At 40.6% G+C, this 346915-nt stretch carries 280 protein-coding genes, 10 tRNA genes, 1 other RNA gene, 2 pseudogenes and 1 riboswitch; of the genes and pseudogenes, 140 read left to right on the top strand and 153 right to left on the bottom strand.

Features of this window, described 5'->3' with window-relative positions; translation table 11 throughout:
- Positions 1-2: 2 nt before the first annotated feature.
- The 4 genes from ACL9RF_RS12840 to ACL9RF_RS12825 form a co-directional block, all read right to left on the bottom strand.
- A tRNA-Asp gene (locus ACL9RF_RS12840) sits at positions 3-76 on the bottom strand.
- Between the two features lie 73 nt (positions 77-149).
- Positions 150-1223 carry a peptide chain release factor 1 gene (gene prfA, locus ACL9RF_RS12835; protein WP_422801032.1) on the bottom strand — a complete coding sequence of 358 codons (1074 nt, stop codon included), beginning with the start codon at positions 1221-1223 and terminating at the stop codon, positions 150-152.
- Between the two features lie 80 nt (positions 1224-1303).
- Entirely contained in the window at positions 1304-1633 is a 330-nt protein-coding gene (locus ACL9RF_RS12830) for a DMT family transporter (RefSeq protein WP_422801031.1), read from the bottom strand.
- A 170-nt stretch (positions 1634-1803) separates the two neighbouring features.
- Positions 1804-3540, bottom strand: coding sequence for a M61 family metallopeptidase (locus ACL9RF_RS12825; RefSeq protein ID WP_422801030.1), 1737 nt, complete (start codon positions 3538-3540; stop codon positions 1804-1806).
- A 160-nt stretch (positions 3541-3700) separates the two neighbouring features.
- On the opposite strand from ACL9RF_RS12825, the gene ACL9RF_RS12820 reads away from it, so the two are divergent.
- Both ACL9RF_RS12820 and ACL9RF_RS12815 read left to right on the top strand, forming a co-directional pair.
- Positions 3701-4564, top strand: coding sequence for an N-acetylglucosamine kinase (locus ACL9RF_RS12820; RefSeq protein WP_422801029.1), 864 nt, complete (start codon positions 3701-3703; stop codon positions 4562-4564).
- 22 nt (positions 4565-4586) lie between these two features.
- Positions 4587-5111 (top strand): glutathione peroxidase, encoded by a 525-nt coding sequence (locus ACL9RF_RS12815; RefSeq protein WP_422801028.1) that lies wholly within the window; start codon positions 4587-4589, stop codon positions 5109-5111.
- A gap of 338 nt (positions 5112-5449) precedes the next feature.
- Here ACL9RF_RS12815 and ACL9RF_RS12810 read toward each other — a convergent pair whose 3' ends face one another.
- Positions 5450-6037: a thymidine kinase gene (locus ACL9RF_RS12810; protein ID WP_422801027.1), complete on the bottom strand. Its 588-nt coding sequence runs from the start codon at positions 6035-6037 to the stop codon at positions 5450-5452.
- Positions 6038-6230: 193 nt separating this feature from the next.
- On the opposite strand from ACL9RF_RS12810, the gene ACL9RF_RS12805 reads away from it, so the two are divergent.
- Positions 6231-7205, top strand: a complete 975-nt coding sequence (locus ACL9RF_RS12805) for a hypothetical protein (RefSeq protein ID WP_422801026.1) — start codon at positions 6231-6233, stop codon at positions 7203-7205.
- Between the two features lie 56 nt (positions 7206-7261).
- On the opposite strand, the gene ACL9RF_RS12800 is transcribed toward ACL9RF_RS12805, so the two are convergent.
- Entirely contained in the window at positions 7262-7747 is a 486-nt protein-coding gene (locus tag ACL9RF_RS12800) for a hypothetical protein (RefSeq protein WP_422801025.1), read from the bottom strand.
- Between the two features lie 161 nt (positions 7748-7908).
- Between ACL9RF_RS12800 and ACL9RF_RS12795 the strand changes: the two genes are divergently transcribed.
- Positions 7909-8229 carry a YbaB/EbfC family nucleoid-associated protein gene (locus ACL9RF_RS12795; RefSeq protein ID WP_422801024.1) on the top strand — a complete coding sequence of 107 codons (321 nt, stop codon included), beginning with the start codon at positions 7909-7911 and terminating at the stop codon, positions 8227-8229.
- A gap of 23 nt (positions 8230-8252) precedes the next feature.
- Entirely contained in the window at positions 8253-8951 is a 699-nt protein-coding gene (locus tag ACL9RF_RS12790; RefSeq protein ID WP_422801023.1) for a metal-dependent hydrolase, read from the top strand.
- Between the two features lie 64 nt (positions 8952-9015).
- Here ACL9RF_RS12790 and ACL9RF_RS12785 read toward each other — a convergent pair whose 3' ends face one another.
- Both ACL9RF_RS12785 and ACL9RF_RS12780 read right to left on the bottom strand, forming a co-directional pair.
- A complete protein-coding gene (locus ACL9RF_RS12785) occupies positions 9016-9864 on the bottom strand; it encodes an N-acetylglucosamine kinase (RefSeq protein ID WP_422801022.1) in 849 nt (282 codons plus the stop codon).
- A 193-nt stretch (positions 9865-10057) separates the two neighbouring features.
- Positions 10058-11785, bottom strand: coding sequence for an MFS transporter (locus tag ACL9RF_RS12780; protein ID WP_422801021.1), 1728 nt, complete (start codon positions 11783-11785; stop codon positions 10058-10060).
- Positions 11786-12089: 304 nt separating this feature from the next.
- Here ACL9RF_RS12780 and rho point away from each other — a divergent pair, with 304 nt between their 5' ends.
- A complete protein-coding gene (gene rho, locus ACL9RF_RS12775; RefSeq protein ID WP_422801020.1) occupies positions 12090-13607 on the top strand; it encodes a transcription termination factor Rho in 1518 nt (505 codons plus the stop codon).
- 63 nt (positions 13608-13670) lie between these two features.
- On the top strand, positions 13671-14354 hold the full coding sequence (pssA, locus tag ACL9RF_RS12770) for a CDP-diacylglycerol--serine O-phosphatidyltransferase (protein ID WP_422801019.1): 684 nt from the start codon (positions 13671-13673) through the stop codon (positions 14352-14354).
- A gap of 12 nt (positions 14355-14366) precedes the next feature.
- On the opposite strand, the gene ACL9RF_RS12765 is transcribed toward pssA, so the two are convergent.
- Together ACL9RF_RS12765 and ACL9RF_RS12760 are read right to left on the bottom strand one after the other, a co-directional pair.
- Complete coding sequence (locus tag ACL9RF_RS12765; protein WP_422801018.1) at positions 14367-14786, bottom strand: hypothetical protein; 420 nt, start codon at positions 14784-14786, stop codon at positions 14367-14369.
- Positions 14787-14856: 70 nt separating this feature from the next.
- Positions 14857-17649, bottom strand: coding sequence for a hypothetical protein (locus ACL9RF_RS12760; protein WP_422801017.1), 2793 nt, complete (start codon positions 17647-17649; stop codon positions 14857-14859).
- A gap of 576 nt (positions 17650-18225) precedes the next feature.
- Here ACL9RF_RS12760 and mgtE point away from each other — a divergent pair.
- The gene (gene mgtE, locus ACL9RF_RS12755; RefSeq protein WP_422801034.1) at positions 18226-19605 is read left to right on the top strand and encodes a magnesium transporter; all 1380 of its coding nucleotides are present in this window, start codon (positions 18226-18228) and stop codon (positions 19603-19605) included.
- A gap of 105 nt (positions 19606-19710) precedes the next feature.
- Positions 19711-19784, top strand: a tRNA-Asn gene (locus ACL9RF_RS12750).
- Positions 19785-20056: 272 nt separating this feature from the next.
- On the opposite strand, the gene rlmF is transcribed toward ACL9RF_RS12750, so the two are convergent.
- A complete protein-coding gene (gene rlmF / locus ACL9RF_RS12745) occupies positions 20057-20968 on the bottom strand; it encodes a 23S rRNA (adenine(1618)-N(6))-methyltransferase RlmF (RefSeq protein WP_422801016.1) in 912 nt (303 codons plus the stop codon).
- Positions 20969-21181: 213 nt separating this feature from the next.
- On the opposite strand from rlmF, the gene thrS reads away from it, so the two are divergent.
- From thrS to ACL9RF_RS12720, 5 genes are all read left to right on the top strand, one after another.
- The gene (gene thrS / locus ACL9RF_RS12740; protein ID WP_422801033.1) at positions 21182-23107 is read left to right on the top strand and encodes a threonine--tRNA ligase; all 1926 of its coding nucleotides are present in this window, start codon (positions 21182-21184) and stop codon (positions 23105-23107) included.
- Between the two features lie 12 nt (positions 23108-23119).
- Entirely contained in the window at positions 23120-23683 is a 564-nt protein-coding gene (gene infC / locus ACL9RF_RS12735) for a translation initiation factor IF-3 (protein WP_422801015.1), read from the top strand.
- A gap of 37 nt (positions 23684-23720) precedes the next feature.
- Positions 23721-23921 carry a 50S ribosomal protein L35 gene (rpmI, locus tag ACL9RF_RS12730; protein ID WP_422801014.1) on the top strand — a complete coding sequence of 67 codons (201 nt, stop codon included), beginning with the start codon at positions 23721-23723 and terminating at the stop codon, positions 23919-23921.
- 105 nt (positions 23922-24026) lie between these two features.
- Positions 24027-24371 (top strand): 50S ribosomal protein L20, encoded by a 345-nt coding sequence (rplT, locus tag ACL9RF_RS12725; RefSeq protein ID WP_085471261.1) that lies wholly within the window; start codon positions 24027-24029, stop codon positions 24369-24371.
- A gap of 252 nt (positions 24372-24623) precedes the next feature.
- Positions 24624-25487, top strand: a complete 864-nt coding sequence (locus ACL9RF_RS12720; protein ID WP_422801013.1) for a ZIP family metal transporter — start codon at positions 24624-24626, stop codon at positions 25485-25487.
- Between the two features lie 10 nt (positions 25488-25497).
- Here ACL9RF_RS12720 and putP read toward each other — a convergent pair whose 3' ends face one another.
- Positions 25498-26994 (bottom strand): sodium/proline symporter PutP, encoded by a 1497-nt coding sequence (gene putP, locus ACL9RF_RS12715; RefSeq protein WP_422801012.1) that lies wholly within the window; start codon positions 26992-26994, stop codon positions 25498-25500.
- An 89-nt stretch (positions 26995-27083) separates the two neighbouring features.
- On the bottom strand, positions 27084-29555 hold the full coding sequence (gene lon, locus ACL9RF_RS12710) for an endopeptidase La (protein ID WP_422801011.1): 2472 nt from the start codon (positions 29553-29555) through the stop codon (positions 27084-27086).
- Positions 29556-29872: 317 nt separating this feature from the next.
- Between lon and ACL9RF_RS12705 the strand changes: the two genes are divergently transcribed.
- Positions 29873-30541 (top strand): tetratricopeptide repeat protein, encoded by a 669-nt coding sequence (locus ACL9RF_RS12705; RefSeq protein ID WP_422801010.1) that lies wholly within the window; start codon positions 29873-29875, stop codon positions 30539-30541.
- A gap of 154 nt (positions 30542-30695) precedes the next feature.
- Here ACL9RF_RS12705 and ACL9RF_RS12700 read toward each other — a convergent pair whose 3' ends face one another.
- The 6 genes from ACL9RF_RS12700 to ACL9RF_RS12675 form a co-directional block, all read right to left on the bottom strand.
- Complete coding sequence (locus ACL9RF_RS12700; RefSeq protein WP_422801009.1) at positions 30696-32966, bottom strand: multicopper oxidase domain-containing protein; 2271 nt, start codon at positions 32964-32966, stop codon at positions 30696-30698.
- Complete coding sequence (locus ACL9RF_RS12695) at positions 32966-33820, bottom strand: DUF3347 domain-containing protein (protein WP_422801008.1); 855 nt, start codon at positions 33818-33820, stop codon at positions 32966-32968. Before ACL9RF_RS12695 ends, ACL9RF_RS12700 begins: the two co-directional genes overlap by 1 nt.
- A gap of 101 nt (positions 33821-33921) precedes the next feature.
- Complete coding sequence (locus ACL9RF_RS12690) at positions 33922-34296, bottom strand: hypothetical protein (protein WP_422801007.1); 375 nt, start codon at positions 34294-34296, stop codon at positions 33922-33924.
- A gap of 100 nt (positions 34297-34396) precedes the next feature.
- Entirely contained in the window at positions 34397-35605 is a 1209-nt protein-coding gene (locus ACL9RF_RS12685; protein ID WP_422801006.1) for a glycosyltransferase family 4 protein, read from the bottom strand.
- Positions 35574-36581, bottom strand: a complete 1008-nt coding sequence (locus tag ACL9RF_RS12680; protein WP_422801005.1) for a lysylphosphatidylglycerol synthase transmembrane domain-containing protein — start codon at positions 36579-36581, stop codon at positions 35574-35576. The genes ACL9RF_RS12685 and ACL9RF_RS12680 overlap by 32 nt, the downstream gene beginning before the upstream one ends.
- Entirely contained in the window at positions 36569-37756 is a 1188-nt protein-coding gene (locus ACL9RF_RS12675) for a glycosyltransferase family 4 protein (RefSeq protein ID WP_422801004.1), read from the bottom strand. Before ACL9RF_RS12675 ends, ACL9RF_RS12680 begins: the two co-directional genes overlap by 13 nt.
- 202 nt (positions 37757-37958) lie before the next feature.
- On the opposite strand from ACL9RF_RS12675, the gene ACL9RF_RS12670 reads away from it, so the two are divergent.
- From ACL9RF_RS12670 to ACL9RF_RS12660, 3 genes are all read left to right on the top strand, one after another.
- Complete coding sequence (locus ACL9RF_RS12670) at positions 37959-38927, top strand: endonuclease/exonuclease/phosphatase family protein (RefSeq protein ID WP_422801003.1); 969 nt, start codon at positions 37959-37961, stop codon at positions 38925-38927.
- Positions 38928-39022: 95 nt separating this feature from the next.
- Positions 39023-39979: an endonuclease/exonuclease/phosphatase family protein gene (locus ACL9RF_RS12665; protein WP_422801002.1), complete on the top strand. Its 957-nt coding sequence runs from the start codon at positions 39023-39025 to the stop codon at positions 39977-39979.
- 16 nt (positions 39980-39995) lie between these two features.
- The gene (locus ACL9RF_RS12660) at positions 39996-40325 is read left to right on the top strand and encodes a HopJ type III effector protein (protein WP_422801001.1); all 330 of its coding nucleotides are present in this window, start codon (positions 39996-39998) and stop codon (positions 40323-40325) included.
- Positions 40326-40401: 76 nt separating this feature from the next.
- Here ACL9RF_RS12660 and ACL9RF_RS12655 read toward each other — a convergent pair whose 3' ends face one another.
- Positions 40402-40920, bottom strand: coding sequence for an SRPBCC family protein (locus tag ACL9RF_RS12655; protein WP_422801000.1), 519 nt, complete (start codon positions 40918-40920; stop codon positions 40402-40404).
- Positions 40921-41207: 287 nt separating this feature from the next.
- On the opposite strand from ACL9RF_RS12655, the gene rnpB reads away from it, so the two are divergent.
- Positions 41208-41586: RNase P RNA component class A (gene rnpB, locus ACL9RF_RS12650), an RNA gene on the top strand.
- Between the two features lie 51 nt (positions 41587-41637).
- Positions 41638-42990 (top strand): sigma-54-dependent transcriptional regulator, encoded by a 1353-nt coding sequence (locus ACL9RF_RS12645; RefSeq protein WP_422800999.1) that lies wholly within the window; start codon positions 41638-41640, stop codon positions 42988-42990.
- A gap of 54 nt (positions 42991-43044) precedes the next feature.
- Here ACL9RF_RS12645 and ACL9RF_RS12640 read toward each other — a convergent pair whose 3' ends face one another.
- The 8 genes from ACL9RF_RS12640 to ACL9RF_RS12605 form a co-directional block, all read right to left on the bottom strand.
- Positions 43045-43227 (bottom strand): hypothetical protein, encoded by a 183-nt coding sequence (locus ACL9RF_RS12640; RefSeq protein ID WP_422800998.1) that lies wholly within the window; start codon positions 43225-43227, stop codon positions 43045-43047.
- A gap of 62 nt (positions 43228-43289) precedes the next feature.
- Positions 43290-44996 carry a M3 family oligoendopeptidase gene (locus tag ACL9RF_RS12635; RefSeq protein WP_422800997.1) on the bottom strand — a complete coding sequence of 569 codons (1707 nt, stop codon included), beginning with the start codon at positions 44994-44996 and terminating at the stop codon, positions 43290-43292.
- 110 nt (positions 44997-45106) lie between these two features.
- Positions 45107-46288 (bottom strand): homoserine dehydrogenase, encoded by a 1182-nt coding sequence (locus ACL9RF_RS12630; RefSeq protein WP_422800996.1) that lies wholly within the window; start codon positions 46286-46288, stop codon positions 45107-45109.
- A gap of 32 nt (positions 46289-46320) precedes the next feature.
- Positions 46321-47628 carry an O-acetylhomoserine aminocarboxypropyltransferase/cysteine synthase family protein gene (locus tag ACL9RF_RS12625; protein WP_422800995.1) on the bottom strand — a complete coding sequence of 436 codons (1308 nt, stop codon included), beginning with the start codon at positions 47626-47628 and terminating at the stop codon, positions 46321-46323.
- A 252-nt stretch (positions 47629-47880) separates the two neighbouring features.
- A riboswitch (SAM riboswitch) is annotated at positions 47881-47990 on the bottom strand.
- Between the two features lie 215 nt (positions 47991-48205).
- A complete protein-coding gene (locus ACL9RF_RS12620) occupies positions 48206-49021 on the bottom strand; it encodes an AMP nucleosidase (protein WP_422800994.1) in 816 nt (271 codons plus the stop codon).
- A 72-nt stretch (positions 49022-49093) separates the two neighbouring features.
- Entirely contained in the window at positions 49094-50341 is a 1248-nt protein-coding gene (gene clpX, locus ACL9RF_RS12615) for an ATP-dependent Clp protease ATP-binding subunit ClpX (protein ID WP_422800993.1), read from the bottom strand.
- A 3-nt stretch (positions 50342-50344) separates the two neighbouring features.
- Positions 50345-51040 carry an ATP-dependent Clp endopeptidase proteolytic subunit ClpP gene (clpP, locus tag ACL9RF_RS12610; RefSeq protein ID WP_422800992.1) on the bottom strand — a complete coding sequence of 232 codons (696 nt, stop codon included), beginning with the start codon at positions 51038-51040 and terminating at the stop codon, positions 50345-50347.
- An 83-nt stretch (positions 51041-51123) separates the two neighbouring features.
- Positions 51124-51585, bottom strand: coding sequence for a type I restriction enzyme HsdR N-terminal domain-containing protein (locus tag ACL9RF_RS12605; protein ID WP_422800991.1), 462 nt, complete (start codon positions 51583-51585; stop codon positions 51124-51126).
- A gap of 166 nt (positions 51586-51751) precedes the next feature.
- Between ACL9RF_RS12605 and holA the strand changes: the two genes are divergently transcribed.
- The 3 genes from holA to carA all read left to right on the top strand — a co-directional run bounded on the left by holA (position 51752) and on the right by carA (position 54332).
- Positions 51752-52762, top strand: a complete 1011-nt coding sequence (gene holA / locus ACL9RF_RS12600) for a DNA polymerase III subunit delta (RefSeq protein ID WP_422800990.1) — start codon at positions 51752-51754, stop codon at positions 52760-52762.
- Between the two features lie 30 nt (positions 52763-52792).
- On the top strand, positions 52793-52999 hold the full coding sequence (locus tag ACL9RF_RS12595) for a YwbE family protein (protein WP_422800989.1): 207 nt from the start codon (positions 52793-52795) through the stop codon (positions 52997-52999).
- A gap of 232 nt (positions 53000-53231) precedes the next feature.
- Positions 53232-54332, top strand: a complete 1101-nt coding sequence (gene carA / locus ACL9RF_RS12590; protein WP_422800988.1) for a glutamine-hydrolyzing carbamoyl-phosphate synthase small subunit — start codon at positions 53232-53234, stop codon at positions 54330-54332.
- 56 nt (positions 54333-54388) lie between these two features.
- Here carA and ACL9RF_RS12585 read toward each other — a convergent pair whose 3' ends face one another.
- Together ACL9RF_RS12585 and ACL9RF_RS12580 are read right to left on the bottom strand one after the other, a co-directional pair.
- Complete coding sequence (locus ACL9RF_RS12585) at positions 54389-54721, bottom strand: hypothetical protein (protein WP_422800987.1); 333 nt, start codon at positions 54719-54721, stop codon at positions 54389-54391.
- A 118-nt stretch (positions 54722-54839) separates the two neighbouring features.
- On the bottom strand, positions 54840-55223 hold the full coding sequence (locus ACL9RF_RS12580; RefSeq protein WP_422800986.1) for a hypothetical protein: 384 nt from the start codon (positions 55221-55223) through the stop codon (positions 54840-54842).
- A gap of 306 nt (positions 55224-55529) precedes the next feature.
- Between ACL9RF_RS12580 and ACL9RF_RS12575 the strand changes: the two genes are divergently transcribed.
- From ACL9RF_RS12575 to ACL9RF_RS12565, 3 genes are all read left to right on the top strand, one after another.
- The gene (locus ACL9RF_RS12575) at positions 55530-55955 is read left to right on the top strand and encodes a hypothetical protein (protein ID WP_422800985.1); all 426 of its coding nucleotides are present in this window, start codon (positions 55530-55532) and stop codon (positions 55953-55955) included.
- Positions 55956-56051: 96 nt separating this feature from the next.
- The gene (locus ACL9RF_RS12570) at positions 56052-57932 is read left to right on the top strand and encodes an Nramp family divalent metal transporter (RefSeq protein ID WP_422800984.1); all 1881 of its coding nucleotides are present in this window, start codon (positions 56052-56054) and stop codon (positions 57930-57932) included.
- A 6-nt stretch (positions 57933-57938) separates the two neighbouring features.
- Positions 57939-58727, top strand: coding sequence for an SDR family oxidoreductase (locus tag ACL9RF_RS12565; protein ID WP_422800983.1), 789 nt, complete (start codon positions 57939-57941; stop codon positions 58725-58727).
- A 156-nt stretch (positions 58728-58883) separates the two neighbouring features.
- Here ACL9RF_RS12565 and ACL9RF_RS12560 read toward each other — a convergent pair whose 3' ends face one another.
- Complete coding sequence (locus tag ACL9RF_RS12560) at positions 58884-59867, bottom strand: dipeptide epimerase (RefSeq protein ID WP_422800982.1); 984 nt, start codon at positions 59865-59867, stop codon at positions 58884-58886.
- Between the two features lie 430 nt (positions 59868-60297).
- Here ACL9RF_RS12560 and msrA point away from each other — a divergent pair, with 430 nt between their 5' ends.
- A complete protein-coding gene (gene msrA, locus ACL9RF_RS12555; protein WP_422800981.1) occupies positions 60298-60807 on the top strand; it encodes a peptide-methionine (S)-S-oxide reductase MsrA in 510 nt (169 codons plus the stop codon).
- 161 nt (positions 60808-60968) lie between these two features.
- Here msrA and ACL9RF_RS12550 read toward each other — a convergent pair whose 3' ends face one another.
- The 3 genes from ACL9RF_RS12550 to ACL9RF_RS12540 all read right to left on the bottom strand — a co-directional run bounded on the left by ACL9RF_RS12550 (position 60969) and on the right by ACL9RF_RS12540 (position 66220).
- Entirely contained in the window at positions 60969-63647 is a 2679-nt protein-coding gene (locus ACL9RF_RS12550; RefSeq protein ID WP_422800980.1) for a DNA gyrase/topoisomerase IV subunit A, read from the bottom strand.
- Between the two features lie 287 nt (positions 63648-63934).
- The gene (locus tag ACL9RF_RS12545) at positions 63935-64504 is read right to left on the bottom strand and encodes a pentapeptide repeat-containing protein (protein ID WP_422800979.1); all 570 of its coding nucleotides are present in this window, start codon (positions 64502-64504) and stop codon (positions 63935-63937) included.
- Positions 64505-64534: 30 nt separating this feature from the next.
- On the bottom strand, positions 64535-66220 hold the full coding sequence (locus ACL9RF_RS12540; protein WP_422800978.1) for a pseudouridine synthase: 1686 nt from the start codon (positions 66218-66220) through the stop codon (positions 64535-64537).
- Positions 66221-66387: 167 nt separating this feature from the next.
- Here ACL9RF_RS12540 and ACL9RF_RS12535 point away from each other — a divergent pair, with 167 nt between their 5' ends.
- Together ACL9RF_RS12535 and ACL9RF_RS12530 are read left to right on the top strand one after the other, a co-directional pair.
- The gene (locus ACL9RF_RS12535; RefSeq protein ID WP_422800977.1) at positions 66388-67347 is read left to right on the top strand and encodes an aldo/keto reductase; all 960 of its coding nucleotides are present in this window, start codon (positions 66388-66390) and stop codon (positions 67345-67347) included.
- A 17-nt stretch (positions 67348-67364) separates the two neighbouring features.
- Positions 67365-67835, top strand: a complete 471-nt coding sequence (locus tag ACL9RF_RS12530; protein WP_422800976.1) for a Dps family protein — start codon at positions 67365-67367, stop codon at positions 67833-67835.
- Between the two features lie 75 nt (positions 67836-67910).
- On the opposite strand, the gene ACL9RF_RS12525 is transcribed toward ACL9RF_RS12530, so the two are convergent.
- The 4 genes from ACL9RF_RS12525 to ACL9RF_RS12510 all read right to left on the bottom strand — a co-directional run bounded on the left by ACL9RF_RS12525 (position 67911) and on the right by ACL9RF_RS12510 (position 74492).
- Complete coding sequence (locus ACL9RF_RS12525; RefSeq protein WP_422800975.1) at positions 67911-68336, bottom strand: nuclear transport factor 2 family protein; 426 nt, start codon at positions 68334-68336, stop codon at positions 67911-67913.
- Between the two features lie 334 nt (positions 68337-68670).
- Positions 68671-70170 (bottom strand): RagB/SusD family nutrient uptake outer membrane protein, encoded by a 1500-nt coding sequence (locus ACL9RF_RS12520; RefSeq protein WP_422800974.1) that lies wholly within the window; start codon positions 70168-70170, stop codon positions 68671-68673.
- A gap of 18 nt (positions 70171-70188) precedes the next feature.
- Entirely contained in the window at positions 70189-73371 is a 3183-nt protein-coding gene (locus ACL9RF_RS12515; RefSeq protein WP_422800973.1) for a SusC/RagA family TonB-linked outer membrane protein, read from the bottom strand.
- A gap of 836 nt (positions 73372-74207) precedes the next feature.
- On the bottom strand, positions 74208-74492 hold the full coding sequence (locus ACL9RF_RS12510) for an ISAon1 family transposase N-terminal region protein (RefSeq protein ID WP_422800972.1): 285 nt from the start codon (positions 74490-74492) through the stop codon (positions 74208-74210).
- Positions 74493-74769: 277 nt separating this feature from the next.
- Between ACL9RF_RS12510 and ACL9RF_RS12505 the strand changes: the two genes are divergently transcribed.
- Positions 74770-75231: a hypothetical protein gene (locus tag ACL9RF_RS12505; protein ID WP_422800971.1), complete on the top strand. Its 462-nt coding sequence runs from the start codon at positions 74770-74772 to the stop codon at positions 75229-75231.
- Between the two features lie 82 nt (positions 75232-75313).
- Here the strand turns inward: ACL9RF_RS12505 and ACL9RF_RS12500 are convergent, their stop codons facing one another.
- Complete coding sequence (locus ACL9RF_RS12500) at positions 75314-75490, bottom strand: hypothetical protein (RefSeq protein WP_422800970.1); 177 nt, start codon at positions 75488-75490, stop codon at positions 75314-75316.
- Between the two features lie 72 nt (positions 75491-75562).
- On the opposite strand from ACL9RF_RS12500, the gene ACL9RF_RS12495 reads away from it, so the two are divergent.
- The 3 genes from ACL9RF_RS12495 to ACL9RF_RS12485 all read left to right on the top strand — a co-directional run bounded on the left by ACL9RF_RS12495 (position 75563) and on the right by ACL9RF_RS12485 (position 76930).
- The gene (locus ACL9RF_RS12495; protein WP_422800969.1) at positions 75563-75805 is read left to right on the top strand and encodes a helix-turn-helix domain-containing protein; all 243 of its coding nucleotides are present in this window, start codon (positions 75563-75565) and stop codon (positions 75803-75805) included.
- 67 nt (positions 75806-75872) lie between these two features.
- Positions 75873-76157, top strand: a complete 285-nt coding sequence (locus tag ACL9RF_RS12490) for a DUF6922 domain-containing protein (RefSeq protein WP_422800968.1) — start codon at positions 75873-75875, stop codon at positions 76155-76157.
- On the top strand, positions 76157-76930 hold the full coding sequence (locus tag ACL9RF_RS12485) for a nucleotidyl transferase AbiEii/AbiGii toxin family protein (protein WP_422800967.1): 774 nt from the start codon (positions 76157-76159) through the stop codon (positions 76928-76930). The genes ACL9RF_RS12490 and ACL9RF_RS12485 overlap by 1 nt, the downstream gene beginning before the upstream one ends.
- A 138-nt stretch (positions 76931-77068) precedes the next feature.
- On the opposite strand, the gene ACL9RF_RS12480 is transcribed toward ACL9RF_RS12485, so the two are convergent.
- From ACL9RF_RS12480 to ACL9RF_RS12450, 7 genes are all read right to left on the bottom strand, one after another.
- Positions 77069-78328 (bottom strand): DUF6161 domain-containing protein, encoded by a 1260-nt coding sequence (locus ACL9RF_RS12480; protein ID WP_422800966.1) that lies wholly within the window; start codon positions 78326-78328, stop codon positions 77069-77071.
- Positions 78329-78372: 44 nt separating this feature from the next.
- Positions 78373-79743 (bottom strand): restriction endonuclease subunit S, encoded by a 1371-nt coding sequence (locus ACL9RF_RS12475; RefSeq protein ID WP_422800965.1) that lies wholly within the window; start codon positions 79741-79743, stop codon positions 78373-78375.
- Complete coding sequence (locus tag ACL9RF_RS12470; RefSeq protein WP_422800964.1) at positions 79743-81203, bottom strand: N-6 DNA methylase; 1461 nt, start codon at positions 81201-81203, stop codon at positions 79743-79745. Before ACL9RF_RS12470 ends, ACL9RF_RS12475 begins: the two co-directional genes overlap by 1 nt.
- A 43-nt stretch (positions 81204-81246) precedes the next feature.
- Positions 81247-84474, bottom strand: a complete 3228-nt coding sequence (gene hsdR, locus ACL9RF_RS12465; RefSeq protein ID WP_422800963.1) for a type I restriction-modification system endonuclease — start codon at positions 84472-84474, stop codon at positions 81247-81249.
- 797 nt (positions 84475-85271) lie between these two features.
- Positions 85272-85718, bottom strand: a complete 447-nt coding sequence (locus ACL9RF_RS12460; RefSeq protein WP_422800962.1) for a hypothetical protein — start codon at positions 85716-85718, stop codon at positions 85272-85274.
- Positions 85718-85975, bottom strand: coding sequence for a hypothetical protein (locus ACL9RF_RS12455; RefSeq protein WP_422800961.1), 258 nt, complete (start codon positions 85973-85975; stop codon positions 85718-85720). The genes ACL9RF_RS12460 and ACL9RF_RS12455 overlap by 1 nt, the downstream gene beginning before the upstream one ends.
- An 85-nt stretch (positions 85976-86060) precedes the next feature.
- The gene (locus ACL9RF_RS12450; protein WP_422800960.1) at positions 86061-87068 is read right to left on the bottom strand and encodes a helix-turn-helix transcriptional regulator; all 1008 of its coding nucleotides are present in this window, start codon (positions 87066-87068) and stop codon (positions 86061-86063) included.
- A 129-nt stretch (positions 87069-87197) separates the two neighbouring features.
- Here ACL9RF_RS12450 and ACL9RF_RS12445 point away from each other — a divergent pair, with 129 nt between their 5' ends.
- Together ACL9RF_RS12445 and ACL9RF_RS12440 are read left to right on the top strand one after the other, a co-directional pair.
- A complete protein-coding gene (locus ACL9RF_RS12445) occupies positions 87198-87575 on the top strand; it encodes a hypothetical protein (protein WP_422800959.1) in 378 nt (125 codons plus the stop codon).
- A 27-nt stretch (positions 87576-87602) separates the two neighbouring features.
- Positions 87603-88100: a hypothetical protein gene (locus ACL9RF_RS12440; RefSeq protein WP_422800958.1), complete on the top strand. Its 498-nt coding sequence runs from the start codon at positions 87603-87605 to the stop codon at positions 88098-88100.
- Between the two features lie 295 nt (positions 88101-88395).
- On the opposite strand, the gene ACL9RF_RS12435 is transcribed toward ACL9RF_RS12440, so the two are convergent.
- Together ACL9RF_RS12435 and ACL9RF_RS12430 are read right to left on the bottom strand one after the other, a co-directional pair.
- Positions 88396-88480 (bottom strand) — tRNA-Leu (locus ACL9RF_RS12435).
- A 9-nt stretch (positions 88481-88489) separates the two neighbouring features.
- Positions 88490-88562, bottom strand: a tRNA-Gly gene (locus ACL9RF_RS12430).
- A gap of 187 nt (positions 88563-88749) precedes the next feature.
- Between ACL9RF_RS12430 and ACL9RF_RS12425 the strand changes: the two genes are divergently transcribed.
- The 5 genes from ACL9RF_RS12425 to ACL9RF_RS12405 all read left to right on the top strand — a co-directional run bounded on the left by ACL9RF_RS12425 (position 88750) and on the right by ACL9RF_RS12405 (position 97017).
- Complete coding sequence (locus ACL9RF_RS12425) at positions 88750-90969, top strand: glucoamylase family protein (protein ID WP_422800957.1); 2220 nt, start codon at positions 88750-88752, stop codon at positions 90967-90969.
- A gap of 52 nt (positions 90970-91021) precedes the next feature.
- Positions 91022-91534, top strand: a complete 513-nt coding sequence (locus tag ACL9RF_RS12420; RefSeq protein ID WP_422800956.1) for an OmpA family protein — start codon at positions 91022-91024, stop codon at positions 91532-91534.
- 322 nt (positions 91535-91856) lie between these two features.
- The gene (gene dnaE / locus ACL9RF_RS12415) at positions 91857-96287 is read left to right on the top strand and encodes a DNA polymerase III subunit alpha (protein WP_422800955.1); all 4431 of its coding nucleotides are present in this window, start codon (positions 91857-91859) and stop codon (positions 96285-96287) included.
- A 92-nt stretch (positions 96288-96379) separates the two neighbouring features.
- On the top strand, positions 96380-96697 hold the full coding sequence (gene trxA, locus ACL9RF_RS12410; protein ID WP_422800954.1) for a thioredoxin: 318 nt from the start codon (positions 96380-96382) through the stop codon (positions 96695-96697).
- Between the two features lie 238 nt (positions 96698-96935).
- Positions 96936-97017 (top strand) — tRNA-Leu (locus ACL9RF_RS12405).
- Between the two features lie 542 nt (positions 97018-97559).
- Here ACL9RF_RS12405 and ACL9RF_RS12400 read toward each other — a convergent pair.
- Positions 97560-97928, bottom strand: coding sequence for a hypothetical protein (locus ACL9RF_RS12400; protein ID WP_422800953.1), 369 nt, complete (start codon positions 97926-97928; stop codon positions 97560-97562).
- Positions 97929-98280: 352 nt separating this feature from the next.
- Between ACL9RF_RS12400 and ACL9RF_RS12395 the strand changes: the two genes are divergently transcribed.
- The 4 genes from ACL9RF_RS12395 to ACL9RF_RS12380 all read left to right on the top strand — a co-directional run bounded on the left by ACL9RF_RS12395 (position 98281) and on the right by ACL9RF_RS12380 (position 102555).
- A tRNA-Leu gene (locus ACL9RF_RS12395) sits at positions 98281-98362 on the top strand.
- A gap of 239 nt (positions 98363-98601) precedes the next feature.
- On the top strand, positions 98602-99981 hold the full coding sequence (locus ACL9RF_RS12390; RefSeq protein ID WP_422800952.1) for an exonuclease domain-containing protein: 1380 nt from the start codon (positions 98602-98604) through the stop codon (positions 99979-99981).
- 97 nt (positions 99982-100078) lie between these two features.
- Positions 100079-100813, top strand: a complete 735-nt coding sequence (locus ACL9RF_RS12385; RefSeq protein WP_422800951.1) for an SIMPL domain-containing protein — start codon at positions 100079-100081, stop codon at positions 100811-100813.
- 116 nt (positions 100814-100929) lie between these two features.
- Complete coding sequence (locus ACL9RF_RS12380) at positions 100930-102555, top strand: ABC-F family ATP-binding cassette domain-containing protein (RefSeq protein WP_422800950.1); 1626 nt, start codon at positions 100930-100932, stop codon at positions 102553-102555.
- 87 nt (positions 102556-102642) lie between these two features.
- On the opposite strand, the gene ACL9RF_RS12375 is transcribed toward ACL9RF_RS12380, so the two are convergent.
- From ACL9RF_RS12375 to ACL9RF_RS12340, 8 genes are all read right to left on the bottom strand, one after another.
- Positions 102643-105813 carry an efflux RND transporter permease subunit gene (locus ACL9RF_RS12375; RefSeq protein ID WP_422800949.1) on the bottom strand — a complete coding sequence of 1057 codons (3171 nt, stop codon included), beginning with the start codon at positions 105811-105813 and terminating at the stop codon, positions 102643-102645.
- Between the two features lie 32 nt (positions 105814-105845).
- Positions 105846-107018 carry an efflux RND transporter periplasmic adaptor subunit gene (locus ACL9RF_RS12370; RefSeq protein WP_422800948.1) on the bottom strand — a complete coding sequence of 391 codons (1173 nt, stop codon included), beginning with the start codon at positions 107016-107018 and terminating at the stop codon, positions 105846-105848.
- A gap of 31 nt (positions 107019-107049) precedes the next feature.
- Positions 107050-108375: a TolC family protein gene (locus tag ACL9RF_RS12365; protein ID WP_422800947.1), complete on the bottom strand. Its 1326-nt coding sequence runs from the start codon at positions 108373-108375 to the stop codon at positions 107050-107052.
- Complete coding sequence (locus tag ACL9RF_RS12360; protein ID WP_422800946.1) at positions 108368-108961, bottom strand: TetR/AcrR family transcriptional regulator; 594 nt, start codon at positions 108959-108961, stop codon at positions 108368-108370. The genes ACL9RF_RS12365 and ACL9RF_RS12360 overlap by 8 nt, the downstream gene beginning before the upstream one ends.
- Positions 108962-109393: 432 nt before the next feature.
- Positions 109394-109825, bottom strand: coding sequence for a c-type cytochrome (locus ACL9RF_RS12355; RefSeq protein ID WP_422800945.1), 432 nt, complete (start codon positions 109823-109825; stop codon positions 109394-109396).
- A gap of 5 nt (positions 109826-109830) precedes the next feature.
- A complete protein-coding gene (locus tag ACL9RF_RS12350) occupies positions 109831-110466 on the bottom strand; it encodes an SCO family protein (RefSeq protein ID WP_422800944.1) in 636 nt (211 codons plus the stop codon).
- Between the two features lie 9 nt (positions 110467-110475).
- Positions 110476-110904 carry a transposase gene (locus ACL9RF_RS12345; RefSeq protein ID WP_422800943.1) on the bottom strand — a complete coding sequence of 143 codons (429 nt, stop codon included), beginning with the start codon at positions 110902-110904 and terminating at the stop codon, positions 110476-110478.
- A gap of 43 nt (positions 110905-110947) precedes the next feature.
- Positions 110948-111424 carry a YiiD C-terminal domain-containing protein gene (locus ACL9RF_RS12340; protein ID WP_422800942.1) on the bottom strand — a complete coding sequence of 159 codons (477 nt, stop codon included), beginning with the start codon at positions 111422-111424 and terminating at the stop codon, positions 110948-110950.
- 105 nt (positions 111425-111529) lie between these two features.
- Here ACL9RF_RS12340 and ACL9RF_RS12335 point away from each other — a divergent pair, with 105 nt between their 5' ends.
- Positions 111530-112753, top strand: coding sequence for an MFS transporter (locus ACL9RF_RS12335; protein WP_422800941.1), 1224 nt, complete (start codon positions 111530-111532; stop codon positions 112751-112753).
- Positions 112754-112953: 200 nt separating this feature from the next.
- Here ACL9RF_RS12335 and ACL9RF_RS12330 read toward each other — a convergent pair whose 3' ends face one another.
- The 3 genes from ACL9RF_RS12330 to ACL9RF_RS12320 are packed head-to-tail and all read right to left on the bottom strand — an operon-like array spanning position 112954 to position 115315.
- On the bottom strand, positions 112954-113628 hold the full coding sequence (locus ACL9RF_RS12330) for a uridine kinase family protein (protein ID WP_422800940.1): 675 nt from the start codon (positions 113626-113628) through the stop codon (positions 112954-112956).
- Entirely contained in the window at positions 113609-114553 is a 945-nt protein-coding gene (locus tag ACL9RF_RS12325; protein ID WP_422800939.1) for a LysM peptidoglycan-binding domain-containing protein, read from the bottom strand. Before ACL9RF_RS12325 ends, ACL9RF_RS12330 begins: the two co-directional genes overlap by 20 nt.
- Positions 114554-114562: 9 nt before the next feature.
- Entirely contained in the window at positions 114563-115315 is a 753-nt protein-coding gene (locus tag ACL9RF_RS12320; protein ID WP_422800938.1) for a hypothetical protein, read from the bottom strand.
- Positions 115316-115333: 18 nt separating this feature from the next.
- Here ACL9RF_RS12320 and ACL9RF_RS12315 point away from each other — a divergent pair, with 18 nt between their 5' ends.
- Positions 115334-116677, top strand: a complete 1344-nt coding sequence (locus ACL9RF_RS12315; protein ID WP_422800937.1) for an NfeD family protein — start codon at positions 115334-115336, stop codon at positions 116675-116677.
- Between the two features lie 135 nt (positions 116678-116812).
- On the opposite strand, the gene ACL9RF_RS12310 is transcribed toward ACL9RF_RS12315, so the two are convergent.
- From ACL9RF_RS12310 to ychF, 6 genes are all read right to left on the bottom strand, one after another.
- A complete protein-coding gene (locus tag ACL9RF_RS12310) occupies positions 116813-117877 on the bottom strand; it encodes a PA0069 family radical SAM protein (RefSeq protein WP_422800936.1) in 1065 nt (354 codons plus the stop codon).
- A 32-nt stretch (positions 117878-117909) separates the two neighbouring features.
- Positions 117910-119985 (bottom strand): polyphosphate kinase 1, encoded by a 2076-nt coding sequence (gene ppk1 / locus ACL9RF_RS12305; protein WP_422800935.1) that lies wholly within the window; start codon positions 119983-119985, stop codon positions 117910-117912.
- A gap of 77 nt (positions 119986-120062) precedes the next feature.
- Entirely contained in the window at positions 120063-120440 is a 378-nt protein-coding gene (locus ACL9RF_RS12300) for a hypothetical protein (protein ID WP_422800934.1), read from the bottom strand.
- Positions 120440-121018 carry a DJ-1/PfpI family protein gene (locus ACL9RF_RS12295; RefSeq protein ID WP_422800933.1) on the bottom strand — a complete coding sequence of 193 codons (579 nt, stop codon included), beginning with the start codon at positions 121016-121018 and terminating at the stop codon, positions 120440-120442. The genes ACL9RF_RS12300 and ACL9RF_RS12295 overlap by 1 nt, the downstream gene beginning before the upstream one ends.
- Before the next feature lie 42 nt (positions 121019-121060).
- Positions 121061-121639, bottom strand: a complete 579-nt coding sequence (locus tag ACL9RF_RS12290; RefSeq protein WP_422800932.1) for an NADPH-dependent FMN reductase — start codon at positions 121637-121639, stop codon at positions 121061-121063.
- A gap of 603 nt (positions 121640-122242) precedes the next feature.
- The gene (ychF, locus tag ACL9RF_RS12285) at positions 122243-123343 is read right to left on the bottom strand and encodes a redox-regulated ATPase YchF (RefSeq protein WP_422800931.1); all 1101 of its coding nucleotides are present in this window, start codon (positions 123341-123343) and stop codon (positions 122243-122245) included.
- A gap of 112 nt (positions 123344-123455) precedes the next feature.
- Between ychF and ACL9RF_RS12280 the strand changes: the two genes are divergently transcribed.
- Both ACL9RF_RS12280 and ACL9RF_RS12275 read left to right on the top strand, forming a co-directional pair.
- Complete coding sequence (locus ACL9RF_RS12280) at positions 123456-124103, top strand: hypothetical protein (RefSeq protein WP_422800930.1); 648 nt, start codon at positions 123456-123458, stop codon at positions 124101-124103.
- Positions 124104-124435: 332 nt separating this feature from the next.
- Positions 124436-125386, top strand: a complete 951-nt coding sequence (locus ACL9RF_RS12275) for a polysaccharide deacetylase family protein (RefSeq protein WP_422800929.1) — start codon at positions 124436-124438, stop codon at positions 125384-125386.
- A gap of 211 nt (positions 125387-125597) precedes the next feature.
- Here the strand turns inward: ACL9RF_RS12275 and yiaA are convergent, their stop codons facing one another.
- Positions 125598-126059 (bottom strand): inner membrane protein YiaA, encoded by a 462-nt coding sequence (gene yiaA, locus ACL9RF_RS12270; RefSeq protein ID WP_422800928.1) that lies wholly within the window; start codon positions 126057-126059, stop codon positions 125598-125600.
- Positions 126060-126200: 141 nt separating this feature from the next.
- Between yiaA and ACL9RF_RS12265 the strand changes: the two genes are divergently transcribed.
- From ACL9RF_RS12265 to ACL9RF_RS12245, 5 genes are all read left to right on the top strand, one after another.
- Entirely contained in the window at positions 126201-127700 is a 1500-nt protein-coding gene (locus ACL9RF_RS12265) for a hypothetical protein (RefSeq protein ID WP_422800927.1), read from the top strand.
- 84 nt (positions 127701-127784) lie between these two features.
- Positions 127785-128729, top strand: a complete 945-nt coding sequence (gene metA, locus ACL9RF_RS12260; protein WP_422800926.1) for a homoserine O-acetyltransferase MetA — start codon at positions 127785-127787, stop codon at positions 128727-128729.
- Between the two features lie 103 nt (positions 128730-128832).
- Positions 128833-129327: a glutathione peroxidase gene (locus ACL9RF_RS12255; RefSeq protein WP_422800925.1), complete on the top strand. Its 495-nt coding sequence runs from the start codon at positions 128833-128835 to the stop codon at positions 129325-129327.
- A 7-nt stretch (positions 129328-129334) separates the two neighbouring features.
- On the top strand, positions 129335-129814 hold the full coding sequence (locus ACL9RF_RS12250) for an SRPBCC family protein (RefSeq protein ID WP_422800924.1): 480 nt from the start codon (positions 129335-129337) through the stop codon (positions 129812-129814).
- Between the two features lie 572 nt (positions 129815-130386).
- Entirely contained in the window at positions 130387-131190 is an 804-nt protein-coding gene (locus ACL9RF_RS12245) for a ThuA domain-containing protein (RefSeq protein ID WP_422800923.1), read from the top strand.
- Positions 131191-131307: 117 nt separating this feature from the next.
- On the opposite strand, the gene ACL9RF_RS12240 is transcribed toward ACL9RF_RS12245, so the two are convergent.
- From ACL9RF_RS12240 to ACL9RF_RS12200, 9 genes are all read right to left on the bottom strand, one after another.
- The gene (locus ACL9RF_RS12240; protein ID WP_422800922.1) at positions 131308-132699 is read right to left on the bottom strand and encodes an AcvB/VirJ family lysyl-phosphatidylglycerol hydrolase; all 1392 of its coding nucleotides are present in this window, start codon (positions 132697-132699) and stop codon (positions 131308-131310) included.
- Positions 132700-132869: 170 nt separating this feature from the next.
- Entirely contained in the window at positions 132870-134477 is a 1608-nt protein-coding gene (locus tag ACL9RF_RS12235) for a RagB/SusD family nutrient uptake outer membrane protein (protein WP_422800921.1), read from the bottom strand.
- A 36-nt stretch (positions 134478-134513) separates the two neighbouring features.
- Positions 134514-137615 (bottom strand): SusC/RagA family TonB-linked outer membrane protein, encoded by a 3102-nt coding sequence (locus ACL9RF_RS12230; protein ID WP_422800920.1) that lies wholly within the window; start codon positions 137613-137615, stop codon positions 134514-134516.
- A 371-nt stretch (positions 137616-137986) separates the two neighbouring features.
- On the bottom strand, positions 137987-138268 hold the full coding sequence (locus tag ACL9RF_RS12225; protein ID WP_422800919.1) for a DUF4342 domain-containing protein: 282 nt from the start codon (positions 138266-138268) through the stop codon (positions 137987-137989).
- 429 nt (positions 138269-138697) lie between these two features.
- Positions 138698-139939: a DUF4998 domain-containing protein gene (locus ACL9RF_RS12220; protein WP_422800918.1), complete on the bottom strand. Its 1242-nt coding sequence runs from the start codon at positions 139937-139939 to the stop codon at positions 138698-138700.
- A 6-nt stretch (positions 139940-139945) separates the two neighbouring features.
- A complete protein-coding gene (locus tag ACL9RF_RS12215; protein ID WP_422800917.1) occupies positions 139946-141193 on the bottom strand; it encodes a DUF5000 domain-containing lipoprotein in 1248 nt (415 codons plus the stop codon).
- Between the two features lie 18 nt (positions 141194-141211).
- Positions 141212-143128, bottom strand: coding sequence for a RagB/SusD family nutrient uptake outer membrane protein (locus ACL9RF_RS12210; RefSeq protein ID WP_422800916.1), 1917 nt, complete (start codon positions 143126-143128; stop codon positions 141212-141214).
- A gap of 11 nt (positions 143129-143139) precedes the next feature.
- Positions 143140-146355 carry a SusC/RagA family TonB-linked outer membrane protein gene (locus ACL9RF_RS12205; RefSeq protein ID WP_422800915.1) on the bottom strand — a complete coding sequence of 1072 codons (3216 nt, stop codon included), beginning with the start codon at positions 146353-146355 and terminating at the stop codon, positions 143140-143142.
- A 366-nt stretch (positions 146356-146721) separates the two neighbouring features.
- Positions 146722-147360, bottom strand: a complete 639-nt coding sequence (locus tag ACL9RF_RS12200) for a GntR family transcriptional regulator (RefSeq protein WP_422800914.1) — start codon at positions 147358-147360, stop codon at positions 146722-146724.
- 299 nt (positions 147361-147659) lie between these two features.
- Between ACL9RF_RS12200 and ACL9RF_RS12195 the strand changes: the two genes are divergently transcribed.
- The 9 genes from ACL9RF_RS12195 (at position 147660) to ACL9RF_RS12155 (ending at position 159692) form a co-directional block, all read left to right on the top strand.
- Positions 147660-148262, top strand: coding sequence for an RNA polymerase sigma-70 factor (locus tag ACL9RF_RS12195; protein ID WP_422800913.1), 603 nt, complete (start codon positions 147660-147662; stop codon positions 148260-148262).
- Positions 148263-148363: 101 nt separating this feature from the next.
- Entirely contained in the window at positions 148364-149590 is a 1227-nt protein-coding gene (locus tag ACL9RF_RS12190; RefSeq protein WP_422800912.1) for a FecR family protein, read from the top strand.
- 307 nt (positions 149591-149897) lie between these two features.
- A complete protein-coding gene (locus ACL9RF_RS12185) occupies positions 149898-153185 on the top strand; it encodes a SusC/RagA family TonB-linked outer membrane protein (protein ID WP_422800911.1) in 3288 nt (1095 codons plus the stop codon).
- Positions 153186-153204: 19 nt separating this feature from the next.
- Positions 153205-154647 (top strand): RagB/SusD family nutrient uptake outer membrane protein, encoded by a 1443-nt coding sequence (locus ACL9RF_RS12180; protein WP_422800910.1) that lies wholly within the window; start codon positions 153205-153207, stop codon positions 154645-154647.
- Positions 154648-154658: 11 nt separating this feature from the next.
- Positions 154659-155426: a DUF4843 domain-containing protein gene (locus tag ACL9RF_RS12175; protein ID WP_422800909.1), complete on the top strand. Its 768-nt coding sequence runs from the start codon at positions 154659-154661 to the stop codon at positions 155424-155426.
- Between the two features lie 12 nt (positions 155427-155438).
- Positions 155439-156989, top strand: coding sequence for a PKD-like family lipoprotein (locus tag ACL9RF_RS12170; protein WP_422800908.1), 1551 nt, complete (start codon positions 155439-155441; stop codon positions 156987-156989).
- Between the two features lie 24 nt (positions 156990-157013).
- Positions 157014-158099 (top strand): redoxin domain-containing protein, encoded by a 1086-nt coding sequence (locus tag ACL9RF_RS12165; protein WP_422800907.1) that lies wholly within the window; start codon positions 157014-157016, stop codon positions 158097-158099.
- Between the two features lies 1 nt (position 158100).
- On the top strand, positions 158101-159144 hold the full coding sequence (locus ACL9RF_RS12160) for a redoxin domain-containing protein (protein ID WP_422800906.1): 1044 nt from the start codon (positions 158101-158103) through the stop codon (positions 159142-159144).
- Positions 159145-159263: 119 nt separating this feature from the next.
- Positions 159264-159692 (top strand): hypothetical protein, encoded by a 429-nt coding sequence (locus ACL9RF_RS12155; protein WP_422800905.1) that lies wholly within the window; start codon positions 159264-159266, stop codon positions 159690-159692.
- Between the two features lie 204 nt (positions 159693-159896).
- Here ACL9RF_RS12155 and ACL9RF_RS12150 read toward each other — a convergent pair whose 3' ends face one another.
- From ACL9RF_RS12150 to ACL9RF_RS12100, 11 genes are all read right to left on the bottom strand, one after another.
- Entirely contained in the window at positions 159897-160274 is a 378-nt protein-coding gene (locus ACL9RF_RS12150) for a DUF3157 family protein (RefSeq protein ID WP_422800904.1), read from the bottom strand.
- A gap of 168 nt (positions 160275-160442) precedes the next feature.
- A tRNA-Leu gene (locus tag ACL9RF_RS12145) sits at positions 160443-160527 on the bottom strand.
- A 9-nt stretch (positions 160528-160536) separates the two neighbouring features.
- Positions 160537-160609, bottom strand: a tRNA-Gly gene (locus ACL9RF_RS12140).
- A gap of 557 nt (positions 160610-161166) precedes the next feature.
- Positions 161167-161589, bottom strand: coding sequence for a LuxR C-terminal-related transcriptional regulator (locus ACL9RF_RS12135; RefSeq protein WP_422800903.1), 423 nt, complete (start codon positions 161587-161589; stop codon positions 161167-161169).
- A gap of 161 nt (positions 161590-161750) precedes the next feature.
- Positions 161751-161969, bottom strand: a complete 219-nt coding sequence (locus ACL9RF_RS12130; RefSeq protein WP_422800902.1) for a hypothetical protein — start codon at positions 161967-161969, stop codon at positions 161751-161753.
- 369 nt (positions 161970-162338) lie between these two features.
- Entirely contained in the window at positions 162339-163076 is a 738-nt protein-coding gene (locus ACL9RF_RS12125) for a hypothetical protein (protein WP_422800901.1), read from the bottom strand.
- A 745-nt stretch (positions 163077-163821) separates the two neighbouring features.
- Positions 163822-164064 (bottom strand): hypothetical protein, encoded by a 243-nt coding sequence (locus ACL9RF_RS12120; RefSeq protein WP_422800900.1) that lies wholly within the window; start codon positions 164062-164064, stop codon positions 163822-163824.
- Positions 164036-164419 carry a hypothetical protein gene (locus tag ACL9RF_RS12115; RefSeq protein WP_422800899.1) on the bottom strand — a complete coding sequence of 128 codons (384 nt, stop codon included), beginning with the start codon at positions 164417-164419 and terminating at the stop codon, positions 164036-164038. Before ACL9RF_RS12115 ends, ACL9RF_RS12120 begins: the two co-directional genes overlap by 29 nt.
- Before the next feature lie 321 nt (positions 164420-164740).
- Positions 164741-164825: transfer RNA gene (locus tag ACL9RF_RS12110), tRNA-Leu, on the bottom strand.
- A gap of 9 nt (positions 164826-164834) precedes the next feature.
- A tRNA-Gly gene (locus tag ACL9RF_RS12105) sits at positions 164835-164907 on the bottom strand.
- A gap of 70 nt (positions 164908-164977) precedes the next feature.
- The gene (locus tag ACL9RF_RS12100) at positions 164978-165451 is read right to left on the bottom strand and encodes a regulatory protein RecX (protein WP_422800898.1); all 474 of its coding nucleotides are present in this window, start codon (positions 165449-165451) and stop codon (positions 164978-164980) included.
- 68 nt (positions 165452-165519) lie between these two features.
- Here ACL9RF_RS12100 and ACL9RF_RS12095 point away from each other — a divergent pair, with 68 nt between their 5' ends.
- The 4 genes from ACL9RF_RS12095 (at position 165520) to ACL9RF_RS12080 (ending at position 169555) form a co-directional block, all read left to right on the top strand.
- Complete coding sequence (locus ACL9RF_RS12095; protein ID WP_422800897.1) at positions 165520-167952, top strand: bifunctional UDP-N-acetylmuramoyl-tripeptide:D-alanyl-D-alanine ligase/alanine racemase; 2433 nt, start codon at positions 165520-165522, stop codon at positions 167950-167952.
- A gap of 2 nt (positions 167953-167954) precedes the next feature.
- Positions 167955-168551, top strand: coding sequence for a DUF502 domain-containing protein (locus ACL9RF_RS12090; protein WP_422800896.1), 597 nt, complete (start codon positions 167955-167957; stop codon positions 168549-168551).
- 11 nt (positions 168552-168562) lie between these two features.
- The gene (locus ACL9RF_RS12085; RefSeq protein WP_422800895.1) at positions 168563-169153 is read left to right on the top strand and encodes a hypothetical protein; all 591 of its coding nucleotides are present in this window, start codon (positions 168563-168565) and stop codon (positions 169151-169153) included.
- Positions 169154-169261: 108 nt separating this feature from the next.
- Entirely contained in the window at positions 169262-169555 is a 294-nt protein-coding gene (locus ACL9RF_RS12080; RefSeq protein ID WP_422800894.1) for a hypothetical protein, read from the top strand.
- A gap of 239 nt (positions 169556-169794) precedes the next feature.
- Here the strand turns inward: ACL9RF_RS12080 and ACL9RF_RS12075 are convergent, their stop codons facing one another.
- The 9 genes from ACL9RF_RS12075 to ACL9RF_RS12035 all read right to left on the bottom strand — a co-directional run bounded on the left by ACL9RF_RS12075 (position 169795) and on the right by ACL9RF_RS12035 (position 181766).
- A complete protein-coding gene (locus ACL9RF_RS12075) occupies positions 169795-172347 on the bottom strand; it encodes a DUF5686 family protein (RefSeq protein ID WP_422800893.1) in 2553 nt (850 codons plus the stop codon).
- 299 nt (positions 172348-172646) lie between these two features.
- Complete coding sequence (locus ACL9RF_RS12070; RefSeq protein ID WP_422800892.1) at positions 172647-173393, bottom strand: isocitrate lyase/PEP mutase family protein; 747 nt, start codon at positions 173391-173393, stop codon at positions 172647-172649.
- Between the two features lie 68 nt (positions 173394-173461).
- Positions 173462-174256: a (Fe-S)-binding protein gene (locus tag ACL9RF_RS12065; RefSeq protein ID WP_422800891.1), complete on the bottom strand. Its 795-nt coding sequence runs from the start codon at positions 174254-174256 to the stop codon at positions 173462-173464.
- Positions 174257-174267: 11 nt separating this feature from the next.
- Positions 174268-175560: a 4Fe-4S dicluster domain-containing protein gene (locus ACL9RF_RS12060; protein WP_422800890.1), complete on the bottom strand. Its 1293-nt coding sequence runs from the start codon at positions 175558-175560 to the stop codon at positions 174268-174270.
- A 205-nt stretch (positions 175561-175765) separates the two neighbouring features.
- Positions 175766-176299, bottom strand: a complete 534-nt coding sequence (locus tag ACL9RF_RS12055) for an OmpH family outer membrane protein (RefSeq protein ID WP_422800889.1) — start codon at positions 176297-176299, stop codon at positions 175766-175768.
- Positions 176300-176382: 83 nt separating this feature from the next.
- Positions 176383-176925 (bottom strand): OmpH family outer membrane protein, encoded by a 543-nt coding sequence (locus ACL9RF_RS12050; protein WP_422800888.1) that lies wholly within the window; start codon positions 176923-176925, stop codon positions 176383-176385.
- A gap of 269 nt (positions 176926-177194) precedes the next feature.
- Positions 177195-179774 carry an outer membrane protein assembly factor BamA gene (gene bamA, locus ACL9RF_RS12045; protein WP_422800887.1) on the bottom strand — a complete coding sequence of 860 codons (2580 nt, stop codon included), beginning with the start codon at positions 179772-179774 and terminating at the stop codon, positions 177195-177197.
- A gap of 114 nt (positions 179775-179888) precedes the next feature.
- On the bottom strand, positions 179889-180626 hold the full coding sequence (locus ACL9RF_RS12040; protein ID WP_422800886.1) for an isoprenyl transferase: 738 nt from the start codon (positions 180624-180626) through the stop codon (positions 179889-179891).
- Positions 180627-180872: 246 nt separating this feature from the next.
- Positions 180873-181766 (bottom strand): NAD kinase, encoded by an 894-nt coding sequence (locus ACL9RF_RS12035; protein WP_422800885.1) that lies wholly within the window; start codon positions 181764-181766, stop codon positions 180873-180875.
- 771 nt (positions 181767-182537) lie between these two features.
- On the opposite strand from ACL9RF_RS12035, the gene ACL9RF_RS12030 reads away from it, so the two are divergent.
- Positions 182538-182912, top strand: a complete 375-nt coding sequence (locus ACL9RF_RS12030) for a hypothetical protein (protein ID WP_422800884.1) — start codon at positions 182538-182540, stop codon at positions 182910-182912.
- 926 nt (positions 182913-183838) lie between these two features.
- Here ACL9RF_RS12030 and ACL9RF_RS12025 read toward each other — a convergent pair.
- A complete protein-coding gene (locus ACL9RF_RS12025) occupies positions 183839-184501 on the bottom strand; it encodes a CBS domain-containing protein (RefSeq protein ID WP_422800883.1) in 663 nt (220 codons plus the stop codon).
- 172 nt (positions 184502-184673) lie between these two features.
- On the opposite strand from ACL9RF_RS12025, the gene ACL9RF_RS12020 reads away from it, so the two are divergent.
- Positions 184674-185495 (top strand): 1-acyl-sn-glycerol-3-phosphate acyltransferase, encoded by an 822-nt coding sequence (locus ACL9RF_RS12020; protein ID WP_422800882.1) that lies wholly within the window; start codon positions 184674-184676, stop codon positions 185493-185495.
- Positions 185496-185504: 9 nt separating this feature from the next.
- The gene (locus tag ACL9RF_RS12015) at positions 185505-186467 is read left to right on the top strand and encodes a GNAT family N-acetyltransferase (protein ID WP_422800881.1); all 963 of its coding nucleotides are present in this window, start codon (positions 185505-185507) and stop codon (positions 186465-186467) included.
- Between the two features lie 79 nt (positions 186468-186546).
- Here ACL9RF_RS12015 and ACL9RF_RS12010 read toward each other — a convergent pair whose 3' ends face one another.
- The 4 genes and pseudogenes from ACL9RF_RS12010 to ubiE all read right to left on the bottom strand — a co-directional run bounded on the left by ACL9RF_RS12010 (position 186547) and on the right by ubiE (position 189028).
- Complete coding sequence (locus tag ACL9RF_RS12010; RefSeq protein WP_422800880.1) at positions 186547-186999, bottom strand: GNAT family N-acetyltransferase; 453 nt, start codon at positions 186997-186999, stop codon at positions 186547-186549.
- Between the two features lies 1 nt (position 187000).
- Positions 187001-187450 carry a GatB/YqeY domain-containing protein gene (locus ACL9RF_RS12005; RefSeq protein ID WP_422800879.1) on the bottom strand — a complete coding sequence of 150 codons (450 nt, stop codon included), beginning with the start codon at positions 187448-187450 and terminating at the stop codon, positions 187001-187003.
- 11 nt (positions 187451-187461) lie between these two features.
- Positions 187462-188232 (bottom strand): annotated as a pseudogene (locus ACL9RF_RS12000) (SDR family NAD(P)-dependent oxidoreductase); the annotation flags it as partial.
- A gap of 55 nt (positions 188233-188287) precedes the next feature.
- Entirely contained in the window at positions 188288-189028 is a 741-nt protein-coding gene (gene ubiE / locus ACL9RF_RS11995; protein ID WP_422800878.1) for a bifunctional demethylmenaquinone methyltransferase/2-methoxy-6-polyprenyl-1,4-benzoquinol methylase UbiE, read from the bottom strand.
- 407 nt (positions 189029-189435) lie between these two features.
- Here ubiE and dnaB point away from each other — a divergent pair, with 407 nt between their 5' ends.
- On the top strand, positions 189436-191031 hold the full coding sequence (dnaB, locus tag ACL9RF_RS11990) for a replicative DNA helicase (protein ID WP_422800877.1): 1596 nt from the start codon (positions 189436-189438) through the stop codon (positions 191029-191031).
- A 20-nt stretch (positions 191032-191051) separates the two neighbouring features.
- Here the strand turns inward: dnaB and ACL9RF_RS11985 are convergent, their stop codons facing one another.
- Positions 191052-191741 carry a M15 family metallopeptidase gene (locus ACL9RF_RS11985; RefSeq protein WP_422800876.1) on the bottom strand — a complete coding sequence of 230 codons (690 nt, stop codon included), beginning with the start codon at positions 191739-191741 and terminating at the stop codon, positions 191052-191054.
- A 125-nt stretch (positions 191742-191866) separates the two neighbouring features.
- Between ACL9RF_RS11985 and ACL9RF_RS11980 the strand changes: the two genes are divergently transcribed.
- The 4 genes from ACL9RF_RS11980 (at position 191867) to ACL9RF_RS11965 (ending at position 197161) form a co-directional block, all read left to right on the top strand.
- Complete coding sequence (locus tag ACL9RF_RS11980) at positions 191867-194146, top strand: ATP-dependent helicase (protein WP_422800875.1); 2280 nt, start codon at positions 191867-191869, stop codon at positions 194144-194146.
- Between the two features lie 57 nt (positions 194147-194203).
- Entirely contained in the window at positions 194204-194995 is a 792-nt protein-coding gene (locus ACL9RF_RS11975; RefSeq protein ID WP_422800874.1) for a DUF4290 domain-containing protein, read from the top strand.
- 101 nt (positions 194996-195096) lie between these two features.
- Positions 195097-196422: a UDP-N-acetylglucosamine 1-carboxyvinyltransferase gene (murA, locus tag ACL9RF_RS11970; protein WP_422800873.1), complete on the top strand. Its 1326-nt coding sequence runs from the start codon at positions 195097-195099 to the stop codon at positions 196420-196422.
- Between the two features lie 106 nt (positions 196423-196528).
- Positions 196529-197161, top strand: coding sequence for a YceI family protein (locus ACL9RF_RS11965; RefSeq protein WP_422800872.1), 633 nt, complete (start codon positions 196529-196531; stop codon positions 197159-197161).
- A gap of 69 nt (positions 197162-197230) precedes the next feature.
- Here the strand turns inward: ACL9RF_RS11965 and ACL9RF_RS11960 are convergent, their stop codons facing one another.
- The 3 genes from ACL9RF_RS11960 to ACL9RF_RS11950 form a co-directional block, all read right to left on the bottom strand.
- Positions 197231-198124 carry a DUF3078 domain-containing protein gene (locus ACL9RF_RS11960; RefSeq protein WP_422800871.1) on the bottom strand — a complete coding sequence of 298 codons (894 nt, stop codon included), beginning with the start codon at positions 198122-198124 and terminating at the stop codon, positions 197231-197233.
- Between the two features lie 169 nt (positions 198125-198293).
- Positions 198294-198854, bottom strand: coding sequence for a DUF4230 domain-containing protein (locus ACL9RF_RS11955; protein WP_422800870.1), 561 nt, complete (start codon positions 198852-198854; stop codon positions 198294-198296).
- Between the two features lie 83 nt (positions 198855-198937).
- Positions 198938-200047, bottom strand: a complete 1110-nt coding sequence (locus tag ACL9RF_RS11950; RefSeq protein ID WP_422800869.1) for an MBL fold metallo-hydrolase — start codon at positions 200045-200047, stop codon at positions 198938-198940.
- 98 nt (positions 200048-200145) lie between these two features.
- Here ACL9RF_RS11950 and ACL9RF_RS11945 point away from each other — a divergent pair, with 98 nt between their 5' ends.
- The 6 genes from ACL9RF_RS11945 to ACL9RF_RS11920 all read left to right on the top strand — a co-directional run bounded on the left by ACL9RF_RS11945 (position 200146) and on the right by ACL9RF_RS11920 (position 208446).
- Positions 200146-200838 carry an ankyrin repeat domain-containing protein gene (locus tag ACL9RF_RS11945; protein WP_422800868.1) on the top strand — a complete coding sequence of 231 codons (693 nt, stop codon included), beginning with the start codon at positions 200146-200148 and terminating at the stop codon, positions 200836-200838.
- Positions 200839-200959: 121 nt separating this feature from the next.
- Complete coding sequence (locus ACL9RF_RS11940) at positions 200960-201355, top strand: hypothetical protein (protein WP_422800867.1); 396 nt, start codon at positions 200960-200962, stop codon at positions 201353-201355.
- Between the two features lie 139 nt (positions 201356-201494).
- The gene (locus ACL9RF_RS11935) at positions 201495-202574 is read left to right on the top strand and encodes an efflux RND transporter periplasmic adaptor subunit (RefSeq protein WP_422800866.1); all 1080 of its coding nucleotides are present in this window, start codon (positions 201495-201497) and stop codon (positions 202572-202574) included.
- A 24-nt stretch (positions 202575-202598) separates the two neighbouring features.
- Positions 202599-205763, top strand: a complete 3165-nt coding sequence (locus ACL9RF_RS11930) for an efflux RND transporter permease subunit (RefSeq protein WP_422800865.1) — start codon at positions 202599-202601, stop codon at positions 205761-205763.
- Positions 205756-207192, top strand: a complete 1437-nt coding sequence (locus ACL9RF_RS11925) for a TolC family protein (RefSeq protein WP_422800864.1) — start codon at positions 205756-205758, stop codon at positions 207190-207192. The genes ACL9RF_RS11930 and ACL9RF_RS11925 overlap by 8 nt, the downstream gene beginning before the upstream one ends.
- A gap of 156 nt (positions 207193-207348) precedes the next feature.
- Positions 207349-208446 (top strand): lipase family protein, encoded by a 1098-nt coding sequence (locus ACL9RF_RS11920; RefSeq protein WP_422800863.1) that lies wholly within the window; start codon positions 207349-207351, stop codon positions 208444-208446.
- A gap of 70 nt (positions 208447-208516) precedes the next feature.
- Here ACL9RF_RS11920 and ACL9RF_RS11915 read toward each other — a convergent pair whose 3' ends face one another.
- Positions 208517-211360, bottom strand: a complete 2844-nt coding sequence (locus ACL9RF_RS11915) for a triple tyrosine motif-containing protein (RefSeq protein WP_422800862.1) — start codon at positions 211358-211360, stop codon at positions 208517-208519.
- A 320-nt stretch (positions 211361-211680) separates the two neighbouring features.
- On the opposite strand from ACL9RF_RS11915, the gene ACL9RF_RS11910 reads away from it, so the two are divergent.
- The 3 genes from ACL9RF_RS11910 to ACL9RF_RS11900 all read left to right on the top strand — a co-directional run bounded on the left by ACL9RF_RS11910 (position 211681) and on the right by ACL9RF_RS11900 (position 217478).
- On the top strand, positions 211681-214812 hold the full coding sequence (locus tag ACL9RF_RS11910) for a SusC/RagA family TonB-linked outer membrane protein (protein ID WP_422800861.1): 3132 nt from the start codon (positions 211681-211683) through the stop codon (positions 214810-214812).
- A 58-nt stretch (positions 214813-214870) separates the two neighbouring features.
- A complete protein-coding gene (locus ACL9RF_RS11905; protein WP_422800860.1) occupies positions 214871-216403 on the top strand; it encodes a RagB/SusD family nutrient uptake outer membrane protein in 1533 nt (510 codons plus the stop codon).
- Positions 216404-216551: 148 nt separating this feature from the next.
- Positions 216552-217478 (top strand): sugar phosphate isomerase/epimerase family protein, encoded by a 927-nt coding sequence (locus ACL9RF_RS11900; protein WP_422800859.1) that lies wholly within the window; start codon positions 216552-216554, stop codon positions 217476-217478.
- 81 nt (positions 217479-217559) lie between these two features.
- On the opposite strand, the gene ACL9RF_RS11895 is transcribed toward ACL9RF_RS11900, so the two are convergent.
- The gene (locus ACL9RF_RS11895; RefSeq protein WP_422800858.1) at positions 217560-218459 is read right to left on the bottom strand and encodes an alpha/beta fold hydrolase; all 900 of its coding nucleotides are present in this window, start codon (positions 218457-218459) and stop codon (positions 217560-217562) included.
- Between the two features lie 168 nt (positions 218460-218627).
- Between ACL9RF_RS11895 and ACL9RF_RS11890 the strand changes: the two genes are divergently transcribed.
- Positions 218628-219134: a thioredoxin family protein gene (locus tag ACL9RF_RS11890; RefSeq protein WP_422800857.1), complete on the top strand. Its 507-nt coding sequence runs from the start codon at positions 218628-218630 to the stop codon at positions 219132-219134.
- A 95-nt stretch (positions 219135-219229) separates the two neighbouring features.
- On the opposite strand, the gene ACL9RF_RS11885 is transcribed toward ACL9RF_RS11890, so the two are convergent.
- The gene (locus tag ACL9RF_RS11885; protein ID WP_422800856.1) at positions 219230-220621 is read right to left on the bottom strand and encodes an arginine decarboxylase; all 1392 of its coding nucleotides are present in this window, start codon (positions 220619-220621) and stop codon (positions 219230-219232) included.
- 107 nt (positions 220622-220728) lie between these two features.
- Between ACL9RF_RS11885 and argS the strand changes: the two genes are divergently transcribed.
- The 6 genes from argS (at position 220729) to ACL9RF_RS11855 (ending at position 228974) form a co-directional block, all read left to right on the top strand.
- A complete protein-coding gene (gene argS, locus ACL9RF_RS11880) occupies positions 220729-222513 on the top strand; it encodes an arginine--tRNA ligase (RefSeq protein ID WP_422800855.1) in 1785 nt (594 codons plus the stop codon).
- A 52-nt stretch (positions 222514-222565) separates the two neighbouring features.
- The gene (locus ACL9RF_RS11875) at positions 222566-223639 is read left to right on the top strand and encodes a Gfo/Idh/MocA family oxidoreductase (protein ID WP_422800854.1); all 1074 of its coding nucleotides are present in this window, start codon (positions 222566-222568) and stop codon (positions 223637-223639) included.
- Positions 223640-224836 (top strand): NAD(P)/FAD-dependent oxidoreductase, encoded by a 1197-nt coding sequence (locus tag ACL9RF_RS11870; RefSeq protein ID WP_422800853.1) that lies wholly within the window; start codon positions 223640-223642, stop codon positions 224834-224836.
- 444 nt (positions 224837-225280) lie between these two features.
- On the top strand, positions 225281-225979 hold the full coding sequence (locus ACL9RF_RS11865) for an ATP-binding cassette domain-containing protein (RefSeq protein ID WP_422800852.1): 699 nt from the start codon (positions 225281-225283) through the stop codon (positions 225977-225979).
- 66 nt (positions 225980-226045) lie between these two features.
- Complete coding sequence (locus tag ACL9RF_RS11860; protein WP_422800851.1) at positions 226046-227380, top strand: dihydroorotase; 1335 nt, start codon at positions 226046-226048, stop codon at positions 227378-227380.
- 130 nt (positions 227381-227510) lie between these two features.
- Entirely contained in the window at positions 227511-228974 is a 1464-nt protein-coding gene (locus ACL9RF_RS11855; protein ID WP_422800850.1) for a M14 family zinc carboxypeptidase, read from the top strand.
- A gap of 196 nt (positions 228975-229170) precedes the next feature.
- On the opposite strand, the gene ACL9RF_RS11850 is transcribed toward ACL9RF_RS11855, so the two are convergent.
- From ACL9RF_RS11850 to ACL9RF_RS11835, 4 genes are all read right to left on the bottom strand, one after another.
- Positions 229171-230352, bottom strand: coding sequence for an MFS transporter (locus ACL9RF_RS11850; RefSeq protein ID WP_422800849.1), 1182 nt, complete (start codon positions 230350-230352; stop codon positions 229171-229173).
- Positions 230353-230487: 135 nt separating this feature from the next.
- On the bottom strand, positions 230488-231687 hold the full coding sequence (locus ACL9RF_RS11845) for a pyridoxal phosphate-dependent aminotransferase (protein ID WP_422800848.1): 1200 nt from the start codon (positions 231685-231687) through the stop codon (positions 230488-230490).
- A gap of 181 nt (positions 231688-231868) precedes the next feature.
- A complete protein-coding gene (locus ACL9RF_RS11840) occupies positions 231869-232243 on the bottom strand; it encodes a DUF1573 domain-containing protein (RefSeq protein WP_422800847.1) in 375 nt (124 codons plus the stop codon).
- Positions 232244-232403: 160 nt separating this feature from the next.
- Positions 232404-233369, bottom strand: coding sequence for a KpsF/GutQ family sugar-phosphate isomerase (locus ACL9RF_RS11835; RefSeq protein ID WP_422800846.1), 966 nt, complete (start codon positions 233367-233369; stop codon positions 232404-232406).
- Positions 233370-233463: 94 nt separating this feature from the next.
- Between ACL9RF_RS11835 and recQ the strand changes: the two genes are divergently transcribed.
- Together recQ and kdsA are read left to right on the top strand one after the other, a co-directional pair.
- The gene (recQ, locus tag ACL9RF_RS11830; protein ID WP_422800845.1) at positions 233464-235653 is read left to right on the top strand and encodes a DNA helicase RecQ; all 2190 of its coding nucleotides are present in this window, start codon (positions 233464-233466) and stop codon (positions 235651-235653) included.
- 6 nt (positions 235654-235659) lie between these two features.
- A complete protein-coding gene (gene kdsA, locus ACL9RF_RS11825; RefSeq protein WP_422800844.1) occupies positions 235660-236475 on the top strand; it encodes a 3-deoxy-8-phosphooctulonate synthase in 816 nt (271 codons plus the stop codon).
- 524 nt (positions 236476-236999) lie between these two features.
- Here kdsA and purH read toward each other — a convergent pair.
- From purH to ACL9RF_RS11795, 6 genes are all read right to left on the bottom strand, one after another.
- Positions 237000-238526: a bifunctional phosphoribosylaminoimidazolecarboxamide formyltransferase/IMP cyclohydrolase gene (gene purH, locus ACL9RF_RS11820; protein WP_422800843.1), complete on the bottom strand. Its 1527-nt coding sequence runs from the start codon at positions 238524-238526 to the stop codon at positions 237000-237002.
- Positions 238527-238744: 218 nt separating this feature from the next.
- Positions 238745-239320: a phosphoribosylglycinamide formyltransferase gene (gene purN, locus ACL9RF_RS11815; protein ID WP_422800842.1), complete on the bottom strand. Its 576-nt coding sequence runs from the start codon at positions 239318-239320 to the stop codon at positions 238745-238747.
- Between the two features lie 79 nt (positions 239321-239399).
- Positions 239400-240836: a serine hydrolase domain-containing protein gene (locus ACL9RF_RS11810; RefSeq protein ID WP_422800841.1), complete on the bottom strand. Its 1437-nt coding sequence runs from the start codon at positions 240834-240836 to the stop codon at positions 239400-239402.
- Positions 240837-240861: 25 nt separating this feature from the next.
- Positions 240862-241599, bottom strand: coding sequence for a LytR/AlgR family response regulator transcription factor (locus tag ACL9RF_RS11805; RefSeq protein ID WP_422800840.1), 738 nt, complete (start codon positions 241597-241599; stop codon positions 240862-240864).
- On the bottom strand, positions 241592-242644 hold the full coding sequence (locus tag ACL9RF_RS11800; protein WP_422800839.1) for a sensor histidine kinase: 1053 nt from the start codon (positions 242642-242644) through the stop codon (positions 241592-241594). Before ACL9RF_RS11800 ends, ACL9RF_RS11805 begins: the two co-directional genes overlap by 8 nt.
- 4 nt (positions 242645-242648) lie before the next feature.
- Positions 242649-243527 (bottom strand): LiaF transmembrane domain-containing protein, encoded by an 879-nt coding sequence (locus ACL9RF_RS11795; RefSeq protein WP_422800838.1) that lies wholly within the window; start codon positions 243525-243527, stop codon positions 242649-242651.
- A 250-nt stretch (positions 243528-243777) separates the two neighbouring features.
- Here ACL9RF_RS11795 and ACL9RF_RS11790 point away from each other — a divergent pair, with 250 nt between their 5' ends.
- The 6 genes from ACL9RF_RS11790 to ACL9RF_RS11765 all read left to right on the top strand — a co-directional run bounded on the left by ACL9RF_RS11790 (position 243778) and on the right by ACL9RF_RS11765 (position 251010).
- On the top strand, positions 243778-244116 hold the full coding sequence (locus ACL9RF_RS11790) for a DUF3276 family protein (RefSeq protein ID WP_422800837.1): 339 nt from the start codon (positions 243778-243780) through the stop codon (positions 244114-244116).
- 199 nt (positions 244117-244315) lie between these two features.
- The gene (locus ACL9RF_RS11785; RefSeq protein ID WP_422800836.1) at positions 244316-246463 is read left to right on the top strand and encodes a DPP IV N-terminal domain-containing protein; all 2148 of its coding nucleotides are present in this window, start codon (positions 244316-244318) and stop codon (positions 246461-246463) included.
- A gap of 212 nt (positions 246464-246675) precedes the next feature.
- Positions 246676-247467 (top strand): hypothetical protein, encoded by a 792-nt coding sequence (locus ACL9RF_RS11780; protein WP_422800835.1) that lies wholly within the window; start codon positions 246676-246678, stop codon positions 247465-247467.
- Between the two features lie 8 nt (positions 247468-247475).
- Positions 247476-248639 carry a 1-deoxy-D-xylulose-5-phosphate reductoisomerase gene (locus ACL9RF_RS11775; protein WP_422800834.1) on the top strand — a complete coding sequence of 388 codons (1164 nt, stop codon included), beginning with the start codon at positions 247476-247478 and terminating at the stop codon, positions 248637-248639.
- Between the two features lie 10 nt (positions 248640-248649).
- Entirely contained in the window at positions 248650-249954 is a 1305-nt protein-coding gene (gene rseP / locus ACL9RF_RS11770) for an RIP metalloprotease RseP (RefSeq protein ID WP_422800833.1), read from the top strand.
- 48 nt (positions 249955-250002) lie between these two features.
- Positions 250003-251010, top strand: a complete 1008-nt coding sequence (locus ACL9RF_RS11765; protein WP_422800832.1) for an acyltransferase family protein — start codon at positions 250003-250005, stop codon at positions 251008-251010.
- A 244-nt stretch (positions 251011-251254) separates the two neighbouring features.
- Here ACL9RF_RS11765 and ACL9RF_RS11760 read toward each other — a convergent pair whose 3' ends face one another.
- Complete coding sequence (locus ACL9RF_RS11760) at positions 251255-252727, bottom strand: glycoside hydrolase family 30 protein (RefSeq protein ID WP_422800831.1); 1473 nt, start codon at positions 252725-252727, stop codon at positions 251255-251257.
- 636 nt (positions 252728-253363) lie between these two features.
- Here ACL9RF_RS11760 and ACL9RF_RS11755 point away from each other — a divergent pair.
- Positions 253364-253447: pseudogene (locus ACL9RF_RS11755) on the top strand (hypothetical protein); the annotation flags it as partial.
- Between the two features lie 43 nt (positions 253448-253490).
- On the opposite strand, the gene ACL9RF_RS11750 reads toward ACL9RF_RS11755, so the two are convergent.
- Complete coding sequence (locus ACL9RF_RS11750; RefSeq protein WP_422800830.1) at positions 253491-254444, bottom strand: acetyl-CoA carboxylase carboxyltransferase subunit alpha; 954 nt, start codon at positions 254442-254444, stop codon at positions 253491-253493.
- A 130-nt stretch (positions 254445-254574) separates the two neighbouring features.
- Here ACL9RF_RS11750 and ACL9RF_RS11745 point away from each other — a divergent pair, with 130 nt between their 5' ends.
- Entirely contained in the window at positions 254575-255459 is an 885-nt protein-coding gene (locus ACL9RF_RS11745; protein ID WP_422800829.1) for a mechanosensitive ion channel family protein, read from the top strand.
- Positions 255460-255473: 14 nt separating this feature from the next.
- Here ACL9RF_RS11745 and coaA read toward each other — a convergent pair whose 3' ends face one another.
- The 7 genes from coaA to ACL9RF_RS11710 form a co-directional block, all read right to left on the bottom strand.
- Entirely contained in the window at positions 255474-256430 is a 957-nt protein-coding gene (gene coaA, locus ACL9RF_RS11740) for a type I pantothenate kinase (protein WP_422800828.1), read from the bottom strand.
- Between the two features lie 146 nt (positions 256431-256576).
- Positions 256577-256942: a methylglyoxal synthase gene (locus ACL9RF_RS11735; protein ID WP_422800827.1), complete on the bottom strand. Its 366-nt coding sequence runs from the start codon at positions 256940-256942 to the stop codon at positions 256577-256579.
- A gap of 18 nt (positions 256943-256960) precedes the next feature.
- A complete protein-coding gene (locus ACL9RF_RS11730; protein ID WP_422800826.1) occupies positions 256961-258190 on the bottom strand; it encodes a nucleoside recognition domain-containing protein in 1230 nt (409 codons plus the stop codon).
- A gap of 162 nt (positions 258191-258352) precedes the next feature.
- Positions 258353-259657, bottom strand: a complete 1305-nt coding sequence (locus ACL9RF_RS11725) for an anthranilate synthase component I family protein (RefSeq protein ID WP_422800825.1) — start codon at positions 259655-259657, stop codon at positions 258353-258355.
- Positions 259658-259666: 9 nt separating this feature from the next.
- Positions 259667-260938, bottom strand: coding sequence for an adenylosuccinate synthase (locus ACL9RF_RS11720; RefSeq protein ID WP_422800824.1), 1272 nt, complete (start codon positions 260936-260938; stop codon positions 259667-259669).
- 114 nt (positions 260939-261052) lie between these two features.
- A complete protein-coding gene (locus tag ACL9RF_RS11715; protein ID WP_422800823.1) occupies positions 261053-261565 on the bottom strand; it encodes a Fur family transcriptional regulator in 513 nt (170 codons plus the stop codon).
- Between the two features lie 79 nt (positions 261566-261644).
- Positions 261645-263855, bottom strand: a complete 2211-nt coding sequence (locus ACL9RF_RS11710; protein ID WP_422800822.1) for a RelA/SpoT family protein — start codon at positions 263853-263855, stop codon at positions 261645-261647.
- A 145-nt stretch (positions 263856-264000) separates the two neighbouring features.
- Here ACL9RF_RS11710 and ACL9RF_RS11705 point away from each other — a divergent pair, with 145 nt between their 5' ends.
- The 3 genes from ACL9RF_RS11705 to bshB1 are packed head-to-tail and all read left to right on the top strand — an operon-like array spanning position 264001 to position 265933.
- Positions 264001-264657, top strand: coding sequence for a DUF4294 domain-containing protein (locus ACL9RF_RS11705; protein WP_422800821.1), 657 nt, complete (start codon positions 264001-264003; stop codon positions 264655-264657).
- 17 nt (positions 264658-264674) lie between these two features.
- Positions 264675-265169 (top strand): glutathione peroxidase, encoded by a 495-nt coding sequence (locus tag ACL9RF_RS11700; protein ID WP_422800820.1) that lies wholly within the window; start codon positions 264675-264677, stop codon positions 265167-265169.
- Between the two features lie 44 nt (positions 265170-265213).
- Positions 265214-265933, top strand: a complete 720-nt coding sequence (gene bshB1 / locus ACL9RF_RS11695) for a bacillithiol biosynthesis deacetylase BshB1 (RefSeq protein ID WP_422800819.1) — start codon at positions 265214-265216, stop codon at positions 265931-265933.
- 18 nt (positions 265934-265951) lie between these two features.
- Here the strand turns inward: bshB1 and ACL9RF_RS11690 are convergent, their stop codons facing one another.
- From ACL9RF_RS11690 to ACL9RF_RS11670, 5 genes are read right to left on the bottom strand one after another with little or no spacing between them, the layout of a single operon-like run.
- Positions 265952-266929, bottom strand: coding sequence for a bifunctional riboflavin kinase/FAD synthetase (locus ACL9RF_RS11690; RefSeq protein ID WP_422800818.1), 978 nt, complete (start codon positions 266927-266929; stop codon positions 265952-265954).
- Positions 266930-266935: 6 nt separating this feature from the next.
- Positions 266936-267670, bottom strand: coding sequence for a tRNA pseudouridine(55) synthase TruB (gene truB / locus ACL9RF_RS11685; RefSeq protein ID WP_422800817.1), 735 nt, complete (start codon positions 267668-267670; stop codon positions 266936-266938).
- Complete coding sequence (locus ACL9RF_RS11680) at positions 267670-268464, bottom strand: undecaprenyl-diphosphate phosphatase (RefSeq protein ID WP_422800816.1); 795 nt, start codon at positions 268462-268464, stop codon at positions 267670-267672. The genes truB and ACL9RF_RS11680 overlap by 1 nt, the downstream gene beginning before the upstream one ends.
- Before the next feature lie 8 nt (positions 268465-268472).
- On the bottom strand, positions 268473-268709 hold the full coding sequence (locus ACL9RF_RS11675) for a DUF3098 domain-containing protein (RefSeq protein WP_422800815.1): 237 nt from the start codon (positions 268707-268709) through the stop codon (positions 268473-268475).
- A 50-nt stretch (positions 268710-268759) separates the two neighbouring features.
- A complete protein-coding gene (locus ACL9RF_RS11670; RefSeq protein ID WP_422800814.1) occupies positions 268760-269638 on the bottom strand; it encodes a cell division protein FtsX in 879 nt (292 codons plus the stop codon).
- A gap of 228 nt (positions 269639-269866) precedes the next feature.
- On the opposite strand from ACL9RF_RS11670, the gene leuS reads away from it, so the two are divergent.
- The gene (gene leuS / locus ACL9RF_RS11665) at positions 269867-272650 is read left to right on the top strand and encodes a leucine--tRNA ligase (protein ID WP_422800813.1); all 2784 of its coding nucleotides are present in this window, start codon (positions 269867-269869) and stop codon (positions 272648-272650) included.
- Positions 272651-273173: 523 nt separating this feature from the next.
- On the opposite strand, the gene ACL9RF_RS11660 is transcribed toward leuS, so the two are convergent.
- The 4 genes from ACL9RF_RS11660 to gyrA all read right to left on the bottom strand — a co-directional run bounded on the left by ACL9RF_RS11660 (position 273174) and on the right by gyrA (position 278503).
- Positions 273174-273305: a hypothetical protein gene (locus ACL9RF_RS11660; RefSeq protein WP_422800812.1), complete on the bottom strand. Its 132-nt coding sequence runs from the start codon at positions 273303-273305 to the stop codon at positions 273174-273176.
- A 266-nt stretch (positions 273306-273571) separates the two neighbouring features.
- Positions 273572-274738 carry a tetratricopeptide repeat protein gene (locus ACL9RF_RS11655; RefSeq protein ID WP_422800811.1) on the bottom strand — a complete coding sequence of 389 codons (1167 nt, stop codon included), beginning with the start codon at positions 274736-274738 and terminating at the stop codon, positions 273572-273574.
- Between the two features lie 11 nt (positions 274739-274749).
- On the bottom strand, positions 274750-275847 hold the full coding sequence (locus tag ACL9RF_RS11650) for a tetratricopeptide repeat protein (protein ID WP_422800810.1): 1098 nt from the start codon (positions 275845-275847) through the stop codon (positions 274750-274752).
- Between the two features lie 19 nt (positions 275848-275866).
- Complete coding sequence (gyrA, locus tag ACL9RF_RS11645; RefSeq protein WP_422800809.1) at positions 275867-278503, bottom strand: DNA gyrase subunit A; 2637 nt, start codon at positions 278501-278503, stop codon at positions 275867-275869.
- Positions 278504-278843: 340 nt separating this feature from the next.
- On the opposite strand from gyrA, the gene serC reads away from it, so the two are divergent.
- The 7 genes from serC (at position 278844) to ACL9RF_RS11610 (ending at position 287098) form a co-directional block, all read left to right on the top strand.
- Positions 278844-279911 carry a 3-phosphoserine/phosphohydroxythreonine transaminase gene (gene serC / locus ACL9RF_RS11640; protein ID WP_422800808.1) on the top strand — a complete coding sequence of 356 codons (1068 nt, stop codon included), beginning with the start codon at positions 278844-278846 and terminating at the stop codon, positions 279909-279911.
- Positions 279912-279946: 35 nt separating this feature from the next.
- Positions 279947-280894, top strand: a complete 948-nt coding sequence (locus ACL9RF_RS11635) for a D-2-hydroxyacid dehydrogenase (protein ID WP_422800807.1) — start codon at positions 279947-279949, stop codon at positions 280892-280894.
- Positions 280895-281024: 130 nt separating this feature from the next.
- On the top strand, positions 281025-282341 hold the full coding sequence (locus ACL9RF_RS11630; RefSeq protein WP_422800806.1) for an aspartate kinase: 1317 nt from the start codon (positions 281025-281027) through the stop codon (positions 282339-282341).
- Between the two features lie 12 nt (positions 282342-282353).
- Entirely contained in the window at positions 282354-283508 is a 1155-nt protein-coding gene (gene lysA, locus ACL9RF_RS11625; protein ID WP_422800805.1) for a diaminopimelate decarboxylase, read from the top strand.
- A gap of 85 nt (positions 283509-283593) precedes the next feature.
- A complete protein-coding gene (gene ispE, locus ACL9RF_RS11620) occupies positions 283594-284430 on the top strand; it encodes a 4-(cytidine 5'-diphospho)-2-C-methyl-D-erythritol kinase (protein ID WP_422800804.1) in 837 nt (278 codons plus the stop codon).
- An 84-nt stretch (positions 284431-284514) separates the two neighbouring features.
- Positions 284515-284937: a Fur family transcriptional regulator gene (locus ACL9RF_RS11615; RefSeq protein ID WP_422800803.1), complete on the top strand. Its 423-nt coding sequence runs from the start codon at positions 284515-284517 to the stop codon at positions 284935-284937.
- Between the two features lie 97 nt (positions 284938-285034).
- On the top strand, positions 285035-287098 hold the full coding sequence (locus ACL9RF_RS11610; RefSeq protein WP_422800802.1) for a heavy metal translocating P-type ATPase: 2064 nt from the start codon (positions 285035-285037) through the stop codon (positions 287096-287098).
- Positions 287099-287163: 65 nt separating this feature from the next.
- Here ACL9RF_RS11610 and ACL9RF_RS11605 read toward each other — a convergent pair whose 3' ends face one another.
- Positions 287164-289257, bottom strand: coding sequence for a hybrid sensor histidine kinase/response regulator (locus ACL9RF_RS11605; protein ID WP_422800801.1), 2094 nt, complete (start codon positions 289255-289257; stop codon positions 287164-287166).
- A gap of 175 nt (positions 289258-289432) precedes the next feature.
- Between ACL9RF_RS11605 and ACL9RF_RS11600 the strand changes: the two genes are divergently transcribed.
- The 4 genes from ACL9RF_RS11600 (at position 289433) to ACL9RF_RS11585 (ending at position 292349) form a co-directional block, all read left to right on the top strand.
- Complete coding sequence (locus ACL9RF_RS11600) at positions 289433-289981, top strand: YeeE/YedE family protein (RefSeq protein WP_422800800.1); 549 nt, start codon at positions 289433-289435, stop codon at positions 289979-289981.
- A 4-nt stretch (positions 289982-289985) separates the two neighbouring features.
- Entirely contained in the window at positions 289986-290396 is a 411-nt protein-coding gene (locus tag ACL9RF_RS11595; protein WP_422800799.1) for a DUF6691 family protein, read from the top strand.
- A complete protein-coding gene (locus ACL9RF_RS11590) occupies positions 290396-291034 on the top strand; it encodes a Crp/Fnr family transcriptional regulator (RefSeq protein ID WP_422800798.1) in 639 nt (212 codons plus the stop codon). Before ACL9RF_RS11595 ends, ACL9RF_RS11590 begins: the two co-directional genes overlap by 1 nt.
- A gap of 106 nt (positions 291035-291140) precedes the next feature.
- On the top strand, positions 291141-292349 hold the full coding sequence (locus tag ACL9RF_RS11585; RefSeq protein ID WP_422800797.1) for a carboxypeptidase-like regulatory domain-containing protein: 1209 nt from the start codon (positions 291141-291143) through the stop codon (positions 292347-292349).
- A gap of 61 nt (positions 292350-292410) precedes the next feature.
- On the opposite strand, the gene ACL9RF_RS11580 is transcribed toward ACL9RF_RS11585, so the two are convergent.
- Positions 292411-292989, bottom strand: a complete 579-nt coding sequence (locus tag ACL9RF_RS11580) for a PhnA domain-containing protein (protein ID WP_422800796.1) — start codon at positions 292987-292989, stop codon at positions 292411-292413.
- A gap of 143 nt (positions 292990-293132) precedes the next feature.
- Here ACL9RF_RS11580 and ypfJ point away from each other — a divergent pair, with 143 nt between their 5' ends.
- Positions 293133-294008 carry a KPN_02809 family neutral zinc metallopeptidase gene (ypfJ, locus tag ACL9RF_RS11575; RefSeq protein ID WP_422800795.1) on the top strand — a complete coding sequence of 292 codons (876 nt, stop codon included), beginning with the start codon at positions 293133-293135 and terminating at the stop codon, positions 294006-294008.
- Between the two features lie 54 nt (positions 294009-294062).
- Here the strand turns inward: ypfJ and ACL9RF_RS11570 are convergent, their stop codons facing one another.
- Positions 294063-295049, bottom strand: coding sequence for an acyl transferase (locus tag ACL9RF_RS11570; protein ID WP_422800794.1), 987 nt, complete (start codon positions 295047-295049; stop codon positions 294063-294065).
- A gap of 177 nt (positions 295050-295226) precedes the next feature.
- On the opposite strand from ACL9RF_RS11570, the gene ACL9RF_RS11565 reads away from it, so the two are divergent.
- The 4 genes from ACL9RF_RS11565 (at position 295227) to fabG (ending at position 301935) form a co-directional block, all read left to right on the top strand.
- Positions 295227-298334, top strand: coding sequence for a SusC/RagA family TonB-linked outer membrane protein (locus tag ACL9RF_RS11565; RefSeq protein ID WP_422800793.1), 3108 nt, complete (start codon positions 295227-295229; stop codon positions 298332-298334).
- Between the two features lie 22 nt (positions 298335-298356).
- Positions 298357-299880, top strand: coding sequence for a SusD/RagB family nutrient-binding outer membrane lipoprotein (locus tag ACL9RF_RS11560; RefSeq protein WP_422800792.1), 1524 nt, complete (start codon positions 298357-298359; stop codon positions 299878-299880).
- Between the two features lie 301 nt (positions 299881-300181).
- On the top strand, positions 300182-300853 hold the full coding sequence (locus tag ACL9RF_RS11555; protein ID WP_422800791.1) for a LytR/AlgR family response regulator transcription factor: 672 nt from the start codon (positions 300182-300184) through the stop codon (positions 300851-300853).
- A gap of 338 nt (positions 300854-301191) precedes the next feature.
- Positions 301192-301935 carry a 3-oxoacyl-[acyl-carrier-protein] reductase gene (gene fabG / locus ACL9RF_RS11550; protein ID WP_422800790.1) on the top strand — a complete coding sequence of 248 codons (744 nt, stop codon included), beginning with the start codon at positions 301192-301194 and terminating at the stop codon, positions 301933-301935.
- Positions 301936-302070: 135 nt separating this feature from the next.
- On the opposite strand, the gene ACL9RF_RS11545 is transcribed toward fabG, so the two are convergent.
- Positions 302071-302289 carry a hypothetical protein gene (locus ACL9RF_RS11545; protein WP_422800789.1) on the bottom strand — a complete coding sequence of 73 codons (219 nt, stop codon included), beginning with the start codon at positions 302287-302289 and terminating at the stop codon, positions 302071-302073.
- 244 nt (positions 302290-302533) lie between these two features.
- Between ACL9RF_RS11545 and ACL9RF_RS11540 the strand changes: the two genes are divergently transcribed.
- The 3 genes from ACL9RF_RS11540 (at position 302534) to ACL9RF_RS11530 (ending at position 305923) form a co-directional block, all read left to right on the top strand.
- Positions 302534-304027, top strand: a complete 1494-nt coding sequence (locus ACL9RF_RS11540; RefSeq protein WP_422800788.1) for a malate:quinone oxidoreductase — start codon at positions 302534-302536, stop codon at positions 304025-304027.
- 201 nt (positions 304028-304228) lie between these two features.
- Complete coding sequence (gene pnuC, locus ACL9RF_RS11535; protein WP_422800787.1) at positions 304229-304843, top strand: nicotinamide riboside transporter PnuC; 615 nt, start codon at positions 304229-304231, stop codon at positions 304841-304843.
- Between the two features lie 3 nt (positions 304844-304846).
- Positions 304847-305923, top strand: coding sequence for an acyl-CoA dehydrogenase (locus ACL9RF_RS11530; protein WP_422800786.1), 1077 nt, complete (start codon positions 304847-304849; stop codon positions 305921-305923).
- A gap of 38 nt (positions 305924-305961) precedes the next feature.
- On the opposite strand, the gene ACL9RF_RS11525 is transcribed toward ACL9RF_RS11530, so the two are convergent.
- The 6 genes from ACL9RF_RS11525 to ACL9RF_RS11500 are packed head-to-tail and all read right to left on the bottom strand — an operon-like array spanning position 305962 to position 311792.
- Positions 305962-306759: a hypothetical protein gene (locus ACL9RF_RS11525; protein ID WP_422800785.1), complete on the bottom strand. Its 798-nt coding sequence runs from the start codon at positions 306757-306759 to the stop codon at positions 305962-305964.
- Positions 306756-307751 carry an LLM class flavin-dependent oxidoreductase gene (locus ACL9RF_RS11520; RefSeq protein ID WP_422800784.1) on the bottom strand — a complete coding sequence of 332 codons (996 nt, stop codon included), beginning with the start codon at positions 307749-307751 and terminating at the stop codon, positions 306756-306758. Before ACL9RF_RS11520 ends, ACL9RF_RS11525 begins: the two co-directional genes overlap by 4 nt.
- A 48-nt stretch (positions 307752-307799) precedes the next feature.
- On the bottom strand, positions 307800-308984 hold the full coding sequence (locus ACL9RF_RS11515) for a THUMP-like domain-containing protein (RefSeq protein ID WP_422800783.1): 1185 nt from the start codon (positions 308982-308984) through the stop codon (positions 307800-307802).
- On the bottom strand, positions 308977-310245 hold the full coding sequence (locus ACL9RF_RS11510; protein WP_422800782.1) for an aspartate kinase: 1269 nt from the start codon (positions 310243-310245) through the stop codon (positions 308977-308979). Before ACL9RF_RS11510 ends, ACL9RF_RS11515 begins: the two co-directional genes overlap by 8 nt.
- Positions 310246-310275: 30 nt before the next feature.
- Positions 310276-311094: a DUF3298 domain-containing protein gene (locus tag ACL9RF_RS11505; RefSeq protein WP_422800781.1), complete on the bottom strand. Its 819-nt coding sequence runs from the start codon at positions 311092-311094 to the stop codon at positions 310276-310278.
- An 8-nt stretch (positions 311095-311102) separates the two neighbouring features.
- Positions 311103-311792: a YggS family pyridoxal phosphate-dependent enzyme gene (locus ACL9RF_RS11500; RefSeq protein ID WP_422800780.1), complete on the bottom strand. Its 690-nt coding sequence runs from the start codon at positions 311790-311792 to the stop codon at positions 311103-311105.
- A gap of 81 nt (positions 311793-311873) precedes the next feature.
- Between ACL9RF_RS11500 and ACL9RF_RS11495 the strand changes: the two genes are divergently transcribed.
- The 7 genes from ACL9RF_RS11495 to ACL9RF_RS11465 all read left to right on the top strand — a co-directional run bounded on the left by ACL9RF_RS11495 (position 311874) and on the right by ACL9RF_RS11465 (position 321947).
- Positions 311874-312578 (top strand): DUF4296 domain-containing protein, encoded by a 705-nt coding sequence (locus ACL9RF_RS11495; protein ID WP_422800779.1) that lies wholly within the window; start codon positions 311874-311876, stop codon positions 312576-312578.
- 17 nt (positions 312579-312595) lie between these two features.
- The gene (locus ACL9RF_RS11490; RefSeq protein ID WP_422800778.1) at positions 312596-315004 is read left to right on the top strand and encodes an endonuclease MutS2; all 2409 of its coding nucleotides are present in this window, start codon (positions 312596-312598) and stop codon (positions 315002-315004) included.
- Between the two features lie 38 nt (positions 315005-315042).
- Positions 315043-316050 carry a D-cysteine desulfhydrase family protein gene (locus ACL9RF_RS11485; protein ID WP_422800777.1) on the top strand — a complete coding sequence of 336 codons (1008 nt, stop codon included), beginning with the start codon at positions 315043-315045 and terminating at the stop codon, positions 316048-316050.
- A gap of 321 nt (positions 316051-316371) precedes the next feature.
- The gene (locus tag ACL9RF_RS11480; protein WP_422800776.1) at positions 316372-318678 is read left to right on the top strand and encodes a GH92 family glycosyl hydrolase; all 2307 of its coding nucleotides are present in this window, start codon (positions 316372-316374) and stop codon (positions 318676-318678) included.
- A 430-nt stretch (positions 318679-319108) separates the two neighbouring features.
- Positions 319109-320392, top strand: coding sequence for a Gfo/Idh/MocA family protein (locus tag ACL9RF_RS11475; protein WP_422800775.1), 1284 nt, complete (start codon positions 319109-319111; stop codon positions 320390-320392).
- Between the two features lie 181 nt (positions 320393-320573).
- Positions 320574-320894, top strand: a complete 321-nt coding sequence (locus ACL9RF_RS11470; RefSeq protein ID WP_422800774.1) for a hypothetical protein — start codon at positions 320574-320576, stop codon at positions 320892-320894.
- Positions 320895-320942: 48 nt separating this feature from the next.
- Positions 320943-321947, top strand: coding sequence for a redoxin domain-containing protein (locus tag ACL9RF_RS11465; RefSeq protein ID WP_422800773.1), 1005 nt, complete (start codon positions 320943-320945; stop codon positions 321945-321947).
- Between the two features lie 142 nt (positions 321948-322089).
- Here the strand turns inward: ACL9RF_RS11465 and ACL9RF_RS11460 are convergent, their stop codons facing one another.
- The gene (locus ACL9RF_RS11460; RefSeq protein ID WP_422800772.1) at positions 322090-323091 is read right to left on the bottom strand and encodes a beta-ketoacyl-ACP synthase III; all 1002 of its coding nucleotides are present in this window, start codon (positions 323089-323091) and stop codon (positions 322090-322092) included.
- Positions 323092-323513: 422 nt separating this feature from the next.
- Between ACL9RF_RS11460 and ACL9RF_RS11455 the strand changes: the two genes are divergently transcribed.
- From ACL9RF_RS11455 to ACL9RF_RS11445, 3 genes are all read left to right on the top strand, one after another.
- Positions 323514-324812 (top strand): cryptochrome/photolyase family protein, encoded by a 1299-nt coding sequence (locus ACL9RF_RS11455; RefSeq protein ID WP_422800771.1) that lies wholly within the window; start codon positions 323514-323516, stop codon positions 324810-324812.
- 287 nt (positions 324813-325099) lie between these two features.
- On the top strand, positions 325100-326332 hold the full coding sequence (locus ACL9RF_RS11450) for a glucuronyl hydrolase (protein WP_422800770.1): 1233 nt from the start codon (positions 325100-325102) through the stop codon (positions 326330-326332).
- A gap of 306 nt (positions 326333-326638) precedes the next feature.
- Positions 326639-326926: a putative quinol monooxygenase gene (locus ACL9RF_RS11445; protein WP_422800769.1), complete on the top strand. Its 288-nt coding sequence runs from the start codon at positions 326639-326641 to the stop codon at positions 326924-326926.
- Between the two features lie 185 nt (positions 326927-327111).
- Here ACL9RF_RS11445 and pgl read toward each other — a convergent pair whose 3' ends face one another.
- Genes pgl through gndA form a run of 3 tightly spaced genes read right to left on the bottom strand, consistent with a single transcriptional unit; the run spans position 327112 to position 330813 of the window.
- Positions 327112-327831 carry a 6-phosphogluconolactonase gene (gene pgl, locus ACL9RF_RS11440; RefSeq protein ID WP_422800768.1) on the bottom strand — a complete coding sequence of 240 codons (720 nt, stop codon included), beginning with the start codon at positions 327829-327831 and terminating at the stop codon, positions 327112-327114.
- 1 nt (position 327832) lies between these two features.
- The gene (zwf, locus tag ACL9RF_RS11435; RefSeq protein ID WP_422800767.1) at positions 327833-329380 is read right to left on the bottom strand and encodes a glucose-6-phosphate dehydrogenase; all 1548 of its coding nucleotides are present in this window, start codon (positions 329378-329380) and stop codon (positions 327833-327835) included.
- Positions 329381-329409: 29 nt separating this feature from the next.
- Complete coding sequence (gene gndA, locus ACL9RF_RS11430; RefSeq protein WP_422800766.1) at positions 329410-330813, bottom strand: NADP-dependent phosphogluconate dehydrogenase; 1404 nt, start codon at positions 330811-330813, stop codon at positions 329410-329412.
- A 606-nt stretch (positions 330814-331419) separates the two neighbouring features.
- On the opposite strand from gndA, the gene ACL9RF_RS11425 reads away from it, so the two are divergent.
- Together ACL9RF_RS11425 and ACL9RF_RS11420 are read left to right on the top strand one after the other, a co-directional pair.
- Entirely contained in the window at positions 331420-334632 is a 3213-nt protein-coding gene (locus ACL9RF_RS11425) for a SusC/RagA family TonB-linked outer membrane protein (protein ID WP_422800765.1), read from the top strand.
- 6 nt (positions 334633-334638) lie between these two features.
- Complete coding sequence (locus tag ACL9RF_RS11420; RefSeq protein WP_422800764.1) at positions 334639-336186, top strand: SusD/RagB family nutrient-binding outer membrane lipoprotein; 1548 nt, start codon at positions 334639-334641, stop codon at positions 336184-336186.
- A 193-nt stretch (positions 336187-336379) separates the two neighbouring features.
- On the opposite strand, the gene ACL9RF_RS11415 is transcribed toward ACL9RF_RS11420, so the two are convergent.
- On the bottom strand, positions 336380-337240 hold the full coding sequence (locus ACL9RF_RS11415) for a sigma-70 family RNA polymerase sigma factor (protein ID WP_079642450.1): 861 nt from the start codon (positions 337238-337240) through the stop codon (positions 336380-336382).
- Between the two features lie 261 nt (positions 337241-337501).
- Between ACL9RF_RS11415 and ACL9RF_RS11410 the strand changes: the two genes are divergently transcribed.
- Positions 337502-337708 (top strand): helix-turn-helix domain-containing protein, encoded by a 207-nt coding sequence (locus tag ACL9RF_RS11410; RefSeq protein ID WP_422800763.1) that lies wholly within the window; start codon positions 337502-337504, stop codon positions 337706-337708.
- A 21-nt stretch (positions 337709-337729) separates the two neighbouring features.
- Here ACL9RF_RS11410 and fmt read toward each other — a convergent pair whose 3' ends face one another.
- A complete protein-coding gene (gene fmt / locus ACL9RF_RS11405) occupies positions 337730-338656 on the bottom strand; it encodes a methionyl-tRNA formyltransferase (RefSeq protein ID WP_422800762.1) in 927 nt (308 codons plus the stop codon).
- Between the two features lie 93 nt (positions 338657-338749).
- Here fmt and ACL9RF_RS11400 point away from each other — a divergent pair, with 93 nt between their 5' ends.
- The 4 genes from ACL9RF_RS11400 to ACL9RF_RS11385 all read left to right on the top strand — a co-directional run bounded on the left by ACL9RF_RS11400 (position 338750) and on the right by ACL9RF_RS11385 (position 343784).
- Positions 338750-339967: an ABC transporter permease gene (locus ACL9RF_RS11400; protein WP_422800761.1), complete on the top strand. Its 1218-nt coding sequence runs from the start codon at positions 338750-338752 to the stop codon at positions 339965-339967.
- Between the two features lie 94 nt (positions 339968-340061).
- Positions 340062-342191 (top strand): cation:proton antiporter, encoded by a 2130-nt coding sequence (locus tag ACL9RF_RS11395; protein ID WP_422800760.1) that lies wholly within the window; start codon positions 340062-340064, stop codon positions 342189-342191.
- Positions 342192-342199: 8 nt separating this feature from the next.
- Entirely contained in the window at positions 342200-343462 is a 1263-nt protein-coding gene (icd, locus tag ACL9RF_RS11390) for an NADP-dependent isocitrate dehydrogenase (RefSeq protein ID WP_422800759.1), read from the top strand.
- Between the two features lie 64 nt (positions 343463-343526).
- Complete coding sequence (locus tag ACL9RF_RS11385; RefSeq protein ID WP_422800758.1) at positions 343527-343784, top strand: hypothetical protein; 258 nt, start codon at positions 343527-343529, stop codon at positions 343782-343784.
- A gap of 159 nt (positions 343785-343943) precedes the next feature.
- On the opposite strand, the gene clpB is transcribed toward ACL9RF_RS11385, so the two are convergent.
- On the bottom strand, positions 343944-346541 hold the full coding sequence (clpB, locus tag ACL9RF_RS11380; protein ID WP_422800757.1) for an ATP-dependent chaperone ClpB: 2598 nt from the start codon (positions 346539-346541) through the stop codon (positions 343944-343946).
- Positions 346542-346915 lie beyond the last annotated feature (374 nt).

The following is a 346915-nucleotide window of genomic DNA, read 5'->3' as shown; positions in this document are numbered from 1 at the left end:
AGCGGTCTGGACGGGACTCGAACCCGCGACCCCATGCGTGACAGGCATGTATTCTAACCAGCTGAACTACCAGACCTCAACCCTTCTCGTTTGAAGGTGTGCAAATATAGCGCTAATTTATTAAAAACCTAATTTTTTTTTAAAAAAACTTAGTCTACGGCCCCGTCCTTCATCTTTTCGGCATTCTCCGCAAACTGTAACGCGTCTATAATTCCCTGTATATCACCGTCCATAATCGACGGAAGATTGTACATCGTTAAACCAATTCTATGTTCGGTTACACGGCCTTGTGGGTAGTTATACGTACGCACTTTTGCAGAGCGGTCTCCGGTAGATACCATGGTTTTTCTTTTTGCAGCCGTATCGCCATGTTTTTTTTGTACTTCAAGCTCATAAAGTTTGTTCCGAAGCATCTCCATTGCAAGCTCACGGTTGGCCAATTGTGAACGTTCCACCTGGCATACCACAACAATACCGCTTGGCTTATGTGTTAATTGCACCTTCGTTTCAACCTTGTTTACATTCTGCCCTCCGGCACCACCCGAACGGGAGGTTTGCATTTCAATATCTCCAGGGTTTAGTTCTACGTCTACCTCTTCTGCTTCCGGTAATACGGCAACAGAGGCAGCGGAAGTATGTACGCGACCCTGTGTTTCGGTATCTGGAACACGTTGTACACGGTGTACCCCAGATTCGTATTTTAATTGTCCGTACACATCCTCACCGATAACCTTTAGAATAACCTCTTTGTAGCCGCCGGAAGTACCTTCAGTAACATCCATCACTTCGGTGCGCCAGTTTTTGGTTTCGAAGTAACGGGTATACATGCGGTAAAGATCTCCTGCAAACAAAGCTGCTTCATCCCCTCCAGTACCACCACGGATTTCGATAATAGCATTTTTACCGTCTTCAGGATCTTTCGGGATCAGCATTAAACGTATTTCTTCTTCTTTTTCTTCGCGTTGAACAATTAGCAAATCTTGCTCTTCTTTTGCCATTTCTCTTAGTTCTTGGTCTTTTTCGTTTACCAAGATATCTTTGTTGGCTTCAATATTGCTCACAATGTTTTTATAGATATGGTATTGTTCTACAATTTTGGAAAGGTCTTTATATTCCTTATTCAATTTTGCAAAACGTTTCATATCACTCATGGAATCGGGGTTACTTAATTCTGCCTCGACTTCTTCCCATCTTTCCTTAATTGCCTGTAATTTTTCTAACATAATTTTTTACGATAAAAGCCTAATAGCTTTTGAAGAGTACAAAAGTACTTAAAATTTATGGTTTCGAAAGAAGGAATTTGCTAATGGCTAGATACCATCTTTAGACCGATAATAGAGGCTATAAGCGTAAAAATGAAGAAAATGCGCCAAAATTCTGCCGGTTCTTTAAAGAATAATATTCCCATAAGAACGGTACCAACAGCGCCAATCCCGGTCCATACCGCATAGGCTGTGCCTAATGGCAGTGTTTGTGTAGCTTTAATCAATAAGCCCATACTCATAAATAAGCAGACTAAAAAACCAGCATACCAATACAGGGACGTTGTTCCTGCCGCTTCTTTTGCCTTGCCAAGGCAGGTTGTGAAACCTACTTCAAATAATCCGCCTAAGATTAAAAATATCCAATTCATTTGTTCTTGTTTTATTATATACGTAATATGTTACTGTTTTTTTTAGTTGCAAAGGTTTAATTTTTGATTTATTATTTTTTATACATAAGATATTTAAAATCTGTAGAAAAAAACAGGTGTAATAAAAAAAGCGTCGTTTCAGACGCTTTTTCTTAGGCTATATCCCGAAATTATGACAAGGATAGCCATATGTTACCATAGGCCTGCTGCTGTAGGGTACTGTTTTCCTTGCGTTGGATTACATAGTTCTTTTTATCCTGTTTCTGCAGCGTTACCGTAAGCTGCTGAAGTAATCCGTCGCGAGCGATAACTAGTTTAATCTGTTCGCCGACTTGCTTGCTGGCTAATATATAATCCAAAACCTTTCCAGCAGTATCGACTCTGTAATGGTCTACAGCTAAAAGTTCATCCTCCACGTTTAGTCCGCCATGCCATGCCGCGCTGTCGCGATCTACTTGTTTAATAATACTCCGTCCTTCAGATGCCGCTATTCGCACCCCTAGAGATGCGGAGTTATGGGCTGCCAGCAGATCGACCATTTCATAGCCCACTTCGTTGAAAATGCGGTTGTAATCCAACTCCTCTACACTATGCGCAGCCTTAAAGATATCATCCAATGGCACACCTGTTAAATCTTCGGCCAATTTTTGAAGTTCCTCTTCCTCAAACCCTCGGTTTTCTATGATGTAAAACTGGTTATAGGCCGCTTTTAAAACATCATCTAACCGATATTTACCCTCCGTTTGCACCAATATTTTAATGTCTAGGGCTACAGCATGCATGGCTCCTTTATTATAATAGGAGATGCTGGTATTGGCCGAGTTCTCGTCGGGGCGGTATTGTTTTATCCAGGTATCAAAACTTGCTGCTGCCGCGCTTTGAAGCTGATATCCAGGTCTATTATATACGGTATTGAAGTCTATGGCCAGCTGTTGTAGGTATTCTTCTTCGGAGTAAAACCCGCAGCGGCGAACGATAAGATTATCATAATAGGCTGTAAAACCCTCCATAATCCACAAACCTGTCGTATAATTTTCCTGGTTATAATCGAAGGGGCCTAAAGCTTTCGGGCGCAGACGTTTTACATTCCAGAGGTGAAAATATTCGTGCGCTACTAAACTTAAATAGCTTTTATACGAAGCCTCTTGTTGGTAGGCAAACCTGGAGCAGGCTAAAACCGTTGAGTTTAGATGCTCCAACCCGCCAAATGCATTCTGATGGTTATGCGTAATAAAGAGGTAATAATTATTTGGATTTGAGCCCCATATTTTATTTTCTTCCGCAACAATTTTTGTAATATCTTCTGTTAGTTGTTGTTTATTATAATTTCCTTCTCCAACCATGGCACATTCATGGGTAACGCCTTCCACGTCAAAAGACCAGGTGTCATGATTTCCGATTTCGAAGGGACTATCGTATAGGATGTCGTAATTTGCAGCATAGTAGGTATTTGAGCTGTTGGTAGGTTCTAATCCTGATGAAATTTTAGGCCAGTTTTCAGGTAATTTAACCGATACCGTTACCGGATGTTGTAGCTGCCCTTGTATATGAAAAAACACACCTACAGGGCTTAAAAAGGCATGCTCACGGTTTATAAAACTCGTCCGTACCGAGGATTCAAATCCGTATACTGCGTAGGTTACGCTAAGTGCTTTTCCATGGTGCTGCACACGCCAGGTATTTTTGTTCACCTTCGTAAAGGGGCATGCCACACCTGTTGCATCTGCTGCGCGGAATCTTTCCACGTTTTTAGCATATTCCCGAATTAAGTAGGAGCCTGGAGCCCAGACCGGTAAAACTAAGTCAATATAGTTTTGGTTTTCAAAACCTTGGATATCCAGCTGAACATCGACATAATGTGCTTGGGCTTCGGGAAAGGATAGGGAAAAGTGGATCGTAGAATTCATACCTTACTAAACATTGTTTTTATAATCAATATATCAAAGTTAGAGCTAATCCTATGGACTTCAAAATTATTATATTCGATTCATAGTGGTGTGCAAAAGTATTTTAACTATTGTGTATATTTGACATGCAAGAATAGTGTTAATTAAATAGGGAAAAAGAATGATTTTAGTCGCTGATAGTGGGTCTTCGAGTTCGGATTGGATGTTGCAGGTGCCCGATAGTGAACCTCTTTTATTTAAGACAAAGGGCTTGAATCCCTTTTTTGTAAATGAAAAAGAAATTGAAAGGGGCGTAAAGGATGCTTCTGAGATTATACCATATATAGACGAAATTAAGGAAGTATATTTCTTTGGTGCCGGATGTGTAACTCCTGATCGCCGTGAGATTGTATCGAATGCGTTGACGCTTTTGTTTCCAAAGGCTTTTATCGCGGTGGAAACGGATCTTTTAGGGGCTGCATATGCTACCTGTGGTACTGAAAAAGGCCTTGTCGCCACACTAGGAACGGGGTCGGATATTAGTTTTTTTAATGGGGAAGAGCTGTCCAGCAGTTTGCATGGCATAGGTTATGTTTTAGGTGATGAGGGCTCTGGCGCCTGGTTTGGTAAAAGGCTAACGACAGATTTCCTTTATGGCACGATGCCGCGCGATCTTGCGAAATTGTTTGCCGAGAAATATAGACTTACCAAGGATATGGTAATCCGAAATGTTTACCAGAAAGAGCGTCCAAACTCCTACCTGGCCTCTTTTGCTCCCTTTATGGCTGCGCATAGATTACACCCTTATATGGATAAGTTACTGACCGACGGTTTCGACGAATTTGTGCGCACCAATATTATGACCTATCCGAATTATTGGGAGTACAAATGCAATTTTGTAGGTAGCATTGGCTATCTTTTTGATATGCATCTCAGGAATGTATGTGAATTGCATGGGGTGCAAATGGGTAAGATCTTACGTTCTCCCATAGCGGATATTTTCCACTTTGTCGTTGAAAGAGAGACGACTAATTTACTGTATTAAGGTTCTTTAATTTGATAAATATATGATAACATTAGCATGGATAATGATCTTAAATTTGATCCATCCAACACCTCCGCCAGCATCTTCAGTGTATGACTTCTCATTCACTGCTATCGATGGAAAAAAAATTGAACTCTCTGCTTTTAAAGGGAAAAAGATTTTAATTGTTAATACTGCATCGAAGTGTGGTTTTACGAAGCAGTATAAAGATTTGCAGGAACTACATAAAACGTATGGTGAAAATCTGGTTATTATTGGGTTTCCGGCGAATAACTTTGGTAACCAGGAGCCTGGTAGTAACGCCGATATAAATACCTTCTGTGAACAGAATTATGGGGTTACTTTTTTACTCTCTGAAAAGGTAGAGGTAAAAGGCAAGGATATTGATCCTTTGTTTCAATACCTCACTACGCAGCCTAATCCTGATTTTCAGGGCGATATAAAATGGAATTTTGAAAAATTCCTAATTGATGAAAATGGAAAACTTATTCATCGCTACCGTTCGCAGGTAGCACCTATGGATCAGGTGCTTGTAGGGCAGCTATAGGAGGCCCGTATACCTGCTTTAGTAGGCCTTGATGCGGAAAATTTTTAATCGTATTAAATCCTGTATACCCCTGGGGTTGCAGGATTTTTTTATGTTTTTATAGCATTGATTATTTTTCGGTGTTTCGAAGGATAGCTTACTGTGTGCTTGTTGTATGCTGCTAAGGGTTTGAAGCCGTGAAATGGCGAAAAATAAAGGCATAAAAAAGCACTTTTGATGGGCAAAAGTGCTTTTAGCTAACCAATTTTAACCTAAATTTTGATGAATATCATCATGAAGTACCATACAAAGGTACAAGCGCAAGGAAAAAAAATGATCAATATAATATTAACTTTCTGTTAAATCGTGTTTCCAAGAACATAGTAGCAATGGCGACAGCGTGGTTCGTAACTGTCTTTTTCGCCGAGTAAAACCAGGTCTTCACTTTTGCTGAGCCGGTATGAATAGTTTGCCGGTGAGCCGCATACCACACAAACGGCGTGTACTTTGGTAATATGTTCTGCAATGGATAATAAGGCCGGCATCGGCCCGAAAGGGTTGCCTTGGTAATCCATATCGAGGCCTGCAACAATTACACGAAGTCCCTTATTCGCCAGCTGAATACATACATTCGGAAGATCTTCATCAAAAAACTGCGCTTCGTCTATGCCTACCACTTTAATGTCGGCACTCATTAAAAGTATTGCCGACGAATGTCCTACCGGAGTCGAAGGAATACTGTTTCTATCGTGAGAAACGACTTCATGCTCCGCATAGCGAAGATCGATTGCGGGTTTAAAGATTTCTACAGGTAGCTTGGCAAACTGTGCACGTTTCATTCTACGTATTAGCTCTTCTGTTTTTCCTGAAAACATCGAACCACAGATTACCTCTATACTTCCTACTTTTCTTTCTTTTTGATTACTATAATGTTCTGAAAATAGCATAATAATATTGCGCTGTCTGGGCGGGGGTTTTAATGTTAACAAAATCATAAAACCCCTAGCTGTACGCTACGAATATCGAAATTATATCTTATTTTTGGTAGACTCGGAATGCGGATAATTCGGAACTTTATCTGTATCAATGGGTTTAACTTCTATTTATTATTTGAACGATTATTTATTTAATAGGATTGATATGGCAAAATCTACATCGCAACTGTATACAAAAATTGATGGACTTTTAAACGATATCCAAGCCCAGTACGAAGATATAAAGGGTGGAGCGCGTTTAGATGGCGTTGAATTAGCACTTCTTTCTGCGAAAGTAGAATTTCTTTCGGCGCATATTAAGGCATTGCAATATTTTACTGGGGCAGCCGTGGAAACTTCTGCGCCTGTAGTAGAGCAGGATAGCACTGCCGTGCATACTGCAGTGGCACTGGAAAATGAAACCGTGGATGTGGCAGCAAACGAGGTGCAGCCTGAAGTGGCTTTTACGGAGACAACGGCTAATACTCCTGTAGCGGAGGCTGTTGCGAATACTGCAGTGCTGGATCATCCAGCGGAAGTAGCGCAGGCTCCTGTGTCGGATATTCCTTCGCAGACTGAAACACCTACGCTTTCGTATGCGCATAGTCAGGGTGTCGAGCAACCTGGTGCTGCTATACATGGGGAAGAAAAAGCAAACGCTGCAACGCAATATAATGCGGTTGATACTCATAATTCGACGGTTGATAAGGATCAGACTGTTGTACGCGAGGTTTTAGAGGAAACAAAAATCGTTGTTGTAGAAGAGTCTAGTACCGTTACGACGACTGTAACCTCTGAAGAAACGCCGGGTAGACCGCTCACAATAAATGAAATGATACATCAGCAAAAGCGTGCTGGTGTAAATATTACCCAACAGTTTCAGACGAATACAAGCACCGAAAAGGTATTGGATTTAAAAACAGCGATTAACTTAAATGATAAGCTTTTATTTATAAAAGATTTGTTTAACGGGTATAGTTTAGCTTATAGTGAGGCTTTGGAGTTGTTGAATCGTTTTAACCATATGGCGGAAGCGGACGCTTTCCTGCAAAGTAATTACGCCTTGAAAAATGGATGGGCAGAGAAGCCACAGACTGTAGATAAGTTTTATGCGCTGCTGCGTAGAAAGTTTGTCAATTAGGAGCATTATTTTAAGTAACTATTCCTATAAAAAAAGCTGTTCTAAAACAGCTTTTTTTATAGGTCAAATTTTACCCAATCTTGTCCGTCTCTTCCAAAAAAGAAATATTTGGGTTGAATAATTTCAGCTAAGCTTTCGGTGTCTGCAAGGTAGCTGTTTGCAGCGCTGTTGAAATCAGCTGATTGTATGATAAATACTTTATTGTTTTCAATAGCTTTACTGCCTTGTTCGCGTAACTCTGCTATAAAACTTGGTAGCAGGCTGTATAGTTCATCATTCTTTTGTATAATAATTACTACATCTGCAGCGCTTTGGCTATCGGCTAATAATCTTCCGCCAGCAATATTAATTTTCTCTTCTAACAGGGTAGAAAAAGCGGTTTCGAAACGATCCTCTTGCTGCACTACCATGACTTGGGGAAAGGTGTCGGGTGAAAGAAACTTTAGTTTATGAATCATAATATCTATGGCTTCCTGAAAGTGCTCTGCCGCTGTGGCATCGGTATTTTGTAGCGTGCTGATTATTGTTTCATATGTTGTCATGCCGCAAATTTAAGGATGCTTGGTGTATTTACCTAATTTAATAGTTAGCCCGTTTTTTTTATACGCTGTGTATGGCAAATGCTTGAAAAGAACATGTTGTTCTGCTGTTGACTGATTCAATGTTTTTTGTACTTTAGTATAGTTATTTAAAAGAGAGTACTATGTTTGATAAATTAATGCAGGCTCAGCAAAGAGCGGAGGAAATTAAAGCACGATTAAATAATATTTCTGTTTCTGGGGAAGCTGAAGGCGGACGTATTCGTGTTATTGCAACAGCCAATAAGGAGATTAAAGAGGTGCAGATTAGTGAGGAACTTTTTACTGAGGGGGATAAGGAACAGGTGGAAGAGTTGTTGATTGTGGCGCTGAATAAGGCTTTAGCACAGGCGGATAGCGTTAGTCAAACGGAGATGGCTGCCGCAAGTCAGGATTTATTAGGTGGCTTAGGTGGTTTAGGCGGTTTAGGCAATCTTTTTAAATAGGATAGATATTTAACTTTTTAATCATGGAAAATAATATTACAGCCACCTATTATGGCCAATCCTGTGTAGCATTCGATTTTAATGGAACGCAGGTTTTATTGGATCCTTTTATTACCCATAATCCATTGGCTAAGGACATTGATGTGAATGCCTTAAATCCGGATTATATTTTTCTGAGCCATGCTCATGCTGATCATGTGGCCGATTTAGTGCAGGTGCAAAAAAACTCCGGAGCAACTGTGGTTGCTATTGTTGAAACAGCCGCTTGGGTGGCTAAACAAGGGCTGGATGCGGATAAAGTTATTGCTTATAATTTTGGTGGTACCTTGTCTCTACCGTTTGGAAAGGTGAAAATGGTGTATGCTTTGCATACCAACTCTACACCTGAAGGTGATTATGCGGGGGTGCCTTGTGGTTATGTGTTTACTGTTGGCGATAAAAATATTTATTTTGCCGGCGATACGGGCTTAACTATGGAAATGAAACTTTTGGAGGATTTAAATATCGACTGGGCTTTTTTACCTATTGGTGGTTTTTATACCATGGATATGTACGATGCTTTGAAGGCTTCTTCTTTTGTGAATTGTACGAAGATTGTAGGGGTACATTACAATACATTTCCGGCAATCACTATCGATACCGCAGAAGCGCAGCAATTATTTAGTGAGGCTGGACGGGAGTTGTTTTTACCTGAGGTAGGCGCGGCTGTTCGTTTGTGGTAGTTAGACTGTCTTGCTCATGCCAAAAAAAACCGGATATCTTTAGGTAGGATGTCCGGTTTTTATTTTATTTATTCTCGATATGAAATTTTACAAGGTCGTCAATAGGTGAGCGTAAGATTTTTCCTACTTTCATTCCATATTGTGCTGCTTTTTCTTCTAATACATTACGGAAGTTGTAGCCTACAGAGCCTATGCAGTTGAAAGAATGGTCTTGATAATTAGGGTATTTGCTTACCAGGTTGGCGAAAAATGCTTCGAAGGAGTCATCGACAATTTTGCGCGTATATTGAATATTTACATTGTTGTCGTATACAAATTTACTGAAACTTGCACAGAAACGGTTGGCCAAGGGTTTGGTGTATACGTTGTCCATAATCTCGTCTTCTGTTAGTTTGTAGGTGTCAAAGAATGCTTCCTTAACATCTAAAGGCATTAGGCCACGTACATAATCTGTTAATAGCTTCTTGCCGATAAAAGAACCTGATCCTTCATCGCCTAGTATATAGGCCGCCGAATTTATGTTGTAAGTTATTTCTTTACCATCATAAATGCAGGTGTTTGTTCCTGTTCCTAAAATGGCTGCAAAACCGGCTGTTGCCCCTAATAAGGCTCTTGCGGCAGCTAATAGGTCGTGACCGACTTCAATTTTCGCATTTGTAAATAGTTTTACAAACGCATCGGACACGATTTTTGCTTTCTCTTCGTTATGTACACCTGCGCCGTAGTAGTACACTTCGGTAATTTTTTCTAACGGTAAGTCTTGTGGTAATCCTTTTTTTAAGGATCCGACAATGTAATCACTGTCTACAAAATAGGGATTATATCCCTCTGTGTTAAAATAGATTTTTTTTTGGTTATCATCTAATAGGCACCAATTGGTTTTGGTTGAACCTCCATCTGCAATAATGATCATTAGGATTTGTTTTAGTTCAATAATTTATAATTTATCGCTTTCCGAAGATACATTATTCTTCACATACTTTTATCTTTTTGTTGGATAATAATTTGTTACAATACTGTTTTAAAACGAAAAAACAGCCTTAGGGAGCTCCCTAAGGCTGTTTTTTTTAAAATAAACTTAGTGTAAAAAGTACAATTAGTGCAGCCTAGTGGCCTCCTGCACTTTCAATATTATCGATATCGATATTTTGTTTTTTAAGGAATTGCTTCGCTAAAAAGGCGAAAGAAATAATGTATATAAAACCAATCAATGGAATGATATAGGAGTTATGGATGCCAATAATATCGGCTAGTTTACCTTGGATAGGGGGGATGATACCGCCACCAAGAATCATCATAACCAAAAATGCGGACCCTTGTTCGGTGTATTTTCCAATACCTGTTATCGCTAGGGAGAAGATGGATCCCCACATAATCGAACAGGCTAAACCACCGGTTAAAAATGCGTAGATAGCAACCGTACCTGAAGTTAATAACCCCGTAAGCATGGCAACAGCTCCTAAAGTTCCAAAGATTACCAAGGTACGTACGGGTTTTTCTTTGCTTACAAAGAAAGCCCCAACTTGGATGATAATACAGATAACAAAGAAGTATAAATGCGACATATCGAAGCCAGCAATAGAGTTTACGCTTAGTATTATACCGAAAGCGATGAAGGGAACAACTGCTGTTAAGACTTTTTTGGTGGATTGCGCAAAATTAAATGCCGTAATAGCACCTGCCCAACGCCCGATCATCATGCCTCCCCAATACATGGAAATGTAAGGTGTAATTTCGGAGGATTGCAGATGTCCAAATTCGGCTAAGGTTAATAGCTCCCCCAAATTACTACCGATGCCGACTTCAATTCCAACATATATAAACAAGGCCAACATGCCCAGAACCAACTGTGGGTATTTCATGGCACCCCATGCTTCAGGGGCTTTTTTAGCCTTGTTATAGGCAAATAATAAGGACCCTACAACCGCTAGCAGCGCTCCGAAAAGAAAACCCATCCTTTTTAATTCTAGGGGATGTGCCAGCTCTTGAATCTGCGATTTAATCTTTGTGATAACCGCGGTATCGGTATTTGCATGTAGCTGTTCCTGCAAAGCAACAAGGGCTAATGCGGCGTCACTCTTATAACTTAGGAAGACAGGAATAAACATCGCCAATAACAATATTGTCATGGTAATAAGTGTATTTCTAGCTTTATTCGCTGATTCCATCGGTTCGTTATTGATGCCTGCAGGAACTTTCTTGGAGAAGTTAAATAAGGCTGCCGCCAAAAGAAACAATAAACCTACGGCAATATAGAGGTAAACCACTTTGTTTAATGGCAGTTTTGAAATTTCGGTATCCGAGATGGTTTCAAATGTTCCAAAAAGTGCAAAACCAATAACTAAAGGACCTATTGTTGTTCCAAATGAATTTACTGCACCCCCGAGATTCACCCGTGATGCCCCGGTTTTTGGGTCGCCCAATAAGACAGCAAAAGGGTTAGCCGCAGTTTGTTGTATGGAGAAGCCCAGGGCTACAATAAATAACCCGATTAACATCCCAAAATATTGGTTTACCTCGACGGCAATAATCATCGCTGCAGCGCCTAGAGCTGAAAATAGTAAGCCATACACGATGCTTTTTTTATACCCCCATTTTCCGACAATATCTTTGCCTGAGATGGTGCCAAATACGAAAAGTAATAAAGCCCCCACGTAATAGGCGCTATAAAAAGCGAAATCTATGAGTTGCGATTGAAATTGATCCAGATGGAAGTAGTTTTTACAAAAAGGGATAAATATGCTATTTCCTGCAGCGATAAACCCCCAGAAGAAAAACACAACAATTAGCGTATACAACGCTGGATAGTTTGTTTCTTTAGTGTTGTTGGTCATAATTTTGATTTTACTGGCGTTAAACATACAAAAAAAATATGGAAAAATACGAATACTAGTAAATCGTTTTAGTCTTTTGAGCTGTGATCATTTAGATTTCATTTTTTTTACATAATTTTTTTATTTTTTTTTGAAATATCAAATCTTATAAGTTTCTTTGTGCATTCTCAAATCTGTCGTGATTTAAGAACTCTGCTTAAATAGAGCCTTTTTAAATAAACACTACTGTAGATTAGCTACAAAAGTTACGATACGATTTCAAACTTTTTAAAATCCAAAAAGATACAATCATAATTCAATATTAATGAATATCAACGAATTGAATTCGAAACTCGTGTCCGAATTACGCGAGATAGCTAAAGTGTTAGGTATTGTTGAAGTAGAAAAGCTCCGTAAGCAAGAATTGATTGATAAGATTGCGGAGGTTGCTCAACAATCTGCTACGCGTGAAACTGTTGTTGAAAATACGGAATTTGCAGAGGAGCATGATGATGCTGATAAGCCAAGACGCCGTACACGTACAACAACAAAAACAGAACCAGTCCCTGTTACCAAACGCGTACGTTCAGAAGAGAGCACCGAAGGCACCCTTTTCACGAAAGAACCTGCCACAACGCAGACATCTACCACCCCAGAGCCTACAACCCCTACGACTACGAATACAGCAGAAGTTAAGAAATCAGAAAGTACATCTTCAAGTACAGATTTTGATAACGTTATTGTAAACGAGGGTGTTTTAGAAATTATGCCGGATGGTTATGGATTTTTGCGTTCTTCAGATTACAACTATTTGACATCTCCGGATGACATTTATGTATCCCAGTCGCAAATAAAATTATTTGGTTTAAAAACCGGTGATAATGTACGCGGTAGTATTCGCCCACCAAAAGAAGGGGAGAAGTATTTTCCGTTAGTGCGTGTTGAATCTATTAACGGGCAAGATCCTGCTGAGGTTAGAGATCGTGTTCCGTTTGATTTTTTAACGCCATTATTTCCAAATGAGAAGTTAAACTTAGATTTAGGTGCCAATAACTACTCTACCCGTATTATGGATTTATTTACTCCAATCGGGAAAGGTCAGCGTGGTCTAATTGTAGCGCAACCAAAAACAGGTAAAACCAATCTTTTAAAAGAGGTAGCCAATGCGATTGCAAAAAATCACCCTGAAGTATATTTAATTATCTTATTAATTGATGAACGTCCGGAAGAGGTTACTGATATGGCGCGTAGTGTTCGTGCAGAAGTTGTTTCTTCTACATTCGATGAACCTGCAGACCGCCATGTTAAGATTGCTAATATCGTACTCGAGAAGGCTAAGAGAATGGTGGAGTGTGGGCATGATGTGGTTATCCTTTTGGATTCGATTACCCGTTTAGCGCGTGCCTACAATACGGTTGCTCCAGCATCTGGAAAAATCCTTTCCGGTGGTGTCGACGCAAATGCTTTGCATAAGCCAAAACGTTTCTTCGGAGCAGCAAGAAATATTGAAAATGGAGGTTCCCTAACCATTCTGGCTACGGCACTGATCGATACAGGTTCAAAAATGGATGAGGTTATCTTTGAGGAGTTTAAAGGTACAGGTAATATGGAGTTACAGTTGGATCGTAAATTGGCCAATAAACGTCTATTCCCTGCGATTGATCTGACAGGGTCGAGCACACGTCGCGACGACTTGTTGATGGACAAAGAGGCTTTACAGCGCTTATGGGTGTTGCGTAATCATTTATCGGATATGAACGCTACGGAAGCGATGGAATTCTTGTTGCAGCAGATCAGAGGAACACGTTCGAATGAAGAGTTTTTAATCAGTATGAACGGATAATTCATATTTAATTGATATTTTTAGGCCATCTAAATTTTTAGATGGCCTTTTTTATAGTATAAAATGAAGAAACATATTCCGAATACGCTTACTTGTTTAAATCTTTTCTGTGGTTGCATGGCTGTGCTTATGGTGTTAAAGGGGAATTATACGGCGGCCTTGTATGCTGTGATTAGTTCTGGAATCTTTGACTTCTTCGATGGTATGGTAGCGCGATGGTTACATGTAAAGTCCTTAATTGGTAAAGAGTTGGATTCGTTGGCCGATATGGTCAGTTTTGGTTTCCTTCCTGGCGTGGTATTGTATTCCTTATTGCAGCAAGCTACGACAAATGTATATGTGCCTTATATCGGTTTTTTTGTTACCGTATTTTCGGCGCTACGGTTAGCTAAGTTTAATATAGATGAACGGCAGACAGCTGATTTTATTGGTGTAAACACACCGATGAATACTTTCCTTATTATTTCTTTTCCTTTTATTGCGCAGCGCTACCCTGAGGTTATTTTAAATCCTTATTTTTTAGTTGTTTTCGCAATTGTTTCGGGTTTGTTATTGGTATCGGAGTTACGTCTATTTGCCATGAAACTAAATAGCCTTGCTTGGTCTGTTAACAAGTTTAAGTATTTATTTCTTTTAAGTTCCGGGTTGTCTTTAATCTTATTCAATATTTTGGCCTTGCCCATTGTTTTCGTATTGTATATCCTGTTTTCGGTTATACATTATAGGTTCGAAAAGAAAGGGGAGTAATTTTTGTGGCATTCAATGTATAAGCTGCCCATTGTGTCGGATAATTCCTGTTAACTTGTCGAGCCAGAGTTTTATAACGGCTGCATGCTCATAATTTTCGTCTTCAGCACAGCGAAACATCCATTCTTTTAGCGTGGATGTCATCTCCTGGTATGCGGTAAATTGCCCATATATATCTTTGTAATCACTGAATATTTCTACCAAGTGACAGTAGATATCGTATTCAATAAACTTTAAGTAATGCTGTTGGTGCGCAGTTTCAAAATCTTGGTTACTAGAGAATCCATTGCGGATATGAATATCACAGGCTCGTTCAAAGGCCTTACGTGAAACCAATACTTCTTTTTTTATGGTATCTCGGGTACAGATAAGAAGTTCATACATGGCAGTGAGCTCTTCCTGGAGCGAAAAGTTTTTTACTATTGTATACATAACCTATTTGTATTGAGGTAATTAATATAACAATACGGGCGCTATTTTTGTTTGTTTTTTTTTAATTTACTTAATAACTGTAACTAAATCCATAGGTCGGGTACAGCTTTTGTGAGGCTTGGGGATGATTAAGATAGGTGAGTTTTGCGCCGAAAGAAACATCAGGCAGGGTGTATTTAAAGATATTAAAATCAAGGTTAACACCAAGGCCGAAAGTTTGCGGTGCGTAGTTGCGCTCTTCAAGGTTTAGGTATCCTGCGGAAACAACGGCTCTAATCCGTTTAAAATACGCCAGCTGACCTAAAGAGAAGTCGGGGTACAACAGCGGCAACCTATAATCCAACAATAAGGTGTTTTTTACATTGGCTACGGGTACGAAAGCATACCCCTCAATCAGGGGAATGTCGTTGTTGTAGCGGTATCGGCCACTTTTGTTTTGTATAGAATAGCGCAGCTGAATGCCATGGTTTGAAAGTATCCCTGGAAAATAAAAACTGCTTCGGAATGCCAGGGACGAGCCGGTTTGGTTCCGATCAAAAGGTACATGCCTATATATTAAGCTGAAATTTTGCCCCCAGCGTGGTGTTAGGTCCATCCGGCTATAGCGGGTGTTTCGATTAAAATATACTTGGTAATTTAGCGGAAAGATTAATTCTGTATAAAAGTTCTTTAAGTTTGCTAAACTCAGGTCATAACGATTTTGGTAGGTGGTTCCAAGGTTAAATCCGAATGCATACACCTGGTTACCTCGATAGATGCTAAAGGGCAACTGCATATCAAATGTTATCAAGTTTTCGCGCCAGTGGAAATTAAGCAGTGAATCTTTATTGTTGTTTATCTGCGCCTTACCTAATTGACCCCTGTTTTGGTAGCCTACTGTAAATTTTGGGAAATACTTCTGGTAAGTGACTTCTGCGGAGTAGGTGTTTTTTCGGATTTCATTATCGTATTCATAACCTACTTTTATTTGCGTGGTATTTAATACATCGTTGGAGAGTATAAAAAAACCCGGTCGAAGGTTGTCAAAGCTTTCAAAATCACTGCCACTCAGGGATATGCTGTGGAAATTTATTGCGTTTTTAAGGGTATTGTAAGGCTTTATAGCATAGTTTTTTAAGTCGGTAATGGGCATCGATTGCTCCGAGTTATCGTTTTGTTTCGGATATAATGTCGTAGCAGGGGTAAAACTTACAATTTTGTTTATGCTACTTTCTAGCCGCATACTTTGGATATGATAGCCTTGGGTGGTATAATCGTTATACCAAATTGAGTCGCCAGCAAGGGTAGGGTTAAAGGCACCAAATCTGCTGTTGGAAAGCTGTACAACCGCATTATTTTGCAGCATAAAGAGGTCGTCTTTTTGGTTGTAATTGGCTTTGAAAATAATAGACTCTTTATGGAAAACAGGCCTTTCATACTGCTGGTTTAACCAAGGGAGTAGTGTTTCTGTATTTTTTGTTGTTAGGTCTACTTGTAACAAGGTGCTACCTTCTTCTGATAAACCAATAGCGATGATTTTATCTCCGGTAGTATTAAACTGGGGTTGCTGTAAATGTATTCCTTTGGGCAGAGGGATGGAATCCATACGCTCACCATTGGTAATATTTAGTAAGGCTATCGACGATTCGTTGTGGAGGTTTACCTCAACACAGGCAATCTGCTGTAGGTTGGGGTGGATAATCGGGGTGTAGTACCTGCTCTTATGCGTTAGTGTTTTTTTCTTTCCTGTCTGTAGATCAAATACCTGTATTACATTGTAGGTCTGTTTGGCAAAACGAGCATCTTTTCGGTATTCATCCCATGTTATAAGCTGCTCTTGCAGGTGAAAGTAGGGCATGATTTGTAAGCCAATATCGAGCACCTTTTCTTTCTTTTTAAGGTCGTTTGGGGCAAAGGAAATAATTCGTGGCGTATGCTGTCGGCTATCTTGCAAGGTGTAAATGCGTCCGTTGCTGACTTGTGGTAGCCAATAATTAGTAGGATACTTATCCTTAAAATCATAGGATTTTGATAAGGATACTTCCTGCTCGATGGGCCATTTTGCTTTAAGATCTTCCATTGTCTCCTTAAAGATCCCACTCGCACGCTGCCCATAGTATTTTTTTAAGCTTCGCTGAAAATTAAATGGCCGTATAATTTTGCTGCGCATATCTTTCAATATTTTGTCTTGGATTTGGTTGTCTTTTTCATACATCAAGCTATTCATAAAATAGCCTATGCTGTAGTATGAGGGGATAATATCCTTAAAAGAACCGTGTACATATTTGTTGAAATCGTAGTTCAGGCCAGATTGAATATTCGCACGTATAGGCATATGCCACGACGGTAGCCGTCCGCGGCCACCGTTGGAGTATAAGGTTTCGTGAAGCACGGCGTCTCCTTCAAAATACCAGGATGGAAGGTTTAAAGCAAATAATGTCAACCCAAGCTGTTCCAGAATTGGCGGTTTAAAGTTTCCGGTTAAATTATCGAATTGTACTATATGTCGACTTTCATGTAAGGCTAAATTTGGCAGCCATTCTTGATTGTTCGCAACGCCAGAGGGGGTAGAATAGAGCTCTGATTTGCGAGGCGCTAACTGTACAAAACCATTTTGCTCGATGTTGTGTTCTTGAACAATAATCTTTGTTTTTCTAGGTTTCCTATCGCTGTACAGGCTATTTTTCTGTAGGTAATATTCGAGCTGTGCGAAGAGGTTGGGGGCAGATTTTGCAAATTCCTGCGGAAATATTAAACATAAATGCTCCGTGTTTATCTGTTGCCATTTTATGCTGGAGTGCGCTTGTGTATTGTCGAAAATCTGTGCCTTTAAATTTAGAAAGGTTAGGAACAAGATTAGGGTAAGGAGGTATTTGATTTTCATGGTCTTTAGCGCCTGGGTAATGTGTTTTATTTCCTGTTTATGCCGCGTTATCGTTTCATATACTGCCGAAAACGACCGGACTTAAATTATATTATGGTGTTTACCTCGTTTAATACTTGGATATTCTTTGAAGGTGATTTGTGAAAAAGCTTTTCCTTCAAAAGTGAACTAAGCTAATGCTTTTTTTTACGAAATCATAATGTAAACCTAAACCATTTCTAAGGATTTTAAAAGGATGGATGGGTAGGGATTGATGTCTTTGGTTTATACGCTTTTACCATCGGTTTTGTAAGGGCTGAAATAGCCCTTACAATTGGATCGTATATAGCTCCACCGCTTTGTTGTTTATAGTCTGTGGGTAAGCATTTTGTCTAGAGGTTATTGCGTATAGGGATGTGAACTAATTTTTAAACTGTTGTTAATTCATTATAAGGTTGTGTTTTCTTCTGAAATTAAAATAAATTTTCATTTTCTTACCGCTAAAAAAAGATTATAAATTTTGAAAGAAAAGAACGACTTTTGCAGCAGACTAAAAAACTGAACCCCAATGTAGGATTTAAATTTTCGGAGGCGTATATGGAAGATTTGGAAATGCAGGTTACTTTTATTGAGCAGTTCATCGCAGATAATAATCTCGTTGAACTGGAGAGTTTTCTTAATGAACTCAATATTTCGGATGTCGAGGAATTAATCGATGAATTACCTGAACATGCAGCGCTTTTTCTGGAGATATTAAATCTTAAACGAGCCGTTAATGTGTTTCGTATTTTAGACTTTCCTACCCAGGAAAGGGTTTTTAAGAAATTATCTGGTGCAAAAACAAGGGAGATTTTAAATGAGCTTCCTCCCGACGACCGTACTTCGTTTTTAGGGGAGTTAAAGGGGGATGTGGTAAAACGTTTAATAATTCTGCTCTCGCCAGAGGAACGCAAAGAGGCATTATCCTTGTTGGGATACCCTGAGGATAGTGTGGGGCGTTTGATGACGCCTGATTATATTACCGTAAAAGAACATTGGACAATCACGCGCATTTTGGATCATATCCGTCGTTATGGGTCTGCCTCAGAGACAATCGACGTCTTGTATGTTATAGATTCTAACGGTAAGCTTATTGATGATATCCGGATTAAGGATATTTTATTGGCAGCACCTGAAACACAGGTGGGCGAGCTTATTGATAACCGCTTAATTTCCTTAAATGCAAATGACCCCCAGGAGGAGGCGGTTACTATATTTCGGATGAATAATAGGGTGGCACTTCCGGTTGTGGATGAGCAGGGTATTATGCTGGGGATTGTTACTATTGATGACATTCTCTGGGTAGCCAATGAGGAGTATACCGAGGATATGCAGCGCTTCGGGGGTACGGAGGCTTTAGATGAGCCGTATCTGGATGTTTCCATATGGCACTTGGTAAAAAAGCGTGGAGGCTGGTTGATTGTGTTATTTTTAGGGCAATTGTTAACGGCTACTGTTATCGGCGAGTTTGAAGATCAGCTGTCGCAGGCCGTTTATTTAATGATATTGATGCCATTGATTATGTCGAGTGGTGGAAACAGTGGCTCGCAATCTTCCACTTTAATTATTCAAGCTATGGCCATGGGTGAGGTTACGATTTCGGATTGGTGGCGGGTTATGAAAAGGGAGATTGTTACGGGGTTTCTGCTCGGACTTATATTAGGGACCTTAGGATTTATCCGCGTAGCGGGATGGGAGTTGTTTACGGATTATTACGGCGAATATTGGGCCTTGATAGGTTTGGTTGTTAGTCTTTCGTTGGTGGGGGTAGTCATGTGGGGTTCGTTGACAGGATCCATGTTGCCATTTCTTTTAAAACGATTAGGCGCCGATCCGGCGAGTTCTTCAGCGCCTTTTGTATCCACACTGGTGGATGTAACGGGGTTAATTATTTACTTTACCATCGCTACATTGATTTTAAAAGGAATATTGCTGTAAATTATTCTTATTGGCAATGAATGACTTGCGTTTTTTTTGAAAAATATATTTGCACAACTGAATTAATCTTGCGATAATTGCATCACCGAAAGGGAAACGAAATACTCCTGAATAGCTCAGTTGGTTAGAGCATCTGACTGTTAATCAGAGGGTCGCTGGTTCGAGCCCAGCTTCAGGAGCAAAAAGAAAAGCTGTTTTTTGAAAGAAAAACAGCTTTTTTCTTTTTAGATGAATTTACTATCCTACTAACTTATAAATCTGAAATTCTGAAATCCTGAAATCTTGAAATCCTGAAATTTTAAAATTGCAACAACAAATTGTAGAATTTACGGTTTTATTAGGGATGAAGAACGGATTATGGGGTATACGTAAAAAAGGTGACCCCAAGCGGTCACCTTAATAAAAAACTGCATATTATATTTTTCGACTTTACGGTGTTTGTAAAGCGGTACTATTGCCATTTCCAGGCCAAGATACGAGAGATCTTTTGTCCTTGCTGCATTGGGATAATTTCAATTCTTGCGGCTTTATGGTATTCTAAAATTGCAATCAAAGGTTTTAAATGTTCTTTGCTTGCTACCAGTGTCGTAACCCATCCCAGCTGTTGCTGGAAATCTTTACTCTCGTAGATCATCTTGCTGATAAAGGCCTGCTCGCCGCCCTCACACCATAGTTCGTTGGGATGGCCTGCAAAATTCTGTACGGTTGCTTTATCTTTATTTTTGTTTAGTGTCTGGAACTTTTTAGTGCTGCTTTTCCAGTTGTCTTCCCGCGATTTGTAGAAGGGTGGATTGCATACAACCACGCTATATTTTTCGTTCGGTTGGATGATTTGGCTAAAAATTTTACTACGATCGGTTTGCAGGCGCACCTGTATTTTTTTCTTTAACCAAATGTTACGCGCAATATTTACTTCGGCAAAATGAATAGAATTAGCGTCGATATCGGTTCCTACAAAATTCCATTCGTATTCTTGCGCACCAATTATCGGGTACACGAGGTTTGAACCCGTACCTATATCCAGTACACTGATTTTTTTGCCATACGGAATTTGGCCGTTATTATCTTGTGCCAGCAGGTCGGCGATGTAATGCATGTAATCGGCTCTTCCTGGTATAGCAGGGCATAGGCTATTGGGCGCTATCTCCCAGAATTTTAATTTATAATCGGCTTTTAATAGTCCCTTATTCAGCTCAAATACTGCCTTCGGGTCAGCAAAGTCTATCGTTTCCTTGCCAAAATCGTTGACAAAGGTAAAGGCTTTCAAGTTCGGGTTGGCTTTTTCTAAACGCTTGAGGTCATAGCCTTGAAGGTGTTTATTTCGGCCATGAAGTTTCGCTGGCGCAGGATTTGAATTTATCATAAAAAAAATAATTTTTCCAAAGGTACGGTTTATTCTTTCAGGGCACCTATTTATCCGCGGTCAGCGCTTTAAATATTTCCTTTCCTGCCATTTTATCGGTATCTTTGTACGTAATTTAACAAAAGGCCAACTGGGGCAAAAACAACATAATTGTACATGCTGTACCCAAAGAAGCCATAAATAATAAATAAACGTATATCATATTTGTAAATGATGATTCATGTAACACTTCCTGACGGCTCTGTACGTCAGTATGAAAAGGGAACTTCTGCTATGCAGATTGCCCTGTCTATCTCTGAAGGTTTGGCACGGAATGTACTCGCTGCCGAAGTAAACGGTGAAGTATGGGACGCTTCACGTGCTATTGAAGCCGATTCTACCGTGAAATTATTAACCTGGAACGACGAAAAGGGTAAATCAACGTTTTGGCACTCTTCGGCCCACTTGTTGGCTGAAGCCTTAGAAGATTTATACCCGGGTATTAAGTTTGGTATCGGTCCTTCCATTGAAACAGGTTTTTATTACGATGTAGACTTTGGCGACCGTGTTTTCTCTTCAGAAGATTTTAAAGCTATTGAAGACAAAATGTTGCAGTTGGCAAAGCAAAAAGAAGTTTTTGAGCGTAAAGCAGTCTCAAAAGCGGAGGCTTTGGCCTATTTTGAAGCGAAAGGTGATGAGTATAAACTGGATTTGATTAAAGATCTTGAAGACGGTAAAATTACGTTCTATTCGCAAGGTAACTTTACGGATTTATGTAGAGGGCCACATATTCCAAACACGGGCTTTATTAAAGCTATTAAACTGACCAATGTTGCCGGTGCTTATTGGCGTGGTGACGAGTCTCGTAAGCAGTTAACGCGTATTTATGGGGTTACCTTCCCGAAAGCGTCTGAGCTTACAGACTACCTTAAATTTATTGAGGAAGCGAAAAAACGTGACCACCGTAAATTGGGTAAAGAATTGGAATTGTTTGCTTTTTCTGAAAAAGTGGGTATGGGCTTACCTTTATGGTTACCTAAGGGCGCCGCTTTACGTCAGAAATTAATAGATTTCTTACAGAAGGCACAGCTGAAAAATGGTTATGAGCCTGTGGTAACACCGCATATCGGTCATAAACAGTTGTATATTACCTCTGGTCACTACGAGAAATATGGTGCGGATTCGTTTCAGCCTATAAATACGCCTGTGGAGGGCGAGGAGTTCTTATTAAAACCTATGAACTGCCCGCATCACTGTGAAATATATAAAACAAAGCCGCGCTCGTATAAAGATTTACCTATTCGTTTTGCCGAATTTGGTACGGTATACCGTTATGAGCAGTCGGGTGAGTTGCACGGATTAACACGTGTACGTGGGTTTACGCAAGATGATGCCCACTTATTCTGCCGCCCGGATCAGGTGAAGGAGGAGTTTAAGAAAGTTATTGACCTGGTATTGTATGTCTTTGCGGCTTTAGGTTTCGATAGTTATACGGCACAGGTGTCGTTGCGCGACCCGGAAAACCGGACAAAATACATCGGATCGGACGAGAACTGGGCCTTAGCAGAGTCTGCTATTATGGAAGCTGCAGCGGAAAAAGGGTTGCCTACAATTGTAGAGTATGGTGAGGCTGCTTTTTATGGACCGAAGTTGGACTTTATGGTAAAGGATGCTTTAGGACGTAAGTGGCAGTTAGGAACGATACAGGTAGATTACAACTTGCCGGAGCGTTTTGAACTAGAATATACAGGCAGCGACAACCAGAAACATCGCCCGGTAATGATTCACCGCGCACCATTTGGTTCTTTGGAACGCTTTGTGGCTGTGTTGATTGAGCACTGTGGCGGACAGTTTCCGTTATGGCTTGCCCCTGAGCAATTTATTGTTTTACCTGTATCTGAAAAATACGAAGAATATGCGCAAAAACTTTTGGAATCGCTAAATAATTCCGATATTCGCGGTCTAATTGATCTTCGTGATGAGAAGGTAGGACGTAAAATCCGTGACGCCGAAGTTAAAAAGCTGCCTTACATGCTTATTGTAGGTGAAAAAGAAATGGAAAGTGGCACGATTTCTGTTCGTAAGCACGGGTCTGTAGACCTTGGTTCTATGACTGCAGATGAATTTAGAGATTTATTAATAAAAGAAATAACCGTTTAAAATTTTAGACATTTGGCATTAAAAAGACCTAGTGGTCCAAGACCACAGCAAATTAGAAAAAAAGAAGCTGAACACCGAATTAATGAGCATATCCGTGTGCCTGAGGTTCGTTTAGTAGGAGACAATGTGGAGCAGGGGGTATTCCCTACACGCAAGGCATTGGAACTTGCGGACGAGTTGGAACTTGATTTAGTGGAAATTTCGCCAAATGCTGTTCCACCGGTTTGTAAAATTATTGATTACAGTAAATTCATTTACGAGCAGAAGAAAAAGCAGAAGGAAATCAAAGCCAACGCAAAGCAAACGATTATTAAGGAGATCCGCTTCGGACCTAATACCAGTGAGCACGATTTTGATTTTAAATTAAAACATGCTATGCGTTTCTTGGAAGCTGGCGAGAAAGTACGCGCCTATGTACATTTTAAAGGGCGTGCAATCGTGTTTAAAGAAAAAGGGGAAATCCTTTTGTTACGTTTTGCTCAGGCACTTGAAGATTATGGTAAAGTTGAACTTTTCCCTAAATTAGAAGGTAAACGTATGTTCTTGACCATTGCTCCAAAAGCATCAAAGAAATAAAACGATATTCTAACAGATTGATATAAAATATAATATTATGCCAAAAGTAAAAACCAATTCCAGCGCTAAGAAACGTTTCAAAATGACTGGAACAGGTAAAATCGCAAGAAAAAGTGCTTTCAAAAGCCACATCTTGACTAAGAAAACTACAAAACAAAAACGTAACCTAACAAAAACTGCTTATGTTTCTGACGGAGACTTAGGTAACGTAAAACGTATGTTAGCTATCGGAAAATAGTAAGTTTTCGTTTTTATTTTTATTTAACAATATTTTTTAACCGGGTATCGGGTTGTAAGTTTGCTGTAATACGCAACGCCTCTTACCAAATTAAATTTTAAAATTATGCCACGTTCGGTTAACGCAGTTGCTTCGAGAAGAAGAAGAAAAAGAATCTTGAAATTAGCTAAAGGCTATTTCGGTTCACGTAGCAAAGTATATACTATTGCTAAAAATACAGTAGAAAAAGGTTTACAGTACGCTTACCGCGACCGTAAAACCAAAAAACGCGAGTTTAGAGCTTTATGGATCCAACGTATCAACGCTGGTGCACGTCAACACGGAATTTCTTATTCTCAATTGATTGGCAAATTAAACGCTAAAAACATTGGCTTAAACCGTAAAGTTTTAGCTGATTTAGCTTTAAATAACCCAGATGCTTTCAAAGCAGTTATTGATGCAGTAAAATAAATTAAGTTTTAAACCGCTATCAATTTGTTAGATATTTAAAGGAGCTGTCCTCAAAAGGGATGGCTCTTTTTTTTTCCTACCCGGACCTTGTACCACGGTGTGCTTTATAGTGGTTATGCCATACCATACTGCAGTGTAACCCTTTTTCGAGTGCCATTAGCCGCGTAAAGTTTCTGTTTTTTTCTATTGTTAGTTTAATCTAACTTTTTATTTTTGTATGTTTATCGCTTTATAGTTAAAAAATAAATATATATGATAGAATCGGTTATCCAATATTTTGAAACCATCGATCCAATTTTAGCCGCTTTATATGCCACCCTGTTTACCTGGTTCGTAACGGCATTAGGAGCAGCTTTTGTATTCGCCTTTAAGGAAATGAATGCTACCCTTATGGATGGGATGTTAGGCTTTACAGGCGGTGTCATGGTGGCGGCAAGTATATGGAGTTTATTGATTCCGGCTATTGAAATGAGCGCGGCAACCTTACAAGCAGAAGCCAATACCGGTGGTTTTTTAGACAGCTTAGGTTCTTTTGGAAAAGTATTTCCTGCGGTAATCGGGTTTTTATGCGGGGCAGGTTTTTTATTTCTCGTCGATAAGTTATTACCCCATTTGCATATCAATTTTAAGAAAGAGGAGGGGATAAAAACACCCTGGCAGAAAACTACTCTTATGATTTTTGCTATTACGTTGCACAATATTCCGGAAGGACTTGCTGTAGGCGTCTTATTTGGGGGCGTTGCTGCCGGTATTCCGGAGGCTTCAATTGCTGGTGCTGTATTGTTGGCGATGGGCATAGGGCTGCAGAATTTTCCGGAAGGCATAGCCGTGGCAATGCCGTTGCGGCGTATGGGGATGAGTCGTAAAAAAAGTTTTTTCTTTGGGCAAGCATCAGCAATTGTAGAACCTATTGCAGGGGTACTGGGGGCTATGGCAGTTACGACCTTCACCCCCATATTACCCTATGCCTTAGCCTTCGCAGCCGGAGCCATGATTTTTGTCGTTATTGAGGAAGTAATTCCCGAAGCGCAACAGCACAAAAATTCGGATACATCGACTATTGGCTTTATTATTGGTTTTTTAGTCATGATGTCTTTAGATGTAGCCCTGGGGTAAGGCTACAAGGCTATTTGTTTAACATTTCTTTTACGCTATCATATTCATCACGAACCTGTTTTGCTACGGGTTTCGTTAGTAAGGAAACCACAATAATGGTGATGAAACTAAGGAAAAATCCAGGTATAATTTCATACCATTCCTTGTAGTCGTGTGGTATGTAAACCCAAACTAAAACGGTAATGGCACCAACAATCATACCGGCCAAACCTCCAGCTGCGGTAGTACGGCGCCATAGTAACGATAATACAACCAGCGGTCCAAAGGCGGCACCAAAACCTGCCCAGGCATTCCCTACCAGATTAAGAATGGTTTCTTTGGGGCTTAATGAAAGCAACAGCGCTACTACAGCTACAATCAATACCGATAAACGGCTCACCAGGAGCAGATTTTTTGGGCTGGCTTTTTTATTTAAGAAAGCCTTATAAATATCTTCTGTCATAGCACTAGACGTTACTAACAACTGGGATGATATTGTACTCATTACCGCAGCGAGTATGGCGGAAAGTAAAAAGCCGCCGATCAGCGGATGGAAGAGCAGGCGCGCCATTAGGATGAATATGGTTTCTGCTTTCTCTTTATTGCTATCATAGCTGATCATTGTATCCGGATGAAACTGCTTCAGGTAGGCTATGCCCATTAACCCAACCATTAAGGCCCCGCCCACGGTAAGAATCATCCATCCGATACCAATACGACGTGCTTTGGTGAGGTCTTTAACCTTTTCGATGGCCATAAATCTAACCAAAATATGAGGCTGCCCGCAATATCCAAAACCCCAGGCCAAAAGCGATAGAATACTCACGGTGGTCGTACCCTTAAATAAGTCCAGGTAATCCGGGTTTTTATCCCGTATTATCGTAAACGTATTCTCGAATCCGCCTAAGCTAAATACAATAACTAAGGGTACAATAAGTAAGGCAATTACCATAATTGTTCCTTGTATAAAATCGGTTAAGCTTACAGCAAGGAAACCACCTAAGAAGGTATACAGCACCACAACAGAAGTTGTTGTGAGTAGCCCTGTCATATAACTCATTTGAAAAGCAGATTCAAATAAGCGTCCTCCAGATACCATTCCTGCAGAGGTATACAAGGTAAAAAATACAAGAATCAATATCGAAGATACAATTTTGAGGAGATGGGTTTTATCATGAAACCTATTTTCAAAAAATACGGGCAGGGTAATGGAGTTTTTAGCTACCTCCGTATACACCCGTATGCGTGGTGCAATAAGAATGTAATTGATGTAAGCACCGGTAGTAAGACCAATAGCAATCCAGCTAGCAGAAATCCCGGATAAGTACATGGCTCCCGGCAGGCCCATCAGCAGCCAGCCACTCATATCGGCTGCTCCTGCAGACAGCGCGGTAACGGCTGCCCCCATTTTTCTACCACCAATTAAAAAATCTTCGGAGTTATTATTGGATTTTCGATACGAGTAGATTCCTATGAGAATCATTAAAAGTAGGTAGAGGGCAATTGCGATTAATTCATAAATATTCATATTTAAAGTTTATTTAGTTTCTTTTAAAACAAATAAAAACGCCAACTGTTTTTACAGTTGGCGTTTTTAAAACTTTATTTAGGATTCCCTTACTTCGATTCTGTTATAAATCGGTTAACATCCTTCGCATTTTTCACCTTAGTAGTTAGCAATGCAAGTTTTACAACCTCAGCCATTTCACTTACATAATGGAAGGTCATATCCTTAATATAATCCTCTTTAATTTCTAAAATATCCTTCTCATTAGACTTACAAAGAATAATCTCTTTGATATTGGCACGTTTGGCTGCAAGAATTTTTTCTTTAATACCCCCCACAGGAAGCACCTTACCACGCAATGTAATTTCGCCGGTCATCGCCAGCTTCTCCTTAACTTTGCGTTGCGAGAATAAAGAGGCCAGGGCCGTCAGCATCGTTATCCCGGCCGAAGGGCCATCTTTAGGTGTTGCCCCTGCAGGCACATGTATATTCACATCCCAGTGGTCAAATATTCTATAGTCGATACCAAACTCCTCGGAATGCGCACGCAGATATGCTAATGCAATTACTGCCGACTCTTTCATCACATCGCCCAAGTTACCTGTAAGGCTAAGTTTGCCTTTTCCAGGGCTAAGGCTCGATTCTATAAATAAAATATCGCCTCCAACAGCCGTCCAGGCCAAACCTGTAACCACCCCCGCAACTTGGTTATTTTCGTACATATCCTTATCAAAGATAGGGGCGCCCAAAATCTCTTCCACCGTTTCGGCATTTACCTGCGCTGCATAAGGCTGCTCCATCACCAGTTTGGTGGCAATTCCGCGGACAATAGAACCTATTTTTTTCTCTAAGCCCCGTACACCAGATTCCCGTGTATATTCTTCAATCACCTTTTCGATTACCTTATTTGCTAAGGTCACATCCTTAGCCGCTAAGCCATGCATATCCCTTTGTTTCGGCAAAAGGTGTTTCTTGGCAATTTCAATCTTCTCTTCGATGGTATAACCGTTAACTTCAATTATCTCCATACGGTCTAATAATGCCGGTTGGATCGAACTTAATGAGTTTGCCGTGGCTATAAACATCACCTTTGAAAGATCATATTCCATCTCTACATAATGATCGTAGAAGTGGGTATTTTGCTCTGGATCTAATACCTCCAAAAGAGCCGATGAAGGGTCTCCCTTAAAGTCGGATCCAAGTTTATCAATTTCGTCGAGAACAAATACCGGATTCGAGGTACCTGCTTTTTTCAATGATTGAATAATACGTCCCGGCATAGCACCGATATACGTCTTACGGTGACCACGGATTTCTGCTTCATCACGAACACCACCCAATGCCATACGGGTGTATTTACGACCTAATGCTTTGGCAATAGACTTGCCTAGCGAAGTTTTACCTACCCCTGGAGGGCCTACCAAACAAAGTATAGGTGCTTTCATATCGTTTTTAAGTTTTAGCACAGCTAAATACTCAATAATACGTTTTTTCACCTTATCAAGGCCATAGTGGTCCTTATCTAAAACTTTTACGGCGCGGTTTAGATCAAATTTATCTTTTGTAAACTCGCCCCAAGGGAGGTCGAGTAAGAGCTCTAAATAATTTAACTGCACCGAGTAGTCTGCAGCAGCAGGATTTATACGTGCCAGTTTTTCGATTTCCTTATCGAAGTGTTTTCTCACCTCGTCGGGCCATTTTTTCGTTTTTGCTCTTTTCTTTAAATCCTCTATTTCCAAATCAGGCGTGTTACCCCCCAATTCCTCCTGAATAGTTTTCAACTGCTGGTTCAGGTAGTAATCGCGCTGCTGCTTATCCAAATCTACACGCACTTTATTCTGGATCTTGTTTTTAAGCTCCAACATTTGAATTTCTGTGGTAAGATGCTCCAATAGTAGCTTCGCTCTTTTTACAAAGTCCTTCATTTCCAGGAGCTCCTGTTTGGCAGAAAGCTCTAACGAAAGATTGGATGATATAAAGTTTATTAAGAAAGTAGGGCTTTCAATATTTTTTATAGCGATGCCAGCCTCGGAAGGAAGGTTTGGCGATAGCTGAATAATCTGTAATGCCAATTCCTTAATGGAAGAAATCAGGGCTTTGAATTCCTTATTATTTGTTTTCGGCTTCTCCTCCGAAAAGCGCTCGACCTTAGCCTTAATATACGGCTCCGACTGCACCAGTTCGGTAAGTTTAAAGCGCTGCTTACCTTGAATAATGACTGTAGTATTGCCATCCGGCATTTGTAATATCTTAATGATATTGGCCACCGTACCCACCTTGTTTAATGTATCAAAGTCCGGGTCTTCAATAGACATATCATTTTGAGCTACCACGCCGATGGTACGCTCGCCTTTATAGGCTTCTTTAACGAGTTTTATAGATTTGTCTCTGCCAACCGTAATAGGAATTACTACGCCTGGAAAAAGAACCGTATTGCGTAAAGGAAGAATAGCTAAAATCTCAGGGATATCCTCGTTTCGCATCTCGTCTTCATCTTGCTGGCTCAACAGAGGAAAAAACTCTGTGTCTTCACTAATGATAGGAATAGCATTGTTGAAGTCGAATGTGTCAAATTTGCTCATATATTATATTTGTTTAAAATCCGACATATTGTCAGACTTTAGGTACTATTTTTTCGTTATAGATTGTGACTGCTTATAGTGCAACACAAATGCCAATTGGAATAATTGGTACTATTTATGTATATTAAAGATGAAGTCTGCTATTTAGTCATAAAAGTTTTGCTTTTTTGACAGCGTTGTATCTACTAGTACAACAAAGAATTAGTAAAGAAGTTGTATAATTGTATAAATGTTTATATTTTTTTGTAAAGATACTACGGTATTATTTACATTTTTAGGTTAGTATATACAGTATAGGATAAATTTAATTAAACGATATGAATTTTAAAATTGCAAATAATCGCTTGAAAGCATTAAAGTTAGGAGCATCTGCATTAGCCTTGTCATTGATGTTTATGACAGCACAAGCACAGGAGCAGGAGCATAGCAACCCTAATGTTCGTTTAGGACAAAAAGCATTGTTGGAAGGAGACTTTAAAGGTGCTATCACACACTTGCAAAAAGCCTTGCCGGCAGAAGCAAATGATTCTAATGTATTGTACTTATTAGGGTATTCACAATTCCAAACGGGCGCCTACAAAGATGCGGCGGCAACTTTTGGAAAAATTGTTACTTTAGATGCGAAAAATGCAAATGCTTTATACTACAAAGCTAAATCTAATAATGCTGTAGTAAATGCGAAAGACAGTAAACTTTCTACGGCCCAGAAAGAACAATTGTTACTGGATGCTATCGGAGATTATTCCAAAGCAATTGCTATTACCGCCAATGATGCGAAGCTTTATCAAAATAGAGGTGTTGCCTACCGCGATTTAGGCATATTAAAAGGTACTGCAGGTGTAGGAAACTACAGTAAAGTGGTGGCGACAGATTTATACAATAAAGCAATTGTAGATTTTGAAAAAGTCCTTACTTACGATGCTAAGCGTACAGATATTCAAACAGAGCTTAAAAAAGCTAAAGTGTATAGAGATAACTTAAAGTAATATCTAAAATACAAGCGTATTCCATAAAAAATGCCGTTCTCCAATGGAGAACGGCGTTTTTTATGGCTTTATTGGCGAGGCCTAAATGATATAGCTTCAAAAAACTGCCGCCCCAATAGGCAAAACCATACGGGCACCTATTTTAAGCCATCTATCAGTAATTTAAAGACAAGCCAGCACCAAAGCCCATATCGCTATCATAATGCGTGCGAATGCCAATATTACGGGTAAGGATATAACGTAAGTCCAGCATATACTCCATATCCGTATTCAGCATAAAACCGCCGCGTAACCTACGCGATAAAGGGATATCTTCACGTAATAAAGATAAGCGAACAATGCCGTCGTGGTATACCTCCGCCTGGAAGTTTACCAGCATAGGTAAAGTATATAACAACCCTAAGCTTAAAGCCCCACGATTATCTTTTTTGTTCTGCTGTCCGAAAATATTTTTTTCATGCGGATCGATACCCTGTAAACGGTAGCGCCAGTCGAACCCAATAAAAGGCATTAACCATTGCATCCTACCGATATACCTGCCGACATGCGTTTCCACCTCATAACCATGCACATCGTTATACCCCAGGCGCCATTCTGTACCCACACTCCATCGTGTATTTTGCAGCCTAGCCTGTCCGTCGTTGCCATTTGTAGCAAAATCATTTTTTATACTAAAATGCGGCATATTACTCTCCATCTGCAACATTTTATACGCCATTTTTTTGTCGTGAAGCAAGGGGTTATGATAATTACCGACCTCAAAAACGCGGTTCATACCCGCCATCATATGATACAAAATATGGCAATGGAAAAACCAATCGCCTTCGCGGTTAGCCTCAAACTCGATAACATCGGTCTCCATAGGCATCAGATCGACGACATTTTTTAAGGGCGCATAGGCTCCATGATCATTTAAAAGGCGAAAATCAAAACCATGCAAGTGAATAGGGTGGCGCATCATAGAGTTATTATACAAGGTAATCCGTAGCACCTCACCCTTTTTTACGGGAATTTTATCCGATTCTGAAAGCACTTTATTGTCCATACTCCACACATAACGGCTCATATTGCCGGTGAGCTCAAAACGTAATTCGCGTACTGGAGCGTTGGTTTTTAGGGTCGTTTTCTGGGGTGCTTTCAGCATAGTATAATTTAATGTGGTTAAGGCAGCCGTTTCCATATGGTGCATATGGTCCATATGGTCCATGCCCTGCATAGCCGCCCCCCCCATACCGTGCTGATCAGATTGCTTCCCTTTTCCCAATATTTCCGGATACATTACCGCATTCATATCCATCTTCTGTAAGCTCATCTGCATACCCATATCGTTCATCTCGCCGTTTATCTTCATCATCCCATTCATCATTTTCATACCTTCAAAATACAAAAGTTTAGGAAGGGGCTCCTGAAGTTGACGAATCCCTTGTCCGATAAATAAAGATGCCGATCCGTTACGGTCTTCGGCTGTTGCAAGTAGCTCAAAGGATGTATTTACCGCCGGAATTTGCACAACAATATCATAAGTTTCCGAAACACCAACAATAAGGCGGTCTACCTGTACAGGTTCTACATCATTACCATCGTTTGCAACCACCGTAATCTTTCCGCCCGCATAATTTAGCCAAAAATAAGAGGATGCACCCGCGTTAGCAATACGCAGGCGAACCTTGTCGCCTGCTTTAAACTGTGTTAGCTGATGCTGGTTTCTCCCATTGATTAAAAACTTCTCATAATACACATCGCTAACATCCATAGCCTCCATACGTTTCCACTCGTTGGTAAGCTTTGTTTTAAGATGTCCCCTCTTTATAGCCTCGGCATAGCTCTGAACGGTATTTTTTTTTATCGCAAACCAATCGTCGCCATTCGCCAGCATGCGCTGTACATTTTCGGGTTTAAGATTTGTCCACTCACTCAGCGTTAAGGAAACCGAAGGAAGATCATCTATACCTTTACGAAAACTAGGGTCATCGTTACGTTTAAGAAAAACCATAGACCCATACATGCCAAGCTGTTCCTGCATACCCGAATGACTATGGTACCAATAGGTGCCATTTTGTACAATTGGGAAGGTATACGTATGCGTAGTACCCGGTGCTATAGGCATTTGTGTTAAGTATGGAACACCATCCTCTTTATTAGGCAACCATACCCCATGCCAATGCAAGGAACTATTTTCCTTCAGGCCATTATGAACCACAATGACGGCAGTATCCCCTTCAGTAAAAGTTAAGGTAGGCATAGGAATTTGCCCATTTACAGCAATCGCTCTTTTGGTCTTGCCAGCATAGTTTACCAGGCTGTCCTTAAGATACAAATCATAGCGCACCTGTTTTTGCGCTTGCGCAGTAGAAAACACGGTAAGGAAAAAACAAATGGAGAGGCTAATTTTTATAATAAAGTCCCTAAATGTTATATTTCTCATCACTTAAGGGTTTGCTCTGTAGATCCACACGACAGCATTTTTGCCCCATAGTACGGGTTTTTTATAGCACTATCCTTACTCAACCAAGTTGCACCCTTGCCATCATTATACATAGGGCATTTTTGGTAGTAAAGGGTCGCCGACAGTTTACTGTCCTTTACCAAAGAAAATAAAAGCGGAGAAAGGCGCGCAAAAGCTTTACGTTGCTCCTCGATATTTTTTGCTGAGGCTATATTTTTCGTTTCCTTTTTAATATCGGACATAATTTTCATCCATATTTGATGCTCCGAATTGGTTAATTTCTCCATTTTAATATTATCCAGCGCTGCAGCTAATGCTTTTGCTTGCGCCGTAACTTGTGCAGTATGGCTACTTACCAAAGCATCTTTTAGCTGCAGATACCAGTCTATGCTAGCCTGCAGGTCACTGCTATTTTCCAGCGCTTCAGGCTGGTTATGCTGATGATTATGCGGTGCTCCCTCAAGTTTATTTTCATCAACTACAGGTTCAGCAGTTAAAGTTCTGTCGTATTGGCAACAGCCGTGCAGGCTGTTATAAGTTGCTGTAGGTGCTAAATACTTCTCATTATCGTATCCTGCTAATGCAATACGCTTCAAGACCGCATCGATATCGGTTTTTGTAGAGTCATATACAATGACAGCCTCATGGCCGTCAGCCTTCCACGATACTTTAGCTTCATTCTTTAAAGTACCCGCATTTTCAATATTCTTTTGGCACATTCCGCAATTACCATCTACAAAGGCAGAAATTGTTTTTTGATTTTTTATTTGGGCAAATGATAGGGTAGAGCCTAATAGCATAACCACCGCCATCATAATTTTTGATGTAATCATGTATATAATATTTATAATTTAAATACGTAAAATAAAATAACAGGTAAAACCCTACAGGGCTTCACTGTAACAACATAAGAAATGTAAATCTTGTTTTTATTTTAACCTAATTTTGGCGGTTGCCAAATGGAGTGGAAGCCCGCAAGCGGATAAGCATCGCTATAAATCGGCCAAACAGTCGCTACGGGTATCGTAATTTGTTGCCCTAACGCCAAGGCTTGTGGAGCGATATTAAACTTGTTAAAAGCGAAGCACGACATATTTTTGCAGTTGCTGTTACAATCGTTATTCTTCGTTTTATGATGCACCGTTTTTGCAAGATCCATTTTTTCGCAGCAGGATACTGCGGATGTTTTGGCGCCTGCACAACAAGTTTCATGCGCATATTGCTGCAGGGGTGGGAACGCAAAACTTTGGCTTACTATTAGCATAATACCTAACAGCATAATACACCATATTTGCGCTCTTTTTTTCATTTAGCTTTTAACATTAAACCCAACAAATTTACTATTTTTTTAATTTCATTAGCAAGTGTTTGCACGATTTTTTACAAGCCTAGGTCAAGCTCCGTAAGCATTACCGCATACCGTTCTGCCCTGTATCGCCTGCGTTGCACTGTAAAAGACTTTCAAATAAATGCATGTATTCGCTCGCCATACGCTCCCAGCTATAATGCTGTTGGCTATACTGTTGAAATTTTTTAGCTTGCTTTTTATAAAATCTTGGACGATCTAAAACCGATTGCAGTTTTGCGGCCCAACATGCACTATCGCATGCGGGCAGGAGAATACCATTTTTCTGATGATGTATCGCATTGGTAATACCCTCCAAATCCGAAGCTACCACCAAAGAGCCTGCCAGCGAGGCTTCGAGGCATACCAGGCCAAAACCCTCCATGTCGCCGTTTACAGGAATATTGGGCATTAAAAAAGCACTTGCCTGTTGTAGCACTATTTTCAGATCTTTTAAGGGTAGCTTGCCGAGATGGCGCACCCGGTCACCATACTGCGGCAGCAGCTTACGTAATGCCGCCTGATCGGTAGGGTATCCCAGAAATAAGGTAAGATAATGCTGTATTTTTCCAGGGAGTACAGATAAAATTCGATCAAAAAGGGTTGTTTTCCAGTTAAATGGACCAACCATAATAACCTGGAAGTTGCCTTGAAGTTTGGGCAGCACTTCCTTTAGAAACCAGGAAAAACCTTTGCGTTTCACGGGGCGACCGAGCATAACAAAATATGGCTTTACCTTTGCTGCCCTAGGAATATTAACCGCAAAATCGGCCTCCTTAGATTCGGCTGTACCAGCGTCGACACCATTATTAATCACCACGATTTTATCCGCGTGAATACCACGAAGAATGGCTGCATCCGCTGTTGCCCGACTTACAGCAATTATTTTATCATAACCGTTTAAGCGGGGAATAATTTTTTTTTGAAAATAGGGAAGAGGAAAGGTGATATCTAATCCATGTAAGGTTAATACACGCTTTAGGTGAGTATAGGATTTTTGATAACTAGCCACTGCTGCAATAAGTCCATCGTTGAAATGGATAAGTCTAATATTGGGGTTTTCTTTTATTATTTTTTTTATCCTTTTGTTTAAGGATAGAAAAAAACGAACACGCGAATATTGCTGTTCGTAGAGCAGTGTATGCACCTTTGTAAAGCGCGCAGTACCCTGTATTAACGCAAAGCTTTGTTGCTCCATGCCACCTGTTGCAGGTGGGTACTTATGGCTTACATAAAGTATTTCAAGCTTCGGCTGTGCTATTTCTGACTTCATTTTTAAAAAAACATAAAAATACAACGCCCATAAAAATCCATATTAATTGCCGGGTTCTGCGCAAGATGGAAACCGTAATCCATATATTTCCGCCGCTGATACCAATCATAGCTAGGGTAATCTTATTAGCCATTTCTTCTACCCCAAGCTGGCCGGGGATAAATGCAGCACAACTTTTAATACCAATTATACTCATATCCAGCGCCAGGCCCTGTATCAGGTGCGCCTTAAAACCTAAGAAATACAAAATAAAATATAACTCCAGGCTACCAGCAACCCAATGTAGAGCTGCAACAAGGTACGACTGCCAGAATCGCTTTTTGTCGTACTGGTAAAAGCTTTTTAACTGTACCAAGTGTTTACCCACGCTGTTTTTTATTTTGGTATACCAGTTTAAGGCAGTGGAATGTTGATAAGGCATCTTGGCCGGACTGCCTAGCCACTGTAACAACAAAACATGGAGCAGCAATAGAATTAGGACGACCAGGTAAATAAAGGGGCCGGTAATAGCGAGGGTCTGCTGCCTATGGCCGGATAGCATAAGCCAACAGATGGCTACCATAAATAGAAAAACCTGGGATAGGATGGCTGTGGTGCGCGATGATAAAACCGACTGGCTGGCTGTACCGCTATCGATATGGTGGTTTTTCAAAAGCTGCGCTTTAACCATATCGCCACCCACGATGCTACTGGGGTTAAATAAGCCAACTGTTTCTCCAATAAGTCGAATTACAAAAAGTCGATACATGCTTATTTTTAGTGCCTCCTTGCCTAAACAGATACGCCAGGACCAGGTGCCCAATAGATAAGCAAAACCCGTTGTAACTAGTATAAACCCAAAATTTGCACCCACCTGCATCAGTTCTTTTTGCACAGACTTAAAATCGGTGTTGGCGATAAATATCCCTAGCGGAATGGCAACACTTATAACAAGTGCGAATCGGATAATTTTCCGTCCTATTCCTAGTTTGCCCATGCGAATACTGTATCGGTATCGGTAAAGGTATGGCTCTGCGTAAGGCTATCCACCTCATCAAAATACCGGTTCGCCAAAGAAGTCCAGTCTAGGCGTTTTACATACGATAAACCCTGCTCAATAATGCGGGCACGTAAGGCAGGCTCGTTACGCAGCTTTTTAAGGTAATAAACATAGTCTGTAGCCTGTGTCGGATGGCATTTGAAGCCCGTTAGTTCGTGGCAGATAAGGGAGGCAGACCCACCGCCATTGGCAATAACACAAGGAAGACCCGAGGCCATGGCTTCGATGACAACATTACCGTAAGTTTCGGAGGTAGATGTAAAAACAAAAGCATCTGCTGAGGCATACACCTGCGAAAGTTCGGTGTGTGCTAGTTTACCTAAAAAATAAGCCTCTGGCATCGCTAACATCGCTGTATTTTTTGCAGCCCCATCGCCTACAATGATAAGATTAAAGGGTAGTTTTTCTTTTTTTATAAGGTTATAGATTGCGATTAAGGTATCTATGTTTTTCTCCCATACCAGCCGACTAGCAAAGAGAATATTGGTTTTATTGTTTTTTGTTATCTGCTGCAGGTATGCAGGGTTTCTTTTTGTCGGGTTAAAGGTATTGCCATCAATACCGCGCTGCCATAGCGTCAACTTTTCCGGCGCTATACCCAATTCCTTAAGTTCCTCCATAATCGAAGATGTAGGCACATAAATTAAATCACAGCGGTTGTAGAAGCTGTTCATGGCCTTTTTCATTATCTTTTCAGTAGGCTTCACCAAAGCACTTATATTTCTTAAATAATATTTTATGTACGAGATAAAGTGGGTATGGTATATCGTAAGTACAGGGATATCTCTTTTTTTTGCATAGTTTAAGGCATAAAATCCCAGTAAGGATGGCGTAGCAATATGAACCATATCAGGCATAAATTCGTCTAAGGCCTGCTCCAATTTTTGTTTTATCAGCTGCGGTATAGCCATGCTATAGTCGTCATTGATCGGTATATTTAAAGTTGGCACCTTCAACGAAAGGAAGTTTTTAAATGTCTGCGGCCCGTTACCGTAAATAAAAAAGTAATTGTATTGTTGGGGGTCTATTCTATTAATTAACTGAAACATGGTTCGCGCGGCACCATCAAAATCGTCAATTAACATTTCCGTAAAAAAGGCAACTTTCTTCATATGGAATATCCATTTTTAGTAAATGTAGGGCTACAGTATAAACCAAAGGTTAGGGGGCTGTTAAGTGTTTATAAACCACAGGTAAACAGACTGTTATTTATTTATATAACATCCTTTTTTTTATTACTTATTCTTAATACCCGTATAAGATTGAAGTAAAATATGCCTCCTAAATTCGTGTAGTCTAATGCATATATAAGATATGATACTCGAATTACCGTATGTAAAGAATCGGAGAAAATGGAATCCTGGAGCTTTATTTATTGTCCTTATAGCATCGCTTACAGGTTTAGGCTTTATACGTAGTACAAAAATAAAGCGTATCTCCCCAGTTTTTCAGCAGAGCTATGGTATGCCTTTAGCCTATACCGGCGAGCTCCATATTCTTACCTATAATATTGCCGGCCTACCCGAGATTATCTCAAGCGCAAAAACAAAACGTGATTCCAGTATTCAGCATATCGGAAGAAAGCTTAATGCTTTCGATATTGTCAATGTGCAGGAGGATTTCCATTACAATGCCTTTTTATACAAAGAGAATGCCCATCCTTACCGCAGCCCTAGTACAGGTACGGTACCTTTTGGGGATGGCTTGAGCACCCTATCTAAATATCCGATTGTAAAATTTGAACGTGTAGCATGGCAGGCTTGTAATGGCGCCGATTGCCTTACGCCAAAGGGGTTTACGATGGCAAGAATACAACTTGCGGAGGCCGTTTTTGTGGATGTTTACAATGTGCATGCTACGGCGCAGGATGATCGTAATGCGACGAAGGCACGGCAGAAAAATCTAAAACAACTGATAAAATACATTCGTAAATATTCTAGCGGTCATGCTTTATTGCTTCTGGGAGATTTTAATGCCCATTATCAAAATAGTAACGATAATATTTTAGATTTTCAACAGCAGCTTAGGCTGCATGATAGTTGGATAGAGCTACAGCAAACGGGGGTGTTTCCCGATAAGCAGGATGATTTTGTTGCGCTAGATGCTTTAGCCGTTACCGACATGACAGAGAGCATTGATAAAATATTTTATCGAAGTACAACAGAGCTGCGGTTTGTGCCTGTAGCGTATAAAATTGAAAACCAACTTTTTACTACCCCGTCCGGAGAGCCGTTGTCTGATCACTGTGCCGTTTCTTTGCGTTTAACCTGGCAACGCTTCTAAATTTGTTTTTTATACGTAAGACCAGTGTAAAAAAAAATGCTTAACAAGTAGAAGTTGTTTTCCGATTGTTACTTTTATATCGAAAAGGAAAGAAGATGATTTACCTGGTTTTTATTGTTGGGCTAGTTGTTATTTACATCCTGGTTTATGGACGGTATAAAAAAACATTAATTAGCGTTTTTTTTGATCCTGTGGAGCTGGATTCCAAGGTTCAGGGAGAATTACGGGTGGTGACCTATAATATTGCAGGTCTACCACAAATTATTTCCAGTGCACGAACCCCGCGGAAGGATAGTATACATTGTATAGGTAAGAAGCTCAATACCTTCGATATTGTGAATGTACAGGAAGATTTTAATTATAATAGTGATCTTTTTGCCGGTAATGTACTGCCGTACCGTACGCTACATAAAGGAAAAGTGCCCCTTGGTGATGGTTTAAATACGCTGTCGTCGCTACCGATAATAGAATATCATCGCATACCCTGGCAGCACTGTAGTGGCTCGGACTGCCTTACGCCGAAGGGGTTCAGTTACGCCAAGATACTCCTCGCAGATCAGGTTAGTATCGATGTGTACAATGTGCATGCAAATTCCAACGATAGCGAAAAAGCAGCTTTAGCACGGCGTAATAATTTATTGCAGCTGGCGCAGTATATTCATGATCATTCTGCCGATCGCCCCTTACTGGTGATGGGCGATTTTAATGCCCATTATGCCTTTAAGTTGGATAATCTGCCTATCTTTTTAAAGAAAACAAATCTTGTAGATGCTTGGGTTTCATTTTGCCGCAACAATAGTTTTCCGGCGGTAAACCCCAATTTTGTAGCGCAGGATATGTTGACATTGACCCGTGAAGAGGAGAGTTTGGATAAGATTTTATTTCGCAATTCAGCGGAAGTTTCTTTTTATCCAACCTACTATCAAGTAGATAAAGATATTTTTGTTAATGCAGCAGAGGAACCACTCTCTGATCACTTGGCAGTAATTATGTCTTTCAAGTGGGAATACAAGGAAGAAAATCATAATCCTAGTAATAGCAGTTCCATCTAATGCTTATATTTGTTGTATGACATTAGCAGAATTATTAATCGATATTAAAGCGCAACGCGCCCAATTTAAAGATGTTTTAGCCTTTGTGGAGCAACATTATACCTATACCGCATCCGCGTTTCAAAACGGAGCACAACATAATGGCGCGCATGAAAACCAGGGTAGTGCTAAGGTATTATACCTGGCCCAATTAAATAAATTGAACGCTGCTGAAACCTTATATCTTTTTGCAGAGCATTATGAGGCCGTATTGGCCAATCCTACGGGTACAGATCACCAAAATATTCGTCAATTTCAGCAGCATGGGTGGGATGGCGTTTCTTTTGACACGGTTGTTTTACGGTAAGCCTCAAGCTGCAGGTTTTAACTTCCGAAAAACACAGGCATACATAAAGTCTGTGTTTTTCGTTTGCAGGCGATTTTTATTTTTCTAATATGGTTTTTAGCCGTTCAAGGCTGGCCGAAAAATCCTTATTCATATCGTAGAATTGAGGGATAATATTAAATGGAAAGGGCAATTTACCATCAATTTCCCAGGCTACTAAAGAGGCATCTGCGGTCAAGGAATCTACCTGTATAAAAGCTATATTGGGATGTTGTAAGCCTTGTAGGTAGATAACCATAGATACCCTTTTACCCTGTTCAATGTCGGTAATAATCTGCTTACCCGTCCCGATTTTATTACTTCTCCAGCTATAACTAGACCCTATGGCTCCGTCTTTACCTGCAAATTCTTTTTTTAAATTAGGATCTTTTCTGGACCAATTGTCGTAATTACCCTGAAGTTTAAGTTGTTTGATATAGTCGAAAACTTCTGGTGATGGCTTATCAATTACAATGGCACTGCCTGCATGAAATGTTTTTGGCAGCCAGGCCGCCGCAATTAAGGCTATTGCGGCGGCTGTTAGGATAAGAAATGCTATACATTTAATGATATTCATAATTCAATAGGTTTTGAAATTTTGTGTATATAATAGTTTTTAAAGCTTGTATTTAAAGGCTGTAAAACACGGCGATATAGTTTAGGCCCACTGCGGTTTGCCCTCCTAAGCCTGTGTTGATATCCAATTGCGGTACGCTGTAAGCGGCTATTTACCTCAACGCGACGCCTATCCCTGTCTATCTGCCTGTATGCGGCATAAACAAATTAGTGGGTTCAGCGATTTTTGCCTATATATAATTGAAGGATTGTAGTTGAAAAACCACGAAATAGTGTACTTTTGTACCGAAGCAAACCGGTTCTATCGCTGTTTTGTGTTTAGCAAGAGAGAGGAAAGTCCGGGCAACATAGAGCAACACGCTTCCTAACGGGAAGGATGCCGCAAGGTAGACAGAAAGTGCCACAGAGAATATACCGCCTTAAGTTTACTTGAGGTAAGGGTGAAAACGTGAGGTAAGAGCTCACGGTATTGTATGGCGACATACATTACGGTAAACCTCGTGTGTTGAAAAACCAAATAGGTTGCAGGATTTAAGGGCTGCTCGTCCTTTTCCTTTATGGAGCCTGCAACGGGTAGGTTGCTTGAGCCTGTGCGCGAGTGCAGGCCTAGATAAATGATAGAAACCCCATAGGGGTACAGAACCCGGCTTACAAGGTTTGCTTCTTTTTGTTTTTCCTTTTCTTTTTATTATTTTGCTCTACAACTTAAATACAGTCTATGGCTACAATTTTAATTATTGACGATGAGCGTCCGATACGAACCTCCTTGCGTGATATCTTAGAGTATGAAGATTATAAGGTGTTGGATATCGACAACGGACAAGAGGGGTTAGCGTTATTGAAAAAAGAGAAGATAGATCTTGTTCTCTGCGATATAAAGATGAATAAAATGGATGGAATGGAGGTGCTTAGCTTAGCTAAAGAATCTTCGGAGACGCCATTTATCATGATATCTGGCCATGGAACAATTGAAACTGCCGTAGAAGCGGCACGTAAAGGGGCTTATGATTTCTTAGAAAAACCTTTAGATCTAAACCGCCTCCTTATTACCGTTCGCAATGCCCTGGAAAAAGGGTCGTTGGTGAAGGAAACTAAAGTTCTGAAGCGTAAGGTTTCTAAGGTGAAAGAGATATTGGGAAACTCCCAAGGGATAAGTAACATCAAGGAGAGTATTGAAAAGGTGGCACCAACGGATGCTCGGGTATTAATTACCGGAGAGAATGGTGCGGGCAAGGAAATGGTGGCGCGATGGTTACACGAGTTATCGCAACGTGCTGCGGCTCCGCTAGTTGAAGTAAACTGTGCTGCAATTCCTGCGGAGCTTATTGAATCGGAGTTGTTTGGTCATGAAAAAGGAGCCTTTACATCGGCCGTAAAACAGCGTATAGGAAAGTTTGAACAGGCCAATGGGGGTACCTTATTTTTGGATGAGATTGGCGATATGAGCCTGTCGGCACAAGCAAAGGTGCTGCGGGCATTGCAAGAGAATAAAATTACCCGCGTTGGTGGCGAAAAGGAAATATCCGTTAACGTACGTGTGGTGGCTGCGACAAATAAGGATTTGTTAAAAGAAATTGATGAAGGCCGTTTTCGGATGGACTTATATCACCGCTTAAGTGTTATTTTGATCCACGTACCTTCCTTAGCCGAGCGTAGAGATGATGTGCCACTATTGGCAACGGCGTTTTGCGAGGAGATCTGTGCAGACTATAATATTCCTACAAAAGAAATTACGAAGGATGCCTTTTTGGCTTTACAAGCGCTTCCTTGGACGGGAAATATTCGGGAGTTACGGAATATGGTGGAGCGTTTAATTATTTTAAGTGATAAAAAAATAACCGAAAAGGAGGTAAATGCTTTTGCCAACCCAGCCTTATCGACCAGCAATAACCTTACTGGCGCAACATCGATGATAGATTTGGATATGGTAGACTCCTTAGCCGATTTTAAGACTTTTGCTATAGCGAAATTCTTGAAACATAAGTTGAATAAAAATCATGGAGATACCGCGAGAACGGCAGCTTTGGTAGGCCTTTCTGAAATGGAGCTTAAAGCTATAATAGGCTTATAATATTCTAAAAATATAAAGTTATAACGATTAAAAAAAGGGGCTAAGCCCCTTTTTTTAATCGTTATATTTACGTTTCTGTTTATTGTACAGCATAAATATTGCAATAATAACTACTAAAGCACCAATAACAATATAGGCTGTTGGAGAGCCATGTTCAGCTTCGTAACCTTCCTGTGTTTGCGCCCATCCTAATTGAGATAATAACATTAAGAATAGCGCAGTTTGCCATTTTCTCATAATAAGTAAAGTATATAAGTTAATGAGGAAATATAAGGTTTTATTATGAAAAAAGCAAATTTTTATACTTCTTTTAACTGTTGTTGTAAAAATCCAATTAAGGCATCTATATTTCGTTTACTAAAATCAAAATTTACCCCAGCGACGCGGTAAATTTCTGGAATAGTTTGGGTATAACCCAATTTCAGTGCAGCTAAGTAGTTGGTTAATCCTAGCGGTTTATTTTGCAAGTAATTTTTCCATACAGCAATAGCCCCCAACTGTGCAAAACCATATTCAATATAATAAAAAGGTACTTCAAAGATATGAAGCTGTTTATGCCATAAATACGTTTCTGCCTCCTCGAGTGACGTCCAGTCTGCGAAGCCATGACCAAACTCCCTAAAGATCGTCAACCAGGCGGCGTTACGTTCGGCTAGGGTATGTCCAGGATTTGTATATAGCCAATGTTGAAATTTATCTACCGTAGCGACCCAAGGCAGCGTAGAAATAGCATCTTCCAGTTGTTCCTGTTTGGCTCTTTTTAAATCCTCCGGATTCGGGAAAAAGAGGTGCCACTGATCCATAGAAATTAACTCCATAGACATGGATGCCAGCTCTGCAACTTCGCTCGGCAGGCTTTTAAACTCCGTAAGTGCTAAATCTGCCGATATAAAGGTATGTATGGCGTGGCCACCCTCATGGACCATGGTTGTTAAATCGCGTAGTGTTCCCGCAGCATTCATAAAGATAAATGGTGCCCCAGTTTCGGCCAACGGGTAATTATAACCACCCGGCGCTTTACCCTTTTTACTCTCCACGTCAAAAAGCCCATTTTCACGCATTGTAGCAATGCATTTACCCATGTAAGGATGTAAATTACCAAAAGCCTCTTCGGTTTTTGAAATCAGCTCAGCACCATCAGCAAAAGGTTTTAAAGGAGCTTTATTGTCCGGATCTACGGCCATATCCCAGGGACGTAATGTCGACACCTTTAATTTATCCTTACGTATTTGGGCAAAATTTTGAAGTACAGGCACTACATTTTCCGCCACAGCATCATGAAATTGCAAGCAATCATCAACGCTGTAATCAAAGCGACCCATAGCAGCAAACATATAATCTCTAAAGTTATTAAACCCTGCATTTAAGGCAACCTGATGGCGCAATGATAATAGTTCGTTGAAGAGTTCGTTTAAGGCATCTTTATGCGTTAATCTGACGGCATTAATTTTGCGCCAAACCTGCTCTCTACGATCCCTATCCGGCTCTTGCAATAATGCCGCAGCCTGCTGTAGGGTATATTCTTTACCGTCGATTTCAACCATAAGTGCTCCCACAATGGTTTGATAGTTTTGCTGCTTAAGTTGTATTTCAGTAAATAGAGGGATATTCTCTTCGCGGAATATTTCCAATGCTTTTTTTACTTTTCTGAAATAAATCGGGTATCCCTCTTTCTGCAATTCCGCAATAAAGGGTGAAGCCACAAGTTTTTGATCCAAAGCATTGTTGATAGGCGCGATTTTAGGTTCTATTTCGGTGGCAAAGTATTGAAAATCTGCACCCAAAGCCTCATCGCTGGTATCGCAGGTCATACGAATATAACGCCATGCATAATCTTCCTGTAATACGGCTTCCAATTCCGAGCGGTCTACCAACCATTTTTCCAACGCTTGCACATCGTTGATTTCTCGATTTAAGAGATTTTGAAATATCGGTTCAATCTGTTCCCAAGTAATATCTAAGTCTTCTGAGATAAATGAACGGGGTTTTGCTAATGTTTTAATCATACAATTTTCAATTGCTTCAGCGCAATTTAATCATTTGTTGGTTAAGTTAAGGTAAAAAAGCACTTCCCAGGCTAGGGAAGTGCTTTGAACAATCATTAGGTTAATGATGTTTAGAGTATTTCGGCAAGAAAGTACCCTGTTTGGTTAATTAAATCTCTTTTTGCGAACACTTCGCCAATGTTAATCTGTCCGATTACATACTTATAGTTTTCGCCATAAAAACGTTCCGAAATACTTTCAAAGTTCAGCTGCTGCAGCAGCGCTTCATCCTCATATCTGAAGTACGCTTTTATACTATAATTGGTAGAGTACGCCAACTCCTGTGACTCCAAGTGTTTTTTATACTCATAGCGGTAGTCGTAGCGTAAAGCCGTAATATCCGATAATACGGCAGAACCCGTCGGGTGACCACCGGCACCTTTACCATAGAAAAACTGCTCATCCGCAAATGCTGCCTTTACCAAAACACCATTGTTTTCATTTTCTACATTATACAATAAGTTATCCTTGGAAATAAACTTCGGTAAAACATACAACACAACCTCAGCATTATTAACTTCTTTGGCCAAAGGAATCAGTTTTATTTTGTAGTTCTTCTCTTTAGCATACCGAATATCCGCATCGTTTAATTTGTCGATTCCTAAATTTAAAACCGCCGTAGGATCAATAAATAAACCATAAGCATGAGATGCCACAATAGCAAGTTTATATTTAGGGTCGTAACCGCCAACATCCAATGTAGGGTCAGTTTCAGCGAAACCCAATTCTTGCGCTTTTTTCAAGGCAGCCTCGTACGTTTGGTTTTCATTGAAAATCTTCGAAAGAATATAGTTTGAAGAACCATTAAAAATACCACTTACCGAATGTAGCAACTCGTTGTTATAATACTCTTCAAGATTACGAATAATAGGAATACTGCCACATACAGCACCTTCATACAATAAAGACGTGCCATACTGCTGTTGTATCTCGGTAAGCTCCTCCAAATGAGTAGCGATCATTTTTTTATTTGCCGACACCACATTCTTACCCGAAGAAAGGGCTCTTTTTGTAATTTCAAATGCTGCATCCGCATCGTCAATCAACTCTACAACGGTATTAATTTCAGAATCCCCCAAAATTTTTTCAGCATCCGTAGTAAAAAGTTCGGCAGGAAGACTTCTTTTTTTATCTGCATTCTTGATTACAAATTTCTTGATCTCAAGGTTCAGGTTTTTAGTTTTGATAATGTCATATAAACCTTGGCCAACGACGCCAAAGCCAAACATACCAATCGTAAGTTTTTTACTCATTTCTATCTCTTTCCCTATTTATATATTTTAAGCTATTTTATTTTATCGAAAGCCTGCTGAAGATCATCTTTAATATCATCAATATGTTCAATACCAACAGAAAGACGCAATAGACCCGGATAAACTCCAGCAGCCTGTTGTGCCTCATCGCTTAACTGCTGATGTGTTGTTGCTGAAGGGTGGATAATTAGCGTTTTTGCATCGCCTACATTCGCCAAATGACTGATTAAGGATAGGGAGTCAATAAATTCATTTGCTTTTTCAGCACCACCTTTAATCGTAAAAGATAACACCGCACCATAACCATTCTTAAGATACTTCTGCGCACTTAGATGATACGGGTGGCTTTTTAGTCCAGGGTAACTAACTTTTTCTACCTGCGGATGCGTTTCTAACCACTGGGCAATTTCCAAGGCATTATCCACATGGCGTTGTACCCGTAAGGATAACGTTTCTAAGCCCTGTACAAGCAAAAATGAGTTGAAAGGCGATAAGGCCGGGCCAAAGTCGCGAAGACCCTCCACACGCGCTCTAATAGCGAATTGAATATTACCAAAAGGGCCATTTTCGCCAAACACATCCGAGAATACTAAACCATGGTAACCCTCTGAAGGTTCTGAAAACTGTTTAAATTTCCCATTGCCATAATTATAATTACCCCCATCGATGATAACGCCACCAATACTCGTACCATGACCACCAATCCATTTCGTTGCCGACTCTACCACCACATTAGCACCATGCTCAAATGGTTTAAATAAATAACCCGCGGCACCGAAAGTATTATCCACAATAAACGGGATATCATGCTTACGTGCTACGGCAGCAACTTTTTCAAAATCCGGAATATTGTAGCTCGGGTTACCGATAGTTTCTACATATATCGCTTTTGTTCTATCGTCGATAAGGCTCTCAATAGCTTCAGCATCTGAGCTTCCAGCGAAACGAGCTTCAATACCTAATCTTTTAAAAGCAACCTTAAACTGATTGTAGGTACCGCCATATAAGTTCGCGTCCGTAACAAAGTTATCACCTGCTTCCAAGATGTTATTTAGTGCAATAAACTGCGCTGCCTGTCCGGAGGCCACCGCTACAGCGGCTACGCCACCCTCCAACGCTGCAACACGTTTTTCGAAAACATCTGTTGTAGGATTCATAATCCGCGTATAAATATTTCCAAACTGCTTCAAAGCAAAAAGATTTGCACCATGTTCTGCATTTTCAAACACATACGATGAAGTTTGATAAATAGGTACCGCGCGCGATCCTGTTGTAGGATCTACTTCCTGGCCAGCGTGTATTTGTAAGGTCTCGAATTTAAGATTTTTATTATCAGCCATTTCTTTTCAATTTTATGGATATAAAGTACAATATTAATTTTTAAGTGGTGGATTGAAGGTGGTCGTCTTCTGCAGGCACAATTATCTTCTGCCGATTAGAGGCATAAAAATATTGTCCAGACGACTAACGCATTCGGGTGCAGAAGGTCGCCTTAGCCTTAAAAAGCTGCATAAAGATGGTAACCAACATCGGTGTGTCGGTAAAGTTTGCAAGAAATAAGGTCACGTAGTATTTCATATAGTTTGCTATTTAATTTATAGTCTCCAAGACATAACATCTTGGACAGGATTTGGCACCTTTTCAAAAACTGATGGTTGCCAGTGGGTCGTTGAGCCAGTCTCTCGCCACTTCTTTATAAACCAAAACCTATATGTTTAGAGGTATTGATTAGGTCGACATTATATAATGCCGAACACAAATATAGAATAAAAAATAAAAATTTAAAATTAAAATGGAAAAATTAAAATAGGAGGTGGCAGTAGTCAGAGCAATGGACGCTGCTTAGGGGCTGCCACCAGCATATAAGGTTTAAACGCTCTAAAACATCTTAAGTTATAAACTATTTTTTAGCCGAGTTTAAAACTTAAGATGTTTAACGGTTAACCCGTTGTTGATAAGTTGTTTTATCGCATCGATACCGATTGTTAGGTGTGTTTCGACAAACTTTGCGGTAACCGAAAGATCCGACTCAATAGTTTTTACACCCTCCGGAACCATAGGTTGATCGGATACCAGCAGCAATGCTCCGGTAGGGATCTTATTTGCAAAGCCCACACTAAATATCGTTGCCGTTTCCATATCCACAGCCATAGCACGAATAGATTTAAGGTATTTCTTAAAGTTTTTATCGTGTTCCCAAACCCGTCTGTTGGTCGTGTAAACCGTACCAGTCCAATAATCGCGTTCATGATCACGGATCGTAGTAGAGATGGCTTTCTGTAAAGCAAAGGCCGGCAATGAAGGCACCTCAGGTGGGAAATAATCGTTGGAAGTACCTTCGCCACGTATTGCCGCAATAGGTAAGATCAATTCACCTACGGCGATTTTCTTTTTTAGTCCGCCTGTTTTCCCTAAAAACAAAACCGCTTGAGGGGATATGGCCGATAAAAGATCCATCACCGTAGCCGCCATGGGGCTACCCATACCAAAGTTAATCATGGTAATACCATTGGCCGTACAGGCCTGCATAGCCTTATCTTCCCCATATATAGGCGCATCGTCGTGCATGGCGGAGAACATTTTTACATACTTCGAAAAATTTGTCAATAAAATATAGGCGCCAAATTCTTCCAAAGGCATTCCCGTATATCTCGGCAACCAGTTGTTTACGATATCATTTTTTGATTTCAGTCCTGGTGTTATCGGACTATCTACAGTTTTTTTCTTGTTCATACTAATTTCGTTTATATATTTCTGTCTATTAAAAACAAAACCCCTCACATTTTCAGGTGAGGGGTTTTGATGCTAAGCAACTTTGAGCTTTTTCATATCAGACTTTGCAAATTTTTTCTTTGCATACTCCAAGGTAATATGGAGTGTCTTATCCTCACGATCATCTTTCGATGTCGGTATTTCAAACATCGCATCGAGCATAATGGCCTCGCAAATACTACGCAAACCACGTGCCCCAAGTTTAAAATCCCAGGCTTTATCCACAATAAAATCAAAAACCTCCTTATCGAATTTTAAATTTACGTCTTCGTATTCAAACAGCTTAATATATTGTTTTACCAATGCATTTTTAGGCTCCGTTAAAATACTTAATAAGGTCTCCTTATCCAAAGGATTTAAATGGGTAAGGACAGGTAAACGACCAATCAATTCAGGAATTAAACCAAAGCTTTTTAAATCCTGTGGTGTAATATACTTGTATAAATTGTTTAAATCGATCTCTTCTTCCTCTTCCACCATTTTGTACCCTACAGTTTGGGTTCTTAAACGGTTGGCAATTTTTTTCTGTATACCATCGAAAGCACCACCACATATAAACAAGATATTACTTGTGTTTACAGTGATCATCTTTTGGTCCGGATGTTTACGTCCGCCTTGCGGTGGTACGTTCACATTCGTACCTTCCAAAATCTTTAACAAGGCCTGTTGAACGCCTTCACCAGATACGTCACGTGTAATAGATGGATTATCACTTTTGCGTGCAATCTTATCAATTTCGTCAATATAAATAATGCCACGCTCCGCAGCGGCCACATCATAATCTGCTGCTTGTAACAAGCGTGTCAAAATACTCTCCACATCCTCACCTACATAACCAGCTTCCGTTAAAACAGTGGCATCGACAATAGAAAAAGGTACATTTAATATTTTAGCAACGGTTTTTGCCAATAAGGTTTTTCCGGTACCCGTTTCTCCAACAATGATTAGATTCGACTTTTCAATTTCAGTTTCATCGGCACTTGATTTTTGATTCAGCCTCTTGTAGTGGTTATACACGGCGACGGAAATTACTTTTTTAGCATCGTCCTGACCGATAACATATTGGTCCAAATGTTGCTTAATTTCTAAAGGGCGAATCAATTGCAAGGTTGTCTGTAAAGACTTGTTCTTCCGTTGATTCAATTCCTCCGCTAAAATTTCACCAGCTTGTGTTACACAACGATCACAGATATGCGCCCCGTCACCTGCAATAAGCATTAAAGCTTCATTTTTGCTGATACCACAAAAGGAGCAATGTATATCTTTGTTACTTTTACTCATTCGTTATTTCTCTTTTTTAGGTGCTAACACCTCGTCAATCATTCCAAATTCCTTCGCTTCTACAGCTCTCATCCAGTAATCTCTATCGGATGATTTTTCTACCCATTCGTACGATTGACCAGAGTGTTCCGAGATAATGCTATAAAGCTCTTCTTTAAGTTTCATCATCTCCCTAAGGTTAATCTCCATATCCGATGCTACACCCTGTGCACCCCCCGAAGGTTGGTGAATCATAACGCGTGAGTGTCTTAATGCAGCACGTTTACCTTTGGCACCCGCAACCAACAAAACAGCGCCCATAGATGCCGCAATACCTGTACAGATTGTAGCAACATCCGGTGAAATATACTGCATAGTATCGTAAATTCCTAAACCGGCATATACACTACCACCTGGCGAGTTAATATAGATCTGTATATCCCGCTGCGCATCTGTAGATTGTAAAAACAACAACTGAGCCTGAATAATGTTTGCTACCTGATCGTTGATACCATCGCCCAAAAAGATAATTCTGTCCATCATAAGACGAGAGAACACATCCATTTGTGCCACATTAAGCTGTCTTTCTTCAACAATATAGGGCGTTAAATTCGTAGGCAAGTTTGTTTCTACACGGCCAATAAAGCTATCAACATGTTGACTTCCAATTCTGTGGTGTTTTATGGCGTATTTTCTGAATTCGTTTTTATCTATATTCATTTTCTAAACTTTCTATACTTTCTAATTATGTATTTATTTAATAAGGACTAATATAAACTGTTTTTCTTAAAAAAAGATAAACTTTATGTCTCCTTATTGTAAATTGGGAGTTCGTCTATAAAGGTATAGGTAGACGTCACAAAGTCTACCTTAAAGAAGTAATGCTCCAAACCGTTACTTACCAATAACAAGGGGATTTTATGGATGCTGTTGTAATTGCTAATCTGTTCAAACGTTTTACTCGTTATTTTTACGTCTGGAGCCTTAAATTCGGCCAGCAGAATCTTTTCTCCCTTCGTGTTATAAATAAGTAAATCGCTACGTTTTTGTAAATCATTTAAAACCAATCCACCCTCAATTTTCATTAAAGTTTTGGGGTACTTCTTAAACTGGTGGAGGAAGTGCACCCAATGTTGGCGAACCCATTCCTCTGGCGTTAACAACAGATTTTTTTTTCTCAATATATCAAAAACATAAACTTTTTGTTGTATTCGAGAAAGTTTTAAGGTTGCCGGAGGTAAGTTTAATGCTGTGGGTTTAAACATAGGCAAAGGTATTAATTTTTGTAAGTAAAAACAAATTTGCAGGATACGGTTAACAGCCGCCTATAGGAGACATTTTCGCTGGTATAGCGCGATAATAGCTGCCTATAGAGGCATACTTTGCTTTGGCTGAAAACCATTTCAACAAAAATGTTTATTTTCGCAGGGTATGAATGCACAGTCTATATTAAATGATATTAAAAATAGGAAATATAAGCCTGTTTACCTCTTACACGGTGAGGAATCCCATTATATAGATGTAATTAGCGATGCTGTAGAACATACGGTACTGGCGGAGGGACAAAAGGGCTTTGACCAGACGGTTTTGTATGGTAAGGAAACCGATTTAATACAAATAGTGAGCGCAGCTAAGCGTTTTCCGATGATGAGCGATTACCAGGTTATTGTGGTTAAAGAGGCACAAGCGCTGCGCTGGAAGGGGGATGATGAATTTTTGCTGAAGTACCTCGAAAATCCTACGCCCTCCACAATTTTGGTGTTCGCCTATAAACACGGCAAATTTGACAAACGTACCAAGCTATATAAGGTTATAGAGAAGGTAGGTGTGGCCTTTGAATCGGAGAAGCTGTACGACAATAAGGTTGCGGCTTGGATACAGGAGGAACTTCAAAGGGAACGCCGTAAAATACATCCACAGGCTGCCGTGCTGATGGCCGAGTATCTGGGGACAGATCTTTCAAAAATTACCAATGAATTGCAGAAGCTTTTGTTGAATGTACCTGCAGATAAGGATATTACAGTCTTGGATGTGGAGCAAAATATTGGTATAAGTAAGGATTTTAATGTCTTTGAACTTAATACAGCCTTAGGGAAACGTGATATGGTAAAAGCCATACAAATTGTGGATTATTTCGCCGCCAATCCGAAGTCTAATCCATTTGTCGTGGTGGTAGCTGCCCTTTCCGGATACTTTATTAAGGTATTGAAATACCATTACCTGTCGGATAAATCGTCGCCAGCTGTAGCCAAGGAATTGGGGGTACACCCTTTTTTTACGAAAGACTACGATGTTGCAGCGCGCAATTTTAACCGACGCAAAGTTTTTGCTGTAATATCGGTGTTGCGGGAGTATGATTTAAAATCTAAAGGCTTGAATTTAGGCCTCCATACGGGGGATGGTGACCTTATGCGGGAGATGGTTTTTAAAATTTTGAGTTAAACATAAAATAATAATAAACAAAAAAATATAATGAGCAACGGGAAGACTAGAGCCGATATTAAGCCAGGTATGTTGGTGAATATAGTATTGAAGAAAGATCAGCGCACAGGCGAGCTGACAGAAGGTATTGTTAAAGATCTGCTTACTTCGGCGCCTTTTCATCATAGAGGTATTAAAGTACGTCTTACCGACGGACAGATTGGAAGGGTGCAGGAAATTATTGAAGATGACTTTTAAATCCGCTGCTATACCTATTAATATTTAATAATTAATTTTCACTTTTTCATTTTTATTTTTACCTTTGTCCCTCGTGAAAATTGAAGTTTTATATTTGATTTCCGAAGACATTTTATTCAATGTTTGCATTGAAATATCAAATCATTGATACAGTTAGCCCGTTTATGGGCTTTTTTTATGTCCAAAATTTTAAATCAGAAAAAAGGCAACAACTTATTATTTAACATACATAATGACCAGCTACAGTAAATTACCCGCAATTTTAGTTTTACAGGATGGAACTGTCTTTCATGGCAAGGCTGCCGGAAAAATCGGAACCACAACTGGAGAGATTTGTTATAATACGGGAACAACCGGGTATCAAGAGATTTTTACCGATCCGTCTTATTATGGACAGATTATGGTAACCACCAATGCGCATATTGGTAACTATGGTATCGATGAAGACGATGCCGAATCCGACAAGATTCAGATAGCTGGATTGGTATGTAAAAACTATAATATCAATTATAGCCGTAAGATGGCTGATGAATCTATTCAGAGCTATTTTGAAGCACAAAATCTAGTTGGTATTTCGGATATCGATACCCGTTCTTTGGTGCGCCATATCCGCGATAAAGGGGCGATGAATGCGATTATCTCCTCGGAAAATTTAGATGTTGAGGCTTTAAAAGCGCAGCTAGCCGCAGTACCTTCGATGGATGGTTTGGAGCTGTCTTCAAAGGTGTCTACGACCGAGCCGTACTTTTATGGTGAAGAAGAAGCACCAACGCGTATTGCTGTGTTAGATTTAGGAATTAAACGTAATATTCTACGTAACTTCGACGCTAGACAGGTGTATGCAAAAGTATTCCCGGCAAGAACAACATTTGCGGAGATGGAAGCTTGGGGTGCTGAAGGGTATTTTATTTCAAATGGTCCTGGCGATCCATCGGCGATGGATTACGCGATAGATACGGTAAAAGAAATTATTGCCGCCGATAAGCCTATGTTCGGTATCTGTTTAGGTCACCAAATCTTAGCCTTGGCCAATGGGGTACGCACACAAAAAATGTTTAACGGCCATCGTGGTATCAACCATCCGGTAAAGAATATTATAGCAAACCGCTGTGAAATAACTTCACAGAACCATGGTTTTGGTGTAATCCGTGAAGACATTGAAAAAGCAGCAAATATTGAGGTAACGCATGTTAACTTAAATGATCAGTCTATTGAGGGCATACGTTTAAAGGATAAAAAAGCATTTTCTGTACAATATCACCCGGAGTCTTCTCCAGGTCCACATGATTCACGCTATTTATTTGATGATTTCATCAGTATGGTAAAAGGATAATATTAAGGCCTTCTCCACGGCAAGCGGAGAAGGCCTTTTTTTTAAGACATCCTTGATTAATCCAGTTTGCCACCAAAGGTAACCAAAACCATACCCGCTACAATAACAAATATACCTAAGGTCTGCATCCAAGAAATACCAGTTTTAAAATAAAGTGCCATGGCTAACTGCACCGTAACAAAAGTGCCACCCGAGCATAGCGCGATTACTATAGGTTGCGATACATTTTTGAAAAGTTGTATTAAAAACCAGCTGGCAGATAGTAGAATAATATTGCCTATGATTAAGGCATGCCAATGATATTTCGGGTGTATGCCACCCAACTTAAACAGTATGCTCGCCATAATCTGACAAGCCCAAAAGGCGAGGAAATATAGATAATACGTCATTCTTTAATTTAGAAAGTCTAAATGTATAAAAAACGGTAACAATAATTCCTATTTATGCCGTAAAAATAGTGCGTTTCAGGAAAGCAGAAAGCTAGGAGCCAATGCAGGAGCTTTCGCCCTAATCGTATATTTGGGGGCTTTCTAATAAATCGGTTACATAACCTAAGATTTCAGTTTCATTATGGCCATCCTCCAGCATAGAAAATGTTAAATAAGCGGCATAAATTTCACTGCTAAACAGGCTATGTTTATCCTCAACAATAGTGTCTAAAATGTCTTCTCTCAGATCCAAACCTATAAACTTAAGCTCATTGTGAAGGTTTGTGGCAATTGACTCATGGCATTCGCCCGAAGCAAAACCTACAATAATATGAAGAATAAGTTTATCGAAGATTTCCGCATCAAAGTTTTTAAACCTATTGGCATAGAGATTATAATCAAAACGCTTCTTAGCGCTATGCACGATTTTATCCCAGATCAAAAATTCGGTTTTCGTCTGCATATTTTTCGAGTTTATATATTGGTATACTAAAGGTAAGAAAAATAAAAAATTAAAACTTAATTAAAATTGTATAATATAATTTAAGGCACACGTAGCATGAACGCACGATAGCTAATATGCGGTAAAAGCAGATTATGGACATTAAGCCGTTTAAGCACATTAAGCCGTTTAAGCCGTTTAAGCACATTAAGCCCTTCACTATGACCTTGAAAAAAAATATTTCCATCGAATATCCTTAAGCCGTTTTAAAACCAAATCATAAGTTCTGTTGTTTTTTAGTCAGTTAAACCATATAAGGAGTACGTTATGGGAACCCAAGAAAACAAAAAAGAAAAACGCTTTGATGAACCTAACGAAAAGCAAAAATTAAACGATCAAAACCTGCATTACGATGCGGTTTCTGAGGTACATGACCTTGCTTATGACAAGCAGAAAGCTAGTTATGAAATGGATGTTAATGATACGGATCCGGACTGGGATCATCCTGCTGATTACAGTACGGTGAGTGCTGGCGCGCGCGACGACTCTTCTGCCTATGACGTTGCAAACCCCTATGTGGGTATGGAGTATGCTGGGCGCGAGGATCTTGTAAACGATGCCTATGACAATGCGGGAATGCGTATAAGGGATGAAAAAGAACTCCGTACCGCTAAAGTAGACCGTGACTTAGCGTTAAATGATGAAGATTATCGCGATGATTTGGATGCAGAAGGCTACCCTAAGCGCGTGTAATTTCTAATTTATATTTAATGTTAAAACAGCGGCATGTCGAATATCTATGATGGTTTTTAACTAGTTTTGTAACTCGTATTGAACTAAATAGAAATTATGGCAGCAGACCAACAGCATAAATCATTAGAGGACGTACATGAAAGTATAAAAGTATATAGAGGAAAATCGAGATTTAAAAGGCTATTAAGTTTTTTAGGACCAGCATATCTGATATCTGTAGGGTATATGGATCCTGGAAACTGGGCTACAGATCTTGCAGGGGGGAGCGCTTTTGGGTATACCTTATTATGGGTGCTGTTAATGAGTAATCTAATGGCATTGTTGCTGCAAGGTTTATGTGCACGTTTAGGTATCGTTAGGGGCAAAGATTTGGCGCAGTGCAACCGGGAGCTTTACCCTAAACGCATGAATTTTGTGCTTTATTTTTTGGCGGAGATTGCCATTGCAGCCTGCGATTTGGCCGAGATTTTAGGTATGGCGATTGGTTTAAACCTGTTGTTCGGCATAGATTTGCTTTGGGGGGTATTAATCAGTTTTGCCGATACTTTTCTGTTGTTATACCTGCAAAAGTTGGGCATGCGCAAATTGGAGCTGTTTATCGTAGGCCTAATAGCCCTGATTGGCGGATGTTTTTTGGTGGAAATGTTTTTTGCCAAGCCAGACCTTGCTGAGGTTGCTAAAGGTTTTATTCCTAGTATTCCGAACAGTGCCGCATTATACATTGCCATCGGTATGATTGGTGCTACCGTAATGCCACATAATCTATACCTCCATTCGGCATTGGTGCAAACGCGAAAAATACCACGCGACCGGCAGTCAATACGAAAGGCTATAAAATATAATTTCTTGGATAGTGCCATTGCATTAAACTTGGCATTTTTTGTTAATGCTGCGATCTTAATCTTGGCTGCGTCGGTGTTTCATAAAAATGGTATGCACCAGGTTGCTGAGCTTGAAGATGCTTACCACCTTTTGGGGAGCACACTTGGCACAGATTGGGCATCAAAACTCTTTGCTGTAGCCCTTATTCTTGCGGGGCAAAGCTCTACAGTTACCGGCACTTTGGCCGGGCAAATTGTTATGGAGGGATATTTGCGCCTGCGTATTAGTCCGCTATTAAGGCGTATGATTACCCGTATGCTGGCGATAATTCCAGCCGTCGTGGTGATACTATGGTTTGGCGATAAAAAGGTTGGCGAGCTATTGATCTTCAGCCAGGTGATATTGAGTATGCAGCTAGCTTTTGCCGTGATTCCTTTGATCCACTTTGTTAGTGATAAGGAAAAAATGGGGGAGTTTGCGATTAAGCCTGTATTAAAAATATGCTCCTGGCTTATCGCTATTATAATTGCGGTATTAAACTTTCAGCTGGTATACGAGGAAGTAACAACTTGGATTAAGGAGTTTGATAATATCTGGCTTACCTTGCTTTTATTGGCAGGCAGCATCGGTCTTATGCTGCTGCTGGTAATGACGGTAATCTACCCGTATATTTCCCAGCGCAAAGCGAAGCCCATTTCTGCGGATGTACATACCTCTTTTGAGCATTTAAATTTTACTCCGGCACAGGAGTTTCAGCGTATATTACTGGCACTAGATTATTCAAAATCTGATGAAGCTGTAATAAATCAGGCACTACAGTTGGGCAGTAACAACCGCACACTGGTACTTACCCATGTTGTCGAAAGCGCCGCCGTTAAATATACCGGCGAGGCTACCGACGATTATGAAAGCCGTAGAGATCAAGAGCGCCTCCTGCAGTATGTAGAATACCTGCAAGGACAGGGGTTTGAAGTTTTGTATGAGTTAGGGTTCAATAATAGGATTGAAGCTATAAAAGAACTGATTGAGAAATATGAGGTCGACCTACTTATTGTCGGGTCGCATGGACATCATGCGCTGAAAGACATTATTTTTGGGGAAACCGTTAATAAACTTAGACATGCGGTAAACGTACCCGTGTTAATAGCACAGTAAGCTCTTATGGAAATTAATTTAACAGGTAAAAATGCCTTAGTAGGAGGTAGTTCCTCCGGTATTGGAAAAGCTATAGCGGTAGCCTTGGCTCGCTGTGGCGCGAATGTTACACTGCTGTCGCGGACAGCGGAAAAATTAGCAAACGTAGTGGAAACGCTGGATGTGAGTAGAGGGCAGCAGCATCAGTATCTGGTTACCGATTTTACAGACTTTGAAAAGCATAAATCGGTGTTAAAGGCTTATTTTGAATCGAATACAATAGATATTTTAGTCGCCAATACCAACGGACCCAAAGCCGGTGATGTGACTACAAAAAACGAGCTGGATTATAAAGAAGCTTTTGATCTCTTGTTTCAAAGTGCTGTATTTATGACAAATTTAGCGTTGCCTTATATGCAGCAGCAAGGCTATGGCCGTATCATCAATGTATCGTCGATGACGGTAAAAGAACCTCAGGACAATCTGGTGCTTTCGAATACCATGCGTACCGCATTGCTGTCCTGGTATAAGTCCTTATCCAACGCCGTGGCCCCCTGTGGTATTACGGTAAATAGTATCCTAACCGGGTACTTTGAAACCGATCGCTTACATAGCTTGATACAGGCACAGGCTGATGCAGCGCAAATAAGCTTTGCCGCAGCGAAAGATAATAGGCAACAATCGGTGCCTATGAAACGTCTTGGCGACCCTAAGGAATATGGTTATCTGGCAGCCTTTATAGCGTCGGAGTATGCATCATATCTTACGGGTACGGCGATTCCATTGGATGGCGGGATAGCAAAAACACTTTTTTAAGCTAAATAAACTGATGGTAAAGCATAAAGAGGCTTTCCACGTGGAAGGGGAAGGCCTCGTGGCTATTGATTTTGTACCTTGTATTTGTATTGCCTGTAATAACCGTATCCTAAACTAGGAGGTAAGCCCCGTATGGTGCCCAGCTATTTTAGGATCTTAGTGTATCAGGTCGATACCAATTCCATACGCATCCGTTATTTTACAATAGCCATTTTCAACCGTCATGCCGCGGTACAGATCATTTGCGATGAGCAATGCACCATCCAAATCTGCCCAATCTGCTAAGGGCGCCAGTTGCGCGGCTGCGGAAATGGCACAAGATGTTTCGGTCATACAGCCCAGCATTACCTTCATACCTAATGAGCGCCCCAATTCGGCCATTTGTTTAGCCTCGCGCATGCCTGTACACTTCATCAGTTTAATATTAATACCCGAATACACGCCCTTCAATTGCGGTACATCCTGTAAACGTTGGCACGCTTCATCGGCAATTGTTGGTATTGGCGAACGCTCGGTTAACCAGGCATTTTCGTCGATCATCTCTTTAGGCATAGGCTGTTCCAGAAATACAACATTACGTACCTGTAGCCAATGCGCCATGGCTAAGGCCTCCTCCTTATTTTTCCAGCCCTGGTTTACATCCGCACAGAGCGGCACATCCGTTACCGAGCGTATCGTATCGATAATCATCTTATCCGTGTCTAAGCCTAGTTTTACTTTTAAGATTTTGAACTGCTCCGCTTCGGACACTTTCTTGCGGATCATCTCCTCCGTATCTATTCCTATAGTATACGACGTAGGCGGAATATGCTGAGGGTCGAGGCCCCAAATCTTATAAAAGGGCTGTTGCATTAACTTACCTAAAAGATCATGTAATGCTATATCTATTGCCGCTTTTGCCGCCGTATTTTTGTCGTCTAATGCATCAATATACGTTAAAATAGCCGCCGTTTCAAAAGGTGAAGTGAACCTGGATAAATCTACTTTCTCCAGAAATGTCGTAACCGTAGCCTGCGATTCCCCAAGATATGGCGGCATACTCGCCTCCCCATAACCCGTTAGCCCATCGTAGCTTAGTTCGGTCAACATAATGGGTGTTGTGGTACGGCTAAAGGATGCCACAGTAAATACATGGCGCATTTCTAATGTATATGGTCTGTAACGCAGGGTAAATCGACCCATTTTTTTTGTTTGCCAGCTGGTAGTGTGCATTAGTTTATAGTATCAGTATTTATTGTATTTTTAATGGCCATACATGCATCGGCAGGGCCAAAATGAGGTATGTATGCCAGTAAACGATGCGTTAAAAAAATCCAACGTAGTTGGCTACCCATTTAAGCCTAAAATTAACAGCTGCCCGCCCAATAGCTTGCCTATATTATCTTTAAAATTAAGTGAGTTGCATTGCTACGAATCTAATTTTCATAATTCTACTTACAAACGCTAAAGTAAAGTAAATTTGTAACATTTATAGTTCATTTCTCATTAAATTACTTTGATATTGATTTTTTGTTAAAGATTTGACAAATTTTTATATTTATCTTAGCATCTTTTTATAGATATTTGCGTTATGAAAGCGACATTTGGTGGTGGGTGTTTTTGGTGTACCGAAATCATCTTTTTAAATACCCCCGGCATACGTAAAGTACTGCCAGGATATATGGGCGGAAAGCGTGAAAATCCAAGTTACGAACAAGTATGTTCAGGTGCTACAGGGCATGTAGAGGTTATCGATATTGATTTCGATGCGGAGCAGATATCTTTTGAAAAATTATTGGGAATATTTTTTAAAACCCACAATCCTACAACGCTAAACAGGCAAGGAGAGGATGTAGGTACACAATATAGATCGGTAGTTTTTTACCATAATGCGGAACAGAAGTTGGCAACCGAAAAGATAATAGCTGATCTGGAAGCGCTACAAGCTTTTGAAGACCCTATTGTGACCGCCGTAGAACCGGCGCAGGTATTTTGGCCTGCCGAAGATTACCATATCAATTATTTTAACAGGAATCCGGATAATCCATTTTGTGCTGCTGTTATAGCGCCAAAATTAACAAAATATCTATCTACCTTTTAAACAAACAACAGTATAACTGCCATTTCCACCTTGGATTGGCAGTTATTAATCGTGTCTATTTTACCTTTTCTTTGCTACAGGCAAAAGATAATATACAACAAAAGCCGTAGGTTTTTTAACACCTACGGCTTTTATTTTAGGGCATATCCTTATTGATAGATTTAGAACAATTCTGTTTGCCCCTTCTCATCTGTCTGAATATCCTGCGGGTTTGTTATTTCCAATTTAATAGTATCGTTGCCGCTTGCGGTGCTGTTTCCATCTGCAGCACCCGAAGTTGGAGATTCCATACTATCCAGCTTTGTCAAATCGATATCCTGCGTTAGTGCGGTCACTTGTTGAACATTATGAAACGATAACCTATTGCCTTGCGCCTTGATTTTCTTTACATCAATCAATTCATTTAAGGGCTGCTCAACAGATTCTTCTACCTGAGATTTACCTTTTAGCTGTAAGACATTTACCACAGCATTTGGGTGGTTGGTTAACAAAATAAGTTGAGATCCCGCCTCTTCATTGATAAAGGAAACCCGTTTCCCCAGCTGTAGATCCTCAAAAACAAAACGTTTTACATAAAAAGCCCCAGTTTTACCATCTTTATGCACAGCCGTATACACCCATGTAGGTATAAACTTCTCTATACGAATCATCTTTTCATCAAAGTGATTATTCAAATCAAAATTCGATAATTCGTAAGATCCGTCGTCAAAAACAGTAAGCAGCTTATCATCCCCATCAAACTCGCCCAGGAAAGTACCACGCTCATCCACGTTTAATCGTCGTAGTACCTCATCGAACCATATTTTACGGCCCGCCAAGGTAGATACACCCGCATTTTTAAACGTTACCTTCTTAACGATATGTTTAGAGACAATATTCCCTAAGGAAGCTTTTCCTTTAATAGCAATTTCCGCTAAGTTTAAATCAAAAGAAAGCTTACGCAAGCTAGTATGCGGTTTCAATTGTACATGCACAACCTCGGCTTCACCATTCGGGTTAGCGGTAAAGTACAGCAGTTTAGATCCTTTGGTACCTTTGCTGATATCATATTCCTTATCGCGTGTAACCCCCGTTACAGAAAAGCGCTTTACATAAGTCGTACCATTGGTTCCATCCTGGTAAATAGCATTATAGGTAGTTCGTTCGTCGCCTTTTTTAAACACGGCGACATGAATAATATCCTTACCCACGAAGACCTTATCCTGCACCTTTACCACAGCGTATTTCCCATTTTGGCGGAAGACAATGATATCGTCAATGTCGGAACACTCGCTAACAAACTCGTCTTTTTTCATCGCCGTACCAATAAAACCCTCCTCGCGGTTTACGTACAGCTTTGCATTTGCTAAAGCCACCTGCGTAGCCTCCACTTTATCGAATACACGTAAAGCGGTTTTACGTTCGCGGCCTTTTGCATACTTACTGCGTAAGTGCTCGAACCACTGTATGGTAAAATCGACTAAATGTTTAAGATTCTTTTTAACCGCTTTAATTTCATCGGCTAAAGATTTCATTTGTTCATCCGCTTTTTTAACATCAAAACGCGTGATACTACTCATCGGTTTATCGATAAGTTTTTTGTAATCTTCAGGAAGAATTTCGCGGTAGAACTCGGGAAAGAAAGGGGAGAATAGCGTGTTCAGCACATTAACCACCGTATCAAAGTCGCCGGCACCTTCATAATCAGGATGTTTGTACATGCCCTCCTGTATAAAAATCTTTAACAAGCTACTGAAGAATATCTTTTCCTGCAGTTCATGTAATCGGATTTCAAGCTCTTGTTTAAGGAGGGCCTTTGTATTTAACGTATTTTCCGTAAGGATATCGTTGACACTCATAAAGTACGGCTTGTTGTCTTTGATTACACAAGTATTCGGTGAAATCGACGACTCACAGGAGGTGAATGCATAAAGCGCATCAATGGTGACATCAGGAGAAATTCCTGGAGCAAGATGCACGATAATCTCCACATTTTTGGCCGTATTATCTTCAATTTTTTTGATTTTTATCTTGCCCTTATCATTAGCCGAGACAATACTCTCGATCAATGCCCCTGTGGTGGTACCGAAAGGAATTTCGGTAATAGCCAATGTTTTTTTATCGCGTTCTTCAATTTTTGCACGCACACGGATCTTCCCACCCCGCTGACCTTCGTTATAGTTCGAAACATCTGCAATACCACCTGTAGGGAAGTCGGGGAAAATATTGGGTCTTTCACCCTTTAACACCTGTATAGAGCCATCGATAAGCTCCACAAAGTTGTGCGGCATAATTTTGGTCGCTAAGCCTACCGCAATACCTTCAGCCCCTTGTGTAAGTAATAAAGGGAATTTTACAGGTAAAGTAACAGGTTCTTTATTACGGCCATCATAACTTAATTGCCATACTGTAGTATCGGCATTAAAAACAACCTCTAAACCAAACTTCGACAAGCGACCCTCGATATAACGTGGAGCTGCGGCAGCATCACCCGTTACGGGGTCCCCCCAGTTACCCTGGCAATCGATGAGCAAATCTTTTTGACCAATTTGTACCATAGCATCACCAATGGAAGCATCCCCATGGGGGTGATATTTCATGGTATTACCGATAACATTGGCCGCCTTATTATACCTGCCATCGTCCATTTCCTTGAGGGAATGGAGAATACGACGTTGAACAGGTTTAAACCCATCATTAATATGCGGAACGGCACGGTCTAATATAACATAAGAGGCGTAATCCAGAAACCAGTTTTCATACAAGCCCGAAAGGGCAATGGTATTGCCGGTGGCATCAGCGTCTGTAAGTTGGTTATTTTCTAAGTTATTTTCTTCAGAATGGTTTGTTTCCTCCATCATTTACGTTGCTTTAATAGATACAAAATAGCAGCATATTGCCTTATTAAGTCGCGTAAAAATACAAAATTATTTCTTTACTTGTTTGGCTTCATAAAGGGCTTTATGGTTGTTGTTAAGGTAACATGCACGGGTTTAAGCAAGGCTAGCCATGGCAGCAGAAACAAGGCTTGGTAAATAGAAATTATTCCGACTAGGTCTTTTGCCCTACAAAACCAGATTCAAAGGCTGTTGTCTGCATTCGCGTACTACATGGCTGTCACCTTAATTTAGGAAATAGGGTTTCAGAACTATTCTACGATGTTAATTTTATACTGCTGTAAAAGACCAGGAAGCCCCGAGATGGCAAACTTAGCGCCTTTAATTTTATTCCTTTCCGGATCCAAATGGTAGGCGTAAGCCGTTGTGAAATCTGCTTTTTCCAAGTTACAAGCATAAAAAATAGCGCCAAATAAATCACAATGGTCAAAAGAAACCGCTGAGAGATCGCTATTTTCGAACCTTACCTCGCGAAGTCTACAAGTGCGAAATATAGTTTTTTTAATATTTAACCCCAGGAAAGAACTGTGATCCAGCACACAGGTATCAAAAGAAAAACCAATGTTAAATGTATTGCAGTGGTGAAACTGTAACCCCAACATTTTACAGCCCTTAAAGCGACAATCCTGGAGCATGGTATTCTCCAGATTCGTTAAGGTGATATTACAATTTACAAAAGTGCAGTCCAAAAATCTACTATTCTTAAACGATAGGTTCTCGAAGTTACAATCTTCAAAATGGCAAGCCTCATATGTTGCAGACTCCAGCGGCTGCCTATGGAAGTCGGTTTTCGTATAGGTTATTTCCTCGTAAATATGCATAACAGATTTTATTTCCCTAAAAATTGTCGTCTAAAAGGGGTCCTTAACCTCAAAAGAAACACGTTCTTTGGTTGTTGGGTGTATAAAGGCAATACATCCAGCATGCAAGTGCAAGCGGTCGGCTTTAATACCATACAAATCGTCGCCAACGATAGGTGTATTTAAGCCCTTAGCATGTGCCGAATGAACCCTAAGCTGGTGCGTACGCCCAGTTTGCGGGAAATAATGAATACGTGTCTTATCACCCTCTACAGCCACCACCGTAAAAGCCGTACGTGCAGGTTTGCCATGGGTATAACAGACCACCTGCCGAGGTCGGTCTTCCAAATCCACACGCAATGGTAAGTCTATACAACCCGATACCTTGTCGATAATACCATCCAACAAAGCGGTATACCTCTTTTGCACCGTATGTTGAATAAACTGATCTTGAATAAATTGATGCGCCTCTTTATGCTTCGCTAATACCAATAATCCAGAAGTAGACATATCCAATCGATGTATGATTAAGGGCCCGGTTATTTCGGGGTTACGTGCTAGGATACGGTTTTGCACCGAATCTTGGATATTAATTCCCGGGACGGAAAGAAACTCTGCGGGTTTGTTCACCACAATAATATCGGCATCCTCAAAAACGATTTCCAAGGTTTTATCCTTCGCCGGATTTTCTAAAAAGGGGTTTGGATCCAGCGATAAGCCTTGCAACATATGATTTAAAATAGGCTCACATTTTCCACGGCATGCCGGGTAGAAGTAACCATGCTTACGAACCTCCGATCCGGGCGGCGCACCCCACCAAAATTCGGCCATCGAAACAGGTTTAAGCTGCATTTTATAGGCATACTGCAAAAGTTTTGGGGCAGCACATTCGCCAGCCCCGGCGGGAGGCAGCATCTGAATGGCATCATTAAAAATCTGTAAAACCGATTTCTTTGCACCTAAAGCATTAAGAAAATGGTATTGATCGAAAAGCTTTTGCTGAAGGTTTGAAGATTTTTGTTTTCGAAGGTCCTTCTTTTCAGCAATGGCAGCTTCCAGGTGGCGCAAGGTCTGTTCGATAGCATTTAACTTTAGGGTACAATCTTTTTTTAGCAGATCATACTCATGCTGGTCGCGGTAGCTTTGTTTTATTAAATCAGCCGTTAACGCGGCGTACTCCGTAGCATTACAAATAGCTACCTGTGTTTGACGTATCGTCTTCCGTTCGGCTTTATTTCGCTTGTGTGCCAGTCGTTTGTCGGCCAACAGTTGAAGATTATGAGCCTTCGTATCCTCAATTTCGGATTGAAGTAAAGCCAGCTTAGGATCGGCCTCAAGTTGGGCAATTTCGCGATTTAGCTGGTTAATGCTAGCTTCCTCTTGAAGGAAAAAACCTGCAGGGTCTAACATATCAAAAATGGGAGGCACAAAATAAGGATGTTGGTTGCTGCCCGCCAGTTTGCCAGAGAAAGCAGCCAAATAACCCAACTGCCCCTGAGCATCTTCAACAACCAAAACGCCAAACATTTTTCCGATAACAAGGCCAGGTTGTTCGGGATCTAGACCAAAGTTATGCTCAAAATCACGCTGGTTGTTAAGGTAGCACTGCAGCTCCTTTACAGCAATTAAACTCAGTGGATGTGGCGTATAGAAAAACGGGAAGGTAAACCGTTCGGGTTTCTCTATGCGGGTTATCGTTGTTGTAAATGCATGTAAAGCCGGTATTTTCCCAAACATAATAGATATCAATAAAAATAGCCTGCAAAGCTACTAAGAAAATCCATTTGTCTATCAAACAGTTTAGGTTTTTAATTGTTCTTAAATGACAGAAATATGGTTTATGTTTTTACAATTTTAAAGCGAAGATGAGTAACTTGTAAGTATTCAAATGTAGATACAGGTTTATGAAAGAAAAAATAAAGTTCGGACAGACATCTTTGGAAATCGTTCCTTTAATCTTTGGAGGCAATGTATTTGGCTGGACACTGGATCAAAATAGCTCCTTCAGCATGCTGGATAGGTTTTTTGATCTTGGTTTTAACGCCATCGATACAGCTAATACATACTCCCATTGGGTACCGGGTAACAGCGGAGGAGAGTCGGAGACAATAATCGGTAACTGGATACAACGATACGGAGGGCGAGAAAAGATGGTGTTAATGACAAAAGCGGGGGGGCGCATGGCTACAGATGGAAAACCAAATAGTACGGCAGCGCATATTAAGGAGCAGGTTGTATTGTCTTTAAAAAGGTTACAGACCGATTATATTGACCTCTATCAGCTGCATTATGATGATGAGGTTACAGCGGTAGAGGAAACATTGCGTGCCTTTGAAGATTTAGTGAAAGAAGGGAAGGTGCGATACATCGGTGCTTCTAATATATCACCCGAAAGGCTGGTAGAGAGTTTAGATACCGCACAAGAGAAGGCCTTGGCGCCCTATGTCTCGCTGCAACCGGAATATAATTTATTTGACCGCGCCAAATATGAAAACCTTTATCAGCCTATTACGCTGGAAAAGCAAATCGCCGTAATTCCGTATTACGCCTTGGCGAGTGGTTTTCTTAGTGGAAAATATAAATCGGAGGACGATTTCCAACTGTCAGCACGTGGTGCAGATGTAAAAAATAGATATTGGAATAGCCGTGGACAGGCAATTTTGGAGGCTTTGCAGCAGGTATCATCACAGTATGAGGTTTCTACCGCTGCGGTGGCTTTAGCATGGCTACTGACACACAAGGAGGTTGCAGCACCTATCGCTAGCGCCACAAAGGAAGGCCATTTGCATGCTTTTGTCGAAGCTTTACAGCTGCGCTTAGATGCTACTAGTCTGTCGCTCCTAAATAATGCAAGTAAATACTAATTAAATACATAAGAATCATGAAAACAAATATTGGAATTAAAGAAAAAGACACCGAGAAAATTGCTGTTATCTTAAATAAATTGTTGGCTGATGAAAGTGTTTTGTATCAAAAAGTTAGAAATGCACACTGGAATATTGAAGGGCCCGGATTTCATGAGTTGCATTTGTTTTTTGAAACGATTTATAATGAGCTTGCTGTCGTTGTCGACGATGTTGCTGAACGTGTGCGTACAATTGGGCATTATGCCATCGGAACCTTAAAAGAGTATTTGGAGCTTACCCGTTTTTCCGAAACCAAAAACAGCAAGAATGATGGCAATACCTACATCAAAGATCTGCTGAACGATTTTGAAAGCATTATTATTTCCATACGTGGCGATATTGATCAGGTGGAGGAACATGGCGATAGCGGAACTTCTGATTTATTAAGCGGTATAATAGAGAAGCATGAGAAAACAGCTTGGATGTTGCGTGCCCACCTAAGGTAAAAAAATAAAGCGTCTGTGTTCGAAAACAGACGCTTTATTTTTTTACCTGAATTAAGGTATAAATTTCGATTTCTGTTAGGGATAGGTAGTTATCACCTTATTTATTTTCCATCCCTCCTCCTTGTTTAATAGCGTTACATAATCTACCCGGGTAAAGGTATCGAATTTCATTTCTACCTTAGCCAGGGTATAATCTTTTGAGGCATCGATTATCGTGTAGTTGCTATGGCAATATAAATTCAAACCCTCCGTCGATTTTAAGAATGTTAAAAGCTGTTCTTTGCTGAATTTATCGGCTCTACCAGCGTTAAAAACTTCCAATTGAAAGTTGTTTTCGAACAGGTAATCGATATGTTCAACCTGCCCTTTGGTAATGGCGTCTACATAATGACCGACAATATGTTTATTGTCCTTATATTTTAGCGGACTTTCCTTTGCGTTAACAATATTTGCCGATAGGGTGTATAGTAATGCTGCGATAAAAGAGATTAATGTTTTCATTTTTTTATAGATTAATATGTCCTGTTTAATTGTTATTTGTTGATTCAAAAGTAGGCTGTAGGGCGCTTTTATGAAATGACATATAGATTAGTAGGTACAAATTCTCGGTAAAAACTGGTTTTTATTCGGTAAAAATACCCGCCATAATTTACCGATATTAAAGGGCAGCAGTGTAGAAGCAATTGGGTAAACAAAAAGAGACTCTTGCTTAGGATAAACTTGGAAGCAGTTTTTTTGGGAGGCTGAATTTAATCAGACTCTCCTTCTGCACAAAAAAAGGAACTGCCCTGCATATACAGGGAGTTCCTTTTGGTTATTTTAATGGTTTTGTGATTTAGTAACCCGGATTTTGGCTGAGCTTTTTGTTGTTTGTAATTTCTCGTGTAGGTATAGGAAATAACAAATCCCGCTCCTTTAGAATAGGTCCATAGGTAAATTTATGACCTACAAAATTATCGAACTCTTTAGTCGTTAGGTTATAAACTTTTCTTGTTCTAACCATATCAAACCAGGTTTTATTTTCAAATGCCAGCTCATGGTACCTTTCTTGCCATATTAATTTCCGGAGGTCTGCCTGGCTACCAGTCTGGATTTCCGGAAGGTTCGCTCGTTTTCGGATCATGTTTAATGCCTGATAAATATCGTTGCCCGGACCGCTAACCTCGTTCTGTGCCTCTGCAAATATTAAGAGTACCTCAGCATAGCGCAACAGCGGCCAGTTCATGCCACTGATTGCAGTTTTAAGATGCGCTTCAGTATCAAAATATTTAAAGATATAACTGTTGTTTAAGTTTAAAACCACCGAACGATCTTCCTGAGATGTGTATCGGGTATAATAATACTGCTGCTCTTGGATACGCCTATCTTGCTTAGCATAGGTCTCTATAAACTCTTTAAGTGCGAAAATAGCGCCACTCTCGGTGGAGTATGTAGAGATATTACGGTTATTGGGTAAGAACAAGTCCTGTATCGAATTATTAATGATCCCAGCCTCATATTGCGTCATAAAAATATGCTCGCCTAAATTTTTATTTTTTAAATCCCTAAGTTCATCATACGTATCGAACAGTCTGTATTTTCCAGACGAGATAACCTCCTTGGCCTTTTCGGCAGCCAAGCTAAAATAGGGCAGTCCCTTATTTAATGGATAACCCGCCATGGTAAGATAACAACTTGCCAATAATGATTTTGCTGCACCTACCGTTGCTCGGCCAGAAGTACTTTGAAAAGGTAGAGGTGCACTTTCAGCAAATTTTAGATCCTCGACAATGCTATTGTACACCTCCTCAACGGTATTACGCTGTGGGTACAAGTTTGCTGAACCAGCATCTATGGGTTCCTTTATAAGCGGTATGTCACCAAATAAGCGCAGCAGCTGATAATAATAAAAAGCCCTCAGGAAGTGTGCTTCAGCCAGTAATTCCTGCTTACGTACAGCATTCATCGGGATATTTGGAATACGGGCAATAGCAAGGTTAGCATTACCGATACCCCTATACGAATTTACCCACCAGATTTCGCCATAAAGGTTATCGGAGTTGTTTGTTAAGGTGCGCAAAAAATTGTTATCTACATTCTGTCCAACCTCCGTTCCGGCCAATCCCGTAGGGAATTCCAACATCAAGAACGGCGAGCCCCCAAAATTGAAACCCGAAGTCGTGGGGCGTAAGTCCTCGTATATTGCATTAACGACAGATTCAGCATGTTCAGGTTTTGTGAAGTAATTATCCTGTGTAAAATTTGATAAGTCCGACTCATCGAGAAAGCCCTTACAACCCGTTAGACCTAAAGTTAAAAAGAGCAATATATAGGTATTAAAAGTGCATATTTTCATGTCTTTTGTAATTATAAATTAAAAGGAAGCATTAATGCCGAACATAAATGTTCGCGGTTTCGGGTATCCAAATACGGTAATACCCTGCGCGAAGGTCTGGTTAAAGTTGGAGACCTCCGGATCATAACCCGAATATTTCGTCAGTAAAAAGAAGTTCTGCACAGAAGCAAATACCCGCAAGCTTTTAAGTCCTACAGCTTTTGTCTTCGCATCCGTGAAATTATACCCTACAAGAAGATTTCTACCCCGTATAAAGGAGCCATCTTCCACAAAGTGACTATCAATATTGGTGGTATAACCAGCGGATACAGGGCGTACCTGCGCAATAGCTGTTGCCTGATTTGTCGGTGTCCATGCATCCAAGACCGTGGCATAACTGTTTGCCTGCCCTTGTCTATCTTCGGCCGAGTGTTTAGAAATATCCAAAACATCATTGCCATAGCTATACTGAATTTCGAAGGCGAAATCTATATTTTTATACTTAAAAGTATTTATTAAAGTTCCAAAACCATCCGGAATACCTTTACCTAAGATTACCCGATCGCGATCATTAATTTGTCCGTCGCCGTTCACATCTTTAAGCTTGAGATCGCCAGGTTTTTTGTTGTAGCGCGACGCCTCTGCGGCCTCATGCTCCTGCCAGGTGCCAAGGCGTTCATAGCCATAAAAAGAACCCACAGGCTCACCCACACGAATTACGTTCGTCTGCGCCAGCACACTCGGGCCTGGAAAAATATCGTCGTTGGCAGCACCCAGCGCCAGCACCTTATTTTTATTTAAGGAAATATTGAAGCTTGTATTCCAAGAGAAATTTTCTTTTTTAATATTCTGCGTATGGAAAGTTAACTCCAAGCCCTTATTTTCCATGCTGCCAATATTTTGTATCATACTGGTAAAACCCGATGTCGCCGGAACGGGAGCACCAAGTAACATATCGCGGGTACGTTTGCGGTAGATATCCGCTTCCACAACCAACCGGTTGCCAAAAAAGCCCATCTCCAAGCCAATATCCATCTGTTCCGTTTTTTCCCATTTTAAATCCGGATTAGCCAACCGCTGCAAGCCAATACCACTAACCCGTTGGCGGTCAAATATCGCGGAATAGTTGCCCAAGCCCGCTAAAGCCTGATAAGCGGCAATCTCCGAGTTACCGGTATACCCAATACTAGAGCGCAGTTTCAAGTTTGAAAAGACAGCAAGATCCTTTATAAAAGTCTCTTCCGAGGCTTTCCATGCAACGGCAGCACTAGGGAAAAACGCATAACGGTTGGCGGCACCAAATTTCGACGATCCGTCCACACGACCTGTAAAAGTTACGAGGTAACGATCCATGTAGCCATAATTAATTCTACTGAAATACGAGTTTAATCCATACGCATTTGTCGTAGACCCCGGTGGGCGAGGAGTAGCACCGACACCAAGGTTATTGTAGGTAAAGAAATCATCCGCAAAATTCTGCGTAGAAGCATTAAAATTAAAGTTTTTAACATACTGCGTCGACAAGCCCAGCATCGCGTTGACACTGTGATCCTGGAAACGATTCGTATACGTCAGGTAATTTTCAAACTGATACGATTCATTTTTATTGCTATTAATAGATGCCACACCTTTAGCATCGGCAGAAATCCAGATAAGCTCCCTTCCCGAATAAGAGTCCGTGCGTTGATTAATCACATTCGCGCCCACAACTGTACGCAACTCCAAACCCTTGGCAAGACGAATTGTAGAATAAAAGTTTCCTAAAACGGTCTGTGTGTTTAAATGAAACAACCTGTCGGATAACAACTGTAGCGGGTTATTCCCCCCCTCCATACCAGGGTAGTTCGCATTGCCAGCCCATTTTCCATCCGGGTAGCGCACCGGAATAATCGGCAAAGCCTCAATAATCTGTCGCATAACCGTAATACCCCCATGTCCTAAATCGTCGACTTGATTCTCGCGCTGATCGTTATAACTTATGGAAGCCCCGATTTTCCACCAATCCCTCAGCTGACTATCGAAATATACGCGTCCAGAGTAACGCTTTAGGCGCGATTCCCGAATTAAGCCATTATCATGGCGATACCCCATAAAAGCACCATACGTATCCTTATCATTGCCACCCGTTATCGACAGCTGATGGTTTTGACTAAATGCTTTTTGGTAAGTTTCATCCTGCCAATCCGTATCATACAAAGGCTTTCCATTTCCATCGAACAACAACGGATTTGTTCTCTTTAACTTAGGGTCCTGGTATTTTCCTGCCGCCCAACCATCGGGGTCAAATTTTTCGGCATTCATATATTGAAGATCTTCGATAGCTAAAAATTGAGCAGCATTTAACAACTTTAACTTCTTTGGCAATACGCCCACATTTAAGTCATTGTCGTAAGTAAGCCTTGGCCCCAGTCCGGTACCTTTCTTGGTGCTGATAAGAATCACCCCATTGGCACCCCTGGCACCATAAATTGCCGTCGCAGAGGCATCCTTTAACACCTCCAGAGAAGCGATATCATTCGCATTAAGATAATCTATAGGTGTAGATCCATTGGCCAAACTGCTTACATTTAAGATCACCCCATCAACCACATACAACGGGTTGTTGGTCACGCTAATGGATGTATTTCCACGGATGCGTACATTGGTATTTCCGCCAGGTCTTCCCGAGTTGGTAGAGACATTCACCCCCGTTACCCTACCTGCTAAGGCTTGGTTAAGCGATGCCGCAGGCCTTTCGCGCAGGGCTTCCTCCTTAACCGACCCAACAGCACCTGTTAAATCCGATTTGCGCTGCGTTCCATATCCCACGACAACAACCTCATCCAAATCCTCCTGATCGGGATGCAAGAAAATACGATTTTCTTTTTCTCCTGCAGGTTTAAAAGTAAGTTTTTTAAAACCTACAAAAGAGAATTGTAAGGTCGCCGATCGTGGAACCTGAACTTTAAATCGCCCTGTTTCATCGGTGTTTCCCACCTGTTTACCGTTAGCAAGTGCGACTGTAACGCCAGCAATAGGCTGCTGCGTACTTTCGTTAAATACACGTCCTTCTAACCACATCACACTATCTTGTTGGAATGTGTTGACGTTTAATAGGGAAGGACTAGCCGAAGCATGTGCTTTAAATAATAAGGATGAGGAGCCGATCCCTATAACAAGAAACAAACTTTTAGGCAATAGCATGGAATACAGAGGACCTCTGAATTTCAATTTTTGATACATAATTCGTTAGTTTAAAAATGATTATTGGTTATGCTTTGCTGTGTGGATAAGCGGTTAAAAAAAACTAAACTAGGCGCTTGAAGATAAGTAGGGACATACCGAATGCAGCATGATTTGGTTCGTTGTTGTCATAAGATTGTGGTGTTTAAAATGGTTTATATAACGAAATTAATACATAAGACCTGTTTATTTGCTTAACAAAGACTTAATGAAATCTTAAAATAAGCTTAACGAAAATCAAACAAAAGGTTAATGAAATTATAGGGCAGCGGGAACCCTACATTAGCCTACCCAATAAAAGCTAAACTGCAGATAACCATATAACGCCATAACGGATTGCCGTCTGGATGATGCTGACAAAAAAAGGTTTTATATACCCCCAATTTATAGGCCGGTTAAATTTGGAGCTCCCTTACGATAAAGGAGATAAGCAAGGGGGGGGGCAAATAAGATTTTATAGTCTTTTGTATTTAATATGGCATCATACGCCTCATTTTGGATCCCCACCATCGGCGTCCTGTCGATTTCCATACTTGCACATGGAGATAGAAAAAACCAAGAGAAAGATAAGCCTGTTGTTTCAACAATGACTTTATAGCCGCTTCACCTTTAGGTTTTATACTAGCTATGTAGTAGCTCATCTGTCCGGGTAATAACTGCTGAAGATTCCGTTTTCAAAAATGACACTATCATCCATGAATTACACCAAAAACAGGAGTGTAAAGCAAACCGTGTCAATACACAGAAAGTCTACCATGAAATACATTTTTTTAAATCAACTTCTTTAAAAAAAGCCCGAATTCTGTTGTCATACGAGCACCCTTACGTACCAGGTTTCAATCGCTTGTGATCATCTGTCCAGTGTCTAAAACAGTCCAACGACGACGACGGATATGCAGGATAACTTTTTGACCTCGAATGGGAAAATCTGAAATTTCTGTAGAAGGCATAAATCCTTTTGACGCTAGCCTACTGTTTTCATAACCCGCAGGAGCGGTATTAAGCTCATCTAAATAAATATGAAGCTGATTTTCTACTTGATCTACTTCTTGGATTTGGAAATATTCTAATAGCCCTTCGGGCATTAACAAGGCTAATAAATTACGATCGGTGGATTGCAAGTATTCTCTATTTTTAAAAACACGTAACAAAGTGTTTTTTTTATTCTCCCCACCCAGAATTCCGCTTGATCCTCTCTTAGTACCATAAAAAAAGGAGATTACAGCTAATCTGTATCTCCTTTAGTACCTAGGGCGGGAATCGAACCTAGCAAACAATCTCTAACTAAAGGAAGTCAATTCTGTGTTAATCAATTTGTTATTTATTTTAGTGGTGTTTTCTAAATATTATGTTTGGATAATGTTTGTATATTTTTTACACTTTTTTACACCCTGAGATATGGCTAAAATAAATAATAAGATAAAAGAAAATCCTAAGCTTTTACAAAAGCAATTAAATGACGGTCGATTAAGTTTATACCTTGAATATTATTTAGGGTATAACAAGTTCATTGATCCAGACGGAGTATTGAAGATAAAGCATAATCGTAAGAAGGAAGCTTTAGGTTTGTATCTGTATTTAAATCCACGCACGGCAGAGCAGAGACAATTGAATAAAGACAATTTAGCTTTGGCAGTTGAGATTAGAGCTGAGAAGGAAAAAGAATTAAGATATACAGAAATTGGCAAACCAAGTCCAATTAAGTTAAAGATTAATTTTTGGGATTATTACCAAAAGTATATTGATGCATATGATAAAAAAGATGGCAGAGTAGTTTTGGGTTCTCATAATAGATTTAAGAAGTTTATCGAGGAAAAATATCCGAATTTTCTCCCAAGTATTAAAACCAGATCAGATTGACAAGTTTATGGTCCAGATGTTTGTTGATTATTTGCAAGAGAATTCTGTTGGTGAGGGTAGATATTCATCAAGCATTTGCTCTCTATTCTTGGCTTTCTTTTTTTTTCTCTTGACTTGCCACTATTGCTCTAATAAATAGACCCCATGCAGTAAAAGCAACAATAATTCCCACAAATGAGTTTTCTCCACTAATAACTCCTTTCATGAGTGCTATAACACTAATGAATTTTACAACGAAAAACCAAAATATCCATTTCATGATATGAACATAAAAATATACACGCATATATGTAGGTGTTTTTTAATTTTTCTTTATGCTATTTGCCTATATATGCAAAAAGAATCAATCAACTCAGGTATTGAACAATATGTGATAAATAAAGTAAAGGAAATTCGTGTTTCAAAAGGTATTTCCCAAGCTAAATTGGCGCATATGATTGAACTTTCTGTTGGTTTTGTCGGCAATGTAGAAAACCCTACACATATCGCTAAATGGAACTTAAATCATCTTAATCGCATATCTTTAGAGTTAGATGTTCCGTTTAAGGACTTTTTTCCTGAAAAGGGAATATAAAGTATTATACTAATAATAGATTTTAAATTATTCTTTTTTATTTAAAATATCATGTAAATTTGTAATAATGAACGCAATAAAAGATATATCACAAATCTTTCCCAAGCATCTATTTTGGGATGTCAATCCTAAGAATTTAGATATTCAGGATGACAAGGATTTTATTATCCCTAGAGCGTTAATGGCTACAACAGTAGAGACTTTTACTAAAGATATTCAACCCTTAGAACAACTTTATAGTAGAGCTCAAATTGTCAAGGAATTACAGAAAACAAAAGAACGTATTAGTAATGAAGTATGTAAGCTTGTTGCTCGACGTTATCATGTTAAGCAGTTTCTACGTTACCAATAATGTCTGCAATTTCTCCCGGTCTTTTAAAGACTATTCATGAATTACAATCTTTTGAGTGTTTTGATGGTTCTGCTTTAGGTGGCGGAACAAATTTGGCTATTCGTTATCAGCATAGAATATCTACTGATATTGATATCTTTTTTCCTTATATTATTGGAAAGGCTGGTTATGAAAAAATCATAGATGAAGTTCAACATCATTATGGTGCAAGAGCATTTGGTGTTCAATTTCCTTGTGCAATAGACGATCAGTATATTTTTCTGCGATTTTTTATTATATGTGATGGAGAAACCATTAAGGTTGAAGTTCTTCAAAATATGAAAATGCTTAATCCTTTTGAAGATGTTGATGGCATTCAATTCGTGTCGGAACTAGATATTGCTTTATTTAAGATGCAGTCCGCTGTAAACCGTGCTACTCAAAAGGATATTTATGATCTTGATCTTTTAACTGAAAAATTTTCTTTACAATATATTTTTGAACAGCTTAAATCAAAACGTGATTTATATGCTGAAGCTGAGCATCGTACCATATTTGACCTTGATAAAGAAGTTAGCCCATTAGATGAACCTTTAAGTTTATTAAAGTTTGACGAGGGGGATTTAAAGGGTAAGAGATCAAGACCTCATCATTCACAAAATAGAGTAGATATTGTAGAAGGTCAAAAAAATTGGCTTGCTACTCGTTCGAGTTGGCGAAAAAAAGTACGTGCTCTTTTTGATGAATGGAATATATCTTTTCCAAATCCATCTTCTTCTGATGTGGAAGATTAGTTTTTAAATATCCTGAATAAGGAAACTTCTGTCTCAAGTGCATTAATTTTATTTCGATTATAATATAGTTGATGTTAATTAATGTAGACATTCAGCAAAAAAAATATTAAGTACTTGAAATACTGAATAGGACATAGATTATTTAATTTTATCAAATAATGAATTTACTCCAGGCATTGTTGGCGAGGAATCTTCCTTCAATAGACCAGTATCAGATCTACTAAAAAGTGATTGCATAACAATTTTACGTTCATCCTCATTAAATTGTCCATTAGAGATTAAAGCAAGATATAAATAAGTTAATTTTTCTCTTTCTTCAGCGTCTCTAGCTAAGTGAAAATTACTGAACATAAATTTCATAATAGCACGAATGATTATAAAAAAAAGTGAAATAAAAATTACAAAAACAATCGACCATCTAATCGCAGCTGTTCTATTCCCGTCAAATAAAGACTCTAGCAGTCCTTCTGGTGTATGCCATAGTAGCCTATAAATGAAAAAAGCTAATATTAATGTGCAAATGCCTGTTGCCCCAAAAGCCCAGTATCCCGTCTTACGTAGTCCCGTAGCCTTTTCTTTCCAATACTCAACAGGTTCTTTTAATTTTAATAATTCCGCATATTGATTTTCTAAAGCAGATATCTTTTCAATAGATTCTTTATGAAAGCCTTCAAATTTCCCTTTATGCGTAATCATCCATTGACTTAGTGAATCTTCTGAACGTTGTTGAAATTCATCAAGATTTCTTTTATATTCTTCATAGTCCTCTGTTGATTTTGTTAGATGAGCCGTTAAAGTATTCTCATACTCGTTTGCTGTTTTATCAATATTTCGTCTTAGTTCGAAAAGTGATTTTTTCTCTGTCTCACGTCGATTAAAAATGTGGGAGATATCTTTGTTCTGGAATTCATAAGCTAAAAATACACCTTGGGCATTGTCTTTATTATTCATTGTTACACTGCCAGATGTAATGTATTGAAATGCAGAGTCAACAGATTTAGGGTATTTAGCTAGTAGGCTAAATAAAAAGTTAACCTCTGGAGCATCAAAGGTAAATATCTGATTATTTGGTTTTAATGACTGTTTTAGGTTGGCTAATGATTGTGCAATGTTTGTTTTGTTTATACTTTTGTTTTTAACGTTAGAAAGGATGCCAATAATCTGGTTAAAAGCATTGTCAAAAAAAGCTTTGCTAATACGAAAACGAGGATCATTCTTGCCTTGTTCTACTGCTCCCCATTTATCTTTCTGATCTTTTATAAACTTATATATATTGAATAACCCTTTAAAATCATATTTTTCACTGTTCGACGGAAAAATAATTTGTAGGGTGTATTGAGTTAATTCCTCCATTATTTCAGAATGGGAGGTGATTTCTCTTACTTCGATTAAGTTCATAATAATTTATAATTGGTTAGTATAAATGTTGGTTGCTATTTATATCATTTCTTCTTAGTCTTTATGTCCTTCTTCAACGCCATAATCTCTGCCAACAAATCCTTAGCATTCCCATCGGTAGGAAGCTGGGGAACTAGTTCACCTTTGAAAGCTTTGTGTAAGATGGCTTGCGGAAGCGCTTCTATCTTTTTCTTCAATAGATCATAGAGAGCTTCAATAACATCCGCTTTTGCAAATAAAGATTCTACTCGAGCAACTATTTCTTGTTGTTCTTGTAGTGATGGTAGTGGAATTACAAGACTTGCTAATTTTTGAGCATTAATATTTGATTGACTTACGCCATCAGTCTTAACTTCGATACACCAAATTTTTACTTGCTGACTATTCATAAAATAATTTAAATAATCAGAATTAAGTTTTAAAATATCATTTTCAATTTTAATCAAATATCCAGCGTAAATTGCTGGAATTTCGCTCTTGTAAATTGATGTTTTCCCTACTAGTTCAGGACTATTTGTTCTGTTAAAAAGCACATTTCCATATTCTAAACGATATTTATCAATTTCTTTATCGTCATTTGAATATTTCAAATCAGACAAATCTAATTTCCCATTTTGTAAATTTCCCATTCGCAATACGGCAACTTTTCCTTGATCATCTGATTTTGATGAAGAACCATATTTAAAACTTTTACAAACATCTTTTAATTCAACTTCTCTCCATTCATCTAAGTTTTTTCCTTCGCGCCATTGTTCGGTCAGTTTACCCGTAACAGCTTGTGTCAATACTTGTTGACGGAAGTTTTTCAGCAATTGTGGGATTCGCGCCAAAGCTGCTTTCATTTTTTCGTGTTGCGCAAACAAAGCATCCAATTTAGCGACGATACGTTCTTGCTCGGCTAAGGGAGGAAGGGGGATTTTAATGGTTTCAAACTCTTTATATTTTAAATTTCTTAGATTATTACTACCGCCTTGATATTCAGTTATTTTACCTATTTGGTAAAAGTATTGTAAGTAGTTGTTTAAAAAATTAGAATTGATATTTTCAACACTTCTTATTAGTCTAAGAAAATTAGTACAAACTATTGGTTTTTTATTTAAGACTTCAAAAACACGATTGTCAATTAATACTGTTCTTCCTACAGGTTGATCAGGTCCACCTCCAGAAATTTCCAATAAAATATCTCCTTGAACTAGTTTTCGGTTTGATAAACTACTGTTTTTTATTTTTCTAATTACAGCCGTTGATCCAAAATCATTATTCCAATTTTTTATTTCACTGCCTCGAATACAATGTGCTAAAGAATAGTCATTATCAGTAAAACTCTCATCTTTACCCCAGTCTCCTCCAATGACATAAGCTACTAAATTTGAGAAGGTAGTTTCTACCCAACCTTTTGGTAATACCTTTTCCATTAGCTCAGCTCCTTGATTAAGTCTTCTAATTCCTTATTAATCGCTTGCAGTTCCAGCATAGCTTCCTTAGCGATATCGATAGGTTCGCCTAGATCTTCGGCTTTGGTCAATGAGCTATCTGCGATAAGTCCCAAATCTAGTGAATCATTCTTTGCAGCGATGTCCTCGCGTGCTATACAAGTCCAGCGTTCGTCTTGGATCATTGCACGCTTATCGTGGTCAATCGTACCATCATAGTCATGCATGACATGATCAGCATCGATACCTCCGGTATAGGCTAAGATAAAATCAGCAAAGGCTTTCTCCGTGAATGGAGTTCTTACGCCATAGCTCGGCATATTGGTACGCATATCGTAGAACCATACTTTTTTTGTGTTTGCTTCTTCGGATTTTCCACGTGTGAAGAATAGCACATTGGTCTTTACACCTGCTGCATAGAAAATACCTGTAGGCAGGCGAAGGATAGTGTGTAGATCACATTTTTCCATCAGATCCCGACGGATACGTTGACCATCACCGTCTTCGAAGAGTACATTGTCGGGCAATACAACAGCTGCACGCGCTTTACCGTCTTTCTTGAGCGAACGGTAGATATGTTGTAGGAAGTTGAGTTGCTTATTGCTACTCAGGTAGGTGAGATCATCACGTGTCGGGCGTTCACCACCTTTCTTGGTTCCAAAAGGAGGATTTGCCAATACGCCATCCAGATTTTTGATGTTTTTGCCTGTATCGGTAAGCGTATCGCCCAAGATGATCTTGCTTTCCATCCCATGTAGCTGTGCATTCATCACAGCAAGACGCCGTGCATCGCCTACAAGCTCTACACCTGAGAAGGCTTCTTTGACTTGGAATGCTCGTTCTTGTTCATCGAGCGTATAATAATTATCATATTTTTCTCGGAGGTAGTGATCTGCTGCTATCATAAAGCCGAATGTACCACAAGCAGGGTCATTCCAACGCTCGCCGATTTTTGGCACCATGAGGTCTACCATGACATTGATCAATGGTCGAGGGGTGAAGTACTGACCTGCGCCCGATTTCTTTTCACCTGCATTCTTTTCTAGCAAAGTCTCGTAGATATCACCCATCACATCACGATCATTCTCCTCGTACCAATCCAGCTTGTCAATAGCTTTGATAATGGTATTGAAGTTGACAGGTTTGGTCAATGTTGTCGATGCATTGGTATATATTTCTTGGATGCTTTCGCTGTTTGTCTTCGTACTTACGGTCGCTAAAAATTCACGGTAACGGTCGAAATTGGCCAAATTATCCGTTTCATTCACAAAAACCTGCCATTGGTATTCGGGAGGTATTTGTTCTTTGAAGTCTTTTACTTCTGAAAGTTTTAAAAAAAGAATGTATGTTAGTTCATTGAGGTACTGGTGATACGTCACGCCGTCATCACGTAATACGTTACAAAGATTCCAAAGTTTATTTGCTATTTCTTGTGCACTCATTTTAGTTTTTTATTTTTTACAAAAATGCCCTTTTAAAAGCAGATTATGCAGTAAAAAGGTAATCATTTAATTGATTGATCAGATTCTCCAAGTCTTCTTCGAAAATGGTGTTGAGTCGTTTAAAACCACCATCAGAAATAAAGGGCTGCAGGTCTAAATCTTGTCTAGTCAATACGGTTTCTTTTAATAATTGAGCCTCAAATCGATCGATCCACTTAAGTTGAGTTTTATTCCAAGCCCTTTTACTTTTTATTTTGTTAATCGCATTTTTTACCCTTTGCTCTGGTGTGATCAATGCGGTATCTAATGCCAATGTGCGAATATAAGCGATAATGTCTGCAGAGATATTGACTGCGTTCGTTTCTTTCCAAGCGGCATTGAGTGCTGTCTCGTTAAAACCATTATTGTCGAGCAACATTTTTAGTTCCTTCAAAGATTTACGGTCCAAATCAGCTGGTTTGGAACAAATTATTTCTAAAGCAGCAATTTCATTTCGATGGGATTGAATGTATTCTTTAAAGCTATCAATATAGTCTTCAGGTCTCTTTCCGTCGCCGTAGCCTCGTTCCATCGCTAGAAAAACATCTTGATGATCGGATACGTAAACTTTCGTATTAGATTGTGTTTTATTTTGATCCAAGAATGGCCACAGATCAGCCGTATCATGTAAAAGAGACTTCACTTCAGCGATAGACATCGATCTTAATGATTGAATTAATTCTTCTGGTTTGTGTTTCGCTCCTAAATATTCAAACTTGTCTAAATTTTCTCCTTTGATCTTGGCTTTTTTGCTTTGAAGTTTGGCAATAAGCTGATCTTTGAATCGTGCAAATTGATCTTCGCTATCCATCTGTTGTAAATCATCCGCTAATTGTTTGAATGATACTGATGGATTGGAGACGGCGATCATCTGCGTTTTATCTTTCATCGCTTTGTACAGATTTACGGCATCGTAAATTTTAAATGTTTCTTTGCCAATGTCTGTACAGAGGCGAGTCGCTCGACCAATCATCTGTTCGTATAGAATACGTGATTTGACTTGACGCAGGAAAACTAAATTACAGATTTCGGGCACATCGATTCCTGTAGTCAATAGATCAACTGTTACGACAATATTAGGGTATTTTTCATTTTTGAATTTTTTGGTTTCTGCGGCAGGATCTTTGATGCTACCTGTGATTTTCTTGATGGCATCTTGATGTACCTCAATACCAATTTTATCAAATTCTTCGTATAGGATACGAACGACATCGTCAGCGTGAGAATCACGAGCAGCAAATATTAAGGTTTTTTCTTCTCCATCAGGATCTAGCTCTTTCACCAGCTCGGCTAATACAGTTTGGTTGAAAGATGGTGTTAATACATTTTTGTTGAATTTATCAACATCAAGATGGATGTCATCTTCAATATTAGCTAACTCCTCGATACTATTAGTTTCGGGGTCATATACAGAAACGGATTCACCACGTTCCCAACGAATACCATTTTGATTTTGTTCGGTCTTAATCGTATAAGGAGGTTCGTGGTCTACCAAGTATCCATCAATGACCGCTTCACGATAAGAGTAAGAATGGACTGGTTCACCAAATATTTGTGAAGTATGAAGGGCAGGTGTTGCTGTCAATCCGATTTTCCATGCATCGAAATAGAAAAGAAGCTTTTTGTATTGCCCAATGTATTCTTCTTGATTACGGAAATCTAAATCATCTTCGACAAATTCTCGATCGAGAATATATCCTCTATGCGCTTCATCGACAATAATACAGTCAAAAGTATCTATGGGAAGTGGGTTTTCGGAATTGAAAACACGATTGACCATGCTTTGTACTGTAGCAAACTGCAATCTTGTTTCGTAATCTGGACGTTTGAGGTCTAGATCAGCAATTTTATAAATTGAAGCGAAAGATTGTAGATTTTCGATTTTATTGTCTGAAATACTATCTCTAGCTTGTTCGGCTAATAAGGTACGGTCTGTTAGAAATAATATGCGATTAAAGCGGTTTGCTTTAATCAATCTATAGACTAAACCACCAACAGTACGGGTTTTACCGGTACCCGTTGCCATAACTAAGAGAACTGATTTGTCCTCTTGATTATCTTGCTGTATTTTATTTTCAACGGCTTGTATGGCCTTAATTTGATACGGACGAAGGTTCAATCCATTAGAAGAAGTAAGATACAAGTAATCACTGTCTTTTAAGGATTGGTTGGCTGTATTTATATTTCGTTTGAATAATTCTTGTAAGCCTTCTGGTGAGTGAAAATTATGTAGGGCTTTGGATTTATTGTACGGATCGCGAATGTCTAAAAACCAAACACCAGATTTGCTTTTTAACTGTTCAATGTAGAATCTTCCATTGGATGAAAAGAGAAAAGGAATTTTGTAGTTATTCCATTTATCAAGGATTTTAAATTCTTCTGACTCCTGAATATGTTCCGCATATAATTTAGGTTGATCCAAATTGCTAGATATATCTTGTGCGTATGCTTTGGCCTCGACAATGCCGTATAACTCTTCTCCAATAAATAGGGCATAATCTGCCCATTTTCTACCACAAGGCCATTCTGCAATCGCTTTATTTTTACCTTTTTCGGGCAAAGAACCTTTGGATTTGAAATTGAGATGTAAAGAATCGCATTCCCAGCCTGCATTGCGTAATTGTTCGTCTATGAGTACACGTGTTTGTGCTTCATTCATATCCAACTTGAATGCTGACTTCTTTGCTCTCTCGGTATATTCTTGACGTTGTTGTTGACTAACTGTTTTCTGTTGTGCAATGGCTTGTTCATATTGCAACTTTAAGATATTATTCTCCTCCTCTAGGATACTTAAAGCATGCCTTGCATCAAGGTTCTCTGGTTTACTGAATCTAAGACTGGAAATATCTCGATTCTTTACAGAGTACGATTCATAAAACCATTTCCCTAACTTAAAAGCCGAAAAAAGGGATGATGTTGCATCTTCTGTAGTCCCAATATAATCATGAACAGCATCATTGCCCTGCTTGCGAAGAATTGTAAAATGATCGACTACATTGCTAGGAAGAATGCCCTGGTTTCTTAGCGTATATACTAGGTTTTGAAACTTTGTATCCTCAGGCAGTTCCATTCCATAGGTCTCAAATATCTGCTTAGCCATATATTCTCCGTACTGCCTCAATTTGAATAAGGACGTAGCTGGATCTTGATATAAGTTGTACTCAGCGGCTTGTGCTAAATTACAAAGCAAGGCATATTCTTCTTCAAAAAATTGGAAATTGGATTTGGCCATATTCACTATTGGATTGATATTTTCGGTTGCAACCAAAGATAATGAAAAAGGAGATATTTGATATGTTCAATTTGTGTTTAGGTGTTGGTGACATGAATTAATTTATGAAAAAATCTATGATCATATTATTCTAAAGCTTTATCCAGCACAATATCGTTCACTTTTTGGTATATTTCAGCGGCTAACTTGGAATCAATTAAACCAGAACCACAGCTTATCAATTGTCCTATAAGTATTAAACCAAGATCTTTTTTACTGACCCGCTGTGCTTTATTTTTTAAAGATTCAATCTCATCAAATATAATCTCTTGTCCATAACCTAATTTTTGCAGTTGTTCTTTTGTAATAGCCTTTCTTGTAGTACCTCCTTAAGTAGCTATAGAATATAAATATTTATTCATTAATACTAATATTGCTTAAGAGCCTAACAGCAAAAAATGATAACATTGAATATTGTTTAAATATTAATATAGAAACATACTGATTAACTCGAGCTGGAAGTACATCTTTAGGTACTATTTAGTTCTACAAACAGAGGCACCTGTAATAATAAAAAGAATATCATTACTTTCTACAATTACGTTCTTCAGCTTATTTGCTTGAGCATCATCAATAAAAGCTAAGTCTTTAAAGTCAATGGATTGGATATACCTTCAGTCCAGAAGTCGTTCCATATTTTATCTATTTGGGATTTTAATTCTCCAGTGATCGTTGTTGTGTGGTCAATTATTATTTTGTGGTTAAAGATAGGTAAAATGTTGATTATTTGAGATTGCTCCGCTATGCTCGCAATGACGTTAAAGCAGGTGAATAATTTGTTGATGCTTATTATCTGTTCCGTATTCATCATCCCAAATCAGTTCAATTTCAAGATTGTCTGGCGATCCATTATGCATTGACAAATTTAAGTCTACATGATCTTTTTCGTGAATAAAAGCACAAGGGAAGGGATTATAACTATATAAATAGTCTGGTTCATTTTTAATGATTAGTCTAATATTATGTGCAGTAGCTTTTCCTTTATTGTAAACTTTTAATGTTCTCTTTCCTCTTATTCCTTTAATAATTGAAGCACAAATTACAGCTTGTGTTTTTTCAATTTTTTCTTCTTTTATTTTTGCAATTTTATAATCGTTAATTAGTTTTTCTTGGGCTTTTATTTTTCTATCGTGTATGATGTAAGTATATATAGAACCCAATATTGCAATAATTGATAGTATAAGTGAGAAATCTACATTTTCCATTATTTCTTAAATTTTAGGTGAATATTGTTTTTGAATTTGCGTTCTAGATTTTTCGCAAAATCATCTAAAAGAGCTTGTCCATATTTTTGGACTTCGTTCTCGATTTCTGCGTGATTGAATTCGGCTAGTTCATCAATACCTCCATGAAACTCTCTTTCACAATTATTACATTTGACATAGCTTTTGTTGTCATTGCATTCGAAGTCTGATTGTCCACATATAGGACAATATAGGGTTACATTGATTTCTGTACTCATCTTTTTCTTGTTTAATGATTAATAAGAACAAATATAGAGGTCATCTGTGCATTAGAAGTGCATATGTATTGTACGTTATTTCATATTATTTATATTTTTCGAGTGTTTCTTGAATTCTCTTCTTTATTTCTGCTCTGATTTCTTTTGGTTCCAAAACTTCTATTGCTGCACCCAATCCAAGTATCTGCGCATAGAATTCGTAGTTAGGGATAATATCGAGTTGTATCGTGGTATAGCTATCAGCTTTATTGATAACCTTTTGTGATGGATGTAAGGGTTTCGATTCGATATAAGGCCATAGCGACTTATTCACTTTGATTTTGACAAACTGACAAACAGCACCAATAGGTTTACTGACGCCTATGATATCTTCGAAGTAGACTTCTGGATCCTGTGTATTTGCTTTGTATTCGTGTTTGTATGATTTGGTAAACTCAATAATTCGATCTAAGGCTAAATTGGTCCAAGTGTCAAAATCTTCTCGTTGCCCGTAAAGAAACCATCTTTTATTGTATTGCTTTAAGAAATAGGGGTGAAAGATAAAGGATTCTTTATCTTTTTGGTTGAAAGATTGGTATGCAATAGTTAGTACATCCTTATCTTGAATAGCTTTAAGTAGTTGTGCAAGTAATTCTAAGTTTTTGAGGTATTCATTTTGATCAAAAAAGATAATATGTTCCATGTCTTCCAGCTGAAAGGTTTTCTTTAGCTTGAGGGATAACTCAGGAATAAAATCAAATTGAGGTATTCCTTTGAATCGTTTTAATACTTCTAAAGCATTTTTAAGTAATTCTGCTTCAATAGGATTTATTTGCTGTAGTGCTATTGAATAGTTGGGGTCATGGTATTTGTAATATGCTTTTTTACCTTCTTTGATAGCTATTATAGGAGCTTTGAAGCCCGCTTCGGAAGCCATAAAATCTATGTCTTTATATATTTGTCGCCTTGATATTGAGCTTTCAATGCCAGTGTATTCTTTAATAGCGTTGGCAACATAATCTATTAAATCATTTATAAAGAATTTTCTACCCTTATTGGAGAAGCATCTATCTAAAGCTTCATACCTTATTATTGCATGTTTGTTTGTAGCCATTTATGGATGATAATTGGTAGACAAATATACTTAAATATGTGCAGTGTATGTGCATCGATAGATAAGGGTTGATGAACATACACTGCATAGGTAATTATTTACTTTGCTTTAGTTAAAATATTAATCAATATGAATAGAGTTTTATTAGGCAGTTTGCTGCTATTATCGCTGTCCTCATGCAATAGCTATAAGTATGGCGCAGATAGTACAGCTGAGAAGAGTAATTTGACAATGGGTGTTGTTAAGGCTAAAATTATCAAAGGAAGCACGACACAGGATGAGGTGCTTAAGTTATTTGGTTCGCCAAATTTGGTATCGAAGAACAGGTCCAATATGGAGGTTTGGAGTTATAATAAAATGTCTGTTGAGCAGAAAGCCGGTTCTACTGATTTTTTTGCAGGGCAACGTGCTAGTCAAAGTAGTAGTAGTAAGTCTTTTGATCTGATTATCACTTTTGATGAGAATGATGTGGTATTGGATTACTCAGTCGTGTCAACCGCTTATTAACTTATTAACTTAATAACCTATATAAAAATGAAAAAATTAATTCTATTTATGAGTATTGCTTTTGTGTTTAGTTCATGTGCTACACAGATGGTGACAAAATCGCCAGCAGAAGTAAAAATGATGACAACAAAGCAATTTGAGTCGGATCAAGATGTGGTGTTTAAGGCTATTATTAGTCTTCTTCAATCAGAAAGCTATATGGTAGAACGCGCTGATAAGGAAACAGGCTTGATCAATGCATCAAAACGTATTGAGAATAAAAAAGCTGCCTCACAACGTTTTTGGACAGGTACGTCGAAAGATGCGAACACATCAAAAGCAATGTTTTATGTAGAGTCGATCAATAAAACTGTTTCTGAGGTAAAAATAACTTTATATGAAGGAGCAGAAACGAGTACAAATGGATATTGGGGGAATGTAAATAAACAAAATAAAGAACAGATGATTTATGAGCCGCAAGTCTATAATGAATGGTTTAATAGTTTGCAAGCTGAAATTGAACGTCGTAAAGCCTTAATGGATTAGTATATTAAATTTTAAACTTTTATAATTATGGGATTAAAACCAGGACCAAAACGAATCGCGGACTCTACAGGAAAGCCAGACCGCCGTCAGCGTGATAATAAGAACACGCCAGGGAATACCCCTTCGCTGAAACCTTCAAAGAGCACGAAAAAATAGGGGAGGAGAGGAATCGTTTGTTACAAAAAGAGGGCTGATAAATATTTATCAGCCCTCTTTTGTATTATCTTTTACACTTTCTTTACACCTTATAAAGAATAAAACCCTTGAATAACAATGTGTTATCAAGGGTTTGAAGTACCTAGGGCGGGAATCGAACCCGCACTCCTTTAACAGGAACAGGATTTTAAGTCCTGCGTGTCTACCAGTTCCACCACCTAGGCAGGTGATTGAGCGAAAGACGAGATTCGAACTCGCGACCCCAACCTTGGCAAGGTTGTGCTCTACCAACTGAGCTACTTTCGCTTGGTGTGCTGCAAATATAGGCAGAATTCTAATCTTACAAAACTTTTATAAACTATTTTTTGTTGTTTTAAGGTAAGTTGTTCAATCTGTGTGTATTAATTTTTTTGCATGTGTAATGCAGTATTTACACAGAAAGGGGCTTTATGCTTACAAATTGCGTAATTTTGCGCAAATTAACATCAGAGATATGAATTGGAGTCGATTGTTTCTACTTTTTTTTGTCCTTAATCCCTTATATAGTATTGCCGACACCTATCCAGAAGTGGTATTCGACAACAGCCTTTCTAAAGGAAGTTATGCCCGAAGCAAAGTAAGCTACAGTGGAGATAGCTGGGTGGAGAACGTTAAGATGCAGTTGCTGGTATCGGATACCTTATTTTATACGCCAGGCAATGCTTTATCGTTAAAGTACAACTCCTCCGCAACCGGCAATTGGGAAGCGAATATACAGTACAGCCGACAGAAGTATAATTACCAGTACAATAATGCGGATTACTTAAACCTGCGGATTTATGTAAAGACAAAGAATACCAGTTTGGCAGACTTGCCCCGAATTACCATCACACAGAAACATCATGCAAACGATACCCTGCAGATGGATCGTTATATTAAAGATTATGCTGTTGGTAAATGGCTACAGGTACGGATTCCATGTAAAGATTTTAAGAAAATTAACGCCCAAGAGATAATAACAGGCATAAGTTTAGTGCAGCCTAATACCTACAGCAGGGCCGAGCAGCATATTTTTGTCGATCAAATTGAGTTTCTTCCAGCGAAATATTCAGAGGTACGTCTCAACTCCGCAGCCCTCCTTACCGATGCCATCGGTTACGATAAAATGGTCTACCTAAAGTGGCAGCTGCCGTTAACCCCTAGCATTCGTTATATAAAGATCTATAGATCTGAAAATGGCAAAGATTTTACGGCTATTGGCATACGTCCGATATTCATGCAATCATGCCTGGATCTTGTTCCGCAAATCGGTAAGAAATACTATTATAAAGTAGCATGGGTAGACTATAACTACCAGGAGTCGCCATTTTCAGCAGTAAAAGAAGCCGAAACAAAGAGCCTGCGAGAGCATGAAGTGTTAGATCTTATACAGCTGGCACATGTAAACTACTTCGTAGAAAATTTTGATATCAATAGTGGGATGTATATGCCTTTCCGTATCAAAGATAAGGCAGTAGTTTCGACGAAAGAAACAGCTGGCGCTATCCTATCGTTGATCGTCGGTACGGAGAAAAAATTTGTTAGCCGTCAGGCTTTGGTAAATCGGTTGTCGAAAATAACGTATTTTCTTAAACGTGCACAGCAGCGCGATGGTATCTTCCCTGCATTTTTTGATGGCCGTAGAGGGGTACCCGAGTATATGGGGCATAGCACCTATTACGATGTTCCGGGGACGGCTTCTTTGATTGAGGCTTTATTGATTGCGCGGGCCTATCTCGATGATAGTAGCGAACTGGAGAAGGATATTAAAGGGCGCATCAGTAGCTTGTATGCACAAGTAAATTGGCCCGCCTTGCTGGATGATAGCTACGGATCGTTTTTAAAGACTAAGGTTAATTTAATGGATGATAACGAGGCTTTAGGGAAGGATAAACCCTATGTTCCCGTGCTTTCAGGGCCATTTAGTAGCATTAATACCTATTTATTGGCATTAGCGTCGTCCCAGTATCCATTACCTAAGGAGCCGTATTTTAATGCAGTTTATAAACGTATAAACACGCCGTTCTTGGAGCAGCTTGAAGAGGGTATAGATGTGGAAAAGATGAACGGGGAGATTAAAGAGAGTTTCGAGATATTGGGTAAACTCCACCCCCTGAAGCTGGATAGCATACAGGTGCAGCCCAGCCTTAATGCAATTACGAGATATGGCATAAAGCTGCCGTTTGGGGAAGCGAATTCCAGGGAGCTAATGAGTTTGTATAAAACATTTTTAACGATAAACCCTAGGCTTATACAAGATTCATTAACCCAATGGGATGCTGTATTAGAGGCGTATACGAAGTTTTATAGCCGCCGCGACAATGAGGTGGGGGTAGGAGCAGCAGATAAAGAAATTTGGGGTTTACAAAATCAACGCGATGGGGCACTCGGTAAACACCTGAATCCTGCATTGGCAGCGACCGCAATTATTGCCGATAAGGCTGCGGGTACAGCGTCAATTTTAACGTATTACCAGCAATATGGTAATGGTTTGTTTTCGGAGTATGGCTTCCGTTCGTGGTTGGATTTATATACCGATGATATCTCGGAGGAATACCTTGCTGCCAACCAATCTTCGATTGCTGTGGCCATAGAAAATGCACAAACTGGATTGATATGGAAATTATACGAGCAGATTCCCGAGCTGCAGCAGCTGCGTCGTGAATTGTTTTCGAAGGTTTCCAATGCTAATTAGTAATTTTTAGTATATTCGTTGTGTTATTGAAAGAATGTTATTTAAAAAGTATATGAGAAGAATATTGTTGTATTCGCTAAGTGCCGCTATGTTGTTTGCCGTTTCTTGTAAACAACAACAAATTCGTGTTAATCCTGGTGCTGTGGTTTCCAAGGATGGCACAGACGATGGTTTAAAAAATGTGAAGAGTGAATTTGAAGACGCTGCTAGAACCGATGAAGGTATTAAATTTACAATATCATCCGACTTATTGTTCCCTACAAACTCATCCTATCTGACTGAAGCAGCGAAAGGTGAGTTAACCAAACTGTCGCGCTTGCTGAATAAAGATACGAGTAAGAAAATCCGCGTGGATGGCCATACAGATTCTACGGGTGAAGAAAAATACAACCTGTGGTTATCGGATAAAAGAGCGGCTTCTGTAAAGAAATATTTGGAAGATGCTGGGGTTGCTACCTCACGTATTACCACAAAAGGTCTTGGCCAGTCAAAACCTGTAGCGGATAATAAAACGCCTGAAGGAAGACAAAAAAATCGTCGCGTTGAGGTAATTATTCTTAACTAAGAAATTGTTTAATAAATTTTAAATAAGGTGTTCCAATTGCGGAATGCCTTATTTTTTTTGACAAATTATTCCCTTTTTAAAAAAAACCTTTTTTTGATTTTTTTATATTTCAGGGTGTTTTCTGCTTCTTTTACTGTGGTTGTTTTGTATTTTCCTACATGTTTTGTTGGGGTGTTGTAATGCTTTTTTAATGGATGTAAATACTGAATTGACCCTCACCGCGTTACTGGTATAACAACGCAGCAGAATCGATTAAAGTGGTTGTAATAAGGGATATCTAGCTATAATTAACTATTTTTGTTCGGATTAAGCGGGAACGACTATGTACATCATTTTTGATACGGAAACTACGGGTTTACCCAAGCGTTGGGATGCCCCTATTACAGATACAGACAACTGGCCTCGGTGTATTCAGATCGCTTGGCAACTGCACGATGAGATGGGTAGACTTATCGAGCATGAAGACTATTTGATAAAACCTGACGGCTTTAATATACCCTACGATTCAGAGAAAATTCATGGCATTTCTACGGAATTGGCCGAAGAGCAGGGGATACCGCTAACTGAGGTGTTGGTGAAGTTTAATGAAGCTTTGGCCAAGGCTAAGTTTGTCGTAGGACAGAATATTGGCTTTGATTTAAATATCATGGGCGCTGAGTTTTATCGTTATGCGGTAGAAAGCCCGATGGCGTCTATGCCGGTTTTGGATACCTGTACCGAGGTAACGGCCAACTTGCTTAAACTTCCCGGAGGTCGTGGTGGTCGTTTTAAGCTGCCTAATCTTACCGAGCTTCACTCGTATTTATTTGGGGTGCCATTTGCTGAAGCGCACAACGCTACGGCGGATGTGGAAGCTACAACACGTTGTTTCTTTGAGCTTGTGCGTCAGGATGTCTTTACCCCCGAGCAGCTTCAGGTGGATACAGGCTACTTTGTAGACTTTAAACGTATTAATCCCGACGTTATACCTACGGTTGGCTTAAAACATGTCAACTTAAAAGCCGCATCGGATGCGATACGTCAACGTACTAAAACTGAGCCTACACGGGTTGTCGACAGGGATAGTTTAGCCGCTCTCCAAGATGCGGCCTTTGCGCATTTACACAACCATTCTCAGTTTTCAGTATTGCAGTCGACCATATCTATTGGCGATCTGGTAGCTGCCGCCGCCAAGAATAATATGCCTGCAGTAGCGATGACCGACCACGGTAATATGATGGGGGCATTTCATTTTGTGAGCCGCGTGCTGGGGCATAACAAAGATTTTGAAGCGCAGTGTAAAGAAGCCGAGGAGCGTGGTGCTCCACGCCCGGAAGGGCAGGTTATAAAACCTATTGTGGGCTGCGAATTTTTTGTATGTGAAGACCGTAAGGATAAATCACGTAAAGATAACGGATACCAGGTAGTTTTTCTGGCTAAGAATAAAGCAGGGTATCATAACCTAGCGAAAATGGCTTCTATTGCCTATACTGAGGGGTTCTATTATGTCCCTCGGATCGACAAGGAGGTGGTAGAGCGTTTTAAGGGAGACTTGATTGTGTTATCCGGAAATTTACAAGGCGAGGTATCGAGTAAGATTTTAAATATCGGTGAAAGTCAGGCGGAGGAGGCTTTGTTATGGTGGAAAATGCAGTTTGGTGCCGACTTTTACCTCGAGATTATGCGCCATGGGCAGGAGGATGAAAATCGGGTGAATGAAACCTTAATTCAGCTGGCGCATAAACACCAGGTAAAGCTTGTGGCGACAAATAACACCTATTATGTCAATAAGGCGGATGCCCATCCACACGATATTTTATTGTGTGTGAAAGATGGGGAAAAACTAACGACACCAATTGGCCGTGGGCGCGGATTTAGATATGGTATGCCTAATCAGGAGTACTACTTTAAATCCACGGAAGAGATGAAAAAAGTATTCTCAGATTTGCCCGAGGCTATTTTAAATATTCAGGAGGTCTTAGATAAGGTAGAAATATACTCGCTGAACCGGGATGTGTTATTACCGAAGTTTGAGATTCCCGAGCGTTTTCAGCATGCCGAGGATCTGCAAGATGCTGGCAAGCGTGGTGAGAATGCATTCTTAAAATTCTTGACCTATGAGGGGGCGGCACGCCGTTATCCTGTGATTACGGATGAAATACGGGAACGCTTGGATTTTGAATTGGCGACAATTGAACGAACGGGATATCCGGGGTATTTCCTTATTGTGCAGGATTTTATCGCGGAAGCACGTAAAATGGGCGTTTCTGTTGGGCCTGGGCGTGGTTCGGCGGCAGGTTCTGCTGTAGCGTATTGTTTAGGTATCACTAACCTGGATCCTATTCAATACGATTTACTTTTTGAGCGTTTCCTAAATCCCGACCGTGTATCGATGCCCGATATCGATATCGACTTTGACGACGAGGGGCGTGGTCGTGTGATGCAGTATGTTATTGATAAGTATGGCGCTTCGCAGGTAGCACAGATTATTACCTATGGTACAATGGCGGCAAAATCTTCTATTAAGGATACTGCACGTGTATTGGATTTACCCTTGGGCGATGCAAACGAAATTGCTAAACTTATTCCTAACCTTAAGCTGAGTAAAATCTTCAGTTTGGATGATAAGGCATTAAAAGAGTCTTTACGATCGGAAGAATTTGAAGCAGTAAACCGCCTGAAAGGTATTGCCGATGGTGCTGGCTTGGAGGCGGAAACCATTAAACAGGCCCGGGTATTGGAGGGGTCTATGCGTAATACGGGCATCCATGCCTGTGGTGTAATTATTACACCCGATGATATCACGAACTTCGTTCCCGTATCCTTGGCTAAAGACTCGGATTTGTATGTTACGCAGTTTGATAACTCGGTGGTAGAAAGTGCGGGTTTACTAAAAATGGACTTCCTGGGGTTAAAGACTTTAACCCTGATTAAGGATACCGTTGCCAACGTAAAACTACGCCACGATGTTGAGCTGGATCCGGATAAATTCCCGATTGATGATGTGAAAACGTACGAGTTGTTTCAGCGGGGTGAAACTATTGGCGTGTTCCAGTACGAGTCGCCAGGTATGCAGAAGTACATGAAGGAGCTGAAGCCTACAGTATTTGCCGATTTAATTGCCATGAACGCCTTGTATAGGCCAGGTCCGATAGAGTATATCCCATCTTTTATTAAGCGTAAACATGGTATTGAACCTATTATTTACGATTTGGATGCCTGCGAGGAGTACCTGAGTGAAACTTACGGTATCACGGTGTACCAAGAGCAGGTTATGTTGTTGTCGCAAAAGTTGGCCGGTTTCTCGAAAGGTGATGCCGATGTTTTGCGTAAGGCGATGGGTAAAAAGCAAAAGGCGGTGTTGGACAAAATGAAGCCTAAGTTTGTGGAGCAGGCAGCAGAAAAAGGACATAACCCGAAGGTTTTGGAAAAGATTTGGACCGACTGGGAGGCTTTTGCGTCTTACGCGTTCAATAAATCGCACTCTACTTGTTATGCTTGGGTAGCCTACCAAACGGCTTACCTGAAAGCACACTATCCGGCAGAATATATGGCTGCGGTACTATCGAATAATATGAACGATATTAAGCAGGTGACCTTCTTTATGGAGGAATGTAAACGTATGGGGCTGGAGGTTTTAGGGCCTGATGTGAATGAATCACATTATAAGTTTACGGTAAACGAGCAGGGGTCGATTCGCTTTGGTATTGGTGCAGTGAAGGGGGTAGGTGCAGGTGCTGTGGATACCATTGTTCAGACGCGTAGTAGCGCGCCTTATAAATCTATTTTCGATTTTGCTAAGCGTATTGATTTACGCGCCGCGAATAAAAAGGCCTTTGAGAGCCTTGCCTATGGCGGTGGTTTCGATGGTTTTAGCGATACACATAGGGCACAGTATTTCCATAGGGATATGGACGGCTCTACCGGAATTGAAAAAGCGGTGAAGTTTGGACAGCGTTTCAAGGAAAATGAACAATCGGCGCAGGTTAGTTTGTTTGGTGGGGATGCTGCGGCCGAATTGCCGGAGCCCGTACTAACCCCTTGTCCGCATTGGGGCCTAATTGAGAAGTTAAAATACGAAAAGGATGTTATCGGGATCTATTTAACGAGCCATCCTTTGGATAACTATAAGTTTGAAATTCAGTATTTCTGTCAGAATAACGTCCGCGATTTACAGCTTATAAATAAGGTTAAAGCATCGGAAGTGGAGGAGGAGGTGTTATTGGATTTTAACCGTATTAAAAACAAGGAGGTTGTGGTAGGCGGAATTATCGCCTCGGCAGCGCATAAGGTTTCTAAATCGGGTAAACCTTTTGGTGCTTTTATTATCGAGGATTATTACGATTCTTATGAAATAGCGGTATTCGGCGAAGATTATGTGAAGTTTAAAGGCTATTTGCAGGAGGGCTATTTTGTGCAGATCCGCGGGTTGGTGCAGGAACGCTTTAAGCAGGTCGGCAACTGGGGGTTTGAGCTTAAGGGCATACAGTTGTTGTCGGAATTGCGCGATAAACTGGCTAAGTGTTTTACCATACAGATTGCACTTCAGGCGTTGAATGAGGAAATGGTAGCAGCTATCGACAGCTTGATACAGGCAACAGCAGGTGAAGAAGAAGGTGCTGAGGCACCAAACTGTCAGCTGAAGTTTAAGGTCGTTGATGTGCAGGATGAACTGGGGGTTGAAATGCCGGCGAAAACAACGAAAATAAAGCTTACAAATGAACTTATTGATGCCCTCGATAATATGGAGGGTGTTAAGTATAAATTAAATTGATAGGCTATAGATTTTATTACATTGTAATAACACGTACTTATTAGTGAATTAGCTTATATTTGTATATTAATTAAAAGAAAGAGGAAAATATTATGGCATTAGAAATTACAGATAGCAATTTTGAAGAATTGGTATTAAAAGCAGATAAACCCGTTCTTATTGATTTTTGGGCAGAGTGGTGTGGTCCATGCCGTATGGTAGGCCCTATCGTTGATGAAATCGCGAAAGAATATGAAGGTCAAGCCGTTGTTGGTAAAGTTGACGTGGATAGCAACCCAGAGATTTCTGTTCGTTTCGGAATTAGAAATATCCCTGCTTTATTGTTCTTCAAAAATGGAGAAATCGTGGACAAACAAGTTGGTGCGGTGCCTAAATCTGTGTTAACAGAGAAATTGGCGAAACAATTGTAAGAAAATTAACAGTAAAAACGATAGGTTTAAAAATCGTTTTTTCCATACAAGAAAAGGTGTCTACTGTAGATACCTTTTCTTGTTTTTAGTGATGCGGTATACGGTATGCGGCATGTTTTTATTATTATGTGAAATATTTTGTGGTAATAATCAGCTACTTTACTGCTGTAGGCGAATTTATTTTTGTGATTCTCCTGAATAGACCTATATTTGCACTGTCGAAACAACAAAACAGCTTGCCCAGCTGGCGGAATTGGTAGACGCGTTGGTCTCAAACACCAATATCTTCGGATGTGCCGGTTCGACTCCGGCGCTGGGTACGAAGCCGGATTAAGTTCTAATTTTAGTTCTTACTCCGGTTTTTTTGGTTTATAGCCATTTGTTAACTAAATACATAAGTTCTGCTGCCGGATTCATTTTATTACCTCCTTATAAACCTCTGCCATGCCCGCTTTAGGTACACATTCTTTTCGCTTTTTTATAAACGCTTTGTTAACTTCTTCTGCTTAACTATATAGATTAGGATAACCAAACTGGCAGAAGCCCTCTACAACGAGGAATTTGCGGTTATTGCCCCAGATCATCGCCCACGATTGGCGGGCCAACTACATAGACGCGCAACTAAATGGTGCGAAAGCGCCCGATGCCGATCAGGAAACTATGGGTGCCATGCCTTGGACGGGCGAACAGGTTAACTATAAAGACCGCGTATCCTGTTTTCGGCAATATTCGCAGACGCAAAAGCATCTCACCCACGGCCTTTCTGGATAAGATGTACGAGGCCATATTCAAACGGGTGGACGAGGATCTGGCCTACCACCCGCAAAAGGATAAGCTACGGCAGCGACCCACCAAATAGCCATTATACGATATAAACGCCTACTTGGTACATGATAATGATAACCGAAAGTAAACCCGTAACAAGGTAGTAACGCTGTGGTTCATCCGTCTGCACCTTAGGTTTCCGCCTCACAAGCCCCACAATTAGATCGCCAAATAACAACACAAGGCTGATAAAATAAACGTACGTTACCATATAGTTTATCGCATGGACGGTAGCTGTTGACAGGGTACCGTTGTATAACGGACTTTCACGTGTTTCATGCTCCCTGAAAAAACCCAGCTTGAGCGCAATGGATAATCCGCCCATGTTGATTGCCCAGAAGAGCACGTGTAAAACGGATAAGGTATATCCGATGTAGCTCAGTATTTTAAGAATCTTCGTTTTCATGGTTAACAATTGCTATTTAAGCTTGATAATGGTTGCCTACCGTCTATTACATCCTTGATCAATTTCCAATCCGGCTGCCTGATGGTTTCCGGCTGTCTGACCGCCTGGCCGCTTAAAAGCTGACCTCATTTTCCTTCTAAGGTCGAAATTTGCTTTCAAAGGTCAATAAAATCGTTTAACAACAATCCTGCTGGGAGTACAAAACAAGAAAGCGAGCCGTAAAAAGTTCGCTTTTTTTATGTGCAATTATTGATTTTAAATAGCCATTTAGCAGCGCCAAAATAAAAACAAAAAAATTTGATTACATCGTAAATAACGCTATATTTGCAGCGTCGAACAACAAAAACAGCTTGCCCAGCTGGCGGAATTGGTAGACGCGTTGGTCTCAAACACCAATATCTTCGGATGTGCCGGTTCGACTCCGGCGCTGGGTACAAAACAAAAAAGCGAGCCTTAAAAAGTTCGCTTTTCTTTTTTTAAACAGGGTTTCATCAACAGCAGCCTATCTTTTAAACCACTTACGACCTATTCACGCCCTGATTTCTGTAGACATTTTGTAGACAATTTTTAAGTATCTATACTTTACGCTATCTTTGTAAAGGCGTATATCCTTTTACTTTACGCTCATATCTAATGTTTTAAGTCTATTGTTGCAAGTATCAATTGTGGAAAAATGGAATACGCTATAGTCGATATTGAAACCACCGGTTCGTATGCCAGTGGCAACAGCATCACCGAGATTGCTATATTAATTCATAATGGGCAGCATGTAATCGAGCGGTATCAGACTTTAATAAATCCAGGCAGTTTTATTCCTTTCCACATTCAGGCCTTAACGGGTATAAGCAATGAAATGGTGGAGGATGCTCCGCCATTTAGTGCCGTTGCCGCCACCGTGTACCAGCTGTTGCACAAGCGCATTTTCGTGGCTCATAATGTAAACTTCGATTATTCTTTTATTGTTCAGGAATTGCAGATGGCCGGGTATAGCTGGAAGGCACCAAAGCTGTGTACAGTACGCTTATCGCGAAAAATTATACCCAATATGGCATCGTATAGCTTAGGGAAGTTGTGCCATAATTTAGGGATCCCTATTCAAGACCGGCACCGCGCTATGGGCGATGCGGAGGCGACGGTTATTCTATTTGAGCATTTGTTACATGCAGATAGCGCAGGAATAATTGCCGCAACGTTAAAGAAGACGAAGGAGCAGCGTTTGCCTACGCATATTAATGAGGAGGATTTTTTGCGGCTCCCCGAAACGGCTGGTGTTTATTTATTTTTGAATAGACAGGGTAAGGTGCTGTATATTGGTAAAGCTGTAAATATCAAAAAGCGGGTTCTGAGTCATTTTTCGGGTAATAGTGGAACCTTAAAACGGCAGGCTTTTATGAATGAAATCCGACATATAGATTTTGAAGAGTCGGGTACAGAGCTGATGGCACTTTTAATGGAATGTCAATTGATCAAAAAGCATTGGCCTCCTTATAATAGAGCTTTAAAGAAGTTTGAACCTAAGTTTGCGTTAATTCATTACGAAGATCAAGGGGGATATCAGCGTTTATTGGTTGCACCTTACCATAAACATGCAGAGGCGCTTCAATATTTTGAGCGTCCATATGAGGGGAATCAACTGTTGCTGGAACTGATGGAGCGTTACCAGCTGGACAGTAAATTTTGTCAGTTTTATTCGGTGGAGGCGGATGGCGCAAAGCGTATCCTTGCCGGGCCTACTACCAACAGCCTGCCCGGGGTAGAGGTAGCGGAACATAACGCCAAAATAGAAGCAGCCATTCGTGCCATAGAAGCACAACGGCGAAGTTTTGTGCTGATAGATCAGGGGCGTAATTTAAATGAAAAATCGTATATCTATTATAAAGACGATCATTTGCATGCCTTTGGATTTGTGGATGCCGATAATCAAAGCCGTACACTGGCGGATATCGTGTCGGAGAAGGATCGCTGCCTGCGTAATTATTACATGACCTGCTTAGTTTTACAATACGCCGAGCGTTTTCCGAGTAAGGTACATCGGCTTCCGGATACGGAGTAATTCGTTCTTCATTCTTTGTAATTTAATTATTAAGTTAATAAAATTCTGTTAGCTGTACGAATCGGCTTAGTTATTGCTGATCTTTACAGAAAAATAGATGAATATTAAACGTTTTAAACTTTTTGCTTGTATAGGGGTTCTCACTCTTACAACGCTAGGCTGCGGTGGTAATAATAACAACGTAAACGATCAGAAAAAAATCCGCGTCGGCGGCGAGGGCAAAATCCGGGTTATGCCCGACCAGGTTATCCTTACCATAAGTGCTGGTTTTACGAAACCACGTATGCAGGATGCCGTGCGCGAGACGCAAGGTACGGTAGATTCGGTTATAGGCATTTTAGCTAGTTTTGGCAACAAAGATCAGGATATCAAAACGAGTAGTATCTCTGCAAATAAAGATTACGATTATATCGGCAGTAAATATACCTTCGTAGGTTATAAAGCCGAGCAGACCATAGATTTTACCTTAAATGATCTCCGGAATTTTACCGCACTTACTGCCAAATTGTTGGAAACAAAAATCAGCAGCATTTCCAATATACAATTTAGTCATTCTAAGGCCGATAGTTTATTTCGCGAAGCGGATCTTATAGCCTACGATGATGCGCTGAAATCTGCCCAAAAATTGGCTCATCGTGCCGATGTTAAGCTGGGGAAACTGTTGCTGTTGTCTAATGACTTTAGTTCTACCCTGGGCAATGGTAGCGCGGGTTATTCTTCGGGTGATCGTATTGAGACTTATAATAAGGGCTTTGGCGGCCAGGGGTTTAAGGTTGCACCGGAGGTTATTGAGTTTAAACGTAATATAACCACCGAGTTTGCCATAGATTAATGCTGCCCTAACCCTTTTTTCCTCCGGTTATACGCTGGGTTTTACATTCTGGGATAAGTCGCTAATGAACACGGGGTGGGCTTAAATATCTAAAATATAAACTGTATCTTTGCCGCATGATTAATGTATCAAACCTGTCCCTTCGTTTTGGCAAACGTGTGCTATTCGAAGATGTTAATTTAAAATTCACTCCAGGAAACTGTTACGGTATTATTGGTGCTAATGGTGCTGGTAAATCTACTTTCTTGAAAATTATTTCGGGTGATGTTGATCCTTCAACTGGTTCGGTTGCTTTTACTCCAGGTGAACGTATGTCTGTATTGAAGCAGAATCACTATGAGTTTGACGAGTTTACGGTGATTGAAACGGTAATGATGGGAAATCAGGACCTGTACAAAATCATGAAAGAGAAAGACGCAATCTACTTAAAGGAAGACTTTACGGATGCGGATGGTGAGCGTGCCGGAGAGTTGGAAAGCCTTTTTGCCGAAATGGATGGTTGGAATGCGGAAAGTAATGCTGCAACGTTGTTGAGTAATTTGGGTATCAAAGAAGAGGCACATTATAAGCAAGTAAAAGAGTTGGATGGTAACGAGAAAGTTCGTGTGTTATTGGCGCAGGCACTTTTTGGTAAACCTGATATCCTTATTCTGGATGAGCCTACCAACGACTTGGATATTAATACCATTGCCTGGCTGGAAGATTTCTTGGCTAGTTATGAGGCTACTGTATTGGTGGTATCCCACGACCGTCACTTCTTGGATGCGGTATGTACGCATATCGTGGATATTGATTTTAGTAAGATGACCATCTATACCGGTAACTATACGTTCTGGTACGAATCGTCGCAGTTGGCTTTAAAACAACGCACAGACCAAAATAAGAAAATGGAAGATAAGGTTAAGGAGCTTCAGGAGTTTATCCGTCGTTTCTCGGCCAATGCTTCGAAATCTAAACAGGCGACCTCACGTAAGAAAGCCTTGGACAAAATTAATATCGACGAGATTAAGCCATCAAACAGAAAGTATCCGGCTATTATGTTCAACACGATGGACAGAGAGCCTGGCGATCAGATTCTGCAGGTGGAAGGCTTAAGCAAGACGGTAAATGGCGAGGTATACTTTAAGGATATCACTTTTATGATTAATAAAGGCGATAAGATTGCCGTTTTAGGTCCTAATAACTTGATTACCTCGGCTTTCTATGAAATTATTTCGGGAAGAGATACGGATTTTACGGGCGAGTATAAGTGGGGTGTTACGATTACACCGACCGATATGCCGATAGAAAATGCGAGCTACTTTGATGGTAATAATGAAAATTTAATAGACTGGTTGCGCAATTATACGACACGCCCGGATGCGGATGAGCAATTTATCCGTGGTTTCTTGGGTAAAATGTTATTCTCGGGTGAGGAGGTCATGAAAAAAGTGTCGGTATTATCTGGAGGCGAGAAGATGCGTTGTATGTTCTCAAAAATGATGCTTCAGGGTGCTAACTTCCTTATTTTCGATGAGCCTACCAACCACTTGGATTTGGAGTCTATTACCGCATTAAACAACGGTATGAAAGATTTCCGCGGCTCATTATTGTTCACCTCCCGTGACCATGAGTTAACGGAAACGGTGGCCAACCGTATTATAGAGCTTACACCTAAGGGTATTATTGATAAGTTGATGACTTACGATGAGTATATTAACTCGGACGTGGTGAAAGCCCAACGTGAGGAGATGTATAAATAAGAAATAAAAAAAAACGGTATGTGAAAACTACCGTTTTTTTGTAGGGTAAAATATAAATGCCATCCGTATTCGGATGGCATTTTATGTTTAATGAGCACTTAAGGAGTTTTTCTTTTCTTCATCGAAATTCGCCTCCAGCTCAGCAAGCTTTTTCTTACCGTAGGCTAATCGTGTGATTACAACGAAGAGTACGGGAACGATAAAGATCGCTAAGAAGGTTGCGGCTGTCATTCCTCCGAATACCGTCCATCCGATAGTTTGTCTGGATACCGCACCGGCACCTGTAGACAACATCAAGGGTATAATCCCTAATATAAATGCCATTGAGGTCATGATAATCGGGCGTAAACGCAGTTTCACGGCATCCAAGGTTGCCTCCAGGAGGTTCATGCCAATATCTACCCTTTCTTTAGCAAATTCCACAATAAGGATGGCATTTTTCGCCGCTAAACCAATAATAGTTACAAGACCAATTTGCGCATAAATATTGTTGTCTAAACGCGGTAAAAAGGTCAATGCCAAGATTGCACCGAAAACACCTAAAGGTACCGATAATAAGATGGAGAATGGTACCGACCAGCTTTCGTATAAGGAGGCCAGTAACAAGAATACAAAGAGGATACAAAGGGCAAAGATTTGCACGGTTTTGGAACCTGATTGTTTCTCTTGAAGCGAGAGGCCCGAGAATTGATGGTCGAAACCTGCCGGTAAAGTTTGTGCGGCAACTTCCTCCAATGCATTTAAGGCATCTCCAGAGCTATAGCCTGGTGCCGAGCTACCGGAAATCTCAATACTTCTAAAGATATTATAGTGGTTTATAATCGAAGGCATCGTTATCAGTTCATAACTTACCAGCCCACCCATAGGTACCGGTTGTCCTTGAACATTGTTCACATACAACTTATTGATATCGGTAATATCCATACGGTAATCCACATCAGCCTGCGTCACGACACGGAAGTTACGTCCATATTTCGTGAAGTCATTTACATAACTACTACCCAAGTAGGCCGAAATGGTGGCATAGATACTGGAGATAGGAACGCCCATGCGTTTTGCCTGCTCGCGGTTGACCTCCAATTTATAGTTTGGCGAGTTCGAGTTAAATAGGGTATAGGCCATTCCGATTTCTGGACGCTGGTTTGCCGCCATTAAGAATTTTCCTACTGCCGCCTCAAATTGTTTGATATCTACAGTCTGTAAATCCTGTATCTGCAGCGAGAAACCACCTGTAGCACCTAAACCTGGAATTGCGGGAGGTGTCACTGCGAGCACACGTGCTTTACTGTAGCGTGCATACTTCGCCATAATGCCACCGGTAATTTCGGCTGCCGTGCGTTTTCTTTCCTCCCATGGTTTTAAGGATACGAAAAGCGTAGCACCGTTAGGTTTAAAAGATCTGTTTAAGATATTAATACCCGAAATAGCGGTTACATAGTGAATTTCCGGGTAATCGGCACGGAGTTCATTCTCCAGCTCTTCCAATATTTCATCCGTACGTAAGGCAGATGATCCTTCGGGTAAGGTAACACCAGCGAAGAACATACCGCCATCCTCGTTTGGAATAAACCCGGTTGGTTTTGTTTTAAACATCCATCCTGTGCCAATGAAAATACATAACAAGATAATTAATACCAGCGGGGCAGCTTTAATTGCTTTTTGTACACCTTTGGAATACCTATAAGTAACTTTGTCGAACCATTGGTTAAACCTATAAAAAAACTTATTTAACCCTTTAGAATCTTTGGTTACCGCAGTAGGTTTTAATAATAACGAACATAATGCCGGTGTCAGTGTTAGGGCGATAAATGCCGATAACATTACCGATACCGCAATGGTAATCGCAAATTGTTGGTATAACTTACCGACCATGCCTGGAATAAAACCAACGGGTACGAAAACCGCAGCTAAGATTAAGGCGATAGCGATAACTGGCGCAGTAATATCCTTCATGGCGCGCATGGTGGCTTCTTTCGCACTCAACTTATAATGATCTATATAATGTTGCACCGCTTCTACCACAACGATAGCATCATCCACCACGATACCAATAGCGAGCACAAAAGCCAGCATGGTTAGGTTATTTACCGAGAAACCAAATAACGTAAAGAATATAAAGGTACCCACAATGGAAACCGGAATCGCCAATACAGGTATCAATGTTGCGCGCCAGCTTTGTAGGAAGAAGAATACCACGACCGTTACCAGTATCAAGGCTTCTACCAGCGTATGAACAACCGATTCAATGGATGCTTTTACTACAGATACCGTTTCGTAACCGATAACATAATCTACATCCTGTGGAAATGATTTTTTTAACCTATCTAAGTTGGCAATAATACCTTCGGCTGTTTCTACGGCATTTCCTCCGGGCGTCTGACTGATCATCATACCCGTAGAAACCATACCGTTTACTTTGGTGGAGGTACCGTAACTAAACTGGCCAAGCTCTACGCGAGCAACATCTTTCAGCAATACGATAGATCCATCTTTACTCGTTTTAACGACAATATTTTCGAAATCCTCTACCTCAGAAAGATCCGAGTCGGTAATAACAGGGTACTCAAAGACCGTTGTAGAAGCCTGTGGACGGCCACCAACGCTACCTCCGGGAATACGAAGGTTTTGTTCTGCAATAGCGCCGGAAACATCTGCCGGTGTCATGCTTAGGTTAGCCAGCTTGTTAGCGTCCAACCAAACACGCATAGAAAATGGCTGTCCGAATGCGGTAACATCCCCCACACCCTTTACCCGCATTAGGGCGTCTTTAATATATAAGTTGGCGTAGTTGGACAGGAATTTGTCGTCGCGTGTTCCCTTTGGTGACACCAATGATACCAACATCAAAATATCGGTATTGGCTTTACGTGTCGTTACCCCTAAGCGGCGTACAGCCTCAGGTAGGGAAGGTTCAGCGATACCTACACGGTTTTGTACATCTAAGGTAGCGATATCAATATCTGTACCTACCTCAAAGGTTACGGTAATTTGCGCCTGTCCATTGGAGGTACTATTCGACGACATGTAAATCATGCCTGGGGTACCATTAATCTGACTTTCTATAGGCGTTGTAACCGTCTGTTCTACGGTTTGTGCATCTGCCCCGGTATAGTTTGCCGTTACGGTTACTGTCGGCGGAGCAATAGATGGGTATTGACTGATCGGCAAGGTTACCAACGATATCACCCCGATGATAGAGATCAGGATGGATATGACGATGGCAGTTACAGGCCGTTTTATAAATACTTCTGAAATCATTATTAGCTATTTAGAATTTTCGGCAATTAAACTTATTTCTTAGGTGCAGCATTTTGTGCAGGGCCAGCAGGTGTAGCAGGTGCAGCGGCGGCGGCATCAGCAACTTTAGCACCCGGTTTTACATTTGCAGCACCATCCACAACAATCTTCTCACCAAGTTGAAGACCAGCGGTAATAACAACCTTATCACCCACTTTATTTCCTAAGGTAACTTGTTTTATTTCGGCTTTACTACTATCATTTACCGTGTACACGTTAAAGCTTCCTAATTGTTCAAAGATGGCTTTGTATGGAATAACCAGTTCTTCCTGACTAGATGTGCTCTCCACATTCATGGTGGTATTCATTCCCGCAATTAGGGCATTTGAATTATTGGCAAACGAAGCGCGTACTTTCAATGTTCCAGTTTGGCTATCTACAGCACGATCTATCGTAACAATACGCCCCACACCCTCGTAGCGGCTTCCGTCTGGTAGGGTTGCATAAAGCTGCGTTGTACCGTTGGTCGATTGTAGTTTTATAAACTGTGGAATATCACGCTCTGCCACCTGAAACTCTACAGCAATAGGATTGGTAGAGGATATGGTATTTAATAATGTTGTACCCGCATTTACCAGGGCCCCGTTTCTAACCTGTGAAATACCAACATGGCCGCTAAAAGGCGCGCTGATTACCGAACGCTGTAAGTTTGTTTTCGCTGTTATCAAAGCAGCCTCAGCAGCTTGAACCTGTGCTTTTTGGTTATTTACATCCGTCAAGGCATAGTCTAATGTTTGCTTCGCAATCGCATCCTTATCGGCTAGCGTCTGGTAGCGTTGTAAATCTTTTTGTACGCGTTCTAAGTTTGCTTTGGCAATTTCTAAGGATGCTTTCGCTTGATCTACAGCAGATTGGTAGCGGACGCGGTCAATTTCATACAATTTTTGTCCTTTGCTTACAAAAGCACCATCACTCACAAATATTTGGGTTATATATCCACTTACTTCAGCACGGATTTCCGTTTCCTGTAGGGGCACTACATTTGCCGGGTAGCTTTTTAAACCAGCTACCGTTTCTTGTGTTACCACTGCCATAGACACCGGTGTAGGCATATCCGCTTGCTGCATTTTTGCTGCCTGCTGCTGCTTATTCTCTTTAGAGCCACAAGATTGCCAAAGAAGTCCTGAGCCAATAAGTAAAGCGAAAAATAGATTAGTTTTATTCATGTTTGTTTTCTTATATCTTGAGGTATGTTGATTATTTAATATTTACCGTGCCCAATGCTTTTTGGATATCCAGTTTACTAGATAACACCGCGTACAAGGCATTTAAATAATTAAGCTGTGCTGTTTTTAAGTCTGTATCTGCCGTCATTAGATCCAGGTAAGTTTTTACACCTGCATCGTATTGCAATTTTATAGTGTTGTAAACATCATGCGAAAGTTCCATGTTTTCCTTGGAGTTTCGCCATTCATTGATATTCGAGCGATATGCCGTCATTGCTGCCGTATACTCCGTTCCGATTTGGTTTTCCAGATTTTCAATTTGTAGCTTTAATCGGTCTTCCTGCAGTTGCGATTTACGCAAATCCTGAATACGTTTGGTACCCGTAAAAATCGGAAGGCTAAGATTTAACCCTACCGTAGATGAAGGGAAGTTATTTCTAAACTGGTCGGAAAAACTATTATCGCGGTAATTTAAGCCATAGTTTACAAAAGCACCTACTTTCGGTAAGAAGTTCCATTTTTGATATTGGGTATTTAACTTCTGCAACTGCAAAGTATTTTCAAGCTGCTTAAATTCCACACGCTTCCGAGCTTGTAAATTCTCGGCAGTATCTAACAAAACATTACGCTCCATATTTTGGTCTATGAAAGATAAAGTAATATCACGTGAGGCCGGAATAGCCAACAGCATTTTTAAATAATCGTACTTATATTTTCGAAGTTCCGTTGCGGTTTTCAGCTGCGCATTGGTATTATTTAAGGCAATCTGTGCTCTTTTATAGTCCGTTTTATCTACCAAGCCCACCTCGTAGCGTGCATTTGCTTCAGCATACTGCCGTTGTAGACGTGTGATATTCTCGTGGATAATTTTAATCTGTTCTTCACTCGTTAAAATATCATAATACGCTTTGCTGACATCTACAACCGTATTGATTTTGGTATTTTCTTCGTTTAAGTTGTTTTGCTGACGGATAAACTTGGCAGCCTTGGAGGCTTGAAACAATTGAGGGCTTATAATAGCTTGATCTGCTTGGAAAGTTAAAGCCGTAGTATTTTCTTGTCCCATAACAATATTATTACCGTTGAAATTTACGGTAGGAAGTTTCAAGGCATGCGTCATACTTCCATTGGCATTGACCTGTGGAAACCATCCCGAAAGGGCAGAAGCGATCTCCCGTTCGCCAATTTCTTTATCTATGGCCGCTTGCTTGACTTCAATTTTGTTACGTAAGGCATAATCAATCAAATCGTCCAAGGTTGCCTTGCTCCTGAGTTCTCCCTGTTGAGCAAAAACTGCAGAGGAGCCTGTAATAGCTAAAAATACAAGCGATAGTATACGCTTTAGGTTGTTATTCATTTTCATTATTTTGTTTTACGCCGTTCCAAATTATATTGATTAGTTGTTCTAATTGTTCGTCAGAAAATTCCATCTTTCCAAAAATTATCGCTTTGGTAAACGTTATTAACGGACCAATAAAGGCTGCTTTAAGGACTACAATATCTACGGGTTTCAATATTTTTGCTTCTATCCCTTTTAACAGAAAATTTTGAATATTGTTTTCGCCATATGGGGTCCCCAATTTGCTGCAATGATTCGACTCACTAAAGGGGGAATTATGAAACTGCTCCATAAAGCTAAAAATATCCGTATTTGCAAGATGGCAGGCAGAAAAAGCTTTTAGTACCTGCTTAAATTGCAACTCAAAGGGTTGCGTAGTATCTACTTGTTCGAAGATAAAATCATTAACTTTTGCTTTACTATAATTAAATAGTTCGATAATTAAATTCTCCTTCGATGGGAAGTAGTGGTATATCGTACCGATGGCTACATCCGAAGCCTTCGCAATCTGGCTCATCGGCGTACCGTGGAAACCATTTTCTCTTATTAGAACAAGCGTGTTCTTAAAGATGCTCTCTATTTTGTCTGTGAATTGAACGTTCATTCGGTCACAAAAGTACACTTTCTCGCGTTAACCATTTGTCAGAATTTTGTTATATAATTTCGCATTAAAGAGGTTAGTTGTTTCTTTTAGCGGCAGTTAAAAAAGTCTTGTGTTAAATAATTGTTAATTCAACTAATAGGTCTTGCAAAGTGTAGATGTTACACTTATCTTTGTACCATCATAATTTAGGTTTATAATTGGTTAGTAAAGGTTTTCATTCTCCCCGTTTGAAAACCTTTTTTTTTGTTCCCGAGGGAGCTGCAGTCCTACACTACCCGTTTTATTCTACAAACTACGCACAACCCCCACAGAATCCTGAAACTAAAAAGTTAACCGAAAAATTTAATAAAAAGAAAAGCCCTTCTTCAGCAGAAAGGCCACTGTATTCGACATCGAAAAAATACGGAGGTACTAGGTAATTGAAGGCAGCGACTACCTGTTACAATTTTGTAAGGCCGCTTTTACTTCAGCAGCAGAATAGGTAGAATCAGATTTACCAAAATTCGTTGTTATATAGGTCAGAATATAGGCTATTTCCAATTCCGCTAGTTGTGGATTTGCAGGCATCGTTTCCTTAAATTTTTGTCCCGATACCTCTATCTCCTCCGAAAGGCCATTGCGCACAATACAGCTTAACTTCGCTCTATTTTTTTCAAGGAAATCATGATCGGTAAGCGGAGGGTACAACTTACCGAGGCCTTCCCCCTTAGCACCGTGGCAATTTTGGCAATGAGCAACATACAACTTTTGTCCGTTAACGGCGAATTGGGCGGTTTGTATATTTACGTTAGATTGGCAGGATGACAGGTAGCTTAAAATACCTATCACCAGGCCAATAATATTTACAACAGTAAGAATGCGCATCCTATTTATTTATATTCTTGAAGCAGTATATCCATATCCTTTAAAAGTTTTTGAACCTCCTCATCGTTGGTGCCATCATACGCACCACGGATGTGTTTATCGTGGTCCACCAACACCAAATAGCCAGAGTGGTCGTAGCCACCTGCCACCGAAGCATCTTCTTTGGTATATACCATATACTTATCCGAAATACCATAAATGTCGGCCTTAGAACCCGTAACAAACTGCCATTGCACATTGTCGACCCCCAGCTTGTTAGCATAATTTTTTAAAACAGAGGGGCTATCGTATTTAAAATCTATGCTATGCGACAAGAAAGCCACCCTAGCATCGTTTTTATATTTTTCGTACGCTTTTAACAGATTACGTTGCATGGTAGGGCAAATACTAGGGCAATGCGTAAAGAAGAAATTGGCTACATAAATTTTGTTGTCAAATTGCTTCTCCGTTATCGTAACCGAATCTTGATTTAGAAAGGAAAATGTTGGAATAGTAGGGTATATGGTGTCTACCACCATTTTGCCATTAACCTCTTTCTCCACAACATCGCGGTCGCCATAAATAGGCAATTTCGGTGTTTTCGATTGGCATGCCCCCATAACCAATAAAGCACTAAAGGCCGATATAAGTACGTTTTTCATGGCACCAGATTAAAATGCAGCCATTTTGGTGTTACTTTCTAAAGAAACATCCTCAAATTGTTTCTTCATCAATTTCACCTTTTTCAACTCCTCCTCCTGGTATTTTACATCCGTACTATCTGGAACATACGCATGCATCCACGACATCATATGATCCGTTGCGGCATTTAAATTTGTTTTTAAAGCATTTAAATCGGCAGCAACTTTAACGGTATCCAAAGAAGGGTCTTTGATTAGCGCCTGATCTAACTTTCCTAATATGGAGTCTATACGTAATGTTGTGCGTTCAAATATAGACAGCTGTGGCATAATATCATCGTGCACTGCAATTGCTTGTTGCGATAATTGCTGGTGTTTTACCGCTTCTTTTGTCGCAGACTGCTGGCAAGAGGCCAACATAAAAACGCCTGCTGTTAACATAAAAAAGATCTTTTTCATAGTTTTATATTCTAATAAGTAATGCTATGGGAAACTTATGGACTTAATTTCTAAAGCCAAAGTTTAAATTGCGTATATAAATCTCATTGTGGCAAATGGCACATTTTATGCCATTTTTGTCAAACACCTCGGTAACAAAAGTTTTAACGACCTTCCCTCTCGTCTGAATCTCGTCGAAGGCTTCTTGAATTTCCGTATCATTCAGTTTTATTGAAAACTGTAGGTCTGTTCTTCCGGGTTTTAAATATTCAATTTTAGCCGATTTTAACCAGGCTATAGTTTTCGTTATGCCTCTAGCGCGTAAAATTTGATCGATTAATATAGGATGTACCGGGTCTATTGCCGAAAATATGGTACCCCCAAATATCGTTCGATTCGAATTGATATTCAGTATATTCTTATATATTTTGACATCAATGCCCTTAAAGTCCTTATGGATGCGTTTCACCCAGATACGTTGGAACAAAAAGGGAGGATATGACCGTAGTAGCCATTTCAATGATGAAGGTGTAAATTTCATACCTACAAAAGTACAACATAAAATGATGGATTTACCTAATTCCTGTTAATTAAGTTGGACAAAACAAGGAAGAGTATTAATTTTGATGGTAACTAAAAACCAATTATGAAAATAACAAAGAATAAAGGCGTAGGACTGCTGGTATTGGTAGCTTCTTTGGGTTATTTTGTCGATATATACGATTTGGTAATCTTCTCTATTGTACGTATAGCATCTTTCCATGCTATCGGTGTACCCCATGAATTAATGCGCGAAAAAGGGGAGTTTGTACTTAATATGCAGATGGGCGGTTTACTGTTGGGTGGTTTACTCTGGGGTATTATTGGCGATAAATTCGGCCGTATTAAAGTCCTGTTTGGCTCCATATTACTATATTCCCTAGCCAATATCTACAACGGATTTGTAAACGATGTAACGACCTATGGCATGGTGCGTTTTGTTGCCGGCATAGGCCTTGCTGGCGAGCTGGGTGCTGGTATAACCTTAGTCAGTGAATCTTTGCCACGGGGCAAACGCGGGTATGGCACCATGCTCGTCGCCAGTATTGGCGTCTTCGGTGCCGTTTTAGCCTACTATGTATCGGAATGGTTCGACTGGCGTAATGCTTATATTGTTGGAGGTGGTATGGGGCTACTGCTGCTGCTGCTACGCGTAGGCACATTTGAGTCGGGGTTGTTTGAAAATACAGCCACAAAAAAGCATATTAAAAAAGGTAGTCTTCGATTATTGTTTGGCAATCGGGAACGTATCAAACGTTATTTGTGCTGCATAGGAATTGGCACACCCATATGGTTTGTTATTGGTGTATTGATTACACAAGCACCCGAAATCGGAAATGCGCTGCAGGCAGAAACGACATTAAGTGCCGGAAAAGGAATGATGTTTGCCTATATTGGGCTATCCCTGGGAGATATTGCCGCAGGAATGCTTGCACAATGGTTGCGGTCGCGTAAAAAGGTAGTTTTTGCGTTTCAGCTATTAACCCTAGTTGCTGCGTTCGTATACCTAACCCGCTTTGGTATCTCGGAAACCACGTTTCTCTATATAGCATTTTTTATGGGGATAAGTGTCGGCTATTGGGCAACATTTGTCACCATTTCTGCCGAGCAATTTGGTACCAACCTAAGGGCTACAGTGGCAACTACAGCACCAAACTTTGTGCGTGGGGCACTTATTCCATCCACGATGCTGTACGGCTACCTATTGGATTTTATGGGAATAATTTATGCTGCAATAGCTACGTTAGTGATACTATCAGCAATAGCCATATTTGCATTAACACAGCTGGAAGAAAGCTTTGATAAAGATTTGAATTATAACGAAGCGTAAGCCTATTTGTCGGGGCACTTTTTGCAACGGTTGCCACGTTTATATTTCTTACAGCATTTTTTAAAAACACAACATGAAAAATCACCAAAAGGGTTTAAACCCTTTGGTGATTCTTGGGTATCCGTATTTTGACTATTTTGATTTATCTCAAGCTGCAATGACCTCATACTGCAAAGGTAGTTATTTAGACTTAATATAAATTAGAATATTTGTAACTTTTCTCTTAAATCTTCAGAAATAGTATTTGTTGCGGCATGAATTACCTCAGGATCATCCGTATTGTTGATGATAACCTGGTCACAGATATCTTTAAAAGGCAGTAAATACTCCTTATACGAAGGCACCACATGTTCTATCCATTTGTACATCACATCATCATGATCATAACCGCGCTCAATTAAATCCCTTCTCAGCCTTCTATCCAAGGCAACCGACTCTTTCGCATCGATGAAAACCCTATAATTTAGGAGCTCATTGATTTCTTGGTAGTAGAATATAAATAAACCCTCAACAATTAAAATCGGCGCGGGTTTTATTTCTAACATCTTTGGTTTTATATTCGGATTATTAAACGTATACTCCTCTTTAAGGATTGTTTTGCCATCAAAAAGATCTTTAATATCCTTATAAAAAGCATCTCTATCTATAGACGTCGGTAGATCAAAGTTATAGAGTCTATTTTCCTCCTGTGTTTTTGTATTAGCGGGTATATAATAATCGTCTTGCGAAATTAAAGTAATCTGATCCGCCTGAAAATGATTTAAAAAGCTTTTCAAAAAAAAAGTCTTGCCAGAGCCACTACTTCCGGCAATACCAATAACATAAGGTTTTTCCATTAAATTGTGCACATTAAAATTACTCCAACGGAACACCATAGGTTATTTCTACCAGAAATTTCCTATCTAAGGCGCCAATGGATGTTGCAACAGATTTAGAGAACACCACAATTGCATCTTGTGTATCCTGGTTATCTCCAAATTTTCCAACTACTTTTGCAAAAGTAACGCTTTTATTCATTGGATTAGTAATTTTTAATATTGTTCCTACGGGAGCAAACTTATGCAAAGCCAAACTAGTTTGACCGTCAGTGGTTAAGTCGTCCATACGAACACCAATACCTTTTTCCTTTTTCTCGCGTATACCGTATTTATTGGGTTTAAAATACGAATCATCAATAGGCTGACGTTCCTCGACCACTTCTGGAACCGTTGTTTGTTGTACTACCGGTTGAGGTTCCGGCTCCGGCTCGGGGAGGCTATGGTTAGGAATCTTTAGCAATTGCCCTTCGCGGAGCGCATCCGAAGTAAGGCCATTAACCTTTTTTATATCCTCCACGGAGATACCAAATCTGCGCGATATGGCAAACAAAGTTTCACTTTTTCCAACCTTATATTCTGTAATATCCTGTAAATCCAGCAAAAGTTTAGCTTTATCGACCGAAGGTTTATCCCGCTTTGGCGTTGCAACAACATTCTCTACAGCCTTTCCGCGCGGTATTCTGACCGCATCGCCAACCTTCAGATTTTTCTTCTTATTTACAGTCATAATATCCTTTACCGGAACATTATAAATACGACCCAACTGGTAATACGTTTCTTGTGGCGTAAGTTTATGGATCACAAAGCGCTCCCCATTTACGATTTCGCTACCTACCGAATCAGGCACAGAGAAGCGATTTTCAGCGCTAACAGTCCGAGCTTGGGTAGGTGAAGTTAGGGCAGTACCAAAGGATAAGCCCATACTCAATGCGAAGAAGAATGATATTTTATGATACGATTTTATTGTTTTATTACTTCTCATATTGTACAATTATACTAAATACGCTTTAATTTCCACTTTAGTATTCGACAAAAAGAAAATATATTCCTGAACCTGGAAATAAGGTTGAGGAATTAATCTTTTCAGATCCATTAAAATAACCTTCTCATCCAAGCGCTGTGTTTTATCCGAAATGCAGAGGTGCAACTGGTAAGTCGAATCCATTTCTTTATGATACGACCAGATAAAGAGATCACCATACGGCTGCAGCCACAGCTGGTCCGTAAAGCCTAGCTCTTGTATAAAAGCCGGTACGAAGCCCTGATACGCAATGGGGTAATGCACCGCGGAATGCGGCAGTTTAAAGGTTTCCCTACCAGCATACTGCGTATCGCCAGTGGCAATAGCAATACATACAGGCATACCTGAAGGTACAGCCCTATGGTTTGCCCGTATAAAATCCTGGTATACCTCCTGTAAAACATACTCCATCAGCGTTTTTATAATACGGCCGGTAGAGATATGTATAATTTGTATTCCAGCCTGAATAGGCGATGAGGTACCAAAACGTTTAAGAATAAGATAATCCCCTTGAATCGCCGCTAGCGTCCATTCCTTTTCGTCCGCAACAAAGGGGGCGCACTTTTCCTGGCCCCTAAAATCGAGTACGGCAAAGCTAGGTATAGTCGTTTCGCTATCTCTGAATTCTATCGCCAAACTATTTTGTAGACTGTCCACTTCTATTTTCCATATCGGAAAGGGAAAACTTTTTTCGAATACTTTTATAATTGTATCTTTAGTCATCACAAAAAACTAGAAATTATGCCCGACAAACTTACGAAATCCATTTTGTTGTTACTATTTTTTGTCCTTACCCATACCTTACCACTGTCTGCACAAAAAATTTACCAGACCAGTTTAAAGGATGAGGTCGGCGCCAATGCCTGGCGGGTTATAAAAAAATCGTATCAAGAGGCACAACAACAAAAGGCAGATTACTTTCTGATGGATATGAACACCTTTGGTGGAGCCGTAAATTTTGCCGATTCTATACGGTCGCTACTATTGGATGCCGATATGAAAACCATAGTATTCGTAAACAATAATGCCGCCTCGGCAGGAACATTAATTGCCCTGGCCGCAGATTATATCTTTATGCATCATGGATCATCTTTAGGTGCGGCATCTGTTGTAAACGAAAAAGGGGAGGTACTGCCCGAGAAGTACCAATCCTATATGCGCGGGTTAATGCGCGCAACGGCGCAGGCCAAAGGTCGAGATCCAAAGATTGCAGAAGCCTTTGTAGACCCCCGCGTCGTGTTGCCCGATCATAAGGAGGAAGGGCAGGTGCTGACCTTTACTGCTACCGAAGCTGTAAACGCCGGTATTGCCCGTGCTGTGGTTAAATCTACTGCCGAGATATACCAAAGTTTGGGTATTCAAGACGCACAGGTACAGCAGTATCAATGGACCTGGGTAGATTATTTAGTCGGATTTCTAACGCTACCTTTGGTGTCGGGGATTTTAATTATGGGGATTATTGGCGGAATATATTTTGAATTGCAAACGCCAGGAGTAGGTTTCGCCCTGGTGGTCGCCCTTATATCAGCCTCGCTCTTTTTTGCACCTCTTTACATTCAAGGGTTAGCCGACAATTGGGAGATTGCCCTCTTCGCTATCGGCGTAATTTTAATGGCACTGGAAGTTTTTGTGATACCAGGCTTTGGTATTGTCGGGATCCTAGGTTTAGTTTTTATGTTATGCGGACTTGCCTTTTCCATGATGGCCAATGATTTTTTGGATTTTAAGATTTCAAAACCTGGTATGTTAATAAATTCATTTATGGTGGTCATAGCCGCCATGGTTCTTACGATTATACTGATGGTTATTTTCGGACGTAATATCCTGCGTTCTGCAACCTTTAAACGTTTGGTTTTGCAGGACGAACAACGCGCTGAAACAGGCTATGTCTCTTCGGTGCTTAAGGCCGATTTGTTGCATAAACAAGGGATTGCGAAAACAGTGCTTCGCCCTTCCGGAAAGATCGAAGTCGACGGCGTATGGTATGATGCTGTTGCCCTGGACGGGTTTATTGATGCAGGTGAAATTATTGTCGTCGAAAAACATGAGAACTATAACCTCTTCGTGCGTAAAATAAACGCTTAGATGTTGGGAACTCGGAACTTGGAACTGGGAGCTCGGATTTTGATATAGGGTATATATTATTCCATAAACCATGTACAGCGAGCATACAAAACCCTAAAGACCTGTTCGTAATCGCGTAGGTTAAGAATAGGAATCTCAAAAAAGAGACAACTGCACGCTATTCGTACCATTTTTTTTAGGTCTTTGGTAGAAGATAAAATCACCCGTATTTAACCCATTTTTACGCGCATGAAGTTTAAAGGTATCTGCAATTAATTGTGCCATTTGTCCGGAACCTTTCATGCGCTCGCCAAAGTTACTATTCGATACCTGCCCATGGTGACAACTGGCGATAGCATGCCATATTTTCTGTTTTCTATCCGGGTAAGCAACCGACAGCCAATCCTTAAAAATATCGGCAACCTGGCCATTTAACCTAAGGACGATAAAATTTGCCCAAACGGCACCAGCCTCGGCAGCATACTTTAAAATCTGAGGAATCTCGTGGTCGGTAAGTCCCGGAATAACGGGAGCAACGTTAATGCCCACTGGAATCTGACGTAAGCTTAACGCTTGGATAACTTTTAAGCGCTGCTGTGCCGTAACAGTACGCGGTTCCAATTTCTGTCGTGTATCCTCCGATAGGGAATTGATGGATAGAACAACCTTTACCAATTGCTGCTTAGCCATAGCCTCCAGCACCTCAATATCCCGTAGTACAAGGGCATTTTTGGTGATAATGCTAACCGGTTGTTTAGCTTCGAGGGCGATTTCCAAAATTTGTTTCGTCAGCTCAAACCGCCGTTCTGCCGGTTGGTACACATCTGTATTTCCGGCAAGATGTATCGGGCTAAAGTCCCAGTTTTTGCGCGAAATATACTGTTTAAAAAGTGTAGGCGCATTTTCCTTGACAATAATTTTACGTTCAAAATCTAAGCCCGCACTCATATCCCAGTAGGTATGCGAATTGCGAGCATAACAATAAATACAACCATGCTCACAACCCTGATACGGATTTGCGGAATACAACATACCAACATCCGGGCTATCGATTTTATGAATAAGCGATTTCGCCTGTGCAGGGAGAAAGACCGTTTTGTTACTTTCGGCATCAAAACAGTCTATCGCTTCCATAAAATCCTTGGTATAGGTTTGTTTAACAAACCTATTGTCGGGGTTAAACTGAGCACCACGACCTTTAAGATAATCTTTATCCATCATAACGATGGTAAAGATACTAAAAATATTAGCAATTAAACCTTGTTATCTATGGCTTTACCTTTTAAGTAATGGTATATTTCGATCTGCGAGCGAAACTCAGGTTTATCATTATGGGCAAATGCATTGTTTAAGGCACTATTAAGCACCCTAGCTTTCACATTATCCTTAAGTTGTATTTTCAAGATATCGATAAGTTCAGCTTTAAGTTTTTTATCATTAATACGCACGGCAGCCTCAATGCGATGGTCCAAGTTTCGCGTCATCCAATCGGCAGAGGAAATATAGGTAAGCTCCCGTCCGGCATTATAAAAGTACATAACACGCGCATGCTCCAAGTATTCATCCACAATACTTATGGCGCGTATAGGTTTTTGAAAGGTGCTTAAGTTTACGGCACAGTAAATACTACGGACAATCATATCAATCTTAACACCCGCCTCAGCCGCTTCATATATTTTTTTAATCAGTATTTTATCACTAAAGGAATTCACCTTAATAATAATATGCGATTTACGGCCCGCTTTCGCCTCACTAATTTCGGTATCGATATAGGCCAAAATCTGCTTACGCATATCAAAAGGGCAAGTCAGGAGACCTTTTCCAGTAATAAGCGTTTGGCTAAGATCCTGTTTAGGTCTTCGTAAGGCATTAAACACCTTATTTATATCCGCCATAATGGTTCTATTGCTTGTCATCAAACAATGGTCGCCATAAATTTTAGCCGTTTTTTCATTAATATTTCCTGTGCTTACAAAACCATACTGTATGGTCTTATTATCGACCCTTTTTTTTATAATACACAGCTTAGCATGCACCTTTTTATTAGGGATGCCAATCAATACCTTTGCACCCTCCATTTCCAGGCGTTCCTTCCAATCCAAGTTATGCTCCTCATCAAAGCGTGCACGTAACTCCAACATCACGGTAACCTGTTTACCATTACGTACAGCATTTACCAGGGCATTGGCAACCTTCGAGTTCGACGCCAGGCGGTAAGCCGTAATCTGAATACTTATAACATCCGGATCCATAGCCGCTTCCCGCAATAAATCTATGACATGAATAAAGCTATGGTAAGGGAAGGACAGCAAAATATCTTTTTTAGTGATAACATCCGTTACACGCAGCTTTCCCTGCAACTCAGGGTGCAAAAATGATGTTCTTTCTTCGGGGTTGTTATGCTTTTTAAAGACATTAGGGAAATTCATGAAATCCTTAAAATTATGGATTTTCTGTCCCGGGATAATACTATCCTTTTTAGAGATATTTAACTTCTTAATTAAAAATTCGACCAGCCTGCTATCCATTTCCTTATCAAACACAAAGCGTGTAGGCTTACCCTTGCGTCGACTTTTTACGGCCTTAGCAATTTTGTCTGCAAAGGTGGTGTTAATATCGTTGTCAAGATCGAACTCCGCATCACGCGTAATTTTAAAAGCATGCGCTTGAAACTCATCGAAACCGAAATACGAAAAAATAAAAGGTAAGTTATAAGTAATAATATCCTCCAATAAAATAACATGCACCTCATTTACTGGAGAAGGTAAAATAACAAACCTATCCATTAAACGCGTAGGGATTTCGATTACAGCAAATTTCGTTTCGTACTGCCAATCCTTCTTCATCATGGCAACACCCAAGTACAACGACTTATCGCGAAGGTAAGGCATCGGTCTATGGTCGTCCAATAATAAAGGAATAATATTGGAATCCACCTCATCTTCATAATAATTAACCACAAAACTTTTCTGTTCGTCGGAAAGACTCTCGCTATTTTTTAAGAAAACATGCTGCCTGGCCATCTCTTTCTGAATATCCCTCCACGCCTTATCAAACTTTTTCTGCTGTTTTATAACCCGTGCATTCAGTTCGTCGAGAATAAGCTGCGGTTTTTCGAAGAATATATTTTTGGCTTCCTTTTCATCCACCACCAAGGCCCGTTTCAACCCCGCCACACGAACACGGAAAAACTCATCCAAGTTATTAGAAAAAATGCCTAAAAACTTAATTCTGGAAAGTAGGGGGCCATCTTTTGCCGTTGCCTCCTGCAATACCCTACCATTAAAGCTTAGCCAGCTAACATCTCTCGGAATAATCTTACGTATCATGCAAATCCTTGGTTTGGTCCAAAACTATATTTTCAATATTATCTTACTATTAATTTAATGTTAAAACAAAGAAAGGTTTACTTCTTGGCACCTGTTCTTTTAATAATATTTATAGCCTCATATTGTGTAGTATCGTAATATGGAGGATCAATGTGTAAGACTGTCGGAAATGGTTTTGTTTTATCGAAGAAAAAAATCCGCGTTGTACTATTGAAATCATTTACCGGAAACAAATCCGCACAAGCTTCATAATTCGCATTTAACGGATCGGAAACTGAAACCGCATAAATACGGATAATACCGCCTTTATTCTGTTCATTGCGTACAAAGGCGGTTTCCTCAAAACCGCCAGCAATATCTTTAATAGAAGGTTGGCTATACGAATCATAAAGTAAGTAGCCCAAAAAAATAATAAGTGGTATGGCGATAAACCATAACCGTTTGTTTTTTTTCATTATATATGAATTGTAATTCCTAATAAGCGGTAGAATTCGCTAAGTAAAGCCTGATGACCAGGCCATGCTGGCGAAGTTACTAAATTGCCATCTACGACAGCCTGATCGGCAGGAATATTTTTCCACGTTCCTCCGGCAAGTTCAATATCCGGGCCTACAGCAATATAAGCAGTAAGGGTACGTCCTTGCAGAACCTTAGCCGTTGTCAATACCTGAATACCATGACATATGGCAGCCACAGGTTTATTATGATCAAAAAAATACCGGACAATTTCAATCACCCTTTTATGGAGGCGGATGTATTCTGCGGAGCGGCCACCAGCAATATACAAGCCATCGTATTCTTCCGGGTTAACCTGATCGAAATCCTTGTTGATGGCAAAATTATGCCCTCGAAGCTCCTTATACGTTTGGTCGCCCGTAAAATCGTGCACTGCAGTAGGAACAAAGTCACCCTTTTTACGATCCGGAGCAATAGCATCAACCTGGATACCAACAGCACCCATAGCCTGGAAAGGCACCATTGCTTCGTAATCTTCGACGTAATCACCTACGAGTAATAATATTTTCTTTGCCATAAGAATGAAATTTTATTAAATGAATATATTATAGAACAAACATTACAAATTAAGGTTTTCTCCGTAGGCGCTAAGTTTCTCTTTCATGGTACGTTTCGTCTTACGCACTTTCGCTTCCAACTGGCTTCTAAGCAACATATTCGTGACGCCTTTTCCTTCTTCAAAGTTGTTGCCGAATTCAGGCAGAGCAAAGGTATCCAACAGCTCGGCACCATCTCTAGGTAAGCGCGCTGTAGCGATATCCAGAACATTTTGTCCGCCCCGACTACCCTGACTTGTCGACAAAATAAAAACAGGCTTCCCATTAAATAGCTTACGGCCTTTAATGCGCGAAGTCCAATCGATAAGATTTTTATAAGCAGCACAATAATTGCCATTATGCTCTGCAAAAGAAATAAGAATAAAGTCGGCCCAATCTATCTTTTCAGCAAAGTCATAAGCAAGTTGTGGAATACCAGATTCCAACTCGCGATCTAATCTATACAAAGGCATCTCGAAGTCATGGATATCTAAGATAAGCACGGTATCCTCAATTTCTTTATAGTATTTACTTACGCTATTAACAAATTTTTTATTGATCGAAGTAGAGCTATTGCTAGCTGCAAATGCAAGAATTTTCATGTTTCCAATTTACGAAAAGTTTAGGATTGCAAAAGCCTCGGTTCATTATTCTTTTCATAAATCTTTACCTCAGCGCTGGTTCATATATAAGGGTAGTTTTTAATACGCCAATACGGAAATCAGGGAAAACCCAGCGCTATTGTTTAAACCTTACCATCGTAAGTAATCCTCTGCCCCATAGGTTTTATTGCAGGCACAACAGATTGCCAGACGGCGCAGCAGCTGTGCCCATTACGATACAAATACTAAAACTAAGCAGTGCCGTAAAATTTGTATACATAAAGACTATATGCATATAAAGTGAACGCACAAATCCCCTAAGGAAGAAAACAAAAATTTGCGTTATGCTATTCTACACTAAGCAAGGCTGGGGTACAGGTAAACCAGTTCATGGCAGAGCGAATGTCAGCGAATATAGGATACTACCAGACCAAAGCTTTTTAGAAAAGCTTCCGCTATCTGCAAATATCATCCACAATGGATATGGAACAAAAGACTTCAAACAAAAAACAGTAGTAAGAATCTGCTTACTACTGTTATCTATACCAATTTTAAGAACTTAAAATCTTATAATATTTTTTCAGAACCAATTAGGCTGATAGTTTATACGTTAAATCGGAAGTGCATAATATCACCATCTTCAACAATATAAGCCTTACCCTCAACGGATAATTTTCCGGCTTCTTTAACTGCATTTTCCGAACCCAGCGTTATGAAGTCGTTATATTTAATAACCTCCGCACGGATAAACCCCTTTTCGAAGTCGGTATGAATGACGCCAGCAGCCTGTGGAGCGGTGAATCCTTTTTCTATAGTCCAGGCACGAACCTCCTGAACACCTGCAGTGAAATATGTCGCTAGGTTTAATAAAGAATAAGCTGCACGTATTAATTTATGTACACCAGACTCTGCTAAGCCCAAATCGTCTAAAAACATTTGACGTTCTTCGTAGCTTTCTAACTGTGCGATTTCAGATTCAATCTGTGCAGAGATAATTAAGACCTCCGCATTTTCATCTTTTACGGCTTCTTTTACTTTTTCTACATACGCATTGCCTGTATTTACCGACCCTTCGTCTACGTTACATACATAAAGTACTGGTTTTACCGTTAGCAAGGCAAGGTCTTCAATAAATTCAAAATCTTCTGTAGCAATAGGAGCCGTACGCGCGGATTTACCGGCTTCTAAATGCTCTTTTACAACCGATAGAATTTCGAAAGTTTTTTTAGCATCTTTATCGCCACCCGTTTTAGCCATCTTTTCGACCTTTTGGATGCGTTTAATAACGGTATCCAAATCTTTAAGTTGCAGTTCTGTATCGATAATCTCTTTATCGCGAATAGGGTCTACGGAGCCATCAACGTGAATAACATTACCATCGTCGAAACAACGAAGTACGTGGATAATAGCATTTGTTGTACGTATATTCCCTAAGAATTGGTTTCCTAAACCCTCACCTTTGGATGCCCCTTTTACCAAACCTGCAATATCCACAATCTCGATTGTGTTTGGCACTAAACGCTGCGGATTTACTAATTCTGCTAATTTATTAAGACGTTCGTCGGGTACAGTGATAACACCAACGTTGGGTTCAATAGTACAAAAAGGAAAGTTTGCTGCCTGTGCTTTGGCATTTGACAAACAGTTAAATAATGTCGATTTACCTACGTTTGGTAGGCCTACGATACCACATTGTAAAGCCATGAATCTTTGCTGAAATTTTAAAATTTGCACAAATATAGGAAATAACCTTTAGATTGCTGAATTCGATAATTGCTGAAATTTTTATACCTTCGATGACAACTAATTATTAATTATGAAATATCTGTACTTTATTTTAACCCTATTTATTGTATTACCTGCTACAGCACAAAAGAAGTTTAGTCATAAAATCAGTTTCGGGTCGTCGTATGTCGTTGGCCAGGAGCGGGATAATGATATCGGTGGCTATTCATCAGACAATACGGTAGGTTATTTGGGGTTGAAGTTCGATTATGTTGCTAGTTTTAATCTCAACCCATACCTCTCTATAGGGCCAGGTTTTGGTATTCGTCATTTGATAAATTTTGACGATCAAACTTCATCCAATTTTTCGTGGGACAACACTTTTGATTACACGAGTTATTTTGCATTGCCTGTCTACCTGAACATGAACCTGCGTTTTATCGATAAAAAGGTAAGTCCGTTTGTCGGGCTGTCTGCAGGTTATTCCTTTTCTTTAAACAGCCAGGATTTGTATGTCTACGGTTTTGGAGACTATACCAAAAAGATCAAGTCTGGATTTATGATGCTTGTAAACCCCGGTGTCAGCATAAGCTTTCGAAACGGTATGGCTATATCTGCAGGACCATATTTTGAATTTCAGCCCAGCAAAATTTTGGAAAGCGGTGGAACGCACGGAATAGATAATAAGATTAATCAATATTTGTATCATTTTGGTTTACAGGCAAATCTATCCTTCTAAGCTAGAGGTTTAGAAATAACGAATAGAGCAGAATTACCCGAGCATTGCGGGCTATGGCCCCTTACAATTTCAGGCACAAGCTAACAAGAAAAAATTTATCCCCATTAATAGCCATTTTAGGCTACTCTCGTCTTATGGTATAGGGTATAAACTTTATATTTGTCGTACGAATTACGAAAATAAAATACCTGGATAAAAGTATAGGGGATAATTCTTCTATAATCTACAGGTATTATTGAGTCAGTTTAAAATATTGCGTAATTTATAACTTAGAATACGTTATTTATTCTAATTTTGAAATATATTTGTGGTAATTATTAATAGGGATAGAGATGTTTAAGATAAAAAGAGGGACATTTGCGTTGTTAGCGACTGCTCTGGTTGTGACATGTTACTCTTGTCAGAATTTTTCAACAAAAGTTTTTGGCAATAACCAACGTGATAACGATTCTACAACGATAGATGAAGAGTATGTTGCCGTAAAGAAACCTTTATTATTGGATAAATGGGATTCTTTGGCCCGTAATCAAATTCATTTTACCGTAGATACCGTAACGAAAATTGATGTAAAGACCCAAAAGAAACAGCTTAAAGACTCCCTGAAAAGAGCGTTTAACGAACTGCCTAAGCATGTGTTTTTAACCTTCGATGATGGTCCTTTAGTGGGTAGTAACGTTATTGATTCTTTAGCGAAAGCAAAAAATATTAAGGTCAGCGTATTTTTAGTGGGCAGACATGCCAACATGAGTAAGGGTAGAAAAAACGACTTAGCGCACTATAAAAACAACCCTTTAATTTCTTGTTATAACCACAGTTACAGTCATGCTTACAATAAATTTACGCATTTCTATTCCGATCCGAAGACTGCATTTGCAGATTTTGAAAAGAATGAAAATGATTTAGGTCTGGAGCATAAGATCGTACGGTTACCAGGGCGAAATATCTGGATTTATGATGATGTGAGAAAAATCGATTTACAAAGTGGTTCTAGTACAGCCGATCTCTTGTTTGCCAATGGCTATAAAATGTTTGGTTGGGATGTAGAATGGCGTATCAATAGCCTTACCGGCGTACCTGTTCAATCGTTTAACGAAGTTTTCGGACGTATGAAAAGCTTCTTAAACAATAAAACAACGGTTACGCCAAACAATGTGGTGTTATTAATGCACGATGATATGTTTCAGACAAAAAAGGGTGCTCAGCTGTTAGCGACATTAATCGATAGCTTAAAAGCGCAAGATTATAAGTTCGAGTTTATGCAAGATTATCCAATAAAATATTAAACAAAAAAGGCCTCAACATTAATGTTAAGGCCTTTTTTGTTTTAGCGACCTTGCGTATTTGCTTAAAAGTTGCTTCAGAGGTTTAGGGCTTTAGAGATTTAGGGGGGGGCGTGTGTAGCGATATAGATTTTAAGATCTTAAGATCTTAAGATCTTATAAGGTAAGAAGTTAAGAAGTTTTAGGGTTTTAAGGATTTCAGGATTCCGGGATTTCAGGATTTTGACACTAGTTTTGTATCTCTGGTATTTTTTTGTACCGCAATGGCAGCAAACATACTGAGTGTAAAAGCCATAGCATAGAAACCTTTTTCACTTAAGGTAAGATCTGTGTTCCATAAGCCTACGGTAAGCAATAGTAGCGTTGCCATTGTAGCAAACCAACTTAAAGCGTAGTATAATTCCGTTACTGGAAGACCTTCAGCTTTATCGCGTACACTTTTTTGCACCGATATTACCGAAAACAGGCCAAAAAGGAGGATGGTAAAGTAATATCCTTTTTCATTTAATTGCATTGTGGCATTCCATAGCCCCACGCAGAAGCCTATCGTTCCGATTAGTAAAGCCGACCATGATGCGCCCACAAATGCTGCGGTAGGTTTAAAAGGGTTTTCTTTGTTAGCCTCTTTTTTGGTAATAATTTCTTCCTCTTCTAGCTTATTGTTAAATGTTTCCATAGTGTGCTTATAAATGTATAAAACCGGTTATTAATTGTATTTGTACCCACAAATATCTCTTGTAATTCATTATAATAAAAAGTTTATTTAGCTAAATACTGACGAAGTATTTATGTTTTTATCTCGTAAAAAGGAGGGTATATGCAGGCTTTAGAAGAGTTAGTTTCCTTATTGACTGTTGCGGAAAAGGAGAGCTTTAAATCGTTTTTAGCTCATAAAAACACGAGAAAAGATGTAAAGAATATACAACTTTTTCAATCCATCGCAACTAACGATATCAGTACCATAAAAAAGTTATTTGGCCCAACGTTCAATACCGTAGCCTATCACGTCTTGCGAAAGCGCTTAGTTGACAATTTATTGCATTTTTTAGCCAAGAAAACCTTTCAAGATAACCGAATAGAGGCCTATGCAGCCCTACGGTTAACGCTGGTCGCGAAGACGCTGTTAGACAATAGACTCTACAAAATTGCTTTTAAGTGCCTGGCAAAGGCCGATGGTATAGCCGCGGAGCTAGAGCAGTTTAGCTTGCGAAATGAAATATTACTCTTAAAACTGCAGTATGCACACCTGGATGTCAACCTAGATTTAACACAGCTTAGCCGCCTATTTTTGGCCAACCAAAAGCAGATGCACTATGAGGCGAAAGTAAATTTAGCCTATGCCTATCTACGGCAAGAGCTGCAGGCGATTCAGCTACAAGGCAAGATATTAAACCTTTCTGCCCTTATAAAAGCTACTGTTCGAAGGTTTGCTATTTCTTTACGGGAAGTAATGAGTTTTAAATCGTTATACCAAATATTATATATCGCAAACGCGTACGCTGCAATTCAGCAAAACTACAGTCCATTGAAACGCTATGTGCACTATGCACATACTTTTATGGAGCGGAGGACTGTACGATCGCCTTATCATTCCTATTATCATTTATACGTTTTATATTACCTGGCAAATTTCAGTCTGCGAAATCGTTATTTTGATCGAAGTTTAACCTACCTCAGCCAGCTGCAGCAATTGATAAAGGAGCACAAACATCATTATGGGGCACTTTTTACCGAACGTTATGGCCTGCTACTCGCCCTCAATCAGCATTTTATGGGGCAGGCAACAACCGCTTTAGCAACGATAGAAAAAACATTAGCAGCGGTAAGCCGTAAAAGTAAAGCCGAAGATGTAGCAGACCTGCAGCTATGCCGGATTATGTTTTTAACACAGAATAATGATGTCGCAGCCGTAAAGGAGTTGGGGAAATTACAGCATAGCGACAACTGGTATGAGAAAAATTTAGGTATGCTGTGGACCATACGCAAAAATTTATTGTCGATCGTTGTATATGCGCAAAATAAAGATGCCGATTTGGCTTTATCGCGCTGTGTAAGTTTTAGACGCCGGTATAAGCAATACCTCAGACAGACGGATGAGCACCGTGTTTTAACGTTTGTCGCCTTACTGGAGGAAAGCATACAGCGCCCCTATGTCGTTAAAGACAAAAATTTCCTGCGCCGCATAGAAACCCTATTAGAAAAGGAAACAGCACAGGATATATTCACTTTAAGCTTTATCGCCTGGTTGATAGCATTAACAGAACAGGCAAGTGCCTATGAGATTGTGCAACGTTTACTTCATGGATCGCACGATTAAAAGCTTTATTATAGCGCTTAATTTTTAATTGTCGGAATATACTTTTAATTTTACCCAAATTATTGAAGAGAGAGGATTTTGTAAATGCCAGTAAAGATACCTGATAACCTACCAGCCATAGAGCTTCTTAAGGAAGAAAATATATTTGTAATGAGCGATCTTGTAGCCAGTGCCCAAGATATTCGTCCGTTACGTGTATTGATTTTAAACCTTATGCCCCTAAAAATTTCTACCGAAACAGATTTCGTGCGTTTATTGTCGAACAACCCGTTGCAAGTAGAAGTAGATTTTTTGCGTTTGGAAACCCATACACCAAAGAACACCTCCCCTGAACATTTGGAGGCTTTTTACAAGGGGTTTGGTGAAGTGAAAGGCGACTACTACGATGGAATGATTATTACCGGAGCTCCGGTAGAGATGATGAAGTTTGAGGATGTTTCCTATTGGCCTGAAGTTTCCAGTATATTCGATTGGGCACGTACACATGTTACCTCGACATTATATATCTGTTGGGCATCCCAAGCAGCGTTGTATCATTTTTATGCCGTGGAGAAAATCCCGTTGGAGGATAAACTTTTTGGTGTATTTAAGCATACAGCAAATAATAAAAAACATCCACTCTTCCGTGGTTTCGACGACGAGTTTTTTATTCCACACAGTCGCCATACGACTATTCGTAGTAGCGATTTGTCCAACCTTGACGGCGTCAATATCCTGTCGGAGTCGGAGACTGCTGGCGTAGCGATTGTAACCTCACGTGGTGGTCGGGAGTTTTATCTTACCGGACATTCAGAGTACGCCCCTTTTACTTTACATGAGGAGTATAGCCGCGATAAAGAAAAAGGCTTACCAATAGCCGTTCCGGAAAACTATTACCCAGAAGATGACAGTACAAAAACTCCGGTTGTACGCTGGACAAGCCATGCTAATCTTTTGTTTAATAATTGGCTAAACTACTATGTATATCAGGCTACAACCTACGATCGCAATGACATTAAAGATTTAGGCGATATAAAATTTAAAGAATAAAAGAAAGAGGGCAGTGAACAGCACAGGCCCTCATTTTTTTTGTAGCGCAGCTGAGGGAGGCAAATTAGTGTATTTTATATTTTACCTGTATATTTGCGGCAGCATGAGCAACAAAAATATAGATACGTTCTACGCACTTTCTGCAACAGCTCCTTCGGGTAAAGCGCTTCCAATGGAGGCTTATGAAGGTAAAGTTGTTTTGATCGTAAATACCGCTACAAAATGCGGTTTAGCACCACAGTTTGAAGGCTTAGAACACCTGCACCAGCAGTATAAAGATCAAGGTTTGGTAATCTTAGGTTTTCCTTGTGACCAATTTGCGGGGCAGGAGCCTGAGGAAAATAATAAAATGGAAATGACCTGCCTTGTGAACCACGGTGTTACATTTCAGCTTACCGAAAAAGTTAATGTAAACGGTGCGGATACACATCCGGTATTTAAATTTTTAAAAGATAATTTATCTGGCCTTTTTGGAAGCCGCATAAAATGGAACTTCACCAAGTTTTTAATCGACAGAAACGGAAAACCGGTAAAGCGTTTTTCTCCCATCGTAAAACCCGCAAAAATAGAGGCTGACATTCAACAACTGTTAGGTTAATACGTATATGCCACAACTTATTCTGGAAACAAAAATTAAAGCCCCGCTATTAAGGGTATTTGATTTAGCACGTAGCATTGATCTGCATATGGAATCTACGGAGGGTACCCATGAAGTGGCTATTGCAGGTGTAACCTCGGGTTTGATAAAGGCTGGAGAAATTGTAAAATGGCGTGCCAAACATCTTGGCGTATACCAGACCCTGACGGTAGAAATTACCAAGATGGAAAGACCTTATTTTTTTGAAGATAAGATGTTGCAAGGCGCATTTAAGTCTATGCAGCACCAACATATTTTTGAAGAAAGGGAAGGGGTTGGAGATGTAATTATGAGAGATATTTTTACGTTCTATGCACCCTTCGGTTTTTTAGGCAGGGTGGTTGAATGGCTCTTTTTAACGCGATATATGCGTATATTTCTTGAAAAAAGAAATCAGGTTATTAAGCGCGTTGCGGAGTCAGACGCCTGGAAAAATTTTGTAAACTAAAAGAAACCAAACTGCGCTTAGCAAAATTAAACGATAAGGCTATGGTAAATGACGCCATGTTATACCGTTAGCAGACACCTATTCCAACAACGGTTTTTATCTGCTGTCACTGCAGCCAATAGCACGCAGCAAAAAAACAAAACATTCCGTTGAGGATGCCTTTTAAATATTCCCAACTAATGCAAATAAAAAGGATTTAGGTATACAATACTACCTGGAATTTCCTATCTTTAAGCAAAGCAGCAGCGGGTCATATGCTCCCTGATGTCAAAAATTTCTGAAAATTTCGAAACTGAACATTAAGCCAAACCCCAGCACGAAACTCTGCCACAAGGCATAAGCAAGTTTATAGACCTTCTTATACATAAAAAGCAGGAGCTATCGTGTGTGGTGATTGGTATTGGCTGTTGGCAGTTGGCAGTTGGCGGGGGAGTAGGAAATTAAGGAGGTATAGAGCCTGAAAAAACCGGACAGAAATTGTAGAAATTAACGGCTTTATAACAATGAAAACCTAAACCGCTAAAACTAAAATCTAAACATAAACCTAAACGTAAACCAAAACCTAAACAACGATGTATACAAAACGATATACCAAAGCAGACCAATCATTTTTATATAAAGGCTATATCTTAGGCTTTTTACTACTCCTATGCACCATAATTATGGCCACTACAGCATCTGCTAACGAGCCATTTAAAGTTTTGGTATTGACCGAACGCGGTGGGCAGCATGGTTATTTTACCGATACGGCCTTGGAATGGTTAAAAAAGACGGGCATGGAAGAAGGTTTTACAATAGAAGAAATTAATACTACCCAAAAGATAAACCAGACCTATCTGAAGCAGTTTAAAAGTATTATACAGTTAGATTATCCGCCCTATACCTGGACCAAAACAGCAGAGGAGGCTTTTATAGATTATATCGACAATAACCGTGGTGGCTGGGTAGGTTTCCATCATGCCGCCCTGTTGGGCGACTTCGATGGCTATGCCATGTGGGATTGGTTTTCGCAGTTTATGGGAGGCATACGGTTTAAAAATTACATCGCCAAGACCGCTTCAGCCACCGTGTATGTTGAAGATCAGAAACACCCCGTTATGAAAGGCGTAAACCCACATTTCCTGATCCCTAACGACGAGTTTTATACCTTTGATAAGTCGCCACGAGCAGCCGTTACCGTGTTAGCCCATGTAGATGAAGACAGCTATCAGCCGGACTCAGCTATTAAAATGGGCGACCACCCCGTAATATGGACAAACCCGAATGTAAAAGCCAGAAATGTATATTTCCTTTTCGGCCATAGTGGCGCCTTGTTTGCCTCTAAAGATTTCACTACGTTATTTCGGAATGCTATACGGTGGACTGCCGGTAAATAATCGTATAAAAAGAACAGCGTAGCTAGCAGAACAACCTTTAAACCCCTAAACCCCTAAACCCCTAAACTTTTTTATTCCACAATTTTAAGTCCTCCACAGCCCTAAACCTCCGTAGTACTACAGGATTTTTTCCGTTAAGGCACTAAAGTTATTATTAAAATGATGGCCACCGGCAATGGTTTCCACCTGTATTCCACCATTTACAAACTGCTGTATAAGCTCTTTATCCTCCGCTGTTCCGAAAATACAAAACTTCCGTAAACCCGAAACCTGTTGCATCTCCTGCAAAACATTATAAGGCTCCTCCCTGCCAGCAAGACTTAACATATCGCTAACATGAATTTCAAAATCGCCCTTAACATCCGGAGAAATCAACACCAAACTTTTGACATTTTTCTTTATTTCAGGCACCAAACGGTTGGCAACGAAAGGCATGATGCAGGCTCCGAAAGAGTAACCCACCAAAGCGATATGAAGTTTTGGGTTGCGCTGTACATAAAAATTTAAGAGTACAGCAATCTCCTTAGACGTTTCCTCCGGTGTACGCCCACTCCAGAAATACTTTTGCGCATCCAACCCCAATACGGTCGTATTTTTTTCGTTTAAAGCGGAAGCGAGGCCCTGGTCAAAACTCGTCCAGCCGCCATCCCCCGAGATCATAAAAACCAGCCGGTCTGTAGGGGCAGATTTATTCTCCATAATAACTACAGGCAAGGAGGTATGCAAGGCGCTATGCAACATTGGCGTCTGTCCGAAGGCCATAATCTTTTGGTAAGCAACCTTATATTCCGGCAGCCAATTGTCGGCAATAGAAAAACCATGGCCAACCTTAGGTAAAGGTATTAATTCAGCATGTTCCATACCCTGTAAAAACGTTGCTGTAGCCTGGTAGTCACAGGTCTGGTCTTTAACCCCATTCAACACGATAAAAGGAGCAGGCAACTTCGCCATTTTATCGAGGTAGAAACTCTTTCCCGGCTTGAGGACATGCGACTTTAACCCACTACCCGCACACAGCGGTTTTTTTAGCGCTATATCCGGACAGAACCCCAATGCTATAGCACCTTTAAAAGTACCTGCCGGAGCCTGCGCCAAGATACCATAGATTAAAGTTGCACCATACGAATAGCCCACGAGGATAGGTTTATCGTAAGCCGGAAAGCGGAACTTACGCTGCAGCATCATACTCAGATTTTCGAAATCTGCTGCCGGATAGAGGCAGCTAGCTTTTGAGGAATTCAAGGCCTTTACATACGATTTGGCATCGATACCCACAACCAGAGCCCCTTGTTCGGCGAGGAAGCGCGCCATATTGACCACCCCATTTTCCCAACCCCCATCTCCAGATACAAATAACGCCAATGCAGTAGGCGCACCCTTAGGGTGGTAAAGCGTTAAGTTACCAAAAGAACCATAAGATAAAGTCTCCTGTCCATAACTGTAGGATAGGCTAGCTACAAGTATCAACATATAGCTCATAAAACGAAAGCGGTGTAAGATAGCGCTCATAACCAAAGTATTAATAGGTTAAATATACCGTAAAAACAACATGTTCAGCATACAAGCCCAGACAATTGAGATCCAGATGTAGGCATTAAAAACAAAATACATATACACAAAAAAAGAGCCATCCTTGAAAAAGGACGGCTCTTTTTATACGATCTAACAAGATACTACACTTAGTAACCAGGGTTTTGGTCGGCAAGCGTTAAATCAGGATTTTGTCTTAACTCGTCCAAAGGAATAGGCCAGATAAATCTAAACTCATCAATTTTAACCTTTGCAGCACCTTCAATAGGTTTTCCTTTGTAGGTACCCAACACCCAACGGTTACGCGTAGAAACATAATCTTTTAATAAACCCGTACGGATAAGGTCAAATTTTCTCCAACCTTCGAAGCACAGTTCACGCATACGTTCATCCATTAAATTCTTCATGAACTCCTGTTGCCCCATACCTGAAGACCAACGTTTGTCGGCAGGAAGTGTACCCCCAAAAGCACGTTTACGCACTACATTATTTATTAAGTCGATAGCCTCCGCCTGTTTACCCGTAAAGTATAAACACTCTGCGTAGTTCAAAACGATATCACTAAAGCGTATGAATGGCACATTCTTACCACTGTAGTACGTACTTTGTTTTTCTTTTAAAATACGGGCATCCTCATATTTCTTAACATGTGGGTCCAGCTCATCCCCCCAAACATAACCAGAAAGAGGCGGTGTTACACCCTCCCAAGCGAAATCATAGCGAATACTCTCATTTTTACGAACATCACCATCTTCCCAAATACCACCATCTTTTTTATCTTTATACGCATACTCTGTAGGAACGATATTATCGAATCCAGCAAAAGGAATTAGCGATTCAGGTTTTGTAGCATTCGAAACCACACGAGAGCCCATAGCAAACTGAATGGAGTTGATATCGCCACCAACATTATTAAACTGGAAAGCATAGATCATCTCTCTTTTATAATCGTCGGTACTTTCTTTATCGGCGTCAAAAATTGTTTTAAAATCAGTTGCACCCGTTCTTCCGAAGTAAGGGTTATCCACAACCAATTTAAACTGTTCCGCAGCTTTCTCATAGCTTCTAATGCCAGAGTTTTGAGGCGCATAAAGGTACAACTTTCCTAACATCGCCTGCGCCAATGCCTTTGTCGCGCGGCGTGGATCCTTATTATCACCATTTCCAGGCTCTAACAAATACTTGCTGGCTAGGATAAGGTCATTTTCAATATGCTTATACACCTCCTCTATAGGCTGTCTTCTACTACCATATTCTGCTTTTTTAAGATCATCAGCCAATGGAATAGCGCCAAACATCTGCACCAATTCAAAGTGGTTGATGGCACGTAAAAGGCTAAGCTCACCCAAACGAATATTAAACTCCGCCTCATTAGTTCCTTGCCCAGGGCTCAAAATAGCGATTGCCGCAGCAGCACGTTGTGCTACCTCAAAGCGACTTTTCCAAATCCCCTGCACGTTACCATTGGTACTGTTTAGTCCATCGGTATAAGTATCCATACCACGACGCGAATAATCATCACGCCACTGAATACCACCTAAGTTACTTTCATCCGTACCTAAGTACATGTTTACACGATCCTTATGGCTATCTCTCCAGCTTCTGTATAAGTCCAGTACATAAGCATTCAAGTTTTGTTTATTTTGGAAAATATCCTTTGCAGGAATCTTAGATTCCGGATTTACATCTAGGAATTTATCACAGGAAGTTAAAAATAATGCTCCTGCTAATAATCCGATAAATATATTTTTTTTCATTATTATCTATTGAATATTTGATACGAACAATCCCAATTAGAAGGATAGGTTAAGACCAAAAGTGAAACTTCTTGTTAATGGATACCCCTGTCCAGACTCCGGATCATAACCTTTGTATGGCGTAATAATAAATAAGTTATTTGCCGAGGTGTATACACTCAAGTTATTTAAGAACGAGTTGATTTTGTTTGACGGTACATTGTAACGTAAAGTCATCGATGCCAAACGTAAGTAAGAAGCATCCAAAAGACCTAAGTCTGTAGAACCATAATCAAATCTTTGGTACAAGTTACTACGGTACGCTCTAGGAACCTTTGTATTGGTATTTTCTGGAGTCCAACGGTTCATCTGATCCTTATGAGCAGGAGAAATTGTCGCTGTACCATCCATTAAACGTTCGTAAATACCATCAAATCTCTTCGCACCATACGAGTACGTAAAAGTAGCATTCAACTCAAAGCTTTTGTATTGGAAGTTAGTTGTAAAACCACCATAGAATTTAGGGTCTTTTTTACCAACAATCATCATATCATCTTCAGCCGTAATTTTACCATCACCATTTAAGTCCTTCGGTAAAATATCACCCGGACGAACCGTTCTACCATTATAGAAAGTCATTTGGCCAATTCTGTCCATATCCGCTTGTTGCGCAATTTTATCAAACTTAAAGCTATACAAGTTGTTAAGCGACTGACCAACAAATAAGTTACCCTCTCTAGAAGTGATACCACCGTTCCAAATCACGTCCAAGCCATCCATTAAGCTTTTAACTTTATTACGGTCGTGTGCGATGTTACCCGAGATGTTCCATTTAAAGTCATTTCCATCGATCACTTTAGCATTAAAGCTAAACTCAAGACCTTTATTCTCTAAACGTGCTACGTTGGCAATTTGGTAATTATAACCAAATGAAGGCCATAAAGAGCGACGCATCAATAAGTCCGAGTTATCCATGTAGAAAGCGTCGATTGAGAAAGACACTCTATTATTTAAAATAGACGCATCCAATCCCAAGTTATATTGTTTTTGTTTTTCCCAAGTTAAATTAGGCGTTCCCAGACGACTATCTTCAGGCGAGAAACCAACGGCTCCGTTAGAGTAGTTTGCCTGGTAAATTGTTGTATACGCATAGTTAGGAATATTTTGGTTACCCAAAAGACCAAAACCAGCTCTTACCTTTAAGTTATCAACCCAAGTAACCTCCGACATAAAGTCCTCTTTATTAACATTCCAAGCTGCCGAGAAAGAAGGGAACGTTCCCCACTGGTGGCCTTTAGCAAATTTAGAACTTCCGTCGCGTCTTACTGTTGCTGTTAAAAGGTATTTATCCGCATACGAGTAGTTAACACGTCCGATTACCGAACTCAGTGTATTCGCAAAATAGTCCGAACCGAAGCTATTTTTTAAACGGTTACTTGCTAAGCCCATATTGTGGTAACCTAAAACATCCGTAGGGAAATTATAACCACTTAAGCTTAAGTTATTTCCTGAAGTTTTCGACAAGGTACTGCTCAACAAACCAAACAAACGGTGTTTACCAAATGTTTTTTCGTAACTAATGGAGTTATCCCATTGCCAGTATTCATTTAAGCCACGCCACTGCCATCCTTCACCGTTATTACCTTCACGAACCGACTGGCCCACATAGCTAGGCACATATCTGTTATCCTGTTTATTATAAATATCCGCCGAAATTGTAGAACGGAAGTTTAAGTTCTGTAAAGGTGTAATTTCAACAAAGTTTGTTGTTAAAACACGGTTATGGATTTCTGTACCGTCAATATTTGTCGTTAAGATAGGATTATAACGACCGTTATCAACCACGCCTTGATATTCCAAGTACAACCTGTCTGTATCAATATTCTGTAAAGGGTTGGCCATTAATGCAGTTTCGTACGCATTGCCATCCAATCTATTTTTTGCGCCACGCGTGATATTCGTATTGGTACCAATTTTCAACCAATCGCGTAAAGTTTTTTGATAGTTAACACGCGCACCTAACCTTTGGTACGATGATTTCGTTAACACCCCTTGGTTGTTCGAATAATTGAAACCTACAAAGTAGTTTGAAGTCTCATCCGAACCCGAGAAGTTTAAGGAATGATTTTGCTCTACACCCGTACGTGTTAACTCGTTCAACCAGTTATTTGTTTTATTCGCCTTATAGTTTTCCAACTCTTCCGGAGACAAAACCACATTATTACCCGTTGTACGCGACAATAAGGACTCTAAATACGCCGCGCGGTCTGCTGTAGGATTTTCATCCATGTATGCATTAGCATAACCATCAAAACGCAAGTCGATCATATCCTTTGAGTTCAATCTTTTCAAACGATCCTGGTAGTTGCTGATGGTTACAAATCCGCTGTAGCTGATTTTACCTTTTCCCTGTCCTCTTTTAGTGGTAATAACAATTACCCCATTCGAAGCTTTAGAACCATACAATGCTGTTGAAGATGCATCCTTTAACACCTCAATTGAAGCGATATCATCCGGACTAATCATACGTAATCCCTCTTCCGAAACGATACCATCGATAACATATACCGGACTAGTACCATACGAAATGGAGTTATTACCCCTAACCTTGATAGAGATATCCTCACCTGGAGTAGCATTTGTACGGGTAATGTTTAAACCCGCTACTTTACCCTGCATAGCCGTGGTAAGGTCGGAGGTAGGAACTTCTTGTAATTGTTTGGATGAGATGTTTCCTACAGCACCAGTTAAGTCGGATTTACGCATTCTAGTACCTACAACAACCACATTTTCCAATTGTACCTCTTGCGATAATAATTGAATACTTAAAGGTTGTGTACTTGCTTTTACTTCTTTGGATTCGTAACCCACATACGAAATAAATAAGGTAGCATTTGCGCTAGCATTAATAGTGAATTTTCCGTTAGCATCCGTCCGTGTCCCCCCGGTACTTCCTTTAATACTAACAGAAACTCCTGCAATAGGCGAACCAGTAGTTTGGTCCGTTACGGTACCCGTTGCTGCTAGTTGCTGCGCCCCTGTCGTTTGGCCCGTTACGGTACTCGTTGCTGTCCGTTGCTGTGCCCATGTCGTTTGGCCCAACGACAGTAATAACATTACCATCAGCGCCTTTAATAGGTGTTGCGTTTTTAAAAACATAGATTGTTTAATACTAAACATTTTAAGATTGGTTATTTTGTTTTTTGTTTTATTTTTTTGTTTTTCTTGTAGTTGACAAATCAATTAAGGTTCCTTAATTCAGCTGTACTATTCTATACCATGTTCAAAAATTGGAAAATAAATGGAATTAAAAAAAATAATTTACAATTTTATAATACAATGGTAACGTTACCAACCTGTTTTTTGGCTGTTTTTTGGCTAATTTTTGGGGTTTAGCCATTCCGGTATTTGCATGCTATTTGTAGGCAAATCTGTGTTTAAATGCATTTAACCTTAATGATTCTGTAGGAATCATTAAGGTGATTTCAAAAAATAAGCAAGTGCTTACTTTATTTTAGTTTGTTGTGAAATTATTTTGGTTCTAGGTCCTTGTTTTTCGGGTTTGTATCAAAAATACGTTTCCGAATACGGATATGAATACGACCTATAGCCCCTAAGATTATCATACCAACCAATAGTACAGGGAACAGCAGGAGTATAACTACCGCCAGGATTAAGGGGATATCCAGCAGCAAATTTCCAGATCTACTTTCCAGCCTAAATTTGGAGTCTTGCAGGGTATCAAAAATATTTTGAAACGCATTGGTGATAGAAGCACTGTTAATGGTGAAAATTGATGTATAGTTTGCCATGACGATTTGTTTAGTTTGTGTTTACTATTGAATTAATCTGTAATCAAAAGTAGAGACTTTGGTAGAGCCTCGCCATACTAAACAGGTTATTACCGGCAAATTATAGGTGAGGGCATATATTCCATCGGCGAATGCCAGTTCTACGGTGCGCGTAGCTACTAACCGCTCGAATGTTTACCCTTCTATTTAATCTGGAGAACCAAACCTAAACCTAAACCTAAACCAAACCTAAACCTAAGACAAGCGAAAAATTTAATACAAACAAACCCAGATTTTTAAACGCATGAAAGAAAAAAGTGTCGAAAAACGAAGGCACCCTATTAGACCAGGAAAAAAAAGAACAAATGTGTACGTTGAAAATTGGCATAGGCTGTAAAACATAGAAGGTGCCTAAATAGACACCTTCTCCCACAATTATCCTAGTGTAGATTATTGTTTATTCCAAAAAGTAAGCTCACTCATATTACTGGTGTTTCCACCCCCATGTACTTCCGTAATACGGATGCGGATAAAACGTACTGGCGGTGGGTCCTGCATTAAATCGAAACGCATAGCCGCCTTGCCATCGTCGGTACGGATTACATCACGCAATAGCGTCCATCCCATATCCAATGTTTGTTGGCGCCAGCTAGGGTCGCTAGGGTCTACGTTGGGTGCCGCATTGTCCATATTGTCGATCCCCCAAACCTCAAAACGCAGCGGATTGCCACAGCAGTCGCGTCCTGTTTCTTCCAACATGGCCAAGTGCGTATAACTTTTACCCATGTCGAATGTGATTGCATGCGGCATTTTGCTGCCATCTGCAGCATGGAAAATATTGGGATACCCCTGCGGACCAACACTGCCATCCCAGAGTTTCCGTACCGGGCACTGATCGCCATTGTAAATGCCGACATCAAAAGGAAGTTTTACCTCCGCAAATAAACGCTTGTCACACTCCAATAAAGCATACACCGTAGCATAGCTGGCAAAGTCTTTTACCGCAAAAGTATCCAACGCATTTCGCTCGGGTACATAAGTAGACCTGTACGCTATTTCGGTACCATGCTTATAGTCGCTAAGCATAATATCATTTTGATTTGGTGCTAAAGTTTTCTCGACAATTTTGTTGGCGGTCGTTTCATAACGTATTAAAGTGCTAATATTAAAACCATCGATCGTATCGGTAGGCAGAAAGCGCAGCGTTACCTTATGCAAATCATAATCGTAATCATAAGGATGATCTACATCGTAGGCGCGGTTTAACAAGTTGTTTTCATAAATGTCGCCATACACCTTTACATTGTTTATTTCCAAAGGTATAGAACGGTTGCCTTTACCATCTACCGAATATATCGTAAAAGAGTAGGTATATTCAGAAAGATTGGGAATCCATAAGGATAATCTCCCCGACGCATCGGTTGTAAGATCATTAAACACCAAAGAGTCCCTTTTGTTGTTCCATAAAACCACATATTTTACGATGGAAGGGTCGGGGCTAGCCGTAAATTCCAGGGCAGCTTTATTTTTGCCCGTGCGCGGAATAACTTTCGTCGCTACACCAGGGTAAACCACCTCATGACCATTAAAGAAGTCCCGAAATTCGGTGTCTTTATTTGTACACGACAGTACCACAAGGAAGATGGTGCCAATTAGTAGGCCTACTAAATAGGGAAGTTTCATTGTTTTCATGCTATATTACTTTTCTACATTACCATAAATAGAGAGCTCACAGCTATGCGCAAACTCACCTCCAGACCAAGTTTCGCCCACACTTAAACGTAGGTAACGTACGGCGGGACTGGTAATCGATACATCGAAATTTACCCCCTGCGCCACGAAGGCACGGTCGGCATCCGTTGCCGCTGTTGGCGCCGCCCCAGATGGTGGATTGGGGTAGTTATAGTTGCCTAAGTTCACCCAATCGCCAATCTGCGTGCCTTCTTCGGCATACAACGGAAGCTTGATATCCTGTGGCGATGTTTTATCTGAACCCCATAGTGAAAATACCTTAGGGTTACCATGGCTATACGCATATTGATCGGGCCTGTTCCAAAGTACAAAACGACTTAACTTTGCTTTTACACCCATACCGAAAGTGACCATGATGGGCATACCTTTTGCCGAGGCAATAGTATGCCATCCTGGTTCACCCCTGTTGTTATCCCACAATTTATCGACATTCCAGCCCCCATCGGTATAGAGGTCCGCATCGGAAGCAAGCCTATATATGTAGAATTTGGATTTTTCCATTAAAAACTCCGGCAAAGGTGTCATCGTTAATAAGCTGGTATCCGAACGGTTTCCAAAACGGTCCTGAACATACACACCCAAGCGTTTCGGCGTTGCGGATAAACCCCTTACCGAATAGTTTATGGTATTCAGCTGACTGTAAAACTGGTCGTTAATAGTCATGCTGTTGCTGTTAGAGTCTAAGGCCAATAATATGATCCCTATCGGTTGTCGGTCTGGATTATTGGTTTTAATATTAATACCCCCAAAATCCTCCTGCGTTACCAACGCTTTTTTTATTAACCTATAATAAGGCTCTTTAGGGAATACTTTAACGGTCTGTGGGCTTGAACTTACATTCGACCGCGATACAGTTTTTAAAGTCACCTCATATTCCATGCTTTCCGCAAAACCATCTACCACAATTGTATCGGTGTAATAGCTCGATTTTGTTTCCCTGAATACGCCCTCTCTAATTTTATAATTCGCCTGTACATACAAGAGGTTTTCAGACTTCGGAAGGTCATAAATTATTTTACTTCCACCATTAAAATTTTCTACCCGAATATTATAGACATTTTCGGGTTTTGTTTTATCATTTGAAGCCGGATCATTGTAATCGCTTCGTTTGGCACAACCCTGTAGCATTATGGCCGTAACGAAACAAAATACAGTAAACACATACTTAATAGCAGCTGTTAATATAGATTTCATAATTGTAATTTTTAAGTTCTACCAATACGGGTTTTGCACCAGGTTAGGGTTTTGAATTAAATCGTAAGACCGAATCGGCCACAAGTAGTCTTTTAAGCCAAATACAGGGACAAATTGCGTAACAGGTCTATAATAATTCTCGGCTTGCGCCTGATAGATGCTCCAGCCCTGGAAGGGCTCACTAAGAACACTCTGCATTTGTTTCCAACGCCTAAGATCCCAGCCAATACGCGCCTCAAAGCATAACTCTATACGACGTTCCTGTTGAATAATACTACGCAGACCTTCCTTGGTATCCGGTTTATTGGGAACGCGGGAATATTTTGTCCACGATTCTTTAACCCCCGCCAGACCGGCACGTTTGCGTACGGCATCTATATACCGCAATGCTTCAGCATTGCTGGGTCCATAATATTCATTCAAGGCCTCGGCATACCACAGGTATAAACCAGCTAAACGAATAATCGGTAAATGGAACTGCACAGGTTTAAAACCATCGTCGTAAACCGATTGGTAATGTACTAGCTTTTTGGGCCAGTAACCGGTGATGTTTATTCGAATCATATCTTTAGGGCCAGCGAAGGCTGCCGTTCCACGTGCCTGAACAAAGTAGGCTTTATCTTGATCGTAAATATCGTTGCCAAACCATACGCCACCATCGAAGGCGATATCTGCATAAAACCTTGGCTCTCTGTTGAAGTGCGCTTTTACCGTTTCATAACCTTCACGAATAAAATATTTATCCTTAGCTTCCGCCGTTTTCAATTTATAACGACCGGCAAAATCCCAGGTACGGTCTTCGTTTATGGGCACCCCTTTATCCGAATAGAATACCTCTTGCATGGTAATAGGCACCGAAAAGGTACTCGGGTTAGACCAGGCATTATTTACCGCTTTTACGGTAAGGCGTGGTGTAGCATAACCTTGGTTGTTAAAAGCCTGCGCATTTGCCCATATAAACTCCGGATTTTGATCCCAGCGTTCAGTTATTGCACCCTGGATGGAAAGCACATTGCGCAAGGAGTCAGACAAGGCACCAATATTTGGTGGGTTAACATAAGTATACAGTTTAATTTGTTGCTTTTCACTTTCTTGTATAGCCTGCAGGCAGGCATCGGCTGCCGCTTTCCATTTTTCCGCATCATAAGCCTGTGGAAATAAATCCTTGCCTTTACTATCTTTAATTTGCGCGTAATCTGGGTTACCGTTAAACAGCGGACTAGCTACCGTCATCAAAACATCCGCTTTTAAGCTTAATGCAATTAACTTGGTTGCTCGCCCCAACTCACTGTTTGTATTTTGGATTTGCTCCGGAAGGTCTGCCGCCGCTTCATCCAAGAGCGATACAATATAATTGCTGACCTCATCTATCGAATTACGAAATACGCGAACCTCTTCTGTGCTACTGTTTATGGGAAGATTCTTTTCGATCAATGGAATAGGCCCATACATACGCATTAAGTAAAAGTGGTAATACGCTTTCAGAAATTTAGCCTCGGCAATCCAGCGTTTTTTTTCTGTAGCAGTTAAATCGATAGGTTTATCGATATTGTCTAATAAGTTATTGCATAAACGGATGGAACGATAAAAATTGTAACTTCCATTTAGGCCATTCCAGGTGTTTAATGCCGGGCTAGCCACCGATTGGAAGCCTCGCAAGATATTAAATCCGCCCCTATCGAACCCCACATAGTCGATAAGGTTATTGGGATAGATAATTTCTCCAGATGTTGTAAATGCAGGGTCGGTTCCAACATCCGAGGACCGTTGCAAGTACGCATAGCAGGAGAACAAATAGTTCTCCGCTTCGTTTCTATTACGGAATGCGTGATCTATTGTTCCCACATTATCCGGCGTAACATCCAAAAATTTACTACAGGAGCTTACACTGAAAAGGATACACGACAATCCTATAAATAATACTTTCTTTTTCATAATTGCCAAGGTTAAAAGGTTACGTTAACACCTATATTAAACACTTTTTGGATCGGATAATTAAACCCCTGTCCGCCCAGTTCAGGATCCCACACTTTGAACGACGACCAGGTAGCGAGATTCAAACCATTGAAATAAATTCTAGCATTACGCATGCGAAGGCGTGTGGTAAGTTTATTACTTAATGTATAGCCCACCTCAACCGACTTTAACCGTAAAAAGCTGCCATCGCGCATCCACCAGGTACTTACCTGTCTGTTGTTTTCCAGCTGCGCACGTGTTACCGACATTCTAGGGTACATAGCATATAAATTTTGGTTTTCCTCCGACCAATGATCATCGGTAAAGGCTTGTAAAAGCTGCGTGTTACCCTTTATGCGGTCGTCCGGACTCGGTACAAAGGGGCTTACGCGTTCAGCATCCATAAAAAACGACATCCGCGCCTGTCCTTGGAAAAAGGCCGATATGTCGAAATTTTTGTAAGACGAAGAAATACCAAATCCATACACAATCTCCGGGTCTTGGGAGAAGCCAATGGAGGTACGGTCATTTTCATCAATCACGCCATCGCCATTAAGATCGCGGTACTTAATATCGCCCCCACGAGGAGCATATCCATTGGTCGAGAAAACCTGTTTTGGGGAGTTTCTGGCTTCCTCATCGTCAACAAAAAGGCGCTCAGCAATATAACCTACCCGGCGCCCGATACCCTGACCCGTTTGGCGCTGATAGGCAAAAGGATAATCAGGCTCTTCATATTTCACAAATTTGTTGCTGGCAAAGGTGAAATTAGAACGTACGGCAGTAGAAAAACCATTGCCGAAGTTATGTTTATAGTCGAGGGATAAATCTACCCCTTGCGATCGTGCCTGCCCTAAATTGGCCGAAATTCCCGATTCCAAACCCAAGGTACTCGGTACCGAAGCACGGTCCATTAAAATGTTGTATTTAAAATTGTTGTAGTACTCGGCAATAACATCCACTTTATTAAATAAAGAGAATTCTAAGCCTAGGTTTGTTTGTCTCGATGTTTCCCAGGTAACGTCGAGGTTTTCATAGTTATTGATAAAGACGCCGTCTCTACTGTAATTATTGGTACCGAAAGACGCATAGTTTCCACCGCCACGTAAGTTAACATCCGAAAGGTAGAAAAAGCGGCGATCACTGATCGCATCGTTACCTACCAGACCATGGCTGGCTCTTAATTTCAGCTTATTGATTACGTTGTGAAGGGGCTCCCAGAATGATTCATTTGAAATGACCCAGGAGGCGCCGATGGTAGGGAAAAATCCGAAACGGTGGTTTTTAGAAAATCTTTCCGATCCATTATAACCAAAGTTCGTTTCGATAAAATAGCGGTTCGCATAATTATACGTTAAGCGTCCGGCTAAGCCTAAGTTTCGGTACGGGAGTGATTTAAACAGCGTATTCGCATTGGAGTAGCGATTCTCTTGTGCGGTACCGATTAATGTAGAGCTGATAGTATGCTCGCCAAAGGATTTATTATAATCCAAACTTGCCTGAAAATAAAAGAAGGCATTTTGATTGGAGCCACCTGCATTGTAATCCAAATACTCCCGCGCAACATTATCGCCGGTAGGGTAGGCGTTTAACCAATGTAAGGTATACGTATCCGTTGGCTTATCGTAACTACCAATATTATAATAATACGGCGAATATTGACGGCTGGAATCAAAGTAGGCGTATCTGTTGGTATTAAAAATACTTCTAAAATTTAATCCTTCTGTGATAAAGCCCAGTTTCTGGTTTAACTCCAATTGAGCGGAAAGCCTGGATTCAATTGAATTTTTATGGCCCATTAAAAGCAAAGCATAGGGGTTATTGTACAAAATACTGTTGTTTCCGGTGCCACCAACATTACCAAATAGGATATGCTGCACCTCCTTGTTCGCAGCATCAGGTTCGTAATAGGCCGGGAATAGTACTGGACTGGTATGGATCGCTACATTATATAAATCGGTAGAAAAGCCACCATCTGTCGCCAGGGGGCCATTATAATCGTTAAAATTACCCGATAAACGCACCACCAACTCTGTATTTTTAGAAAGGTCGATGTTAACATTCGAGCGCAATTGGTAATTTTGAAACTTAACATTTGTTTTGCCCACATTACGGCTATCTTGGCGCATAATACCATTGTCTAGGTTGTACGATGCAGCCACATAATAACGTGCAACACCGCCGCCGCCACTAACGTTTAAGTTGGCACGCTGGGTGGAGGTTGCATCATTAAACAGTAATCCCATCCAATCCACGGCAGGGTAGACATAAGGGTTACTTCCCGGACCATTGGCAAGGGTATTTTCTGTATGGAAGATCTTATTTTCATCGAAAGGGTCTGGGAGTAAAGGATCGCGGCCTCTAGCCGCTTCATTGTATAGTCGCATGTACGTAATTGGGTCAGAAACTTGGGGTGTAAAGGCCGACTGCGAGCGGGAGTTTTCTAAGCGCAAGCCAATACGTGCTGAGCCTTCCTTGCCAGATTTTGTGCTGATTAAGATGACACCGTTACCACCCCGTGCACCATATAAAGCCGTAGCACTGGCATCCTTTAATATTGAAAAACTTTCGATATCATCGACCTGTAAACGTGCTAAATCAGAAGCACCAACCTCCACGTTATCAATTAAAATCAAAGGGTCTTTCTTGTAACCGAAGGTGGTTACGCCACGGATAAAAAAATTAGAATTATCCATGCCCGGTTGGCCACTACGCTGGTAACCAATAACCCCGGCAACCTGACCGGCAAGGGCATTCGTAAGGTTACTCGCTGGAATTTTAAGGTTTCCGGGTTTTACCGTACTCACCGAACCTACAATAGCTTCCTTTTGTTGCTTTTGTCCCATTGCAGTAATTACCACCTCACTGATGGCGGAACTACTTTCCTGTAATACAATACGCAAATTCGTTAAATCTTTGTCGAGCGGCTGGAAGGCATCATCATAGCCTACCATCGAAAAACGTAAAGTACTACCAAGCGGCAATTCCAAAATAAACTTCCCCTGTTCATTTGTTTTTACCGAATACTTCGTTTCTTTCTGCGACACGACTGTTACGCCTGGAATCCCTCTTCCCAAGGTATCCACTACTGTTCCTGCAACTGTCTTCAGTTGACTTTGAGCGCGTAATAAACCCGTCCCGAAGAGGGATAAGCTTAACAATAGCAAACTCAATCTTAGGAACAATCGAAAAGATGTTTCTGTCATTAGATGTTGTAATTGGTGTATAAATAGGTTATAATACTAATAAATGCTGTTGTGGTAGCACGGTAATCGGGCACTGCTGTACAAAAATTCGGTTAGTGTAAATGTACGGTTATTTAATCAACTGTACTATGCTATACTATGCTGCTTTGCAAATATAAATACTTTTCTTACTAATACAAATTTTTAGCAATAATAAACCGTTTTAGTAATCTTGTACATGCTTTTGATCGCAATAGCAGGAAAAAAGCCAAGCAGAAAAACGGAGGAAAAAGAATGGATAATTCGGGGATAAATAGGAGGAAGACTTTCGCTATTGCCCTAAAAAAAAACAATACCGATTAGTACAAACACCAGCGGTAAGCCGTATTATGTAAACTCGGATACCAATTGAAGCAATTTGTCAGCATGTTTACGAACCAGTTTTGGGTTATTTTCATCAGGCAGGGATTCCATAAAAATAATTCTATGGTTAGGAATTCCAGCAGCATAGGCATTTAAGATATCTTTTTTATCCAAGTCTACTATTAGGATAGTATATAAACCCTCCACACGACGAATGGTATTGATCAGCGTTCTCTGTTCCTCATAATGAAAAAATACATCAAGAAGCGTATCCTGGGGGAGGTTTTTACGGATATGCTCATAAACCGAACCACGCGCATTGTCCATCCTAGAAAATAGAAAGCATATTTTTTGGGTTAAAGTCGGCATAGGTTGCGCAACAAAGTAACCCAGTCCACGGCGCGATTGAATAATTCCTCTGGACAATAAAATCTGGTACGCATCTAACACCGTTTGTCGAGCAAATTTTAACGAAGTAGCCATCTGATTGACCGAAGGTAATTTTAGTCCGATTGCTAAGGTACCGTTCGATATTTCGGCTTCAATTTTTTCTACAATCTGCTCTTTTTTAGATCGAAGTGGACTGGTAAATAACCTTATCTCCTCCATAAGATTATACGTAGAATAGTTATTTTCTTTGGAAATTAGTAACTCCTTTTTCATCTTATCCTTAATGCATGTACTAAATACGAGAACCTTTAAAATTAATTTTTAAACTTATTTTATGGATTGATTATATTATTAATATGATGGATTATATTGCCGCCTAAAAAACGGCAGTATCCATCATTACTCTCCATCTGCCGCTCGCGCATCGTTTTAGTGCCTTGTATGACAATATGTTGAGGAGATAAGCTGGGGGATAATTAAAAACAAAGGTTGCGCTAAAGTCTACTAATAGAGTAGTTTATTTATGAAATATTTTGGTTGCATTATTTTTTTTGTAATATTTACCACAAATAATGAAAACATTGTATTTAAGTGGATTGACGGATGAGGAGCTCCTTGCACGTATTCAGGAAAGCGACCATACTGCTTTCGAAATTATTTTTGATCGTTTTGCTGGAAGGCTACTCCTGTATGCCGTTCAGGTAATTCACAAAGATGAAGATGCGAAGGATATTGTACAGGAGGTGCTGCTGTCGTTATGGCAACGCCGAGCAACAGCCACAACCATTCAGTCCTTATCCGCCTACCTTTATAGTGCTATTCGGTTTAAGGGCCTTAGCTATGTACGAAACAACCTGCAGCAGGTTAATTATTTGGAATCCTTAGGTTATTATTTCAATGAATCCATGGATGAACTGTCGGAAAATTTGGATGCCGCAGAGCTGGAGGAGATTTTGTATGCAGAAATAGACAAGCTGCCTGCACGCATGCGCGAAATATTTCATTTAAGTAGGATTGAACATTTATCGCATAAAGAAATTGCTACCCGTTTGGGAATTTCCGAGTTGACCGTGAAAAAACAAATTAACTTAGCCCTAAAACATTTCAGACAGCTTTTTGGTATACAGTATCGTACGCTCTGGGCCTTGGTATTGTTGCGCTTTTTACTGGGTTGATTTAAAATAAAAAGCTGAAAACCAGTGTTTTGTAAATTATTTTTATTATATCTACTCCCTTTATCCAAGTTAAGAGACTCAATATATAACATACCCGCATTATGGATAAGGATGAGATTTACGATTTATTAGACCGCTATACCCGCGGCGAGACCTCGCAGGAAGAGGCTACGCAATTGGAATTTTGGTTTCATCGGGTGTCGGCAACTTCGCATTATAGACTTACCGATGTCAGAAAGGAGCAGCTTTTAGCGGAGATGCGTAAGCATATTTTTCAGCAAATTCATCCGCCTTTAGGCGCAAAAATAAGCGCTGACTCGCAAACGCGCCTGACTAAGGCCACTGCACCTCGTCTACATCCCAAATTTTTGTGGGGAAAAATTAATCCATTGACAAAATATATAACAGCAGCTGTATTGCTAATCGCTGTAATAGTAAGCCTTTTGTGGATGGTTAGGTCTTCCGATTTCCGCGGGTATTGGGCCTATGACGCTGCAGTAGACTACCATCAGGCTCCCGATAGTTTAGGCAAAACAGCCGTATTGACCACTGCTGATGGCAAAAAATTGGTGCTGGATAGTAAAATTCCAGAAAAGCAGTTCCAGCTGGAGCAGGAAGGGATGATCCGCCAAGAAAAAGGAACGCTAATTTATGCAGATAACCTACAAACTAACGCAACAGATACAGAGCAGTACAACAGCTTGGCAGTACCTTTTCGTTCTCAATTTCAGCTTATACTCTCAGATGGTACCAAAGTATGGCTTAACTCGGGTAGTACACTACGCTATCCTAGCCATTTTAAGGGCACCGAGCGTAGGGTAGAGTTGCAGGGGGAGGCATATTTTGAAGTTGCCAAATCTAAAGATAAACGTTTCTTAGTGGTTGCCCGTCATCAGACCATCGAGGTAATGGGTACAAAATTTAACGTGAATAGCTATGCTGATGAGCCCTATACACAGACAACCTTGCTGGAAGGAAAGGTTAAAGTCTCCTATGGGCAGCAGCAACTGATCTTAAAACCAAATGAACAGGCGGTAACTCAGGGCACAGGCTTGCGCAAATATTCCGCTAATGCGCAGTCTATAATTTCATGGAAGGATGGGTACTTCTTTTTCGATAATGAAACGATGGAGCAGGCCATGCAAAAAATTGCACGCTGGTATGGTCTTGAGGTGCAGTACAGGGATCCGGACCTGCGGTATGAAACCATCTTTGCGACGCTTAATAAATACAGCAATGTACAAGATGTACTGCATATAATACAACGTGCAGGTGTAGTAAATTTTGCGTTAAAAGGAAATACTATCTACGTAAACAAGCCACTCTAACCATAAATAATATATAAAAAGCTAACAATTCAATTTTTTAACTTAATAAAACACCCTATGAAAAAGAAAGCCAGAGAAACGTAAAATCGTAATTATTAAAATATACCAAAAGAAGAAGGATTTCGATTGCAGCGAAACCCTTACTTCAGGGTACTATCCAAATTGCGTTAACAATTTTTTATGGATTGGGCGTTTTATCGACCAGAAAAGCAACGAAAAACAGCCCATAACCTAATAACAAATGTATAAAAAATCAACTGAAATTTTTTGTGCCTGGAAAGGCTATGTCCCAAAAATAGTATTGATCATGAAGTTGACCACTTTTCTATTGCTTTTAGCATTGATGGAAGTTAGCGCGCATAGCTATGGGCAGCAACTTACGTTAAAAGCTACGGCTATATCGATGGAAAATATACTGCTGGAAGTACGTAAACAAACACGTTACGATGTGGTTATTTTTACCTCCAAGTTTAATGCTTCCCGAAAGATCAGCGTAAATTTTTCGCAAACTCCATTGCAGGATGTGATGACGCAGATTACCCAGGGGATGCCTTATACCTTTGATATGGAAAATAAATCTGTTGTAATCAAAGAACGCACAGCCAGCATAAATGGCAGCAGAACGATCGCTACAGCAGAAAATTCCATCGATATCAAAGGCCAGGTTGTTAATGAAAACGGACAGCCTTTAATGGGGGCTAGTATAAAGGTAAAGGGTACTACAAAAACCACTGTTGCGGGGGCCGGAGGTGTATTCTCGCTGGCAGGCGTACCCGAGAAAGCTATTTTGCAGGTTTCGTACTTGGGTTACCTCAGCCAAGAAATACAAATAAAAGGGACAGAATATGTCTTGCTGGTAAAATTACAGCCCTTAGAAAAATCTATGGACGATGTGGTTATCACGGGTACAGGAATAAACCGGAAGAAGGATAGTTTTACGGGGGCAACATCAACTTTTTCTGGCGAGCAGCTGAAGCAAATCGGAAATAGAAATGTGTTACAGAGTTTAAAAACGTTGGATCCTTCCTTTATTATGGTAGAAAGCAACTTACAGGGCTCCAATCCAAACCGCCTTCCAGATATTGAGGTGCGCGGGAAAACGACGATCAATACGGCCAACCTTAACGATCAGTATAGTTCAAATCCGAATCAACCTTTATTTATTCTGGATGGCTTTGAAACTAACCTTCAAACGATCTATGATTTAGATATTAATCGTGTAGCCTCCATAACCTTGTTAAAAGATGCCGCTTCTACCGCACTATATGGTGCAAAAGCAGCAAATGGTGTTGTGGTGGTAGAAACTATCCGCCCTGTTGCGGGCGAATTGCGTATTTCTTACGCTTCTGATTTCTCGTTTGATATACCCGATTTCTCCAGTTATAACCTTATGAATGCGGAGGAAAAACTAACGTTCGAGCGGTTGTCTGGCGTGTACAGTAATACCCCAATATTTCAATGGCAATCGGACTCGGTGTACAATGCTAAGCTTGCCAATATCCGTCGTGGTGTAAACACATACTGGTTAAAGGAACCCGTGCATACGGGTGTAACACAGCGACATTCGGTACGTTTTTCTGGCGGTACAGCGGAGCTTACCTTTGGTGCTGGGGCAAACTACAGGAAACAGGAGGGCGTGATGAAAGGGTCCGATAGAAACTCCTGGGCTGGAAACTTTGATCTTAATTACCGTAAAAATAGGTTGAATATCAGTAATAATTTAACCCTGACAAATCTGTGGTCGAATGACTCGCCTTATGGGGCCTTCAGCAATTTTTCGCGTGCCAATCCTTACTACGCTAAAACGAATGCTGATGGCAGTATCCCGATGTTTTTAGATCCGGGACAAACCAATACACCAAATCCATTGTACAATGCATCGCTGTTTAGCTTGGCGAAGTTAAATGGTTTTAATTTTCGGGAGAACGTAAATGCCAACTACACCCTATCCAACAATTTTCGTGTAAATGGCGGGCTTTCTTATGGTCGCGACAACGGGGAGAATATAAGTTTTATACCGCCGGATAATACCGCTTTTGCCGGTGTCGACGCCTATGAAAAGGGGCGTTATACCAAGACACAAACCACAAGCAACTTCTTTAGTGCAAACCTGATGCTGAGTTATGCTAAGGTTATCGCAAAACATCAATTTAATGGTAATATACGTGCTGATTTACAGCAAAGTTCGGGCAATGGTTCCGGTTTTACTGCGGTAGGATTTCCGTACGGCACCAATGGAAACCCAAGGTTTGCCTATGGGTATTTACCATCGGGAAGGCCCAGCTCTTCGACCAATAAATCCCGCAGCGTAGGCTTCCTGGGAAGTATAAACTATGCCTATGACCAGCGTTTTCTGCTGGATGCGACATACCGTCTTGATGGCACGTCGGTATTCGGCTCGAATAAACAATTTAAACCTTTCGCTTCCATAGGTTTGGGCTGGAATATCCATAAGGAACAGTTCTTACAGCATCAACAGTGGTTAGACCTGTTGAAGCTACGTGCCAATGTGGGCTATACGGGGAACCAGAATATCGGGCAGTTTACTTCCTCATCGGTCTACACCTTTCAAACAGGAACCAATCCTTTCGGACAGGGGCTGGATATGACCTCCTTGGGCAATCCTAATCTCGACTGGCAGAAAACATTGCAGAAGAGCTTTGGTCTGGATATCGGTATCTTGCAGAACCGTATCAGCGGATATATCGAATACTTCGATAAACAAACGGACCCATTGATCGTTCCAGCGAGCGATGCGTTACCCTCTTCTGTAGGTATAAATTCAAATTATTCCATTAATGTGGGTAGTTTACAAACACGTGGCTGGTCGTTTAACGGTAGATTCTCACCGATATATAATCTTAAGGATCGCATTATTTGGACAGTTGGTTTTAGCGGGCAGCGTACGACGAGCTTATACGGTGGCTTCGGCAATAAACTTGAAGCCCTAAACCGCTTGCAGTTGAACAGTAAAAGTTTAATCCGCTATCAAGACGGCAACAGTCCGGATGATATCTTTGCCGTTGTATCTCGGGGTATTGACCCTGCCACAGGAAATGAAATCTTTCAACGTGTGGATGGTAGTTATACCTTTCTATACAATACCGATGATATCGTGAAGGTGGGTAATACAAGACCTAAGATTGAAGGGGTAATAAACAGTAATTTCACCTATAAAAATTTCACCTTCGGGGCAAATGTCCGCTATAGAATAGGAGGTTATGTGTATAACTCGGCCCTGTATTCGAAGGTGGAAAATATCGCCGCCAACAACCTAATCTTCAATCAAGATCGCCGCGCCTTATATGAGCGCTGGAAGGAACCGGGGGATGAAGCGCAGTTTAAAGCGATATCCTTAACATCTTCTACACCGATGTCATCGCGCTTTGTGCAAAAGGATAACCACTTTGTAGGGGAATCTATTTCGGCATCCTGGCGCGTATCAGACGGTTGGATACGGCAGTTGAAATTACGATCCCTAAGTATGACGGTTTATGTCAACGATATTTTCCGATTGGAATCGGTGAAAAGTGAACGAGGTATCGACTATCCCTTCGCGCGGTCGGCATCCTTCAGTTTAAATGCTTCTTTTTAACGCTTAAAATAAAGTGAATATGAAAATTTTATGGAATCTAGCGGTAGCCTGTATATGCCTAGTTGGGGTATTTTCCAGCTGTAAGGATTATCTTAATGTGCAGCCTGAAGATAAATATACCGAAGAGCAGGTGTTTGCAAATGAGAATGCTATTCAGCAGGCGTTAAATGGCTTATATATGAGTTTGTCATCTGCTAAATTATATGGTGCCAACTTAAGTACTACCACGATAGAGATTATGGGGCAGCGTTACAATACCGTGGCCGCGAGCAACAACAGTTATATCTACTACCAGCAGTATGCCTATGCCAATGAAAATGTTATGCAGACCTTTAATGAGCTATGGACGGAAGGTTATGCTACGATAACGAAGGTGAATAAGTTTATTGCTTCCCTTGCTAAAGCGCAGCTTAATGGGATAATCAGCAAAAGCAAAGCCGACTTATTAACGGGGGAGGCTATTGGCATTCGTGCGATGTTGCATTTTGACCTTTTACGTTTATATGGCCCGGTGTACGCTACAGGGGCAGATAAAATGGCTATTCCCTATTACACAGTTGCGGATGGAATAAGCAGACCTATATTAGAGGCTAAAACGGTAGTAGATAGTGTTTTGTCGGATTACAGCAGAGCGCTATCCTTACTGCAAACAGATGCGGTACGCCAAAGGGGGGTGCTGTTTGAGGGTGACTTTTATGGCAGCTATCGCAACCTGCGCCTTAATTATTACGCCATACGTGGTTTACAGGCGCGTACATTGTTATATGCCGGCAAGAATGCAGAAGCAGCTGCGGCAGCAAAAGATGTTTTAGAGGAAGGAGAGAAGTGGTTTCCATGGTTGTCGCCATCTGCAATTAACCAGGGTATAGCACCCGATCGAATTTTCTCTACAGAAGTAATTTTTGGCGTGTATAACCAAGATATGTACAGCAACTTTACCAAGTATTTTAGCCCGGAGTTATTAAACGGTGATTTACTTACAGCATTGCCCGCACGCTTGGTTAGTATGTATGAAGGCACCACGACTTCCATAACAGATTATCGGTATACGGCGGTTTGGCTGCCTGCAAATGTGAACCCCGGGACAGTACAAACGACTGCAAAATTTGCCGATATCGCAGTGAAAAACAAGCCCTGGCGCTTCTTGCAGCCGCTTCTTCGCAAAACCGAACTTTATTATATCCTGGCGGAAGCACAAACCGATAATACGGAAGCTATTGCTTACCTGAATAAGGTGCGTATAAACCGGGGTATTGCCACAGCATTGGCGGCTACGGCTCCTGCTGATGCCGAAATACAAAAGGAATACCAAAAGGAATTATGGGGAGAGGGGCAATTATTTTTCTACTATAAACGTAAAAATAGAAGTAGTATTCCTGCCGGTACAAGTACCGGAAATATAACCATGAACGATGTTAAGTATGTTGTTCCATTACCTTTATCAGAAACAACACCACGTTAATACTATAAACGATGAAAAAAATAGTGTATTATATTTTCGCAATAGGGGCCTTGGGGTTTTGTTTCTCTTGTAAACGCGAGGAGCTGAAAACCTATGATATTGCCGATAACATATATTTTAATTTAAAAATTAATGGTGTTATCGCCGATAGCACCAATGTGTCTTTCGCGATACGGCCGGAGGGCATAAAAGATTCTATTTTGAAATTGCCCGTTGCCGTAACGGGTGAACCGCAACCACAGGATAGGTTGTTTCGTGTAGAGGTGCTGAAGGACAGCTCTTCTGCGGTATTGGGCACACATTTTACGGTGCCAGAAAGGGTCCTTGTTCGTGCCGGAAGGGTACAGGATAGTATTCCATTACGTATTTTCCGTACGCCAGACTTGCAGCAGGCTCCGGTAAAAATACAATTGCAGTTGCTGCCTACAACGGAATTTAAGACGGATATAAAAAGGATTTATGCCAGCCTTGGTGGTAGTGTAAGTGCGGTTTCGCTTAAAGTAAGTTTGTCGGATATATTAACAGCTGGAAACAATTGGAATGGACTCTTTGCGCCGTACTTCGGAACATTCAGTGTTAAAAAATGGAAACTTATTAGTCAGGTTACTGGTATGCCGTTAGACTATGTGACGACATCCGTATACGACCTGCAATCGTCGGCACGAAAAACCCTCTTTGCCATTGCAATGGCGCATTATTTAAACGATGAAAATGCTGCCGGACGTACGGTTTATGAGGAGGATAATACCCTTATGAAAATGGCTGCAGCTTACCAGTAAAAGTTAATTAATATGAAAAAAGAAAAAATTTACATGTACCTAAGCATTGCTAAAGGTGCTTTTACAGGAATGCTGTTGCTGGTAATGCTGATGGCCTCCTGTGTTAAGGATACCGGCAATTATACCTACAGCGATATCAACACGCTTACATTTTCGGACTTCGATGTTGTACAGGGCTACCAAGCCTTGTTTGGGCATAATTTTAAGGTTAACCCTACGGTTACGGCCTCGGATAGTAGGTATGCTGACGCCGATAATTATACGTATGAATGGTCATTACGTTTGGGAAGCTCGTCAGCACCTCCACTGCGGGACTCTATACTTTCACGTGATAAAACACTGAATATTACGATTGGTATGAGCCCGGGGACCTATACGTTGCAGTATAAGGTTAAGGATAAAAATACCGGAGTACAGTTTCAGCAGCGCACGAATCTTACAGTAACGACTGAGGTGTACGAAGGCTTCTTGGTACTAAGCGACGTCGGCAATGGCGCTCGCTTAGATATGCTTTCGTACGATCTCAAAGCCGAAAAATTTAATCCTTATATGGATGTACTGCAGAAAATGAATGCCAACTTATCCTTAAAAGGACAGCCTTACCAGGTGCTGGCCATGCAGTATACCAACGCGAATATCACCCCTAAGAACTACGGTATTTTTGTGGCTACCTCCGAAGGAACGACACGGCTTGACCAGGAGACGTTGAACCCTGCACCTAATGGCAACCTCCGTTATTTATTTGTCGGCAATGTGCCCACAGATTTTGCTCCACAGCGGTTAATGGGCGAGCTAACATTTGGGGTGTACCCCATGATGCTATCCTACAACAGTGGCAATGTATATATGTATGCTACGCTGGGGGGCTATGCTTTTAAGTATTCGCCATTAAATGTGTACAACAGTACAGGCGTGCCGTTTAAGCTATCGCGACATTTTGTGTCTAATGGTACGATTTCGGTATTTTATAATGAAGATGCCAAGCGTTTTGTGCAGGCTTCCTCGTACACAGCCACAGAATTAACGAATGTAGCAGCGTCCTACAACTATCCGCAAGGGTACGACTTGATTTATATGGGTAAGGATTACAACAATAAGGCCTTTGCTGTGTTGAAGGATCCGGCAACGCAAAAATACTGGTTGATGCGGTTTACGATTGGCAGCGCACAGAATTATCTTCAAGAGCTGCTGGGCGACGGTATTGAGCAGGCCACAGCATTTGCGCTGAGCCCTGAGTGGGGATACTTATTTTATAACGCTGGTGCTAAGGTTTATGAGTACGACTTGGCTTTGCAGCAAAGTAAGTTGATGCTGGATAAAGGAAATAGCAGGATTTCTTTCTTAGGCTTCCAGAATTTTTATATCCGTTTAAGTAGAAATAATCCCAACTATAAGGACTGGGCAAACCAACTGCTGGTGGGGTCCTATGACCCGCAGGCTGATGGTAAGTCGAATGGCTCCTTGGAGATGTATAGCGTACCCCCCGTAAATGGACCTATACAAAAGCTGCGTAGTTGGGCAGGCTTTGGTAAAATCGTTAGTGTAGCCTACCGCGAACGCTAGTTTTAATTTATTTTGGATTTTTTTATGCATAGATTATCAATATTATGTACAGTATTCCTACTCGGGGTACTGCCAGCATTTGTCGCTGCACAGGCGGGCAAATTTACAATTCAAGGGAAGACAGATAAAGTCGTGAACGGCAAGATTTACTTGCATTGGTTTAACCTGGATTCGGGGAAAAGGGTAGATTCTAGTGCCGTTGTGAAGGGGCGTTTTGCATTTCGCGGTAGCGTGGGGCAGGTGGAAACCGGGCAGTTGTTATACAAGGTTGGTGACCGACAGTATAGTGCGGTGTTTTACCTGGAACCTGGGACAATAAAAATAACGCTGCTATCGGGTAAGGATTTTCCGCAATTGGGGGGGACGCCGCTAAATAGAGACTACCATATTTTTTACGGTATGCTGGATGAAATGCTCCATCGGGTGAATGCAGGGCGCAGCGGACAACGGCCATACGATCAGTTTAATAAGGAAATTCAACCCGAGAAGTTGCTGCTGCTCCAAAGATACAGCAAACGCTATTCCGCATCGCGGGTCTTTTTAGATCAGGTGAATATGTATAGCATTAAATCGGCGGATGCTGATGGTACCGAAGGGTTATGGCGTAGCCTTGCTCCGCAGCTGCAGCAGACCGAGATGGGGATGCAGATTTTAAGCCGCGTTAAAGGGATGCGATCGGCCAAAATTGGTGATCCGGCACCCGATTTTACCTTGCCAGATAAGGATGGAAACAGTGTTAGTCTGCACGATTTTAAAGGTAAATATGTTTTACTTGATTTCTGGGCTACATGGTGTGGCCCCTGTCTAGCAGAAATGCCCAATGTGAAGGCCATGTACGATAGGTATAAGGATAAGGGCTTTGTGGTGGTCGGCGTTTCTTTAGATAGGCAGGATACCAAAGCGAAATGGTTGACCATGATTGCAGATTATCAGTACAACTGGGTGCAGCTGAGCGATCTTAAATTCTGGAATTCTGAGGCTGCATTGCGTTATAATGTCAATTCTGTGCCTACAAATTATCTTATAGACCCTAGTGGAAAGGTAATCGCAAAAAATGTTAAGGAGCAAGCCTTACGTGATAAAATGGATGAAATTTTTAATAAAAAGTAAAATGAAAAATATACTTTATTTGTTTTTGGGTATTATGTTGAGCAGCTTTTCCTGCTTGGCACAGAAACCGCAGACTTTCGTAATTAAAGGGAAAATTATTTCGGATACCTTGGCAACGGGAAAAATATATATATCCTATTATAATGCCGGGGCATTGTATCAGGATAGCTTACCGATTAAGGATAATGCTTATTCATATACGGGCAAATTAACGGATGGTGCCGTAGAGGTTAGTATGTTTTGGCACCATACGCGCCATGGCAACCGTATCGTAAAAGGAGGCTATAAAGGTTTTTTAAAGTTTTATGCGGTAAAGGGATTGCAGACTATAACGCATAAAAAACATTTCGCCGATGTGGATATTGTAGGCTCGTATATGCAAGACGATGTGAATGCTGTGCAAGCTGAAATTCGCCTACGCCAGCGTAGTGAGCAGGATATTGAGCTCGCTTATATTCAGGGGCATCCCAAATCTTGGTTGTCGTATATTTATTTAGAACGGTTGGTAAAGGGGGGAACTTTGACTAGGGTTGAGGTTGAAAAATTGTACGCTAATTTGGATCCTTCCTTAAAGAAATTTGGACAGGTACAAGCAATTGATATATTAAGTAAGGCGCAAGATCAGGTGAAGATCGGTCTTCCGGCATTAAATTTTACAGCTTATGATAAAGCGGGTAAAGCGTTGGCGCTATCGTCGCTGCGTGGAAAATATGTATTGGTCGACTTCTGGGCTAGCTGGTGCCATCCTTGCCGTGCAGAGAACCCCTTTCTGGCGCAGGCTTATGCTCACTATAAAGACCGGGGGTTAGCAATTTTGGGTGTTTCCTTGGACACCAAAAAAGAGGCTTGGATAAAGGCTATGGAGGAGGATAATGTTTCGTGGCAGCAGGTTGTTTTGATTAATGGTTTTAAAGATCCTATTATCTTGCAGTACGGCATTACTTCGATTCCACGGAATTTCCTTATCGACCCGGAGGGTAATATTGCCGCAATGGACTTAAGAGGGGCGGAGCTTGAGAAAACCCTCGCCAGGTTTATAAAATAGTTTTTGTTTAGTTCAGTGATTAGGGTTATCGTTATGCGGTAGCCCTTTTTTATTGTTTTTACATGTAACCATGGATATATGGTTCAGGAATTTTATTTTAGAGGTAAAACTTTATGCCTATGAAAATCCTGGCTTCCTGTGTCGTTTTAATTCTCATAACGTTGTCACTATCGTGTAGCCATATAGCTGCTACAGACAAAAGCTATCGTACCTATATTGCTTATGCGGGTCGTGACACTGTCATGCTACATCTATCCCTTGTAAAAAAGGATTTTTACGGCCAATATAAGGTGAATGGTCCAGGGAGGTATCTTGTAACGGGAGATATCAATGGAATCGTTTATGGGGATACGCTGCTCGGCAGCTTGTCTTACACCCCATTTGGCTGGAAAAACAAAAAAAGAAAGGCCTTTGCGCTATTAAAAGATGGTGATACCTACCAGCGTGGTAGTGGCTCCGAAACGGTGTATATGGGGATACCGTCTTTTCAGAAAAATACGTTGACTTTTGGTAAGGAGGTGTTTGTGCTGTTGCCAGAGGAAAACTAATGGCATATTGTTATCCTCCATCCTATAAACTGTATTCCTGCGTTTCTTGCTCTGTGCTGTGCGGGGTAACGGATTCCCCCATACCCCATACCCAGCAGGAATCCTACAAGCCTTCAAGACTTCAAGCCTTCAAGCCTTCAAGCCTTCAGGAATAGGTAGATTGTTTGCTATTCCTTTAGTGATATACATGTCCTATTGTTTTTATCAATTGCATAAACTTCTGTCGACATAGGTTTTACCGCCATTGCGGTTGATGTAGTAGCACCCACCACGAGGTCCTCGGATATATGATCTGCGGGGCGAAGTCTTTGCTGCCGAAGCTGTGGGTCTCTTACCTGCTGCTGTTGTTCTTGTTGATTTTGTATTGGCAGAGTAGCTGTTAGAAGGAACAGATTTTATCCGATTGGCATAGTATACATTATTAACTTCGCTACTGTCGGCCACATATTCCCAGGTTCCATTATTTCTGAGAATCACCTTTCTGCCCTTCTCCGTTGTAGCATATTGTATCTGTGCCTGGGAGGATAATGCGATAAAGATAAGGAGGAGGGGTAATAAAAATTTTGTCCTTTTGTTGTGCATTCCCAAAATTACTATGCTTTTTCTATTTCGCGCTACGGTTTCCCATAAAAGTGTACACTACAGGGAGCGATACGTATAGTCGGTTAAAAGCGATGCTGGTTTTCTTTATGCGACAGTTTTGGTAACCGTTAAAAACAGAAAAAGCCCATCTTTCGATGAGCTTTACTGTACCTAGGGCGGGAATCGAACCCGCACTCCTTTAACAGGAACAGGATTTTAAGTCCTGCGTGTCTACCAGTTCCACCACCTAGGCAGGTGATTGAGCGAAAGACGAGATTCGAACTCGCGACCCCAACCTTGGCAAGGTTGTGCTCTACCAACTGAGCTACTTTCGCTTGGTGTGGTGCAAATATAGGGATTAATTTGATGTAAACGACTATTAGCCCTGTTTTTTTTGTTGTTAACATTGGAATTTGACGTAGTATTTTGAATGTCAGGAAGAAAAAAATAGATGCTACCGAAAGTTTTTTTTGGAATTTTTATTTAAGCCTATAATTTCATTATGCGAAGCATGAAAATGAGTATCGCTTACACATCGAAAGACGCTTCTATACGTATTACTTTTTGCGTTGAAAAACGCTGCCGAAGTATTTTTCTTTTTTATCCAAGTAATGCAGAGTATTTGCAGGATGTGTAGCCTCAGATTTCTGACCAAACTTTCCTTTACCGCTTAAATTAAAGTTTATATACCCTTTTCATCTACTAATGAAAGTCTTTCTACGTCAAGTTCTGATCTCGCTGAATCTGCTATTTCTCCTGACACTAAAAGATCCGTATATGACAATATAGAAGAAATATCAGACATACTGGTTAACGATGCGCTTTTAAAGTTTTTAGAAAAGGTTGTGATGAATCAAGAGGTTGAAGTACGACTTCAAGGAGATAAGAGAGTTTATGATACTAAAATTTCTAAAAAACAAATTAAGAGTATAGAGTATGCCTTACGGCGATAATGCTCCAAAAACTGCGTATAGCTATAGGGGTCTGCCGCCTGTTCAACATATTGCTGATAGTGGTACAGAAAAGTGAACCCAGGATGGTTTCGGACCTTGTTGACCCCTTCGAAATAAATCATGAGCTCATTATGGCGTACCCTGTCCAAGGTGGTATGCGCTGAGAATAGTTCGGATAGAGCGACCACCTCGAAGTTCAGAAGTTCCTGAAAAGAATATTGGCTGCTTGCGAAAAGTTGCATATAGGTGTTGACCGTATTACGGGAAATACCCAGAACGGAACCTATTTTACGGTTACTGTAACCGTCTATATGTAATGTGAGTATTTGTTTTAAGTCCATCGGATCAAGTTTGTTGGCCATATCGCTGTATTTAAAGCGACAAGGTAATTCTTTCTTGATCTTTTGTAGTGGCACAATTCGAACCGTAAAAACGGACCAATAGAGGAGAAAACTAAACCACTAAAGTGGCATCATTTGAACCGTAATAGCTGGCACTATCAGGCCGAAATGACTGGCACAAATCAAACCGTAATATCCAGTGAAATATTTGGGTTGAAAGATGCAATGGCATCAGCTAATTTTTGAATTTGACTAGAAAATTCAAAATGCTTGGCAACATATTTCGCTCCTCCCGAAGACATTGGAATACGTTCAAACCCTGAATATTCTTGCGAAAACTTTACTGACCATCCAACAATAAAGATGGGCGTTTTTTTATTAAATATTAAAAATCCTGCCATCTGTTCTTAGGATTGTATGGAACCCTATTGGGCTCTATTTCAGACCAAGGTTTATACTTAAATTTACTAGCTGTAAGGATATAATAATTCCATCGCCAAAAACAAAAAGGATTTATTTTATACAGTCGGTAAAACTCTTTATTTATATCAGTTGGCTTAGTCGCTTCTATAAATCTATTAATGTTATATTTCGATATCGATGTCTCTTTAAACTCAAAATATTGTATTCTTGTGTATGACCCATCATTATTAGCATACCTAAAAGTATCAGGATCTAACTCTAATAAAATAAATTTATTTATAAAAGGGAAATTCACAATCAAAATAAAACAAACTAATATTTTTAAAAACAATTTCATAAAATAGAATTTAGTTACATGGATCACTACTAATAGGTGCTCCCGGATTATTCCATCCTTTTAAATTCCGCTGTATAGGATAATTAGGGCTCAATGCTTTTAATTTAGAGTATAGATTTGAGGGTGTGCTATATCCAGAAGCCTGAATCGGATGGGTTGGTATTGTTTTATTAAAAACATCTACCGCATAGTTTGTACAATTATAAGAATTTAAATCATATTGCTTTGAACTATTTTGAATAGAAGTATTAATTATTTGATCGAAGGTTGCTTTGGTAATATCTACAGGATAACTGATATCACTTCTTCGTTTATCGTTAGATGATTCTTCTCCCATTCCGCTCGGAACAACATATTTTAAAGGAACAAGTATCGAAGACTCTCTTGGGTAGAATCCATATGATAGTACACGCCTATCACTTCCATTGCTTTTTTCTAATGTTATATACGCATGTCCTACTGATCCATTAGAAACAATTGCAAGCATTGGATAGTTTGGGTCAGCTAACTCTACATGTAATGTTACCTTATATTTTGTGTTTGCATTATCTAGGATATTTTTAAAGCAGTCTAATAATTTTTGTAAATCAATGTTTTCTGTCGGAGCTTCTACAACTGCTACTTCAGCACAACTACTAATCCCTGTAGTACCTCCAATACATTGACCACAATCTCCAATATAAGCCTCTCCATTAAGTACACCAATACAATCATAATGATATGATTCTCCACCTCCTGCAAAATCCATTTCTGGCATTTGATCAAATAGTTTAGGGTCTACATATCCCTCACCTCTTTCTTTAGGATCTGTGTTATCACCACCACCACCATAACTTGTACATATTACTCTGTTTAAATATCCATTGACATAAACATATGTACAATTAGAGTTATTATTTCCTGTATTAGCAAATTTTTTTATAGATGTTTGTTTGTTTGTTTACAACAAGGCTATTATTTGTAATTTTCCCGTTAATGTAAGTGTTAATTACTTGTAATTGGGAGGTTAGAGATTTATTAATAATCAAACCTGTGTATCCATTTAATGTGTTTTCTGGGACAAATATTATTCATGAATATTTCCAAGTTCCTTTGGTTTTATAAGCTCTAATTACAGTCTTACTTTTTAAGTTTATAAAAGAATCATTTATTGGAAATACAACCGTGTCTAATAATGAAACGTGAATTAGAAATGTACTATCGTTTACTTTAGAAAATTTATTCCAATCTATTTTAGTCTTAAATGATGATATAAGAGAATAACTATTAGATTCTTTGCATCCAGTTTGTTTTTCAAAATCAGATCGTAATATGCTGATATCATTATATTTAATGTCGTTCTTGTCAAGAATATTATTTGTTTTGCGACATCCTAACAATAAAAGTACTATAGATAATAGAATAAAGGCCATACGTTTCATTAATTTATGGCTTTTATAAAGGTAATATTTTTTACCTATGGAAACAAAATAATCTCGCGTAAATAATTATAATTATGTCGAAAATAATACAAGAGTCTTATTAGGATTAGATTTATCAATTAAATCCGTTAATAAAATATTGTAAATATTTATTTTCTTATTTATTCCATATAAAGCTTTAGCATCTAATTCATAAGACTTGATATAATACATATCTGTTTTGTCTTCAAGCAAGAAATATTCTTGTGAAAAAGAATAGTTTATTAAAAACAATAGTAAAAAAACACTAATTACACTTTTGCCCTTTTGTTCCATTTCTATATGATTGATTGATTAATAATTCTGCATTTGTCATATTGGTCACAATGCCAGTTTTAGATAAAATGACTGCGTCTGAATAAGGAATATTTGGATTAAAAGAAACAATTGCATCTGCTAGCTTATTAATGAAAGACGCGAACCCATTATGATTAAAATAATATCTCGGCACTTGATTATTATCTATTCTTGATAGATTAGGATACTTAATAGCGAATTGAGTTGGAGTCAATCGTTTTTCTTCTAAATTTAGAAAAGAATGAACTGCTTCATGATACATCGTTACTAATATGTATTCCTTTGAAGAGTTTAATAAAATATCTTTATTTAGTGTTATTGTTGAGTTATACATATTGTTAGAATTCGGATTATATAAACCATCAATCTTAGAATCTAACTGTTTAGCCCTAAAAGTAATATTAAAATCGTAATTTCCTACAAATTGAGATTTAATTAAGGAAGCAATGTTATTTTTTCAATTTGGTAATTGAGTTAACAAGGATTGAGCACATGGATAACCCTGTAAGCTATCTATAAGATCAAAACAGGTAAGTCTACCACAGAGGTTGATAAATATTTATCAACCTCTGTTTTTGTATTATCTTTTACACTTTATTTACACCTTGTAAAAAAGAAAACCCTTGAATAACAATGTGTTATCAAGGGTTTGAAGTACCTAGGGCGGGAATCGAACCCGCACTCCTTTAACAGGAACAGGATTTTAAGTCCTGCGTGTCTACCAGTTCCACCACCTAGGCAGGTGATTGAGCGAAAGACGAGATTCGAACTCGCGACCCCAACCTTGGCAAGGTTGTGCTCTACCAACTGAGCTACTTTCGCTTGGTGTGGTGCAAAGATAGGAAGATAATGGAAATCTCCAAAATAAAATGTAAATAATTTTGGTGTATCCCTACTTTAAATGCGCGAATATTAATGCGCTTTCATACCCTTTAGCCTGCATATAGCGCAGTAATTTGCTCTTTTCCAGGAGAGATAACTTTCCGGTATTAGCCCCAAGTTTATCGGTTATAAGTTTTAAAATTTTCTCCTCATAATCGTCCAGATCAATCTCATTCAATGCAATTCGAATTAAAGGATCGGACACCCGTTTTAATTTAAGGTGCTGTTTAATTTTAATTTTTCCCCAATGTTTTATTCTAAACTTGCCAAGGGCAAAGGCTTTGGCAAACCTTTCCTCATTTAAAAAATTGTCGCTAATTAATTCGGCAATAATTTGCTCCACCTGCGATTCATGAAGGCCCCAATCGTAAAGTTTGTCTCTAACCTCCTGTTGGGCACGCTCTTGGTAAGCACAATAACTTTCGGCTTTAAGTTTCGCCTGATGTGGGGTAAAAATTTTCTTATTTTTAGGATAATCTTCCATCTTACAAATCTTGAAAAAATGGTAGACATATTAAAAAATAATGATGAAATTTGTTGCAACAGGATAATATGTATACAATAACGTCGGTATTAGACCACATTCAACAGGTAAAGACTTACCTTTCAAAGCCTGATTCTACATTTTCAGTATTAGCTTATGATACCCGTAAGATTAGATCTGCGGGTGAGAGTCTTTTTTTTGCGCTGCAGGGGCAGCGTGATGGGCACGACTTTATTGCGGAAGCCTATGCTAAGGGGGTGCGTAATTTTGTGGTATCCGACTTAACACTCGACATCAGCTCGTTTACGGACACAAATTTTATCTGGGTAAATGATACCATCACTGCCATACAAGCGCTGGCACAGCAGCATCGCGAGCAGTTTACAATTCCTGTAATCGGTATAACCGGGAGCAATGGAAAAACTATAGTTAAAGAATGGTTATACCAACTGTTGAGCCCAGAATATAACTGTTATCAAAGTCCGAAGAGCTATAATTCGCAGCTTGGCGTAGCCCTATCGCTATGGAATATCACGGCGGAGCATGAGCTTGCGCTTATTGAAGCAGGGATCAGTAGGACGGGGGAGATGATAAACCTTCAACGGATGATAAAACCTACAATGGGCGTATTTACCAGCCTGGGCCCCGCACATCGTGAAGGTTTCAGCAGTAAGGCACAAAAGTTAGAAGAAAAATGGACGCTTTTTAAAGCGGCTACACTTATTGTGGCTCCCTCTGCCAGTGTAATGGAGGCGCAGCTACAGGACCCACGTGTGTTGTCCTGGGGGGCGCGGGAAAACGACGCCTTGCAGCTGCTTGGCTTGCAGGACCGCGGCAGGTCTACATTGGTACAGCTACGGTATATGGCGCTAACGTTCGACCTGGATATCCCTTTTGTCGACAAAGCCTCGATAGACAATGTGCTGACCTGTGTTTTGGTACTCCTGCAGCTGGGGTATGCCGTGCCCACCATTGTGGAACGTATACCCGGTCTAAAGCCTTTGGAGATGCGGTTGAAACTTAAAAAAGGGAAGGACAATAGTAGTATTATCGACGATACCTACTCCAATGATATTGCTTCCTTGCAGATTGCCTTGGACTTCCTTGCGCAGCAGAACCAATATGAAACGAAGAAGTTGGTGTTGTCTGATTTTGAAGGAGAAGAGTGGAGCGAGCGTTTTGAAAAAAAACTGCTGGATTTATTAAAACCCTACCGTCTGGACGAATTGTTTTTTGTCGGTCAACGCCTTCAGGCTTTGGCAGGGAAAATGCCGGGAAAACTGCATTTTTATAATAGTACAGCGGAACTAGTAGCAGCGCTGCCGCAGCTTTCGTTTAGGGATGCCAGTGTTTTAATTAAAGGCGGTCGGAAATACCAGCTGGAGGCGGTAGGGCAGGCCTTGGTCGAGAAATCGCACGATACGGTACTGGAAATTAATCTCAAGGCTATCGAACATAACCTGCAGGCATACCGTGCTAAGCTGCAACCTGCTGTAAAGATGATGGCCATGGTAAAGGCTTTTTCCTATGGTAGTGGTAGTTTTGAGATTGCAAATGCGTTGCAGTTTAATAAGTTGGACTACCTTACTGTAGCTTATGTCGACGAAGGGGTTGAGCTTCGGCGTGCCGGAATTTCGGTGCCAATAATGGTATTAAGCCCGCATGAGGGAACATTTGAAGAGCTGCTGCGTTATAACCTGGAACCTGAAATATATTCCTTACGGATTTTAAAATCCTTTAATGCCTTTGTCCGAGCAAAAGGCCGGCAAGATTATCCGATACATATTAAATTGGATACAGGTATGCACCGCCTAGGTTTCATGCCTGAGGAGGTTGATGCCTTGCTGGCGAGTTTACCGGATTTGGATGCTATTCGCGTGGTTTCCATTTTATCGCACCTTGTTGGCGCTGGAGACCCCGCCCTGCGTACCTTTACCGAGCAGCAGATTGCTCTGTTTAAGCGGTATGCTGCAAAATTGGAACAACATTTAGGTTATACAGCACTAAAACATATCTGCAATACTTCGGGGATTGTTAATTTTCCGGATGCTCAGCTGGATATGGTGCGTTTAGGTATAGGCTTGTATGGCATAGATATGGGCGATGTAGGTTTGGATTTGGAGGAAGTGGGGGTTTTGAAGACAACGATTACGCAAATCAAAAAACTGCCACAAACAGAAACGGTAGGATACGATCGCCGTGGTGTATTATACCGCGATTCAATTATTGCTACCGTAAAAATCGGCTATGCCGATGGGTATAACCGTAGGTTTGGAAATGGCATTGGAAAAATGCGTATAAATGGTAAAATAGTTCCTACAGTTGGAAGTATCTGTATGGATATGTGTATGGTAGATATTACCGATATTGACGCCAAGGAAGGTGATGAGGTCGTTGTATTTCCTGATTTACAGCAGGCAGCGAAAGATATTGGCACCATTCCTTATGAGTTGTTAACGGGCATATCTACACGGGTAAAGCGAATTTATTTTTACGAGTAATTATGATTAAAAAGGTCTTTCAAAAGTTGTTGTATTTCCTGATTAAAGGGATTTTGGTTATTGTACCGCTAGGTGGTGCGGTGTTTCTAATTGTGTGGATTGTGGCTTCATTGGATAATGCTTTAAATATTACACAGCATTTCCTTCAGGATGAAAATGGACATCCGTTGTATATTCCCGGCATCGGTATTCTAACGGTACTGTTACTTTTGATTCTGGTGGGTATGATATTCACAAATTTGGTTACAGAGCCCATTAAAAACTGGCTTAGCCGCACCGTAAACCGTATTCCACTGTTTAATACCTTATACTCTTCCATTAAAGATTTTACGGAGGCCTTTGTGGGCGATGCGAAAAAATTTAACGAGCCTGTTTTGGTTGAGGTGAACGAGACGGGGTTAAAGAAAATTGGCTTTCTTACACAACGCGATCTGCATAAAATTGGTCTTGAGGGAGAGGTAATTGTATATTTCCCGTATTCCTATTCCTTTGCCGGACAGGTGGTGGTGGCGAAATCGGAGCGGGTTACCAAATTAAATATGTCGGCAACCGACGCCATGAAACTTGTTGTTTCTGGTGGTGTATCTGGTATAGAATAGGAGGGCATACTGTGGTATGGTTTAAGAAAAAACAAAAGATAGATTCTGTTGCCATTGCGCAACAGGCATTATGGGCTGTGGAGGATTGTAAGTTGGATAGACATCTCCTGCGGCTGCAGCTGCAGGAATCGCCGACTTTAAATGCCTCCTATGCGGCTTTTTTAAAACATTGTTTGGATATAGCTCCGGATGCTACGCATACCCTTGCCGATGAAGTTGATCTCCTAAAGCAGTACATAGCTTGTTATGCTAACCTCCAGCATACTCCAATTTTTGTGAAAACTACTCTTGCAATCCACAGCGACTGTAACAATATACAAATACCGGTATTTATGCTATTTCCGTTGGTACAGAATGCTTTAGTAGGTGGGTATAATGTGATGGAGAAATTTCCGCTGCGTATTCGTCTATCGGCTGAAAATTATTCCTTAAAACTGGAAGTTAGCAATCGCGTAAACCATTATGTTCAAAGTCAGGCCGATAGTATAGGCATACAGCATTTTAAATCGCGTTTACAGCATACCTATACCGATAGACAGGAATTATTTTTTAATAGTAATTCGGCCTTATTTAAAGCTACATTAATGCTGAAATTAAAGTAAAATGTCGCTGAGTGTCTGCTCACTTCTTTTTGATAATATTTGTGTAATAATTTGTTAACAATTGCTTTTTAAAGGGGTATTTTTCTATATTAGAATATTAATAAATTAATGTCGGATTTAAATAAAATTACGCAGATGGAAGCAATATTAATCGAAAAAGAAAGTATTAGCAAATACAAAATAATTGCCGCAGAAAATAACAGATCCGAAGAGTTGCGCAGCAAGTTAAATGATGCACAGCGTTTGGGTAATGAGTTTAAAGCAAAGGTAACACTAGTCTTTAACACAGAGGATGGTCCATTGCGTGTTGAAACTACGGTATGGTCATTAACCGATAAATACGTACAGATAAAAAGTGGAGTGTTAATTCCATTAACATCGATTATTTCGGTGTCATACTAATAAAAATGGCTATCCAATACAGGGTAGCCATTTTTGTTTGTGCTGCAACAGCCACGCTGATTATGGGATAGCTGCTAGCTATTAGCTATTAGCTATAAACTATTACCTACTTACTGTCGGCGTCTGCCGACTGTTATGTGAACATCGTATTTCTACAACCAACAAAACAGAAAAGCCCTGCTTTTGGCAGGGCTTTCTTAGCTCTCACGAGCTATCTAAACACACATTAATAAATACGCTTAGAAATCGAACTTGAAGCGGGCTCTAATCCCCCAGTTCGATACATTAGGGTTGTCTAAATAGTTTAAACGACGTACGTAGTCTACCCGCAATACCTTGAATATATTATTTAAACCTATACTCGCCTCCATATACGGTTTATTGCCAAAAGTAAACGACGATATATTACCATCGGTATTGGTTTGCCATGCTGGAACATTCGTATTATAGGTTGGATTATTTTCATTGCGTAAACCGCCATACAAAGCCTTAAAGCTAAATACCTCACGCAGTTTTAGCCTTTTTAATAAAGGCACTTTATTGAGTATAAAACCATTCATATAATACTGTATGTTTACTGCCGCACTATGGTCGGAAATAAACTCCAGGAAATTCATCAAGTTATATGAGTTTAACTGGTAAGCATATGTTTGGTTGGCACGGTGTACATTAAGCAAAGCAAATGGGATGTTACTGCCGGCAATAATATTACCATCTACATTCACATCCGCATAACCTAACTGCGAAAGGTAAAAACGTTTAAAAGCGCCTAAGGTAAAGCTGTGGTAATTGTATTCGCCATCCAAAACACCCTTTAACCCTGCGGTGTAGTTAAACGTAAAAATAGGGTACTTATTAAAGATTGGCGTGCGGTACAATTTACCTTGGTAATACTCTTCATGCGGAGCCCAGCGTAACCCGACAGAGGCTTCCGTGGTATTTAATTCACGAAGTAGGAAAGGTGTACCATTTTCGGGTCTTATTTCGTATTTTAAAACCCCTGCAGGCTGCTGTTTCCATTTACTGAAACCTGCAGTAACGGAAAAATTGCTTTTAAACTCGGCCTTATACTCTAAACGATAGATATCATTGTATAAATAGCTCTCGTTTTCACCACGCTTAAACGATAACAACACGTTGTCTTCCTGGATAAACTCTAAATTTTGCCCCGGTATTTTGGTATCACGTTGAAAGGAACCCCGGATATAATGCTGCGGAAAGCGGTATACCGATTTGTTATTCAACGAATAGGTACCACTAAGGAAGTACTTCCACTTTTTGTCTTCAAAACCATAGGCTACATAAGCTTCAGAATAAAACCGTGTACTCAAAGCATCCGTAGTACGGCCACCAACGCGTAATCTGAAACCCTCTACGGGGTTATAACTATAGAAGGTATTTACAGGGCCAATTTCTACCGGTCCGGCCTGTTTATAGCCCGATAATAGCAACGCCGAAATATCCATAATACGTTTGAACGACGGCATAAGCTGTAAGGTATCGATATTTTTGTAGATATATTGCTCCTCCGTGCTTAGCGGCTCATGGCGTAACGTAGACCAGTAGCTCTCCCGTTGTTCAGGCGATGCAGCTTTGTTTTCGAGTTTTACAACCGATTCGCCATCGTACAAATCATCGGGTTGAGCCTTACCATTTACATAGTTTTTATAGTACACCATACGATTTCCACGAATACCTTTGCCTTTGGCGGTTAGGGCAAACTCAATTCCCAAGCTACTTTTCGACAAGTAATATTTATTCAAGTTATCCTTTTCGAAGGCTAAATCCACATTAAGATCGCGCACGAAGTTAAGGTTGATATCCTTGCTAACCCTTAATTTTGCCGATTGCACCGCATACTGTCCATCGAGCGTAACATACAGTTTTCCTTGGAAAAGGTAGTCTGTTTTACTTCTAGGGAAAAAGCTCAGTTCAACAATCCATGGCGTTGCGGTCTTTATAGTATCGGTAATATAGTACCGGTAAAATGTAGGCGCAACACTGGCTATAGGGCTCAGAAACTGATTGGTCAACAAGAAGATATCGTTGTCATAGATATCAACTTTTTCATACAACTTATTGAAATAAGCAGACAAACCATTGTTGTCTACAAACTTAGGGTCAAATTCTGCTCGCTGCTCGGCAACAATAAATTGTTTCGTTTTCTTAGGATCGTTGCGGTAGTAAATATTGGATACTTTCTCCTCAATAAATGCAGGTAAAATATAGCGTTCATTTTTGGCAGAATCATCGTGTTGAAATAAAAACTGATAGTTTTTAAAGATACGTTTATTTTTAAAATCCGGGGATAGGTTACTCAGCCCCAACGATACCTTTTCATACTGCTGGTACTCCACATACTGTTGCCCGGTCAGCCTATTTTCATCCTTATGTTCGATAACCTGTCTGATTAATTCTACGGCAGGATTATTTTTATTCGAATATTTTAGTTTCGGACGCTTTACCACGACCTCCGCAATTTCATTTTCCGAATCCATTTGGATCTCGAATATCGTTTGCCCAGCATCTAATGGTAAGAGCTGATCTTTATACCCTACATAAGAAACACGCACCTTTACCTGGTTCGAGGGGATAACTAAATTAAAGTTCCCATCATCGTCGGTATGCGTACTCTGTTTCCCCCCAATAACGGCTACCGTTGCAAAACCTATTCCCTCTTGAGTAGATTTGTCCAATACCCTACCACGCAAATGTATTTCCTGAGCGAAACCGCTTAGGTGAAATAAAATGGCAATAATAGTTAAGAAATATTTGTGTAGCGGTATATTCATTCCTATGCTTTTACTTTTTTTACTTTTGACTTTTAAAGTTATATGTTCAACATATAACCCTACAAAGTAAAGCCTTATTTTTAATATAATAAAATGGAATAAATCAGTTTGACTTTTTAATGATAAATATCAAATAATTGACTGAGTTTGCAGGCCATTTTGTAGGGAGTAAAAAGCTTATTAAGAGTGAATTGTCAATTATATGCTATTTATGGATCAGCATATACTTCTTGTTTTTAATAGGGTTATTTCTTTATCCAAATACTTCCACAGGGAAATATGTACGGTAATGCCTACCGTTATTTCGGTAGGCTTGGCTTCTGCAGGAAGTCCTGGAATACTTTGGTATTTTTTGTTACCAGCCATTCATAAATTTTAGCGCCATGGCTAAGCCTTTTTACCCCCAGGGTTTCGAGTTCCTGCAGCTTAGGTAATTTGGGCGTTAAAAATACATTTAATGGAAGATTACTGGCAGCAACAAGACGCTGGATATCCTTTTTACTTTCTACCAAAGGAACAAATATACCATCGGCACCGGCATTTTCGTATTGCGCGATGCGCGCTATAGATTCTTCTACAGGCGTGGCATGTTGCGTAGTGAACGTATCCGTACGGGCGTTGATAAATATGTTTTTCGTTTCGGCTTTTATGGCTTGGATTTTATCTACCAGCAAAGCCGCTTTTCCCAATTTGCGCCCCCCTTTTCCAACCTTACCATCCTCTAAATTGATGCCTACTACACCGATATCTGTTAATCTTTTTACCAGAATTGCTAATTCCGAGGGCTTGTCTGTATAGCCCGATTCGAAATCTACAGATACGGGTATTTTAACTGATTTTACAATGCGTTCGACCATATACAGCAGCTCCTCAACAGGAATTTGCTCTCCATCGTTGTACCCTAAAAGATTGGCTATAGCATGGCTGGATGTCCCTAAAGCAGAAAAGCCTGTATCTTGTGCAATTTTTGCGCTGTGGGCATCCCAAACATTACCTAAAATCAGGATCTGCTGCTGATGTAATTTTTTGAATTTTGCATACGACATAAGTTACCTCCGTTGTTTACATAGAATAACAAATCGAATAGCAAAAAAGTTTGTTATAAATTAAACAGCTACAGGTTATTGGCCTGAGCAGTAATTTCAGCAATATCCAAAACTTTTATTTCCTGTTCTTTCTCCTTAACCTTAACGCCATCTTGTAGCATGGTCATACAAAACGGGCATGCTGCCGCGACAATGCTGGCCTTTGATGCAATAACATCTTCTATACGTTCAATATTGACATCTTTATTGCCGGCCTCGGGTTCTTTAAACATCTGCGCCCCGCCAGCACCACAGCATAGGCCATTGCTGCGGCATTTTTTAAGTTCTACCAAATCAGCATCCAGACTTTCTAACGCCTTTCTTGGGGCCTCATAAACCTCATTTCCACGCCCCAGGTAACAAGGGTCGTGGTAGGTAATACGTTTCCCTTTAAAGCTATGCCCATCGGCAGGTTTCAATTTTCCGGCATCGATCAACGATTGTATAAGTTGGGTATGGTGTATAACTTCGTAGTTGCCGCCTAGTTGCGGGTATTCATTCTTCAGGGTATTAAAACAGTGCGGACAGGCGGTAACGATTTTTTTAATTTCATAACCATCGAGTACCTGTATGTTCATCATGGCCTGCATCTGAAAAAGAAACTCATTGCCGGCACGTTTTGCAGGGTCACCCGTACAGCTCTCCTCAGTTCCGAGGATAGCATACTTTATGCCGACATGATTTAATATCTTACAGATATCGCGGGTAATACGCTGTGCCCTTTCGTCGAAAGATCCAGCACAGCCCACCCAAAACAATAAATCCGGACTTTCTCCTTTTGCCAATAATTCTGCCGCTGTGGGGATATGTAATTGATTTTCCATGATAATAAAGCTTATTGATTTGTCCAATTTGCACGATCTGCCTGTGCATACTTCCAGGGAGCGCCGTTATTTTCCATATTGCTGAACATGGTATTGATACTGCCGGGCGCTTGTGATTCTTCCATTACAGCATATTGGCGTAGGCCGATAATAATTTCCAAAGGGTTGATGTTTACGGGGCATTGCTCGACACAGGCATTACAGCTTGTACAGGCCCATATTTCTTCGCGGCTGATATAGGAGTCTAATAATGACTTTCCGTCGTCTACAAAGTTTTTGTTGCGATCGATATGCTGTCCAACCTCGGTTATTCTATCGCGGGTGTCCATCATAATCTTTCGTGGCGACAATAATTTGCCGGTGATATTTGCTGGGCATGAGGCTGTACAGCGGCCACATTCTGTGCAGGTGTAAGCATCGAGTAGATTTTTCCAGGTAAGGTCTTGCACATCTTTAACACCAAAACGCGATACCTCTGCGGATGGGGGAGGTAGGCTAGGGTCCAACATCGCTTGAACTTCGGCCGTAACGGAAGGCATATTCTCGAATTTGCCTTTGGGCTGTAAATTGCTGAAGAAGGTGTTCGGGAATGCCAATACAATATGTAAGTGTTTGGATATCGGTAGGTAGTTAAGAAATGCCAGCACACCTAAAATATGAAACCACCAACAAAAGCGTTCGATAAAAACTAAACTGCTGCTATCGTTTGGCAATAGCCCTACCAAAAAGCTGCTAATTGGAAAGGAGCCTACCTGGGGATAGTGTGCGGCGTTTAAGACCTGCAGCTTTTGATCTGCCGCGTTCATAAACAAAAATGCCGCCATTAATAATATTTCAGTCAGCAGAATCAGATTCGCATCCGTTTTTGGCCATTGATTTAATTCGGCCTGGTTTAGCCGCTTTAGTTTAAGGATATTTCTGCGTATAAAGAATACCACGCAGGAGGCCAGCACCAGAAATGCCAATACCTCAAAGGAGGCAATTAAGAAGTTGTATAGGCCACCTAAAGACGAAAGTACACGGTGTGTGCCCAGCAGTCCATCGATTAAGATCTCGATCATTTCGATGTTAATAATACAAAAACCAACATACACAAAAAGATGGAGTATGGCTGGTAGAGGCCTTTTAAACATTTTCTTCTGACCAAAAGCTACTAAAAGCATCACTTTAATACGTTCACCGATCTGGTCGAAGCGGTCTAGAGGTTTTCCGAGTTTTATATTCCTATAAATCTTATGGGCATTTTTGTAAAACAAAATACCGGCGGAAAGTAATAGAATAGCAAATATTAGCTGACTAATCATAGTTGTATAATCGGGTTATACACAAATATAATATTTAATGATATATTATGCATGCATAGAATTTATTTAGAAGCATTAAAAATTACATCCGCCTTACATCCCTAATGTATGGATTTGATTAAACGATTTTCAGCGTTTCTTCCATAAAAAAAAGGTGCCTTCCAAATTTTTGGAAGGCACCCTTACTATATGTTAAATTTAAGGCTTATTTAATGCCTAATTTAGTTTTAACATCGTTTGTAATATCATCACCACCTAAGTAGTAGATTGCAGCACCACTACCGATATCGAAAACATAAGCATAACCTTTTTCTTTCGCTACCGCATTAATAGCGTTCATAACTTTCGTATGAATAGGAGACATAAGTTCTTGCTGTTTTTTCTGTAAATCTTCTTGTGCTACACGACTTACTTCACGGATACGGGTATCCATTTGTTGAATTTCTTGACCTAACTGCGTTAATTCTGCATCTGTAGCCGCTTTATTAGCTTCACTACGGTTTTTATATTTCTCTTCTGCTAATGTATTTTTCTTCTGTAACTCTTCATACATACCACTGATTTCTTTTTCTTTAGAAGCCTGAAGCGTTTGCAATTGTGTTTGCGCCGTTTTGAACTCTGCTGTTAATTGGAAAAGTGCATCCGCATCAATATGACCAATTTTCTGTTGTGCATTAGCAACAGTCGCTGCTGCAAATAATCCCACTGCTAAAAGTGCTCCTTTAAATAGATTTTTCATTCTTCTCATTTTAAACTTTGCAAACTACCGGGTAATTTGTCTAATTAAATATTGTTTGTTAATAAATTAGTTTGGGGTTTCTACTATTTTGTTTCTGCTAAAGCGGGGTTAGGCTTAAAGCCTAATTTCACCACTACATCGTTGCTTTTATCCAAGGAAGGGTTGGCAAAGATAAACGTAGTCTCGCTACCTTTATTAAACACCAAATCTAAACCTTGAGTGGCAGCAATATCTTTAATTGCTTTGGCAACGCGATCTTGGATCGGTTGGATTAATTTTTGTCTCTCTTGGAATAACTCCCCTTGGAAACCAAATTTCGCTTTCTGAAAATCTTTAACCTGTTTTTCTTTGTTTACAATCTCATCTTCACGTCTGCGACGCATGTCTGCATTTAATAAAGACTGATCGTTTTGATATGCTTTATAGAGCTTTTCAATTTCTCCATATTGCTTATCTACCTCTTGTTGCCATTGCGCCGAAAGATCATCCATTTTCTTCTGCGCAGCAATATAATCTGGAATATGCTTTAAAACGTATTCCGTATCCACATATGCCAACTTTTGTTGAGCAAAAGAAATTCCAATGCTAAAAGTTAGAATGGCTAAAAGTATGCATATCTTTTTCATATTTCTTTTTTTTTCTATGACACTGATAAGTAGTTAATAGTTTAAATACTTGCAGTCAAAAATAGCAAAAAAGGGTGAAATAATCCTATTATTTCACCCTTTAACAAATATTAACAGATATATAGCTACCTGAAGGATACATATAGACCCATAGCTAAACCCTTTAGAAATCGTAGCTTACCTAAAAAATAAAAAGAGCTGTTCCAATGGAAACAGCTCTTTAAGGTTTTTACGTACATATTTAGGTACGATAATACCGGAATAAATACCTAGAAACCACCCATATTCTGGATAATACTGAATGTAAAGTTTTGTTTCCAGTTGTTCGAAGGAATCCCTGGAATAGGGTCAAAGGCATGACCATAATCGATACCCAACATACCAAAAATAGGTAAGAAGATACGCGCACCAACACCCACCGAACGGCGAACTTTAAACGGGTTAACCTCTTTAAAGTTGTTCCAGGTATTTCCAGCCTCAGCAAAGGCTAAAGCAAATACCGTAGCTTGGTCGTTCAACATAATTGGGTGGCGCAACTCAATCTGGTATTTCGCATAGATCGGGCTACCCGAACGGATAGCAATATTTTGGCCGCCATTACCTGTACTCTCTGGAATAATGGTACCGTTGGCATAACCACGCATAGCGATAATCTCGGAACCCTGTAAGAAGTCGAAACCTTGCATACCGTCACCCCCAAGTTTGAAACGCTCGAATGTAGAACGATCTGCGTCGCCTTTATACTGACCTAAGAAACCAAATTGCGCCTGTGTTTTAACAACCAGTTTACCTGCAACCTTCATATACCATTGGGAATCAAATTTCCATTTGTGGTATTCCGTCCATCTGTATTTTGTTTCCTTCACCGGCGATTTATAATCGTTACTCCATGAAGAGTATGGCGGTGTCAACGACACCGATAAACGAATATGCGAACCTGATGTCGGGTAGATTGGCGCATCAACCGAGTTACGGCTAATTTCTTGTGTTAAACTAATATTATAAGCCGTACCGTTGTCGAATAAGAAGTAATCGCCGTAGTTTTGTAATTTATAACGTTGGAACGATAAAGACGTATTAATCTGGAAGTAGTTGTCTGGCCATTGCAAACGTTTACCCAAAGATGCCGTAACCCCCGTCATCCAGATTCTATTTAAGTCCTTATCTGCCACCATTTGTCTACCCGTTAGGTAGTTGAAACCACCATAGGATGAGCTGGAAGTGTAGGCACTTAAACCGAAGTAAATTGGTTTTTTACCCCCCAACCAAGGTTCAGAAAACGAGAAACTATACGATTGGTAACGCTTACCCGATGTTTGTCCACGCACACTAAGCTTCTGTCCGTCGCCACGAGGTAAAGGGCGCCACGCATCCTTTTTGAAGAAATTACTTGTCGAGAAGTTATTAAACGTTAAACCCAACGTACCAATAATCTGACCAGCACCATAACCCCCGGAAAGCTCCACCTGATCGGAAGGTTTTTCTGCAACATTAAAGATAATATCGGTCGTACCTTCTTCATGGTTCATTGTCGAAGAGGGGATATCCGGTGTAATTTTCTGCTCATCAAACATACCTAACTGCGAAATCTCCCGGATACTACGCATAATTAATTCGCGGGAATACTTCTGTCCAGGTTTCGTATAGATAGAACGTAACACCACACGGTCATTGGTAACATCGTTCCCCTTAACAATAACATTATTAATAGTATACTGTTTACCTTCGGATATTTGAATCTCCAGGTCCACCGTATCGTTATAAATTTTCTTAATAATCGGGTTAATATTAAAAGTTAGGTACCCGTCGTTTTGGTATAAAGCACTGATATCATCGCTATTACGCGTAGGGCCCATTAATTTGGTATGTATTTTCTCCTCACTATACACATCCCCCTTTTCAATACCAAGAATAATGTTTAATACCGAATCCGTATAGCGCGAGTTTCCTGTCCAATCAATATTTCCTACATAATACTTCGGTCCTTCATAGATATCCAGATTAATACCGACTCTTTTTGGTGATAATTTATAAACCGAGTCTTTCAGAATCTGTGCATCTCTATACCCTTTATCCTGCAATTTAGCAACAAGTTTTTCCTTGGCTTCCTTATACTTATCGTCCTTAAATTTTCCAGGTCCAAAAATGCGGAACCAAGCTGGCGCCTTAACACCTTTTAAATACCCCTTAAGCTCCTTATTTTTAAATTTCTCATTACCGGTGAATTTAACCGATCCTACTTTTACTTTTTTGTTACGATCTACAGAAACTTTTAAAATCTCATTGTTGGCTTCGATAGAATCTTTTACCGTAGAAATAGTAATATCCGGGTACAGGAATGATTTCTCGCGAAGGAAACGCTGTATGGTATTTTTTGTCGACTGTATAAGGTTTTCATTAACGATACGTCCAGTACCTGCATTTAATCGCTTGTTAACCTCTTCGGTTTGAGATTTGCTCAACCCGGAGATATCGATACGCGTTAAGCGGGGGCGTTCCTGCACACGGATTTCAAGAAAAATATGCTCTCCATCGATACGTGTTGCCCACAGTTGTACATCTTCAAACAAGTTTTGCCCCATTAAATCCTTAATGACGGCAGCTGTAGCTTCACTAGGCACCTCAATATGCTGACCGACATCCAGTTTTGATATCGTTATAAGCACCTCTGTATCCAAGTATTTTGCTCCCGAAACGGTAACGCCGCCAATAATATAATCTTTAGGCTGCAAATAACTAATTTCATCAGGATCCGAAAGGTTGATAGGTTTTTGGCTACCAATTTGAGCAAAGGATGAATTCCAACTCAATACAAAAATTGCTACAGTCAGTATATAAAGGTGTCTCATTTATCTTTTATTATGATTGCTAAAGTACGGCAATCTCTTGTTAATTTTTGTTAAAAGAAATATTGTGTTAATGTACTTAATAACAATGCTTTACATTGTTGTTTTTTTACTTATTTATATTTGTTCACTTGTTTTTCCGAAGCGTCTTTCTCTATTTTGGTAGTCAAAGATTGCTTCAAAAAGATCTTCTCTTTTTATCTCGGGCCACATTTTGTCGGAAAACCATAATTCGGTATACGCCATTTGCCATAGTAAAAAATTACTAATTCTATATTCCCCGGAGGTACGTATCATTAAGTCCGGGTCGGGGGTACCTGCCGTATACAACTGCTGTTCAAAGGCAGCAGCATCTATTTGATCTACCGAAAGAGTACCAGCTTCAACCTGTGTAGCTAATTTCTTTACCGCACCGACAATCTCGTCCCTAGCGCCATAACTTAAGGCCAGGGTCAACGTGCATTTGGTATTATCTTTTGTTGCGGTTATGGTTTCGGTAAGTTTTTTTCTTATTTTTTCGGGAAGCTCGGAAAGGTTGCCAATAGCCTTTAACTGCACACCATTCTGCTGAAAGGTCTTCAGCTCTTTACTCAGTGAGCTGATAAGCAGTTCCATTAATGCCTGAACTTCTAATTTAGGGCGATTCCAGTTCTCCGAAGAGAAAGCATATAAGGTTAAGTAAGGTACGCCAATTTCTATAGCTCCTTCCAATACTTCGCGCACGGCGCCAACACCACTTTGATGGCCGAAAATCCGTAGTTTCCCCAAGCCTTTTGCCCATCTACCATTTCCATCCATAATTATCGCTATGTGCTGCGGCAGCTTGTGGCGATCAATCTTATCTTTTATACTCATGAATTTTTAAAACAATTCTATCGTTCAAATAAGTCTTTTACCCGATAACAACAACAGTACCCTTCCATCGTTTACGTAAAAGGTTATGTTACTATGTGGACCCATGTGCACGCTATTTTACTTACTACATCAAGAAAAATAGGCTAATACAAAATATTGGACCTTGGCTGATTCTTACTTTGAATAGCAAAGATATAGTTTTTGTAATAATAGTGTAACCTAAAGTTACGTTAAAATTTTATAAATTTAATAGTTACGAACATCTATTCCCCAGAGGAGTTTTTCGCGTAGCGTGCTAAAATATTCTTCATTCGGTAAGCGTATTAAATTTATCGTAAACGGCGCCTTGGCAATCTGCAGATTTACCGTTGTAGATAAGGTTTCGCTTTTTGAATCGCAGCTGAGGATATATTTTTCGGTACGGCTTTCGATTTTAACATGTAATTTTATCTCATCTGAAACAACCAAAGGGCGAACATTTAAGTTATGCGGGGAGATAGGCGTTATGACAAAATTACCACTGCCAGGCATTATGATAGGGCCTCCACAGCTTAGCGAATAGGCTGTAGAGCCTGTTGGTGTGGCAATGATAAGACCATCCGCCCAATACGAATTCAAAAGCTCGTTATTGATATAGGCGTCGACTGTAATCATGGAAGAAGAGTCGAAGCGGAAAACGGTAATGTCGTTCAGTGCAAAATTTTCTCCGTCAAAGAGCTCCTTTTGGTCGCTGCATACCGATAGCAGCGTTCTTTTTTGCAGCTGATATTCTTTATTTAAAATCTTATTTAAGGCTTCCTCAATATCACGTTTGGAGATATTTGCCAGAAAGCCTAAGCGGCCAAAATTAATTCCAGCGATTGGGATTCCAGAATCGCGAATTAAGGATACTGCAGCCAGCATAGTACCATCGCCACCCAGGCTCAGCATAAAACTAATGTCTTTAGGTAAATCGGCATAGCTACTAAATGTGGTAATAGCGGGATGGCAGCTTCCGCTTTGGTTTAGGAAGTCGTAAAATTCCTGATGTACTACAATGGCTATATTTTTCTTAAACAGAAAGTTAAGAATCTGATCTACATAAGGCATTACCGAAGAGTTAAAGACTCTCCCAAAGATGGCGATTTTGATCTGCTGCATTCCGGATTTTATATTTCTTAGCAAAGGTGCAAAGTTATCCTTATAAATCTAAATAAATCATTTTTTTTACCAGAGATATTTGGCTTATTTATATTTAAATACCCTATTTTAAAGGTTTTACAAGTTTGTTGTAGATGCTTTGCTTATTGTTACTGGATAAAAATAAACATCTAGATATGCTTATTTTTATCTTTTAAATTTACAGATAATTTACAGCACAATATATAATTCTACAAATCTAATGGCACCGATATCTGCGGTTATTCTTAAGCAACATAAAAATTGATGGCACATGGAATGTTAAATTTCGCATCATACAGCAAGGTGCTGCTGTGTATATCGATAGTCCTATAACTGCCACCAAGACTGATTTAGAACTAAGTTACGTTTAAAAAAGCTTTTTATTGATAAATTTCTATTTTTCTAGTGTTTGGATGTAAAAAGTGAAGCTTTAAAACTTCGCTTTTGATTGTTAAATTAAATGTTGAGACTTCCTATCCCTTTTCTAATTAATTTGTAAGATTTAGCAAGTTTATGCCATAAAAAGTAACTATCTGAATTATCAACAACGTGATAACTATAGGCAGGAAGAGCTATTCTGTCATGGAGGTCAATAAGCTCGATTTTTTCTTTATAACTTAACCGTTTTAGACATTCTAATAGACCCATAAAAGTTAATGAGTCCTAATTATCCTATACAGCGGAATTTAAAAGGATGGAATAATCCGGGAGCTCCTATTAGTAGTGATCCATCTGACTAAATTCTATTTAATGAAATTAGTTTTAAAAATATTAGTTTGTTTTATTTTTATGGTGAATTTCCCTCTTATAAATAAATTTATTTTATTAGAGCTAGACCCTAATACTTTTAGGTATGCTAATCAGGATGGGGCATACACAAGAATACAATATTTTGAGTTTAAAGAGACATCGATATCAAAATATAACATTAATAGATTTATAGAAGCGACTAAGCCAACTGATATAAATAAAGAGTTTTACCGACTGTATAAAATAAATCTTTTTTGTTTTTGGCGATGGAATTATTATATCCTTATAGCTAGTAAATTTAAGTATAAACCTTGGTCTGAGATAGCGCCCAATAGGGTTCCATACAATCCTAAGAACAGATGGCAGGATTTTTAATATTTAATAAAAAAACGCCCATCTTTATTGTTGGATGGGCGTTTAAAATTGATTATAAGCCGTATTGCTACGGCTTGGGGTGGATCAATACTAAGTTTCCCATTCAGAACAGCATAGTAAATCAGGCTTTGTTCGGTCTTTAATCAGGTCTTGAGACATTACTTTTAATGCATCACCGTTTTCATAGCCTTCCATTATAGGTTATCTCTTTGTTTTCGGTATCTTCCTTAATAATCCATTGTTCAAAAGGTATATCAAGTTCACCATTCCATTCTATCATATTTTCCTTATGATGCTCAGTAGCTTGGTTCTGGTCTTTTACAGATACCCAATAAATTACAATAGTGTACGTCTTAAGAAATTCTCTGGCGTGGTATATAATGAAGATTATTTTGAAGGAAAGGTGCAATATAAGACCTGCTATAATGTTATAACAAGCAAAACTAAAGGAAACAATGATAGGGTATTAGTTCAAGTTGCTGCTATAGAAAATAGACTACTTACGCGTTCTATAGACTGTAATAGAATTTCCTTTGTCCACGTTAAGAGAAAGCTCTTCTTCTAGCAGGTTTGATCGACTAAGGGATAGAAAGGAATTCTTGTCCAATAAATATTTAATTAAAGGAACCGAAGCTTATCAATCTTCCAATAATTTTACTTTTAATAGCAAAGCCTAGCTGGGTTTAGCGAAGTGCAGTCTCCGCCGCCGGGTAGGCTCAAAATTTCTTTGGCTGTTGTGGTTCAGCTGCTGCACTTTCGAACGAATGACAGAAGCAAAGTTGGAAACCTAATTCCAGCAATCCAAAAGGGTTGCTTACGTATTTTTTTTAATGTTTGTGTTACAAAAAAACAGTTTACAACTAATTTACAGTACTGTTATGGTGTGTTTATAAGTGGTTGATTTTTTGAATGTTGTCTTCGTGTGCTTATAAATCTAAATAATTCATCAAAAGATCATACCTGTCTTGGATATCCGAACTGTCGCTTCCATCACGGAAGGTAGCTTTAACGGTGTAATTGTTACGCCATAGCGACGCGACAACGGCAGAAATATTATTTTTATTTACTTTAATGGTCATCTCCAGTTTAGAAGATTCCGGTAGAGCGTGCACAGCAGTGCTTAAGATACTTGTGTTTTCGGCTTCAATAATTCGGGCGATATGCGACAAGGCGTTGTCATGTATCCCCAACTCCAATACAATAATAGCGCCACCATCGTCGTTGCCTAAGGTGCTATTTAAGGATGACAGTAAATCTTGTTTGGTAAGTACGCCCAGGTAATGATGCTCCTTATTTAACACCGGAATAAAGCAATAGTTATACAGCGCCATCACCTGTAAGGCATCGTATATATGCTGATAATCGAAGAGGTATACTTGTTTATAATGGAGGTTAAGCGTGGAAATATCCTTTTCGCCCTCCTCCTGATCTAATAATAAATCTTCATCGATAAGGCCTAGGAAATTGCCATCCTCAACGACAGAAAGCTGTTTAACGTGGTAATCGTTCATTTTATGGATGGCGAAATCAATAGAGTCTTTAGGTAAGATCTCGTAATAACCTGTAGATATGTATTGTCCTATAAACATACGCTTCCTTTACTATTAAACAAATAAAACGTGAAAACGTTTAATTCACCCAAAAATAGGTAGAAAATCCAAAAAATCTTTGTATTAATTCTGTTTTGTTCGAATTATAACCTAATATTTTTTTATTTTTACCCGTTCAGATTTGTAATAATTAGTAAGCAGATCGTAAGAAATGGCGGAAGAAAAAGATAAGTTTATTCAAGTTAGGGAAGTCATACGGAAAAAAAGCTCTGGCTTAGCCAAGTGGATTCCAGGTCCGGTTATTAGTTATTTAGAGCGCACCATTCACGAAGACGAAATTAATGATATCATGTTTAGGTTTAAAGACTTAAAGGGTTTAGATTTCGTCGATGCGCTGCTTCACGATTTAGGAGTGGAGGTAACCTTAGAAGGTGCTGAAAATATCCCAGCAGAGGGCAGTGTTATTTTTGCATCCAACCACCCTCTGGGCGGTTTAGATGGCATAGCATTTATGCACGCCATCGGTAGATATCGTAAGGATGTGAAGTTTTTGGTGAATGATATTCTCTTAAATGTTGTTAACTTGGAACCTCTATTTGTCGGCGTAAATAAAGTCGGCGGGCAGAATAAAGCAGCACTATCGGCCATTGAGGAAGCTTATGCGGCCGATCATGCTTTGCTCGTTTTTCCAGCAGGTTTAGTGTCGAGGAAGATAAAGGGTAAAATTGTGGACTTGGAGTGGAAGAAGAGCTTTATTACCAAGGCGAAAAAATACAAAAAGGATATAATTCCCGTTTATATTGAGGGGAAAAATTCAAACTTCTTTTATAATCTTGCGCGTTGGCGTGCGAATTTTGGTATTAAGTTTAATATAGAAATGTTATACTTGGCAGACGAGTTTTTTGCCCAGCGCGGACAGAAGGTGGTTATTAAAATAGGTGAACGGGTATCATACACAAGTTTTGATACCTCAAAAAATGAAAGACAATGGGCTGCAGATGTTAAGCAGCTTGTATACGATTTGAAGAAGTAGCGTTAAGATATGGAAGAAATAATAGCTCCCGTTGCAAGGGATTTAATAAAAGTAGAGCTAACAAAAGATGCCTTTTTGCGATACGCTAATAATGGTAATAATGAACTGTATTTAATTAATTACCATACGGCGCCTAATATTATGCGCGAGATTGGCCGCCTGAGAGAGTTATCTTTCCGCGGCGCGGGTGGGGGTACTGGGCTGGCATTGGATATCGATGAAAATGATACCTGCGAGCATAACTATGATCAGCTGATTGCATGGAATCCTGAAGACGAGGAAATTATTGCGGGTTACCGTGTGATACGTTGTAATGAGGCTGTAGATGCCCAGGGTGATATTCACCTTTCTACCTCACATTACTTCCATTTTTCGGAAGATTTTAAAAATAATTACTTACCCTATGCGATGGAATTAGGTCGCTCGTGGGTGCAACCGAAATATCAGCCTTCGATTGATAATAGACGAGGGATTTTTTCTTTAGATAATCTATGGGATGGTTTAGGGGCTCTTGTGGTGTTAAATCCCGATATTAAATACCTTTTTGGTAAGGTAACGATGTATCCTCATTTTAATGCACAGGCTCGGGATTTATTGATTTATTTTATGACCTGTTATTTTCCGGATAAAAATAAATTGGTGCAGCCGTATGATGCCTTGAATATTGGGTACAAAACAGATATTACGCCGTATTTAGGAATATTCGATGGGCTTGATTATAAGGAGGGGTATAAAGTGTTAAATAAACATGTCCGTGATTTGGGGGAGAATGTTCCGCCTTTAATCAATACCTATATGAATCTATCTCCAACGATGATGACTTTTGGCACGGCGCTAAACGATGAGTTTGGTGAAGTCGAAGAAACAGGGATATTAATAACTCTGGATGATATCTACCAGGCTAAAAAAGAACGTCATATTTCGACATATGACCGCGATAAAGTGTACGGCAGCCGAAAATTACTGAAGTAAATTTTCGACCTATACATAGTTTAGGGGTGTTCATTCATTCAAAAAAAGGAGGTGTCAACAAATGGACAGCTCCTTTTTTTTAATTGCTGTATAAAGCCATTTCAATATGTGGAATATTGTCTTCCAAATAGCTGTCGCTCTCCCGTACAAAACCCTGTTTTTCGTAGAAGTGCTGTAAATGCGCCTGTGCGCTTATACGTATAGTTTCGTTTGGATAGTCTGCATGGGCCGATTTTATAGCCTGTGCCATAAGTTCAAGACCCAACTTCAGGTGCCTGTATTCTTGCTGTACAACCACCCTTCCGATGGATACATCAGAATAAGAAATCCCTTTTGGCAATATGCGCGCATAGGCAACCACCTTTCCGTCGATTTTACCGAGTAGGTGTTTTGCTTGTAGGTCTTTATCATCACATTCCTCGTAAAGGCATTCCTGCTCGAGCATAAATATGCGTATACGCAACTGCAAGAGCTGATACAACTCCAGGCTGCTTAACGCCTCAAAACTACGCGTAGTCCACGATACTTGCATACTAGCTTAGGCTGGATTTTACAATTTCAGAAATTGTTTTTCCATCCGCTTTACCGGCCAATTGTTGATTTGCTAAACCCATAACTTTACCCATATCCTTCATTCCTGCAGCACCAACCTCGCTGATAATGGCTTTAATGATGGTTTCAATTTCTTCCCGGTCCAGCTGTTTCGGCAAAAATGCCTCAATAACCTGCTGCTCCTCGATTTCTATCTGCGCTAAATCTTCACGGTTCTGTGTTTTGTAAATATCTGCTGATTCTTTACGCTGTTTCACCAGCTTCTGCAATACCTTAATCTCGGTGTCTTGATCCAACTCATCGATACCTGCTTTTTCTGTTTTCGCTAATAGAATTGCAGCTTTAATAGCGCGAAGACCCCGAAGACGAACACTGTCTTTAGCAATCATTGCAGCTTTAATATCGGTGTTTATTGTTTGTTCTAATGCCATAATTTTAAATTTTATTGTTGTCGGTGAACGATTGTACCATTAGCCTGAGCCGATGGCATAATTAAAATATCATTTATATTAACATGTGGAGGTCTCGATAAAACAAAACTTATTGTTTCGGCGATATCCTGCCCTGAAAGTGGCTTTAGTCCGGCGTAGACATTTTTTGCACGTTCCTTATCGCCTTTAAAGCGTACTTCCGAAAATTCTGTTTCCACCATTCCAGGGTTCACAGCCGTAACTTTAATCTGGAAGGGAAGCAGGTCAATACGCATAGCCTTATTTAAAGCATCTACAGCGTGTTTCGTTGCGCAATATACATTGCCATTCGGGTACACTTCCTTGCCCGCAATAGAGCCTATATTTATAATATGCGCATGTGTGCTTTCTTTTAGAAACGGTATAACCGCTTTGGATACATACAGAAGGCCTTTCACGTTGGTGTCTATCATACGATCCCAGTCGCCAATATCGCCATTCTGAATAGGGTCGAGGCCCTGGCTTAATCCGGCGTTGTTGATTAGTACATCAATATTTCTCCATTCCGTGGGTAATGCTGCAAATGTAGCGCTTACATGTTGCGCATCGCGTACATCCAACTCCAGTGTATATACTTCTACAGTAGGCTGTTGTCGTACGATTTCTTCTTTTATCTGCTCCAGTTTATCTGCCCTTCTGGCCGCCAGGATTAAACGATAGCCCCCTTCATTAGCAAGCACTTGCGCACAAGCGGCACCAATTCCAGAACTTGCCCCTGTTATTAAAACTGTTCTCATGGTATGGTTTTTATTTGTATAAACAGATTAATCTTTCTTTTGTTAAATATTTTGCCTTTTCTTATTTAATAGCCTCGTATATGGTACAGAAACCAAAGGTTTGTGGTCTTACCCGCGTTTTGCTGAAGCCTACCTTGGTTGTAATTTCTGCAAAACGATTCCCATCGGGAAATTTAGCCACAGATTCAGGTAGGTAGGTATAGGCACTGCTATCTTTAGAAATTGCTCTTCCTAAGGCGGGGACAATTTTGTGGAAATAAAATTTGTACAGTTGTTTTATCGGGAATACTGTAGGATTTGAAAGCTCTAATATTACCGCTTTACCACCCGGTTTCAAAACGCGGAAAATTTCTGCTAAACCTTGTTCAAGATTTTCAAAGTTACGTACGCCAAAGGCAACGGTTACCGCATCAAAGGTTTTGTCTTCAAACTGCAGCTGTTCCGAGTCGCCCAACTGAACTTCAAGCTGCCCTTCTAAACCTTTTTTCTTAATTTTTTCCTTTGCCACAGCCAGCATACCTTCCGAAATATCTACGCCAATAATCTTTTTGGGTTTTAATATTCGTAAAGATTCTATAGCGAAATCTCCAGTCCCTGTGGCCACATCTAATATCAGCTGTGGTGCTAAGGGCTGCAAAGATTTTATAGCCTTCTTGCGCCAAATAACATCAATACGCATGGTCATCATACGATTCAGGAGGTCATACTTTCCGGAAATATTATTGAACATGTCGGCTACTTGTTCTTTTTTGCCGCCATCCTTGGACTTATAGGGTTTTAATGTTGAAGCTTCATTTGACATAGTGACAAAGTTACTATAATAATTAATTACTTCTATAGGTAAAAAAGATGCTGTTTTATATTTTATGTTGTTAATGTATTGGTAATGAAAGGTTAATCTATTTTTAAATGATTAAATGCTTTATTTTCAGTTTGTTTTGTTGTTTTTAACATGGGGTAGAGTTATTAACATTTGTATAAAGCGTTGGTATACAAAATGTAACGTGTTCTTTTTGCGGGTTGTTAACAATTGTTGTGGATAACAATTTATGCCTAGCGTTGTGGAATCCAATTTTTATGACGCTCAGATTTCAATGATGTGAACAATTAAAACCACGATTAGATGACTATTTTTCTTACTTTTGTTTAACAATAAGTACATAAGAAAAGCGGATGTACTTTGTTGTTAAATGGTAATTATTTTTTGATATGGAGCAAGATTTTTCAGGACAGGCAGCGAATATTGGGCGCGGTAATTTTAATAAAAAAAGAACGGGTCTTAACAATTTAGTAAGTGGTTTGGGAAAACTACCCCCGCAGGCTTTAGATCTGGAGGAGGCAGTTTTGGGGGCCCTGATGCTGGAGAAAAATGCATTGAGTGAAATTATTGATATCCTTAAACCAGAGTCTTTTTATAAGGAGTCGCATCAGAAAATATTTGAAGCAATTTTTAGTTTATTTCAAAAAACATCGCCTATTGATATTCTTACCGTTACTGCCGAGTTAAGGCAGATGGGGGCATTAGAAATGGTAGGTGGCGCTTATTATATTACCCAGCTTACCGATCGGGTGGTGTCGGCAGCAAATATCGAGTACCATGCGCGTATTATCTCACAGAAGTATATTCAGCGTGAGCTGATTAAGGTGTCTACCGAGATTATCAATTCTTCTTACGATGAAACGAGTGATATATTTGACCTTTTAGACCAAGCGGAAAAGAGCTTGTTTGATATTGCACAGAATAACTTGCGCCGGGATTCTCGTAAGATGGATGATATTATGCGGGAAGCGATCTCTAACCTGGAGTTGCTGCGCGATCGTACCGACGGACTTACGGGGGTGCCTTCGGGCCTTACCGCCTTGGATAGAATGACTTCAGGATGGCAGCCGTCAGATTTGGTAATTATCGCCGCTCGTCCGGCTATGGGAAAGACGGCTTTTGTACTATCTGTAGCGCGAAATGCTGCGGTAGACCACAGTAAGCCTGTCGCTGTATTTTCCCTAGAGATGTCTTCGGTACAGTTGGTGAATCGTCTTATTGCAGGGGAAACAGAAATTGAACAAGAAAAACTAAAAAAGGGAAATCTTGCCGACCATGAGTGGCAGCAATTGCACTCGCGTATTGGGCGCCTGACGGAGGCACCGTTGATTATCGACGATACGCCTGCTTTAAACGTTTTCGAGTTCCGTGCAAAATGCCGTCGTTTAAAAGCGCAGCATGATATACAGATGGTTATCGTCGATTACTTGCAGCTGATGCATGGTAAAGCCGAGGGTAAAGGTGGTGGCGGTAATCGGGAGCAGGAGATTGGTAGTATCTCGCGTGCTTTAAAGTCGGTTGCTAAGGAGCTGAATATCCCTGTGCTGGCCTTGTCGCAGTTGAGCCGTGCGGTGGAGTCACGTCCGGGAAATAGTAAACGCCCGATGTTGTCGGATTTACGGGAGTCGGGGTCTATCGAGCAGGATGCCGATATGGTATTATTTCTGTACCGACCGGAATATTATGGCCTTACGGAGGATGAAGAGGGGCGCTCTACGGCGGGTGTGGGTGAGGTTATTATTGCCAAACACCGTAACGGGGAGACGGGTATTGTGCCGTTGAAATTCGTAGGTAAATATGTTAAATTCGTGGACTTGGAGGATGATTTTTCCGGTATGGGGCAGGATTCATTTTCTGCATCCTCTGGCGACTCGCCTTTTGCGGGTTCTGCCATGGCGCCATCGTCGTCGTTTAATGATTTTGGTGGCGGCGGTATTACTATGCCTTCTCGTATGAACGATATGCCCGATGATGCGCCGTTTTAATAAGGATGCTATCTGGCTTTTTATTGTACGTCGAAATTAAAATAAGTTTTTGGGAATGGTTCATTTTTTAAGGTATAATGCCACCATTCTTTTTCGTAAGCTTTAAAGCCATGTTTTTCCATGTAATGCTTTAAAAGCTTACGGTTTTTGATTTGATTTTTGGTTAGTTTTAGGTAGCTATGTGCGGATTGAGGGCCTAAAAAATCAAATCCTGTACCCATATCCAGCTCCTTCCCGCTGCTTTTATGAATTATGGTAAGATCTACCGTGCTGCCGCGGCTATGTCCGGAGCGTTTGGCAATGTAGCCCTCTCTAAATAAATTAGCCTTCTTTACCTGCGGATAATAGGTCTCCTTACCTTTTTGGTCTTTTGCCTCTTTGGCCCAGCTTATAAAGTCGTTTACGGCGCTTTGTGGCCGGTAGGCATCAAATATTTTAAGGCCAAGATCGGAACGATTTAATTCTTGTTCTACCGCCAGCAGTTGTTGTGTGGCTTTCTTCGATAATATAGCCTTTGGGGCTCGGTATCCTTGTACGGGTTTACCCATAAAATTATGGTGTCCGCAATAGCGAAGGTCTACCGCAACTTCGGGAAGTATGTCCTGGATATATACAAAGCCCTTTGGTAAGGTTGGCGAATTATCCTGCCCCCTGAGCTGCATGCTGTAGCTTAGGACAAGTAGGGTAGCTAGGGCCAGTACTGCTTTCATCTCTTTGTTGTGTTGCCGGTTAAAGTTAGGGAATTATAAAGATAAATCTATCGTTGTTTCTTTTAAGTGCGTTGCTTTTTGTACCTTTACAGGATATTTCTAAAGGACAAAAAACGCTTTTTATTTTGGATTATTTAGCAGGATTGAACCCTACACAGCGTGCCGCTGTAGAACAAACTGAAGGGCCAGTAATGATTGTGGCCGGTGCCGGATCGGGAAAAACACGCGTTATCACCTATAGAGTAGCGCATTTAATTCGTAAAGGGGTGGACCCATTTAATATTCTCGTACTTACTTTTACGAATAAGGCTGCCAAAGAGATGCGTGAGCGTATAATGAAGGTTGTTGGTGGCGAGGCCAAAAATATATGGATGGGAACTTTTCACGCTGTATTTGCGCGTATTCTTCGTGTAGAAGCCGAGCTGATAGGCTATCCCCGAAATTTTACAATTTACGATACCGATGATACCAAAAGTCTGTTGCGTGCCATATTGAAGGAAATGAACCTGGATGATAAGCTGTATAATGTAAATCAGGTGTATGGCCGTATATCATCGGCAAAAAATAATCTTATCTCGCCACAGGAGTATACTAAAAATGAAGCTATAATGGCGGAGGATAGGGAAAATGGGCGCCCGCAGATGGGGCAGGTGTATTATACCTATGCACAGCGCTGCTACCGTGCCGGTGCTATGGATTTTGATGATTTGCTCTTCAAAACCAATGTGCTGCTCAACAAATACCCGGAGACCTTGCATAAGTATCAGCATCAGTTCAAATACCTGATGGTTGATGAGTATCAGGATACCAACTTTTCGCAATATCTTATTGTAAAACGGTTGGCTGCCGTACAGGAAAATATTTGTGTTGTAGGTGATGATGCGCAGAGTATTTATGCCTTCCGTGGTGCTAATATCCAGAATATTTTAAACTTCCAGAAGGATTATCCGGATGTTAATATATATAAATTGGAGCAAAATTACCGCTCTACCAAGACGATTGTAAATGCGGCGAATAGTATTATAGCCAACAATAAGCATCAGTTAGAAAAGCATGTGTTCTCGGATAATGAAGAGGGCGATAAGATTAAGGTGGTGCGTGCTTTTTCGGATAATGAGGAGGGAAAGATTGTGGCTGAGGCTATTTTACAGCAAAAGGCATTATCGGGCGGTGTGTTTAAAGACTATGCCATCCTATACCGTACCAATGCACAATCTAGGGCTATGGAGGAGGCTTTACGGAAGTTAAATATCCCGTATAAGATTTATGGTGGAACTTCTTTTTACCAGCGTAAGGAAATTAAGGATTTAATTGCTTATTTTAGACTTACGTATAACCCTAATGATGAGGAGGCGCTAAAAAGGGTCATAAACTATCCGCGCCGCGGCATTGGCGATACTACGGTGGAGAAGATTATTGTTGCTGCCGACAAAAACCAGTTTAGACTATGGGATGTTGTGTTAAATGCGCATACTTTTTTGGATGGTAGAAGTGCCAATGCTGTTGGGCAGTTTGGTACGATGGTACAGAGTTTTCAGGCGATCGGAAAAACAGCAAGTGCTTTTGATACCGCCATGCATATTGCGCAACATTCGGGTATATTAAAAGACTTGTATGCCGATAAATCGGTGGAAGGGTTAAGCCGTTATGAAAATATTCAGGAGCTTTTAAATGGTATTAAAGAGTTTTCGGAAAGAGAAGATTTAGAAGAAAAAGGCTTGGATATCTTTTTGCAGGATGTAGCCTTGCTGACGAATGATGATAACGATAAAGACCCTAATGCGGATACGGTTTCGTTAATGACCATTCACGCGTCTAAAGGATTGGAGTTTTTACATGTCTTTATTGTCGGTCTGGAGGAGAATCTCTTCCCTTCTCAGTTATCGTTAAATTCAAGAACTGAGCTCGAAGAGGAACGTCGGTTGTTTTATGTCGCTGTAACACGGGCAGAAAAAAGATTGCACCTGTCTTATGCTACTTCACGCTACCGTTGGGGAACGCTGAATAACTGTGAACCTAGTCGCTTTTTGGACGAATTAAACCCGGCTTGTTTAGACCTTGATTTTAGGCCGCGTATGCCGCAGAATAAGGAGGATGGTTTTACTTCGGATCGTGTGGCTTGGCAGCAGAAAGATGTCTTTAGCAAGCCTAAACCGGCAACACAGCCTAAGTTGGTTAAAACTACTTCTATTTTGCCTAAGGCACATAAGCCTACCGAAGGTTTTGCGCCCTCGGATACAAGCAGACTTCAAGTGGGGATGGAAGTAGAGCATGAGCGTTTTGGCTTTGGAAAAGTTATTAATTTAGAGGGAAATAAAAGTGATATAAAAGCAACTATTTTCTTCAAAGAGTTGGGACAGAAACAATTGTTGCTTAAATTTGCAAAACTTAGAATTGTCGATTAAGGCAATACAAAATAAAAATAGATAAATAACGTTATTTTATACGTTTAATTTCAATATATGAATTTCGATTACAATAGTACACGCTCCAAATTGATTTTGGCAGAATATGGCCGTAATGTGCAAAATATGGTTGATTATATTTGCACTGTTCCTTCTAAAGAAGAACGTAATAGATTGGCACAGGTCGTTATCGATATGATGGGTGTATTGAACCCTCACCTTCGTGATGTTTCAGACTTTAAACATAAACTTTGGGACCACCTTTATATTATTTCTGATTTTAAAATTGATGTAGACTCGCCTTACCCTATTCCAAAACAGGATGAGATTCATCATAAACCGGAACCGCTTCCTTATCCGCAAAACAGAATCCGTTATAAACATTATGGGCATGTTGCTGAGCGTATGATCGAAAAGGCCAAAGCTATGCCTACAGAAGAGGCACGCCAGAAAATGACACTTAGCATTGCGAATTTCATGAAAATGGCCTACGTTACTTGGAATAAGGACTCGGTAAATGACCAACAGATTATACAGGATTTATACGAGCTTTCTGGCGGTACCTTGAAATTGGCCGACGATGTACAGTTAACGAAATTGGAATTCCGTACGCCTCCTCCGGGTAATCGCGTTAAAACACAGACTTCAAACCAAGGGCAGCATAATAATAACAATAATCAGAAGAGCTCTCAAGGTGGTAGTTTTGGCGCTAAAAAGCCGTATAACAATAATAACAACAATAACAACAACAATAAGCGTAAGCTTAATAATAACAATAACAGCGGTCCTAAAAGAACTCATTTTGGGGGTAGCAGTAATAACAATAACAATAACTATAAGAAAGCATAGTTGTTCCTAACGCTTTGTTGGTGTAAGATTTTAAGTAACTAATGTTTCTATTAGTTACTTATTTTATTTTTAGAATAATAATTTGAAGAGAAATCTAGTATATGAATGCATTTGAAATTGTAGGTGGCAAACCTTTAAAAGGCGAAATTATTCCACAAGGTGCCAAAAATGAAGCCTTACAAATCTTATCTGCGGTGTTATTGACCGAAGAGAAGATGACGATAAGCAATATTCCTGATATTAAAGATGTAAATAAACTAATCGACCTTTTAGCATCTTTAGGTGTTAAGGTTACGCAGCTAAATAAAGATACCTACGAGTTTGAAGCGAAAGATATCAATATCGATTATTTTACTTCGGATGAATTTAAACAAAAGGGCGGTAGCTTAAGGGGGTCTATTATGATTGTAGGGCCGCTTTTAGCGCGTTTTGGTAAAGCTGCAATTCCGAAACCTGGAGGTGATAAAATTGGTCGCCGCCGCTTGGATACTCACTTCCTAGGCTTTGAAAAATTGGGCGCTAAGTTTGTTTACGATACTGAAAATAATTTTTTTAACGTTGATGCTACGGCCTTACAGGGTGCTTATATATTACTGGACGAGGCTTCGGTTACGGGTACCGCGAATGTGGTGATGGCGGCTGTTCTGGCAAAAGGGACAACTACGCTGTATAATGCCGCTTGCGAGCCGTATTTGCAACAGTTGTGTAAGATGTTAAACCGTATGGGTGCCAAAATTTCGGGTATAGGTTCCAATTTATTAACTATTGAAGGGGTAGAGCGCTTGGGTGGAACCACGCACCGCATGCTGCCGGATATGATTGAGATTGGATCGTTTATTGGTCTTGCCGCAATTACGGGTTCTGAAATTACTATTAAGGATGTTTGTTATAAGGAGTTGGGTATTATCCCTTCGGTATTTCAGCGTTTGGGCATAAAAATGGAACTTCGGGGGGATGATATTTTTATCCCTGCACAGGCATCTTATGAGATTGATACTTTTATTGATGGCTCTATTTTAACCATCTCTGATGCGCCATGGCCTGGGTTTACGCCCGACTTATTGAGTATCGTTTTGGTAACGGCAATACAGGCAAAAGGGAATGTATTGATTCACCAGAAGATGTTTGAAAGCCGTTTATTCTTTGTCGATAAATTAATCGATATGGGCGCGCAGATTATTTTATGTGATCCGCACAGAGCTACGGTAATCGGCTTAAATAAACAAACGAAATTAAGAGGCATACCCATGTCGTCGCCGGATATCCGTGCTGGGGTTTCTTTATTGATTGCTGCATTATCTGCACAAGGAAAATCTACAATTTATAATATCGAGCAAATCGAACGGGGGTATCAGGATATTGAAAAACGTTTGAAGGCGCTTGGAGCGGATATTAAAAGGGTGGAAGCACAGCCTTTAGGACATTAATAGTTTTGTCTTTTTAGTGTTAAGTTATTATAAAATAGTTTTTTTTTAGCAGCGCAATTTTATTTTTACATCAGAATTTAAGTTTAAACATACATTATACTAAAAAATGAAAAAAATCGTTTTATTCTCAGCCGTAGCGACTATGTTGTTAGCTTCGTGTGCTGGTAATCCTGAAGGTAAAAAAGCCGAAACCAAAGATTCTATTGAACATGTACAGGAGGAGGCTAAGGGTGTTGCTTTTACCGTTGATGCTGCTGCTTCTAAAATTGTGTGGACTGGAACGAAAGTTACGGGGAAACATGAGGGTACAATACAGATAAAATCGGGTTCCTTAAATGTGGATAATGGGGAGATCACTGGTGGAAATTTTGTGCTTGATATGCATAGCATTAATACCACAGATTTAGAAGGCGAGTACAAAGAGAAATTAGATGGACACTTGAAAGCGGATGATTTCTTCGCTGTAGAGAAAAATCCAGAGGCTAGTTTCGCAATTACCGAAATAAAAGCTGGTGCTACGCCTGATGCTGTTGTGGTTTCAGGTAACTTAACCATTAAAGGAGTTTCTAAAAATATTACGTTTGATGCTACTGTAACGGATAAAACGGATACTGAAGTTAAAGTGAATGCAGACTTTAATATTGCTCGAGAGGATTGGGGTATTTCTTACGAAGGTAAAAAAGATGATTTAATCTCGAAAGAAATCAACTTTAAGGTTTCTTTGGTTGCTAAAAAATAATTTTAAAACAAAAAAAGAAGGTGTATATTTTGTACACCTTCTTTTTTTGTTTAAAATTAATGGTTGCTATTAAAATTTATAGGTTATGCCGGCACCGAAAATTTGGCGTACCTGCAGCCCCTTACCTATGGTACCATTAGATTTTGGTACATCTACATTATCATCATACACCAATTGTACACCAGCATTTACGGAGATAAACTCGTTTACCTTCATAAATAAGTTTGCCGTGTAGTCTACATCCACATTTTTAGGTTTATCTAAATAATTGGAGTATAGTTTTAGTATATTTTCGAAGGATACATTATTCATTAAATCTACTTTGTAGTAGGCATCTAATGAAGCACCAAATTCGTTGCGTGAAAACTTGTTTTCATCTACGCCGTACCGGGTACGTAGGGCTTTATCTTCTACCATGACAAAGCGCGCCGCTACTGGCGAAATATTTATTCTAAAGTTATCGGATTTCTTGTAGGCAAAACCGGGACCGAAGGTGAGGTATGCCGGCGCAAAGAAGCGGGAGATAGCTTTGCCATTATTCCCTAGCGTATTGTCTGTTTTATATTCGAAGCCATCCGTAAACTGGGTATTGAAGTTCATATAGAAGGTATACAACCAATGTTCGCTCGCTTTATACCCCAGTAAACTATTCAATATTAAACGGTCATCATTTTTTCGCCACTGTGTAGCTTTCTGAAAGGTTTTACCATACGCAAAGATGGTTTTATTATCCCAGCTCCAATTGTCATTTTTATAATTGAAATCATAGTTTAAAGCTAAGTTTCCAGCAAAGGAGTTTATACCTCCGGCAGCCCAGTTTGAAAAGGAACTCTGATTAATTAAAAAGGTGTTTTCACCTTTTATGGTCCATTTTTTGTCGCTTGCAGGTGCTGTCGTATCTTGTGCATAACTGTGTGTAGCGCCTGCAATAAATAATCCAAAAAGTAGGGTTTTAAGTCTCATTGATAAGTTTTAATAAATTGAAGTTAACTAAATCAATTGGGCGTCAAAAATAATACCATTAAAGGCGGAACTGTAGAAATATGTGGATTTTTATTATTGGGGTAGCCTATGCGCCACAGTAGCGTGGGGCATAGGCTAGGTTTCTAGGCTAGGGCCTGAAGGCTCGCCATTACTTAAAAGTTAAGCTGAATTTTTTAAAACCCAAGCCTTCCAGTAAGGGTTTCAAAACATGTACTGCATTGGCTTCGGTTTGCTTTAAAATATCAGACTGCTGTACTTCTTTATAAATCTGTTTTTCGGCGCTTTTAAAGGCCTCATCGACCAATTGTGCCTCCCTAAAAAATGCCATTTTGGTGTCGTATACCTTAGAGTTGCTATGGTCAATTTTTACATAACATACCTCTGCACTTGGTAGTACAATTGCTGCTGAATCTTGTATTACCTGAACGTCCGCAGCCTTTAGTTTACCCAGGTCTACACACCCCACAGCCTCAGCCTTTACGATAAGTAGTACAGAGGCATCTGGCAGAAATGTGGTTACATTTTTATGCTCTACTATATCGCTAAATTGATATTTTACTAATTGTAATTTACCCATAGCTTCAATTTTTTCTAGTAGGGTTTGGTGGCTGCTGAATACCTGGGTTTGGGGTTTGAATTTCAGGAATAAAAACCAACCAATACCGATAAGTACTACTACAGGGATCAATATTTTAAGGAGTGTTTTCAAAGGGTAATTTTTAAAATTATACGTTAATCCGAATATTATTATTTAGAAACAATCATTATGCCGCTTTGGTTTGTGGCTTATAATTATTCTTTCCACCATTCTCCAAATTTTTGGTAGTGATGTAACGATACCACCTGACCGATTTTTGGGGTTACAAGAGGCATATCCTGTACCTGTGCTGCTTTGCTGATACGGATTAGAGGCTCGTCCCAGGGGTGATTGGCCAGTGGAAACTTGGACGAATGTACGGGTACTGTATAGTGGGCCTTAAGATCCTGTGCCGCTGTTAGTACCTCCTCGGGTTGCATATGGATATACTTCCACATCGCATCATACTGTCCGTTTTCCAAAATCGCATAATCAAAAGGGCCATACTTTTCCCCTATGGTTTTAAAATGTGTACCATAACCGCTATCGCCGCCGATAAATATTTTCTGCTGTGTGCTCTGTAGTATAAATGCCGACCAGAGTGTGGTATTTCTTTTAAATGTTCTACCCGAAAAATGGCGTCCCGGTGCTGCTGTAAATTTTAGGCCGTCGACTTCTGCCGATTCATCCCAGTAAAGTTCGGTAATCTGATCGGCAGGATACCCCCATTTTTCAAGATGAGCGCCAACTCCTAGGCCGGTAACGATGTGTTTTACCCGGTCTTTAATTTCCATAAAGGTATTGTAGTCCAGATGATCCCAATGGTCGTGTGTAATGACCAGGATATCAATATCCGGCAGATCCGCAGCTTTATATTCGTAAGTCATGTCGAAAGCACGTACAGCATAACGTACAGGAGACGCATAGGTACTAAACACCGGGTCTACAACTATCTTTTTACCATCGATTTGTAGGAGGTACGACGAATGGCCAAACCATAGGTACAGGTTGCTATCTACGGGCAGCTTCCTGAGGTCGGTTTGCACAACGGGCAAAGGTTTGTCTGGACGCAGGCGTGCATCTTTGCCGAAGAATAAGGATGCCAATAGCTTGCTGTAGGGTGTGCCCTCGGTAATTGCGGGTGTATGCTCCAAGTTTTCGAAGACCCCATCTTTGAAATTAGGCATACCTTGCATTTTAGCCAGGCGGTTGCCGGTTGCCGTTCCACCAAAGCGGTCGTGTTGCATATACAGCAGGGTTCCAATAACCAAGAGTATAAGTATGGCAAGTAATAGCTGCATCATTCTTTTTATAATATATTTCATAATATCTTACCAAAAATATAGGATTAATTTTAATTTCAAAGTCATTTTCACTCCTTTTACCTGTGTAGCATTGCTCTAGGAATACGTATATTTAAGGTATGAAACATGGAAACGTTACTAGGCGCATTTGTGGCATGGTATTTTATATGTTGTTTATGGTATCGTGCAGCGCACAAGGTAAACAAGAGCAGATGAAAAATGAAATTATTGCCGCAGTGGAAAAAGGGGACTTACCTTTTATTCAGGCACATGTGGATGGCAAGAATGTAAACTTACGCAACAGCAAAGATCAGACTTTGTTAATGATGGCTACGTACAAGAATAATACGGAGATGGCGACTTTCTTGATTCAAGCGGGAGCGGACCCTAATTTACAGGACGATATTCAAAATAGCCCATTTTTATATGCCGCTGCTTCGGGCTATCTGGAGCTGGTGCAGTTATTTCTAAACCATGGGGCTCGATTTGATGTTTTTAACCGCTACGGCGGAACGGGCCTTATTCCGGCAGCAGAAAAGGGGCATATCGATGTGGTGCGCTTGTTGTGCACGATAAAGGGCTTTCCGATAAACCATGTAAATCGCTTAGGCTGGACGGCGCTGATGGAAGCCGTGGTATTGGGCACTGGAGGCGAGATCCATACCGAGATTGTTAACACCTTATTACAGGCTGGCGCAGATCCAAATATTCCCGACGCTCAACATATTACTGCCCTACAGCATGCCCAGCAACGCGGGTTTACAAGCCTTGTAAAATTGCTGCAGCAGGCCGATAAGAAGGACCGGCAGTAGTGTAATACCCCATCATGTACAGGCGAATTTTCAGTTTATGGAAATTATGACATATTTAGTACTGTTAAAAAATGTTAAACATCCTTAATAATTCATACCTACGCTTATTTTTGACCCGAAAATGAACAAGAAACTATTATATGGGCTGCTCCTGATCTGGACATTATTTGTTCCGACGCTAGTCTTACTGATTGGTAAGACGGAAGCCCCTGTAAATCTTAGTTCCGCCAGTTCATCCATTAAGGTTCCGCGTTATAAACTTCAGAAGCTTTGGACAGCTTCCCATAAAGGGGAAAGCCTAAACAGCAGTGTTTTCTACGAAGGCGATACAGATAGTTTCAGCCTTTCTGCTTTAGTGAAAAAAGCCTTGCCTATGCCAAGCTATTTTTTCGTAGCCTTGTATGCGGTTCTATTGTTTCAATTTTTTAGCTTTTTTAAGCGCAAGCTTCCTTTTTGCGCCTATTTAGCGCTTCCTGCTCATTATAGATTCCTTACCCTAAGGGATATACGTATTTAATACCTTACATTTTTCTCGCCTTGGAAAGGGTTACGGTTTTAGGCTGTAAACCTCGCTTCCTACGTTATGTTTTGCTATTTCCTAGCATTTCATCTGTTCTTTAATAGATTCAATCTAATTAACATACATTATATTTTTTATGAAAATCAATGCCCTTATTTTATTAAGTACCGTGTTGTTTTATGGTTCTTGTTCACAAAAGCAGGAGGAGAAAGCTGTGGAGGAAACTTTCACGGTTACAAATCCGGTGCAAATGGATACAACTTTTACCAAGGAGTTTGTTTCTCAAATCCGTTCCCTGAAGAACATCGAGATTCGAGCACAAGAGAAGGGGTACTTACAGCAGATATATGTTGACGAAGGTCAACATGTTAATAAAGGCCAAGTGCTGTTCCGTATTATGTCGAATATTTATCAAGGGGAATTCGATAAAGCAAAGGCGGAAACAGATATGGCTGCCATAGAATTACAAAATGCCGAAACCTTGGCTGCAAAAAATATTGTAGCGGCAAATGAAGTTAAAATGGCCCGTGCAAAGTATAATCAAGCGAAAGCCGCCCAAGAAATTGCACAAGCACACCTGAGCTTCACGGAAATACGGGCTCCCTTTGCGGGTGTGATCGACCGGATTCCGCTGCGCTTAGGAAGTTTAGTGGATGAGGGTGCTTTGCTTACCAACTTATCTGATAACAGTAATATGCAGGTATATTTCAATGTCTCCGAGCGCGAATATTTGGATTATCAAACCAACAAAGCTTCACGTGGAGCAGACGCGGTAAACTTACTGTTAGCCAATAACCAGCCTTTACCGGTTACAGGGCATGTGGAATTAATTGAAGGTGAGTTTGATAACGAAACTGGAAATATCGCCTTCCGTGCGAAGTTCCCTAATCCGGATGGCTTGCTGAGAAACGGACAGACAGGAAAGGTGCAGATGCGAATTCCTTTTACGAATGCTATTATTATTCCACAAAAATCAACTTACGAGTTGCAGGATAAGAAATATGTTTTTGTAGTCGATAAAAATGGGGTTGTAAAATCCAGGAGTATTACCATCGCTGCCGAGCTTCCTGATTTATATGTGGTAGCGTCTGGCTTGACAACGGCTGATGTTATTGTGCTGGATGGCGTACAGAAGGTTCGGGATGATGATACAATTAAAACCAAATTGACATCAGGTAAGGACGCCATCTCAAACCTACGTTTAAAAACAGAATAGTGGCTATTTAAGAGATAACAAATTATGTTTAGCAAATTTATACAAAGACCGGTATTGTCTATCGTTATATCCTTGGTCATAGTTTTCCTTGGGGTAATTGGTATTGTATCCTTACCGGTAACACAGTTTCCATCGATATCGCCACCCAAGGTAAATATTACGGCAGAATACCCGGGAGCGAATGGGGAGTTATTAATTAAAGCGGTCGTTATTCCGTTAGAACGTGCCTTAAATGGTGTTCCGGGCATGAAGTACATGGCTTCCAGTGCTGGTAATGATGGGGAAGCCTCTGTACAGGTGGTTTTTAACCTGGGTACAGATCCGAACCAGGCATCCCTGAATGTGCAGAATAGGGTGGCTTCTGTCGTGAATAAGCTTCCGCCTATTGTGGTGCGTGAAGGGGTAAAAGTAACCCGTGAAGAGTCGAATATGTTGATGTATATCAATATGTACAGTGAAGACAGCACCATGGATGGTAACTTCTTATACAACTTTACCGATTTAAATGTGCTGTCTGAATTAAGACGTGTGGATGGGGTAGGTGCCGCTAATATTTTAGGGAACCGGGAATACGCGATGCGGATATGGTTGAAACCGGATCGTATGTTGGCGTATAAAATTTCTGCCGATGAAGTCATGACCGCTTTAGGGAATCAGAGCTTGGAGGCTTCGCCAGGAAAAACTGGGGAGGCATCGGGCAAACGCTCGCAGGCGTTTAACTATGTCTTGAAATATCCTGGACGTTTTACGACCAAAGAAGGATACGAAAATATTGTGCTCCGTGCTAATCCAAATGGCGAACTGTTGCGCCTTAAAGATGTGGCTGATATTGAGTTTGGTAGCGCCTTATACGATTTGTACTCCACCTTAAATGGAAAACCTTCGGCAGCGATAACCTTAAAGCAATCTTATGGTAGTAATGCCAGCCAGGTTATCCATGATGTTAAGGCTAAAATGGAAGAATTAGCGCCTTCCTTTCCTAAAGGGATGAAATACGAAATCAGTTATGATGTATCGCGTTTCTTAGACGCATCCATGGAAAAGGTGGTGCATACCTTGGTAGAAGCCTTTATTTTGGTGGGTATCGTTGTGTTCCTGTTCTTGGGCGACTGGCGTTCTACCTTAGTGCCTACATTGGCGGTGCCGGTATCTTTGATTGGTACGTTCTTATTTATGCAGTTTTTTGGTATTACGATAAATTTAATCACCCTTTTTGCACTGGTTTTAGCCATAGGTATTGTTGTGGATGATGCTATTGTCGTCGTCGAGGCGGTACACGCGAAGATGGAGGAGGAGCATCTATCCGTATTGAAGGCTACACAGAAGGCGATACACGAAATTGCAGGTGCTATTATTGCGATTACCTTTTTAATGGCTTCGGTATTTATTCCCGTTGCCTTTATGAGTGGACCTGTAGGTATCTTTTACCGGCAGTTTTCTATAACCATGGCTACAGCGATTATTCTTTCGGGTGTAGTGGCCTTGACCTTAACACCGGCTTTATGTGCCATACTATTAAAGAACAATCATGGTAAAGCACGTCAGAAATCGGTAATCGATCGGTTTATTGCTAAGTTTAATGCTTTCTTCGAAGGCCAGCTGGGCATGTACCAAAAGGTTCTGGCTATGGTCGTTAACAAAAGAGCATTAACCTTCCTGATAATTATAGCTTTCACGGTGGGTGCTTATTTTATGAACAACAGCCTGCCTACAGGTTTTATACCCAATGAAGACCAGGGGATGATCTATGCGATTATCCAAACCCCTCCGGGTTCTTCGTTAGAGCGTACCAACGAAATTGCGGGTAAGCTGCAAAAAATTTCGGAGGATATTGATGGTGTACAGTCGGTTTCTTCTATTGCTGGTTATGAGATATTGACCGAGGGTACCTCGGCAAATACCGGAACCTGTTTGATCAATTTAAAGGATTGGTCAGAGCGTAAGCAAAACGCCATTCAGATTATCGGGGAGCTGGAGGAAAAAGCCAAAGAAATTCCAGGCGCTACCATCGAGTTTTTCCAACCTCCAGCTGTACCGGGGTACGGTGCTGCAGGTGGTTTTGAATTGCGTCTCTTGGATAAAGAGGGAAACAACGATAACCAACGTATGGAAAAGGTGAGTAAAGACTTTGTCGCGGCTTTAAATAAACGCCCGGAGTTGTCGTCGGTATTTTCTTTTTATAGCGCGAGTTTTCCGCAGTATATGTTGAATATCGACAATGATATCGCCCAACAGAAGGGCGTTACCATTGATAACGCCATGAATACCCTGTCTACATTGGTGGGCTCAAATTATGAAACCAACTTTATCAAGTTTGGTAGGCAGTATAAAGTTATGGTGCAGGCCTTGCCGCAGTATAGAGCCCTGCCTGAGGATATCTTAAAGCTGTATGTCAAAAATGATAAAGATGAAATGGTTCCATTCTCGGCATTTATGCGTATGGATAAGGTGTATGGTCTTTCCGAAAATACCCGTCATAATATGTTCAACTCTTCCCAAATATCGGGTTCTGCTGCTCCGGGATATAGCTCGGGTGAGGCTATTAAGGTTATCACAGAGGTGGCGGCCAAAACGTTGCCACGTGGTTATGGCATTGATTGGGCTGGTATTTCTAAAGACGAGGTTGGGCGTGGAAATCAGGCGGCTTATATATTCTTAATATGTTTGGGCTTTGTATACCTCGTGTTAGCGGCGCAATACGAAAGTTTTGTTCTTCCGTTTGCGGTATTATTATCCCTACCGATTGGTATTTTTGGTGCCTTTTTATTACTTAAACTCTTTGGCCTTGAAAATAATATCTATGCACAGATAGCCTTGGTTATGCTGATAGGTTTACTCGGCAAAAATGCCGTATTGATTGTGGAGTTTGCGGTGCAAAAGCATAAAGACGGTGCCAGCATATTGGAGGCTGCATTAGAAGGTGCACGCGTGCGTTTTAGACCTATTTTAATGACTTCTTTTGCCTTTATCGCGGGGTTACTGCCGCTAATGTTTGCTACAGGCCCGGGTGCCTTGGGCAACCGCACCATTGGTACTGCCGCTACAGGAGGGATGATTTTTGGTACCGTAATCGGGGTGTTAATTATTCCAGGCTTGTACTATATTTTTGGTCTTATTGCCAGCAAAAGACAGTTGATAAAAGATGAAGAAGAAAATCCATTAACCGAAGAAATTGATAATAATGGCTAGAAATAAAAATCGTACTTGGGCAGTAGTGCTTTTCGTAAGTTTATCCATGGTGGCTTGTAAAGTGCCGGCATTGACAACGCAAAAGCCTGATGTCCCTATTCCGCAGGTTTTCGATGGGGAACCTGCAGATACTACAACATGGGCAAATATTCCATGGCGTCAATTTTTTAGTGACCCTCATTTAAGGGTATTAATCGATACCGCTATACAGCGTAATAAGGAGTTAAAGATAACCTTACAGGAGATCGAGATTGCCAAAAATGATGTGGCCTTTCGGAAAAGTTTCTTGGCGCCAACTGTGGGCATCCGCGCTGGTGCTGGGGTAGAGAAGGTTGGTCGATATACCAGTCAAGGTGCCGGGGATGCCAGTACCGAAATTCGTCCTGGGCATGCCGTTCCGGATCCTTTAGGGGATTTCTCGTTGGCTGCAACAGCGTCCTGGGAGCTGGATATCTGGCGCAAGCTGCATAACGCTGAAGATGCTGCGGCAAGCCGATATTTAGCCTCTGTGGAGGGTAAAAACTTTGTGCTTAGTAATTTAATAGCAGAAATAGCGTCCTCGTACTACGCTTTAATTACACTGGATAACCAGGTAGAAATTGTGCAGAATACCATCGCCCTGCAGGAGCAGGCGCTGGAGGTTGTTAAGGCACAACGTGCAGTAGGGCGCGTAAATGAGCTTGCTGTACAGAAGTTTACCGCGGAGCTCCTGAAAACACAAGCGGTGGCTTATAACCTATTGCAGGAAACAACGGAGATGGAAAATAAGATTAACTTCTTATTGGGGCGTTACCCACAGAAGATTGAACGTAATAAAGGTGCCTTGCTATCGGATTTACCAACACAGGTGAAAACGGGAATTCCCGCACAGATATTACACAATAGGCCAGATATTCAGGCTGCGGAGTTAGATCTGAAAGCGGCTAGTCTGGATGTTAAAGTGGCACGTGCCGAGTTTTATCCTTCACTGGATATATCCGCAGCTTTGGGGCTTCAAGCTTTTAAGCCCTCTTACCTATTGAAAATGCCGGAATCGATGTTGTACAGTTTAGCGGGCGATATGTTTGCTCCTTTAATCAATCGTGGCGCCATAAAAGCGGAGTTTAATACCGCTTCGGCTCGACAATTACAGGCGTTGTACAACTATGAGCAGGTGGTTTTAAATGCATACCTCGAGGTATCTAATCAGATGTCAAATATTTCAAATCTTGAAAAAGGGGTGGAGAAACAAACCAAGCAGGTGGATATTTTAAATCATTCCATTGCTATTTCTAAGGAATTGTTTATAAATAATAAAGCCGAGTATCTGGAAGTATTAACGACACAACGTGACGCCCTGGATGCGAAGCTTGATCTCCTGGATATGAAAAAGAATCAGTTTGATGCGGTTATACAAGTTTATAAAGGGCTTGGAGGCGGATGGAAGTAAGTTGTATAGGAATGGAAGGGCTGTCTTTGACAGCCTTTTTCTTTGTCTATGGGTTCCTATGTTTTTTCGTTTTGTAAAACCTAATTCGTTTAGCTTTGTTTTGTTAAAGACTTTGGTAGATACCAGGTGTATTCATTCTTTTATTAATTTTATGCTATGCTAAAAATTGTACTCTTTGTATGGGGGTTTTGTTTATCGGGTATGCTATATGCACAAGGGTTACAACCCGGCTACGATAAAGAGGAGTTTGCGGAAATGTTACGTATCAATGCTCAATTTTCTGAGGCTCCACGTATGCGCAGCCTTATCCCACAACCCGAACGATCACGTTTGTTATATAAGAGTAAAGAAATAGGTCTTGTAAACCAATGGCAGTTATGGCAAATGGGCGATAGTGTCGCCGTTATTGGCATACGTGGCTCTACATCAGAAGGGCAAAGCTGGCTGGCCAACCTGTTTGCGGCACAAATTCCGGCTGAGGGTAACTTGCAGATCGACAAGGATTTTAATTTTTCCTATAAACTGGCCAACCATAAAAAGGCATCAGTACATGCGGGTTACGTTTTTAGTGCTGCTTTCCTGCTGCTGGATATACTTCCCAAAATAGATTCTTGTTATAAGGCAGGTCTAAAGCAGTTTATTATAACGGGGCATAGCCAGGGTGGGGGCATAAGTTATATTCTAAGTGCATATTTAAAGCAGCAGCAGCGTATGGGAACCCTACCTGCAGACATACGGTTTAAGACCTATACCTCGGCAAGTCCAAAACCTGGAAACCTTTATTTTGCCTACGATTATGAGCAACTGATGGCTGATGGCTGGTCATATCATGTGGTAAATACCGAAGACTGGGTTCCGCAAACGCCCTTTACTGTTCAAACGGTTGAGGATTTACCCGATGTAAACCCCGTTCCGGCTTTGCAAGTGGCCCTGAAAAAGCAAGGTTTTTTTAAGCGTCTTTTTTTTAATTCCTTGTACAAAAAAATTACGAAGCCTTCAGAAAAGGCTGTGGATCGCTATCAGCGGTATTTAGGTAAATTTACCGGCAAGCAGATAAAAAAATATTATCCTGATTTTGTCATTCCGCATTTTGCGGGTAGCAACGAATATGTACGTACGGGGCGTCAGATCATACTTTATCCTGCAGACGCGGCATATTACGAACGTTTTGATTATACGAAGGATAAGGCTAAAATTATGATCCACCATTCTACAGTTGCCTATTATTACTTGCTGTTTCATAATAGGCCCTAGATAGGCTTTATGGCTAATTTTTAATTTTAAGGTGCTGAACCGTACGGCCTATACAGGCAGCTGCCTAACCTTAAACGGTATTCAAGAAGGTATGTATTTTAACTGCAGTATCTAAATCTAATTTTTTGCGTAACCTATACCGGCCTATTTCTACGGCTTTGGTAGAGTTGTTCAGTATTTGGGCGATTTCTTTGGTGCTAAGTTCCATCTTTAGCAAGGCACATAACTTAAGGTCATTGGCGGTAAGATTAGGAAATCGTTCCTGCAGCTTCACAAAGAATATACGGTTTACCTCATAAAATTGCTGATTAAAATAATGGCTGTCCTCCTGCGATTTTTCGGCTATACGGATCATGCGTAACAACGTTGACAGGGTTTCTTTCATCGGCGTTCCGGCCTTGGTAGCGTCCTTGATATAAGTTTTCAGTTTATTTAATACCTCCGCTCTTTTTACCATATGTAAGGTTAAAGCCGAGAGCTCCTTGTTTTTATACTCCACCTCGGCAGAAAGGTTTGCATTTTTAAGTTTCACAATTTCCTGCTCCGAAGAACTTAATTGCAGCTGATGCATTTTACTCTTCTGCTCTGCCTTCAGGAAAAACTTCCGCTGCTGCATTTTATGAACCATGTATAGGGTACAGGTTAAGAATATTAAGTAAACCAGGTAGGCATATATACTACGGTACCAGGGTGGATGAACCTGAAAACTGTAGGTTAGCTTATCCGATTCAGCGGCATTTCCAAAACGGCTTTTTACGATAAAGGTATAGCTTCCAGGAGCAAGGTTCGTATATTCCTTATCTTTTTTTGTAGACCATTCGGAGAACCCTTTATCATAGCCCTCCAGCATATAACTAAACTCTATTTCCTGCTGGTAGGTATACTCGATGGCGCCAAATTCAAAACGTAAGGCATTCTGCTGAAAACTGATCCTATAGGGCTCCGTATTTTCGTTTTTATAGCGGTTGGAAAGTAGGGTATCTTTCGTATTAATACTGATAATTTTATGAAAGAAAGAGCTCGGTTTTTTCCAATTGTATTTATTGAAATCGAGGTGTATAAAGCCTTGATTTACGCCTATAAGCACATGGCTCAGGTCTTCGGTATTTATGGAAGCATGGCCACCCACGATCTTTCCGTTTAATTCCGGTATTTCCAGGAGTTCATACTTGCTGTCTTTATTCTTTAACACAAAAACTTTTTGCGCTGCTGCGATCCAGATATTTTTATGCTCATCATTACGCAGGTACTGTATTTCTAATCCCTTTGTCAAGGCATAAAATTGGGGGTGTGGCATAAATTTCTTTTCCGCATTATTATACGTATAAATCCCATCTTTAGTGCCGGCACACAACTGATCATTTATTTTAAATATATAATTGTGGTACGTATCGGGAAGGCCATGGTTGCTGCCATATAAGTTTATCTTTTCAAAGCTATTGTTGTTGACATTTATAAAGATTTGGTATATACCGCGGTTCGGGTGCGAGGCCCAGTATGAATTGGAGTAGCTATCATAGGTTATAAAACGGATAGATTCGTCCATCCCCGACATTTTAAGCGCTTCAGGATTTACTGCATTTTCCAACTGGCTGAGGTGGAGAATACCATTGTATGTGCCTACAAAATAGTTTTGTGATCCGTTTGATACCGCATGTTCGGCAATCATCCAAGTTCCAAAATTACCGTATAGGCGTTTTGCCCCCGATGTTTGGAGCTCAAAAAGCCCTTTGTCGTGTGCCAACATCAGTTTATCCTGTATATTTTGCAACTTCCATACCTGTCCGCCGGTGCCTGGTATACGGTCAAATTCAAATTTTTCGAATTCTTTCCCGGCTTTAGACCGGTAAACGCCATCTGAAGTTCCTAACCAATAGCGCCCATTAAAATAAGAGGAAGAATATCCGGTAGGTTCCTTTTCGCTATCTGTAGAGATATAACGTATGGGGCTGTTTAGTGAAATGTAAGAAACCCCATTTTGCTGAGCAAGCCAGATATTTTTCTCCTGATCTTCATATATGGCTTTAATATCATTTGAAAGCAGCCCATTTTTTTTATTCCAGATATCTACAATTGTGCCATCGGGTTTAATCGTAATAACCCCATATGATATCGTTCCAAATAAAAAATTCCCGTTACTTAGCTTTTTTGCGGCGTAAATATGTTTAAATAAACTAGACTGTGCCGTTGCAGTATACGGACTAATCATATTTCCGTGGAGTAAAAATATACCCTCATCCTGCGTTGTAATCAAAAAACTATTCTGCTGGTAGGGTACAATGCTACTAATAATAGAATTTTTTACGGCGCTGTTATCAAAAATTTTTTTCCATCCTGAATTTTGATAGACTAAAAGTCCGATCTTATCATCCTGGGCCACGATATCTTGCCCAATTTTACCCATAAACGACCAGGTACCTTCGGGCTTTAATATTTTTATATCCTTAGCTTCTTTATTATAGACAAAAATGCGGTGTGGCTCGCGAAAGAAGATAGTATTATTGCTTTCTACGATATTCCAGATGTCGTTGAATTGACGTTCCTTTTCTGGAATCTTATCCAGCAGGGAGGTATACTGTAAACCATGGTCACTTTTGCTTAAATATCCAAATTCATTCTGTGCGCCAATATACAGTACCCCTTCATTATCAAGGAGCAAAGTTCGGGTTACAGAGGCGTTGGGCAAGGTTAACAGCGACCAATAATAACCATTAAAAGTTAGTAGTCCTCTCGAGTTTGCCATGTACATCACCTGTTCCTTGTCTTGAAGGATATCCCAATTTTGAAATCCTGCGTCGTACTGTGTGCTCGTATAGTTTATGGTTTTTAATCCACTAGCATTTTGTGCATATCCGGCTATAACAGCGAATAGGCAGTAATAAATTATACAAATACCATGAATTAGGTTTTTCATAGAATCGGTTAGCATAGAAAACTAATATAGGAAAAAAAACGAATTTTAAATAAATGTTTTTTTGCTGTTAAAAAATTATTGTAGAGTGTTTGTTAAGTTTTGTAGTGCTTTTTGTGTTTGATTATTAGTTGTTTATGAATTTTATGTAGTGTTTTTTATAGGTGTGTTGTAGTTGTATTTTGACATTTGTAGTAGAGATGTAGGTTATGAATATTCGTGTTTTTTTATCAACACTTACATATTTGTGTTAACCAGTTAAAGGTACAGGTTAATACCTTTTTGTATAACTTAACCGATATTGTAATTATAAACCAATCACTATGAAAAGAAAATTATTACTCTTTCTTGTGCTGTGTATTTCTATGTTGACACACTTGCATGTAATGGCACAGCAATTCCAACTTCAAGGAAAGATTTCAGACAAATCCACGGGGACGGCTATTGCTAATGCCACCATCTTGGTTCAAGGAACTAGCACAGCAACCATCACAAATTCACAAGGTATTTTCAATATTCGCGTGGCACATGCAAATGCTAGGCTGTTAATAACGGCTGTTGGCTATGCCAATCAAACCGTTACCGTAACGGATGTAACTAAAAACGTTGATGTAGAACTGGAACAGCAGGTGGGTAACCTTGATGAGGTTGTCGTTGTAGGGTACGGTACGCAAACCAGGGCTTCCATAACAGGGGCTATCTCCTCGGTAAAGGCAAAGGACTTGGAATCTATGCCACTAACGCGACCGGAGCAGGCTTTACAAGGACGCACTTCGGGGGTTTTAATAACCACCAACTCAGGGCAACCGGGTTCTGCGGCTAATGTACGTGTGCGCGGTACGACAACGATAAATAATAACGATCCGTTATGGGTGGTTGACGGTGTTGTTGTGGATAACGGCGGCATAGGTTACCTAAACCAATCCGATATTGAGTCTATTGATGTATTAAAAGATGCCTCAGCACAGGCTATCTATGGTGCGCGTGCCTCTACAGGGGTAATATTAGTGACCACTAAGAAAGGGAAGCAAGGTGCACCAAGTATCTCGTACAATGGTTTCTTTGGGACATCAGCACCAGCGAAAAAACTTAAATTATTGGATGCGAGTCAGTATGCCATGTTACGCAACGAAAGTTTGGCGAACGATGGCGAAGCGCCATTATTTACCGATCCTTCGTCGCTTGGTAAAGGTACAGACTGGCAGAAAGAAATATTTAATTCAGGTGCATTACGCCATAATCACGAGTTAAGCATTTCAGGAGGGTCTGAAAAATCAACCTATTTTACTTCTGTAGGTTATTTAAATCAGGAGGGTATTGTGGCTACGGATATTTCTAAATTCAAACGTTTAAATTTCCGAATTAACACCACCTACTCCCCAGCATCATGGATTACTTTCGGAGAGAATGTAGCCTATGCGCGGGATAAATCTGTAGGATTAGGCAATACCAACTCTGAGTTTGGTGGTCCTTTAAGTTCTGCTATCAATTTAGATCCCCTAACTCCGGTGGTTATTACCGATCCTGCTGTTGCTTCACAGGCACCGTATACCAATCCATTTGTTGTGCGTGATGCTTTTGGTAATCCGTATGGCATTTCGAATTATGTGACACAGGAAATGACCAATCCTATCGCCTATATGCAGACACGTTTAGGCAATTATAGCTGGAGCGACAATATTGTCGGTAATGCTTTTATGGAAATTATGCCTATCCCGGGTTTAAAATATAGATCATCTTTGGGTACGAAATTATCCTTCTGGGGTGGAGAATCTTTTACGCCTCCATTTTACCTATCGGTTACGAGTAAAAATGAAAGAGCAAATTTTAACCGTGGTATGAATCGCTCTTTGGCTTGGAATTTTGAAAATACAGTTTCTTATACGAAAACAATTAACGACCATACTTTTAGCCTATTAGCAGGGCATGGTGCCTATATGGATGGAAATTCATATAATCTTAACGGTACCTATTACGGTATTCCGGTAGATAATTTTGATGATGCCTCTTTAAGCTTTCCCGTTCCCAATGCAGATAGAACTGTGGGCGGCGGTGAAGGCGTTATCTCGCGCGTACAGTCGTTCTTTGGACGTGTAAACTACAACTACAAAGAGCGTTATTTATTTGAAGCTTTAGTACGTCGTGATGGGTCAACGAAGTTTGGTCCAAACCATAAATATGGAACTTTCCCTTCCTTCTCGGCAGGATGGGTAGTTTCGGGTGAAGATTTTTGGAATCAAAATAGCGCTGTAAACTTCTTAAAAGTTAGAGGGGGATGGGGTGTTGTCGGTAACGATAGAATACCAAACTTTGCGTATACAGCTTTAATTGGTGGTGGCCGTAATTATCCTTTTGGTACGGAAGGTAACTACCTAGCTGGAAATAGCCCTAATTCTATTCCTAATCCAGATTTGAAATGGGAAGAATCTCAATCTACTAACATCGGTTTAGAGGCTGTATTTTTCCAAAACTTAACCTTCTCTTTTGACCTCTTCCAAAAGAAAACCGTTGATATGCTAATGAGCTACCGTATTCCGAAGTTTGTAGGTGTGGTTAGTGATCCTATAAATAATACAGGTACTTTAAATAATAAAGGTTTTGAGTTGAGTTTAGGGTACAACAAAACTGTTGGCGACTGGAAATTAGGGGCATCCGGTAATGTGAGTTATGTGAAGAATAAAATCACGTACCTAGGTAATGGCGTAGAGTATTTAGCTTCTAACAACCAGAATTTCCAAAACAGTACCTATGAAATTGCGCGTACAATTGTAGGCCAACCTTTATTTTCTTTCTTCGGTTTTAAACACCTGGGTATATTCCAAAATCAGCAGGAAATTGACAATTATGTGAATTCTTCGGGCAATAAGATTCAACCTAATGCTCAACCAGGGGATTTCAAGTGGCAGGACTCGAATGGTGATGGCGTAATCAACGAAAATGACCGTGTTGTTTTAGGATCGCCGATTCCTACATGGACTTATGGTATCAATTTAAATGCTGAGTACAAAGGTTTTGACCTGTCGGTATTTGGTCAGGGTGTTGGTGGAAACATGATCTTTCAAGGTTTACGTCGTTTAGATATCAAAGGCGCGAACTACCAAGAGCGCGCTTTAGGACGTTGGCACGGTGAAGGTACCTCAAATAAAGAGCCTCGCTTAACGGATGAGGATAAGAACTTCAACTTTAGAAATCCTTCGCAATACCATTTAGAAAAAGGTGATTATTTCCGTATCAAGGTGGTACAGTTGGGATACAACTTTAAACAAGCGGCTTCGGTTATTGGAGCAAAACGTATTCGTTTGTATGTTATGGCCGAAAACCTATTTACCATTACCAAGTATACAGGGTATGATCCGGAGATTGGTGGAAATACAAGCAACGCCGGTATTGGTGTCGACAGAGGTATTTATCCACAGGCGAAATCCTTTATGGTGGGTCTAAATCTTGGATTTTAAGCGTTTTAACTAGATATTTTAAAAATTGCCTATAGGCGATACTCTAAAATAAAAAAGAATGAAAAAGAATAGGATTTTTATGGCTTTAGCTGGCATGGTGCTTGCAGCTACATTATCACAAAGTTGTTCCAAAAGCTTCTTAGAAGCACAACCAAAAGGATCACATTTTGAATCCAACTATTATAAAAATGAAACCGAAGCATTTAATGGTTTAATTGCTGTTTATGATGTATTAGGTTGGAAAACAAGTAATTACACAAGTAAGCTCGTTGTCGCAAATGTGGCTTCGGATGATCAATTGGCAGGAGGCGGGGGTTCTTCGGATCTTCTTCACTTCCAGGTGGTATCAAACTTCACCTTAACACCTGCAATGGGTGCGCATGATGGTTTATGGAATGGTTTCTTTGCGGGCGTAAGTAGGGCAAATATTTTAATTGACAAGTTACCACAGGCCAATATGTCGGAACAGACTAAGGCACGTTTTAACGCCGAAGCTCGCTTTTTGAGAGCCTATTTTTATTTTGATTTGGTACGGGTGTTTAAAAATGTACCCCTAATTACCAAACCTTTGGGGTCTACAGAGATTGAGAATGTGGAGCAGGCTTCGCCAGAGGATGTGTATGCATTTATAACCAAAGAATTGCAGGAGTCGTTGAATGATTTGCCAGCCTCTGTTCCAAAGGTTAGCGAAGCTGGACGCATTACCAAAGCGGCAGGGTATGCATTATTGGGTAAGGTGTTATTGTATCAAGAAAAATTCCAAGAGGCTGCTGCTGCACTAGCGCAGGTAAATGGCACCCCAGGGCAGGATAGTCCGTTTGGCAATGCCTTGTTGCCGGAGTATAATGACCTTTGGGTCGTGGCAAATAAGCACAATAAGGAGTCCATTTTGGAAATCAACCATACCAATACATCGGGTGGATCATGGGATTGTATTCCGTGTACCGAAGGTAACTTACTTAATATTTTGTCGTCACCACGAAGTTATGTGATCACAAAAAAAGGGGAGGCACCAACGTATATCAGTGGTTGGGGGTTTTTTATCGTGACCAAACAGCTGGCCCAATTTATGAAAAATGATTATCGCTATGCCGCAACTGTAGAAAATTTGGATAGTCTAGCAGATGCCAAAAAGGTAACTTATGAAGAAAGCTACCAAAACACGGGATATTTCCTTAAGAAATTTATGGGTAAAGAGGAGGATAGATACTCCGGTGCTGGCGATCCGAACTTAAACTTTCCACAGAATACCTATGAAATTCGTCTTGCCGACACGTATTTGTTAGAGGCCGAAGCCTTGGTTCGTGGTGGGGGTAGCCAAAGTCGTGCACAAGCCCTTTATGATGCCGTGCGTTCTCGTGCGAAGATGACCAAGAAGCCCGTATCCTTAAATAATATCATCGATGAGCGTAGATTAGAACTCGCTGGTGAAGGTCATCGTTTCTTCGATCTTGTACGCTGGAAACTTGCGGATCAATATTTATCTTTTAAAGGGTTTAAAGCTAATAAAAACGAGATTTTTCCGATACCATTATTAGAACTTAACAATACAAAATTAAAGCAAAATATAGAGTATAGCGGAGGGCAATAGCTATAATAATATTCAATCACCTACCTACTTTAATAAATTGGGGGCCGTCTTTTTTTTAAGGCCTCCAATTTTTTTGTCCTTTTTAAGAAAAAACAACCTAAATATTAATTGTAAAGAAAAAAATACATTCTTAAATTTTATAAATCATATGCATTTAAAATCACTAAAAGTATTCTTTTACTGCATTGTTCTAGTTTTTGCCGTTCAGCAAAATGTTCATGCGCAACAGAAGAAAGTTAAAAAAGATATTGGGTTACAATTATATTCCGTAAGGAGTATGTTAGGAAGTTACGTGAATGGTGCCAACAGTTATACCACAGATTATGTGCCCGTGTTAAAGAAACTGGCGGCCATGGGCTTTACCGTTGTGGAGGCTGCTGGTTATAATAATGGTACCTTTTATGGCTCTACACCACAGGATTTTAAAGCCAATGTGGATAAATCTGGCCTGCAGGTCGTTTCCTCGCATGCTGGTGGCGGATTAAGTAAAAAGGAGCTGGAGTCGGGGGATTTCACGGCCGCTTTAGCCTGGTGGGATGCTTGCATTGATGCACATAAAGCCGCTGGTATTACTTATATTGTTAGTCCTTGGTTGGATAAGCCCGCTACCTTGGCAGAACTTAAGGTGCAGTGCGATTTCTTAAATGAAGTGGGCAAAAAATGTTTCGAAAAGGGTATTAAGTATGGTTATCATAACCATTCGCATGAATTCGAAAAAGTTGAAAATAAAGACTTAATGTACGATTTTATGCTTCAAAATACCGACCCTAAGTATGTTTTTTTTGAAATGGATGTTTACTGGACCATTATTGGTCGCCGAAGTCCTGTAGATTACTTCAAAAAATACCCAGGACGCTTTAAAACCCTTCATATTAAAGATCGTCGTGAAATTGGACAAAGTGGAATGGTGGGCTTTGATGCTATCTTTAAACAGGCTAAAACGGCCGGTGTAGAGCGCATCTTTGTGGAGCTTGAAGAGACAACAGGATCATTAGAAGAGGGCTTGAAAACGAGTATAAACTATCTCTTAGAGGCACCATTTGTGCCACAAAGGTATGAAAATGCAAAAAAATAAACGTACCTATAAAAAAGCTGTCTTTTTCAGGCAGCTTTTTTATTCTCCTTGCTTGCGCAGATTTCCTGCCTTTACCCCTGTTTAATCGGTATCCAGCAACACCTCATGCCGTTTGTAAGGCTTTAATTTTACCCGTATATTTTCGAAACCATGGGCTATAAGTTGCGCCGCCGTATTTTTTACGCCCTTCCCAAAGTCGCCAATGGGGTCGTCTTCACCCGAAATAAACAGCATAGGCAAGTTTTTAGGTATTCCCTGCCACCAGTCCTTGCGCGTAGCCTGGTACATCAGCGAAAAAAGGGTATAAAAACCATTGTTGGTAAACTGTCCGCCACATAAAGGATCCTGGTTAAAGGCCTTCCGGTTTTCCTTGTTCAGGCTGAGCCAATTGCTACCATCATAATCCACTTCTTTTCGAAAACGCATGTTGTTACGCAAGCGGAAGGCAGCATTTAACAAACTACTTCTTCTGTAGGGGGCTAGCTTATTTAATAGGGAGGTTATCCCTAATAGTAATTCCAATCCAAAAGGTTTAGCACCTGTGCCGACGATAACAGCACCAGAAAAGGTATGACCGGTATTTTGTAACAAACAACGGGTAATAAAAGAACCCATGGAATGCCCCAAGATATAGTGCGGAATTTTAGGATATTTTTGTTGTAGGTAATCTGCCATCCATTGGGCATCTTGAATCAGCTGTTCTTTCGGAAACTGAAGCTGAAAAAAGCCCAGTTCAGCGCCCGTATGTACCGACCTTCCGTGTCCCAAATGGTCGTAGGTAAGCACCGCGTAACCCTGTGCGACAAGGTAATGGGCTAGCTTTATATAACGCCCACTATGCTCCTGCATACCATGCAGTATAAGGAATGTACCTTTTGCCGCGCCTAATTGGGGCGGGTATAGGGTGCAGAACAAATTGTGTGTAGCATTGTGGCCTACAACAGGCAAAGCTAACGAAGCTGATATGGATAAGGGTTCCATGCATTTAAAGTTATAAAGTTATGCGGTTATCTATACGATTCCCTATACATTAGAGAAGCATAGAAAAAGCAAATAGTTTGGTTAATGCCATAAAATTAAAAATAGTATAGTGTTTTTATAGTTTTTATTTTAAACTGTCTTATATTTACCGGCATAATTTATAACAGCATGAAAAAAGCAACTTTTTTTAGCATCCTCAGCTTAGGTTTACTTCTGATAGGCCTTGGATCCGGTAATGCGGCCTATGCACAGACTACAAAAACTTCAGGGCAGGCGACGTTCGAGAAACCATATCATCCGGAGGCCGATGCGCAAAAAGATATCGATGCCTTAGTGAAACAGGCGCAAAAAGAAAAGAAAACGGTTCTTATTCAAGCCGGGGGAAACTGGTGCGTATGGTGTTTACGTTTTAATGCTTATATTCAGCAAACTCCGAGTATCCACAGCTTATTGGAGGATAAATTTTTATATTACCACTTAAACTTCTCTAAAGAGAATAAAAACGAAGCGGTGTTTCAAAAATATGCTCCCGAGGGGAATAAATTAGGTTATCCTTTTTTTATTGTATTAAACCAGGATGGTAAAACAGAAAGTATTCACGATAGTGGTAGCCTGGAGCGTGGTGAAAGCTACGACGAGGCGAAGGTTTTGGCCTTTTTAAATGACCTTTTGTAAGGCTTTAAACTATTACTCCTTAACAATAAAAAGAGCTATCCATAAGCAAATGAAATGGATAGCTCTTTTTTAGTGTATACTGGATACCGTGTTGTCTATTGATAGCCTAATAACTTCATCACCTGTTTCGAGTTTTGCTCTTCGCCAAACACCTCATAGTTAAAAGTTTCGTCACGGTTGCGACGGATAATAACATGTTTTGGGGATGGCAATAAACAATGATGTATACCACCGTAACCGCTCAATACATCCTGGTAAGCACCCGTATGGAAGAAGCCCAGGTACTGCACCTTACGCGTTTTAGGCATATATACCGAGTTCATATGTGCTTCTTGGTTGTAGTAATCTTGACCATCGCAGGTTATACCACCCAAGTTTACACGTTCGTACTCATTGTCCCAATTATTAATCGGTAATAGAATATATTTCTGGTTTAAAGCCCATACATCCGGAAGGTTTGTAATAAAGGAACCATCAATCATAAACCATTTTTCACGGTCGTTCTGTTGCTTACGGCCCAATACTTTGTACAATATTCCCGATGCTTCTGCAACGGTATATTTACCAAATTCTGTAATAATATCGGGTTCCATCACTTCGTGGTGCGCACAGATTTCTTTAATGCGGTTTACAATTTCGTTTACCATATACTCATAATCGAAATCGTGTACCAAGGAATCCTTAAACGGCATACCTCCACCGATATCTAATGTATCGAGCTCGGGGTTAACCTTTTTAAACTTACAGTACAGCGTAACATACTTCTCTAACTCGTTCCAGTAGTAAGGTGTATCGGAGATACCCGAGTTGATAAAGAAGTGTAAAAGCTTCACTTTAAAATTTGGATTATCTGCAATTTTATTGTTGTAGAAGTCGATAACATCCTCCATACGTATCCCTAAACGCGATGTATAAAACTGCGAATCGGGCTGCTCTTCCGAAGCAATACGCATACCTAAGGCACAAGGTTCATCCAGTTCAATCTCATCATCGTATAGATTAAACTCTTCTTTGTTATCCAATACCGGTATAATATTTTTATAACCATCATGGATCATATCAATAATATATTGCTTGTACTGGTAGGTCTTAAAACCATTACAGATTACTGTAATGTCTTTGGTTACCGTTCCGGCACGCTCCAAGGAATCAATCATAGGCATATCAAAGGCTGATGATGTCTCCAAGTGGATATCATTCTTTAAAGCCTCTTCAACGATATGTTTAAAATGTGAAGACTTGGTGCAATAACAGTATTTATACGAACCTCTATAGTTATGTTTTAATATAGCGGTTTGAAATAGAATCTTCGCTTGTTGAATTTTTTTGCTGACAATAGGTAAATAGGTAAACCGTAACGGTGTACCATACGTTTCTATCATTTCCATTAAATTCAAATCATGGAAGTACAATTCGTCGTCGATTATTTCGAATCCGTCTTGCGGAAAACCAACACTTAAGTCAAGAAATTCCTGATAGCTCTGCATTTTTTATTATTTTTGGCAAAGATATGTTTTCATAATGAATACCTAAACACTTTAGGTGTTATTTTTATCGTTCATTATCAGAAAGATATATAATACGAAATATTTACATGGCTAATAGTATACAAGAAACGCTCGTTGAACAAACGGTTGCCGCGGTAAAATCGCTTTATGGTGCCGACATTTCAGAATCACAAATCAGTTTGCAGGAAACCCGCAAAGAGTTTGAAGGACAGATTACCATTGTTACCTTCCCGGTAACTCGTTTTTCAAAAAAATCACCCGAACAAACGGGGGAAGAGATTGGCGCATACCTGCAGCAGCATATTGCTTTAATCGCTGGGTTTAATGTTATTAAAGGTTTTTTGAATGTTAGCCTTTCCGATACCTATTGGATTGATGTGCTACATAATAGCATTGCAGCCGCAGACTTTGGCCGCTTTCCGAGCAATGGCAAGAAGCTAATGGTGGAGTACTCATCGCCCAATACCAATAAACCCTTGCACTTAGGACATATCCGTAATAACCTGTTAGGATACTCTGTATCCGAAATATTAAAGGCTTATGGTTACGATGTTATCAAGGCGAACTTGGTGAACGATAGGGGTATACATATCTGTAAGTCTATGCTGGCATGGCAGAAATTTGGTCAGGGGGAAACGCCGGAATCTGCAGGTTTAAAAGGTGATCATTTGGTCGGAAAGTATTATGTTATTTTCGATAAAGCTTATAAAGAAGAAATTAATGCTTTAATTGCTGCAGGGCAATCTGAAGATGAAGCCAAGAAAAACGCTCCCTTGATAAAAGAGGCTCAGGTGATGTTGCAGCAGTGGGAGGCTGGAGACGAGGAGGTGATAAGTCTATGGAAAACCATGAATGGTTGGGTATACGATGGTTTTGCCGTTACTTATAAGCAATTGGGGGTTGCCTTTGATAAATATTACTACGAATCGGACACCTACCTTTTAGGTAAGGATATTATACAGGAGGGCTTGGATAAGGGTGTTTTCTACAAAAAAGAAGACCATTCGGTATGGATAGACCTGAGCGATGAAGGCCTGGATCAGAAATTAGTATTACGTGGCGACGGTACTTCGGTATATATTACGCAGGATTTGGGTACAGCGCAGTTAAAGTATGATGAGTTTCAAATGGACGACTCTATCTATGTGGTTGGAAATGAGCAGGATTACCATTTTAAGGTGTTGTTTGCAATTTTAAAACGTCTGGGTAAGTCATGGGCACAGGGGTTGTTCCACTTATCTTATGGCATGGTCGATCTTCCATCGGGAAAAATGAAATCTCGTGAAGGTACGGTGGTGGATGCCGATGATTTAATGGCAGAGATGATTGAGACGGCAAAAGATCGTACCGAAGAGCTCGGTAAGACTGATGGCTTTAGCGAGGAAGATAAAGTAGCACTTTACCAGACTATTGGTATGGGGGCTTTGAAATATTTCTTGTTAAAAGTTGACCCTAAAAAACGCCTCCTTTTTGACCCGAAAGAGTCGGTAGACTTCCAAGGGCATACCGGCCCCTTTATTCAGTATACCCATGCGCGTATTAAATCGGTATTGCGCAAAGCAGAGTTTGCTGGCACCGAAGCTAAGGTTACCCCTCCGGGTATTTCGGCTTACGAGCGCGACCTTATTTTGGCGTTAACCAATTACCCTTCGGTATTGGAAGCTGCGGCAAAAGAATTTAGTCCGGCGCAGTTGGCAAATTATGCTTACGATATTGCGAAGTTGTACAACAAGTTTTACCATGAAGAAACTATCTTGAAGGCCGAACAGCCGGAGGTTAAGACTTTTCGTTTACATTTGTCGGCAGCAACAGCAAAAATTATGGCGGAAAGCATGCGTCTGTTAGGTATTCAGGTACCGGAGCGTATGTAAGCGTTTCTAATCGTTCACTTAACTCTAGTATACCATATACGTACATAGCAGCATGAAGAGATTTAAAGTTGGCTTAATCGGATTTTCTATAGGAGGGCATGTTTTTCATGCCCCCTTTATTGCAGCAAATCCTGGCCTGGAATTATATAAAGTAACGGCACGCAAAGAGGCGCAGCAGCAGATGTTGGCCGAGCGCTATCCGACTGCTATTGGCGTGCTTTCTGCCGATGCTATTATCCAAGATCCGGCGGTGGATATTGTGGTGCTGGCTACGTCCAATGATGTGCATTTTAGCCTTGCAAAGGCGGCCTTGGAAGCGGGTAAGCATGTGCTGGTGGAAAAACCATTTACCATTACCACTGCTGAAGCGGACCTATTGATCGCCTTAGCGCGGGAAAAAGGCTTACTGCTATCGGTGCACCATAATGCACGCTTTCATTCTGATTTTAAAACTGTACAGAAGGTGTTGGCTTCGGGTAGGTTAGGGCGTGTTACGAATTATGAGGCTCGCTATGACCGTTTCCGTAATTTCTTGCGTCCTGGCGCCTGGCGCGAGGCAAATTTACCGGGATCGGGAATCCATTATGACCTAGGGGCGCATCTTATAGATCAGGCCTTGCAGCTGTTTGGTGCTCCTGATGCTGTTTTTGCTGATCTACGGGTTATGCGTGATCATGCGGAGGCGATAGATGATTTTGAAATTATCCTTTCTTATCCGCGCTTAAAAGTTTCGTTAAAGGGGCAGATGCTGGCAAAAGAGCCTACTGCACGCTATGCGATTTACGGCATGCAAGGATGTTTTGTAAAGTATGGTACCGACCCACAGGAAGATTTATTGCGTGCGGGGGTGAATCCACAGGATTACCCGAACTGGGGGCAGGAACCTGCCGAAATTCAGGGGCTTCTTTCTGTGCTCGAAAATGGGCAGGATATAGCAGAGCATGTGGTCAGTGAGCGGGGTACAGGGCAGGACTTTTATGCAAATATTGTGGCCACCTTAATGGGGGAGGCTGAGTTGTTTATTAAACCCGAGCAAGCACGGGATGTAATCCGTATTTTGGAACTTGCCGAGCAGTCGTGGAAGGAGCAGCGGGTGCTGTCGTTACAAGGAGAATTAATTGCATAGATGAGTCGTTATGATGCGGTAATAATTGGCGCTGGTGCCTGTGGGTTGATGTGCGCAGCGCAGGCTGGTTTGTTGGGTAAAAAGACTTTAGTCTTGGAACGCAACGATAAACCTGGGGCTAAGATTTTAATATCGGGTGGTGGTCGTTGCAATTACACAAATCTGAATACTTCCCCGGTGAATTTTGTTTCAGAAAATCCTAAGTTTCTACATGCTGTGTTTGCCCAGTGGACGGTAGACGATACCATTTCATTTTTTGAAACTTTTGGGCAGATTCGTGGTGCGGAGAAGACGCTAGGTCAGCTGTTTCCTGCAACCAATAAGGCGAAGGATATTGTACATACCTTTACATCGCTGCTGTACGAAACAGGGCAGGATATCTGGTTAAATACGCTGGTAAAGCGGGTGACGCCTGTAGATGGCGGGTATAGCCTGCACATCGAACGTAATGGGCAGGAGCAGATCATTCATGCAGCCAAGGTGGTATGCGCCTCGGGGGGCTTGCCCGTAGCAAAACTGGGGGCGTCGGATTTTGCGCTGCGTACGGCGCGGCAATTGCAGTTGGATGTGGTGCCTACCGCGCCGGCATTGGTGCCGCTAACCATTACGGGGAAGGATGCCGATTGGTATGCCTCCTTGTCTGGAAATTCGGTGTACTCCAGGGTGTACAACGATAAAATTTCTTTTGAAGAGAATATCCTCTTTACGCACTGGGGCCTTAGTGGTCCTGCGATTTTGCAGATATCCTCTTACTGGCGTGCGGGCGAGCAGTTTTTTATCGACCTGTTGCCTCAATGTAAGCTCGAGGAGCTTATTAAAGAGGAGCGTAGCAGGGGTGGAAAACGTACGCTTGGACAGCTGCTGCATAATTTCTTTACCAAAAAAATGGTCGATGCCTTAGGGAAATTCCTGCCTATGGATATTAAAATAGCATCGCTGAGTAAGGCTGATGCAAATCTTGCCGTGGCCAGCATTCATAAGTTTAAGGTGAGACCTGCAGGCGATAAGGGCTATGATAAGGCCGAGGTAATGCGTGGTGGTATTGCTACCGACGAACTGAATCCTAAAACCCTGGAGGCAAAAAAATATCCGGGTTTGTATTTCGGTGGCGAAGCGGTGGATATTACGGGATGGCTTGGGGGGTATAATTTCCAATGGGCATGGGCTGCTGGTTTTGCTATTGCACAGGATATTTAAGATATCGGCACTTGAGGGTGTAAAAAATTAAAGCTAGGCTTGCACTGCCTGCAGGTATAGCTTTTATTTTCCTTATTAGGCTATAGTTTCTATGCATTAATCCCCCGATGCATAAAATAAAATCCCTATATTAGTCTTTTAGCAATTAAAAACCGCGTAATATTTAGTTTGGCTATTTTTCATGAAATTATATTGGTTTTTTTATAAGGAAATTTTCTGGGCTAACCTGGCTTTATCTCTTCTTTTATCGCAGCTGAGTGGAGCGGGGCTGCAGCAATTGAAAATGGCGCCGTTATTGTTCGCTACGGCGGGTTTTGGCATTAGTGTGCTCATGTATTCCTATACAAATAGAAAAAACCGCTTTATGTATTACAATAAAGGCATAGCCTATAAAAAGGTAATTCTGCTGGTTTTTCTTTTTAACTTCACATTTTGTGCTTTATTATGGCAGTCTCTACAATACCTATAGCAGATAAGGAACTTTATATTGATTCGGTAGAATTTTCATATTCCGGAACTAAAACCTTATTAACGGGGGTATACCTAAATTGTAAAGTTGGAGAGGTCGTTGCACTACTGGGCAGAAATGGCTGTGGAAAATCTACCTTGTTAAAAATCCTTTTTGGAACGCTGAAGCCTAAAAATGCATTTATACGCTTAAATGGAACACGTATTCAGCAGGCTTATGCCAGTAGGGAGGTCTGTTATATGCCACAGGAGTCTTTATTGCCTACGGCAAAAACGGTAAAGCGTATCGCCAACTTGTTGGTGAATGATAAAAATAAAATCGCAGAATTGCAGGCGAACGATATTATCGCTAAAATATGGAACAGCAAAATTGCTGATATTTCAACGGGCGAAAAACGGTATGTAGAGTTTCTGCTGCTACTGGCACAACCAGCGACGTTTATACTGCTCGATGAACCCTTTTCTGGCTTGTCGCCTTACCTACAAGAGCGTGTTCATGCTGATATTCTCGCCTTAAAATCTGAGAAGGGATTTATTATTTCCGACCACCATTTCCGTTCTGTTTTACAGATCAGTACCCAGATTGTTTTATTACAAAATGGAGGCTGTAGGGCTATTGCCGACAAAAAGGATTTGGAGTTTTTTTATGTTCCGACGGGAACTTTTGATGAATAATCTTACCCTATAGATTTTCTTTTAGTAAGTTTGTAGAAATATAAGTCTTACTCCTTAAATTATACTATGTCTTCGGTACTGATTAAAAATGCACATGTTGTCAATGAAGGAAAAATTGAAACGCTAGATGTGTTTATAAAAAATGGTAGAATTGAAAAAATTGCCCCGCAGATTGACCTTAATGCCGACTCCGAAATAAATGCGGAAGGTTTGCATTTGTTACCCGGTTTGATCGACGATCAAGTGCATTTTAGGGAACCTGGATTAACTTATAAAGCCAATATTTTTACCGAAAGTAGAGCGGCTGTCGCTGGTGGAACTACGTCCTTTATGGAAATGCCAAACACGGTTCCGAATACCCTTACACAAAAGCTGCTGGAAGATAAATATCAAATTGCGCAGGATGCTTCTTTAGCAAACTACTCTTTCTTTATGGGGGCAGCAAACGATAACCTGGATGAGGTTTTAAAAACCAACCCTCGTGATGTTTGTGGAATTAAAATCTTTATGGGCTCTTCCACGGGAAACATGCTGGTGGATAATGAGCAAGCTTTGGAGAATATTTTCCGCAATGCGCCGACTTTAATTGCGACACACTGCGAAGACGAGGCTACCATCCGCGCCAATATGGCCCGCTTTAAAGCCGAGTATGGCGATGCAATAGGTATTGCTATGCATCCGTTGATACGCTCCGAAGAGGCCTGTTACCTATCGTCTTCGAAGGCGGTGGCGCTGGCGCAAAAGAATAATTCACGTTTACATATTTTACATATTTCTACGGGTAAAGAGGTAGCCTTGTTTGAAAAGGATATCCCGCTCGCGCATAAACGTATTACCGCCGAAGCCTGTGTGCATCATTTGTGGTTTTCGGATGCGGATTATAAAACCAAAGGTAACTTTATAAAATGGAACCCTGCCGTGAAAACCGCCAACGATAGGGATTTAATAATGAAAGGTTTATTGGATGGGCATATCGATGTGATTGCTACCGACCATGCTCCGCATACCTTGGAAGAGAAGGAACAACCTTACCTGCAAGCGCCATCGGGCGGACCATTGGTGCAGCATGCCTTACAGGCGCTGCTGGACTTGGTGAAACAAGGAAAGATGACGCTGGAGCAGCTGGTGCAGAAATCAGCGCATAATACGGCCATCTGTTTTCAGATTGAACAGCGCGGTTTTATTCGCGAGGGCTATTGGGCAGATCTTGTCTTGGTAGATTTAAATAAACCTTATACCGTAAAAAAAGATAATATATTGTCGAAATGTGGCTGGTCGCCTTTTGAAGATTATACCTTCTCGAGTTCTGTCGTGCACACCTTAGTTTCTGGAAATATCGCCTATTCAAACGGAAAAATTATAGAAGTTGGCGCCGGTCATCGGTTGTTGTTTAATCGGTAAGGCTGTTAGCTACATCGGCTAAGAAATTGATAACTTAATAATAAAGAGTGGTTTTTTAACCTTTCCTATTTAATTTATCCAGGCTGTTATGAAACTTTCTTTGATACTACTAACAATTTTTGCATTGCATATGTGTAATACGGATAAGCAGCGGCAAACAGCCGCTAATCCGGCTGCAGTACAGTTGGAGGCAACGGTATTAGCCGATTTGCATACTTTGTATAAGGAGTCTGCGCTGCATCATAGACGTTTTAAGCATGTTGATATCGATTCGCTAACGCAGGTACATCAAACTAGAGCTGTATTGGGGGTACAACAGATTGGTAAGTCGGTAGAAGGGCGTGCCATTTATGAGTGGGAATATGGGCAGGGCGATAAAAAGGTGATGTTATGGTCGCAGATGCATGGCGACGAGCCTACAGCTACAATGGCCTTGTTTGATTTGTTTAACTTCCTGGAAGGTAAGAACGATGGGCAGGATACCATCCGCGCCTTACTGAAAACTAATCTGCAACTTCGTTTTATACCCATGCTAAATCCTGATGGCGCAGATCGATATACACGGCGTAATGCGCAGAGTATCGACCTTAACCGTGATGCTCGAGCCACACAAACGCCGGAAGGGGCCCTGCTAAAATCCCGCGGTCAGCAGTTTAAACCGCGTTATGCGTTTAATTTGCACGATCAAAATATTTATTACAATATTCCAGGAAGTGCAACCCCGGTTACGATTTCTATGCTGGCACCAGCCTACAATACGGAACGCGCGGTTAACGAGGTGCGCGCCGATGCGATGAAGTTAGTCGTTGGCATGGATAGGCTGTTACAGGTTTACATTCCCAATGCGGTAGCTCGTTATGATGATACCCATACTGCCCGCGGGTTTGGAGATAACTTTCAGTTGTGGGGTGCCAGCACGGTGCTGATCGAATCGGGGGGTAAAGCCGGCGATCCAGAGAAACAGGAGATCCGGAAGTACAACTTCGCTATTATTTTAAATGCATTGGTGGAAATTGCGCAGGGGAGTTACCAGCAGTATGACCGTGCTGCATACGATAAAATTCCCTACAATGCTGCGCAGCTGCATGATTTGCTAATCCGTAACCTACATACTACAACGAACCAAATCCCTTTAAAGGTGGATGTCGCCATCCGACGTAGCGAAATTACCGTAAATCGCGATTATTATGTGCGGGGCATTATTGAGGATATCGGCGATTTGAAGGAATCTTATGGGTATAGAGAGCTGGATGCTGAAGGGCTGTATTTTATGCCCGCAAAAGTTAGTCCGGTAGCTATAAAATCCTTGCAGGAGTTAACCAGCGAAAAGGTCTACAGCCTGTTAAAGGCTGGATTTATGGCTGTACCCTATCCCGCCATGTCGCTGCATAAGACGCCTGTTTTGCATAATCTTCCGCTAATTATATTCAGTCAGAAAAACTTCTTTACGACAAGTAGTTTAGATCTGGGCGGAACTTCAAATTTTTTTATGGCGGATAAAAATGGAAACGTAAAATTCGGCGTATGTAATGGTTATTTGATTGATCTTCGTGAAGACTTAACGGATATGCATTATAAAAATCGCGTGTTTTAACCGGGCATCGGGTATTGCGGTACCGTGTTCTCCTGTGCCATCCGAACTGCTTTGTTCAAGCGATCCTCATTTAATTATACGATTCCAACCGAAATCGTAAAAGACATCAGGGAAATAAACACATAGCGCCCCAATATGTATGTGGGGCGCTATGTGTTTATTTATTGTGTATTAAAATCCATCTTAACGTATCCTTCTACAGCTCGACACGGCTTTTTGGCGCCTGCTTATTTTCTACTTTAAGTAAAAATATCACGGCCAGGATTGCCCCTGTACTCGCCATAAAAACACCAATTAAGGAAGGGTAATTATAGCTAAAACCATAGGCAATAGGAATAGCTCCAAAATAAGCCCCCAAAGAGTTGCCGATGTTAAAGGAAGCCTGTCCGCCGGCTGCAGCAAATGTTTCTGCTCCACGCGCGTTATTTATCAGCATCATTTGTAAGGGCGATCCAATGGTAAAGGCAATCATACCCGTAATAAACGCCATAGGGTACGCCAACACTGTAATATGTGCCGTGAAAAATAAAACCAATAAACATACCGCCATGCTGGAAAAGCTGATAATAGCGGCCTTACTCGGTGAAATAGAGTCGGCTAATTTTCCGCCTATAAGGTTACCAAAAAACATTCCGGCGCCGATCAAGATCATAACGATGGATACCTTATCCGGATCGAGACCAGACTCGACGGTTACAAGTTTTGAAATGTAGGATATCCACGAGAATAGCCCGCCCGTACCGATAGCGATTACAGCTACCATTAACCAGGCATCCCAGCGTTTGAAATAACCAATCTGCTTGAGCACATTATTGTTTTTATTAGCCGGAATTACGGGCATCCACAGGTAGATCGCCATAAAGGTGACCAAACCGAGTAAACTTACTACGGCATAGGTGATACGCCACGAATAATGGTGACCAATATAGGTGCCTAAGGGTACGCCTGCTAAATTGGCAATGGTCATCCCTGTAAACATAATGGAAATAGCTTGCGCCTCTTTCCCCGGTTTTGCCAACCGCGCCGCCACGACCGAGCCAATTCCAAAAAATGCCCCATGCGGCAAACCCGATATAAAGCGAGAGATAAATAAACTCCAATGGTTGGGTGCAACAGTAAAAATGGCGTTGAAAACAAAAAATAACAACATTAAAAATAGTAATACCTTCTTTGCGGGGTATTTTGAGGTGAAGGCGACCAGTGTGGGTGCGCCAACTACGACACCCAGGGCATACAGGCCTATCAGGTTACTAGCCGTAGGAATATCGATATTAATATCTTTGGCAATATCGGGTAGGATACCCATCATTGTAAATTCGGTCATGCCTATAGCCAAGCCTCCGAATGCTAAAGCCACTAAGCCTTTGTTTGATTGCATAAGTTAATATAAGAAATTAGATTGCATATTTGCCGTACAGATTTCTGCCACAGACAAATCCTTTTAAATGTACGATTGAGGTTGATGTGCATGTATATAATAATAAACCCGAAGTATGTAGCTTCGGGTTTAAGGCTATGCTGTTCTTCCAGGATATTCCTGAAGACCCTTTTCTAAACACGCTAATGCATGTGTTAAGTCTGTTTGATTAAGCACATAGGCCATTCTAACCTCCTGGGTTCCAAAACCTGGGGTGCTGTAAAATCCGGTCGCCGGTGCCATCATCACTGTTTCGTTGTTATAGTCGAATTCCTCCAACATCCATTGGCAAAATTTATCTGCGTTGTCGATTGGTAATCTGGCAACGACATAAAACGCACCTCCAGGATTCGGACAGTAAACACCTTCAATTTTATTTAAGCCCGCTACCAAGGTATCGCGCCGTGCTGTATACTCCTTGGAGACAGCCTGAAAATACGAGTCTGGGGTATCTACAGCAGCCTCCGCAGCAATCTGCCCTTCGAGGGAGGGGCTTAACCGCGCCTGCGCAAATTTTAGTGTGGTTTGGTACAGCGCCTTATTTTTCGTAATTATACAGCCGATACGTGCGCCACAGGCCGAGTAACGTTTCGACACGGTATCCAACACCACTACATGGTCTTCTAAACCTTCCAAGTGCATGGGGGATATAAACTCGCGACCATCGTAACAAAACTCGCGGTAAGCCTCATCAGACAGCAGGTACAGGTCGTATTTTAGACATAAGTCGCGAAGGGCTTCCATCTCCTGTCGGGAGTACAGGTAGCCTGTAGGGTTATTAGGGTTACATATAGCAATTGCTCTAGTTTTGTCGGTAATAACCTTTTCAAAATCTGCAATTGCAGGTAGCGCAAACCCCGTGTCGATGGTAGACATAATAGGTTTTACCACAACCCCTGCCGTACAGGCAAAGCCATTATAGTTGGCATAAAAAGGCTCCGGAATAATAATCTCCTCGCCAGCATTTAAACAAGCTTGCAAGGCTATAGTAATGGCTTCAGAACCTCCGTTTGTAACCAAAATATCGGTCCCTTCAATAGCATAGTTGAGTTTATTGTAATACTGTGCCAGTTTATTTCTATACGATTCCAAACCCTCCGATGGTGTGTAGGCCCAAACTTTGAATTCTATACCCTTTAAGGCATTTAACATTCCTACCGGACTTTCAATATCAGGTTGCCCTATATTGAGATGATATATCTTTTTACCGTCTTTTTTGGCTTGATCCGCAAATGGCGTTAGTTTTCTGATCGGAGAAGCTGGCATATCAATGCCTCTTTGCGATATTTTTGGCATAATTAAAGCATTATATTTCTAATGGAGAACAAAGATATTAAAAATTAAAAATGAAAAATGAAAAAGCAAAAATTAAAAAATTAAAAACTATACAGTTTAACCGGAAAAAATAACATGCACCAAAAAGGGGCTTCTTATAGAAAGATAGCCCCGTGGTGAAAAAAAATATTTTCTTAAGTCCTTACTCTACGTTCCCTTTTACGGTAAGAATTTTTACCGGTGTTTTGGTATTAGATTTTACGGTAAATGTTTTGGTAAAAGGCCCACTCGTTGCAGCATTGTAGGTAACTTTAATAATGCCGGAATCACCTGGTTTAACCGGGGTTTTGGAAAAATCCGCTACAGAACAACCGCAAGTCGGTGCTACATCCGAAATTATTATCGGGGCATCACCGGTATTATTAAATTTAAACTCGAAAGATGCCGGTTTATTTAATGGGATCGTACCAAAGTCGTGTGTTTCTTTCTCAAATTTAAATTCTCCTGCCGCCATTGTCATGGCTGTTAAGGATACAAAAACTAAGAATACAGTTACTATAGATAAAAGCTTTTTCATAAGATGCTAAATTATAATTTATTTAAAACAATTGATGTACCAAAAATATATTCTTTACGTATATCTACTACATAGGTAGACAATAACCACAATATTTTTACAATTAAAGTATGAATTGTGCGCCATATCATAACTTATGACTTCCCTTAGGGAGCATAGTTTAAATAATCCCTTCTCGCAAGAGGTCTTGTATATGTACTACACCTATGTATGCCATACCTTGGGTAACGAGTAATTGAGATACATTGGTTTCCCGCATTTTTTGTAAGGCATTTACGGCCAGCGCCGATCCTTCGATTAGTTTAGGATCGCTATGCATAATATCACGGGCGCGTAGGGTAGAGATGTCCCGATGGTTTTCCAGCATCCGACGGATATCGCCATCCGTTATTATGCCTTTAATACGCTGGTCTTCCAGTACAGCAGTGGCGCCCAAGCGCGATTGTGTAATGGCGATAATAACCTGAGGTATAGTGGCATCCGGATGTACTTCGGGTTTATTGTTGGCATCGGATAAATCGGAAACACGCAGGTAAAGCTGTTTTCCTAAGGCCCCTCCCGGGTGGTATCTCGCGAAATCACGATCCGTAAAATCGCGTGCCGTTTGCAGGCATACGGCCAGCGCATCGCCCATAGCAAGCTGTGCCGTGGTACTGGTTGTCGGAGCCAAGTTATTCGGGCAGGCCTCCCGGCTTACCGTGCTGTCCAGTATAAAATCCGCTTTTTGTGCTAGGTAGGAATCTAAATTGCCTACGATAGCAACAAGCTTATTATTAGTTTGCTTTAAAAATGGTATTAACACTTTAATTTCAGGGGTATTGCCACTTTTCGATAAGGCAATAATAAGATCTTCATCCTGAATAATGCCCAAATCGCCATGAATAGCATCGGCAGCATGCATAAAGATGGATGGTGTACCCGTAGAGTTTAAGGTGGCCACAATTTTCTGTGCGATAATAGCGCTCTTCCCAATACCCGTAACCACAACACGGCCTTTAAGCTCGAGGATAAGTTTAACTACGCTACTAAAATTGTCGTCTATTTTATCCGCTAAACCCATTAGAGCCTTAGCTTCAAGCTGTAAAACCTCCATGGCTTCTTTTTTTATTTCTAAATTGTTTTTCACGGAAAATCTCCCTATTTTTATGTAAATTTTTACAAAAATAAGTTATTTAAATGTTAGTTAAGTCAAGTGTCTACCTAATTTTATACTTGCGCTGATGGAAATAGAGAAATCGCTGTATGATAATCTGCAAGAATTCTTCGGATTTGATACATTCAAAGGGGATCAAGAGGCAATCATTACCAATATTCTTAATAAAAAAGATACGTTTGTGATTATGCCCACTGGCGGCGGTAAGTCCATCTGTTATCAACTCCCAGCGTTGATGAGCGTAGGTACTGCTGTGGTTATTTCGCCGTTAATAGCGTTGATGAAAAACCAGGTAGATCAATTGCGCGCTTTTGGCGGCAATGAGAGTATTGCTCATTTTTTAAACTCCTCCTTGACGAAGGCTGATGTAGCCAAAGTTAAAGACGATGTTTCCAATGGTCGCACCAAGCTTTTGTATGTTGCCCCAGAGTCTTTATCTAAGGAAGAAAATATTCATTTCTTACGCAGTATACAAGTATCCTTTGTGGCGGTAGATGAGGCGCATTGTATTTCGGAATGGGGCCACGACTTCAGACCAGAGTACCGTAAAATACGTACCATTATTAACGGTATAGGGCCAAATATTCCGATCATTGCTTTGACAGCAACGGCTACTCCAAAAGTGCAGTCGGATATCCGGAAGAATTTGCAGATGAACGATGCGGCACTTTTTAAATCGTCTTTTAATCGGTCGAATTTATATTACGAGATACGGACCAAGAAAAATGTCGTTAAAGAAATCGTAAAGTTTATAAAAAATAATACCGGTAAATCGGGTATTATCTACTGTTTAAGCCGTAAAAAGGTAGAAGAGATCGCCGAGGTATTAAACATAAACGGTATTAAAGCTTTACCCTATCATGCGGGTCTTGATGCGAAAACACGTGCCGATACACAGGATAAGTTCTTGATGGAAGATGTGGAGGTTATTGTGGCCACCATCGCCTTTGGCATGGGTATCGATAAGCCTGATGTGCGTTATGTTATACACCACGATATTCCAAAATCTATGGAGGGCTATTACCAGGAAACTGGGCGCGCGGGTAGAGATGGCGGTGAAGGGGTATGTGTGGCTTTCTATTCCAAGAAAGACGTAGAAAAACTTACTAAATTTATGAAAGATAAACCTGTTTCTGAAAGGGAAATAGGTACGCAGATATTAAAAGAAGTTATCGATTATTCGGAGTCTTCGGTATGTCGTAGAAAACAAATTTTACATTATTTTGGTGAAAAATTTGACGAGACTGGCTGCAATAGCATGTGCGATAACTGTAGAACAACAAAGACTTATTTCGATGCAGAAGCGGATTTATTGAAGTTATTGTCGTTTATACAGGAGGAAGGTAACCGGTTTGATGATAAACATATTATAAATGTGTTTTTAGGACAAAACAATCAGCCTATATCGTCTTATAAACACGATGAACATGCGCTATTTGGCACAGGAAAAGAGCAAGGTGCTAATTACTGGAACTCTTTAATCCGACAGGCTGAATTGGCTGATTTTGTAAAGAAGGATATTGATCATTATGGTTTGTTGGGGTTAACCGAAGGGGGTAAAAAATATATCAACAACCCATATGGCTTGAAGTTTGTGCTAAATCGCCCTATGGAATCGGCGGATGAGGACAGTACCGAAGAACATGGACAGGGCTCCGGTACCTTAGATACCGAATTGCTGCTGATGTTAAAGGAATTACGAAAGCGTATCGCTAAACAAAAGTCGCTGCCACCTTTTGTAATCTTTCAAGATCCTTCTTTAGACGAGATGTGTACACATTATCCGGTAACGATAGACGAGCTAAAACAGATTCATGGTGTAGGTGCGGGCAAAGCGTTGAAATTTGGTGCCCAGTTTGTCGATCTTATTAAAAAGTATGTTGAAGAAAAGGATATTGACAGACCTCTAGACCTTGTGGTGAAGAGTACCGCAAACCGCTCGGCCTTAAAAGTGTCTATTATTCAAAATATAGATCGTAAAATTGGCCTAGATGATATAGCCTCGTCCAAAGGAATATCCTATGAAGATCTATTGAAAGAAGTGGAATCTATTGTATATTCAGGAACGAAGTTAAACATAGGTTACTTTGTAGACGAGATGATCGATCAGGACCGTCAAGATGAGGTGTACGATTATTTTAAAACTGCAGAAGCGGATTCTATTAAAGCAGCCTTGGCAGCCTTAGGCGAGACGGATTATAGCTATGAAGACATTCAGCTGATGCGTATTAAGTTTATTTCAGAATTAGGAAATTAATTGGAAATGATTGCAAAATATTTACCACAGATAAAAAATGGAACTTCGGATCAGTTCTTCTTAATGGCTGGACCTTGTGCAATAGAGGGGGAGGAAATTGCCCTCCGTATTGCCGAGCGTATTGTTACCATTACAGACAAGCTGAATATCCCTTTTATTTTTAAGGGTTCTTACCGTAAAGCCAACCGCTCTAAAGGAAGCTCTTTTACGGGGATAGGTGATGAGAAGGCACTTAAAATTTTGGAAAAGGTAGCTCAAGAATTTGGCGTACCTACGGTTACAGATATCCATGAAAGCCAAGAAGCAGCAATGGCTGCGGCCTATGTAGATGTATTACAGATACCAGCCTTTTTATGTAGGCAGACTGATTTATTGCTTGCCGCAGCGGAAACGGGAAAGGTCGTAAATGTTAAAAAAGGACAGTTCCTTTCTGCAGAGTCAATGGAATTTGCTGTCGAGAAAATAAAGGATGCAGGCAATACGAAGGTGGTATTAACCGATCGTGGTAATTCTTTTGGCTACCAAGATTTAATTGTAGATTTTAGAGGTATTCCAGTGATGCGTTCTTTCCAGGTGCCTACGGTTATGGATTGTACCCATTCGCTGCAACAACCCAACCAGCGTTCTGGCGTTACAGGCGGAAAACCTGAACTTATTGAAACCATTGCAAAAGCTGCTATTGCGGTAGGTTCGGATGGTTTGTTTATTGAAACGCATCCTGATCCGGCGAATGCAAAGTCGGATGGCGCAAATATGTTACATCTGGATTTATTGGAAGGGTTGCTTACGAAATTAACACGCGTGCGTGAGGCTATACTGTAGGCAATTTGTAGAACATGATAATTTATAGGGGCAAATTAAACAATTTGCCCTTTTTATTTTATGAAAGCTTACGCTTTTGTTTTACAAACCACCTATACAGGTTGTTGCAAACACCAATACAAAGGCGACAAAGAGCAGTAATAAAAAGGTGGTATATGGCATTCTTCTCATAAACGTTAATTTTTTTTTGTATAGTTTGATGCTTTACCACTTGCAAAATGTATGCCTAAAATCACTTTTATGATAAAAAATATCTACTAATCTTATATATTTTTTAATAAATGTGTGTTTATAGTGTGTTTAAGGTAATATTCTATTAGTTTTTCAATGCAGTTAATTTCATTGAATGGGGTTTATAATTATTAACTTTCTCTGTAATATGAAAATAAAAAAAGCTATTTTGTAAAAAGTAAAAATGAAACAGAAGGCCAGTGAATTTATTTTTAACTAGCAATTATTACATAAAAAAAGGGTGCTTTTTTGAAGCACCCTTTTTTTATGTAATATATAACATTTAGTATGTCTTAATGTTTAAAGTGTCTTACACCCGTCGTAACCATCGCGATACCTTTTTCATTAGCCATATCTATGGAAAGTTGATCTTTAATTGATCCACCAGGTTGTAAAACTGCTGCAATACCTGCTCCAGCCGCAATCTCCACACAGTCTGGGAAAGGGAAGAAGGCATCAGAAGCCATCGCAGAACCATTTAAATCAAAACCAAAGGAATTTGCTTTTTCAATAGCTTGTTTTAAGGCATCAACACGTGAAGTTTGTCCGACACCGGAAGCAATCAAAGTTCCGTTTTTAGCAAAAACTATCGTGTTTGATTTGGTATGTTTAACAATTTTATTCGCAAAATAAAGATCCTCCAACTGCTCTGCAGAAGGCTGTACAGCTGTAACCGCAGTCATTTGTGCCGGACCTTCTACCGTATTATCTTTATCCTGAAGAATTACACCATTTAACAACGTTTTAAATTGTTCGCTAGGAAGTTTCACCTCCTTACGGCGTAGAATAATTCTATTTTTCTTTTCAGTAAGGATAGCAATTGCCTCTTCCGTATAAGCAGGAGCAATTAAAACCTCGAAGAATAATTTATTTATTTCTGCTGCTGTTGCCGCATCAACTTCTCCGTTGGTAATTAACACCCCACCAAAAGCCGAAACGGGGTCACATGCTAAAGCATCAACCCATGCTTGTTGAATGGTGGTGCGGGAAGCAACACCACAGGCATTGGTATGTTTTAAAATAGCAAATGTAGGTGCATCAAACTCGTCGATAATAGCCACGGCAGCATCCACATCCACCAAGTTATTGTAGGATAATTCTTTTCCGTTTAATTTGTCGAACATAGCATTTAGGTCGCCAAAGAAAACACCTTTCTGGTGTGGGTTTTCGCCGTAACGTAAAACCTGCGCATTCTGTTGCGACTGTTTAAATACGGGAAGCGGTTCTTCCTGGTTAAAATAATTGAAGATTGCCGTATCATAATGCGAAGAGGTATTGAAGGCTCTTTTTGCAAAAGATTTACGCTGCTCCAATGTGGTAGCACCCTCTTGAGCAGCTAAAATTTCTTCCAATTCGCTATAATCGTTTTTAGAGGAAATAATAACAACATCATTGAAGTTTTTCGCCGCAGCGCGGATTAATGAAATACCACCGATATCGATTTTTTCGATAATATCTTGCTCTGGAGCTCCAGAAGCTACAGTAGCTTCAAATGGGTACAAATCTACGATTACGAGATCAATTTCTGGAATTTCGTATTGCTCCAATTGTTTTTTGTCGTCTTCAAGCGGACGGCGGGAAAGGATACCACCGAAAACTTTAGGATGTAAGGTTTTAACACGGCCTCCTAAAATCGAAGGGTAGCTTGTCAAATCTTCTACACGTTCAACACCAATACCCAAATCACGGATAAAAGCTTCCGTACCGCCTGTAGAGTAGAAAGTTACGCCGTATTTGTTTAATAGCTGAATGAGTGGGGCTAGGTTGTCTTTGTAGTAAACAGACACCAATGCATTTTTAATCTTAACAGGATGATTCATTAGTTCTTATTTGAAGGTGCAAAGGTAGTAATTTGTATCCACAATTTATAATAGAAAAACCCCGGATTAATCGGCTCTGTTTTTAGTGTAAATACCCGCATTAACAGCCCATAAAAAGCAAATTATGGCTGAAAAAAAATGCGGTTCTAAGATGAACCGCATTTTTGGTGTAGGTAACACCTTATAAGGTATGCGTTTTTAACGCCTATATTTCGATTTTAATTGTACTTCTTCAGGAGGTTTTCTATGACCTTCGGGTAATGCAAGTGTTCCAACTGCTGGCCGTTAAATTTCAGAATTTCTAAGGTGTCTGTAGGCTCCACTTTAAAGCGCCCTTGATAGATCACTTCCCCTTCATCAAAGTGCTCGTTAACGAAATGAATCGTAATACCGTGCTCCTCATCGCCTGCAGCAAGGACTGCTTTATGCACCCGGTCGCCATACATGCCTTTACCGCCATGTTTAGGCAGTAGACTCGGATGTATATTGATGATTTTATTCGGAAATGCTTGCAGCAAATTTTCCGGCACTAGCCATAGAAATCCCGCTAATACGACTAAATCTATTTCCAGGCGTTTCAGTAGATTAACAACCTCATCCGTTTGGTAGAAATCGTGCCGATCAAAAACATGGGAAGGGATTTCAAAATTATCAGCCCTCTGCAGCACATAAGCATCTGGATTATTACTTAGTACTAAGGCGACTTCGGCATCATCAGCGTACTTAAAATGCTCCATTATTTTTTGAGCATTAGACCCTGACCCTGAAGCAAAAATAGCAATGCGTTTTTTCACGTTAATATTTTAGTTTTTCCAAATATAAATAAAATCAAGGAGGATATACTGTAAAACCCGCTATTTCGTAGCGATAATATTACGGTCTACCATTAATTATCCGATATAAAATCTCCATACTTAATTCATCCACAGAAATTCCTGTATTCGATAATACCACAATGGCGGCCTTATCGTCGGGCACTAAACCGATAAAGGATGTACTACCCGCTGTAGCAGCATTATGCCAAAACTGAACCTTATCGTTTACCATAGTCATGTTCCACGCTAACCCAATATCCGTGCTTGGTGGCAGATAAAAGGTAAACTGTTTCGTTAAAGCCATAGCCTGTTGTAAGCTGGTCTCCGGCATCATCAGCTGGTAGCGCAGGAAGGTTAGCATATCTGCAACCGAAGATTTTAAAGCCCCTGTACCTGCCAACGCCATAAAATTCCAAGGCAGGGTTTCGGTACCATCTTCACTATACACTTTGGTAAGTTTTTGCGTTTTAGGGTTTATTTTATCTACCGTATTGCTCATTGCCAAAGGCCCAGTAATAACCTCTTGAATGTTTTGACTAAAAGTTTTTTTCGTGATGATAGCGATAAGCTCGCCTAGTAAACCAAAGCCCAGATCACTGTACGCATACTTTTCGCCCGGTACATCTACCAACTTGATGTTTTTAAGGTTAGCAAATAAGTCCGAACGGTTATAATTCGCGTATGGATCCCGTGCATTGGTTTTTGCTGCATCGAGCAAATTACTCGGTAAACGCGGTAAACCTGAAGTATGGTTCGCCAGTTGCTTAAAAGTAATGTTTTGTAAACTCGGATTGGCTTGCAGCGAATCCGGTAAGAACGTGCCGATTTTATCCTCCAAGGAAATGATATTCTTTTCAACCAGATTTGCCAATAGGGTTGCTGTAAACACTTTTGTTACCGAACCAATTTCATAAATCGTTTGTGCATTTGGTATTGTGTTAGGTTCCCCTTTACTGGTTTCGCCATAAAAGAAGGTGTTAACTTTATTATTATGTAAGATACCAATCGCCAGGGAATGGGTATTTTTCTGCTTAATATAAGATTGCGCTACCGAATCCACAAATTCATCCAGGGCCGTTTGCTTGTTAACGACAGAATTAACCTTTTCTTTGGTTTCCACCGGAATAAGGCTCTCGCTAATATCGATGCTGTTAAAGCGGAACATGCTGTCGACATTTAAGTATAAAGAAACCATCTTTTTACCGCCAATGTTAACATTATACCCCACGGTACCCTTATCAAAACTCAGCGCCGTAGCAGATCTGATGGTGCCATAAGCGTAATAATATTCCAGCAAATTCGCTATTTGCTGCCTATTGTTTGCTGCCCTGAAGGCGTCGGTTCCCAACGCATAGATGGAGTCGGTTTGCTGGGTATTAAAATAGTATTCAATACGGTTATAAACAATACGGTTCTGTTTTTCTGCCGGTGATTGCGCAAAAGAAAACTGCGCTAGGGTAATAAAAAATAAAAGGTATACTGCTTTCTGAATCATGATACAAAGCTACAAATTCAACAGGCTATAATCCAATAGTTTGTTTTAAGCGGGTGTATCCTGATTTACTGATGTTTACCTTGTCGCCATTTAAAAGTATGCCGCGGTAACTTTCCTTTTCCATGGGTTCAATTTTAGCCAATTGGTCCACCTTTACAATATACGAGCGATGGACGCGCACAAACTGCTTGGGATCGAGTTGTTTTTCAAACGAAGCCATTGTTTTATTTTTCAAAAACATTCCTTCTTTGGTGTGTATCTTCACATAGTCGTCGTAGGCTTCCAAGTAAACAATCTGCTGTGTCGGGATAAGTTTTATTTGCGTACCATTTTTTACAACCAAACGTTCTAATAAAGTCTCTTCGGTATCCTCCTGTAATGCCTTTATAGCCAGCTGCGGTTCTTTCTTCTGGTGCAGGCCTTTGAACTTTTGTATGGCCTGTGCAAAGCGTTCGTCGCTAATTGGTTTTAACAAATAGTCGACTGCCGACTTTTCGAAAGCTTTAATGGCAAATTCTTCAAAAGCCGTTGTAAAAATAATATGCGGCAATTCGTCCAATATTTCCAGCATTTCAAAGCCCGTTAGTTTGGGCATCTGCACATCGAGAAACACCAAATCCGGTTTATGCTGCTGTATGGCTTTTGCACCTTCAAAGCCATCGCCACATTCGGCGGCAATTTCAATATCCGGGTATTGCGCGAGGTAGCCAGATACAATCATTCGTGCTAAGGGTTCATCGTCTATAATAACTACTTTAATCATGTTGTGGTATGTTAATAATTGCTGTAAATTGGTTTTCAGTTTTCCGTATGCTCAATAGGTCGGTGCGGCCATAAATTAGAAACAACCTGCGTTGAATACTGGTTAGCCCAAAACCTGTTCCCTTGCTGTTATAAAATTGATCCTGGTCGTATGGATTCGTTATTTCTATAGATAGCATATACTGTTCTAAGCGGATATGTGTTTCGATGGATACATCACCCGTAACATTGTATAAGCCATGTTTAATGGCATTTTCCATTAACGGCTGTACAATCATACCCGGCACTTTTGCCGCTAAAACTTCATCTTTGTAAGTAAAGGCGGTATTTAAACGATGCCCAAAACGTACCTTTTCGATTTCAAGATACAGCTCCAGGTGTTTGATTTCATCGGCCAGCGGAATTAATTGTTTATCGTCCTTGCGTAATGTTCCACGTAGAAAATCCGACAGTTGGAACGTCATTTTTCGTGCTAAATCTGGTTTTACCGTGATCAATGCAATAATAGAGTTTAGGCTATTAAACAAAAAATGCGGTTGTAGCTGCTGTCGTAGATTGTATAATTCGGCGTCGCGGACAAGCTTCTCCGATTCCTCCTTACGCTTTTTATTCTCGGCATATTCTTCTTGTATATTCCAGAAGATGTTAATAATCATAATACACATCAATAATAAGAAGTTGATGATAAAACGATAAGGAAGGCGTTCGTAGAAATGTTTATTCGAGCCTACATCAAATACCATATTCAACGCTACAAAAGATAATACCAAGCTTAAGGCGGTCAATATGGTGCATATAACCGTAATCTTTAAATACTGATTCTTACGGGGGAGGTAAAATTGTAAGGAGCTAAATATAAGGTAGCAGCAGGCAGTGATGGAGATGGAAGCCACAAAGGGTTCTATAGGGTTAACAGTCTGTGGTCTAAATTCCCACCATAAAAAGAAATAGGTAACCAAAAAGTACAATACGAAAATAGTCCATGCCGAGGTATGGATTAATCTGTTTTTAGACCGTATTTTAAATGGATTTGATGTTGTACTCACGGTTTTAACTATTCTTTAAGGTTACACTGCCAAAAATAGAACTTCCTGTAAGATAAAGTTTTTTATGCTCGTCGTAAGGGTGGTTTAACAGCACGCGTCGGTCGTCGTTATCACTTAATATAGACGATACCTGCATGGTAACGCCCCAATGTGGTGGCACAATAATCTTTGTACTACCAAAGAGCTGGAAAATATCGATAACAACGGGTTGTTTTAAATCAGCTTGCAGCAGATTAATTTCCGTGCTGCCAAATACATTGGTCAAGGTACCCCCTAAAAAGTTTCTACTCATGATTATCTTTTTGGCATTACCAAAAATAGCGTCAATCTTCAGGTAGTTTTCTAAAGACTGAAAGTGCGAATTCCCATACCCATTCGTGTAGGAATGCGTATGGGAGGAGGTGTCCTGTTGATAAGCATGCTGCCTTTCAGCAGTACCACTATCGTCGTCCATTACCCTTTTATCCCAATCGAATTCGTCTGTGGGATGTTTTGGCGGCCCATCCGTAGGTGTTGTGGGTATAATAGGCGTTTTGCGGTTACGTTTAATAAGGTAAAAACCCAGGCCTATTGCCAATGCAGGGACTAACACCTTGCCCGCAGAAAAACCTATCCAATCGCGTAACAAAAATACCGATCCTATAGTGATAAGAATTAAGGCCGATTTTTTCTCAAATTTCGAGTTTACACCGATCACCAATCCTATAATTATAAGAATCATCTGCCAACCAAAGATCCAATGCGGAAGGAAGGCATTTAAGCTTAAGTTTTTTAACAATAAAAAACTACCGAACAAAATAATAATAGCACCCACCGTGGTCGATGTTTTATTGTTTCTCGGCGGCATACCGGGCTGTTGTTGATTGGCGTTTCTATTTTCCATTTGCTTCGTATTTGTTAATCCAAAAGTAAGATATCCTAGTGCCTAAAAATATTGCGTTTAGGTATATGAAACTTCTTTTTCGGTAAACAGGGGTAATCTGTCGGTGAAAATACCACAATATGATGAAAACAAAAATCTACTCCTAAAAAAAAAGAATATTTTTTTTAATAAAATTTGGTTGTTTAAAACAAAATATTATATATTTATGACATTAAAAAATAGGAATTAAACTTAAATACTTACTAGACTAATGGGAGATTTTGATAACAAAGAACGTGAAGAAGTATTTTCAAAAAAGGTGAGAGCTGGAAAACGTACTTATTTTTTTGATGTGAAGGCAACACGCTCAAACGATTACTACGTAACCATCACCGAAAGCAAAAAGCGATTTGAAGATGGACAATTTATCAAACATAAGATTTTCTTGTATAAAGAAGATTTTGAAAAATTTGCAGAAGGATTAACTGAAGTGGTTGAGTACATCAAAGGAAACCAGGATGTGGTGGAAAAGAGATATGAGCCTAGTCAAGATGATTCTGCGTACGACAATAATGAAACGTTTGTAGGGAAAGATAATTTCTCTTTTTAACCATTCGTTTTTACACATGAAATATAGAGCCGCTTTTAAAAGTGGCTTTTTTTGTGCTTTCCAGCCTTATATTTTCCGTTTTCCTTATCGCTCTTATCCTGAAAGTAATCGTATAGGGATGTTACAGGATTATCCCTGTAAAGGTTTGCTTGAACGGTATTATATTTCTATTTTCGTAATCTCACAATAACGCATAATTATGATTAAAACTTTTGGTAGTTTTTTGGCTTTAGGCCTATTAATCGCCGGTCAATCGACGCATGGACAAACTAGGGATTTAAGTTTTGAAGAGGCTTGGGGGTATAAAAGCAGTATTACAAAACCTATAAATAATTATCCTGGATGGCTAGATAACCTGCATTACCTCGAAGTGGATGCGAGCGACAAAAACACCTATAAGGTAAACGTGAAAACCGCAAAGCGTGAGCTGTATGTAGCGCCTCAAGTGGAAGATGTACGTGTCTTTGTTCAAGACAATGATATTTATATCAAATATGGTCAGCAAGCTGCTAAGCGGGTCACCCATTCACCAGATCTTGCCGAACAGAACCCAACATTATCACCTGATAAAAAGCATATCGCTTTTACCCGTAAGGGCAATCTGTATAGTGTATCGGTAGATAAAGGTTCCGAAATTCAATATACCAATGATGGTACCGATGTGATTTATAATGGATGGTCGTCTTGGGTATATTATGAGGAAATCTTAGGGCGTTCCACAAATTATAAGGCATTTTGGTGGTCACCAGACAGCAAGCAGCTGGCATTTATGCGTTTTGATGATAGTAAAGTTCCGATGTTTCCGATTTATGTATCTAAAGGACAGAACGGTTATTTAGAAGAAACACGCTATCCAAAGGCTGGAGAGCATAATCCTGAGGTGAAAATTGGTTTTGTTCAGGTTGCCGGATCGCCGGTAGTTTGGGCTGCATTTAATGAAAAAGAGGATCAATATTTCGGCGAACCGTATTGGAGTTTCGACAGTAGGTCTGTGATGGTGCAATGGATGAACCGTGATCAGAATAACCTGAAGTTTTATGCGGTAAATCCCATCTCGGGCATAAAAACAGAAATATACAACGAGGTACAGCCTTCGTGGATAAACTTGGATCACGAGGAGCGCATCACCTATTTAGGAGACAACAAACATTATATCCTAAAGTCGGATAAAACGGGGTGGGCCCATTATTATTTGTACACGTTGGATGGTAAACTCCTGAACCCTATTACTCAGGGAGACTGGCAGGTAACGAATCTGGCACGTATCGACGAGCACAATAAAGTATTGTATTTTATGGCCCGCAAGGAAAACTCGGCAACCAAAGATCTTTACCGGGTAGATTTTTCAGGTAAAAATCTAAAGCGATTAACTTTTGGCCCGTATAACCATGAGGTTAAGGTGTCGCCTGATGGAAAGTACTTTATTACCAACTATTCTAATGTTAATACACCCAATAAGGTCGCTTTAATCGACAATACAGGAAAACGCCTACGAGAGCTCGCCGATAGTAAGGCAGAGCAATATCAAGATTTTAATATGGGGAAATCTGAATTTCTTACTATTAAATCTGATGATGGGAAGTATGATTTACCCGTTATCATTACCTATCCTGTAAATTTTGATCCAGCCAAGGAGTATCCAGTGGTGATGAGTATTTATGGCGGGCCAGATGCAGGTTCGGTATGGAACAAATGGAAGTCCAGTTATGCAAGTCCGTATGGGGGCGTATCCCAGTATTGGGCTAAGGAAGGAATTATCCAGGTAGAGTGCGATCATAGGGCTTCAGGCCATTTTGGTAAACAGGGCGTTGCCTTAATGCACCGTAATTTGGGTCACTGGGAGCTGGTAGATTATACTACAGTAGCCAAATGGTTAAAAGCCAAGCCTTGGGTTTCCAAGCATAAACTATTGATAACAGGGCACAGTTACGGCGGGTATATGACCTGTTTGGCTTTAACTAAAGGGGCCGATACATTTGACTTTGGAATTGCAGGGGCACCGGTAACAAGCTGGGAGCTATATGATACCCACTATACCGAACGCTGGATGGATACGCCGCAGGATAACCCAGAGGGGTATAAAAACGGCTCTATTCTTAGCTATGTAAATCAGTATAAAGGCGGTTTACGTATTATGCATGGTGATCTGGACGATAATGTGCATATGCAAAATACCATCCAATTAATTGATGCCTTGACCGACAGAAATGTACCTTTTGAATTGATGATATATCCGGGCAGCCGTCACGGTTGGAACCGTTCGAAATTGGCTTATGATTTTAGAGAGCGTGCACGCTTTTACTACCAATTTCTTCTAGAAAAACCGTTGCCATCCGATTTTAAATAATAGCCTAACAGAAGTGTCTCCTTTAGGGCACTTCTGTTATTTAAGCTTGTTTTAAACGGTTGTTTGCTTGTTAGTTACTGTGGTTTTTAGCATATGCATTATTGTTCTTCAATAAAGAGTAAGATTTTTAACCTTTTAGCTTAACTAAATTCTCACATTCTCTTTTGCTGTAATCCAAAAAATATATCATCTTTGCACTATTATCAATCTGTATGTTAGAATTTTTAAAGGAGAGTACGTTTAAGGCCAATGATGTATTTGTCCGCGCGCTAAGTATTTTAAAAAAACATTATATTTCCGTAGCAGGGTTATGTTTTTTATTATTCGTAACGAGTAACTTATCGACCATTCTGTCGAGTTACTTAACCGATATTGTAAGCAATGTGGTGCGTATATTTTTGCTATTGGTTTTTATTGTCCTATTTTTTGGTTTACAATTGGTATTAATAAAACGAGGAATGTTATTGGCCAATGGGGTAGAGCATGCCGCCATGCGTACCTACATCCCCTCCGTAAAACAGTTTATAAATTTTATTCTGTTTTTAATCGCCTATTCCATGTTGACGGGGATCGTGTATTTGTTTATTGCCATAATCTGTATGCCATTGCTCTATATGGGTGTCGGTATGCAGACCATTTTATTTATGCTAAACCCTTTATTTACCGGGTTGGTCATGATGCTGATTTTAATACGTATATCCTTCTTCCCATTTTTTATCCTGGAGAGGAACTACAGCTTTGTGCGTGCCGGAAAGATGAGTATTGCGTTTACCCGCGGTAATGTTATAAATCTATTAGTGCTTATGTTTATTTTGGCGTCGGCATATATCCTTCAAATTACCTTTGAGTATTTTGATTATGCTTTATTGGCCAAGATCTCTAGCATTTTGAATACCTTTATTATTATTCCATCCGTAAGTTTGGTGATGGCTGTAGCCTATGTAGATATGATGAAGGAATATAAAGGTAGCGATGACCCTGAATTATTTAAAAATATAATATAGTCCGTATTTTGGAGAGAAAGAATATAGCGATACTGGGTGCAACCGGAAGTATAGGAACGCAGGCGTTGGAGGTTGTAAGATCGTTTCCCGATAGGTTTGTGGTATCGGTTTTAAGTGCAGCAAATAATACTGATCTTTTAATACAGCAAGCTTTAGAGTTTTTGCCCAAACAGGTTGTAATAACAAATACAGCCTTATATTCCAAGGTTAAGGAGGCTTTAGCACATACCAATATTGCTGTCGCTGCTGGAGTGGCAGCCCTGGTCGAGGCAGTGGAACTCCCCGAGATTGATGTGGTTTTAAATGCTATCGTGGGTTCAGCAGGCCTACGCCCTACAGTACGGGCGATAGAAAAGGGTAAAGATATTGCGCTTGCCAATAAAGAAACATTGGTGGTGGCAGGCGAGCTGGTTATGGATCTGGTGGCCCAGCATAAGGTACAAATGCTGCCTGTAGATTCAGAACATTCTGCGATTTTCCAATGCTTAGCAGGCGAACCTAGTCCGATAGAAAAGATTATTCTTACCGCTTCGGGTGGCCCTTTTAGAGGCAAGAAAACGCAGGATTTACGTACGGTAAGTCGAGCGCAAGCTTTAAAGCACCCTAATTGGTCTATGGGCGCTAAAATAACCATCGATTCGGCCTCGTTAATGAATAAGGGTTTAGAGGTTATAGAAGCAAAGTGGTTGTTTAACGTGACTGCTTCGCAAATTGAAGTTGTGGTACATCCACAATCTATTGTGCACTCATTGGTGCAATTTGAGGATGGATCACTAAAGGCACAGCTGGGCTTGCCTGATATGAAACTTCCAATTCAATATGCGTTAACTTTTCCGGAGCGCTTTCCAAATACCTTTAAACGGTTTTCTTTTACCGATTATGCTACATTAACCTTTGAACAACCCGATTTGGAGACCTTTCGGAATTTAAAATTAGCTTATCAAGCTTTGGCCGAGGGCGGAAATCGTACCTGTGTGTTAAATGCTGCAAATGAGGTGGCGGTAGCCGCATTTTTGGACGATAAGGTGTCATTTTTAGGCATGTCGGATATATTAGAAGAGACATTGTGTCAGATTCCAAACCGTAAACAGTTATCTTTGGAAGATTATATTACTTTTGATAAAGAAAGTAGAATGATGGCACAGGATTTAATACATAGATTAAAGAACTAATACATTTTAAATGGGAACACTGGTAATGATTGGACAGGTTATATTAGCCCTGTCGATTTTAATTATATTACACGAATTAGGACATTTTCTTGCTGCCCGGATGTTTGGTATCAAAGTAGAAAAGTTCTATTTGTTTTTTGATGCCTGGGGCGTAAAACTTTTTAAGTTCAATTTTAAGGGCTGTGAGTATGGTATAGGCTGGCTTCCTTTGGGGGGCTATGTGAAAATTGCCGGTATGATTGACGAGTCTATGGATACCGAGCAGATGAAGCAGGAGCCGAAAGACTGGGAGTTTCGATCGAAGCCTGCATGGCAGCGTCTAATCGTTATGTTGGGCGGTATTATCGTGAACGTTATCGTGGGTATTGTTGTATTTTGGATGCTTACTTTCTCGTACGGCGAAGCTGATTTTGACAACAGCAAGTTGTTTGGCATTAAGCCCGGTATTATCGGCGAAAAAATAGGCCTTAAAGAAGGCGACCAGATACTATCGGTAAATGGAAATACGGCGCATTTATTTATGAAAGACCTGATGACATCGGATGTTTTAATGGGTGATGCGGTGCTAAAAATTGATCGTGATGGTCAGGTGTTTGATATCACCTTACCCGCAACCATGTTAAACGACGTTGCAGAATACAAAAAGAATGAATTTGTATCGCCAATATTTAAAATGTTGCCTGTAGATACGGTGTCTAAGGATTCGCGTGCCGAAAAGATGGGACTGCAAAAAGGTGACAGCATTGTCGCTATCAACGGTGTCGCAATAAACCGCCTGGATCGTTTTCAAGAGCAGGTGGCCTTAAATAAGGGTAAGGATATTGTATTGGATTTATTCCGTAACGGTGCGCCTGTGCGTTTAACGGCAGCAGCAGATTCTACCGATAAATTAGGTTTTGGAAATATCCCTATCGTAACCCGCAACTATACATTTGGCGAATCCTTAGGTATTGGTACGGCGAAAGCATTTGGTGTTATTACGGATAATATCAAAGGTTTTGGTAAAATCTTTAAAGGAGAGGTTCGTGCCGATAAAGCCTTATCCGGTCCGGTGGGTATTGCCAAAATGTTTGGCAGTGAAGTAGATTGGCTGCGGTTCTGGACCCTGGTGGGTACGTTATCAATGGCTTTGGCATTTATGAATTTATTGCCGATTCCAGCATTAGATGGAGGGCACGTTATTTTCCTTACCGTAGAGATGATTCAAGGTAAACCATTAAGCGATAAATTCTTGGAAAGAGCTCAGATGGTTGGCTTTTTTATTCTGATAGCGCTGATGTTATTTACCTTCGGAAACGATATATTAAAATGGTAATGTAGTAAATAAGGTGTTTTTTTAAACACCTTATTTTTTTTAGAAAAGATGACCTCCCGAATTCCTGAACTCGATGTTTTACGTTGCATTGGATTATTAGGTATTATCCTGGCACATGTGGATCCTCCACAGCTAATTTTTCAGCTTCGGAACTTTGATGTTCCGTTAATGGTCTTTTTATCGGGTTATTTATTTAGCCATCGGCTGCTGGCTATAAACAGCTTTAAAGCCTTTACCGATTATCTGTTAAAACGTTTTGTACGTTTGGTCGTTCCGGTTTGGATATTTCTAACCCTGTTCTATAGTATACAATATTTTTACCCAGCCATTTTTCCTATAAACTATACCGCTTACCCACAAGTGATGCTGTCGAGTTACCTACTCTGGGAGGGTTTTGGTTATGTATGGGTAATACGTATTTTTCTATTTATGGCTATTTTAGGCCCCATCTTTGCGCGCTATTTTCGCAGTTTTGGCGCTGTTATTGCTTTTTATGCGGTCTATGAGCTGCTCTGTTGGATGCTTCCTCAGGTTTTTACGACTGCGGTATACAGTGGTTGGAATAAAGGACTGCTATATACGCTAGGGTTCTTAATTTTATTTATTTGGGGTTCCTGGTATCCACGTCTTCAGCGGAAGACCCAGCTGTTAGTGGCCGTATTTTCGTTTTTTGTGCTCAGCGCTGGTTTTATCTATACCGTTTTACTCGCCAAAATGCCCTTTGATATAGGGTCGTATAAATATCCGCCACATCTGTATTATATGCATTATGCTATTCTCCTGATTACCTTACTTTTTTCGCTAAAAAAATACCTAGCCCGCCTCTATAATCCATTTGTAGGCTTTATAGGTTCTTCGACGATATGGATTTACCTGTGGCATATTTTGTGGCTGTTGCTATTGCCAAATGAAACCTGGTATTATCGGTTTATGCTGGTTTTTGGTTTAGCCTGTTTCACGACCTACATACAGCAGCAGTTTGTGCTAAGCCTGATTCGGTGGTTTTCCTTACCCAAAAAAGTAAGCGATCAACTGCTTATTATTTTTAATTCCTAACTGTAATTTTTAATGCGGCAGGATTAATTCAGGCCTTTTAAAGCGTAATGTAGACGGATGGAGCCGGTGGGTGGGGCGGGGAGAATAGAAATGTCCATTGCGCTGTATCAATAGCACAATGGACATCCATAAGGTTTAACCAGCTCGTTTTATACTTTGGTATAGCAGCCTGAAAATGCGGCTGTATAGCCTGTAAACTAACGATTTTATAGCCGCTGCTCGGGCTGGTGTTGCGGGTATTATTTTAATTCTTCCATCGAAAAGAAACCACGGCACGTGCAGGCACCTGATAACTTATATAGTTTTTGCTATCGTTTAGTGTAATTTCTTTGGCCTCCGCAGCCTTATTTAATAAGACCAGGGCATATGTACCGTCTGTATTTTTAAAGGCACTATATTCTATATTGGAATCATTACCACCCGTGGCGGCAATACGAGTAGCACCAGGTTTTACGGCAACCGACAGATGGCCGATAACATAATAATGAGAATTTTTGCTAATGGTTTTGTAGTCGGAACGTTGAATGTCTACGGCGCCATAACAGGTTTTGCAACCTCCTTCACGGTATGGGCCTTTATCGGAATCCAACATCAGGTTCCACACAATTACGGCTTTACTCCATCTATTTATGGTACCAATTCCGACCTCCGACATATCCTCTATCAATCTTTTGTTGAGGTTTCTTCCGTCGTTCCACTCGCCAATTGAGGTCTCTGTAAAGATAATCTCTTTGTCTGGTTGCTGGTTATGGATATGCAGTAATTCATTTTTATTGCCGCCATAATTATGGTAGGCCGACCCCGTAATGTAAGACGCCGCAACGGCATCGTTGTAGATGTTTAGCGGATATCCGCGTTGACTTTCGATATTATCATAGTTATAATTGTGGTCAAAAGCGTAAATCTTGGTAGGTAAGTTTGCCGCTTTCAGCTGTGGGCCCAAGGCACCTTTAATAAAATCCAATTGTTCCTGCCAGGACATATATAACGATGCCGAGTTACCACGATTTAAGGGTTCATTCTGTGGCGTTACGGCTGCAATATGTATTCCTTCCTTCTTGAAGGCTTCTAACCATTGTACAAAATACCAGGCATAATCTTGGTAATGTTCCGGATTTAGCTGTCCGCTAGTCCAAGAGTCGAAGGGTTTACGTTCGGTAAGGTTGTTAACCTTCATCCATTTGGGAGGTGTCCACGGCGATCCAATAATTTTAAGGTTTGGATTAATGGCCAGTAACTCTTTGAGTACAGGAATAACATACTGTTTTTCTTCCAACTGTAATCCAAAATTCTCCTTCCCAGGTTTATCCCAGCAAGTATATTCGCTCAAAGAAAAATCAGAACAGCCAATAGCAATACGGATGTAACTCATACCCATACCATCTTTCTCGGAGAATGTTTCACGCAGGAATTTAGTGCGATCTGCCTTTTTCATTTTCATGAGGTTATAGCAGGTAGACCCAGTTATGGCGGCACCAAAACCATCCATAGTTTGGTATGTTGTTTCCGGGTTTAATGTTATGCTAAATGGTGCCGTATCTACTTTCCTCGTGAAATTTAAGGTAGACTTCTGAAAGTCAAGGGATCCATCACCCGTAGTCACATATACAGTTACCTCCCCCTTCGGTTTTAGTGTTTCTGTTTTTTTTGAAAAATTATTAACTGGCAAAGTACTTCCTGCATGTATTAAGCAAGATAAAATAAGGCTTACAATCATATTTTTTTAAGTTTAAGTTTAGGTTTAGTATATAAGTTTAGGTTTTAATGATCCTTTTTATTGCAGGTATATCCGGACCGCTCCCGCGTACACGGCAAAAAGGCATACCTGCAGGAAGCATAGGAAATAGGTGCATAGCTTACGTTGTTTAGGTATTAGTAAAATTATAAATAGGTTTGCAGACTCGATAAAAGACATACAGCGGCCTTTACCTACTATCTGCTGAAATTGTGTTTACCAAAAATAGTATAAATTATTTCTAAAACGAATAAGTGAGGCCTCTTTCATGCCTTTTTTTTAACAAATTGCACCGCCTTTGGTTTTGGGCTAACCTACAGCAAGTGGCAATAATGTCCGGTAGGGGAGAAGGGAATTTGCATGCGGGCAGAAACTATTTAAGCCTGTACCCCACGTACGGAGGAGCAGCGGAGTATACTCTTGTTTAGGCGACCAAAATGCCTTCCTGTATAAGGATATAAAGAAAACATAGACAAACCACAAAAAGTTATCGGATCATAATGTCAACTTCACGGCAAGGGAGATCTTCAAAATATTGGTTTTAAGGAATTATTTGCCCATAGGAAGCAAAGAAAGGAATGGGAATAAAAAGGTACCAGTGGATAACTCGAAAATTATAACAACAAAAGTATAAAACGCTATTTAAACGGAATGAGCTCGATGGAATATCGAGCTCATTACCTGAACAAATCCAAAAAATAAATTTGTCTATATTTTTGGGTGCACTATAAAAAGACACCTTTTTTTACTCGTATACAATCCCCATTTTACTGAACTTATCAATACGTTCGGTAATAAGGGTATCCGAATCTTTTGTTCCTAGTAGGATAAGATCTTCGATAATTTTAGTTTTAACATTTTCTGCTGCCAGCTCTGGATTCTGGTGTGCACCACCCATAGGTTCCGGAATAATGCCATCAATCAGTCCATTCGAAAACATGTCGTTTGCCGTTAATTTTAAGGCATCCGCAGCACGCTCCTTATGATCCCAGCTGCGCCATAAGATGGAAGAACACGACTCTGGCGAAATAACCGAATACCAGGTATTTTCCATCATATATACGCGGTCGCCAACACCAATACCAATAGCACCACCAGACGCACCCTCACCAATTACGATACAGATTACCGGAACTTTAAGCACCGACATTTCCATTAAATTGCGGGCGATAGCTTCCGCCTGTCCTCTTTCCTCCGCCTCAATACCAGGGTAAGCCCCCATGGTATCAATCAACGTTATAATAGGTTTATTGAACTTCTCGGCCATTTTCATTAAGCGTAAAGCTTTACGGTAGCCTTCAGGATTAGCCATACCAAAGTTGCGGAACTGTCTTTCTTTGGTATTTTTACCCTTTTGGTGGCCGATAACCATAACCGAATGGCCTGCAATAGAAGCAAAGCCACCAATAATAGCCTTATCGTCGGCAATATTACGGTCGCCATGAAGCTCTAAGAACTCATCACAGATCATCTCAATATAATCAAAAGTTTGTGGTCTTTCCGGATGTCTGGACATCTGTACCTTTTGCCATCCCGTCATATTTTGATACACCTCAACCTTTGTTTCTTCAAGTTTCTGTTCCAAATCTCTAATGGTAGCACTCATGTCTACCTTAGTTTTTTCAGCTACTTGATTTACTTTTTCTATTTGAGTTTGCAAATCTGCAATGGGCTTTTCAAAATCAAATGTTGTTTCCATATAAAAACGCTTTCATTTCAGAGGTGCTAAGGTACTGTATTTTTTGGGTAAAATAAAACTGTTTTCACGTTAATTAAGATAAGCCTAGAATCCTTATCTTTGGTATTTTGCATTTTAATCGTAAAAAATAATGATGATACAAAAAGAAACACGACGACAATTTCCCTATTCTTTTGCCTTAAAATTACTGGCATTTATCGTAGTTATCATTCTCGTAATGGTGTTTGAGCTTGATAATGAAGAAAGGGTAACGGGCGATCTAGATTGGATGTCGTCTATTCTTCATGGTATCAGTTATTTTTTGATTCCGAGTCTATTGCTATCGACTTGTAGATTTATAATATTAGCCATATACAAAGCGCGACATAATATGGAGGTGGTTCGTGGTAATTTTGTGCTGGGTATAAATAGACTTACTGCCGTATTAAATGCCATCTTTTTGGTTACTGCGATTATGATATCCGTAGGGATTGATCCGGTTAAGTTTTTAACGAGCCTTACCTTTGTAGCCATGGCTATTGTAGTGCTTTTCCGCGATTATTTAACCAATATGTTAAGTGGTTTCTATATTATGTTTAGCGAGCAGTTTTCTATTGGCGATCGCATAAAGGCAGGCGAACATAAAGGACGCATTATGAACGTTACTTTCTCGAGTATAGAACTGCAAAATGAAGAAGATGATATCGTTCTCGTCCCTAATAATTTTGTGTTTTTAAGCCCCATTGTTAATTTGTCGGCACATCGTTCCAATTTTTTTACGGTGCGTTTTGAGCTCCCCTTAACGGTGGCCACCAAATTTGAAGCCCTCGAGCAAGATATTATGGCGACCCTCTTAAATCACCCCAACTTAGATGCATCCCATAAACCAGTTTTCCAGGTCTTGGAGATAGGTAAAGATTATGTGCGTTATAAACTCGAGCTTTTTGCCGTAAACAGCAGCAACAGGTTGCACAAGCAATTAGAAAATGAGGTGTTACGCCGTATTCTATTATTTAAAGGGATAAAAGCGGAGTAACAGCGGAATACAGCTTAGGTCTTACGAATTTTTACCTCCTCCACAAAGTGGTTAGATCCCTTACGAAGTATTAAGTTGGACCTATATTTTGTAGGTAAAATATTATCGTGAAGATTTAGTTTGTTAATCTCGTTCCATATATGTCTAGCCATAGCCCTGCTCTCTTCGAGGCTTAAGTTAGCATATTTGTGGAAGTACGAATCTGGATTTTGAAATGCCGTGGCGCGCAACGACTCAAAACGATCGATATACCAATCCAAGATATCTTTTTCGGAGGCGTCGACATAAATGGAGTAATCAAAGAAATCCGAAACAAAGACCTTATTACTTTCGCCACTTCGCGGGTTTACCTGTAGCACATTAATACCTTCAATAATTAAAATATCCGGTTCAGCAATACGTTGTTTTTTATCGGCTAACACATCGTACTCCAGATGAGAGTATACCGGTACATCCAGGTTTTTTTTACCCGATTTTATGGCCGATAAAAAGTTTAACAACTCCTTGGTATCGTAACTCTCCGGAAAACCTTTTCTATTGAGCATATTTCTTTCGATCAGCACCCTGTTTGGAAATAAGAAGCCATCCGTCGTTAAGAGTTCTACCTTAGGTTTGTTGGGTAATAAGGAAAGAACCTTACGCAAAACACGTGCTGTAGTACTTTTTCCTACGGCAACAGAACCCGCAATACCAATGATAAAGGGTAACTTCTGCTGTTTTTTCTCGAGGAGGGTATTAATATCCGTACTATTAGCATTATAATTTTTAATGTGTAAGTCGATAAGATGCGCCAAAGGAAAGTAAATCTCCTCGATCTCTGCTATGGTCAAAGGCTCGTTTAGTGCATGTAATTGATCCAGCTCGTTAGGCTCCAGATTTAAGTTGAAGTGCCCGTTTAGTTCCCGCCATTCATTTCTTCCAAACTGTAGGTAAGGGCTGCTGAACAATTTTTCCTCCTGTGACTTTGTCATTCCTTGTAACTTAAAAATTGAGCAAAGATACTATTTAGATGCGAAATATGAGATTTGAGATTACCGATAAATGCATTTTTCTTTACCTGATCAGGGATCCGAAAAAGAGGTCAGTAAATCATCAAATCTCATAGGCCGAAGACCGGTTAAGCTAAAAGCCCCTCAATAATTAACGAACCCGATGCCGGGTTTGTTGCCAAGGGCACATTATAAAGGTCACAAATACGCATCAACATCTGAATATCAGGTTCATGGGGGTGTTTTCCTAGCGGGTCACGGAAAAAGATAATGCCATCAATTTGACCTTCCGCTGCCAAAGCAGCAATTTGAGCATCGCCACCCTTTGGTCCGCTAAGCTTCAGCTCCACCTCCAGGCCAGTTTGTTTCACATAAGTTCCTGTTGTACCTGTTGCTATAAGTTTCGCCTTATGTAGGTACTCGATATGGTCTTTCACAAAAGCTACCATTTCAGCTTTTTTTCCATCATGGGCTATAAGGGCAATCGTTTTCATCTTGTCGTATTATAAAAGTTATCCAAAGAAAATATAAGCTACTACAATTGCAGCAACAACACCAATACATTCGGCAATAAGTGCACATGGCAGCGCATGGCGTGTATTTTTTATCGCCACGGAACCGAAATACACAGCAAGCACATAAAAGGTTGTTTCTGTAGACCCCTGGATAACACAAGCTACCCGAGAAGCAAAGTCGTCCGCACCTTTTGCTGCCATAAGATCGACCATCAGTCCACGGGCCCCGGAGCCACTCAGCGGTTTCATAAATGCTACAGGTAAAGCCTCCACGAAAGCGGTGTCAAAGCCCAACTTTGCAAAGACAAAAGCGATACCTTCGACCACATAATCCATGGTTCCTGAAGCCCGGAATACCGCTATAGCAACCAAAATCGCCACCAAATAGGGGATAATATTTACCGCTACGGTAAACCCCTCCTTAGCCCCCTCAATAAAGGCATCATACACATTAATTTTCTTAAAAAAGGCTAAGGCTATAAAGGAAACAAAGATTGAAAATAGCGTAACATTACCAACAACCTTTGATATAATCTCTATTTGTGCCTGTTCTAAGGTAGAAAAATAAAACAATAAACCGCCTACGGCTACAGATAAGGTGCCCAGGTACAGCAATACTGTCTTATTAAACAGGTTTATTTTTTGATACAGTGATACCATGATTAAGGCCGCCAATGTAGAAAAAAAAGTGGCGATTAAAATGGGTAGGAATACATCCGAAGGCTGTGCAGCGCCAGCTTCCTGCCGATAAGCCATAATGGATATAGGCAACAGCGTTAAACTCGAAGCATTCAGTACAATAAACATAATCTGCGCGTTGGAAGCAGTATCTTTTTTAGGATTTAGCTCCTGCAATTCCTTCATTGCTTTTAAGCCCAGCGGTGTCGCCGCATTATCCAGTCCAAGCGCATTGGCCGAAAAGTTCATTAAAATAGACCCCAGTGCAGGGTGATTTTTAGGTATTTCAGGAAACAGTTTATTGAAAAAAGGACCCACAACCCGGGCGAATATCGCAATCATTCCCCCCTTTTCACCAATTTTCATTATCCCCAGTGCAAAAGTCATCATACCGATAAGACCCAGCGAGATGGTAGCACCATTTGCAGCGCTATCAAATAAAGATTTAACAATATTTTGGAAAACCTCGGTATCTCCACCGATCAGTTTAATCAGTGCTACCACAAAGGTAAGGAGGAAAAAAGATACCCAAACATAATTTAGTGCCATACAATACGTAGTTTTCGGATGTAAATGTAAGCTTTATAGAAGATTCTTACAAGGAGGAATTATAGCCCAGCAGCAGGTTTAATAAAGAGAAAAATAAGATAGCTAAGAAAGTTAAGAATTTTAAGATTTTTAAGAAATATAAGAAATTTGAACTAGCCCAGCCTACGCATCGTCTAAGGAAGCCCCTAAGACCGATGTAATGGCACTGGCCTTTAAAATACACTCATTATATTCATCCTCGGCAACGGCATCAAAAGTCAATGCACCGCCTGTATGAAACGACAAGTACTGCCTCGTTTTATTATACAGCAGCGTGCGTATAACCACATTAAAATCAAAATCCTCATTTGGTGCAAAGTAACCTACGGCACCCGCGTAAACACCCCGGCGGCTAAGTTCAACATTGTCGCACAGCTCCATAGCACGGATCTTTGGCGCGCCCGTCATTGATCCGGGCGGAAAAATATTTTTAATGGCTGCAATAGGGCTAAGGCCATTTTTTTGTGTACAGGTAATCGTAGAGATCAGCTGATGCACCTGTTTAAACGAATGCACCTCTAATTTTCTTTCAGCAGCCACGGTACCCGGTTGCGCCGAAAGCGTCATATCGTTTCTTACCAGATCGACAATCATAACATTTTCTGCAATCTCCTTTGGGTTAGTTTGCAGGGTATGTTTCATACGTTCATCTTCTTCAATCGTTTTGCCACGCGGTGCGGTACCCTTTATAGGTTGCGATATTAAAGTCTGATCTCTTTTCGCCAAAAAACGTTCAGGCGAAGCAGAAAGGATATATTTATCCCCCAACTTAAAGAAGGTAGAAAATGGTGTAGGCGATAGCAGATTAAGTTTACGGTACGTTGCCAAAGGATCAATATTTGCTTTTTCAGCATAGAACTCCTGGCATAGATTTACCTCATAAATATCACCCCGTTTTATATGGTGTTGCATTTTAGCAAATGCCTCAAAGTAAGCAACCTTCGACATGCGTTTACGAAGCACTATCGGAGAGAAGGGGCTACAATGCTGTTCAGGTAGCGCGCAGGTGTTATCCATTACCATTACCTGATGGTAGATTTCCATTGGACTGGGGGCATCAATCTCCACCCGATCGCCATAAAATTTAAAGACGATTTTAGGAACAAAGAAGTAAGCATCGGGAAAATCCAAGGGATTGTCAAAGGAGGTATGAAGCCTTTCGATTTCATTCTTCAGGTCGTAACCAAAAAAACCAAGTACCCATTGTTTAGGGTACCTGGCTTTGAAATCTTCTAAGTCCATGAAAGCATGTCCCGCCATTGCGGTAAAAGTATCCCGAGCATCTACAGCAAGGATACTTTCCAAGGCGCTATACGCATCACTATAACCATTAGATTGAAGGAAGCATACCTGCTCAAATTGTTGAGCCCACAGCAATGCCCTCGTCTCGAATACTTCTTTTTCTACTTCAAAAATGGCTTTTGCCATATCAAATTCTTACAATACAATAGTTTGTGAACGATCTGGCCCTACCGATAAATATTTGATTGGCACCTCGAGTGCTTTCTCTAAGTAGGCAATATAATTAGCTAAAGCAGCAGGAATCTCCTCTTTACTGCGGATACCCGTTAAATCCTGATTCCAACCTTGAATCTCTTCAAAAACAGGCTCAGGTTTAATGGTATTAATATCGTAAGGCATATAATCAATGACCTCACCATCATATTTATAATGCGTACAAGCGTAGATTTTTTCAAATGTATCTAAAACATCTGCTTTCATCATCACCAATTCGGTAACGCCATTTAGCATAATAGCATACTTCAAAGCAGGAATATCAATCCATCCTGTACGACGAGCACGACCTGTAGTAGCGCCAAATTCATGGCCTAATTTACGTAAGGATTCCCCAACCTCATTATCCAATTCTGTAGGGAAGGGGCCACCACCAACACGTGTACAGTATGCTTTAAAGATACCGAAAACCTCGCCAATTCTGTTTGGAGCGATACCTAAACCCGTACAAGCACCCGCCGTTGTGGTATTTGATGAGGTAACAAAAGGGTAAGAGCCAAAATCGATGTCCAGCAATGTTCCTTGCGCACCTTCAGCTAATACTTTTTTACCGTCTTTAAGATATTGGTTCACCAAATGCTCCGAGTCTACATGCGGGATAGTTTTTAAGAACTCAATTGCCGCCAAGAAAGCGTCCTCACGTTCTTTAAAATCTGGAATTTCCCCATAATGCGAAAGGATATTTAAGTGTTTCTCTTTTAATTTCTCATATCTTTCTTGAAAGTCTGGAAGGGTAGTGTCGCCCACACGTAAACCGTTACGTCCAGTTTTGTCCATATAGGTAGGACCAATTCCTTTCAAGGTAGAACCAATTTTTCCGGCACCCATTTTGGATTCAGAAGCTGCATCCAGTAACTGGTGAGTAGGTAAAATTAAGTGCGCTTTACGCGCTAACACCAATTTACCATTTCCTACAGGGTCGAAGCCTGCAGCTTTAAGATTATCTAACTCACGTTTTAAGATAATAGGATCGATAACAACACCGTTACCGATAAGATTTAAGGTTTGAGGATTGAAAATACCTGAAGGAATAGTGTTCAACACAAATTTCTTGTTGTCAAACTCTAAAGTGTGTCCGGCATTAGGACCTCCCTGGAAGCGCGCGATTAAATCGTATTGCGGACATAATACGTCCACAATCTTACCTTTGCCTTCGTCGCCCCATTGTAAGCCCAATAGCACATCAACTTGCATAACGTTTTATTTTGAGATTAAAATTGAAATATACAATATCGTTAAAAAAAAGTTCGGAAAATAGCGGTGCTGATTTTCCGAACAAATTTACTATTTAAAATATTGGTTTTGGAATTAATTTGAAATTACTTCCTCCTTTAAATTAGCTCCTTCTAAAGCTTTTTTCTTCTCTACCGCTTTTTTGGCTTGGCAGTCTGAACATATCCCATAAAGGTTTAGGGAATGGTGTTTAATATCGAATTTTAATAAATCTCCGATCATACTTTGAATTTGGTGAATGCGGGGGTCACAAAATTCAACCACTTTATTACACTCAATACAAATAACATGATCGTGCTGTTTAAAGCCATATGATTTTTCAAATTGCGCCATATTACGCCCAAACTGATGTTTGGTAACCAAATCACAGGAAACCAACAATTCTAAGGTATTATACACCGTAGCACGGCTTACCCTATATTTTTTGTTTTTCATGTGAATATACAGAGACTCCACATCGAAATGATCTGTTCTCGAGTAGATCTCCTCCAGAATAGCATATCTTTCTGGTGTCTTTCTTAGATTTTTGTTCTCCAAGTAAGCCTCGAATATTTTCTTTACGGTTTCGTAGTTTTCAGCTTGATTCATGTCTTTTTTACTCCTATACAAAAATATCAAATTCCGTTGATATATTTACCATGGATATGTAAATCTGAAAGTATTATGATTAATTTTCAGATTCATACCGTGTTACACTGGTAATGCCGCTAACCAGTTTTAAGTTATTAATTAAATTATCCAGCTGATCCAGGTTGTTAACATTGACCATAATATTACCCTCAAAAATACCATCGGTACTGGAAATGGTAAGCGATCGGATATTCACCTTAAACTCCTGCGATATCACCGAAGTAAGTTTATTCACCAGGCCAACATCATCGATACCAATTATGCGTATACCGGTTAAGAAAGCCGTTTCTGCCTGTGCCGAGGCCCATCTGGCCTTTAAAATTCTATAGCCATAGTTGGCCATCAATTTCGATGCATTAGGGCAGGAGGTACGGTGTATTTTAATGCCATCGTTTACCGTCAGGAAACCAAAGATATCGTCGCCAGGGATGGGGTTACAGCAAGGCGCCAAAGTATAGTCTACTTTTTGCAAATCGTCGCCAATCAAAATGGTGTCCGCATCTTTTTTGTTTATTTTTTCAACTAAACCAGAGATATGCGCATTAAACTGATTATTAACATGCGTCTCATGGATCTTTTCGCTATTGGCATAATCGCGCAAGTTTTTAATATCGATAATACCTTTTGCCACATTGTAAAAAAGCTCCTGCGAGCTGGCATATTTAAAAAAGTTGGCAATTTTATTGATATTATCCGTGTTATAGGTAATCTTTAGCGATTTCAGTTTACGTTCTAAAATTTCCTTTCCATCCTCAGCTACACGGCGTTTTTCTTCTTTTAAGGAAGAGCGGATTTTCGACTTCGCTTTTGCGGTAACCACAAAACTTAACCAATCTTCTTTTGGTGTTTGCTTACTCGAAGTTATAATTTCTACCTGATCACCATTTTGTAAATGGTGGTTTAAAGGCACCAGCTTGTGGTTTACCTTGGCACCAATACAGGTTGCCCCAATATCCGAGTGAATTTCGAATGCAAAGTCCAACGCCGTAGCATCGTTAGGCAGCTGTATTAATGTTCCCTTCGGTGTAAAGATAAAAATCTCGTCCGAGAAAAGGTTCATTTTAAAATCGTCCAAGAAGTCCAAGGCATTTTGCTCCGGGCTACCCAAAATATCACGCACCTTTTGAATCCATTGATCCAAACCATTATCGGAGTTCGACTCCTTGTACTTCCAATGTGCGGCAAAGCCTTTTTCGGCAATTTCGTTCATACGTTTGGTACGTATCTGCACCTCCACCCATTGTCCGCGCGGCCCCATAACGGTGGTATGTAGCGATTCGTAGCCATTCCCCTTCGGGGTAGATACCCAATCGCGCAGGCGGTCGGGGTTAGGGCGGTACAGGTCGGTAATAATAGAATACACCTTCCAGCATTCCGTTTTTTCCTTTTCGTATTCCGCATCAATAATGACGCGGATGGCAAACAAATCGTAAACCTCCTCAAAAGGAATAGACTTCTTACGCATCTTATTCCAAATGGAATGAATAGATTTTGGTCGGCCATAAACCTCCGCTTTGATGCCCTGCTCTAAAAGTATTTCTTTTATGGGCGAGATAAAGTCGCCGATAAAGCGCTCCCTTTCCGCTTTTTTCTCGTTTAATTTCTTAGCAATAAACTTATACGTATCAGGATCGGTATATTTCATGGAAAGATCCTCCAGCTCCGACTTTATCGCATACAAGCCTAAACGGTGTGCTAGAGGGGCATACAGGTAACTCGTTTCCGAAGCGATCTTCAGCTGCTTATGGCGCGCCATAAAATCCATGGTACGCATATTATGCAACCTATCGGCAAGTTTAATCAGAATAACCCGCACATCATCAGCCAAGGTCAGTAACATCTTCCTGAAGTTCTCGGCCTGTAAAGAGCTGTTGGGGTCAAAAACGCCGGAAATTTTGGTTAGGCCATCGATAATTTTGGCTACTTTTTTTCCAAATTCCGCTTCAATATCCTCAAGGGTAATACTAGTATCCTCGACCACATCATGCAGCAATGCACAGACAATAGACGTGGTTCCCAAACCAATTTCTTCGGCAGCGATCTGTGCCACAGCAATAGGGTGATAGATATACGGTTCTCCAGATTTGCGACGCATCTCCTTATGGCTCTCCAAAGCTAAATCAAAGGCTTTACGGATTTGCTGTTTATCGCCTTTCTGTAAAGTTGGTTTACACGCTCGTAGAAGTGCTCTATATCGTTTTCTTATTTCTTTGTTTTCTGCCTCTATATCAATCACATATTCTTCCATAAGAACCTATTAAATAATTTCGTAATATAAATCAAAAATTTTATTTTTATAAGAAAGGAGTGTAAACCCATAGTTTCCTTTCCTTAAGCGAAATAAATATACAAAAATTAAAGGTTTATTAAGTTAAACAGAGGTCAAAAAAACAATGTGCTGTGCGAAATATATAGGATTGTGGCTGTTGTTTGTTATTTTCTCCTCCACCAGTTATGGGCAAGAGAAAGGGCAGACGCCATTAACGGTACCCCACTATGGTGCGGGCAATCCAGATGTGGTGGGGTATTATTTAACAACGACCTTGTCATCGGGCGAAGTCGTACCCTGGTTTCCAATTGAGGAGGTGGTAATTTATGCCACCCGTGTTTGGAAGAGTGAAGCCGAAAAGGAAAAATACCAACGTTTAAAACGAAATGTTTTGCGTGTGCTGCCCTATGCAATTTATGCCCAGCGACGGTATGAGCAGCTCGATAGGGATTTGGCATTAGTAAATTCAAAAAGCCAGGAGAAAGCGTTGATAAAAGCATGTGAGTCAGAAATTAAAGAGAAAATAACCAATGAAGTAAAAAACCTGTCAGTATCGCAAGGAAAAATACTGATAAAACTTATTGAGCGCCAAACCGGGCATACCAGTTATGAACTGGTTAAAGACATGAAGGGGAGTATTACGGCGTTTGTATATCAAGGTGTGGCGAAGGTATTTGGCCATAACCTTAAAAGTACATACGACCCGCAGGAGGATTTTGAGGTGGAGAATATAATTCGGGAGTATGAGCGTGTTAGACCGATAAATAAACCCTATCAATAAATTTAAATTGATGTATTATGAAAAAGACCATCTACGACTACAAAGCCTTAGAATTCTCAGGGCAAGAACGATCTTTGGAAGATTTTGCTGGAAAGGTGGTTCTTATCGTCAATACGGCGAGCAGCTGCTATTTCAGGAGGCAGTTTAAAAGTTTAGAGAAGCTCTACCAGGAGTTTAAAGCCGAAGGGTTGGAGATTTTAGCCTTCCCATCGAATGATTTTTTTGAACAAGAGCCACGAACAGGCCGAAACCTAGAAACCTATTGTCGCCTGCAAGAGCAGGTAACATTTCCTGTATTTAAACGTATACATGTTAAAGGCGAGTATATCCACCCTTTATATAGCTATCTATCCCAGCGTGAGCACAATGGGAGTATAGATAGTAAACCCTTATGGAACTTCCATAAATACCTTGTAAATAAAAACGGCGAGGTTGTAGACTATTTTTATACCCCAACAAGTCCACTTTCTGACAAGATTAAGACACGTATCCGCAGCCTGTTGCAGCAATAGTTTTTTCTTATTGTGTATATTTGCAGGCAAAATTATACGGTACTATGAAACTAGACTTAATGGTTATGACGGTACATCCCGATGACGCCGAATTGGGCGCCGGTGGAACGATCGCAAAATATGTCGCAGCAGGAAAGATGGTGGGAATTATAGATCTTACGCGTGGCGAGCTGGGCACCCGGGGTACAGCAGAAACGCGTGCTCAGGAAGCTGCCGATGCGGCGGCCATACTTGGTGTCGCTGTTCGCGAGAACCTTGGCCTTAAAGATGGTTTTTTTGTGAATGAAGAGTCTACACAGCGTATTATAATACAAGCCATCCGTAAGTATAGGCCAGAAATTGTGATAACAAATGCGATCGACGACAGGCATCCCGATCATGGGCGTGCCAGCAAGCTCGTTAATGACGCGCTATTTCTGTCGGGGCTACGCCGAATAGCTACCGAACTCGATGGTTGTACACAGGAGGAATTCAGGCCGCGTTTGCAATTGCAGCTGTTGCAGGATAAATATATTCAGCCCGATGTTATTTTGGATATCAGCGCGTATTGGGACATCAAGGAACAGTCTATTCTGGCTTATAAAACGCAGTTTAATGCCTTGACAGATGACGACGGACCGCAAACTTATATTTCAAATCCCGAATTTATGGAATATACCCGCGGTAGGGCGCGCGAGCTGGGGCGTAATATACAGGTGAAATATGCCGAGGGTTTTACGTCACGCAAGTTGCTCGGGATAGACGACTTATTTCATTTGCGCTAAAGAAGCAAAAGCAAGAGCCTATTTTTTTAAATAGGCTCTAATATCTTGTTCATCGCGAATAATCTGAGCCTGCAGCTCCTCCAATGTTTCAAAACGCTCATCGTGGCGAATAAACTTCAGGAATTTGATACGCAACGTTCTATCGTACAAATCCCCTTCGAAGTCCAATAAGTTTACCTCGATTTTACGATGCATACCATCGACCGTAGGGCGCGTGCCGATATAACATTGGCCATAGGCTACCGTTTCTGGTTTAGGATCCAGGTAAGTTCCCGCTTTAATATGAGGAACTGCCGGATAAATTTCTACCTCCACGGCATAAATACCGTAGGCAGGAATGAGTTTATGACCTTCGTGCACATGTAAATTTGCGGTAGGGAAACCAATCTCACGTCCTATTTGATCTCCTTTTTCTACCGTACCCGTAAGTTCAAAAGGATAACCCAAGCTTTTGTTTGCCGTATCAATGTCGCCTTTAATCAAGGCCTCACGGATGCGGGTAGACGATACAGCAATATGTTCAATATCCTGCTTCGGGATTTCCTCCACCTGGAAATCGAAAATAGGACCCATTTGCTTAAGGTCTTTAATAGAACCCTTCCTGTCTTTACCGAAGTGATGGTCGTAACCGATAATAATAACCTTCGTGCCTAAATTATTAACCAGTACATTGCGAATATATTCCTCCGGGTTTTGGTTAGAGAAGTCGCGTGTAAAAGGCGTTATAATAAGGTGGTCTAAACCCGATAAGGCCAGCTGATGAGTCTTTTCCTCGATATCATTAATAAGGCGTAGCGACTCGTCGTCGGGGTTAATAATTAATCTTGGATGCGGAAAAAATGTCAGCAGCACCGATTCGCCATTGCAATCTTTCGCACAGGCTATCAGCTGCTTTAATATTTTTTGATGTCCTATATGTACGCCATCAAAAGTCCCTATAGTAACAATGGCATTATCCAAGGGTTTAAATTCTTCGAGGCTTCTGTATATTTTCATGTAAAGCTATGTCAAGGGAAGCTCGGTTGTAACTTCCAATTTTTGATTTTTAATTTCTTGAATCAGCTCCTCCAAATTCCAGGCATTGCGTACATCAAAATCGCCACTTTTTGTTCGGCGCAATTCAGACAGGTGGGCGCCATTGTTCAGCGCTTTACCGAAATCATGTGCGATAGAACGTATATAAGTACCCTTGGAGCATGTAATGCGGAAGAACACTTTTGGCATTTCGACCTTTACAATATCAAATTCGGAGATGCATATTTTTCTAGACTTAAGCTCCACATCTTCACCACGACGTGCTTTTTCGTACACCCTCTCGCCATTAACCTTTAAGGCCGAGTGTGCCGGCGGAAACTGATCCAGCTCGCCAATAAAAGATTTGCTGGCCTCAAGAATCTGATCTTCCGTAATATCGTTTGTGTCGAAGGTTGCATCTATGGCAGTTTCCAGGTCGTAAGAAGGAGTCGTGGCGCCCAAGGTTATGGTGCCTGTATATTCCTTATCTTCCGCTTGAAAGCTGTCGATTTTTTTTGTTAGTTTTCCAGTACATACAATTAAAAGCCCTGTAGCCAAAGGGTCTAAAGTACCCGCATGGCCAACTTTCAATTTTAACGGTTTCATGGTATTGCGAAGTTTCCCCACCACATCAAAACTCGTCCATGTTAAAGGTTTATCCACCAATAACATCTCTCCTTCGGCAAAGGCAAATGTTTTTTTTTCTATTTGATTGTTTTCCATTATATAATTTGTAAGCTATGCCCAGACAGCAGCATAACTATAATCACCAGCCCAACGACAATTCTATACCAACCAAAAGCTTTGAAACCATATTTTGTTAAAATACCGATAAAGGTTTTAATGGCAATAATTGCTACCACAAATCCGATGACATTACCTACGACAAGTAAATTAACCTCTTCGCTGGTTAAGGTATGTCCGGCTTTTAAGAATTTGTATAGTTTCAATACCGACGCACCCAGCATCATTGGGATAGCTAAGAAGAATGAAAATTCGGCCGCAGCTTTACGGGTAAGACTTTGCGTCATACCGCCGACAATCGTACTTGCCGAGCGTGAGGTTCCAGGTATTAAGGCTAAACATTGGTACCATCCAATAATAAAAGCCTTTTTATAAGAAATATTGTCTGAATCTTCTACGGTAGGCTTATTAAACCACCTGTCTACGAAGAGCAGTATAATACCCCCAATAACCAGCATAATGGCTACGGTCAATGGGCTCTCCAATAAATCGTCGATATAATCGTTGAACGCTACACCCAGTATGGAGGCAGGTATGGCAGCGACAACGAGCTTGAAGTAGAAATCTACAGATCTGAAAAAACGCTTCCAGTAGAGTACTAAAACAGATAGTATAGTTCCCAATTGAATAACAATAGTAAACAGCTTTACAAAGTCCGAGGGTTCCAAACCCATTAGAGCTGTTCCGATAATCATATGTCCTGTTGAAGATACTGGCAAAAACTCCGTAAGCCCCTCAATGATGGCCAATATTATGGCTTCAAAATATGTCATGTTTTCTATTAACTATTTTTAGGTTTGTATAAAATAGCAATAAATCCTACGGCAAATCCAAGTACTATAACGATTGGAGCGACGGTTAATTTCGTAAAGCTATAAATATCTTCTTGCCCCATCATCAGTAGGAAACCAATTACAACAATGGCAATACTTAATAAGAAAAGCTGATAGTTAGCTTTGTCAAATACAAATCTGGGTGATTTTTTATCGGTATTACTAAGCATATTTTTTTGCGACATAATCCTTTTGTTAAGTGTGTTAGTTTATAGTGGAGTTTATCAATAGTGTATTAATGGTATAGATTATTGGATTTCGCTTTCAGGTATTTCGTTACCGCGAAGTAAGTGCTGAAACCAGAGATTAAGATCCCTAATATCACAACGAATATAAATATGGCGCCAAACTCATACCAGTTGCGCAAGAATATCAACTCAGGAACCTGCTTCTGCGCAAACTGTAGCGTGAAGATAAGCAGTAAAATAGCGATTAAAGCACCAATTAATCCGTGTACAACTCCGTATATAATATAAGGTCGGCGGATAAATGTACGGGTGGCACCAATAAGCTGCATACTTTTAATTAAAAAGCGTTGGGAATAGATAGCCAAACGTATGGTATTATTAATTAAAGCTACGGCAATCACCAATAAGATTACTGTAAATGCTAAAACAACAATCGAAATGATACGGATATTTTGGTTTACCATATCGATTAACGACTCTTGGTATACCACCTCCTTAATTTTGCCGCTTTTAGATAAGTTTTGTATAAAAGGCTGTATGCTATCTGAATTGGCATACTGCTCTTTCAGATAAATATCAATGGATGGAAGAAGAGGGTTCCGACCGAGGTATGCTACAAAATCTTCCCCTAAGTCTTCTTTCAGGTTTTTTGCTGCCAACTCTTTACTTACATATTCTGTGCGTAAGACATAAGCATCCTTTTCGATATCCTTCTGCAAAGACAGTACATCGCCTTCGTTAACATTGTCGTTGACGATAACGTTTAGTACGATATTTTCTTTAACATATTTCGATAGGTTTTTAGCATGAACTAAGATTAAACCCAATAATCCGGTCATTAATAATACCAATGCGATACTAATAACCGTAGAAACATATACAGATTTGGTCTTTTTGCGAGGTGAGCCTTGTTCGAGTACTGACATAAGCTAATTAATATATTTGATGCGAAAGTAAATAAATAAGATGATTTAATGAACTATAAATGTAATTACAACTAAACTAAAGGGGTTTTTAACATTTTTTTACTTTTAGTTTAGTCAATCCAATCTTCTAATATCCGAATAATTGGCTTAGAATAAAAAAGTTTTCTGACTTATTTGGGTTAAAATAGCTATTTTCGCATCTCTTATACATTTCTTTTTTAAACGCAGATGGAATACAATCACAGATCTATTGAGCAGAAGTGGCAGAAGTTTTGGGCGGCAAATCAAACGTTTAAAACTTCCGAATCTACAGAAAAACCAAAGTATTACGTATTGGATATGTTTCCCTATCCTTCTGGGGCTGGGCTACATGTGGGGCACCCACTAGGGTATATTGCCTCCGATATATTCTCCCGTTACAAACGTCTCAAAGGGTTCAATGTACTACACCCTATGGGCTATGATTCCTTTGGTCTTCCTGCAGAACAGTATGCTATTGAAACAGGTCAACATCCTGCAATTACCACCGAAGCCAATATAAATCGATACCGGGAACAATTGGATAATATTGGATTTTCCTTCGATTGGTCGCGTGAAATCCGTACTTCCGAGCCCGATTATTATACCTGGACCCAGTGGATTTTCATGCAGTCTTTCAATGCATGGTATAACCTAGCGGAAGATAAAGCCAATCCGATTGCTACCCTTATAACGAAGTTTGAAACTTCTGGCACGGCAGAAGTGCAGGCCGTTACCGACGAGGATGTATTGACGTTTACGGCAGCCGAATGGCAGGCCTTTACGGCGGAAGAGCAGCAGCGTGAATTATTGAAATACCGCTTGGCCTACCTACGGGAAAGTACAGTAAACTGGTGTGCAGCATTAGGAACGGTATTGGCCAACGATGAGGTTATAAATGGTGTATCCGAGCGCGGTGGTTTTCCCGTGGAACAGAAAAAGATGATGCAATGGTCTATGCGTATTACCGCATATGCAGACCGGTTGTTGCGGGGCTTAGCGGATATCGATTGGCCGGAGCCTTTGGTAGAGATGCAGCGTAACTGGATAGGCAAATCGGTTGGTGCCTCGGTAAAGTTTCCCGTTCCACAGCTGGATCGTGCCATTGAAGTTTTTACCACACGTGTAGACACTATTTTTGGTGTTAGCTTTGTGGTGCTTGCTCCGGAGCATGAGTATGTACAAGCCTTAACAACGGAAGAACAAAAAGCGGAAGTTGAAGCATATATAGAGAAAACGTCCAAAAAGTCGGAGTTGGATCGTATGGCAGATACGAAAACCGTATCCGGCGCATTTACGGGGTCTTATGTCAAGCATCCACTAACGGGTGAGGATGTACAGGTATGGATTGCCGATTATGTATTGGCAAGCTACGGTACAGGGGCAGTAATGGCAGTACCGTCGGGCGACCAAAGGGACTATGTGTTTGCTAAGCACTTTAACCTGCCTATTGTAGCCATTTCGGATACCCAAAATATTGAAAATGAAGCAGACCCGAATAAAGAGGGTAGGTATATTAACTCTGGTTTTATAAATGGCCTTACTTACGAGGAGGCTGTGCCTGCATTAATTGCTAAGTTGGAGGACTTAAAACTAGGGAAAGCAAAAATTAACTTCCGTATGCGCGACGCTATTTTTGGTCGCCAGCGCTACTGGGGTGAGCCTGTTCCGGTTTATTTCAAAAACGGATTGCCTTACTTAATTAAGGAAGAGGAGTTACCTTTATTACTCCCAGAGGTCGACAAGTATTTGCCTACCGAGAGCGGCGAGCCTCCACTAGGGCGTGCGGAGGATTGGAAGTACCAAGCGCAGTATGAATACGAGTTGAGCACCATGCCTGGATGGGCGGGTTCTTCTTGGTATTGGTTCCGGTATATGGACCCCCAAAACAGAACCGCTTTTGCGGCTAAAGAGGCGGTAGATTACTGGAAAGCTGTAGACTTGTATATCGGTGGTTCGGAACATGCCACAGGTCACTTGTTGTATGCTCGTTTTTGGAATAAGATCTTAAAAGACTTAGGCTTCCATAAGGAGGAGGAGCCTTTTAAGAAATTAATAAACCAGGGGATGATCCAGGGGCGTTCGAATTTCGTATACCGTGTATTAGACGAAAATGGAAAAGGAACGAATACTTTCGTATCCTTAGGCTTGAAAGATGCGTATAACACCATTCCACTGCATGTTGATGTGAATATTGTTTCGAACGATATTTTGGACACCGAAAAATTTAAGGCTTGGCGTCCGGATTATGCAAATGCTGCGTTTATTTTAGAGCATGGAAAGTACATCTGTGGTACCGAGGTTGAAAAAATGTCGAAGTCTAAATTCAATGTGGTAAACCCCGATGATATAATTGCGCAGTATGGCGCAGATACATTACGTTTGTACGAGATGTTTATCGGTCCATTGGAGCAAGCAAAACCTTGGAATACCAATGGTATTGAAGGTGTATATAAGTTTTTGCGAAAAGTATGGCGTTTATTCCATGATGCGGAGGGGAATGTTGTGCTGTCGGATGAGGAACCAACAAAAGCAGAATTTAAGGCCCTGCATAAAATTATTAAGAAGGTAGCGGATGATATTGAACGCTTCTCCTTTAATACTTCCGTATCGGCATTTATGATCTGCGTAAACGAGCTTACAGATTTGAAATGTAATAAACGTGCTATTCTGTCTGATTTTGTGAAGGTCTTAACGCCGTATGCACCACATATTACGGAAGAACTATGGACCTTATTGGGTAACCCTGAAGGATCCATTTCCTATGCTGAATACCCGGCCTTCAATGCCTCATATTTGGAAGAGTCTGAATTCGCTTACCCTGTTTCAATAAACGGGAAGATGAAAATGAATTTACCATTGGCATTAGACTTAGATCAAAATGCTGTTCAGGACATTGTTTTAGCTAATGCAGATGTTCAAAAATACTTGGATGGAAAGGCGATTAAAAAACTAATTTTTGTTAAAGGCAAGATTATAAATATTGTCATCTAATACGGAATACGCTTTAGTATGCCTCAGCAATAAAAAAAGCAGCCCCCTAAGGCTGCTTTTTTTATTGCTGAGGGGGTATTAGCCATGTATGGGTTGTTTTTAGCTACGCGGGTAGGCATTTTATCTGGTGTTTTACGCTCCGCATTTTTTTATATTAACGCCTATAATATACCTAGCCGCATTACGCTTTTTGCTGCTGCAGATTGTGCGTATTCCTTATGCTGACTACGGTATCTATAAGCCGTCCATTTGTCGTATCCAAAATTCCTTTCTTAGGAAAAAATGAATACGTTTAAACTCAACTTATTAAGTTAAGACTACTCGCTTTTTATCAAGGATATTTTACTGAAAACCTTATTGATGTATATAAACAGGTGGTATTTAATACAAAACTAATAACGGTAAGGACCTCGAATGTGTCGATGTACTGTACGAAGTATTGTGTAGGAGGGAGGGGCTATAAACAAAAAAAATGCTTTTGTATGGAAAAGCATATCTTGTTTACGTCTTGTTAACAGGAATGTTAACGTTTTGATTTTTGTTTAATTTCCGATTTTAACGGTTGTTCTACAAAGCCCCAGTTGGTAACATAGTACATATATGGACTTTTTTCTAGGGCGGATACTTTTTCTGTTTCTTTTTGTTTTTTAATCATATTTTTCCTTTCATTTTATTGTTATGTTCTAATATAATCAATAAACAGGCCAAAAACGAATTTAAGTGTAAACTTAATTTTATGTTTACATAAAATTAACACAGGAACAAGGCAAGCGTATGGCGCCGATATATGCTATTTTTGCAGCAAGTAACGAAGGCCAAGGCCATGCAAGAATAACAGCTCCTATAGCTTAAATAAGAATCAGGATCCCACAAAAAAAGGCCATCCTGAACAGACGGCCTTTTATATGCGTTAGGTGCTAATTACAAAGCATCGATTTTTGCTTGAATAGCCTTAGATTTTTCTTCTAATTGTAAAAAGTCGTATAAACTTTTAAGACCTTTTAAAGCGCTTTCATTTTTAGGCTCTATTTCTACAACCTTTAAGAAGTACCCTTCAGCCGGTTTTGTTTGCTCTTTCAAGGCAGCAACTTTAGCATTATACTGCGTATTGTTTAACGTTTTGTCGTCGTTTACTTTTTGCAATTCATCGCGTACAGAATTAATCAGCACTACAGCAGCATTAAGGTTGGCATCCGAATAATTTGGATCAATTTCAATGGCTTTTTGATAAGCTGCAAGTGCTTCCTGCGGTTTGTTATTCGCATTTTGTGCAATACCTAAGTAGTAGTACAAATTCTTGTTATTGCCATCTTTGGTAATCTGTTTTTCGATCTCATCTGCAATTTTAGCTTCATTACCGACAATCAGATTCAACTCAATATTTTGAACTACAATATCCTTATCATTCGGATATTCCTTAGCCGCAACAGCAGCATACTCAATAGCTGCACTGGTATCTTTTATGGATAGGTATAATTTCGGAAGATCAGCCACAATAGATTTGTGTGCGGAGAACTCCTTTTTTGGGATCAGCTCCTTATACTTTTCAATACCATTCGGATAATCGTTATTTTGGATTGCCGCAAGTGCCGAGTAGTAAGTTAATGTGGTATCGCCAGGGACATATGTTAATGCTGAATTAAATGCAGAATAGGCAGATTTAAAATCCTTGCCATCCCAGAAGCCAACACCCTTATTAAAATTGTACGAATAAAGGTTAGATTCTACAGCCTTTATATTCTGTGCATTTTTACTGTCTTTATCCAAAGCCTTGGCTTTTTCAAGTGCATCAGCAGCTTTTGTAGCATCCTCATCACTTTTATTGTCAGCAGCAAGGCTGGAATATACCAAAGCATAGTATGTCCATGTTTCAGGAAGGTCTTTCGACTTGTCGTTAATTGCAGCAGCATCAATTGCCTCTTGTGCCGTTTTCAAGTAGGAAGTACCAAGCTGCGGTGTTCCTGCAGCCCGCAGTTCTTCATATTTCTGAATATTTGTACCTGCCTTTTTTACGTTGCTTGACTGTGCAAATACGGCGGAGCCAGCAGCTACCATAGTCGTTAAGAGTAATACTTTTTTCGCGTTCATATCAAAAGTTTTTAATTATTTGAAAGTTGATTTAATAAGGTATTCACCCTATCCAATTGATCGCCATCATCCGTCTTTTCATAAAACAAGGCCAATCCTTTTAGCGCATTTACCGCATAAGGGCGTATACCATTTGCCATTAACAAATATTCCTGTGCCTTATACTGCGCTTCAAGGTCATCTTCATTTTTCAAAAAATCATTTAAAAAAATCAAACCCAATGCCAAATTGCTATCAAAATTATTTGGATCAATATCATTTAATCTAAGGTAATATTTTTTTGCAATATCTGTATGCCCAGTATTTTCATTGGCATAACCCGCAAGATAAAGCAATTCGGTATTTTGAGGCTCATATTTTAGCGCTTCATCCACCAAGGTTGTCACTGCAGCATACGATTTATTTTCGGAATACACCTGGATCAATAAAAATAAGATCGTTTGATTATCCATAAATTTATTGCGGGCATCCTGTAGCGTGTTTAAATACAGCTGGCTATCCTTATTGTCTTTGTACAAGTTGGCCAAGGCTAAATATTTATCTACCGATGCATCCGTTTCATTAATCAATTCGTTGTAGTAACGTACAGCATCATTCGGGTTACCCGATTTTGCCGCCAGCTGTGCCAGATTATTTAAAACATCGTGGTTGCGAAGCCCCAGGTCATGCACTTTTAGAAAGCTCGCATACGCCTTACCAAAGTCTTTATCCTGGATTGCCTTATTGGCAATACCAATATAAGCTGCCGAAAGATTTTGATTCACATAATTCAACTCGTTCGCATAATTCGATCGATCCCTCGAGCTTAACCTGCTTAAAGCATTTTGTGCGATATCAATTGGATCCTTATCCGTTTTTATCCTTCTGGTCGAATCGGCATAAGCCAATGAGCTATAGATCAAAGCACGAAGAATATTATTCTTCGAAGCATTTGAATCCCTTCTAGTCTTGTAGGTATCGTCGATAAACTTCTTAGCAGATTCCAGTTGTTTTAAATCGCCGGTTTGGGTATAACGCGCAAAACTGTTAGTGCTCTCCTTATAATTAGATTGCGCACTAACAGTGGTACCTAAACTTACTAACAATAGCGTAATTACGAGTAGTCTCATTTTTTACTCCGTTAGGTTATTATTCTTGATTGTTGTCCGGGTTGTTACTAGCTTCGTTATCCGTGCCGGCATCCTGGTCAGCAGCAGCATCCGGATCCGCATCGTCCCCCAAAGCTGCTTCATCCGCTAAGCCATCTAAGCCTGCTAAGCCTTCTAAACCTTCAAGATCCTCTTCCTCCTCACGTGCAACCTTAGTAATCGAAGCAATTTCATCCGTTTCCTTCAGCGTAATCAAGCGCACACCCTGTGTTGCGCGACCCATCACACGAAGTGAGTTCACCCCGATACGGATTACGATTCCAGATTTATTAATAATCATTAAGTCGTCATTATCAGTAACGTCCTTAATCGCCACCAACTCGCCAGTTTTTTCGGTAACATTTATAGTTTTCACACCCTTACCGCCACGGTTAGTAATGCGGTAATCCTCGATATCCGTACGTTTACCGTAACCTTTTTCCGACACCACCAATACCGAAACGTCAGAATTGTCAGCTTTGTCTACACTAATCATACCAATAACCTCATCCGTTGGCGATGCCAAAGTCACACCACGCACACCCGTCGCCGTTCTACCCATAGGTCTCACCGTAGACTCGTTAAAGCGTATAGCTCTACCCGAACGTAAGGCCATAACAATCTCACTTTGCCCGTTGGTTAATGAAGCCTCAATTAATTGGTCTCCCTCATTAATATTAATGGCATTAATACCATTTGCACGCGGGCGGGAATAAGCCTCTAGCGAAGTTTTTTTAATGGTACCCTGTTTGGTACACATAATAATAAAGTTGTTTTCTAAGTATTCCTGATCCTTCAGATTTTTAACCAAGATATAAGCCTTTATTTTTTCATCCTTCGGAATATTAATGATATTCTGTAAGGCCCTACCTCTAGAAGTACGGCTACCCTCCGGAATTTCGAATGCACGTAACCAGAAACATCTACCAGCTTCCGTAAACAGTAACATATAATTATGCGCTGTAGCGGTAATAATATGCTCGGTAAAATCCTCATCGCGGGTATTAGAGCCTATAGCCCCCTTACCACCACGACCCTGGCGTTTATATTCAGAAAGAGGAGTACGTTTTACATAACTATTATGCGATATGGTAATAACCACCTCTTCATCGTCGATAAAGTCCTCCATGGTCATATCCTCCGCAGAATGTACAATTAAAGACCGGCGATCATCAGCAAATTTCTCTTTTACCTCAGCCAGTTCATCTTTAATAATTCTAAAGCGAAGTGCTTCATCCACCAAGACCTCTTTTAAGTATTCGATGGTCTTCATCAGCTCCGCATATTCCTCCTTAATTTTATCACGCTCTAGTCCGGTTAACCGACGTAAAGTCATGTCCAGGATAGCACGCGCCTGCAGATCCGAAAGGCCGAATTTTTCCATTAATCCAACGCGCGCATCCTCCGGTGTATCCGAGCTACGGATTAATTTAATAACCTCATCCAAGTGGTCCAAGGCAATTAAATACCCCGCTAAGATATGCGCTCTTTTTTCCGCCTCGGCAAGTTCAAATTTAGTACGGCGTACAACCACATCATGTCTATGTTCCACAAACTCATGGATCATATCCTTTAAGTTCATTAACATCGGCCTACCTTTAACTAAGGCAATATTATTTACCGAGAATGAAGACTGCAACGCAGTATGCTTATATAAATTATTTAATACAACATTAGCATTGGCATCGCGTTTGATTTCGTATATAATACGTACTTCACGCGTAGACTCATCGCGAATTTCCGATATACCCTCAATTTTTTTCTCGTTAACCAAATCCACGGTACGTTTAATCATATCCGCTTTATTAACCAAGTAAGGAATTTCGGTAACAACAATAATTTCACGGCCCGCCTTATTCGTTTCAATTTCAGCTTTTGCGCGCATCACAATTCTACCACGCCCAGTTTCAAAAGCTTCACGAACGCCATGATAACCGTAGATAATTCCCCCTGTAGGGAAATCCGGCCCTTTAATATGCTGCATTAATTCGGCAATCTCGATATCACGATTATCGATATAAGCAATAGTACCATCAATAACCTCACTTAAATTGTGCGGAGCCATGTTGGTGGCCATACCAACTGCAATACCCGATGCACCATTAACCAATAAATTGGGAATACGTGTAGGCAGTACTGTAGGTTCCTCCGTCGTATCATCAAAGTTAAGTTGGAAATCAACGGTATCCTTTTTAATATCCGAAAGCATCTCCTCGGCAATTTTCCGTAGACGTGCTTCCGTATAACGCATAGCAGCAGGCGGGTCGCCATCCAAGGAGCCGTAGTTACCCTGCCCATCCACTAAGGTATAACGCATTGACCAATCTTGTGCCATACGCACCATGGTGTCATATACAGAAGAGTCACCGTGCGGGTGATACTTACCCAAAACGTCACCCACGATACGCGCAGATTTCTTGTAAGGTTTTCCGGAAGAAACACCTAATTCTTCCATACCGTAAAGTACACGTCTATGTACAGGTTTTAAACCATCTCTAGCATCGGGAAGGGCCCGCGATACAATTACCGACATCGAATAGTCGATGTAAGCAGATTTCATCTGGTCTTCAATATTGACTTTTACTATCCTGTCGTTAGCAGGAGCTAGATTGTTTTCATTTTCTGTTTCTTCGGCCATATTTACCTGGTTTCTTTAAAACTAATGTAGTGCCTAATACAAATGGCACCACGCATGCGAAGATACAAAATATTTTGTGTTAAACCTTGATATGGGGCAATAAATTGGGGTTACAACCGTAACACTATGGCCATAATATTTTGATAATTTAGGGATCTGAAAAATGCTGTTTTTTTTCTGCTAAATACATTTTTTTTAGTAGCCTGTTAGGTGTCAATGTTTTATCATTTTTTAATATAATTTAAGTTTTTGTCAACAAATTGTTTTGTTTGTTGAGATATATTTAAAAATATATCCTACATTTGTACGAAATTTTGAACTTATCACAACAAACTACAAAATGAAACATAATTTTGGTGCAGGACCTTGTATTTTGCCACAGGAAGTTTTTCAAGAGGCTTCACAGGCAGTATTAGATTTTAACAACACAGGATTGTCTATTCTTGAAATATCGCACCGATCGCGTGAATTTGAGTCCGTTATTGTGGAGACCGAACGTCTAGTTCGCGAGTTATTGAATGTACCGCAAAATTATGCCGTTTTATTTTTGCAAGGTGGCGCAAGTCAGCAATTTGCTATGGTGCCATTAAATCTATTGCCTGAGGGCGGAAAAGCGGCCTACCTGGATACAGGTGTTTGGGCGAGTAAAGCCGTAAAAGAAGCAAAGAATATTGGTTCAGTAGCTATTGTCGCTACATCGAGTGATAAAAATTACACCTATATCCCGAAAGGATTTGATATCCCTAGCGATGCAGCATACTTCCACTATACTTCAAACAACACCATTTACGGTACGGAGGTTTTTGACAAGCCAAAAACGAATCTTCCAACGGTTGTAGATATGTCTTCGGATATTTTAAGCCGCGAGATTGATGTGCGCGAGTATGATTTGATTTATGCGGGAGCACAAAAAAATATGGGCCCGGCAGGGGTAACCTTAGTTATTGTAAAAGAAGAAATCTTAGGCAAAGCCGGTCGTACTATACCGACAATTTTTGATTACCAGTCGCATATAAAAGGTGGGTCTATGTACAATACGCCGCCGGTGTTCTCAATCTATGTTTCCATGTTGAATTTACGTTGGTTAAAAGCCAAAGGTGGCGTAGCGGTAATGGAACAGGAGAATATCATTAAAGCGCGCACCTTGTACGATGAGATCGACCGTAACCCATTTTTTAAAGGGACGGCTGCGGTGGAAGACCGTTCACGGATGAATGTTACTTTTGTAATGGATAGCCCAGAGCTGGAAGAAGAGTTTTTAGCTTTAGCCAAAGAAAGAAATCTGGTAGGCATCAAAGGGCACCGTTCTGTTGGCGGTTTCCGGGCTTCGATTTATAACGCACTGACCATTACCTCTATAAATGCTCTGGTCGATGCTATGCGCGAGTTTGAAGATACACACAAGTAAGAAAGCAAGTAAGATTTAGGAAAAGAAAATTAGGCATGAGAATTTTAGCAAATGATGGGATTGATCCTATCGGAAAAAAAATATTAGAAGAAGCAGGTTTTGAGGTAGATACCCAGCATATACCGCAAGAAGAGTTAGCCGATAAATTAAATGCATACGATGCTATTACCGTACGTAGTGCTACAAAAGTAAGACAAGCCTTAATTGATGCTTGCCCAAATATTAAAGCCATAGGTAGAGGCGGTGTAGGTATGGATAATATCGACGTGGAGTATGCACGTTCTAAAGGTATCGCCGTAGTAAATACACCGGCAGCATCTTCACATTCGGTGGCCGAGTTGGTTTTTGCTCACTTGCTAAATGGTGTTCGTTTTTTGTTTGATGCTAACCGGAAAATGCCTGTTGAAGGTAATACCAATTTTGGTGCATTGAAAAAAGCCTATGCTGCTGGTGTTGAGCTTCAAGGTAAAACATTAGGTGTTGTAGGCTTTGGCCGTATCGGTAGAGAAACTGCTAAAATTGCCTTAGGTTTAGGTATGGATGTTGTGTACTACGATCTATTTGCTGGCCCTGCTGCTTTAACATTAACATTTTCAGGTGCTGTACAGGTTGATATTCCTGTAAAACAAGTAACCTTAAATGAGCTGTTTGCAGCTTCAGACTTTATCTCGTTGCATGTACCATTTTTAGATAAACCTGTAATTGGGAAGGATGAGTTTGCCCTATTAAAAGACGGGGTAGGTTTAGTAAATGCATCCCGTGGCGGTGTAATCGACGAGTTAGAACTATTGAAGGCTTTAGATAGCGGCAAAGTGGCCTTTGCAGGGCTTGATGTTTTCGATGCTGAACCGAACCCACGTGCTGAGATATTGACACACCCAAGAATATCCTTGACACCACATATCGGTGCTGCAACAAACGAAGCCCAAGAACGTATTGGCGAAGAACTTGCAGGCTTGTTGATCGAGACTTTGAAGAAGTAGTACTTCCGCATAAAATGATATGCGGCACAGATCTTTTTGCATTTGTGCCGCATTTTTTGTTTAATAATCCGTGGGAATACCTATATTCACACGCTTTTAAAAAGTAAAATACTTATTAGTTATAAATTATATGAAAATTCTAAAATTCGGTGGTACTTCTGTAGGAAGTGCAGTTCGCATTAAAGGGTTGTTGGAAATCGTAAACCCTAGCGAACGTCAGATTGTGGTTTTGTCTGCCGTGTCGGGCACGACAAATGCTTTAGTAGAAATAGGTCAAGCTTATGCAAATCGCGATAAACAGTTGGCTAAGCAGTTGATACTAGCGCACAAGGAGAAGTATGAGGAGCTTATTAAAGAACTTTTTGCCACCGAAGAAGGACTTAAAAAGGGTAAGGGACTTATCGATCACCATTTTCATATTGTAGAAAACTTTGCTAACAGCGATGTATTTACGCCCACAGAAGAGAAAATAATTTTAGCACAAGGCGAATTGCTGTCTACCGCGTTATGGCATTTCCATTTGGAAGAGATACAGGTCCCATCCGTGTTGTTGCCGGCTTTAGACTTTATGAAAATCGATGAAGATAATGAGCCTGTAGTCGATTATATTACCGCAAAACTGACTCCTTTATTGGAGGAGCATCCCGCAAATACTTTGTTTATTACGCAGGGCTATATCTGTCGGAATTCCTTTGGCGAAGTAGACAACTTACGCCGTGGAGGTTCAGATTATACGGCATCATTAATTGGTGCAGCATTACGTGCTCAAGAAGTACAGATCTGGACAGATATTGACGGTATGCATAATAACGATCCCCGGATTGTGAAAAATACATCGCCAATTGCGAACTTAAGTTTTGATGAGGCTGCAGAGTTGGCTTACTTCGGTGCCAAGATTCTTCATCCACAGAGTGTCTTCCCGGCACAAAAATACAATGTTCCAGTACGGTTGTTAAACACAATGGACCCACAAGCGAAGGGAACGTTAATATCCAAAGCAGGAGCAGAAAAAGGTGCAATCCGTGCTATTGCTGCAAAAGATGGTATTACAGCGATCCATATCCATTCGTCGCGGATGTTACTGGCTTATGGTTTCTTACGTAAAGTTTTTGAAATCTTCGAGCGTTATAAAACACCTATTGATATGATCACCACTTCGGAGGTTGCTATATCCTTAACTATTGATGATACAAGTAATTTATTGGAAATTATTAAGGAGGTGGAGCTCTTCGGTAAGGTTGGGGTGGATGAAGGACAAACGATTATTTGTGTGGTGGGCGACTTCGGTGTGAACACCCATGGTTATGCTGCCCGAGTTTTGGATGCTGTAAAACATCTTCCTATCCGTATGATTTCTTACGGTGGTTCGGATTATAATGTTTCTATTTTATTGGATTCGAAGCATAAAACAGAGGCTTTACGTTCATTACATAACAGATTGTTTTAATACGTTATAGTTATGTTTAATAATAATACAATTCTGGAGCGTTTTGCCCAGCAGGAGACTCCTTTTTATTATTACGACCTGCAGCTGTTGGAAGAGACGTTAACGCAGGCTAAGGCTGCGGCAGATAAACGTAATTTTCATATACACTATGCGCTTAAGGCAAACTTTAACGACCGTGTATTGGCTATTATTCAGGAAAAAGGATTTGGTGCCGATTGTGTAAGTGGTAATGAGGTACAAAAATCTATTGATTTAGGATTTCCGGCCGATAAGATAACTTTTGCAGGCGTAGGTAAAGCCGATAAAGAAATAATAACCGCTTTAAAGCACCGTATTTTTGCTTTTAATGTAGAGTCGATACAGGAGTTGGAGGTTATCAATGCCTTGGCAGCTGAGGTTGGCGAGACGGCAAATATTTCCTTACGTATAAACCCTAATGTGGATGCACATACCCACCACTATATTACGACAGGGCTGGATGAAAATAAATTTGGTGTTCCAAATTCTGAATTAGAAAAGGCAGCCGCAGTAATTGGCAACTGTGCACATATTAATTTGTTAGGTTTACATTTCCATGTTGGTTCGCAGATTACGGATATGAATGTCTTTAAAAGCCTATGTGTAAAGGTTAATGAGTGGAAAAACTGGTTTGAAGAACGTGGTACCTATATTAAGGTGATTAATGTTGGGGGTGGCCTGGGTGTAGATTATCAGAACCCCGACGCTAACCCTATTCCAGATTTTGAAGCTTATTTTGATATTTTCGATAAGTTTCTGGAGCGTAACGCACAACAGGAGGTACATTTTGAGCTTGGACGTGCTTTAGTGGCGCAAGCGGGAACCTTGGTCAGTAAGGTCTTGTATACCAAAAGTGGAGCGAAGAAAAACTTCTTAATCTTGGATGCCGGGATGACCGAGTTAATGCGCCCTATGTTGTATCAGGCGTACCATAAGATTGAAAAAATAGGTGCTGATGTGGGCGCGAAGGAACTTAACTACGATGTGGTAGGTCCTATATGTGAAAGCTCCGATTGCTTCGGTAAGGAAGTGCCGTTGCCGCAAAGCCAGCGTGGCGACCTTATTGCCATTCGTACGGCAGGTGCTTATGGGGAAGTAATGGCTTCTCGATATAACCTACGTGAGGAAGTTAGGTATGTATTTTCATAGCGAACTAAATAAAAAGGTTCTTGTTTTAAAACAAGAACCTTTTTACTTTTATAGGCAGTAATATATGCATAAATATAATTAATAGATGGCTACAGCTGCAACACCTGAATCGCATATTTCTTTTGCCAATGCTAAAATAAATATAGGTTTACTGATTACCGAAAAAAGAAAGGATGGTTATCATACTATTGAAACGGTGTTTTATCCGGTGCAGTTGTATGATGTGCTGGAGATATTGCCCAGCGCTGGACAAACGACCTTTCATGCCGATGGCTTACCTATCCCCGGCGGGGGCGATAACCTTTGTGTGAAGGCTTATCAATTGCTGGCGGCCGACTTTAATCTTCCGGCCGTGGAGATGCATCTGTTGAAGAATATTCCTATTGGTGCTGGTCTTGGTGGTGGCTCGTCGGATGCGGCGTATGTATTGAAGATGTTGAATGCGATGTTTACCCTTCGGCTATCGGATCATCAATTGGCGCAGTATGCCGAAAGGCTAGGGGCCGATTGTGCATTTTTTATTGCCAATAAACCGGTTTTTGCATCAGGAATTGGGACTACTTTTGAGGATATAACTTTAGATTTATCGAAATATGTGACCGTTATCGTTAAACCGGATATTCATATATCTACGCAGGAGGCGTATAGCAGCATAATGCCACAGACTCCTCAGGTGGATCTTAGAAGGGCTATTAAGCTGCCTATACAAGAGTGGAAGTACCATATTGTAAACGACTTTGAGCTGGGGATATTTCAAAAATATCCGCAGATAGAAATCCTAAAAAGAAAATTGTATGAAAAGGGAGCCCTTTATGCGGCGATGTCGGGCTCGGGATCTTCGGTATTTGGCATTTTTGAGGAACGCCCTGATTTGCAGGAATTGGAAGCACTGGGCAAGGTCTATTACCCGGTAGATGTATAATATCTGTCATGCTGATGCCATTATTACAGCGATTAAAGTTTATGTTATTTAGTTATTAATAAGTTTTTATTAACTTTAGCTATAATGAATAACGTTACTGAGAAAAAGCTCCTTCAAAAAAATACTAAACCTACTTCCATGCGGGTTTTGGTGTACGACTTTTTGGTCGGACAGGAGGTTGCGCTTTCGCTCTCCGAAATTGAGGAGCAGTTCGGGAAAGTGGATCGTGTAACCTTGTACCGGACGCTGAAGACTTTCGAGGAAAAGGGTATCGTACACAGCATTCAGGAAAATACAACCACCCGGTATAAATTGTGTGAAGAGCAGTGTTCCGAACATACGCACCAAGATTATCACTTACATTTTTATTGTAAAATTTGTAAACAAACCACTTGTAAAGAAGAAGTAACATTCAGAAGCTTAGGCGATTTAGGCGTTCAGGTGGATGAACTTCGTCTTTTTGCAAAAGGGATTTGTGAAAAGTGTATGCCACAAACTTTGCAATAGCATTGCATGCAAAAGTTTCCTAGTTTTGATTGATATTGTAAGGAAGGCCAGTTGTGTTGCCTTCTTGTTTAGATTGTTTACTATAGTTTAGTGTATCATGAAAAAAGAGAATGTAGGTATACCGGATTCAAATCCGCTTCACAATTATCAATCGGCTTCATCATCTTGTAGCCCCCATTCAAAAGCTGTTAAAGGCGCAGGTAATACTACGGCATCCGCATCTTGTTGTTGTTCCGCCGAGCATGACGATGACGACAGCGCGCCTAACGATGAACATGACCATAGTGCAGGCGGTTCTACGTTAAGGATGTTTGCGCCGGCGTTAATTAGTTTCGCCCTGTTGGCCATAGGTTTATGTTTTGATCATGTTTATAAGGTCGCTTGGTTCGTTGGAGTACCGCGTTTCATTTGGTATTTACTGGCCTATATACCGGTGGGGTTTCCAGTGTTATTCGACGCCTGGAAAAGTATTCTTAGGGGCAATTTCTTTTCAGAATTCTTTTTAATGGGTATCGCAACCATTGGCGCATTTATTATCGGTGTTTTTCCAGAGGGTGTTGCGGTGATGTTGTTTTATGCGGTGGGCGAAACTTTCCAAGGTTTGGCTGTGCGCAGGGCGAAGTCAAATATCAAAGCGCTACTCGATCAGCGCCCCGATACTGCAACGGTGATACGCAATGGTAGCCCTCAGGTGCTGCCGGCGAAAATGGTTCAGGTGGATGATATTATTCAGTTAAAACCTGGCGAAAAGTTGGCTTTAGATGCGGTTATGTTAAGTGATAGCGGCTCTTTTAATACGGCTGCCCTTACCGGGGAAAGTAAACCCGATACCAAGTATAAAGATGATACGGTCTTAGCGGGTATGATAAACTTGAATACCTTGGTGCAGGTGCGTGTAACGACGGCTTATGCCGATAGTAAACTCAGCAAAATATTGGCCCTCGTGCAGGATGCCAGTAAGCAGAAGGCACCAACGGAATTGTTTATTGCCAAATTTGCTCGGGTGTATACACCAATTGTGGTGTTTCTAGCCCTTGGTATTATGGTATTGCCCGCATTATTTGTTGAAAATTATGTGTTTACGGATTGGTTTTACCGGGCTTTGGTTTTTTTAGTTATCTCTTGTCCCTGTGCCTTGGTGATTTCTATTCCCCTAGGTTATTTTGGGGGAATAGGTGCCGCCAGTAAAAATGGAATTTTGGTTAAAGGATCTAATTTTCTGGATATCCTGTCGGATATCAAACAGGTGGTGATGGATAAAACCGGGACGATGACCGAAGGGGTGTTTGAAGTTCAGGAGGTGAAACTCGCGCTATCCGCAGAGAAGGATTTCTTGCTGGCCATTGTGAATGCCTTAGAAAATAGCAGCTCCCATCCGGTGGCATCGGCTATACATCGCTTTGTGGGGCCTGTAGATGCGACCCTAACTTTTGACCTGGTTGAAGAAATCCCTGGGCATGGCTTACGCGGGGTTATCGATGGTAAGGAGGTCTTGGTAGGTAATTTTAAACTTTTGGATAGGTATGCTATTCCGTATACTGTGGATACAGCAGGAATTGTTTATACCGTATTGGCCATTGCATTTGATAAACAATATGCAGGGTATATCACTATTGCAGATAAGATTAAACCGGATGCTTTTAAGGCTATACAGCAGCTGCATGATTTAGGGGTTACTGCCGTTATGCTGAGTGGTGATAAAGATTCGGTTGTGCAGCATGTTGCCCGTGAATTAAGGATCGATCATGCCTATGGCGATTTGCTGCCTGCCGATAAGGTGAGTAAGGTCAATGAAATTAAATTGCGCCAGGAGAGTGTGGCCTTTGTTGGCGATGGTATCAATGATGCCCCTGTGGTTGCCTTAAGCGATGTCGGTATTGCCATGGGGGGCTTGGGCGCGGATGCTACCATTGAAACTGCGGATGTGGTAATTCAGGATGATAACCCGAATAAAATACCCATGGCTATACGTATTGGTAAAAAAACAAAAAAGATTGTCTACCAAAATATCGGTTTAGCATTTGGCGTTAAAGCCATCGTTTTAATTCTCGGTGCTGGAGGCTTGGCATCGATGTGGGAGGCCGTGTTTGCGGATGTAGGGGTTGCTTTACTGGCTATTTTAAATGCCGTTCGTATACAGCGTACGAATTTTCATAACTAGCGGTTTCGCCTTTGATAATGCTCCCGACATGCAGTCGGGAGCATATGGATAACAATCAGTTTTCCTTAGGATTTGTTTTCATTGGCCAAAATAATATTAACCAATTCTTTTTCATTTATAGGCTTGTATATAACCGCATCGAATTTCCAGTCGAAGGTCTGTTTTTGTTCTAAAAGCATAACTTCAGCTGTTGAGACAAATACTTTGACCTGCTGCAGATTTTTGTTTTCCTTAATTTCCTTTAAGATCTGCCAACCGCTAATTTCGGGCATAATTAAATCGGTTATTACATAGTCTACCTTTTCTTCTTTAATATAGGCTAAGGCATCTTTACCATTGGAGAAGAATTTTACGGCGGAATGATTTTTAAACAGTTGCTGTATAAAGAACAAATTTATCGGACTGTCGTCGATAACGACAATTTTTAGGTCTTTAGGCAGCAGGCTGAGGTTTACCTCCTGCTCAGGTTGCGGCATTACCTGTACCTCGGCTATAGGCATGGTAAACGAAAATACTGTACCTTTGCCATCGGGGTTTTGGGAGAAGGACACTTCACCATTAATTTGCTGAGAGAATAGTTTAACGATATACAAGCCGAGGCCAAACCCTTTATTACCAGGTTTATTATCGACCATAAAGTATTTTTTGAAAATTTCGTCTCTTTTGCCGGGGGCAATGCCAACGCCTGTGTCGGTAACTTTTAATCGTAAGCTTTGTTTATTTTTTAGCGTAACAACCTCTGACGATATTTTTACGGTTCCTGAATCGGTATATTTTATGGCATTAGAGATTAAATTAGACATCACTTGCCGCATTCTAAAGGCATTGCTTTTAATTATAATATTGGGGGCAATATTATTTTCCAACCGGTAGTTAAGCTGTTTATTCTGTGCCTGAAAGCGGTGCAGGTTAAATACATCTTCTATGAGCTGATATGGCGACAAAGGATCGGCATTTATAGGTAAATCTCCGGCTTCAAGTTTGCTTAAGCTTAAAATATCGTTTATGGTACTATTGATTACATTGATGTCATAATCTATAGACTGGATAATCTCGCGGTCTAAGGTTTTGGTATCATTCGCTTTTATCTGTGCGATAACGCCTTGCAGCGAGTTTAAAGGGCTTCGGATATCATGGCTAATATTTGCTAAAACAGCGGTTTTCTCTTCTGCAATGCGGGAAGCATATTCTTTCTCTTTTATCAGCTTGTTTTCATAACTGGCTACCTTATTTTGGTAATACATAATAAAGAAAATGAGGAGCAATACAATAAATAAAACCACAAATACCTGTGTACCAAATTTTTGTGCATTTTCCTTGTATATCGCAAAATCGTAGGCTTCCTGTTCCCGAATTTTCTGTAGTTCCAGTTGTTGGATTTTTTCTATACTAACTTTAAGTTGATTTAACAGGGTAAAGTTAGCCAGTAACAGTTCTTGCTCCGTTTGATTTAACTTTTGTATGGTCTGCCTTAGGGCTTGCATATTTCCTTGATAAATCCTTTCATTGCTGTTAAGCAGATGGTCGAACCGACGCTGGATAATATCTAACTTCTCTTGGTTTATAATTTCACTGGCATTCTTATTTACCAGCGTATCATCTTTAGTCTGGAAAATACGCTTTAATAATCCCGCTCGTTTTTTTACGACCGTATCCTGGTCTACCAATCTATTTACGGTATCTTTAAAGATGTTTTTAAGTGTGGTGTCGGAGCTTAAGATTCTTTTTTTGCTGTAGGTCGTAATTTTTTTACCTTGTAACAACTGTAAAGAATCGGTGGAATATAGAACGAGGTTGTCTACCTGCTTTTTCAAGGCAGCATATTCCATGGCCAGGTTATTGTCGATTGATGATCCAGTTAAACCCGTAAGCTGCTGGTTTTTGGCGCTGTGTTCCGACTCTTCCAAGGAGTAAACAAAGCTACGAATCGTGTCTAATTTGGCTTGATAGAGCTTAAACTCATTGTTGTCGAATGTTAATGAATAATAACGGAAGTGGTGTTCGGCCTCACTGAAGGTCGAAAAAAGCTTGTATAAGGTCGGAGATTGCAGTTGACTGGAAGAATAAGCGGTACTTAGGCGACCTTCTACTTCTTTATATTGTTTATATTGATAGATAAATAATAGGGTGAAAATTGTGAATGAAAGAATCAAACTCACAATTAGTACTCTTCTTAGGGATTTTGAATGTTTATTTGACACAATAGGAGAAACTAAAATTACGATATAGTAGACTGTTGAAGCTTTGGAACGATATATAAATTTGAAAGTAACAAATGTAACAAAACTTTGTGTACTAATTAGATATATTTGCTTTATTATATAATAATTATCTATGAATTATCTTAACGAACCATGGCCTTGGTATATTGGCGGTCCTATTGTTGCGGTTATTATGTTACTGTTAATTTACCTGGGCAAATCTTTTGGTTTTTCTTCTAATTTTAGAAATATCTGTTCCTTGTTGGGAGCAGGGAAATATGCCTCATTTTTTGCTTTTGACTGGAAACAGCAGCGTTGGAATCTTCTATTTTTAGTGGGTTCGGTAATCGGCGGTTTTATTGCCGCTCATTATATGTCGAATCCGCAAATTCCTGCTATCTCTTCTGTTACCGTCACGGAGTTACAGAGTTTAGGTATCGATAGTGCTGGTAAGGCCTATGTTCCTGTAGAGTTGTTCGGTAGCTGGACGTTTCGCAATATAGCGATTTGGATTGTTGGCGGCCTGCTTATTGGTTTTGGTACCCGTTATGCTGGGGGCTGTACTTCGGGGCATGCGATCTCCGGGTTGAGCGACCTGCAAGTAGCATCATTACTTGCTGTGGTTGGGTTTTTTATTGGTGGTTTGGTTATGGTTCATCTGTTTATCCCTTTTTTATTTTAGTGCGATGAAAAAAATTTTTTATATCCTTTTAGGAGTATGTTTTGGTATGGTAATGTATAAGGCCGAGGCCGCTTCCTGGTTTCGTATTTACGAGATGTTTCGGTTTCAGTCTTTTCATATGTATGGCTTTATTGCGTCGGCACTTGTTGTTGGTATGGTGGGTGTTCAGTGGATGAAAAGATCGGCTAAGGATGTAAACGGTAACAAGATAACCCTCGCATCAAAAGATAAATCTATTGCACGTTACCTTATTGGGGGGATCTCCTTTGGCTTAGGCTGGGCCTTGATAGGTGCGTGTCCGGGGCCTATTTTTGTGCTATTAGGTGCCGGTGTATATCCTATGTTGGTGGTGATAGGCAGCGCTTTAGTGGGTACCTTTATCTATGGTTTAGTAAGACATAAACTACCACATTAATGTCGCATATTATAATTGATCTTTTAGAAAAATATTATCCGCAGCAGTTTGAAGCTGCATTGCTGGATGAAATTGCGGCTGTCGCTACGGTGGAGGAGCTCCCTGCACAAGAGATTTTAATGGATGTCGGCTTGCCTATACGAAGTATCCCTCTGGTCTTATCGGGTGCTATCTGCATTATGCGCGATGAGGAGCAGGGCGCGGAGTTGCTGTTATACCATTTGGAAAGGGGCGATACCTGCGCCATGACCCTATCTTGCTGTCTAGGTACCCAGCTTAGTCGTATACGTGCCGTTACCGAAACGGAGGTAAAGTTGCTGATCATTCCAGTGCAATATATGGACAGCTGGATGGCTAAATATGGTTCATGGCGTAATTTTGTGCTGCAGAGTTACCATAACCGCTTGGACGAAATGTTATCCGCTATAGATAGCCTTGCCTTTATGGATATGTCTGATCGGGTGAAACAGTATCTATTCCAGGTTGCATCGCTAAACAAAGGGAAAGTTGTTGCCAAGACCCACCAAGATATTTCGTATGCGTTAAACACCTCGCGGGTTGTGGTATCACGTATCCTTAAAAAACTAGAAAAAGAAGGTTTTCTACGTTTGAGCAGAAATGCGATTACGTTATTATAAGGGGCATATTAAACAATCTTTCCACCTGTTCCTGCCCTATTTAAGCGTAAAAACTTTGATTTGAAAAACTCCTGATTATCTTTGTTTAGGCCAAAAAACCTTAGATATGTACAAAATCAGTTTTTTTCTTTTTCTTTGCTTTTTTAGCATATCGTCTTTTGGGCAGCATATTTTACGGGGCAAAGTACAGCATGCGTCAACAAAAGAAGCCATCGTAGGGGCATCGGTTTATATCAATAACAGCAGTATAGGTACCAGTACCACAAAAGATGGCAGTTATAGTCTCCGTATTCCTAGCACAGGAAACTATGAGGTGGTGGTGGTGGCTTTGGGGTACCAATCGGAGAGCCAACGTATGGAATCCGATAGCCGTAAAGAATTAAATTTCCTGCTGCATGCCAAAGTTCAGGATATTGAGGCCGTTGAAATTGCACCCTACCTTAAAGATGGTTGGAAAGAATGGGGGCAATATTTTACGGAAACCTTCATTGGCAGGAGCCGGTTTGCCAAAAATACAAAGCTATTAAACCCGGAGGTATTACAGTTTCGGTACAGTAAGAATAAACAGCTGTTAACCGTAAAGGCATCGGAGCCATTGCGGATAAACAATAAAGACCTGGGCTATATGATTTCTTATGATTTGAGCGCATATAAAATGGACTTTAAAAACCAGTATTTATTTTTTGAAGGTACCGTTTTTATGCAGAGCAATGCCAAAGTTTCCAACAAGATACTGCAGCATAGAAAGGAGGTTTATGCCTCCTCCTTGCTGCGTTTTTTACGCAGCATATATGCGGATAATGTAGTGTCGGAAGGCTACGATATTCGGGTATTAAAAAGAGTCGTTAATAACCAAAAGGTTCGGGCAGATAGTGTACTGCAGCCTATCCGACAAGAGGTGCATACCCTATACCAAGGCAATTGGAATGCCTACTATACCGCAAACAGAACGGTGCCACGCGATTCCATAAACCAATGGATGGCCTGGTCTGCGGAGCCGAAAACTTACAGTATACTGGGCGATAAAATACCCATTTCCTCCCTGTTGGTTGTACCTTCGGACATACCGGGTACTGTAGCATTAAAATATACGGATTTTCTGTATGTCGCAAACGATGCGATAAATTTTGAACCGCAGTATTTTTCGGGATTAGGGCATCAGTTATCGGCATCCTTATTAAGCATGCCCGAGGGCGCCAGCATTTATGTGGATCAACTCGGAAATTATTACCCTGCCCAAAATTGGGTTTTGGAAGGCTATTGGGGCTGGTATTCCAAGGTAGCAACAATGTTGCCCTTTGATTATGGTTTATAGTAGGTCTATACAGCCAGCGTATTTAAATATACCTTTTACTGGCTGTACGAACCGTATTGCTTTAACCTTTTCTAAGGTATTTTGTTAATATTACAATGGTTTGGCCTTCAACCTTACCTTCAATTTGTTCTACATTATCCTGTACCAAACGTATGTTTTTTACAACCGTTCCTAACTTAGCACTTAAAGTAGACCCTTTTACATCAAGGGTTTTAATTAAGACCACGGTGTCACCTTCATATAAACGAGTACCATTGGCATCCTGATGGAAGGCTACGGTACCATCCTCCTCATGGTCGCCGGTTTTTTTCGCCCATTCCAGGTTCTCGTCGTCCAAATACAGGATCTCTAAACTATCGCTGGCCCAGCTTTCCTGCCGCAAACGACTCAACATACGCCATGCTACAACCTGTACTGCAGGATGTTCAGACCACATGCTATCCGTTAATACCCGCCAATGCTGTGGGTCTAGCTGTTCTGTTTTTTCGAGTTGTGCTTTACAGGTAGCGCACACATAAACACTATTTTCAAGGGAAGCATTTGAGGTCGGTGGAACCTCGTAAACCGATAAATTTTCCCTATTGTGGCATAACTCACATTGATTGCCGCTTCTTTCAGCCAACTGTTTCTCTAAAGACATAACTATTTAATGAGGCATAAAACTACAAAAAATAAAAACTATTGTCGACAATTGATATGTTTTTAGAACGATTGTAATTAAGTTTTTTATTAAATTTATTAATTTTATTAATTTGGTGTTTAATTATAAAGGATTACGAAATTATGAAATGGCAAGGAGGTAAAAAAAGTGATAATGTGGAAGACCGCAGGGGTATGTCGTCTGGCGGAAAAATCGCAGTAGGCGGTATTGGTAGCGTAATTATTGTCGTTATAGGTCTGTTTTTAGGTGTTGATACCAACAGGTTGCTGCAACTGCTGCCGCAGGAACAGGCTTCCGTTTCAACATCGGATAGCCCTCGGCAGCTGTCGGAGGGCGAACAGCAGCTTACCGATTTTTCGAGTGTTGTACTTAAAAATACCGAAGAGGTGTGGGATTTCGTATTTCAGGAACAGCTGAATAAAAGCTATACCGCTCCTAAACTACTGCTATACGACGGCAATTATCAAACCGGAGGTTGCGGAATGGGGCAGTCTGCTTTTGGACCATTCTACTGTCCGGGTGATCAGAAAATATATATAGACCTTACCTTTAATGAGGAGCTTGAAAAACGCTTTGGCGCTAAAGGAGAGTTTGCACTGGCCTATGTAATTGCGCATGAGGTGGGACACCATATTCAGCATCTTTTGGGAGTCTTGGAAAAGACCAATGCTAAGCGAGCCCATATGAGCGAACGTGCGTATAATAAAATATCCGTGCAAACTGAATTGCAGGCCGATTTTTATGCCGGTGTCTGGGCGCACTATGTCAACAAATTGAAAAATTCAGGTGTAGAGCTTACATACCAGGATATATTGGATGGTATGCAGGCTGCAGCAGCAGTTGGTGATGACCATATTCAGGAACAAACTCAAGGGCATAGCAACCCGGAATCTTTTACGCATGGCAGCTCCGCACAACGGACCTACTGGTTTAAAAAAGGCTATGATACCGGAGATATTAAGGCTGGGGACACGTTTAATGATCGTAGTCTGCAGTAGTATTCGCAAACCCTGCAACAGAAGCTACGCTTTGCCGATAACCTCTGTTGCAGCTTATTGCACTAGGAGGTTACAACCACGAATATCAGCATTATCAAATCGACCTAAGATTTCAAAGCTGCCATCGGCATGAAATTTCCCTAAATCTTGGGTGGCAATAAACGCGCAGGAATCATAGTTTGCCAAATCAATAACATTAATCGCTCCCGTGCGGCTATCGTCCAGCAAGGTTAAAGGGTCGTTGGTATCGCGGATTAATATTTTCATCCAGGGTGGGGTTTGGAATAAGCCATCCCCATACGAGTACCCCTGCGATAGCAATTCCGTCATCCCATATTCCGAGTGGATGTGGGAAACACCAAAACCAGCCTTCAGCTGCATGTGCAGCTCCTCGCGAACCATTTCCTTCCGTTTACCTTTCATTCCTCCTGTTTCCATTACTATAAGTTCGGGAAAGTCGATTCGGTACGCTTCTACAAAATCAAGTAAAGCATAGGTAACGCCAATCAAAATTGTTTTTGTACCTTTTACTTGTAGCTGCTGCAGTTGCTGAAGTAGCTCGGCATGGTTATACAAAAAATAATTACTCTGCGGCTGTTTCGATCGTTTTATCAGATCGTCTACCATATAAATCAAAGACGAACCTTCACGTTCCAGGTAGGCGGGTAAAAGGGCTAAAATTGCAATATCTTCAATAGCACCATAAAACAGTTCAAAGGCTTTGCGGAAGCTCTGCTCATACCAGCTTAAGTCCGACACATGGTGCTGACTGTTTTGCATACCTGTTGTACCCGAGCTGCTAAAGGTAATAGCTATAGGTTTCGCTTCGCTACGTACCGTCTGGGTTTTAAAAAATTGAATAGGCAAGAATGGAATGTTTCGGTAATGCTGGACAGCAGCTACATCACAATTTATGCCTTGTAGATACTGTTTATATACCGTATTATATACCGCTTGATGTCGAAATACCGTTAAACATAGGCGATTAAATTCCGCTTCGTCTTGCAGGGTAAATATTTCCTTTTGTATAGCCTCCGTCATAGCCTACAAAGATAGGTATTAATTGGTTTTATTCTTTAAAACAGGTATTTCCTGCGTACAATTTTTGAAATTATGCTGTTGTAATGACGAATGCAATTGGTCATTTAATAGAGCCCCTCTTAATGTAGACTCATTCTAAATAAGGTAATTTTGATCTATATTAATCTAATTATTGGAATGAATCGACATTTTAGGAATGTATTAACTGCGGTATTAGCCTTGTACGGTTGCACGGTTAATGCGCAGGATACCGAAATATCCGGCTTTATTTATGACCAGGCTACGGGCAAACCCTTATCTGGGGTTAGTGTGCAGGTCAAAGGCACCAATCGCAGCAGCATAAGTGATCATAACGGTAAGTTTAAGCTGCTCACGTTTAAGGGCGAGACCCTACAATTTACATCCGTAGGTTACCAGGCAAATGAAATTACAGTAAAATATGCTGGGCATATGGATGTATCCCTGCAACATAGTGAACATAGGATAGCAGAGGTACAGGTTACGGGTGCCTTTGGTTTGAAACGTGCGGCTCGACAGGTGGGGGTCGCTACGGCGGTAGTATCTGGGAAGCTGTTAAACAATGCTGCAGTTGTAAATCCTTTAGAGGGCTTACAAAGTAAAGTCGCCGGACTTCAGATTAATATGTTCGACTCCGGTGTAAATCCGCAGGTGCGCGTTACGCTGCGTGGTGCCCGAAATATTGCAGACGGCGCAAATGAGCCTTTATTTGTGGTAGATGGGGTGCCTATGCCAACCGTGGAGGCATTAAACCAACAGTTGTCGAATATGATTCGTAAGACCTCTGCCTTCTCGGCGATAAACCCTAATGATATTGAAGAGATTACGGTGCTGAAAGGCGCTAATGCTGCCGCAATTTATGGCTCGCAGGGGGTAAATGGTGTGATCCTGATAACGACGAAGAAAGGTAAGCAGGGGAAAGGGCAGATTCGCTATGACAACAATACCATCTTGGAGCAGGTCGCCTGGTTGCCTAAGGTTCAGGATAAATTCGGAGCTGGTGTCAATGGCACCTTTCTTCCCTATGAAATACGATCTTGGGGCCCTGAATACGATGGCAGTCGGGTAAAGGTTGGCCCTGTTTTACCCGATGGTACGCAGTGGGAGCTTTCGTACTCGCCCCTAAAAAACCAGAAAAAAGATTTCTTTGATACCGGTGTAAGTGCCCAGAATAACATCAGCTTTTCTGGGGGAGATCTCCATTCGACATTTTACTTCTCGGCACATCATGTGCTGACCAGGGGGATTATTCCAAAAGACAAAAGCAACAAAACAAGCTTTCGCTTTACAAGTTCCCGCAACTTTGAAAAAATGGATGTAGGTTTCAACGTTTCTTATGTGCGTACCAACGATAACACCAGCACCTCAGAGCCCTGGAATAATTTGCGTACCTTGCCTCTTTATATTCCGATAACCGCATTAAAGGACTGGGAGAATGACCCTAAAGCTAGTCCGGATTATTTCTTTTCTAATACCTCCGTTAACCCATACTGGGGTATCGATAACCAACGTCGGTACAATACGCAAAACAACCTCAATGGGAACATTAACTTTTCGTATACTATTACCCCTTATCTAAAAGCCATCTATCGCCTTGGGGCAACCAACGTATCGAATTCATTACGTCTTGAAAATGCAGCAGTAAAGTATAAAGAGGTTTTTGGAGCCGATGGGCTGCGGTATCCAAGGCCGAACAACAAAACGGGCTCGGTATTGGATCGGGATTTGGCTAGTCTGCAGGTGAACAGTGATTTTCTCTTGCAGTACGATCGTACCTTTGGTAATTTTGCTACACATGGTTTGCTCGGGCATAATTACCAAGATCAAATGTCCAGCTCGTTGCAGGTGGGCTCGAATGCTATCCTGATTCCTGGAACGTATAATCAGGATAATAGAACGGGCAACTTAAATGGCGGAACCTATAAAACACATGCACGTAGGTATTCGTTCTTCGCTGAAGTAACTGTAGGTTATAAAAACTACTTATTTACGACGTTTAATGGCAGAAATGAGACGGTTTCGATGTTGAATCCAGATAACCGGACTTTCTTTTATCCGGGTGGAAATATCTCCTTTATCTTTACCGATGCTATTAAGCAATTACAGGATAATAGCCTACTATCCTACGGTAAAATCTATACTTCAGCAAGTAAAACCGCCAATGTAGCTATTGCCCCTTACCAGCTGCAGAATACTTTTATTGGTAGCGCCGGTTTCCCCTATGGTAAGATTAGCGGATTCGAATTTGCCGCTACAAATGCGAATATGAACCTTAAACCAGAGTTTGTATACTCTTGGGAGATTGGGACACAGTTGAATTTCTTGCGTAACCGTATACGTTTGGAGGCAACTTATGCGTATGCGGATGCTCAGGATCAGGCCTTGCAGATAAACACCTCCTTTGTTACAGGATTCCCGAGCTCCATGATGAATGCTGCTCGCATGAAGAGTAAATCCTGGGAGTTTGTGCTTTCCGGAGATATTGTCGCTACGCAGGATTGGATGGTAACGTTGGGGGCAAATTATACCCACAACGACAACCGCGCCATTGCATTGCCAGGTGGCGGCCCGTTGGGCTTGTTTAAGAATAATTACTTTGTTGTAGGGGAGCGCTTCCCCACTTTTATGCTGCCGGATTATGCCAAAGATCCTGCAGGTCGAATTATTGTAGACGCCAGGGGCAATGTAAAACAGGCGGCACAGGATACAAAGGTGGGCACTTCCCAGCCGGTGCATATGTTGGGGGCAGATACACGTGTCCGCTACAAAACATGGGAGTTGAGCCTGCAGGTTGACGCCCGATGGGGGAGTATTTTTCATACGGCTGCTGCCGAAAGTATGTTGAACAATGGGCTGCTACCTCGAACAGTGGAAAATGATCGTAAGCCTTTTGTTATGCCGAATTCTGTGCTCGAGGTTTCTAAAGGCGTATTCGAAGAAAATACCTCGGTCTATAGCGATGGTAATCAGGCATGGTGGTTAGGCGCACAGCGAAACTTTTTAGCGCCAAATTCGGTGAAAGCTAATTTTATAAAGTTGCGTGAGGTATCGCTGCGTTATACTTTTCCCGCCGCAATAACAAGGTATATAGCGGGTGTAAATTCGGCTTCCATAGCTTTAATTGGTAGGAATATTATCAATATTCGGGATAAATCTAATAAAATAGGAGAGTCTGAATTTATCTATGTATCGAATATAGGTTTTAATGGTTGGCGGACAGTCCCTGCTTCGCGACATTTTGGCTTTAGCCTGAACTTCACTTTTTAACAGTACTTTGATGTATAAAATAATGAAAATAACATATTTAAAGATTAAAACAAGCTTTTGCCTGTTGGTAATGGGGCTTACAATACAATCCTGTACTATGGATATCAATGTGAATCCAAACCGACCAACAGCATCGTCTTCAGAATTTCTATTGCCGCCAGCTTTATTAAAGCTTGCAACCTACGAGTCGGTTACCCTAAATGAGTTGGGGGCTTTCTTTGCGGGTTATTGGGGTAAAGCCAATGACGTGAGTATAGGTGGCGGCGGTGCTACGCTGTCGTACCTAGATATGATCGTTAATTATAGTATAAGTGATGTATTTGCTAATTCGGTATGGGAAAATGCGTATAGTAATATTTATAATATTAAACGTATGGAGGATAAAGAGGAACATGTAAACCCGGCTTATGCAGGTATATGTAAAATTCTACGGGCCTGGTATTTTCTGCGCTTGGTAGATCATTATAATAATGTTCCCTTTTTTGAAGCTTCCGATCCTGACAACAGAACACCGAGATATGATCAGGGGGAACGGGTGTATCAGGAAGCGGTGAAGTTAATATCTTCCGGAATAGCGCTGTTGCAGGATGTGCCACAGGGCTCTAAAATTCCCTCGACGGATGATATTCTTTTTAAGGGGGATTTAACCTTATGGCGCAAACTGGGGAATACCGTCAAGTTACGTGCGTTGATACGTCAGTCTGAGGTTGCGGTTCCTGCTTACATACAAAAGGAAATTCTTGTCATCTTAAAGGAGGGTTCTGGTTTCCTTACCGAGGATGCTTTACTTAATCCGGGTTTCACGACCAATGCCGGGCAGATGAATAGTTTCTGGACAGCTTTTTACCGTACTACAAACGATAATATCGTGTCCAATTATAATGGCTATCGGCCGACACAGTATCTGCTGGCGCAGTATAAAGCGGTAAACGATCCACGGATGGCCCAGAATTATGTGGCCATAGCGGGCGATTTTAAGGGGGTAGTGTTGGGCTCCGGCAACGATGCATCGCAAAATTTTGCGGTCACATCGGCTTTTAAAGGACCTAAAGAGAATAATAATCAGGATGGGGGGCTCTTTAAATCGCCGACCCAAGGGTTGTTGTTGCTAGCGGCGAGCGAGAGCTACTTCTTACAGGCTGAGGCGGCGCAGCGGGGTTGGCTGGCGGGACATTCAGCAGCGGATTTGTATAGCAAGGCGATTAAGGCGTCCTTTAGGTATATCGGATTGTCGGCCGATAAGGCGCTCGAGTTTTTAGCGCAAAACTCGGTGGATCTTGCTCAGGCGCCCAATAAAATAGAACGTATCGTTCGGCAGAAGTGGTTGGCATTGAATGGTATAGATGGTGCTGAAGCTTGGGCAGACTACCGCAGGTTGGGTATCCCGGATGCACCGGGGTCTTTATTGGTGGATGCAACGGGAAAAACGCACCCTATACGCTTGCGGTACCCTACTTCTGAAGTGAATAATAATGCGCAGCAGGTACGTGAGCAGGGAGATATTGTGGGCACCGATAGGGCATTCCGGGTTTTTTGGCAAAAGTAAATGTGCGTTGTGTCGCAAGTATTATAAGATCGGGATGTAGGCTTGTCGAAATTTCCCTTGGCTTGTAAGGGTAATTTGCCTCTTTGTGTCTTTACCTCTTTGCCTTATTTTCGGATTACAGTTTTATAAAGGAAATTAGCGTGCAAATTCTTATTCAATTTATGGGACTACTGGGCTGTTTGTAACAGAATAGTAGGGTGTGGATAAAAATTTCAGAAAAAGAGGAATAGGTTAATCGAATTAGTTTAAAAGCTGTATTTGGATTAATTTTAGGCGTAGATAAACTCCGTATATTTAGGTTATGATAAGATGTTTGATAGTGGATGAAGAGCCTCATGCACATTTGGTTTTACTAAATTATATTAATCGTACGGAAGGTTTAAGGTTGTGTGGTCAGTGTTATCATATAGACGAAATTGAAGGGGTTTTGGAGGCTAATACTATTGATCTTTTATTTTTAGATATACATTTACCCGATAAATCTGGTTTATCTATCCTGCGATTGACGGACTATAACGTAAAAACAATTCTTACTACGGCATTTAGCGATTTTGCCTTGGCGGCTTTTGATAGGGGGGTATTGGATTATTTGCTTAAGCCTTTTTCCTATGAGCGTTTCTTACAGGGCATTAACCGTTATCGCGAGATTTTCGGTGCACCTACAATTATTCGAACTGTGGAAATGAAGGTGGCTGGTAAAAAGATGTCTTTCGAGCTGCAGGATGTGGTGTACTTGCAGAGTTGGGGAAATTATATTAAGCTGTTTACTACTACGGATAGTTTTATTTGCAACTCTACCACGCGTGAAGCGGAGCGGACCTTACCTCGTGATCATTTCGTACGTATTCATAAGTCTTACCTTGTCAATATTAACTTTATCGAGAAGTATGATGTAGATTATATTATTCTTAAAAATCAATCTTATTTGCCTGTGGGAATTACCTATCGTAGGGTCTTACTGGGACTTCTATAAATGCGTTTAATGTAGATGCGTTCTGTACGGCAGTATACCGTTTTGCGGATGGTCTTTATTTATGTGTTTTTAACTTTGGTTACGAAGCGAAGTTAAATAATCGGATTTTTATTTACATCGAGCTAGGCTTGCATCGTAGCACTGGGCATATTTAAATGCTTGTTAGCTACCTGTAAACAGGGATGCCGAGCTGTATAATTTAGCGCCATCGATACATATTACTTAGTTTCGTGTATTCAAATTTTCATATTCCCTATTTTTTTAACATTTTTGCCAATTAGTTCCTAAATTATACTTCGGAACATACTGTTACTTGTAAAAAAATTAAAGAATTACATATGAAATTACTTGAGGGAAAAACGGCTTTAGTAACTGGAGCTTCAAAGGGTATAGGACGTAAAATTGCTGAAGTTTTTGCACAGCATGGTGCAAATGTCGCTTTTACGTACTTATCTTCTGTAGAAAAAGGTGAAGCGCTGGAGCAGGAATTGCAGGCTTTTGGTACTAAAGTAAAAGGTTATCGCTCTGATGCTTCAAAGTTTGATGAAGCAGAACAATTGATTAATGATATCGTTACTGAATTTGGTACCTTGGATATCGTGGTAAATAATGCAGGTATTACGAAGGATGGTTTATTGATGCGCATGACCGAGGAAAACTGGGATGATGTTATTAATATCAATCTTAAATCCGTATTTAACGTAACCAAGGCAGCCACAAAGATTATGATGAAAAACCGTAAGGGTTCTTTTATCAATATGTCGTCGGTTGTTGGGGTGCAGGGAAATGCCGGACAGTCAAACTATGCTGCTTCGAAAGCCGGAATTATTGGTTTTACAAAATCTGTAGCTAAGGAATTAGGATCTCGTAATATCCGCGCAAATGTGATTGCTCCTGGTTTTATCCGTACGGAAATGACGGATATTTTGGACGAAAAGGTGGTTGCAGGTTGGGAAGCTAATATTCCGATGAAACGTGCTGGTGAAACATTGGATATTGCGAATGCTTGTGTGTTCCTGGCTTCGGATTTATCTGTTTATATAACCGGACAGGTATTGTCTGTTGATGGCGGTATGCTGTAAAAATATGAAAAGGTTTACTACTCATTTTTAAGGGTAGGTTTTAACCTTGGTGCTGTATTCTCCAATGGAATATTTGTACTTATTATACAGGTCGGGGGATTAGGTTATCATCGTTAACTTAATCCCCTGCTTTGTTTATCTGCAGGTGTTTACCCAAGCAAAGATCCATGCCGATGGTGCTGACTCGCTGATCCTGCCTACTTCTTTCGCTTTCATTCGCGCTAAAATGCGTATCGCTACCGTCTCCCTGTCTCCCTGTGTGTTGGTGCTGCTGTTGCTGTAGGGCTGTTGGGTTCTTGGGCTGTTGTGATTACAAATTATTGGGGATGAAAATAGAATCCAAAATTTAAACATATTACGTTTTAGCTAAATTTAAGTGTGCCTGGCATGTACAGTATTTATGCAGACAGTAGCATTAGTCTATTCGCCATAGTAAGGTTGCTGCCTTAGAGCGGGGGGCGCTAACCCGGCAGGAGCTGTAGACAGGTTTGAAATACGTTGTTATTCCCGAAATAATCCTATTCTTTTTATAAAAAATTGACAAAACCATTCGTAATAAAGATTTATGAATGTTAATTTTGCTAGGAATTTATATATCATGGGCAAGAAAACACAAAAAACCGAAGTTGATGTAGTTCTTATTGGTGGCGGTATTATGAGCGCAACCTTAGGTATGTTGATAAACGAGCTTAATCCGGATATCAATATTGAAATCTTGGAACGCTTGGATGTGGTTGCGGCTGAAAGTTCAGACGCTTGGAATAACGCAGGTACGGGGCACTCGGCTTTATGTGAGTTAAATTATACTCCAGAGCAAGCCGATGGATCGGTAAAAATTGAGAAGGCAATTAATATTGCAGAGCAGTTTGAGATTTCCAAACAGTTTTGGGCTTATCTGGTACAAAAAGGCGTTATTAAAAAACCGGAGGATTTTATCCGTAAGGTGCCGCATATGAGTGCTGTTTTCGGCGAGAAGGACGTGAAGTTTTTGAAAACACGTTTCGAAACAATGACACAACAGACCCTTTTCAAGGGAATGGAATATACCGAAGATAAAAACCTATTGAAAGCGTGGGTGCCTTTAATGATGAAGGATAGAAATCTGGACGAACCCATCGCGGCCACGCGTATGGATATCGGTACGGATGTGAATTTTGGCTCGTTGACACGTGATTTAATAAATTACTTAAATAAAAAGAATAATATTACCCTTTCCTTAAGTCAGGAAGTGAAGGATATTGAACGTCAGGAAAACGGACGTTGGGATGTGGAGGTAAAAGACTTAAAAACAGGTGAAAAACGTGCCATTAATGCGGAATTTGTATTTATCGGTGCGGGAGGGCATTCTCTGTTATTACTCGAGAAGTCGGGTATACCGGAGGCCAGGGGTTATGGTGGTTTCCCTGTTGGCGGACAATGGTTGCGTTGTACCAACGAGGAGATTATAAAACAACATCAGGCTAAGGTATATGGAAAGGCTTCTGTAGGTGCACCTCCGATGTCGGTACCGCATTTGGATACCCGGTATATTGATGGTAAACAGGCTTTGTTGTTTGGCCCTTATGCAGGCTTCTCGACGAAATTCTTAAAACAGGGTTCGTATTTCGATTTGCCGGCATCGATTAAGTTATCGAATATTAAACCTATGCTTTCTGCAGGTTTAGACAACCTTCCTTTAACAAAATACTTGATTACGGAGGTCATGAAAAAGCCGAAGGATAAATTGGATGCCTTAAAACAGTTTATGCCTACAGCGAAACTTGAAGACTGGGAAATTGAAAAAGCAGGACAGCGTGTGCAGGTTATTAAAAAAGATCCTAAACACGGGGGGATCTTGGAGTTTGGTACCGAGGTGGTATCGAGTGCCGATGGTTCTATTGCTGCTTTATTGGGGGCTTCACCTGGCGCCTCTACTTCCGTGGCAATTATGATTCAGCTCTTGAAAAAATGTTTTCCAGAGCGTGCGAAATCCGAGGCATATAAAGCCAAGTTGCGGGAGCTTATCCCTTCATGGGGGCAATCTTTAAACAATAACCCGGAGTTGTGTGCCGAAGTGCGTGCCATGACCCATCAGGTGCTTAAATTAGATTAACAAAATTTACCTTTATGGGGTGCTAAGAGAGGTCCGCTAAAGACCTCTCTTTAGGCTGAGATGATACCCAATCCTGCTTAGGCAGGAGGAACCTGATCCAGGTAATGCTGGCGTAGGGATTTTCTTATACTATCTTTTCCTGTATTGCATTTCCGTAAGGTATCGTTATAACACGTATACATACCTCGATTATTAACGCTTATGGAATATTATATCAGTCAGATTTTTATTGCCCTGGAGCAGACCTCCTGGATTGAACGCCTTTCTGTACTTTTTGGTATTATACAGGTTCTGTTGTCCAAAAACAATAAGGTTTCAAACTACCTGTTTGGTATTTTGGGCATTGTGACAGGCATGTATGTACTTTTTGGCGCAAGGCTGTATGCCGAAATTGCCCTGAACATGTACTACCTGATTATGAGTATCTATGGCTGGTGGTACTGGAAGACGAATAAAAGTGCTGCCGAGCAGCCTATTACCCGGGCTACAGGAAAGGAGTGGTGGTTTGTGCTTTTAATCTGTGTTACAGCCTTTGTGCTGCTTTATCTTACCCTGGCACATTTTACCAATTCTGATGTACCCATTTGGGATGCTTGGGTGTCGGCCACAGCATGGGCAGGAATGTGGCTCTTGGCAAAGCGTAAAGTTGAAAACTGGATTTTACTGAATATCAGTAATTTATTTGCTGTACCCTTGTTGATACATAAAGACCTATACCTTTTTGCGGCACTGACCTCCTTTTTATTTATTGTTGCTATTTTTGGTTATTTCAAATGGACCAAAATTATGCGCACGTATACCCTAAAACCTTCTTAATATATGCTAAGTCAAGAACAGATTTTACAAATTCAGGAATGCCAGCCTTTGGCGATAAAGGCAAAAACCATGGTGCCCTCACAATTGGCACTGGCCTATGCGAACAAATGGTTTAATATCTGGGTTCCTAAGGTTTACGGTGGTTTGGAGCTGCCGCTGGCCGAGGGTATTTCTTTTTTGGAGGAGCTAGCCTATTGGGATGGCGGCTTGGGCTGGACCATAACCTTGTGTTCAGGAGCCAATATGTTTTCCGGTTATCTAAAGACCGATGCAGCGCTGTCTTTATTCTCCAATCCGGAAACATGTTTTGGAGGTAGCGGTAGCGTAGGAGGCAAAGCGGTATGGGATGGCGATAAATATCATATATCGGGGTTATGGCACTTTGCTACCGGGGCGCCACACCTTACGCATTTTACCTTAAATTGCCCTATTTTTCATGGCGATAAACAGCAGTATACCGACGATGGGGCAGCCTTGTATTATTCCTTTTATGTACCCCGCGAGCAGGTATTAATACATTACGACTGGGAAACCTTTGGTTTAGAATGCACGGCAAGTCATAGCTTTTCGTTGGATAATGTAAGTGTATCGCAAGATCAGGCCTTTCAGATTCTACCCGAAAGCAGGCTGTCGGATCGTACTTTATTTAAAATACCCTTTAAGCCATTCGCCGAATTAACGCTATTGGTAAACTATATGGGGATGTACCGGCGGTTTTTAGATTTAGTGGAGAAATACTATTTCGAGAAGGCGCAGCTGCCCGAGTGGGCTGCTCGCTCTAGTAAAGAGGCTTTTAGGGTTTTAGATAAGTACCAGCAACAGTTGGGGCGCCATAAGCTGGAGATTACAACCCTGGCCACAGCGCTGTGGGCTGCGGTGGAATCGGATGAACAATCAGCTGTACTGGATATTGTTGACAAGGTTAGCGTTTTAGCCAAAGCGATAGCGCAGGGTATTTACAACGAGATTATCCAGCTGTATCCGCAGCTAGGTATTCGCGCAGCAACGCCGTCCCATGAATTAAATATTGTATTCCGCAATATATTTACAGCATCGCAACACGCGATCTTTAGGGGCTAATGTTACGATGCTAATGGAGGGGGAGGGGGGACTACAGTTTAACAATCGAATTGCATGGTGCCTTCATAAACAGCTGCACTGCCAGACAGGATAATCAAGAGGCGATGCTCTTCGTAATCGCGCGGACTAGATAGGATAAAGTCGGGTTGCCCATCTTTGTCGAGATCGCCGATAAATAATACCTCTGTGGCGGTATCATTATACTCTTTTTGGTGTATTAATGTGCGCAGCAGTCTATCGCCCTCGTATAATTTTAAGGTGTAAGAGGCGTCTGGGTTATTACGGTTTTCATCCTTATAAAACTGTATACCCGATGCCTTTAAGTTGTACTTGCGACCATTGTAGGTAAAGGCCATACTTTTGCCCGCTTCGACAATTTTAGTGTTGAAGGCAGCCGTATCCACATCCCCTTTTTGTATCGTAGGTATATTAAAATAAACCAGTACCTGCTCCTTTGGCTCCAATGTAATCGTCGGCATGCCCGAACAGGGATCCTCATCATCATGTTGCATTTTATATTGCGCCTGTTGAACGGCATATTTACCATTTTTAGGGTATAGCGCTAACCAAGAGGGGGTAATATTATTAGGCTCATCATTGCCCTCCCATATACGGTAAGCCCTATTGGGCATTAATATTTTTCCGCTAATAAAAACCCCGTCTGGCGTTGCTGTTCCGGTTGCAGTCGCGTTACTTTGTACGGTATCGCGGAGCGCAACTTCCCTAGTATTGCTGCTGTCGCTGGATAACGCGGGTTGCTTAACGCTATTAGGCTGCTTGCCTTGACACGCCACCATAAGCAGCGCTAAGAAAAGAATGGTACTATTTTTTATCATGAATTCAACAATGCTTTAGCAATAATTTTAAACGAAAGTAAACGTTTATTATTGTCAAAGATATAATTTGTTGTCATTATTTCATCTGCTTTATACTTTTCTGCAAATTCCAACACCTCCGTGCGGATGGTATCTTCCGTCCCAATAAAAGTACAGGCAGTCATGGAATGTACGGCATTTTCTATTTCCGGAATGCCGGCATAAACGGGTTGTGGCGTAGGAGGCGATAATGGCTTACGCACATTAGTAATTATACCAGCAAAAAGATTGAACAAGCTATTGGCTTCAAGACCTGCTTCATCCATGGTTTCTGCTGCGACAATATTTACACATACAATAAAATAAGGTGCGGCAAGAACCTTCGACGGCTTAAAGTTGGCCTGGTAAATCTCGGATGCTTGAGCCAGCATTGCCGGAGCAAAATGCGCTGCAAAGGCGTAAGGTAGGCCCAGCTCCGCAGCAAGGTATGCCGAATCGGTGCTCGAACCGAGGATATAAATCGGAACATGTTGTCCTTCACCCGGAAATGCTCTTACTTTGGCATGTACATTATTGGCATCAAAATAACGCTGGAGTTCTAAAATATCATCCTTAAAATAAAAGGAAGTTTGCATGTTATTACGGCGCAAGGCCATGGCAGTAAGTTGATCCGTTCCCGGTGCACGCCCCAAACCCAGGTCTATTCTATTGGGGTAAATACTTTCCAGGGTACCAAACTGCTCGGCTATAACTAAAGGGGTATGGTTGGGCAGCATAATACCACCGGAGCCCACACGTAAACGTGTTGTTTTGCCGGCGATATGACCGATTAATACACTCGTTGCCGAGCTTGCAATATGGGGCATATTATGGTGTTCGGCAAGCCACATACGTTCATACCCTAAGTTATCAATGGCCTGTGCGCCCTCGACTGCTCTGGCAATGGCGTCAGCAGCGTCGGCATTTTTACAGATAGTTGCTAATTCTAAAGCAGAAACTTTGATTTTTTTCATACCCAAAAGTACATGGAAATTGCAGTACGATTGTAATGGTATTGTCTTTTATAAGGCTTTGGTGCAATGTATGACAATATAATTACCTGCGGGGTCTGTCGTAAAATAAAGGAAATCATTTCCGCCGTCTTTAATTTTATATTTCTTACGGATTTCCTCTACTTTCAATGGAAAGTTTTTTGCTGCCACATTAGCTTTGGGAAAGTTGGAGGTCTTTTTAAACTGTGGCAAAGAAAAGACACCTACGATATGAAAGCAACGGCCCGGAAAATTCTCTACCAGGGTAGTGCTGGTATATAAATGCGTACTGCTATGAAGCTTCCCTACATGAAAAGCAGCAGCTACAGTTTTGAAAGCCCCAGCTTTGGTTATCGCTACATCCGGGTCATATAAAAATTTTTGTGGAGCCACCGTTTCTATACGGGTCATTTTTTCCTGTTCTGCAGTAAATATAAGCTCCTGTATCTGATCGGAAAATAAACGCAACGCCACGATATTCGGTTGCCCATTATAATTACGGTCCTGTACAAAAAGAAGCTCCTTACAATCGCCGTCGACACTGATAACATATACAGTTTTCACCTGTTTCAATTTCTGTAAGGCGGTGCTAATATCCATTAATGGCGACAGCTTACAGAGGATAACCTGCGCTTTTTGAAAGAACATATCTTGGAGGGCGACAATATTAGGCACACAGTCTTCCAACAAAAATACCTTAGCATGGTTAACCCTGCGGGAAGGATCAATATAAATATAGCCTAACCCAGCGTCGCGCTGTGCTTCGACATAGGCCACACCATCGGTAGCAATGCACTGCAGGTTGTTTACGCCGAGTTGCTTCGCGTTATGCTGTACCACCTCCGAGAGCCTTTCATTAAGCTCGCAATGAATTACCATATCCGCTTCTTGAGCCAGGTAACAACTGTCGACACCGAACCCTCCGGTAACATCAACCACCGTGCTCCCTTTTTGTATTAACCGCTGTTTTACGAGAGCAGTATGCTCCGAAGAACACTGCTCCAAGTTAATTTTGTCGGGGTAATAGATATTAGGGGAATACGCCCATGTAGGCAATTTCTTTACTGCACGCTGCCATCCGTCGACCTGTCCTGCCAATTCTGATGAGCTGATCAAATGAAAAGGGCTCTTTCCTAAGGCAATGATGCTCGGGTTAAGCTCTCGTTTTTCTTTTATATACTGCTGTACCTCAGGCTGTAGGATATGTTTATTCATCTTTATTTTTCACTAACATCTGACAGGTATAACTGTCTTTAAGCTCGCGTATAATCTCTTTATTAACCAATACACGATCAATAGTTTCCTGGTTATAATAGCGAATGGTAATCAACTCCAGCCCACTTTCAACCGTAACTTTATACCTTTTCTCTAAATCTGCCAATAAACTATCTACGTTTTCTCCCGTATTGTCTACGACCACAGAAAAGCGGATTGCCGTATTGTGCATCATATTGTTTTTAATACGATGCTGGTGAAATAAGTTAAAGATATGGCTTAAATTATCTTCGACAATAAACGAAAAATCCCTAGGCTGTATGCTTATTAGAATCTGGTCTACCTTAAAAATAAACGATGGAACGGGCAATGTTTGGTTGGTCGTACGGATTTTTGTCCCCGGTTGGTCGGGGTTTAAAAACGAACGTACATTCAGTGTAATATTTTTATTCTGTAAGGGTTTTATAGTTTTTGGATGGATAACGGTAGCCCCATAATAGGTAAGCTCGATCGCATCGGTATAAGACAACTCTGGAATAAGCTCTGTTTTTTCAAACCACTTCGGGTCGGCATTTAATACGCCGGGTACATCCTTCCATATCGTAATATCAGCAACATTCAGGCCAGCGGCAAAAATTGCTGCCGAGTAGTCCGATCCCTCACGACCCAAGGTTGTGGTAAAATTTTCAGAGGTGGAGCCTATAAAACCCTGGGTAATAATTACCTTTTCACCTAATATCGGCGGGATTTCACGCCCTATTTTATCTTCGGTAAGGTCCCAGTTTACGGTAGCTTCCCTATACCTGTTGTCTGTTTGTATATAATCGCGGGCATCGATCCATTTTGTGGGAATGCCAATATGCTGAGCATAAGCCGCCAATATTTTCGACGATACTAATTCACCTTGGGACACAATCTGGTCGTATAAGAAGTCATAAGGATCTTGCGGCTCCTCTTCCAAAATCCATTCTATTTCCACAAAATTATTGTTTATCTCATTAAAAATAGGATGGTTGTGGTCGTCAAAAAGCTGCGTTAAGATGTCAAAGTGATCCTTCTTTACAGCCGCTAATAAGGTGAAAGGGTCTGCATCTTGGTTGACGAATGCCTGGGTGATCTCTTCTAATTTATTGGTGGTTTTATGTATTGCCGAAACGACAACTAAAAGCTCCGAAGAGGTATAGGAAGAAATTATTGCCGTAGCATTTTTAATGTTTTCGGCATTTTTTACCGAAGCGCCACCAAATTTAAAAACCTGCATTAAATACGATATTTAAGAAAAGAAAATATGCTAAAAATTGTTGCTTAAACTTTGAAGATAGTATTTGCCCCGGGCAGACCATACCTTCGTTAATTCACGATACGGAATGGCGAGTTCGGTTACTCCTGCTGCGTAGGGCTTTATTTCATATTCGTTGTAAAATAGCAACAAGTGTTCTTTTGTAAGCCCAAAGTTATCATTTAAAACGAATAAACCATCCGGAAAGAAAAAATCTTTTGCCAGCGACGCTGTGTCGCTAAGCCGCTCTTTTTGTCGGAAATACTGCTCAGCAATGCGCCTCAGCTCTTCCAGTTTGTCGGGCATTATCAAGTCTTTCAACTGTAATTTCTCTGCTTTAAGGAGATCAATGTTAGCATACAGCGTCAGGTGGTTGCCATGCGCCCCACCGGTATATTCCTCCACTGTTGTTTTTACCGTAAGCAGCCTAGGCGTGTTTACTAAAACTTTCGTTTGTACATTTTTAAACCAGGCGGCATTAATCTTCTGCATGTTGCTGTCTTCAACAAACTCGTTGTAGGCATCCAAAAAGGAATCTGCAGCATCATGTGGTGTATCTTCATTATCAATAAGTATAGAGGGCCTTAACACCTCATTAATCCTCTTCGACGAAAATATAGGGTAGGATATCTGGTAAAAAGTTGTGTCCACAGCATCTTTAGTTCCGCATGTAATAAAGTACGGACTCGTCTCTTTTAGGTTCTGATAGCTGTATTGTAGGGTGTCGTTAATATTACGCATCGATTGCTCCTGCCGACCCTGTGTATTGGCCTGCTCGCCATAGCATCCGATTAATAATGTTATTAATCCTAACGGTAAAAATTTATGCATTAATTAATTTACTTCGCCTTGAAATGTTTTGTTACCCGTTTTCCAAATATTGTACTACCTAAGCGCACCATAGTACTGCCTTTTTCGATAGCTAAAATATAGTCCGCAGACATTCCCATAGATAGGCTGTCAAAACTATCCTCTTTTCTATAATAACTGAGTTTTATACCATCAAAAAGCATTTTAAGCTCGTAAAACTCCTCTTTAATTTCTTTTTCTTTGTCGGTATTGGTCGCAATTCCCATTAATCCGCGGATACGAACATTTTTTAGAGCTTTAAATTCATCACTTTCCAACAGCTCAATTACCTCCGGGTGATCCAAGCCAAATTTGGTATCCTCCTGAGCGATATCAACCTGTAGCAAACAATCGATTACACGGTTATGTTTGAGGGCATGTTTATTGATTTCGACTAATAGTTTTAGCGAGTCAACAGAGTGAATCATGCTTATAAAAGGCGCAATGTACTTCACCTTATTACTTTGTAAGTGGCCAATAAGATGCCACTGTATATCCTGCGGTAGCTTTTCTTGTTTTTCCAGCAGTTCCTGCACCATATTTTCACCGAAGATACGTTGTCCAGCCTCATAGGCTTCTAAAATATCTTCTACAGGTTTAGTTTTAGATACGGCCACTAAAGTTACACCCAAAGGGTTTAGTTCTTTTTTTATTTCTTCTATATTGGATTTAATACTCATGATCTAAAATAAATTTCGGAGATATACTTTACAAAGATATCTATTACCAAGGCATTTTGTAAATTTGTACAAATTTAAACAATGACGCGATTAATTTTTGTTCTATTTATAACGTTTTTTTTAGGCATAAGTTGTGCTAAACAAAAACCTAAAGGAATTATTGAAGAGGAAAAGATGGAGAAATTAATGACAGAAGTTTCATTAATAGATGCTTATCTGAATACTTTACCTATTGATAGTGGCCGTAAGGTAATGCCGGTATTGTACCAAAAAGCCTATTCTGCCTACAATTTAGATTCTGCATCTTTTGTAAAAAATATGGATTTCTATTTTGGAAACCCTGTTTTGACCGAAAAGCTATATTCTGGTGTCGCCGAAAAGTTGTCGGGTTATGAAAAGAACTTCAGGTTGGAAGATTCCCTAAAAAATGCACATGTACAAGACAGTATTAGTCGTGTTACTGCCTTATATCGGCATACGCAAATGTTGAAGGACCTTATTATGAACGTTCATAAAGATAGCAGCGATTTTAAATACACAGAAAATAGAACTAAGTTTTTCAGCTTGTTAAGTTCCAATTTTAATGTTTATGGCGTACAAATACCCATTGTGCCATCCGTAAGTCCAGCGCCAGCGCCGGTACAGGAACAGCAACCCCAGGAGGTAAAACCTGATCGTTTTCCGGATGCCGAGGTATCCGATTCGGTGCAGGCAAAACCGGAGGTTTTAACACCCCTGACCCCCGAAAAACCCATAAATATCGTTAAACCCGTAAAACGGTCTTAATCTAAACAAAATTTTAAATGATATATCCACATAACGCAATAGATAAATTAGGCTTTACCGAAATACGTAACCTAATTAAAGAAAAATGCTTGAGTGAGGCCGGGAGGCAAATGGTGGACAAGATCCAACCGCAGGTGAAGATAGATCAGATTGATCGGTTCCTGCGGCAAACAAATGAGTTTAAGGAGCTCTTGCTTCACGATGATCCCTTACCCGTAGATCATATCTATGCGATAAAACCCTTGGCAGAAAAAGCGAAGGTCGAAGGTTCCTTCTTATCGGAGGATGAATTGTACCGTATTTTGCTTTCTTTGCGCACGGTTTATGCCATTATCCGTTATTTTCAAGACCGGGAAGGACAATATGAAAACCTGGAGCTGTTATTAGAACATCTTCCGGTGGAGAAGTCTATAATCCGCGCCATAGAAGGGGTACTGGATGAACGTGGACGGTTAAAAGATAATGCCTCGCGTTTGTTGCTGGATATTACGCAGCAAATACAAAAAAGTGAATCTGAGGCCCGCAAACGTCTAGATTCGGTGTTTCGGCAGGCACAAGCGCAGGGGTGGACTGCCGACGGAAACCTGACGATTCGAGAGGGAAGGTTGTGTATTCCTATTTTGGCGGAAAATAAGCGTAAGCTGAAAGGGTTGGTGCATGATGAATCGGCAACCGGACAGACGGTTTTTCTGGAACCGGAAGAGGTTTTTCACCTCAATAATAAAGTCCGCGATTTAGAGTTTGATCGCCGAAGGGAGGTGATTCGTATTTTAACCGAGCTTACCCGTGAAATACGGCCGCATGTACCCTTATTATTGGCGTACCATGGCCTGTTGACCAAGCTGGATTTTGTACGTGCCAAAGCGCTTTTTGCCATCGATATACAGGCCAATATGCCTATTTTATCGAAAGAAGCGACCATAAATTTGGTGCAGGCGCGGCATCCCTTACTGCATTTAAATGCGCTTAAAGAAAACCATAATGCAGTGGTGCCTTTGAATATAAAGATTGACGAAACAGATCGTATTATTTTGGTGTCGGGGCCTAATGCCGGAGGGAAATCCGTATGCATGAAAACCGTGGGTTTGCTGCAAATTATGTTGCAGTCGGGGGTCCTTATTCCGGCCGATGATACCTCCACAGTAGGGGTCTTTAAGCAGATTTTTGCCGATATTGGAGATGACCAGTCTATAGAAAGTGATTTGAGTACCTATAGTGCGCACCTGTCGAAGATGAAGCATTTCTCGACCTTTGCGAATGCCAGGACACTGATTTTAATCGACGAGTTTGGTACAGGTACCGACCCGCAGTTTGGGGGACCTATTGCGGAGGCGGTTTTAGAACAGCTAAATCTAAAACAGGTACGTGGTGTAGTAACAACACACTATTCCAATTTAAAGCTTTTTGCTGCCGACACTCTGGGGGTCGAGAATGCGAGTATGCTGTTTGATAATCAGCAAATGAAACCCTTGTATATATTGCAGGTAGGTAAACCCGGCAGCTCGTATGCCTTTGAAATAGCACAGAAAATCGGGCTTAGCAAAGCTATTTTGGATGCTGCTAAGACAAAAATTGGGGAGCAGCAGAAGAAGGTAGATACCCTTTTGGTGGATTTGGAGCGTGATAAAAAGGAAATCTATGATACGAAGGCAGCGGTATCGCGTCGGGAAAAGGAGCTTATACAGCTTAAAGAGCGCTATGAAAACCTAAGCTCGGCAATCGAGGATAATAAAAGAGATATCATTCGTAAAGCTAAGGAAGATGCGCGGAGCATTTTAAAGGATGCAAATAAGCTGATCGAAAATACAATTTCAGAGATTAAAACAGCACAGGCCGATAAGGAGAAAACCAAAGCCATTCGTAGTGGGTTAAATAAAGCCTTAGATCAGTTTACGAAAGAAACAAAGGTTGGTAAACCTACGAAGAGTGACCTCGCTAAATTGGTTAATGCTGGTGATGCAACTACGGTCACGTCAGAATTGGCGGCAGGAGACTGGGTGCGGATTGAGGACACAGGTTCTGAAGGTGAGATTTTGGAAATAACCAAGAATAACTCGCTTATTATTGCCCTGGGGGAGCTGCGTACGGTGGTAAAACGCAACCGTGTAACCAAGCTGAAAAGTAAGGAGAAGTCCAAAGCTGTAAAGCGCAGTGCAGGAACGTCGACAGGTTCTGTAGCCGACTTTCATCCGGAGATTGATGTGCGTGGTATGCGTACAGAGGATGCCTTGCAGAAAATTGAACTGGTACTGGATAGGGCCGTGATGATCGGCTACCCTTCCTTAAAAATAATCCATGGTCGTGGGGATGGTATCCTACGCAAGTTTATACGCGATTATTTGCGCAAGTATAATCATGTAAGTCGTTTCGAGGATGAGCACGCAGATCGTGGGGGCGATGGTATAACCTATGCCTATATTGGTTAATATTTAGGCATTTTAATTCGGAATTAACGCGCATTACTATGATAACAAATTATATTGCCGATAAATTTGAGGCCTATCCATTTATAGAAAATGCCACAGGCGTTTATCCTTTACATCGCTTAAATGCGCACCTGCAGGGGGTAGAGCTTTATATCAAGCGAGATGATGTGATGGATGTAGGTCTTGGAGGTAATAAATTACGGAAATTGGAGTACCTGGTGCAGCATGCTATAGAAATAGGTGCTGATACCTTAATTACCTCCGGGGGCATACAGTCGAACCATGCCCGTTTAACGGCAATTGTAGCCGCAAAAGCGGGTTTACATTGTGAGTTGGTGTTATCGCAAGCGGTGGAGAATGATGCTGCGGTGTACCAGCATAATGGTAATATATTGCTGGAGAAATTATTGGAGGTGCCTACGTATATTGTACCGAAAGGGAGCAGCACAGCAGATTTTATTGAACAGCGTGTTACAGCTTTGAAGCAGCTTGGGCGCAAACCTTATGTTGTTCCGATGGGGGGCTCCAGTGCAATTGGATGTTTGGGGTATGTGAATTGTTTCCTGGAGCTTGCCGCTCAAAGTAAAGCCTTAGGGAAGCAGTTTTCAGCTATTGCTGTCGCGAATGGCAGTGCTGGAACACATGCCGGACTCCTGGCTGGGAAAATTTATAGTCGGGATAATACCACGCAAATCGTGAGCTATGCTGTATTAGCCGATGAAAATACGGCCATAGCAAATACCTTAACTAAAACCCAGGCTACATTGGCTTTATTAGACCCTACACTGGGGGTCACTGCTGCGGATGTATGTGTTAATGGCAACTTTTTGGGATCTGCTTACGGACAGCCAACGGTAGAGATGTGGGATGCTTTGAAAATTATGGCTAAAACAGAGGGTATTTTTTTAGATCCTGTATATAGTGGAAAAGCCTTTGCGGGCCTTTTGGCAGATATTAAAAAGGGGATGTATCCGGTGGGTAGCCAGATTTTATTTATGCATACCGGAGGAACACCGGGCTTATTTGCCTATGAAAACTACCTTTAACTTTTGTAATATTTAAGTGAGGTAAAATTTTATTGTTAGGATTTTTTACATGAACCTTTATCGTTTTTCGATGAGGTTTTTTTGCTTTACAGGCTTTAAATGCACTTTCTTGCCTTTTTTTTCGTGCTATATTTACCGAAATAAAATAATCCATTAAAAAAGTAAATAAATCAATTGTTTGTTCTTAAAGAATTGTTTTGCTAGCTTTGATTATAGTACAGCATAGTACAGTTGTCTAAGTTTAATGGTTTGCTAATTTGTTTTAGCATTTTATTACTCCAAAACAAACACAATAAAGTAACTTATTTTATACCTCTTAAAATGCGATTATTAAAAGTAGTTTTTTGTGCTGCGGCCATGGTATGTGCCAGTTCCGCGTTGCAGGCGCAAAAAGGAAAGGTTCGAACCTTAACCTCTTATGTAAACCCCTTCATTGGAACAGGTCCTGTCGATGGAAATAGTTTATCCGGAAACAACTATCCGGGTGCTACCGTTCCTTTTGGCATGGTACAGTTAAGTCCGGATACGAAGGATGTCCCAGATTGGAATGCCGCTTCGGGTTACGACTATAATGACCCTACCATTGCGGGGTTTAGTCACACCCATTTAAGTGGTACAGGCGTGGCCGAGTTTTTTGACCTTTTAGTGATGCCTATGACAGGGGCGAGGCATGTACGTGCCGGTGATGTCAATAATTCGAGTACAGGTTACCGATCCAAGTTTTCGCATGATCAGGAATGGGCACGCCCCGGATACTACAAGGTAAATTTACTCGATTACAATGTTGTTGCCGAACTTACGGCTACAGCGCATGCGGGTTTCCACCGCTATACCTTTCCACAGGTAGACACGGCACATGTGTTGCTTGATTTGGACCATACCTTAAACAAGGGCGCATGGGGTACAAAAATTATACAGTCGCAAATTCGTTTGGTAGACACGCATACTGTAGAGGGTTTTCGTGTATTGACCGGATGGGCGAAGTTGCGTAAGGTATATTTCCGCATTGAATTTTCACAGCCTATTATTAACCATTTCATCATGGATGGCAACCATAGCTATGTACAAGGCAAGGTGGTAAACGGCGGAGACCTGAGGGCAGTTTTCGATTTTGCAGCTAAGGGTACTAAGCCGCTTTTAATGAAGATTGGCATCTCGGCGGTGAGCACAAAAAATGCAGCAGAGAACCTATCGGCAGAAATTAATGGATGGGATTTTGATGGCGTTGCAGAAAAGGCCGATAAATTATGGGAAACGGAACTGGAAAAAATTAAGGTCGAGGGGTCAGACTTGGATAAAACCAAATTCTACACCAGCTTGTACCATTCCTTCTTGCAGCCTAATGTGATATCCGATGTAAATGGCGATTATATAGGTACTGATTATGTAACACGGAATAACGGGCAGGAGCTTTTTTATTCTACATTTTCGCTATGGGATACCTACCGCGCCGCGCATCCTTTGTATACTTTGGTACAGGAAAAACGTACCGCAGGTATGGTCAATAGTTTGCTGCAGCAGTTTGATACCTATGGCTACTTACCGATCTGGCAACTTTGGGGGCAAGAGAATTACTGCATGATTGGTAACCACGCCATTCCGGTTTTGGTAGATGCCGTGATGAAGGGTGTACCAGGTATTGATGAGGAGCGGGTTTATAATGCCGTAAAGCAATCGTCTAGGATAGCGCACCCTAACTCGCCTTTTGATGTTTGGGATAAATACCAATTTATGCCAGAAGATATACAGACACAATCCGTATCGATTACCTTGGAAATGGCTTACGACGATTGGTGTGTGGCAGCATTAGCCCAAAAGTTAGGTAAAAAGGAAGACTTTGCGTATTTCAGTAAGCGCGCCCAGTATTATAAAAATGTATACGATAAGAAGTCGGGTTTCTTTAGAGGAAAAAACAAAAATGGCGAATGGTTAGCACCGTTCAATCCATTGCAGTATGGCGCAAATGGCGGTAATCCGTATACCGAGGGTAATGCATGGCAATATTTTTGGTACGTACCGCATGATGTGAAAGGTTTAGTAGATCTTGTGGGAGGCGATAAAGCCTTTACAGCTAAATTGGACGAGTTTTTTACCTTAGAAACAGCCCTGGACGAATTGAATCATAATGCATCTGGTTTTATTGGGCAATATGCGCATGGAAATGAACCAAGCCACCATGTAAGTTACCTGTATAATTACGTAGGCCAACCCTGGAAGACCCAAAAGTATGTCGCACATATATTAAATGATTTGTATACCGATTCGCATGCAGGATACCCTGGTAATGAAGACTGTGGGCAGATGTCAGCTTGGTATGTATGGAGTGCAATAGGTTTTTATCCGGTAAATCCTGCTAATGGGGTATATGCTATTGGCTCTCCACAGTTTACATCGGCGAAGATTAACTTGGAAAATGGTAAAACATTTGAGGTCGAAACCAATAAAAAGTCAAGTCAGGATATTTATATTCAATCGGCAAAATTAAATGGTAAGCCTTATACCAAAACTTACCTTACTCAGCAGGATATTGTGCAAGGAGGGAAATTAGTGTTTGTAATGGGAAGTAAGCCAAATACAAAATGGGGTGTTTCCGCTGCAGACAGACCTATCGACGGTTTCAAAAGATAATACAACACCTTAACTAGGGATTTAGAAAGATAAAAACAAATCACCTTACCTAACCTTCTGTTAAATTATTTTGCATAAATGTTTAGTAGAAATTTTAAAAAAGGCCGTTCAAAATTTTTGAACGGCCTTTGTATTTTTTTGAAAATGTAACAATTTACTGTATTCGCTTTATTCTTTTTCTTAATTTATTATCTTAGTACTGGCATATACCTAAAATAATAACGGTTATGCTAGCGCAAGCAAGCATTTTGCTGAAAACAATTTTTTAAACCTACGTATAGCAATCGGAATTATGGAAAACAACTGTGGCCCTTTTTTTTACCTCAATTATGCAATCGGTTGCACAATTGGATTTGGAAGGTTTGGAAAACCTGTTGCTTAAAGCGGAATAACGTACTAACTAACTATAAAACTATTATAAATCAAAAGCATGAAAAGACGTGAATTTATCCAAAAGAGTGCCATCTCTGCCTTAGCTTTTACCGTTGTTCCCAGGGTTGTACTCGGAGGAAAGGGGTATGTTGCTCCGAGCGATCGTATAAATTTGGGATACATCGGTGTTGGAAAACAAGCACATGGTTTGTTGCATAGCATTAATAACTGTAAAGAGATCAATGTAGTAGCGGCCTGTGATGTAGACAAGAAAAAACTAGCCTATTTTTTAAATCTGGCCCAGAAATCACAAGAAAATCTTAAAAAACCGACAACAGCTATCCAGGGATACGGTCTTTATCGCGAATTACTGGAACGTAAAGATATTGATGCAGTAGTTATTGCCACACCCGACCATTGGCATGCACAGATTGCTGTAGATGCGGCAAAGGCAGGGAAGGATATCTATTGCGAGAAACCTTTAGCCTTAACCATTGCCGAAGGCCGGGCGATGGTTGATGCCACCCGAAAATATAAAAGAGTATTTCAGACGGGCAGTATGCAGCGCTCGTCTTTTAACTTTAGACAGGCTGCAGAGCTAGTTTATAATGGATACATCGGTCAAATAAAGGAGATTAATGTGTCTGTTGGTGAGCCGGTTAAGCAGTGCGATTTACCCGCTTTGCCCACCCCTGAACACCTGGATTGGGACATGTGGATCGGCCCTTCGCTATACAGAGGGTATAACCCCATATTAGCCCCACCGTTGGAAGACGAAAAATGGGCTTGGTGGCGTGGTTACAGAGATTTTGGTGGGGGCTATGTGACCGATTGGGGCGCGCATATGTTTGATATTGTGCAATGGGCATTGGGTATGGACAATTCTGGCCCGGTATTGTATATTCCGCCAACGGTGCCTAATGCAGATACAGGTTTGTCATTTGTATATGCGAACGGCGTAAAAGTAAACCACAAGCAATGGGGGGTAGGAAACGCGATTCAATTTATTGGAGACAAAGGTACTATAGAGGTGAGCCGTGAATTTATCCGTTCAAACCCTGAAAACCTAGCAAAGATGGAATTCTCCAAAACCGATAAACGCTTATATTATAGCGATAATCATGCGCAAGATTGGGTTAATGCGATGCAAAAACGAACTAAACCTATTTGCGATGTTGAAATTGGGCATCGCACAAGTACGTTATGTAATACGGTGAATATTGCTTATGAACTTGGAAAAGAAATTAAGTGGAATCCTAAAAAAGAAGAGTTCGATAATGTCTATGCGAATTTAATGCGTAGCAGACCCTATCGCGGAAAATGGGATTTTAATAACTTTTAAGTGCTAAGTGCGTAAAACGACTTTTTCTAAAGTACAGTGTATCTAAATTAAAACGTTATAGCCGCCTTTCGAGGGGGCTATATTTTTATTTTTTCAAAAAAACATATATAGTCTATTGGTTTAGTAGTTAATAAAGTTTACTTTTGAAATTAAATCAACTGCTATTTACACTAAAATGAATATGGCGATACCGTATCAGCATACATCAGCCTTAATGCGAAGTATATTATGCCTACAACCTACTGGCGTACAAAGCCGGGCAATACCGTATTTTATGGGCAACAAATCATTTGATAGACCTATCCCGGCGGCGCAGCAGTTTTTTCAGACAAGCAAGAGGCAGCCGGCATACAGGTTACGAACAAGACGTACACGAATTATCCAGGCTAGGGAAACTTTCCGACCGGATACAACTGGAGGGGGCAAGTCTCACCAGGTAGCCGCGACCGTTAACCGTGGGGAAGGTGAGGCGTTTGGAGTATATTTAGGGCAGCTGATTTAAGAAAAAATTAGAAATAAAATAATGTTTAACCTCTTAATACGTATAGCTATGAAACCTATGTTATCTATACTTACAGCAGCGGTTTTTAGTGCTGTATCTGTTTATTGTGCGCAGGCACAGACTACACAAGCCTTACAAGTTGAAGGTAATATAACGGGTTTAAAATCAGGGAAGGTATACCTGCAGCAGTACGAAAATAAAATTTTCAAAACCATAGATTCTGCGGCCGTTAAAAATGGGAGGTTTACCTTTAAGACCGCCGTCGTACTACCCGAACTGTATGCTATCGCCTTAGCCAAAGATGCCAGTCCGCTACAGGTATTTTTGTCGGCAGAACCTATCCAGCTAAAAATAGATAACCTGGGTCAGCAGGCTCGTCTTCAGGTAACGGGTTCAAAACCGCAGCAGCAGTTTGCTGAATTCCAGCAGCGACAGCAGCAGCTAACAGCAGCAGAATTTATTAAAGAAGACCCTAGTTCCATTGTTGCGGCGTATGTTTTATTTCGCAACTATTCTTACAACCTTTCACCCGCAGAAATTGAAACACACCTGGAATTATTGTCACCGACCTTAGCCAACAGCCAGTATGTGCGCATCCTAAAGGATCTTGTTGAAAAGCAAAAAGCTGTGCAGGTAGGTAACAAAGCCTTGGATTTTGTGTCTAAGGATCCGGAAGGCAAAAAGGTTCGTTTTTTCGATCACCTGGGGAAGGGCTACGTATTGCTCGACTTCTGGGCAGCATGGTGCGGACCATGCCGCAGGGAAAACCCAAATGTTGTAGCTGCATTTAATGCGTATAAAGATAAAGGGTTCTCGGTGTTTGGGGTATCCCTCGATAAGTCGCATAAAAACTGGATAAAAGCAATTGAAGACGATAAATTAAACTGGGCACAGGTATCTGACTTAGCCTTTTGGGATACCGAGGCGGCAGCCCTATACGGGGTTCGGTTTATTCCAAGTAACCTATTAATTGATCCGAATGGTGTAATTGTGGCCCGCAATATAAAGGGGGCAGCGCTGGAGGAGAAGCTCCGAGAGATCTATGGCGAATAAGCACCATTGTAAAGATAAACAGTAGGTGTAGGGCGTTTATATTTGTTAATCGGTAGAATATCGACGACCTATAACCTGCTCTTTAAAATAAAAAGGATATGGCTCCCTTTTTCAGGCTGCCATATCCGTTATATGGTATAGTTTAAATCATCCATTTAAATAAACTAGCACCCCAGGAGAAGCCTGCTCCGAATGCCGTAAGCATCACCAAATCTCCAGTTTTGATCTGTTTAATATTTTCCCAGATGCACAATGGAATAGTAGCCGCTATGGTATTCCCCAGGTACTCAATATTACTTAAAGCCCTCCCCTCCGGAATATCCAATGCCCTTCCAACAGCATCAATAATACGTTGGTTTGCCTGGTGTGGCACCAACCAGTTTACATCGTTTATGGTCAGGTTGTTACGTTTTAATACCGTCTGACAAGCATCGGTCATCGACTGTACGGCATGTTTAAAGACCGTTTTACCGTCCTGCTTCAGGTATCTTTTTTCCAGCGCATTGTTGTTATCGTCAGACATGGGATATTGTGTACCTCCACCTTCAATATGTAAATACTCCCGACCATCGCCATTGCTACGCAAGTACGCATCCATTATTCCACCTTCATTGGAAGGCTCGAGCCATACAACACCAGCACCATCGCCAAACAGAATATTTGTAGAGCGGTCGTAAACATCTACATAGGTACTTATATTATCGGCACCAACAATTAATACATTTTTGTAACGGCCAGTTTCAACTAATGAAGCCCCCATATCCAGGGCATATAAAAAACCAGAGCATGCTGCGTTCATATCAAATGCCCAAACATTAGTCATACCTAATTTTTGCGCAATAATATTAGCCGTAGCAGGCATAGGCATATCAGGCGTAGATGTGGCCACAATAAGCGCATCCACATCGGCCAAATTTTTATTGTATTTCTGTATAAGATTCTGTATTGCACGAACCGCCATATCGGAGGTTGCTAAATCTTGATCCAGAATTCTCCTTTCTTTGATCCCCGTTCTTTTTACAATCCATTCGTTAGAGGTATCAACTAGTTTTTCCAAATCTTCATTGGAACGTTTATTTTGAGGGATATACCCCCCGATTCCAGTAATGGCAGCAAAAAGTTTATTGGGTAAAATTTCAATCATGAATCACTATTAAATATATCTTCTCTTCTTTATTCACACTTTTTAATTTCCCTATTTTAGGCTATTATTAACATATTTGAGCATAAAATAGTGCCGCAAAACATAGGTTTATGCAACATCAAAATTTAAAGTTGTAAAAGTACTATCTTTTCCGAAATTAAGCCCCACAAAATAACGATTTTTGACAGTTTAATTATGTTTTTTTATTGATTTAACTTATTTTATTATATTTTCTAGTACTATATTTAGGTGTAGTATACGAATGGAAAAATATAATTCTGAGCATTATTTATAACGTGTTATTTTTATAAGCTTCAGCTATACCAAAAACCAAAACGGTATACCGTTTGCACTTTCGTATATTACACGTAAGCTCCAATTTTTACGACATATGGAAGCAACTTTTTATCTTTGCATTAATTATGGAAAAAAACGAATCGGTACAGGTATTTTGGTTTCGAAGAGATCTTCGGTTAACGGATAATATAGGCTTAGCTAAGGCCTTGGAAAATGGAGGCACTGTACTGCCGATTTTTATTTTTGATACCCATATCTTAGGTAAGCTGAGCGACCCTTACGACCGTAGGGTCGACTATATACACCAAGCTGTAGCGGCGTTAAAAAAACAATTACATACCTATCATTCCGATATTAAGGTTTTTGTAGGCACCGCATTGTCCGTATTTTCCGCCTTGCACGAGCAGTATAACCTTCGGGCAGTCTATTGCAATACCGATTATGAACCCGCAGCAATCGAAAGAGATGCAGCGGTAAAAGCCTATTGTGAAGCAAATAACATCCGCTTTCACAGTTATAAAGACCAGGTTATATTTGAAAAGTCAGATATTGTGAAGTCCGATGGATCGCCGTATACCGTCTATACTCCATACAGTCGGAAATGGAAAGAAAAACTTGACCTGAACGCCAATGGAGAGCCATCGCTATACTGGGAGGGGTTTTATAAAACGACAACCTCCGAACTACCGACATTGGCAGAAATTGGTTTTCAAAAAACAGATCTGGTTTATAAAGAACCCCAGCTTCAGGAAGCCCTTATCGCGAGCTACGATCAGTATCGTGACTTTCCGGCTTTAGGGCATACCAGCCGTCTAGGCATAGCCCTACGTTTTGGTACAATATCTATCCGTCGTTGTGTGGCTTTCGCCATAAAACATAATGCCACCTGGTTAAATGAGCTGATATGGCGCGAGTTTTTTATGCAGGTACTGTATCACTTTCCACAGGTGCAGCAGCAGTGCTTCAAGCCGGCCTACGAGCGCATAAGCTGGCGCAATAAGGAGGAAGAGTTTAAACGCTGGTGTGCGGGTGAAACCGGCTATCCGCTTGTGGATGCAGGCATGCGGGAACTAAATACCACAGGTTTTATGCACAACCGGGTACGCATGGTCGTGGCAAGTTTTCTGACCAAGCACCTGCTTATAGATTGGCGTTGGGGAGAAGCCTACTTCGCGGAGAAGCTACTGGATTACGACCTTGCGGCAAATAATGGTAACTGGCAGTGGGCAGCGGGTTGCGGTTGCGATGCGGCACCATATTTCCGGGTGTTTAATCCGAGTGAACAGCAGCGCAAATTTGACAAGGAGCTGCGTTACGTGAAACAATGGAATCCGGACTTTGAGACTACGGCATTGACTCCCATTGTGGAGCATAGTTTTGCGCGAGAAAGAGCATTGCGCACCTATAAGCAGGCACTGAAATAGGTATTCTTTTGCTGAAGCGTTTTAAAATTATAACAGCTAAAAAGGCGCCCCAGGGGCAGTAATTTTTTACGAAATCGTTTTCGTTTTTTTTTGATTTAAAGGTCATTTAAATTTTAGTTATTTGAGGTAATAACCAAAATTTAAATCCTATGACCCTTAGAAACACGCTGGCTAAAAGCCAAATTTTATACCCTACACAAACGCTTCATATGAGGCCTTTTTCTGCGGTGGGTCTACATGGCATAACCAACTAATATCCAGAAAAAAAATCCTTTAACTATACGATTATGAATATACTGAAATCAAGTTTATTTGTAGCTGTTGCTGCGGCATTATTTGCCTTTCAAAACCCCGACCTTAAATCGAAGCCGAAGATTAAGCCCTCTTTAACAAAAGAATTCGTTGTGAAAGAACTGCATGATGCAACTGCGCAATACAAAATTATGGCTGCACGGACTCCTTTACAGCGCATGCCAAAAACCTATTATGCCGATAAAGACTCCTTAGAAACGAGTAATACCAGTTGGTGGACCTCGGGCTTTTATCCGGGTACTTTATTGTACCTGTATGAATTTCAAAAGGATCCCGTTTTGTGGACAGAAATTGAAAAACGATTACATATCCTTGAAAAGGAGCAGTTTAATAAGGGCACGCACGACCTCGGATTTATGTTGTACTGCAGCTTTGGTGCAGCAAACCGCTTAAAACCGAATCCGCAGTATAAGGCTGTGCTACTGCAGGGGGCAGAGTCGCTGAGCAGCCGGTATAATAAGAATGTCGAAGCGATACGTTCCTGGGATCATAATAAGGATAAGTGGCAGTTTCCCGTAATTATTGATAACATGATGAATCTTGAGTTTTTAAATTGGGCATCCCGCGAAAGCGGAAATCCAAAGTATGCAGATATCGCTCGTAAGCATTCGGATAAAACCATAAAGCATCACTTTAGATCCGATTTCAGCTCGTACCATGTTGTCGATTATGATACGCTATCCGGTGCGGTGCGCCATCAGCATACTGCGCAAGGCTTTAGCCATGCGTCAGCATGGTCGCGCGGACAAGCATGGGGCTTGTATGGTTACGTCATGATGTACCGTGATACACGCGATAAAGCCTATTTAGCGCAGTCGGTGCATATTGCCGAATACATTCTTAATCACCCACATCTGCCCGCAGATGCTATTCCGTATTGGGACTTCGATGCGGATAATATCCCGAATGCAAAGCGTGATGCCTCTGCAGCAGCAATCATTGCATCCGCATTATTAGAATTACAGGGTTATGTAAAAGCTGAGCAACAGACAAAATACTTAAAATATGCTGAAAAAATGCTGACAAGTCTGGCTTCTAACAGCTATAAAGCGCAAGCCGGCACGAATGGTGGTTTTATTTTAAAGCACTCGGTAGGTTACCTGAATGCCAATTCCGAGGTAGATGTACCCTTAAGCTATGCCGATTATTACTATGTAGAAGCCCTGGTAAGGTACAAGAAATTGCTGGAAGGAAAATCCGTTATTTAAGAAGCTAAATAGTAGGCTGCCAAATTTATAGGCAGAAGGGGAGAGCTGTTTTTTCAGCTCTCTTTTTTTTTACTAAAAGCTGCTACGCTGTCCTAATGAATTTCTACAAAATGCGATTCCTGCCATTTGGCTTTATTTTTCGTATAGCATATGCTGCTCCTGGAGAAGCGCGAAGCCTTGTTTATTCCCCTGGAATATAGTACCATTTTACTACCCCATAGATAGGGAGAAAGGCGTTATGAAAAAAGACTCTTGTAGGATAATTAACATAAGAAGCTTATCTTGTGGTATTAAAAATATTATGCTATGAAAGTATACCTTACTGCTACATTACGTGTAAACGAGAATTATCTAGAAGAGGTAAAGCCAGTACTATTAAATATGGTGGCGGAAACGCGTAAAGAGAAAGCCTGCTTACAATACGACCTACACCAAGGTACAGACGACCCGGCGACCTTTGTTTTTTATGAGATCTGGGAAAATCAAGAAGGGCTGGACTTGCACAATAAACAGCCCTATATTCAAAATTTTGGCGCTTTTGCTGCCGATAAAATTGAAATAGGTCCCGTGCTGTTAAAGCTACAAAAAATCTAATTTTTAGGAAGCTTTAATAAAAGAAATCCCACCGTTTTTAGCTGGTATTACCGTTAAAAAAGGTGGGATTTTTGGTATAAAACCATTGTCTTTTTCCAGGCTCCACAGCAGCTTCCGGAATGACCCTTAGAAAGCCAACTCTAAAAGCGGCTGGAATTAAAAATACCGAAACATGCAGCGCAATGTTAAGCTAATTTACTTGCCGCTGCCTCATCCACCACAAACAACAAATCCCCATGAACCGGGTTTAATAGTTGCGAAGGATATTGCTGTGCATTACGTTCCCCTTGCAGAACCTCAAATAAAGCAGGTGCTTTTTTATCGCCAAAAGTAATGACCACCAACTGTTTTGCCTTGTTAATCAGCGGTGCTGTCAAGGTAATGCGGTACATGTTTTGCGGTTCCAAGTAGTACGCATCCACCCATTTTTCCGTTTCATTAAGTACCGCCGTTCCGGGGAACAGCGATGCCGTATGGCCGTCGTCGCCCATGCCCAAAAGAATGAGGTCGAACACCCCATCAGGTCCCAAGACACGTTTCAATATGTCGCTATACGTCTGCGCATAGACCTCTGCCGAGGCATCAGGGCTATACATCGGGAAAATATTCTCCTGAGGGATAGGAACATGGTTTAATAAAGTCTCGAAAGACATTCTAGCATTACTTAAATCATCCTCCAGAGGAACCCAACGTTCATCGCCCCAGAAAACATAAACCTTAGTCCAATCAATTTTATCTGCATATGCTGGCGTTGCCAACAACCGATATAAATCAACAGGAGAGGAGCCACCTGTCAGTGCAACGGTAAACTTATTATTTGCAGCAATAGCCTGCTGCGCCTGTTGCAAAAACAGTGAGGCTACAGCCTCACTGATTTCATGTTTATCTTTGTATACTTGTATCACGTTACTTCTTTAGTTTATCATTCGTTTTTTTTTCCGATTTAGAAGCTTTCTGATGGGCATTGACGGCCCAAACATGACCTTGCGAAGCAATTAGCGCTTCCGCGTTTTCAGGTCCCCAACTTCCGGATTGGTAATTCGGGAAATCCAATGAATCTCTGCTTTCCCAAACCTCCTGGATAGGCGTAATAACATCCCAAGCTTCTTCAACCTGATCGGAACGCATAAACAACGTAGCATCACCGTTTAAGGCATCCAAAAGCAACGTTTCGTAAGCCTCTGGCGATTGTGTAGAGCAGGTATCGTAATCGAAAATCATTTCCGAAGGGTTTAAGGTCATGCTTAAGCCAGGGCGTTTTGTCATAAACCTTAACCGGATATCCATCTGTGGTTGAATGTTTATTGTTAAGCGGTTTGCCATTAAATTTTCTGCCTGTCCATTCGAGAACGTCGAGTGCGGTACGGCTTTAAATTGAATGGTAATGGAAGAATGTTTCTCCTGCATACGTTTACCCGTTCTTAAATAAAAAGGTACACCCTGCCATCTCCAATTATCCAAGTAAAATTTTATTGCGGCAAAAGTTTCCGTATTGGAGTCAGAACTTACACCCTCTTCTTCACGATATCCAGGTACCTTTTTACCTTCAATCCAACCCTCATTATACTGGCCTCGCACGGCATAGCGCCCTACCTCTTCGGGTTTTATTCTACGTATAGCCCGTAAAACATCCACTTTACGGTTACGGATTTCCTCGGCACGGAATGAAGCCGGAGTTTCCATGGCTACCATACAAAGAATCTGCAAGAGATGGTTCTGTATCATATCCTTGAGTGCACCGGCACCCTCGTAGTAACCACCGCGGTTTTCAACACCCACCTGTTCGGCTACAGTAATTTGAATATAATCGATATAGTTACGGTTCCACAGCGGCTCAAACAACGCATTTCCAAAGCGGAATGCAAGAATATTCTGTACCGTTTCTTTACCCAAGTAATGGTCAATACGGTAAATCTGATTCTCCTGGAAGGTATTTGTCAAGAGCTGGTTTAGGGCAACAGCCGTTTCCTTATTATAACCAAACGGTTTTTCGATGACAATACGATCCTGCTCCGGATTATTTGCTAAGCCCGACTCATTGATATGCAACGTGGCCGCTTCAATAAATTTTGGCGCCACAGAAAGGTAAAACAAACGGTTGGCACGCACCCCCCATTCCTGATCTAAGGCATCCAATTTTTCCGCTAAAGCATGGTACGAATTTACATCATCGATGTTCGATTGGAAATACGTAACATTGGGGTTAAACTTTTCCCAAGTATCTTGTTGCGGAGCTCCTGTTCTTGAAAAATCTTTAAGCCCTTCTTTTAACCTTTCACGGTAATTATTATCGTCCAATTTGGTACGGCCCAAGCCAATAATGGCAAACTTCTCCGGCATCCAATCGTCCAAAAATAAGTTGTAAAAAGCGGGAATCAATTTGCGTTTTGCTAAATCGCCCGTACCCCCAAATATGACAATAATTGCGGGATTAGCTTTTTTACCTGTTTTCATAGTTCTTTAAAATAATGAGCAGTCGCTTGTTAGTTCCATTGTGTGTGAAAAACACCCTCACGATCAATTCTCTCGTAAGTATGTGCTCCGAAATAATCCCTTTGCGCCTGAATAATATTCGTTGCCAAACGCTCCGAACGGTAGGAATCAAAGTACGACAAAGCATTCATAAATGCAGCCACAGGAACGCCCTGATCTACAGCATCCTTAATAATGGCACGCGCACCTTCTTGTGTTCGGATTAAATTAGCAGCAATGGCATCGTCTAAAAGAATATTTTTTAAGGAAGGGTTACGGCTGTATGCTTGTCTGAAATCCTCCAATACCGCTGCACGGATAATACAACCTCCACGCCATATTTTTGCTACTACCTCCAGGTTTAACTCATATCCATAGGTTTCAGAAGCTATAGAAAGTTGTACTAAACCCTGTGCATAGGTGTTTATCATGGCAAAATAAAAAGCATCTTTAAGCTGCGCCAATAAGGCCGTTTCGTTAAACTCTTTTTGTGCTGGCGTCCAGGTTAACTTTTTAGCAGCTTCGATACGCTCAGGTTTAAACTTAGACATATCCCGCATGGTCACGGCAGCATCGATTACCGGAACCGGAGCCTGTAAATCCATCGCATTTTGAGAAGTCCATTTTCCGGTACCCTTAGATTTTGCCCAGTCCGAGATGACATTCACCAAACGGTTACCCTCGTCGTCGAATGTATTTAATATATCTGCCGTAATTTCTACCAAGAACGATTGTACCTCCGACTCTTTCCATTCCGCGAAAGTCTGTTGGATTTTTTCGTCGCTGATACCATAACCACGCTTCATTAAATCGTAAACCTCGGCAATTAATTGCATAATACCATACTCAATACCGTTGTGAACCATCTTAACATAGTTACCCGCAGAGCCATTGCCCAAGTATTCCACACAAGGATCGCCATTTACTTTTGCCGCTATAGCTTCAAAAATAGGACGCAATCTCTCGTACGCTTTTCTATCGCCACCCGGCATCATACTAGGGCCGAAGCGAGCGCCTTTTTCACCGCCCGAGATACCCATTCCGAAGAAGTGGATATTTTTTTCAGCAAGTTCCGTAAACCGACGGTCGGTATCGGGGAAGTACGAGTTTCCACCATCAATAATTATATCCCCTTCTTCCAGATGCGGTAACAAACTATGTATAGCGCTATCTACAGGTTTTCCTGCCGGCACCAACAACATAATGGCGCGGGGCTTACGGATTAAGTTTACGAATTCTTGCGCTTCTGTAGTTGCTTTAACATCCTGTTCTGCAGTAGCTTCATTTTGCAGTGATTCCGCTTTTTCACGGTCTAAATCTAAGCCAGCAACGGCAAATTTGTGGTCGGCCATGTTCAATAGGAGGTTACGTCCCATAACACCCAAGCCTACGATACCAAAATCATATGATTTCATAAGTTCTTTTATATTTGAATTAGATGCCTTAAAATCAGTTTAATAACCAATTAAATAATGTTTAGTAGGTTATTTATCTAATGTTTAGAATCTACCAAATATATTAATCTTTTTCGGTACTTACCCGTAAAATTTTAATTAAGAACCTATTTTAGGTCATTAATTTTGCAATACTGGTATTTATTTGACTTTATTTTTATGAAAATAGCATTTTAAGGATTTATCTTTTGATTATTTCTAAAAGAAATCGAGAGACAAGCCATACCTGTTTCGGATACGATGGAGGCGTAGTAGGCAGGAGCCGTAGCTATGGCATACCCGTAGGTACAAGCAAGGGCGCCTATATTTCGTGCCTGTGCCCTTAGATATTACCTTAGAACCGCGCCTATGTATCGTATATTAATAAGATTTATAAAGGAAAAAAATATTTGACTATAAAGACTATCTTTTAAGTAGAATTTATATATTTGCAACGACAAACAAATTTCAATCGCATAATGAATTTTCCTGCCTTACATCGAATGTGCATAGGAGACAAGCAGCAAGTCTGTTGTTGTCTCCGCTAATTCTTTTCATTTAATACCTATTAAAAGTAATAACAAAAACATGAACAAAACGAAGTATACATACCTTGTATTGGCAGCGCTTGCGCTAAGCTCAGGGCCGGTATTCGCACAGACTATATTAAAAGGAAAGGTTGTTGATGCCGCGAATAAGGTAGTTGCCGGAGCAACCATAACCGACAACAGCAGTAAGAAAAAAGTAGTAAGCGATGCAAATGGCGAATTTGTATTGGATGTTCCCACCGCGAATACAACCCTATCGGTATACGCTATAGGTTTCGATACTAAGGTCGTAACCTTAAGTGGTACGCAATATATGAACGTACAGTTGGCCGATCATCAGGAGAACCTTAGTGAAGTTGTGGTTACGGCCCTCGGAATTTCCAGGGAAAAGAAATCCTTAGGTTATGCCGTGCAAGAGGTGAAATCGACAGCCCTGCAAACGCGACCTACAAATGCCCTGGCCTCTTTATCTGGAAAGGTAGCCGGCTTACAAGTCACCACATCGGGGGGAAATATGGGCGGGTCTTCCCGCGTGCTCTTACGTGGTATTAACTCCATTGCCGGAAATAATGCACCGCTGTATATTGTGGATGGTACCCCGATTGATAATACAGATTTAAATTCTTCAGGTACAAACGCAGGTAGTGCCGGAAAAGATGTGGGCAATGTAATTCAGGATATTAACCCCGATGATATCGACAATATTTCGGTATTAAAAGGGCCTACAGCGGCGGCATTATATGGCTCACGTGCTGCAAATGGTGTTATATTAATCACTACCAAGCGGGCAGCAAAAGGAGAGAAGTTTGAAATATCTGTCCATACCGGTGTCGATTTTGAAAATATAGTGCGCCTGCCGAAAAGACAGAAGCTTTATGGTCAAGGGTATTCCACAGATTTTCAAACTGTGAATATTGCAGGTAAAGAATATAAAATTGTAGATTATGCTTCCGATGAAAGCTGGGGCCCCCGTTTAGATGGTACACCTGTTTTGCATTGGTATAATCTTAACCCCGAAGATGCTGCGGACTATCTTAACCCACAGCCATGGGTTTATCCCAAAAATGATGTTTCTTATTTCTTTCGTACAGGTGTGGCAAATACCAATAATATAGCCCTGTCGGGAAATAGTGGAAATACAAATTACAGATTTTCATATACCAATAAAAATGTACGGGGTACAGTGCCCAATTCGAGCCTGGGGCGAAATACCTTGAATTTTTCCGGCGGAACAAAGATCGGAAAGTTAACGGTTAGCTCGAATTTGAATTATATTCATAACAGCACTACCGGTAAGCCATGGTCGGGTGCATCCAACCGAAATATTATGCTAGAGGCTTTCCAATGGGGTGCTGTTCAGGTTGATTATAAGCGCCTAAGCAACTATAAAAGAGCCGATGGTTCTCCTTTAGCGTGGAATCGTAGCGGCTGGCAGGATACCCCAGACGCCGAGGCTACAAAATTTATTGATAACCCATATTGGTCGGCCTATGAAAGTTATCTTAAAGATAACAGAGACCGTTTTTATGGAAATGTGGCTGCGCAATATGCGGTGAACAGCTGGTTAACGGTTGGCGCTAAGTTACATGGCGATGTGTATACCTATAAGGCGCAAGATCGTATTGCTAAGTTTTCGCGTAGCACCTCGCAATACGAAGAGAGTGGGTATAGCTTAAACGAGTACAATTATGAATTTCTGGCTACAGCACAGAAAAACTGGTCTGATTTTTCCTTGGTAGCCAACGTTGGTGCTAACGTAAGGGATCAAAAATATAGAACTGAATATGCCGTTACGCAGGGGGGATTATTCTTTCCCAACTATTACAACCTAAAAAATGCAGCGGCTGTGGATATTACAAACCGCTTCTTCGCAAAAAGGGTTGCTTCGCTCTACGCGAGTGCATCCTTGGGATTTAGGGATATTTTGTTTCTGGATGCAACGGTACGTAACGATTGGTCGTCGACATTACCTGAACATAATTATTCGTATTCCTATCCATCCTTCACCGGGAGCTTTGTATTTAGCCAGTTAAAGGGGCTCCATCACCTAGACTGGTTATCCTTTGGTAAAGTACGTTTAGGCTGGGCACAGGCTGGTAACGATACGGATCCTTATCAATTGGCAAAGGTTTACGATGCCGAACAATCTTTTGGTTTAAATCCATCGTATAAGCTTCCTTCTACCTTAAATAATGCCCTCTTAAAACCCGAGATTACCAGCTCATTGGAGGCGGGTTTAAATCTTCAGTTTTTTAAAAATCGTTTAGGACTTGATGTGACTTATTATAGTAATTTGTCGCGTAACCAGATTCTTAAAGTACCTGTTTCCTCTGCCTTTGGCTACGACGATAAGGTGTTGAATGCGGGAAGGATTACAAACCGGGGTATTGAGGTGATATTAAATGCGGCGCCGATCAGAAAGGAGAACTTCACGTGGAATACCGCCCTTAACTATTCGCGTAATAGAAATAAAATCGTCAAATTACACGATCAGATTAATACACTGGCCCTCAATGCGGGCAGTTCTATTAACGGAACCCAAGCTACGCCGTTGGTAGCATTAGTGGCCCGCGAGGGGCAGTCGTATGGTCAGCTTATGGGCTACGATTTTGTTTACGCACCCGACGGGCAGCGTGTTGTACAAGGAGATGGCACCTATATGAAGACTTCACAACTAACCACCCTGGGCTCTGTATTGCCAGATTATCTTGTTGGTTTGCAGAACTCCTTCCAGTATAAAAATTGGAATTTCGGGTTTTTAATAGATGGGCGTGTAGGTGGAAATTTCTTCTCTCAAACGTATAAGGTGGGCATGTATGCCGGTATTTTAGATAAAACTGCAGCGCATAACGTACGAGAAACAGGCGTTGTTGTAGATGGGGTTAAAGGCGATGTAACGTTTCATTCGGATGGCAGTTATACCGTAACGAATACCGCCCAAAATGACACCCGTATTACAGCACAAGCATGGGCACGGAACGAATATAATGGTCCGACCACATTTTCGATTTTTGATGCTACCTTCCTTAAATTGCGAGAGGTAACATTGGGGTATAATTTTAAACTAAACGATAGCCATGTCGTTAAGCAGCTTGCTGTTACCCTCTACGGTCGTAATCTGTTGAACTTGTATACCAAGAGCAAGTATATTGATCCGGAGTTTACCAATAGTGCTGGTAATATTCAAGGTATTGAGGGAGGGAATATTCCGACACCACTTACCTATGGGTTTAATGTAAACTTTAAATTTTAATAAACGATGAGAACTATATTAACAAAATCTTTTGCTATTTTAAGTCTGGCCTCTGTGTTTATGGCTGGCTGTACAAAAGATACGTTTAGAGATATTAATACCGATCCCAACAGGCCTGGTTTTGTAACGACGACGAGTATACTGGTATCGGCCGAAAGGCAGTTGGTAAATGCTATTCGTAGTGAAGATATCAACCTCCGTGGAGCACAGTTGTTTGCACAGTATTTTAGTCAGAATATCTATACCGATCAATCGCGGTATGTGGTTCAAACGGCTTATTCCGATACCTATTGGTCGGCAATGTATAAAGGGCTGAATAATTTAAATGAAATCATTAAATTAAATACAGATCCGACAACAAAAGGTTCTGTATCCTTAGCTGGTGCTGGAACGAATGCCAATCAGATTGCTATTGCTCGAATTCTAAAGGCCTATGCTTTTCATAATTTAACCGACGTTTTTGGCGACATTCCTTACGAGTCGTATGGAAATAAAGATCCTGACTTTGAGGCATTGCAACAGGCCCCTGATAATCTTACGCCGAAATATGCTGCACAGGAAAAAATATATAGAGATATCTTAAAAGAGCTGCAGGAGTCGGCAGATACCTTATTGAAGTATAAAGATCTTAATACCTTTGCTGCAGCGGATATCATCTATGGCGGTGCTAACCGCCAGTGGGCAAAATTTGCCAATTCCTTACGTTTGCGGTTGGCTATGCGCATACGTAGCAAAGACGGTTCGTTTGCTACGGCGCAGATTGAGGATGCCCTGCAGAAAGGTGTTTTTGCTTCCAATGCAGATAATGCGGCCTTTACCTTCAATGAAGCACCGCCATACCAAGCGCCTTTATTTCGAGCTACCGTTACGGCAAACCGAAAGGATTTTGCGGTTTCGAAAGTTTTAGTCGACGCTTTGCAAGGGAAAAAAGGACCTTTTACAGCCTTAGACCCTCGTTTACCCCAGTATGCCAAGGCTAATGTTAAAGGCGCCTATGTTGGACAGCCGTATGGGCTTCCTTTGGCTGCAGGAAACGCTTTTCCTATAGACTCCATTTCTTTGCCTGGCACAGTTATTAATGCGGCCAATTATGCGGAGGTATTACAGGAGTATGCGGAAGTGGCTTTCCTGATCGCAGAGTATAAAAATTGGGATACCCAGGCGTATAAAAATGGGGTAAAGGCATCCTTAGAGAAATGGAAGGTTGCAGCAGGTGATGTGGAGGAGTACCTTAAAACGCTGCCGGAGGCGAACAAAGAAACCGTGCTTACGCAGAAATATTTTGCCTTGTATAACCAAGGGTTTGAGGCCTGGTCTGAAATTCGTAGAACGGGCTATCCGTTATTTTTGGTGAAAAAAGGGGAGGTCATCTGGACTGGAATCGTAGCGGGGAAACCGACGACTTATACCTTTAACCCGGAGGTATCCGATAAATTGCCAACACGTTTTATCTACCCCCAGATTGAGCAAAGTACAAACCAGGCCAATTACCGGAAGGCACTGGCTGCTCAGGGCGATGATGTGATTACCACAAAAGTATGGTGGAATAGGTAGCATAAAGCGGGTGCACAGCATAAACAGTGTAAGCAGATTAGCCAGGTTTGAAACTAACCATCCCTCATTTGAGGATATATTTTAATGCTAAAGAGTTATCCTTTTGGGTAACTCTTTTCTTTTCTACTACAGAAAAAAAAACGCTACTTTTTTCAAAGCAGCGCCTAAATAATTTGACATATGTTAGTGTATCTTAACCTAAATAGGATTTTAAGATTTTACTACGGGAGGTATGACGCAGACGTTGCAAAGCTTTGTCTTTAATCTGGCGCACACGTTCTCTTGTAAGGTTGAATTTTTCACCGATCTCTTCTAGGGATAGTGGGTGGTTGGAGCCTAAGCCAAAGAATAATACGATAATCTCACGTTCTCTTTCTGTTAAAGTCGATAGGGATCTTTTAATTTCTTCGGATAGAGACTCGTCGATCAAGGAGCTATCTGTATCTGGGTCAGAGTTTTCTAATACGTCCAATAGGGTATTCTCTTCACCTTGTACAAATGGTGCATCCATAGATACATGTCTTCCTGAATTACTTAAAGTATCCGACACTTTGTCTACAGTCGTTTCTAAGATATCTGCCAACTCTTCTGGAGAAGGTTCACGCTCGTACTCTTGTTCTAATTTGGAGAATGCTTTACTGATTTTGCTTAACGAGCCCACTTGATTAAGCGGTAAACGCACGATACGTGATTGTTCAGCAATAGCCTGCAAAATAGACTGACGGATCCACCACACAGCGTAGGAGATAAACTTAAAACCTTTAGTTTCGTCGAAACGTTTAGCTGCTTTTATAAGTCCTAAATTTCCTTCGTTAATCAGGTCACCTAAAGTAAGACCTTGATTTTGATACTGTTTAGCAACAGAAACTACGAAACGTAAGTTGGTTTTAGTAAGTTTTTCCAATGCCACTTGATCCCCTTCGCGAATACGTTGCGCTAATATTACCTCTTCTTCAGCGGTAATAAGGTCAACTTTACCAATTTCGTGTAAGTATTTGTCTAGAGATTGGGATTCGCGATTCGTGATCGACTGTGTAATTTTGAGCTGTCTCATTTAATATTTAAACCTTTCTTTTGGAATGTTGCAAAAATACAAATAATAATCTTCGCGGAGTGCAATAAATTTGTAATTTATCGACTCATTTAGAGGTGGTTATAGGATGTATTCGAACCGTATGTTTACATCAAAAATCGTTCCAAACTTATTTTCTGTCGTGTTTTCATACATTTATGTTATTTTCTATATTATGTGTTTACTGTTAAAACATTTTTTTCTATTAAATGTTTTATATGTACGATATAAAAATCAATTAACATGGGAATAAAAATACACCTTGGAGAAATTATGGCAAAGCGGAAAATGTCGTTGAATGAGCTTAGTGAGCATGTGGGAATAACACTCTCCAATTTATCTATATTAAAAAATCAAAAGGCAAAAGCTATTCGCATGAGCACCTTGGCAGCCATTTGCAGAGCATTAGACTGCCAGCCGGGTGACATTATGGAATTTGTAGATGAGTAAATTCTTGGTCTTCGAGGAAGTTTAATTCGTTTCAGTGAAATGAAATCCTCTTAAAAACTCTTGAATTGACATTCTTTTTTTACCTTCAATTTGTATAGTTAACAAATGAATATAACCATCATTTGTGGCATATTTTAGATACGATTTACCATCCGTAATATAATTCCCGGCAGGTACATGCACCGCACTAATTTCCTGAGAGGCTTCATAGATTTTCAACACCTTATCCGCTAAGTACGTAAAAGCGGTAGGATAGGGGCTTAAACCCCGAATTTTATTGAACACCTTTTCTGTGCTGTTGTTCCAATCAATTTTGCAGTCCTCCTTAAAAATTTTGGGGGCATGCTTAAGTTCTGAAACCTGAATATCGTCCTGAGGAATAGGTTTTAAGGAGCCCTCGCGTAATCCCTGTATGGTGCGGATTAAGGTTTCAGCACCTGCAATCATAAGCTTATCGTGAATGCTACCTGCATTGTCCTGCTCCTGTATAGCGACCTTATGCGCCAACAGGATATTTCCCGTATCTATTTCGTGCTGCAGTAAAAAAGTGGTAACGCCAGTTTCCTTTTCGCCATTAATTACCGCATGGTTTATTGGGGCGGCACCGCGATACTGTGGTAACAGCGAGCCGTGCACATTGATGGTACCCAAAGGAGGCATATTCCATACCACTTCAGGCAACATACGAAAGGCCACAACAACCTGTAGGTCTGCATTAAAGGATTTTAAATGGGCTATAAAGGCAGGGTCTTTAAGTTTCTCCGGCTGTAATACCGGGATACCTTTTTCCTGGGCATATACCTTTACTGCCGATTCATGGAGTTTCTGTCCGCGACCTGCGGGTTTGTCTGCTGCAGTAACCACGGCTACCACATGTTCCCCATTATCCAATAGAGCTTTTAATGAAGCCACCGCAAAGTCGGGGGTTCCCATAAATATTATACGCATAATACCGATTATTTTTATTGCAAAGGTAAGACAATCTCCCTTGTCAAGTAACAAATTTTATTACCTTTGCGAAGGTACAAATTATAATTAAGCTTGAATTTTCCATTATTTCTCGCCAGACGTGTAATATTTAAAGGGCAACGAACCTTCTCGAAACTTATTGTACGGGTTACGATAGGCGCCTTGGCTTTAGCGATCTTTGCTATCGTATTGTCGGTAGCCATATTACGTGGGTTTAAGGGAGAGATAACCGCAAAACAACGCGGCTTTTTCAGCGATATCATTGTCACCCGTGCCGACGTTAACCAAACCGAAAACTCGCCTATTGCCTTATCCGAGGCACATATTCAGGAAATTCTGAAAATTCCCAATGTAGAATCGGTTTCTCCATTTGCCACAAAGGTTGGCATTATGAATGTAGAAGGCGAAGTGGAAGGGGTGCTGTTGAAAGGTATTGAGCACCAGTACGATCAACACTATTTGTCGCGAACCTTAGTCCAAGGGGATACCCTGCATTTCGGCAGTGACAATGCCGACAACCAATTGTTGGTGTCCCATTTTTTGGCCGAGCGCTTAAATTTGACGGTCGGCGAATCGTTTATTATGTCGTTTGTGCAGGACAACCGTAGCCGCAAGCGTAAATTTGTGGTGCAAGGCATTTTCCGTACCAATGCAGAGGAACTGGATCGTAACTATGTAATTGGATCGTTGCAACTTATCCGCCGGTTAAACAATCTGGATGATAAGGATGCCGGAGCCTATGAAATTCGGGTTAAAAACTTCGACAATTTAGCGGAAACTACGCGCGCGGTAAATGAGATTTTACCGCAAAATGTGCATGCGACAAATATTGTAGATCAGCTACCTGATATATTCAATTGGTTAAAAATGTTGGATATGAACGATGATATTATCTTTGGATTAATGGTTATCGTCGCCGTTATTAATATGATATCCTCCCTGCTGATCACAATTTTGGAACGTACCAGCATGATCGGGATGTTAAAAGCATTAGGGATGTTAAATCGAGACCTCCGAAAAGTATTTCTTTATAACTCCTTATATCTAATTGGTTATGGCCTGTTGTTGGGCAATATCGTGACCTTTATCCTGTACTTTTTGCAGGCAAAAACGCACTTTTTTAAGTTAGATCCAGCTATATATTATATTGAGTATGTGCCTGTTTCTATTGATATGACCACGGTACTGCTTCTCAACCTTAGCGTAGTTGTTATTTCGTTGCTAACACTGTTTATTCCCTCCATGCTGATAACCCGGATATCACCTATAAAAACTATTCAGTTTAAGTAGCCTTAAAAAACGGGTGCTTTATTATTCCTATTTTTTTCGTATTTTCAACAGCTGAATGGTTAAATCTATTCCAATTCGAAGACGGAGCTTATATATGAATAACAAAATAATACACCATCTTACAGAAGCATTTCAAGCACCTTTGCAAAATCCTGTACTCATATTTTCTTTAGTTTTATTTATTATCCTGCTATCCCCCATTTTACTGCGCCCTATTAAAGTTCCCGGTATTATCGGACTTATTATATCGGGTGTAATAATTGGCCCGCATGGATTAAACTGGTTGGAGAAAAATTCGGCAGTTACACTTTTTTCTACCATAGGTCTGTTGTATATTATGTTTATTGCCGGCTTGGAATTGGATATGAATGAGTTTAAGAAAACAAAACATAAGAGTTTGTTGTTTGGTTTCTTTACTTTCGCTATCCCCATAGCTATTGGGTTTCCGGTATGCCATTACCTGCTCGGATATGCTGTTTTGCCGAGCATATTAATTGCCAGTATGTTTGCAACGCATACTTTAGTGTCGTATCCTATTGTTCACCGTTATGGTATATCGAAACATGAGGCTGTTGCCATTACCATTGGAGGTACCATCCTTACGGATACGGCGGTGCTGATTATTCTCGCCGTAATAACAGGGGCCTCGCAGGGGGTGATAAACCAGGAGTTTTGGGTTACGCTATGTGTATCCTTTGCCGTGTTTTTGTTTATTATGTTTGGCATTATCCCAAAAATTGCAAAATGGTTTTTTCAACGTATAGAGTCTGAAAAAACGGGGCATTATATTTTTGTACTTACGGTTGTGTTTTTTGCCGCCTTCCTGGCCGAAATTGCGGGTCTGGAACCTATTATTGGGGCCTTTGTTGCAGGTTTGGCATTAAATAAATTAATACCACATTCCTCGGCATTAATGAATAGAATCGAGTTTATTGGTAATGCCATTTTTATTCCTTTTTTCCTGATTGCTGTAGGTATGATTGTCGATATATCGGTGCTTACGAAGGGCCCAATGGCACTTATTGTAGCCGGAACATTAACGGTTGTCGCCGTAACAGGTAAATATTTTGCCGCTACTGCAACACAACTGGTGTTTAAATATACCCGAAACCAGCGGAATCTTATTTTTGGTTTAAGTAATGCCCATGCTGCGGCTACCTTGGCTGTTATTATGGTGGGGTATAACAATAATATAATCGACGAGAATGTACTTAATGGTACGATAGTATTGATTTTAGTGACCTGTATTGTGGCATCGATGGTGACCGAGGCGGCATCCAAAAAAGTGGTGCTAGAGGGGCATCAGGATGATACACATATTGAACATGTGGAGGAGCATGAGGAACAGCTGATGATTCCGATAGCAAACCTTAACAATATGGAGCCTATTTTAGATTTTGCAACCTTAATAAAGTCTAAAAAGTCACATTACCCTATAAGTATATTAAGTGTAGTGCCTGATAATGAACAGGCCGAACGTAATTTACAGGAAGCACGGCGTAACCTGGATAATATGGCGAGCTATGCGTCGGGCGCTGAAACGGAAGTGGATTTGCTGACTACCATAGACTTCAATATTGCGACCGGCATAGCGCGGATGACAAAGGAAATTATGGCCGATTGTGTAATAATGGGTTGGCCGAGTGCGGTTTCCTTTGTGGAAAAAATTGTAGGTGAAAAAACAGAAAGCATATTAAACAAAACGGATACTACGTTGTTTATGTGTAAAATAGATAAACCACTGGTGGTGCACAAATCCATTACGGTTTTTGTACCCCCATTGGCCGAGTCTGAAGTTGGTTTCGAATATTGGATGGAGAAGGTGCTGAAACTGGCGCAAGAACTATCTTTACCGACAGCATTTATATGTAACACCCGCACGCAAGGCAATATAGATCTAACCTGTAAGGCATTGAAAACGAGTGTACCCTATACGTTCAGTAATTATGAAGATTGGGATAATATGTATGGTTTAGCTACTTTTAGTAACATCGATGCCTTACTGATTTTTGTGTCTTCACGATCGGGAGAGGTATCTTACCGGGATTCATTAGATGGTTTAGCAAGGCGGGTAGGGCGTTATTATAAAAATCAGAATCTTATTTTACTCTTTCCAAGCCGGCAAGAAGATCAGCATATCGATGAGTATGAGGATATTCAGACGGCTCCGATATTCCGTAAAATAAGTCGAGAGATTGGCAATATGTTTAATAAAGAAAAATAAAAAATTGTATGAGCACGACGATCAGCATGGGAAGCGATGGTAAACTTATCGTTCCGGATAATCCAATTGTACCCTTTATTATTGGTGATGGCATAGGGCCAGATATTTGGCATGCTGCCGTACGCGTGTTTGATCGTGCTGTGGAAAAAGCCTACCAGGGCAACCGTGCCATTACCTGGAAAGAGGTGCTGGCAGGAGAAAAAGCTTTTCAGCAGACCGGAAATTGGTTGCCAGCGGAAACATTGGATGCCTTCCAACAGTATCTTGTGGGCATTAAAGGTCCGTTAACGACGCCCATAGGTGGCGGTATTCGCTCTTTAAATGTGGCATTACGTAAGGCCTTGGATTTGTATGTCTGTCTGCGCCCTACAAAATGGTTTACCGGTGTACCTTCTCCAGTGCTCCACCCGGAGCATGTAAATATGGTAATCTTTCGTGAAAATACAGAGGATATCTATGCGGGTATTGAGTTTGATGCCGGTAGTGCGGAGGCCCTTCAATTACAGGAATTTTTAAACCATAACCTTAAGGTAGATTATACCTTTGCCCAACATACGGGGCTGGGTATTAAGCTGGTATCCGAAGCGGGCTCTAAACGACTGGTTCGCGCTGCTATAGACCATGCTATAGCACATAATCTACCCTCGGTAACGCTTGTACATAAAGGAAATATTATGAAGTATACCGAGGGGGCCTTTAAACAGTGGGGCTTTGATGTTGCTGAACAGGAGTATGCCGATAAAACCTATACGTGGGGACAGTGGGAGCGCACCAAGGCAGAGAAAGGGCAGGAAGAAGCCAATGCGGAACAGCGGCAAGCTGAGGCGGAGGGCAAAGTCATTATAAAAGATATTATTGCAGACAACTTTTTGCAACAGATTCTGTTGGCACCACGCGATTTTTCGGTTGTGGCAACCTTGAATCTTAACGGCGATTATATATCGGATGCCCTGGCTGCAATGGTCGGGGGGATAGGTATTGCCCCCGGAGCCAATATAAATTATAAAACCGGGCATGCCATCTTTGAGGCTACGCATGGTACGGCACCTCGATTTGCAAATACCGATACCATGAACCCCTCATCGGTAATTTTAAGTGGGGTGATGATGCTTGAATACATGGGCTGGCAAGAAGCTGCAGATGGCATTGTTAAAGCATTGGCTGCTACTATAGCCGATAAAACCGTTACCGTAGATTTCTATAATCTAATGGAGAACGCATCCTTAGTGAAAACGAGTGAATTTGCGGATAGAATTATTGCCAAACTGTAGGCGTTTATGCTGTAATGTATAATCCATGCCACAAGTAAACAGATAAGTATTATTTTTGTTCCGTATGGAATATAATAAATTACCCCTGCTTATTCGTCAGTCGGCGGAACTATCGCAAAAGGATATAGAAAGCCTGTTAACGGTAACAACGTTACCGACCGAACAGGAGGTGGACGCTATTCGCCATCTGCCGGAAATACAAGAGCTTACCAATGCATTTATTGGCGATGACAGTACCCGGAATACACACCTGCAGCTCAAAGCTAAAGCTTATATAGCAGATCAAGATGTAGACATGGCTTGGAAGGTGTTATTATTATAATGCGATACATTTAGCCTACCCTTACTACACATAGGAAGGGATTCCTGTTTTCGCTTGAAAGATAACTGCTCAAAGAAGTGCTTTACTGTTGATCGATGACGCTACAAAAAAAAATGATCCTACCTATAGCATAGGCAGGATCAATTTTAAAGTTTTCTATTATTTTTTTGTATTTAAGAAGACAAATTTCCCATCGAAAACGTCGAGTTTAATGATGGCATCACTGCTTACCTTGCCAGCGAGAATCTCCTTCGATAACTCATTTAAAATACGCTTTTGAATAACACGTTTTAGCGGGCGTGCACCATACACGGGGTCATAACCCAGCTGTGCTAACCAATCTAAAGCTTCATCACTCGCTGAAAGGAAGATATGCTGTTCAGACAACTGCTTCTGTACACGTGAAAACTGCATACGTACAATATCTCCGATTTCATTACGCCCTAGTGGGGTAAACATAATAACTTCATCAATACGGTTTAAAAACTCCGGGCGTATCGATTTCTGCAAAAGCTCAAATACCTCATCCTTAGTTTTGGCGACAACCTCATCTCGGTTTTGATCGTTTAAGCTGCTAAAGTTCTCCTGAATAATAGGCGACCCCGTATTGGAAGTCATAATAATAATCGTGTTTTTAAAGTTCACAACCCGACCTTTATTATCCGTAAGGTGGCCATCATCCAACACCTGTAGTAAGATGTTAAACACATCAGGATGTGCTTTTTCAATCTCATCTAACAACACTACCGAATACGGGCGACGACGTACCGCCTCCGTAAGCTGTCCGCCTTCATCGTAACCAACATATCCCGGAGGGGCACCAATTAAACGGGAAACCGCATGGCGCTCCTGGTATTCCGACATGTCAATACGTACTAAAGCCTGTTCGTCATCAAAAAGAAACTCGGCCAGCGCTTTAGCTAATTCCGTTTTACCTACCCCTGTTGTTCCTAAAAAGATAAAAGAGCCGATAGGGCGTTTAGCATCACTAAGTCCTGCTCTCGAACGACGTATAGCATCCGCAATAGCCTCAATCGCTTCCTCTTGGCCGGCCACACGTTTATGAAGCTCCTCCTCCAGATTAAGCAGTTTTTCTCTTTCCGATTGCACCATTTTATGAACCGGAATACCCGTCCAGTGCGATACCACATCCGCAATATCTTCGGCAGTAACCTCCTCCTTCAGCATACGGCTGCTCTGCTGTTTATCCGCAAGTTCAGCTTTCAATGTCTCTACCTTATCCTGTGCCTCCTTAATCTTGCCGTAACGCAGTTCAGCCACCTTCCCATAATCGCCAGCACGCTCCGCCTGTTGCGCTTCCAGTTTAAAGTCTTCAATATGTTGTATTTCCTGGTTTACGCGATCTACCAAAGTCTTTTCAGACTGCCATGCTGCCTTTAAGGAGTCCCTTTCCGACGATAAATTAGCGATGCTTTCCGACAGTTCGCCAACTTTTTTACTATCGTTTTCTCTTTTTATAGCCTCTCTTTCAATTTCTAGCTGCATAATCCGACGGTCCAGCTCATCTACAGCCTGCGGTACCGAGTCCATTTCCAGGCGAAGTTTAGAAGCAGCCTCATCGACCAAGTCAATAGCCTTATCAGGTAGGAAGCGATCGGTAATATAACGCTGCGATAATTCAACCGCTGCAATTATCGCTTCATCCAGGATGCGAACTTTATGGTGCGTTTCGTAACGTTCTTTCAGTCCGCGAAGAATGGAGACAGCATCCTGTGTATCAGGTTCGCCGACCATAACCTTTTGGAATCGACGTTCCAAGGCCTTATCCTTTTCGAAATACTTCTGATACTCATTTAAAGTCGTAGCACCAATAGCACGCAACTCACCTCGAGCGAGAGCAGGCTTTAATATATTGGCGGCATCCATCGCCCCCTCGCCGCCACCCGCACCGACCAGCGTATGAATTTCGTCGATAAAGAGAATAATTTCGCCATCACTATCCGACACCTCTTTCACCACCGCTTTCAGGCGCTCCTCAAACTCTCCTTTATACTTTGCGCCAGCAATAAGTGCTCCCATATCCAAGGAGTACACGGTTTTGGACTTTAGATTTTCCGGCGCATCGCCTTTAATAATACGGTGAGCGATTCCTTCGGCGATAGCCGTTTTACCAACACCAGGCTCACCCACTAAAATAGGGTTGTTTTTCGTACGGCGGGACAAAATCTGCATAACACGGCGAATCTCCTCGTCTCGGCCAATAACAGGATCGAGCTTTCCAGACTCCGCGTATTCATTAAGATCGCGCGCATATTTTGCTAATGCATTGTACGTCGCTTCGGCATTCTGATCCGTCACCCTATTGCTACCACGTAATTCCTTTATGGCCAGTTTAAGGTCTTTTTCATTGACCCCCTGGTCTTTTAATAAACCAGATACCTTGTCGTTCGCGGCTAATAAGCCCAGTAGAACATGCTCTATGGAAACAAATTCGTCGTTAAACTCCTTAAGGTAGCTTTGCGCCTTTTGCAATACGGTAGCCGTGGTATTACTTAGGTATACGTTACTGCCACTAACTTTCGGTAGGGCATCCACCTGTTTATCGATTTCACTACTTATGTAATTGATATTTACATTCAGTTTTTTCAACAAATGACTGATGATATTCTCGTCAACCGTAAGTAATGCCTTTAGTAGATGAGCAGGCACAATAGCCTGCTGCTGGTTGCCAACAGCAATTTCTGAAGCCTTCTGTATGGCTTCTTGGGCTTTTATAGTATAATTGTTAAAATTCATAGGGTAAAGTCTTTTCTCTTACTAGCATAACAAATCAAATGCCTTAGGGTTTTAAGAATTTACTTTCTGCTAAAGTGTCGCATTTAACGGGTTTAAAGTGTCAATATTTCCGATTTACAATAAAACATCACATAAATACATGAAATTTTTTCATTGATTTACAGTTGCTTGCTTTAAAAATATAAAAAAAACAGCAGGCAGACTTGACATTTATGGGCAAGGTTTCGATATTTGCAGCACAATAATGCAGAAGGCAGCAGGCCTTTTAGCCGTAAGATTAAAGCTTACATTTTTTATTGAAAAGCCTCCTTAGCTCAGCTGGTAGAGCAACTGACTTGTAATCAGTAGGTCATTGGTTCGATTCCGATAGGAGG

Source organism: Sphingobacterium sp. Mn56C, assembly GCF_049319645.1.
Classification (GTDB): Bacteria; Bacteroidota; Bacteroidia; order Sphingobacteriales; family Sphingobacteriaceae; genus Sphingobacterium.
Note: the sequence above shows the minus strand (reverse complement) of the source record. Positions and strands in the feature narration are given on the sequence as shown.

Coding starts and splice junctions, on each gene's coding strand:
- ACL9RF_RS11585 (WP_422800797.1), top strand. CDS start 291,141: ATGTACAAAATCAGTTTTTTTCTTTTTCTTTGCTTTTTTAGCATATCG.
- ACL9RF_RS12705 (WP_422801010.1), top strand. CDS start 29,873: ATGAATTTTAAAATTGCAAATAATCGCTTGAAAGCATTAAAGTTAGGA.
- pnuC (WP_422800787.1), top strand. CDS start 304,229: ATGGAATATTATATCAGTCAGATTTTTATTGCCCTGGAGCAGACCTCC.
- ACL9RF_RS11525 (WP_422800785.1), bottom strand. CDS start 306,759: ATGATAAAAAATAGTACCATTCTTTTCTTAGCGCTGCTTATGGTGGCG.
- ACL9RF_RS12810 (WP_422801027.1), bottom strand. CDS start 6,037: ATGCTATTTTCAGAACATTATAGTAATCAAAAAGAAAGAAAAGTAGGA.
- ACL9RF_RS11425 (WP_422800765.1), top strand. CDS start 331,420: ATGAACAAAACGAAGTATACATACCTTGTATTGGCAGCGCTTGCGCTA.
- ACL9RF_RS12515 (WP_422800973.1), bottom strand. CDS start 73,371: ATGTATCAAAAATTGAAATTCAGAGGTCCTCTGTATTCCATGCTATTG.
- ACL9RF_RS12495 (WP_422800969.1), top strand. CDS start 75,563: ATGCAAAAAGAATCAATCAACTCAGGTATTGAACAATATGTGATAAAT.
- ACL9RF_RS11855 (WP_422800850.1), top strand. CDS start 227,511: ATGTGTAATACGGATAAGCAGCGGCAAACAGCCGCTAATCCGGCTGCA.
- ACL9RF_RS11705 (WP_422800821.1), top strand. CDS start 264,001: ATGTGCTGTGCGAAATATATAGGATTGTGGCTGTTGTTTGTTATTTTC.
- lon (WP_422801011.1), bottom strand. CDS start 29,555: ATGAGCAAATTTGACACATTCGACTTCAACAATGCTATTCCTATCATT.
- ACL9RF_RS12625 (WP_422800995.1), bottom strand. CDS start 47,628: ATGGCTGATAATAAAAATCTTAAATTCGAGACCTTACAAATACACGCT.
- carA (WP_422800988.1), top strand. CDS start 53,232: ATGACCAGCTACAGTAAATTACCCGCAATTTTAGTTTTACAGGATGGA.
- ACL9RF_RS12310 (WP_422800936.1), bottom strand. CDS start 117,877: ATGATGGATAAAGATTATCTTAAAGGTCGTGGTGCTCAGTTTAACCCC.
- ACL9RF_RS11870 (WP_422800853.1), top strand. CDS start 223,640: ATGAGTCGTTATGATGCGGTAATAATTGGCGCTGGTGCCTGTGGGTTG.
- ACL9RF_RS12630 (WP_422800996.1), bottom strand. CDS start 46,288: ATGAGTAAAAAACTTACGATTGGTATGTTTGGCTTTGGCGTCGTTGGC.
- ACL9RF_RS12200 (WP_422800914.1), bottom strand. CDS start 147,360: ATGAAAAAGGAGTTACTAATTTCCAAAGAAAATAACTATTCTACGTAT.
- metA (WP_422800926.1), top strand. CDS start 127,785: ATGCCAGTAAAGATACCTGATAACCTACCAGCCATAGAGCTTCTTAAG.
- ACL9RF_RS12215 (WP_422800917.1), bottom strand. CDS start 141,193: ATGAAATCTATATTAACAGCTGCTATTAAGTATGTGTTTACTGTATTT.
- ACL9RF_RS12335 (WP_422800941.1), top strand. CDS start 111,530: ATGAAAATAACAAAGAATAAAGGCGTAGGACTGCTGGTATTGGTAGCT.
- ACL9RF_RS11850 (WP_422800849.1), bottom strand. CDS start 230,352: ATGCAATCAAACAAAGGCTTAGTGGCTTTAGCATTCGGAGGCTTGGCT.
- argS (WP_422800855.1), top strand. CDS start 220,729: ATGGCTAATAGTATACAAGAAACGCTCGTTGAACAAACGGTTGCCGCG.
- ACL9RF_RS11760 (WP_422800831.1), bottom strand. CDS start 252,727: ATGATTGTAAGCCTTATTTTATCTTGCTTAATACATGCAGGAAGTACT.
- ACL9RF_RS11920 (WP_422800863.1), top strand. CDS start 207,349: ATGCTAAAAATTGTACTCTTTGTATGGGGGTTTTGTTTATCGGGTATG.
- ACL9RF_RS12490 (WP_422800968.1), top strand. CDS start 75,873: ATGAACGCAATAAAAGATATATCACAAATCTTTCCCAAGCATCTATTT.
- ACL9RF_RS12500 (WP_422800970.1), bottom strand. CDS start 75,490: ATGAAATGGATATTTTGGTTTTTCGTTGTAAAATTCATTAGTGTTATA.
- serC (WP_422800808.1), top strand. CDS start 278,844: ATGAAACATAATTTTGGTGCAGGACCTTGTATTTTGCCACAGGAAGTT.
- ACL9RF_RS12475 (WP_422800965.1), bottom strand. CDS start 79,743: ATGGAAAAGGTATTACCAAAAGGTTGGGTAGAAACTACCTTCTCAAAT.
- ACL9RF_RS12345 (WP_422800943.1), bottom strand. CDS start 110,904: ATGAAAAAGATCTTTTTTATGTTAACAGCAGGCGTTTTTATGTTGGCC.
- ACL9RF_RS12815 (WP_422801028.1), top strand. CDS start 4,587: ATGATAACATTAGCATGGATAATGATCTTAAATTTGATCCATCCAACA.
- ACL9RF_RS11670 (WP_422800814.1), bottom strand. CDS start 269,638: ATGTCAGTACTCGAACAAGGCTCACCTCGCAAAAAGACCAAATCTGTA.
- trxA (WP_422800954.1), top strand. CDS start 96,380: ATGGCATTAGAAATTACAGATAGCAATTTTGAAGAATTGGTATTAAAA.
- ACL9RF_RS11485 (WP_422800777.1), top strand. CDS start 315,043: ATGATAACAAATTATATTGCCGATAAATTTGAGGCCTATCCATTTATA.
- ACL9RF_RS12695 (WP_422801008.1), bottom strand. CDS start 33,820: ATGATTACATCAAAAATTATGATGGCGGTGGTTATGCTATTAGGCTCT.
- ACL9RF_RS12655 (WP_422801000.1), bottom strand. CDS start 40,920: ATGAATATCATTAAATGTATAGCATTTCTTATCCTAACAGCCGCCGCA.
- ACL9RF_RS11455 (WP_422800771.1), top strand. CDS start 323,514: ATGGAAAAAAACGAATCGGTACAGGTATTTTGGTTTCGAAGAGATCTT.
- icd (WP_422800759.1), top strand. CDS start 342,200: ATGAGCACGACGATCAGCATGGGAAGCGATGGTAAACTTATCGTTCCG.
- ACL9RF_RS12020 (WP_422800882.1), top strand. CDS start 184,674: ATGGCGGAAGAAAAAGATAAGTTTATTCAAGTTAGGGAAGTCATACGG.
- ACL9RF_RS12180 (WP_422800910.1), top strand. CDS start 153,205: ATGAAAATTTTATGGAATCTAGCGGTAGCCTGTATATGCCTAGTTGGG.
- ACL9RF_RS12535 (WP_422800977.1), top strand. CDS start 66,388: ATGAAAGAAAAAATAAAGTTCGGACAGACATCTTTGGAAATCGTTCCT.
- ACL9RF_RS11765 (WP_422800832.1), top strand. CDS start 250,003: ATGACCTCCCGAATTCCTGAACTCGATGTTTTACGTTGCATTGGATTA.
- ACL9RF_RS11690 (WP_422800818.1), bottom strand. CDS start 266,929: ATGAAAATATACAGAAGCCTCGAAGAATTTAAACCCTTGGATAATGCC.
- ACL9RF_RS12275 (WP_422800929.1), top strand. CDS start 124,436: ATGTTTAAGATAAAAAGAGGGACATTTGCGTTGTTAGCGACTGCTCTG.
- ACL9RF_RS12165 (WP_422800907.1), top strand. CDS start 157,014: ATGCATAGATTATCAATATTATGTACAGTATTCCTACTCGGGGTACTG.
- ACL9RF_RS12700 (WP_422801009.1), bottom strand. CDS start 32,966: ATGAGAAATATAACATTTAGGGACTTTATTATAAAAATTAGCCTCTCC.
- ACL9RF_RS11780 (WP_422800835.1), top strand. CDS start 246,676: ATGTTAGAATTTTTAAAGGAGAGTACGTTTAAGGCCAATGATGTATTT.
- ACL9RF_RS12390 (WP_422800952.1), top strand. CDS start 98,602: ATGGAATACGCTATAGTCGATATTGAAACCACCGGTTCGTATGCCAGT.
- ACL9RF_RS11385 (WP_422800758.1), top strand. CDS start 343,527: ATGGAATATAATAAATTACCCCTGCTTATTCGTCAGTCGGCGGAACTA.
- ACL9RF_RS11420 (WP_422800764.1), top strand. CDS start 334,639: ATGAGAACTATATTAACAAAATCTTTTGCTATTTTAAGTCTGGCCTCT.
- dnaB (WP_422800877.1), top strand. CDS start 189,436: ATGGAGCAAGATTTTTCAGGACAGGCAGCGAATATTGGGCGCGGTAAT.
- ACL9RF_RS12080 (WP_422800894.1), top strand. CDS start 169,262: ATGTCGGATTTAAATAAAATTACGCAGATGGAAGCAATATTAATCGAA.
- ACL9RF_RS11630 (WP_422800806.1), top strand. CDS start 281,025: ATGAAAATTCTAAAATTCGGTGGTACTTCTGTAGGAAGTGCAGTTCGC.
- ACL9RF_RS11925 (WP_422800864.1), top strand. CDS start 205,756: ATGGCTAGAAATAAAAATCGTACTTGGGCAGTAGTGCTTTTCGTAAGT.
- ACL9RF_RS12780 (WP_422801021.1), bottom strand. CDS start 11,785: ATGACCAACAACACTAAAGAAACAAACTATCCAGCGTTGTATACGCTA.
- ACL9RF_RS12420 (WP_422800956.1), top strand. CDS start 91,022: ATGAGAAGAATATTGTTGTATTCGCTAAGTGCCGCTATGTTGTTTGCC.
- ACL9RF_RS12635 (WP_422800997.1), bottom strand. CDS start 44,996: ATGATTAAAACATTAGCAAAACCCCGTTCATTTATCTCAGAAGACTTA.
- ACL9RF_RS12005 (WP_422800879.1), bottom strand. CDS start 187,450: ATGGCATTAGAACAAACAATAAACACCGATATTAAAGCTGCAATGATT.
- ACL9RF_RS12340 (WP_422800942.1), bottom strand. CDS start 111,424: ATGAAATTTACACCTTCATCATTGAAATGGCTACTACGGTCATATCCT.
- ispE (WP_422800804.1), top strand. CDS start 283,594: ATGGCTACAGCTGCAACACCTGAATCGCATATTTCTTTTGCCAATGCT.
- ACL9RF_RS12265 (WP_422800927.1), top strand. CDS start 126,201: ATGCAGGCTTTAGAAGAGTTAGTTTCCTTATTGACTGTTGCGGAAAAG.
- ACL9RF_RS11860 (WP_422800851.1), top strand. CDS start 226,046: ATGTCTTCGGTACTGATTAAAAATGCACATGTTGTCAATGAAGGAAAA.
- ACL9RF_RS12090 (WP_422800896.1), top strand. CDS start 167,955: ATGATTAAAAAGGTCTTTCAAAAGTTGTTGTATTTCCTGATTAAAGGG.
- ACL9RF_RS12205 (WP_422800915.1), bottom strand. CDS start 146,355: ATGACAGAAACATCTTTTCGATTGTTCCTAAGATTGAGTTTGCTATTG.
- gyrA (WP_422800809.1), bottom strand. CDS start 278,503: ATGGCCGAAGAAACAGAAAATGAAAACAATCTAGCTCCTGCTAACGAC.
- ACL9RF_RS12255 (WP_422800925.1), top strand. CDS start 128,833: ATGAGCAACAAAAATATAGATACGTTCTACGCACTTTCTGCAACAGCT.
- ACL9RF_RS12760 (WP_422801017.1), bottom strand. CDS start 17,649: ATGAAAATCAAATACCTCCTTACCCTAATCTTGTTCCTAACCTTTCTA.
- ACL9RF_RS11415 (WP_079642450.1), bottom strand. CDS start 337,240: ATGAGACAGCTCAAAATTACACAGTCGATCACGAATCGCGAATCCCAA.
- ACL9RF_RS12240 (WP_422800922.1), bottom strand. CDS start 132,699: ATGAGCGCTATCTTACACCGCTTTCGTTTTATGAGCTATATGTTGATA.
- ACL9RF_RS11840 (WP_422800847.1), bottom strand. CDS start 232,243: ATGAAAAAGCTTTTATCTATAGTAACTGTATTCTTAGTTTTTGTATCC.
- ACL9RF_RS12125 (WP_422800901.1), bottom strand. CDS start 163,076: ATGGATTTTGCAGGAGGTGGAGAATCATATCATTATGATTGTATTGGT.
- ACL9RF_RS11910 (WP_422800861.1), top strand. CDS start 211,681: ATGAAAAGAAAATTATTACTCTTTCTTGTGCTGTGTATTTCTATGTTG.
- recQ (WP_422800845.1), top strand. CDS start 233,464: ATGGAAATAGAGAAATCGCTGTATGATAATCTGCAAGAATTCTTCGGA.
- mgtE (WP_422801034.1), top strand. CDS start 18,226: ATGGAAGATTTGGAAATGCAGGTTACTTTTATTGAGCAGTTCATCGCA.
- kdsA (WP_422800844.1), top strand. CDS start 235,660: ATGATTGCAAAATATTTACCACAGATAAAAAATGGAACTTCGGATCAG.
- ACL9RF_RS12325 (WP_422800939.1), bottom strand. CDS start 114,553: ATGAGAAGTAATAAAACAATAAAATCGTATCATAAAATATCATTCTTC.
- ACL9RF_RS12095 (WP_422800897.1), top strand. CDS start 165,520: ATGTATACAATAACGTCGGTATTAGACCACATTCAACAGGTAAAGACT.
- ACL9RF_RS11895 (WP_422800858.1), bottom strand. CDS start 218,459: ATGGAACCCTTATCCATATCAGCTTCGTTAGCTTTGCCTGTTGTAGGC.
- ACL9RF_RS11900 (WP_422800859.1), top strand. CDS start 216,552: ATGCATTTAAAATCACTAAAAGTATTCTTTTACTGCATTGTTCTAGTT.
- ACL9RF_RS11520 (WP_422800784.1), bottom strand. CDS start 307,751: ATGAAAAAAATCAAAGTTTCTGCTTTAGAATTAGCAACTATCTGTAAA.
- ACL9RF_RS12645 (WP_422800999.1), top strand. CDS start 41,638: ATGGCTACAATTTTAATTATTGACGATGAGCGTCCGATACGAACCTCC.
- ACL9RF_RS12190 (WP_422800912.1), top strand. CDS start 148,364: ATGGATAAGGATGAGATTTACGATTTATTAGACCGCTATACCCGCGGC.
- ACL9RF_RS11875 (WP_422800854.1), top strand. CDS start 222,566: ATGAAGAGATTTAAAGTTGGCTTAATCGGATTTTCTATAGGAGGGCAT.
- ACL9RF_RS11905 (WP_422800860.1), top strand. CDS start 214,871: ATGAAAAAGAATAGGATTTTTATGGCTTTAGCTGGCATGGTGCTTGCA.
- ACL9RF_RS12785 (WP_422801022.1), bottom strand. CDS start 9,864: ATGATCATTATTGCAGATGGAGGTTCAACCAAAACCAATTGGTGCCTA.
- ACL9RF_RS12155 (WP_422800905.1), top strand. CDS start 159,264: ATGAAAATCCTGGCTTCCTGTGTCGTTTTAATTCTCATAACGTTGTCA.
- ACL9RF_RS11635 (WP_422800807.1), top strand. CDS start 279,947: ATGAGAATTTTAGCAAATGATGGGATTGATCCTATCGGAAAAAAAATA.
- ACL9RF_RS12450 (WP_422800960.1), bottom strand. CDS start 87,068: ATGGCTACAAACAAACATGCAATAATAAGGTATGAAGCTTTAGATAGA.
- ypfJ (WP_422800795.1), top strand. CDS start 293,133: ATGAAATGGCAAGGAGGTAAAAAAAGTGATAATGTGGAAGACCGCAGG.
- gndA (WP_422800766.1), bottom strand. CDS start 330,813: ATGAAATCATATGATTTTGGTATCGTAGGCTTGGGTGTTATGGGACGT.
- ACL9RF_RS11680 (WP_422800816.1), bottom strand. CDS start 268,464: ATGACATATTTTGAAGCCATAATATTGGCCATCATTGAGGGGCTTACG.
- lysA (WP_422800805.1), top strand. CDS start 282,354: ATGTTTAATAATAATACAATTCTGGAGCGTTTTGCCCAGCAGGAGACT.
- ACL9RF_RS12040 (WP_422800886.1), bottom strand. CDS start 180,626: ATGAGTATAAAAGATAAGATTGATCGCCACAAGCTGCCGCAGCACATA.
- ACL9RF_RS12820 (WP_422801029.1), top strand. CDS start 3,701: ATGATTTTAGTCGCTGATAGTGGGTCTTCGAGTTCGGATTGGATGTTG.
- ACL9RF_RS12295 (WP_422800933.1), bottom strand. CDS start 121,018: ATGGCAAAGAAAATATTATTACTCGTAGGTGATTACGTCGAAGATTAC.
- ACL9RF_RS11495 (WP_422800779.1), top strand. CDS start 311,874: ATGACGCGATTAATTTTTGTTCTATTTATAACGTTTTTTTTAGGCATA.
- ACL9RF_RS11505 (WP_422800781.1), bottom strand. CDS start 311,094: ATGCATAAATTTTTACCGTTAGGATTAATAACATTATTAATCGGATGC.
- ACL9RF_RS12330 (WP_422800940.1), bottom strand. CDS start 113,628: ATGGTGTTCCGTTGGAGTAATTTTAATGTGCACAATTTAATGGAAAAA.
- ACL9RF_RS12440 (WP_422800958.1), top strand. CDS start 87,603: ATGAAAAAATTAATTCTATTTATGAGTATTGCTTTTGTGTTTAGTTCA.
- ACL9RF_RS11580 (WP_422800796.1), bottom strand. CDS start 292,989: ATGTCTTTAGAGAAACAGTTGGCTGAAAGAAGCGGCAATCAATGTGAG.
- ACL9RF_RS12050 (WP_422800888.1), bottom strand. CDS start 176,925: ATGAAAAAGATATGCATACTTTTAGCCATTCTAACTTTTAGCATTGGA.
- ACL9RF_RS12825 (WP_422801030.1), bottom strand. CDS start 3,540: ATGAATTCTACGATCCACTTTTCCCTATCCTTTCCCGAAGCCCAAGCA.
- ACL9RF_RS12060 (WP_422800890.1), bottom strand. CDS start 175,560: ATGATTAGTCAGCTAATATTTGCTATTCTATTACTTTCCGCCGGTATT.
- ACL9RF_RS11510 (WP_422800782.1), bottom strand. CDS start 310,245: ATGCAGGTTTTTAAATTTGGTGGCGCTTCGGTAAAAAATGCCGAAAAC.
- putP (WP_422801012.1), bottom strand. CDS start 26,994: ATGAATATTTATGAATTAATCGCAATTGCCCTCTACCTACTTTTAATG.
- ACL9RF_RS11985 (WP_422800876.1), bottom strand. CDS start 191,741: ATGAAAGCAGTACTGGCCCTAGCTACCCTACTTGTCCTAAGCTACAGC.
- ACL9RF_RS11675 (WP_422800815.1), bottom strand. CDS start 268,709: ATGTCGCAAAAAAATATGCTTAGTAATACCGATAAAAAATCACCCAGA.
- prfA (WP_422801032.1), bottom strand. CDS start 1,223: ATGTTAGAAAAATTACAGGCAATTAAGGAAAGATGGGAAGAAGTCGAG.
- ACL9RF_RS12805 (WP_422801026.1), top strand. CDS start 6,231: ATGGCAAAATCTACATCGCAACTGTATACAAAAATTGATGGACTTTTA.
- ACL9RF_RS12070 (WP_422800892.1), bottom strand. CDS start 173,393: ATGTCGTATGCAAAATTCAAAAAATTACATCAGCAGCAGATCCTGATT.
- ychF (WP_422800931.1), bottom strand. CDS start 123,343: ATGGCTTTACAATGTGGTATCGTAGGCCTACCAAACGTAGGTAAATCG.
- ACL9RF_RS12525 (WP_422800975.1), bottom strand. CDS start 68,336: ATGAAAACATTAATCTCTTTTATCGCAGCATTACTATACACCCTATCG.
- ACL9RF_RS11975 (WP_422800874.1), top strand. CDS start 194,204: ATGAATTTCGATTACAATAGTACACGCTCCAAATTGATTTTGGCAGAA.
- ACL9RF_RS11590 (WP_422800798.1), top strand. CDS start 290,396: ATGTCGCATATTATAATTGATCTTTTAGAAAAATATTATCCGCAGCAG.
- ACL9RF_RS12175 (WP_422800909.1), top strand. CDS start 154,659: ATGAAAAAAATAGTGTATTATATTTTCGCAATAGGGGCCTTGGGGTTT.
- ACL9RF_RS11795 (WP_422800838.1), bottom strand. CDS start 243,527: ATGGAAAATAGAAACGCCAATCAACAACAGCCCGGTATGCCGCCGAGA.
- rseP (WP_422800833.1), top strand. CDS start 248,650: ATGGGAACACTGGTAATGATTGGACAGGTTATATTAGCCCTGTCGATT.
- ACL9RF_RS11650 (WP_422800810.1), bottom strand. CDS start 275,847: ATGAGACTACTCGTAATTACGCTATTGTTAGTAAGTTTAGGTACCACT.
- ACL9RF_RS11940 (WP_422800867.1), top strand. CDS start 200,960: ATGAACAAGAAACTATTATATGGGCTGCTCCTGATCTGGACATTATTT.
- ubiE (WP_422800878.1), bottom strand. CDS start 189,028: ATGTCAAATGAAGCTTCAACATTAAAACCCTATAAGTCCAAGGATGGC.
- ACL9RF_RS11845 (WP_422800848.1), bottom strand. CDS start 231,687: ATGCCAAAAATATCGCAAAGAGGCATTGATATGCCAGCTTCTCCGATC.
- ACL9RF_RS12690 (WP_422801007.1), bottom strand. CDS start 34,296: ATGAAAAAAAGAGCGCAAATATGGTGTATTATGCTGTTAGGTATTATG.
- ACL9RF_RS12010 (WP_422800880.1), bottom strand. CDS start 186,999: ATGCAAGTATCGTGGACTACGCGTAGTTTTGAGGCGTTAAGCAGCCTG.
- ACL9RF_RS12670 (WP_422801003.1), top strand. CDS start 37,959: ATGATACTCGAATTACCGTATGTAAAGAATCGGAGAAAATGGAATCCT.
- ACL9RF_RS12485 (WP_422800967.1), top strand. CDS start 76,157: ATGTCTGCAATTTCTCCCGGTCTTTTAAAGACTATTCATGAATTACAA.
- zwf (WP_422800767.1), bottom strand. CDS start 329,380: ATGAAAACAGGTAAAAAAGCTAATCCCGCAATTATTGTCATATTTGGG.
- ACL9RF_RS12365 (WP_422800947.1), bottom strand. CDS start 108,375: ATGAATAACAACCTAAAGCGTATACTATCGCTTGTATTTTTAGCTATT.
- ACL9RF_RS12575 (WP_422800985.1), top strand. CDS start 55,530: ATGGGAACCCAAGAAAACAAAAAAGAAAAACGCTTTGATGAACCTAAC.
- ACL9RF_RS12370 (WP_422800948.1), bottom strand. CDS start 107,018: ATGAATAAAACTAATCTATTTTTCGCTTTACTTATTGGCTCAGGACTT.
- ACL9RF_RS11615 (WP_422800803.1), top strand. CDS start 284,515: ATGAATAACGTTACTGAGAAAAAGCTCCTTCAAAAAAATACTAAACCT.
- ACL9RF_RS11660 (WP_422800812.1), bottom strand. CDS start 273,305: ATGATTAAAAAACAAAAAGAAACAGAAAAAGTATCCGCCCTAGAAAAA.
- ACL9RF_RS12595 (WP_422800989.1), top strand. CDS start 52,793: ATGAGCAACGGGAAGACTAGAGCCGATATTAAGCCAGGTATGTTGGTG.
- ACL9RF_RS12250 (WP_422800924.1), top strand. CDS start 129,335: ATGCCACAACTTATTCTGGAAACAAAAATTAAAGCCCCGCTATTAAGG.
- ACL9RF_RS12230 (WP_422800920.1), bottom strand. CDS start 137,615: ATGTTTTTAAAAACGCAACACCTATTAAAGGCGCTGATGGTAATGTTA.
- ACL9RF_RS12460 (WP_422800962.1), bottom strand. CDS start 85,718: ATGGAAAATGTAGATTTCTCACTTATACTATCAATTATTGCAATATTG.
- clpP (WP_422800992.1), bottom strand. CDS start 51,040: ATGAATATAGATAAAAACGAATTCAGAAAATACGCCATAAAACACCAC.
- clpB (WP_422800757.1), bottom strand. CDS start 346,541: ATGAATTTTAACAATTATACTATAAAAGCCCAAGAAGCCATACAGAAG.
- ACL9RF_RS11745 (WP_422800829.1), top strand. CDS start 254,575: ATGATGATACAAAAAGAAACACGACGACAATTTCCCTATTCTTTTGCC.
- ACL9RF_RS12160 (WP_422800906.1), top strand. CDS start 158,101: ATGAAAAATATACTTTATTTGTTTTTGGGTATTATGTTGAGCAGCTTT.
- ACL9RF_RS12315 (WP_422800937.1), top strand. CDS start 115,334: ATGCCCGACAAACTTACGAAATCCATTTTGTTGTTACTATTTTTTGTC.
- ACL9RF_RS12680 (WP_422801005.1), bottom strand. CDS start 36,581: ATGGGCAAACTAGGAATAGGACGGAAAATTATCCGATTCGCACTTGTT.
- bshB1 (WP_422800819.1), top strand. CDS start 265,214: ATGAAACTAGACTTAATGGTTATGACGGTACATCCCGATGACGCCGAA.
- ACL9RF_RS11805 (WP_422800840.1), bottom strand. CDS start 241,599: ATGATTAAAGTAGTTATTATAGACGATGAACCCTTAGCACGAATGATT.
- ACL9RF_RS11470 (WP_422800774.1), top strand. CDS start 320,574: ATGGCGATACCGTATCAGCATACATCAGCCTTAATGCGAAGTATATTA.
- ACL9RF_RS11610 (WP_422800802.1), top strand. CDS start 285,035: ATGAAAAAAGAGAATGTAGGTATACCGGATTCAAATCCGCTTCACAAT.
- ACL9RF_RS12195 (WP_422800913.1), top strand. CDS start 147,660: ATGAAAACATTGTATTTAAGTGGATTGACGGATGAGGAGCTCCTTGCA.
- ACL9RF_RS12640 (WP_422800998.1), bottom strand. CDS start 43,227: ATGAGAAAATGGCAAACTGCGCTATTCTTAATGTTATTATCTCAATTA.
- ACL9RF_RS11460 (WP_422800772.1), bottom strand. CDS start 323,091: ATGATTGAAATTTTACCCAATAAACTTTTTGCTGCCATTACTGGAATC.
- ppk1 (WP_422800935.1), bottom strand. CDS start 119,985: ATGATACGTAAGATTATTCCGAGAGATGTTAGCTGGCTAAGCTTTAAT.
- ACL9RF_RS11715 (WP_422800823.1), bottom strand. CDS start 261,565: ATGAATCAAGCTGAAAACTACGAAACCGTAAAGAAAATATTCGAGGCT.
- ACL9RF_RS12620 (WP_422800994.1), bottom strand. CDS start 49,021: ATGAACAAGAAAAAAACTGTAGATAGTCCGATAACACCAGGACTGAAA.
- purH (WP_422800843.1), bottom strand. CDS start 238,526: ATGAATCATCCTGTTAAGATTAAAAATGCATTGGTGTCTGTTTACTAC.
- ACL9RF_RS12355 (WP_422800945.1), bottom strand. CDS start 109,825: ATGCGCATTCTTACTGTTGTAAATATTATTGGCCTGGTGATAGGTATT.
- ACL9RF_RS11545 (WP_422800789.1), bottom strand. CDS start 302,289: ATGTTTAAATTTTGGATTCTATTTTCATCCCCAATAATTTGTAATCAC.
- ACL9RF_RS12380 (WP_422800950.1), top strand. CDS start 100,930: ATGATTAATGTATCAAACCTGTCCCTTCGTTTTGGCAAACGTGTGCTA.
- ACL9RF_RS12550 (WP_422800980.1), bottom strand. CDS start 63,647: ATGATGGAGGAAACAAACCATTCTGAAGAAAATAACTTAGAAAATAAC.
- ACL9RF_RS11515 (WP_422800783.1), bottom strand. CDS start 308,984: ATGAATAAACATATCCTACAGCCTGAGGTACAGCAGTATATAAAAGAA.
- ACL9RF_RS11935 (WP_422800866.1), top strand. CDS start 201,495: ATGAAAATCAATGCCCTTATTTTATTAAGTACCGTGTTGTTTTATGGT.
- ACL9RF_RS11465 (WP_422800773.1), top strand. CDS start 320,943: ATGAAACCTATGTTATCTATACTTACAGCAGCGGTTTTTAGTGCTGTA.
- ACL9RF_RS12350 (WP_422800944.1), bottom strand. CDS start 110,466: ATGAAAAACGTACTTATATCGGCCTTTAGTGCTTTATTGGTTATGGGG.
- ACL9RF_RS11810 (WP_422800841.1), bottom strand. CDS start 240,836: ATGATTCAGAAAGCAGTATACCTTTTATTTTTTATTACCCTAGCGCAG.
- ACL9RF_RS12580 (WP_422800986.1), bottom strand. CDS start 55,223: ATGCAGACGAAAACCGAATTTTTGATCTGGGATAAAATCGTGCATAGC.
- ACL9RF_RS12720 (WP_422801013.1), top strand. CDS start 24,624: ATGATAGAATCGGTTATCCAATATTTTGAAACCATCGATCCAATTTTA.
- ACL9RF_RS11750 (WP_422800830.1), bottom strand. CDS start 254,444: ATGGAAACAACATTTGATTTTGAAAAGCCCATTGCAGATTTGCAAACT.
- ACL9RF_RS12455 (WP_422800961.1), bottom strand. CDS start 85,975: ATGAGTACAGAAATCAATGTAACCCTATATTGTCCTATATGTGGACAA.
- ACL9RF_RS12015 (WP_422800881.1), top strand. CDS start 185,505: ATGGAAGAAATAATAGCTCCCGTTGCAAGGGATTTAATAAAAGTAGAG.
- ACL9RF_RS12290 (WP_422800932.1), bottom strand. CDS start 121,639: ATGAAAATTCTTGCATTTGCAGCTAGCAATAGCTCTACTTCGATCAAT.
- ACL9RF_RS11500 (WP_422800780.1), bottom strand. CDS start 311,792: ATGAGTATTAAATCCAATATAGAAGAAATAAAAAAAGAACTAAACCCT.
- ACL9RF_RS12605 (WP_422800991.1), bottom strand. CDS start 51,585: ATGTTTAAACCCACAGCATTAAACTTACCTCCGGCAACCTTAAAACTT.
- ACL9RF_RS11735 (WP_422800827.1), bottom strand. CDS start 256,942: ATGAAAACGATTGCCCTTATAGCCCATGATGGAAAAAAAGCTGAAATG.
- ACL9RF_RS12585 (WP_422800987.1), bottom strand. CDS start 54,721: ATGACGTATTATCTATATTTCCTCGCCTTTTGGGCTTGTCAGATTATG.
- ACL9RF_RS11490 (WP_422800778.1), top strand. CDS start 312,596: ATGATATATCCACATAACGCAATAGATAAATTAGGCTTTACCGAAATA.
- ACL9RF_RS12375 (WP_422800949.1), bottom strand. CDS start 105,813: ATGATTTCAGAAGTATTTATAAAACGGCCTGTAACTGCCATCGTCATA.
- ACL9RF_RS11930 (WP_422800865.1), top strand. CDS start 202,599: ATGTTTAGCAAATTTATACAAAGACCGGTATTGTCTATCGTTATATCC.
- ACL9RF_RS12170 (WP_422800908.1), top strand. CDS start 155,439: ATGAAAAAAGAAAAAATTTACATGTACCTAAGCATTGCTAAAGGTGCT.
- ACL9RF_RS12025 (WP_422800883.1), bottom strand. CDS start 184,501: ATGTTTATAGGACAATACATATCTACAGGTTATTACGAGATCTTACCT.
- ACL9RF_RS12675 (WP_422801004.1), bottom strand. CDS start 37,756: ATGAAGAAAGTTGCCTTTTTTACGGAAATGTTAATTGACGATTTTGAT.
- dnaE (WP_422800955.1), top strand. CDS start 91,857: ATGTACATCATTTTTGATACGGAAACTACGGGTTTACCCAAGCGTTGG.
- ACL9RF_RS12280 (WP_422800930.1), top strand. CDS start 123,456: ATGAAATATCTGTACTTTATTTTAACCCTATTTATTGTATTACCTGCT.
- ACL9RF_RS11555 (WP_422800791.1), top strand. CDS start 300,182: ATGATAAGATGTTTGATAGTGGATGAAGAGCCTCATGCACATTTGGTT.
- bamA (WP_422800887.1), bottom strand. CDS start 179,774: ATGAGACACCTTTATATACTGACTGTAGCAATTTTTGTATTGAGTTGG.
- ACL9RF_RS12530 (WP_422800976.1), top strand. CDS start 67,365: ATGAAAACAAATATTGGAATTAAAGAAAAAGACACCGAGAAAATTGCT.
- ACL9RF_RS12245 (WP_422800923.1), top strand. CDS start 130,387: ATGTATACAAAACGATATACCAAAGCAGACCAATCATTTTTATATAAA.
- ACL9RF_RS11720 (WP_422800824.1), bottom strand. CDS start 260,938: ATGCAAGTTGATGTGCTATTGGGCTTACAATGGGGCGACGAAGGCAAA.
- fmt (WP_422800762.1), bottom strand. CDS start 338,656: ATGCGTATAATATTTATGGGAACCCCCGACTTTGCGGTGGCTTCATTA.
- ACL9RF_RS12540 (WP_422800978.1), bottom strand. CDS start 66,220: ATGTTTGGGAAAATACCGGCTTTACATGCATTTACAACAACGATAACC.
- ACL9RF_RS12400 (WP_422800953.1), bottom strand. CDS start 97,928: ATGAAAACGAAGATTCTTAAAATACTGAGCTACATCGGATATACCTTA.
- ACL9RF_RS12030 (WP_422800884.1), top strand. CDS start 182,538: ATGAAATTAGTTTTAAAAATATTAGTTTGTTTTATTTTTATGGTGAAT.
- ACL9RF_RS11450 (WP_422800770.1), top strand. CDS start 325,100: ATGAATATACTGAAATCAAGTTTATTTGTAGCTGTTGCTGCGGCATTA.
- ACL9RF_RS11595 (WP_422800799.1), top strand. CDS start 289,986: ATGAAAAAAATTTTTTATATCCTTTTAGGAGTATGTTTTGGTATGGTA.
- ACL9RF_RS12480 (WP_422800966.1), bottom strand. CDS start 78,328: ATGAACTTAATCGAAGTAAGAGAAATCACCTCCCATTCTGAAATAATG.
- ACL9RF_RS11395 (WP_422800760.1), top strand. CDS start 340,062: ATGAATAACAAAATAATACACCATCTTACAGAAGCATTTCAAGCACCT.
- ACL9RF_RS12055 (WP_422800889.1), bottom strand. CDS start 176,299: ATGAAAAATCTATTTAAAGGAGCACTTTTAGCAGTGGGATTATTTGCA.
- hsdR (WP_422800963.1), bottom strand. CDS start 84,474: ATGGCCAAATCCAATTTCCAATTTTTTGAAGAAGAATATGCCTTGCTT.
- ACL9RF_RS11945 (WP_422800868.1), top strand. CDS start 200,146: ATGAAACATGGAAACGTTACTAGGCGCATTTGTGGCATGGTATTTTAT.
- yiaA (WP_422800928.1), bottom strand. CDS start 126,059: ATGGAAACATTTAACAATAAGCTAGAAGAGGAAGAAATTATTACCAAA.
- ACL9RF_RS11565 (WP_422800793.1), top strand. CDS start 295,227: ATGAATCGACATTTTAGGAATGTATTAACTGCGGTATTAGCCTTGTAC.
- rplT (WP_085471261.1), top strand. CDS start 24,027: ATGCCACGTTCGGTTAACGCAGTTGCTTCGAGAAGAAGAAGAAAAAGA.
- ACL9RF_RS11570 (WP_422800794.1), bottom strand. CDS start 295,049: ATGACGGAGGCTATACAAAAGGAAATATTTACCCTGCAAGACGAAGCG.
- ACL9RF_RS12115 (WP_422800899.1), bottom strand. CDS start 164,419: ATGTATAACTCAACAATAACACTAAATAAAGATATTTTATTAAACTCT.
- ACL9RF_RS12795 (WP_422801024.1), top strand. CDS start 7,909: ATGTTTGATAAATTAATGCAGGCTCAGCAAAGAGCGGAGGAAATTAAA.
- ACL9RF_RS11600 (WP_422800800.1), top strand. CDS start 289,433: ATGAATTATCTTAACGAACCATGGCCTTGGTATATTGGCGGTCCTATT.
- rpmI (WP_422801014.1), top strand. CDS start 23,721: ATGCCAAAAGTAAAAACCAATTCCAGCGCTAAGAAACGTTTCAAAATG.
- ACL9RF_RS12685 (WP_422801006.1), bottom strand. CDS start 35,605: ATGAAGTCAGAAATAGCACAGCCGAAGCTTGAAATACTTTATGTAAGC.
- ACL9RF_RS12800 (WP_422801025.1), bottom strand. CDS start 7,747: ATGACAACATATGAAACAATAATCAGCACGCTACAAAATACCGATGCC.
- ACL9RF_RS12505 (WP_422800971.1), top strand. CDS start 74,770: ATGGCTAAAATAAATAATAAGATAAAAGAAAATCCTAAGCTTTTACAA.
- ACL9RF_RS11655 (WP_422800811.1), bottom strand. CDS start 274,738: ATGAACGCGAAAAAAGTATTACTCTTAACGACTATGGTAGCTGCTGGC.
- ACL9RF_RS11950 (WP_422800869.1), bottom strand. CDS start 200,047: ATGAAATATATTATAAAAAGAATGATGCAGCTATTACTTGCCATACTT.
- ACL9RF_RS11885 (WP_422800856.1), bottom strand. CDS start 220,621: ATGCAGAGCTATCAGGAATTTCTTGACTTAAGTGTTGGTTTTCCGCAA.
- ACL9RF_RS12185 (WP_422800911.1), top strand. CDS start 149,898: ATGAAGTTGACCACTTTTCTATTGCTTTTAGCATTGATGGAAGTTAGC.
- truB (WP_422800817.1), bottom strand. CDS start 267,670: ATGGAAAACAATCAAATAGAAAAAAAAACATTTGCCTTTGCCGAAGGA.
- ACL9RF_RS11890 (WP_422800857.1), top strand. CDS start 218,628: ATGAAAAAAGCAACTTTTTTTAGCATCCTCAGCTTAGGTTTACTTCTG.
- ACL9RF_RS12520 (WP_422800974.1), bottom strand. CDS start 70,170: ATGAAAATATGCACTTTTAATACCTATATATTGCTCTTTTTAACTTTA.
- ACL9RF_RS12130 (WP_422800902.1), bottom strand. CDS start 161,969: ATGGCAGGATTTTTAATATTTAATAAAAAAACGCCCATCTTTATTGTT.
- ACL9RF_RS11865 (WP_422800852.1), top strand. CDS start 225,281: ATGGCAGTCTCTACAATACCTATAGCAGATAAGGAACTTTATATTGAT.
- ACL9RF_RS12570 (WP_422800984.1), top strand. CDS start 56,052: ATGGCAGCAGACCAACAGCATAAATCATTAGAGGACGTACATGAAAGT.
- ACL9RF_RS11540 (WP_422800788.1), top strand. CDS start 302,534: ATGGGCAAGAAAACACAAAAAACCGAAGTTGATGTAGTTCTTATTGGT.
- ACL9RF_RS12790 (WP_422801023.1), top strand. CDS start 8,253: ATGGAAAATAATATTACAGCCACCTATTATGGCCAATCCTGTGTAGCA.
- ACL9RF_RS12225 (WP_422800919.1), bottom strand. CDS start 138,268: ATGGCAAACTATACATCAATTTTCACCATTAACAGTGCTTCTATCACC.
- ACL9RF_RS12135 (WP_422800903.1), bottom strand. CDS start 161,589: ATGGCCAACAAACTTGATCCGATGGACTTAAAACAAATACTCACATTA.
- fabG (WP_422800790.1), top strand. CDS start 301,192: ATGAAATTACTTGAGGGAAAAACGGCTTTAGTAACTGGAGCTTCAAAG.
- ACL9RF_RS12120 (WP_422800900.1), bottom strand. CDS start 164,064: ATGGAACAAAAGGGCAAAAGTGTAATTAGTGTTTTTTTACTATTGTTT.
- ACL9RF_RS12660 (WP_422801001.1), top strand. CDS start 39,996: ATGACATTAGCAGAATTATTAATCGATATTAAAGCGCAACGCGCCCAA.
- ACL9RF_RS12075 (WP_422800893.1), bottom strand. CDS start 172,347: ATGAATATACCGCTACACAAATATTTCTTAACTATTATTGCCATTTTA.
- ACL9RF_RS12665 (WP_422801002.1), top strand. CDS start 39,023: ATGATTTACCTGGTTTTTATTGTTGGGCTAGTTGTTATTTACATCCTG.
- ACL9RF_RS12765 (WP_422801018.1), bottom strand. CDS start 14,786: ATGTATACAATAGTAAAAAACTTTTCGCTCCAGGAAGAGCTCACTGCC.
- ACL9RF_RS11785 (WP_422800836.1), top strand. CDS start 244,316: ATGATTAAAACTTTTGGTAGTTTTTTGGCTTTAGGCCTATTAATCGCC.
- ACL9RF_RS12565 (WP_422800983.1), top strand. CDS start 57,939: ATGGAAATTAATTTAACAGGTAAAAATGCCTTAGTAGGAGGTAGTTCC.
- ACL9RF_RS11475 (WP_422800775.1), top strand. CDS start 319,109: ATGAAAAGACGTGAATTTATCCAAAAGAGTGCCATCTCTGCCTTAGCT.
- ACL9RF_RS11445 (WP_422800769.1), top strand. CDS start 326,639: ATGAAAGTATACCTTACTGCTACATTACGTGTAAACGAGAATTATCTA.
- ACL9RF_RS12445 (WP_422800959.1), top strand. CDS start 87,198: ATGAATAGAGTTTTATTAGGCAGTTTGCTGCTATTATCGCTGTCCTCA.
- murA (WP_422800873.1), top strand. CDS start 195,097: ATGAATGCATTTGAAATTGTAGGTGGCAAACCTTTAAAAGGCGAAATT.
- ACL9RF_RS11730 (WP_422800826.1), bottom strand. CDS start 258,190: ATGGCACTAAATTATGTTTGGGTATCTTTTTTCCTCCTTACCTTTGTG.
- rho (WP_422801020.1), top strand. CDS start 12,090: ATGAATATCAACGAATTGAATTCGAAACTCGTGTCCGAATTACGCGAG.
- ACL9RF_RS12150 (WP_422800904.1), bottom strand. CDS start 160,274: ATGCACAACAAAAGGACAAAATTTTTATTACCCCTCCTCCTTATCTTT.
- ACL9RF_RS11790 (WP_422800837.1), top strand. CDS start 243,778: ATGGGAGATTTTGATAACAAAGAACGTGAAGAAGTATTTTCAAAAAAG.
- ACL9RF_RS11915 (WP_422800862.1), bottom strand. CDS start 211,360: ATGAAAAACCTAATTCATGGTATTTGTATAATTTATTACTGCCTATTC.
- ACL9RF_RS12385 (WP_422800951.1), top strand. CDS start 100,079: ATGAATATTAAACGTTTTAAACTTTTTGCTTGTATAGGGGTTCTCACT.
- ACL9RF_RS12320 (WP_422800938.1), bottom strand. CDS start 115,315: ATGACTAAAGATACAATTATAAAAGTATTCGAAAAAAGTTTTCCCTTT.
- ACL9RF_RS11725 (WP_422800825.1), bottom strand. CDS start 259,657: ATGGCAAAAGCCATTTTTGAAGTAGAAAAAGAAGTATTCGAGACGAGG.
- coaA (WP_422800828.1), bottom strand. CDS start 256,430: ATGACAAAGTCACAGGAGGAAAAATTGTTCAGCAGCCCTTACCTACAG.
- holA (WP_422800990.1), top strand. CDS start 51,752: ATGAATGCACAGTCTATATTAAATGATATTAAAAATAGGAAATATAAG.
- ACL9RF_RS12300 (WP_422800934.1), bottom strand. CDS start 120,440: ATGAAAAAAAACAAACGGTTATGGTTTATCGCCATACCACTTATTATT.
- ACL9RF_RS12425 (WP_422800957.1), top strand. CDS start 88,750: ATGAATTGGAGTCGATTGTTTCTACTTTTTTTTGTCCTTAATCCCTTA.
- ACL9RF_RS12830 (WP_422801031.1), bottom strand. CDS start 1,633: ATGAATTGGATATTTTTAATCTTAGGCGGATTATTTGAAGTAGGTTTC.
- leuS (WP_422800813.1), top strand. CDS start 269,867: ATGGAATACAATCACAGATCTATTGAGCAGAAGTGGCAGAAGTTTTGG.
- msrA (WP_422800981.1), top strand. CDS start 60,298: ATGAAAGCGACATTTGGTGGTGGGTGTTTTTGGTGTACCGAAATCATC.
- ACL9RF_RS12035 (WP_422800885.1), bottom strand. CDS start 181,766: ATGCAGCAGATCAAAATCGCCATCTTTGGGAGAGTCTTTAACTCTTCG.
- ACL9RF_RS12065 (WP_422800891.1), bottom strand. CDS start 174,256: ATGGAAAATCAATTACATATCCCCACAGCGGCAGAATTATTGGCAAAA.
- ACL9RF_RS11480 (WP_422800776.1), top strand. CDS start 316,372: ATGCGATTATTAAAAGTAGTTTTTTGTGCTGCGGCCATGGTATGTGCC.
- ACL9RF_RS12220 (WP_422800918.1), bottom strand. CDS start 139,939: ATGAAAACAATGAAACTTCCCTATTTAGTAGGCCTACTAATTGGCACC.
- ACL9RF_RS11710 (WP_422800822.1), bottom strand. CDS start 263,855: ATGGAAGAATATGTGATTGATATAGAGGCAGAAAACAAAGAAATAAGA.
- thrS (WP_422801033.1), top strand. CDS start 21,182: ATGATTCATGTAACACTTCCTGACGGCTCTGTACGTCAGTATGAAAAG.
- ACL9RF_RS12360 (WP_422800946.1), bottom strand. CDS start 108,961: ATGAACGTTCAATTCACAGACAAAATAGAGAGCATCTTTAAGAACACG.
- ACL9RF_RS11560 (WP_422800792.1), top strand. CDS start 298,357: ATGAAAATAACATATTTAAAGATTAAAACAAGCTTTTGCCTGTTGGTA.
- ACL9RF_RS11700 (WP_422800820.1), top strand. CDS start 264,675: ATGAAAAAGACCATCTACGACTACAAAGCCTTAGAATTCTCAGGGCAA.
- ACL9RF_RS12560 (WP_422800982.1), bottom strand. CDS start 59,867: ATGCGCCATGTATTTACTGTGGCATCCTTTAGCCGTACCACAACACCC.
- ACL9RF_RS11530 (WP_422800786.1), top strand. CDS start 304,847: ATGCTAAGTCAAGAACAGATTTTACAAATTCAGGAATGCCAGCCTTTG.
- ACL9RF_RS12545 (WP_422800979.1), bottom strand. CDS start 64,504: ATGCATATTTACGAGGAAATAACCTATACGAAAACCGACTTCCATAGG.
- clpX (WP_422800993.1), bottom strand. CDS start 50,341: ATGAGTAAAAGTAACAAAGATATACATTGCTCCTTTTGTGGTATCAGC.
- ACL9RF_RS12470 (WP_422800964.1), bottom strand. CDS start 81,203: ATGAGTGCACAAGAAATAGCAAATAAACTTTGGAATCTTTGTAACGTA.
- ACL9RF_RS11965 (WP_422800872.1), top strand. CDS start 196,529: ATGAAAAAAATCGTTTTATTCTCAGCCGTAGCGACTATGTTGTTAGCT.
- rlmF (WP_422801016.1), bottom strand. CDS start 20,968: ATGATAAATTCAAATCCTGCGCCAGCGAAACTTCATGGCCGAAATAAA.
- ACL9RF_RS12100 (WP_422800898.1), bottom strand. CDS start 165,451: ATGGAAGATTATCCTAAAAATAAGAAAATTTTTACCCCACATCAGGCG.
- ACL9RF_RS11410 (WP_422800763.1), top strand. CDS start 337,502: ATGGGAATAAAAATACACCTTGGAGAAATTATGGCAAAGCGGAAAATG.
- pssA (WP_422801019.1), top strand. CDS start 13,671: ATGAAGAAACATATTCCGAATACGCTTACTTGTTTAAATCTTTTCTGT.
- ACL9RF_RS12210 (WP_422800916.1), bottom strand. CDS start 143,128: ATGAAAAAGAAAGTATTATTTATAGGATTGTCGTGTATCCTTTTCAGT.
- ACL9RF_RS12235 (WP_422800921.1), bottom strand. CDS start 134,477: ATGAAAAAAAATATATTTATCGGATTATTAGCAGGAGCATTATTTTTA.
- ACL9RF_RS11960 (WP_422800871.1), bottom strand. CDS start 198,124: ATGAGACTTAAAACCCTACTTTTTGGATTATTTATTGCAGGCGCTACA.